The following is a 450056-nucleotide window of genomic DNA, read 5'->3' as shown; positions in this document are numbered from 1 at the left end:
CCGCTCTGGAACTGATCGAAGCCAAGGGCCCGACAGGCTTTACGCTGTCAGAGGCGGCCGCCCGCGCTGGCGTGACCCCCGCCGCCGTCTACCGCCATTTCAGCGGCCGCGAGGATCTGATCGCCGAGGCGGCACTGCAAGGTTACGAGATGTTCGGCGCGCTGATGGAGCATGCCTATAACGGCGGCGCCCCGTCGGCGCTTGCCGCGTTCGAGGCGACGGGCCGCGCCTATCTGGCCTTTGCCCGTAAGCACCCCGGCCATTACATCGCCATGTTCGAAAGCGGCATCTCGGTCAACCGCACGCCCGAACTTGCCGCCGCCGCCCTCGCCGCGCGGCGCGTCCTCGATTCCGCCGCTGCCCAGCTTTGCCAACACATCCCCGAGGGTCAGCGCCCGCCTGCCACGATGTTCTCCGCCCATATCTGGGCCATGAGCCACGGTGTGGTCGAACTCTTTGCGCGCGGCGCGCCCGGCACGGCCAGCCCGTTCGCACCCGAGGATCTGCTGGAATCGGGCATCGGCATCTACCTGCGAGGGCTGGGGCTGATCCCGCAGGACGGCTGACACCCGTCTAAGCGCGGCCTCGTCAGCGCGCGCCGTAGCTTTCCGACAAGAGTGCCGCGAGGCCAAGCGCACCGGCGACAGACAGATGATTCGTATCGTGGTAGAGAGACAGGCCATCGCGCATCCACGCATAATTGCCGCCCTCGGCAAAATGATCGGCCAGCATCAGAACCTCGGCTCCATGCGCTGCCGCCTGCCGCGCCAGAACCTCATCCACGGCGTGGCTGAAAGCCTTGAACGTATCCTGTGCCACGAAGCTGCCTTCGAATTTCTGCGCGGCCTGCTCCCATTCCAAGCCCGACAGGATCGACTGCTCGATCATCGTCTGAGCAATCACGTGCTGCAGTGGCACCTGCCCCACAAGGACGACCCGCACCCTAGCCTTTTGGTAATATTCCAGCGTCCGCGCCAGCGCCGCTTCGAAATTGGCGAGCCGCTGCTCCGAGCGTACCTGCTGCGCACCAAAGCTCTCCGCCAGCGCATAGGTTGGCTTGCTGTCAGCGTATTCACCGGACGCATAAAGGCTCCACCGCGCGACCAGATAGACGGTCCCGATGTCTCGCGCGACGACAGTTTCTGCGGCTTGGCGCATAAACTCATGGCAGTCCCGCGAATAGGTGTCGCCCTTTGCTAGATAGACCCCGAGAAGGGGTGGGCAGGCACCCTGCGCCGCCAACTGCACCTCTACCCCGTGCTCCTCGGCCATCAGCGCAAAGCCGGGCTGCAGCGCCTTGGCATGACTGTCGCCCAGGACGGCTACCCGGGGATAGGCGGCTGTGCCGCCCGCGCCGTGTTCCGGGCGGTACATTGCGCAGAGCTCCTCTTCGATCTGCCCGGTGCCGTCAAGACATTCCGAGCCAACCCGCTCGGTCAGCAGCTGAGTTCTCATGGCAGTGGTGACGCCGGGCGCCATGTGTTCGAGACGACTCGGATAGCCGTCCGTTGCCACCCCCGAAAAACCCAATGCGGCAAAGCCCGCGATCCCTGCTGCACTGACGCTCAGCAAGCCTCGGCGCGTCGCCAGCAGACGGCGTCGGCGAAACGGTGTCTCGACATAGCGCATTGTCAGCCAGGCCAGCAGCAGCGTGACCAGCGACAAAAGCGCCATGACCCACAAAGGCGGCTCGGCGATGCTGCGAATTCGGGTAAAGGCAAAAAGCGGCTGATGCCACAGATAGGCGCTGTAACTGACAAGCCCGACCCAAACCATCGGCCCCACGCTCAGCGCGCGCGCAGCCCATGTGCCCGTGTCTGCGAAGAGTATCACCAGCGCAGACCCGATGATGGGAACCAGCGCATAGACCGACGGAAAAGGTGTCGCCTCCGAATAATTAAACACCGCCCAGAGGATTAGCCCCAGACCCGCCAACGCTGCAATGTCACTTCGCATCCGGGGCCGTGCATAGAGGACTGCGGCACAGATCGACCCTGCCAAAAGCTCCCACAGGCGAGAAAAGGTGAAATAGAAGTTCTCTCCGGGATAGTTGCGCCACCCCCATTCTGCCAGCGCCAGCGACAGAATCGACAGGATCAGAAACACACCAATGAATTTGGCACGCGCGAATGCACCCAGCGGCAGCAAGACCAGCGGAAAGAGCAGATAAAACTGCTCTGCCACCGCCAGGCTCCAGGTGTGCAGTAGCGGACGAAGGGCCGAGCCAATGTCGTAGTAGGATGACTTTTCCAGAAAATGAATGTTCGAGATGAAGAGCGATGCAAAGGCGCCGCTGCGCGCATAGTCATCGAAGGGGCCGGGCGCCAACCAGCGCCATGCGAACGGAATGGTGCAGAGCATCACGAGAAAAAGCGCGGGCAGAATGCGGCGCGCGCGGCGCTCGTAGAAGTCCAGTAGCGAATAGGTGCCAGCCTCACGCTCGGAGATGAGAATGGTAGTGATCAGGTAGCCGCTGATGACGAAAAAGACATCGACGCCGACATAACCGCCGGCAAAGGGCGCGAATCCTGCATGAAAGAGGATGACCGGAATGACCGCGACCGCGCGCAATCCGTCGATTTCAGGCCTGTAACGCATGAGGCAAGAGAATCCAGCAGTTAGGAAGGCGCAGCGCAGGCAGACACCCGATGGCAAAAGAGGCGCGGCGGTTTCCCCGTCGCGCCCCTTTCCATGTTGTGGTGGTCCAAGTGCGTGTTAACGCTTGGAGAACTGGAAGCTACGGCGGGCCTTGCGGCGGCCGTATTTCTTGCGCTCAACGACGCGGCTGTCGCGGGTCAGGAAACCTGCCGCCTTCAGCGCACCGCGCAAGCTGGGATCATAGAGCTGCAGCGCCTTCGAGATGCCGTGCTTGACCGCACCGGCCTGGCCCGAAAGACCGCCACCGACGACCGTGGCCATCACGTCGAACTGATCCTCGGTCCCCGAGATCGTGAAGGGCTGGCGCAGGATCATCTGCAGAACCGGACGCGCGAAATACGTGTTCAGCTCCTTGCCATTGACGGTGACCTTGCCGGAGCCGGGCTTGATCCAGACGCGGGCGACCGCGTCCTTCCGCTTGCCGGTCGCGTAGGAGCGGCCCAGCTCGTCGCGGACGGGCTCGCGCGGGGCAGCCTCCTGAACGGGGGTGCCGGTTGCCACGGCGGAAAGTTCTTCGAGGGAGTTGATTTCGTCAGCCATCAGTAAGCCACCCGCGTGTTCTTGGAGTTCATGTTTTTGACGTCCAGCACCTCGGGGCTTTGCGCCTCGTGGGGGTGATCGCCGCCGGCATAGACGCGCAGATTGGTCATCTGCGTGCGGCTCAGGCGGTTGCCCGGCAGCATGCGCTTGACCGCCTGCATCACGACGCGCTCGGGGAATTTCCCTTCGAGGATCTCGCCCGTGGTGCGCGATTTGATGCCGCCCGGATGGCCGGTGTGCCAGTAGTTCGGCTTGTCACGCTTCTTGCCGGTCAGTTGGACCTTCTCGGCGTTGATGACGATGACGTTGTCGCCCATGTCCATATGGGGGGTGAAACTGGCCTTGTGCTTGCCGCGCAGGCGCATGGCGATAACCGAGGCAAGACGGCCCAGCACGACGCCTTCGGCGTCGATGATGATCCATTTCTTGTCGATATCCGCCGGTGTCGCTGAGAATGTCTTCATGACCGCAGAATCCTTGATTACGTCGAACGAGATGCAAGCTGGGCCTGCCCCTTGGTGATGGGCGGGTTATATAGCAGGCGCATGCCGCGTCAACACGCGCTTACACCGATTTATATAGCAAAAACAATGGCCTGAAAATTAGGTATTTAAATACCCCATACAGAGTTGCTGGAAACGGTCGTTTTCAGCCCCGCCCGGACGCCGCCGGCGGGATCGAGTAGGTGAGGCTGGCGCGCGCTGCGGGCGCGTCGGCCCCGTCCGAGCGGATCAGTGCATCGCCCACCGCCAGAACGCGGCCCAGCTTCAGCAGGCGCACATCGGCGATCATGTCGGCTCCGGCCTGCGGCTTGCGCATGAAATCAATGCTGCAATTGGTCGTCACGGCCAGCGCTTCGGGGCCGATCATGCTGAGAACAGCCAGATACATGCCCACATCGGCCAGTGCAAAGATCGCCGGACCCGATACGGTGCCGCCGGGGCGCAGGTGAAGCTCCTTCACCTTGAGGCGCAGCGACAGATGCATGGGGCGCAGATCGTCGATGGCGAAATCGTGCGCCACCTGCGGAAATTCGCGCGCCATGAAATCCGTCAGTTCTGCCAGGGTCATCTTGGGGTTCATGCTTTCCTCCACGCCATGTCGCCGCTACACATAGGCGACTATCACAAGGAGCGACAAGATGGCGATGATCACGCGAGCCGATAGCGGGGCCGTGGCTAGGCTGACCCTGAACGCGCCCGAGCGCCTCAATGCGTTGAGCGATGCCATGCTGGCCGCCCTCAAGGCCGAATTCGATACACTCGACGGTCAACCGCACATCCGCGCCGTAATCCTTGCGGGTGCAGGCAAGGCGTTCTGCGCGGGCCATGACCTCAAGGAGATGACGGCAGGCCGCGCGGCCGAGGACGGCGGCCAGGCGTATTTCGCCGATCTCTTCGCGCGCTGCTCGGCCGTGATGATGGCCATTCGCGCCCTGCCCCAGCCCGTCATCGCCGAAGTCCACGGCGTCGCCGCCGCTGCCGGATGCCAGCTGGTCGCCTCCTGCGACATGGCCGTGGCGGCGCAAGGCACCCGCTTTGGTGTCAATGGCGTCAATATCGGCCTCTTCTGCTCGACGCCGATGGTCGCGCTCAGCCGCAATGTGCCGCGCAAGCAGGCATTCGAGATGCTGACGACGGGCGCCTTTGTCGACGCGGATCGCGCGGTCGAGATCGGCCTGATCAACCGCGCCGTTGCGCCGGACGCATTGCAGGATGAGACGCTGCACCTGGCGCAAACCGTCGCGGCCAAGCTTGGCGGCGCGGTGCGGATCGGCAAGCGCGCTTTCTACGAACAGCTCGAGATGCCGGTCGAGCAGGCCTATCTCCACACGGGCAGCGTGATGACCACCAACATGATGATGGAGGATACCGCCGAGGGGATCAACGCCTTCCTCGCCAAGCGCAGCCCGGAGTGGTCGCAGTAACCCATCGTCACAATTTCGCCCGAATCGCAGCCCGGCCGGCCAGATGCTTCCAGCTACGTCTACGAAAGCTCTCCAATCCCCGCCTTCGATTGCCACTGTTTCCAGAAGACTGCCCTATTTCCTCCATATTTGCCGTTATTCTGCCCCAATCCCTCAATTTCTTCTTCCTAAACACACTGTTTCAGGGTACGTCTTAGAAAGATCTTGGGTCACCGCCGCCGCAGTCATGTCCCTCCAGGCCAGCCTCTCTCTGGCCGCAGACGTGCCTGGCGCGGTGACCCGAAGAGCACCCCCGATATCCGATGATGCTTCTTTTGACCGGCTCGGCTGTTTGGGATCTGCCCACCTGCCCCCTTTCCATGCGCCTCCGCATGGACTATCTGCCGGCCTATGACACAGGTTCTCAATATCGTCGGCGGCGGCATGGCCGGGTCCGAGGCCGCATGGCAGGCCGCCAATATGGGCGTGCAGGTCATCATCCACGAAATGCGCCCCAAGGTCGCGACCTTTGCCCATCGCAGCGGCGATCTGGCCGAGATGGTCTGCTCCAACTCCTTCCGTTCGGACGATGACGAGCAGAACGCCGTGGGCCTTTTGCATTGGGAAATGCGCGCGGCGAACGGCCTGATCATGCAGACAGCGGACAAGCACCGCCTGCCCGCCGGCGGGGCACTGGCCGTCGACCGCGATCCCTTCGCCGCCTCGGTCACCGAAGCCTTGCGCGCGCATCCCAACATCACCGTTCAGGATGCCGAGATCACACAGATCCCCAAGGACGGCCACTGGATCATCGCCACCGGGCCGTTGACCTCCGCCGGCCTCGGCGCGGCGATCGCCGCCGAGACCGGCGCCGATGCGTTGGCCTTCTTCGACGCCATCGCGCCCATCATCCACCATGACAGCATCGACATGTCCCGCGCGTGGATGCAATCGCGCTACGACAAGGGCGAGACCGAGGAAGAGCGCACCGCCTATCTCAACTGCCCTATGGACCGCGAGACCTATGACGCGTTCATCGACGCGCTACTGGCCGCAGACAAGACCGAGTTTCACGAGGGCGAAACCGCGGGCTATTTCGACGGCTGCCTGCCGATCGAGGTGATGGCCGAGCGCGGACGCGAGACGCTGCGCCACGGCCCGATGAAGCCTGTGGGTCTGACGAACCCCCATCAGCCGGACGTGAAACCCTGGGCCGTGGTCCAGCTGCGCCGGGATAACGCGCTGGGAACGCTATATAATATCGTCGGCTTCCAGACCAAGATGAAATACGGCGCGCAGGCCGAAGTGCTGCGCATGATCCCCGGCCTCGAAAACGCGCGCTTTGCCCGCTTGGGCGGCATTCACCGCAACACGTTCCTCAACTCGCCGACTTTGCTCGACGATCAGATGCGCTGGCGTAGGCATCCGCATATCCGCTTCGCCGGGCAGATCACCGGCGTCGAGGGCTACGTCGAATCCGCTGCGATGGGCCTTCTGGCGGGGCGCCTCGCCGCCTCGGACCTTCTCGGCCAGCCACTGGGCAGCCCGCCCCAGGACAGCGCCATGGGAGCGCTGATACACCACATCACAGGCGGCGCCGAGGCCAAGACCTTTCAACCGATGAACGTCAATTTTGGCCTCTTCCGCCCGGTCGAAGGCCTCAAGGGTGGACGCCGGGGACGCACCGATCGCTACAAGGCCTATACCGACCGAGCCAAGGAAGCGTGGCGGGGCTGGCTCGCTCAAAGCCCGGCCTGAGCCCATGCTGTGCAACATGAGGATCGCCGCCGAACGGTCCGAAACTCCATGACTTTCGTCACACGTTTCGCTCCATCCCCGACTGGCCCGCTGCATCTTGGCCACGCCTATTCCGCGCTCCTTGCGCATGACATGGCACTAGAGAAGAGCGGCACGTTTCTCCTGCGGATCGAGGATATCGACCAATCGCGCAGCCGCCCCGAATGGGAGGCGCAGATCTATGACGACCTCGCCTGGCTTGGCCTCGCATGGCCCACCCCGGTCATGCGCCAGTCAGACCGCCTGCCCGTCTACACGGACGCGCTCCGCTCCCTCATGCAGCGCGGCCTCGCCTATCCCTGCAGCTGCACGCGCCGCGATATCGCCGCCGCAGCCAGCGCGCCGCAGGAAGGCGCGCCGCTTCTGGGTCCGGACGGCATCGTCTATCCCGGAACCTGCCGCCCGCCCAAGGGCGCGGCGCCCTGCACCAATCTGCCGCCCGGCGCGGCCCTGCGTCTCGACATGCGTGCCGCGCGGCAGGTTCTGGACGCGCCGCCAGAATTCAACGAAACCGACGCCGGACCCAAGGGCGAGACGGGGCTCATCCGCGCCGATTGGCCGGATATCCTGAACGGTGTTGGGGATATCGTTCTCGCGCGCCCTGCGATGGGCACCTCCTACCACCTCTCGGTCGTGCTGGATGATGCCGCACAGGGCATCACGTTGGTCACGCGCGGTGCCGACCTCTTCGAGGCAACGGTGATCCATGTGATCCTCCAGCGTCTTATGGGCTTGCCCACGCCAGGCTATCATCACCACCGCCTCATCCGCGACAAGGCGGGCAAGCGGCTGGCCAAGCGCGATGACGCTCGCGCCATCGCGAGGTATCGCACGGACGGCATCAGCCCCGCGCAGATCCGCGATATGCTGAGCCTGCCCTAGCGCTTCATCTTGGCGAAAATACTCAATTCCTCAGCTTGTTTCCGGCGCCATCGACACCCGTTCCGTGCCATCCTCGACCACCGTGTAGAAGCAACTGCGCCGGTTCGTGTGGCAGGCCGGCCCCGTCTGCTCGATCCTCAGCAGCAGGCAGTCTCGGTCGCAATCGACGCGGAACTCCACCAACTTCTGCACATGGCCCGACGTCTCGCCCTTGATCCAGAAGGCCTGCCGCGACCGCGACCAGTAGGTCACGCGCCCCGTTTTCAACGTCTGAGCCACCGCCTCGGCATTCATCCAGGCCATCATCAGCACCTCGCCGGATGCGGCGTCCTGCGCGATGGCGGGAATCAGCCCGCGCGCGTCATAGCTGAGGTTGGCGGGATCGAAAGTCATACGGGTTTTCCTTTTGCATCTGGCCGCGCGCGCCTTATCTAAGGCGCAGTACTTTGAGGGACCAGACATGACCGCCAGGACCGACATGATCAAGCTTTACTCGCAGCGCATTCTGGCGTTGGCCGCGGATATCCCGAACCACCGCCGCCTCGACGCGCCGGGTGCCACGGTCAAGCGGCGCGCTCCGCTCTGCGGATCGACCGTCACGGTGGATGTCTGTTGCGAGGACGGCAAGGTCAGCGCCTTCGGGCAGGACGTGAAGGCCTGCGCGCTGGGTCAGGCGGCGGCCAGCGTCGTAGGCGGCGCCATTGTCGGCTGCGATGCCGATCAGGTGCGCGCGGCGCGCGATGCACTGTCAAGGATGCTGACCGAAGATGGCCCAACCCCGCCTGCGCCCTTTGACGGGCTCGAAGTCCTGCGGCCCGCGCAGGAGTACAAGAACCGCCACGCGTCGATCATGCTGTCGCTTGAGGCCGCCGTCGAGGCGCTCGAGACCGCCTGCGGCTGACCTCACACCCATTGCCAAAAAAAACCGCCGCGCATCCGGTCTGGATGGCGGCGGAAGTATGCGTGTTCCCATGAGGGACCCTGGGCGCGTCTTTCGAACCAGGCAGGGTCCGAACCGATCGGTGACAGGCAGTGTCGGTCGTCGCGGGCGCATCAGGTGTTGGGGACAGGAGATGCAATCGCGCGCAGGCACGGGATTTCGCAGGCAGAAACGGTCGGAATCAGAAGCCCTGGATAAGGCCTGGCAGGTAAAGGCAGCCCATCAGAAGAACGACAAGCGCCGCCATGCCAACGGCATCGCCGAGCAGTGTCTCTTGCGAGCGCGTGGCGGCTGTTTTGATCTGGTCAATCATCATGTCCTCCTCTCAACGGATCGGTTGCCACTTTGTTCTCACTTCCATTAACCAAAGTAAAGAACTTTTTGAGAACATTTGAGAACAAATCGGAATTTTTCGCCTAACCCACTGAAATCAAACGAATCACCTGATCGCGTTCCATCAGCCACAGCAGAACACGCGCCGCCTGCCCGCGCGGTCCGGTCAGATCGGGGTCTTCGGCCAGCAGCTTGCGCGCGTCGCTCTGCGCCACCGCCATCAGCGCCGTCTGCCCTTCCAGATCCGCGATGCGGAAGCGCGGCAGGCCCGATTGCGCGGTGCCGATCATGTCGCCGGCGCCCCGCATTTCCAGATCAACCTCGGCGATACGGAACCCGTCCTCGGTATCGCGCATCGTTGTCAGGCGCCGCTCACCCGCTTCGCTAAGGGGCGCCTGATACATCAGAAGGCAGGTCGAGGCCGCGCTGCCCCGCCCGACCCGGCCCCGCAGTTGGTGGAGCTGCGCAAGGCCGAAACTTTCGGCGCGCTCGATCACCATGATCGAGGCATTAGGCACATCGACGCCCACCTCGATCACCGTGGTTGCGACCAGCACGGATGTCTCGCCCCGCTGAAAGGCCGCCATCGCGGCGTCCTTCTCCTCGGGGGGCATCTGGCCGTGGACCAGCCCGACGCGTCCCTCGCCAAGCGCCGCACGCAAGGCGCGGAACCGCTCTTCGGCGCTGCTGAGATCGCTGACCTCGCTTTCATCGACCAGCGGACAGACCCAATACGCCTGCCGCCCCTCGCCGATGGCATGGCCCAGCTTGGCGACCACCTCGTCCATTCGCGCCATGTTGACCATCGCGGTCGCGATGGGTTTGCGCCCCGGCGGCTTTTCGTCCAGCACGCTAACATCCATGTCGCCATATTGCGCAAGGCTGAGACTGCGGGGGATGGGCGTCGCGGTCATCACCAGCACATCCACCGCAGCGCCCTTGCGCCCCAGCTCCAGTCGCTGGCGCACGCCGAACCGGTGCTGCTCGTCTATGATAGCGAGGCGCAGATCGTGAAATTCGACATCCTTCTGAAAGACGGCATGCGTGCCGACAAGGATCTGGATATCGCCCGCCGCCAGTGCCGCCAGCTTGGCGCGCCGCTCGGCCCCCTTGTCGCGCCCGGTAAGGATCTCCAGCACCACACCGGCGCTTTCCGCCAGTGGGCGCAGCCCCTCCAGATGTTGCCGCGCCAGGATCTCGGTCGGGGCCATCATCACGCCCTGCCCGCTCGCCTCTACCGCGATCAGCAGCGCGTTCAGCGCCACCAGCGTCTTGCCCGCCCCGACATCGCCCTGAAGCAGGCGGTTCATCCGCACCTCGCGGGCCATGTCCTGTGCGATTTCCTGGGTGGCCCGGCTCTGCGCGCCTGTTGGGCTATAGGGCAGCGCCGCCAACACACGCTCGCGCAGCGCGCCCGTCCCTGCTGTGCCGCGCCCCTTGCTGCGCTTTAACTGCGTGCGCGCCAGGGCCAGCGTCAGCTGATGCGCCATCAATTCATCATAGGCGAGTCGCAGCCGCGCCGGGTGGGTTGCGCCCAGCTCGGCCATCGATTGCGGCGAGTGAGCCATGTGCAGCGCCGCCGCCCAATCGGGCCAGCCCTCATGCGCCTTCTGGCCCGGGTCAATCCACTCCGCCAGTTCCGGCGCACGCGACAGGGCCGCCGCAGCCGCCTTGCGCATGACGCCCTGCGTGAGGCCCGCGGTCAGCGGATAGACCGGCTCGAAATCCGGGATATCATCGGCCTCTTCGGGCGGGAGCACATGATCAGGATGCACCATCTGGGGCACGCCATCGAACAGCTCGACCTTGCCGGACAGCACGCGCCGCGCGCCGGTGGGCAGGATCCGGTGCAGATACTCGTCATGGGCATGGAAAAAGACGATCTGGAAGGTCGTCTGCGAATCCTCTGCCGAGATACGGTAGGCGCCGCCGCGCCGCGCGGGCGGATGATGCGGGCCGATCACCGCCTCCACGGTAACATGGCCGGGCAGGTCCGCGCCCAGAACGCTGGACCGTTTGCGCCTGTCGATCCCCGAATGGGGCAGCGTCAGCAAGAGGTCCACGGGCTTTTCGATGCGCAGCGCGGCCAGCAGCTTGGCCGATTTCGGGCCAACGCCCTGCAAGGTTTCGATCCCCGCGAAGAGCGGGAACAGCGCCGGTGGCCGCCCCTTGGGGGAACTTGGCGGCGCGCTGGAGCCAGTCTCGCTCATGCGCCGCCGATCAACGCCAGCCAGGCGTCCTCATCCATCGTCTCGATCCCAAGCTCGGCGGCCTTGTCCGCTTTCGAGCCTGCGCCTGGGCCCGCGATCAGGATATCCGTGCGGGACGACACACTGCCCGAGACCTTGGCGCCAAGCGCCTCGGCGCGCGCCTTGGCCTCTGCGCGAGTCATTTTTTCCAGCGTGCCGGTAAAGACGACGGTCTTGCCCGCGACCGGGCTGTCAGACACGCGCGGCGCGGCGGCATCCTCGATCGTCAGATGCTCCACCAGTCTCTCTATGCTGGCCCGCTCGGCCGTCTGCCCGAACACCGTTACGAGGGAGGCGGCGACCGTGGCGCCGATACCGTCAATACCGATCAGATCGTCCCATGCGGCCCGGGCCGCTGTATCGCAGCCCTTCCATTCGGCGTCCCGCGCTGGCTTGATCCGGGCACGGCGTCCTTCATCGGCAGCACGCGCGCGCTCTCCTGCTTCGGCTGCATCGGCGCGCAGATGACAGACCGCCGCCGGCGCCGCAGCCTCGACCGCGCGGGCCAGAGCCTGCCAGCTACCGAAATGACGCGCCAGATCGGTCGCCGCCACTTCGCCCACATGGCGGATACCCAAACCGAACAGCAGCCGAGCCAGGGGCACCCGCCGCCGCTCGTCAATCGCGGCAAAGAGGTTGCGCGCGCTCGTCTCGCCCCATCCGTCGCGATTTGCCAGCTTGGTCAGGTTGGCCGCATCGCGCGCCTCAAGCGTAAAGATATCCGCCGGGGTGCGAATGGGCAATTGACCATCGGCATAGAACATTTCGATCTGCTTGGCCCCCAGGCCCTCGATATCGAAGGCGCCCCGGCTGACAAAATGCTTCAGCTTTTCCATCGCTTGCGCGGGGCAGACAAGGCCGCCGGTGCAGCGCCGCACCGCATCCCCATCCTCGCGGATCGCATCAGATCCGCATTCGGGGCATATATGAGGGAAAACGAAAGGTTCCGCACCTTCGGGCCGTTTGGACAGATCGACATCCGCGACTTTGGGGATGACGTCGCCCGCGCGATAGACCTGCACCCAATCGCCCACGCGGATATCCTTGCCGCCCCGAATTTCGCTTCCGTCGCTGGCGCGCCCGGCGATGTAGTCCTCATTGTGCAAGGTCGCATTGCTGACGACGACGCCGCCGACTGTTACAGGGGACAGCCGCGCGACCGGGCTGAGCGCCCCGGTGCGTCCCACATTGATCTCGATATCCTCAAGGCGCGTCCAGGCCAGCTCGGCGGGAAATTTATGCGCGATCGCCCAGCGGGGGGTGGTGCTGCGATAGCCCAGCCGGCGCTGTAGATCCAGATCGTCAACCTTGTAGACGACGCCGTCGATATCGTAGCCAAGGCTCGCGCGCTGCTGTTCGATCATGGCGTAATGCGCCAGAAGCCCATCGACATCGTCGCAAAGTTCCGTCAGCGGGTTTACCGAAAATCCCAGCTGCCCCAGCTGCAAGACCGCCTCCATCTGTGTCGCGGCAAGCGGTGCGGTGACCTCGCCCCAGGCATAGGCGAAAAAGGCAAGCGGGCGTGAGCGGGTTATCTCAGCATCAAGCTGGCGCAGCGAACCGGCAGCGGCATTGCGCGGGTTGGCAAATATCTTGGCGCCCGCCTCTTCCTGCCTTTGGTTCAGCGCCTCGAAATCGGCATGGGTCATATAGACCTCGCCGCGCACTTCCAGGATGTCCGGCGCGCCCTCCAGACGCTCGGGGATGCTGTTGATGGTGCGCGCATTGGCGGTCACGTTCTCGCCCACCGTGCCATCCCCGCGCGTGGCCGCCTGTGTCAGTACCCCGCCCTCATAACGCAAAGACAGGCTCAGCCCGTCGATCTTGGGCTCGGCCGTGTAGGTCAGTGGCTCCGACGCGCTCATTCCCAGATACTTGCGAATCCTATCGTCAAACTCGTTGATCTCGGCCGCGTCAAAGGCGTTGCCCAGCGACATCATCCGCTGCGCATGCGTGACCTTTCCAAACCGGCCCAATGGCGCCGCCCCGACCATATCGCTGGGGCTATCCGCGCGTTTCAGGCTGGGAAACCGGGCCTCTATCTCGCTGTTACGCGCCTTGAGGCGGTCGTACTCGGCATCGCTCAGGGTCGGCGCATCCTCGGCATGATACTCGAGATTTGCCTTCAAAAGTTCCTGCGATAGCCGTTCCAGCTCGGCCCGCGCCTCATCCTCGGTCAAACTCTCGACAGCGCGCGCGTCCTGCATCCTTGCCCTCATGCTGTGCGGTCCGGTGCACCGGACCAACCTCGTCGCTCTTGTGATAGGGCGAGCCTGTGGAGAGGTCCAGTCGCGAGAGTCGCCGGAGCGTCCGGGATCTGCATTATGAGGCGATATGAGTAGTTTGGTGGCACCGAGCGGTGAGGACGCCTGCCGTATCCGGCTTGGGCACCCGGTTGCCGGGAAACGCGTCGTTGCCGCTGATAGAGCAGTCACCGAGCGGGCACTCCTGCGCCCGCCTCATCCGTTTCCCGTGGAGACCTCAGGCGCCGATTGCCAGACGCTGATTGTCCACTTCCGACGGCTCGGGATCGCGCAGGACATAGCCGCGGCCCCAGACCGTCTCGATATAGCTGTCGCCGCCTGTCGCCTCGCTCAGCTTCTTGCGCAGCTTGCAGATGAAGACATCGATGATCTTCAACTCGGGCTCGTCCATACCGCCATAAAGGTGGTTCAGGAACATCTCCTTTGTCAGGGTCGTGCCCTTGCGCAGGCTAAGCAGTTCCAGCATCTGGTATTCCTTGCCGGTCAGATGCACCGCCTTACCCGCGACATCCACTGTCTTGGCATCGAGGTTAACGTTGATCAGGCCGGTGCGAATGACTGATTGAGAATGCCCCTTGGAGCGGCGGATGATCGCATGGATGCGCGCCACCAATTCCTCGCGGTGGAACGGTTTGGTCAGATAGTCATCCGCGCCAAAGCCGAAACCCTTGATCTTGCTGTCCGTATCGTCCGCGCCAGAGAGGATCAGGATGGGCGTCTCGATCCGCGCCAGACGCAATTGGCGCAGCACATCATGGCCCGTCATGTCCGGCAGGCCCAGATCCAGCAGGATGAGGTCATAATCATAGAGCTTGGCCAGATCGATCCCCTCCTCGCCCAGCTCCGTTGTGTAGACGTTGAGATTGGCATGAGTCAGCATCAATTCGATGCTTTTCGATGTGGTGGGATCATCTTCGACCAGAAGGATACGCATTCGCTTTTCTCCGCAACAGGATCTCTTTTGTCCAACCTGACCAAAATTGGTTAACTACAAGTTACCGTAGGCGAACATTTAGCGAATACAATTCAGGGTTGTCTATACATTTTCAGAGCAGTGGCTTTCAATGCCCCTTCGCCATGCACGGAAACCGCGCGGACCCATTCGGAAAACTCCTCCTCGCTCAGGTTATAGCGTTTGCACGCATCGCCTTGTGTTATAAGGCCGTAGAGCACGCCGCGCACTACGGCCAGCTTGCGCGAGGCAACCCAGCGCACCGTGTCCCTTGGCGGCAGATCGGCCTGTGTCATGGTGCCGCCGTCGGGCAAGGTGACGGCGCGCGGGCAATCGACTTTTTTCAGGTACATCTCTCATATCCTCACAAAACCGAGGATCAAAATGGGCGCTGCCTCTTAACACCGGCTGAAACGCGGCACGCGAAATACCTTGCATTTACCTAAACCGCGCTTGCGAATTCACGCCAAAGCGTTTTGCGTTCTGCCGCCCGAACCACTATGTGAGCGATCAAAGACGCAAACGGACTCCGCATCATGCCCCTCGATACCGCCCCCCGCATCAATTCGCTCGGCTTTGCCAAGCCCGAGTCCGAAACGCGCGTCGTCGTCGCCATGTCGGGCGGCGTCGACAGTTCGGTCGTGGCGGCGCAGCTGGCCGAAGAAGGCTATGACGTGGTCGGCGTCACGCTTCAGCTTTATGACCACGGCGCGGCGCTGGCCAAGAAGGGCGCCTGCTGCGCGGGCCTCGATATCCACGATGCGCGCCGCGTCGCGGAGGAGATGGGGTTTCCGCATTACGTGCTCGACTATGAGAATGTCTTCAAAGAAGCGGTGATCGACGAGTTTGCCGACAGCTACCTTGCGGGCGCGACCCCGGTGCCCTGCATCCGTTGCAACGAACGGGTCAAGTTCAAGGATCTGCTCGAGACCGCGCGCGATCTTGACGCCGACTGCATGGCCACAGGCCACTACATCCAACGCAAGATGGGTGAGAGCGGACCCGAGCTCCACTCGGCGGCCGATGCGAATCGCGATCAGTCCTATTTCCTGTTCTCCACGACGCCCGAGCAGCTGGACTATCTGCGCTTTCCTCTGGGCCACCTGCCTTCCAAAGACGCGACCCGCGCGCTGGCGGCGAAATATGGGCTGAGCGTGGCCGACAAGCCCGACAGCCAGGACATCTGCTTTGTTCCCAACGGCAACTATGCCTCGGTGATCGAAAAACTGCGCCCCGGCGCGGCCGAGCCGGGCGAGATCGTGGATACCGAAGGAAATGTTCTGGGCCAGCATGATGGCGTGCTGCATTACACGGTCGGCCAGCGCCGCGGCCTTGGCATCGGTGGGCTGGAGACGCCGCTTTACGTGGTCAAGCTGGACGTCGAGGCGCGGCGCGTCATCGTCGGACCCAAGGAAATGCTAAGCACTGCGATCGTGCCGGTCCGCGAGATCAACTGGCTGGGGGATGAGCCGTTCGACTCCGTTCCCGAACGGCAGGTCTCGGTCAAGGTCCGCTCGACCCGCGCGCCGCGCGAGGCCGTGATCCGTCCGCTTTCGGCAACCACCGCCGAGGTCGAGCTTTTGACGCCGGAAGAGGGTGTATCCCCCGGACAGGCCTGCGTATTCTACGAGACGGGCGGCAGCCGCATTCTGGGCGGCGGCTGGATCTGGCGCGGCTATTGATCCCGTAGATTTAGTGCCCAAGGCCCCTCAGAACTGCGCGCGCCGCACGTAGTCCCGGTGCCTCGCCACCTCGCCCCAGCCGCTCCATGGTCAGCGCCATCGCCTCCATCTGCGTGCCCGGCGCGTCCAGCATTTTCAGCAGCGCCGCCGCAATCTCGGGCGGGTTGCAATGCTTGCCGTTGCATTCGGGAATGGCGCGCGTCTCGCTCACGAGGTTGACCAAGGTCAGCGTGTCGATCCGCAGCATCATGGCGATGATCTGGCGGCTGATCCAGCTGACATCATAGGCGATGACCATCGGCGTCGCACTGGCCGCCAGTTCGAGCGAGACTGTGCCGGACGCCGCAAGCGCACCGGAGGCGGCGCCAAAAGCTGCTGCCTTTTCCGACTTATACGCGTCGCTTTTCATGTCAGACGGATCAAGGATCACCGGCCTTGCCGGCCACTCCGCGACAATGCCCCGCAAGAGCGGCGCGACATACGCCGTGGTTGGGACGACCAGTCGCAGATCCGTATGACGCTCGAGAACCGGCGCAAGTGCGCGGCCAAAGATCGGCCCGAGGCGCGCGACCTCGCCCTTGCGCGAGCCCGGCAGCACCAGCATCACGGGCGCATCGCCCAGATCGTGGCGCGCCCGGAAATCGTCGATTTCCGCCTCGGTCGCTTGCGGCTCGCTCACCACCGGATGGCCAACGAAATCGCATTCCATTCCGGCAGCTTCCATATAGGGCGGCTCAAACGGCAGAAGGGCCAGAACGTGGTCGATCACCTTGGCCATCTTTGCCGCCCGGCCCGCGCGCCAGGCCCAGACCGAGGGCGCGACGTAATGCACCGTTCTCAGCTCACTTCGGGCCTTCACCAGCGCGGCGACACGCAGCGAGAAATCCGGGCTGTCGATGGTGATCATCACGTCGGCGTCGCTGGCAAGGGCGGCCTCGGCAGTCTCACGGATCCGGCGTTTGAGATGGCGGTATTTCGGCAGCACCTCGGTGATGCCCATGACGCTCAGCTCGTCCATGGGGAACAGGCTCTGCATCCCCTCGGCCTGCATCAGCGGCCCGCCGACGCCCTCGAACTCGACCTCCCCCAACTGGCGCAGGCCGGCCATCAACGCCGCGCCAAGCCGATCGCCTGACGCCTCACCCGCAAGGATGAAGACCTTCATGCAAGCGCCTGGGATATGACGAAAATTCCGCGCGCCGCTGCGCGATCCAACGCATTCTCACGATCCAGAATTACAACGGCCTCGGCCGCCAAAACCAGCCCAGCGAGCCCGGCATCGGCCACCGCATCCATCGTCGAGGGGCCAACCGTCGGCATGTCGATCCGCAGGTCTTGCCCGCGCTTCGGCGCCTTGACATAGACGCCCCGCTGACCGCGCCGCAGCGCGTCAGGCGTTTGCGCCACATAGGCCAGCAAGGCATCCGTGCCTTGCACCGTCTCGATCCCGAGGCACTGCCCCCCGGCCACCGCGCAGCCCTGCCCGATGTCGAGGGGTGAGATTTCGGCAAGGATATGCGCCGCGCGCGCGGCATCGGCCAGCTCGGCGTCGCTGGGCGCGGGGCCAACGGCGAGCCCCGCCTCGACGGTAAGGCCCGGCAAAAGATCATGCGCGCCGAGCACCTCAAACCCCTGCTCTTCGAACATACCGATCACAAAGCGAAGGAGCGCATCATCACCCTGGGGAATCGCCGCCATCAGGCCAGGGGCAAGCCGCGCCATTTCCGCGTCGAACTCGGCCGGGTTCAGCGACGGGCGCACCAGCGATCCGGCAAAGACCATGCGGGTCACGCCCGCTGACTTCATCGCCGCAAAAAGAGCACCAATTTGCTCAAGGGGAAATTCCTGCGCAGTCGCCGTCAATTCGCTCGGCACGCCGCGCAGCGTGAAATGAAGCGCCTCCGGATGCGCCCGTGCCAGCAGAACCGGAAGCGCGCCGCCGCAGGCGAGGATGGCCAGCTGCCCCGCCATGCGCCTAACCCTGTCCTGGCGTCAGGAACGACCGGTCGCTGACCCCGGTCACAAACTCGACGATCTGCCCGACATATTTGCTGTCGCTCTCACCGCCCATCCGGCGGGCACGCTCCTGAAAGGTGCCCTCGCCCTGCGCCAGCATCTGGAACGCCGCACGCAGCGCCGTGATGTCCGAGCGCCCGACACCGCGCCGCTTGAGCCCCACCAGGTTCAGCCCGTCCAGCACGCCGCGCGGCGCCTGCACCAGACCGTAGGGAATGACGTCATTCGTCACCATCGTGACCGCGCCAATGATCGCCCCGCGCCCGATGCGCACGAACTGGTGTACACCCGAGAGGCCGCCGATGATCACATCATCCTCGACCACGCAATGTCCGGCCAGCGCTGCATTGTTCACTATGATCACGCGGTTGCCGATGCGCACGTCATGGGCCACATGGCAGCCTGCCATCAGCAGGCAATCATCGCCCACCAAGGTCACCCCGCCGCCGCCTGCGGTTCCGGTATTGATCGTCACATGCTCGCGGATGCGCGCGCGCGCGCCAATCTCAAGCCGGGTCTTTTCCCCCTGAAACTTCAGATCCTGCGGCACTTCGCCGATGCAGGCAAAGGAGTAGATGGTCGCCTCGGGTCCGATCACCGTCTGGCCAGTAAGGACCACATGGCTTTTCAGGGTTGCGCCATCGCCCAGCACCACGTCCGGGCCGATATGGCAGAACGGCCCGATACTGCAGCCAGCACCGATTTGCGCGCCCGGCTCGATCACCGCGCTGGAATGGATGGAGCTGTCACTCATGCGGCGCCGAGGTCCATCATGGCGGTGAACTCGGCCTCACAAGCCATCTCGCCATCCACACTCGCCACGCCGGCGAATTTCCAGACCTTGCCGCCCGGCTTGCCGCGCTGCGTGGTCAGGTGCATCTCCAAGACATCACCGGGCACGACCATGCGGCGGAACTTGCATTTGTCGATGGCCATGAAATAGACCAGCATGTTCTTGTCCTGCATCTCAAGCGCAGTGCCCACCATTACCGCCGCCGTCTGGGCCATCGCCTCGACGATGGTGACGCCGGGCATGATCGGCTTGGACGGGAAATGGCCCTGGAAATGCGGCTCGTTCATGGTGACGTTCTTGACGCCGACCGCCGATTGATAACCGTCGATATCGCGCACCTTGTCGATCAACAAAAACGGATAGCGATGCGGGATCAGCCGCTGGATCATGTGGATATCGGCGGTGGCGAGCGGCTGGGTCATCAATGTCCTTTCAGGCGCCATCGGGGCGCGGCATGGCGAGCGGTATCAGGCCTCGCTTTACCAACTCGGCCCGAGCGGAGCAAGGCGCGCCCGCCTATTCGGCGGCCTCGGGCAGCGTAGCAGGGTTCTCTGGTGCAGGCACGTCGGGGCTGGCTTCGCCCCCGTCGCCGCCATCGTCACTGGTCTCCCCGTCCGGCGTCCGGAGCTCCGGATCGGGACTCGTGCTGGACCCGTCGCCAATCGCGGCATCGATGCGCGCAATGGCAATATCCGTAATATCGATCGCATCCGCGCGCAGCAGAACCTGCCGGTTGTCCAGGATGATCTTGCCGCCAGTGTCGCGCATCACCTGAACCAGGATAGGCTCGGCCATGCGCATCAGGCTGAGGGGCGCCAATTCGCGGCCGCGCTCCAGATCGCGGGCTTTGCGGTCATTCTCGGCCCGGATCGAGCGGACCTTGTCGTCGAATGCATCCGCCTCGGCGCGAAACTCGCTGGCGGTCATTGTCTTGCGCGCTTCGGTCAGCGCCTGTTCTTCGGCGCGCAGTTCGGCCTCAAGCTCGCGGTTGTTGGCAATGAGAGCGTCTCGTTCGGCCTGGTATTGGTCGGTCAGGCGCTGCCCCACCTGGGTGCCGGAAAACAGCCGATCCGGGTCCAGCACCAGAATCTCGCTCTGGATGGTGCCCACATCCTGCGCCTGAGCCACGGCGGGCGCGGCACCTGTAAGGACGACCGCCAGCACCACCACCGCGCCCCAGCCCGACTGGCTGCGGCGTCTCATCAGAAGGTCGAGGCGATCGACAGGTCAAACGACTGCGTATTGTCGCCCGGCTCTTTCTTGAGCGCATGCGAGAAGTTGAACCGCAGCGGACCAAAGGGCGACTCCCAGATCACGGACACACCAACCGCGTGCCGCGCGTTGAAGCCGGTCGAAGAGACCACGCCGGTGGCGCCTGTCGTGTCTACATCCCACAGCGCGCCAATGTCGTAGAAGGCACCGCCCGTGATCCCGTATTCATCCGGAAGGCCCAGCGGGAATTCCGCATCGAACTTAAGCGCGGCATAATAGTTACCGCCGAGTTGCTCGTTATTCTCGAGGGGGCCGATGCCGTTCGGCTCGAACCCGCGGATGATCTGGCCCGAGTAGCGGTCAACCGCACGACTATCTTCGCTGCCGGTGAAGTTCAGCGCGCCACCTTCAAGCGTGGCGCGGAGCGTCAGCTCTTCGTTCAGCACCTTGGTTTGAGCGATGGCACGGGCCGAGGTCTTGATATACTCCTGATCGCCGCCGATGCCGTAGAACTCCTGCCCGAAGGACAGCAGGACACCGGCATTGGGGTTCAGGCCTGTGCGGCGCGTGTCATAGGTGTATTCATAACCCACACCGCTGGCCCACTCGTCACCGCGCGCAACCTCGGTTGCCAGAATGCCGCTTGTGCCGGTGTAGTTGCTCATGTCTTTGTAGGCAGCGCTATAGAGCAGCGAGAGACGACCATTCTCGCTGACAGGGAAGGTCAGGCTGGGCCGGAACGTGCCGATGGTCGTGTCATAGAACGCGAAGTCGTCTTCCGTCTCGACCAGCCCGAAATCGAGGCCGAAGGCCACATCGCGGCCCAGGAAAGCAGGCTCGACAAAGCTGAGGCGGTAGTTGGCCTGGTCGGCACTGGCCGCAATCTGCGCCGAGAGGCGCTGACCCCGTCCGAGGAAGTTGCGCTCGGAGAAACCAATCGAGAAGCCGACGCCGCTGCTGGTGGAATAGGAGGCGCCGAAGGACAGCGAGCCGGTGCTTTTTTCTTCGACGTTCACGTCGACTAGCACCTGATCGGGCGTCGATCCTTCGCGGGCATCTACCTCGGCGGTCTCGAAATAGTCCAGCGCGCGGATGCGCTCGGCGGCTTCGCGGATCTCGCGCGGGTTAAACGGATCGCCCTCAACAGTGTCGAATTGGCGGCGGATCACGCGGTCGAGCGTGGTCGTGTTGCCCTCGATATCGATGCGCTCGACAAAGATGCGCGGGCCGCGGACCAGCGCGAATTCGACGTCCAGCGTCAGGTCACGATCATTGCGAGTGATGCGCGGCTCGACCCGCAGGAAATCGACGCCATTGCGCACGCCAAGGCGTTCCATCCGGGCGATCGAGTTTTCCACCTGCGTCGGTGTATAGATCTGGCCCGGCTTGACCTTGAGCGCAGCCTGATACTCGGCAGCATTCGCGTTCGGCAGCTCGCTAATCGTCGTGATATTGCCAAAGCGGAACTGCTGACCTTCCTGGATATTGAAGGTCACGAAATAGGTGTCACGCTCGCGCGCCAACTCGGCATTGGTGCCGGTCACACGGAAATCGACATAGCCCCGGGCGGCGTAGAAATCGGCCAGCAGCTGCTTGTCGAACTCAATCCGGTCCTGAACGAACGTGTCACGGTTGACCAGCGCGCGGAAGAGGCCCGCCTGCTTGCTTTCAACGACGCGGCGCAGGCGGCGATCCGAATAGGCGCGGTTCCCGACAAAACTGAGGCGCTGCACCTCGATCTTCTTGCCCTCGAAAATCTCGAAGACCAGATCGACGCGGTTGTCGCTGCGGCGGATGACCTTGGGGCTGACGCGCGCAGCGCTGCGGCCACTGGCGGCATAGGCGTCGATGATGGTGGCGGCATCGCGCTCGGCCTTGGCCGGGTTGTAGACTTGGCGCGGCGCGCTCTCGATCTGACCGACGAGGTCTTCGTCGTCGATGCGGGTGTTGCCCTCGAAGGCGATCTTGCTGATCGTCGGGTATTCGATCACGCGAATTTCCAGGGTGTTTCCGCGCGGCGTGATCGCCACTTCCTCGAAAAGACCGCTGTTCAGAATGCGCTGGTATGCCTCGTTCAACTCGCCCGCCGAAACGGTCTCGCCCCGCCCGATTCCCGCATAGGTCAGGATCGTGCCGGACTCGATCCGCTGGTTGCCTTCGATCGCCACATTGGTAAAGCGGTAGGACTGCGCCTCGGCCCCGGCGGGCATGAGCGAAAAGGTCAATGCGATCAAGGCGGTGCAGATTGCACTCACGAAGGCCGAACGCCCCTGCCCGGTGTCAGCAACCCTGCCATGCAAGGACAACAGCATGAGGCGCGCCGCGCGCGGGAACTTCGACAATTTCATGATACCACCCGGTCAAATACCCTATTACGAATTTCAGTAACGGGTCAGGGATGGCTTGTCAAAACGCCAATGCCGCCGCGAACCGACATGGTGCGCTGGCGGCATGAACAAGATGGCGGCGCCGAGGGCGCCCCATGGTCAGAATGAGCTGATGAATGCCGCCAGGAAAAGCGCGGCCGCCAATGCGCCCGGCACCAGAAAACGATCAATATTGAGATCGATGAAGAGGCCGAAGCCTTTGAATCCGATTGTATTTTGCACGGGTTTCATCCCTCGGTCCAGTCAGGCGCCCCTTCAGATTCGGGCGCGTCACCGAGGATTATGGCAGCGCATTATGCCAGGAACGGCGCAATATTGTGGCAAAAAGTAGGCATATCACCAGTTGCCGCAAAGTCACGCCATATGATGTGCCGCCCGTAGCCCTTTTGGGCTATGGACACCAGATGTCGTTAAAGAGCGCAAAGAGCATCAGGCTGAGGATCAGCGTCAGACCGATGGTCATCATCACCCGAAGCGCCCCGTCGCTGGGCGGCTTTCCGGCCACCGCCTCATAAGCGTAGAAAACCAGGTGTCCGCCATCCAGAACCGGCACGGGAAAGAGATTCAGCAGGCCTACGGCGGTCGACAGGACGGCGATGAACCAGATGAAATTCTCGGCGCCCTGGCTCGCCATCGCCCCCGAGGCCTGCGCGATCCCGATGGGCCCCGACATGTTACAGCTGCTGATTGCGCCCGTGACCATGTAGTAAAGCCCGCTGAGCGACCCGGCAGCGACGGCATATGTCTGCTGCACACCCGTGCCAAGCGCCGCGAGGGGACCCATCCTCTCGGTTCCCGGATCAAAGGCCCAGCCGCCCGCGATCCCGATCCGCCAGACGGTGGCGTAACCGCCATCCTCCTGGGGCTCGTCCGTGCGGCGGGGCGTCAGCTCCAGATCCACCGTTTCGCCCGCGCGCCAGACCTGCAGGGCGAGCGGCGCGCCGTCAGATGCCTCGACGATATCCTTGAGCTGCGTGAAGGACGAGATGTCATTGCCGTTCACCGCGGTAATCACGTCGCCCAGTTTCATCCCAGCGCGGTAGGATGCCGATTGCGGCGCCAGCTGCGTCACGATCGGGGGCAAGGGATGCGGCCCCGCCACGGTCGTTTCAGACCCGTCCCGCAGGACGCGGTACTCCATAACCTGCCGGTCAGGCAGCGCGTCCGAGAAAGCATCGAACGCATTGCGGTCCTCATAGCCCGGTACGTCCGCACCGGCGACATCCAACACCGTGTCACCGGGGCGCAGTTCGATCCCCTGCGCGGGCAGCGGCTTGAGCGCGCCGATCTGCAGCGGCTCGGCCATCTTGCCCTGCACCATCATGACGCCCGCAAAGATCAGGATCGACAGCACGAAATTGAAAATCGGCCCCGCCGCAACCGTCGCTGTCCGCGCCCAGAGCGGCGCGCCGTGCATGGTCTGGCGCAGCCGTTCGGGCGGAGTGGCGGCCATCGCCTCGGCATCCTTGCCGCTGGCCGCATCCGCATCGCCCAGGAATTTCACGTAACCGCCGAAAGGCAATGCTGCCAGTTGCCAGCGCGTGCCGTGCTTGTCCATGCGTGAGAAGAGGACCGGGCCAAAGCCCAGGGAGAAAACCTCGGCCTTGATGCCCGACCAGCGGCCCACGATGTAATGGCCGTATTCATGGATCGCGACGATCACTGACAGCGCAACGACGAAAGCGGCAATGACCCCGATAAAGCTGCCGAATTGTGGGAGTAGCGCGGAAATATCCAAGGAATGTCCTATTCTGCCTGTGCCACCTGCCTCGCCTGCCCTCAGGCGGCGATCAGCCGGTCTATATGTTGACGTGTAAGGTGGTCCCAGCGCCCCACGCTTTCAAGCGTGATCTCGTCGCAGCCTTTGGCAAAGCCTTGGCTGCCGCCGACCTCATCGAGGGCACGCGCCACCAGATCGCTCATCTGAAGAAAGCCGGTGCGCCCGGCGATGAAGTGATCCAGCGCGCGCTCCTTGGCGGCATTGAACACCGCGCCCGCATGACCGCCTGCTCTCATCACCTGCCGCGCGAGGTCCAGCGCCGGATATCGCGCCGGGTCCGGGTGTGCGAAATCGAGACGGCCCAAAGCCGCCAGATCCAGCCGCTCGATCGGCAGCGCGCGCCGCTCGGGCCAGTGCAGCGCATAGCCGATGGCGTGGCGCATGTCCGGCGGGCCGACATGGGCCATGAGAGCGCCATCGACAAAGCCGACCAGCGCGTGAATGGTGGATTGCGGATGCACCAGCACTTCGATCTGGTTTGGATCCAGATCGAAAAACTCCTTGGCCTCAATGACTTCCAGCGCCTTGTTGAACATCGACGCCGAATCGATCGTGATCCTCTGGCCCATGTCCCAATTGGGATGCTGCGACGCCTCGGCCACCGTGACATGCGCCAGATCGCTCAGCGGGCGGTCGCGGAACGCCCCGCCAGAGGCGGTGATGACGACGCGATTGACCGCGGCCCGATCCTCGCCCACCAGCGCCTGGAAGATGGCCGAATGCTCGCTGTCGACGGGCAGGATGCGCGCGCCATGGGCGGCGGCGGTCGCCATCATCAGCGGACCGGCGGCCACCAGCGATTCCTTGTTGGCCAGCGCGAGGGTCGTGCCCTGCCACAGCGCGGCAAGGCCCGGCGCAAGGCCCGCCGCGCCCACGATGGCCGACATGATCCAGTCAGCGGGCAGTTCCGCCGCCTCGATCAGCGCCGCTTCGCCCGCTGCGGCGCGAACGTCGCTGCCCGCCAGTGCGGCCCGCAGATCGTCCAGCCGCGCGGGATCAGCGGTCACCGCCAGTTTGGCACGAAACTCTCGCGCGTCCTGCGCCAGCTGGGCGATGCTCTGCCCTCCGGTCAGCGCGACGATCTGAAAGTCATCCGGCGCGCGCCGGATCAGGTCGAGCGTGTTCTGCCCGATCGAGCCTGTCGCCCCCAGAATACTGACACGCCTCATGCGATCCCCGGCAGCAGTCCAAAGAGCCACAGCACGCCCGTAACCAAGGTCGCGCCCAGCATCGCGTCAAAGCGGTCCAGGACGCCGCCATGGCCGGGGATGAGGTTCGAGCTGTCCTTGACGCCGACGCGTCGCTTGATCCAACTCTCCCAGATGTCGCCCGCCTGCCCAGCGACCGAAATAACCAGCGAGACCAATATGAGGCCCGATCCGACACCGAAGTAGAGACCGAAGGCCAGCCCCATCAGAGCGGCTGCCAGCCACCCGGCGATGGTGCCGCTCCAGGTTTTCTTAGGGCTGATGGCGGGCCAGAATTTCGGCCCGCCCAGCGAGCGACCAGCCATGTAGCCGGCCACATCCGTGGCCACGACCACGCATACGACCCAGAGCAGCCAGCCCATTCCGGCCTCGATGCGCAACAGCACCGCCGCGTGGCAGGCCAGCAAAGTTGCTGCGGCGAAACTGCCGAAGAGAACCCGCCGGGCGGCCAGTTGCCACGCGCCGAAAACGGCGATAGCGACAAGGCCCGGCAGCGCGACCCACACGGGCACCAGCCAGGCCAGCGCCAGTGAGACGCCCGCGATGATGCCCATGCCCGGCGCCCAGGCATATCCGCCCAGCATCCGCGCCAATTCCCAGACCATGAGTCCGCCCAGTACCCAGATTGCCACCATGAAGGGCGCGCCGCCCAGCCAGACCTCGACCGCACCGATTGCGATCATCACCGCCGCCGAGATCAGGCGCACATTCAAATCCGCCCAGCGTTCCGTGCGGGGGGCCATCAGCGAGTTCCTCCATAGCGCCGGTCACGCACGCCATAGGCGCTAACGATGCCGGCGAAAATGTCCTTGGTGAAGTCGGGCCAGAGCGTATCGACAAATTCATACTCCGCGTAGGCCGATTGCCATAGCAGGAAGTTCGAAATCCGCGCCTCACCCGAGGTGCGAATGACCAGATCGGGATCAGGCAGAACCCGTGTATCCAGGTATCGGGTCAGGGTTTCCTCATCGACCTCGTCAGGGCTCAGCTTGCCCGCGGCGACATCGCCGGCCAGTTCCTTGATCGCGCGGCTCACCTCGTCGCGGCTGCCGTAATTCAGCGCGATGGTCAGATGGATGCGGTCATTGCGCTCGGTCAGCTCTTCCAGCTCGTCCATCAGCGCGATCAACTTGGCATCCAAACGAACCCGGTCACCGATGAACCGCACGCGCACGCCCTCGTCACGCAATGCGCGGGCCTCCTTGGCAATATAGCGGCGAAAGAGGCTCATCAGGCCCGCGACCTCAGTCTGCGTGCGCTTCCAGTTCTCGGTCGAAAAGGCGAAAACCGTCAGATACTTCACGCCCAGATCGGGGCAGGCATTGACGATCTCGCGCACGCGCTTGGCGCCCGCGTGGTGGCCAAAGAGGCGTGGACGACCGCGTGCCTGCGCCCAACGGCCATTCCCATCCATGATGACAGCCACATGACGCGGCCCCCGAAGCCCATCACTGGCCGGAGCTTTCGGCCCGGTTTCGGCTGTATCGCTGCGCCCGAACATCAAACCTGCATGATCTCCGCCTGCTTGGTCTCGAGCGTTTCATCCACGCGGGCAATGAACTTGTTGGTCAGATCCTGCACCTCGGTCTCCCAGAATTTCTGGTCATCCTCGGACATGCCGTCATTCTTGGCCTTCTTGATCTGATCCATACCATCGCGGCGCACGTTGCGCACGGCGACGCGGGCATGCTCGGCGTAGTTCGAGGCCACCTTGGTCAGCTCGCGGCGGCGCTCCTCGTTCAGCTCGGGGATGGGCAGCATGATGATGGTGCCATTCATCTGCGGGTTGATGCCAAGGCCGCTTTCGCGGATGGCCTTCTCGACCTTGTTGACCAGGCCCTTGTCCCAGACGTTGATGGTCACCATGCGCGGCTCGGGCACGTTGACAGTGCCGACCTGGTTGATTGGCGTCTGCGCGCCATAGGCATCGACCATCACCGGCTCCAGCATGGAGGCCGAAGCGCGGCCCGTCCGCAGGGACGCGAATTCGGTCTTGAGCGACACGATCGCGCCCTCCATCCGCCGTTCCAGATCGGCTGTGTCGATTTCGATATCGTCGGCCATGATGATGTATCCTCTTGCACTCAGTCGGACCCGCAGGCGCGGGTGTCAATTTGGGGGCCCGCGAGGATCGCGGGCGGTCTGCCCTCAGGCGTGAACGGTGGTGTAGGTGCCCTCGCCCGCCAGGATGCCCTTGAAGCCTCCCGGCTCGTCCAGCGAGAACACGATGATGGGCAGGTTGTTGTCACGCGCCAGCGCGATGGCGCTGGCATCCATGACCTTCAGATGCTTTGCCAGCACGTCATCATAGGTCACGCGGTCATAGCGAACGGCATCCGGGTTGGTAACCGGATCCTTGTCATAGACACCGTCAACCTTGGTGCCCTTCAGGATCGCCTCGCAAGCCATTTCATTTGCGCGCAGAGTCGCGGCCGTATCGGTCGTAAAATAGGGATTGCCGGTGCCTGCGGCAAAGATGCAAACGCGCTTTTTCTCCAGGTGGCGCACCGCCCGGCGGCGAATATAGGGCTCGGCCACCTCATCCATGCGGATTGCGGAAATCACGCGGCAATACACGCCCAGTTTCTCCAGCGCGGATTGCATCGCCAGCGCGTTCATCACGGTCGCCAGCATACCCATGTAATCGGCGGTCGTCCGCTCCATCCCCTGCGCGGATCCTTGCAGCCCGCGAAAGATATTGCCGCCGCCGATGACCATGCAGATTTCGACGCCCATGTCATGGACCACCTTCACTTCGCGGGCGATGCGCTCGACCGTGGGCGGATGCAGGCCATAGGCCGTATCCCCCATCAACGCCTCCCCCGAGATTTTCAGCAATACGCGCCGAAAGGTCGTCTTGGGGGTGTCGCTCTCGGACATGGGGTGGCTCCGTCTTTGTGGCTGCCTGAATGGCTGGGGCTGTCTGGCGGGCAAAATGTCGCAAAAGGCTGCAATGTTCAATCGCATAAAGCGAAGGCGCAGCGGGTCCGGCACCAAAACGCCGCAGGGGCCTCGCCAGCGGGCCGCGCCCGCGCTAGAAGGCGGCCATGCTGCGCCACCTCGACATATCGCCCGATCGCCCCGTGCTGATCGCCGGGCCGACGGCCTCGGGTAAATCCGCGCTCGCGCTCGACATTGCCGAGCGTCTGGGGGGGCGGATCATCAATGCCGATTCCATGCAGGTCTATGATGGCTGGCGCATCCTGACGGCCCGCCCATCAGCAGAGGACGAGGCGCGCGCGCCCCATGCTCTTTATGGGCATGTCCCGCAGGAGGCCGACTATTCCGTCGGCCACTGGCTGCGCGAGATCGCGCCGCTGCTAAGCGGCGCGCGGCCCATCATCGTGGGCGGCACCGGGCTCTATTTTACCGCGCTGACCGAGGGATTGGCAGATATCCCACCGACCCCGCCCGAGGTCCGTAGCGAGGCGGACGCGTTGCGGCTGGGCGGGCATCTGGCGCAGATGATCGCGGCGCTGGACGCCGCCACGGCCGCCCGCGTCGATCTGCAGAATCCGATGCGCGTGCAGCGCGCATGGCAGGTGCAGCGAGCCACCGGACGCGCTCTGGCCGAGTGGCAGGACGCGACGCCGCCGCCGCTCTTGCCGCTGACCGAGTGCCACGCGCTTTTGCTGGATGCCGATCGCGATTGGCTGAATGCGCGCATCGCCCGCAGGATGGAGGCGATGATCGAGGCAGGCGCATTGGACGAGGTGCGCGCCAACATGCACCGGCCCGCCGCGCGCCAAAGCGCCAAGGCCATCGGCGCGCCCGAGCTGGCCGCCTATCTGCGCGGTGACGTATCCCTGCCCGAAGCTACGACTGCTGCGACAATCGCGACACGCCAGTTTGCCAAGCGGCAGCGCACTTGGTTCCGCGCCCGCATGGGCGCCTGGCAGCGCATCCCCCTGCCCTGAAACGGCCGAATTTACAATTTACGATGATTTGCCATGCCGGCCCTCCCGTGCGAGCATGGAAGTTGCATGATTCCGATCAAAAGGATCAATCCGCGTGACTGACAGTGCCCCCAGACTGTTGACGCTGGCCCAGTGGTCGCGCGGCGCGCCATGGCGGCTGAATCTGCCGCATAGTCAAACCTCTCATGCGCTGATCTGGGTCACGCGGGGCCAGGCCCGCGCCACTGTGGGCGGCGTGCGGCGCGGCGTCGGCGCGCATAACGCGCTGGCGGTGCCGGCGGGCACGCTATTTTCGCTGGATATCGGGCCGGCCTGCTATGGTCAGGTCTGCCTGATCCCGCCGGGCGGCCCTGCCCTCATGCCCGACTTGCCCGAGCATGTGCGCATCCGCGAGGTTCAGCAACAGGCGGAACTCACATCGCTGCTCGACGCGATGACGCGCGAGGCCAGTCAGGATCGCCCCTTTGCGGATGAGGCGGCCGAGGCGCTCGCCATCATGGTGACCGTCTGGCTGCGCCGCGCCCTGATCGGACAGGAGCCCACGCCGCGCCCCACAGCAGCGCAGCGCCTCGTCACAGCATATGCAGCACTGGTCGAGCAGGACTTCGCCACCGGTCAGCCCATGGCCGCCTATGCGCGCGATCTGGGCGTGACGCCCACGCATCTGACCCGCAGTTGCAAGGCTTGCTGCGGACTGACCGCCGCGGATCTGCTGGTGCAGCGCATCCTGCACAGTGCGCGCGAAATGCTGGAGGACGGCGGCGACGCAGTGCGCCATGTCGCGGCGCAGCTCGGCTTCGGGAGCGCCGCCTACTTCTCGCGTTTCATCACGCAGCACACGGGCGTCAGCCCGTCTGAACTGCGCCGCCGCGCGCAAAGGGCCAAGCCCGATCAACTGCCCCAGATGACACGCACGTAATTGGTGGTTTCCTCGTAGGGCGGCACATCGCCATATTTCTTCACCGCCCCAGGGCCCGCGTTATACGCCGCCAGCGCCAGCCGCCACGAGCCGAATTCGCGGTATTGCATCGCCAGGTAGCGCGCACCCCCCTCGAGGTTCTGCCGCGGATCATGCGGATCGACCCGTAGTACGGCTGCCGTACCCGGCATCAACTGCGCCAACCCGATGGCTCCCTTGTGGCTGAGCGCGGTGGGCCGCCAGCCGCTTTCCTGTTGCACGAGGCGTAGAAAAAGATCTTCGGGCACGGAATGCTTGCGCGCGGCCTCTTTGGCCATGCTCAGAAACTCGCCCCGATAGCTGCCGGAATAGGCCTTGGCCGCACCCCATTTTGTGGGCGTGTTTACCTTGGCCGGCTGCAGCCGCACCGACGCCTTGTATTGCGAGGCCGCGCGATTATCCAGAACGCTGGTCTGCGATTTGAAGAGATTTCCACGGCTTTTCGTCGAAATCGTCTCGGCATGGCCGAGCTGCGCAATGACAGAAAACGCCAGTGCCGTTCCAAGAAATGTCTTCATGGTGAAATCTCTTTTCCGTCCCTGATGCACTGGGGTTAACCGATTCCGCCGCAGATTTCCAGTCTCACACGCCCGCCGGAACCGGAACGCCGGGGCATCCTGGAATTTTTAGGCTGGCATTAACCCCCATTGGGTGATGTAACACGGGGTGGAAATTTCAGCCCTAGCAGGAGGACGCGCATGGCCGGGTCGGTTAACAAAGTCATCATCATCGGCAATCTGGGCCGCGATCCCGAAGTGCGCACGTTCCAGAACGGCGGCAAGGTCTGCAACCTGCGCATCGCCACCTCCGAAACTTGGAAGGATAAAAGCACCGGCGAGCGGCGCGAGAAGACCGAGTGGCATTCGGTCGCGATTTTCAACGAAGGCCTCGTGCGTATCGCGGAGCAATACCTCAAAAAAGGCTCGAAAGTTTATATCGAGGGCCAGCTACAGACGCGCAAATGGCAGGACCAATCCGGCCAAGACCGCTATTCCACCGAGATCGTTTTGCAAGGCTTCAATGGCACTCTGACCATGCTCGACGGCCGCGAAGGCGGTGGTGGTGGCGGCGGCGGGGGCTATTCCGGCAGCGGTGGCGACAGCTATGGCGGCAATGATGGCGGTTATGGCGGACCCGATGATCGCGGCGGCTCCTCCGGCGGCGGTGGCGGTGGTGGCAGCGCCCCCTCGCGCGATTTCGACGACGAGATTCCGTTCTGAGCGCCGCGCCTCAAAGGCATTAACCGTATCTTAGGCATGGGTGCCGCTTACTGGCGCCCATGTCATCCAGCCCCCTCCAGATCGATTTCGTCGATCCACTCTGCGGCAGCGATCTGCCCGGTACCCCCCTTCAGCAATCCGGCACCTATGCATCCGTCCTGCGTGAGTTCGGCTGCGCCTCATCGCTTGCCGAGATGCGCGGGGGTGGCGCGCTCTTGGGCCGCGCGCGCGTTTATCTGCGCCGGGTGGGTCCGCTGCGCCTCGCCTGGTTACCACGCGGTCCGGTCTGGAGTCCGGCAGCCTCGCCCAATCAGCGTATTCAACTGACCACCACCCTGCCCCGTGCCGCGCCGTGGCGCGCCCTTTGGGCCAGTAGCGATGATGCCAGCGGACCGCGCCTTGGCGTTCCCATTTCGAAGGGCGTAATGCTGGCTCAGCTAGACCTCCGCATTGACGAGGCATCCCGCCGTGCCGCCTTGGACGGGAAATGGCGCAACCGTTTGAAGCGCGCCGAGGCGGCGGGCCTCCGAATTATGGCACGCCCTCTCGACATGGCCCGCGACACCCCCTTGCTGCAACGCGAAGAGGCACAGCGCCGGACGCGCCGCTATGCCGCCTTGCCCCCCGGCTTCACGTCGCGGTGGGCCAACCTCGCCCCGCGCGATAGCCTGATGCTGATCGCGGAGGAGGGCGGCGCGCCCATCGCCTTCATGCTGATGCTGCTGCATTCGGACATGGCCACCTATCACATCAGCTGGACCGGCACGCGCGGACGCGCCTTGAACGCGCATACACTGCTGCTCTGGCGCGCCTCCTGCCTGCTGGCACAGTCGGGATATCACAGCCTCGACCTTGGCCGCGCGGATACCGCGCAGACGCCCGGCATCGCCCGCTTCAAGCTGGGCACAGGTGCGATTGCCCGTAACTTGGCGCCGACACGGCTTCGCCTTTGACCCAGAGGGCGCAACACAGGCCCGCCGATATCCGCCCCAAACCCTCTTTGCTCTGGTCAAACGGACCCGCAGGCTATAGGGCGCTGAAAAAAAACCCCAAGGATTGACCGAAATGGACCTTCGCAATATCGCGATCATCGCCCACGTTGACCATGGCAAAACCACCCTGGTCGACGAATTGCTCAAGCAATCGGGCGCTTTCCGCGCCAACCAGGCCGTGGACGAGCGCGCGATGGACAGCAACGACCTCGAGCGTGAGCGCGGCATCACCATCTTTGCCAAGCCGACCTCGGTTGAGTGGAAAGGCAAGCGCATCAACATCGTCGACACGCCCGGCCACGCCGATTTCGGCGGCGAGGTGGAGCGTATCCTCAGCATGGTGGACGGCGTCGTCCTTCTGGTCGACGCGGCCGAAGGCCCGATGCCGCAGACAAAGTTCGTCACCTCGAAGGCGCTTGCGCTTGGCCTGCGCCCCATCGTCGTGCTGAACAAGGTCGACAAGCCCGATGCCGAGCCGGACCGGGCGCTGGACGAGTGCTTTGATCTTTTTGCCAACCTTGGCGCGGATGATGACCAGCTGGATTTCCCGCATATGTATGCCTCGGGCCGTTCCGGCTGGGCCGATCACCAGCTCGACGGGCCGCGCAAGGATCTGACCGCGCTGTTCGAGCTGATCGTCAACCACGTGCCCGCCCCCAAGCAGGTCAAGCAGCAGAATGACGATTTCCGCATGCTGGCCACAACGCTGGGCGCCGACCCCTTCGTTGGCCGCCTGCTGACCGGCCGCGTGGAATCCGGCAAGCTGAAGGTGGGCGCGACCGTGCAGGCTCTTTCCCGCATCGGCCAGAAGATCGAGCAATTTCGCGTGACGCGCATCCAGGCCTTCCGCGGCCTGGCCTCCCAGGACATCGAAGAGGCGCAAGCCGGCGATATCGTCAGCCTCGCGGGCATGTCCAAGGCAACCGTGGCCGACACGATCTGCGCGCTGGCCGTGGACGAGCCGCTGGAGGCGCGCCCCATTGACCCGCCCACGATCACCGTCACCTTCGGCATCAACGACAGCCCCCTCGCGGGCCGCGATGGCAAGAAGGTGCAAAGCCGCGTCATCCGCGACCGCCTGATGAAGGAAGCCGAATCCAACGTCGCCATCAAGGTCAAGGACACGCCCGGCGGCGAGGCCTTCGAGGTGGCCGGCCGCGGCGAATTGCAGATGGGCGTCCTGATCGAGAACATGCGCCGCGAGGGCTTCGAGCTGAGCATCTCGCGCCCGCAAGTGGTCATGCGGGACGGCGAGAATGGCGAGCGTCTGGAGCCCATCGAAGAGGTCACGATCGACGTCGATGATGAATACTCCGGCGCCGTGATCGAAAAGCTTACCGGCCCCCGCAAGGGCGATCTGACCGAGATGAAGCCCGCCGGCGCCGGCAAGACACGCATCATCGCGCATGTCCCGTCGCGCGGCCTGATCGGCTATCACGGCGAGTTCCTGACCGATACGCGCGGCACCGGCGTTCTGAACCGCGTCTTTCACAGCTGGGCGCCGCATAAGGGGCCGATTCCGGGCCGCCGCGCGGGCGTGCTCATCTCTATGGAGAACGGCGAATCGGTGGCCTACGCGCTGTGGAACCTCGAGGATCGCGGCAAGATGTTCATCGGTCCGCAAGCCAAGATTTATACCGGCATGATCATCGGCGAGCATAGCCGCGAGAACGATCTGGAAGTGAACCCGCTCAAGGGCAAGAAGCTGACCAACGTGCGTGCCTCCGGCACGGACGAGGCCGTGCGCCTGACGACACCGGTCGAAATGAGCCTCGAGCAGGCCATCGCCTATATCGACGATGACGAACTGGTCGAGGTCACGCCCAACGCGATCCGCCTGCGCAAGCGGCATCTGGACCCGCATGAGCGCAAGCGCGCCTCGAAAAGCGCCTGATCCTCAGGGCTCAATCAGAAAACGGCCAGCCTCGACAAGCTGGCCGTTTTCATCTCGGGTGGTTATCACGATCTCGCCCGAGCGTGCGTAGGTTCCGCTGAGCGCGCTGATATTCACCTGATGGGTGACCAGCAGGGGCCGCGCGCCATTCGGCAGCTCCGCCAAGACCTCCATGACGGCGCGCGCCTGGGCCGCGCGATTACCCCGCCCCGCGAAATGCGAGTTGAGCGCAGGAAGGGGCGTGACCTCGCCCAGTTCCAGAAGCTCGGCCGTTTCGCGCGCGCGGCACCACTCACTTGCGAAAATATGGGGCGGCCTGACATCCGCCTCGCGCAATGCCGCACCGATCCGGCGCGCCTGATCGCGCCCGGCCTCATTCAGATTGCGCTGCGTAGTGCAATCGCCCAGCCTGAACGCCGCCGGATCCCCCGTGCCCGGGGCCAGCGCATGCCGCATCAGCCAAACGGCGCCCGGCCGATCCAGCACGGTCGCATCCTGCGCAGCACCAAGCGCCGGCAGGCAGATCAGAACAAGACGTAAAACCCAAACCTGCATGGCGTCCCCCTTACCCCGTTGTGAGGTAGCAGGAAGCACCGAAGGGTCCAGGTTCGCCGGACAGAACCGGGCGCGGTGTGGGGATAACGTCTACTCGTCGGTTTCGACGATCAGCAATTCCCGTTCGGACGCATTGCGCGCATGGCTGAGCGCTTCTTGATATTCGGGCGAGTGATAGCAGGTTTCGGCCGCCTCGACGCTGTCGAATTTCGCCACAACATTGCGTGGCCGTTCCTTGCCCTCAAGCTGAACGAAGCGCCCGCCCCGCGCGATGAACTTGCCGCCATGCTTGGCCACGGCGGGCCCGGCCAGTGCCGCGTAGCGGCCATAAGCGTCCTCGTCTTTTACCGTGACATGGGCAATCCAGAGTGCAGGCATGATCTATCCTTTCAAAAGGGCGCGTACCGCATCAATCGCGGCGCTGGAATTCGACGCATCGGCACCGCCACCCTGCGCCAGATCGGCCCGGCCGCCGCCACCTTTACCGCCCAATTCGGCCACGGCGGCGCGCACCATGTCAACCGCCGAAAGTGCTCCTGTCTTGTCATCTGTCACACCCGCGGCGACAGCGGCCTTGCCCCCCGTATCCGCAATCAAGAGGACAGCGCCGCTCTCGATCCGGGTTTTCATCTGGTCGATCAGGCTTGGTAATTCCTTGCCCGCAACGCCGCTGAGAACCTGTGCGATCAGACGCGTGCCACCGATTTCTTCGATCTCGGCCTCGCCCCCACTGCCGGCGCCGCCGGACATCGCCAGATCGCGACGTAGCTGAGCAACTTCCTGAACCAACGCACGGCGCTCATCCAGCAGCGCCTGTACGCGCGATTGCGCGGCATCGGGCCGCACCTTTAGCGCGCCAGCGATCTCGGTTAGCGCCTTGGAATGACCGCCGAGATGGCGCAGCGCCGCCTCGCCCGTCAACGCCTCGATCCGGCGGACGCCAGCGCTGGAGGCGGCATCGCCCAGAAGGATAAAAAGCCCGATATCGCCCGTTCCGCTGACATGGGTGCCGCCGCAAAGCTCGATCGAGTAGGTCGTGCCATCTGCGCCACGGCCCGAGCCGCGCTTGCGCCCCATCGAAACCACGCGCACCTCGTCGCCGTATTTTTCGCCAAAAAGCGCCTGCGCCCCCAGCGCACGCGCCTCGTCTGGCGTCATGATCCGCGTCTGGACCGGCGCATTCTGACGGATATAGGCGTTCACATCGGCCTCGACGCGGGCCAGTTCATCCGCTGTTAGCGCCTTGGTGTGGCTGAAATCAAAGCGCAGGCGATCGTCTGCGTTGAGGCTTCCGCGCTGCGCGACGTGATCCCCCAGCGTCTCGCGCAGAGCCTCATGCAGAAGATGCGTCGCCGAGTGGTTCGCCCGGATTGCGCTGCGGCGCCCGTGATCGACCTCAAGCTGCGTTGCCGTGCCCTTGGTCAGCTTGCCCTTGGTCACTTCGGCAAAGTGGATGAACACGCCCGCCACCTTGCGGGTGTCGGTGATGCGCGCCTCGCCGCCCTCGCAGCGCAACATGCCGCTGTCGCCGACCTGGCCTCCGGCCTCGGCATAGAAGGGCGTCTGATTCAGTACGATCTGAACCGCATCCCCCTCGGCCGCGCTGTCCGTTTGCGCGCCATCCTTGACCAGCGCCAGAATCTGCGCCTCGGCAGTTTCGGTGTCATAGCCCAGAAAATCAGTCACGCCCTTCGCTTCGGCGATGTCAAACCACACCGCCTGATCGACCGCCTCGCCGGTGCCCGCCCATGCGGCGCGCGCCTTGGCCTTCTGCTCGGCCATGGCGGCATCGAAGCCCGCCGTATCCACGCTCCGGCCCTTCTCGCGCAGCGCATCCTGCGTCAGATCCAAGGGGAACCCGAACGTGTCGTAGAGCTTGAACGCCGTCTCGCCCGGCAAGTCCGCGCCCTCATCCAGTGTGTTCAGCGCATCGTCCAGCAGGCCAAGCCCCCGCTCCAGCGTCTGCTTGAACCGTGTCTCTTCCAGGCGCAGCATCTCCTCGATCATGCCCTGCGCGCGGCCCAGCTCGGGGAAGGCTTGCCCCATCTGGCCTACCAGCGACGGCACCAGCCGGTACATGACGGGATCCTTGGCGCCCAGCAAATGCGCGTGGCGCATCGCCCGCCGCATGATCCGGCGCAGCACATATCCGCGCCCCTCGTTCGACGGCATCACGCCATCGGCCATCAAAAACGAGGTCGAGCGCAGATGATCCGCGATCACGCGGTGATGTACATTGCCCGGCCCATCCGCATCGGTGCTGGTCGCGTGCGCACTGGCCTCGATCAGCGCGCGCATGAGATCCGTGTCATAATTGTCGTGCTTGCCCTGCAAGAGCGCACCGATCCGCTCCAGCCCCATGCCGGTATCAATCGACTGCATGTCGAGATCCCGCTGGGTTCCATCCTCGAACCGCTCATTCTGCATGAAGACGAGGTTCCAGATCTCGATGAATCGGTCGCCATCCTCCTCGGGGCTGCCCGGAGGGCCACCCCAGATCTCAGGGCCATGGTCGTAGAAGATTTCCGAGCACGGCCCGCAAGGACCGGTCGCCCCCATGGACCAGAAATTGTCATCGGTCGCGATGCGGATGATGCGGTCATCCGAAAGGCCCGCAACCTTTTTCCAGATATTCGCCGCCTCGTCATCGGTATGGTAAACGGTGACCAGCAGTTTGGACTTGTCGATCCCGAAATCGCGCGTCAGCAGCTCCCACGCAAAGTGGATGGCATCCTCCTTGAAATAGTCGCCAAAGCTGAAATTTCCCATCATCTCAAAGAAGGTGTGATGGCGCGCCGTGTAGCCGACATTGTCCAGATCATTGTGCTTGCCGCCCGCGCGCACGCATTTCTGGCTGGTAGTGGCGCGGACATAGTCGCGCTTTTCCACGCCGGTAAAGAGGTTCTTGAACTGAACCATCCCCGAATTGGTAAACATCAGCGTCGGATCGTTGCGCGGCACCAAGGGCGAGCTATCGACGATGCGATGATCATTTCGGTCAAAATAGCTCAGAAAAGTCGAGCGGATGTCGTTCAGCGTCGGCATGCGGGGCCTCGTTTCAAGGATGATTTCAGACGGGTCGGGCGTCGCATTGATTATCCGCCCCTGCCCGCCCTGTCCACCGCAAGAAAAAAGCCCGGCGCGCAGATGCGGCCGGACCCCTTGTCATCCCTCCAGAGGCGCTTACGCCTCCATCAGATCATCATTGTCTCCGCCCTCATTGTCAGAGGCTGTCATATCGAACTCCAGCCCATGCGCTGCGCGGATCTTGTCCTCGATCTCCAGCGCCATCTTGTTGTTCTCCTTAAGGAAAGTCTTGGCGTTCTCACGCCCCTGGCCGATCCGCTCGTCGCCATAGCTGAACCAGCTGCCGGATTTCTCCACAACGCCAGCCTTCACGCCCAGGTCCAGGATCTCGCCCATCTTGCTGATGCCTTCGCCATACATGATATCGAATTCGACCTGCTTGAAGGGAGGGGCCACCTTGTTCTTGACGACCTTGACGCGCGTCGCGTTCCCGACAACCTCGTCACGATCCTTCAGCGCGCCGATGCGGCGAATATCCAGCCGGACCGAGCTGTAGAATTTCAGGGCGTTACCGCCAGTCGTCGTCTCGGGGCTGCCGAACATGACGCCGATCTTCATGCGGATCTGGTTGATGAAGATGACCGTGCATTTCGTGCGGCTGATCGAGCCGGTCAGCTTGCGCATTGCCTGGCTCATCAGACGGGCATGCACGCCGACGCTGCTGTCGCCCATATCGCCCTCAAGCTCGGATTTCGGCGTAAGAGCCGCCACCGAGTCGACCACGACCATGCTGACCGCGCCCGACCGCACAAGCGTATCGACGATTTCCAGAGCCTGCTCACCCGTATCCGGCTGTGAGATCAGCAATTCGTCCAGATCCACACCCAGCTTGCGCGCATATTGCGGATCCAGCGCATGCTCGGCGTCGACAAACGCGCAAACGCCGCCCTTTTTCTGCTCTTCGGCCACGCAATGCAGTGTCAGCGTCGTCTTGCCCGAGCTCTCGGGGCCATAAATCTCGACGATCCGACCTTTGGGAATGCCGCCGATGCCCAAGGCGATGTCGAGCCCCAAAGACCCGGTCGACGTGGATTCCATGTCCGTGATGGGGTTATCCCCCAGCTTCATGATCGAGCCCTTGCCGAACTGGCGCTCGATCTGCGCAAGCGCACTATCGAGGGCCTTTTGCTTGTCTGCGCTCTTCTTGTTGTCCATGCTCAAAAGATCTGCCGTTGCCATTGCGTTCGCATCCTTATTTCACACCATGCCTCTACCGGCAATCGCTGCGTTTGTTCGCGTCTTGTTCTCACCTAAATGAAGACAAAGCGCGAACATTTCAAGTTAAATGTTCATATCTTCACATTTGACCAGAAGTATTGAAGAACGGTTAACGTCGGCCCTAGTGGCCAATATGAGGTGGCGTAAAACGGTATGTTGGTCTTTTCCAAGCAGAAACTGGTGTTTCTATCCGTACCCAAGACGGGCACGACCGCGTGGCAGGCCGCGCTTGGCCCCCATGCGTCGATGATCGTCAGCGACCCGCCCGAGCTGAAACACGCGCCCATTTTCCGATACAATCGGTTTTTCAGACCGGCGCTTGAAAAGTTCATCGGTGAGGATCTGCATGTCATTGCCGTAATGCGCGCACCGATCGACTGGCTAGGCAGTTGGTATCGCTATCGGCAGCGCCCGTTCTTGGCTGGCCAGCCCACCAGCACCGAGGGCCTCAGCTTTGATGCTTTCGTCCGCGCTTATGTTCAGGGGAACCACCCGCAATTTGCCAATGTCGGCTCGCAATCCAAGTTTTTGGAGCCGCAGCGGAACGGCACGTCGGCGACTCACCTCTTTCGATATGAGGAACAAGATGCTTTGCTCGCCTATCTAGAACAGCGGCTTGGCATTCGCGTGCAACCCGATCGCCTCAATACATCCCGCCTAAATCCTCTCCACCTGTCATCGGAAACCAAGGCAATCCTTGAGCGAAAATACGCCCCGGATTTCCGGCTTTATAACAGTATTCAGCAAGATGGCACCTACACGCCCGAGCCAGACGCCTCTCCCGTGGGATGATGTTTGTGACAGATTTCCCCAAGGGGTTAGCCAGTGGTACATTTGATTTTCGTCAGGCTATTTGCCTGCCACCTGAAATTTCCAAGCGCTACTCAAGTTGCCGTTGCACGACATCCGTCAAATCCGTCAACGAAAAAGGCTTGGGAAGGAAAACAGAGTTTGGAATCCGCGCCTGCGTGTCTCCGAAATCCTCTTCCGCATATCCAGAAACAAAGACCACGCGCGCTTCAGGCCGGTCGATTAGCGCCTTTTGAACCCAGCTTGGCCCGTCCATGCCGGGCATGACGACGTCCGTCACGAAAACATCCACGCACACGCTGGCGTCGGCGAGGATTTCCAAAGCTTCCTCGGCGGATTCTGCCTCGAGGACCGTGAAGCCACGCATCTGCAGAGCGCGCGAGGCAAAGGCGCGCACCGGCGCCTCATCCTCGACCAGCAGCACGATACCTTCCGCCGGCGAGGGGTCCATGACCATCCGTTTTTCCGCCTCTACAGGCAGCTCAACACTCTCATGTGCCGGGAACATCAGGAAAAAGGTTGTCCCTACATTGCGCTCGCTATCGACGAAGATGAACCCACCGGTCTGCTTGACGATGCCGTAAGCTGTCGACAGGCCAAGTCCCGTTCCCTCGCCTGTGCGCTTGGTGGTGAAGAAAGGCTCGAAAACCTTTTGCAGACGGTCCGGCGGAATCCCCGTCCCGTCGTCCGAGACGCTGATCCTGACCCATTGCCCGGGCGAGACGACAGCACGGTCCCGGTGCATCGGTTGGTCCAGGGTGACATTCCTCGTCTCGATCCGAATCTCTCCGCCGGATGACATCGCGTCTCGCGCGTTGACGACGAGGTTCATGATGACCTGCTCGAATTGACGCTTGTCCGCACGAATCGACCAGAGCGTCGGGTCGTGATTCAGCGACAGGACTACCTTCTCGCCAACCAATCGATTGAGAAGATGCGTCAGGTCCGATATCGCATCGCGCAGATCCATGACCTCGGGACGCAGCGTCTGCTTGCGCGAATAGGCAAGCAATTGGTTCACCAGCGATGCCGCGCGGTTGGCGTTCTGAGCGATCTGCAATAAATCACCGTAATCGGAATCGCCCTGGTCGTGACGCAGCAGCAAAAGATCGCAATGACCGGAAATCGCGGTCAGAAGGTTGTTGAAATCATGTGCAACGCCGCCCGCAAGCTGGCCGATCGCCTGCATTTTCTGGGATTGCACAAACTGCGCCTCAAGGGATTTCAGCTCTGTCGCGTCGTTCAGAACCGCGATCAGGACCGTCTCGCCCTCTTCTGTGGCGCGATTGAGCGTCACCTGAATGAAGACTTCCTCATCCGCCCGGCGAACGCGCAGGAATTCGGAATGAACACTGCCGCGCGCCAAGGCCGCATCCTCCAGCCAGTCGGGGATCGACCGACCCAACCCTTCCAGTAGATCGGTGATCTGCTTGCCTGACCAGTCGGCACATCCCAGCAATTCGCTTGCCGGTCTGTTGCAGAGCTGGATCGCCCCGCCGCGCGTCAGTTTCAGCAGGGGCACTGGCAACTCGTCGAAGAACGTCCAGCCGTCGGAGGGACGCTCGGTCGCGGCGATTCCGGGCATGACGAACACCTCGCGTCGCCCGGCAATTCCCTCCAGCTCGACCACGAGGCAGGACTGAACGCCGGTTTGCGTGCTGATATCGTTCATCTGGCCGGATCTGAGCGGCAGTTTGGCGCAGATGCGATCCAGGGTGCGCGCACGCTCCCCGATGAGGAGGCGGGCCGCGTCATTCATGAAAAGAACCGCGTTGTTGCGACCAACCGTCAGCATGGGCAATGGTATCGCGCCGCCTCGCCGGGCCGCAGTGTCGGCAGATTTCTCGATCCGCCATAGGAGCATGTCGTGTCCCGCGCGATGCACGCTGATGCGCACATGCCCCGCGCCCGTAACTACATCCTCATGCGCCGATCCGCGCGCGCCGGCGCGCGTTTGCAATCGATAGAGAATGGCGCCGGGATTGGCGATCAACGGCTGCAATGCCCCCACCAGCGTGCGGTGGCGGCGCGCCTCATAGGCGCGTTCGGCGGCATCGTTGCAATAGACCAATGCGCCGTCCGCGCCCGTGACCAGGCAGGCCGTCGCATCGTGGCGAATCAGATCGCGGACCGAGGATGCGGCCCGCTCATCCGTGGCATCGGAGAGGCGCGATATCGCAACGATCCATAGCGACGCGGTGCCCAGGACGGCAGCTATCAGCATGATCACGTATCGCTCGCTGCTGGGCGAAACCATGAACGCAGTCGTTGCGAAAAGAACCGCCGAGCAGAAGACAAGTCCTGCATGGGGGCGCATACGCGACGCCGCGCGCCGGATCGGGCCAATGGCATGGTCGGATAGGGTCACGCGCTGGGTCCTGTATTGCGTTTCGGTCCGTGCGAGACTGGACCAGAAAGTTTAAGTGCACCTTAACGCAATCAAAAACGCAATCAGAATTACCACCCTGAATTGCAATCCACTCACATTGCTCGCGTTAAATGTGTCACAAAAAAACCATCTCCGCCGTCCGAAATTTCGAAACGCTGCTGCTTTTCCAGCCTCCAAACGGTCGCACCAGCAAGGAATTCCTCGATACGCTCTTCATTCTCTACCCGCAGAACCGAGCAGGTCGCGTAGATCAGCTGTCCCCCCGGCGCGACCAGTTGTGACGCCTTCCCAAGGATATCTGTCTGCAAATCGGTCAATTCATCCAGCCAGTCGGGCGTCAGCCGCCATTTCGCCTCCGGCGTGCGGCGCCAGGTCCCGCTCCCTGAGCAGGGCGCATCACATAAAACGATGGCATACGGTGCGTTAGCTGGCAAAGCTGATGTGTCAAGCAGGGTTACATCTGCGCCTGCCCGTTTGGCGCGCTCCGGCAGGTCCTGCATGCGCCGCGCGTCGATGTCATGGGCGTAGACCTGCGCGTCTGTGCGCGCCGCCAGTGCCAGCGCCTTGCCCCCGCCGCCCGCGCAATAGTCCAGAATGCTTTCGGACGCCGTCAGGTCGATGCCCTCCATCGCAGCCTGCCCCGAACCGTCCTGCAACTCGACCAGCCCCTCCAGGTAAGCCCGACTCCGGGCAATCCGGCGCGCACCATCGATCACTTTTATTGCTGTTTTGGCAACAGGATGCACTTCGGAGTGAATGTCCTGTTCGGCGAGGGTACGAACGATATCGTCTCGACCGGCGTGCCGCAAATTGGCACGCAACATGACCGGCGCGCGTTGGCGCAGCACCATTGCCGCTGCCTCGGCATCGGGGCCGAGGGAGGCCTGAAATGTCTCCCAAAGCCATTCGGGCAGATCGACCGCATCGGCGCCGCTTGGTGCCCAGCCTGCCGCCTCTTCAGCCGCCGTCAGGGGCGCGGGCGCATGGCCGATTCCGGTGAAGACCTCTGCCGGATCTGACCCCGCGCTGCGCAAGGCCCCGATCATGCGGGCGCGCCCACTGTCGCCCCCACCGAGGCAGGCATAGGAGCGCCAGCAGCGCAGCGCCTGATACACATGATCCCGCACCGCTGCCCGATCCCCCGACCCGGCGAAGCGCGACCCGCGAGCCCAGGATGTCAGCGCCTTCTCAGCCGGCTCACCCGCGCTGATGCGGTCCAGCAGGTCGATGGCCGCCTGGATGCGCGCGCCGGGCGTCACGAGTCGCGCCCCGTCACTGCGTCAAGATCGCATCGCAAGATCTTGATCCATTTACCCAATTCTGTAATTTGGCGACTCTCGCGTGATCTGAACGTCATGCACATGGCTTTCGCTGAGGCCCGCGCCTGTGATGCGGACGAACTCGCAATCCTTGCGCATTTCTTCGACCGTCGCGCAGCCGGTATATCCCATCGCTGCGCGCAGGCCCCCGACCAGTTGGTGCACCACCGTTCCGGCAGAGCCTTTGTAAGGCACCTGACCCTCGATCCCCTCGGGCACCAGCTTGTCACTGGCGGCGTCCTTCTGGAAATAGCGGTCGGCACTGCCCCGCGCCATCGCACCAAGGCTGCCCATCCCGCGATAGGCCTTGTAGGAGCGGCCCTGGAACAGGATCATCTCGCCGGGCGACTCGTCCGTGCCTGCAATCATGCTGCCCACCATGGCGCAAGATGCGCCCGCGGCAATCGCCTTGGCAAAATCGCCCGAGAACTTGATGCCGCCATCGGCGATGATCGGCACGTCTCCGGCCGCTTCGACACAGTCCATGATCGCCGTCAGCTGGGGCACACCAACCCCCGCAACCATGCGGGTGGTGCAGATGCTGCCGGGGCCGATACCCACCTTGACGGCATCCGCGCCCGCATCGATCAGCGCGCGAACGGCATCGCCTGTGGCCACATTGCCTGCCACGACCTGCACATCACCGGAGATTTCCTTTGCCCGGCGCACAGCCTCGGCGACCCCCGCCGAATGGCCATGAGCGGTATCGATCACGATCATGTCCGCACCCGCATCGATCAGCGCCTGACTGCGCTCGAACCCCGCATCGCCCACTGTTGTCGCCGCAGCCACCCGCAGCCGGCCCAGATGGTCCTTGCAGGCCGACGGATTCAGCACCGCCTGCTCACTGTCCTTGAGCGTCAGAAGGCCGGTCAGCTTGCCCCCGCGATCCGTCACCAGCAGCTTTTCGATCCGGCGCTCCTTCATCAGAAGCTTGGCCTCTTCCAGATCGGCGGGCTCCTGCAGAATGGCCAGATTGTCCGAGGTCATCATCATGCGCACCGGTGTGCGCTCATCCTCGGCAAAGCGCATATCGCGGTTGGTGACGATGCCGAGGACACGGCCCGCATCATCCACCACCGGAAAGCCGCTGACGCGGTACTGATCCTGTAGCGCCTTGGCGTCGGCAAGGGTCTGGTCGGCCTTGAGCGTGATGGGATTATAGACGATGCCACTGACAAAGCGCTTGACCCGGCGCACTTCGTTCGCCTGATCTTCGACGTTGAAATTGCGGTGGATCACGCCCATCCCGCCGTATTGCGCCATGCAGATCGCCATGCGCGACTCGGTCACCGTATCCATGGCCGAGCTGAGCAGCGGAATGTTGAGGGCGATCGAGCGGGTTACCCGCGTGCGCGTATCGGCGGTGCTGGGCAGCACGTTTGACGCAGCCGGAAGCAGCAGGACATCATCGAAGGTCAGAGCCTCACGAATCTTCATCACGTTTCTCCATGAACAGATCGTTTGGCAACTCCCTATTTCACGGATGCCGCCCATGCGAAAGGCAAAAGGCGCCGGCGCGGCAAAACGTGGCTTGCCGGGGCGCGCGCGGCCTGTCTATCTGGCCCGGCCGAGCATCGAGGGAGAGGCAAGATGAGTGGACATGGCTATGAAAGCGGGCGGCTGAACCTGCCCTTCGTCGGAATTTCGACCTTCGGCAAGCGACCCTACGTGGCGGACTGGTCCGCCATCGACGCCGATATTGCCATCCTCGGCGCGCCCTTCGACGGCGGCACGCAGTTTCGCCCCGGCGCGCGCTTTGGCCCGCGCAGCGTGCGCGAGGCCTCGACCCTGTTCAGCTTTGGCCATGGCGGCGCCTACGACCACGAGGATGACGTGACCTATCTGGGCCAGGATGTGCGCATCGTGGATATCGGCGACGCCGACATCGTCCATACCGACACCGTCCAGAGCCATGCGAACATCACCAAGGGCGTGCGCGCCATCCTCGCCGCGGGGGCCCTGCCCGTCACCATTGGCGGCGATCACTCGGTCAATATCCCGTGCATCGACGCCTTTGAGGGTCATGGCGACATCCATATCCTTCAGATCGACGCGCATCTCGATTTCGTGGATGAGCGGCACGGCGTGCGCAATGGCCATGGCAACCCCATGCGCCGCGCCGCCGAGAAGTCCTATGTCACCGGCCTGACCCAACTGGGCATCCGCAATGTCAGCTCGACCGCCAAGGAAGGCTATGACGCCGCCCGCGCCATGGGCTCGGACATCCTGTCGGTCCGCCAGTGCCGCAAGCTTGACCCCGAGGCGCTTGCCGAACGCATCCCAGACGGCGCGCGGGTCTATGTCACACTCGACATTGATGGCTTCTGCCCCTCCATCGCGCCCGGTACCGGCACGCCCAGCCATGGCGGCTTTCTCTATTACGAGGTGCTGGAGCTGCTTCAGCAGGTTGCGCAGCGCCATGAAGTCGTCGGCATCGATCTGGTCGAGGTCGCGCCCGCCTACGACTCAGGCGATGTAACATCCGTCTTGGCTGCGCAGGTGCTGCTGAATTTCCTCGGCTTCATCATGCACGCGCGGCAGAACTGAAGAACACCACTGCGTCATCTTGGCCAAAAATACTCCCGGCGGAGGCGTCCGGCGGGGGTGAACCATCGAAACAGCGGCCATTTGCGCAACAAGTGAAAAGAAAATTGGTCCTCCGCGACATTTTATCCGCTGGATGCGCTTGACGGCCCTCACACCCGGTCATAATGTCCGCCTCGTACCTAAAAGGGAGTGGTCCGTTGGAGCCGCTAGTAGTAGTCACACTGAAATTGCGCATGGGCCGGTAACCGGACACCCAGACAGGTACCCATGCGCCCCCGCCACTTCGGGGGCTTTTTTATGCGCGATCGCGCAATGATGTCATGAACGGAGCAAAGCGATGACACGTCAGATGACCGGAGCGAAAATGGTGGTTCAGGCCCTCAAGGATCAGGGCGTGGACGTCGTCTTCGGCTATCCCGGCGGGGCGGTCCTGCCGATCTATGACGAGGTTTTCCAGCAGAACGATATCCAGCATATCCTGGTGCGCCACGAACAGGGCGCCGTGCATGCGGCCGAGGGCTATGCCCGCTCGACCGGCAAGCCGGGCGTCGTGTTGGTGACCTCGGGCCCCGGCGCGACCAATGCCGTGACCGGCCTCACCGATGCGCTGCTGGACAGCATCCCCATCGTCGTGCTGACCGGCCAGGTGCCGACCTTCATGATCGGCTCGGACGCCTTTCAGGAGGCCGATACTGTCGGCATCACACGCCCCTGCACCAAGCATAACTGGCTGGTCAAGGACACGGCCAACCTCTCGGCCACGATCCACGAGGCGTTTCACGTCGCCACCGCCGGCCGTCCCGGCCCGGTGCTGATCGACATCCCGAAGGACGTGCAATTTGCCAGCGCCGAGTATACCTCGCCGCAAAAGGTGCGCACCGGACACTATCAGCCGCAGGTCAAGGGCGATATGGATGCCATCACCGAACTGGTGGCCGCGATGGAGACCGCCAAGCGTCCCGTCTTCTACACCGGTGGCGGCGTGATCAATTCCGGCCCCGCCGCCAGCCAGCTGCTACGCGAGCTGGTCGAGGCGACCGGCATCCCGATCACCTCTACCCTGATGGGCCTTGGGGCATATCCCGCCTCGGGCAAGGCGTGGCTGGGCATGCTGGGTATGCACGGCCTCTACGAGGCGAACATGGCGATGCATGATTGCGATCTGATGATCAATATCGGCGCGCGCTTCGACGACCGGATCACGGGCCGCCTTGACGCGTTCTCGCCCGGTTCGAAGAAAGCGCATATCGACATCGATCCGTCGTCGATCAACAAGGTGATCAAGACCGACATCCCCATCGTCGGCGACATCGCCCATGTGCTCGAGGATCTGCTCAAGGTCTGGAAATCGCGCGGCCGCAAGGTCAACGCCGAGGCCATCGCAAAGTGGAATGCACGCATTGATGAGTGGCGTAAGGTCGAGTGCCTCAGCTTCAAGCAGTCCGGCAAAACAATCAAGCCGCAGCAGGCGATGGCGCGTCTGGAGGCGCTGACCAAGGGCCATGACCGCTACATCACTACAGAGGTGGGCCAGCATCAGATGTGGGCGGCGCAATATCTGGGGTTCGAGGATCCGAACCGCTGGATGACCTCGGGCGGCCTGGGCACCATGGGCTACGGCTTCCCGGCCTCCATCGGCGTGCAGATGGCGCATCGCGACGCGCTGGTGATCAACGTGGCCGGCGAGGCAAGCTGGCTGATGAACATGCAGGAGATGGGCACCGCAATCCAGTTCCGCCTGCCGGTCAAGCAGTTCATCCTCAACAACGAGCGCCTCGGCATGGTCCGTCAGTGGCAGGAGCTGCTGCATGGTGAACGCTACTCGCATAGCTGGTCCGAGGCCCTGCCCGATTTCGTCAAGCTGGCCGAAGCGTTTGGCGCCAAGGGTATCCGCTGCGAGGATCCCGCCGATCTGGATGACGCGATCAACGAGATGATCAACTATGACGGCCCGGTTATCTTCGATTGCCTCGTGGAAAAGCACGAGAACTGCTTCCCCATGATCCCCTCGGGCGAGCCGCATAACAAGATGCTTTTGGGCGAGGCGTCGACCAAGGACGCCATTGGCTCCAAGGGCGCAGTGATGGTTTAAGAGCGGCGCAGAAGCCACTCGTTCGAATATATTTTGGCAGGCTCCGGCGCATTCGGCACCAACCTGCACAAGGAGACAGACAATGTCCGCACTGAACATCAAGAAAGGCTCGAACAAGCATTCGGCCTACAACCTGCGGCCCAATTTCTCGGACGTGGAAGAGCAGCACACCCTCGCCGTCATCGTCGATAACGAGGCGGGTGTTCTGGCGCGCGTGATCGGCCTCTTTTCCGGGCGCGGCTACAATATCGACAGCCTCACGGTGGCCGAGATCGACCACGAGGGGCACACCTCGCGCATCACCATCGTCACCACCGGCACGCCGCAGGTGATCGAGCAAATCAAGGCGCAACTGGGCCGTATCGTCCCGGTCCACAAGGTGCAGGATCTGACCGTCGAGGGCCGCGCGGTCGAGCGGGAACTGGCGCTGATGAAGGTGGTCTGCACCGGCGACAAACGCGTAGAAGCGCTGCGCCTTGCGGATATTTTCCGCACGAACGTCGTGGACAGCACGCTTGACAGCTTCACCTTCGAGATCACCGGCACGTCCGAAAAGATCGATGCCTTTGCCGACCTGATGCGCCCTCTGGGCCTGTCGGACCTCGCGCGCACCGGCATCGCGGCCCTGCCCCGCGGCGCCTGATTGACAGGCGGCACAGGAGCGTCAGACATGAAAAAAGGCGGGCCCGATGGCCCGCCTTTCTGTTTCCCGGCGCAGCGTCCAGGTGCCCCCACCCAGATAAGCAGCGCCCTCAGGCGTAAGCGGCTTGCCGCGCTTCGCGCAGCGGTATGACATTGGCGGCGTAATCGCTGTTCGCGGCTCGCGGCGCACCGGACTGCAGGATGCCCAGCCGTGCGCCAACCTTCTTCAATTCTGACGTCAACGTCGGATGGCTGCGCTGCGTGATCAGACGGGGCGCATCGGCAAGGCGCATATCGCCGGTATCCTGCACGTCGAATTCCACGAGGTCGCCCGCCGTCATCGCAGAGTCCCCGCCGGCGGCGCCGCGGTAGAATGCCAGATCACCATGATCCTCGCACCAGATGACTGCGCGGTTCTGGCGCTGATCAGTCCAAAGAACGACTCCGTACATGGTAATTCCCCCAATAGCCTTGCACCTGGGCCTCTCTGCGACCCCGGGTCTTGTGTGTCCAGGCAGGCCGCGTTATCGCTCACTCTGCACTGGTAGTCCCATTTACCAAAATGTCGCTTTCCAGCGCTTTGGGCTATGTTTGAATCGCCCTCGGCACTGATCCATTTGTGTCACGATAGGCAAAAAGTGACGCCAATTAGCGTCAGCAGGCGTGACATACTCGGACAGGCGTGCTGAGGTGGCCCCAATGAGGCTAAGTCAGCTTATGAAGGACACAGCGCGATGAGAATTCCACAGCAGCCACCAACCCCACCCGACCCTCGCTGAGGACTCATCCCAGATTATGGCCGCGCCCCGCAAAACACCCCCGACAGGCGACAGCAATCCCGCGCAGCTGCGCGCGATTTTCGGCCAGAACCTGCGCAAACTCAGCGCGGACTACCCATCGATCGCCGGGCTTTGCCGCGATCTCGGGATCAATCGCACGCAGTTCAATCGCTACCTCACTGGCGAAAGCTTTCCCCGCCCGGATGTGCTGCACCGCATTTGCCGGTTCTTCGGCACCGACGCGCGCATCCTGCTTGAGCCCGCGGAGAACCTGAAAACCGCGTCCTTCGATCTGATCGGCCATCCCGCTGTCGCGGGCTTCTTTGGGGCCGAGCCTGTCTCGGTTCCGGAAGAGCTGTTCCCCAGCGGCATCTACCGCTTTGTCCGGCGCAGTTTCGTCGATGAGACGCTGTTCGTGCGGGGGCTGGTCTATATCCACCGCAAGGATGGCTACACCTTCCTGCGCGGCAGCGAGCCTTTGGATGCGCTGCGGCGTCAGGGTCTCTCCACCGCGCGGCGCGACCGCGAGTACCGCGGGATAGTCATGCGGCAGGAGGAAGGCATCATGATCCTTGTCACGCATCGCAACTCGATGGCCTGCTCGTTCAACTTCCTCGCGCCCGAAACCTCATTTCAGTCCAACCTCTGGGAAGGCTACGTCACGCGCACCGTGCGCGAAAAGATCTCGGGCATCCGCGCCGCCCGCATGGTCTATGAACATCTGGGCAGCGATACCGCCGCCGTCATGGCCGCCGCGCGCGGCAAGGCCCTTGTCGGTCTCGAAGACCTGCCCCCCTTCCATGCGCGCCTTCTGCGCCTCGATCAGCCCTTTCGCTAGGGCGGCACGGGGCCGCCCTGCATGTCGCCTTGAGGAAAACCGCGTCGCGGATCGTCGGTTTCGCCCCGCGTTCTGCTGCATACTGGGCATGAGTTTAGTCTTGCCCGGAGGCCCGCCATGACCGTCACCGATCTATCTAGCGTCCGCGCGCCCGTGGATATCGCAAATGGCCTTCCCAATGCCCACTACATCGATCCCGCCATTTTCGAGGAGGAAAAGCATGCGCTGCTCTACTCGCAATGGGCGGGCCTCGCTGTCGGCGCTGACGTCCCCGATCCGGGCGATGCGGTGCCGCTCACCTTCCTCGGCATGCCGCTGTTGCTGCTCCGGGACAAGGAGGGGTCGGTCCGCGTCTTTCAGAACATCTGCCGCCATCGCGGCATGATTCTGGTCGAGGAGCCGCGCAAGATCGAGGGCGCTATTCGCTGCCCCTATCATTCATGGTGCTACTCGACCAAGGGCGCGCTGGTTTCGACGCCCCATGTCGGCGGGCCCGGCCAGAACACCCATGCCGCGATCAAGCGCAGCGAGCTGGGTCTGATCGAGGTGCGCAGCCATATCTGGCGCGATGTGGTCTGGATCAACGTGTCGGGCGATGCGCCCGCTTTTGAGGAAGCGATGTCGCATATCATCGAGCGCTGGCGAGAGTTCGACCTGCCGCTGCATCATGGCGGCCATGAGAGCCGCTTTACGCTGGAGGTCCAGACCAACTGGAAACTCGCGGTCGAGAATTACTGCGAGAGCTATCATCTCCCTTGGGTCCATCCCGGCCTCAACAGCTACTCGCGCCTTGAGGACCATTACCACATCGAAGAACCCGCCGCCTTCTCGGGCCAGGGCACGATGGTCTACCGCCAACTGACCAATGAGAATGGCGACACCTTCCCCGATTTCGCCGAGGTCGGCGCCAAGTGGAACGAGCAGGCCGAGTATGTCGCGGTCTATCCCAACGTCCTGCTGGGCGTGCACCGCGACCATGCCTTCACCATCATTCTCGAGCCGCGCGGCCTCGAGCGGACCGCCGAGCATGTGCATCTCTACTATGCCGAACCCGATCAGGACGAGGGGCTTAAGGCCCGCAATGCCCAGCTTTGGAAATCAGTCTTCGAAGAGGATATCTTTGTCGTCGAAGGCATGCAGAAGGGCCGCCATGTCTGGAGTTTCGATGGCGGGCGCTTCTCGCCGGTGATGGACAGCCCTACCCACTGTTTCCATGCTTGGGTTGCGGGCAAAGTCGAGGCGTATCGCAGCCTCTCCAAGGCGGCGGAATGAGCGGCGATCTGCACACCCGGATGCTGGCTGCGCATGAGGGGCCGGACCACGCAGCCCTCATCGCGCTCTATACCGAGGCGGCGGATTGCGCGAACGATCTCGACGCCTCCTGCTTTTTCCTGACCCATGCCTATGTCTTTGCGCTCGAGGCCGGTGCGCCGCAGGCACGGATGCTACACGGTCGCCTGGCCCGGCACGGGCGGGAGGAATAGGCGTCGCCGCCGATGCAACCCTGCGACACCCTGCGCCGTTGCGTCATCAGGAACGGCAAAGGAGCGCATAGATGTCCTCATCGAAAACCCGCGACCAGATCTGGAGCGAATGGCGCGATCTGGTCAACATGGCCCCGCAAGAGCTGGAGGAATTCCTCGAAACCGAAGAGTCCAAATCCGTTGGTGACAGCGATCGCGGCGAATCCACCGGTCACGCCTCGGGCCGGCGCATCGTCAAGATCAAGCGCACCAACAAGGACGATCTGACTGGTGACCAATGGGATCACATGGCCAAGGTGACTGGCTATATCAAACGCCACACCGCGCAGGGCGGCCCCGATGAAAATGTCGCGCATTCGGACTGGCGCTATTCGCTGATGAACTGGGGCCACGACCCGCTCAAATAGCGCGCCCTACCCGCTTCATCTTGGCATAAATACTCAAATTCCGACGTTCGAGACCCGGTGCAGGCGTTAGTCCCCTTGCGCCTCGGCGCGGCTCTTGCCGCTGACATTCATCGCCAGCGTTGCGGCCATGAACTGATCCAGATCGCCGTCCAGCACACCCTTGGTATCGGATGTCTCGACCTGCGTGCGCAGATCCTTGACCATCTGGTAGGGTTGAAGGACGTAAGAGCGGATCTGGTTGCCCCAGCCCGCATCGCCCTTGGCGTCATGTGCCTCGTTGATGGCGGCGTTCCGGCGATCGAGCTCAAGCTGGTAGAGTCGCGATTTCAGCGCCTTCATGGCGATGTCGCGGTTCTGGTGCTGAGACTTCTCGGAGCTTGTCACGACAATGCCCGTGGGATGGTGCGTGATGCGCACCGCCGAGTCAGTCGTGTTGACGTGCTGGCCACCCGCGCCCGAGCTGCGATAGGTATCTATGCGAATATCGGCGGGGTTCACCTCGATCTCGATGTCGTCGTCGACCACCGGATAGACCCAGACCGAGCTGAAGGAGGTGTGCCGCTTGGCCGCCGAATCGAAGGGGCTGATCCGCACAAGGCGGTGAACACCGCTCTCGGATTTCAGCCAGCCATAGGCGTTGTGCCCACTGATCTTGTAGGCTGCGGATTTGATGCCGGCCTCCTCGCCGGCGCTCTCGGATTGCAATTCCACCGTATAGCCGCGCTTCTCGGCCCAGCGGACATACATGCGCGCCAGCATGTTGGCCCAGTCGCAGCTTTCGGTGCCGCCCGCGCCTGCGTTGATCTCGAGGAAGGTGTCGTTTGCATCCGCCTCGCCGTTCAGCAGCGCTTCCAGCTCCTTGGCGGCGGCGCGCTTTTGCAGCGCCTTCAGGGCAGTCTCGGCCTCGGTCACAACATCTGCGTCGCCCTCGGCCTCGCCCATCTCGATCAGCTCGACATTGTCCGAAAGCTCGCTCTGGATGCAATCATGCGTCTCGAGCGCGTCGACCAGCGCCTGTCGGTCGCGCATCAGCTTCTGCGCCTTGGCGGGATCGTCCCAGAGGTTCGGATCCTCGACGCGCGCGTTGAACTCCTCCAGCCGGTGCTGGGCAGTGTCCCATCCCAGACGCTGACGCAACAGATCAAGCGACGTCTCGATTTCCTGGGTGACATTCTGAATTTCTGCGCGCATCAAAGCCTTCCTGACTGGTCGTCTGCCTGATACCGCAGCGCGCCGGAACGGGCAAGCCATGGCGGCTTGCCCCTGCCTATCGGATGGCTTGCCTAGTAGAGGCCGCCCGAACTCATCGAGCCAAAGGTTGCTTTCTCACCAACTTGGCCGGTCTGGCCGCTGGAGGTGGTCACGTCGCGCACGCTCTCGCTCTCACCCTCCCGGAAGAGGTCCAGATCGGTGCCCATCGCAAAGCCGCCATCGAAGGCCAGGCCGAACATCGGATCCTCGCCCTCGCGGAAATACTCCGCCACCACGTTGGGTCCCGAGGCACTGTCCGGCAGGCGCGCGCCGGTAAACCGGTCGATCTTGATGAAATAGCCGCCCGGCGGCACTTCGAATTCACCACCGCCGTATTTCGCCGTCGCCTTGCGCATGAATTGGGTAAAGACCGGGCCGCACATCCCCGCACCATAGGCACCGCGGCCCAAGCTGCGCGGCTGGTCATAGCCGATATAGCAGCCCGCCACGATATTGCTGGTAAAGCCGATGAACCACACGTCGCGCGCGTCGTTGGTTGTACCGGTCTTGCCCGCCACGGGCACTGACAGATCGACATTGCCCGCCGCCGTGCCACGCTGCACCACGCCCTGCATCATCGAGGTCAGCTGATAGGCCGTGACGGCGTCGATCACCCGCTCGCGGTTCGACACAATGCGCGGGCCGCGCCCCGGCGTAATGGAGGGGTCATCGCAATCGGCGCAGACGCGCGGATCGTGGCGATAGACAGTGCGCCCATAGCGATCCTGCACTCGGTCGACCAGCGTCGGCTCCACCCGCTCGCCGCCATTGGCGAACATCGCATAGGCAGCGACCATCTTGTAGACGGTCGATTCCTCGGACCCGAGCGCATTGGCCAGAAACGGGCCCATGTCGTCATAGACGCCAAACCGCTCGGCATAGCTGGCGACGGTATCCATGCCCACCTCCTGCGCAAGGCGCACCGTCATCAGGTTCCGCGACTGCTCGATGCCTGTGCGCAGCGGGGTTGGCCCGTAATACTTGTTGGACGAGTTGCGCGGCCGCCAAAGGCCCTGCGGAGTGTTCACTTCGATGGGCGCATCGACCACGATGGTCGCGGGAGAATAGCCGCTATCGAGCGCGGCGGCATAAACGAAGGGCTTGAAGCTGGAGCCGGGTTGACGCTTGGCCTGTGTCGCACGGTTGAAGACCGAGTTCTGATAGCTGAACCCGCCCTGCATCGCGATCACCCGGCCCGTGTTGACGTCCATCGCCATGAAACCGCCCTGCACCTGCGGCACTTGCCGCAACGTCCAGCGGACAAATACGCCATCCTCGGTCATGCGGCGCACATGCACCACTTGCCCTACCTTGAACGTCTCCTGAAAATTCTTGGGCAGCCAGCCGATATCGTCACGCGGAATGACCTGCGGCTCGGCCTCGGTTTGCTCGACGCCCTCGATGCCGATGCGCATCTGCTGGTCCTCGATCCCGAGGATCACAGCGGGATACCACTGGCTGTCCAACTGGACATCGCGCGCAACATCGACCTCCGCCAACGCCTCGCGCCATGCCTCCTCGCTCTCTAGCGCCTCATCGGGGATCGATTTGCCGGTGCCGCGCCAGCGGCCTAGATTGCGGTCGTATTCCTCCAACTTGTTCTGCAGCGCCAGCGCAGCCTCGACCTGCATTTCAGGATCGATCGTGGCGCGCACGGTATAGCCGCCAGAGAAGAATTCGCCCTCGCCGAAATCGCGGCTCAGCTGGCGGCGGATCTCGTCGGTGAAGTAGTCGCGCGGCGGCAGGTCGGCCGAGAACGGCTCGAAGTCGCCATTCTGCACGCTGCGCAGCGGTTGCGCGATCTCTTCTTCGTAGACGGCCTTGGAGATATAGCCGTTCTGCTGCATCTCGCGCAGCACGTAGTCGCGGCGCGCCAGCAGCCTGTCCCTGTTGCGCACGGGATGAAAATTGCTGGGCTCGGCGGGCATGGAGGCCAGCACGGCCACCTCATGCGGGGCCAGCTCGCCCAGCGTCTTGTTGAAATAGGTCTGCGCGGCAGCAGCCACGCCATAGCTGTTCTGACCCAGGAAAATCTCGTTGAGGTAAAGCTCGAGGATCTTTTCCTTTGTCAGCGCTTCCTCGATGCGGGTGGCGAGTATGATTTCCTTGATCTTGCGCTCGATCTTGCGGTCGCCCGACAGAAGGAAGTTCTTGACCACCTGCTGTGGAATGGTGGACGCGCCGCGCACCCGTTTGCCGCGCGTCTGGACCGCCTCGATCACGGCGGCGGCGATGCCGCGGGCATCATAGCCGCCATGTGTATAGAAGTTCTTGTCCTCCGCCGAGATGAAGGCCTCCTTGACCAGCGTCGGGATTTCCTCGGCGGGAGTATAGAGGCGCCGCTCGCGGCTGAATTCGTCGATGATGCGCCCCTCGCCCGAGAAGATGCGGCTGATCGTGGGCGGCGTGTAATTCGCAAGGCTCTGATGCGACGGCAGATCCCGGCCATAGATATAGAAGATCGCGCCGATGCTGAGCGCGATCATCATGATGCCCATCGTGATGAGGCTGAAGATCGAGCCGAAGAATGTCAGGATATGTCGAAGCACGCGCGGCCTTTCTCAGACGGAAGTCCCGCCCATATAGGCGCCGCTGCGCCCCACGTCAAAACACAAGCGCGCCATCGCTGCGCCGGTATCCGCGCATGGGGTTCGGGAAGGGCGTTCACTGCCGGACCAGATCGGCATTGGCCGCATCCGCAATCATCCACGCACCGATACCGTCCGCGACGGCCTGCGCCATACGCTGGCGCCATTCGGGATCGATCAGGTTGTTCAGATCCCGCCCGTTCGACAGAAATCCGACCTCCAGCAGGACCGATGGAATGTCGGGCGATTTCAGGACGGAAAAGCTGGCCGTGCGGATCGGCTTGGAATTGACCGACAGCGCGCCTTCCTCCAGCCCGATCAAAAGAGCGCGCGCCAAAAGGTCGACGCGCGGCTGCGTCTCCATCCGGGCAAGGTCCATCAGCACATCGGCTACCACGTCATCCGTCCCGCTCAAGTCCAGCCCGGCCAGCATGTCGGCGCGGTCATGCCGCTCGGCCAACGCGGCGCTGGCAGCATCGCTGGCATCGGCGCCCAGCTTGTAGATGGTCGCGCCGCGCGCGCCGCCCTCGCCCAGCGAATCCGCGTGCAGCGACAGGAAGAGATCCGCATCCGCCGCATGGGCGATTGCCACCCGCCGCTCAAGCGAGACAAAGCTGTCATCCTCCCGCGTCATGACGACGCTGACATCGCCCCGGCGCAGCAAGGCTTCCTTGAGCTCGCGCGCGAAGGCCAGCATGACGTCCTTTTCCATCGTCTCGCCCTCGGCGGCACCCGGATCAATGCCCCCATGGCCCGGATCCAGAACGATGACCAGCGTGCCATCGCCGCGCGGCGCGGGGACGGCGCCCAGATCGGCCGGCTGGGGCAGGTCCCACCCCGGCTGGTTCGGCACGCCCGCCCCTGCGGCAAAAGCGTCAGCGGTCGTCCTCTCTAGCAGAAGATTTAGGATTGCCCCTGCGCCGTTGACATCACCGGTCAGCGACGCCTGCGCCAAGGCGAAGGGGCCAGACAGTTCCAGCACCATGCGCGACCAGCCGGGGCGAAACCCGCCGACACGGGCGGACGTGACCAGATCCGTCTGCACCAGTTCGGGTCCAAGCGTGCCGGCCCAGTCGACCTCGCGGAAATCGACGACGATGCGCGGCGGCGCATCCAGGCTGAAGATGCGGAACGGCACCCCTTGGCTCAGCGCCAGATCGACGCGGATCTCGCCGCGCGCACCCGTGATGGTGCTGGACGCGGGATCGAGCCGCGCCAACGCACCGAAGTCGCTCTGCTGCGCGCTCAGCCCCGCGCCCGTCAGGGCGATGGCCAGCGCAAGGATCCAGGTCTTCATGCTCGCAAGGTCCATGTCATGCGCCTGCCTCAAGGCGCTGTTTCGGTCAGTCTATCACCCATGCCGGGGCCCGCCCAGCCCATCACGATCAGCGGAGCGACCTCTGCAGGGCTTGAAGCGCGGCGGGCTTTGTCCCTAGACTGCCCCCCACATCTTGCGTCCTTTTCACCGATAACACCAAGGTCCGTCAATGCGCCAGCTTCGCACTTTCCCGGCCTGCATCACGCTTGCGCTGGCCCTGATCATCGCCACCGTGACCCAGCCTGCGCACGCCGTCACCCTGCTGCGCGATCCGGATATCGAATATGCGCTGGAGCAATTGGCCGCACCCATCCTGCAGGCCGCTGGCCTCAATCCGGGGCGCACTGATGTCCTGGTGATCGACGATCGCACGCTGAACGCCTTCGTCGTGGACCGCGATACGATCTTTGTCCATTCGGGCCTGATCCTGAAGATGGAGACGCCGCAGATGCTGCAATCGGTGATCGCGCATGAGGCCGCGCATATCGCCAACGGCCATCTCGTGCGTCGCCCGCAGAACATGCGCAACGCGCGCACGGCGGCAGGTCTTGGCATGGCACTGGCCGCAGCGGCCGGGGCGGTTTCAGGCAACGCTGCGGCGGCTGCGGGGATCGCGGCGGGCGCGCAGGGCACCGCCGCGCGCCTCTTCTTTGCCCATACCCGCGCCGAAGAGAGCAGCGCCGACAGCGCCAGCGTGCGCTACATGGTCCGCGCCGGGCGCGACCCGTCGGGCGCGGTCAAGGTCATGGATATCTTTCGCGGGCAAGAGGCGCTCTCTGCCGCGCGTCAGGACCCTTATGCCCGCACGCATCCCATGTCCGCTGACCGGGTGCGCGTGCTGCAGCGTCTGACCGCCGCCTATGAGGGCAAGACGCCGCCGTCCAACGCCGATCTCTATTGGTTCGCGCGGGCCAAGGGCAAACTCTCGGCCTTTCAGCGCAGCCCGAATTGGACGATCAACCGCGCCGAGGAGTCGGGCTTTGCCGATGTCGGGCAGATGCGGACCGCCGTTGCATGGCACCGACAGTCGAACCTGCAAAAATCCATCGCCGCAATGGACCGCGCCATCGCCGCGCGGCCAAATGACCCTTTCTACCACGAATTGCGGGGCCAGATCCTGATGGAAAGCCGCCAGTTCGGCGCCGCCACCAACGCCTATGCCACCGCCGTGAACCTGACGCCTGACCATCCGCTGATCCTTGGCTCCTACGGGCGGGCGCTGGTGGCGCAGGGACAATATGCCAAGGCGCTGCAGGTGCTGGAAAAGGCCCGTTCGCGCGATGGGCGCGATGCGCGCGTGATGCGCGATCTGGCCGTCGCCTATGCCAAGTCCGGGCAGAACGGCATGGCATCGCTGGTCACCGCCGAGCGCTATGCCATGACCGGTCGGCTGGACGACGCCGAAATCCACGCCAAACGCGCCTCGGGCCTCTTGCCCAATGGCTCGGGTGGTTGGCAACGCGCCCAAGATGTGCTTTCTGCCGCCAAGATCGCCCGGCGCTGACCGCGCCGCTGAAACAGTCATCAAACGGAGAACATGCCGATGAACCGCACCGCCATTCTGACCGGGGTCGGCGTGATCGTCGCCGGGGCCGCGCTGACCGCGCTGATCGTGCCGGACGACACCCCCGAGCCTACACCCGCGCCCGAAGAGGTCAGCCAGGCTGCCTCCGCCCCCGCCCCGGCGCCCGCAGATGCCACCGCGCAACTGGATGATGCCGCCTTCGGCGAGCGCGTGCGCGCTTACCTCATGCAGAACCCCGAGGTCATCTTCGAGGCGGCCGCCGTGATGGAGCAGCGCCAGCAGGAGCTGCAAAGCGCCAACGATGCCGACCTGATCGAGGAGTATTCGAGCGCCCTCTTCAACGATCCGCAATCGTTCGTCGGCGGCAATCCCGAGGGCGATGTGACAATTGTCGAATTCACCGATTACCGCTGCGGCTATTGTCGCCGCGCCTTTCCCGAGGTCGAGGAGCTGATCGCCAGCGATGGCAATATCCGCTTCATCGTCAAGGAATTCCCCATTCTGGGCGAGCAATCAACCATCGCCGCCCGCTTTGCCATTGCGGCCAAGCAGCAGCTGGGCGACGAGGCGTACAAGGCGCTTCACGACGCGATGATGACCTACAAGGGCGACATGGTGGTTCCGGCCCTGACCGAGCTGGCCGAGGCGCTGGATCTGGATGCCGAGGCCATCGTCGCGCATATGGATGATGACGCGGTCAGCCAGGTGATCGACGAGAACCGCGCGCTTGGCCAGGCGCTGCAGATCTCGGGCACGCCGTCCTTCATCATGCAGGACCAAATCGTGCGCGGATATGTCCCGCTGCAAGGCATGCAGGAAATCGTCGAAGACATTCGCGGCTAAGATAGCGCTGCCCGCACCTGTGGCGGGCGGCGCAGCCTATTCGGCGGCGGCAACCTCTTTGGCGGCACCCGCCTCGATCTCGGCGGCACGCTTCTCAACCTGCTCGACGATATGGTCGATCATCTGCTCGTTGCTCAGCTTGTGGCTCTGCTTGCCTGCCAGATAGACCATGCCGGATCCGGCCCCGCCGCCGGTAAAGCCGACATCGGTCATCAGTGCCTCGCCCGGCCCGTTCACCACGCAGCCGATGATCGACAGGCTCATGGGCGTCTTGATATGTTCCAGCCGCTGCTCCAGCGCCTCGACCGTCTTAATCACATCAAAGCCCTGGCGCGCACAGCTAGGGCAACTGATGATGTTGACGCCGCGATGCCGCAGGCCCAGTGATTTCAGAATTTCAAAGCCCATCTTGACCTCTTCGACCGGATCGGCCGAGAGGCTCACGCGGATCGTGTCACCGATCCCGGCCCAGAGAAGATTGCCCATGCCGATGGCCGATTTCACCGTGCCGCTGATCAGCCCGCCCGCCTCGGTGATGCCAAGGTGAATGGGCGCGTCCGTCGCCTCGGCCAGTTGATGATAGGCCGCTGCGGCCATGAAAACGTCCGACGCCTTCACGCTGATCTTGAACTCGTGAAAGTCGTTGTCCTGCAAAATGCGGATGTGCTCCAGCCCGCTTTCGACCATCGCATCGGGGCACGGCTCGCCGTATTTCTCCAGCAGGTGCCGCTCAAGACTGCCCGCGTTGACGCCGATACGGATCGAGCAGCCGTGATCCCGCGCGGCCTGGATCACATCGCGCACGCGCTCGGGGCTGCCGATATTGCCGGGATTGATCCGCAGGCAGGCGGCGCCCGCCTCGGCGGCCTCGATGCCGCGCTTGTAGTGAAAATGGATATCCGCGACGATGGGCACCGGGCTTTCGCGGACGATTTCGCGCAGCGCCTTGGACGATGCCTCATCCGGGACCGACACGCGCACGATATCCGCGCCCGCATCCGCCGCGGCCTGAATCTGCGCCACGGTTCCGGCCACATCCGTGGTCGCGGTGTTGGTCATGGTCTGGACCGAAATCGGCGCGCCGCCCCCCACGGGCACGTTGCCCACATGGATCTGGCGGCTCTGGCGGCGTTCGATGTTGCGCCAGGGGCGAATGGGGTTCAGCGACATGGGCGGCAGTCCTTCCTCCGGCGAAGATGATCGCCGGTCTGTATCCATGATGTCAGATAGGACGAACGCGGCTCGGCTTCAATCGCCAAGGTCGCAGGGCGCGCCTACTCGCCCGCTGGCGGTGCGGGCGGCAGGCTCAGCTCTTCGCTCAGCTCGGCCACGTAGCGCTCCAGATCGGAATCCTGCGCCAAGTCAGCGACTTCCAGCGTGTCGGTCAGGTCCGACGGTGCCAGGGCCATGCTGGACGTCACCGCGCCGCGCGGGCCAGCGGGACCGTAATGCTCCCCAGCCACCTTGAAGTAGATCGCACCCGATTCGCCTATCCGAAGGGTTGGGGGCACCTCGGTCAGAGGCACGTCATAGGTATCGCCGCCATTCATGACGCCCTCGAAGATCACCGTGCCATCGGCCGAGCGCACACGCACCCAAGCCGGGCGCACAGCTACCATCTGCACACCGGTGGGCGCATCGGCCACAACCTGCGGGCTGATAATGGACGCGATGGCGGCATCGATGGCGGTCGGCTCAACCTCGGCGGAGGGCTCGACCGAGGCTACCGACACGCCGGGCAGCGTGCCGCCCTGCATCGGGTCGAGCGTCGAAATGGGGCCGTCACGGGCGACCAGCACGGGCACATCCAGCGCCTCGGGCCGATATAGCCGGTCCAGCGTATCGCCCTCGGGCGCGGTCATGCCAGCGCCCGACGCAACGTCCTGAGCATCTGTATCGTCGGCTTGCGGCGCGCGCCGCTTCACACCGGCCAGCGGATCAAGATCGGCAAGTACATCGGGCGTATTCTCGACCGGGGCGACCTGCACGCGCTGAACTTCGTTCAGAACGCTCCACCCGCCATAACCGATGGCGCCGATCAGGGCGACAAGGACCGCGACCGATCCGATGGCGCCCGGCTCGATCCGGGAAAAGATGCTCTCACTGGCGGGGATAAAAGGCGTGCTGGGCGCGGTCAGGCGCGCATCGCCCCGGCCCATCGTCCGCGGCGTGGGCGTATCGCTGCGCCGCACGGACGAGGCCGCGGCGGACATGCCATGTGCTATAGAAAATCCGCTTTCCGCGCAAAAGGTGGCAAAGGCCCGGTCAGGGTCCATGTTCAGGTAGCGCGCATAGGAGCGCACATAGCCGGGGATGAAACCGGGGGTGTCGAAGGCGTCGGGATTGGCGTTTTCGATGGCGGCGACATAGCTGGCCTTGATGCGCAACTCACGCTCGACATCGAGCAGCGACTTGCCCATGGTGGCCCGTTCGCCGCGCATGAGATCGCCCAGTCGCAAATCGAACGAGTCAAAGCCACGCGGCTCAGTCTCTTCAACCGTGGTCTTTCGCGAAAACCGGCGCAAAATCATGCAAACTGCCCCTCAATGCTCGGAAGCCTTGGATCGAATGTCCCGATTCGACCGTGCCCTTTGTTTTCAGGCAAGCTAGCACAGCGCAAGAGCCTTTGCACCTTTTACGCGTTCACGCACTCATCTCGGCGCGATTCAGCGCACATTGGCTCCAGAGCGAATCCATTGCGGAAACAAGGTGATCCATCTCTTTCGGGCCATGCACCGGCGAGGGCGTAAAGCGCAAACGCTCGGTCCCGCGCGGCACGGTGGGGAAGTTGATGGGCTGCACGTAAATTCCGTGCTGATCCAGCAGCATGTCACTAAGTTTCTTGGTATGCTTGGGATCGCCCACGATCACCGGGATGATGTGGCTGCCATGGTCGATCAGCGGCAGACCCAGCCCTTTGAGCCGCAGCTTGAGGATCTTGGCCTGCGTCTGATGCCGTTCGCGCAGCGACTGATCACGTTTGAGAAACGCGACACTCGCCGCCGCCCCGGCCGCGACGGCGGGCGCCAGCGACGTGGTAAATATAAAACCGGGCGCATAGCTGCGCACCGCGTCGCACATCCGCGCAGACGCCGCGATATAGCCGCCCATCACGCCATAGGCCTTGGCCAGTGTGCCATTGATGATGTCGATCCTGTGGGCGAGGCGGTCCCGCTCGGTCACGCCGCCGCCTCGAGGGCCATACATGCCGACCGCGTGAACCTCGTCGATATAGGTCAGCGCGCCAAACTCGTCCGCCGCATCGCAGATGGCCTCGATCGGGCCGAAATCACCGTCCATCGAATAGACGGATTCAAACGCCACCAGCTTGGGCGCGGCAGGATCATCAGCGGCCATCAGCTCGCGCAGATGCGCGACGTCATTATGGCGGAAAACACGCTTGGCCCCGCCATTGCGGCGCACGCCCTCGATCATCGAGGCGTGGTTCAGCGCGTCGGAATAGATGATCAGCCCTGGAAACAGCTTGGGCAGGGTCGAAAGCGTCGCGTCATTGGCGATATAGGCCGAGGTAAAGAGCAGAGCCGCTTCCTTGCCATGCAGATCGGCCAACTCGGCCTCCAGCCGCTTGTGATAGACGGTCGTGCCCGAGATGTTGCGCGTGCCGCCCGATCCCGCGCCGGTCGCATCGATCGCCTCATGCATGGCGGCCAGCACTTCGGAGTTTTGCCCCATGCCCAGATAGTCATTGCCGCACCAGACGGTGATATCCCGCTCGGTTCCGTCTGGGCGCGTCCATGTGGCGTGCGGAAACTGGCCACGCTGACGCTCGATATCGATAAAGGTGCGGTAGCGCCCTTCTTCGTGCAGACGGCCCAAGGCCTCATCCAGCTTGGCGGTATAGTCGATGGGCTGATCCAAGGGGGATCCTTTCCTGGGTCTTGCCGTGCGGCGTATCGGCCGTGGCAGGCTGCACCGAAGCGCAGCGCCTGGGGTATGCCAGTGATATAGCCACCGGTATTTCGTTGCAACAGGGTACAAAACGCCGCGCTGCAGGATGTTGACCCATATCAATAAACGCACCTTTTCCACCCTCTCGCTGGACAGCCGGGCGCGTCCTGATAGGGTCGCGCCAATGCCAGCCAAGCGAGGTCACAGCCCATGTCCCTGAACGATGTTCTTACCCGTATCGATGCCCAGATGCCGGACGCGACGAACCGCCTGCTGGACTTCCTGCGCATCCCGTCGATTTCCACCGACCCGGCCTACGCGGATGCCTGCCAGGATGCGGCCGACTGGCTGGTTGCCGACCTGCAAAGCATTGGTATCAAGGCGGAAAAGCGCACGACGCCCAAGCATCCCATGGTCGTTGGCCATGCGGGCGAGGACGCGCCCGGCGGCGCGCCGCACCTGCTTTTCTACGGCCATTACGACGTGCAGCCGGTCGACCCGCTGCCCCTCTGGACGCGCGATCCATTCGATCCGAAGGTCGAGCAGACGCCCAAGGGCGAGGTCATTCGCGGGCGCGGCACCAGCGATGACAAGGGCCAGCTCATGACATTCGTCGAGGCGTGCCGCGCGTGGCAAGAGGTCAACGGCACCCTGCCCTGCCGCATCACCTTCTTCTTCGAGGGCGAAGAAGAATCAGGCTCGCCCTCGCTGGTTCCCTTCATGCAGGAAAACGCCGATGAGCTGCGCGCCGATATCGCGCTGATCTGCGACACCGGCCTTTTCCAGTCGAAAACGCCCGCCATCGTCACCATGCTGCGCGGGATGGTCAGCGAGGAGGTCACGATCACGGGGCCTGACAAGGACCTGCATTCCGGGTTCTTCGGCGGCATCGCGGCCAATCCGATCCGCGTGCTGGCCTCTACCCTTGCAGGTCTCCATGACGAGACGGGCCGCGTCACCCTGCCCGGCTTTTACGACAACATCCCGGACCTCTCGCCTGAGGTGCGCGCGCAATGGGAGGGGCTCGGCTTCGATCACGCGCGCTTTCTGGGCAATGTCGGCCTCAGTCAGCCCGCAGGCGAAGAAGGGCGCATGCCGCTGGAAATGATCTGGTCGCGCCCCACCGCCGAGGTGAACGGCATCTGGGGCGGCTATACCGGCGACGGGTTCAAGACGGTGCTGCCCAGCCAGGCCAGCGCCAAGATCAGCTTTCGCCTGGTCGAGGGTCAGGACCCGGACCTTATCCGCGGTGCGTTCCGCGCCCATGTGCGCGCCGCCCTGCCCGCCGATTGCAGCGCCGAATTCATCGGACATGGCAACAGCCGCGCAGGGATCATGGACATCTCGGACCCCGCCTTCGAAGCCGCGCGCGCCGCGCTGTCCGACGAGTGGCCCGAGGAAGCTGCCTATGTCGGCTGTGGGGGCTCGATCCCCATCGCGGGGCATTTCGGCGAGATTTTGGGGATGACAGCCATGCTGATCGGCTTTGGCAAGGATGACGACGCGATTCACTCGCCGAACGAGAAATATGACATGGAGAGCTTTCACAAGGGCACGCGCAGCTGGGCACGGATCCTCGATGCGATGACACGAACAGGCCGCTGAGCGCCCTCGCGCCTTTTTGCCGGTTGCACCACCGCGAAGACAGCATCCGAAGCGCCGGGCACGAAGGCGCGCATCCCTGCACGCATTCCCGCGTAATTGCCGAGCAGTCTCGAAATTGTTCCAGTCTGGCCACTAGAATGCCTCACTTGGGCGGCAGGGTTGGACCTCTACGAAGCATGCTAGGTAAAATTGGGGAAAATCACTGATGTTTGCCAAGCTTTTCAAGAAACCAGAGCCTACGGAAAAGGTATTCCGCCGAACCTTTGAGCCACGGCATTTGACGCGCTTCACGAACAATCACACGCGATTTGACTATCCGGACATGACGTCAGAACCGGGTACGCAGTCGCCGGAGGTTGCGCAGTCACGCCCTGTGGAAACAATCGCGCCTGCGGCAGCGGCCGCCATCGTCAGCAACCCGCTGGATCATTTGCATTCTGATGCGCCGATACCCGTCGATCTCTTGCGCCGGACCCTGCCCGAACGATTTCGCGAAATGGATGCGACGACAGCCGATCGAAGCATGGCCGGATCGAGTGCATGCGCCACACCTCCGATCAGCAGTTGGTCGCACGGCATAAACGATGAGACGTCAAGGCCCTGGGCCTGAAATATATATCAGCATTCAGGATGAATATGGTGCACCCAATAGGCGTCCAATTCATATATCTTGATGCACCGCGAAACACCGACCCCTCAATAAAATAGGCTCATTTATAGAATTACCCGTTCCACCACGCTTCACAATGCCCCATACTATACCATATGTTGAGGGGGATTAAGAGGGGGATAGGAAATGGGCCGTGCCTTAAACCGTTTGAGCGCATCTGCCGTCAAAACCGCCAGCGTCGGCAAGCACGCGGATGGCGGCGGGCTATGGCTCGTCAAGCGCGAGGATGGCGGCGCGCAATGGGTGCTGCGCGTCACCACGCATGGCAGGCGGCGCGAAATGGGCCTTGGGGCCTATCCTGACCGCTCACTGAAAGAGGCGCGCGAGGTGGCCGATCAGTGGCGAGCCGTGGCGCGGAAAGGTCTGGACCCGATCAAGGAGCGCGACCGCCAGCGGCGCGAGGCTGCGCGCAACATTCATATGCTGGCCGATATCGCGCTGGACGCCTTCAACAGCCGCAGGGCTGAACTGAAAGGCGATGGCAAGGCGGGCCGCTGGTTTTCACCTCTTGAACTGCATGTCCTGCCAAAACTGGGCAAGGTGCCCGTGGCCGATATCGACCAAAAGGATATCCGCGACACGTTGGCCCCGATCTGGCACAGCAAGGCCGATACTGCGCGCAAGGCGATGAACCGCCTCAGCATCGTCATGCGCCACGCGGCGGCGCTAGGGCTGGATGTGGATCTACAGGCGACGGACAAGGCCAAGGCGCTGCTGGGCAAGCAACGGCACACCGTGCAGAACGTGCCAGCAATGAACTGGCGCGACGTGCCCGCGTTCTATCAATCTCTGGACGGCGGTAGCATCACGGAATTGGCACTGCGACTGCTTATTCTGACGGCGGTGCGGTCCTATCCGTTGCGGTTCATGCACGTTGACCAGATCGACGGCGATGTTTGGACTATCCCCGCCGCCGCAATGAAAGGCCGTCTGGGCGCGACAAGCGATTTTCGTGTGCCGCTATCGGCAGAGGCACAAAGCGTCATCGCAGAAGCCCGCAAATTCGCGCGCGACGGGTTCCTGCTTCCTGGCATGAAGCGCGGCGTGATATCCGACATGACCATGACTGCCCTGATGGACCGCCGCGGGCTGAGAGAGCGCCCGCATGGCTTCCGGTCCTCTTTTCGTGATTGGACGGCAGAGGCGACGAATACGCCTCAGGAAGTGGCCGAAACCTGCCTTGGGCATGTGACGGGTGGGGCCGTTGAGCGGGCCTATCGGCGCACGGATTTCTTAGAGCAACGGCGGGCGCTGATGGAGCGGTGGGGAAGTTTGATTGCAAACAAAGCACAGTGCAATGTCGAGAGTATAGCGAAAATTGGACCTTCAAGCACAACATGTTGATTGCGGTTTAACGAGAAGCCAGATTTAGTGCATGGCCGCGCGCGCCGCTTATCCACAGGGATATACCTTTTGCGCCGCGAGCGAATCTGTGAACTATGGGGGGCACCCTTTAACTATCTAGGTGCACCATTATGAAATATCTGTGTTTTAGCGACCTCCAGTCAAAGATCGGCGGTCGCAGCCGCTCGTCGGTCTATCGCGATATCGAGGCGGGTCGCTTGCCCCAGCCGATCAAATTCGGCGCCCGCCTCTACTGGATTGAGGCCGATATTGACGCTGCCTTGACCGAGGCCCGGAACTGAAAACACCCCCGCACTTGCGGATACCGCAGGCGCTGGGGGTGCCGTCTGGACTTCAACACCTCAGACATACGCCCAGCGCCTTTCTTTTTCAAGGAAAGGCAAGACCCCATGAAACACGACAATTTCTATTCCAGCGACAGCCAAGTTTTCTGGACCTGCAAAGCGCTGCTGGACGGGCGGACGATTAGCCACAAGACCGAAATCCGCGAAGTGCGCGGCTGGCGGCTTGGCGCAATCATTCATCGCCTTCGCCACGACTACGGGTGGCCGATCCAAACAGAGTATCGCGGCCCTCAAAACGTCGCACACTATTCGCTGAAAGCAGCGATAGACCGCGCCGAACTGCGCTTTCCCAGATCCGCCCGCACGCTGGGCGATGGCGAGGCCGCACAATGACCGCCGCCCGTATCCGCCGCTTGCGCCGTCTCTTCGGCCTGACCGAAACCCAAGCCCGCCTTGTCGCGGTTCTTCACTATGGGGCCGCCCATGACTGACTCGCAAACCCGCCTGTCCCACCACAATGGCAAGTGGCACATCATGGCCCGCAAGGGTGCCGAGGGGGCCGCAGAGGCCGTCTGGGTATCCTTGGGCGGCTGCCCTAGCCAAGCAACGGCAATTCGCGTTTGGTTGGCCTGTCTGGCGCAAGGCAGGCGCTGATGACTGGCTCGATATACAAACGGAAAAAAAGGGGGGCTGGGCGGTTCGTCCAGCTTCCCGAATGGCTGCAGGCATCCGAGGCATGGGCAACCCTGCCTCCTGGCCCCCGTGCGCTCTACATCGAACTGAAGCGGCGCTTCAATGGCACGAACAACGGCACAATTTTTCTCAGCCACAGGCACGCGGCTGCGGCGCTGAACGTGCATCGCAACACGGTTGGCCCGTGGTTCAAAGAGCTAGAGGAACGCGGGTTCATTTACATGACCCAAGGCCCGCACCTCGGGCCGTCTGGTATAGGGCGCGCGTCGGTTTGGGGATTGGCAGAGGAAGCCACACCAGACGGTCGGCCCGCCCGAAAGACTTTTATGCGGTTCAAAGTCAACAGAGCAATAGCAGTTCGGAGGCGTCGTAATAAAGAAGCGCCTGTTGAGTAGTGTTGAAGTCTAGAGCACCGACTTTCATTTTCTAAGCCGCGAAACGCAATATCCAATCGGGCGCAGATTCTCTGAGCGATATCCTGCTGGGCTATGGGTGGCGACTGAGGCAGCGAGATGCCGCGCAAAATACATTATCAGAAGGCAAGTTCTCGCTGGCCGTTTTGACGGTTCGGGAGCGGGCGCTTAGCTGAACTTCATCGGAGCGCGATCAACGTGCTTTGAGCTGAAAGGCAATACCGAAAGGATCAATGATGTTTACGCTTCGCAATCTTACTGCCGCTACTCTCGCAGCAACACTTGCAGCAGCACCAGCAACGTTTGTCGTTGCGCAAGATGCACCAACTGCGCCGCAAACTACCCAAGCGCAAGAAGATTCGCAGTCCCGCAGCTTCGCAGACGCGCAGATTGATGCATTTGCCAATACTGCTGTTGAAATACGCAAAATCCAAGAGGATTATTCTCAAAGGATGGAGGGTGTCGAAGATCAGGGCGACCAGCAGGAACTGCTGAAACAAGCCGACGCGGAAATGCGCGCCGCCATCGAGCAGAGCGACGATATCACAGTTGAAGACTACCTCGCGATCAATCGCGCCGCAGCAACGGACGAGGATCTGAATCAGAGGATAGCGCAGCGTATACAGAAAATGCAGATCGAAAATGCGGGATGACTACTATTCAGACATAAATAGGTCGTAAGCATTGCGCGGCAGCCGCAAGAAAGCAGCTGCCGCGCGGGGCCAGTGGCCCGCTCGAAAAACATTCATGCAATTTCACAACCCCCGCACAAATATTGTGCATGGCAGGCACAAAAATGAGGACGCTTGTTGGCAAAAGCCGGGGTTGAGAGCGTGAACCGTCCTGTTTTCTGTGACGCAAAAGCCCGAAATCAGCGGAGGCGCGTCACAAAAACCCGGACATATATACATCTAGCCATAGGCAGGACGTTCAGAGGGCGCGCACAGTCGTGCTTCGAGAGCGGTGGAAGAGATGTTTCGTTCTGTTGCCGCAGAAGCGCATGGCGTAGGCATCTCAAGTTGTATGCTTGAAGTAAAGCGACACAACATCTAGCGTCGAAGGTGGATCAGTTGGATGCGGGAAAACGCCGATGTTTGCCAAGCTGTTTGCAAAACCGGAGCCTGAGGAAAAAGCGTTCCGTCGAGCTCTTGAGCCACGACAGGTGACCCGCTTTCCGCACATTCACAGGCGGATTGAGGATTTAGCAGAGGCGCAAGAGCCAGATACGCTGCTGCTAGAAGCAATTTGGCTTGTCCCTTTAGAAAAGTCTGCTCCCGCCATCAATCCGCAAGAACAGCTGCATTCTGATGCCCCCATTCCTCTTTATCTTTTTCGCCGCACCTTGCCGGAGCGATTTCGCGAAATGGAAGCGGAAATGTGCGTACCGTGACAACTATCTGAAAGAGATCTATTTTTACGGCACCCATTGGATGCAGGTGTTAGAATTCGCCTAATGATTTCGGAAAAATATGAGGAGGAATCTCATGGGCGGCTACGGCTCAGGACGGCCAAGCTACAGGCAAAAGGCGGAGACGTGCCGTTCACTCGATGTTAACCGCTTTCACCGTGAAGGTTGTCTACGTCCCGGCAGGCAGGGTAGCTGGGTTTGGTCCCGCGATGGCGAAGAAGTTGGGCGAATAGGATACAAGTCAGAAGAAGGGCGACTGCTCCTTAACTACCGTGTGCGCCAGTATGGGGGCGACTGGGAGCCTGTAACCGAAGCCATCCGCATCACCCACGTCAATTGCAACTACGGCAATACACGCCCCTATTTCATCTGTCCGGGCGTCATCAACGGGCTGCACTGCGGTCGGCGCGTTGGCAAGCTATTCGCAGGTGGGCGCTATTTCCTCTGCCGTCATTGCTACAACATCAGCTACACGAGCCAGTCAGAGGCCCGCTATGACCGCGCTCTACGGCGGGCGAACAAAACTCGTATGGCGCTGGGCGGCGAACCTGGCACGGCAAGTTGGGTTGCTCCAAAACCAAAGGGGATGTGGCACCGGACCTACGCTCGACACTGTGAGCAGATAGAGCGCGATGAAAGCCAAGCCGACGGTCTCTTCCTTAGCCGATTTGCGGGTCTTCTCAGCGTAGAGGAGCGTGAGCTGTATTTCGAAAATGCCATCGGCATTGAGCAAGTGTAGGAAGCGCGCACTCTGGACTGGGAGCCGGTAGTGCTTCGCTTACTTTATGAGTGTAAGAGCCAAGTGAAAAGACGCAAAAACAAGCCTCAATCACAGTCGCTGTAACCTGAAGACATACAAACTCTTGCCCGCCGTGTCGCTTCAAAGATTTCCTCAGACGTCATTTGACTTTCAGCTATGTCTCGGTTCGTCTGCGCAACCCCGGAGCCATTGGCGCCAGCTATATTCCACCACATATGCGCCGAAGTCATGTCTTTCAGCGCGCCTCTGCCCCCCGCGTACATAATAGCAAGATTGTTCTGGGCGGCAGTATTGCCCTGCTCGGCGGCCATACGATACCACCGCACAGCTTCGGCGTCATCCTTTAGCACACCTTCGCCAGTGCCATACTTTATGCCGAGGTTGTTCTGGGCATGGGCGCTGCCCTGCTCGGCAGCCATGCGATACCACCGCAAAGCTTCAACGGCGTCCTTTGGCACACCTTCGCCTCTGTCATACATGACGCCGAGGCTGCGCTGGGCGTCGGCATCGCCTTGCTCGGCAGCCAAGCGAAACAAACGCGCAGCTTCGGAGTCGTCCTTCAAAACACCTTCGCCATCATAGTACATGACGCCGAGGTTGTTCTGGGCGCTGGCATTGCCTTGCTCAGCAGCCATGCGAAGCCACCGCACAGCCTCGATGGCGTCCTTTGGCACACCTTCGCCACTGTCATACATCATTCCGATATTGTACTGCGCGCTGGCATTGCCTTGCTCGGCCAGAGCCAACCATTCAGTGAAAGCTGTCTTGAAGTTCCCCGCGTCATAGGCATTTAAGCCCACTTGAAAATCTGCGGCGCGTGCAGAAAAGCCTGAAAGCACTATTGCGATAAGCGCGATAGATAAAACCCGGAGCATCAATCAACCTCTGACCAGTAAGGGTAAAATCCAAAATTGCATCATTGGAACCGCTTACACAACCAAGGCAGGCCCAAGCATATGCACCACGCGGCCTATCAACGGCTGGTAATGAGTATGAGGAACGCGGGTTCATCTACATGACCCAAGGCCCGCATCTAGGCAGCTTTGTCTTTCCTGCGACGTCGACCGACGAAGCCAAGACCGGCTAAGCCAGCTCCAAGGAGAGGAAACGTCGCCGGAAGGGGAACTGGCGAAATACCGTCGCATTTTGGCGGACGACCACCGCTGGCTTCACAACCGGGCAGTGACGATTGGGCTACCGTCCAGTTTTGCGAACCGTCGACTGTGTAGGCATAATGAAGAAACCCGTATGGTTCTATAAGCCCACCGTACCCACAGTTATCCGGGTCTGAACTTCCCCCGCATAGCCGAGCCTTCGTTTGGTAATTATCGACCAGCGCTCCAGCGCCCGCGATATATCGTTGAAGGCTCAGGCTAGAAATCTTGGCGCCCGGACCCGTCTCATAATGATAGTTAAATGAAACTTGAAAAACCCAGTATTTTAGGTCGCCAAATTCATCAGTGGAAATTCGAGCAAGGTCGAAAATCGTATTACTTGGCGTGAGTGTGCTCCAGCCGTTCGAAAATCGATAATCAACGACTGAAACTTCTTGATATGGAATATTTGCCTTAAAGCCTTCTTTTCCCAATTTTTCGTCAAGGCTGCTGTCGAACTCCACCCAACCCGTAATTCCAGGACTGTCCAGGAAGACGTTTGGCGTAGTGCTGTCTGAAAGAGGGATTTGAAAGTTTTCAAAGCCTCCACTCTCATAAGTTAGAGTTGTTGCATTCGCCACAAATGGAGCCAAACAAAAAGTTGCCAGCGCCACACTTAAAATTCTTTTATTCATCACAAGATTCCCCCACCCCACATGCCTCAACCGACATTACCCAAGTAGAATGCCGTCCGTTTGCCGTTGACGCCTGATTGCGTAGCAATCACTAGTGTTGCCAAAGTAAAGCGCTCACCGGGAGAGAGTGCCGCCGTTTTGCGCCTCGATCAAGCCATTTGATGGAGCCGTGCGTTGGTTCCGGTGCCAACGGATCTGACCCGAGTGCTATAAGTCGAATTGAAACGCTTGCTCCAATGCACAAGCAACGGCGCCATTTATCTTAACGGTAAACATGACTGTGAATTGGGCTTTCCGGTTCAATGAAGAGATGGCCGCAAACCGCAAACGACCGCCGCTGAATAGGTGGACTACAAGGGGGATTAAATCGAAAGGTTACCCATTAAGTATCTGTTATTTATACTTAATATGACTTTAAGTGGTGCACCCAATAGGATTCGAACCTATGGCCTCTGCCTTCGGAGGGCAGCGCTCTATCCAGCTGAGCTATGGGTGCCTGAGGGGCCGTATAGCGGCGCAGCTCGGCCCTCGCAACGGATAATTCCCGACGCTCACGCGAAGAGATCGTGGCACAGCTCCAGCGCGTCGATCAGCGCGTCGACCTCGGCCTCTGTGTTATAGACGCCAAAGGACGCGCGGCAGGTCGCAGCCACGCCCATGTGATCCATCAGTGGCGCCGCGCAATGCTGACCGGCGCGCACAGCGACGCCCTTCTTGTCGAGAATGGTCGAGATGTCATGTGGATGGCCGGCGCCGTCCATGGTAAAGCTGAAAATCGCCGCTTTGTCAGGGGCATGGCCCTGAACCTGAAGCCAGTTCAGCCCACCCAGACGCTCGGCCGCATAGTCGCGCAACCGGTTCTCATGGGCGGCGATATTCTCCATCCCGAGATCCATCATGTAATTGAGCGCGGCGCCCAGTCCGATGGTTTGCACGATGCCGGGTGTCCCGGCCTCGAATTTCATGGGTGGGTCGTTATAGATGACGTTCTCCTTCGTCACCTCACGGATCATGTCGCCGCCGCCAAGGAAGGGCCGCATCTCGGCCATCCGCTCGCTTCGGACAAAGATGGCGCCCGATCCGGAGGGGCCATAGAGCTTGTGCCCCGTAATTGCGTAAAAATCGCAGCCCAGATCATCGACATCGACAGGCATGTGCACCGCCGCCTGACTGCCATCGACCAGCACGGCCACGCCTTTGGCCCGCGCGGCAGCGCAGATCGTTTTCACATCAACCTTGGTTCCCAACACATTGGAAAGATGTGAAATCGCGACCATTTTTGTACGCGGCCCGATGGCATCGATCACCTTTTGCGCGTCCAGAACGCCATTCACATCTGTATCGACCCATTTCAGCACCGCGCCCTGCCGCTCGCGCAGAAAATGCCACGGTACGATATTCGCATGATGCTCCATCACGCTCAGCACTACCTCGTCGCCCCGCTCGAACCGGGGCATGGCCCAGCCATAAGCGACCATGTTGATCCCCTCCGTCGTGCCGGAATTCAGCACGATCTGCCGTTCATCCGCGACACCCAGAAAACGCGCGATGATGCCCCGCACCCCCTCGTATTTTTCGGTCGCAAGATTGCTGAGGTAATGGAGGCCCCTGTGGACATTCGCATATTCATGGGAATAGGCAGTATTGATCGCGTCGATCACGACCTGCGGCTTCTGCGCCGAAGCCCCGTTGTCGAGATAAACCAATGGCTTGCCATTCACCTCGCGCGACAGGATCGGAAAATCGCCGCGCAGCTTTTCGATATCGAGCATTACGCCCCTCCCATGACCGACGCGCCCAGCACGCCGAGTATGATCGACAGGCCAACGAGCATCCCGACAAACCCAAGGATAATGACACCTGCCGCCTTGAAAACATTTCCAAATTCATGCGCCCGGTCGACAAACGCTACAAGGATGACAAGACCCCAGATCGACGCCACGACCACCAGGATCAACCCCGCTATAGGCAGCGCCAGCATCAGCACCACCAAGGCAATCTGAACCGCAAGGCGCAGCACTTGCATCCAAGCAATCAGCGCCAAAATCTGGCGCATCTGCCCCGTTCCGCCCAACGCCCGCCCGACCCATGTCAGCGTCAGCACCGTCAGGATCAGCGCGCCCAGAAGGAACAGGGTAAACAGCATGGGCGATTGCAGGGCCGCTGGCATCATCGGCGCGGTCGCCGCCTCTTGCGGATCGCCCATCTGCAGGACAAGCGAATAGACGATGCCGTGCAGCACGGCCATCAATCCCAGCGCCATCCACAGCCAGTCGCGCGGCAGATCCAGCGCAAGGATACGGTCCGCCGCTGCGCGCGGCGCGGTCAGGGTCTGGCGGAAAAGATCGATTACAAACGCGCTGGTCATGCCCTGCCCCATTCCGCCTCGCGCAGCCCCGTTAGCCAGAACATCGCGAAGGCGATAAACCATATAAACCCGACCGCCGTCAGCCCCGCCCCGGGTCCAATGAACCCGGCCACGAGCCCGTGCAACAACACCAGCGGGCTGGCCGCCAATAGCGCCCAGAACAGCGCCATACGTGCGCCAAATCCGGTGCCGCGCCCCCCGAACAGCTTGGCGATCCAATGACTGATCAGCGCGATGACGTAAAGGATCAAGGGCGCGATAAAGGCCCAGGCCAACAGCGCGCCCCCCAAAAGCGGGTTCAGCTCCTGTTCGGTCATATAGGCCTCACGCGCAAGGCGCGGCCACTGCGCCACGAACATCACGATGCAGCCCGCCATCAGTATCGCCAGCGCGCGGTCTTCGCGCTGGCCCATCTTCAGAAGGCGCCGCATCACGGCCCGCGGGCCGCGATACGTGGCCGCGATGTCGCGCGTGACCGCCATCAGCCGCGCCGCCGCTCCAACCAGCCTTCCAGCAAGGTCTTGATCTCATCCTGAAGCGCCTCGTCGGCGATCTCGTCCACCGCTTCGGCCAGGAAGGCCAGTGTCAGCAGGTCCGTCGCGATGGCCTTTGGCACGCCGCGCGCGCGCAGGTAGTACATCGCATCCTCGTCGATCGCGCCCGAGGTCGAGCCGTGCGAGCAGATGACGTCATCGGCATAGATCTCAAGCTCGGGCTTGGCGAGGAACTGGCTGTCACCGTCCAGCAAGAGCGACTGGCTGATTTGATAGCCATCGGTCTTTTGCGCGCCCTCCTTGACGAGGATCTTGCCTTGGAACACCCCCGTCGCGCCGTTGCGCAGAACCTTCTTGAAGACCTGCCGGCTTTCGCAGCGCAGCGCGTCATGGGTGACGAACACGGTGTCGTCGTCGTGAAAATCCCCATCGCCCATAGAGGCGCCCGCGACATGCGCGGTGGCATCGTCGCCCAGAAGCTCGATCACGCATTCATTGCGTGTCAGCGCGCCATTCGCCGTCATGGTGAAGGATTTGAACACGCTCTCGGTGCCCAGCTGCGCGAAAAGATGCGTTGCCGCGCGCCGCTCGTGATCACGGCCCTGAGTGCGCACATGGTGAAACGTTGCCCCATCGCCGATCTCGACCTCCAGCACGTCGTTGAAACGCGCAGCGGCAGGCCCGTTCTCGAGCAGCGTCATTTCGGCGCCTGCATCCAGCCTGATAACATGATGAAGCATCGCATCAGATGTATCGGAATTATGGCGATAAATCAGGTTCACGGGCTTCGATGCCTTGCCAGTGACATGGATCAGCACCCCGTCCGGTGCCGCGGCGCTGTTCAGGGTTGCCAGAGGCCGCTCGACCGGGGACTGGCCCCGCGCCTCAAGCACGCCATAGAGATCGCGCGCCCAGTGAATATCGGTCTTGGCCGCATCGGCCAGCCGCTCGATGGAAAGGCCCTCGGCGGTCAGATCATCGCTTGCGCTCGCGTCAAAGACGCCGTCGACAAAGACGATCCTGATCCGGTCCGTATCGCCGAAAATCTCGCGCTCGTCCGGGTGAAACGCCTCGGCCTTGGGCGCTTCGGCCTGCGTCAGAGTGTCGGGGCGCGTGAACTTCCAGTACTCGTCACGCCGCTGCGGCAGGCCCATCGCGCGGACCCGTCCCAGCGCATCCTTGCGCGCGGCCGCGATCCAGCCGCCCCCGTCGGGCAGCGTCAGCGCGGCAAGCCGCGCGTCGGTTGCGGTCTGTTTCGGATTGGAAAGGGCCATTACGCCACCTCCGCCAGGATGTCTGCATAGCCGTTCTTTTCGACTTCCTGCGCCAGTTCGGGACCGCCCGTCTTGATGATGCGGCCATCCGACATGATGTGCACGACGTCCGGTTTGATGTGGTCCAGAAGGCGCTGATAATGTGTGATCACAAGAAAGCCGCGTCCTTCACTGCGCAGCGCGTTGACGCCATCCGCGACCAGCTTCATCGCATCCACGTCAAGGCCTGAATCCGTCTCGTCGAGGATGCACATCTTGGGCTCCAGGAGCGCCATCTGCAGGATCTCATTGCGCTTTTTCTCACCGCCGGAAAAACCGACATTGACCGGGCGCTTGAGCATCTCGGCGTCGATCTTCAGCTCCTTGGCCTTGGCGCGGATCAGCTTGAGGAAATCTGCCGCGCTCATTTCCTCTTCGCCGCGCGCCTTGCGCTGCGCGTTGAGGGCGGTGCGCATGAAGGTCATGTTTCCGACCCCGGGGATCTCGACCGGGTATTGGAATGCCAGGAAAAGACCAGCAGCCGCGCGCTCTTCGGGCTCCATGTCGAGGATGTCCTGACCTTCCAGCGTCGCCGTACCTTCGGTCACCTCATAGCCGTCACGGCCCGACAGAACGTAGCTGAGCGTCGACTTACCCGAGCCGTTGGGCCCCATGATGGCATGCACCTTGCCCGCCTCGACGGTCAGGTCCACTCCCTTGAGGATGGTCTTGTCCTCTTCCTCAAGGTCGACATGCAGGTTCTTGATCTCAAGCATCTTTTTTCCTTTCATCTCTATCTTTTCGCGGTCCCGTCAGGGCCGCATCATCATCTTGATTATCGGCAGCAGGCGATCCGCCGGCACTGCCATCGGGGCCACCTCGAATTCGGCCATGCGGCCAATGAGGCGTGGGGCGCCCAGAAATTCCTCGATCACGTGATAGCCGGTGCGGCGTCTGTAATCGTCGACCAGCATCGTCACGGGCCGCGCGGTGCAGAACGCCGTCGCCATGGCGCAGCCGGCCCGAAACCGGCCGTCGATCAGCACCATATCGGGCTGCTCGAAATCCTTACGCTGCCAGACAGCCAGCGGATACTCCGCGTAATGCCGCCAGCCCTCGTCGTTCACCGGCCGGCCCCAATCGCCTGTCTCGCCCACATTGGACCAGATCACCTCGACCTGTGTGCCGTCTGCGGGCGGATTTTGCAGCAGCCATTCCTGCATCATCTCGGCCCAGCCCTTGTCGCTCTCGACAGAAAACACCCGCTTGCCAAGCAATTCCGAGGCAAGAACGGTCGACCCGCCGCTGCCGTATTCAAGGATGACATCGGCCGTGGCATAGGCGTCGGCCAAACGGGCGGCCTCGGCTTCGGGCAGCGTCAATTCCGGACGTTGGATCAGCGTATCGCTCATGCCCTGCCCCCCGGAGAGACCAGATAATTGCAGTTCTTACGGCTGTGACGGACGGAATGTCGGATTGCATAGGCATTGTGATCACACCAAGCCGAGAAAGCATCCGCATTCTTCTCGTCCACCTCGATCAGAATCGCCGGGCGATGCCTCGAGATCAGTTGTTTCATTCCGGAAAGTACTTTGATTTCCATGCCCTCTACGTCGATCTTTATGAGATCAGGCACCTCATCTCCCAGCAGGACATCGCCCGCATGCACCTCCAGATGGCCCTTGCCCTCGACCATCTTGGTCGCGCCCAGATTTCGATCGTGCCGCTTCATTCCAAAGCCGCCGGCAGAGCCATCCGACAGACCAACGCCCAGCAACCCCATATCAATCACGCCCTCCAGCCGATTGATAAGGACGTTCGCCATCAAGGGCGCCAGCGCCAGTGGATTGGGCTCGACCACGACGACCCGCGCCGCCTGCAGACGAGTGGCGAAATAAAGCGCATGATTTCCAACATTAGCCCCAATATCAATGATATGCGCGCCACTTTTGATGTGAGCCTCAAGCGCTTCCAACTCTTCGACCTCAAAGAACTCGCCGCGCCGCCACGCATTCTGGATCGGATCGCGTGCCATGTTGAGGCAAAGGCTGAGCCCCATACCGGGCGCGTGGATAACTTCGAAGGGCGGAAACGCCACGGGCACGCCGGAAGCCAGCGCATCACGCGCAGCCGAGACGTCGAAATACGTCTCGTCCGTTAGCTCGGGCAGAGGCAGCACGACATCACTCATCATGCCGCTCCGCCGAGGCGCGATATGTCTGCCGACCCGCACAAAGTCTTACCCGACCGAACCTTCGAGCGAGATCGCGACCAGCTGCTGTGCTTCCATGGCAAACTCCATCGGTAGCGCCTGCAGCACATCGCGGCAGAAGCCGTTGACCACGAGAGCCACCGCCTCCTCCTCGTCCATGCCGCGCTGGCGGCAGTAAAACATCTGATCGTCGTCGACCTTGGAGGTGGTCGCCTCATGCTCAACGCGGGACGAGTTGTTCTTGACCTCGATATAAGGCACCGTATGTGCCCCGCATTTGTCGCCGATCAGAAGACTGTCGCATTGCGTATAATTGCGCGATTCCTTGGCCTTGGGGTGCATACTTACCAACCCGCGATAGGTGTTCTGCGCCTTGCCCGCCGAAATCCCCTTGGAGACGATGCGCGACTTGGTGCGCTTGCCCAGGTGGATCATCTTGGTACCGGTATCGGCCTGCTGCATATTGTTGGCGATGGCGATCGAGTAGAACTCGCCCTGGCTGTCGTCACCGCGCAGGATGCAGCTGGGATACTTCCAGGTCACGGCGGACCCGGTTTCGACCTGCGTCCACATCACCTTGGCCCGGTCACCCCGGCAATCGGCGCGCTTGGTAACAAAGTTGTAGATGCCGCCCTTGCCGTTCTCGTCGCCTGGATACCAGTTTTGGACGGTCGAGTATTTCACCTCGGCGTCCTCCTCGACGATGATTTCGACAACCGCCGCGTGCAACTGACTCTCGTCGCGCTGGGGGGCCGTGCAGCCTTCGAGGTAGCTGACATAGCTGCCCTTGTCGGCGATGATGAGCGTGCGCTCGAACTGGCCGGTATTCTCGGCATTGATGCGGAAATACGTGCTCAGCTCCATCGGGCAGCGCACGCCGGGCGGCACATAGACGAAGGAGCCGTCCGAGAAAACCGCCGAGTTCAGCGTCGCATAGAAATTGTCATTCACCGGCACGACGCTGCCGAGGTATTTCTTCACCAGCTCGGGATGCTCGCGGATCGCCTCGGAAATCGAGCAGAAGATGACGCCCGCCTCCCGGAGCTCCTTCTGGAAGGTGGTACCGACCGAAACGGAGTCGAACACCGCGTCCACGGCCACCTTGCGCGCCTCGGCAGGCATCTCGCCCGCGCCCTCGACACCGGCGAGAATCTCCTGCTCTTTCAGCGGGATACCCAGCTTGCTATAGGTCGCCAGCAGCTTCGGGTCGACCTCATCCAGCGACTTGGGTTTGACCATCATCGACTTGGGGCGCGCGTAGTAAAACTGGTCCTGGAAGTCGATCTCGGGATAGTCGACCATCGCCCAGGTCGGCTCTTTCTTGGTCAGCCACGTCTGATACGCCTCAAGACGCCAATCGGTCATCCACTCCGGCTCTTCGTTCTTTTCCGAGATTAGGCGCACGATGTCGGGCGTCAGGCCTTTGGGCGCGTACTCCATCTCGATATCGGTCGACCAGCCATGCTTGTAGGCGCCGCCCACCTCGCGAACGCGGTCGACCGTGTCCTGATCGACGCCTTCCTTGGCCACATCCTTGTGGTCCATCGCTTTGTTCGGTGCATCATCAAGTGCCGTCATGTCTTTATCTCCCCGTCTCAGTCTCAATGCGCGCCAACCCGGGCGCCGTGTCTGTCCAAGTGCTTCAACCATATCTCGGCAAAGCGCAAAACCTCGTCTTCCGTCGTTTGCGGCCCCAGCGAAACCCGGATCGCACAAGCTGCATCCGCCTCGCCATATCCCATGGCCCGCAACACCGCGCTGGCCCGGACCTTCCCGCTTGAGCAAGCCGAGCCCGCCGAAACCGCGAAACCCGCCAAGTCCATCGCCATCACCTGCGTCTCGCCCTTCCAGCCAGGCGTCAAGATGCAGGAGGTGTTCGGCAATCGCGCGACTTCTTTCCCGACAAAAATAGTCTTATTTCCAGAAGCTGCAATGGTCTTTTCTAGAATGTTTCTAAGTTTCTCGACCCGCTCCCATTTGCCATTCGCCAGATCGGCCACGGCCGCCTCGGCTGCGGCCCCGAATCCTGCGATGCCGATGATGTTCTCGGTGCCTGACCGGCGGCCCATCTCCTGCCCGCCGCCCTTGATCTGGGCGGACACATCCGTGCCGCGCCGAACGACCAGCGCACCGATGCCCTTGGGTCCGCCCAATTTATGCGCCGAGATCAGCGCCATCTGCGCGCCGCTCCAGTTGAAGGCCAGCGGGACTTTGCCAAAAGCCTGCGTCATGTCGCTAACCGCCAGCCCTTCTGGCAGGGCCTGCAGCACCCCCGTCTCGGAATTGGCGATCTGCAGGGCGCTCATGGCCGGATCCATCACGTCAACCGCCCCTTCGGGCGATACCCGCAGCGCGCCATCGGTCCAGGCCGCAACCGCCTCATGCTCGACCGGCGCCGCGCTCAGGCCCCGTCCGGCGCAAGCCAGCGCTGCCGCCTCGGTCGCCCCCGAGGTGAAAATCACATCCGCCCCGTCTGCCCCCAGCGCGGCCGCCACCTGGGCGCGCGCACGCTCGACCAGCGCCTTCGCGGCACGCCCCTCGGAATGCACGCTCGACGGGTTGCCGGCCACGTCCATCGCGGCGATCATCGCATCGCGCGCCTCGCTCCGCAGCGGCGCCGTCGCGTTGTAGTCCAGGTAGACCCGCCCCTTCATGGCGCCCACGCTTCATCTTGGTAAAAATACTCGCGCCGCAGGCAACCGCATTCGCCGGAGGCGAATGTGCGGCGCGGCGCCGAAGGCGGCGCTATACCTTTGACACGTGCCTTCATCAGTCCTCATCCACCACATTGAACAGCGACGGCACCGCAGGACAGGGGGCCAGCGAATTGCCGACGACATCGCTCAGCCGGGTCTGGTGCAGATAAACATAGACCTGCGCGCTGAGACCCTCCCACAAACGATTGGTCATGGATTGCGCCCGTGTCCCCGAGGCACCGCCCGACGCGCCCGCGCCCTTGTGCATCGCATCCACCGTCTCATCCACCGCGGCCAATATCTCGGACACACGGATCTCGGAGGTGGGCCGCGCCAGGCGATACCCGCCCCCGGGGCCGCGCACAGAGGTCACCAGATCGGCGCGGCGCAGCTTGACGAAGAGCTGCTCCAGATATGGCAGCGAGATACTCTGGCGGCGCGACACCTCGCCCAACGTCACCAGCGAGCCTTCGGGCTGCAAAGCGATATCCGACAGCGCGACCATGGCATAGCGCCCCTTGGTGCTGAGTTTCACGGCTGCTTCCTCCCCGCTCGGCTTGCGAATAGATTGACCTCGCGCGCATGGGCGCTTATCACGCGCCAAGCCCGTCCGGTCCGGCCACGCGCACCAGCGCGACGGGCCGACATTTTAGAATTGTTCTAAGGCGCAGAGGCACCCCCGTCAACGGGCATCGCCGCGCCCCGGAACAGCGCAGCAAGGAACGCTGAATGCCCGAGGTTATCTTTCCCGGCCCCGAGGGCCGCCTTGAAGGCCGCTATCATCCGCAAAAGGAAAAAGACGCGCCCATCGCCATCGTCCTGCATCCGCATCCGCAATTCGGCGGCACGATGAACAACAAGGTCGTCTACAACCTGCACTACGCGTTCTACCGCATGGGCTTCACCGTGCTACGCTTCAACTTTCGAGGCGTCGGGCGCTCTCAGGGTGAGTATGATCAGGGCGTGGGCGAGTTGTCAGACGCTGCCTCGGCGCTCGATTACCTGCAAAGCATGAATGCCAATTCCAAGCATTGCTGGGTTGCGGGCTTCTCCTTTGGCGCATGGATCGGCATGCAGCTTCTGATGCGCCGGCCCGAGATCACCGGCTTTATCAGCGTGTCGCCCCCGGCCAATATGTATGACTTCTCGTTCCTCGCCCCCTGCCCGTCCTCGGGGTTGATCATCAATGGCGCGGCGGACCGCGTGGCGCCGCCCGCAGACACGACCGCACTGGTGAACAAGCTGCGCGATCAGCAGGGCATCACCGTTCAGCACGAAGAGGTCGAGGGGGCCGGGCATTTCTTCGAGGATCCGCATATGGACCCGATGATCGAGACGGTCACGAGCTATGTGAAACGCCGCCTCACAGAAGGCACGCGCTAAGCCATGGGCGTCACCGAAGATCTGGCCGACCAGCTGGCGCAGGATGCGCTGAAGGCCGAGGAGGTCACTGGCGACGAGCGCATCGTCGACGATCTGGCGACCATGATGGGCGCCACCTCGCAAACCGCCGAGGAGGCATTTTTGACGGCGGTCCGCGTGCGCCGTGCCAATGCCAAGGCGCGCAAGATGCTGGCGGACCGGGTCAAGGCGTTCAAGGCGGCGCAGGGCGGCGCGCCCGAGGCCGACTGACGCGCGGCAACCAACGTACCTTCACGGCACGAAAAAAAACCTGCGCCCCGAAAGGCGCAGGTTTCACTTTTTTCAGCCCTGCTTACTTGGCTGGCACCGCCCCCGCGCTGCTATGCCCCTCCAGCGGATCGTCATAGCCATATTCGCTCAGGTCCGCGATCGAGCGGTCATTATCCACCCAATCCTGCTTTTCGGCGGCGCTGGCATAGGGCGAGAAAAGCCCCGTCCAAGCATAAACGATGCCGATGACCGGCGTCATCCAGCAGGCGAAGGCCAGCGGGATATAGAGCAGGTTCTCGAAATTGCCGTCGATGATCCCGAGACCGAGCGCTGAGATGACAAAGGCGCCGCCCGCGTTCCACGGGATCAGCGGCGACATCAGCGTCCCGCCCTCCTCGATTGCGCGGCTGAGGTTCAGGGTCGAGCGCCCCATGCCGCGATAGACCGGCGAATACATCCGTCCCGGCAGCGCGATCGACAGGTAAGGATCGCCCGCAACAAGGTTGGTCGCGGTCGAGGTGGCGATGGCCGCGGTCTGAACGCCTGCAAAGGAATGCACCTTGGACAAGATCTTGGCGATGATCGCCTGCAGGCAGCCCGTCCGCTCCAGCGCGCCGCCAAAGCCGAGCGCGATCAGGATCAGCGAGATGGTCCACATCATCGACTGGATGCCGCCCCGGTTCAGAAGGCTGTCAATCTCGGCGACACCCGTGTCGATGGAATAACCGCCATTGGCGTAGCCAAAGACGTCATGCAGCGACGACCCTTGCGCGATCATCGCCGTCAGGCCACCTGCCACGACGCCGGCAAAGAGCGACGGGATCGGCGGCTTTTTCGCAATGGCAAGCCCGAGGACCAGCAACGCCGGGATCAAGAGCCAGGGCGAGATGGCGAAATACTCGTTCAGCGCGCTGGTGATGCTATCGATGCGCTCGAACGAGGTGCTGCCTTCGCCCATCAGGCTGTAGCCCGCCCAGACATAGATACCAAGGGCGATAAGCATCGCCGGCACCGTCGTGGGCATCATGTTGCGAATGTGATCGAACACATTCGTCGCGGTCACCGCAGGGGCGAGGTTCGTCGTGTCCGACAGGGGCGAAATCTTGTCCCCGAAGAATGCGCCCGACACCACCGCGCCAGCCGTCCAGTAGACCGGAACGTCAAAGCCCGCGCCGATCCCCATCAGCGCAAGGCCGATCGTGCCGACCGTACCCCAGGACGTGCCAAGAGAGACAGACACGACCGCGCACATGATCATCGACGCGGCCAGGAAAATCTGCGGCGACAGGATGATTAGCCCATAATAGATCAACGTCGGCACGGTGCCGGAGGCGATCCAGACGCCAATGATCATGCCCACCACGATCAGGACGGAAACGGAGGGCAGCGACACGTTGATGACGCGAAAGACCCCGTCTTCCATGTTGCCCCAGTCATGTCCCAGGTAAAGCCCGACCAGCGCCGTAATCGCAAGACCGATGGCCAGCGGGATATGCGGGGTGAAATCGCCGAAGTAAAAGAGCTGTATGCCCAGAACCAGCAGCGTCAGCACCACCGGCACAAGCGCAAGGCCGAAGGACGGCTTGCGCGGGTTGATCTCGTCCGATGACATGGGTCTGTCTCCTCTGTTGGTGATCGTTGTCCTGTCTTTTTGTGGCCCTGTGCGGGCTTGTCCTTGTTGATCTAGCGCGCAGCGCCGGGTTGGCGACTGGACCGATTCAACCTCCAGTCGATCACGCCTGTCGCCGCGGCGACAGGAAAATATTCGCTTGGCGTGAAGTTTTCAGCCGGCACCCGGCACCCCCGTCCGCCCCGCAAGGGGCGAACGGCAAAGACGTCGCCGCATTAGGCCCCCTTCTTGGCCTCGGCAGCCTTGGCCTTCTTGGTCTTGTCGGCAACCTTCTGCGCCAGATCGCGGGCGATCGAGAACGCACCCTTGATCTTGTCGCTGTCCTTGGCCCAATCGCGCCGCACGACGATCTTGTTATCCTTGATCTTGGCGAGGCCGCGCTGATCCTTGATGAACTCGACCAGCCCCTCAGGCGAGGCGAATTTGTCGTTGTGGAACTGGATCGTGGCGCCCTTCGGCCCGCCATCCAGCTTGGCAATGCCGGCCTTCTTGCACATCCCTTTGATGCGCACGACGAGGATGAGGGTATTCACCTCTTTCGGCAGCGGGCCAAAGCGGTCAATCAACTCGGCCGCGAAACCCTCCAGCTCGACCTTGGTGTCGAGGCTGCTAAGGCGGCGATAGAGGCCGAGGCGGACATCAAGGTCAGGGACATACTCCTCGGGGATAAGGACCGGCACGCCCAGATTGATCTGCGGCGCCCATTGGCCATCCGTGTCATAGAGGCCGTCCGTCTCGCCCGCCTTGATCTTGGCCACCGCTTCTTCCAGCATAGACTGGTAGAGTTCGTAGCCGACGTCGCGCATCTGCCCCGATTGCTCCTCGCCCAGAAGGTTGCCGGCGCCGCGAATATCCAGATCCTGCGAGGCCAGCGTAAATCCCGCGCCCAGCGTGTCGAGACTGCCCAGCACGCGCAGCCGCTTTTCGGCGGCGGGGGTTAGTTTGAGGCGCGGCTTGGTCGTCAGATACGCGTAGGCCCGCGTTTTCGAGCGGCCCACGCGGCCCCGGATCTGATAGAGCTGGCTCAGCCCGAACATGTCGGCGCGGTGGATGACCATCGTGTTGGCGGTTGGAATATCGAGGCCGGATTCCACGATGGTCGTGGCCAGCAGCACGTCATATTTGCCGTCGTAGAAGGCGTTCATCCGCGTATCCAGCTCGCCCGCTGCCATCTGGCCATGCGCGATGACGTAGGACACCTCTGGCACCTCGTTGTCCAAAAACGCCTCGATCTCGGACAGGTCCGAAATGCGCGGGACGACGAAAAAGCTCTGCCCGCCGCGGTAATGCTCGCGCAATAGCGCCTCGCGCAGGGTGACCGTGTCGAACTCGCTGACATAGGTGCGGATCGACAGGCGGTCGACGGGCGGCGTGCCGATGATGGAAAGGTCGCGCACCCCCGAGAGCGACAGTTGCAACGTCCGCGGAATCGGCGTCGCCGTCAGGGTCAGCACATGCACATCGCTGCGCAGCGCCTTCAGCCGCTCCTTGTGTGCGACGCCAAAGCGCTGCTCCTCGTCAATGATGAGCAAGCCCAGGTTCTGGAACTTGACCGATTTGGCCAGGAGCGCATGGGTGCCGACGACGATATCCACCTGCCCCTTGGTCAGCCCGTCGCGCGTGGCCGCAGCATCCTTGGCCGACACGAACCGCGAGAGCGGTCGCACGTTAATGGGAAAGCCGCGGAACCGTTCGGCAAAGCTCTGGTGGTGCTGACGCGCGAGCAAGGTCGTCGGCGCGATCACGGCCACCTGCATGCCTGACATGGCAGCGGCGAAGGCGGCCCGCATCGCCACCTCGGTCTTGCCGAAACCGACATCGCCGCAGATCAGGCGGTCCATCGGCGTGCCCGCTTGCAGATCGGCCATCACATCCTCGATGGCGCGCAACTGGTCATCCGTCTCCTCGTAAGGAAAGCGGGCCGAGAATTCCTCCCAGGCGTGATGCTCGGGCTCCAGCACGGGCGCGCGGCGCAGCGCGCGCTCGGCGGCGATGCGGATAAGGCGATCCGCCATCTCGCGGATGCGCTCTTTCAGCCGCGCCTTCTTGGCCTGCCAGGCCCCGCCGCCCAGCTTGTCCAGCAGGCCCTCTTCGTGGCCATAGCGGCTGAGCAATTCGATATTCTCGACCGGCAGATAGAGTTTGGACGCCTCGGCATATTCCAGCACGATGCATTCATGCGCGGCGCCAAGCGCCGTCACCACTTCGAGGCCCAGATACCGCCCAATGCCGAAATCGACATGCACCACCAGATCTCCGGGCGTAAGGCTGTTCGCCTCGCTCAGGAAATTCTCGGCGCGGCGGCGGCGCTTGGGTGCGCGGATCAGGCGATCACCCAGAATGTCCTGCTCGGCGATGACGGTCAGATGCTGTTTGCCCACCGGCCCCTCGAAACCGGCATCCAGGCCCCAGACGGCCAGATGCAGGCCCGATTTTCCAAGCCGCTCGGCCGAAGTGATGGTGACGGGGCCCACCAGCCCCTCATCCTCCAGAAGGCCTTCCATCCGCTCGCGCGCGCCCTCGGAATAGCTGGCCAGCAGGACAGGCCCTTTGGCCATCTTCGCTTCAATATGGTCCTTCAACGCACCGAAAAGGCTGATGTTTTCCTGCTGCCGCTCGGGCGCGAAATTGCGCCCGATGCGCCCACCCGCATCCACGACGCCCGGCCCTGTAGCCTGCGGCAGAGCGCTGAACTGGACCGCGCGGTGCGGCGCCATCGCCGTGTCCCACGCGGCGTCATCCAGATAGAGAAGCTCGGGCTTGACCGGCTTGTAGACGCTGTCGCCGCGCCCCTTGGCGGTCATCGCATGGCGCCGCGCCTCGTATTGATCGACGATGCTGTCCCAGCGCGCGACCCGCACCGGGGTGATCCCGTCATCCATGACAACCGGCGCGTCGGGCAGGTAATCGAACAGCGTCTCAAGCGTGTCGTGGAAGAAGGGCAGCCAATGCTCGGCCCCTTGCGCCTTGCGGCCCGCGCTGATCGCCTCATAGAGCGGATCATCCGTGCCCGCCGAGCCGAATTCGATGCGGTAATTCTGCCGAAAGCGCATCACGGCCGCCTCGTCGAGGATCACCTCCGAGACCGGCGCAAGCTCGATCATGTCCAGCTTTTCGATGGTGCGCTGGCTGACCGGATCAAAACGCCGCGCGCCGTCCAGAACATCGCCGAAGAGATCGAGCCGCACAGGCCCGCCCCCGTCGCTGCCGCCCGGAGGGTAGATATCTATGATACCACCCCTCACCGCGTAATCCCCCGGCTCGGTCACTGTGGGGCTTTGGGTAAAGCCCATCCGCACAAGGAAGGCACGCAGGGCCGCCTCGTCGATACGCTGGCCGACCTGCGCGGTAAAGGCAGCACCTTCCAGCACCTTGCGCGCCGGAATGCGCTGCATCGCCGCGCCGAGCGTGGTGAGCAGCACGAATTGCCCAGGCATGCCATGCACCAGCCCCGCCAGCGTCGCCATCCGCGCCGCCGAGATATCGGCATTGGGCGACACGCGGTCAAAGGGCAGGCAGTCCCATGCGGGGAACTGCACCACCGGCATTCCCGGCTGAAAAAACGCCAGCGCCGAGGCCATGGCCGCCATCCGCTTGTCATCGCGGGCGATGTGGATCACGGGGCCGGACGCGCGCGCGACCTCGTCCAGCGCGAGGCGCGCGTCAAAGCCTTCTGGCGCGCCGGAGACGGTGATAGGGCTGGTCTTCTGGGTCATATGCTCATCGCTGCCTTGGGACGGGATGGGCAGATAGCCCTGCCGCCGCCCATGTCACCCGTCCTGCGCCGATTTGCCGAGGCCTGGGGCGCCGCGTCATCCGCCAAGGGCCGAGGCGGTCATGTTCTGGTACATGCCCCACATCGCGGTGACAAAGATCGATATCATGCCGATCACCTGCACCATGAGGCGGTGGCGGTTGAACTTCGCAATCAGCGGCTTTCCCGCCAGCTCCTGCGCCTCGATCATATGCGCGGTGCGCACCGACAAGAGCCAGACCAGCGACATCGGGAAGAGCAGAAGGAACACCGCCTGCGCAAACTCGCGGTCATAGAGCCAGCCCAACATCGCGGCGCCGGTCAGCATGAAGAAGATCAGGCCGGTCATCAGCAGGCCGGATTCCCGACCGATATTCAGGATCCGGCGACTGTTGATCATCGCAAGGTGATTCATGTCTGCCATCGCCTGCGGATTGCCCTTGCGCGCCCGCGAGATCATGTCCCACGGCACGCCCAGCAGGTAATGGCTGGTCGACGACCAGAGCACGGCAAGCGCGATCCAGAACCATAGGTTGCTGAAGCTGCGCATGTCGATCAATTCAAATACCGAAGAATACCAGTCCACGCCTGCCCCGATCCGCCAAGTTCGCGCCCCTCTTAATGGGTTTCGCCCCAAACCGGAAGCGCCCGATTTCCTCTCCGTTTCGGCCATCCGGCATGCACCTCTTGAGCAGCGGCGGGATCCGTGCGACGTATCACGCACTCCAACGCAGTCAGGTCACACTCATGCCCCCCAGCCTCGCCCCCTACCCCGCAGCCCGTCCACGCCGTATGCGCCGCACACCGGGCCTGCGCGCGATGGCGGCCGAGAACACGCTGTCGGTGGGCGATCTGATCTGGCCAGTCTTCGTGCGCGACGGCGAGAACGTGACCGAGCCTGTCGCCTCGATGCCCGGCGTCAACCGTCTGAGCGTCGACCGCGTGGCCGAGGCCGCGCGTGAGGCGGCGGATCTGGGCATTCCGGCGATTTGCCTCTTTCCCTATACCGGGCCGGAAAAGCGCACCGCCGATTGTGCCGAGGCGTGGAACACCGATAACCTCAGCAACCGCGCGACCCGCGCCATCAAGGCTGCGGTGCCCGAGATTGCCGTGATGACGGATGTCGCGCTCGACCCTTATTCCGATACAGGCCATGACGGCTTTGTCCGCGATGGCATCATCGTCAATGACGAGACGGTCGAGGCGCTGGTCAAACAGGCGTTGGCGCAGGCCGAGGCGGGCGTCGATATCATCGGCCCCTCGGATATGATGGACGGGCGCATCGGCGCGATCCGCAGCGCGCTGGAGGCGGCGGGGCACCAGGACGTCATCCTTCTGAGCTATGCCGCGAAGTATGCCAGCGCCTTCTACGGCCCTTTTCGCGACGCGGTGGGGGCAAGCGGGGCGCTCAAGGACGACAAGCGGACCTACCAGATGGACCCGGCCAATTCGGATGAGGCGATGCGCATGATCGCGCGCGACCTGGCCGAGGGCGCGGATGCGGTGATGGTCAAGCCCGGCATGCCCTATCTCGATATCTGCCGCCGGGCCAAGGATACCTTTGCCGCGCCGACCTATGCCTATCAGGTCAGCGGCGAATACGCGATGATCGCCGCCGCCGCGCAGAACGGCTGGATCGACGGCGAGCGCGCCATGACCGAGAGCCTCATGGCTTTCAAGCGCGCGGGCTGCGACGGAATCTTGACCTATTTTGCCCCTGCGATGGCGCGCCTTCTGCGCTGATCGGGCCGTGCCGCGCAGTAATTCGCCCAAAGTTCACCCCCGCGCGTGACAATGCGCGGCGTGCCGCCTATAGTTTCGCCAGATCGGCCACCAAAAGGCCGGCGGTATTCAGGCAACGAACAGGCATAGATCCATGAGCATTCTCACCAGACGCGGCTTTACCCTGGGCGCGCTCGGCAGCGCCGGGCTTATGACAGCCGCTTGCGGCAACGGCATCGGAAGCCGAGGCCCGCAGGAAATCGACGCGCGTGTCAACACCACCGTGAGCTACCTCTACAACAACTATCCCGGCACGCAGTCTTTGGCCGAAAAGTCCGCGGGCATGCTGGTCATGCCGCTAATCACCGAGGCGGGCCTTGGCTTCGGCGGCGGGTACGGGCGCGGCGCGCTGCAGATCGGCGGCCAGACGGTGGATTACTACTCGGCCACCAAGGGCAGTGTGGGCTTGCAGATCGGCGCACAGCAATTTGCGCATGTGCTGTTCTTCATGACCCCGTCGGCTCTGTCGAGTTTTCGGCGCTCCTCCGGCTGGGCCGCGGGCGCGGATATCGAATACGTCTTCAAGGACACGGCTGAAAACCTGCGCGCTGAGACGACGACGTCGATCTCGCCCGTGATTGCGGTTGTCTTCGGCCAGGCAGGTTTGATGGCAGGCGCCTCGCTGGAAGGCATGAAGTACACCCGCATCATTCCGTGATACGCCAGTTTTGCGATAGGTGCCGGGGGCCTGCCTCCCGGCGCGCCACATCAGTGTAGCGTGAATTCCCCCGTCACATTGCGCCATTCGCCCGGCGCGATCATCTTGCGATGGGTAAAGCGCACTGAATGCAGCGGGCCGTCAATCTCGCGCTGCCAAAACTCCACGAATTTAAACAGCTTGGGATGGTCGGGCGCGATGTCGTAATCCTGCCAGACATAGCTGTTCAGCACATGGACGTAATCGGGCATCCCGTAGAAGAACTCCGCGGTGGTCAGCCCGTAACCCTTAAGCATCATTTCCGTCTCGGTCATCGGCATGTTTCATGCTCCTTTTCCTGCCCCCTCATTTGATGATGCCGGAAAGAAATTACTTTTCAATGAAAACAATTTGTTAGCAGATGCAGCTGATGGCTGCCAAATGCCAGGGCCATGCGCCATTGCACCCCATATCATGGCGGTGATATACCTTTGCGCACTGCATATAGTTTGACGCGACAGAATGGGCACCGACTTGACCGATACGCCGCAACCCCCCGAAGACATGGAAGAAAACCGCCCCGAGCGTCCGGCCTATGACGGCCCGCGCGTCTCGATCGCGGACGAGATGAAGACGTCCTATCTCGATTACGCCATGTCGGTCATCGTCAGCCGGGCCATTCCCGATCTGCGCGACGGCCTCAAGCCGGTGCATCGCCGCATCCTTTATGCGATGTGGGAGGGCGGCAATACGCATGACAAGCCCTACCGCAAATCGGCCCGTGCCGTGGGCGACGTCATGGGTAAATATCACCCGCATGGCGACTCTGCGATCTACGACGCGCTGGTGCGGATGGCGCAGGATTTCTCCATGTCGCTGCCGCTTCTGGACGGCCAGGGCAATTTCGGCTCGATGGACGGCGATAACGCGGCCGCCATGCGCTATACCGAAGTACGCATGGACAAGCCGGCGGCCTATATCCTCGCCGATATCGACAAGGAAACCGTCGATTTCCAGGACAACTACGATGGCAAGGACCGCGAGCCAACCGTCCTGCCCGCCCGCTTTCCCAACATGCTGGTCAATGGCGCAGGCGGCATCGCCGTCGGCATGGCGACCAACATCCCGCCCCACAACCTTGGCGAAGTCGTCGACGCGACGCTGGCGCTGATCGAAAACCCAGATCTCAGCTCCGAGGATCTGATTGAATATGTGCCCGGCCCCGACTTTCCCACGGGCGGCATCATGCTGGGCCGCTCGGGCGCGCGGAAGGCGTATCTCGAGGGGCGCGGCAGCGTCATCGTGCGCGCCAAGACCCGCACCGAAGAAATCCGCAAGGACCGCTGGGCGATCATCATCGACGAGATCCCTTACCAGGTGAACAAGGCCACGATGATCGAGCGCATCGCCGAGGCCGCCCGCGAAAAGCGGATCGAGGGCATAGCCCATGTGCAGGACGAGAGCGACCGCAACGGCGTGCGCGTCGTGGTCGAGCTCAAGCGTGACGCGACCGCCGAGGTGGTGCTGAACCAGCTTTTCCGCTTTACGCCCATGCAGACCTATTTCGGCTGCAACATGCTGGCCCTCAATGGCGGCCGCCCCGAGCAACTGACGCTGCGCCGGTTCCTCACCGCGTTCATCGACTTCCGCGAGGATGTCGTCGCCCGCCGCACCGCTTATGAGCTGCGCAAGGCGCGCGAGCGCAGCCATATCCTGTGCGGTCTGGCCGTCGCAGTCTCGAACGTAGATGAGGTCGTGGCCACGATCCGCGCATCTGCCGATGCCGCCGATGCCCGTGCCCGCCTGATGGAGCGGCGCTGGCCCGCCGGCGATATCCTCGAATATATCGCCCTGATCGACGATCCGACCCATACGGCAAACGATGACGGCACCTATAACCTTTCCGAAACGCAGGCCCGCGCCATCCTCGAGCTGCGCCTGCAGCGCCTGACGCAGCTGGGCGTCAAGGAAGTCACGGACGAGCTGCAGGAACTGGCGGGCAAGATCAAGGAATACCTCGCCATCCTCGCCAGCCGCGAGCGGATCATGGAGATCATCGCGAACGAACTGTCGGAGGTGCGCAATCTCTTCGCCGTGCCGCGCCGCACGCAGATCGTCGACTGGTCCGGCGATATGGATGACGAGGACCTGATCGAGCGTGAGGACATGGTCGTCACCGTTACCTCTGGCGGCTACATCAAGCGCACCGCGCTGGCCGATTTCCGCGCCCAGAAGCGTGGCGGCAAGGGCGTCGGCGGCATGGCGACCAAGGATGAGGACGTGGTCACCACCCTTTTCGTCGCCAACACCCACACTCAGCTTCTGTTCTTCACGACCGATGGCATGGTCTACAAGCTCAAGACATGGCGCCTGCCGCAGGGCGGCCGCACATCCAAGGGCAAGGCCATCGTCAACATCCTGCCGATCCCGACCGGCGTTTCGATCGCCGCCATCATGCCGGTGGACCGCGACGAGGCCGAATGGGACGATCTGCAGGTGGTCTTTGCCACCTCGGCAGGCACGGTGCGCCGCAACAAGCTGTCGGATTTCACCAATGTGCGCTCCAACGGCAAGATCGCCATGCGCTTCGAGGAGGAGAACGCCGGGATCACGCTGATCAACGCGCGCATCGCCTCGAATGATGACGACGTGATGCTGGTCACCTCCTCGGGCCGCGCCATCCGCTTTCCGGCCACCGATGTGCGCGTATTCAACAGCCGTGCGTCGCTGGGTGTGCGGGGCATCCGCCTGACCGGAGATGACAGCGTAGTGTCCATGTCGATCATCCCGCATTTCGACGCCACCTCGGACGAGCGGGCCGCCTATCTCAAGATGCGCCGCGCGCAGGCCGGTCTGACGGATGAGGAACTGGAGGCCGCGGAGGATGAAGGCAACGCGGATGCCGCCATCATGCCCGAGCGCTTTTCCGAAATGTCAGCGGCCGAGACCCTGCTTCTGACCATCACCGAACAAGGCGCGGGCAAGCTCAGCTCCAGCCACGACTACCCGGTACGGGGTCGCGGCGGCATGGGCGTGGCGGCGATGGACAAGGCGATGCGCGGCGGCGCGCTGGTGGCCAGCTTCCCGGTGACGCTGGAGGACCAGATCATGCTGGCCACCTCCAAAGGTCAGTCCATTCGCGTGCCCGTCGATGGCATCTCGTTCCGCTCGCGCAGCGCGGGCGGCGTCAAGGTGTTCAACACCGGCAGGAACGAGGTCGTTGTCAGCGTGGCATGGATCGCCGAGCAGAACGAGGACGAGGACGGCGCGGCGGAAGGGGCCGTGACGGCCGAAGAATGAGCGCGCCGAAACGCGGCACGCTGATCGTCGCGGCGCTGGCCAGCGCCGCGATCCTTGCTGTCTCGGGCATCGCGGTCTGGCGCCATCTGGGCGGCAGCGGCGGTGACACTCCCGCGCAGCGCAGCGCCGTGATCGCCCCTGTCTCCGCCGCCCTCACCGCGTCTGGCGAGCATTCGGAGCAGTGCACTGCAGGGATCCGAGCACTGACCGAGACGAGCGCCACGGGCACGGCCGAAGTGCTCGACAGTCTGGAGCGTTGCGGCGAGACCGCGCGCCTGCTGGCCGATCACGGCTATGGCGCGCTCGACACGGATACCACCACGCCCGGTTCACCCCTGCGCGCAGCGTATCTGGATGCTGCCGGCGCGCTCTTCAGCGTCTACGAGCTTCAGGGCGACGATTTCGACGTGATCTTCGACATGCTGCACCGAGCGCGCAGCACCGGTGCGCCCCTGACGGGCCCTGCCAGTGACGCCGCCCATATCCTTGGCAACGGCGCCCCGGATGTCGACGCCGCGCGCAAAGAGGCCGCCCGCGCCGAGGCGGCCTATCGCAAGCGGGGCTGAGCCGCCGCGTCAATGCGCTGGATAAAGCGCCCCGAATTTTTCCTGAAGATAGCCCATCAACGGCGCCTCGGTCGGCTCGGTCCCGCAGGCGCGCGTGATCAACTCGCGCGGGGGATAAAGCCCGCCATGCTGCTGCACGTTCACGCGTAGCCAGCCCATCGCGGCGCTCATATCGCCCTCCGCCAGCTGATCGTCAAGGTTCGGCACAGCCTGCCGCAACGCCTGCGCAAGGCAGCCTGCATAGACATTGCCAAGGCTGTAGGTCGGGAAATAGCCAAAGAGGCCGCAGGACCAGTGCACATCCTGCAGGCAGCCCCGCGACGCGCGCGGCACCTCATAACCGAAATCGCGCAAGAAGCGCGCGTTCCATGCCTCTTCCAGATCGGCGGGGTCCAGGTCGCCCGATACCAGCGCGCGCTCCAGATCGAAGCGCATCAGGATATGCAGGTTGTACTGCACCTCATCCGCCTCGGTGCGGATATAGCCACGATGCAGGCTGTTGGCGGCAGCATAAAAGGCATCCGGCCCGTCGATGCCAAAATCTCCGAACGTTTCGCGCAGCTGCTTGTAAAGCCAGCCGGTGAAGGCGCGGCTGCGGCCCAGCTGGTTCTCGACAATGCGGCTTTGGCTTTCATGCACGCCCATCGATACGCCCGCGCCAAGGGGGGTCAGCGCATAGGCCGGGTCGATGGACTGCTCGTAGATCGCATGGCCGGCCTCGTGCATCGTCGAATAAACGCAGTTGAACGGCTCGTCATCGCTGGTGCGGGTGGTGATGCGCACATCGTCGCCCGACCCGCTGGAAAAGGGGTGCACCGCCTTGTCGATGCGTCCGCGCGACATGTCATAGCCGCAAACCTTCGCCAGCCGGTGCGTCAGCTCCATCTGTGCAGGCACGTCGAAACGGCCCGAGACCTTGGGCGCCGCCGATCCATTCAACGCCGCCTCGCGCAGCGCGATGAGGCCGGGGCGCAGCGCGCCGAACATCGCGTCGAGATCGGCGGCCTTGGCCCCCGGCTCGTAATCGTCGAGCATCGCATCATAGATATCGCCGCCATCCGCCAGCGCCGCGCCCTCCTCGCGCCGCAGCACCACCACCTCGGCCAGGATCGGCGCAAAAGCGGCAAAATCATCCGCCTCGCGCGCCTCGGCCCAGCGGCCCTGGCTGAGGGCGGTGAACTTGGCAATGGCCATGGCCAGCCGCGCCGGCACGCGCTGCGTGCGCTCATAGCTGCGGCGGATATGGCGCAGCTGCGCGCGGCCCACCTGGCACAGGTCTTCGCCGCTGGCGGCCTCCAGCCAGTCGCCGATACGTGGATCGGTGCGGCGCGCATGCAGAACTTCGCTCAGCGCGCCCGCCTCTTCTGATCGCTGCGCTGCGGCGCCCCGCGGCATCATGGTCTCGCGGTCCCAGCTGAGGCGTCCGGCAATCTGTGCCAGCGCCTCGGTCTGGCGCTGATAGGCCATCAGATCGTGAAAGGCGCCCATTTCATTTTCCTCGTACAGATTGTGCCAGCGGATACCCGGCATGAAACCGGGCCCGAATGATCGTCACCCAGACGATCACCGCCAGGAATTGGTGCAGGATCGCCACCTGCCATGGGGCCCCCAATACAACCGTTACGATCCCGAGTGCAATCTGTGCGAGTACCGTCCAGAAGGCCAGTGCAAATGCGTGCCGGGTTACCACATGCGCGCTACGCCGCCCACGTAGCAGCGCCATTACAGAAAATGCGAGCAAGGCGTAACCGACCATGCGGTGAATGAACTGAACCGTTCCGGGATTTTCAAAGAAATTGCGCCACCACGGCTCGATCACCATCATCTGCGGCGGCCAGAGCGCGCCGGCCATCAGCGGCCATTCGGTATAACTGCGACCGGCATCGATACCGGCGACCAGAGCGCCGATGAGTATTTGGAGAACGGTGAAATGCATCCAGCCTGTGCCAAGCCCGAAAAGCCGCGCCTCGCGCGCCCGCCGCGCCTGCAGGATCTCGCGCTCGGGCCGCGACAGCAGAAGCACGTACCAAGTGATGAAGCCAAGGATGACGAAAGCCAGCCCAAGATGCGTGGCAAGGCGGTAGGAGGCCACATCCGTCCGGTCGCCGCCAAGGCCCGAATGCACCATCCACCATCCCACAGCCCCCTGCGCGCCGCCCAGCAAACCTAACAGCAACAGGCGTCGGGTCCAGCCCGCCGGAATCTGCCGCGCGGCCAGAAAGCCGAAAAAGCCGACGGCCCAGACCAGGCCGATCACGCGGCCCAGCTGCCGGTGGCCCCATTCCCACCAATAAATCACCTTGAAATCCTCAAGGCTCATCCAGCTGTTCTGCACCTGAAATTCCGGGATCGCCTGATAGAGCTGAAATTCGGCCGCCCAATCGGCGGCGCTCAGTGGCGGGATCGCCCCCGTCAGCGGGCGCCACTCGGTGATCGACAGGCCGCTATCCGTCAGCCGGGTCAAACCGCCCACGGCGATCATCACGACCACCAACGCGAAAAGCGCCATCAGCCACACCCGAATCCCGCGGCGCGCCCCGTGCCTGCCCTCGTCGATCATTCCGCCGCGCGGCTGGGTGCGCACCGGGCCGCTCGTCTCGACATCCTGAAAAATGCTGCGCTTTTCAGCCATCTCGGGCGCTCCTCATGAATTCAATGCGGACTGCAGAGTAGTGCGCAGGCCATGCCCCTTCAAGCGCCGCCACCGCCGCGATCCTTCCATCGGACCATCTGACGCATAATTCCGTGCAAAAGCCGCGTATCGGCCTGCGTCAGCGGCATCCGGGACCAGAAATTGCGCAGCGTCTGGCGCATGTTCGCGGCCTTGTGCGCGGGGTAGAAAAAGCCCGCCTCCTCCATGCGCTCATCGTAATGAACGGCCAGCGCCTCGATCTCGGTCTGGCTGGCCCATTGGGTGTTGTGCATGTGCACATGGCCCTCGGGCACGGCGCCTGCTGCCCGGCGCCACTCATAGGCAGTCAGCAGAACGCATTGCGCGAGGTTCAGGCTGGGAAACTCCGGATTGACCGGCACGGTGATGACGGCGCTCGCCCGGACAACATCGTCATTCTCGAGGCCCGCCCGCTCGGGGCCGAACATCACGGCCACCTTCTGTCCGTCGGCGATGCGGCGTGCGGCGTCCTGCATCGCCTCTTCAGGGCTCAGCACCGGCTTGGTCAGTTCGCGCCCCCGCGCGGTGGTGGCATAGACATAGTGGCAATCGCTCAGCGCATCCGGCAGATCGTGGGTCAGTTGCGCCTCATCCAGAAGCCGCCCCGCCCCGCTGGCCATCGCGCGGGCCGCCGGGTTGGGCCAGCCATCGCGCGGCGCGACGATGCGCATCCGGTCCAGCCCGAAATTCCACATCGCCCGCGCCGCCGCGCCGATATTCTCGCCCATCTGCGGGCGGACCAACACGAATGCCGGTTGCGGGGTGTCTGTCGGCATGACGGATCCTTTCATTCGGACGCGTGATACCGCCCCGCCCCCGGCTTGGAAAGGCCCGCGGCTTCATCTTGGTCCAAATACTCCCGCGCGGAGCGCTCCTGCCCCATGCCACCTGTGGCGCCGCCCGAACTCCTGCGCTATACGCAGGGCCACGCAAGACCAAGGAGCGCGCCATGAGCGACCAAGAGCAGCCGCAGATCTACCTGATCACCCCGCCGGAATTCGAGCTGAGCCAGTTCTCGGAGCAGCTTGCCGCGGTGCTCGACGCGCATGAGGTCGCCTGCCTGCGCCTTGCGCTCGCCACCCATGACGAGGACCGCATTTCGCGCGCCGCGGATGCGTGCCGCGAGATTGCCCATGCGCGCGATGTCGCGGTCGTTCTGCAAAGCCATATCGCGGTGGCCGAGCGTCTGGGACTTGACGGCGTGCACCTGACCGACGGCGCGCGCTCGGTCCGCAAGGCGCGCAAGGCGCTGGGGGCGGATGCCATCGTGGGCGCCTTTTGCGCGCAATCGCGGCATGAGGGGATGAGCGCGGGCGAGGCCGGCGCCGATTACGTCTCGTTCGGCCCTGCCGGCTCCAGCGCGCTTGGCGATGGCGCGCAGGCTGAGGATGAGCTCTTTCAGTGGTGGTCCGAAATGATCGAAATCCCTGTCGTTGCCGAGGGCGCGCTTGATGCCGCTCGCGTGGCGGAACTTGCCCGAATGACGGATTTCTTCGGCATCGGGGACGAAATCTGGTCGCAGGACGATCCTGCGGATGCACTCGCGCAGCTTGTCCGCGCGATGGGCTGACGGATCGGCGACTAGCCCCGCTGCCCTTCCGGCATGGCAGACCGCACGGCGCGTTCGGACGCCTCGGCCAGAGCTTTGCGTCCGGCAAAATCTGCCACCCGCAGTGGCTCGTGATAGATCAGACTCGCCGCGCCCCCACGCGCCGCCAGAACGGCGGCGAAATGCGGTGCGAAATCCATGTCACCGAACCAGCCGTAAAAGGCGGGGTTCGCCCCTTTGGGCGCATTGTAGATCACTGTGACCGGCTGGATATACGCGGCCTCGCGCAAGCCGGGCGCAAAGAAGGCCTGAAACAGCGTCGCCTTGAACGGCAGCACACGCAAGCCATCGGTCGAGGTGCCTTCGGGGAAGAAGAGAAGTGGATGCCCGTCGCTCAACCGCGCCTCAAGCGCCACCGTCTGCGCCTGCGCCTCGCGCGCCTCGCGCCGGATGAAGAGCGTGCCCGCCGCCCGCGCCAGATAGCCGATCACGGGCCATCCGGCCACTTCTGCCTTGGAGATGAAATAGACGCGGTGCCGCGCATTCAGAACAAAGATATCCAGCCATGACGCGTGGTTGCCCACCACCGCCCCAGGCAGCGTCATCGGCGTTCCGCGCAGATCGACCCTGATCTGCAAGATGAAGAGGCAAGCGCGGAAAAACCCCTGCACGATGAAGGGCGAGACGGGGCGCCCCTGACCGCATAGCGGTCGCTCGACCAGCCGGACAACCAGAAGGACGGGCAGCAATACCGCAAGAACCAGGACCATCAGCGCCATGCGTCCCGCAGCGCGCAGCCGGGCGCCAAGCCCCTCTGGCGGCTCGGGCGGAATATCCGGGCGCGGCCAGTCCGGCACGCTCATCCGCGCGACCCGGTATAGAGCGCGCGGTGGCTGGCGCTAAGGCCGGCGGTGTCCATCGTCAGGCAGACATCCACCGTGTTGAACGCATGGTCGACGAAGGCGCCGTCACCCACATGCCCACCAAGGCGCAGATAGGCCTTGATAAGGGGCGGCACCTGCAGCATTGCCGCGCGCCGGTCCAGCGCCTCGGGCGCGATCAGGTCCATCGGCTGATGCGCCAGCGACCGGGCCCGCAGCTCGGGCGGCGCGAGATAGCGATGATGCAAAAGCGACAGCGGCGCGGCCAGCGCCTCGGGGTCGGTCCCGTGAAAGCTGGCGACGCCGAACAGCACCTCGATGCCGTGATCGGCCACATAGCCCGCCAGCCCTTGCCACAGATGCAAGAGCGCCTGACCGCCGCGATAGTGCATATCAACGCAGGATCGGCCCAACTCCAGTAGATTTCGGCCTGAATTGCGCAGCGCGGTCAAATCATACTCGGCCTCGGAATAGAACCGACCGGCCCGCGCCGCCTGATCGGCCCGCAAAAGGCGATAGACGCCAACGACTTGCTTGTCTTCGGCGCCGGGCAAGGCGCGATCGATCAGAAGCAGGTGATCGGCCCACTGGTCGAACGCATCCACCTCAAGCGCGGTCTCGTGATCGACCATCGCGCCGCCTCCGCCCAACTCCTCGACGAATACGCGGTAGCGCAGCTGCTGAGCCGCGCGCAGATCGGAGACGCCCCTGGCAAGGCGCAGCTCAAAATCGGGTCTGGGTGTGGAGCGTCGGGTCGCGGCAGATTGCATGGGGCCTCGGCACTGGATGTTGCACGGTTCTATGGGTCCGGGCGGTCAAAAGCAAGAATGGCGCGGCCTTCGCGCGCCTTACACCACCACACGTCTGGGTTGAAAACCATCTGAGGCCGGGTCATCATGGATCGTGGTTAATCATTTGGTAACCATCATAGCGGATCAATGACCGGCAGCAGCATGACACGGCTGCTGTCAATCACCACCTTACCGGCATCGGGAAAATTCACCGTGACCTTGCCCCCCACATTCGACTGCACCTGCCCGATGCCCCACTCGGGCTGGCTGGGCAGCTCGACGCGCATGCCGGGTTCTAGGAATGCTGCAAAATCGCTCATCAAGGCGCCTGTGTTGAAAGGATCCACATGACTCAGCCTAACCGCAATCTCGGCGCGCTGATAGGCTCGCGTATCTGCCACGACCTGATCAGCCCGGTCGGCGCCATTTCGAACGGGCTCGAACTCATGGGGCTGGCCGGGGTGCCGGACGGGCCTGAAATGGCGCTGGTCGCCGATAGCGCGGCCCATGCCAATGCGCGGCTGCGCTTTTTCCGCGTGGCCTTTGGCCTGTCGTCAGACGGGCAAAGCATATCCGAGCGCGAGATGCGCAGCGTGATCGAGGGTGTCTACACCGCCAAAACCGCCTGCGACTGGGAGGTGGCCGGCGCGCTGCCGCGCAAGATGGCGCAGGCCGCGTTCCTTGGGATTCTCTGCGCCGAGCAGGCCGTTCCCTTTGGCGGTACCATCCGGGTCGAGGGGGATGCAGAGGCCCTGCGCGTCATCGCGACCGGCGCCCGCTGCGAGCCGAATGCCGAGCATTGGGCCTGGCTGACCGCGCCTGAGGGGCGCGATCTGGACGACCTGCCCGCCGCCCAGGTGCAATTCGCCTTGCTGCCGGGCCTTCTGGCCGAGATGGGGCGCCGCGCGGATGTCCAGTTGAACGGCGCCGTCTCGCTCGGCTTCTAGGCGCGCACGGCGCCGTCGCCGGTCACCAGATACTTGAAGCTGGTCAACTGCGCCGCGCCCACCGGCCCGCGCGCATGCAGCTTGCCTGTGGCAATGCCGATCTCGGCTCCCATGCCGAACTCGCCGCCATCGGCGAACTGGGTCGAGCTGTTATGCATCAGAATCGCGCTGTCGACCTGCGAGAAGAAGGCCTGCACGGCGGCGGGATCCTCGCTGATGATGCAATCAGTGTGGTGCGAGCCGTATTCTTCGATATGCCCGATGGCGAGGCCCAGATCGCCCACGACACGCGCGGCGATGATGCTGTCCAGATACTCATGCCCCCAGTCACCCTCGCTTGCGCGGACGGTGCCCTCGATCGCGCTCAGCGCTTCGTCGGCGCGCACCTCGACGCCCGCCTCGATCAGCGCACGCACCAGGTCATTGCCCAGCCCCCCCAGCAGATCGCGGTGAATCAGCAGGCATTCCGCCGCACCGCAGATCCCCGTGCGCCGCGTCTTGGAATTGAGCACGACGCGCATCGCCTTTTCCGCATCCGCAGAGGCATCGACATAGATATGTACGATCCCCTCCAGATGCGCGAAGACCGGCACGCGCGCCTCGCGCTGGACGAGGCCGACCAGTTCCTTGCCGCCGCGCGGTACGATCACGTCGATGCTGTCCGTCATGGTCAGCATTTCGCGCACGGCGGCGCGGTCGCGCGTCGGCACCAGCTGAATCGCCTCTTCGGGCAATCCGGCCTCGCGCAGACCCTGCTTGAGGCAGGCATGGATCGCGCGGCTGCTGTGATAGCTCTCGGACCCGCCGCGCAGGATGCAGGCATTTCCGGCCTTGAGGCATAACGCACCGGCATCCGCAGTCACGTTGGGGCGGCTTTCATAGATCACGCCGACGACGCCAAGGGGCGTGCGCACACGGCGAATGTGAATGCCGCTGGGCTGGCTCCATTCGGCCAGAACCTCGCCCACCGGGTCGGTCTGATCGGCAACGGCGCGCAGCCCGTCGGCGATGGCGCGAATGCGGCCCTCATCCAGCATCAGGCGATCCATCATCGCATCGCTTAGCCCCTTGTCGCGGGCGGCGGTCACATCCTTGACGTTCGATTCGATGATCGCCGCGCGGCGCGCCCAGACGGCATCGGCGGCGCTGCGCAGCGCCATGTCCTTGCGGTCCGAGCTGGTCACGGCCAGCTCGGTCGCGGCAGCGCGAGCGCAGGCGCCGATGCGGGCCATGAGGGCGGGAATGTCGTCGGTCTCAGCCATGCATCGGCTCCTTGCCGGTTTCCGTTTGGCGCCGCGTTATCACCAGTATCAGAACGCCATGTCGTCGCGGTGAATCAGCGCGGCCCGCGCAGGATAGCCCAGAACGCCCTCGATGGCATCCGAGCGCAGGCCCATTATCCGGGCCGTGTCCGCCGCGTCGTAGCGCGTGAGGCCGAGGCCCAGAAGCGCGCCATTTTGATCAACGATATCAACGGCATCCCCGCGCCCAAACGTGCCCGAGACATGCGTGACTCCAGCGGGCAGCAGGCTGCTGCCGCGGGTGATCGCGCGGACCGCACCCGCGTCGACGGTCAAGCGGCCCTTGGCCTTCATCGCGCCGATCCACGCCTTGCGCCGCTGCTGCGGGGTGCCCTGCGCGGTGAACCATGTCGCATTCGCCCCCGCCTCGAGTGCAGCAAGCGGGCAGAGCACATCACCCTGGGTGATCGCCATGTCACAGCCCGCGGCCATCGCGGCGCGGGCGGCCATCAGCTTGGTCTTCATCCCGCCCTTGCTGAGCCCCGAGACAGGATCGCCGGCCATCGCCTCGATCTCGGGCGTGAGGGTGTCGATGACGTCGAACCGGCGTGCGGCGCTATCGAGGCCAGGATTGCCGGAATAGAACCCGTCCACATCGCTGAGCAATACCAGTTGATCCGCGCCCGCCGTCACAGCCACCTGCGCCGCCAGCCGGTCGTTGTCGCCGTAACGGATCTCGTCCGTGGCGACGGTGTCATTCTCATTAACGATGGGCACTGCGCCAAGGCGCAAGAGCTGCTCGAGGGTCGCGCGCGTGTTGAGATAGCGCCGCCGATCCGCGCTGTCCTCCAGCGTTACCAGAACCTGCGCAGCCGTCAGTCCGCGCGCGGCCAGGGCCGCCTCATAGGCGCCGGCCAGCCGGATCTGCCCTACGGCAGCGGCAGCCTGGCTTTGCTCCAGCATCAACGCGCCCGAGGGCAGGTTCAGCGTCCGGCGCCCCAGCGCGATGGAGCCGGACGAGACCAGCACCACATCCGTGCCGCGCGCCCGCAGCCGGGCGACATCGTCGCAAAGCCCCTCAAGCCATTCGGCGCGCAGCGCGCCCGTCATCCGGTCGACCAGAAGCGCCGAGCCGATCTTGACGACGAGGCGCCGCGCCTCGCTCAGGGCCGCCACGGCTCGGGCTCGTCTTCGCTGGCCTTACGGTGACGCAGCCGATCATCGTCGATCTCGCTGCGCAGGGCGCGCAAGACATCCGTCACACCGTCACCCGAGACGCCCGACATCGTCATGACGGGACCGCCGCTCGCCTCTTCAAGCTCGGCCTTGGCCTCGGCCAGCGCGTCCTCGTCCAGCGCGTCGATCTTGTTCAGGACCGTCAGCCGCGGCTTGGTGGCCAGCGGCCCGTCATAGGCTTCAATCTCGGTGATGATGGTCTGATAATCCTCCGCCACCGTCTGCGACGTGCCGTCGACCAGATGGAGGAGAACCGCGCAACGCTCGACATGGCCGAGGAAAAGATCGCCCAGGCCCCTGCCCTCGCTCGCGCCATCAATCAAGCCGGGAATATCGGCCACAACGAATTCCACGTTATCGACGCCGACGACGCCCAGATTGGGATGCAGCGTGGTAAAGGGATAATCCGCGATCTTGGGCCGCGCGTTCGACGTGGCGGCCAAGAATGTCGATTTGCCTGCATTGGGCAGCCCCAGCAGGCCGACATCCGCGATCAGCTTCAGCCGCAGCCAGATGGTGCGCTCGACGCCTTCCTGCCCCGGATTGGCACGGCGCGGCGCCTGGTTGGTCGAGGATTTGAAATGCAGGTTGCCAAATCCGCCATTGCCGCCCCGCGCCAGCTCGATCCGCTGGCCCAGCTCGGTCATGTCGGCGATCACGGTCTCCTGGTCCTCATCGAGGATCTCGGTGCCGACGGGCACGCGCAGCACGATATCGTCGCCATCCTTCCCGGTGCGCTGACGCCCCATGCCGGGCTGGCCGGACTTGGCAAAGAAATGCTGCTGATAGCGAAAATCGATCAGCGTGTTCAGACCATCCACTGCCTCGGCATAGACCGAGCCGCCATCGCCGCCGTCACCGCCATCGGGACCGCCGAATTCAATATATTTTTCACGGCGAAAGCTGAGGCAGCCGCCACCACCGCCGCCCGAGCGAATATAGACCTTGGCCAGATCCAGAAATTTCATGGCATAGCTCCTGCATCTTGGGGCGGTCGTCGCCTTGGCCTTCCATACGCAAAGGCTGCGCGCGCCTCAATCGAGTTTTCGGCTGTAGGTCCAGGTGGGAACAGCGCCGCCCCGCGCGACGCAGTAGGACTCGGCATCGCCCAGATAGACAAAGCCGCAATTCGTCAGCACCCGCGCCGAGGCCGGATTGCCCTGCTGCACGGTGGCAAAGATGGTGCGGCATTGCTGTGGATTGGCCGCGACCAAGGCCGCGACGGCAGAGGATGCAACACCCGAATTCCAGAATATCGGCGCAACCCAATAGCCTATCTCGGACTGGCCGATATCGAGGCGAGTCAGGCTGATCACGCCCAGAACCTCGCCCATCCCGGCACGGGTGCCGTCGATGGCCCAGGCATCCTCGATCCGGCCCTCGGCCATGCAGCGCGCGATGAACGCCTCGGTCGTGCCGGGCGGCAGAGGATGCGGGATTGAGGAGGTGGATTGTGCGACACGCAGATCGCCCGTGTAAAGCGCCATCAGTCCTGCATCCGAGGGGCGCACCGGACGCAAGTCATAGGGTCCGGCGGGGATCAAGGGCTGTATGCCGTGGTGCGGAAGATCAGGCTGAGCGAGGGTCATGTAAATGCCCCTTTCCAGAAGCGATGAGAGAAGGAGGCAGATTGCAATCATCAGGGCCGCACGCGAAGGGATGCGACCGATTGCAATGATTTAACCTCTGATAGTTGACAAAGGTTTCCCTTTTGCCCGCTGATATTCAGCATTCCACGGCAGTTTGTCGAAAAAGCGGCGCGAACGCGCCCGAAAACTCAAAAAGGACCGGCGAGAACCGCCGATCCTTCTTGTGACAAACCCGTGAGGGCGCATCAGGTTATTCAGCGGCGTCCTGCAGGGGCGTCACGGAAATGAACTTGCGACCCTTGAGGCCGGTGTGAAACTTCACATGGCCTTCGACCGTCGCGAAGATCGTGTGATCCTTGCCAAGACCGACGCCGGTGCCCGGCCACATCTTGGTGCCGCGCTGACGCATGATGATGTTGCCGGGGATGACGGCTTCGCCACCGTATTTCTTGACGCCGAGGCGACGGCCCGCGCTGTCGCGACCGTTACGGGATGAACCGCCTGCTTTTTTATGTGCCATTTGGTCTCTCCTTAACCTTTGGTCAGTTCTTTGGCCTGCTCAATCCAGCCTTCACGCTCGATCCGGCCCTTGAACGACAGTTTCTCGTCCATCTCAGCGACGTCCGAATCGGTCCATGCCGCGATCTGCGCAAAGCTGGTCACGCCGGCCTCATGCAGTTTCTTCTCCAGCGCGGGGCCAACGCCCGACAGCTGTTTCAGATCATCGCCGCCCTTGGCCTTGGGGGCCGCTTTCTTGGCCGCGGCCTTCTTCTCGGCCGATTTCTCATCCGCCTGGCCTTCGCTCACGCGCTTTTTCATCTCGGCCTGCTGGGTCTTGTTCTTGGCGTACTGACCGTCCGAAACGACAGCCGAGCCAGAGACCGAGCCCGCACCGATGGCGGCCTTGACGCCCGACTTGTCGGCACCCTTGTCCAGGATGTCGGTCACGCGCAGCAGCGTCAGCTGCTGGCGGTGGCCGCGCGTGCGCTGCGAGCCGTGCTTGCGGCGACGCTTGACGAAGTGAATGACCTTGTCGCCCTTGACCTGGTCGATGACCTCGGCCTGAACGCAGGCGCCTTCGATCATGGGCGCGCCGACGACGGGGCTGTCACCGCCCAGCATCAGGATCTCGTTGAATTGTACCTTTTCGCCAGCTTCGGCAGCCAGCTTTTCGACACGCAGCATATCGCCGGACTGAACCCGATACTGCTTGCCCCCGGTTTTGAGAACCGCAAACATCCGTCTTTCCTTCACTTTTCCGCGTCCGCCGGTCCCCGATCGGGTGTTCGCGGCCTTCCGGCCACCTTGGACAGCGCGCCTCAATGGCGTCATAGAATACTCCCCGTGCAGAGCTCGCCCCTGCCGGGATGGGGGCTTATCGGGCCATGCGCGCACCAAGTCAAGCACGTTTTCCAGAGCTTGAGCCTGTACCGCAGCGACGCGCGCACCGGACCTCTCACGGGACCCGCAAGCGCGGAATATCAGGCCCGGCGAGGAATTTGCATCAAAAACTGCCATACCCCCTTGCGAGCCCCATCAATCCATTCTAGGACGCCGCCACCAGACCCCCGCGGAGAGGTGCCGGAGTGGTCGAACGGGGCGGTCTCGAAAACCGTTGAGGGTGCAAGCCTTCCCAGGGTTCGAATCCCTGTCTCTCCGCCACACTTCTGCAAGTCCTATCCACTCACTTGGGAAAAACCAGCCCCCTTACAGAACGCAAGGTCCAGCGCGGTTTACTCAAGCTTCGGGACATCCATTCGCTGACTGATCAATCAGTCGCGATATGGACTGGCACGCCAACGGGCCGCGCCACCATCCCCCAGAGTGTGCACGCGGTCATACATCCTGTCACACTCGCTTTCGCAGCACCCGCCAAACGCTTCAGCGATGCACTTTCTAAGCATTCTTCCTGCATTTCGGCGCGGCTTTCGCACCGTAACGCTCCCGAACCAGCCGGAGCGGCCTTCCATGTGCGTGTACTCACTTCGCCAAACATGACCGAGTCACGAGAATCATTTGACTGGCTTTCGCTCTTTTATGTATAGACATATCAAACATGACCGCGCAGCAAACCACTCAAGCTGCCGCCATTTTGGGGATAGGACATGACAGATAACGGCACCCTCTACGTAGATCTGACCGCCGCGACGATGACAGAGACCGGCGCGCCCTATGGCTTGATCGAGGATGCGGCGATTGTGACGCGCGACGCGCAGATCGTCTGGGCAGGGCCGAGGGCCGATCTGCCGGACGCGCATTCCGGCGCGCGTGAGGTCAGCCTTGACGGGCGTCTCGTTACGCCCGGGCTGATCGACTGCCACACCCATATCGTGCATGGCGGCGACCGCGCCGCGGAGTTCGAGATGCGGCTGAACGGGGCCAGCTATGAGGAGGTCGCACGCGCCGGGGGCGGCATCGTTTCGACGGTCGAGGCGACGCGCGCCGCCGACGAGGACGCACTGCTGGCCAGCGCCCTGCCCCGCGTCGATGCGCTACTGGCCGAGGGGGTGACGGTGCTCGAGGTGAAGTCCGGCTATGGCCTTGATCTGGAGACCGAGCTGCGCATGCTCCGCGCCGCCCGCGCTATCGAACGGGAGCGTCCCGTGCGCGTCGTGACCAGTTTTCTCGGCGCGCATGCCGTGCCTGCCGAGTACAAGGACCGCGCGGATGCCTATATCGACGAAGTCTGCATCCCCGCCCTGCGCGCCGCCCATACTGAAGGGCTGGTCGATGCGGTGGATGGATTTTGCGAGGGGATCGCCTTTTCGCCCGAGCAGATCGCCCGCGTCTTCGACGTGGCGCAAGAGCTGGGCTTGCCGGTCAAGCTTCACGCCGAGCAGTTGTCGAACCTTGGAGGGGCCAAGCTGGCCGCAAGCTATGGCGCGCTTTCGGCGGATCATATCGAGTATCTGGACAAGGATGGCGTGGCCGCCATGGCCGATGCCGGAACCGTCGCCGTCATCCTGCCCGGCGCCTTCTATACCCTGCGCGAGACGCAGGCACCCCCCATCGAAGCGCTGCGCAAGCATGGCGTGCCGATGGCGCTGGCCACCGATTGCAATCCCGGCTCGTCGCCCATGACGTCACTCCTGCTGACGATGAATATGGCCTGCACCCTCTTTCGCATGACGCCCGAAGAGGCGCTGGCCGGTGTCACGCGCCATGCGGCCACGGCCCTTGGACTGACCGATTGCGGCTGGATCGCCGCCGGGCAGCGCGCCGATCTGGCGGTCTGGGATGCGGCGCACCCCGCCGAGCTGGCCTATCGCATCGGCTTCAACCCGCTTCACGCGCGCATCTTTGGAGGGGACTCATGACCACGCTTACCCTGACGTCCGGCGCCGTCACGCTGGATGATCTGGCCCGGATCTATTGGACCGAGGCTGCCGTGCGCCTAGACCCCGCCTGCCGCCCCGATATCGAGCGAGCGCATGCGCGCATTGCCCGCGCCGTCGCCGGAACCGATGCGGTCTACGGCGTCAATACCGGCTTTGGCAAACTGGCCAGCGTCAAGATCGCCGCCGAGGATACCGCTACGCTGCAGCGCAACCTGATCCTGTCGCATTGCTGCGGCGTCGGACCGGCCATTCCGCGCCGCCTCGCGCGTCTTCTGATGGCGCTGAAACTGCTCAGCCTCGGGCGCGGCGCCTCGGGTGTGCGCCCCGAACTGGTCGAACTGATCGAGGCGATGCTGGAGGCGGGCGTGACCCCGGTGATCCCCGCTCAGGGCTCGGTCGGCGCGTCGGGCGATCTGGCGCCGCTGGCGCATATGGCTGCCGTGATGATGGGCCATGGCGAGGCCAAGTACGAAGGCCGCGTCATGCCCGGCGCCGAGGCGCTGGCCGCTGCCGGGCTCAGCCCAGTCGAGCTTGGCCCCAAGGAGGGCCTTGCCCTCATCAACGGCACGCAATTTTCGACCGCCTTCGCCCTCGCCGGCCTTTTCGGTGCATGGCGGGCGGCGCAATCCGCCCTTGTCACCTCGGCGCTGACAACAGACGCGGTGATGGGCTCAACCGCGCCGCTACAGCCTGAAATCCACGCCCTGCGCGGCCATCCGGGCCAGATTGCGGCGGGCGAGACGATGCGTGCCCTGCTGGAGGGCTCGCAGATCCGTGAGAGCCATGTGGAAGGCGACGCGCGCGTGCAGGACCCCTATTGCATCCGCTGCCAGCCGCAGGTGACCGGCGCGGCGATGGATGTGCTGCGCATGGCGGCAAAAACGCTTGAGATCGAGGCGAATGCGGCCACGGACAATCCGCTGGTGCTGACCGGCGCCGATATGATCGTCTCGGGCGGGAATTTCCATGCCGAGCCGGTCGGCTTTGCCGCCGACATGATCGCGCTGGCCGTGGCCGAGATCGGCGCCATCGCGCAGCGCCGCGTCGCGCTGATCGTCGATCCGGTGCTGAGCCACAATCTGCCGCCCTTCCTGACGCCAAAGCCCGGCCTCAACTCCGGCTACATGATTGCCGAGGTGACGACCGCCGCGCTGATGAGCGAGAACAAGCATCTGGCGAACCCTTGCGTGACCGACAGCACGCCCACCTCCGCCAATCAGGAGGACCATGTCAGCATGGCTGCCCACGGAGCGCGCCGCCTGATGCCGATGCTGGACAATCTGGGTCGCATCCTTGGAGTCGAATTGCTCTGCGCCGCACAGGGCATCGATTTCCGCGCGCCCCTGACGACAAGCGCGGCGCTCGCCCGCGTCGTTGCGCGCGTGCGGCAAGAGGTCACCACGCTAAGCGATGACCGCTACATGGCCCCGGATCTTGAGCGCGCGGCGCAGATGATCACCTCGGGCGCCATCATCGACGCCGCAGGCACCAAGATGCCGGAGCTGGGCGCCTGAATGCGCCCACCTAAATTCAAATTCTGACCCCATGTTGAAACAGACCCCCGGAGGCACATCATGAGCGATCCCCGCAAGAACACCCGCGACATCTATCCCGCGACCGGCAGTGACATCACCGCAAAAAGCTGGATGACCGAGGCCCCGATGCGGATGCTGATGAACAACCTGCATCCCGACGTGGCCGAGAACCCGCACGAGCTGGTCGTCTATGGCGGCATCGGTCGCGCCGCGCGCACCTGGGAGGATTTCGACACGATCGTCGCCAGCCTCAAGGACCTGGAAGAGGACCAGACCCTGCTGGTGCAATCGGGCAAGCCCGTCGGCGTGTTCCAGACGCACAAGGACGCGCCGCGCGTCCTGATCGCCAACAGCAATCTTGTGCCGCATTGGGCGACCTGGGACCATTTCAATGAACTGGATAAGAAGGGCCTCGCGATGTACGGCCAGATGACGGCCGGCAGCTGGATCTATATCGGCAGCCAGGGCATCGTGCAGGGCACCTACGAGACGTTTCAGGAGGCGGGCCGCCAGCATTACGACGGCGATCTGACCGGCAAGTGGATCCTGACCGGCGGCCTTGGCGGCATGGGCGGCGCGCAGCCTTTGGCGGCCGTCATGGCTGGTGCTTGCTGCCTTGCGGTGGAGTGCAACCCGGACAGCATCGATTTCCGCCTCCGCACCGGTTATGTCGACGAGCGCGCCGAGACGCTGGACGAGGCGCTGGAGATGATCGAGCGATGGACCAAAGCGGGCGAGGCGAAATCCGTCGGCCTTCTGGGCAATGCCGCCGATGTCTTCCCCGAGCTGGTGCGGCGCGGGATCCATCCCGATATCGTCACCGATCAAACCAGCGCGCATGATCCAGTCAACGGCTACCTGCCGCAAGGCTGGACCATGGCGGAATGGCGTGCCAAGCGCGAGAGCGATCCCAAGGCGGTCGAGAAAGCCGCCCGCGCCAGCATGAAGGTCCATGTCGCTGCGATGGTCGATTTCTGGAACGCGGGCGTGCCGACGCTGGATTACGGCAACAACATCCGGCAGGTCGCGCTGGAGGAAGGGCTTTCGAGCGCCTTTGCCTTCCCCGGCTTCGTCCCCGCCTATATCCGGCCGCTCTTCTGCCGGGGTATCGGTCCATTCCGCTGGGCCGCCCTCTCGGGCGATCCCGAGGATATCTACAAGACCGACGCCAAGGTGAAGGAACTGGTGGATGACGAACATCTGCACAACTGGCTGGACATGGCGCGCGAGCGCATCAGCTTCCAGGGCCTGCCCGCACGCATCTGCTGGGTCGGGCTTGGCGTGCGGCACAAGCTGGGCCTCGCCTTCAACGAGATGGTCCGGACTGGCGAGCTGAGCGCACCCATCGTGATCGGGCGCGACCACCTCGATAGTGGCTCGGTCGCGTCGCCCAACCGCGAGACGGAGGCGATGAAGGATGGCAGCGATGCCGTGTCTGACTGGCCGCTGCTCAATGCGCTGCTCAATACAGCTTCGGGCGCGACCTGGGTGTCGCTGCATCACGGCGGCGGCGTCGGCATGGGCTTCAGCCAGCACTCGGGCATGGTGATCTGCTGTGATGGTAGCGAGGATGCGGACCGCCGCATCGCCCGCGTCCTCTGGAACGATCCCGCGACCGGTGTCATGCGCCACGCCGATGCAGGCTATGGCGAGGCGCTGGATTGCGCGCGAGAGAACGGGTTGAATCTGCCGGGTATCCTGAAGTGATCCCTGCGCTCCGGCCATAACAGCGGCCGGAGCGCGTTCAGTACCGCGTCGTCATGCGGTGGCCGGGCCGATAGGACAGCCTGACATGGGTGATCGCCCGGCCCTCGAACCACGTCGCCCGCTCGACCACGAACAGCGGATCGCCCTCGCGGCTGCCCAGGTATCCTGCCAGCCCTGCGTCGGCCAAGGCGGCGGAAAAACTGATCTCGGCGTTCGAGAACGGTATCGTCGCCACCAGCCATTCGTTCGGGCCAATGTCGCTGAAATCCGCCTCTTCTGCCTCAGGCAGGGCCACCAGGCTGATCCAGCGGTCCTCGTGCTGGTAGGGATCGCCATCCGCGTAATGCATGCAGATGAGGTGCAGCGCCCGCGCGCCCTCCGAAAGCTGGAGCCGGGCGCGGAGCCAATCGGGCGCATCCTCGACACTGCGCGCCGCCAGCGCATAACGGTAGACCGCGCCCTTGTCCTCGATCTCGCGGCGCACGATGGGTATGTCAAAACGTGCCTGCCGGATCGGGCTGGCCCGCACGCGGGTTCCCGCCTTGCGCCGCCGCTCGATCAGGCCGTCATCGGCCAGCTCGCGCATCGCGCGGTTCACCGTGGCGCGGGCACAGCCATAGGTCTCGGCCAGCTCGATCTCGTTCGGGATGAGGCTGCCCGGCCCCCAATGGCCCTTGGTGATCTTGTTGAGGATGTCGGATTTGACATCCTTGTAGGTGGCTTTCATGGGTGGGCCTTCGGATAAGACTGCATCAAACGCTTTGTAGTCTATATCTTATGCCGGACCAATACCGCGCTTGATGCCTGGCTTTGTGCTGTCATGCGGCGCCATGTCCGCTCAAACCTCCCCGCCCGCCTCATACGTCACGCGCCCGCCGCAGAGCGTCAGCGCGATGCTGGCCGCAGCGGCATCCTGCGCCAGTCCTTCCAGATCACCGTCGATCAGGACCAGATCGGCCGCCAGCCCTTCGCGCAGCGCGCCGCGATGGGCTTCGGTGAAATCAGCATAGGCGCCTGCGCTGGTATAGGCCATCAAACACTCGTCCAGGCTGATGCGCTGATCGGGCGCGCCTGCGTCCCAAGGCTGCCGCGTCAGCGCGCAATGGATTGCATAGAGCGGCGATAATGGCGAGACCGGCCAATCCGTGCCAAAGGCCAGCGGCACGCCCCGCGCGCGGATCATGCGCCAGGGAAAGGCCGTGTCCCAGCGCGCGCGGCCCATGATGGTCGTCGTCGGCTCCAGCGGCAGACCAGCTGAGCCGGGCGGATGCACCGGCTGCATCGACGCGACGATACCCAGCGGCTTCAGCCGGTCCAGATCCTCGGCGGTGATCGTGTCGATATGCTCGATGCGGTGGCGGGCATCGCGGGGGCCATTGGCGCGGGCCGCTGCCTCGTAGCCGTCGATGGCCGCGCGCACCGCCCCGTCACCCACCGCATGGGTCGCCACCTGCAGGCCGCGCTTGTCGGCGGCGATGCAGATGGCGTTGAAGATATCAGGCGCGATCAGCGGCGCCGAGCGGAAGCCCGCCCGGTCCGGGTAATCCGTGACCGTCAGCGCCGTCCAGGTGTCATAGACGCCATCGAGGAACAGCTTGATCCGCCCGAACTGCAGCCAGCCGGGCACTTCGTCGCCAAAGAGGTCGATCCGCTCGACGCCCTCCGGCCCGTCGCTTTCAACCAGTTTCAGGGGCAGGCTGACCCGCACGGGCATCTCGCGCGCCATCGCCAGCTCGCGCATGAGGCCTGCCTGATAGGGGTTGCCGTCCATGTTGACGGCGGTGGTGATCCCGTGCTGCGCAAGGTATGCGCCCGCCTGCCGGATCGCGGCGCGGTCATGGGCGCGGCCTGTGTGATTCACCGCGTCCAGACCCTTGTTGTCGAGGCTGTCACGCCCCTGATGCGTGGATAGCTTCTGCACGAGAACCATCGCGCCGAACTCGCGCAGCTCCCCGGTGGCAAGTCCGTCCGCGCCCATAACCACCTCGGCCCCCGGCCCGGGATCGGCGCCATGGAGGATGCCAGCCAACTCCAGCGCGCGGGTATTGGCCCAGGCGCAATGCATGTCGACGGCCAACATGCAGATCGGGCGATCCGCCTCGATCCGGTCCAGCATATGCCGATCGGGGCGAATATCCTCGCCAAAGATCGTGTAATTGGTGGCAAAACCCGAGACCAGATCCTGGCCAGGCCGGGTCCGGATGACCTCGGCAAAGGCCTCGCGCACCGCCTTGAGCCCGAAGGTCTCGCCCAGGTTCAGCATCGACAATGTCGCGCCGCCCGCAAAGAGGTGCAGGTGGCTTTCGATGAAACCCGGCATCAGCGCACGTCCGCCGGCGTCGATGATGCGCGTATCGGCCCCGGCCAGCGCGCGAATGCGCTCGTCGCTGCCGAGCGCGGCGATGCAGCCATCTTTGATCGCGACCGCCGTCACGCCCGCCGGGGCAAAGAGCGGGCGGATCGACGCGTTGACGATGACAAGATCAGCGGGCATTGGCCCCCTCCCCAAGGTGGCGGGGGCCTGTACCGGCCCCCGCATCGGTTTACTGCAAGAGTTGCGTCCAAACACGCGTGACAAGATCCTGCGCCTCGGGCGAGCAGGTGCGCGACATCTCGACCGGGACATCGGGGTAAAGCGCGGGCGCGTTTTCCTTGGTGTATTTCTTGTCCGCCTCGACCACCGTCATCGGCGAGGAATGGGCGTAGAAATTCATCTGCGCCGTCGCGTTCTCGGGCGTGGACATGAATTCGATGAACTTGATGGCATTCTCGCGGTTGGGCGCGCCATTGGGGATGACCAGGCTGTCCATCCAGCCGACCAGACCCTCCTTGGGCATCGCATATTCCACCGGAGCGCCATTGCCGATGGCGCGCACCACCTCGCCGTCCCACCAGAAATGGGCCGCGACCTCGCCCGAGCTGAGGCGGCCCACGATATTGTCCGACGAATAGGCGGCCACATGCTCTTTCTGGGCCATCAGCAGGTCAAGCACCTTCTTCATCTCTGCCGCGTCCTCGGTGCAGAAGGGAATGCCGAGGTAGAGTTGCGCGGCGCCGACCACCTCGTCGGGATAGGACAGCATGGCGATGCTGCCAGCCAGATCGCCCTCGGGCTCGAAGAAATACTTGAGGCTATCGGTCGGGCCATCATATTCCTCGGTGTTCACCGCGAACCCGGCCGAGCCATAGGCCAGCGGGATCGAGTAATTCTGCGTCTCGTCCCACCACTGGTTGCGCCAGCGCTCTTCGATATTGTCATAGGCATCCAGCTCGCTGGCGCCGAAATCCTGGATCAGCCCCTCGTCGATCATGATGCGCAGGAAGTGCTGCGAGGGCGAGGCAATGTCATAGCCCGAGGCGCCCGCCTGCAGCTTGGTCAGCAGATCCTCGTTGGAGGTATAGCCGTCGACGCTGACCTCCACGTCATATTCATCGGCGAATGTCTCGATCAGCTCGGGCGAGAGGGATTCCGACCACACGTAGAGGTTCAGCTTGCCCTCGGCCATGGCCGAGCTGCCCATGCAAAGGGCAATCGCGGTTGCAGTTTGGAATTTGGTCATGTCGTCTCTCCTGTTGGATATGGTTTTTATGGGTCCCGGGTCCGGTCGCCCTGCCCGCGTGCCGCCACCGTCAGCGCGATGGTGGCCAGCACCGCCGAGGCCGCGATCAGCATTGTGGCGATCGCGTTCAGCTCGGGCGAGGTGCCGGCGCGGATCAGGGAAAAGATGTAGACGGGCAGCGTCGTCGTGCCGCCCGAACTGAGCATGTTGGACGTGATGAAATCATCCATCGAGATGAGAAAGGCCAGCATCGCGCCCGAAAACAGCCCCGGAAAGATCAGCGGCAGCGTGATGCGGCGAAACACCGTCCAGCGCGGGGCATAAAGGTCCGTCGCCGCCTCCTCGAGGTCCAGCGACATGCCTTGAAGACGAGCGCGGATCGGCAGGAAGGCGAAGGGCGTGCAAAAGGCGGAGTGGGCGATCACCAGTTTGAGCATGCCGTTCTGAAGCCCGATCAGCGAAAAGAGGATCAGCGTCGCCACCGCCAGCACGATCTCGGGCAGAAGCAGCGGCAGGTTGACCACGGTTTCGGACACTCTGCGAAACCGCACATTCCGGCCCCGGATGATGGCCAGCGCCGCCATCAGCGCGATTGTTGTCGCCACCACCGTCGCGATGCCCGCCACGATCAACGAGGTCTCGACCGAGGCCATCAGCGCCTCGTTGTTCAGCGCCGAGCCATACCATTTCAGGGAAAACCCGCTCCAGACGCTGGTGATGCGGTTGGCGTTGAAGGAATAGAGGATGACCACCAGAAGCGGCGCGTAGAGATAGACGAAGAAGAGGATGCTGAGGATCCCGATACCCGGATAGCGCTTGACGTCATGCTTCTTGCTCATGCTGCCGCCTCCTTGCGGGCGCTGCGCAGGGCGATAAGGATCAGCACCAGCATCACGACCACAAGAAGCGTCACAGCAATGGCCGCCCCGAAGGGCCAGTTGCGCGCCCCGCCGAACTGCATCTGAATGAGCGAACCCATCATCATCTGCTTGCCCCCGCCCATCAGGATCGGCTCGAGCACGGCGCCCAGCGCGGGCACGAAGACAAGGATCGCCCCCGATACGATACCGGGTGCGGTCAGCGGCAGGATCACCCGCCGCAGCGTGACCCAGCGGTTGCCATAAAGGTCATGCGCCGCCTCGATCAGCGTGCCGTCCAGCTTCTCGATCGAGGCAAAGACCGGGAGCACCATCAGAGGGATGTAGGTATAGACCATCGCGGCCAGCGTCGCGCCGTCATTATACATCAGCGTCAGTCCTGAGGGCGCGCCGAACGCCTCCAGAAAGCGCGGCAGCGGGCCGCCCTTGCCGAGGATGATCATCCACGCGTAGATCCGCAGGATCATCGACATCCAGAAGGGCAGCGTGACCAGGAACACCAGCGCCGATTTGCGGCTGGCGGGCTGGCTGGCGATGAAATAGGCGACCGGCACCGCAAGGATGAGGCACAGGATCGTGGTCACCGAGGCCAGCAGGATGGTGCGCAGGATGATGATGACATATTGCGGCGTGAACTCCATCTCGCCGGTCCAACCCTCGTTGAAGAGGATCTGGCGATAGCCTGTCAGATCAAAGCTCCATTCGAAGCCGCCATAAGCACCCCGGCTGGCCACGGAGACCGCCGCGACGATGAAGATCGGCAGGATCAGCGCAAAGCACATCAGCAGCCATGCGGGCGCCAGTCCGACATAGGGCAGATTGATCCGCCGGCGGCGTTTGCGCGCCGCAGGGACGTCAGTGGACGCGGCAGACGTCATGCCGCCAGAACCCGCGCCGAGCCGTCGACGAATCCCACATGCACCTTGCTGCCCACGGCGATCATGTCGCCCTCGCGCGAGGCGTTGCGGCGCGAGGCGCGGATTTGCGTGCCGCCAACCGACAGGAGGTAATGGCTGTAGCCCCCCAGGTAATGCGTTTTCAGAACCTCGGCCTCGAAATCGATGCCCTGCACCTGATCCCCAAGGTTCAGCTTTTCGGGGCGGATCGACAGGGTCGCCTTACCCTTCGGGACATGCGTGGCCGACGGCACTTGGATCACGAGCCCGAAAGGCGTGCGCACCGTGGCGCTCTGCCCGTCCGAGCCAAGCACATCGACATCCAGAAAATTCGTCTCGCCCACGAAATCCGCGACGAAACGGTTGGCAGGCTCTTCGTATATCTGCGCCGGCGTGCCGATCTGCTGCACCTGGCCGCCGCCCAGCACGGCGATACGGTCGGACATGTCCAGCGCCTCTTCCTGGTCATGGGTGACGAAGACAAAAGTGATCCCCGTATCGCGCTGCAGTGTGCGCAATTCGTCCCGCATCGCCTGGCGCAGCTTGAGGTCCAGCGCCGAGAGCGGCTCGTCCAGCAGCAGCACCTCCGGCTCGGGGGCCAGCGCACGGGCCAGCGCGATGCGCTGGCGCTGCCCACCCGAAAGTTGGGCAGGCTTGCGCGCGGCAAACGCGTCCATATGCACACGCTCCAGCATCTCGCCCACGCGGGCGCGGATGCGCGCCCGGTCCCAGCCCATGTTCTCAAGGCCGAAGGCGATGTTCTGCTCCAGCGTCATATGCGGAAACAGCGCGTAGCTCTGAAATACCGTATTCACCCGGCGTTTATGCGGCGGGATGTCCACTATATCGCGGTCATGCAGCAGGATGTTCCCGGTATCGGGCGCCTCGAACCCCGCCATCATGCGCAGCAGCGTCGTCTTGCCACATCCCGAGGGGCCGAGCATTGTGAAAAACTCATTCTCGCGGATCTGGAAATTGACCGAGCGCAGCGCCTGAAACGAGCCAAAGCTCTTGGACACGTCAATCACGTCGACCGCGTTCTGCTGGCTCATCTGGTTATCCTTGTCTGCGCGGATCCGGGTCCCGGCTGAGGGATTGGGTCGGTTTGCTGCGGTTCTTGATTGCCGGACTAGACGTCATGCGGCACAGCCGGGTAAATGAGAACTTACGGAACTCTTGATTAGGGAGTGCCTAAGCACGCCGCAATACGCCGTACCTCCTGCGGGCAATTCCCCCCAGAAACCAACGCGCTGCGGGATGGCCGCAGACCAGCCTCGCCAGTGCACGCTCAGCGCCTCGTCGCACGCTGACGCTGCGCATTGGGCTATGATCCCGCGTACCCGGCCTGCTATGCTGAAAAGGTTGGCACCCAAGGACCGGACTCCGCGCAATGCCCCTTCGCTACACGCTACGGCAGTTGGAATATTTCGTGGCCGTCGGTGAGACCGGCAGCATTGCCGCCGCGTCGCAGCAGGTGAACGTGTCCTCCCCGTCCATTTCGGCGGGCGTCACCCAGCTTGAGCATGAGCTCGGCGTCAAGCTTTTCGTGCGCCATCACGCGCATGGGCTGACGCCGACTGCCGCGGGGCGCAAGCTGCTGGATCGCGCGCGGCTGGTGCTGCGGCAGGCGGGCGAGTTGCGCGACATGGCGGGCGAGCTTTCGGGCAGCATCAGGGGACCGCTGGCCGTTGGCTGCCTCAGCACCTTCGCCCAGATCGTCCTGCCGGGCCTGCGCCAGAGTTTCGTCCAGCAATATAGCGACGTGCGGATCACCCAGATCGAGGCGGATCAGTCCGGCCTTTTCAGCATGCAGCGGCAGGCCAAGATCGACCTTGCGCTGACCTATGATCTGGACCTGCCGCGCGATCTGACGTTCCTTCCGATCCTCGAACTGCCGCCCCTCGTCGCACTGAATGAGGCGCACCCCCTCGCCGACCTGCCCGAGATTTCCGTGGAAGAGCTGGCAAGCCATCCCATGGTCCTTCTGGACCTGCCGCATAGCGCCGATTATTTCCTGTCATTCTTCAACGATATCGGCCTGCGGGCGAATATTGCCGAACGCACGCGCGACATGGCGGTCATGCGCGGTCTGGTGGCCAATGGCTTTGGCTACTCGATCGTCAATGTGCGCCCGCTGAACGATCTGGCGCCGGACGGCAAACCGCTGCGTTTCATCCCCCTCAAGGGCCCGCAGCGCCCGATGAAACTGGGCGTCCTGATCGGCACCGGGCATGACAGCACCGAGCTGCTGAAGGCGTTTCTGGAACATGCGCAAAACTGGATCAGGGGCAATGCAGAGGTTTTGCTCGGCGTGCGCCCACCGGGTGACCGGCCGTCAGGCAAGCTGTCTAAGTAGCCGCTCCATCATCGCGTCGCATTCGGCCAGCTGGCTCGCAAGCAGGAACTCATCGGCCTTGTGCCCCTGCCCCTCCATGCTGCCCGGCCCACAGACGACGGTGGGAATTCCCAGCCCGGCAAAGAATCCCGCCTCAGTGCCGAAGGCCACCTTGGTCACTTCCGGCGTGCCGCACAGATCCCCCACACGGCGCACTGCCGGGTGATGCGCCGGGATCTCGAGGCCGGGATAGGTGTTCGTCACCTCCACCGCGATCCCCGCAGCGCGGCTTTGCGCATGATAAGGCGCCGCGATGCGCGCAACCTCCTGCGCAATGCGGGCCTGAAACGTGGCCAGATCGTCGGCCGGCAGGTGGCGCAGCTCGAACTCGATGCTGGCAGTATCAGGCACGATGTTGAGCGCGGTGCCGCCCTGCATCCGCCCCGCATGAACGGTGGAACAGGGCACATCATAGGCCGCGTCCTGCACGCCCGAGGCGGCGTAATCGTCCTGAATGGTGCGCAGGGCGGTGATGAACTCGGCCGCCAGATGCAGCGCGTTGACATGGCGCGGCGCCAGCGCCGAATGCCCGGCCTCGCCCCGGCATATCGCCCGCAGCGCCGCCTTGCCCTTGTGCCCGGTGGCGGCGCGCATCATCGTCGGCTCGCCAACGATGCACAGCTCCGGCTGCCAGCCCATCTGCTGAAAGCCGGGCATCATCTTGGCAATGCCTTGGCAACCGACCTCCTCATCATAGGAAATCGACAGCATCAGAGGCTGCGTCAGGTTCGCTCTGCCCGCCCTGCAGGCCAACGACAGCATCGACGCCAGAAACCCCTTCATGTCGGTCGTCCCGCGCCCATAGAGGCGATCGCCCTCGGGCGTCAGCGCAAAGGGCGGACGGGTCCACGCCTGCCCCTCGGCCGGGACAACGTCGCTATGTGCGGACAACAGAACACCCCCCGGCCCGTCGGGGCCGATCCGGGCCAGCAACCCGCATTTTCTGCCCGCCGGATCAGGAAGGCGGTGCACCGCGAAGCCCGCGGCCTGCAGCACCTCCTCGGCATAGTCGATCAGCGCTAGGTTGCTATCCGCGCTGACCGTGGGAAAGTCGATCAGCCGCGAAAGGATATCGAGGGTGGCCGCATCGGGCGTCATTCGGCCGCTAGCTCCGTGATCTCGCGACGGAACGGCAGCGCATCGCCCAGCGGCGCGCCGTCCAGCTCACGCGCATAGCGGTGACCGGCATAGGTTGCCCAGGCAATCGGCCCCGCCGCCTCGGCATCGCCGAAAAGCTTGACCGAGGCGATCCCCGCATCCGCCCAGTCCGTCTGCCGCGCGATCAGATCAAGGTAGAGCTGATCGTCGCCAATGCGCGAGGCAACCATCACCACCGCATCAGCCTGATACTGCCGCGTCTTGCCGGTATAGACGCAATTACTGACCACGTGATCCGCCGCGATCTGGGTTACGCCGCGATTCAGCACGATATCGACGCCCATCTCGTCCAGCCTGGCGTGGATCGTCGCCTGCTCAAGCGTGTTGTTCGTCCAGTCCGAGACATAGGCCGAGGGCGTGATCAGCGTCACGCTGGCACCCTTCTGCACCAGAAGCTCGGCCAGAACGCCGCCCATGTAGTAGTGATCATCGTCATAGATCACTACATTGCCACCCGGCACACTGCCATCCATCAGATCGTCAGGCGTATAGACCTTCGCGCCCTCCGCGATGGGCATCGGCACCACATGCTGACGGGCGACGCCGTCGCGACGCCATGTGGCCCCCGTGGCAATCGCGATGTTCTGAAAGCCGAATTCAAGGATGCTGGCCGCGTCCAGCGCGCTTTCGCGGTAGATCTCGACATTGGGGCGCTGGGATAGCTGGTAATCGCGGTAATCCACGACGCGGCCCCAGGCCGAAAGGCCCGGCAAGGCGCGCTCGCGCGTGACGCGCCCGCCAATCGCGCCGCGTGCCTCGGCCACCGCCACATCATAGCCGCGCCGGCAGAGCGCCCATGCCGCCTCCAGCCCCGCCGGCCCGGAGCCGACGATCAGCACATTGTCGCTGCTTCCCTTCGCGTTCATCTTCTCGGGGTGCCAGCCCTTGCGCCATTCCTCCATGAAGGTGGGGTTCTGCGTGCAGCGGCTGATCGACATGGTCATGTCGCCGGTGATGCAGATGTTGCAGCCGATGCATTCGCGGATATCCTCGATCCGGCCCTCCTCGATCTTTTTCGGCAGGAACGGATCGGCAATGGAGGGCCGCGCGCAGCCGATGAAATCAAGGGTGCCCGAGCGCACCATCTTGGCCATCACATCGGGCGAGGTAAAGCGGCCCACTCCGACGATAGGTTTGTCAGTCAGCTCGTGAATGCCGCGCACCAGCCCCTCTTGCGCGCCTTCCTCCTTGAAGCGGGATGGCCCCGAGCAATCCTCCCACGTGCCTTGGGCCAGGTCCCACAGGTCGGGCAGATCGCGGTTCATCTCGATGAAGTCGCGGACTTCGGCGTTGGAAAAGCCCAGCTCGCCGATGCTCTCATCGAGGCTGACGCGCAGGGTCAGCGCCATCGTGTCGCCCACCGCGTCGCGCATATCCGCCACCACCTCGCGCGCGAACCGCGAGCGGTTCTCCAGGCTGCCGCCATATTCATCGCTGCGCTGGTTCGTCGCGCGGCTGAGGAAGTGTTGAAAGATGCCGAAGCCATGCGCGCCGTAGAGGCAGATCAGGTCGAACCCCGCCTCTTTCGAACGCTTGGCGGCGTTGACGAACCAGCGGCGCAGATCCTTGATGTCCGACTTTGACAGGGCGCGCGCCTGCACCGGATCGTTGGTGAATGTGCGGATCGGCAGGGCCGAGGGCGCCAGCGGCACCTCCTTGGTGTAGAGGTTCGGACCGTTGATGCCGGAATAGGCCAGCTGGATACCCGCCAAAGCGCCGTGTTCCTTCATCTTTTCGGACATACGGCGCAGCCCTGCGATGTCTTTGTCCTCCCACAGACGCAGCTCGATGAAGGGGGTGATCTCGGACGTGTGGTGCATCTCGCACTGCTCGGTAAAGATCACGCCCCAGCCGCCCTCGGCCTTGATCCCGCGCATCGCGGCAGCCGCGGACGGATCGCGGTAGCCGCCCCCATTGCAATGGGGCACCTGGTAAAAGCGGTTCTTGGCGGTCAGCGGCCCGATCTTGCCAGGCTCGAAAAGAATGTCGTAGCGGGGGTCGCGCCTGGGTCTGTCGTCAAGCATTGTCATCTCCTTAAGCGCGCGCCAGACGCCGCGTCATTGATCGCCGGGCACGCCATAGGATGGTGCCTCGCGCGGGTCGAGCGCGCGCTGGATGTAGGCGTCCAGCTGCGGTTTATAGACGTCCCAGGCGGCCCTGATGGCCTCGATGGGGCAATCCTCGGTCCAGTCGCAGCGCAGATCGGCGACGGGCCAGCTGACCTTGTCCACGATCTTCATCCCTGCCGAATGAACCGGCCCCGCCTCGCCCCCTGCTGCAAGGCCCGCGCGCATCGCGGCGATCAGCCGGTCGCCGATATGGCCCGTGGCCGACAGGTAGCCATCGACGATGGCCTGCGGCACGCTGTCATTGGCCAGAAGATTGCCGCCCGAGGCGACATTCTCGGCCCGCGCATCCGTCCAGATGCCCAGGGAATTCGGGCCCGAATGGATCGCCGTGCCGCCCGCCGCATCGACGGCCAGAACCTGGCGATACTCGATGAACCGCGCCTCTGCCTGCATCTTGGCAATCGCATCCGCGGCGCTCAGCCCATTCTCCATGAAATCGAGTGTCAGCGGGCCCAGCGCCGGATCCGTCACGTTCTGCGAGGCGACCGCGCCGACGCCCGCGCGAGCAAAGGAACAGCGCGCCGCGACGGCAGGCGAGGAGGATGAGATGGCGACCCCAAACATGCCGGTCTCGGGGCAGCGGGCAACAAGGGAAAAGGTCATCGCATCACTCCGGGATTACGGCGGTGCCGTCGATTTCGACCAGCCATTCGGGCCGCGCCAGCGCCTGCACGACAAGGCCGGTCGAGACGGGATGCACGCCCTTGATATATTCGCCCATGGTGCGATAGACCGCCTCGCGGTGGCGCACATCGGTGATGTAGACGACGACCTTGACCAGATGTTCCATCTGGCCGCCCGCCTCCTCGATCAGTTGCTTGATGTTCTGCATGACCTTGTGCGTCTGCTCGACCGGATCATGGCTGTCGATATTCTTGGCGTCGTTCAGGTTCTGCGGGCATTGGCCGCGCAGCCAGACAATCTTGCCGCCCTGCGTGACGACGGCCTGGCACAGATCGTTGTCCAGCTTTTGCTCGGGATAGGTGTCGGATGTGTTGAATTTGCGGATGCGGGTATGGGCCATGAAAGTCTCCGGTCGGTGTGGATTGGCGAGGGTCCCCTGCTTGGGCCCAAGCGTTCAGGCGTCTTCGGTCTGCGGCTGCGCCTGAACATGGTACTCCATGTATTTACGCTGAATACCAATCTGCTCGGCAATATGTTTCGCATCATGCCAGACCCCCCAGATAAAGCTGGAGCCACGCCGCGATTGCCATGGCAGGCCAAGGAAGTAGAGGCCCCGCTGGGGCGAGACGCCGCGATGGTGGATCGGGCGGCCCGCCGCGTCGAAAGCATCGAGCTTGATCCAGCTGTAATCGACGCCAAAGCCCACGGCCCAGATCACCGTGGTGATGCCGGCCTTGGCCAGTTCCAACTCGCGGATCGGCTGCGCCACGCTCTCAGGGTCGGGCGCGCGATCACGCGCTTCGGGTTCCTCGGGCAGATCGAGACCGTTCTGCGCGATATAGGCATCTGCCTCATCCAGCAGGCCAAGGTAATTCGCATCGCCGTTGTCGAGGTTGCGCCGCAGGTCATCGGCCAGATGGATGACGCCGTTCTCATAGCTCTCGGTTCGACCCAGAAGGGTCATGCCCTGATTGCCCAGCCGCCGGAAATCCACCGTCTTGCCGCCTTCCGCGCCGCTGACGGCGATGGTGACATGCTCGGTCCCCGGAGCGGGCGCGGCCATGTCCCACTTGCCCAGAACGCCCAGCCACCAGCAGAAGTCACGCCCGCGATAGGCGCGCGGCGGGCGATCATGCGGCCCGACCGAAAGGTAGACCTTGCGCCCGGCCTTCATCAGCTCTTCGGCGATCTGCGCCCCGGAGGAGCCTGCGCCCACCACCAGCACGGCCCCCTCGGCCAGCGCGCCGGGATTGCGATAGCTGCAGGAATGTATCTGCGCGATGCCCGTATCCTGCGGGATCATGTCCGGGATGATCGGCCTTTGAAACGGGCCGGTCGCCGCGACCACGTTCTGCGCCTCGATCATCCCTTGCGACGTCGTGACGGTAAATCCGCGGCGGCCCTTGTTCCGGCGCACCTCCCTGACCTCGACGCCGCAGGTGATGGGAGCGCCTATCTTCTCGGCATAAGCCACCATGTAATCGGCAACCTCCTCCTTTGCGGGAAAGGCATCTGGGCCGCTCTGGATGAACTCCATACCCGGAAATCGGTCATGCCAGGCCGGCCCGTTGGCGACGAGGGAATCCCACCGCTCCGAGCGCCAGCGCTCGGCGATGCGGCTTCGCTCGAGGACAATGTGGGGTATCCCTGCCTTGCCCAGATGCTCGCTCATGGCGATCCCCGCCTGCCCGGCCCCGACGACCAGCGTATCGGTTTTCTGCATCGACATTAAAGGCTCCCCCCTTTTTTTCGCGATTCACAACATGCCTCACGCCCTCGGCAACGAGCATCCCGCATGACTATGCGAGCATGGGCCGGGCCGAAATTATGAATTCTTGCATCACTGATTAGCCAAATCCTTTAACTGCGATTGCACCCCTCGCGGTTCGAGCGCGTTGACTGCGCGGCGGTGCAAGGTATCGTCCGTGGGATATGGCAGCGCGCAAGGGCGGGCTTGGGAACAAGGTGGACGTGGAATGACAGTCTCTGCAGAGCGCAGGCTCCTCAAGGCCCCGGCGGCGCTGGCATTCGGCGCGTTCCTCGCCCTGATGGGCGTCGCGGGGCTGGCTCAGACAGCACCCACCGCGCTCGAATCCGCTGCGAGCGATCCTCAAAGGGAAGTCTCCGTCGCGCCCGATGTGCGCGATTCCCAAATCGAAGACCGCCTGACCCGCATCCTCAACGCCAGCCAGTGGTTCGAGGCGCCGGAGGTGTCGGTCAGCGAGGGCATCGTCTTCATCGACGGGACCACCGAAAATGCCGAACGCAAGGAATGGGCCCGCCAGCTGGCGCTGCGCACCGAGGGCGTCGTCGCCGTGGTCGACCGGATTGAGGTGACGCCCAATGTCAGCTGGGATCTGACCCCGACATGGCGCGAAATCGAGCGGTTGGCCGAGCGGGCGCAATGGTTCGCCCCGCTGACCGTCGCGGGCCTCGTGATCCTCGCTCTGGCGTGGATCCTCTCGCGCGGCGTGGCCGCCCTTGCCCGCAGGTCGCTGCGCGGACGCATCGCCTCGCCGCTCTTGCTGAATTTCGTGGCCAAGGTGGTGGCGATTCCGGTCATCCTGATCGCGATCTACCTGATCCTACAGATTGCCGGCCTGACCCGGCTGGCCGTTACGGTCCTGGGCGGCACCGGCCTTGTCGGTATCGTCGTGGGCCTCGCCTTTCGTGAGATCGCCGAGAACTCGCTGGCCAGTATCCTGCTGAGCATCCGCAACCCGTTTCGCGCGGGCGACTGGATCCGCGTGGCCGATTATCAGGGCATCGTGCAGAACCTCAACATGCGCACGACCGTGCTGCTGACGCTGGACGGCAACCATGTGCAGATCCCCAACGCCATCGTCTACAAGAGCATCATCGAGAATTTCTCGACCGCGCCCAACCGGCGCTCGGAATTTTCGGTCGGGATCGGCTATGACGACTCGGTGCTGGAGGCGCAGGAGGTGATCGCCGAGGCGCTGCGCAGCCATCCCGCCGTGCTGGACGATCCCGAGCCCAGCGCACTGGTAGACGAGCTGGGCGCCTCGACCGTCAATATCCGCGTGCAATATTGGTTCGACGGGAAATCCTATTCGATCTTCAAGGTGCGCTCGGCGCTGATGCGGCAGGTCAAGCTGGCGCTGCAGAATGCCGGCATTTCCATGCCCGACCCCTCGCGCGAGATCATCTTTCCCAATGGTATCGTGGTGCGGCAGCAATCCGGCGATGATGGCGAGATGAAGATCCTGCCGCACGCCCCTGCCCCGCCCGAGGAAGACGCAGCCGAAACCGCGCCCGGTGAAGGCGACCTGACCTCCGAGACGGAAGAGTTGCAACGCCAGGCGGATGCCACCCAGAGCCCCGATGCCGCCGAGAACCTGCTGGCGCCCGAGCCGGCCGAGCCGCGCGGAGACAGGTAGATCCCCGGCGCCCGTCGCCGAGAGCGGGAACGATTCCCGGACTGCATGGTTTGATCGGTATTCCGACCATCAAACGAGGATTCTGGGCATGACCGACGACACACTCGACAAGGGCGGCGCACCGCGCCAGCAAACAACCGACCGCGAGCGCACGATGACCACGGCGCAGGGCGGTCCGATTGCGGATGACCAGAATTCGCTGACCGCAGGGCCTCGCGGGCCGGTCCTTCTGGAAGATCACGTGATGCGCGAAAAGATCTTTCATTTCGATCACGAGCGCATCCCCGAGCGGGTCGTCCACGCCCGCGGCTATGGCATACATGGCCATTTCGAGCTGACCGAGGCCATCCCCGAACTGAGCTGCGCCGACATCTTTCAGCGCGTCGGCGAGAAGACACCCACCTTTACCCGGTTCTCCACCGTGGCGGGTAACAAGGGTTCCTTCGATCTGGCCCGCGACGTGCGCGGGTTTGCAACCAAGTTCTACACGCAGGAAGGTAACTGGGACCTCGTCGGCAACAACATTCCCGTCTTCTTCATTCAGGACGCGATGAAGTTCCCCGACCTCGTCCACTCGGTCAAGGAAGCGCCCGATCGCGGCTTTCCGCAGGCGCAATCGGCGCATGACAATTTCTGGGATTTCATTTCGCTCTCGCCCGAGGCGATCCACATGACACTGTGGCAGATGTCCGACCGGACCATCCCCCGCTCCCTCCGCTTCATGGAAGGCTTCGGCGTGCACACCTTTCGGCTGGTCAATGCCGAGGGCAAGTCGCATTACGTGAAATTCCACTGGAAGCCGCGCCAGGGCGTGCAATCGGTCGTCTGGAACGAGGCGGTCAAGATCAATGGCGCCGATCCCGATTTCCACCGCCGCGACATGTGGGCGGCGATCGACGCGGGCGACTATCCGCAATGGGATCTGGGCATTCAGGTGTTTGACGACGACTTCGCCGACAAGTTCGAATTCGACATTCTGGATGCCACCAAGCTGATCCCCGAAGAGCAGGTGCCGGTACGCATCATCGGCACGCTGACGCTCGACGCCAATGTTCAGAATTTCTTTGCCGAGACCGAGCAGGTGGCCTTTTGCACCCAGAACATCGTGCGCGGCATCGATCACACCAACGACCCGCTGCTGCAGGGTCGCAATTTTTCCTATCTCGACACGCAGACCAAGCGTCTGGGGGGGCCGAACTTCACGCATATCCCGATCAACGCGCCCAAATGCCCGATGCACCACTTTCAGCAGGACGGGCATATGGCGATGCGCAACCCCAAGGGCCGCGCCAATTACGAACCCAATAGCTGGGGCGAGGATGGTGGCCCGCGCGAGAACCCGGAGATCGGATTCCAGAGCTATCCCGAGGAGATGCAGGGCCAAAAGCAGCGCACACGCTCGGAGACCTTCGCCGATCACTACAGCCAGGCGCGCCAATTCTGGATCAGCCAGACCGAGACCGAACAGCGCCATATCATCGCCGGCTATACGTTCGAGCTGTCGAAATGCGAGCATGAAAAGATCCGTCTGCGCGTCCTGTCGCATCTGCTAAACGTGCATGACGATCTGGCGCAGGGCGTGGCAGAGGGGCTGGGCGTGACCGATATGCCCACGGCGGCCACACCGGCCCGCGCGCCCATTACGGACCTGCCCGCGTCGGATGCGCTGAGCATTCTCAAGAACGGGCCGAAGAGCTTTGCGGGCCGCAAGCTGGGCCTCTATCTCAGTGACGGCGCTGATGCGGAGTTGGTAGAGGCGCTGGAAAAGGCGTTCAGGGCCGAGGGAGCGATGGTGGCCATTGTCGCTCCGCATATCCAGGGCGTGACACTCTCGGACGGCTCGACGCGCGCCGCGGACGAAAAGATCGATGGTGGCCCGTCGGTCCTGTTCGACGCGGTGGCGCTGGTTTTCTCAGACGAGAAGGGTAAGGATCTGGCGAAGGACAAGCCGTCCAAGGATTTCGTCAGCGACGCCTTCGCGCATGCCAAGTTCATCGGCTGGACCGACGCGGCGCAGCCGCTGGTCAAATCGGCCGGGGTCGAGGATATCGATGAGGGCATGCCAAAACTCACTGCCGAGTCCGCCGCCGATTTCGTGGAAAAATGCGCCAAGCTGCGCTATTGGGCCCGCGAGACAGCGTGAACCTATGACACCTTTGGCAGCGGCCTGGCCTCACGCCGGGCCGTTCGCCCGTCTGCGCATCACCCACGCCCGCGCAGGTGCTGCAGCCAGATGAACATGCCAACCATCTGCGGGCGCAGTTTCAGAAATCCGCGATAGCCCAGTTCCAGCACAGGCAGAACGCCCGGCACCGACGCGATCCGCACGGCCCAGCCCCAGCCGGGCACCTGCCGCCAGACCTGCGCAAAAGCTGCAGCACCCGAGACGAGCCGACCCTCCTGCGTGCGCACATGAAACCGGGCCTTGGCGTCCTCGGGGCTCAGATCATCGGGCAGCCGAACCTCGGGCTTCGAGACATCCACCAGCGCCAGACGGCCCGCCTTGTCGCGCGCCGTGTAGTGCGACAGCTCGGCCCGGCAGAGCGGGCATGCGCCGTCATAGTAGACGGTCAGCCCGCCCTGCTCGTCCGTCCCGACCGCGCTCATTGCAATAGCGCCTCGATACTGCGCGTGATCTGAGGCGACAGCGGATCGACGCGCGAGCCATAGGTTCCCGCAACGCTGCCATCGGGCGCAATCAGCACCTTGTTGAAGTTCCAGCGCGGCTCAAACCCCGTCTCGGCGCGTAGCGAAGCGTAGAAGGGATGCGCGCCGTTGCCGCGCACTGGCGTGATCCGGGTCATCGGCATGTCGATTCCATATTGCAGCTCGCAGAATTCCTTGACCTCCGCATCGCTGGCCAGCTCTTGGTTGAAGTCATCCGATGGCACGGCAAGCACGATCAGCCCCTCTTGGCGATAGCGATCATAGAGATCCTGCAGCCCGCGATACTGGCGCGTGAAGGCGCATTCCGAAGCGGTATTGACCACCAGCACCGGCTGCCCGCGCCATTGTTGAAGCGACACCTCGCCTCCATCGATGGAGGCGAAGGGCGCACGCAGGTCGAGCGCGCTGGCCGGCAGGGCAATCAGAAAGGACAGGCAAAGGATGATGGCGCGGATCATGGTCAGGCTCCTTGGTGATGCATGAGATACGTCGGCGCGGCGCGCATGGATCACACTCCGCTCGCCGCTACTGACGCCGCTCCAGCCTGCGAAAGAGCAGCGAGAGGCCAAAGCAGAGGATGAAGTAGAGCGCCGCCGTGGTGATCCACGCTTCGAAGATCAGCCGGGTTGAGGCGACCCGTTCGACCGTCTTGTAGGTCAGGTCCTGCACCGAGATCAGCGAGATGATCGAGCTGTCCTTGATCAGACTGATAAACTGGTTCGCCATGGGCGGGGTCACCTTGCGCATGGCCTGCGGCAGGATGATATGGCGCATCTCCAGCACTGGTCCCATGCCGATAGCGCGCGCCGCCTCGCGCTGTCCCTGCGCGATGGACTGGATGCCCGCGCGCACAATCTCGCCGACAAAGGCGCTCTCAAACAGGGCCAGTACGATGACGCCCGAGATCAGCGACGGAAACCGGCGCATGTCGCCAAAGAAGAATTCCCAGATCGCGGCATTCTCGCCCCGCGCGATGCCGCGCGCCCAGGCGTTCAGGTTCAGCGCGTCGATCAACTGCTGCGACAGGAAGAAAAAGAAAATGAAGATGATGACGACGGGCGGGATATTGCGCAACAATTCCATATAGGTGCGCGCCAGAAGGCGGATCGTCAGGTTATGCGCAGTGCGCGCGATGCCAAGGATCACGCCCAGTATCAGCGCGAGAGCACTGGCATAAAGGCTGATGCGGATCGTCGTGATCAACCCCTGCAACAGCAGATTGGCAAACCATTCCCCCCGGTCCTCGCGCCAGCGCAGAATGTAGTCGGGGATGAGGTGCCAGCGCCAGTCATAGGTCAGCGTGCCCTCGGCCCGCAGCACGGCATAACCGATCCCCGCCGCAAGGGCGGCGAGGATCAGAAGGTCAGGCCAGCGCAGTTTGCGCAGGATCGCGGGCATGGCGCGGGTCCCTTATTGAGGGATCTGGTCCTGCCAGGCGTCGCCCTTGAACCAGTAATCATTGCGCTCCTTCAGCCAACCCGAGGCGGTGCGCCCGGCAATCCAGTTGTTGAAGAAGTTGAGCGCATCGGGATCGCCCTTGCGCAGGGCAAAGCCCTCGCCCGTGGCCAGAAAGGTCTGATCGAAGGGCACATGCAGCTTCTCGGGATAGCGCCGCGCCTCGATCGAGGGGGCCGGCTCGGCGAACATCGTGGCATGGGCATTGCCGTTCAGCACTTCCTGCACCGCCGCCGCCTCCTCGTCAAAGAGAAGCAGCTGCGCCTCGGGAAAAAGCTGCGCGATAACGGTGGCGGGCGTCGCACCCCGGCGGGCCGAGAAGATGACATCGGCGCTGTTGTAATCCTCCTGCGCAAAGCCTTCGGTCATCTCCTTGTTGGCAAGGATGGTCTGGCCGGAAAAGGCGTAAGGGTCGCTGAAATTGACCGTCAGGTTGCGCTCGGGCGTGATGGACATGCCCGAGATGATCACATCGAAATTGCCCGAGACGAGCTGCGGGATGATGCCGTCCCACGCGGTCGGGATGAACTCGACATCAACGCCCATATCCTCGGCCAGCGCGCGGCCCACATCCAGCTCGAAGCCGATCAGCTCGCCATTCTTGTCGCGCATCGACCAGGGGGTAAAGACCGACAGGCCGATGCGGATCACGCCGTCCTGCTTGATCGTCTCGATCACCGATTCCTGCGCCAAGGCCTGCGTGGCCGACTGGGCGCTGGCGGGTGCGCCAAATCCGGTGGCCGCGGCAAAGGCAAGGCCCAGCATCATCGCCGCTCTGCGTGTTGTCGTCATTGGGAAATCTCCTTGAAAAGGGGGCTTGGTCATGGGGTGAAGCGCCGCTCCAGCGCCGAGACGCCGAAGGACAGAGCGAGAGTGATCGCCAGATATACGGCAGCCACGGTGAACCAGATCTCAAAGCTCATGTAGCTGTCGGATATGATGTTGCGCCCGACAGTCGTCAGCTCGGCCACGGCGATGACGCTGACGATGGCCGAGGACTTGATCAGATGCACCGCCTCCCCGGTCAGCGGCGGCAGCATGAAGCGCACCGATTGCGGCAGGATGATATAGGCGAAGGCCTGCGCGCGCGACATGCCGATGGCACCCGCCGCCTCCCACTGCCCGCGCGCGACCGAGTTGATGCCTGCGCGGAAAATCTCGGAGATCAGGGCGGAATGGAAAACGGCCAGCGTCAGGATCGCCGCGCTCCAACGGCTGAGATCAAGGATCGGGCCAAGCACATAGTAGAAGAGGTAGAGCAGCACCAGAAGCGGGATGTTGCGGATCAACTCCAGATAGACCGTGGCCACGCCCCGGCCCATGATCAGCCCCGAGAGGCGCAGGATCGCCACCCCTGCCCCGATCAGAACCGCCAGCCCAAAGGCCGCCGCCGAGAGCCGCACCGTCGCCCAGAGGCCAATCAGTATCTCGCCCGGCTGAAACCCGTCCTCGGTCAGCGCGCCCAGATATTGCGGCACACGGTACCATTGCCAGTTATAACCCATCCGCTGCGCGCCCACATAGGCCGACCAGATCAGCGCCGCCATGATCGCGGCATAGAGGGCGATCGCCACTGGCGGCCGGTCGAGAATACGGGCGACGCGCATCAATGGCCCAGGATCTGGTTCAGAAAGACGCGGGCGCGCTCGGTCTTCGGCTCGGAAAAGAAGATCTCGGGCGGCGAGATCTCGACGATGCGCCCTGCCTCCATGAAGACCATGCGGTCGGCGACCTTGCGGGCAAAACCCATCTCATGCGTGACGACGACCATGGTCATGCCGCTCTCGGCCAGATCGACCATCACGTCCAGAACCTCGCCGATCATCTCAGGGTCAAGCGCCGACGTCGGCTCGTCGAACAGCATCACGCGCGGCTCCATGCAGAGCGCGCGGGCGATGGCAACGCGCTGCTGCTGCCCGCCGGACAGCTGATCGGGGCGCTTGCCCTCCTGCTCGGGGATGCGGACGCGCTCGAGATACTTGCGCGCCAGCGCCTCGGCCTTGGCGCGGCTTATCCCGCGCACCTTGCGCGGGCCGATAGTGAGGTTTTCCAAGACCGTCAGATGCGGAAAGAGGTTGAACTGCTGAAACACCATGTCGACATCCTGCCGCAGCTGGCGGATATTCGGTGACCCGGCCTTCATCAAGTGCCCATCCACCGTCAGGCTGCCATCCTCATGCGTCTCAAGCCCATTGATGCAGCGGATCAGCGTGGATTTGCCGGACCCGGAGGGACCGCATATGACGACGCGCTCGCCCGCGCTGACGGTCAGGCTGACATCGTCCAGCGCCCGAAAAACGTCGAAACGCTTACCGATATGCTCGGCCACGATAATGGGCTGCTGCGTCATGCGATTGCTGTCCCTGTCCCTTGCGCGGTTAAGATAGCGCATCCGCGTCCATTGCAACCGGGATTGCGCAGTTTTTGGCGCAATCGCGGCTGCCCGCGTCAGTCAGGCAGTGCGCCGCAGAAGCCCCCCGATGAGGCCTGCCCCGAGCCGAAGGCAATCAACGGTGGCGCGGAATAAGGGTTGGGAGGCGATGCGCCAAGGTCCAGCGCGATGACGCCGCCCACCAAGGCAAGCGCGGCAAGGGCGATGATCCGGCGGCTCATGTACGTGCCTCCAGACCAAGGAAAGGACGCAGTTTGACACCGTACCACGAGCCGGCAAAGGCGGCGGCGAACCAGACCCAGCCATGCAGGCTGCCGGTCGAGATCCCAGAGAAGAACGCACCCACGTTGCAGCCGAAAGCCAGCCGCGAGGAATAGCCCAGCAGCAGCCCGGCAATCACCGTCGCGGCCCAGGCCTTTGCGGGCAGCTTGGGCAGCGGGGCCGACAGCCCCCCGGCGCGCCAGCTGGCCACCAGGAACGCGCCCGCGATCAGCCCGAAATCGGTCAGCGAGGTGTAGTCGGTCAAGACACTGGCGCCCACGCGCTCAGCATTGCCGGGGGCCGACCAGAAGGCCGATCCGCTCAGATCCGCGCCCATGCCGACCGCGCCCTTGGCCACCCAGAGGCCGAGACCATAGACCACCCCCCAAGGCTGACCCGCGATCAGCAGGTTGCCGATGGCCAGCGCAGCCAGCAACAGCGCGGCGATGATCAGGCGGCGCGGCAGCTTGCGCGTGCCCGGTGCCGCGCGCCACAGCAGAAACGCGGCCACGGCGGCAAGCCCGGCCAGCGTGACGGCAAGGCCGCTGGTGCCGCGCAGCACCATGATGGGCAGCGCGCCCAGATCGGTCCACCACATGAGGTGATAGGCGCCGAAAAAGCTGCCGATGGCAAAGAACGGCAGCGCGACAAGGCCCACGGGATTGCCGCTACCCGCGTTGACCAGCGTCCCCGAGCCGCAGCCCAGAACCACCTGCATCGCCGCGCCAAAGACGAAGGCCCCGCCGATCATGGCAAAGCCGATGGGCGCCTCGGCCCCCACCAATTCGCCGCCATGGCTGGCCAGCAGCGGCAGCGCGGCCACGGCCACGATCCCGATCGCCAGAAGCTGCGCCAGAATGCCCGCAGGCTCGCGCCGCAGGATCATCGCGCGCCACGGCCCGGCAAAGCCGAAGCGCAGCCCCTCCAGCGTCATGCCAATGCCAAGGCCGATGGCCAGCATCACTCCGAAACGCGCGCCCGCCAGCGCCGCGACGGCCGCGATCAGGATGGCGGCAAGGACGATCAGCCCGGCGCGGGGCAAAACCCGCCCCCGGCCAGCGCGGCGGGCGGTATCATCTATGGTAGCAGTCATCAGTTCCCCATGATCTGGTTCAGCAGGTTGCGCAACAGACCGGGCACATTGGCCATCTCGTTATCTGTCTTGGAATAGCCCACCATCGATTCCGCATAGAGCTTGACATCGGGCATCCCGGCCAGTTCGGACATGGCGAACCAGTCGGTCGCGGCCCAATGGCCCGTGTTGCAGAAGGACACGATGGGCCGGTCTGCATTCAGGCCCATCCGGGTGGCAATATCGCTGGCTGCCTTCGCATCCACGATCTGCGTGCCGTCCTTGAAGAACTCGGAATGGGTGATGTTCTGTGCACCGGGCAGCGTGCCGGGACGCGCAGCTGCATCGTGCCCCTTCTTGCCCTCGTAGAAATTCGCGGGCCGTGCATCGACCAGCGTCGCCTCGCTTGCGCCGTTGACGACTGCGGCGACGTCATCCGTCGTGGCCAGCCAGCGGTCGGAAAAGGTGATGTCGATATCGGAGGGCGTGGGCGCCTTGGCCCCCGTCATCAGCGGCAGCTTGCCCTCCTCCCAAGCCTGCATGCCGCCATTGACGATGGCCAGCTGCGTCAGGCCCGAGGATTTCAGCGTCCAATAGACGCGGGCAGCAGCGCCGAAATCGGTGTCGGTATCGCCCTCATGCACAATGGCGATGGGGCGCTCGAACGTGACGCCCAGGCTTTGCAATGTCGCCTCGATCTGGTCTTCGGAGGGAACCTGGCCGGGGTTATCCTTGGGGCCGCGGAAGCTGGCATAAGGCGCCGAGACGGCGCCCGGAATATGGCCCTCGGCATAGGCATCGCCGCGAATGTCGAGGATCAGCGGCGCCTCCGCCTCAAGCTGCGCGTTCAGCGCTTCGGGCGCGATCAGGGGGCCGAAGGTATTCTGGGCGAAGGCGGGGCTGACGATGCTGGCAAGCGCCAGCGCGGCCGGGGCGAGAAATTTCATGGCGTGTACCTCATTGTTGCGGGTCTGCGCGTGATGTCGGTCCGAACGTGCCGGATGACAAGCTGCTGCCGCCCGCGGCCCCAGACCGCCGGCAGGCCGCTATCACCACAGGCATGATAGACGCGCAACGCTTTTGTCGCAAACGGTGAGACGCGCGGAATATATTCTGCCCCGCGCGCGCCAATGAGAACGATTGCCTTTTTTGCGGCCCGCCGCCCGAAGGGCTCAGCCGCGGTTCAGCGCCTGCGCCATGCAGTGAATACCGCCGCCGGTCTTGGAAATCTCGGCCGTGTCGATGGCCGCGACCTCGAAGCCACGCGCGCGCAGATTGTCGACCAGAACGGTCGAGGCCTTTGGCGCGATCACCTTGCCATTACCGAGGCTCATCACGTTGCAGCCAAGAGCCATCGTGTCACGGAAGGGCACGTCGATGATCTCGTGCCCCTTGCCCTTCAGCCATTCGACGATCCAGGGATCGGTGCAATCGAGGCAGACGGCTGTCAACTTTTCCGCGATGGGCACGACCATGAGGTCGATATGCACGTAATACTCGTCGATGAAGGCCAGCTTCACCTCCCAGCCCTCATCTTCGAACCAGCCTGCGACCTGCTTTGCCCCCGCCTCGTTCGTGCGCGCGCCGCCGCATCCGATAAGGACGACGCCCTCCTCGATCACGTTGAAGTCGCCACCCTCGAAGGTGCCGGCGGTCACCATGTCATAGATGGGGATGCCCAGTTCCTCGTAGGTGCGGATCGCCGCGTAATTCTCGCCCCGGCGCCACCACTGGGACATGGCGGTGATGATCGCGCCATAGGGCGTCATGACCGAGCTGTCGCGCGCATAGACCTGCATGGGCAGTTCCGGCTCGGGCGCGTGCATCTTCACCTTGACGCCGAAGTGCTCGTAGGCGGCGACCATCTCGGCATGCTGGCTTTGTGCCACCTGAATGTTGCAGGGATTCTCGCGTAGATGCTTGGATGACAGGCTCGAGGTCGACAGGTGCTTGAGATGCGCGGGCGAGCCCAAAAGGACATGGCTCAGCGCGTCCGTCTCGTTGGGCAGGTGCCAGTGCTGCATCGGGGCCGTGCCGCCGCCACGCTTGCGGCGTTGAAGGGTGAATTCGGATTGCGTCTTGTCCAGCATGTCAGGTCTCCTGGGTTAGGCGTCGGGCATGGCGGATGGGATCCACCAATCGCGCCCGCGCGGGGTGTCAACGTATTCGGGCCAGCGGAAATGGATGGGCGGGTCGTAATCGCAGAGCGGCGGCATCCATTTGCTACCGCCAACGCCGCCGCCGGTGCGGTCCTTGAATTCGGTCATGGCGGCGTCGCGCGCGGCCTCATCCTCCAGCAGGCGCAGCGCGGAGAGGGCACAGACGCGCGCGGCTGTCCGCACCATCGGGTCGATTGTGGCGGGGATGCCGCCGAGCGCGTTCATCACCCAGTTGGGATAGGGCGCGCCCGAGGGTTTCAGCGCGGGCCGCGCGATGTAGAACCGTGCCAGCGGTGCGTGCCAGCTCATGTCGGTGTAGTCGTCGCTTGTGCTGTTGAGTTGGCTCGGCGGCAGATCTCGTCGCAGGATCGCCTCGGCCTCTTGGGGCGCGATGAGGCGGCTCATTTCGTCGATGAAGGGCGCCTCCATCGGCTCCTGCCCCAGATTGGCCTGGATTTCCTGCGCGACAGATATCGCCGCGTCGTCCCATTCCGGCGCACCAGCCTGTTGCAGAGCGTCCCAGACGATATTCGCCATCGCGTGATTGGCAAGGCCGGGGCGCGATTTGCAGACCCAGTGACGCTCCCACCGGCAGCCGGTCATCTGCGCCACGGCTTCGGCATTGCGGTCCAGCATGGCCGTCACCTGCTCGGCCATGTCCACCGTCGGCGTGCGCATCATGTATTGCAACTCGGCCAGCCCGGCGGGCTGATTGTCGGCGGTGGCTTGCCCGGCGGTCAATATCGCCTCGCTGATCGACCAGCCGCCCTGATGGGGCAGCATCGACTCCCGGAGCGCCTTGGAAAGAGTATACATCTGCACCAGCGCCTCGGACGCGCCGGGCGCGCGGATGGCCGAATGCGATTGCGGGATCGGGGCGCCGTCGCCCGCCCCCCAAGCCTCGGGCGCGTCGCAGATAAAGCGGTAGATCATTGAGTAGGCCGCACCGCAATGCGTGTCCCAGCGCACGGTATTGCACATCGGCAGCATGTAGAACGGGTGAAACGACAGCATTGCCGCGAGGCCGTCATAATAGCCCTTGGCGGCGTGGATGGGCTTCGATCCGCGCACCTTCTCGGCCGGCTCACCGGTAAAGCGGAGCCCGCCCTTGATCCCCTTCGCCTCCATCGCCGCCTTGGTGGCCAAGAGACCGCCAAGCGCACCGATACCCAGCCCCGAATGCGGATCGGTATGCCCGCCCGCCTGATAGCCGAGGCCCTCGCGCGGGGCGCGGTGCGTCGCGGCGGCCTGACAATTGCCGGGGATCGCATCGTATTCGGCATACATGCCGATCACAGGGCCCTCGCCATTGGACCACTCGGCGCAGAAGGCGGTGGGCATGCCGCCGCTGCCTTCCTCGACGGTAAAGCCCTCTTCGCGGAGCCGCTCCACATACCACGCGGCCGAGCGATATTCGCGCCACGCCGTCTCGCCATGATGAAAGATCGTGCTGCACCACTCCGACAGCTCGGGCATCCGGGCATCGACGACATCCAGCGCGTGGGTCTGTGCATCGGTCAGGGTCATGATCCGCCTCCTCGTCCCGGAGTTAGCCAGCACGAAGGCGCGCTTCATAGTGAAACCTTTTCCTTGCATCGGCAAAAATTACTCACCTAACTATCCGCAAGAGTCTCAAGGAGCCGCCCCATGTCCCGCATCCCTTCGACCCAGGCCCTGCGCGCGCTGGAATGTTTTGCGCGCCACGGCACCGTCTGGGCCGCTGCGGACGAGCTGAACCTGACGCGCAGCGCCGTCAGCCACCAATTGCGCCTGCTGGAGCGGGATCTTGGCTTTGACCTCTTCAACCGCGTCGGCACGCGGATCGAACTGACGCCGCGCGGGCGGGCCTATGCGGGCGATGTGCGCGGCGCGCTCAGCGCCATTGCCGGATCGGCGGCGCGCAATGCGGGGCATGGCCTGTCGGGCACCCTGACGGTCAGCTGCACGCCCGGGTTCACGGCCTTCTGGCTGGCCCCCCGGATCAGCGAGTTTCGCAGCATCTGCCCCGAGGTCGACCTGCGGATCATTACCCCCCGTCGCCTCGACGATGTCAGTAGGCCGGAGGCGGATATCTTTATCGCCTTTGGCGACGGCACCATGCAGGGCGTCGAGATCGAGCTTCTGCAAAGAGTCGAATTCGCGCCGCTAATCTCTCCCATGCTGGCCAACCGCCTTGGCGGGATCGAGACGCCGGCGGATGTGCTGCGCGCCGACCTTTTGCATCTGGGCGACGGCACCGATTGGCGGCGCTGGCTGCAGGCCGCGGGGCTGCCTCAGGCGGCGGCGGATCGCGGGCCGGTCATGTCCGACATGAACCTTGTCTATGCGGCGACGATCGCCGGGCAAGGCGTGTCGATGGGCGATGTCATCATCGGCAACGCCGCGATGGAGGCGGGGCAGCTGATCCGCGTGGGCGATGTGCGGATCGCGTCACCAGATGCCTATTACCTTTGCACACCGCCCCAGCAAGCGGCGTTCGAGCCCGCCCTAGCCTTTCGCCGCTGGATCGTGGCTGCACTGCCGCACCGCGCGCGCTAGTCCGGGCGCTTTGGCAAATTCCATTTGCCGTTACCGCGAAAACAATTCGTTTGTGCCGGGCTGCGGCGCACCTCTACGCTTTGGTGTCAAAGGGAGCGTTCAATGACGGAAAAAACCCGCGCAGCAGAGATCGGTGTCGAAGGCATCGGCAAGGATTTCGGCACCTTCACCGCGCTGCAGGATATCTCGCTGACCATCGGGCGGGGCGAGTTCCTGACCCTGCTCGGTCCCTCGGGATCGGGCAAGACGACCTTTCTCATGCTGCTGGCGGGTTTCGAGGATGCCACGCGCGGCCGGATGACGCTGGACGGGCGCGACATGACGCATGTGCCGGCGGAAAAGCGCGGCTTTGGCATGGTGTTTCAAGGCTATGCGCTCTTCCCGCATATGAGCGCCGAGCAGAACATCGCCTTCCCGCTCAAGGTGCAAAAGCGCCCGGCGCAAGAGATCAAGGCACGCGTGGACGAGATCATCGAGATGGTCGGCCTTGGCGGGCATGGCCACAAGCGCCCCGATGCGCTCTCGGGCGGGCAGCAGCAACGCGTGGCATTGGCCCGCGCGCTGGCCTGCGAGCCGCCCGTGATGCTGCTGGACGAGCCGTTCTCGGCGCTCGACAAGAACCTGCGCGGCCAGATGCAGGATGAGGTGCGGCGCCTCCACCGCGAGACCGGCACAACATTCGTCTTTGTCACCCATGACCAGTCCGAGGCGCTGGCCCTCTCCAGCCGCGTCGCCATTTTTGAGAAGGGCCGCCTGCAACAGATCGCGCCGCCGCGCGAGGTCTATGAACGGCCTGAAAACCGGTTCGTCGCCGAGTTTCTGGGCGATATCAACCTGTTGCCGCTCAGCGACACGATGCGCGACGGCGACATGCTGCGCGGCCATTTCGGCGGCCACACCCTGCGGGCGCCGGGGCATGCGGATGGCCAGACGTTGGCCGTGCGGCCCGAATACATGAGCCTTGGACACAGCGCACCCGGCAGCGGCAACGCCATCCCGGCCACGGTGACGGACCTCACATATCTGGGCGCGGGCACGCGCATCGACCTGCGCAGCACCGATGGCACGGCGCTGGTGCTGACCCATCCGACGGACGATCTGCCCCCGGGCCTCGCCCCCGGCAGCGATATCTGGGCCTCATGGCCCGAGGAGAAGGGCTTTCTTCTGTAACGCAACGACCAACTAGGGAGAACAGGAATGAAACACAACACCACATTCACCGACGATCAGCTGGAGCTGCTGGCCGACAAGGCGCGTCAGGGCAAGATCAGCCGCCGCAAGTTCACACAACTGGGCGCCGCCCTTCTGGGCACAGCCGCGCTAGCGACACGCGGGATGCCCGCGCTGGCCGAGGACGGGCAGCTGGTCTTTGTCAGCTGGGGCGGCGATGCCGTCGATGCCTATGACGATGCCTATGGCAAACCCTTCGAGGAAGAGACCGGCATCCGCGTGCGCCAGGACGGCTCGGGCCCGACCGAGGGCGCGATCCAGGCCCAATACGAGAGCGGCAGCCCCAGTTGGGACATCGTCGACGCCGATGCTTTTTCCGCCGAGACCCTGGGCAAAAAGGGCATGATGGAGCCGATCGACTATGATGTGGTCGACCGCTCGAAGATGCGCGAGGGCTTTGGCTGGGAATATTCGGCCTCGAGCTATTTCTTCAGCTATGTCATCGCCTATGACGCCACCAAGTTCGGGGACAATCCGCCCACCTCGATGGCCGATTTCTTTGATGTTGAGACCTATCCCGGCAAGCGCGCCATGTACAAATGGGGCGCCGGCATGTGGGAGGCGCTGCTGATGGGGGACGGCGTCGCGCAGGCCGATCTCTATCCGCTGGACATGGAGCGCGCCCACGAAAAGCTGAAGGGCTTCAAGGAGCATGTGATCAGCTTCTGGGGCAATGGCGCCGAGAGCCAGACGATCATGCTGAACGGCGAGGCATCGATGGCGCTGATCTGGTCGACCCGCGCGCGCCTGCTGGAGCAGGACACCGATGGCGACGTCAAGTTCATCTGGCAGGATGGCGTCATCTCGCCCGGTGCGATGGCGGTGATCAAGGGCAATCCCGGCGGCGCCGAGGCGGCGATGAAGTTCATCGCCTCCGCGCAGGACCCCGAGAAACAGCTGATCATGTTCGACATGCTCAGCCAAGGCCCCGCCAACCCCGCCGCCGACGAGCTGATCCCCGAGGACCAGCGCCGTTTCAATCCCGTGGCCCCTGGCAATTTCGAGCAGCAGGTCGCGCTGGATGTCGCCTGGTACGAGGAGAATTACGGCGCCGCGCTGGACGAATACCTCGCCATCGTCTCGGCCTGATGCCGCGCGCCGCCCCTGCCCGGCAGAGGGCGGCGCTTTCACTGCAAGGATGACCATGCCACACCTGCGCCCCCTGATCCTGCTGGCACCGCTGCTGATGTTCCTCGGCCTCGCCTATGTGCTGCCGTTTCTGGGCGTCATCGGGTGGAGTGTGACCCTGCCCGAGCCGGGACTGCAGAATTACACCGCCGCGCTGAGCGATCCGCTGATCCTGTCGGTCTTCTGGCGCACCTTGCGCATCTGCGCGGTGGTCACGGTGATCTCGGTCATCATGGGCTATATCCTTTCGCTTCTCTGGGTGCGGGGCACGCCTCTGGTGCGGACCCTGACCGAGCTTTGCATCCTTATCCCTTTCTGGATCTCGGTTCTCACCCGCGCTTTCGGCTGGCTGGCCCTTTTATCCAGCCGGGGCATCCTCAACGGTTGGCTCGAAGGAATGGGGGTGATCGACGATCCCTTGCGCCTTGTGCGCAACGAGTTCGGTGTGATCGTCGGCATGGTGCATTTCATGATCCCCTTCGCGGTCTTCCCTCTCGCCTCGGCCATGCGCAGTGTGGATGAGCGCGTACTGATGGCCGCCCGCGGCATGGGCGCCGGGCGCGCGCGCATCTTCTGGCAGGTTTTCGTGCCGATGACGGCCGCGGGCATCATGGGCGCGGCGCTCCTGGTCTTCGTCTTTGCCATCGGGTTCTTCATCACACCTGCCATCCTGGGCGGCGGGCGCAGCGTCATGGTGGCCGAGATGATCTATCTGCGCATCTTCCAGTCACCCGACTGGGGGCTGGCGGCGGCAGTCAGCGTGATTCTGATGGTCGCGATCTCGGCGGCGCTGGCCCTGCTGCTGAAACAGCTCAGCCCCAAAGGTGCCCGATGATCCGCCTGCGCCCCGGTCTGCTTGTCACGCTTCTTGCCGTGCTGGTGGGCATCTTCATGCTGATGCCGCTTCTGTCGGTGATCCCGGTGTCGTTCACGCCCAAGCGGTTTCTGTCGGTGCCCGAGGGCGAGCTGTCACTGCGCCATTATCGCACGCTGATCGAGGACCGCGAATGGATCGAGGGGATCTGGCTGTCGCTACGCGTAGGGCTGCTGTCGGCGGGCATTGCCACGGCGCTGGGAACGGTCTTCAGCCTCGGCATCTGGATGTTCCGGCCGCGCTTTGCGGGGCTTCTGATGGGCATCGCCCTTTTGCCGATGGTCGCGCCGCCGGTCGTCTCGGCGCTGACGCTCTACTTCTTTCTCATCACGCTGACCAAGATGAACGGCGTCATCGCCTATGACACGATGCTGGGCGTCGTACTGGCCCATTCGGTGATGATCGTGCCTTTTGCGGTGGTTTTGGTTAGCGTATCGCTGGCGCAGGTCGACAGGCGGATGGACCTGGCCGCGCGGGCGATGGGCGCATCGCTGGCCACGCGGGTCTTCTCGGTGATCCTGCCGAACATCAAGTTCGGTGTGATCGCGTCCTTCTTCCTGACCTTCGTGCTGTCATGGGAGGAGATCGCGGTGACCATCTTCATCACCTCGGTCGAGGCCGTCACCCTGCCCCGCCTTATGTGGCAAGGGCTGCGCGACAATATCGACCCGGCCATCGCGGCGATTTCCGTGGTGCTGATCGTCATTGTCGCAGCGGTGGTGATCGGGCGCGCCGTGGTCACGGCCATGCGCCGCAAAAGCGCCTAGGCCGCAATCAGCGCCGCCAGCGGCGCGATCTGACGCGCGACCTGCGCCTTCAGATGATCCAGCGTCATCGCGTCATCCTTGACGAATTCCATGAACATCGCGTTCAGATTGTTGAACATCACCTCGCCCAGCGCCTGCGCGTCGAGATGTGCCGCAACCTCGCCCCGCTCCTGCAACCGCCCGATCAGGGCCACCACCTGAGCGGCGAGGGCGCGGTCCAGTTCGGAAAAGCGCACGCCGTTGGGCGTATGCGGCGCTTCGACCGAGAGCGCGAAGGCCGTGCGCCACATCTCCTTGCTGAGATATTCCTGCGAATGGTCGTAATAGCTGCCGATCAGCGCCATCAGCGCGTGATGCACGCCCTCGGGCGGATTGGCAACAATGCACTCGCCGGCCGCCAGCACCTCCTCGACCTCCATCGCAACGGTCGCAAAGAGGATGTCGCCCTTGGAGCCGTAGTAATTATAGACCGTGCCGGGCGACACCTCGGCCATCTCGGCCATGTCCTCGATCCTCGCGGCGCGGTAGCCATCGGCGCGGAAAAGCGTCACCGCCGCGTCGAGTATCCGCTGATTGCGGTCCGCCTTCTGCCGTTCGCGCAGGCCTGACATGGGCATGTCCTTTCCCGGTTCGTGAATTGTTTTAGTGTTGACTTTAAATTTGAGGCAACTCATTTTTTTGTTCAAGCGGCACCAAGGTCCGCAGTCACAAAACCGACCAACATGGAGACACCGATATGACCCATACCCCCCTGCGTCGCGCCCTGATGGGCACCGCCGCGCTGCTGGCCCTGCCCGCCAACGCCATGGCCGCCGAGGATCTGAACGCCCTCGTCTGGTGCGATCATACCGATTCCGCGCTGATCCAGCCCTTTGAGGAAAAGCACGGGATCCGCGTGAACCTGCGCGAATACGAGGGCACCGCGACCGCGCTGGCCCTCTTGGAGCAGTCGCGCCCCGGTGACTGGGACGTTCTGGTGATCGACGGCATTGACGTGCCGCGCGCCGTCGAGGCGGGGCTGATGGCCGAGCTTCCGGCGGACGAGCTGCCCACCGCAGATTTCTGGCCGGGAGTTGCGATGAAGGATCAGGTGACAATGGACGGCAAAACCTACGCCGTGACCGAGAAATTCGGCTACAACACCATCTCGTTCAACTCCGACAAGGTCGACGCTGCCGACATGCAGGATCTGAGCACGGTCTGGAGCGACAAGTACAAGGACCGCATTGCCGTCTATGACTATTACCTGCCCGTCATGGGCCTTGCCGCCATCGCGAATGGCAAGGAGACGGCGAGCCTCACGGCGGATGATCTGCCCGCGCTGAAAGAAACACTCTTCACCATGAAGGAAAACGCCCGCTCGGTCGGCGAAGTCGTTGCCAGCCAGACCGCGCTTGCTACCGGTGAGGTCGATATCGTGGTCGGCGGCGGCGAATGGCTGACGGCGGTTCTGGCCGAAGAGCAGCCCGAGTTGACTTGGACAATTCCCGATCAGGGCGCTGTGCGCTGGTCGCAGGCCATCGGCGTTCTGGAGACGAGCGAAAACAAGGACATGGCCACCGAATTTGTCAAATATATCACCAGCCCCGAGGGCCAGGCGCGCCTCGCCACCTCCTCCTGCTACTGGGGAATGCCGGCGAATGAAAAGGCGGGCGAGCATCTTTCGGACGCGCAAAAGGATGTGCTGCGTTGGGACGAGCAAGGAGACTATCTGGCCCGCGCGCAGCTCTACCCTGCCCCCGATGCCGAGCTTGATGGCGCGATGCAGGACGTCTGGCTGGAAATGCTTCAGCACTGATGGCTGGCAAGGACACCATAGGCGGCTGGGGCTTCGTCGCCCCGGCCCTTTTGTGGACGCTGGCCTTCTTCGTCGTCCCCTTCGGCGTCATGGCGGCGATGAGCCTTGCCACGCTGGAGGGGCGCGAGCTGATCTGGGGCTTCAGCTTCGACAATTACGCGCGGCTCTTCGGGCAGAGCTATCTGCTCCGCGCGATCATGGTGTCGCTGGAAATCACCCTGACGGTCACTGTTGTCTCGATCCTGCTGGCCTATCCGCTGGCCTGGATTATTGCCTACCGCGTGCCCGAACGCTGGCAGCGGCTGGCGCTGCTGCTCGCCATCCTGCCCTTCTGGACATCCTATGTGGTCCGCTCCTACGCATGGCTCCTGGTGCTGTCGCGCGAGGGGGTCATCAACCAGACGCTTCTCGGCCTCGGGATCATCGGCGAGCCGCTCACGCTGGCCTCGACCCGCTTCGCCACGGTCACCGGCTTCGTGCATTTCTTCGTCATGCTGCTGACGCTGACGATCTACGCCAACCTCGTACAGCTGCCGCCCAACTATCGCCGGGCCGCCGTGGATCTGGGCGCGTCGAGCTGGCAGGCCTTCCGCCATGTGATCCTGCCACTGACCCTGCCCGGCATCATGACCGGCGCCTTCCTGACCTTCGTTCTGTGCATCGGCGACTACATCACCCCCCAGATCCTGGGCGGCAATAATGAACTGACAGGCCCGCAGATCATCATGGTGCAGCTGGGGCGTGGGGCGAATTTCCCGCTGGCCGCCGCAATGTCGATCGTGCTGATGGGCCTCGTCACGCTGGCCTATCTGGCCGCCTCCCGCTGGCTAAGGATCGACCGGCTATGACACGCTCGCTCCCTTGGATCTACATGGCGCTGGCCTATGGTTTCATCTTCCTGCCGGTGGTGACGCTCGTCCTCTTCTCGTTCCAAGATGGCCGCCTGCCGGTGCCGCCCTTCAACGGGCCGACGCTGAAATGGTATGCGGATGTGTTGGGCGACGATCGCCTGATGTCCGCCCTGCTCAACTCGCTGCTGGTCGGAGCTGGCTCCGCCGCGATTTCCTGCATCCTCGGCTTTCTCGCGGCCTATGGCCTTGCGCGCCACGTCCTGCCGGGCAGCGCCCTGATGCGCGGGCTGCTCATCGCCCCGATGACGGTCAGCTACCTCATCATCGGCCTCGGCCTTCTGATCGTTTTCAACAATTACGGCCCCGGCCCGTCGCTCTATGCCGCCGCCGTTGGCCATGTCGTTATCAACCTGCCGCTGGCCTTTGCCATCATCTATGCGTCGATGGGCGCACAGCAGGAGAATGCCGAGCGCGCGGCGCGCGATCTGGGCGCGTCCGAATGGCGCGTGCTGGCGCTGGTCACCGTGCCGATGCTGGCGCCCGCAATCCTCGCGTCGTTCTTTTTGTGCCTCACGCTCAGCTGGGACGAATTCATCATCGCGTTCCTCATGACGCGCTTCGACGTGACCCTGCCGGTCGAAATCTGGAGCCTTCTGCGCTCGGGCCTCTCGCCGCGCACGAATGCGATCGGCAGCCTCGTCTTCCTCGTCTCGGTCGCGCTGGTGATCGGCCTCGAACTCTTCATCTTCGGAAGGAAACGCCGTTGACCGCCTCCATCTCGATCCAAGCCGTCAGCCATGATTTCGGCACCTTCCGCGCGCTCGACGACATCACTCTCGAGATCGAGGCGGGCGAATACATCGTCCTGCTCGGCCCCTCGGGTTGCGGCAAGACCACGCTTTTGTCGACGCTGGGCGGCTTCATAGACCCGACGCGCGGCAAGGTTCTAATCGGCGGGCGCGACATGACGCATGTCGCCCCGGCCAAGCGCCCGACGACGACGATGTTTCAGGATTATGCGCTCTTCCCGCATATGACGCTCCGCGACAATGTCGGCTTCGGTCCGCGCATGGCGGGTGTGGCCAAGGCCGCGCGCAATGCCAAGGCCGAGGAACTTCTGGACCTTGTCGGCCTCAAGGATGCCGCGTCAAAGCGCCCCTATGCCCTCTCGGGTGGTCAGCGTCAGCGCGTGGCGCTTGCCCGCAGCCTTGCGGTCGATCCTGACGTGCTGCTGCTGGACGAGCCGCTGGGCGCGCTGGATCTCAAACTGCGCCGCGCGATGCAGGACGAGTTGAAGCAGATCCAGCGCAAGGTCGGCACGACCTTTGTCCATGTCACCCACGATCAGGAAGAGGCGATGGCCATCGCCGACCGCATCGTGGTGATGAATGGCGGCCGGATCGAGGATTGCGGCCCGCCCGACCGGATTTATCGTCGGCCCGGCTCGCTCTTTGCCGCCGGCTTCATGGGCGAGATGAACCGCATTCCCGGAACGCGCAAGGGCGACAGGATCGAGACCGCAGTGGGCGCCCTGCCTGCCCCCGACGAGGCGCCGCAAGGCAAGCTCACGCTTTGCCTGCGCCCCGAGCAACTCGGAACCGACAAGGGCGCGTGGGACATGGGAAAGGCGCGGATCATTGACGCCGCCTTTTTCGGCACGCATTTCCGCTGCCACCTGGCGCCCGAGGCCGCGCCCGCCATGGCGCTGATCGCGCATCTGCCGCCAAACGCCCGCCCCGAGGCGGGCAGCACCGTTACCCTTTCGGCGGACCCTGCCGATCTCAGCATCTTCGAGGCCAAAAAATGAAGCGCGCACGTCCCGAAGACTGGTACCGCGTCGAGAAGCGCAGCCATGACGTCACCTATATCTGCGAGCCGCATATCGAGGAGTTCTATCGCTGCAACATGTGGCACGTCCGGGGCCGCGATCGCGACATGCTGGTCGATAGCGGCATGGGCGTCGTCTCCTTGCGCGAATGGGTGCCTATCGTCACCGAGCGCGACCTGACCGCCGTGGCCAGCCACACGCATTTCGATCACATGGGCTGCCATCACGAATTCGAGGATCGCTGCGTGCATGAGGCCGAGGCGCATATCCTCAGCCATCCCACCAATGCCGCGACGCTGGCCGATCCGTATGTCACCGACGAGATCTTCACCCAGCTTCCGCCCCTGCCCTACAGCTCGGAGAGCTACCGCCTGAAATCCGCGCCCGCGACGCGGCTTCTGGCCGATGGCGACATGATCGATCTGGGCGACCGCGCCTTCGAGGTGATCCACACACCCGGCCATTCGCCCGGCGGCATCGCGCTCTGGGAGGCGAAGACCGGCATCCTTTTCTCAGGTGACATCGTTTATGACGGCCCGCTGATCGAGGACACCTATCACGCCGACGCCGAGGATTATCACCGCTCGATGGTGCGGCTCTACGATCTGCCCGTGCAGATCGTGCATGGGGGGCATTTTCCCAGCTACGACCGCGCGCGCCACCGCCAGATCATCAAGGACTGGCTGGACGCGCACGAGCGCCGCTGATCACATCTCGACACCGTTCTGGGCCTTGACCCCGTCATTGAACGGGTGCTTGACCAGCGTCATCTCGGTCACCAAATCCGCCGCCGCGATCAGCTCGGGCTTGGCGCTGCGGCCCGTGAGGCAGACATGGGTCATCGCGGGCTTCTGCGTCAGCAGGAAGTCGACCACCTCGTCGATATCGAGGTAATCATAGCGCAGCGCGATATTGATCTCGTCGAGCAGGACGAACTGAATCTCCGGGTCGAGGATCTGCTCCTTGGCGATCTTCCAGCCGTTCTGCGCGGCGGCGATATCGGCCTCGCGGTCCTGCGTCTCCCAGGTGAAGCCCTCGCCCGAGACGAAGAAACGGCATTCCTCGCTGAACCGCTCGCGCAGGAGCGTCTTCTCGCCCGTGACCCACGTGCCCTTGATGAACTGGACGACCGCGCAGGGCATGCCGTGCCCGATGCAGCGCATGATCATGCCGAAGCCCGAGGACGACTTGCCCTTGCCATCGCCGGTATGGACCATGATCAGGCCCTTTTCCTCGGTCTTGTGCTTCATCAGCGCGTCACGCTGCGCCTTGATGCGCTTCATCTTCTCATTGTGGCGGGCGTTGATATCGTCGGTCATTGCGGCATTACCTTTGGCAAGAAATCGGCCCGCCAGAGGTGTCACCTCGGGCGGGCCGCGTCAATCTTATCCGGCTATGATCAGGCGAACCACCAGCGGTGATAGCCGCGCGCGCCGTCCAGCTCCCACACGGCGGCGATATCGTCGTCATGCATGACGTTGTCGCGCCGCGCCGAGGTGCGGTTGCGGAAGAAGGGAATGATCGTGCCGCCATCGTCGCGGCAAAGCATCTGCATCTCGGCATACATCTCGGAGCGCAGCGCATCATCGGTCTCGGCTTTCGCTTTCAGCAAAAGCTCGTTGAAACGCTCGTTCTCCCAATGGCTCTCGTTCCAGTCTGCGCCCGCCTTGTAGGCGAGCGAGAACATCACGTCGGGCGTGGGCCGCGCGGCCCAGGACACGACGCAGAACGGCTTTTTCAGCCAGACATTTGACCAGTAGCCATCGACCGGTTCCTGATTGACCTGGATGTCCAGACCGGCGGGCCGGGCCTGCTCGGCAAAGAGCGCGCACATGTTGACCGCGCCCGACAGGATCGCGTCATTGACCGAAATCTCGACCGAGAGCGTGTCATGGCCTGCCTGTTTCAGATGGTAACGCGCCTTGTCGAGGTCTTGCTCGCGCTGGGGCAGATCGGCGTGATAGGGCATGGTGGGTCCGATGGGATGGTCATTGCCCACGATGCCGCGACCGAAAAGGATCTTGTCCACGATCTCCTGCCGACCGATGGCGTGCTTGAGCGCGAGACGCACATTCACGTCGTCGAAGGGCGCCACATCGCAGAACATCGGCATGGTGATATGCGTGCCCGAAGGCACATCGTCGAGGATCACGCCCGGCGCCTGCGCAAGCCGGTCAGCGGTTTTCAGGTCCACATCGGTCACCGCGTCCACATCGCCCGTGACGATGGCGGCCTGACGCGCGTTGGGATCATTGAGGACCGTCATCCGCACCTCATCGAACCACGCGCCCTCATCTGCACGGTGCCAGCCATCATGGCGCACGAAATCGGCTCGAATGCCGGGCGAGAATTCGGTGACCTTGTAGGGGCCGCAGCCGATGCCGTTTTCCCATTCGATCCCGCCATCGGGCTTGGCGGGCTGAATGGTCAGGTGGAAGTCCGAAACCAGATAAGGCAGATCGGCATTGCCGGCGTCCAGCTCGAAGATCACGGCATGATCGCCATCGGCGCGCACATCGGTGATGCCCGCCATCAGCGGCTTGGCCGCCGAGGCCGAATTCTCGGCCAGATGATACATCATCGAGGCCACGACATCGGCCGAAGTCACCTTGCGCCCGTCATGGAAGGTAGCACTCGTCGCCAGCTCGAAACGCCACTCGGTCGCGTCGTCCTTGGTCGCCTCCCACGAGGTGGCCAGGTCGGGGCCAAGATCGTTGGTGTTGGTGATCTCGGTCAGATACGAGCGCACGACATGGTTCGCGTGGATCATCAGAATGCTCTCCGTCGTGGCCGGATCCCATGTGTCGGTCGAGCTGCCATCATGCACGCCCACGCGGAACACACCCCCGCGCTTGGGCGCGGCGCGGGCAGGCCCGGCCCAGCCAAGTGGCAGCGCGGCGCCCAGACCGACGGCAGCGCCCCCCGCCAGCAGGCTGCGGCGGCTGGGACCAGTCTGAGTGTTGTGCGGGGGCAAGGCGGGGCGGCGGTATGAGTGGCTCATATGTCTGTCCTGATGCTCAGTGAGTGATTGACTTTGAGACTAGGTCAGCCCCCGCCCGCGTCCACCTTGGGCGTGCGCTTTGCCGCTCCAGACGCCTGATGCCCATTTTTTAGGCGCCTCCGGACCTACGCCTCATTTTTAGGCAGCCATCACGAAAACCTGCCCGAAATCCCGTCCGGCTTCTTACGCTGCATCGCAGAAATTGCCAGCGTCGGGCGACGTGCAGCCCAATGCACGCCCAACCGGAGAGGAATTTCGTGAAACTGATCATAGCAACGATCAAGCCGTTCAAGCTGGACGAGGTGCGCGAGGCGCTGACCGCCATCGGCGTGCGCGGCATGATGGTGACCGAAACCAAGGGCTTTGGTGCCCAGTCGGGCCACACAGAGATTTACCGCGGCGCCGAATACGCCGTCAATTACGTCCCGAAGATCAAGCTGGAGATCGCCGTCGCCTCGTCCATGGCCGATCAGGTCTGCGACACGATCATCCAGACGGCCCGCACCGGCAAGATCGGTGATGGCAAGATCTTTGTGCTGGACCTGGCCCATGCGGCGCGCGTGCGCACCGGCGAAACGGGTGAGGACGCGCTGTGACGCGCCGCCCTGATGACACTGCAATTCAAACGGACAGGAAAATGAACATATCATTCACGAGTAAACTGGGCCTCGCCGCGGCGCTGATCGCACTGCCCCAAATCGGCCTCGCGCAGGACGCGGACACGACGCCGACCAATGCCGATATCGGCTTTATCTTCAACACGTTCATGTTCCTCGTCGCGGGTTTCCTGGTGTTCTTCATGGCCGCCGGTTTCGCGATGCTCGAGGCGGGCCTCGTGCGCAGCAAGAACGTCACGATGCAGCTTCTCAAGAACGTCTCGCTCTTCTCGCTCGCGTCGATCTTCTACTATGTGCTGGGCTACAACCTGATGTATCCCGGCGATGGATGGTCGATCACGGGTGTGCTGGGCGCGTTTTCCTTCGCGGGGATGGAGCCCGTGGGCCTCGAGGGTGCCGAGCCGGACCTGACCTATGCGTCAGTCGGATCGGACTTCTTCTTTCAGCTGATGTTCTGCGCGGCGACCGCCTCGATCGTGTCGGGCGCGCTGGCCGAGCGGATCAAGCTCTGGCCCTTCCTCGTCTTCGTCATCCTGCTGACCGCCGTGATCTATCCGATCCAGGCCAGCTGGAAATGGGGCGGCGGCTTCCTTGACGGCATGGGCTTCCAGGACTTCGCGGGCTCGACCGTGGTGCATTCGGTGGGCGGCTGGGCCGCGCTCACGGGCGCCATCATCCTCGGGCCGCGTCTGGGCCGCTATGGCAAGGACGGGCGCGTCACGCCCTTCCCCGGCTCGAACCTGGCGATTGCCACGCTTGGTATGTTCATTCTGTGGCTGGGCTGGTTCGGCTTCAACGGCGGTTCACAGCTTTATATGGATACCGCGGGCAACGTGGCCGATATCAGCCGCATCTTCGTCAACACCAACGCGGCTGCTGCGGCCGGGGCTGTCGCCGCGCTGATCCTGACGCAGGTCATGTACAAGAAGCCTGACCTTACCATGGTGCTGAACGGCGCGCTTGCCGGCCTCGTGTCGATCACCGCCGAGCCGCTGACGCCCGGCCTTGGCATGGCGACGCTGATCGGTGCCGTGGGCGGTGTCATCGTGGTCTTCGCGGTCCCCATGCTGGACAAGATGAAGATCGACGACGTCGTCGGCGCTATCCCGGTCCACCTCTTTGCGGGGATCTGGGGCACGATCGCGGTTGTCTTTACCAATGACGCGGCCAATATCGTGACGCAGCTTACCGCCATCGTGGTCGTCGGCGCCTTCGTCGTCGTCGCCTCGGGCATCGTCTGGCTGATCCTCAAGGCCACGATAGGCCTGCGGGTGGACCAGGAGGCCGAGATCAACGGCCTCGACATGGCCGAACTGGGCATGGAAGCCTATCCCGAGTTCCACAAGGGCTGAGTCCTTCACAATCGACACGCCAAGAGCGCCCGGCAGATCCTGCCGGGCGCTTTTTCGTCGGATAAAGGTGAAGAATAGTGGTTGAGCATATCCGATTGGAAACCATCGGCTTGCAACATGGTAGCCTCAAGGACCGCCGCCCACTTTGGCGGACGTCCGCTCGGCGCCCATCGCGACGGTCGATCCCGCCAAAGCTGCTGCAGAGGCCGTCAGTTGGTCATAGCCCGAAGCTGCCACGACGTACCCAGAAGTCACGGCTTGAGGGGGCGAGCCAGCGGGGCTGACCCCATTCAAGCCGACTGACAGGAAAAAGTTGAAGCCTCCCAAGCCGCCAAATCAAAACGCCTCTCTTGGGAAGCATCCAGCTTGCGCTCAACATTTGCCACGCTATCGCGGCAGAGTGCTCGTCAGCCATGCGCCAATCTTGACAGGATCTTCATATGTCAATGCGACTTCGAGTTCTGGAAGAACTCCTCGTTTTGGGCTCGGTGCCGACAATTGAACTGACAATGGGGGGCACTTTCGATAGCGGCCAGGATCACGCCCCAGCGGTCGACGGTGATTGCAAAAAGGCAAACTCGCAGTAAGACTTTCTGGGGTGCCGAAAATCCGGGCCATATGAAGGGCGGTGCAGAATAATGGGAACCGGCGTCAGCTCCACTTTCCCGGCTTTGCGAGACGTCGCGGCGGACCCACCGCTCGCCCTCTCTTACCTCCCAGGTCAAGGCGACACGCTCGTCATCAGCCTCTCAGGTGTCGGAACCAAGCGTTCGGAGCAGCCGCCGCTTGAATTCTTCAAGCTGGCGTCTCAGGCCGGGCAGAACCACGTTCTTTTTGTTTCGGATGCGTCGAGAAGCTGGATGAACGGTCCGGGACTCGCGCGGCAAATAGTTGCTGCGATCGAAGAGACAGCCGATCGATCGAACGCCACTCGAATCGTTGCACTTGGCAATTCGATGGGTGCCACGATGGCTCTGCACTTGGCAGGGCTGACACGGATCGACACCGTGATCGCCTTTGTGCCGCAATTCTCGGTTCATCCAAACCGCATGCCCAAAGAGAAACGCTGGAGTTTCTTCCGAAAGCAGATCAAGGACTGGCCATTCGATGCCATCACCGACCTGCATGCCGACAAGGCTGACATCAGGATTTTCCACGGCGGAAGTCCTGACGAGAGGATACATCTCGACCACTTCCCGAGAGACCCGAGGGCAAAGCACTTTGTTTTTCCGGATATGGATCACAAGCTTGCTTTCCGGCTCCACAAAGAAAGAAAGCTGGAACGTATCGTTGAGCATGCAATTGCGGGAAGGCCCTGGAAACTTCATCGTGCGGTAGAAGACTCTGGTGGTATGCTACGCGAGACCTTCGACCAAACGCTGCCGCAAGGAATATAGTCGGCCGCCTAATCGGGTAGAGGACGCCACACAGTGATCGCGCGAGGGTTCTGGACAAACGACCGGCTGCTATGTCGGCCTGCAGCGCCGACATAGCAGTTCCGCCTCCCAAAAAAATAGGGGGTGTCCGCAAACCGTGTTGGTGAGCTTCGTGATTTCTTGAAAAGGCTTATATCACTTCGCCTTTCCAGCGCAGGATGCCCTTGCTACACCACCACTTTCGCAGTTTTCTCAATGCTCTCGGCAAGCTAAACCCAGCCCAGATCGAGGATGCACAGACGAAGATCTGTGATCTCCGGCGCAAAACGGAGGTTATTTCAGAGATCGAATCACGGACAAACCAGGAACGCAAGTGTCCGTTCTGCGGCGACGACCGGCGCCAGAAATGGGGCCGCACACGGACCAAGGTTCAGCGTTATCGTTGCAACGGCTGCGAGAAGACCTATTCCGGTCGAACTGGGAGCGCCATCGGCCGCATCCATCGCCCTGACCTGTTCATGGAGGCGCTGAGGGATATGTTGGGCAGCTCCGCGCCGCAATCGGTCCGCAAGCTCGCAAAGCAGCTTGACCTCAATAAATACACGGTCTGGCGCTGGCGTATGCTGGTTTTCTCGATCATCGGGAGTAGCATCTCATCGACGAATTTCTCCGGGATCATCGAGGCAGACGAGACCTACCAGCGGGAGTCTCGAAAGGGATCGCGCGAGTGGGTCCGTCATTTCGCTGATCCGCAGAATGTCCTTCAGCCGCCGCGTCCGCGATGGGAGGATTTCACGACGCAAGGATTGAAGATGATGCGCGGTCTTTCGAGGTGGCAGCTCCCCGTTCTCACCGTCGCTGACCGTGGCGGTTCTCTTCTGTTCCAGCGGCTACCGAACCGCAAAAGCGCGACGGTGGAGCGCGCAATGAGACCCTTGGTTCCGGGTGATGCCGTGCTGTGTTCGGACGGTGGCAACGACTACAAAATCCTTGCCGCGGCACGAGGTATCGAACATTTCCTGGTGGGCAGCAGGCCCGGAACACGCGTTGCCGCAGGCTGCTATCACATCCAGAATGTGAACTCTCTTCACGCCCGCTATGGTGCCTTCATCAAGCCGTTCTGCGGTCCGGCCACCAAGAACCTGGCCGGCTATATTCGATGGCTGGAGGTGCGGCTGGCAGGGGTGCGGCCCGCAGATGTCATTCGACTGTCGTAGGAGGCGACCGCCCTTTCAGGCTGTTCGCGATTTCCGCGCTGCCATCTATGGAACTATGTCCAGTGCATCCAATCGTTGGGGATCTCTCTATTGCCGCTTCATCCCGAACCTCAAGCCTCGCGAAGCAAAGCGACCATTGCTGCGGTGCTCGCTCATAGCATCGTCTTCAGTGTGCCAATACTTGGTCTCTTGACATACTTAGCAGGCATCGAGATTCGCCCGCTTGAAATCGCGACGCTGATCTGCCTGGCTCTCACTCCAGGAATGCCTGCCTCGACCGCCGTTCTTGCTATCGGCCTGCGTCGCAAGGGCTTCACACCTGAAAAAATGCTTCCGTCATGCTTGCTTTCCGGGGTAGCTCTCGTGATCTCGAGCGCATTTTTTCATCTTGCATTCTGGCCCCTGCTCGGCGAGCACTACTACGATCTGCCCGAACTTGCGATGATCTTAACTGTGATTTCGGCCGTACTTCTCCCGGTGGTGCTCCTCGCCACCTTCGCCCTTCATCGAACCTGGATATGGTTCGCCAGCCAGGCAAAGATGCCAAACTGAACTCGATCGGTAGGCCGAGGCGATATCGACCAACACGAATTGCGGACACCCCCAAAAAATATCTCTCTCCACCGCATTGCAGAGGTTTGCAAACGCCGCCACCGCGCCTATATTAATCGTGTCCCTTCGGGGACTATGGACATAAACGCGCTCGTAATAAGCGGATCGGACCCGGGGGCGGTACCCGGCGACTCCACCAATCACCCTTCGTTTGGGGGCAGATCGGGGTCGAAACAGGATCGACGAACGTCTAAAGGGGTTATGCTTTGTCTCGGCGGGGTGCCACCGTATCGGCCCGAAAAGTACAATTGCAAACGACAATCGTGCTCCGGTTGCTCTGGCCGCGTAAGCGGTTCGAGGAATCGAAACCTAAGTCCTTGCGCCTAGCAGCGTAAGGCGGGGTTCGCAGGCACCTGGCAACAGAAGCCTGCACTTACATCCCCTCCGTCACCCGCTGTCACATTAGTTTTGCGTCGCCGCGCGTTGACACCGGCGACTGGCGGATCAACCCTGCGACAGTCGTGTCAAAGGCGGGGCTTCACATGCAGATCAGCACTCGCGATTTGACCGCGACCTTCGCGCGCATCGGCCTGCTGTCCTTTGGCGGGCCTGCCGCGCAGATCGCGCTCATGCAATCCGAGCTGGTCGAGCGGCGCGGCTGGCTGGAGCAGCGCCAGTTCCTCGGCGCGCTCAGCTTTTGCATGCTGCTGCCCGGTCCCGAGGCGATGCAACTGGCCACCTATGCCGGCTGGCGCCTGCGCGGCGTGACTGGCGGGCTGATCGCCGGGCTGCTCTTCATCGTGCCGGGGGCCATCGCCATTCTCGCGCTGGCGCTGGCCTATGCGATCTGGGGCGATGTGCCGCTGGTGGCGGCGCTTTTCAGCGGGGTAAAGGCGGCTGTCCTGATCATCGTGGCGCAAGCGCTGTGGCGGCTGGCGGGCCGCGCGCTGGAAGGTCCGGCGCAGCGCGTGCTGGCGGTGCTGGCCTTCGCCGCGATCTACATGGCCGCCCTGCCCTTTCCGGCCGTCATCGCCGCCGCTGCGGCCTGGGGCGCATGGGCCGCGCGCAGCGCGCCGCATGCAGCCGCGCCCCCCATCCAGCCGGGCCAGACCATACGCACGGGGCGCACGATTGCCATCTGGGGCGCGCTCTGGGCCGCGCCCGTCCTTGGCGCCTATGCGGCGGGCGCCAGCTTCCTAGCCGCCATTGCCGCTTTTTTCAGCAAGCTGGCGGTCGTCACCTTCGGCGGAGCCTATGCGGTGCTGGCCTACATGACCCAGACCGTCACGCAGACCCACGGCTGGATCAGCGCCGATCAGATGATCGATGCGCTGGGACTGGCCGAGACCACACCCGGCCCGCTGATCCTTGTCACGCAATTCGTCGCCATGCTGGCAGGCTTTGGCGAGGGAGGCATTCCCATGGCCCTCGCGGCAGGCGCGATGGCACTCTGGGTCACATTCGTGCCCTGCTTTTTATGGATATTCGCCGGCGCGCCCTATCTGGAGCGGGCGCTGGCGCAGCCGCGCCTGCGCGGCGCGCTGGCGGCGATCTCGGCGGCGGTGGTCGGCGTCATTGCCAACCTCTCGCTCTGGTTCGGCCTGCACGTGCTCTTTGGCCGCGTGTTGCAAGGCCCGCTGGGCGCCTATCCCGACCTCGCCACGCTCGATCCGGGCGCGGCCGGGCTGACGGTGCTGGCGGCGCTGCTGCTGGTCGGAATGCGCCTGCCCATGCTACCCGGCCTGGCCCTGATGGCGGCGGCAGGCGGGCTGCTGCACGCGATCATATGAGGGCGCGCCGGGCCTTTTACTTTCGCTCGAATCCCTTATTGTGAATTCAAGGTATAACGGGGGCCGAGGATGTCTCGCACGATCGAATATGGAAATCTGATGCACCGCGCCATGCGCGGCCTCATTCAGGAGGTTCTGGAGGACGTTCAGGAGAACGGACTGCCGGGCGCGCATCATTTCTTTATCACCTTCGACACGAACCACCCGGAGGCCGCCTTGGCCGACTGGCTGAAACAGCGTTATCCCAACGAGATGACCGTTGTCATGCAGCACTGGTATGACAATCTGGAGGTCGGCGACGATGGCTTCGGCATCACGCTGAACTTCGGGGATGCGCCCGAAAACCTCTACGTGCCCTACGATGCGATCCAGACTTTCGTCGATCCCTCTGTCGAATTCGGCCTGCGGTTTGAAACCCAGACTAAGGATGAGGAAGAGGGCGACGACGACGAAGAGGACGTGGCCGAAATGCCCAAGGGCAGCGGCGATATCGTCAGCCTCGACAGCTTTCGCAAGCATTGAGCGCGGGCGGCGCTGCGCCTTCTGGCCGTTGAACTTTCCGCAGCGTTCGCTAAGACAGGGGCAAACCTGACCAAGGAGCGCCCGAATGAGCCGGACCGAGATGACGACCCGCACCGAAACCGACAGCTTTGGCCCCCTGGAGGTCCCGAGCGAGAAATACTGGGGCGCGCAAACGCAGCGCTCGATCATCAATTTTCCCATCGGATGGGAGCGTCAGCCCATCGCAATCGTCCGCGCCCTCGGCGTGATCAAAAAGGCCTGCGCGCAGGCCAACAAGGAAAGCGGCAAGCTGGACGAGGCGCGCGCCGATGCCATCATCGAGGCGGCAAGCGAGGTCATCACCGGCGATCTCGACGACAACTTTCCGTTGGTCGTGTGGCAGACCGGTTCGGGCACGCAGTCCAACATGAACGCCAATGAGGTCATCGCCAACCGCGCGATCGAGATCATGGGCGGCACCATCGGCTCCAAGGATCCGGTGCACCCCAATGACCACGTCAATATGGGCCAGTCCTCCAACGACACTTTCCCCACTGCGATGCATATCGCCGCCGCGATGACCGCCCATGGCGTCACCCTGCCGGGGCTGGAGAAGTTGCAGGACGCGCTGGAGGCGAAGTCCAAGCAGTGGGCGCATATCATCAAGATCGGGCGCACTCACACGCAGGACGCGACGCCCCTGACGCTGGGTCAGGAATTCTCGGGCTACACCCACCAGGTTGCGATGGGGATCGAGCGCATCCATAGCGCACTCGAGCGCATCTACGAGCTGGCGCAGGGCGGCACAGCCGTCGGCACCGGCCTCAACACCTCAAAAGGCTGGGGCGAGACCGTAGCGGCCAACATGGCCGAGATCACCGGCCTGCCCTTCGTCACCGCCCCTAACAAGTTCGAGGCGCTGGCGGCGCATGACGCGATGGTCGAAATCTCGGGCGCGCTGCGCGTCGTTGCCGGCTCGCTCTTCAAGATCGCCAATGACATCCGCTTCCTCGGCTCCGGCCCCCGCTGCGGTCTGGGCGAGCTGATCCTGCCCGAGAACGAGCCGGGCAGTTCGATCATGCCGGGCAAGGTGAACCCCACGCAATGCGAGGCGCTGACGCAGGTCTGCGCGCATGTCATGGGCAATGACGCCGCCGTCGGTTTTGCCGGCAGCCAGGGGCATTTCGAGCTGAACGTCTACAAGCCCATGATGGCCTATAACGTGCTGCAATCCATGCAGCTTCTGGGCGATGCGGCCTCAGCCTTCACTGACAACCTCGTCGACGGCCTTCAGGCCGACGAGACGCGCATCGACAAGCTGATGCGCGAGTCGCTGATGCTGGTCACCGCGCTGGCGCCCGAGATCGGCTATGACAACGCCACCAAGGTCGCCAAGACCGCGCACAAGAACGGCACAACACTGAAGGAAGAGGCCATTGCGCTCGGCTTCGTGGACGCGGAAACCTTCGACCGTGTCGTGCGACCCGAAGACATGGTCGGGCCCAAGTGAGCGAGACGCCCATCAACCTGAACCGCGCGCGCAAGACCCGCGCGCGGGCCAAGGCCAAGGCAGAGGCGGATGAAAACGCCGTCCGCTTTGGCCGCACCAAGGCGCAAAAGGCTGTGGAGCGGGACGACACCGAGCGGGCCAGACGCAACTTCGAGGGGCATGAACGCGCCGATCCCGAAAACGAATGACCGAGCGTCCGGTCAAACACTCGCTCACCCTGCGCGGGCACCGAACCTCCGTCACGCTCGAGCCGGATTTCTGGACCGCCTTCCGCGCAATCGCCGCCAGCACCGGCACGCCGATCAACGCACTCGCCGCCCAGATCGACGCCGAACGCGGCCCCGATCTGGGCCTCGCCTCGGCTATTCGTCTCTACGTGCTGCGCCACTATCGCGCAGCGGCGGAAAAGGGCCACGACTGAGCGCGGCACATGGACAGACCGGCCTTGCGCAGGCATGTTGGCCCGGCGCTTCCAACAAAAGGCCCCAAGCCACCGTGACAGCCCTGACCCTCGCCAAGCCCGACGATATCGACCGCCTCATGCCGCTGGTCACCGCCTTCCACGCCGAAGAGGGTATCACGCTGGGTGAGGACCTGCGCCGCGAGGCTCTACTGCCGCTGCTCGAAGGCTCTCCGCACGGGGCAATCTACATCGTCGGCCCGCCCCGCGCGCCCATCGGCTATGCGGCGGTCAGTTTTGGCTGGTCGATCGCCTTTGGCGGGCTCGACGGCTTTCTTGACGAGATCTACATCCGCCCCGGCGTGCGCGGACGCGGCATCGGCAGCGAAGTGCTGAACGCGCTGCCCAAGGCCCTGGGATCGGCGGGCATGAAGGCTATCCACCTCGAGGTTCACGAAAGCAACGCGAAGGCGCGCGCGCTCTACGCCGCGCTGCGTTTCGAGGCGCGCGATGGCTATGCGCTGATGTCGCGCATGCTGTGAGAGCCGCTTCCGGGGCGCTGTCCCGGACCCCGGAGTGTTTTCGGAACGATGAAAGGCAAAGGGCGCCCTTTGGTTCTTTCTTGGTAAAATCACACATGGCGCACTGCCAGCCCTTTCGTGGGGCATTGGCGCGGGGGCAAAGCGGGCCTATATCGAGGCCATGACGCATACTGATATCCCCTTCGACAACACCTACGCGGCGCTGCCTGCGACATTTTATGCACGGCAGAAACCCTCGCCCGTCGCCACGCCACGGCTGGTGACGGTCAATCGCTCCTTGGCGGGCGAGCTTGGCCTCACCCTGGGCAGTGACGATGAGCTGGCCGAGATTTTCAGTGGCAACCGGGTGCCGCGGGGCGCCGAGCCGATCGCTCAGGCCTATGCGGGCCACCAGTTCGGAGGATTTTCCCCCCAACTGGGCGACGGGCGCGCTGTTCTTTTGGGCGAGGTCGTCGACCGCCGGGGCATACGGCGCGATCTGCAGCTCAAGGGGTCGGGGCGCACACCCTATTCGCGCAGCGGCGACGGCCGCGCCTGGCTGGGTCCGGTCTTGCGCGAATATGTCGTCAGCGAGGCGATGCATGCGCTTGGCATTCCCACCACGCGCGCGCTGGCCGCCGTCCGCACGGGCGAGCGGATCCGCCGCCAAGAGGGCGCGATGCCCGGCGCGGTGTTGACCCGCGTCGCTTCAAGCCATCTTCGGGTGGGCACGTTCGAGTTTTTCGCGGTGCGCGGTGATGTGGGCGCGATCCGGCAACTTTATGACTATGCTCGCGCTCGCCACTATCCGGATGCGGGCGATCCTGCCGAATTCCTGCGGGCGGTGATTGCCCGGCAGGCAGCCCTGGTGGCACAGTGGATGGGGATCGGTTTCATCCACGGCGTGATGAACACTGACAACACCTCGATCTCGGGCGAGACGATCGATTACGGGCCATGCGCCTTCATGGATCGCTTTCACGCCGATCAGGTCTTCAGCTCGATCGACGCGCATGGGCGCTATGCCTATTCCAATCAGGCGCATGTCATCGTGTGGAACATGGCCCAGCTGGCCACCGCCCTCGTGCCGCTGATGCCTGATCAGGACGCGGCGGTGGCCGATTTCACCGCCGCCGTTCATACGATGCCGAAACTGATCGAGGCCGAGTGGCTGCGCGCCTTCGGCACCAAGATCGGCCTCGCCGCGCCCGAGGGCGATGACTACACGCTGATCTACGACCTGCTGTCGCTGATGCAACAGGACGGTGCGGATTTCACCAACACATTCCGGGCGCTTGGCGAGGGGACGGCCGAGGCGGAGTTCACCGATGCAGCCGCGTTTTCCGCCTGGCACGAGCGTTGGATCGCGCGCACGCGGCGCGAGGATGGCTGGCGCGCAAGGATGCAGGCCGCCAATCCGGTCTTCATCCCGCGCAACCACCGGATCGAGCAGATGATCGACGCCGCCGTTGAAGGGGATGACGCGCCCTTTCATCGCCTGCTCCACGTGCTGTCGCGGCCCTTTGAGGCGCAGCCGGATGCAAAAGATCTGACCCGGCCCCCGGCGCCGGACGAGATCGTCGCGCGGACCTTCTGCGGCACCTGAGCGCCGACCTATTGGCCCTTGCAGCGCTGCTATCAGGTTGCCAACTCGTCTTTTTTTGAGCATGGCTTGCATCTTGCGCATCATGTGCGCGGCACACGGAGGCACGCCATGACCATCCTGCAAATCACCTCGGCCCTGATCGTCCTTGCCGGCGCGTTCGGCGCGATCAACTATCTGTTCCTCAGGCTGCCCTCGTCGATCGGCATCATGGTCGTCGCGCTGGCCGCATCCTTCGCGCTTCTGGGCGTCGACGCCCTGGCCCCGGATCTGGGCATTGCAGACGCCTCACGGAGGATCGTGACTGGCATCGATTTCTCGGACGCGCTGCTGGAAGGGATGCTGGGTCTTCTGCTGTTTGCGGGGGCGCTGCATGTCAAGACATCCGACCTGCGGGCGCAATGGCTGCCTGTCGTGCTGATGGCGACGATCGGGGTCGGCCTCAGCACCGTGGTGATCGGCGCCGCTTTTAGCTGGATGACAGGGATGCCCATCATCATCGCGCTGGTCTTTGGTGCGCTGGTCTCGCCCACCGATCCGGTTGCCGTTCTGGGCGTGCTGCGCGAGGCGGAGCTGCCCCGCTCGCTCGAGACGCAGATCGCAGGCGAGTCGCTCTTCAATGATGGGGTGGGCTACGTCGTTTTCCTGGTCCTGGTCGGGATTGCCTTTCCATCGGGCGACCATCATGGCGGCGGGGGCGTCGCCGGGGCGGCCACACTCTTCCTGCGCGAGGCGCTCGGCGGCGCGGTTCTGGGCATCGTTCTGGGCTGGCTTGTCTTTCGCGTGATGCGCCTGATCGACGACTACTCGCTCGAAGTGCTGCTGACACTGGGCCTTGCCTTCGGAGGCTATGAACTGGCCGTTTATCTGGAGGTATCTGCGCCGATCATGGCGGTCTGCGCGGGTCTTCTAATCGGGGATGTTGGCGCAAAACACGGGATGAGCGACGAGACGCGCCGCTATGTCGATGCCTTCTGGAAGCTGATCGACGAGATCCTCAACGCCGTCCTCTTCCTGATGATCGGGTTCGAGGTATTCGCCGTGGCCTTCGGCGCCGATTACCTGCTGGCCGGCGCCGGCGCGATCGGTATCGCACTGCTCGGGCGGCTCATCGCCGTGGCCGTGCCGGTCTACACGCTCAAACCGTTCCGCAGCTTTGATAGCGGGGTGGTCCGCATCATGACATGGGGCGGTCTGAAAGGCGGCATCTCGGTCGCGCTGGCTCTCAGCCTGCCCACCAGCGAATGGAGCCCGCTGATCCTGACCGCGACCTACATGGTCGTCGTCTTTTCGATCATCGTGCAGGGGCTGACGGTGGCCCCGCTGGCGCGCAAGGTGACGCGGCAGCCCGATTTGCTGTAGGCGCAAGCTGACCGCGCGGGTCAGCACACAGCTTCCGAGCCTTGGGCTCCATCAACCATGCAACCGCCGCCGGGGCGGCGATTGCAAGTGTCTTCAACTGAGTGATCAGGCCGCGTTGCTGCGGGCGCCGCCACCACCGCCGCCACGACGACGCCGGGGCTTGGATGCGGCACCGCCGCCTCCGCCGCCCGGCTTGCCGCCGCCGCCACGGCGGCGACCAGCCCCATTGCCACCGCCACGGTTCGGCTTGGCCTTGGGATCGGGCAGCTCTTCCCATGCGCGGCCAGAAGCCACGGGGATCGAAAGGCCCATGACCTTCTGGATATCCTTCAGCTCGCCCATCTCGTCCGGCGCGCAGAAGGCGATGGCCGCGCCATCCTTGCCCGCGCGGGCCGTGCGGCCGATGCGGTGAACGTAATTCTCCGGCACATTGGGCAGATCGAAGTTGTAGACATGCTTGACGTCCGGGATGTCGAGGCCGCGCGCGGCGACATCCGTCGCCACCAGCACTTTGACCTGACCGTCGCGAAATGCCTTCAAAGCACGCTCACGCTGGCCCTGGCTCTTGTTGCCGTGGATCGCGGCAACGGAAAAGCCCGCGCTTTCCAGCTTGCGCGCCAGCTTGTCCGAGCCGTGCTTGGTGCGGCCAAAGACCAGCGCCAATTCGCCCTTGTGCTTGGCCAGAAGCTCGACCAGCAGGTTGGGCTTTTCCGCCTTGGCGATAAAATGCACGGCCTGCGTCACCTTGTCGGCGGCCTTGCCCGGAGGGCTGACCTGCACCTTCTTGGGGTGGGTCAGGTAGCTGCCGGCGATCTCTTCCATCTGCTTGGGCATGGTGGCGGAAAAGAGCATCGTCTGACGCTCTTTCGCCAGTAGAGCCGCAATCTTGCGCAGATCATGGATGAAACCCATGTCCAGCATCTGGTCCGCCTCGTCCAGCACCAGAAAGCGTGTAGCGTCGAGGCGGATGGCACGACGGTCGATGAGGTCCAGCAGACGGCCCGGCGTCGCCACCAGGATATGCGTGCCCTTTTCCAGACGCGCGATCTGCGGGTTGATGGACGAGCCGCCGACGACCACGTTGATCTTCATCGGCGTGTCCTTGACCAGCGGCAGAAGGGTCTCGCGGATCTGGTTCGCCAGCTCGCGCGTCGGCGCAAGGATCAGGCTGGTCGCGGTGCGCGGCTTCGGCCGCTCGTCGTTTTCCATCATCTGCGCGATCAGCGGCAGGCCAAAGGCCGCCGTCTTGCCCGTGCCCGTCTGGGCGAGGCCCATGACGTCATTGCCGTCCAGCGCATAGGGAATCGCGTGGGTCTGAATGGGCGTGGGCTCGGTGATGCCCATATTGCCCAGCTTGCGGACCAATACGGGCGGAAGGCCCATTTCTTCGAATAGGTTCAAAATCTTATCCTTTCGGACATGGGACTGCCCCATGCCGTTTTCCAGGCGCAAAAGGCCCGTGCGTCGGGGCGGCATCATGCCTGCCCCCTGCGGTGGTTCCGCCAAGGCCCTGACGCACAGGCGGAATTGCCCGTTGCGCCGATCCGGCGGCTGGCCCCACGCGTGATATTGGGATCATTCTCGCGGCATTTCTGTAACTGGGGGCGGCCATCTGGGCGGCCCGGCTGCTCACGCGGCAGGAAATGTCGTTAGGGGGTAGATGGACGCGGCGTGCGCGAAAGTCAACCTTTGCCACGCGGGCGAGGCCATGAGCGGTGGAAATCCGAACCGCCGCGCGCTAACAAAGGGGTCACGAGAGCCACGCGGATAGCCCCATGACCGACACCATTACCGATCGCTGCGAGGCGCGCGGCCTGCGCATGACCGGCCAGAGGCGCATCATCGCCGCCGTTCTTGAGGAGGCCGATGACCACCCCGATGTCGACGAGCTTTACGCCCGTGCCTCGGCGCGCGACCCTAAAATCTCCATCGCGACGGTCTACCGCACCGTCAAGCTGTTCGAGGAAAGCGGCATTCTGGACAAGCTGGAATTCGGCGATGGTCGCGCGCGCTATGAAGATGCCGAGCGGGGCCATCACGACCACCTGATCGACCTCGAGACCGGCGATGTCATCGAATTCTTCGACCCTGAGATCGAGCGCCTGCAGGAAAAGATCGCAGCCCGCCTCGGCTACAAGCTGAAGGGCCACAAGATGGAACTCTACGGCCGCCCGCTCAAGAAGCGCTGACCGGCGGCGCGCCGCCGGTCACGTCATGGCCATAGATCCAGTCGAACTGGTCCATCATGCGGCGCGGCGCAAGCGCACCACCAAGTTTAAGTGATAGATGAGCTGTGGCGCGTAGTGGCTTGAAACTCAAATGATACTTCCAGGCATTCCCATTTGCCGCCTCGACCACACGGCGCGCCCTGTCCTGCCGGGCCGCCTGATAGGCGGTAAGCGCGGCGGGCAGGTCCGGCGCGTCATTGAGGGACGCGGCCAGCACCCAAGCATCCTCCAGCGCGAGGGACGCGCCCTGCGCCATGAAGGGGAGGGTCGGATGCGCCGCATCGCCAAGGATGGTGAGCCGCCCCTGCCCCCAGACCGGCGCGACAGGGTGACGAAAGAGGCCCCATTTCCCCACGCTCTGCACCTTGGACAGCATGGCCTGCGCATCGGCGCCGAAATCCGAAAAGCGCGCGCGCAGATCGTCCGGATCACCCGCCGCGCTCCAGCTTTCCTCGGACCAGCCTGCACGCTCCTCGATGGCGACAAGGTTCAGCAGCGTGCTGCCGCGCAGCGGGTAGCTGACCAGATGCCGGTGCGGCGCCATATGCACGCGCGCCTCATGCGCTCGGCTGCCATCATGCGGCACCACCGCGCGCCACGCGACCTGCCGGGTGAAAAACGGCGCGAGCGTGCCGTTCAGCGCGCGGCGCACCACCGAATGCAGCCCATCTGCACCGATCACCAGATCGGCGTCCAGCGCGGCGGGGTCCGTGATACGCGCGCCCAGGGCAATCTGCACGCCTACATCCAATGCGCCCTTGTGCAGAATGTCGATCAGATCCGCGCGGTGCAGGAACCAGTAGTCGCGCGAGGCCAGCTGCGTCAGATCCAGCCGCACCACCTGCCCGCGCCGATAGTCATGCAGCGCGACTGCATTGCCCTGCACCCCGGCGGCGCGCACCGCGTCGCCCAATCCGAGTGCACGCAGAACGGCGAAGCCGTTGGGCGATGTCTGCAGACCCGCACCGACCTCGGCAATCTCGCCCGCCTGCTCATGCACCGTCACGCGCGCGCCGCGCAAAGCGCAGGCCCGGGCGGCGGCCAGCCCGCCGATGCCCGCGCCGATGATTGCGATGGTGAGGCCCTGCATATCCATGCCCTTAGATCATACGAAAAACGCCGGAGCGAAAGCCCCGGCGTCTAAAATTTCTCGCGTCTGCCCAGCGATCAATCGTCGCGGTGCACTTTCTCGCGTCGCTCGTGACGCTCTTGCGCCTCAAGGGTCATGGTGGCGATGGGACGCGCGTCCAGCCGCTTGAGGCTGATCGGATCGCCGGTCATCTGGCAATAGCCGAACTCACCCTCGTCAAGGCGGCGCAGCGCTTGGTCGATCTTGGCGACCAGCTTGCGCTGGCGGTCGCGGGTGCGCAACTCAAGTGCGCGATCCGTCTCTTCACTGGCGCGGTCGGCGACGTCGGGGATGGCACGGGTGCCGTCCTGAAGCGCCTCGATCGTGTCACGACTGCCGGCCAGCAGATCCTCGCGCCAATCCATCAACTTGCGACGGAAATATTCTTGCTGGCGCTCATTCATGAAGGGCTCGTCTTCGACGGGCCGGTAATCGTCGGGCAGGAAAACTTCGGCTTTCAAGCGTTGATCCTCTTTATTTTCAAGGTCCAAGGCGTCAGGATGCTGTGTCATCTGGCTCCCCCTCGGCCTGCGTTTACTGCAAGCGGCGGCTCTTGTCACTACACGAATTCGGACCGCATTGAACGAAAGGGACCCTCAAGCTATGGTCTGCCTCGATCCCAGTGAACTCTGCCGCGAAAAGGTTTGAAAGCATTATGAAATTCGAAGGAACCGACAGTTATGTCGCCACCGATGACCTGACGGTGGCGGTCAATGCCGCTGTCGCGCTAGAGCGGCCCCTGCTGGTCAAGGGCGAGCCCGGCACCGGCAAGACCGAGCTTGCGCGGCAAGTGGCCTCGGCGCTTGGTCTGCCGATGATCGAATGGAACGTCAAATCGACCACCCGCGCGCATCAGGGCCTTTACGAGTATGACGCCGTCTCGCGCCTGCGCGACAGCCAGCTGGGCGATGCGCGCGTCCATGATATCACCAATTACATCCGCCCAGGTAAGCTGTGGCAGGCGTTTGCCGCCGGAGAGCGCGTCGTGCTTTTGATCGACGAAATCGACAAGGCGGATATCGAGTTTCCGAACGATCTGTTGCAGGAACTCGATCAGATGGAATTTCACGTCTACGAGACGGGCGAGACGATCCGGGCCAAGCATCGCCCCATCGTCATCATCACATCGAACAACGAAAAGGAATTGCCCGACGCGTTCCTGCGCCGCTGCTTTTTCCACTACATCCGCTTTCCCGACATGGAGACGATGCGCCGGATTGTCGAGGTGCATCATCCCGGCATCAAGGATGCGCTGCTGACCACCGCCTTGACGCAGTTCTACGAAATCCGCGATCAGCAAGGCCTCAAGAAGAAGCCGTCGACCTCCGAAGTGCTGGACTGGCTCAAGCTGCTTCTGGCCGAGGATCTGACGCCCGAGGATCTCAAGCGCAATGGCGCGGATGCCCTGCCCCGGCTGCATGGCGCGCTGCTGAAGAACGAGCAGGACGTGCATTTGTTCGAGCGTCTCGCCTTCATGGCGCGGCGCGGCGGATGAGGCGCGGCGGATCCCGGTCTGCGATTGCGGGTCCGCGCCGCGTGCCGCAAAATTGTCTCAAATGCACCTTGGCCGGAACATCATGGGGCCCGAGTTTACCCTTGGGCTCGCAGCGGACGGCGGCCCTCGCGCCCCCGTGCCCGATCGGCACCGGGGTGCGTTTTCGTCCAGTCCGGCCAAGGGGACGTTCATGCGCCAGATGATCCTGCCTGTCTGCCTGATGCTGGGGGCCTGCGCGCCCGGAACGTCAGGCGATGTCGCCTCGCGCGCGGCCACGCCCGACCTGGGCGGGATGCCCGAGATCAACATATTCCCCCTGCCGCAGCCCAGTGCGCCGACGCGCTCCAACGCGGATATCGCACGCGACTTCATAGACTTGGCGCTGCGCCTTGAATCTGGCCGGGATCTGGCGGTGCTCAGCCGGTTCGAGGGGCCGATCACCGTCGCGGTCACCGGCGCACCGCCGCCAACGCTACAATCGGACCTGTCGCGCCTGCTGCTCCGACTGCGCAGCGAGGCCGGCATCCCGATCACGCAGGTTTCGGGCCCCGCCAACATTACCATCGAGGCGGTCAGCCAAGAGGATATCCGCCGCGCACTACCGCAGGCGGCCTGCTTCGTTGTCCCCAACATCTCGTCTCTGGCCGAGTATGATACGGCCAAGCGGAGCCGCCAGACCGCCTGGAGCAACCTTCAGACCCGGCGCAAGATTGCCGTGTTCGTGCCGAACGATTCCAGCCCGCAGGAGGTGCGCGATTGCCTCCACGAGGAGCTGTCTCAGGCGCTCGGGCCGCTGAACGATCTCTACCGCCTGCCCGATTCGGTTTTCAACGACGACAACGTGCACACCGTCCTGACCGGTTTCGACATGCTGATCCTGCGCAGCTTCTACGCGCCCGAGCTGCGCTCGGGCATGCCCCGCCGCGAGGTCGCCGCGCGTATCCCCGCCATCCTCGCCCGGCTGAACCCCGGCGGCGAGCGGATTGCCTCGCGCCCCCTCGCCGCCACGCCGCGCGCCTGGATGCGCGCGATGCAGACGGCGCTTGGCCCCGGCGCCACGCATGATCAGCGCCGCGCCGCTGCCGAAAAGGCACTGCGCATTGCCGAGACGGCGGGCCTGACCGACCATCGCCGCGCCTTCAGCCACTATGCCGTCGGCCGCGTCACCCAAAGCACCGATCCTGCCTATGCGCAGACCCAGTTTGCCACCGCCGACGCCTATTACCGCCGCACGCCGGACATGGCGCTTCACCGCGCCCATTCCTCCGCGCAGCTGGCGGCCTATGCCATCACCCAGGGGCGCGGCGACGACGCGCTGGCCATCCTCATGCCGCAGATCGCCATTGCCGAGCGGCACGAGAACGCGGCCCTGCTTGCTCAGCTGATGATGATGCGCGCCGAGGCGCTCGAGCTTTCGGGGCGCGTCTCGGAGGGGCGGCAGGTGCGTATGGACAGCCTTGGCTGGGCGCGTTACGGATACGGCGCGGATTGGGCCGTGCGTGCAAAACTGCGCGAGGTATCGGCGCTCAACCCGCTCAAAGGCTAGGAACGGACAGGTTATGATCGTCATCATCGCGGCCATCGTGGGCGCAATCGCAGGCAGTCTGGTCGCGCGGCGCCGCAAGGGGCGCATGGCCGATATCCTGCAATATGCCTTCGTCTATGCGCTGGTCTTTGCGCTGGTCGCCCTATTCGTGACGATCTTCATTCACCGCGCCGCCCTCTAAGGGGGCTGCGATGTTCCTTCCGTTCTTCGACGCGCTTCGCGAGGCTGGCCTGCCGGTATCGCTGCGCGAATACCTGACCTTTCTCGAAGGGGTTTCGACCGGCCTCGTCACCTATGATGTCGAAGGCTTCTACTACCTCGCCCGCGCGTCGATGGTGAAGGACGAGCGGCATATCGACCGGTTCGACCGCGCCTTTTCCACCGCCTTCGGCGGGCTCAGCCAGATCAGCGCCGAGGACGTTCTGAACGCGGTCGACCTGCCCGAAAACTGGCTGCGCAAGATGGCCGAGAAGCACCTCACCCCCGAGGAGCGCGCCGAGATCGAAGCGCTTGGCGGGTTCGATGCACTGATGGAGACGCTGAAACAGCGCCTCGCCGAGCAGGAGGGCCGCCACCAGGGCGGCAGCAAGTGGATCGGCACGGCCGGCACCTCGCCTTTCGGCGCCTATGGTTACAACCCCGAGGGCATCCGCATCGGCCAGGACAAGTCGCGCCACCAACGCGCGGTCAAGGTCTGGGACCGCCGCGAGTTCGCCAATCTCGACGGCGACGTGCAGCTAGGCACGCGCAACATCAAGATCGCCCTGCGACGCCTGCGCCAATGGGCCCGCGACGGCGCCCATGACGAGCTTGATCTCTCGGGTACGATCCGCTCGACCGCGCAGAAGGGCTATCTGGACGTCCAGACCCGCCCCGAGCGGCGCAATGCCGTGAAGGTGCTACTCTTTCTCGATGTCGGCGGCTCGATGGACCCACATATCAAGCTGGTCGAGGAGCTTTTCTCGGCCGCACGTGCCGAGTTTCGCCAGCTGGAGTATTTCTACTTCCACAATTGCCTTTACGAGGGCGTCTGGCGCGACAACCGCCGCCGTTGGAGCGAGCAGATCCCGACGCAGGAGATCCTCAACACCTACGGCTCCGACTACCGCTGCATTTTTGTCGGCGATGCGGCGATGTCCCCTTACGAGATCGCCTATCCCGGCGGCGCGAACGAGCACTGGAACCCAGAATCAGGCGAGATCTGGCTCACCCGCGCCCGCACGCAATGGCCGTCGAATCTCTGGATCAACCCAGTCCCCGAGGCGCAATGGCGATACACGCAGTCGACGCAGATGATCAGTCAAATCTTCGACGGGCGCATGGTGCCGATGACTCTGGAAGGTCTGGACCACGGCATGCGCACGCTGACCCGCTAGGCCGCGAACGGCCCATTCTTCTTGCTCGAAATATCCCCGCCGGAGGCTCCCACGGCTGCACTCCTGCGCTGCCCGGACCGGGGGCATCACCTCGAAAACTCGATGATCTCGGCCTCGGTCACGATCATGTCCAGCGGCTGATCCGTCGCCTGCAGCGGCAAAGTCTCGGCCTCTTGCGCGGCATAGGCATACCCGATCGCCAACGCCGCGCCGTTCGCGCGTAGCCGCTCCAAGGTGCGGTCGTAGAAACCGCCGCCGTAGCCCAGCCGCCCGCCCGCGCGGTCAAACGCGACCAGCGGCACGATCAGGATCTGGGGCGTGATCAGCGCCTCGACCTCGGGGATGCGCGCGCCGAAGGGCCCGTCTGTCATCGCACAGCCGGGTGTCCAGCGTGAAAAGACCAGCGGCGCGCCCGCGGCGGTGATCACCGGCACGCCGACGGGGCCATGCGCCGCCGCCTCTTCCATCGCCGGCAGCGGATCGATCTCGGTGCGGATGGGCATGTATCCGGCCAGCGGCACGCCGCGATAGCCCGCCAGCACCTCGGACAGATGCCCTGCGGGGGCCGGGCCGCGCGCCGCATGGGCCGCGCGGCGCCGGGCAAAGGCAGCGCGCCGCGCGGCCTCCTTGATCGCGGCCAGATCGCTCACAGAAGGAACAGCGCGGCGAGGCCGAGAAAGGCGAGGAAGCCGACGATATCCGTGACCGTCGTCACGAAGGCGCCCGAGGCCAGCGCCGGATCGACCCCCGCCTTTTCCAGAAGCACCGGGATGCCCGTTCCAGCCAGCCCGGCCACCACAAGGTTGATTACCATCGCCGCGCCGATCACATAACCAAGCGCAGGACTGCCGAACCAGATCACGCCGATCACGCCCATGACCACGGCAAAAATCAGCCCGTTGATCAGGCCCACCGTCACCTCGCGCCGAATGACGCGCCAGACGTTCGAGCCGGTAAGGTCGCGCGTGGCGATGGACCGGACCGAGACGGTCAGGCTCTGCGTGCCCGCATTGCCGCCCATCGAGGCGACGATCGGCATGAGAACCGCAAGCGCCACGAATTGCGAGATCGTAGCCTCGAATTGCGCGATGACCAGCGACGCAAGGATCGCCGTCACGAGGTTGACCGCCAGCCACGGGAAGCGCTGGCGCGTCGTGTCGATGAAGTTGTCATTGAGCCCGCCCTCGCCCACACCGGCGAGGCGCAGGATGTCTTCCTCGTGCTCTTCGTCCAGAACGGCCATGGCGTCGTCGATGGTGATGACACCGACAAGGCGGTCATTCTCGTCCACTACGGGGGCCGAAATCAGGTGATACTGGTTGAACGCATAGGCCACGTCGCCCTCGTCCTGGGTCACCGGAATGATATGAAACGTGTCCTCGACAAGGCTGCTCAGCATAACCTCACGCCGCGATGACATCAGCTTGCCCAGCGTCACGTTGCCCACGGGATGCAGCTTGGGATCGACGAGGATGATGTGATAGAACTGCTCGGGCAGATCCGTCTGGTTTCGCATGAAATCAATGGCTTCGCCCACATTCCAATGCTCGGGGGCCATCACGACCTCGCGCTGCATCAGGCGGCCGGCAGAGTATTCGGGATAGGTCAGCGATTGGCGCACCGCGATGCGGTCGCTATCTTCCAGCACCTCCAGAATGGCGTTCTGCTGGTGATCCTCCAGATCTTCGACCAGATCGACCACGTCGTCGCTGTCCAGTTCGCGCACGGCGTCGGCCAGAACCTCGGGACTGAGATAACCCAGCACTTCCTCGCGGATCGATTCGTCGAGTTCCGACAGGATGTCGCCGTCGAATTCGTCGCCGTAAAGGGCGATGACCCGGCGCCGGTCAAAGGCGCTGATCTGCTCCAGCAGGTCGGCGATGTCCGCCGGGTGCAGCGGCTCCATCTCTTCGATCAGCTGGACGCGGTCGTCATTGTCGACGGCGTGAATGATCCGCGCCACCGCGTTGCGATCCAGCTCGTAGGCGTCATCGCTGCGATCCTCTTCGGCGAGAGGGGCATCGGGTGTGTGATCATTCTCGCTCATGGGGCCCTCTCGCTGCATCGCCGCAATATCCTTGCGCAGGTGTAGACGGGGGCCGCGTGAAAAACAATCCGGTGCTGCGGCTGGCGGCGGCGGAAAAGAAGATTGCGCCCCCCTCGCCGCTCGCGCCCCATGCCCTAGATCACAAGGCCAAATAGGAGAGACACCCCATGCCAGATACCCCAGCCGCCGTGCGCCATCTGGGCGATGCCGTCGCGGCCATCGACGCCCAGTTCGGCAAAGGCTATGCCGCGCGCCACCCCGAGCTTGTCGCCGCGCTGGTCCAGTCCTCGACCATTGAGGCCGCAGTACGCAAGGGGTATGGCGCCCATCAGGAGGCCCTGGGACTGGCGCAAACCCTGACCTCGCAGATCTGCGAGACCCTCCTACGGCTAAAGCCGAAATTCTTTGGTGGTTGAATGCGATGGCAGGCGTTCTTGATGTGCTTTCAGCAGCCGGGACGGCCCAGCACCATCACCCAGACATCGCCCGCGCCGCGCGCCACCGCGAATTCGCGCGCGCCTTCGCTCAGGATATTGCGGCGATGGCCCGATGAGCCCATCCAGCCCTCGATCACTTGCGAAAGGCTGCCTTGGCCCTTGGCGATATTCTCGGCGATGAAGCAATAGCCGTACCCGGCTGAATGGGCGCGGTCGCCGATACCGGAGCCGTCGGAGCCGGTATGGCTGAAAAACCCGTTGGCCGCCATGTCATCCGCATGGGCCGCGGCGGCGCGCCCCAGTGCCGGGCTGATCTCGAGCGCGGATAACCCGTTCCGCGCGCGAATGTCCGCGACAGCGGGTTTGGCCGAGGCGCTTACATTTTCGGCGCTGAGTGCGGGCAGTGGCACAATCACAGTCAGGGCAATACAGGCGGCTAGGATCTGGCGCATCGGGGCAGCTCCGGGTGCAAGGGCAATTCGCGGAGACGTTAACGCCCTCGGCGCATTCCCGCCAGTGATGAGTCGCCGCACACCCACCACTTACGCCAAATGCTGCGATCAGGCCACGCGTCCGAGAATCTCGAGCGCCGCCGCATGCTGCTGCTTGTTGGCGGCGGCGATCACGCGGCCGCCGCCTTGCGCTGGCCCGCCTTGCCAGTCGGTCACCAGCCCGCCCGCCGCCTCGATCACCGCGATGGGCGCGCAAATATCGTAAGGGTTCAACCCCGCCTCAACCACCAGATCCACTTGGCCCATCGCCAGAAGGGCATAAGCATAGCAATCGTAGCCATAGCGCACCATACGCGCCGCCGCCGCCAGATCGGCAAAGGCCGCGCCCTCTTCGGGCGTGCCGACAGCGGGGAATGTGGTCATCACGGTAGATTGCGACAAGGGACGCGCCGGCCGGGTCCGCAGGTCGCGCGGTCCGATCGGGCCGGTCATGGAGGCACGGCCGAGGCCGCCCTCGAACCGCTCACCGATATAGGGTTGATCGATCAGGCCGTAGATAGGACCGCCCGCGTCACAGGCGGCAATCAAGACCCCCCAGGTGGGCGTGCCGGCAAGAAAACCGCGTGTGCCGTCAATCGGGTCCAGCACCCATGTCAACCCGCTGGTCCCGTCGCTTCGCCCGAATTCTTCGCCAAGGATCGCGTCATCCGGTCGAAGTTGCGACAGAACCTGCCGCATCTCGCGCTCGGCGGCGCGATCGGCTGCGGTCACGGGGTCATACACGCCCTCGCTGCGCGCGCCGGGCAGATACTTGTCCTCGGCGCCCAGATCGGGCAGGCGGAAATAGGGCAGGATGGCACGCCTCGCCGCGTCGGCGGCTGCATGGGCCGAGCTGATAATCTGGCTGTTCACCTGCTGGTCTTGCATCGCGCCGCCCCTGTCCCGCCTTACTGCCGCAGCAATAGGCGCAAGGGCCGCGCGTCACAAGCTCTGCCTGCTACAGGTCAGCGCTGTCAGGCGACGTCGCTGAGCACGCGCGCCAGGTCAAAGAGACGGCGGCGCTGATTCTCGGGGATGGCGTAATAGGAGCGCACCAGATCCAGCGCTTCCTTGTCGCCCAGAAGATCCGCCGGACCGGTGCGGCCATTGCGAGGCGTGGCCTGATCGGCATCTGAGGTCTGCGAGGCATCCACGCCCTCAAAGAAGAAGGCGACATTGACGTCCATTGACGCTGCGATATCCCAGAGGCGCGAGGCGCTGACGCGGTTCGCGCCCGTCTCGTATTTCTGGATCTGCTGGAACTTGATCCCAACACTTTCGGCCAGCTGTTGCTGGGTCATTCCGACCAGCCAGCGGCGATGGCGAATCCGTTTTCCCACATGAACATCTACGGGATGAGGCATCTTTTCTATCCTTTAAAAGTGGATGACCAGCGCGTGCCCGGACATCGAATGAGCAGGTTCGCGTGGCTGCATCCCGCTAGAAACACAACGTTTGATACCCGCGAAAGATTAACATCAAGACGCAAAGATACAAGAAATTTTATACGCGTGAAGATGTTTGATCAAAATTTAATCAATTTAAGCGGTAGCATCCTACTGTCTCCAACTCGTGCACAAATTGACAGAACCGCGCGATCTCCGCTACGCCCGTGATGCGCGTGCCCGAGTGTACCGTGATTTCCGCCCTGCCTGATCAAAGGATACTCGCCATGACCATGCGCGCCTTTCGTGTCACCTCGCATGACACGCCGCCGGCGCTCGAGACCTGCGCGCTGCCGCGTCCCGGCCCCGGCCAGATCGGCGTCCGTATCCATGCATGCGGTCTCAACTTCGCCGACCTTCTGATGATGAGCGGACGTTATCAGGACACGCCGGATCTGCCCTTCACCCTAGGCCTTGAGGTTTCGGGCGTGGTGGAGGCGCTTGGGGATGGGGTATCGGGCCCGGCCCCCGGCACGCGCGTGGCGGTCTATGGCGGTCAGGGCGGCCTGGCCGAATATGGCTGCTTTGACGCCGCGCGGGCCGTGGTGCTGCCCGATGCCATGACGCATGAGGCCGCCGCCGCGTTTCAGATCGCTTATGGTACCTCGCATCTGGCGCTGGCGCATCGTGCAAAGCTGACCCGGGGCGAGACGCTGCTGGTGCTGGGTGCGGCAGGTGGTGTGGGCCTGACCGCGGTCGAGATCGGCGCCGCGATGGGCGCGCGCGTCATTGCCTGCGCCCGCGGCGCGGACAAGCTGGACGCCGCCCGCGCCGCTGGGGCGCATCACCTTATCGACAGCGAAACGGATGACATCCGCGCCAAAGCCAAGGATCTGGGCGGTGTCGATGTGGTCTATGACCCTGTCGGCGGCGATCAGTTCACCGCCGCCTTTCGCGCCTGCCGCCCCGAGGCACGCATCCTCACAATCGGATTCGCCAGCGGCAACGTGCCCCAGATCCCGGCCAACCACCTATTGGTCAAGAACCTGACGGTCATGGGGCTCTACTGGGGCGGCTACCTGAAATTCGCGCCAGAAATCCTGACCGCGTCGCTGAACGAGTTGCTGGACTGGACTGCGGAGGGCCGAATTGCCCCGCAGGCGCATCACCTCTACCCGCTGGACCGCGCGGCCGAGGCGCTGGAGCTGCTGCGCGCGCGCAAATCCACGGGCAAGGTGGTGATCCGGATGGCGTGACCGCTCATGAGGCCGCCGCCAGCAGGGTCGCGCCAAAGCCCTGACGCACCACCGCAGCCAGTTGCGTCACCAACTCGGTCCGCGGCGTTGCCCCGCCATATATGTTGATCTTCTGCATCCCCAGATCCGGCAGCCCGGCCGCCTGCGGCACCGCCTCCAGCAGATGGGGCGCGGTGCCTTCCAGCATGGCGGTCACGGCCAGATCGGCGCTGATGGTCGCCTCGATCGCGCCGTCGGAGTCCGAATCGATCGCGCTTTCCCAGTCGATACCGGCCTCTTCCAGCAGGCGGATCGCCTTGGGGCGAAAGAGGCAGTTGCGGCAGGTCGCGATACGCAGTGGGCGCTGCTTCCACGCGGAGCCGCCCTGGGCGCCGTAGAACCGCAACGGCACCTCGCTCAGCGTCTCGCCGCCCGGGCCCAGCACCGTCTCGGTCGTCAGGATCAGGTCGATCTCGCCCTTGCCATGCGATTCCATCAGCAGGCTGGAATAAAGCGAGCTGAGATGGACCCGCACCCGCGGGAAGGCGGCATTGAACTGCTTGAGAACGCGGGGAATCACCGGGTGGATGATATCATGCGGCACGCCGAAGGTGATTTCGCCCTCCCAGACCTGATCGGTGAGGCGCCCCACCACCTCGTCATTCAGCGCGACAAGGCGGCGCGCATAGCCCAGCATCTGCTCGCCCGCGGGGGTCAGCGCGATGCGCCGGCCACTGCGATCCAGCAGGCCGAGGCCCAAGAGATCCTCCAGCCGTTTGAGCTGCATCGAGACGGCGGATTGCGTGAGGTTCAATATCTGCGCCGCCCGCGTCACGCCGCCCTGATCGGCCACCGCCACGAAGGAGCGCAGCGTCGTCATGTCGAGATTTCTCATCCATCACCATCCATGATGCATTTCTCCATAAACATTCATTTTCAATATTGATCACTCTCTACCATACATCAACAGACGAAATGTATTTCCGTCAACATATCACATATTGAAAGGATACACATCATGACCACGCTCGTTCAATCCCGCCGCGCCGCCGCCCTTCGCCCTTTACGCCTTGGCTCGCTGATCGCGCTCTACCGCTCGCGCCGCGCGCTGGCTGCGCTGGATGACGCCGCGCTTTCGGATATCGGCCTCACCCCCGCCGAAGCCCGTCGCGAGGCACGGCGCGCGTTCTGGGACATCCCGCAGGTATGGCGCGCGCGCCGCGGCTGCTGAGGTGCGCCCGGATCGGCATATGTCGCTGCGGCAATCCGCGCGGCGGCATGTGCAAATCCCTGACCGAAAAACCTTGAAAATACGCCCCCGGCCCCCGATATTGTCTGCAAAGCCCCAGACAGGGGTCCAGCTTATGCAACACGGAGGCTTAAATGGCTGAATACAATACGATCCGGACCGCGGGCGGAACCCGCACAGCCGCGATCGACGAGGGTCTTCGCGCCCATATGAACAAGGTCTACGGCACGATGTCCGTGGGCATGCTGCTGACCTTCCTGACGGCTTGGGCCGTGGGCAACAACGCCTACATGATGGAGACGCTGTTCACCGGCATCACCCGCTGGGTCGTCATGTTTGCGCCGCTCATCATGGTTTTCGCCTTCGGCGCGGTGATCAACAAACTGTCGGCAGCCGCCGCTCAGCTGTTCTTTTACGCCTTCGCGGCCGTCATGGGCGTGTCGATCAGCTATATCTTCATCGTCTTCACCGATTTCTCGATCGCTCAGGTCTTCCTGACCACCTCGATCGCCTTCGCCGGTCTGTCCCTCTGGGGTTACACCACCAAGAAGGACATCTCGGGTTGGGGCAGCTTCCTGATCATGGGCGTGATCGGCCTGATCGTGGCGTCGATCATCAACATCTTCCTCGCCTCTCCGGCGATCATGTTCGCGATCTCGATCATCGGTGTTCTGATCTTCGCGGGTCTCACGGCCTATGACACGCAGTCGATCAAGAACGAGTATCTGGCCCACGCGCATCACGGTGATAGCGAATGGCTGGGCAAGTCGGCGATTATGGGTGCCCTGCGCCTCTATCTCGACTTCATCAACATGTTCATGTTCTTGCTGCAGCTGATGGGCAACCGTGAGTAACCCGCGCCGGACATGACAAAAGGAACAAGGCCGACCTTCGGGTCGGCCTTTTGCGTTTCCTTTACCATTTGAAGTCGAGGACAACCGATGTCCGCACGTTTTTTCGTCATTACCGGCGGTCCCGGTTCCGAAAAAACCAGCCTGATCGCGGCACTCGGCGCGCGCGGGCTACGCACCATGCCCGAGGCAGGCCGCGCAATCATCCGGGATCAGAGTGCCATCGGCGGATCCGCCCTGCCCTGAGCAGATCGGACAGCCTTCGCAGACCTCATGCTCAGCTGAGACATGCGTTCCCATCACGAGGCGTCATGCGGCACCGGCCCCGTACTAATGGATCGCGGAGTGCCGGACGTTTTGGGTTATCTCGCCCTCTGCGGCCTGCCTTTACCAGATCATGCCCTGCGCGCGGCTCAGTCATTCCGTTACGAGCCTGCGGTGTTTCTTGCACCCTACTGGGACCAGATATTCACTCAAGATGCGCAAAGAAGGCCGGACGCAGCAGAGGCCAAGGCCACCAGTCGCGAGATGAAGCGCACCTACAAGAGCCTCGGCTATACGCTCATCACGTTGCCCCTCGCGCCCATACAGGACCGTGCGGATTTCGTGATGCGCCACCTGCCAGCATAAGGCTGGCACGCGATATCCTCGCTTCGGAACGAAAAAAACCGCGCTGAACCAGCGCGGCTTCTCAGACCTCAAAAGTCATGACAGATCGTTACTTGATCTTGCCTTCCTTGTACTCGACATGCTTGCGCACGACGGGGTCGTATTTCTTGATCGCCATCTTTTCCGTCATCGTGCGGGCGTTCTTCTTGGTCACATAGAAGTGGCCCGTGCCCGCGGTCGAATTCAGGCGGATCTTGATTGTGGTCGGCTTCGCCATTTGTCATCTCCTGCGCCGGGCAGCGCCGCTGCCGGTAATTCAATTTCCTGCCTTTTACCCACACCGCGCCCCGAGTCAACCGCATAAGGGCAGATAGGCGCCGCACCCCCGGTTTTTTCTTGAGCCAAATACCCATACCCGGCCCGCACCATGCGCCGCCGCATGAAACGAGGGCACGACCGACCTTTTCAAGACAATCCAATCGGGCAAAGCCCGAAACGCGCGGAGGGCCTGTAAGCCGGATTCTGTCCAGAGCGGGCCGTAGCCCGCCCCTGGATGACCATTCATCTAAAGACGGTGTTGCCACCGCCCCTTTGGCTGCCAACCCGGACCGCCGGGCCAAGACGTGCCTGCGGGCGGTATCGAGCGAACCCGACCTGCCCCGCGCGCGGTCCCTATTTGGCATTGCTCCCGGTGGGGCTTGCCGTGCCGGCGCTGTTGCCAGCCCCGCGGTGGGCTCTTACCCCACCGTTTCACCCTTACGCCCGTCAGACGGACGCGGTTTCTTTTCTGTGGCGCTTTCCCTCGGGTTACCCCGGCCGGGTATTACCCGGCACCGTTGCCTTGTGGAGTCCGGACTTTCCTCCCCAACAGGCCAAAACCCGTCAAAGCGGCCATCCAGCCCTCCGCGCACTTGGCACCTAAGCGCCCGTGCCGCCCCGGTCAACGCCAAAGCGCGCGGCGATATCCGCGAGGATCGCCATATCGCCTTCGGACAGCGGCCCCTGCGCCCCGGGACGCCAGCGCAGGCGCAGGGCGGTCAGCAGATCCGCATCGCTATATTCGCCTCCGTACCCCACCTGCCGCGCGAGGCTGCGAAACGCCTCCAATGGCGCGGGGCCGCCTGCCTCGGGCCAAACCGCCAGCCCCTGCAGGGCCAGCCGCTGCCAGTCGAAGTGAGGGCCGGGGTCGTCCTTGCGGTCGGGGGCGATGTCCGAATGGCCGATGACCCGCTCTGGACGGATATGCCAGCGCGCCATGATGCCATGCATCAGGCGCTCCAGCACGCGCATCTGGGGCTCGGGAAAGGGATGGATACCGCGATTGGCCAGCTCGATCCCGATCGAGCGGGAATTGACGTCGCCGCGCCCATCCCAACTGCCCTGCCCTGCGTGCCAGGCGCGCTCGGCCTCGTCGACGAGTTGCCACAGGCGACCATCCTCTGCGATGACGTAATGGGCCGAAACCTCGGCCGCCGGATCGCAGAGCCGCGCCACCGCCGCCTCGGCGCTGGCCATGTTGGTAAAGTGAATCAGCAGAATGTCGGGGGTAAGCCCATCCCTGCGGGCACCGTAATTAGGCGATGGCTGCCATATGGCCTCCGCGCCCTGTGCTTCGGTACCCGTCACGGGGCGGATCAGTTGCCAGCAGCCCTGCGGAACGGCCGCGGATCCCATGAGCAGGCATACCCGTCGCCATCGGGATCAAGGCCAAGGCGGTCCCGCTCGGGCCCGCCGCGCGACAGGAAGTCGATCTGCGCCAGATCGGGGCCGGAATACCCGGCGCAGGCGCGCTCGAACTTGGCCTCTTTGTTCAGCCCGCCCCGGCGATAGAGCTGCGTGCCCGGCGCGTGATCGGTGCTGAGTGCATAAGCCACGATATTGGGCCCCTCGCCGCCCGAGCGGCTGGGCAACGACTCCACAGCCGCCACCTGATATTGCTGGCGCTGCGCGGCGACACGTGCGGCATCATCCTCGATCGAGCGGCGCGCACTGACAGCGTCGAAATTGTTCTCGACGGAGATACCGTTGCTATTGGTGATCGGCGGCGCGGGATTGCCCGGCGCGGCATCGATGGCCGAGCCGGCGGACGCATCCGCCGAGCCGGTGCCTAGGGCCGCGCGCGTCTGGGCCGCGATGTCATCTGCTTCACTTCCCGCCCCGACGTTGCCCGTTGCATCCAACGGCGCCGAGGAGACCGCCGCAGGCGCCGGCAACGCTTCGCCCGCAAGCTGCGCATCCTGCCGCGCCTGATACTCGGCATAGTTTCCGAAACCGACGCCTGCCCCCATGTCCGGCCCGCTATCGGGAATGGACGTGCCGCAAGCGGCTAGCGCCACTAGGGCCGCACTTGTCATTAGAAATCGCATGTCAAACTTTGCCTCGTCCAGCCTGGCCGATCAGTATCCGCCGGGGATTACCACCATTTGCCGGGCTTGGCCACAAATCCGGCGGCCTGCTCGAGCGCATAGGCGCAATTCAGCAGATCACCTTCCTCCCACGGGCGCCCGATCAGCTGGAGCCCCAGCGGCAGCCCTTGGGAGTTCTGCCCGGCTGGGACACAAACGCCCGGCAGGCCGGCAAGGTTCACCGTGACGGTGAAAACATCGTTGAGATACATCTGTACGGGGTCCGCGCTTGCCATTTCGCCAAGGCCGAACGCCGCGCTGGGGGTGGCGGGCGTGAGGATGGCATCGACACCTGCGTCGAACACCTGCTCGAAGTCGCGTTTGATCAGCGTGCGCACCTTGCGGGCGCGGTTGTAATAGGCGTCGTAGAAGCCTGCCGAGAGCACGTAGGTGCCCACCATGACGCGGCGCTGCACCTCGGCGCCGAAACCTTCGGCGCGAGTTTTTTCATACATTTCAGTGATGCCATCACCCGGTGCCAGCTTGGCCCGGTGACCATAGCGCACCCCGTCATAACGCGCGAGGTTCGACGACGCCTCGGCGGGCGCGATCACGTAATAGGTGGGCAGCGCGTATTTGGTATGCGGCAGCGAAATATCGCGCAGTTCGGCGCCTGCATCCTTCAACATGGCGCGCCCGTTTTCCCACAACTTTTCAATCTCGGCGGGCATGCCGTCCATGTGGTATTCGCGGGGGATACCGATCACCTTGCCCTTGATATCGCCGGTCAGCATTGCCTCGAAATCGGGCACGGGCAGGTCGGCGCTGGTGCTGTCCTTCGGGTCATGGCTGCACATCGCCTCCAGCATGATGGCGCTATCCCGCACCGTCTTGGTCATCGGCCCCGCCTGATCGAGGCTGGAGGCGAAGGCGACAACGCCCCAGCGCGAGCAGCGCCCGTAAGTGGGCTTGATCCCCGTGATGCCGGTAAAGGCGGCCGGCTGGCGGATCGAGCCGCCGGTATCGGTGCCCGTCGCGCCAAGGCAGAGATCCGCCGCCACCGCGCTGGCCGAGCCGCCGGAAGAGCCGCCCGGCGTCAGCTGCGCCTCGTCATTGCCGCGCCGCCAAGGGTTCACGGCACCGCCATAAACACTGGTCTCGTTGGACGAGCCCATGGCGAATTCGTCCATGTTGAGCTTGCCCAGCATGACCGCGCCCGCATCCCAGAGGTTCTGCGTGACGGTCGATTCGTATTCGGGGGTAAAGCCGTTGAGAATGCCGCTGCCAGCCTGACTGGCCACGCCCTTGGTGCAGAACAGATCCTTGATCCCCAGCGGGATACCGCAAAGCGCGGGCGCGTCGCCGCCCTTGAGGCGCGCGTCGGCAGCCGTGGCCATCTCGCGCGCGATGTCGGGAGTGTTATGCACAAAGGCATTGAGCGTGCTGGCGCCCTCGATCGCACCGAGGCAGGCCTCGGTCAGCTCGGCGCTGGTCACCTCGCCCTTGCGCAGGGCATCGCGGGCATCGGCAATGGTCAGCGTGTTCAGATCGGTCATCATTCCACCACCTTCGGCACGGCAAAGAAGCCTTCGCGCGCATCGGGCGCATTCGACAGGATCTTTTGCTGCTGGTTGCCATCCGTCACCTCGTCGGCACGGCGCGGCAGGCGCATGGGCGTGACCGACACCATCGGCTCGACGCCTTCCACATCCACTTCGTTCAGCTGCTCGATGAAGCCGAGGATGGTGTTGAACTCATCCGCGAGCGCGGGCAGCGCATCCTCTTCGACGCGGATCCGCGCCAGTTTGGCCACGCGGGCGGCGGTGGTGGTGTCGATGGACATTTGGGCGATCCTTCGGTGTCTGAACTTGGGCTCTGGGCGCTTTGCCTGCGTTTACCGCCGCCCCGGTCCCAGTGCAAGCTCCGCCAAGGGAACCGCTGGCGCACAGCCTGCGCTGTGCTAGCGTGATGGCAGCACATATGAGGAGAACATTATGAAGATCATCTGGCTTGGACACAGCTCGTTTCGCATCGAATGGGGCGGACAGACCCTGCTGATCGACCCGTGGCTGAACGGCAACCCGATGCTGCCCGAAGAGAAACACGGCGAGGCCACCGAGGGCGCGACGCACATCCTGCTGACCCACGCGCATTTCGACCATGCCAGCGATACGCTGGACCTTGCCCGCAAGCTGAAGGTGCCGGTTGTCGGCCAGTTCGATCTGATGAATCACTGGGCCGAGCATGAAGGGATCGAAACCACCGGGTTCAACAAGGGCGGCACGGTCGATCTGGGCGGCGTGCGCGTGACGATGGTGCACGCCACGCATTCCAGCAGCTTTCCCGGCAAAGACGGCCCCAACGTGCCGGGCAGCGAATGTGGCTACATGATCGAGGCCGAGGGGCGCACAATCTATGTCAGCGGCGACACGGACGTGATGGCCGACATGAAGGTGTTTCAGGATCTGCACCAGCCCGAGATCGGCATCCTCTGCGCGGGCGGACATTTCACCATGGACATGCGCCGCGCCGCCTATGCCGCCAAGACGTTCTTTGACTTCAAGACGGTCATCCCCTGCCATTACCGCACCTTCGACGTGCTCGAGCAATCGGCCGAGGCGCTGGTGGAAGCGCTGCCCGGCGTCGACGTGATCGAGCCGGAAGTGATGAAGACGATCGACCTTTAACAGCGGGATTTGAGGATTTTCACCACGATGAAGCGGGGGCCGGATCTCTGCCGGCCCCGGTTTGCCGTGCCGCCCGCCGCTTGCGGGATGAGGAATGTCGCGAAACTCTTCACGGTCCTGAGCTGGGTGCGCTATGACTGTTCCGAAGGGCGCGCGCCGCTGAGCTGCGGCAGAGGGAGAGCGCTTTGGACGAGGAGAAACCCAAGTGAAGACACCCCATACCCTGCCCTGTGATCAGGATGCGTGAGCTGATGACGCCCAATCCATATGACGCGGGGCTGGAGCGAAATCCGGCGAATTATCAGCCGCTGACGCCGCTGACCTTTCTGGACCGGGCGGCGCAGGTCTTTCCCGATCACACGGCCATGGTGCACGGTCCATTGCGACGCAGCTATGCCGAGTTCTACGCGCGCTCAAGGCAGCTGGCCTCGGCGCTGGCGGCCGAGGGCATCGGGCGGGGCCACACCGTTTCTGCCATGCTGGCAAACACGCCCGCGATGCTGGAGTGCCATTATGGCGTGCCGATGTGCGGCGGGGTCCTGCATTCGATCAACACGCGGCTGGATGCTGCGATCATCGCGTTTCAGCTGGATCATGCCATGGCGCGCGTGGTGATCGTCGACCGCGAATTCATGCCCCTCATGGAGGAGGCGCTGAAGCTTTGCGACGTGCGCCCGCTGCTGATCCAGTATGACGATCCCGAATTTGATGGCTTCGCGCACCCGACCGAGGCGGTGGACTATGAAACGTTCGTCGCGCAAGGCGATCCCGAGTTCGCCTGGCTCATGCCCGAGGATGAGTGGGACGCGATTTCGATCAACTACACGTCCGGCACCACGGGCGACGCCAAGGGCGTGGTCTCGCATCATCGCGGCGCCTATCTGCTGGCCCAGGGCAATGCGCTGATCACCTCGATGCCAAAGCACGCGGTCTACCTCTGGACCCTGCCGATGTTTCACTGCAATGGCTGGTGTTTTCCCTGGACCATGTCCGCCATCATCGGCACCCATGTCTGCCTGCGGCAAGTCCGGGCCGAGCCGATCTGGAACGCGCTGGCCTCCGAGGGTGTAACCCATCTGTGCGGCGCGCCCATCGTCATGTCCCTGCTGATCGAGGCGCCTGAGGGCGTGCGGCGCCAGCTGGACCGCACGGTGCAGTTTTTTACCGCCGCCGCGCCGCCGCCCGAGACGGTTCTGGCGCGGATGCAGGAGGCGGGCTTTGACGTCACGCATCTTTACGGGCTGACGGAAACCTACGGGCCCTCGGTCGTCAACGAATGGCACGCGGATTGGTCGCAGCTGGCGCCGGGAGAGCAGGCCAAGCTCAAATCCCGCCAGGGCGTGCGCTATCTGCCGCTTGAGCAGTTGGATGTCATGGATCCCGACACCATGACCCCCGTCCCCCGCGATGGCGCCACGATGGGCGAGGTGATGTTTCGCGGCAATGTCGTGATGAAGGGCTATTTCCGCAATCCGAAATCTACGCAGCGTGCGTTCGAGGGCGGCTGGTTCCACTCGGGCGATCTGGGGGTGGTGCATCCCGATGGCTACATCCAGCTGAAAGACAGGTCCAAGGACATCATCATTTCGGGCGGCGAGAATGTATCCTCGATCGAGGTGGAGGAAGCGCTCTATCGCCACCCGGCGGTCAGCGTGGCCGCCGTTGTGGCCATGCCGCATGAGAAATGGGGCGAGACGCCCTGCGCCTTTATCGAGCTTGCCGCGGGTCAGGAAGTGGAGGCCGAGGCCCTGCGCGCATGGTGCCGCGATCACCTTGCGCACTACAAGGTGCCCGGCCGGTTCGTCTTTACGGACATTCCGCGGACCTCGACCGGCAAGATCCAGAAATTCGTGCTACGCGACCGGGTTCGGGGCGAGATGACCTGACCCTTCGCGGGGTTCAGCCGCGACGCACGGCGAAGAACTCGGTCAGAAGGCGCTGGCATTCGGCCTCGGAGATGCCGTCATAGATCTCGGGCACATGATGCGCCTGTGGATGCGAGAAGACGCGCGCGCCGTGTAGCACACCGCCCGATTTGGGATCGGACGCGCCAAAGCAGACTGCCTTGAGCCGCGCGGCGGCGATGGCGGCGGCGCACATCGCGCACGGCTCGAGCGTGACGTAGAGCGTATGGCCCGCCAACCGCTCGGACCCGGCGGCGGCGCAGGCGGCGCGGATCGCCAGGATCTCGGCATGGGCGGTGGGATCGTTCAGCTCGCGGGTGCGGTTCCCGGCCCGCGCCACGACGGCGCCCGACGCATCCAGCAGGACGGCGCCCACGGGCACCTCGCCGCGCTGCGCGGCGGCGCGGGCCTCGGTCAAGGCCGTCTCCATATGACTGGCAAAGCTCATGCCGCCCTTTTGCCATTCCTTGCCGCCGCGCGATAGGCGCTTTCGCGAAGGCTGCCTTTGCGCTATTCCCGCGCCATGAGCACAGACACCCCCATTCCCGGCGACCGGATCGCCAAGGTCATCGCCCGCGCCGGCGTTGCCAGCCGCCGCGAGGCCGAGCGCTTGATCGAGACCGGCTGCGTCACCGTCAATGGCAAGGTCATCGATAGCCCCGCCCTCAATGTGACCGCCCGCGACCGCATCACCGTCAATGGCAAGCCGCTGGCCGCACCCGAGCCTGCACGCGTCTGGCTCTATCACAAGCCGGTCGGCCTCGTGACCACCAACAGCGACGAGCAGGGCCGCCGGACCATTTTCGATGAGCTGCCCGAGGATCTGCCGCGCGTGATGACCGTGGGACGGCTCGACATCACCTCCGAGGGGCTGCTGCTTTTGACCAATGATGGCGGGATCAAGCGCAAGCTGGAACTGCCGAGCACGGGCTGGCTTCGCAAATATCGTGTGCGCGTCAATGGCCGCCCGACCGATGCCACCTTCGCACCCCTGCGCGAGGGTCTGGTGATCGACGGCGAGCGGTTTCAGCCGATGGCCGTCACGCTGGACCGCCAGCAGGGCGCCAATGCCTGGGCCACCGTCGCCATCCGCGAGGGCCGCAACCGCGAGGTGCGCCGCGCGATGGAGGCCGTGGGCCTGACCGTCAACCGCCTGATCCGGGTAAGCTATGGCCCCTTCCAACTGGGCCAGCTGGCCTCCGGCGCGGTCGAGGAAATCCGCCCCCGCGTTCTGCGCGATCAGTTGGGGATGGACCCGGATGAAGATCTGGAGGCCGCCGAGCCCAAGGCCCGGCCACGCCGCAAGCTGACCTCGCTGGCTGGCAAGCCCGGCCCGGTAAAGCCCGAGGTGACGCGCGGTGGCCGGGCCGCGGGCAAACCGGGCGGCAAGCCGGCGCACAAAACCGGGCCGAAACCCGGCGCGCGCACTGGCGAAGCCCCGAAGGGCAGGCCCGGCGCGAAACCCGGCGGCAAACCCGGCCCCGGCGCCAAGGGCACCCGCAGCAGCGCCCCACGCAAGCCGGCCCCCGGCGGCCCGCGCCGGCGCAATCAGGACTGACACCGGGCTACATCCACTTGCCCAGCGCCGCGCGGCGCCAAGCCAGCCAGAAGAGGGCGATTTCACCTCATCGCCCTCCCCCTGCCCTCACCGTGACAAAATCCGACGGCAAACTCCCTGTGCGCAGCTTGCAGCGGGAACTGGCATGGACGGCATTACACTGGCGATCATCCTGGGGTCTCTGGCCTATATGGTCTGGAGCCTCAGACGTTTTTTCAAGGGCTTCCGGGCCTATCTGGAGGCCGATACGGCGGGCGGCACGCTTACGTCGCGATTGCTGCCCAACCTCTCGTTCGCAGCGCTGTTCTTCTTGCTGTTCAACCATACGGCGCTGGTGGATGGCTTTGACTACGCGGGGTTTGAGAAAGGTAAAAGCCTTTTCGGAAGCATCCCCAGCCTGACCCAGATCGACGATCCGATGTTCGGAATCGCCGATCTGGACACCGCACCGGGTAATCGAGCGGCAGCCAAGCGCGAGGTCATGATCCCCGCATTCGTGACGGGAGGCGACTTTTGATGCCGACGAGCCACCACACACGCTCCGCCCCGGCCAGCGCGCTTTTCAAGGGGCCGCGCAGCCAGATGGCGATATCGGTTCTCTTCCTGGCGGTCGCGCCGCTGGTCGTTACCTTCTTCGGCGACGATACCCGCCAGATCATGACTTATGCCGCAGCGCTTTTTCATTTCGGGATCGCGTTCTGGTGGCTTTCGGTCGGGCTGCGCAATCGCGATGCGTTCAACGCGGCCGAGATCGCCCGGCGGCCGAGATTTCCCTTCCTGATCGCGGGCGCGGTCCTGACGGGCATCGTGCTTGCCGGGCTCGTCTGGTCGAAAACCGGCGCGCTGGATTACGCCGCCATTCAGGGCGTGCTGGCAACGCTGCTGGCGATGATGGCCTTCGGAATAGACCCGCTGCGCGACAAGGATCTGGAGAGCGCTGCCGAAATCCGTCTGCACGCAGCGCAGGCGCTGACCGAGGCGGCCAAGGCACGCCTGCTACGCATGCGCGCGCGGATCGACGAGCTGACGGATGCAGGCCTGGCCGAGCCGATCGAGACCTTTACCCAAACCGTGATCCTGATGCTGAAGGCGCTGGCCGACGATCCCGATCGCCACCGCGAGCTGCGCCGCCATCTGGGCCATTTCCTTGAACAGACGGGCGAAGTGACGGATCGCTTCGTGATGCAATACCGCTCGACCGGGGACGAGGATACGCGCCTCGACTACATCGCCTTCCTCGCCTCCATGGACAAGGAGTTCACCCGCGAGCTGCGCGCCTTCGTGACCGAGGACCGCGACGCAATGGAGGTGCAGCTGAGCGCGCTGCGCAGCCGGATGCGCGGCTAGGCCTGTTTCGGGGCGCCACGCTTGAACTTACCCCTAGCAAGCCACACCTGCTTGCCATAGGCTTGCGCGCAAGGCTTGGAACGGAACGAACGGCGCCCGATGACACGCATATTGCTATTTCTCTGCGCTGCTCTGGTGGTCGTCGCTCTGATCGGACTGGCGGTCACGGCAACCGCGCGCGCGGTGCAGGACAGCCGCGATCTCGCCCGGGACATCGCCGTGGCGCCTCGGAGGACTCTTATGGAAAAGATCAGTTTCGCCGCGCTCATGCTTTTGATGCTGGGCGTGACCAGCGGCCTTCTGGGGGGGCTCTAGGCCCGTGGCGCAGCGGTTCGGCGGCAAGTACAGCCCGGATGGCGACAGCAAGGCCAGTGGCGGCGCCAAGCCCCGTTCTGCGGCCCGCCCGCGCGTGGACCCTGCAGGCGCACGCGCGAACCTGATGTTCGTCCCCGCCGCCGTGGTGCTGTTCGCATCGCTCGCCAGCGGCGCGGCCGGGCTGGCCTTTGGTGCGGCGTCGGCGGCGGTCCTGGCCCTCTCGGCGTGGCTCTTGCGGGGCGGGCTGCGCGCCGAAGCCGCCTATGCCGAGCGCAAAGTCGCCCGCCGTCCCGGCATCCCGCGCAAGCTTTTCTCTTCCGGGCTGGCCGGCATCGGCATCGCGCTTGCCGCCCTCTCGGGCGATGGAAGCGTCATCGCCGCCGCGCTTTACGGGATCGTCACCACCGGCCTGCATATCGCCGCCTTCGGCATCGACCCCTTGCGCGACAAGGGGATGGAGGGCGTCGACACGTTTCAACAGGACCGGGTGGCGCGCACCGTGCGCGAGGCCGAGGCGCTGCTAACCCAGATGTCGGACGCCATCCTGCGCGCCCGCGACCGCCGCCTGGAAGAGCGCGTGGCACAGTTTCAGGAGACCGTGCGCACCATGCTGCGCACGCTCGAGGACGATCCGCGCGATCTGAGCGCCGCGCGCCGCTATACCGGCGTCTACCTCATGGGCGCACGCGATGCGACGATCCGCTTTGCCGATCTTTACTCGCGCAGCCAGGACGCGGCGGCCCGCGCCGACTACCTTGCCCTTCTGGATGACCTGGAACAGAATTTTTCCGCCAAGACGCAGAAGCTGCTAGAGAACGATCAAGGCGCGCTCGAAATCGAGATCAGCGTGCTGCGTGACCGGCTGGAACGCGAAGGCGTGCACCTGCCCCCATCCCCCACCCGAGAGGATTCCTAATGCCCGAGAATGTCCGCCAGCAGGCCGAAGCAAGCCTTGCCGAAGTCGAAGAGGTCAGCCGCCATATCCTGCCAGAGCCCAGCGACGCGAACGCCATCGTCCCCTATAAGGACGCGGACAAACCCGCGAGCGCCGAGATCAAGAAGCGCATGGGTGAGATCGACATGGAGGATACGCAATCCATCGTCTCCTTCGGCTCGGCCGCACAGGCACAGTTGCAGGAAATCTCGCAATCCATGCTGCAGGGCGTGCGCAACAAGGATGTGGGCCCGGCGGGCGATTCCCTGCGCGGGATCGTCACCACGATCCGGGGCTTCTCGGTCAGCGAGCTGGACGTGCGCCGCGAGCGGACATGGTGGGAGAAGCTCCTCGGTCGCGCCGCGCCTTTCGCCAAGTTCACCGCCCGGTTCGAGACGGTGCAGGCGCAGATCGACAAGGTCACCGACGACCTCCTGCGGCACGAGCATGTGCTGCTGAAAGACATCAAGTCGCTCGACATGCTCTATGACCGCACGCTGACCTTCTATGACGAGCTGGCGCTTTATATCGCGGCGGGCGAAGAGAAGATCCGCGTTCTCGACGAGAAGGATATTCCCGCCAAGGAGGCCGCAGTCGAAAAGGCCGCCGAGAACGACAAGGTGATGAAGGCGCAGGAGCTGCGTGATCTGCGCGCCGCCCGCGATGATCTGGAGCGCCGGGTGCATGATCTGAAACTGACGCGCCAGGTGACGATGCAGTCGCTGCCCTCGATCCGCCTCGTGCAGGAAAACGACAAATCGCTGGTGACCAAGATCAACTCGACCCTCGTCAACACCGTTCCCCTGTGGGAGACGCAGCTGGCGCAGGCCGTCACCATCCAGCGCAGCGCCGAGGCCGCCGAGGCGGTGCGCGGCGCCAATGACCTGACCAACGAGCTATTAACCGCCAACGCCGCCAACCTGCGCGAGAGCAACAAGGTGATCCGCGAGGAGATGGAGCGCGGCGTCTTTGACATCGATGCCGTCAAGAAAGCCAACGCCGATCTGATCGGAACCATCGAGGAATCGCTACAGATCGCCGATGAGGGCAAAGCCCGCCGCGCCGCCGCCGAAGAGGATCTGAAAAAGATGGAATCCGAGCTGCGCGATACGCTCGCCTCGGCCAAGGCCAAGAAGACCGGCCTCGGCGATACGGTCGGCACGGCGGCAAAGGGCTGAGCGATGCGGGTGGGCGGCATGTTGAAAACGCTTTGCGGCGCTATGTCTCTGGCGGCGATGGCTGCTTGCACGGACATGTCCACGCCGCCCACAACCACGCCCCAACCCCGCCCCGCGGACCTGAAGCCGCCCGCACCCGCGCCCGACCCCGGCCCCTCCGAGCGAAGCCGCATCTTGGCCGCGCATTACGCGCGGGTCGAAGCGAGCCTTGTCGCGCAGGGACTTCTGCGCACCGATGGCGGCGGGCCGGACACGCCCTACACCGACACGGATCTCATGCGCAATTTCGAGAGGATCGCGTTTCACGACGAGTACGCGCGCAACCGGGGCCTTGCGCCGGGCGACGGCCGCGCGGGCGGCCTGCGCAAATGGTCCGGGCCGGTGCGCATGTCCGTCGAATTCGGCACCTCCGTCCCCGAGGCGCAACGCAGCGCCGACCGCTCCGTCGTGCAGGGCTATGCCGCCCGTCTTGCCCGTATCACCGGCCATCCGATTAGCGCTAGCACAGGTGCCAATGCCAATTTCAACGTCCTGATCATGAGCGAGGATGACCGTGGTGAGGCGGTCGACCGGATTCGCGCACTGGTGCCCAATATCAATCCAGCTTCGCTCGATCTCTTTCGCTCGCTGCCGCGCTCGATCCACTGCCTTGTCATCGCGTTTTCAGGCAATAATAACGATCACACCTACCGCCGCGCCATTGCCTTCATCCGCTCGGAACATCCGGATCTCCTGCGAAAATCCTGCGTGCACGAGGAATTGGCGCAGGGCCTCGGCCTTGCCAATGACAGCCCTTACGCGCGGCCCTCGATCTTCAACGATGACGATGAATTCGCGCTCCTGACCACGCAGGACGAAGAGTTGCTACGCCTGCTTTATTCGCCCCGCCTGAAACCGGGCATGAGCTTTGACGTCGCCCGTCCCATACTGACCCAACTCATAGCCGAGCGGCGCGGCGGGCCCAGCTGATCCTCGGCTGCGGCCGAAGTGCCCACCGCCTCGCCGGTCTAGGCGGCCCCCCGCTCTTCGGCAATGCCGCGCGTGCGGGGCGGTCGCGCGCTCGGCAAGTGCTTGGCACCGCCCCCCAAACATGCTTCACTCGCGCCTATTGAAAAGCGGCTGAGGAACGACGCGTCATGGGCATCTTCGACTTTCTGACCGGTGAATTCATCGACGTCATCCATTGGACGGACGACACCCGCGATACGATGGTCTGGCGGTTCCAGCGCGAGGGGCACGAGATCAAGTACGGCGCCAAGCTGACCGTGCGCGAGGGACAGGCGGCGGTTTTTGTCCACGAGGGGCAGCTGGCCGATGTCTTCACCCCCGGTCTCTACATGCTCGAGACCAACAACATGCCCATCATGACGACGCTGCAGCACTGGGATCACGGCTTCCGCAGCCCCTTCAAATCCGAGATCTACTTCGTCAACACCACGCGTTTCAACGATCTGAAATGGGGCACGAAAAACCCCATTATGCTGCGCGATCCCGAATTCGGCCCCACCCGCATCCGCGCCTTTGGCACCTATACCGTGCGCGTCAGCGATCCGGCCCTCTTCCTGCGCGAGATCGTCGGCACCGATGGCGAATTCACCCGCGACGAGATCACCTTCCAGATCCGCAATATCATCGTGCAGGAATTCAGCCGCGCCATCGCGGCCTCGGGAATTCCCGTGCTCGACATGGCCGCCAACACCGCCGATCTGGGCAAGCTGGTGGCCGAAGCAATCAGCCAGACCGTCGCGGCCTACGGGCTCAGCATCCCCGAGCTTTACATCGAAAACATCTCGCTGCCTCCTGCGGTCGAGAAGGCGCTGGACAAGCGCACGTCTGTCGGCATCGCCGGCGATCTCAGCAAATACACGCAATATTCCACCGCAGAGGCGATGACCGAGGCTGCCGGCAACCCGTCCGGTGGCGGCGGGATGGGCGCCGGCCTTGGCATGGGGATGGGAATGGCCATGGCGGGACAGATGGCGCGCCAACAGGGCCCTTGGGGTGCTCAGCCCGCCGCGGCGCACCAATCCCCCCCGCCGCCGCCCGCGCCCGACCGTGTCTGGCACATCGCCGAGAATGGCGAAACGCGCGGACCCTATTCCCGCGCCGCGATGGGCCGCATGGCCTCGGGCGGAGAGCTTGCGCGCGGCACCATGGTCTGGACCGCCGGACAGGATGGCTGGCTGGCGGCCGAGGACGTGCCGGAACTCGCCCAGCTCTTCACCATCATGCCGCCGCCCCCGCCCCCGGCGTGACACCGTGGGCTTCATCTTGGCAAAAATACTCATACCCGCATCGGCCCCATAATGCCCTCGCCCGATTCTGACGCGCCATCTTTGGCCCAGCACCGTTTTCCCTGTGACGCCTGCGGCGCGGACCTGCGCTTTGCCCCGGGCGGCGGGGCGCTGATCTGCGACCATTGCGGCAACCGGCAAGAGATTGCGGGCCCCGGCCCCTGGAACGATGCCCTTAGCGAGCAGGATCTGGCCGCTGCCCTCGCAGCCCCCCGCGAGGCGGGCGAGACCGAGGAGCAGGCCCTGCTGTCGTGCCCCAATTGCGGGGCAGAAGTGGCGCTGGCGGGCGATGCCCACGCGGGCGAATGCCCTTTCTGCGCCACACCCATGGTCACCTCCACCGGCACGCATAGGCGCTTCAAGCCGCGCGGCGTTCTGCCCTTCGCCCTGGACGAGGGCACGGCACGCGCCGCCATGTCCGACTGGCTGGGGCAGCTTTGGTTTGCCCCGGGCGGGCTCAAGCAATATGCGCGCAAGGGGCGCAGGCTGAACGGCATCTACGTGCCCTACTGGACATTCGACGCCGCCACCCGCTCGTCCTATCGCGGCGAGCGTGGCACGGTCTATTACGAGACGCGCACCGTTATGCGAGACGGCAAGCGTCAGACCGTCCAGGTGCCCAAGGTGCGCTGGCGCGGCGTCTCAGGCCGCGTCGCGCGCGCCTTTGACGATGTACTTGTGCTGGCATCCCACACCCTGCCCAAGCGCTATACAGACGCGCTGCCCCCTTGGGATCTGGCCGCGCTCGAGCCCTACAACCCTGAATACCTGGCTGGCTTCGCCGCCGAGGGCTACACCGTCCCGCTCGAGAACGGGTATACCGAGGCGCGTGCGCAGATGGACGCGGTGATCGCCCGCGATGTCAAGTTCGACATCGGCGGCGACCGCCAGCGCATCCACCAGATCGAAACGCAGGTGGACGATGCGTCCTTCAAGCATATCCTGCTGCCTGTCTGGATGGCCGCCTACAAATATCGCGGTAAGAGCTACCGCTTTGTCGTCAATGGCCGAACGGGCCGCGTTCAGGGCGAGCGGCCCTGGTCCGCGTGGAAGATCGCCTTTGCCGTACTGATCGGCCTGCTGATTGCTGCAGCCATCGGATACGTCGCCGCCACTCAATGAAGCCAAGCCTGCCAATGCGCAGGAAACGGGTCGCGTTGCGGCGCACCGCAATGGCATGGACCGGACATGACATCGCCCTCCATCTCCCCCGCCTCCGCGCTCATGATGCTGGCCCTTTCGGCCATCTGGGGCGGCTCCTTCTTCTTTGCCGAGATCGCTCTGAGGGAGGTCCCGCCCCTGACCATCACGCTGCACCGTGTTATCTGGGCGCTGCCTCTTCTTGCGCTGATCGTGCGCCTGCGCGGCATCGCCATCCCGCGCGCGCCCCGCATCTGGGGCGCCTATCTGGTGATGGGCGGGCTCAACAACGCGCTGCCCTTTTCGCTGATCTTCTGGGGCCAGAGCCGGATCGAAGGCGGCCTCGCCTCCATCCTAAACGGAACGGCGGGGGTCTTTGGCGCGCTCGTCGCGGGGCTTTTGCTGCGGGACGAGCCGTTGACCGCGCGCAAGATCGGCGGCGCGGCGCTGGGGCTGCTGGGCGTCGCGGTAGTGATCGGCCCCGATGCAGCGCGAAATCTCGATCTGCGCAGCCTTGCGCAACTCGCGGTCATCGCTGCCGCGCTCAGCTATGCCTTCGCGGGTGTCTGGGCGCGCAAGCATCTCTCAGACCAGCCGGCGCAGATGAACGCGCTGGGGATGCTGATGGGCAGCGCGGTCCTGATGCTACCGATTGCCCTGATGGTTGACGGCGTGCCGCGTGTCGATCTGGCCTTGGGCACATGGGCCGCGCTGATCGCACTGGCGGTGCTGTCGACCTCCTGCGCCTATCTGCTCTACTTCGCAATCCTCAGGCGCGCAGGCGCGGCCAACCTCTTGCTTGTCACGCTGATGATACCGCCCTTCGCCATCGGCCTCGGCGCCGTCTTCCTGAACGAGGCGCTCAGTCCTTCGGCCTATGTCGGCCTTGCCATCATCGCGGCCGGAATAGCGGTCACCGATGGCCGCCTTGCCGCCGGCCTCCGCCGGGCTTGACCGCAGCCCGCACCCATCGCAGCATCCACGCACAAATCACAGGAGCCTGCTCATGCGCGCCCTCATCCAACGCGTCACCCGCGCCGCCGTCGAAGTCGAAGGCGAGGTCATCGGCCAGACCGGCCCGGGCCTGATGATCCTCGTCTGCGCGATGCAGGGCGATGACGAAGGTAGGGCTGCCACGATGGCCGCCAAGATCGCGAAACTGCGCATTTTTCAGGACGACGCGGGCAAGATGAACCTCTCGCTGCGCGACATTGGCGGCAGTGCGCTGGTGGTCAGCCAGTTCACTCTTGCGGCGGACACACGCAACGGCAATCGCCCCGGCTTCTCCACCGCCGCGCCGCCCGCCGAGGGCGAGCGCCTTTACGAATGCTTTGCCGAGGCGCTGCGCAATGAGGGCATTCCCTGCCAGACGGGAGAGTTCGGCGCGTCAATGCAGGTCAGCCTCGTCAATGACGGTCCGGTCACGATCTGGCTTGACGTCTGAGGCCGCGCTGAACGCTGACCGGTCGGACGTCTCAGAACACGCAATGAGGGCGGCCTGGCTGCGATCTAGGCTTTAGGGAAAACCCAAGGCCTTAACGCAACACTTGGCAGGCCGCGCATTGCGTGCCACAGATCGGGGTTGGCGGCCATGGCCGCGCCCCCTGCCTTTGACCATCTGACCCGTAGGAAATGCCGCCTTGTCCCTGCCCATTGATGACACCCTCTTTCTGCTGCGCTCACTGATCGCTTTCCCGACGGTGTCCCAGGACAGCAATCTCGAGATGATCGACTACCTCGCCAGCCGGCTCGAGGCCTCGGGCGCGCGGGTGGAAATCATGAAGGATGCGGACGGCTCCAAGGCCAATCTCTTTGCCACGATCGGCCCGGAGGGCGATGGCGGCGTTCTGCTCTCGGGCCATAGCGATGTGGTACCCGTGGCCGATCAGGTCTGGGCCACCGATCCCTTTGCCCTGCACGAGGAGGACGGTCGCCTCTATGGGCGCGGCAGCTGCGACATGAAGGGGTTCATCGCCGCCGCAGTCGCGATGGCGCCCACCTTTGCCCAGCGGATCGGGCGCAGGCCACTTCATTTTTCGTTCACATATGACGAGGAAACCGGATGCGTCGGCGCGCGCGCCCTAGCGCGGACGCTGACAGAGCGCGGGATCAAGCCTGCCGTCGCCTTGATCGGCGAGCCGACGATGATGCGCGTGATCGAGGGCCACAAGGGCTGCTGCGAATATACCACGCGGTTCTCGGGGCTTGCCGGGCATGGCTCGGGGCCGGACCGGGGCGTGAATGCCGTGGAGTATGCCGCGCTCTTCGTCGCGCGCCTTCTGGCGCTCAAGGACACGCTGCGCGGGCGCGCGCCCGCCTACAGCCGGTTCGATCCGCCTTGGACGACAATCAATACCGGCGCGCTGGTGGGGGGAGTCGCGCATAACGTCATCCCCTCGACGGCGCAAATCGATTGGGAGATGCGGCCCGTGCAGCAGTCCGATTTTGCCCTCGTCAAGGATGACCTGCACTACTACTGCACCGATATCCTCTTGCCCGCGATGCGCGCCGTCTATCCCGAGGCAGATATCCAGACGGAAACCATCGGCGAGGTCGAGGGGCTGATCCCCGCCGAAGTATCAGAAGCGCGCGATATCATGATGGAGCTGACTGGCGCGAATGGCGCCGATGTCGTGCCCTTCGGCACCGAGGCGGGCATTTTTCAGACCATGGGCATGTCCGCCATCCTCTGCGGCCCCGGCTCGATCGAGCAGGCGCACAAGGCGGATGAATTCGTGAGCATGGACCAGATGACGCAATGCCTGAGCATGCTCGACCGGCTCAGCGTCAAGATGCAGGGCTACTGACCGCGCTTAGACCCGGCGGAAGCGCAGGTAATGCGGCACACGCCCCTCGCGCAGCGCCTTTTGCTCGTAGCGGGTCGAGATCCAGCCCTCCCAAGGCTGGCGCCAGTCCTGCGGCCCCTCGGCCAGCCACTCAAACCCGCAGCGCGGCACCTCTTCCAGTGTCTGGCGCACGTAGTCCTCGATATCGGTCGCCACGCGCAGCTCGGCCCCCGGCCGCATCGCGAGCGCCAGCGGCGCCAGATGCTCTTCGGTGACAAAGCGGCGGCGATGGTGCCGCGCCTTGGGCCAGGGATCGGGATAAAGCAGGTAGGCCCGCCCCACCGATGCCTCGGGCAGCACGTCAAAGAGGTCGCGCGCATCGCCCGGGTGAACCCGCACGTTGGGCCGCGGCGTCTTGCGCAGCTTGGTCAGCAACATGGCAACACCGTTGAGATAGGGCTCGCAGCCAATCAGACCGATATCCGGCTCGCACCCGGAGATATGCACCAGATGCTCGCCCCCGCCAAAGCCGATTTCCAGCCACAGGTCGCGCCCGCCGAAAAGCGCGCCGGTATCCAGCTCCTTGCGCTCGGGGTTGACGTCCCAGCCCACCGGGCCGGGCGACAGCCCGTCCAGATCCGCGTCCAGGACCTCTTCCTGGGTCTGGCGCAGGGCCTTGCCCTTGAACCGGCCATAGAAATTGCGCCAGGGCGCGCCCGAGGGATGCTTGTCCTTGATCATGGGCGCAGGCTCTAGCCCGCCCTGCCGCACAGCGCAAGACAGGGCGCGCAACAAGCTGGCAGAAAGCAAATCAAGCGGGGTCATGGCCCCGGAGGACGTTAGCGCGGGTCCGGGTGAAGAGGTGTCCGATGCCGAAAATTTGTCAGAGGCGTCAACTTCACTTCTGTATTACTGTATATCAATCAAGCGTTTAGTTTGACTTTATTTTGAAATTTCATATTCCCGAACGCCAATTTCACAAACCTCGCCAGAAGATAAATCTCTGCGCTCGGAGGCACTTGCTCCAAAGGAATGCGTGGCAGATTTGCCCCTTGAGAACCGTCTGCTCAAAAACGCATTACAGGGGCTGGGAAGGCCGAGAAATGAGGTATTCCGCATTCGAGAAGCTGAAAATCATCCGCACGGTTGGAGGCTTGCATCCACCGACCAAGCGAACCCTCGATACGCTGGATATCCCGCGCACGACCTTCTACCGTTGGTATGATCGTTATGTCGACGGCGGCCTCGATGCCCTGGCGGACCGCGCACCCCGTCCAGGATCTGTGTGGAACCATACTCCAAAGGATCGGCGCGATGATCTGATTGAGTTGTCGCTGGAATTTGAGGCCCTGACGTTACGGGAACTGGCAGTCAAATACACCGACGAGAAGCGGTATTTTGCAGCGGAATCATCAGCATATCCGCTGCCCCAAAGGGTATTGCTCAGCACTGCACGAGAGCGGCATTCCGAAAGAGGCTGACCTGATCACCGCGCCCGCGCACGCGGTGATCAAGGGCGAGGCCTTGTCCGCCATTGGTCCGAGGACAATTGTCGAGCGACGAGTTCCAAGACAAGACTACCGCCAGCGACGCGCGCAGCGCGCCGGCCGGCCGCTATCCTGCAAAATCCCCTAGGGCAGGCCGATCACCAGCGACAAGAGCATCGCCGCCGCGGCAAGCGCCAGCGTGGCGCCCAACTGATGCCCGATCTCGGCGATCACCGGCTGGCCCGTGACAAGCGATGTTTCGAAATCCAGCCGGAAGAGATCACCCAGCCAGCCCCGGTTCAGACGGTCGAGGATCGCTTCGGGCGGCGCGCCTTCGGCCTGTGCCTTTTGCCAGATGCGGCGGCACGAGGCGGGCGACCATGGGAGGCTGGCCTGCGACAGCCAGGCACGCAACGGACGCGGCAGGGTGTCGTAGGTTTGCATCGGATCCGCCCGGCGGCGGCGGCGCAGGGTCGAGGAAAGGTTGCGGCTCATGCCTCGTTCTCGGGGTCGGTCACGGGATCCAGCACCAGCACCAGTCGCGTCTCGCCGGTGCCCTCGATGGGCGGCGAGCGGTGCAAGAGGCCGGGGTCCGGCTGCGCGGGCCAGAGCGCGCCGCGCATGACGAAGGGCGATCCGGTGCGGGCGGTATGGACCACCTCAGGCTCTGCGCCCGTCGAGATGCCGTATTGCGTGCCCGTGCCGCGATAGGTGCAGATCAGCCGCGCAGTGATGCGGTCGACGTGAAAGCGCCGGCAGGCATCCGTATCGACCACATCCAGACGCAAACGTAGCCACCGCACCTGAAGCGCCTTCGCAAAGACATCTGCCAGCGCCGCGATATCATCCACCAGCCGCGCCCGCTCCGGCGCTTCGGGCGTTCCGGCGCTGGCACAGGCTTCGGCCGCTGCGCGCCCTGCATCCCCGGGCCGCAGGATGACGCGCGCCCGCGGCAACGCGGCGGGGTCCAGCGCGTCGATCCAGTCCTGGAATCCTGCCAGTGGCGCGCGCTGCCAGATAAGACCCGGGATCCCTGCCCCACCGATTTTGCTGATCTCAGACGGGTCCGAAATCACCAGAACACCGGACGCCTGCGCTACTATCGTGCTCTGCAGCGTCATGTGGCCACCCTCCGCCATGCCGGGAAGGGATCAGGCAGATCCGGCAAGGCATCTGGGCCGGGGGCGGCATGTTTCGGCACCAAGGCACCATCCAGCAGCGCCTTGAGCGCCGGCCAGTAGATGCCCGCGCCGATAAAAACGATCTCCTGCCGCCGATCACCCCATGGCTTCTGCCAGTGCTGTCGCAGATAGGCCTGCGCGCTCTCATGCTCGGGATGCCGCTCGCGCGGGACCGAAGCCCACCATTGGCCCAGCGGCGTGATCGATGACAGCGCCCCGGCCAGCGAGAATTCGGCGACCCAATCGGGGCGCGTTGCGATCCAGAAATGCCCCTTGGCGCGGATCACTCCGGGCAGCGCGCCGTTCAGAACCTCCATGATCCGCGACGGATCGAAAGGCTGACGCGCGCGATAGACGAAGGAGGCAACACCGTATTCCTCAGTCTCGGGCACGTGATCGGCAAAGCCGTAGAGCTCCTTGGCCCACATCGGATGCTCATGCGCCTTTTCGAAGTCGAAAAGCCCGGTATCGAGGATCGCTCCCGGCGCCACGTCCGCGCGGCCGGTTTCGATGATGCGCGCATCGGCGTTGAGGCTGCGAATGATCTTGCGCGCGGCATCGGTCCGCTCGGCGCCGGCGTCGGAAACCTTGTTGAGCACGACCACATCCGCAAATTCGATCTGGTCGGTCAGCAGGTGAACCAGGGTGCGCTCATCCTCCCTGCCCATTGTCTCGCCGCGGTCATGCAGGAAATCATGGCTGGCGTAATCGTGCAGCAGATTGACCGCATCGACGACCGTGACCATCGTATCGAGCCGGGCCACATCGGCCAGGCTCTCGCCCCTCCTCATCCCGGAATTCGAACGTGGCGGCCACGGGCAGCGGCTCGGAAATGCCGGTGGATTCGATCAGCAGATAATCGAAGCGTACCTCGCCGGCCAGCTTGCGGACCTCCTAAAGAAGGTCGTCACGCAGGGTGCAGCAAATGCAGCCATTCAACATCTCGACTAGCGTCTCGTCGGTGCGGCTCAGCTCGGTTTCGGCGCGGACAAGATCGGCGTCGATATTCACCTCGGACATATCGTTGACGATCACCGCCACGCGGCGTCCCTCGCGATTGTTAAGCACGCGGTTCAGCAAGGTCGTCTTGCCCGCGCCGAGAAAGCCCGAGAGGACGGTGACGGGAAGGCGCGTGTCGTTCATGCGGTACGTTCCTTTGGGTTTGAGAGCGGTGAGCGGTCGCCGGATTTGATAGCGCGCGCGGAGCATCTGCCGATCCAGTTGTGAGCAGCCGAAGACGTGGCCGCGCGCATCTGAAACCTGTAAAGAGCCGGCGACATGCTCGCGCGGCGAGGGTTGCGATTTAGCCGGCATGTGAAGTTACAGTATAACATCCACATGTAATCTTATAACATAATGATTATGACAAGATGCGGTTTGACGAGTTGAGAGGCTTTCCGCTCAAATTCACGAGGCTCGAACCCGCCGGAACGAGCATCTGCTAAGTTCAGCTCACCGCGTCAGGGCAGAAGTCGCGATGGGCGTTCAGCCTAATTTTGATACCGCGCTTCTGCGTTGTAGTGCGCCCTACCCGGTACAGATTTCATCAGGCAGCATAGCAATTTACGAGGATCGACGTTCGTCTTGTGGAGAAAAACCTTGGTCACAGCAGCCACTACATCTGCTTCTGGCCCATACCGGACACCCTTACCCATCTCCGACGCGGCAATGCGGCCTCTTGAAAGCGGACATTTGCCGTTTCCTCTGCCCTCAATCCAAGGACCTTTAAGAGAAACCGGAGCGGTCAAGCGACAGTCGGCAGAGACTCTGCAACGTCAGGAACCTGCTGTCGGATGGGGCGCCCGGCCGATGAAACATCCGTTGCCCGTCGTATAGCGATGTTCGCCAAGCGCGATGAGTGCGCCGACGGCCGACTCGTTCCGCATATGGGCGCAAATGGCCAAGGCAAGACCTTCTCCCGCGATCGCCCGCCCTATGGATTAGCCGTATGCCAATTCCGCCGCGTTTCATTGAATGTCTGAGGACGCCGCCACCTGGGTCAGATGGCGGCGTCGGTACTGGATCAGGCCAGAGACCAGCGCTCCATCCAGCGCTCACCGTCCTGGTCGAAATTCGATGCAAATTCGCCATGGACAACGCGCTTGGCAGTGGCGAAGGCCCAATTGGCGAACATCGGAAGGACCGTGCCGCCGTCCTGCGAAACGATCTGCTGCATCTCGCCATACATTTCGCGGCGCTTGGCCTCGTCCAGCTCGGCGCGGGCCGCGACCAGCAATTCATCGAACCGGGCGTTCTGCCAGAAACTGTCGTTCCACGCCGCACCACCCCCGAAAGCGGTGGAAAAGATCTGATCCTCGGTCGGGCGGCCGCTCCAGTAGACCGCGCTGAACTCGTGCTTCATCCACACGTCGGACCAGTAGCCGTCGTTCGGAACCCGGTTGACGTCGATGGTTATGTCGGCCTTGGCGGCCGAGTTCTGGTACAGGGTGGCCGCATCGACGGCGCCAGGGAAGGCTGCATCCGCCGCCGACAACCGCACGGTCAGTCGGTCGAGCCCGGCCTCCTTGAGGTGGAACTTTGCCTTGTCGGGGTCATAGGAGGTCTGCGGCACATCAGGATTATGAAAACGATAGCTGGGTCCGATGGGCTGGTCATTGCCTATAGTGCCATGGCCAAACAGGATCTTGTCGACCAGTTCCTGCCGATCGATGGCGTGTTTCAGCGCGAGGCGCACATTGACATCATCGAGCGGTGACGTGTCCGCGCGCGCCGCAAAGCTGTAGTATTGCGGGCCGGGGATGGAATGGATCGCGATTTCGGGATTGCGGCCAAGAAGCGCCACCGTCTTCAAGTCCAGCTTGTCGATGGCATCGACCTCACCGGAGGTGAGTGCGGTGGTCCGGGCGTTCACGTCGACGATCGACAGCATCTCGACCGACTGAATGAAGCCGCGATCCTGGTTCCAATCATTCTCGAAACGCTCGAACCGCGCCGAGATGCCGGGTTTGAACTGCAATAGCCGATAGGGGCCGCAGCCGTCGCCGGAGCGCCAGTCGATGCCGCCGGCGCCGTCCGAGGGACAGATCGCCATGTGGTAGTCGGTGAAGACGAAGGGGAAATCGGCGCTGCCGGATTCCAGTTCGAAAACCACCGTGTCTTTACCCTCCTTGGTGATCTCGACGATGGGCGCAACAAGTGGGCTTGCGGCCGATTTCGAATCCTCGCCGCGGTGGTAGTTGATCGAATCGATCACGTCGTCCAGCGTGACCGGCTTGCCGGAGTGAAAGGTCATGCCTGGGCGGATCTTGAACCGCCACGTCTTGGCGTCCGGGGCGGCCTCCCAGCTTTCAGCCACATCGGGTTCGGCCGAGCCGTCCACGCCCACCTTGGCGAGGTATCCGTTCATCCCGAAGGTCAGTGCAACCTCGAAGCCATTGGTCCAGGTCGCGGGATCCAGCGTGTCACCGGTTTGGCCATGGCCCTTGGCCACCCGGATCGTGCCGCCGCGCTGCTGCTGGGCGCGGGCGGGCTTGAGCCCCAGAAGCGTTCCTGCAGATGCGAGGCCCATGACGGCCGCAGTTGTGCCAAGAAATGCGCGGCGCGTTGGTCGGGCAATTTGGGTCGGTTTCGTGATCTGGGTCATGCTTCTCTCCTACATGGTTTCGGCGCAGAAACCGCACCGGCGTGCAACTCAAGTTCGAGAATTGGTTGGACGCTTCCGAAGCGTAATGAGGTTTGCCCTGAATCGACCGACATTCCCCCAGTAGAACGCCCTGCGTTCCATACTGCGGCCAATCTGCGCACCGATCAAGCCACTGAGACAGGATGTGCCGTGGTTTGGGAATCTGATGCATGATTGGTCTGTGTTTCCTGGTTTCAGCGACGGGTTGACCCAGGTTTTGCTCCGATCAATATCCCTGCATCGTGGTCAGCCATAATGGAACGGAGATGACCTCGAATGCCATCCTGAAATGGCAGGTGGACCGTAAGGTCAAGTGGCCCTATATCGCGCCAAGGAAGCCGATGCAGAACAGCTTCGTTGACTCGTTCAATGGCCGGATGCGCGACGAGCTGCCGATCGAGCACCTGTTCGATACCCTGCGCCGTGCCGGCAATCTGGTGGCGGCATGGCGCGACGACTTCAACCTTCATCGCCCGCATTCAAGCCTCGCTGGCCTGACACCGCAGGAATGTGCTAACCAGTCAACAAACGACCAGAACCTGAACAGAGCTAATCCATAAACGGGAACTCTCAGGCGAGAAGGTCACTTGACGCCTACGTCGCGACCTCATTGCGTCAGCCGGCCAAAAACTGGAACAAGGCTGCGTTGGAAAGCGTCTGCCCGACGCTTTAAGCAGTGTGGGTTGCCCACATGATCCACCCCATCCGGCTGTCAACGAGCTAGAGTGAGTGACTTCGCTCGGTTGCTCAAGGCATGTCGATCAGGAATCCACCAGACCTCTACCCGTCAACTGACCAAGAAGTTTTGCGATATCGTTATTGATAGCTTTCGAAGGGGTCTCGGGAAAGATCTCGTGCAGCGTTGCGGCGATGTCCGTGCCAGATTGCGGCATCTCGAGGAGGCTCCAAATCGCGCCACCAATGACGTTGAGGCTGAAGAAGTTCCGCCCGCCCATCTGCCATAGGAATGTATCCGTGCCGATGCGCCGCGTGATGACATCGCCGGTGCGCGAATATACCGCGCCAAACTCTGCCGGCAAAGCCTCCTCCTCCTCGTCATTGTCCAAGGGCAAGGGTGGTCCGACACGGGCATGCAGATGCGGAGTGCCTTTGGCACCTAAGGTCGATTTGATGAGCGCCACGGCCTCCTCGAGATCGGAATAAACCAGCGTGAGGCAGATCAGCCCCTCGGCGAGGTTCAAGATGCGGTCGTAATGCGCGTCGGGATCGCCGGGATCGGCAATATTCTGGCGGATGAGAAATGCGGCAGCCTGGCTCGTCTCAAGACGGTGAAGGCGTGCGTGTGCGCCCTCCTGCCGGTACAGGACGACCATCGCGGCAAGGGGCGCCTGTGCTCCGAAGGCGGCCTGGTCTGGGCAACTGACATGGCCATAGCGGTGATCGCTGATGGACAGGCGCTGCGCGACGGCGTCGCGGAAGGCGGGCGTCACACCCTCGGGCAAAGGAAGCCGCAGGCGAGGCTGCACACCCAGCGTCGTCGCCGTGCCCTCGGCATCGACGGGCAAAACATCGTCGCAAAATAGCGCGCAGCCCTCCTCCATGCCCAGCCGGGTGACCAGCGTAGACTTGCCAGCTCGGTAAGTGCCGATGAAGGCTACCAGGTTCCCGCCGATCCGCACCGCGCCGCAGTGCAAACCGATAATTCCCGCGGTGGCGTCCACATGGGCCTGCACCAGGTCCGCGACGGCGCCGCAAGTGGCGCCAGCGATTCCGAGGCCGGTCAAAGGACCGTCGCCCCAATACGACTGGCACCGATAATGGCCATCGGCCTCCTTGCAGATCAACGAGGCCGTTTCGCCCCAGGCAGATCGCCCGTACCGGATGCTGTATCAACCCTGGTGTCCCATGCGGGCAGGACCGATGCGAGGCTCTCCGCCACGGCGTCGCTGTCCACGAGTGCAAAGCTGTGCGCCGCCTCGGACGACCGGATACGCGACATGCATTTTGCCGGGGCGCCTTCATGCGGCGCCCCAGCGACTGCTCGGGTATGAAACTCTCCGGCCATTCCGGCTCTAGAAACCCAGATCGTTGAGCGCGCCGCGCACCGCCTGGCCAAAACCGAGACCCGAGCGTGCGCCCCGGCCCGAAGGCCCCGATCCACCACGGCGACCGCCCGATGGGCCCGATCCGCCACGCCGTCCGCCGGAAGGCCCCGATCCGTCACGGCCACATCCGCCGCCCGAGCCGCCAGAGCCACCTGCACCGCCTTCCCCCGAGCTGCCGGAGGCATGCGCCGCGCTGAGATGGAGCATCGCCGGCGCTACATAGGCCACCCCGGACGCAAGCCCGAGCCGCGCCAACATGCGGCGGCGGGAGATATTTGTTGTCTGATCTTCAGCCATGATTTTCTTCTTTGCTGTGCTTGAGGCCGCAAAAGGCAGCCATGTAAGGAAAACGGTGGGCCGGGGGGTTTATTCCCCGGCGGCTGAAAAAGTCTTTTCGTCTTCGGCAAAACACTGTCCGGGCGCAGGGACCAGCCCGTGCCCGAATACGGGATCGTGCCCCGCTTCGCCCAGATCCTTGGCGCAGCGCGTCATCTGGTCGATGGTCTGCTGGAGCGCCACGTCGGGCGCGCGCAGGCGCTGCACCGCAAGCGAGGCAGTGACGAAAGGCGCCGCATGGGAAGTGCCCGATTGCAGACGCCCGCCCGAGATGGAGGCGGCAGCCCAAACCCGAACACCCGGCGCGGCGAAATTGATGTAGGGGCCTTGGTTGGCCTGCCGGTAGGCGCGCTCCCTTCGGTCCACCGCAGTCGCAGCAAGCACCCGCTCGAAGGCCGCGGGATAGGCTGGTTCGGCCCCCGGACCTTCGTTTCCGGCAGCCGCGACCACGGCCACGCCCCGCGCGCCCGGCCTCCGCTAAAAGCGCCTCGAGCACGGCATTGCGCGGACCGGAAAAGCTCATGTTGATGACGCTGACCTCTGTCTCGAGAAGGACATCCATCGCCGAGGTCAGCGAAAAGACATCGGCCTGCTCGCCGAAATAGCCCTGATGGAACGCCTCGACCGCGATCAGCTCGTCATTGGGCAGAAGGCCCGGCGCACGCTGGTCCAGCCTGCCGATCAAAATCGCGGCGATGGCAGTGCCATGCTTGCGGCCCGCCGCCTCACGCGCGCCCAGGTCGGCTTGGTTGACGGTGAGGCGCTGCCCGGCCAGCGCCGCGTGCTCTTGGTTGATGCCGGTGTCGATCATGCCGATGCGCGGCGGAAAGATGCTGGACCAACCGGACCAGCCGATCATCTCATGCGCATCGCGGCCCTCCTTGTTGCAGAGGAATTCGTCAGGGGCATAGAGGTGATTTTCGTCCGTCAGGGCGCCGGGCAGCAGGCTCGCCAGCTCCGCCCGGCTGTCTTCGACGGATTGCCCAGCCGGCATCCCAAGCCTGTAGATCGTACCGCCAAATGCGGCGCTCGGCGCCTCGCTGCGCACGGTAAAACCCGCCTCGATTGCGGGGCCAATGACCCCGCCCGGCCCGAGGACAAGGACGATTTCAGGCAGTGGTGGTGGCGAAACGGTCTGCGCAGCCCGACGGCGCGGCTCGACAGCTGGCTTTTACGGATCATGCGCAACGCTTGGATTGACCAGCACCCGGCGGCGCCGCCCATGGTTGCCATCGGCGAGGCCGAGGCCGCTGGCGGATTGATGGGCGAAGACGGACGCCGGACCACCGAGGCACGGCTCGATCTCGGGCGTGTCAGGATGGCAATGGACCGCCTGCCGCAGGAGCAGCGCGAGGTGCTGATGCTGGTCTGCGGCGAGGGCCTGAAATATCGCGAGACCGCTGCGGCACTGGATATTCCCTTGGGCAAGGTGATGAGCCGCCTGGCGCGCGCGGACAGCCTTGGTCGACGGCCAGAACGAGGTATCCAGCGGCGCGCGCAAAAAAGGGAGACGCGCAATGACAGAGCATGAAGACGGGGGCGTGGAGGATGAGATGCTGATGGCGCTTGCCGATGGCGAATTGGAGGGCACAGAGACTGAGGCCCTGATGCGCAGGATCGACCTGGATCCGCAGCTTGCCGCGCGATATGCCGCCTTTGTGCAAACACCGGAAGCGCTGCGCGCGGCCTTTGTCCAAGGCGATGTGCCCGCGCATCTGATCAACACGGTCTGATCAGCGCCTTCAGAGATGGTGAAACCGCATCGTCCGCCTGAGCAGGTGCCTCTGCGGGATGTCCTGACCTCTGCGCGCGGATTTCTGGTCCGGTTCGCCCAACCGGTCGCCGTGGCCGCAACGCTCGCCGTTGGCGTCGGGCTGGGCTGGGCGATACGCGGTAACGAGGGCCGCGCCTTCGCGGTCGGACCTGCCCGCGCTGGCGCAGGTTGTGTCGGTCCTTCCGACCGGAGAAACGCGGGAAATCGCGGGCGTTGGACAGGCGCGCGTTCTGGGCAGCTTTCAGACGGCGCGTGGACTTTGCCGGTTGATCCTCACCGAACCCACGCTAGTAAGAGGCGTGCGCTTCGTGGTTTGCAGAGAAGACACGGACTGGCAAGTCGTGATCAATGTTGCACAGACAGATCAGACGGTTTCGCCTCCGCTGCGGCGACGGAGGCGATCGATATGTTCCTTGATGCAATTGGCGCCGGGCCTGCACTCAGCGCCGAGGCCGGAGCGGCGCAAGTGGAGTGACCAGGGCGGAAAATTCTGAGGTGCATTCCGACCCAAAGCGAGACTGACTGGATAGTTGACTGCTTGATTGGCACCGACGGTCCATTCGGGTCATTCTTGACACTTGCAGCGGAGGTCCGCTTTCCACCCCTGCGTCGGTGCCCTCCACGCCGGTCTCGGTCCAAACTTGCCGTTAACACTCTGTTACAATGAATGCTGCGACGCGGCTCATCATCGCCGCCATTCGAGCAACGCGCGGCATTTTGGAGATTCAAACGTCGGTCAGCACGGTCAACATTGCAGATTGTAATCCCCCTCAGCCCTAAGACGCGAACCTGACGGATCCGGGCGAGTGTCGCCAAGCCCGCTCAGCCGCGCCCGACATAGGGCATCTTGGTTGCCATCACCGTCACGAACAGCGCGTTCGACGAGGGCGGCAATGCGGCCATATAGGACAGCGTTCTCGCCACGTCCTGCACATCCATGCGCGGCTCGGGTCTGCGCGAGCCATCCGGCTGCAACACCCCGTCGGCCATATGTTCGGTCATCTCGCTTGCGGCGTTGCCGATGTCGATCTGACCGCAAGCGATGTCATACATGCGACCATCCAACGCCAACGATTTCGTCAAACCAGTTATCGCATGTTTTGTCGCCGTATAGGGAGCGGAGAGCGGACGTGGCACATGCGCGGAAATCGAGCCGTTGTTCACGATCCGCCCGCCGCGCGGGTCTTGCCGCTTCATCATCGCGAAACTCGCGCGGGCGCACAGAAACGAGCCGGTCAGATTGGTGGCGATGATTTCATTCCACGTCTCCACCGGCAGCTCGTCAATGTCCACCGCAGGAGTGTTGCGGCCCGCATTGTTGAAGAGCAGATCGAGCCGCCCGAACGCCTCTTCGATGCCGGCGAACAGACTGGTCACATCGTCCTCGCGCCCCACGTCGGCGGCAATCGCCAGATGCTCCTGCCCCTCCATCGTCTCGAGTGCGTCGTCAAGCGCGTCTTGCCGTCGCCCGCTCAGCACCACGGTAAAACCATCCGCTGCAAGAGCCTGCGCGCAGGCAAGTCCGACGCCGCTGCCCCCACCTGTGATCAGTGCAATTCTTGCGTTCATTTCCACCCCTCCTTTGCATTGTCGCCCCATATCGCCACTAATATACCAGTGCAGCGGGGGGCGCATACGCTACGTCCGCACATAGTGCAAAAGGAGTGCTCCAATGATCGACCTTTACACCTGGACCACGCCCAATGGCCGCAAGGTGTCCATTCTGCTGGAAGAGCTGGGCGTGGACTATACCGTTCATGCGATCGACATCGGCAAGGATGAACAGAAAACGCCGGAATTCCTGGCGATCAGCCCCAACAACAAGATCCCCGCCATCGTCGATCAGGAGACCGGGCTGACATTGATGGAATCCGGCGCGATCATGTGGTATCTGGCGGAAAAATACGGCACGTTTCTGCCCCCAGGCGCGCAGGCGCGCGCACAGGTCATGGAGTGGCTGATGTGGCAGATGGGCGGGCTCGGCCCGATGGCGGGACAGGCGCATCATTTCCTGCATTTCAACCCCGGCAAGGCTGTCTATGCCGAGGATCGCTTCCGCACCGAGACCAAGCGCCTCTATGGCGTGCTCGACGCCCGGCTGACGGGCCGCGACTTCGTCTGCGACGACTATACCATCGCCGATATGGCCATCTGGCCATGGGTGTCACGATACGAATGGCAGGAAATCGACCTGAAACAGTTTCCGGCCGTGCGGGAGTGGTATCAACGCCTTCTGGCACGCGAGGCTGTGCAGGATGGCTACCACGTGCCCAAGATCATGAGCGACATCCCGGCCGGCTGACCGGCACGCGAACGACCCGGATTCGTATTGCGTGAAATCTGCCAATCCGGCGCGAGCCGGATTGGCAGTGAATGCGCAGGTTAGTCGCCGATACGCTCGACGACTGACATCGCATAGGCGCCAATAAGCGCATTGTAGAAATCGCCCTGCGACGGAGAGATCACGATCCAGCCCTCCGGCGCTGATTTATCGCCAGTCACTGCCGTCATTTGCAGGGGATAGCTGCCGATCACCGCGTCTGGGGTCTCTGCTGCTTCTGAGGACGTCGACGTGGTTTCGTTGATTCCCGCCCGAGTGGTGACCGTGCCTTCAATTTGATTGAATTCACCAGAGTCAGGCAGCACCGTATCTCCATCAATCGCGACCTTGTTGATCTCGACCGAGATGCGCGGTGCGTCTGCGCCATCATCCAAGTTGACCTGCTCAGCGATTGCCCGCTCAAGGTCGTCCTCAAGGGTGGGCCAGTAATTGAGAGCATTTGAATCGTCAAAAGCACTGAGGTCGACGATTACCTCGACGCCAGACAAGGTTTTCTCCATTGCAGCCAGCGGGCCAGCGCCGAGCGCCAGTCCGGTGCAAATTGCCGTGGTCCAGAGTAGTTTCATTTTGAGTTCCCTCATATAAAGCCATCGCTAGGAAGCGGTGCGATACTTGATGCGCCACAGATTTTTCTAAACGGTGATGCGAAGCGTGAACCCCTCTCGCGATGCCTTGGTTCCCGCCTGGTAGCGTTCTCCAAATAGAATGGATAAGATCGGGCGTAGTTAGCGTTGGTCGGCAGGCCGCGCTCGAAAGCGTTGAAAGAGATCGCAAGCGCTGTGGCAGAGAGGCAATCTTGAGAGCCGGGGCCGCTTCCGGTCTCTGTCTTGCGCGGCGTCGTCGGAAGGGCCAGAGCCACCTGGCCCTCTAGCGGCGCGCTCGCAGACGAACCCAAGCGCATGGTCACGACAGCACCGCTAGATTGCACCGTTGAGCCACCCCACCATACATGCCATGACATTCTCAATCACGTTCGATCCACGGGAGCCAGCTGCGCAATGATCGATCTTGTCGGGCAAAATGCCTCATATCTGGCGCTCGGGATACTGCTGCTTCTCTTTGTTGCGTTCACGCTGGAAAAATTCCCGCCCGAGGTCACTGCCGCTGGCGCGGCGGCGCTTTACATCTTGTTGGGGTTGGTGCCCTACGATCAGGTCATGGGGGTGTTCTCGAACCCGGCACCCATCACGATCGGAGCCATGTTTATCGTCTCCGGCGCATTGGTGCGGACCGGAGTTCTGGATGCGCTGGCGAATATGGTGGTCACCCATGCACATGACCGACCCAAGCTCGCGGTCGCGGTTTTCCTGGTCGCGGCGGTCGCCGCGTCGGCCTTCATGAACAATACGCCGGTCGTGCTGGTGCTGATCCCGGTCGTGATCCGGCTGGCGAGCAGCTTGAAGCTGGCGCCAACGCGCCTGCTCATCCCGCTCTCCTACATGGCGATCCTCGGAGGCACCTGCACGCTGATCGGAACCTCGACGAACCTGATCGTCGACGGCATCGCACAGGAAAACGGGATGCAGCCATTCTCGATCTTCGAGATCGCGCCTGTCGGACTGGCCGCGACGCTGGTAGGCAGCGCGACCCTCCTCGTCCTCGGGCGGTGGCTCCTGCCCCATCGCAAGGCGGATGGCGACACGGGCGATAGCCGAGAAACCCGGTTCCTGTCTGAAGTCACGGTATTGGACACATATCCCCACATAGACTCCCCGCTGGGCGAGGTCGCCGATTTCGGCCGCGATGGCGTGAAGGTTTTGGGCGTGAAGCGCGCTGGCAAGATCAATCGGAACGATCTGGCTGCCTGCGTTCTGCGAAAGGGGGATTCAGTAATCGTCGTGACCACCACATCCGAGTTGCTGACCTTTGTGCAGGATACAGGACTTCGGGTCGGAATGCGGCGCACATCAGAGCCAGATCCCGATGCCGAGCTCCTGACGGCGGAGGCCATCGTAACGCCCAAACGCCACACTGTCGGGCGCAGCATTGCCGACCTGGCGTTGGGGCGCAACGCGGGCGTTCGGGTATTGGGCGCATTCCGGCATGGCCATGTCGCCGGCGCGGATCTGTCGAGCGTTCGCCTGCGTGCTGCCGACAAGCTTTTGCTGGAAGGGCCGGCCGACGGTTTCCGCTCGCTGAGCGAGGCCGGTGACGTTGCATCGGTTACCCAGCCATCCGGGCGCGCCTTTCGGCGCAGGCAGGCCCCCATAGCAATCATCGCTTTGCTGGGGATCGTGATCCTCGCGGCGCTGAATGTCATGCCGATCGGCATCCTGGCATTGATCGCCGTGGCAGCGATCCTGCTGCTCCGCTGCATAGCGAGTGACGAAGCCTGGCAATCCGTCGATGGGTCGATCCTCGTATTGATCTTTGCGATGCTGATCATCGGCGCGGGCTTGGAACATACTGGCGCCGTCGAATTGATCGTTGACATCGTCACGCCGCTTCTCAGCGGCCTGCCCCCGTTTCTAACCTTGATTGCAGTTTACTTCATGGCCTCCGTTCTGACAGAAATCGTCACCAACAATGCCGTTGCGGTCGTTTTCACCCCTATCGTCATAGCGTTGGCGTCAGAACTCGGCGTCGATCCGCGCCCGCTTGCCGTGGCCGTCATGATTGCCGCCAGCGCCAGCTTTGCGACCCCCATCGGCTACCAGACCAACACGCTGGTTTATGGTGCCGGAAACTATCGGTTCACCGATTTCCTGAAAATTGGCGTTCCGATGAACCTCATCGTGGGGCTGACCGCGTGCTGCGCGATCAGCATCTTCTTTCCCCTTTGACTTGCGGATTGAACCTGCGCGTCGGCCGCTTGGCCGGGCCACTCTACACATTGCACCCGGTACCCGCGTCGCCTATGGGCTTGGATCATGTCCGACGCCCTCCACACTGAAAAACGCGCCCTCCCGCACTGGGAATTGATTATCCTGATCGCCAGCCTCATGGCGCTCAATGCTGCGGCGATCGACATCTTCATCCCCGCACTTCAGGATATCGGCGCGGCCTTGGGCGTGGACAGCGAAAATCAGCGCCAGTTTGTCATCTCCAGCTATCTCGCCGGGTTTGGCGCGGCGCAACTGATCTACGGGCCGCTGTCCGACCGCTTCGGACGCCGCCCCATTCTTTTCTTCGGGCTGGGCCTCTATTTCCTTGCAGCCTTTGCCGCAGCCTTTGCGCCGACCTTCGGCATCCTTCTCGCACTCAGGGCCACGCAGGGGATCGGCGCTGCGGCGACGCGGGTCATTGCCATCACGGTCGTGCGTGACAGTTTCGGTGGTCGCCGCATGGCCAGTGTCATGTCACTGGTGATGATGATTTTCATGGCAATCCCGGTGATTGCGCCCAATATTGGGCAGATCATCATGCTGTTCGGATCGTGGCAGGAAATATCCATTGTCGTCGCCGCGTTCAGCTTTGCCGTGCTGGTCTGGTCGGCCTTGCGCCTGCCCGAGACGCTTCATCCGGAAGATCGGCGCGCCCTCACATTGAGGCACACCGCCCAGGCATTCAGGCTGGTCCTTACGAACCGGACTGCCTTCGGCTACACAATGGCTTCCGCAACGATTTTCGGAGTTCTCTTCGGCTTCATCAACCAAGCCGAGCAGATCTACACTGAAATTTACGATATAGGTCCGGTGTTTACCCTTTATTTTTCGGGAGTCGCGATCTTCATGGCTGCTGCGAGTTTTCTCAACTCGCGATTGGTCGAAAGGTTCGGCATGCGGCGGCTTTCGCACGCCGCATTGATAGGCTTCTGCCTTCTAAACGGGTTCCACCTGCTGCTCGGCTCGGCGATGGGCGGCGCGACCCCGTTCTGGCTATTCTATATACTGGTGATCCCGACTTTCGGGCTCTTCGGCTTCATCGGCACTAATTTCAACGCGCTTGCTATGGATCCGCTCGGTCATGTTGCCGGAACGGCCTCTTCCGTCCTTGGTTTCGGTCAGACTCTGGGCGGTGGTCTCCTCGGCGCAATAATCGGTTATGCCTACAATGGTACCATCATTCCGCTGTTCGCAGGGTTTCTCGTATTGTCGCTCTGCTCGTTGGGGATGGTGCTCATCGCAGAGCGCGGCAAGCTGCTTGATCCGCGTTATTCGAATGACTGACAGCGGCAGGCGGTGACGCTCAGCATTTGTTGGCAAGACGCCTCACCAGCATTTCTGAAAATCGAAAACGTCCGCAACAAGGCCGTCGGGTGGAATGGTTCTGCTGAAGTGGTCCGCTTTTTGAGATAGAATCATCCCGTTTTTAGACGGACGGCGAGATGGCTAGCAAACAAGAGAAGCCTGAGGATATCGTGCTGAACACACGAGTGGGTTCTAACACCTGGAAAACAGGCAACCCCAGACCCCAGCCTCATTGATTTTCACAGCCAGAAGATGACGGTCGCGGCGAGAGCTACGGCGGACAGAAATACCTTCGGACATCCGTCGTAGCGAGGTGCCATGCGGCGCCAATCCTTGAGCGTGCCGAACATGATCTCGATGCGGTTGCGTCGTTTGTCGCGACGCTTGCATATTTCACGCCAGTCTTGCGCGCCTTCCTACCTGGGATGCAGGGCTTGATCCCCTTGCTATTCAGGGCCTGGCCAAGCCAGTCTGCATCATATCCGCGATCTCCGAGGAGTCACTAGGCAACTCAGCAGCGCCGGTATAATCGCTGACCTGACTGGCTGACATGAAGAACCGGATGGGCCGCCCATTGGTATCGGCGATGGCGTGCAGTTTGGTGTTCATATCGCCCTTGGTGCGCGCGCCCCTCTCGGGCATTGCTGCGCAATACCCTGCCGGGCAGTGGATCAGGCGTCCACGCCCCCCTTTTTTACCCCGCAGGCTCGATGCCGTGCGGTGTGCCTTGAGGTGGGTCGCGTCACTCATGATAGTCGTCTGCTCCGGGGCCTGCGCCGCCAATCCCTCGAAGATCCTGGGAAACACGCCCATCTCGCTCCAACGTTTCCAACAGTCGCAAAGCGTCTTCGCCGGACCATACGCCTTGGGCGCATCGCACCAGCGTAACCCATTACGGATAATGAAAAACGGTTCCGCTCAGACCCCGGCGATCATCAACCCGCGGCTTCCCGCGGATCTTCGGAACGTAAGGCCACTGCCGCGTCATTTGCTCGTCGGTCAGCCAGAAAAGAGTGCTCATCATGCCCCCATCAGTTCGGGAGCTTGAACCGTGCAGCCATCATGACCTCAAGGCAATTAATGGGTCCTGAGCCTAAAAGACCTAATACCGGAGCAGAGCAGGTTCGCATCTTTAACTCATGACTTGGCTTTTGCTCGGCAACTCCAAGGAAAAAGGAGCCGGGGCATCGCCTACCCCGGCTCCTTTTCTTTTCTATCGTAGCAGTCGCCGGGACAACCTTTGCTCCCGCTCGGGACGATCTTTGCCCGATTTGGGAGCTACTTTGCCCCAACCGACACACGCAGCCGCGCCCTCAGCTACACCCGGAGGTCGCGCCGCAGGTGTTGCACTTCATGCAGGTGCCGTTGCGCACCAGAGTGTAGTTGCCGCAATCGCCGCAGGCTTCGCCCTCGTAGCCTTGCATCTTGGCCTTAACGCGGGCGTCCATCGACACGGAGGTCGCGGTGATCGTTGCCGAGGAAGCCGTCATCGTGGCGCCGGCCGTTTCGGGGACCAGCGTTTGCAGGCTGCTAACCGGGTCACCGCCAGAGGAGAACGCCTGACCGCCGTTCAGGACATAGAGCTCCTGTGGCAGACGCTTGCGCAGGTAGCCGGTCGAGCTGATCTGCTTGAGCACCTCGAGGGATTTGCTGGCCGCGGCCTCGCTCATCTCGCTGATGTTGCGCACGCCTTCCTCTTCGCCGCGGCCCAGATCGTCAAAGCTGTGACCCGAGGGTTTCACATGCGCGAGGTCGGTGCGGTCGAGGTAGCTTACCGCCAGCTCGCGGAAGATGTAGTCGAGGATAGAGGTTGCGTTCTTGATGCTGTCATTGCCCTGCACCATGCCCGAGGGCTCGAATTTGGTGAAGGTGAAGGCATCGACGAACTCTTCCAGCGGCACGCCATATTGCAGGCCAACCGACACGGCGATGGCAAAGTTGTTCATCATCGCGCGGAAACCGGCGCCTTCCTTGTGCATGTCGATGAAGATCTCGCCCAGCTGGCCGTCGGCATATTCGCCGGTGCGCAAGTAAACCTTGTGACCGCCGATCACCGCCTTCTGGGTATAGCCCTTGCGGCGCTCGGGCATCTTCTCGCGGTGCGACTTGTTCACTTCCTTGATGACGATTTTTTCCACGATCTTCTCGGCCAAGGTCGCGGCCTTCTCGTGGTTCGAGCCCGTTTCTAGGATCTCGGCCGCGTCGTCGTCATCCTCGACCAGCGCGGAGGCCAGCGGCTGGCTGAGCTTGGAGCCGTCGCGGTAGAGCGCGTTGGCCTTGACCCCGAGGGACCACGAAAGCTCATAGGCCTTCTGGCAGTCCTCGATCGTGGCATCGTTGGCCATGTTGATCGTCTTGGAGATCGCGCCCGAGATGAAGCTTTGCGCCGCGGCCATCATGGTGATGTGGCTGTTGACGCTGAGATAGCGCTTGCCCTTCTTGCCGCAGGGGTTGGCGCAGTCAAAGACGTGGTAATGCTCTTCCTTGAGATGCGGAGCGCCCTCGAGGGTCATCGTGCCGCAGACATGATCGTTCGCTGCCTCGATGTCCTTTTTGCTATAGCCCAGATGCGCCAGCAGATCGAAGGCGGGATCATTCAGCTTGGCCTCGGGGATGCCCAGGACATTGGTGCAGAACTCGGCGCCCAGCGTCCACTGGTTGAAGACGAAGCGGATGTCGAAGGCCGACCCCAGCGCCGCGTCCACCTTTGCCAGCTCGTTCGGGCCAAAACCGTGGCCTACCAGCGAGGTGTGGTTGATGCCGGGCGCGTTGCCGATAGTGCCGTGACCCACGGCATAGCCGATGATTTCCTCGATCTGGGCCGAGCCATAGCCCAGCATCTCGAGCGCGGCAGGCACCGAGTGGTTGATGATCTTGAAATAGCCGCCACCGGCCAGCTTCTTGAACTTCACCAGCGCGAAGTCAGGCTCGATCCCGGTCGTGTCGCAATCCATGACGAGGCCGATCGTGCCGGTGGGCGCGATGACGGTGGATTGCGCGTTGCGGTAGCCGTGCTTTTCGCCAAGGCTCAGCGCCTCGTCCCAGGTCGACATCGCCAGCTCGACAAGGCGGCTGTCGGGGCAGCCGGTCACGTCCAGTGGGACGGGCTTGACCGCCAACGCCTCATAGCCATCGGCATTGCCATAGGCCGCGTTGCGGTGGTTGCGGATCACGCGCAGCATATGCTCGGCATTGCGCTCGTAGCCGGCAAAGGCGCCCAGCTCGCCCGCCATCTCGGCGGAGGTGGCATAGGCGACGCCCGTCATGATCGCGCTCAGCGCACCGCCAAGCGCGCGCCCCTCGTCCGAATCGTAGCCGAGGCCCATATTCATCAAGAGGCCACCGATATTGGCATAGCCAAGGCCCAGCGTGCGGAAGTCATAGCTGCGCTGCGCGATCTCCTTGGACGGAAACTGCGCCATCATAACGCTGATTTCCAGCGTCACGGTCCAGAGGCGCGAGGCATGCATGTAGGCTTCGGCGTCGAACCGGCCGTCCTCGTAGAATTTCAGCAGGTTCATGGACGCGAGGTTGCAGGCCGTGTCGTCGAGGAACATGTATTCCGAGCAAGGGTTCGATCCGCGGATCTCGCCATCTTCGGGGCATGTGTGCCACGCATTGACCGTGTCGTGATACTGGATGCCCGGATCGGCGCAGGCCCATGCGGCGTGGCCCACGTCTTCCCAGAGGTCGCGTGCCTTGATGGTCTTGGCGACCGAGCCGTCGGTGCGGTTCAGAAGCGCCCAGTCGGCATCGTCCTTGACCGCCTTCAGGAAGGCATCGGTGACGCGGATCGAGTTGTTGGAATTCTGGCCCGAGACTGAAGCATAGGCTTCGCTATCCCAATCGGTGTCGTAGGTCGGGAATTCGATGCTCTCATAGCCCTGCTTGGCATAGTCCAGCACGCGTTTGACGTATGTTTCGGGGATCGAGCATTTCTTGGCGCCGCGGATGGCGTCCTTGAGGCCCGCGTTCTTCTTGGGGTCGACCGAATCCTCCAGGCTGCCATCCCAGGCGCGGATCGCGGCGAAGATGTCGTTCAGCTTGGCCTCGTGCATCTTGGAGCCGGCGACGATGCTGGCGACCTTCTGCTCTTCCTTGACCTTCCAGTTGATGAATTCCTCGATATCGGGGTGGTCGGCATCGCAGATCACCATCTTGGCCGCGCGGCGCGTGGTGCCGCCCGACTTGATCGCGCCTGCCGCGCGGTCACCGATTTTCAGGAAGCCCATCAGGCCCGAGGATTTGCCACCACCCGAAAGCGGCTCGTTTGCGGCGCGCAGGGAAGAGAAGTTGGTGCCTGTGCCCGAGCCATATTTGAAAAGGCGCGCTTCGCGTACCCAGAGGTCCATGATGCCGCCATCGCCGACGAGATCGTCGGCGACCGACTGAATGAAGCAGGCATGCGGCTGCGGATGCTCGTAGGCCGAGGTGGACTTGGTCAGCTTGCCGGTCTTGTAGTCGACATAGTAATGCCCCTGCCCCGGACCGTCGATGCCGTAGGCCCAATGAAGACCAGTGTTGAACCATTGGGGGCTGTTGGGTGCGCCCATCTGGCCCGCCAGCATCACGCGCATCTCGTCGAAATAGGCCTGTGCATCGGCCTCGGTGGTGAAATAGCCACCTTTCCAGCCCCAATAGGTCCAGGCGCCGGCGAGACGGTCAAAGACCTGCTTGGCCGAGGTCTCGCCCGTGGTCTCGACATTGTCCCCATCGGGGACCGAGCGCCACAGGAACTCGGGCACACCCTTTTCCTTGACGCGCTTGAGACGGACGGGAACGCCGGCCTTTCGGAAATACTTCTGCGCGATCACGTCGCTGGCGACCTGGCTCCAGCCCGCGGGAACTTCGACATTGTCCAGCTTGAAGACGGAGGTGCCATTGGGATTGCGGATCTCGGACGAGGTCGTGACGAACTCGAGCTCCGAATATGCATCCTGACCGGCCTTCGTGAACTTTCTGTCGATTTTCATGTCGCTGCCTCTCGCCCCGCTTGGGTACTTCTTCGTGTTGATGGACTGCCGCAGCGCGCCGTTCCGCGCCGGACTCTGATCATCGGGCGCACCCCTCCACACTGCGACCGCACGCCCTTCGGCGCACGCCTGCTAGCCTGAAATCCGGCTGGTATCGAGAATGTCCCTCGCCGCCCTGGATGCACTACATATTGTGTGCGCCTCAGCGACCTGCACAACCTGACGCATTGGCACATACTCCGTCAATCGCAAATTTGCGGAAAAACCACCTCTTTGCCGTTGACCTTTTGCGCGGGTTCCGACCGTGACTCGGGCCAGCCGATTCATGCACAGCATATCCACAGGGTTGCGCGCCGCTGACGCAAGGGAAGCTCGGCTTTCAAAACCGCTGGTTTTCGGATGGTTTAGCGCCCGACGCTCACAATGCGCTTCAACCTTATCCCGCGCTGTTGGCGTAAAGGCGGTGCAGGATTTGGCGCGCGCCGCGGGCGGAAAAAACTTTTCCGCCTTGGGGCAAGCCGGTGCATCCGCGCCACAGGCAAGGGCTCAATCCCGCGCAAAGAAAGCGCCAGGCGGGCACGGATCCGCCGCATTTGCACGGTTTCATATGTTGAGAGAAAGAATGGTCGGGGAGGCAGGATTCGAACCTACGACCCCCTGTACCCAAAACAGGTGCGCTACCAGACTGCGCCACACCCCGAACCATGGGTCATGGCTTACGCAGAATCGGATCGGAAGAAAAGCCCAAATTCAGGCGCTGCACCGCAAGGTTTCAGCATTTCCAGGCGGCGCGCTCGTCTGCGAAGGACGGATGGCGCAGTTGCGTGCCCGGTGCGATTCCCAGACGCTCGGCCAGCCCGCCATTGATCTCGAGCACGGCCTTGATATCGGAGCCGCCCATGATCGGCGTCAGATCACCCGGCACCGCGTTGGAATGCACCCGCGCCACCGTGCCGGTCGCATCGAGAAAGATCATGTCCAGCGGGATCAGGGTATTTTTCATCCAGAAGCCGACGGTGCGGCTTTCAGGATAGACAAAAAGCATGCCCGCCGATTGCGGCAGGCTTTCGCGGTGCATCAGGCCCTGGGCGCGTTCGGCCTCGTCATCGGCCAGCTCGATCGCGAACCGCGCCTGCCCCCAATCGCCGCGAAGCTGAACCACGCCCGGGCTGCACTCTTCGGCCAAGGCCGTGGTGCCGACCAAGGCCAGCACGCAGGCAAACGCGAATTGCTTCATTTGATGGCGCTCTCCCAGCCGCTGACCTCAGCGGCCATGCGGCCCCTCTTGCCGTGGATCACACGGATGGCCAGCGCCTCGCCCGGCTGCAGATCCGCAAGGCCCGAGCGCCGCAGAACTTCCATATGGACGAACACATCGCCGTCCTCGCCAAACGTGTTGGCAAAGCCGAAACCCTTCGCCTTGTCGAACCATTTGACCCGCGCGGGCAAAAGCGGCGCATCGCGCAGCGTCTCGGTATCTATGTCATCGAAATCCGCGAGGCCCGGAAGGTTCCCGGCATCGGGCGGCACGATCTCATGAACGGCGGTCGCCTGGACGCCGCGCTCGGTGCTTTGCACTTCCATCTCGACGATAGCGGCATCTGCAACCGAGCTTTGACCGAAGTTGCGCAGGACATTCGCATGCAGAAGGATGTCGGCGCCGCCTTGTTCATCCAGCACAAAGCCGAAGCCACGCACCGGATCGAACCACTTCACGCGACCACGCACACGCCATACGTCCGCCTCGTCCGAACCGACGATAGTGGCCATTCTGCCTTGCGTTGCGTCAAACATCCCCACGCACATCAACTCCTTGCCGGTGTAAGGAGACGCACCCATCGGTGTCGCCCTGATACGGTCACACATAGAGTTGCAAGCCGTATGCGTCCATGCCTTTGGACCCAAAGAATCACTTTTTAAGGTACTGTGTTACAAACAACTCTCTTTATGCGTGTAAATTCCGGCAAAATCTTGCCACTTTTCTCCTGGGCGTCGGCAAGATGACGTCGCGGAAGGCGTCCCGCTATGGATTGAGACGGGTCACCTCCCATGCCTCGTCGGGGCCGTCACGGCGCCAGACAAAGCGATCATGAAGGCGATAATCGCCATCTGCCCAGAACTCGATTTCGACCGGAGTGATCTTGAAACCGCCCCAGAATGGCGGCCGCGGAGGGTTCAATCCGTGGCGGGCCGAGACCTTGGCGACCTCGGCCATCAGCGCCCCGCGGCTGGAGAGCGGGCGCGACTGCTGCGAAGCCCAGGCCCCCAGCCGGCTCTTCAGCGAGCGGGAGGCATAGTAGGCATCCGCTTCGGGCCCGTCTTGGCGGGTGACGGGGCCGCGCACCCGGATCTGGCGGCGCAGCGTCTTCCAATGCATGACAAAGCCCGCCTTGCCGCTGGCGGCCAGCTCCTGGCCCTTGGCGCTCTCGTAATTGGTGTAGAAGACGAAGCCGTCATCCGCGATCTCCTTGAGCAGGACCATGCGCATGTTGGGCATGCCATCGGGGTCCACCGTGGCCAGCGCGATGGCGTTGGGATCGTTCGGCTCTGTGCTCTGGGCCTCCTCCAGCCAGCGGCGCGAAATCTGAAAGGGATCGTCCCCTGCGAATTTCCCAGTTCTGTCGGTCATCTCATCCGTCCCCTCATTGTCCCGTCACTTCGAGATATGACGCAAGGCGTGCGCCATTTCCAGCGCCGGCGCGATGCCGCCTGCGGAAGGCAGCCCTTGATGCACCCCTGCCAATCGCCTAAAGGTCAGCAAAAGCATCTAATCGGGTCGGGAAGCGGGATATGTCAAACAACCTTATGGCGGGCAAGCGCGGCGTTATCATGGGTCTCGCCAACGACAAATCCATCGCCTGGGGCATCGCCCAAGCCTGCGCCGATGCGGGTGCCGAACTGGCCTTCACCTATATGGGCGACGCGTTCAAGAAGCGGGTCGAGCCGCTGGCGAAATCCCTCGGCTCGGACGTGATGATCGACTGCAACGTTAGCGATCCCGCCTCGATCGACGCGGCCTTTGCCGAGATCGAGCGCGTCTGGGGCAAGATCGACTTCCTGGTCCACGCCATTGGCTTTTCCGACAAGAACGAGCTGCGCGGGCGCTATATCGACACCAGCCGTCAGAACTTTCTCGATACGATGGATGTCAGCTGCTACAGCTTTACCGCCGTCGCCAAGCGCGCCGAGAAACTCATGGGCGAAGGCGGCTCGATGCTGACCCTCACCTATTACGGCGCCGAGCAGGTCATGCCCCATTACAACGTGATGGGCATCGCCAAGGCCGCACTGGAGGCATCGGTCAAATACCTGGCCGAGGATCTGGGCAAGGACGGCATCCGGGTCAACGCGATATCGGCCGGCCCGATCAAGACGCTGGCCGCCTCAGGCATCGGCGATTTCCGCTATATTCTCAAGTGGAACGAGCTGAACTCGCCGCTCCGCCGCAACGTGACCATCGACGATGTGGGCAAGGCCGCGCTTTACCTGCTCAGCGATCTGGGCAGCGGCACGACGGGCGAAAACCTGCATGTCGACGCGGGCTATCACGTGGTCGGCATGAAGGCCGTCGACGCCCCCGATATCGATAATACCTGAGCCCGCGCGCCGATGGATGCAGCTCAGCTTATCGCATTCAACGTCGCGCTGCTGGCGGCCATCGCCAGCCCCGGCCCATCGCTGCTGTTCCTGATCAAGACGACACTGGGCGCGGGCCGCGCGGCGGGTATCGCCGCCGGTGCCGGGCTTGCCGTGATGGCCGCGCTCTGGACGCTGGCCGCACTGCTGGGCCTTGATGGCCTCTTCACGCTTTTCCCGTGGCTTTATGCGCTGCTCAAGGCGGCGGGCGCGGCCTACCTGATCTACATGGCCGTGCAGATGTGGCGCCATGCCCGCGATCCCATCGGCGCCGCCGCCCCCGTGCCACATAAGCGCGCGTTCCTCTCGGGCTTTCTGGTGAATCTGGGCAATCCGAAATCGGTTTTCTTCGCCGCTGCCGTGCTGGTTGTGGTCTTTCCCCCGTCGCTCAGTGGGCCGGACAAGGCGATCATCTTTGCAAATCACCTTGCCGTCGAGATGATCGTTCAGCCCACGCTCGCGATCCTTTTGTCGACTGCCGCCGTACGGAAGCGCTACCTTGCCGCCAAGCCCGTGCTGGACCGCGTGACCTCGGCGATCCTCGGCGCGTTCGGCCTGCGCCTGCTTCTGACGCGATAACTCCAAGGACAACCCATGCAAGAACCCCTGCCCCACGAAAAAGGCTTTCACGTCAGCTGGGACCAGCTGCACCGCGATGCGCGCGCGCTGGCGTGGCGGCTGGATGGCAAAGGGCCGGATGACGGCGCATGGCGCGCGGTCGTGGCCATCACGCGCGGCGGCATGGCCCCCGCGATGATCGTGGCGCGCGAGCTGGACATCCGTACCGTCGATACGATCAGCGTCAAGAGCTACGACCACCAGACCCAAGGCGAGGCGCAGATCCTGAAATCGCCGGATATGGACATCGTCGGCGACGGCACCGGAATCCTCGTGATCGACGATCTGGTCGACACGGGCCGCACGCTCGACGTGGTGCGCGCCCATATGCCCAAGGCGCATATCGCCACCGTCTATGCCAAGCCCATGGCCAAGGAGCGCGTCCAGACCTTCGTGACCGAGGTCAGCCAGGACACGTGGATCTTCTTCCCCTGGGATCTCGCCCTTCAATATGTCCAGCCCTATCGCGGCAAATAACGGAGACCGCCCCACATGAGCCGCACATCCCATAGCTTCGCCCCGCCCGTAATGGAGGCCCGCCGCTGGCTGGACGGCGTCCAGTTCACGCCCGAGCGCCCGCTGATCAACGTCAGCCAAGCCGCCCCGGTCGAGGTTCCGCCCGAAGGACTGCGCCGCGCGATGGCCGAAGCATCGATGACGCAGACCGACGCGCATCTTTATGGCGCGGTGCTGGGCCGCGACGATCTGCGCGCCGAAGTGGCCGCGCAGTGGAGCGCAGCCTATGGCGGCGCCGTCGGGGCGGGCAATGTCGCCATCACCTCGGGTTGCAATCAGGCCTTCTGCGCGGCGCTGGCCACGCTCTGCGATGAGGGAGATGAAGTCATCCTTCCAACCCCCTGGTATTTCAACCATAAAATGTGGTGTGACATGAACGGCGTGCGCAGCTTGCCACTGCCTGCGCGTGAGGGTCTCTTGCCCGATCCCGAGGAGGCGGCGGCGCTGATTACGCCGCGCACCCGCGCGATTGTGCTGGTCACGCCCAACAATCCGGGCGGGGTGGAATACCCGGCGGACTTGGTGCGCGCCTTTTACGAGCTGGCAAAATCGCGCGGCATCGCCTTGATGGTCGATGAGACCTACCGCGATTTCGACGCCCGCACCGGCGCGCCGCACGATCTCTTCAACGATCCCGATTGGGACCGGACGCTGATCCAGCTTTACTCCTTTTCCAAAGCCTATCGCCTGACCGGCCACCGCGTCGGCGCGATGGTCACCTCGCCCGCGCGGCTCGCCGAGGCCGAGAAATTCCTCGATTGCGTTGCCATCTGCCCCAACCAGTTGGGCCAGATCGGCGCGCTCTGGGGGATGCAGAACCTTGCCCAATGGCTGGCGGGTGAGCGGGCCGAGATCCTGGATCGCCGCGCAGCCATCGCCGAGCAGATGCCGAAACTGGCCGCACAAGGCTGGGAACTGAAAGGCGTCGGCGCCTATTTCGCCTATCTCGCGCATCCCTTCGCCGAGGGCTCGGACGCACTGGCTCCGCGCCTTGTGCGCGATGCTGGCGTGCTGACCCTGCCCGGCACAATGTTCACGCCCGGCAATGATCCTTCGGGCGCGCGCCATTTCCGCATCGCCTTTGCCAATGTGGACCGCGCCGGGATCGAGACGCTGTTCAGCCGGCTCGCGGCGCTGGAGGGGCCGGGCTGGCCCCTTGCCCCTCGGACCCCGAGCGCATAGACAATCTCCAACGCGAAACCGCACCCCATTTTCGACGAAGGCGCCCAAAATATGCGATCCAGAAGCATTTCCAAATCCGCGATGTGGGTCCTGATGGGCCTTCTGATCCTTGGCCTCGGCGGCTTTGGTGTGACCAATCTGGGCGGCGGCATCACCCGCGTCGGCACCGTGGGCGACACCGAGATCACGATCGACGAATATGCCCGCGCCCTGCGTGCGGAGGTGAACGCCGCCGTGGCCGAGACGGGCGCGCCCCTGCCCTTCGCCGAGGCCGAAGCGCGCGGCCTGCCTCAGCGCGTTCTTTCGCGCCTTGTCAGTCAGGCCGCGATCGAGGATGAGGCGGCGCGCATGGGCATTTCCGTAGGTGACGCCACGCTGGGCCGCCAGATCATGGATATCCCCGGCTTTCAGGGCGTGGACGGGCAGTTCGACCGCGAAGGCTATCGCTTTGCGCTGGAGCGCGCGGGCCTCAGCGAGGCGCAATTCGAAGAGGATGTGCGCGCCGAGACCGCCAGCACGCTGGTGCAGGGCGCTGTAATCGCGGGTGTCAGCACGCCCGCCGCCTATACGGACAGCCTGCTGGATTATATCGCCGAAGAGCGGGACGTGACCTTCGCCGCCCTTGGGCGCGGCGATCTGAACAGCGGCCTGCCGGTGCCCACGGACGAGGATCTGGAGACCTATTATCAGGCCAATATCCCGCAATTCACCGTGCCGGAAACGCAGCGTATCACCTATGCTTGGCTGACCCCCGAGATGATCATCGACGAGGTCGAGGTTGATGAGGCCGCCCTGCGCGAAGCGTATGACGCCCGCGCTGCCGAGTTCAACCAGCCCGAGCGTCGCCTGGTCGAGCGCTTGGTTTATCCCACGGCCGAGGCCGCCGAGGCCGCCCGCGCAGAGCTGGACGCGGGAGAGGCCACCTTCGACGATCTGGTCGAGGCTCGCGGTTTGACCTTACAGGATGTGGATATGGGCGACGTGGATGAGGCCGAGCTGGGCGCCGCGGGCGAGCCTGTCTTCGGCGCCGCATCGGGCGACGTGGTCGGCCCGGTCGAGACGAGCCTCGGCCCCGCGCTCTTCCGCATGAACGCGGTGCTGCAAGAGCAGATCACTACCTTCGAAGAGGCTGAGAGCGAGCTACGCGACGCGCTGGCCAATGACCGCGCCGCGCGCGTCATCGACGCCTCGATCGAGGGCACGAACGATCTGCTGGCAGGCGGCGCGACCATCGAGAACCTCGGCGACGAGACGCAGATGGAAACCGGCACGATCGACTGGCGGTCCGGCATGAGCGAGGGCATCGCCGGCTACGCCGCCTTTCGCGACGCTGCCGCCAACCTTCAGGTGGGCGATTTCCCCGAAGTCCTGAATCTCGGCGATGGCGGGATCTTTGCCATGCGCCTTGACGAGGTGGTCGAGCCCACAGTTCAGCCGTTGGAGGAGGTCCAGCAGCAGGTCGCCGCGGCCTGGGCGCGCGACGCGCTGATCGAAGCGCTGCGCGCGCAGGCGGGCGAGTTGATTGCCCAGCTGGAGGATGGCGCGTCCTTCGAGGATGTCGGCCTGACGCCCCGGACCGGCAAGGGTATCACGCGCCAGGGCTTTCAGGCAGGCACCCCTCCCGGCACCATCCCCGCGATCTTCGCCATGAACGAGGGCGACGTGACCATGGTCAATGGCGAGGACCGCCTGTTCATCGTGCGCCTCGACAGCGCCGCAGTCCCCGAGAGCGAGGGCGACGAGCTGGACCGTATCCGCAGCAGCCTGCAGGATTCGGCGGCAGGCGACATCGCGCAGGATCTGTACCAGGCGCTGGCCGACGATATCCGCGCCCGCGCGGGCATCACGCTGGACCAGCAGGCCATCGCCGCCGTTCACGCCAACTTTCAGTAAGGACGTGCCGCCGTGGAACTAACCCCATCCTATGACGCCTTCGCCGCAGGCTACGAGGCGGGCAAGAGCCAGCTGGTCTACACGCGGCTGGCCGCCGATCTGGACACACCCGTTTCGCTGATGATGAAGCTGGCAGGCTCAGCAACCGATGCCTTCATGCTGGAATCGGTCACCGGCGGCGAAGTGCGCGGGCGCTATTCGATCATCGGGATGAAGCCCGATCTGGTCTGGCAGTGCCACGGCACGTCCAGCCGGATCAACCGGCAGGCCCGCTTCGATCCCGAGGCGTGGGAAGCGCAGGACGGAGATCCGCTGGCCAATCTGCGCAGCCTCATCGCCGAGAGCCGGATCAACCTGCCAGACGATCTGCCCGCCGCCAGCGCGGGGCTTTTCGGCTATCTTGGCTATGATATGATCCGCCTGGTCGAGCATTTGCCGAATGTAAACCCCGACCCGCTGGGCCTGCCCGACGCGCTGATGCTGCGTCCCTCGGTCATCGCAGTGCTCGACGGCGTCAAGGGCGAGGTCATCGTCGTCGCCCCCGCATGGTTCGAGCCGGGCACCAGCGCCCGCGCCGCCCATGCCCGCGCCGCCGAACGGGTCATGGACGCCGTGCGCGATCTGGACCGCGCCCTGCCGCAGAGCCGGGGCTTGGGCCAGGCCGCCGAGGATGGCGAGGCTGTGTCGAACTTCACCCGAGAGGGCTACAAGGCCGCGGTGGAGCAGGCCAAGGAGTACATCAAGGCGGGCGATATCTTTCAGGTCGTGCCATCCCAGCGCTGGACGCAGCCCTTTTCGCAGCCGCCCTTCGCGCTCTACCGCAGCCTGCGCCGCACGAACCCCTCGCCCTTCATGTTCTATTTCAATTTCGGCGGCTTCCAGGTGATCGGCGCCAGCCCCGAGATTCTGGTCCGCGTTTTTGGCAATGAGGTCACGATCCGCCCCATCGCAGGCACCCGCCCTCGCGGTGCGACGCCCGAAGAGGACCGCGCCAACGAGGCGGACCTGATGGCCGATACCAAGGAGCTGGCCGAGCATCTGATGCTGCTGGATCTGGGGCGCAACGACACGGGCCGCGTCTGCAAGGTGGGCACCGTGCACCCGACCGAGGAATTCATCATCGAGCGCTACAGCCACGTGATGCATATCGTCTCGAACGTGGTGGGCGAGCTGTCGGACGATCAGGACGCCCTCAGCGCCCTTCTGGCCGGCCTGCCCGCCGGCACCGTCTCGGGCGCCCCCAAGGTGCGCGCCATGGAGATCATCGACGAGCTGGAGCCGGAAAAGCGCGGCGTTTATGGCGGCGGCGTGGGCTATTTCAGCGCGGGCGGCGACATGGATATCTGCATCGCCCTGCGCACGGCGGTGGTCAAGGATGCCAAGCTCTATATCCAGGCGGGCGGCGGTGTGGTCTATGACAGCGACCCCGAGGCCGAATATATGGAGACGGTGCACAAATCCAACGCCATCCGCCGCGCCGCGGCCGATGCGGCCCGCTTCGGCGGATCTTCCAACGGGTAAGGCCAGCGGGTGTGCCAAGCCTTGGCACTGGAACCCTATGTGCCTTGGCCTCTCACAGGGCAGGAAGCCGATGCGAATTCAAATGATCGAGCATCTGGCGGCGCATCCGAGGGTCGAGGCGAAGCCCGTCAAACCCGAATGGCTCTACACCACCAAACGCTATCCGCTCTATTGGCATCACATCCCCAAGAACGGCGGGACGTTTCTCAAGAGCCTGCTTTATTATCTGGATAACGAGCGCCTGATGGACCATGCGAGCGGTGTGCATGATTGGGATGACCGGCTCGTGCGCGCATCGCATATCACGCTCGATGACATCGAGAGAAGCGCGCACAATTTGATCATCATGCGAAACCCCATACATCGCTTTCTGTCCGTCTATTTTGACAAGGTCTATGATGGCGGCGCGCCCCGTCGGCCGGGAATGTCCCAAGAGTTTTTCTCCGCGCATGACCTCCGGCAGGAAAAAAACCTGAGTGCGGCCGGTCATACTGAAAACTGCCTGAAGCTGGCGCAGTGGGCTGCGTCCAATATTGCCGGCGAGACCAGGACAAAACCGAATTGGCACCTCGTCCCGCAAACGCATCAGCTGACACAGGTTTACAAATTGAATTTTCACGTCCTGACGCTAGAAGACTTTCATTGGCAATTGACTCGATTTCTCAAGGATCTGATCCCGGATATCGAACAGGCGTTCCAGACTGTTGGCGCGCGCAACACCTCCCCAAAACCCATTCGGAAATGCGAGATCCTGACGCCGGAATTGAAACAGCAGTTAAAGGCCATCTACGCAGACGATTTTCGGTCGTTCCGGCAGGTTCGTCAATTTTGGCGGGACGCGAAAGAGGCTGAAAAGAGCTAGCCAAGTGAAGCTCGGAAAGGCTATTGGCTGCACCGGACGCAGCGCACGGTCCTTGATCGGTATCGTTGCCCCCATGCCTCCACGGCCTGAAAGCATATTTATGAGCCGACTCATCCTTCTCAACAAGCCGCATGGCGTGCTGTCGCAATTCACCGATGAGGGCAGCGGCCATCCGACGCTGGCCGATTATGTGGACGTGCCCGGCGTCTACCCTGCCGGGCGGCTGGACCGCGACAGTGAGGGGCTGCTGATCCTGACCAGCGACGGCAAGCTGCAGGCGCGCATCGCCGATCCGAAGTTCAAACAGCCCAAGACCTATCTTGCGCAGGTTGAAGGCATTCCTGACGAGGCCGCGCTGACCGCTTTGGCCAAGGGTGTCACGCTGAAGGATGGCCTGACGCGGCCCGCCGGGGTCCGCCGGATCGACCCGCCCAATCTCTGGCCGCGCGTGCCGCCGGTGCGCTACCGCAAATCCGTGCCGGACACCTGGATCGAGCTGACCATCACCGAGGGGCGCAATCGGCAGGTACGCCGCATGACGGCGCATGTCGGGCATCCCACGCTGCGTCTCGTGCGCTGGCGCATCGGTGACTGGAGCCTGGACGGCCTTTTGCCCGGTCGCTGGCGCGAGGTTTAATCCTCGGGCAGAAGTACCGCTGAGATCGGGGCGAGCGCCACGCGACTGGCCCGGTCTTGCAGCCCCCAGAGCAGCAGTGCGCTGATCGTATCCGCGCGGAGGCGCCCCAGCATGATCACGCCCTCCTCATCGCGCCCCGCCTTGAACGCCGCCTGATCGAGAAAGCGGCGGATGACGGTCGCGCTCTGATCCTCGCTGTCGAAATCCCTGAAAACCGTCCCCACCGGCACCCCCTCGCGGGCGATCAGCTTGGGCGCCGTCTGAAGACCCTTGGCAAAGACGACAAGGCCATGCCCGGATTCGAGAAGGATCGGCGCCAGCTGCTCGCTGGCGTCGCGGCCGATCTGCAGGCCGGTGCCCAAGCCTTCCAGTACGCCGACGGCCTCGGGCACGGCGGCAAAGACGGTCTGCATGACGGTTTCGGTATCGCGCGCATCGGCGCCTTCGGGCAGGTCGGCCATGGCCAGCACCTCGAACCCCGCATTGCGGTAGCGCGCCATCGCCTCGGCTGCGTCGGGCCGCATCGCATCGACGGCAAAGCTGAGCGGATAGGGAAAGGCGTCCAGCGCTTCAAGGCCAATGGGACTGCTGCCGTCGTCGATCAGCACGATGGCCATCAGCGGCTTGCCCTCGGGATTGTCGAAGGGCGCGGCGTTCCTGGCGATGGCGCGCGGGTCCTCGGGGACCTCCTCGACCTCCAGCTCGGCAGGCGCGGCGCCCACGGATGGCAGGCGATTGGTTTCGATATCCTCCGCGATATCCCCGATCGTGCCCGACGGGCCGGCCTCTTCGTCGGGAGCGTCCGGTGCATCCGATACCGGTTCCGGCGCTTCCTGAAGCGGGTCATTGTCGATCTCTGGCGCATCCTGCGCAGCAGAGCCAGAAGGCGCCAGACCAGCATTCGCCTCGACCTCTGGCATGCTGGGCTGGGCTGGATCGGCGGAGATGGCCGGGTCTTCGGCACCGGGCGCAGGTTCGGTGGCGATATCGCTTGTGACGTCGGGCGCGGTCCCGGCAGTGTTGTCAGCAAGCGGACTTTCGCCCGTGCCCGCATCCGCCGCCTCGTCTGGCAGGCTGGCAATGATACCACTGCCATCGCTGGGCACTTGCGGGGCGCTGAGATCGGCGTCGATCCCGCCGGTTTCCGGACGCTGGGAGGGCTGGGTATTGGCGGCGCCCATCGCGCTCAGATCATCGGGCGCTGCCTTGTCGACCTTGGGCGCGTCAGAGGCGATGGCAGGCGCGCCATCGGCACCCGGGACCTGTGCAGGACCGTCGACAAGTGACTGGTTGAACTCCGATCCGGCAGGCACCTCGATCGTGGCTGCGCCGGGCGCCGCGCCCTGCCCGCCCCCGGCAACAACCGAAAGCGTACCGAGGGCAAGCCCCGATACCGCCGCACCGGCCACCAGCCCCGACAAAAATCCGCTCGCCATGCCTCGGCCCTCCTGCAACTGCCCGTCTGCCGCGGCGTTTCCCGCCTTCGGCCCCTTGACCCTCGGGGCCAAGCCTGAACATGTATACCGCGACCGCCCCCCCGGCCTCCACCCCAAATCCAAGGGATCGCTGGCGATAGGGCAATTCCAACACGGACCCGCCGACATGCTGCTGCTCATCGATAATTACGACAGTTTCACCTACAATCTGGTGCATTACGTCGGAGAGCTGGGCGCCGAGGTGATCGTGCGCCGCAACGACGCGCTGGACGTGGAGGCCGCGCTGGCGATGAAGCCTGCGGGCATCTTGCTGTCGCCCGGCCCCTGCGATCCGGATCAGGCGGGGATCTGCCTCGATCTGACGCTGGCGGCGGCGCAGGCGCGCATTCCCCTCTTGGGCGTCTGCCTTGGCCACCAGACCATCGGGCAGGCCTTTGGTGGGCGCGTCGTGCGCCACAGCGAAATCGTGCATGGCAAGATGGGGCAGATGTATCACGAGGGCAAAGGCGTCTTTGCGGGGCTCCCCTCGCCGTTCGAGGCGACGCGCTATCACAGCCTTGTGGTCGAGCGTGCGAGCCTGCCCGATTGCCTGGAGATCACTGCGCATCTCGAGGATGGCACCATCATGGGGTTGCGCCACCGCGAGCTTCCCATCGAGGGCGTGCAGTTTCACCCTGAATCCATAGCCTCGCAGCACGGGCATGCCCTGCTCAAGAATTTCCTCGACATGATGAAGGTGCCCGCATGAGCGACGCGATCAAACCCCTGATCGACGCCGCAGCGAACGGCCCGCTGACGCGCGCCGAGGCCGAGCAGGCTTTTGGCATCCTTTTTGAGGGCGAGGCCACGCCCAGCCAGATCGGCGGCTTTCTGATGGCGCTGCGCACACGAGGCGAGACGGTGGATGAATACGCCGCCGCCGCCGCCGTGATGCGCGCCAAATGCAACAAGGTGCGCGCGCCGGAGGGCGCGATGGATATCGTCGGCACCGGAGGCGACGGCAAGGGCACGCTCAACATCTCGACCGCAGCGGCCTTTGTCGTGGCGGGCGCGGGCGTTTGCGTGGCCAAGCATGGCAACCGCAATCTCAGCTCGAAATCGGGCGCGGCCGATGCGCTGGGACAAATGGGCGTCAACGTCATGATTGGCCCGGCAGTGGTTGAAAAGGCGCTTAAAGAGGCTGGTATCGCCTTCATGATGGCGCCGATGCACCACCCCGCGATGGCGCATGTGGGCCCCGTGCGGGCTGAGCTTGGCACGCGGACGATCTTCAACATCCTCGGACCCCTGACCAACCCCGCAGGCGTCAAGTTCCAGCTGACCGGCGCCTATCGGCGCGACCTGATCCGCCCCATGGCCGAAACGCTGGGGCAGCTGGGCGCCACCCGCGCATGGCTGGTCCATGGCAGTGACGGCACGGATGAGCTGGCCATTAGCGGGCATAGCTGGGTTGCCGCCCTCAATGAGGATGGCTCCATCACCGAGTTCGAGCTACATCCCGAAGAGGCCGGCCTGCCGCTGCACCGGTTCGAAGATATTCTGGGCGGCACCCCGCAGGAAAACGGCGCTGCCTTCCGTGCGCTTCTGAACGGCGCGCCCGGCGCGTATCGCGATGCGGCGCTGCTGAACTCCGCCGCGGCGCTGGTGGTGGCCGGTCACGCCGCAACCCTTCCCGAGGGCGCCGAGCAGGCCGCGGCCAGCATCGATAGCGGGGCGGCCCTCAAATGCCTCGAAACGCTTGCCAAAATTACATCGGAGACCACATGAGCACGCCCACAATTCTCGAAAAGATCAAAGCCTACAAGCTGGACGAGATCGAGGCGACCAAGGCCGAGGTATCGCCCGACGAAATGGCCGAGCGCGCCCAATCGGCGCCCGAAGTGCGTCCTTTCAAGGAGGCTCTGCTGCAGGCCTCCATCGGCGGCTATGGCCTCATCGCCGAGATCAAGAAGGCCAGCCCCTCCAAGGGTCTTATCCGCGAGGATTTCGACCCCGCCGCGCTGGCCCAGGCCTATGCCGAGGGCGGCGCCACCTGCCTTTCGGTCCTCACCGACACGCCCAGCTTTCAGGGCGCCAAGGAATTCCTCACGGAGGCCCGCGCCGCCTGCGACTTGCCCGTGCTGCGCAAGGATTTCATGTATGATCCCTACCAGGTCGCCGAGGCGCGCAGCCTCGGCGCGGACTGCATCCTGATCATCATGGCGAGCGTCACCGATGCCGAGGCCGCCGCGCTGGAACAGGCCGCCGAAAAATGGGGCATGGACGCGATTATCGAGGTTCACAACGCCGAAGAGCTGACCCGCGCGGAGGCGCTGAAGTCTCAGCTGATCGGCATCAACAACCGCGATCTGAACACGTTCGAGACGTCTCTCGACACCTCGCGCACCCTCGCCCGCTACGTCCCCGAGGACCGTATCATCATCTGCGAAAGCGGTCTCGAGACGCGCGAGGACCTTGCGGATATCGCACGTTACGGCGCGCGCTGCTTCCTCATCGGCGAGACATTGATGCGCGCCGACGATGTGGCCAGCGCAACGCGCCAGTTGCTTGCCAATCCCCTGACCCCCGGAGGCATGTAAATGGCGGGCCTGACACATTTCGACTCGCAGGGCGACGCGCATATGGTCGACGTGTCCGGCAAGCCGGCGACGGCCCGCGTCGCCACCGCCGCTTGCCACATCAGGATGGCGCGCGAAACCTTTGAAATCATTTCTGAAGGCCGCGCCAAGAAAGGCGACGTCATGGCCGTCGCGCGCCTTGCCGGGATCATGGGCGCCAAGCGAACGCCCGACCTGATCCCGCTGTGCCATCCGCTGCCCATCGCGAAGGCTAGCGTGGACCTGACTCTCGACCCGGACCTACCGGGCCTGCGGATCGAGGCCACCGTCAAGACAACCGGACAGACCGGCGTCGAGATGGAGGCACTGACCGCTGCCAGCGTAGCTGCGCTGACCGTCTATGACATGGCAAAAGCAGTAGACCGGGCGATGGAGATCGGTGGATTGCGCGTCACTTTGAAAGATGGCGGAAAATCCGGGCGTTACGAGGCGAAATAAATGCACTTGGATACCCAGCGCTTCGGCTGCTCCGCATGATCAGCGTCGATGAGGCCCTCCGGCACCTCTTTGCCCTGAGCGGTTTCAGTGGCATCGAGACGGTGCCCCTCCACGCCGCCTGCGGCCGTGTGCTGGCGAAGCAGGTCAGCGCCTCGCGTGATCAGCCGCCCTTCGCCGCCTCCGCGATGGACGGCTATGCGGTTCGCGCCGTCGACGCCCGGCCCGGTGCCTCATTGACCGTGGTCGGTGAGGCGGCAGCCGGTCATCGCTGGTCCGGCACCCTGGCCCCCGGTCAAGCCTTGCGCATATTCACCGGTGCGCCCTTGCCAGACGGCTCTGATCGCGTTGTCATTCAAGAGGATGTCGAGCTTTCTTCATCCACCATCACGCTCGGCGATACCCTCGATCCGTCGACGCATGTCCGCCCCGCCGCGGCGGATTTTGCTGCCGGCGAGACGATGGAGGCCCCACGTCGATTGCGTCCGCATGACATCGCGCTTCTGGCCGCGATGAATCACGCTGAAATTCCCGTCGCGCGCAAACCGAGCGTCGCCATCATCGCCACGGGTGACGAGTTGGTCATGCCGGGCGAAGCACCTAATTCCGACCAGATCATCGCCTCCAACACATTCGGACTGGCCGCCCTGATCGAGGAAAACGGCGGTATGGCACGCCTTTTGCCCATCGCGCGTGACAATTCCGCATCGCTAGAAACGGCCTTTACTCTGGCACATGGGGCCGACTTGATCATCACGATCGGCGGGGCTTCCGTGGGCGATCATGACCTTGTCGGCGCGGTTGCCGCCCGGCTTGGACTCGAGCGATCCTTCTACAAGATCGCCATGCGGCCGGGCAAGCCACTGATGGCCGGGCGCATCAATGGCTCCGCGATGGTCGGCCTGCCTGGAAATCCCGTGTCAGCAATGGTTTGTGGGCATGTCTTCATCCTCCCTATGCTGCGCGCGATGTTGGGTCTTGGTGAGGCGATCGCGCCGTGTATCACGGCCGAGCTTGGCGCCGACCTACCGCAAAACGGGCCTCGGGCGCATTACATGCGCGGGCATCTGGACAACGGGGTCGTGATCCCCGCCATATCTCAGGACAGCGCCCTTCTCAGCGTTCTCGCGCGCGCCAACGCCCTTATTGTTAGGCCGGTTCATGCCGCGCCCGCGCCCAAGGGTAGCCTCATTTCCATCATGCCGATCTGAGCAGGTCTCAAAAGGCTTGACACAAAACGGGAACATGCATAGAACAAACGCAGATAAATCGGCGGAGGGACGGACGCTATGCTGACCAAGAAACAGCTGGATTTGCTGGAATACATCAACAAGCGGGTTCAGCGCGATGGTGTGCCACCCAGTTTCGATGAAATGAAGGATGCGTTGGATCTGCGGTCCAAGTCTGGAATTCACCGCCTGATCACAGCCCTTGAAGAACGCGGTTTTATTCGCCGCCTTGCACATCGCGCGCGCGCGCTCGAAATCGTCAAGCTGCCGGAATCGCTGGGCGGCACATCGAGCCATGGCTTTGCCGCACGCGTGATCGATGGTGACATGCCCGATGATCCGCCCCCTGCCAATGCCCGGGCTGTTACGGTCGACGCCTGTGAAGTGCCCGTGATGGGCCGTATCGCTGCCGGTGTCCCGATCGAGGCCATTCAGCACGCGTCACACAATGTTGCCGTGCCGGGCGCGATGATCGCTGGCCCCGGCGAGCACTATGCGCTTGAGGTCAAGGGCGATTCCATGATCGACGCGGGTATCAATGACGGTGATGTCGTCGTGATCCGTGAAACATCGACCGCCGATAATGGCGATATCGTAGTGGCCCTTGTCGAGGATCAGGAGGCAACGCTGAAACGGTTTTTCCGGCGTGGCGGCGCGATTGCGCTCGAGGCGGCAAACCCGGCCTATGAAACCCGTATCCTTCCCGATGACAAGGTCAAGGTGCAGGGCCGTCTCGTCGGCCTCATCCGCACCTACTGAGCCATGCGCGCGGCGCGCCTCTTGTGCCGCGCGTTCCAGAGCCGCTCGCCCGAGACTTGCCGGGCGGTGATGGCAACCAAATCCTCGCCCCGCAATGCCATCGCTCCGGTATCCCGCAGGGCCGCCGCGTCCAGAGTTTTGCAGGTCTCGGCTTTGGTCCAGTCCGGGGGCATAATTGAATTCATGACGATCAGACCGGGCTGGGTGCAGCCGGTCAGCCCTTCCAGCGCCCGCTTGCCGCGCAAAGCGCGAATGGCGGGCCAGCCCGCCGGGGCGGGATCCTGAGGCCATCTTGCCGCCGCCTCTTCCTGCGTCGCTGGATCCCCGTCATTCTCCAGCCAGTTTTGCGCCGCGAATCCGTCCCCCTTTGCCGTGCTGAGCGCACGGCCCGATGGCGTCATGATGCCCACCAGCCCGCCAGTGTCGGAAATCAGGATATGCGGGCGGTCTGCCCCAGCCCATAATACGAAGGCAGCGATCATCGGCAAGGCGCCGACAAAACGCAGCCGCCCCTGCCAGAGGATCAGCGTAAGCGCCCCCAGCGCCAAGAGCGGAAGCACCCATGCGCCCGGGCTGGACACCATGCCGCGGGCGCCCTCCTGCGCCGCGATCCAATGCGCGACGCCGAGGATCCAGTCCAGCCCCAACCCCATCACCCAAAGGCCCACGCCTTCCAGTCCGAATGGCAGAAGGCATACCGACAGAACGGCGGCCGGCATGACAAGCGCGCCCATCAGCGGAACCGAGGCGAGATTGGCGATCAGGCCATAATGCGCGATCTGGTTGAAATGCGCGGCCGAAATCGGGGCAGTTGCCAGTCCGGCCACACCGGACGAGATCACGACCGCCATAACCGGGCGCAGCCATTTGGGCCCGCGCGGAACGCTGTCATGCTGGAGCCAGCCAAAGACGGCGATCAGCGCGGTCGTGGCTGCGAAGCTCATCTGGAAGCCGGGGCCCATCAACGCCTCGGGCCGAAGGACCAGCACGATGAGCGCTGCCAGCGCCACGGCCCGCAGGCTGAGCGCGCGTCGGCTGAGCATCACGGCGACCAGCATGACGGCAACCATGATGAAGGCGCGCTCGGTCGCGATGCTGCCGCCCGAAAGGCCGAGGTAGAATGCCGCGACGACAAGGGCGAGCGCGGCGGCGACCGGCTTGACCGGTGCGCGCAGGGCAATCCATGGCACCAGGGCCAGGCCATAGCGGAGCGCGCCAAAGACGAAGGCGGTAAGCAGGCCCATATGCAACCCCGAAATCGCCAGAAGATGCGCGAGATTCGACACGCGCAGCGCTGTGAGCGTGTCCTGCCCCATGCCCGAACGGTCCCCGGTCATGATCGCAGCGGCGAATGCCCCCGTCTCTCCCGGCAGGGCCGCCTGAACGCGCGCCGATAGGGCCATGCGGATGCGGAACATCCACTGCCCGCCCTTTGGCGGGGCCAAGGCGACAAGAGGCACGCGAGTGTAACCCACTGCGCCCAGCCCCTGGAACCACGCGTGGCGCTGGAAATCGAAGCCGCCCGGCTCGACCGGGCCGGAGGGCGGCGAGAGGTGCCCCGTCGCGCCCATATAGAGGCCGGGCTGCGGCGCCGCGCCTGCGGTCTTGGAATGCAGCGAGAGACGCACACGTGTTGGCGTTCGGTCCGGCGCGACGCCTGCAAGGCGCACCCTATCCAGCGTCACGCGCACCGCGTCCGAAGCCGATCGGTCGATGCCCACGACGCGCCCCTCGATGGGGCCGTAATAGCGCCAGCCAAGGACCGGCCCGGCAACCTGATGCGCGCGTGCGCCCGCGAGCAGCGCTCCGGCAATGATGAGCGCCGCGCCGATGGCCAGCGGCGCGGCCGCCTGCCCCATCTTGCGCGACAGCCAGAGCAAGAGCGCGATCAGCCCGGCAAGCGCCAGATAGGCAGGCCAGACCGGCTCGGCCGGAAGCGTGAAATAGAGGCCGATCCCAATGCCGAGGCAAACAGGCGCCCAGCCGATCAGATGCCCCCGCTGCAAAAGCAGCACGCCCGCGGAATACTGCCAGAGCGCCGCCACTTGTTTCCCTTCCCGCTCATAGGTAGACAGACGCCGAACCTATCCCCGACATCGTTACCGAAAGGTTAATGCGCCCCCATGTCCAATCTGGTGTCCCAAAAGGTCGTGACCCGTTTCGCCCCCTCGCCCACCGGCTATCTGCATATCGGCGGGGCGCGCACGGCCCTGTTCAACTGGTTGTTCGCGCGGGGTCACGGCGGCCAGTTTCTGCTGCGCATCGAGGATACCGACCGCGCCCGCTCGACCCCCGAGGCGACGCAGGCCATTCTGGACGGGATGGCGTGGATGGGCCTCGACCATGACGGCGAAGTGGTCAGCCAGTTCGAGCGCGCCAGCCGCCACGCCGAGGTCGCACATCAGATGCTGGAAGCAGGGCAGGCCTATAAATGCTTTGCGTCCCAAGAGGAAATCCAGGCCTTCCGCGACAAGGCCAAGGAGGAGGGCCGCTCGACCCTCTATCGCAGCCCGTGGCGCGATGCCGCGCCCGAGACGCATCCGGATCTGCCCTACGTCATTCGCATCAAGGCGCCGCTGGAAGGGGCGACCGTGATCGAGGACGCCGTGCAGGGCCGCGTGACCATCCGCAACGACCAACTGGATGACATGGTGCTGCTGCGCTCGGACGGCACGCCCGTCTACATGCTGGCCGTAGCCGTGGACGATCACGACATGGGCGTGACCCATGTCATTCGCGGCGATGACCACCTCAACAATGCGGCCCGCCAGATGATGATCTATACCGCGAAGGGCTGGCCCCTGCCCGTCTATGCGCATATCCCGCTGATCCACGGCCCCGATGGCAAGAAGCTGAGCAAGCGCCACGGCGCGCTGGGAACGCAGGAATACCGCCAGATGGGTTATCCAGCTTCAGGCATGCGCAACTACCTCGCCCGGCTCGGCTGGAGCCATGGGGATGCCGAGTTCTTCACCGATGCCGAGGCGCAGGAATGGTTCGATTTGGGCGGGATCGGCAAATCCGCCGCGCGGTTCGATTTCAAGAAGCTTGAGAATATCTGCGGTCAGCACATGGCCGCGACGGAAAATGCTGCGCTGCTGCATCAACTTGAAGAATTTTTGCAAGTCACCGCCCGCCCGCGCCTTACGCCCGAGCAAGCGGCGATGTTTCTGGACGCAATGCCGCACCTCAAGGAACGTGCACGCACTTACATAGAACTCCTTGAAAAGGGTCAGTTTATCATGGCCTCGCGCCCTCTGGATATTGACGAGAAAGCCGCCGCGCAACTGGATACGGTATCCCGTGGTATGCTGCGAGAATTGACGCCGCATCTGCAAAATGCTAATTGGAACCGGACGAGCCTCGAGGCGTTTATGAACGATTTTGCGGAGGCGCGCGGTATCAAGTTCGGCAAGATGGCAGGCCCGCTCAGGGCCGCGCTGGCCGGGCGCAGCGCAACGCCCAGCGTCTATGACATGATGCTGGTTCTGGGGCAGGCCGAAACGCTCGCCCGCCTCGAGGATGCAGGCACCGGCGCGGATTAATCCCGCCGTAAGGCCAGTAGATTATCCAGCCCGAACCGGGGGTATGGCCCGCGGTTCGCAACAGGGAGAACGCCTTATGGCCGACGACAAGAAAACCGCCACGCTGAGCATCGACGGCAAGGAATACGAGCTTCCCATCCACACGCCCACCGCCGGGCCTGATGTCATCGACATCCGCAAGCTCTATGGGAAGGCGGGCGTGTTCACCTATGACCCCGGCTTCACCTCGACCGCCAGCTGCGACAGCACGATCACCTTTATCGACGGCGAAAAAGGCGAGTTGCTGCACCGCGGCTACCCGATCGACCAGCTGGCCGAGAAATCTCATTATCTCGAGGTCTGCTACCTGCTCCTCTATGGCGAGCTGCCCTCAGCAGCCCAGCTTGAGGATTTCGAGTCGCGCGTAACGAATCACACGATGCTGCACGAGCAGATGCATTTCCTTTTCCGCGGCTTCCGCCGCGACGCGCCGCCCATGGCGATCATGGTGGGCGTTGTCGGCGCGCTGAGCGCGTTCTATCACGACAGCACCGATATCAACGATCCGTGGCAGCGCGAGGTCGCATCGGTCCGCATGATCGCCAAGATGCCGACCATCGCCGCGATGGCCTTCAAATACACGATTGGCCAGCCGTTCGTCTATCCGCGCAACGATATCGACTACGCGTCGAATTTCCTGCGCATGTGCTTTGCCGTTCCGTCCGAGGATTACGAGGTCAACCCGATCCTCAGCCGCGCGATGGACCGCATCTTTACCCTGCACGCGGATCACGAGCAGAACGCCTCCACCTCTACCGTGCGCCTCGCCTCGTCCTCGGGCGCCAACCCCTTTGCCTGCATCGCGGCCGGCATAGCCTGCCTTTGGGGCCCCGCCCATGGCGGCGCAAATCAGGCCTGCCTTGAGATGCTGCGCGAGATCGGGACAGTCGACCGCATCCCCGAATACATCGCCCGCGCCAAGGACAAGAACGATCCCTTCCGCCTCATGGGCTTCGGCCACCGCGTCTACAAGAATTTCGATCCGCGCGCGAAGGTGATGAAGCAGTCGGCGGACGAGGTTCTGGACCTGATGGGGATCGAGGACAATCCGACACTGCAGGTCGCGAAAGAGTTGGAAAAGCAGGCGCTGGCCGATCCTTATTTCGCGGATAAGAAACTGTTCCCGAATGTCGATTTCTACTCGGGTATCATTCTTGAGGCGATGGGCTTCCCCACCTCGATGTTTACGGCAATCTTTGCCGTCTCGCGCACTGTCGGCTGGATTTCCCAGTGGAAAGAGATGATCGCCGATCCGCAGCTGAAGATCGGCCGCCCCCGCCAACTTTATGCCGGGGCCACGCTGCGCGATTACGTCGATATCGAAAACCGCTGAGCGAAGCAGGAAAACGGGCAAAGGCGCAGCATCACCGCTGCGCCTTTTTCTATGCTCATTACAGAGCATGCATCAGGCGAAGACACTGAAACTACAGTATTTATTTCCTAAACGGTTTACCCCACGCAGTATGTGGCCGCTGCAGACGCGTTTCGCGAGGCGCATTTTCCTCGCCCACCCGCCGCAGCCGCGTCGGGCTATGCAGCCTCAAGAGGCAACTAATCCCATGCTTGCGTCCCCTGATCGGCTTGGTCTCGTCAGAGATCCAAGGACAGATCAGGTTTTTTTGGACTACGCTATTGCTACGATTGACGGTGAGACGTTTTGTTTTGACGCATGGGCCATCCTGGTGCGGCCCGGCAAAAGAGAGATTGCTCGGATCACCTGCACAGGGCCGAACCGCTTTGTCTATGAATTCCTGCTCGGTTGCGCGGCTGTCGGGATTGGTTGCGGTGTTGCCCGATGCCTGATCCGGTATCGGCCCAGCCAGCTATCACTCGCCCAAAGGGTACAGCAGCACCGACCTGAACAGGGATCAGACCTCGGTCCTGGCCAGCCACGCCGTGCCCAGTTCGGCAGTGACGCGCGCGAAATCCGGGGCCATCGCCTGCGGTTCGGGCGCCTCGATATGGCTGCCGATCCACGCCAGAAGGGCCATGCGGCGCAGCATGACAAAGGTGTCGATCTCGGCTTTTTCCTCAGCCGTCAGCGGGCGCACCTTTTCATAGCCGCGCACCCAGGCTTCTTTCAGGGCGGGCACGCGCGGGTCATCCTCCATGAAGCTGATGCCGGTTGCGAAATCGTAGAGAAACCAGCCGAACCCGCAATCGTCGAAGTCGATCAGCCGCGTACCCATCGGCCCGGTCAGCAGGTTCGCCAGCCGCATATCGGCATGGATCAGCCCGTATCGATCAGCCCCATCGCCGAACGCCTCCAGCCGGGCGCGCACGCGGGCCTCGACCCGCTCCAGAACCGCCGCGACCTCGGGCGTGACATGCGGCGCATCTCGCCAGTCGCCCCAGTTCGTCTGCTTGCCAAGGATCGTCTCGACATTCCAGGTCAGCCGCTCGAACCGCGCGGGGCGCTCCCAGCCCTTCGAGTGTTCATGCGTGCGAGCGGCGATCTCGCCCAACTCCTTGAAGGGGCCCTCCAGATCGCCGGTCTCGTCCGGCTCGGTGCCTTCGACAAACTCGAACAGCACCATGTAGCGCGGATTTTCCAGCGTCTCGATGCGCCCCTCCTGGATGACCTCTCCATCCTTGCCAGCGTAGCTGTCGGGCGTGACCACCGCGCGCGCTTCTTTCAGCGCGGCGATCCAGGCCAGCTCGCATTCGATCGCGCGGCGGGTGTGATAAGCCTCACGGTGGATGCGCAAAATTGCCTTCCAGCCGCCATCCGCCTCGACGAGATAGGTGGCGTTCTCGGATACATTGATCAGCCGCGCACGCGCGTTGGGCGGCATGTCCCAAAGGCTCAGCGATTGCTGTGCCAGCCGTTCGAGATGGATCAGAAGATCTGCCAGCGGCATGTCGGTCTGTGCCATGGTCGCTCCTTTGTCTTGGCCCGGGCCGGGGCACCGTCTTGCTCAGATCTCGTCCATCGCTTCCAGCGACTCGGGCAGGATCTGACCGCCATCCACGATGACCTGCTGGCCGGTGATGTACCCCGCCTCGTCCGAGGCAAAGAAAAGTGCGGCGTTGCCGATATCCTCGACCGCACCAAGGCGTTTCAGCGGGATCGAGGCGGCCATCGTGTCTAGGTAATCCTGCCCCAGCCCTTGCAGCCCCTCGGTGTAGATATTGCCCGGCAGCACCGCGTTGATCGTGGTGTTGTAGCGCGACAGCTCCATCGCCGCGGTCTTGAGAAATCCCAGCTGACCGGCCTTGGACGCGCCGTAATGCGACCAGCCGGGAAAGCCCGTGACGGCCCCGGTGATCGACGAGGTCAGCACAACCCGGCCCTTGCCGGCCTTCTCGAAATGCGGGATCGCCGCCTTGACCGCCAGAAATGACGAGCGGAGGTTGCAGGCCATCACGCTGTCCCATTCCTCGACATCCATGTCGACGATCTTGGTTTGCGGGAAATACCCGGCATTGGCGCACATGATATCCAGCCCGCCCTGCGCCTTGGCGGTGCTGTCCACGGCCTTCTTCATCTGGTCCCATTCGCCCACATCGGCGATCTCGTACCGGACATGATCGCCCATCTCGCTACAGGCCTTTTGCAGATCCGCCTCATTGCGCGCGATCAGCGTGACATTCGCCCCCTGCGCCGCAAAGACGGTGGCGATGCCCCGCCCGATGCCCTTGGAGCCGCCGGTGACGATGACGCTCTTTCCCTTGATGGATGTCAGCATGATTTTTCCTCCCTATGTCGTTTTCAGTTTTGCGGGCGCAGCGCCCGGTAAAGCGCGACGCCGGTGAGTGCGACCAGCACCAGCAGGAACGAGCCGATCACCGACAGGATGCCAAGCGTCGGCACGAGGGGCGAATAGCCCGAGACCATTTTCGCGTAGAGCCATTCCGGCAGCGTGGAATCCGCCCCCGTGGTGAAGAGCGACAGCGGGAAATTTCCCCAGCTCAGCAGAAATGCGAAGAGGCCCGCGCTGATGACGCCCGGCATCAGCAAGGGCAGCGTGATCTCACGCAGGATAACCCCGGTCGAGGCGCCCATGTCGCGCGCGGCCTCCTCCAGCGCGGGGTCGAAGCTGTAGGCGCGGATGGCGACGATCAGCGTGGCAATGGGCGCAATCCAGACCAGATGCGCGACCACGGCCGTCTTCCATGTCGGGATGATGCCCAGAGAGTTGAACCACATCAGCAGCGCAAGGCCGAGCACCGTCTGCGGAAAGAAGATTGGCAGCAGCACCAGCTTTTGAAACAGCGAGCGGTAGCGCCACTGGTAGCGCGCGAAGGCCAGCGCGCCAAAAAACCCGATGACCATCGACAGGACGGTCACGATCACCGCGATCTTGAGCGATGTCAGCGCCAGTTCATGCACCGCCTGGCTATTCACTGCATCCGTGAACCAGCCGGTCGAGTAGCGGCGGATCGGAAAGCTGAGGTAGCGCGCCTTGGAGACCGACGCGAAGGCGACCGAGACCAATGGCAGGTAGAGAAACGCGATGATCACGAGGCCATAGATCATCAGCGCGATGCGCGTGGCGCGGGATGTCTGCATCTCAGCCCCTCCCCATGATCTTGTCGAGGTCGATCTTGGCCACGCCGTAGATAGCCAGCGTGCCGATCACGAGGATCAGCACCATCGACAGTGCCGCGCCCAGCGACCAGTTCTGCCCATAGGTAAAGGCGGTCTGGATGTCGTCGGCGATGACGATCACGGCGCGCCCGCCCAGGATCTTGGCCTCAGCCATGGCGCCGGCGGCCAGAACAAAAGTCAAAAGGTAGCCCACCATGATCCCCGGAGCCGCCAGCGGCAGGTCGATCTGCGTCAGCACCTGCCAGCGCGTCGCGCCCAGATCGCGCGCCGCCTGCCGCGCGTCCTCGGGCACCATCGAGATGCCTTGCGCGAGCGGAAAGAGCATGAAGGGCAGATAGACGTAAACGATGCCGAAGATGATGATGCCCGCATTATAGAGCGGGCTTTCAAACCCGGTGCCCGTCCAGTTGCGGATGTAGCCCTCGAAAAGGCCGCCCTTCATCAGCGTCAGCACCCAGCCGAAAAGGCGGATGTTCTCGGACACGAACAGGCTCATCACCACGGCGATGGTGATGACCAGCGCAAAGCGTTTGAACACCTTGGCCATACCGTAGGCCAGCGGCCAGCAGATCACGAAGAGGATCGTGGTAGCTGCAAAGGCCATGAGCAGCGTCCAGAGCAGCGAGCGCCAATAGCCTTGGGTCGCGAATGTCTTGTAAGCCGCGAAATTGGGCATGTTGAAGATGCTGAAAACCTTTTCGGGCATGATCGAGAAGATCGCGACCAGCCCCAGCGGCGCGAGGAAGGCCAGCAGCAGCACCGCCAGCATCGGCAGGGAGGCGAGTGCGCCCAGTTTGCGGTCCAGTCGTTTCATGCCGGGTCTGCCCCGATCACATGCGCGCGGCCCGCGTCGAAGCCAAGGCGCACGCGGTCGCCCTCGGCCCCGTCATGGCGATCCTCGCGCAGCTTTTCGACGGTCAGGATCTGGCCGTCTTCTGTCTTGACCTCGTAATGAATACGCGAGCCCAGCGCGTAGATACCGTGCAGGGTGCCCTCAACAATGAAATCGGCGCTGGCGCCGCCCTCCAGGAACTGCACGTATTCGGGCCGGATCATCAGCGTTGCGCCGCGCGCGGCGGCGATCCGCTCGGCCATGGCGCGGGTGGCGTCATTCTGCGCCGCCGTCAGGCCCGCCCCATCGATGCGGCCTTTCGAGGCCGAGACGTCGAAGAGGTTCACCTCGCCCATGAATTCCGCGACAAAGCGCGAAACCGGCTGTGAATAAATCCTGTCAGCGTCGGAAATCTGCTCGAACCGACCTTCCTTCATGATGGCGATCCGATCGGACATGACCATCGCCTCTTCGAGGCTGTGAGTGATGTAGACGAACGTCTTGCCGGTGCGGGCGTGCAGATCCTTCAATTCCTTCTCAAGGCTCTTGCGCAGGCGATAATCCAGCGCCGAGAGCGGCTCGTCGAAGAAGAGGATCTCGGGGTCGAAGGCCAGCGCGCGGGCCAGCGCCACGCGCTGCCGCTCGCCGCCCGAGCATTCGGTGACACGCTTGTCGTAATAGCTGGCCGGCAGGTGCAAGAGCTCCAGCAGCTCTATCGCGCGGGTCTTGCGCGCCGCCGCGTCCACCTTGCGCAGTTTCAGCGGGAATTCGATGTTCTGGCCCACGGACATGTGCGGAAAGAGGGCCAGCGACTGAAAGACCATGCAGGTCGGGCGCAGATTGGCCGGGACCGCATCGATACGGTCATCGCGCAGCCAGATCTCGCCATCGGTGATCTCATCCATTCCAACAAGCAGGCGGATGATGGTCGACTTGCCGCTGCCCGACGGCCCGACGATGGTAAAGAACTCGCCCTCCTCGATTTCGAGGTCGATACCATGCAGGGCCGTGAACCGTCCGAACTCCTTGCGGACGCCTCGAAGGCGCAGAATTGGATTGGGCGACATCTAGGTCTCCGGATCTTTAGGGCATTCTGCGGGACGCCGGACAGACCGGCGCCCCGCCACGCGCACACTCAGCTGCGGCGCGCCTGCGTGTAGATGTCGATCAGCGCGTCGTAGGAGGTGATCACCTGGTAATCGAGCGATCGCGCCATCTCCTCTTCGAGGCTGTCCATCTGGATCGCGTCCAGTTCGTCCTCGCTGAAGAGCGCCATCACATCCTCGCTGCCCATCTGGGCGACGGGGTTGTAGGTGCCTTCGGTAAAGGCGACCGCATGGGCGATCTCGGGCGTCTGCACGAATTCCAGGAAATCCTGCGCAAGGCCCGAGGGATCGGGATTGTTGACGACCGATGTCAACTCGACCCAGACGACACCGCCCTTTCCGTCCACCGGGCCGGAATTGGGTGTGATCGCCCGCACCTGCGTCTGCCCGTCATAGCGCGCGGGCGATGCGGTATAGGTGCCGCCGGTGAAATAGGCGTCGATCTCGCCGTTGATGAGCGCGGTATTCATCGCCACCAGATCGTCCGTCAGAAGGCGCGCATTGCCAAAGATCTGCTGCGCCACGCCCTTGAACTTCTCGGCATCGTCGCCCTCGATCGCCTGGAACGGGTTCAGACCGGCAGTCAGGCACATATGCATGACGTTCCAGTTATCATAGGTCAGAACGCCGTAGCGGCCCTTCATCTTCTCGTCGAGGAAGAGGTTCCAGCCCTGGTCCTCGGCCGTCTCGCGGCTGATCTTGTCGGTGTTGACGACAAAGGAGAACGGGCCGTAGCGCTGCGGCATGCCGATCAGCTCACCGCTCTCGGCGAAGGCAAGCGGATAGGGCTCGGCGAAGGCCGGCAGCATCTTGTCGAAATAGGGCATGAAGCGGTCTTTATCCATCGGCTTGATAAGGCCTTCGGGGAAAAGCTGCTCGCGCGCCCAGGGCTGGTTCACGTTGATCAGATCCCACACGCGCACCTCGCCCGCGCGCAATTTGTTGATCATGTCTGGGTCGGAGGTGCCGCTCTCGGCCCGCACGGTCGCGTCCGGGTGCATGTCGCGGTAGGGGCCCAGCACCTGGTCCGAGTTGTAGCCCTCCCAGCACAGGATGTTCAGCTCGTTATCGCGCGCAGCATGGGCCGCGCTTGCGCCCATCAGGCCACTGGCCCCCAGAAGCGCACCGGCACCACCGGTAAACTGGCGTCGTGATAGTTTCATGATCAATGCTCCCTATTGTTGGATTTGGGTTCTACCGGCCCCGGTGTCGCGCTCTGGCGGCGCTTGAGCCCCGGTCCGGGCCTTGGTCGTTCTAGGATTTGCGCCCCTTTATGCCTTCGAGTTTTGCAGTGATCGTATCGCGGGCGATCTTCATGTCGGCTACACTGCCCGACATGAAGATCCGGCCCGTCGCGCCCATCATCTGCACGTCGTTGATCACCGCATTCGGCGCGGCCTTCTCGGCCTCGTTCGCGGCGACGCAGGCAAATAGCGCCGGCGCCATCTCGTAGATCAGCAGCGCCACGCCCGGCACCAGGATCGACCCGTCGCGCGAGCGGTTGAGGATGATCGCATGCTGGTCCGACAGATCCTCGATGATGTCATGGTATAGGATCGTCGGCGCCAACTGGTCCGTCGGTTTCGCCCCGATCCCCTTCAGGATCGCCCTGCCCGCCACCTCGACATCCTTCATGTCGTCTGCGTGCAGTTCCAGCAGGCCGAACTGGCGCTCGGTAAAGAGGATCCCCGGCTCCATGTCCGGCGCCTCCTTCAGCGCCAGATCGGTGATGCGGTGGATGCTCAGCGCCGGAGCCACTTCGATGATAAGCGAGTTCTGCCCGGTAAAGGGCGGATAGCCCCGCGCCCGCGTCGGCGACGAAAGATAGGCCGCAAACTGCGGTTGCAGATCCTCGATCGGCAGGTAGACGCGTAGTTCGGTCATCAAGATGCTCCGGTGCTGGTCGGGTTACTTGGCAGCGTCGAAATGCTTGCCCAGATCCGCGTGTGGGCGCGGAATGACATGCACGGCGGTCACTTCGCCCACCTGGGAGGCCGCCTCGGCGCCTGCTTCGGTCGCGGCCTTGACCGCGCCCACATCGCCGCGCACGACGACCGAGACAAGGCCGCCGCCCACCTCGTTGCGGGCCACGATTTCCACATTGGCCGCCTTGACCATCGCGTCCGCGGCGGACAGGGCGGGCACATAGCCCTTGGTTTCGATCATTCCGATAGCGAGATTAGCCATGAGTTCTCTCCTTTAGCTTTTCCGGGACTTGCCGGTTTTCTGGGATGTTTCTTCGTCGATGGAGCCGATGATCAGCGCATCGATGGGCGCCGTGTGCCCGGTAAAGTATGCAGCCGCGACCGAACCTTGCGTGATCAGAACCGCCTCGCCGGGCGCGCAGCCCAGCGGGTCGTAGGCGATAAGGCGCGCGCCCGTCTCGGTCTCAACCTCCAGATATGCGCCAATGGGCATCGTCTCTATCCGGCGCGAGGCCCAGATTTTTCCGCTGACGGTTGCGCGTATCATGATGCAAACCTTTCGATCCTGATGCCCCGGCGCCGCGCCTCGTCATTAGCAAGCGGCGTGAGGCGGCATTGTTTGGGAACGCGCAGCACGCGGGCGTCCCGGTCCAGCGCGTCGATGTCGCGCTCGGTCACCAGTTTCTTCGATAACTCGGTCGCCTTGGCGCGGGCCGGACTGGCCGGGCCGGTCACGATACGCGGCGCCGGGGTGTTGGCGGGTGTCGGCATCGCGCCCAGCAGCTCGAACCTTTGCGCGCCGCTGGTCACGGCGGCGGCGAAGGCGGGATCGTGCTGCGCCCGTGTCACCAGATCGCGCGCAAAGCGGTCCAGATCGGCGCTGCCGTGCAGCTGCACGCGCTCAGGCGCCCGCGCCTGGGGCATCTCGGCCCTCAGCGCCGCGATCTCCTCACGCAATATGCTTCTGATCTCGTCGCGCAGGCTAGACATCATTCGGCCCCCGCGGTGCGCAGCGCTGCCTCGGCCGCGCCCCGCGCGTTGCGCACATCCGCCTCGGTTCCGGCAAGGTAGAGCCGCCCGTTCGCGCCGATGGGGCGCATGTCGATCACCTTGATATCGGCTTCTTTTTCCGCCTCGTTGCAGGCTAGTACGGCGTAGGCGGCAGACTGGCATTCCAGGAGGTAGATGCTCTCGCCCCCCAGCACCATCGAGCCCATCTTGTTGCGGTTCATGAGGAACGCGTGCTGGTTCTCGATATTGGTCACGATCTTGGAGGCCAGGATCTTGGGCGGCGCGACATCCGCCGCCGTCTGGCCCAGTTGCTCCATCACCGCCGCCGCCCCCGCCTGAACCTCGGCGGTCGAGCGCGCATGAAACTGCAGCGTGCCAAACTGCCGCTCGACCACCAGAAGTCCGGCGCGCACATCGGCGGATTTGAGAACCGCGTCGGTCAGCGCCTCTACGTCGAGTCCGGGCGCGATCTCGACGATCTGCGCGGCCATGCGCGCGCGCGGCAGCGATCCACGCATCCAGGTGCTGAGATAGGCCAGCGTCTGCGGCTGCAACTGGTCGATGAAGATGGAGGCGCGCAGATCGGTCATTTATCGCCTCCCGTCAGGCCGCGAAGCTCTTCGAGGATGAGCTGGCGCAGCATGTCGCGGTCAGGCTCCGGCAGGGCCGAGGGCGCGCGGGGCGCGGCATGGGCCTTTGCCGACGCGGGCGCCTTATGGTCCAGCACCGACAGATCGAACTGATCGAAGGGCACCGAGGCGTCACTGTTATAGGCGATGCGCGTCCAGTGAACCAAATGCTGCGGCCCCACATTCTCCCCCACCGAGGAGCGCCCCGCGAAACCGGTGCCGACCATGAAGGTCGGCGGCAGATGTGTGGCAAAGCCGGAGGCCCCCTGACTGCAAGGCGCGTTGACGACCACGCGGTAGACCGGCAGATGCTGCGAGAAGTGCAGCAGGCGATCCGGCGCCTCGCCGTGGAAGGCCGCCGAATGCCCGCCGCCGCGCCGCGCGATCTGCGCGGCGATGGTCATGGCCTGCTGAAAATCCACCGCCGAAGCGAGGGTCAGCACTGGACACAGCTTTTCGCGGAAAAGCGCATCGTCCTGCCCTGGCGCGGTGATGATCGGGACCAGAACGCGCACGGAGGGGCTGACGCGAATACCCGCCTGGTCGGCGATCCAAACGGCGGATTTCCCTATGGCGGCCACGTTGAAGCCATTCTCGCCAAACAGGTAGTCGCGCAGCTTGTCGGTGTCGGCTTCGTTGCACAGATGCGCGCCGGCACTGCGCAAGGCGCGCTCCACGTTGCCGCGATTGCTGTCCAGCGTCAGAACGACACTCTCATTCGTGCAAAGTACTGAATTATCAAAGCTCTTGCTGTCGATCAGCCGCCGCGCCGCCGCGTCCACCTTGGCCGAGGGATCCACATAGGCTACCGCATTCCCCGGCCCCACCCCCAAGGCGGGATTGCCCGAGGAATAGGCCGCACGCACCATCGCGCCGCCGCCCGTCGCCATGATGACAGCGACCTTGTCGGACGCCATGACCTCCTGCACCAGCGGCACCGAGGGATGCTCGATGCACTGGATGAGGCCGGAGGGCGCGCCCGCTGTCTCGGCGGCCTCGGCCAGCGTTCTGGCGGCATCGACGCTGCATTCCCGCGCGGCGGGATGCGGGCTGAAGACGATGGCGTTGCGGCTGAGAATGGCCATCAAGGTCTTGTAGTACAGCGTCGCTACCGGGTTGGTCGCGGGCGTCAGGGCAAAGATGACCCCGGCAGGTTTGGGCAACTCGACCATCTTGTCATCCGGCAGCACCCGGGGGCTGACCAGATCCAGATCGCGGTAGTAGTCGAGGAGCGGAAGGCTGCTCAACTCGTTCTTGATCTTCTTGTGCTCGACCACGCCGAAGCCAGTCTCGCGCACGGCCCAGTCTGCGTAGTGCCCGGCCTTTGCATGGGCCGCGCGGGCCACAGCCTCGGCCACTTTCAGCACCGTCTCGCGGCTGGCCCGGCCGAACTGGCGCACGGCCCAATGGCCGCGGCTGACCTTCATATGCGCGGTCGCGATATGCGGGTCCGGAACGTTCAGGCGCGAGGCGTTGGGATCGGCGCTCATGCGGCTGTCCTCATCGTTTTCAGCAGTTGGCGGGCACGCGGCATCGCGGCGTCAAAGCGATCCATGATCTCCTGGCAGACATCCACGCCCAGCATGACGCCCGGTTTGAACTGCAGAACCCGCTTGTCTAGGGACGAGAAGATCGCCCAGACACCATTTTCATAAAGCGCGCGGCTGACGGCGACTGCACCCTCCGGATGATCGAATTCCAGCCCCAGAACGACGCCGCGCTGGCGCACACCCACAAAGATATCGCTGTGCCGCTCCATCATCTCGGCCATGGCGGTGGCAAAGAATTCAGACACGAAATGCACGTTCGAGATTATCTCGGGCCTCTGCAGCATCTCGATCACCTTGTGCCCTACGATACAGCCCAACTCGGCCCCGCCCGAGGTGGAGATATGCGCCGCGCCATCCTCGGTCAGCCAGCCACCGCACTCCTTGGTCACGAGGCAGGCCGAGATGGGGTAGATGCCCCCGCCCAGACCCTTGCCGCAGACCATGATGTCGGGCTGAATGCCGTACCCTTGCCAGCCCCACATGACACCGGTCCGCATGAGGCCCGTCTGCACCTCGTCGGCGATCAGGAGCGTGCCATACTTGCGGCAGATACGGTGGCATTCGCGCAGGTAATCGTCATCCGGCATGGGAAAACCGTAGGTCGCCGGGATCGTCTCGATGATGAACGCGGCAACATCGCCCTTCTTCAGCACCTCCTCCAGCGCGTCCGGGTCGTTGAACGGCACGTTCAGGAACTCGTCGGGCCTGTCGGCAAGGAATATCTTGGAAAACCGCTCGTCGCCGGTGGCGACCGAGAGGCCCGAATGGCCGTGATAGCCCTTGATGATCGACACGATCTTCTTGCGTTTGGTGGTGTAGCGCGCTGTTTTCAGGGCGATTTCCACCGCCTCGGCCCCGCCCGCGCCGAAGATGGCGTACTGCATATGCGGCGCGGTCTTGATCAGCTGCTCGGCAAAGGCGGCGCGCGCGACGGAGGGGAACCAGTGGTTGCCCATGTCGAAATAGTCGAGGCCGGATTTCAGCGTCGCCACCAGCTCGGGGTTGCGGTGGCCGAAATTGTAGGTGCCGCCATTCAGGTGCAGGTCGATCAGGCGTTTGCCCGACATGTCATACAGGAAATATTCCTCGCGCCTGTCGATCACCATCGGCGTTCCGGCATCGCTCCAGAACTGCACCTTGCCCGGATTCCAGTATTCGGCGGCCTTTTTCATAAGGTCGTCTTTGGAGTCGAAGCTGAAAAATCCGTAGTTGAACACGCGCGATTCCCCCTCAGTCACCCATCACTCTAGCGATTAAGTTGGGTCTGGCAATTATTTTTGTGGTAAGTCGGTCATTTTTGAGCGGTGACACGGTCAAATGGTACGCTATAAGAATAAAACATGAGCAAAGAGGCGATGAATGGCAGTTTCCAAGAAGAACAGGCGGCAGGAGCGGATCCTGGAGGCGCTTGATCGAAATCCGGCGATGCGGGTCAGCGAACTGGCGGACGTTCTGGACGTGTCATCCGAGACCATCCGCCGCGATCTGAGCCACCTGGACGAGACCGGCCGCATCAGCCGCACCTATGGCGGCGCCGTGCGCGGTCAGGTCTCCGAGCCGCATCTGGCCGAACGCCTCACCCAGCATATCGAGGCGCGTCAGGCCATAGCGCAGCTTGCCCTCGACCTTGTGGGCGATGCCGAGACGATTTTTATCGGCGGCGGCGCCACGACACTGCATTTCGCCCGCGCCCTGCGCAGCACGGGCCGGCGCCTCACGGTGCTGACGCCCGCGCACCGTATCGCGGCCGAGCTGTCGGAGAATTCGAACATCCAGATCATGTGCCTTCCGGGCGTCTATGATGGCAAGGAAGGTTTGGTCACTGGCCCCGAAACGGTGGCGGCCATCCGCCATTTCTATACTCCGGTCGCCTTCATGGGTGCGTCGGGTGTGGATGTCGGCGGCGTCAGCGAGGCGATGCTGGGCCCGTCCGAGGTCTATCGCGCGATGATCGAATGCTCGCAAACGGCTTATATCCTGGCCGATCAGTCCAAATTCGACCGCCGCTCGCTGCGCTATATCACCGGCTGGACCGAGGGCATTCATCTGGTTGCCGATACCTGCCCACCCGCCGATCTGCTGAAACGGATTGAGGATGGCGGCGCGGCGCTGCACCTCAGCGACCGGGCCTGACGCTCCGCCCTAGCCGGGCGATTGGATGAAGCCTTCGACCTCCGGCAGGCTGGCGACGTGACAGTAGATCATGTTGATGATCCTCAGCTCGGCCTCGTGCAGCTCCATCGTGGCGGCGGCGCAGCAATCATGGGCGACGACCACGGCAAAGCTTTCATCGGCTAGGCTGCGCACGGTCGACGACACGCATTGATCCGTAAATATCCCCGCGACGATGACATCAGTTATGCCCATATTGCGCAGGATCAGCCGCAGATTTGTGCCCGTCAGGGCGCTATCGGTGGTCTTCTCCACCGTGATCTCGTCGTCCTTGGGGGCCAGCGCATCGACGATCTGCGCGTCCCACTCGTTTTTGGGCAGCAGAAGGTAATTGAAGCCTGGCTTTTTCTGGCTGAGCGAGCGGTCGCGCCCATCGTCCTTATGACAGGCAATGCGGGCATGGATCACCTCGACGCCCCTGGCGCGGCATGTCTCGATCAGGCGCGCGCAATTGGGGATGACCGTGCCATTCATCCGCTCGTAAAACGGCTGCCAGCGCGCCGTTTCCTCGGGCGTGTCCTTGTCCTGCAGATAGGTGTTCTGCACGTCGATCATCAACAGCGCCGTGCGCGCGGGATCGAGCGCGATGTCCTCGGGCTCATCCGCATCTGCGTAATAGAATGAACGATACGCGGTCTTCCAAGACATTCCCGTGCTCCCATGGCGGCGTCAGGGGCAAGACTAGCGGCGCCCCTGCCCGTTTATCAAGTCAGCTCATGCATGAGGGTGCGGGCGCAACCGCCGGCCTTTGCCCGGCAGCCTCAAAACGGACACGCGGCGGCCCTTTTATCAAAGGCCGCCGCGCTGTTTCCGCTCACTGGTTCAGCTCTGCGCCGCTCGTCCAAGGCGACGGCATCATGTCGCTATCTCAGCCTTCGCGACCGGGCGGCCAAGCACCACCGCCAGCATCAGGACACCCACCGCGATGGCGACCCAATAGGTCGAGATCAGCAGCAAGCCCGCGATGGTCAGCGCCACTTTCTCCCACAGCGCCAAGGGCCGGCGGAACCATCCGATATAGGCCGCGGACAGCGCCAATATGCCCATCAGGCCCGAGATCAGCGCCGTGATGAATTCGCCCCAAGTGAAGTCCACAAAGAGCAGGCTCGGCGCATAGATGAACATGAACGGCACCAGCGCCTTGCCCATCGACAGTCGGAAGGCGGTCGTGCCCGTCGTCATCGGCTCGGAGCGCGCGAGCCCGGCCGCCGCGTACGCAGCCAAGGCCACCGGCGGCGTCACGTCGGCCAGAACCCCGAAGTAGAAGACGAAGAAATGGGTCGCGATCAGCGGTACGTCGAATTCCATCAATGCCGGCGCCGCGATGGAGGCGAGGATGATGTAGGTCGGCGTGGTCGGGATGCCCGCCCCCATGATGATGCAGGCAATCGCGACAAAGATCAGTCCAAAGAACAGCGCCAGTCCAGGCTCCGACAGCAGGCCGGTGAAATCGAGGCTGATGACGAAGCCCGCGACATCATGCGCCAGCTGCACCACGGCGGCCGAGAACTTGAAGCCGAGGCCGGTCAGCGTCGTCATCCCCAGAAGGAAGCCAACACAGGCACAGGCCGCGCCGATGGCCAGCGCGAATTTCGCGCCATCCTCGAAGCCCCGGACAAGGCGCGGGGGCGTGAGCACCGTCGAGGTGTCCATGCTGGTATTGCCAAGGCCGCGCATCAAGAGCGGGACGTAACTGCATGCAATGGTGAGGATAATCCCCCAGAATGCCGCCAAGAACGGCGTGTATTGCATCAGCAGCATCGCCACCATGACGCCCAGCGGTATGAAGAGGTGCCAGGATTTCCGCAGCACCGCGCCGAACTGGGGGATCTTGTCCTTGGACAGGCCTTCCAAACCCAGCTTCTTGGCCTCCAGATGCACCATCAGCAGGATGGCGATGTAGTGAAAGCAGGCGGGCACGATGGCGATGAGGATCAACTCGTTATAGGGCACGCCCAGCATCTCGGTCATCACGAAGGCAGAGGCCCCCATGATGGGCGGGGTGACCTGCCCCCCGCACGAGGCCGAGGCCTCGACCGCGCCGGCGAACCGTCCCGAGAACCCGGATTTCTTCATCAGCGGAATGGTAAAGGCGCCTGTCGTCACCGTGTTTGCGATGGGCGAGCCCGAGATCATCCCGAAGAAGCCCGAGGAGACCACCGACACCTTCGCCGACCCGCCCGAGGCGCGGCCTGCGATGATCGTCGCAAGGTCGATGAAGAGCTGGCCCAGGCCGCTCATCTGCGCAAGGATACCGAAGAGCACGAAGTGGAAGACATATGTCGCCACCACGCCCACGGCGACGCCGTAGATGCCTTCGGTCCCAACGAAAAGATGGTTGACGATGCGCGTGATCGAATAGCCGCGATGCGCAAGGATGCCCGGCAGATAAGGCCCAAGCAGCGCATAGAGAAGGCAGCCGACACCGATCCATGCCAGCGTCGGACCCATCGTGCGGCGTGTCGCCTCCAGCGTCATGACGATGGCGACGACGCCCATCATGTAGGCCGGGTCCGGCGGGCTGCCGACATTGTCGATGAAGATATACTGGAAAAAGACCGTCAGATAGGCGGAAAACCCTGCGCCAAAGGCCGCAAAGACCCAATCGCGAAGCGCCACCTTGCCGGGCGCCGCGCCCGGCCGGTTGATCGGCAGCGTCAGCCCGATAAGGACCAGCATCACCGCGACAAAGACGACCTTCAGCGTGCTCGCCGGCAGCGAGGCGGCGATGTCGTAGAGAATGTAGAGGTAGAAGGCCGCAAAGAGCAGCGACTCGATCCACAATCTGCGGGTCGGCTCGGCGCGTTTGCGCGGAAAGACCAGAAAGATCAGGCCCATGACAAAGCTGAGGTGGATGGTGCGGTGCATCACCTCGTTCAGCAGGCCGAAGCCCGCCGTGTAGACGTGAAACAGCGACAGGACGACCGATGTGATCGTCACCAGTATCGCGGTGGGGCCAAGCAGATTGCGGAAATTGGATTCCGAATCGTATTCGCGGACCAGCGCCTCGACCTCGTCGGGGGTGAAGTCATGATCGCCATCAGCCGCAGTGTGGCCGTGATTGTCCTTGGACGCGTTTCCGGGGGTCAATGCGGTATCTCCTCGTCGCATGGGGCAAGGGTGAGCGCCGAGTGTCCCAGATCCGCCAGCGGCAGCGCAGTGCCGCCGATGTGAAGGGTATTCTTGAACTCGGCCTGAATGCGGAGTGGTATGGGGCCTGTCTTGCGGCGCATATCCAGGATGAACTGCCCGTCCTCGTGCCGCCATCCGGTGGCGTCCACGTCATTCGCGATCGACGGCAGCCCGGCCCCGTGCGCGACAAAGATTTCAGCTGTCTGCAGGATCTCGCCATTTTCGACGCGGTAGACATCGGTGACAGGCGTGCGCGAGACGGAATGAATGAAGCTCAGCTTGAAGACGCGCTCATCCTCCAGCAGCAGCCGGGCGATGATGCCGCCCGTGCCACGGGTTTCGGACAGGCACAACCAATCCTGCCCCGCCCCGGCGGGTGCCGGATGAGGGGCCCATGATGCAAAAGGGATGGCGGCCAAGGCCGCCATCCCCGCACAGCGCAGAGATCTGCGCCGATGCATTACTGCGAGACGCCCTTCTCGGCGTAGTATTTCTCGGAGCCAGGATGCACCGGGATCGAGATGCTTTCCAGGGCCTTGTCGATGGCGATCTGCTTGCCCATCGGGTGCACCTGGCCCAGCGTCTCGGTATTCTCGTAAAGCGCCTTGGTCACCGCGTAGATCAGATCCTCGGGAACGTCCGCATGGGTGGCCCAGATGGCACGCACGGCCAGCGTTTCGACATCCGCGTCGATGCCCTTGTAGCTGCCCGCCGCGATCACCGAGTTGGCGTAATAGGGCTGGGTTTCCTGCAGTTTGGCAATCGCCGGGCCGGTCAGCGGAACGATGCGGATATCGTGGCCATTGGCCAGATCGGTGACCGAAGATGTCGGTAGGCCCGCGGTGATCAGCGACGCGTCGAGGTTGCCGTCCTTGATCTTGTCGACCGACTGGGCGAAGGACGAATAATCCTCGGACACGTCCTCGCGCGCGATGCCGTGCGCCTCAAGCAGATCACCAAGAAGCTGCCACTGGCCCGATCCCGGCGAGCCGGACGAGATGGACTTGCCCTTGAGATCCTCGAAGGTCTCGATGCCGCTATCTGCGCGCACGACCAGTTGCACGGTTTCGGGATAGAGCGCGCCGATGGCCCGCAGGTTTTCAAGCGCGCCATCCTCGAACTGGCCCACACCGCGATAGGCGGCGTCCAGAATATCGGCGGCGACAAACGCCGACTCGATCTCGCCGCGGCCCAGAAGCTGCGCGTTCGCAACCGAGGCGTTGCCGGTCTCGGCGGTGGCCGAAATCTTGGTGTCGGGCATTTCGGCGGTGTTGGAAATCAGCTGTGCCAGCATGCCGCCCAGCGGGTAATAGGTGCCGCCCGTGCCGCCGGTCGCGATACCAAAGAACGTGCGGCTTGCCGCGAATGAGGGCGCCGCGATCGTGGCCAGCGTGGCCGCTGCGGTGGTGCCAAGGAAATGGCGACGGGAAATGGTCATTGGGAGAATCCTCTATGTGCAGTTGCAAAGCCCCACTCCAAGCGGGCCAGCAGCGGCCGCACGGGAAATGAGGTTGAGTGCCGCAAGTCTTGACGGCTGCATTTTGCATGTCAATATTCATTTTCAAATACGAAAGGAAATTCCATGAACCGCGAGACCGATTCCGCCATCTATGCCCAAATTCGCGGCACCGGGCCGCTATTGCTGAGCGTGCCGCATGCGGGCACGGACCTGCCGGACACGCTCCGCTCCGCGCTGAGGCCCGATGCGCTGGACTTGCGCGATACCGACTGGCACATGGACCGGATAGCGCGCGACGTGATGCCCGAGGGCGCCAGCCTGATCGCAGCGCGCGTTTCGCGCTACGCCGCGGATTTGAACCGCTCGGATGCTGACACGCCGCTTTACTCCGGCGCCACGACGGGGCTGATCTCGACCATCGATTTCGACGGCACGCCGATCTACCGCGAGGGGTGCGAGCCGGACGCCGCCGAGCGCGCCGAACGCATTGCGCGCTACTGGCAGCCCTATCATGACGCCCTCAGCACCGAGATCGCGCGGATCCGCACCCGGCACGGCTATTGCCTGTTGCTGGACATGCATTCAATCCGCAGCCGGGTGCCGCGCCTGTTTGAGGGCAAGCTGCCGGATCTGAACCTTGGCACCGATTCCGGCGCGGCCTGCGCCCCTGCCCTTGCCGATGCCGCCTTCGACGCGCTGCAGCGCAGCGGTTTCAGCGCGGTGCGCGATGCGCGGTTCAAGGGTGGGTTTATCACCCGCCACTACGGCGACCCCGCCAATAATGTGCACGCGCTTCAGATCGAAATCGCGCAGGATTGCTATATGGTCGAGCAAAGCCCCTGGACCTACCTGCCGGACAAGGCAGACCGCCTCAAGGCCGCGCTTGGCCAGCTTATCGACGCCATGACCAAGTTCAGCCCGGAGCCTTCGCAGCCATGACCCAGACAGAGATGACCGGCGCGCATTTCCGCCTTGCGCTGACCGCGGATGGGTGGCGGCGCAACCGGTCGGCGCATTTCGCGCCGGATGGCACGATCGAAAGGCTGGTCGAGGACGACAACCCCGAGGGCCTGCCCGTCTATGACGCGCCCGTGGTGCCGGGCATCACCGATCTTCACAGCCACGCCTTCCAATACGCGATGGCGGGCCTGTCGGAGGTGCGCCGTAACCCGGTGGACAGCTTCTGGTCCTGGCGCGACATCATGTATTTCTTCGCGCTCACCCTCTCGCCCGAAGACACACAGGCGATTGCCGCGCGTCTCTATCTGGATCTGCTGAAGGGCGGCTATACCGGCATCGTGGAATTCCACTATCTGCACAATGATCTGGACGGCACGCCCTATGCCCGGCCCGAGGAGCTGTCGCTGGCGATTTTCGAGGCCGCAAAGACGACCGGCCTCGACTTGACGCATTTGCCGGTGTTTTACGCCCATTCCAATTTCGGCGGCCTGCCCCCCACCGATGGGCAGCGGCGGTTCATCAACGATCTGGATAGCTACGCGGCGATGATTGACGCGTTGAAACGACCGGCAGCCGAGGCGGGTCACACGCTGGGCGTCGCGCCCCACTCCCTGCGCGCCGCCACCCCGGAGGAGATCGAACGCCTTCTCGCGCTGCGGCAGGATCTGCTACCGGGCTCCCCCGTGCATATTCACGTCGCCGAACAGGTCAAGGAGGTGGAGGATGCGCTGGCCCATACAGCCCGCCGCCCGGTCGAGCAGCTGTTCGAGATCGCGCCCGTCGATCAACGCTGGTGCTTGATCCATGCCACCCATCTCAGCGACGAGGAAGTGCGGATGATCGCCCGCTCGGGCGCCACTGTCGGGCTCTGCCCGATGACCGAGGCCAATCTGGGCGATGGCATTTTCCGCGCGACGGACTTCCTGGACCAGGGCGGCGTTTTCGGCATCGGATCGGATTCGAACATCGCCACCTCTGCAGCGAGTGAATTGCAGCAACTGGAATACAGCCAGCGCCTACGCGACAGACAGCGCAACGTGCTGGCAAGCAGCGCCCAGTCGCATGTCGCCGCCAACCTCTGGTCGCGCGCGGCCCAAGGCGGCGCCCGCGCCGCCGGCCGCCCCGAGCAGGGCATCGCCGTGGGCGGCATGGCCAGCTTTGTCGAGCTGACCAGCCCCGAGCCCGCCGCGATGGCCCCGGTGGGCGAGACGTCCGCGCTGGATTTCCACGTCTTTGCCGGGCGGGGGTTTCACGTCGGCGATGTTGTCGTGCGCGGGCGCCGCGTTATCTCGGATGGACACCACCCGCAGGAGGATACCATCCGTGCCGACTATGCGGCGGCCATGCAGCGGGTGTCGCAGCGGCTTGCCGCCCGGCAGGGTACGGACCCGATGAAAGGCTGAAGATAGAGGCGCATGACGAAAGATCCCGACTATCGCTCGAACTCGTTGATGCGCGGCCTCAGCATTCTAGAATGCTTTGACAATCGCCACCCCGAGATGACCCTGACCGAGATCGCCGAGGCGATTTCGGTCACCAGCTCGGCTGCATACCGCTTTGTCATCACGCTAGAACGCGAGGGATACCTGACGCGCAAGGACAACCGCTACCGGCTGGCGCCGCGTGTCATGGATCTGGGCTATCGGTATCTGGCGTCGCTGGATGTCTATGACCTCGCCCGCCTGCCCGCGGACGAGCTGCGCAACGAGACCGGGTTCACCGTGCATGTCTCCGTGCTGGACGGCTGCGATATCGTCTACGTCTACCGCGCCCTGTCGGACCGCGCGATGGTGTCGAACGTGCCGGTTGGCTCCCGGCTGCCCGCCTTCTCGACCACGATGGGGCGTGTTCTGCTCAGCGACCTGCCGGAGGCCGAGCTGGACCGCCGTTTTGAAGGCTATGACTTCGCGCCGATCAGCCCAGATGCGCCGAAATCGCTGACCGCGCTCAAGGGGCTTTTGCCCGAGGACCGCGCACGCGGCTATGTGGCGCAAAGCTCGCATCTGGCCACCGGGACCGTCTCCATAGCAGCGCCGCTGATTTCGCATCACGGCCAGTATCTGGCGGCGCTGAACCTCTCGGGGCATGAATCGCAAATGCAGCCGGACAAGTCACTGATCCAGCGGGTCCTGGCGACGGCGCGGCAAATCTCGGAAATGCTCTGAAGCGTAAGGCGCGCCGCCCGCCAAACGCGCTGCGGCGGCCCCGCCAGGGGCCGCCGCATGGAATAACCGGCATGCGCCTCCGCGCATTCCTTTTGGTTGGCCTCAGACGCAGGCCTTGAGGCGATCCACCAGGTCCGTGCGCTCCCAGCTGAAGCCGCCATCGCTTTCGGGTGCGCGGCCGAAATGGCCGTAGGCGGCGGTGCGCTGGTAGATCGGCTGGTTCAGCGACAGGTGCTGGCGAATGCCCCGCGGCGTCAGGTCCATGCACTCGCGGATCGCCCTTTCGATCGCGGCGGGGTCCACCTCGCCCGTGCCGTGCGTCTCGGCATAGATCGACAGGGGTTGGCTGACGCCGATCGCATAGCTTAGCTGGATCGTACATTTCTCGGCCATGCCGGCGGCAACCACGTTCTTGGCCAGGTAGCGCGCGGCATAGGCGGCCGAGCGGTCGACCTTGGTCGGATCCTTGCCCGAGAACGCGCCGCCGCCATGGGGCGCCGCGCCACCATAGGTGTCGACGATGATCTTGCGGCCCGTCAGGCCCGCATCGCCATCGGGGCCGCCGATAACGAAGACGCCCGTGGGGTTCACATGCCAGACCGTGTCATCGCGCAGCCAGCCATCGGGCAGCACGTCACGGATATAGGGCTCAACGATGTCACGCACGTCGCCGGGGGTCAGTTCCTTGCCGTCCGCGTCAAAACGCTCGTGCTGGGTGCTGAGCACGACCGAACTGATGTGAGAAGGCTTGCCGTTCTCGTAGACGACCGACAGCTGGCTCTTGGCATCGGGCAGCAGAAGCGGCTCGCTGCCATCCTTGCGGACCTCCGCAAGGCGGCGCAGGATTGCGTGGCTGAAATGGATCGGCGCCGGCATCAGCTCTTCGGTCTCGCGCGTGGCATAGCCGAACATGATGCCCTGATCGCCGGCGCCCTCGTCCTTGTTGCCCGAGGCATCGACGCCTTGGGCAATATCCTGCGACTGCGCGTGCAGAAGGTTGGTGACCTCGAGCGTCTTCCAGTGAAACTTGTCCTGCTCGTAGCCGATATCGCGGACGCACTCGCGCACGATGCCCGCCATGCTGTCGCGCAGCTGGATCAGCTTGTCCTCGTCCAGCAGCCGCACCTCGCCGCCGATGACGACACGGTTGGTTGTGGCAAATGTTTCGGCGGCGACGCGCGCCTCCGGCTCTTCTGCCAGGAAGGCGTCAAGGATCGCGTCCGAGATCCGGTCGCACACCTTGTCGGGATGCCCCTCCGAGACGGACTCGGAGGTCAGTGTATAGTTCTGTCGTGCCATGAGATCGCTCCATTATGTAATCCCGCCGCGCCAGGAAGCCGTTGCGACGGGTATTGCCAGTGCGTAGACCGCCGCGTGCGGCAAGGTCAATCGCTATCCGCGTGCGGCGCGCCGGATTTGACGGCGGCGCAGCGCGGCGGGGGCCAGAAGCGCAAGGGTCAGCACGATCAGCGCGGACCAATCTCCGCTGCGGGAATAAAGTGTCGCAGGTGCGGGTGGCGGCAGCGGCACGTCCAGATACCCCGCCTGCCCCAGCGGGATCTGCGCGGTGATCCGCCCGCCCGCATCGATCATCGCCGAAACGCCGGTATTCGCGGCCCGGATCATCGGCAACCCCTGCTCGGCGCTGCGCAGACGCGCCTGCGCCAGATGCTGGTAAGGGCCGGACACCTCGCCGAACCACGCATCATTGGTGATCAGCAGCAGGAAATCCGCCCGGCCCGGCGCGCCGGCCACGTCACGCGGGAACACGCCCTCGTAGCAGATCAGTGGCACGGCGCGGCCCAGCGCGCCCAGATCCAGCGTTTGTGGACCCGGCCCGGCGGAATAGCCATTGCCGCCCTGCTGCGCGAGGCCGCGAATACCGAAGGTCGCCATCAGATCGCCGAAGGGCACGTATTCGCCGAAGGGCACAAGGTGATGTTTGTCATAAAGCGCGGATTGCTGCCCTTCGCCGTCCAGATAGATCAGCGAGTTGAAGTACCGCGCGCCCTCGGCCCGCTGCACGCCCAGCACCATTGGCGCGCCGCGCGCGGCGTCGGCGACATCCCGCAGCACGGCATCGGCGCGGTTCAGCAGCATGGGCAACGCCGTTTCGGGCCAGACGATCAGGTCCGGCACGTCGCCAGCGACAGTAAACCCCATCTGCCGGTCGAAATGGAAATCCATGTAGGCCGGATCCCATTTCTGCTCTTGCGGCACGTTAGGTTGCACCAGGCGGATGATCGGCGCGTCCGGCCCCGGCCTTGGCGCCTCAGCCAGCATCGGGGCAAACGCATAGAGAGCGGCGATTGCGGCCAGCGTGCTCGCGCCCACCCAGCGGCGGTCCTGCGCCAGATGCCATAGCGCCGCCCCCGCGCCGAGCGCGAGGAAGGTCAGCGGCAGGGCGCCCCCGACCGACGCCCATTGCAGCATCGGTGTGGTGATCCAGACATGCCCCGGCTGCGCCCAGGGAAAGCCGGTAAAGAGCCAGCCCCGCAGCGCCTCGGAGAGGGTCATCGCCGCGGCCCAGACCACCGCCGCCCCGCTCACATGTCCGTCATGGCGCGCCGCAGGCAGCAAAGCCCAAGCCGCCGCCTGCGCCCCGGCCCAGAAGAGCGCAAAGCCCACCGCACAAAAGACCAGGGCGAAAGGCGCCATCCAGCCGTGGCGCGCGATATCGATCAGGAAGGGCTCGACAATCCAGCTGAGCGCCAGCGCGAAATACCCCGCGCCCCCGGCCAGACCCTGCCAAGCCGCCGCGCGCCATGTGCCTGCACGCGCATAGAGGCCATAAAGCCCGGCAAACCCGGAAAGCGATAGCGGCCAGAGCGACCAAGGCGCCTGCCCCAGCGCGGCCACCACGCCCAGCAGGAAGGCAAGCGCGCCCCAGAGCAGCCTGCCGCGCCAGACGCGCGACCTGGTGTCAGGCATGGGCGCCCGCATAGGGCACACGCACGCGCAGCCGCTTGATCCGGCGCGGATCGGCGTCGACCACCTCGAACACCGTGCCGCTGGGATGCTCGACCACTTCGCCGCGCACCGGCACCCGGCCCAGCAGCATGAAAACAAGGCCGCCCAGCGTGTCGATCTCTTCCTCGTCGACATCATCGACATCGGTCAGGGATTGGCCGATCTGGGCCTCGAACTCTTCCAGCGGGGTCTTGGCCAAAGCAATGTAGCAGCCGGGTTTTTCCTCGGACCAGTAGTCATCTTCACCGATATCGTGCTCGTCCTCGATCTCGCCCAAGACCTGCTCGATCAGGTCCTCGATGGTGACAAGACCGTCGACACCGCCATATTCGTCAATGACCAGCGCCATGTGGCGCCGGTCCGTCTGCATCTTTTGCAAGAGAACGCCGATCCGCATCGAGGGCGGCACATAGAGCAGCGGGCGCAGCATGTCGGCCAGCACGAAGGCATCCTCGGCATCCCCGTTGAAGCCGTGACGCAATGCGAAATCCTTGAGGTGAACAAAGCCGATGGGCGAATCGAGCGTGCCCTCATAGACCGGCAAGCGCGACATGCCGCTGTCGCGAAAGACATGCACCAGCTCGCCTTGGGTGATGGTGGAGGGGATCGAGACGATATCGGCCTTGGGGATGGCCACGTCCTCAACCACCTTGTCGCGCAGGTTGATCAAACCCTGCGCATTGCGCACATGGCCGGCGGTTGCCTCATCCTCTTCGGGATCGTCATTTTCCGAGGGCGAGAAAGCGCCGAATATGCGGCGGAAAAATCCGCTATTCTCGTCCTCGTCACTTTGCCGGTCCGGCAGCGCGCCTTGCGCTGCGCTAGAAGAATCGTCGGTGCTGTCGCCCATGCGTCTGGTATCCAAAATCATTCCGGGGCCGCTCTGCCGCCCCCCTCACGGTCAATATGGGTCAGGTATGCCCAGTTTGCAAAGGATGGCAACCTCGCAGGCCTCCATCAACGTGGCATCTTCGTCACGTATATGGTCATAGCCCAGCAGATGCAGCACCGCATGCACGATCAGATGCGCGGCATGATCGGCCAGCGGTTTCCCGCCCGCCTCGGCCTCGCGCGCGCAGGTCTCATAGGCGATGGCGATATCGCCCAGTTCGGCATCGGTGGCAGAGTTCGGCAAATCGGGCGCGCCCCCCGCGCGGGACGCGCCGCGCTCGCCGCTGGGCCAGCTCAGCACGTTGGTCGGCTGCGGCTTGCCGCGGAAATCCTCGTTGAGGGCCGCGATGCGCGCGTCATTGCAGGCCAGAACGCTGATCTCAAACGCCGCCGGTTCCAGCCCCAGATGTTTCAGCGCCGCGCGCCCTGCCCGCTCGGCCAGGGCTTCGAGATCCAGCGCGCGCCAGCGGCGGTCCTCGACCATCACGTCCATCAGCATGAGGGGCGCCCGCGCCGGGCGGATATCGCAAGATCAGACATCGGCCTCATAGGCCTCGATGATGGCCGCAACCAGCGGATGACGCACGACGTCCTTTGCAGTGAAATAGTTGAACCCGATCTTGGGGATCGAGGACAGGAGCCGCTCGGCATCGTGCAAGCCAGAGGCGACACCGCGCGGCAGGTCGATCTGGGTGCGGTCGCCGGTGATCACCATGCGCGACCCCTCTCCGAGGCGCGTGAGGAACATCTTCATCTGCATCGACGTGGCGTTCTGCGCCTCGTCCAATACCACGAAGGCCCGGCTGAGCGTGCGGCCCCGCATGAAGGCCAGCGGCGCGATCTCGATCTTCTTGTCCTCGATCAGCTTGGCCAACTGCTTGCCCGGCAGAAAATCGTTCAGCGCGTCATAGAGCGGCTGCATGTAGGGATCGACCTTCTCCTTCATGTCGCCCGGCAGATAGCCCAGCTTTTCGCCCGCCTCGACGGCAGGACGCGCCAGGATGATCTTGTCGACATGGCCTTCGATGAACATCGAGACGCCGACCGCGACGGCCAGATAGGTCTTGCCCGTCCCGGCGGGGCCGATGCCAAAGGCCAGTTCCTTGTCGAAAAGCGAGCGCACATAGGCCTTTTGCGCCTCGGTGCGCGGCTCGACCATTTTCTTGCGCGTCTTGATCTCGACCCGCCCGCCCTTGAACATCTCGAGCTGGTCGCCATCCTCGGGCTGCGCCTCGCTGTCGCCGCTGCCCATCCGCAATTCGCGGTCGACATCGCCCTGCACAACCTCCTTGCCCGTCTCCAGCCGCTGATACAGCGATTGCAGCACCTGAACCGCCTCCGCCACCTGCGCCGCTTCGCCATGCACGGCAAGCTGATTGCCGCGCCGCAGGATCTGAACGTCAAGCTTGCGCTCGATCTCGGCCAAATTGCGGTCATGCTCGCCGCAAAGATCGATCAGCAGGAAGTTATCAGGAAATTCGACGATCTGGTGATGCAGATCGCCCGCTTCGGGGGCGCCGGGCGCGTAGGTGCTGGCCAATCAGGTCTCCGCTCTGGGTGCGTTGCGTGGGGTCCTTGAAACAACCGTGCCAAGTTGGGCGCCGGCGTGCAAGGCGTGATGCGCAGGATGCAGCGCGAATTCGCACATGCGCCCCGAAACCGCCATCAAAAAAAGAACCGCGCGCCCGTGGGCACGCGGTGATGTCGGATCGCGCCGGCGCGAGGACGGCGGCGCGTATGAGGCACGGTCCCGATCAGACCGGGTCCGTCACGGTCGAGCCGGACTTGTAGGCCCCCGTCGCCGTGTTCGGCGGCGCGGTGCCCGAGCAGACGGGCTTGCCATATTTGTCCAGACGCTGCGACAAATAGCCCTCAACGCCATCGTCGATGATCCAGTGATCGCACCCGTTGGGGTCGATCCAGACACCGGCCTTAAGCTGGCTGAGATGCTTGGAGTCGATGCCGCGGTCGACAGTCTTGTCTTTCTTCGGTGCGTCACAGGCCGCGAGGGACACTGCAGCGCACATAAGAAGGGCGAGTTTAACGCTTTTCATGGATCGGTCCCCTTCAGCGGATACAGATGATTTCGACGCGGCGATTTTGCTGCATCCCGGCGGCGGTGCTGTTTGACGCTTTCGGCATCCGCTCGCCATAGCCGCGCACATCGGCGATGCGCACGCCCGATTGCTGGGCAACGCGGGCGACCGCATTGGCGCGGCGCAAGGACAGGGTCATGTTGTACTCATCAGAGGCGCGGCTGTCGGTATGGCCGGTGATGATGTACGACATGGCCCCGGCCTGGCGAAAGAAACTGACCAGGTGCTGGCGACCGGCGCTGCTGATATGTGCGCTGTCGGTGCGGAACAGCTGATCGCTGTTCATCACGCCGCAGACGTTGCCCCTGCGGCAGACCGGAATGCCCTGACGGTTCGTGTGGGGCGACATATAGCCTTCCCATCCATCATCCATGACCCAATGCTCGCACCCGTCCGGGTCGACCCAGATCGTCGGAACATAGCTTTCGCCGACCACCCTGGTCTGCTGCGCCTGAACGGCACTGCCGCTGATCACGCCCGTTACTGCGATGGCCCCGCCAAGGGCGATGGCCGCACATGCGCCCATTGCCTTGCGGACCGTATCTGCAAGTCTTCCCCTCACACCCAAAATCCTTTTTACTGTTCCCCCATTCGGGACATGCCGAAATAATGCATCCCCCGAACACTTTAATACCAAGGAACCTTACCACCATTGCCCGGCGTGTGAAGTATAAATGCACGACAGAGCCACACCATATGGCCAAGTCTCGTGGCCATGCAGGGGCATTCCACCACATGCTGCGGCAATCGGCAGGCGCTGGGGGCGCAGCGCGCGATATGCTCAGATCAGAACACCCGCCAGCGAATTGGGGCCCGAGCTGGCAATGCGCACCTGCGCCATATCGCCCGGCACCGCGCCGGGCGCGGTGACATGGACGGCATGCAGATGCTGGGATTTGCCCACCATCTGGCCCGGCTGACGCCCGACCCGCTCAAAGAGAACCTGCGCCTCACGGCCCACCATCGCCTCCTGAATCTCGCGCTGCTGACGCGTCAGAACAGCCTGCAGACGTTGCAAACGCTCGCCCGCCTCAGCGTCACCCACCTGTGCGCGTTCGGCCGCCGGGGTGCCGGGGCGGGTCGAGTATTTGAACGAATAGGCCTGCCCATAGCGGACCTCCTCGATCAGATCCAGGGTAGCCTGAAAATCGGCTTCCGTCTCTTCGGGGAAGCCGACGATGAAATCACCCGAGAGTAGCAGGTCCGGCCGCGCGGCGCGAATGCGCTCAATCAGGCGGACATAGCTCTCGGCGGTGTGGCTGCGGTTCATCCGCTTGAGGATACGGTCGCTGCCCGACTGCACCGGCAGATGGAGATATGGCATCAGCTTGGCGCAACTGCCATGCGCCTCAATCAGATCGTCGCCCATGTCATTGGGATGCGAGGTGGTAAAGCGGATGCGCTCCAGCCCGTCCACGTCGTTCAGCGCCCAGATCAGCTGCGCCAGCGTCCAATCCTCGCCCTTGGGGCCTGCGCCGTGATAGGCATTGACGTTCTGCCCCAGAAGGGTGATCTCGCGCACGCCCCGCTCGACCAGATCCTTGGCCTCGTCGATGATACGCTGCGCCGGGCGCGAGGCCTCGGCCCCGCGCGTGTAGGGCACAACGCAAAAGGCGCAGAACTTGTCACAGCCTTCCTGCACGGTCAGAAAGGCGGTCGGGCCGCGCTTGGCCTTGGGGCGGGCCTTCAGCTTCTCGAACTTATCCTCTTCGGGAAAATCGGTATCGAGCGCGGTGCCCCCCTGCTGCACCTTAGCCTCCATCTCGGGCAGGCGATGATAGCTCTGCGGGCCGACGACCAGATCGACCAACGGCTGGCGGCGCATGATCTCGGCGCCCTCGGCCTGCGCGACGCAGCCCGCGACGCCGATCTTGAGATCAGGCTTGGCATCCTTGAGATCGCGAAAGCGCCCCAACTCGGAATAGACCTTCTCGGCGGCTTTTTCGCGGATGTGGCAGGTGTTCAGCAGGATCATGTCCGCTTCTTCGGCGCTCGCCACCTCGGTATAGCCCGCGCCGCCCATGGCCTCAGCCATACGCTCGCTGTCATAGACGTTCATCTGACATCCATATGTCTTGATGTATAGCTTCTTGGGCTCGGCCATGACGGGCCTCCGATCTGTGCGTCTTTGCGTCTCGTGCGTGATGGGCGGGCTATATCACAGCCGCGGCGTCTTGCAATGCGCGGCGAATTGACCGAACCTGCGCCAAAAACGAAAAGAGCAGCATGCGATACACCTCAATTCAGGATCTTTGCACGCGCGGCAAGGCGCATCTGGCCAAGGGGCCGATCGCCCTCATCCTGGCCGAGGATGAGGTAGAGCTGGATACGACCCTGCGGCACCACCAGTCTCTGGGTTTCAAACCAATCATCGCGCTGATGCCGGACAGCTTTGCCATCGCGCCCGATGTCGCCGAAAAGGTGGTGCGCGTCGACCATGACAGCAGCCGAGACGGCCATCACGTCGCGGCGGTCAACGCCGTCATCGCGGCGGTGCCTGCAGGCACATGGATCTACTACTGCTTCAATGCCGAATACCTCTTCTACCCGTTCTGCGAGACCCGCAGCGTGGGCGAAATGCTGGCCTTCCACGCCGAAGAGCGGCGCAGTGCCATGCTGACCTACGTCATCGACATCTACGCCGGCGATCTCAATGCGTGCCCCGGCGCGGTGTCGCTGGATGATGCGTGGCTGGACAGATCCGGCTATTACGCCCTCGCCCGCACAGACCCTGCCAATCACGACCACCCGAAAGAGCGGCAACTCGATTTCTTCGGAGGTCTGCGGTGGCGCTACGAAGAACACATCCCCGCTCCGCGCCGCACCATTGACCGCATATCGCTGTTCCGCGCAGCCAAGGGCCTGACCTTGATGGAGGGGCATGTTTTCTCCGACGAGGAATACAACACCTTTGCCGGCCCGTGGCACAACAACCTGACCGCGGCCATCGCATCATTCCGGACAGCCAAGGCGCTCAAGCGCAACCCCGGCTCGACCTTCGATATCGAGACGTTCAAATGGCACAATTCGGCGCGGTTCGAATGGCACTCCCGCCAATTGCTCGATCTTGGGCTGATGGAGCCGGGGCAGTGGTTCTAAGCCCGGCGTTGCGTTAGCTCCAGTCGTCTGCGACCAGATCACCGGGGTCGACTCCCAGCGCATCCAGTTCGGACTGCACGGCATCCATCATGGGCGGGGGGCCGCACAGGTAGCACAGGCTCCCCGGTTCAATGAACTGGCGCAGGTAATCGCGGTTGAGCTCACGGTTCGGTACCGTCTCTCCCTTCTCCTGGGTCACGGTATAGGCCACGGTCAGCCCAGGCATGGCTGACAGCTTTTCCCGCCAGATGATATCCTTCTCGGACTTGTTCGAGAACACCAGCGTCGAGCCTTCCAGATCCCCTTCGTCCCGCAAGCGCTTGCGCAGGAGCGCAATCATCGGCGTGATACCCGCACCGCCCGCGATGAAGACGCCCGGCCCCCTGTCGCGCATATCGCCAAACGGGCCGTCGATTGTCACCTTGTCACCCGGCTCCAGCTTGGCGATCTGCTCGGTCACGCCGTCATGGGACGGATAGCTTTTGATGACGAATTCCAGCGTCTCCTCACCGGGCAGGCTGACTGGTGTGAAAAGGCGGCCTTCATCCTGCCAACCCCCCTTCTGGAGCTTCATCTCGATTGCCTGGCCGGGCTCGAAATCAAACCCCTTCGGGCGCTCGAACACCAGATGATGGGTGTCGTGGGTGACGGGCGCGATACTGCGCAGGATCAGCGTATGGGTCATGGGAAAATCTCCTTTGACTCCCCAACGCCCCGCGCCGCGCCCGCGTTCCCTCGCCGCAGCCCCGCTTCATCTTGGCAAAAATACTCAAATCCGCCCGGCCAGACAGCGCAGCCCGGCCCGGATCAGAGGTTGTCGGCCTGCGGCATGCCCAGCACATGAAAGCCGCCATCGACGCGGATGATCTCGCCCGTAGTGCAGGCGCCCGCATCCGAGGCGAGATAGACCGCGGTACCGCCCACCGCCTCCAGCGTGGCATTGGCGCGCAGGGGCGCGTTCATGTCCGTATGCTTGAAGGTCCGGCGCGCACCGCCAATGGCCGCACCGGCCAGCGTCCGCATGGGGCCAGGGCTGATCGCGTTGACGCGGATGCCGTCCGGCCCCAGATCATTAGCCAGATAGCGCATTGCGCTTTCCAGCGCGGCCTTGGCCACGCCCATCACGTTGTAGCTGGGCACGACGCGGTTGCTGCCTTGGTAGGTCAGAGTCAGCAAGGTGCCACCATTCTCGACCATCATCGGATGCGCCCGGCGCGCAACGTCGATGAAACTGTAGCATGAGATGTCCAGCGAATGCTTGAAATTGGCGCGGCTGGTGTTCAGGATGCGGCCTGTAAGCTCGGATTTATCTGAAAATGCAATGGCATGCACGACGAAGTCAATGGTTGGCCAATGCTTGGCCAGCGCATCGAAGCCCGCGTCCATCGATGCATCGTCGGTGACATCCATATCCACCATCAGCTCGGATCCAACACTCTCGGCCAGCGGCTTCAGCCGCGCGCCGAACGCCTCGCCCTGATAGCTGAAGGCCAGCTCGGCACCGGCAGCGTGCATCGCCTTGGCGATACCCCACGCGATCGAGCGGTCATTGGCCACGCCCATGATCAGGCCGCGCTTGCCCTGCATCGGCAGCGGCGCGGTCGGCAATTCGGGGGGTGTCTGTGTCATGCGCGTCTATCCGTGAAATTTGCTGAGCAGCATCGAGCCGTTGGTACCGCCGAAGCCGAAGGAATTGGTCATCACCGTATCGAGGCCAGCATTGTCGACGCGGGCCGTCGCCACCTCGGCCGGGTCAAGTGCCGGATCAAGATTTTCGACGTTGATGGAGGGGATTATGAAGTCATGCTCAAGTGCCAAAAGGCAATAGATCGCTTCCTGCGCGCCGGTCGCGCCCTGGCTATGGCCCGTCATCGACTTGGTCGAGCTGATCGGCGGCGTCTGGCCTTGACCGAAGACGCGGCGCACCGCCTCGACCTCGCCCACGTCGCCCACGGGGGTCGAAGTGCCATGCGCGTTGATATAGCTGACCTTGCGGTCCTCACCCAGCGTGCGCAGCGCGCCGCGCATCGCCCGCTCGCCGCCCTCGCCCGAGGGTGCGACCATATCGGCGCCATCGGAAGTTGCGGCAAAACCAGTGACTTCCGCATAGATCTTCGCACCGCGCGCCTGCGCGTGCTCCAGGCTTTCCAGCACCAGCATCGCGCCACCGCCCGAGATGACGAACCCGTCACGTCCCGCATCGAAGGCGCGGGACGCTTTCTCGGGCGTGTCGTTATACTTGGACGACATCGCGCCCATCGCGTCGAAGAGGCAACTCAGCGTCCAGTCCAGCTCTTCGCCACCGCCGCCGAACATCACGTCCTGCTGGCCCAATGCGATCTGCTGCGCCGCCATGCCGATGCAGTGCAGCGAGGTCGAGCAGGCCGAGGTGATCGAGAAATTCACGCCCTTGATCTGATGCGCGGTCGCGAGGTTCGCGCTGACGGTCGAGGACATGCACTTCGGCACCGCGAAAGGCCCGATCCGCTTGGTGCCGCCGGTTTTCAGCACGGTCTGATGCGCGCTCAGCATGGCCGAGGTGGACGGCCCGCCCGATCCGGCGATAAGCCCGGTCATCGGGTTGATGACGTCCTTTTCCTCAAGGCCGGCATCCTTGATGGCTTGCTCCATCGCGATATGCGCATAGGCAGCGCCCGGCCCCATGAAACGCAGTGTGCGCTTGTCGACATGGTCGGCGACATTCAGGTCGATCGCCCCGGCGATGCGGCTGCGAAAGCCGTGCTCGGCCATCTCCTCATTCGCGGTGATGCCGGATCGCCCTGCTTTCAGCGATGCCAGCACCTCATCCGCACTGTTGCCAATGGACGAGACGATTCCCAGCCCTGTAACGACGACGCGGCGCATGGCGCACTCCTTTGGGATAGTGACGGTTCTGTTTAGGCCAGCGGGCGCGCCTTGCGCAACCCAAACGCGCGGGGCGTGCGCCCCGGCGCGCTCAGCTCTCGCTTAGCGCGACCTTCATGTCCTTGACCTGGTAGATCACTTCGCCATCGGCCTCGACGATACCGTCCGCGACGCCCATCGTCAGGCGGCGCGTCTGCACGGCCTTGGTGAAGTCGATCCTGTATGTCAGCATCTTGCGATCAGGGCGCACCATGCCGGTCAGCTTGACCTCGCCCACGCCCAGCGCATAGCCGCGCCCCTGCCAGCCGCGCCAGCCGAGGTTGAAGCCGGTCAGCTGCCACAGCCCGTCAAGGCCAAGGCAGCCGGGCATGATCGGGTTGCCCGGGAAATGACATTCGAAGAACCACAGGTCCGGCGTGATGTCGAATTCGGCGGTGATATGCCCCTTGCCATGTGCGCCGCCATCCGCCGAAACATCGGTGATGCGGTCCATCATCAGCATGGGCGGCAGCGGCAACTGGGCGTTGCCGGGGCCGAAGAGCTCGCCGCGGGCGCATTTCAGCAGGTCTTCTTTTGCGAATTGCGTCGGATAGTCGGCCATGCAGGCAGTCCCTTCGTACTGATGATCGCGGCGCGCTCTGGTTTACGCCGCCAATTGCGCCATATCCTCTAGCACCCGTGCCCGCGCAGGTGCAAGCCCGCTGGCCCGCGCAGCCCAGGCGCGCTGCCCAGCCAATGCGCCGGCGCGCAGGGCAGGCCCGGTTTTTGTTTGAATTCGGGGCGTATCCGCGCATATAACACAGGAATGAGAGTAAGTCGCAGGTAGTACATGACACGCCCAGCATCCCTCCAACCCGAAGAGCGTGGCAGCGAGTGGCTGGCCAGCGCAGGTTTGCGCCCGACGCGCCAGCGCGTGGCCCTTGCCAGTCTTCTGATCGGGGACGGCCAGCACCGTCACGTCACCGCCGAGAGCCTTTTTGCCGATGTGCAAAAGCGCGGCGAGCGTGTTTCGCTGGCCACGGTCTACAATACGCTACGCGCCTTTTGCGATGCAGGCCTGATGCAGGAGGTGCTTGTCGACGGCACCAAATCCTACTTCGACACCAACACACATGATCATCCCCATTTCTACTGGGAGGATGAAAGCCGCCTCAGCGACGCCCCCGCCGAAGAGCTGGAGATCACCCGTCTGCCCGGTGCCCCCGAGGGGGCCGAGATTGCGTCGGTCGACGTCGTCATCCGCCTGCGCCGCCGCAGGTGAGCCGCGGCGATCTGCCAAAACTCAACTTTCCAAAGCTATTCCAAGACAAAACCGGAGGATTTTCCATGCGCGCCGCCTGGTACACCCGTTTCGGCCTTGCCGCCGATGTGATTGAGCTAGGTGAGGTGGATCGGCCCGAGCCCGCCGCGGGCGAGGTGCGTGTGCGCATCCAGTATTCCGGTGTGAACCCCTCGGATGCCAAGGCGCGCGGCGGCACCCGCCCCGGCGTGACCAAGCCGGCATACGAGCGCGTGATCCCGCATTCCGACGGCTCCGGTGTGATCGACGCCGTCGGGGATGGCATCAATGAGGCCCGCGTGGGTCAGCCTGTCTGGATCTGGAACGGCGCGTGGCAGCGCCCCTTCGGCACCGCGGCCGAATATATCTGCCTGCCCGAGGCGCAGGCCGTCGCCATGCCCGACGGGCTGGACCCGCAGATCGGGGCGGTGCTGGGCATTCCCGGCCTGACGGCGGCGCAGACCGTTTTTGGCGGCGGTGATGTCAGCGGCCAGACCCTGCTGATCAGCGGCGGGGCCGGCGCTGTCGGCCATAACGCCGTGCAACTGGCCAAATGGGGCGGCGCACGCGTCATTGCCACCTGCAGCAAGGGCGGCATGGACCGGGTGCGCGCGGCGGGCGCGGACGCGGTGTTCGACTACGCGGACCCCGATCTGGCGGCGCAAATCACCGAGGCTTCGGATGGCGGCATCGACCGCGCCGTCGAGGTTGAGTTCGGCGTCAACGCTCCCCTTCTGGGCGAGGTGATGAAGCCGCTCGGCACCATCGCCGCCTATGGCTCGGGCAAGGACATGACGCCGACCCTGCCCTTCGGCGCCTTCCTCTTCAAGGCGCTCAAGGTGGATATCACGTTGATCTACCTGCTGCCCCGGCCCGAGCGCGAGGCCATCATCGCGCGCCTCCACGCCGCGCTGAGTGCAGGCTCCCTCAGCCCCGCCATTGACCAAGTCTATCCGCTGGAGGACTGCGCCAAGGCGCATGACGCGGTGATGACACCGGGCCGCGCGGGGGCGGTGCTGCTGGATTTGACCTGACGCGCGGATGTGGCGATCGCTATCTCCCTGCAAAAACAAGGACATGCGTTATAGCCAAAAGGGCCGCTCCGCTTGCGGCCCACTTGGCAGCGACTACTGTTCGAAAATGAACCGCACCGTCACCGGTATCGCGCGGGTAATGCTGTCGAGGCTTGCAAGTTCCTGAAGTTTGTCGATGCCGGCGTCGATATCAAGCTGATCGGTATTCAAGAACAGCATGTCGTTGGTCGTCACCAGAACGCTACGATCCGAAAGGCGCGCCGCGAAGATTTCCGTGCTTACATCAACGTCATTTCCCAGTAGTGACAGCACTGAAGCCAATTCCATAGTGGTTGTATCACCAGGCTGCATTGTGGACAGCGCGTCCATATCAAGCATGGCAGAGAGGGTTGCGGTTGGCGTGTTGTTGAACAGAAATTCCCTCATGCGCTCGTCGCGGATATCGATGTTCGTTGTAACACCGGCGAGCGGGATTTCGATCGCAACCGCGCCGTCATCGCTTACCGTGCCTGTCAGACCCTCGAATGAATGGACTTCGCCATTGAAGCTGTCCTTTACGGAGCCAAAGGCCAAGCGCGACTGATCTGCATTCAAAGTCCAGCCTTCTGCCAGCGCTGCGGATGCCGTCAAGCACAATGCAAATGCTGTGCCCGCTAAGTATTTCGTCATTTTGACCTCCCGAGGTTTCAGTATACACCAAGGCATTCTGCTGTGGCGCACTCGGTAAACACTCTGGCTTGAGGATTTATTCGGCCCTAATGACAAAAATCTCGGAAAAAGAGCTAAGGGCGGCCCTTGTGGAGTCTTTGCCGAACCTTTGGCGGTTCGCGTTGTCTTTGGCCGGGTCTCGTGATTTGGCCGAGGATTTGTCACAAAGAACCTGCCTGCGCGCGCTGGAACGTCGGGGCCAAGTCTATGATGCCGCCGGCATCAAACCCTGGCTGATCACCATTTGCCGTTCGATTTGGTATAACGACCTCAGGGCGCAGGCTTTGCGGCGGACGCAGTCGTTGGATACGTCCGGCCGATTTGATCCAGCAGCAGATATACTGCGCGCTGAGATGAATATTCTTGCGCGTGAGGTGTTTACCTCAGTGATGACCCTTCCCGAAGCGCAGCGGAGCGTCGTGGTTTTGGTTTTGGTCGAAGGATATGCTTACCGGGAAGCCGCTGAAATTCTGGACATCCCGATTGGAACCATCATGAGCCGTTTGTCGTCTGCACGGGCGAAATTGGGCGCGGCCCTGTCATCACCGAAGATGCCAACGCGGGAAAAGGGAAAGCGATGACGTATAGCGACGCACAGCTTCGCGCGTATCTGAAAGGGATGCTTTCGCAGGACCAAGCGGAAGCCCTCGAGGCGCAGGTCGCGCAGGATGCGGTCCTTGAGGCGCGCCTCTTTGCATTGGATTTCGACCGGGCCGGCGCATTGCGCGCCGCGTTTGATGCCGTGCCCGAAACCGATGTTTTGCAAGATCTTGAGGGGGGACTTCCCAATGCAAAGGCGCAAGCGGCAGGCGTGTTTCCGGCCAGATTCTGGATCGGGGCAGGCATAGTTGCCTCTGTGGCCTTCGCCACGGGTGCTTTCCTGTTTGATGCCGAAACGGCAGCATCAGATCCGCGTTGGCAGGATCTGGTGGCGGCCTACCAGTCCCTTTACGTGACCGAGACTCTGGCTCCGATCGCGGCAGATAATGAACAACTCACCGCACAGCTTAGCCGAGCTGCGCGCAGATTGGGGCGGGCGCTGCCATTGGATGTCGTCAGTGACTTGGGCGGATTGGAGCTGTTGCGGGCGCAGATACTTGGCTTTGATGATACCCCTCTCATTCAATTGGCGTATTTGTCGGAGGACGGTATGCCTGTCGCACTCTGCGCGATTCAACGTGCGGGGCCGACAGTGGGCGAATTCACGTTTGAAGTGCTGGCGGGGCTGCAATCCGTTCACTGGTCCGACGGCACATTCAGCTACATGATCGTGGGCGATATTGAAAACGATCGCCTTTCCGAGATGGCCGAGAGTGTGCGCAATACGTTGTGACTAAAAAAGCCTAGGTGCAGGTAAACCTTTGTGATCCGAAGCAAGGCCCGGATAATCGAATGTCGGGCTTCCATAGGCACCTTGGGCCAACCTGCAGACTTCGCCGTTCGAAATGGCTGTTTCGCCTACAAGCGCATCCTAGTAGGTATCGGCCAGTTACCTTTACCCATGAAAAAAGCCCCGGACGTCCATCCGGGGCTTTCTCTTGTGTCTCTAGACCCTCGCCTTACGCGATGGCGACCAGCTCGATATCGAACTTGAGGTCCTTGCCGGCCAGCGCGTGGTTGGCGTCCAGCGTGACCGACTCTTCGGTGACTTCCAGCACGGTAACTGGGAGGACTTGGCCATTCTCGGTCTGCACCTGCAGCTGCGTGCCGGGGTCCAGCGGGATATCGGCGGGAATGCCTTCGCGCGGCACCTGCTGGCGCGCATTCGGATCGACTTGGCCATAGGCCTGATCGGCGGGCACTTCGACGACCTTCTTCTCGCCGACTTCCATGCCGGGCATTGCGGTGTCGAGGCCGGGGATGATCTGGCCCGAGCCGACTTCAAACTTCAGCGGGTCGCGGCCCTCGCTGCTGTCAAAGACAGTGCCGTCGGTCAGCGTGCCGGTGTAGTGGATGTGAACGGTATCGCCCGATTTTACTTCGGCCATGGATAAACTCCAATTCTGGTCTGGTAAGGTGAATGAATTGCAAGGCCGCGCGGCGCGCGGGTGCTTGTGCGAATTGGCAAAGGATGTAGCGATGCCCGGACCGGATTGCAAACCGGTCACGCAGATTCGTCCCGCAAGCATCTGGAATCCAAAGAAGGTTTTCGTGAGGATACGCCCGTTTGCCCCCATCCCCGCCCGCCAGCGCCCGCAAAGGCGGCCCTGCTGCCAATATCGCCCTTTCCCGCCCCCGCCTCCTGTGCCAGTCTGATCGCGAAACACGACAGCGGAGCGCCAATGCCGATCACCACATGCATCTTCGACGCTTATGGCACCTTGCTGGACGTGGCGGCCGCCGCGCGTACCGCTGCCGCCGAGCCGGGACAGGAGCGGCTGGCCGAATGCTGGCCCAGCATCGCGCAGAACTGGCGGCTGAAGCAGCTCAACTACACGTGGCTGCGCACGATCATGGACGATCACACCGATTTCTGGACCGTGACGGGCGATGCGCTGGACTGGGCATTGGAGGCCGAAGGCATCGACGACGCCGATCTGCGCGAGCGCCTGATGGGCCTTTATCGCGAGTTGGAGGCGTTCCCCGAGGTGGCGGACATGCTGGGCCGCCTCAAGGCGGCAGGTCTCAACACCGCCATCCTGTCCAACGGCACGCCAGACATGCTGGAGGCGGCGACGACCTCCGCCGGGATCCGCGGTGATCTGGACGATATCCTCTCGGTCGAGATGTGCGGCATCTACAAACCCAGCCGCGCGGTCTATGACATGGTCGGGCGCCGCTTTGCCTGCGCGCCGGATGAGGTGCTGTTCGTCTCGTCAAATGGCTGGGACGCGGCGGCGGCGGCGGCCTATGGCTTTGACGTGGCATGGGTCAACCGCGCGAATGAGCCGGTCGAGCGCTTGCCGGGCAAGCCATCCCATGTGCTGCGCGATCTCACCGGCATCCCTGCGCTGGCGGGGGTCTGAGTGGGCCGGTTCACCGCCGCAGACGGGCTGAGCCTGCATTTCATCGACAGCAAGGATGCGCCCGAGGGCCATGACGGCCCCGCCATCCTCTGCCTTGCCGGCCTGACCCGGAATTCGGGAGATTTCCGTTTTGTTGCGCCGTTTCTTAGCGGCTACCGCGTGATCTGCATGGACTATCGCGGGCGCGGCAAATCCGATTTTCCCGAGGATGTCAGCACCTACTCCGTCGCGCAGGAGGCCGCGGATGCCATCGCGCTGATGGATCATCTGGGGCTGGAGCGCGCTACCATTCTTGGCACTTCGCGCGGCGGGCTGATTGCCATGCTGCTGGCGGCGACGCATCCGGGCCGCATGGCGGGCGCAATCCTCAATGATATCGGCCCCGAGATCGCGCCCGGCGGGCTGGACCGCATCCTTGACTATGTGGGCCAGCGCCCCGCCTATGCTGATTACGACGCGGCGGCGGATGGCCTAAAGGCAGCAATGGAGCCGCGCTTTCCGGGTGTCACGCGCGACCGCTGGCGCATCCATGCCGAGCTGATCTGGAAGGAGGCCGCAGACGGGCTCGACCTGCGCTATGACCCGCGCCTGCGCGATGCGCTGATCGGCCAGGCGGGCGCAGGCCCGGCGCCGGATCTCTGGACGCTCTGGGACGCGTTGGCAAAGCTGCCCGTCACTGTTCTGCATGGCGAGAATTCAGACCTGCTGAACACCGACATTCTGGCCCGGATGCAGGCCCGCGCGCCGGACATGCGCGCGGTGACAGTACCCGATCGCGGGCATGTGCCCTTCCTTGACGAGGCCGCGTCGCTGCGCGGTATCCTTGACCATCTGAATGACCATTCATGAGCGATATCGACATGATCCGCGCCGCCGCCGCGCGGCTGCACGGGCACGCGCGGCGCACGCCGCTGCTGTCCTCACCCTTCCTTGACCGGATCGCCGGGCGCCGGGTGCTGGTCAAGCCGGAATGCCTGCAGCATACCGGCAGCTTCAAGTTTCGCGGCGGGTATTCCGCCGTTTCGGCGCTGGACGATGCCACCCGTGCGCGGGGCGTTCTGGCCTTTTCGTCGGGCAATCACGCGCAGGGCGTCGCGCTGGCCGCGGCGCAGCATGGCGTGCCCGCCGTCATCATCATGCCCAGCGACGCGCCCGCGCTCAAGATCGCCAACACCCGCGCGTTGGGGGCCGAGGTGGTCCTTTACGACCGAGCGGGCGGCGAGAGCCGCGAGGCAATCGGCGAGGCGCTGGAATCCGAGCGGGGCCTCACCCTCATCCGCCCCTATGACGAGCCCCTGGTGATCGCGGGTCAAGGCACGACAGGCCTCGAGATTTCCGAGGACGCGAACGCGCTGAACATCCGCAGCGCCGATGTGCTGGTCTGCTGCGGCGGCGGCGGTTTGACCTCGGGCATCGCGCTGGCGCTGGAGGCGGACGCGCCCGGCCTGCGCGCGCGCCCTTGCGAGCCAGAAGAGTTCGACGATACCGCACGGTCGCTGAAATCCGGCACAATCGAGCGCAATCAGCGCAGCTCGGGCGGGCTTTGCGACGCCATCATCACGCCCCAGCCGGGCGAGATCACCTTTCCCATCATGCAGCGCCTCTGCGGCCCCGGCCTTGTGGTCAGCGAGGATGAGGCGCTGCATGCCATGGCCCTCGCCTGGGGCCGGCTCAAGCTGGTGGCGGAGCCGGGCGGCGCCGTGGCGCTGGCCGCCGCGCTCTTTCGCAAAGACCAGATCGATGGGGACGACGTGATCGTCACCATCTCGGGCGGCAATGTGGATGCGGATGTGTTCCAGCGCGCGCTCACCCGCTACGGCACGCTTGAATGACCCCCTGACAGGAGCCTGAAACATGCGCCTCTCAACTCTCGACATCATCGTCACATCGCCTCCCGCCCCCGGCTGGGGCGGGCGCTACTGGATCTTCGTCAAGGTGACGACCGATACCGGCATCACGGGCTGGGGCGAATGCTATGCCGCCTCCGTCGGACCCGAGGCGATGCGCGGCGTGATCGAGGACGTGTTCGAGCGCCATATGGCTGGCGAGAACCCCGAGAATATCGAGCTGATGTTCCGCCGCGTCTATTCCTCGGGCTTTACCCAGCGGCCTGACCTCACGGTCATCGGCGCGTTTTCGGGACTGGAGATCGCCTGCTGGGACATCCTCGGCAAGGCGCGAAACCGGCCCGTCCATGCCCTGCTGGGCGGGCGCGTCAATGACCGCATCCGCGCATACAGCTATCTCTACCCCCTGCCCCATCACGACGAGGATGCCTTCTGGTCCTCGGCCGACATGGCCGCCGAAAGCGCGGCCGAGCTGGTGGATGAGGGCTATACCGCCGTCAAGTTCGACCCCGCCGGGCCCTACACGCTGCGCGGCGGCCATATGCCCAGCCAGATGGATATCGACCAATCGGCCGAGTTCTGCGCCGCCATCCGCGAGGCGGTGGGCAGCCGCGCCGATCTGCTTTTCGGAACGCATGGACAGTTCACCACCGCAGGCGCGATCCGGCTGGGCCGCGCCATCGCGCCCTACGATCCACTTTGGTACGAAGAGCCGTGCCCCCCCGACAATGTCGGCGCCTTGGCCAAGGTAGCGCAGGCCACCGGCCTGCCCATCGCCACGGGCGAGCGGCTGTGCACCAAGGCCGAATTCGCCCCTGTCCTGCGTGAGGGGGCAGCGTCGATCCTGCAGCCGGCCCTGGGGCGTGCGGGCGGCATCTGGGAGTGCAAGAAGATCGCCGCCATGGCCGAGGTCTATAACGCGCAGGTCGCGCCGCATCTTTATGCGGGGCCCGTTGAGTGGGCCGCCAATGTGCAATTGGCTGCCTCCATCCCGAACCTTCTGATGGCCGAGACCATCGACACCGAATTCCACCGCGCCCTGATCCGACACACGATCCGCATCGAGAACGGCTATATCACCGTGCCGGAGACGCCCGGCCTCGGTATCGAGGTGGACGAGGATCTGGCCCGCGCGCATCCATGGCGCGGCGAGGGTCTGCACCTGGAAATGACCGAGGAGCCGGTGAATTACCACGGCCCCAACGCCTTTCGCGGCGGCGCCCCGCGCGATTAGTTGGGGCGCGGCTCGCCCGGCACCGGAAAGACGATGTCGTAGATCCAGTTATAGACGAAGGCATAGACCAGATAGAAAAGCGCGAAGGCGATATCCATCCAGAAGGCCGCGATCAGGCTGATGCCCAGATACCACGCGATGAACGGCATCAGCACGATCAGCAGGCCCATCTCGAACAGCACGGAATGCCAGACCCGAAGCCACAGCCCCTTGCGCGTATGGCCTACGCGCGCCTGCATGATCGTGTCGAAGATCAGGTTGTAGATATAGGTCCAGAGCGTCGCAAGCGTCGCGCTGACCACCGCCACGATGCCGATGTCATGCATGGGCAGGCTGAATATCCAGCCGCCCGCAGGCACCACGATGGCAAGGCCCAACCCCTCGAAGAGAAGCGCGTGGCGGATACGGTCGGCAGTGCTGCGCATGGGTGCGCTCCTCGGTCAGGGGTCGGGTCAGCCCTAGCGTCGCGCGCGACGCGCTGCAACAGCCGCGCTACGGCAAGAGGCCCAGCCAAACCCAGGTCGACAGGATCGACAGCCCCGTGCCGATCAGCACGGCCGAGGCCGCGACACGCCGCGCGACGCCATATCTGTTGGCGAAGATATAGGCGTTGATACCCGGTGCCATCGCACCTGTCACCACCGCGCTGCGGATTGCGTTCTCGGGCAGGCTGAACGCCGTGCCAAGCGCGAAGGTGATCGCCGGATGCACGCAAAGCGCAATAAGACAGACCATGGCGATGGTGCGCAGATCGCCCTCGGGCTTGTATTGCACGAGCACGCCGCCAAGGCCGAATAGCGCCGCCGGCAGAGCCGCCCGCGCGATCAGATCCAGCCCGCTTTGCAGCGGCGCCGGCACCGTGACGCCGCTGAGGTTGACGATCACGCCCAAGCTGATGCCAAGGATCAGCGCGTTCGAAAACATCGCCTTGAGCACCTTGCGCACAACCGCCAGACCGGCATCCCCGCGCGCGCGGGTGATCTCCATCGCCGTGATACCCACGGCGTAGCAGAAGGGTGAATGCAGCGCGATGATGGCGAAATTCGCCTCGAGCGAATTCGCGCCATAGGCCCGCTCGGTGATAGGCAGGCCCAAAAGGACGGAGTTCGAGAAGAGACAGCAAAAGCCGATGGCGATCGCCTCTTCCCAGCTGCGCTTGAAAATCATCAGCGCCCCCGCCGTGCCAAGGGCAAAGCCCGCCAGCGCGCCCGAATAGAAGCTGAACAGAAGCGGGAAGTTGAAATTGTCGCCCAGATCCAGTTGCGAAATGGCCGTGAAAAGCAGGCAGGGAATGGCGAAGGTCTGGGTGAAGTGGATCAGCCCGTCGACGCCCGATTGCGTGAACCATCCCAGCCAGACCACGAGGTATCCGGCCCCAATCACCACGAAGACGGGCAAAACAACATCCAGAAGGGCGCTCAAGGCGTTATCCTTCGCTCTTGATGTCGAAACTGAGCGTCATGCCATCATAGGCCGGGGTGATCCCCTCGGGCAATTCAGTCAGTAGCGTGGGGTAATCCAGATCGTTGTGCATGTTGGTAATGACACCGTGCCGAGGTGCGGCGCGGGCCAGCCACTCCAGCGTGCGCTCCAGATGCAGATGGGTCGGATGCGGCTTGCGGCGCAGCGCGTCGAGGATCCAGGTATCGAGGCCTTGCACCTTGTCCCAGCTCTCGGGGCCCATATCGGCCACGTCGGGCAGGTAGGCCACATCCCCGACGCGAAAGCCCAAGGCGGCCATGGCCCCGTGCTCGACCGCGAAAGGCGCCAGGGTCACATCGCCGCCCGCCCCACTGATGGTCACATCGCCATCGATGGTGTTCATGTCCAGAATTGGGGGGTAGCTGGAGCCGGGCGGCGTCTGGAAGGCATAGCCGAACCGCTCCATCAGCGCGGCCTGCGTCGGCAGATCCGCCCAGACCGGCAGGCGGCCCGGCATGTTGAAGACGACGATGCGCAGATCATCCAGACCGTGGCAGTGATCGGCATGGCTATGGGTAAAGACCACCGCGTCCAGCGTGCCGATCCCGTGGCGCAGCAGCTGCTGACGCAGGTCCGGCGACGCGTCGATAAGAACGCGGGTCAGCCCGCCATCGGCGCTCTCCTGTTCAATCAGGACCGAACAGCGCGTCCGCCGGTTGCGCGGCTCTTCCGGGTCGCACGCGCCCCAATCCCCGCCGGGCCGGTCGGCAAGGCGCGGCACACCTCCGGACGAGCCACAGCCAAGGATGATGAACCGGCGCTTTGCCATCAGGAGCTTGCCTCATAGGCCGCGACCTTGGTAAAAAGGCGGTCGAAATTGGCCTGCGTCTGCGCCGCGAATTCGGGCCAGTCCATGCCAAAGGTCTCGGCCCCCTTGCGGGCGGTATGCGCGGTATAGGCAGGCTCGTTCCGCTTGCCGCGATGGGGCGGCGGGGCGAGGTATGGCGCGTCGGTCTCGACCAGGATGCGCTCGCGCGGGGCGGCGGCAAAGATGTCGCGCAGATCGCCGGACTTGGGAAAGGCGGTGATGCCCGACATGCTGAGATAGAATCCGAGATCCAACGCCTTTTCAGCCAGTTCCGCGCCGGAGCTAAAGCAATGCATGACGCAGCTATAGGCGCCCTTGGCGTTTTCCTCGGACAGAATGCGCGCCATGTCGTCATCAGCGTCGCGCGCATGGATGATCAGGGGCAATCCGGTCTGCCGTGCCGCCGCGATATGAATACGCAAGCTGGCCTGCTGCACCTCGGCGCTCTCGGCGGTGTAGTGATAGTCCAGCCCCGTCTCACCGATCCCGACGAATTTCGGGTGCTGCGCCAGCGCGACCAGTTCGTCGACCGTGGCCAAAGGCTCTTCCGCCGCGCTCATCGGATGGGTGCCCGCCGCGTAGAACACGGGCGCGTGCGCTTCGGCGATGGCGCGTACTTGCGGCTCGTTGCGCAGGCGGGTGCAGATGGTGACCATGCGCGTGACGCCTGCCGCGACGGCGCGGTCGATCACAGCGGGCAATTCATCTGCGAAATCCGGGAAATCGAGGTGGCAATGGCTGTCGGTGATGGTGACGTCCGTGGGGATGGTCTGGGTCATGCGCGCCTCTCAGGCGGGCTGCCCCGCCGCCGTCTTTTGTATTCTGAACACGGTATCTAGGACGAGCGCGGCAGGGTCAAGGTTGACCGCCCGCCCCTGTCGCATCCGCGCGCCGACATCCTGCGCGCAATCGGCCCAGGCCCGCGCGGCCGCCAGATCGGGCGCGGCGCGCATCAGCATCGCGCCCTCTTCCGGTGCGCCCTCGGGCTGGGGGGCGGCGCCGGTCGCGCCGGTCTGGGCCATGCGCCCAAGCATCAGCTCGATCAGCCAGATCAGCAGGATCAGCCGCTCTTCCGCGCCGCGCTGTGCGGCGGCATTGGCCAGTGCCAGCGCGCTGGAGCGGTCGACATTGGGCAGGTCCGAGAACAGCTTCACCAGCTGCGCGTAAAGGCCCAGCCCATCCAGATTTATCAGCCGCACAGCCTCGCCCACCGAGCCGCCGGACAGCGCGGCCAGCGCGCCGGTATCGCTGCCTTGGGCGATGCCGGCCTGCAGCAGGGCTGCCTCCATATCGGGCGCGCTGAGCGGCGGCAGCCGCAACTCGCGGCAGCGCGAGCGGATGGTCGGCAACAGCGCCGAGGGCTGGTGGCTGATCAGGAAGAAGGTGGTTCGCGCCGGCGGCTCCTCAAGCATCTTGAGCAGGGAATTTGCGGCGGTCACGTTCATGTCGTCGGCGGCGTCGATGATGACGGCGCGCCGCCCGCCATCGGCGCTAGAGAGCATCAGGAAGTTGTGCAAGCTGCGCACGTCCTCGGCCCGGATCACGTCGCGCAGGCGCTTGGTATCCTCGTTGATCTGGCGCGTGATGTGGAAAAGCTGCGGCTCGGACCGGGCGAGGATCCGGCGCGCGACCGGGTGCTGCGGGTCGATATCGAGGCTGCCCGGCGCCTCGGGTGCAAACATGCCGCCTCCGTCATCCTGCGCCAGAAGAAACCGCGCCGCGCGCCAGGCGAAGGTCGCCTTGCCGACGCCCTGCGCGCCCGTGATGAGCCACGCGTGATGCAGACGATCATCGTTGTAGGCGGTTAGAAAGGCGGCCTCGGCAGCACCCTGCCCGATCAGCCGCGGCGTCTCGCGCGGGTGCGGCGCGCCCTCAATCCGGTCAGGCTGCGGGCCGTCCTCGCTCATTGCGTGCGCCCCGTCAGCTTTGCCGCAACGGCGGCGCGCACATCCGCGGCTACTGCATCCGCATCCCGCGCGCCGTCTATCACGACAAAGCGTGCGCTGAACTCCTGAGCCAGCGCAAGAAACCCTTTTCGCATCCGCGCCTGCATCTCGCCGCCGAACGCTTCGAAACGGCCCTCGCCGCCGCGCTCGATGGCGCGGGCCAGCCCCGTTTTCGCGTCGATGTCGATCAGGATCGTCATGTCAGGCTCCTGAGCGATCATCAGATCGTGCAGCGCGTCGACCTGCGCGCGCAGGCCGGGGCCGCGCAGCCCCTGATACATGCGCGTCGAGTCGGCAAAGCGGTCACAGATCACGATGCGCTCGGCCTTCAGTGCCGGCCACACCGTACGCTCCATGTGATCGCGCCGCGCGGCGGTAAAGAGAAGCAATTCGGTTTCGGGGGACCACCGGTCCACTGCGCCGTTCAGCACCAGTGCGCGGATCTCCTCGGCGCCGGGGCTGCCGCCCGGCTCGCGCGTGAGCACGCAGTCTCGGCCTTCGGCGCTCAGTGCTTCGTGCAGCATCCGTGCCTGTGTGGATTTGCCCGACCCGTCGATGCCCTCGAAGCTGACGAAGAGGCCATCGCTCACAGCGCGCCCTCGGGCCCCTGCTGCAGCCGCTTGATCAGGATGCCCGACACCGTCTTCATCCGAGTTGCGAACCCGCCTCGCGCCACATCGGTCGCCGCCAGAAGGGGCACGCGCGTCTCGGGCATCCCCTCCGGGGTGACGACCAGTTCGGCCACGCGGGTACCCGCGGTGATGGGAGCCTGCAGAGGCCCGTCATAGATGACCTGAGCCTTGATCTGATCATCGCCCAGCACGGGCAGGAGCATTGTCAGATCGGCGTCGGTCACAAGGCCCACCTGCGGCACCTCACCCATCCACACATCTGCCTTCGCCACATCGGCACCTGCAGTGATCAGCGTGTTCTCGGCAAATTGGCGAAAGGCCCAATTGACAATCGCCTCAGCCTCTTCGGCGCGGCCCTGGGCGGTTTCCAGACCCGAGATCACGAAGATGACGCGCCGGTCGCCCTGCTTGGCCGACCCGACAAGGCCATAGCCCGCCGCCTGCGTATGGCCGGTCTTGAGCCCGTCCGCACCGATCCCGAGATTCAGCAGCGGATTGCGGTTCTGCGTATTCTGCGGCGCGCGTCCGTCAAACGCGAATTCCGTCTCAGCGAACATCGGATAGAATTCCGGGAAATCGGTGATGATATGCCGCGCCAGCAAGGCAAGGTCACGCATGCTCATCTTGTGGTTCGGGGCGGGCCAGCCATTGGAATTGGCGAAGGTCGAATTGGTCATGCCCATCTGCTGCGCGCGCTGCGTCATGAAACGGGCAAAGCCTGCCTCTGTGCCATCGGGGCTGAGCGCCTCGGCGATGACAGCGCAGGCGTCATTGCCCGACAGCACAACGATCCCGCGCAGAAGGTCCTCGACCGAGACCCGGTCGGTCGTGTCGAGGAACATGGTCGAGCCGCCATAGCTCATCGCGTGCTGTGAGACGGGCAGCTTTTCGTCCAGAGACAGGCGGCCATCCCGGATCGCCTCGAACGCAACGTAAAGTGTCATCAACTTGGACATCGATGCCGGCGGCAGCGGCTGATCGGCGTTTTTGTTCAGCAGCACCGTGCCGGTGCCCACATCGACCACATAGGCCGCCTTGGCAGCGGTGTCGAAGGCCGCGGCGGGCAGCGCGAGGCAGGCCATCACCAGGGCGGTGGCGGCAGATTTCAGCGGGGATAGGATCCGGGCGTATTGCATGGTGGGTGCGTCTTGCTCCGTTCTGTCATGTCAACTCGCGGCGGCAGGCATCCCCCGCCGCGATATCCTTGGGTCGCGTCAATTGGCGACGGCATAGGCATCGTCAAATCCGACGCCCTTGATCTTGGTCAGCAGCGCGGCGCGCTCGGCCTCGGTCTGGGCCGGGCCGACGATGACGCGCCAGAAAGTTTTGCCCTGGCTTCCTTCCTTGCGCACGGTCGGCACCATGCCCGCCTGGCGCATCGCCGTGGCGGTGTTCTCGGCGTTCTCCTCAACCGAGAATATCCCGATCTGGATATAGGGCCGGCCAAGCGTGGAGGCGGTCGGCGCAGCCACACGCTCGGGCTGCGGCGCTGGCGTCGCAACAGGGGCGGCAACATCATCGGCAGCCTCGATAGCCGCGGCAGCGCCGGCAACCGGATCCAGAGAGCTGGTCTCGACAGTGCCGGGCGTCAGGCTATCGGGGGCTGCGGCGGGCGCCTCGCCCTCCTCTGCGCCAGGCGCAGCAGGCGCCTCTTCGCGGCGCAGGGCCGTGACGTTCAGCTGCGCAGGCGCACCGGCCAGCATCCCCAGCGCAGCCGCCGCATCCGAGGAGACCTGGAATGCCGGGCCGGGATTGGCCCGCTCGCGCCTGAAAAGCGCACCGATGACGAATTTCGAGTTGGCCGTGTTGCGGATGATGACGCGCTCGGGCTCTTTCACGTCCGGATGCGCGACCCAGACACCGCCCAGCGATGGGCGGCCATCCCAAAGGCCCTTGTCGGTGACCTGAAAGACGCTGGGCGCCTCGACATCCCGCTCGACCATGCGAACCGAGGATGCATCGCCCGAAACCGACGCCGCCTCGTCATCCGATTTCGCCCCGAATATCCCGCCTGTGCCTTCGCAACCTGCCAACGTAATCAACGCAACACCGCTCAGCGCCGCTGCCCGCCATTTTGGCGCATTGCCTGCCAGAAGAAACCCCATGCCTTGCCCCTTGCCTGTCACACCCACCTGCCCCCAGGCGCGATTGCGCACCGCAGAGGCATCGGCGGGCCAAAATACCTGCCACCGCAGTCTTCGCCGCGTGCGCGCACTCTATCCACTCGCACCCGCCAAGAAAAGCAAACTGTGCGCATTCGGCGGATTTCCCCAAGACACCAACCCGAGTCCCCGCACGCGACGCGTCGGCGACAGGATAAAAAGAGACACTTTCAGAATCGCCGCGACCATCCTAAACCGGTCCTCGTCGGAGGAGTGGCAGAGTGGTCGAATGCACCGGTCTTGAAAACCGACGAGGGTGTAAGTCCTCCGTGGGTTCGAATCCCACCTCCTCCGCCATATGATCCATCTACGTTTTTTTGCCTAGGGATTAGTGCGGTCTTCGGGGCAAGCTGCGACTATCTGCCCGACGGGGGAGTAAACAGCGTTCTTCCGAAAGAAATACGTGATTGGTCAAGACACAGGCCAACTCACACCTCTATCGTCACCCGGCAATTTTGGTGATCAATGTGCGGTCCCCCGGGTCAACCGGAGGACCCCCCTTCAAAATTTCAAACCGACTGCATAAGCAGTGCTTTGCCCGTCCACTCGGGATCATCCACGGCGTTGGCTAGCACATGGGCCACGTCGCCCCGCGCCGCTTCGCCCTTTACGTCCACTGCATCACCGAAGGCCATGTCGCGGGTGCCGTCTTCATCGGTCAAGCTGACAGGCCGAACGATTGCATAACTGAGGCCGGAGGCCATCAGGTGCTCGTCTGCCTCGTGTTTGGCCGTCAGGTAATGGCCAAGCTCGCTGTCGGGATCCGGATCGTCGGCACCGACCGAGCTGAGCATCACGAAGCGTGACACGCCGGCCCTGGCAGCCAGGTCGATCAGTTTTTTCGCGCCGTCGCGGTCGACCTTGTTGGTCATCTCGGCGCTGGTATCGCCGCCCGATCCTGCAGCGAATACAACCGCGTCGCAGCCGGAGCAGATGCCGTCCTGCAGTTCTGTCAGATCGCCTTTTCGCAGCTCGATATCGGCTGGCAAGCTTGAGGTATCGGACGACTCTCGTACCAAGGCGATGGGCGAATGGCCCTTGTGTTTCAATTCATCGACCACTCTCAGGCCAGTTTTGCCGGTGGCTCCGGCGACGAGGATTTTCATGGTGAATCTCCTTTCTCAAAAGTGACAGGGTGGCGTAGGGACCGCGTAGCAGCCCCTCCGCCAACCTCTTTTACAGCAGGGTCAGCAGCTTCTTTGCCGCCTCTTCGGACGAGGCCGGGTTCTGACCTGTCACCAGCTTGCCATCGACGACCACGAAGGAGGCCCAATCGTCGCCCTTCTGATAGTTGCCGCCATTGGCCTTAAGCATGTCTTCAACGAGGAACGGGACTACATCCGTCAAGCCAACGCCCTCTTCCTCGGTATTGGTGAAGCCGGTGACGGTCCGGCCCGACACCAGTGGTTTACCCTCCGTGCCCTTGGTATGCTTGAAAACGGCGGGCGCGTGGCAGACGGCGCCGATAGGACGGTCGCTGGCGGCGAAAGCCTCGATCAGCTTGGCGCTGTCCGCGCTTTCTGCCAGGTCCCAGAGGGGCCCGTGTCCGCCGGGATAGAAAATGGCATCGAACCCGTCTGCCGACACATCGGCCAGCACCTCGGTATTGGCCAGATCCTTTTGCGCCGCGTCATCCCCCTTGAACCGTTTGGTTGCCGCGGTCTGGGCGTCTTCGCTGTCGCTTGTCGGGTCCACTGGCGGCTGGCCGCCCTTGGGCGAGGCCAGCGTGACATCGGCGCCTGCATCCTTGAAGACGTAATAGGGCGCTGCGAACTCCTCAAGCCAGAAGCCCGTCTTATTGCCTGTGTCGCCGAGCTTGTCGTGCGACGTGAGAACCATGAGAATTTTCATTGAAACTACCTTTTGATATTGCGTTCAGTCGCTCAGCTTGACGACGCGTTTGCCGAACGCCTCGCCGTTCAGCAGGCCAACAAATGCCTTCGGCGCTTGTTCCAGCCCGTCGATCACCTCTTCGCGATACTGGATCTTGCCCTGGCTGACCCATTCGCCCATCTGGTCGGCGAATTCGGGATAGAGATGGCCGAAATCATTGAAGACGATGAAGCCGCGCAAGGTCATCCGCTTCCGCAGGATGGTCCCCATCAAGAGGCTCAGGCGGTCCGGCCCCTCGGGCAGCGAGGTGGCGTTGTATTGCGAGATGAGGCCGCAAACCGGGATGCGCGCCGAGGTATTCAGCAGCGGCAAGACGGCATCGAAAACCGCGCCGCCCACATTTTCGTAGTAAATGTCGATGCCATCCGGCACCGCGTCCTTCAGAGCGTCCGGAAAGCCATCTGCCTTGTAGTCGATGCAGGCGTCAAAGCCCAGATTATCGACGACATGAGCGCATTTCTCGGGCCCGCCCGCGATGCCGACAACGTGGCAGCCCAGGATCTTGCCAATCTGGCCGACCGTGGCGCCCACCGGGCCGCTGGCACCGGCCACCACGAGGGTCTCGCCCTCCTTCGGCTGGCCGATCTGGGTCAGCCCCGCCCAGGCGGTCAGCCCCGGCATCCCGAGGACGCCCAGCGCCCAGGACGGATTGTCGGGGTTCTTGCCCATGTTGATCACGCCGCTGCCATCCGACAGCGCGTAATCCTGCCAGCCGCCAAAAGCGGACACCCAGTCGCCGGCCTCGAACCCCTCGACATCCGAGCTGATGACCTCCGCGACAGTGCCGCCAACCATGACCTCGCCTATCTCGACCGGGTCAGCATAAGAGGGCGCGTCGCTCATCCGCCCGCGCATATAGGGGTCAAGCGACAGATACACGTTGCGCAGCAGCATCTGGCCCTTGCCCGGCTCGGGGCGCGGCTCGGTTTCAAGGCGCAGGGTGTCGTCGTCCGGCTCGCCCTTGGGGCGCTTGGCCAGGACGAATTTGCGGTTCTCGGTGTCGGATTGGGTCATGACATGTCTCCTTTTGCCGCCATCAGTGGCTTGGCGGGTCTCGGGTCAACGCGGCGGCGGCCATTTGGCTCCATGGCCGCCGCGACGTCAGTCGCGCGCAGGATCAGGCGGAAGTGCCCGCAGAAAAGGTCAGATCCCAACCTTGGGGAGTGACCGTCGCCAATTCGGACAGATTTGCGGGTGCTGCTCTCTGCGCAGCACTTTGGAGTTATGCAAGCCACCGGGGCCGACGCTGGCAAGCGCTCTGGCCATCGTGACGCATCAGCCCGCGCGTTCCTGGTGGAAGGTTCGCTGCCTGTCAGCGCATCCCCGCAGTAGCCTTCTGCATCGCGGTGATCAAAGCATCTCGCCGCGCCGATAGCTCGGCAGGGCTCTGACCGCGCGCCTCCTCCGTCACGCCCTCGATCAGCAGCCGCGTGGTCTCGTCATCCAGGTAGACTTCGCCCATATCACGCCACCAGCCATTGAACGTGTCGCTGAAATGGTCACAAAAGGCCTGCAAGCCGCCCTCGCCCGCCCCGAGGTTGAACAGCATGGTCGGCCCCATCGCCGCCCAGCGCAGACCCGGCCCGGCCCAGACGGCCTTGTCCACATCCTCGACGCTGGCGACGCCCTCCACCACAAGCGAGATCGCCTCGCGCCAGATTGCGGCCTGCAGGCGATTGGCCACATGGCCGTCCTTTTCCTTCTTCACCCGGATCGTGACCTTGCCGATGGATGTATAGAAGCGCTCTGCTGCGTCCACCGCCGCAGGGTCGGTCCGGTCATTGCCCAGGATTTCAACCAACGGGATCAGGTGCGGCGGGTTGAACGGGTGGCCCAGAACAAAGCGCGCCGGATCGCTCCACCCGTCCTGCATCAGCGACAGCGTCAGGCCCGAGGCCGAGCTGGCGACAACCGCGCCCGGCTTCAACGCGGGTTCGATCTCGGCAAAGGTCGCGTGCTTGATCGCCAGCCGTTCAGGCACGTTTTCCTGCACGAAATCCGCGCCGTCGACCGCCTCTGCCGCGCTGGAACAGAACCGGATCGCATCGGGGTCGCCCTGGTTTGTCAGGCCCAACTCCGTCATCGTGGGCCAAGCCCTCTCGATATAGGCGCGGACCTCTTCTTCCACGCCAGGCGCCGGATCGAACATCCTGACCGCGCGGCCCGACGCCAGAAAGAGGGCCGCCCAACTGGCGCCGATCACACCACCGCCAAGGCAGGCTGTTGTCGCAAATTCCATCAGAACAATCCCGGATTGAGAGGCGATGCTGCGGTCATTCCGCCATCGACCGTGAAACAGGCGCCCGTAACATAGGCGGACTGATCAGAGGCAAGCCAGGCCACCATGTTGGCAATATCCGCCGGCTGCCCGAAACGCCCCACCGGATGGCGGGCCAGCGCATCGGCCCTCGCCTTGTCCGGCGCGCGCGCCAGCGCAAAGGCATCCTCGGCCATCTCGGTCATGATCCATCCCGGCCGGATCGCGTTGCAGCGCACCTTGGGGCCGTGATCGACGGCGATCGAGCGGGTCAGCCCATGCACGAAGGCCTTGGACGCGTTGTAAAGCGCCATCGACGGATCGGCGACCTCGCCCGAGATCGAGCCGATATTGATGATGTTGCCGCCATGCCGGTCCATATCCACCAGCGCCGCCCGGCACATGTTGAAGACGCCCTTGCAGTTGACGTTCATCACCAGGTCCCAATCGCCGTCGTCGCTGTCGGCCACGGTCTTTTCCACCTGCACGCCGGCGTTGTTGACCAACAGCGACACGCGCCCGAACCGCTCGTTCGCCGCGCTGATCAGCATGGCCGCATCGCCGGTTCGTGCCACGTCCGCGGGCACCCAGTGCACCGGCTCCGGCAGATCCTCGGGCCGCGCGCCGCGCCCGCAGGTGACGACATTGAAACCCTCGGGCAAAAGCCGCTCGACGATGGCGCGACCTATGCCCCGGCTGCCGCCTGTCACGATGGCGCATTCACCCATGGGGCAACCCTCCCGTTGCGGACGCCGCTGACCGGCGCGGCAGGCCCGTCATCCCCGTCACAGCCTCATCTGCTGGACCTGCGCAGACAGCCCGCCATCCAGCACCCAGAGCTGACCCGAAGCGTAGCGCGCCTCGTCCGAGGCCAGCCAATTCACCAGGTTCGCGATGTCCTCGGGCGTGCCATAGCTGCGCATCGGGTGCACGTCCCTCACCGCCTGTTGCAGCTGGTCGATCCTCTTGCCACCCCCGCCCGAGCCTTCGCCGGCAAAGAAGCTCTGGAGCATCGGCGTGTCGATATAACCCGGGCAGACCGCATTGACGCGGATGCCCTCGGGGCCATGATCGCAGGCCATGGCGCGGGTCAGGGCGTGCACCGCTCCCTTGGTGGCGCAATAGGCGGCAAGGCCCGGATCGGCTATGAAGCCATCATAGCTGCCGAAATTGATCACGCTGGCGGAGGTCCCGCCCCTCGCCGCCGCCCGCATCAGCGGCAAGGCATGTTTCGAGGTCAGGAACGTGCCGGTGACATTGACCGCGAAACTACGGTTCCATTCCTCCAGCGTCGTCTCTTCGATGGTCTTCTCGATCTCGATCCCGGCGGCATTCACGAGGATATCGAGCTTGCCAAAATCGTCCTGCACCCGCACCATCGCCGTCTTGACGGCGTCCTCATCGGCGACGTCCATACCGAGAAATCGGCTGCCACCCTCGTCATGCTCCGCCAGCGATCCCCGCGGGGTCAGATCGGCAGCATAGACCGCCGCGCCCTCGCGCAAGAACCGCGCGACAATGGCCCGGCCAATCCCCCCGCGCCCGCCGGTGACCAGCGCGATCTTGCCTTTGAGCGTCATGTCATCCTAGTCCCGCGGCAGGCCGAATGGAGCTCGGCTGCGCCCCGAGTCCGCCCTCCGGCGGGCCGGCCACCCCGGTATGTACCGCGCAGACTCATCCAGCGGCGCGCCGATAGGCGTCCAGCACGAGGCCGTGGAAATGGTGAACTGCGTGCTCGGACTTGCCCGAGCCATCCGGATCATTGACGATCCGCCCCTGCGAAAAGGCAGGCGTGCTCATCCCGCGCTGCACGCTCTCGACGAGGTTGATATCCTCGACCTGCAGCACCTCGTCCAGATAGCGGATGGTCTCAATCTCGGCCTCGTTCGGGGCCTTGTCCTCGAGATAGAAATCATAGGTTTCCAGTGTCCGGTCCGGCCCCGCGGGAATGATGTTGAGGATGATCATCGAGGACCGGCCGGGATAGCGCATGATGCACGTGCTGGGCCACAGCCACCAGACGGCATGGGTCCGCACCGTCGCGTTGGAGACATCATAGGCGCTGTTCTGGCTGTTGCCCGCATCTGCCATGTGGCTGGAATAGATGCCATGCGTGGTCACCTTGTAGGTGTCCATATCGACCAGCTCGCAGAAATCCTTGTGCGCGGTCGGGCAGTGATAGCATTCCAGAAAATTGTCGACGACGTTCTTCCAGTTGGTCTTGATGTCATAGCTGAGGCGATGGGCAAAGGTCAGATCCTCAATGTCCGGCGCCCAATGCTTGATCTCGGTTTCCAGATCGCCGGTCAGCTGGGACAGCGGCGCCGTCTCCGGGTCAAGATTGACATAGACGAAGCCGCAGAACTCCTCGACCTGCACTTCGTCCAGGCAGATCTGGCCCATATCGAACCCCTCCAGATTATCCGTATGAGGCGCGCGGACAAGCTGACCGTCAAGCTTGTAGACCCATGCATGATAGGGGCACATGATGCGCGAGGTTTCGCCCTCGCCCGACAGCAATTCATGGGCGCGATGCTTGCAGACATTGTAGAAGGCCCGCAGCATGCCATCGAGGCATCGGACCACGGCAATCGGCTGACCCGCGATCTGGACGGTGACATAGCTGCCCGGCTGGCGCAGCTTCTCTACATGGCACACCCATTGCCAGGTCTTGGCGAGGATCTGCTGCACATCCACCGCATGCCAGGCCGGGTCGGTATACGCCTCGGCGCGAAGCGACAGGGAGCGCGAGGGGTTCTCATCATACCCGCGCGAGATTTTGGCGAACTCTTCGGCCGTCGGTTGGTCAGTCATGGCAAGCCCCCTTTCCGATGCGTGGATGGCCTGCGACTCGGCCTGCCGTCGAAAATGCGTGTGGACGTTGCGGATACTATGGCAGATGGCTGCTTTTTTACAATTCCGCCCAGCGCAGCGCTCTTTTTCTCATAACGCGCCGCAGTCCCGGATCAAGGGCACCTGCCCGATCACTCCATTTCGCGCAGCCCCTCGCTGCCATGCTCCGACAGGCATTCGCCGCGATCGCGCAGAACTTCGAGCACGCGGCAATCGGCCACCACCCCGCCCGAGCATTCGGCGATCATGCGTTTCAGCTCGGCGCGCAGGGCATTGAGGCGCAGGATGCGCGCCTCGACCGCCTTCAGTTGTTTCTTTGCGATGGCGTCGACATGGGCGCAGGCATGGTCAGGCGTGTCCGACAGGTCGATCAACTCGCGTATCGCGCCCAGAGAAAATCCCAGGTCGCGCGCATGGCGGATGAAAGACAGCCGGTCCAGCGCGGCGCCGTCATAGCGGCGCTGCCCCCCTGCGGTGCGCCCCGGTTCGGGCATCAGGCCGATCTGCTCGTAATAGCGGATCGTCTGTACCTTGCTCCCGGTCCGCTTTGCCATTGTTCCAATCGTCATCATAACCCCTCCAGACTCTATATTAACTATAGGTTTTCGGCGTGATTTCGGCAATGGCACGCGGCCATCTCTCGCGGGGACAAAGAATTTGCAAACCCCCTTGAACCTAAAGCGGCTGTAGCTCTTACATTACGTGTCATGGCACAGACAAGGCGTGGAATGACGACATGAGCACCCTCTCCCCAGATCCGATCGAATGGCATGTGACGGGCATGGATTGCGGTGCCTGTGCGGCCAAGGTGCGCGGCGCGGTCCAGCGTTTGCCAGGCGTGAGCGAGGTGGACGTCGCCCTCATGGCCGAGCGGCTGCGCCTGCGTCTGGATGCGGATCAGACATCGGCGGCGCAGGTCGAAAAGGCAGTGAGGGGCCTGGGGTTCGGCATCGCGCCCAAGGGCGCCGCGCCGGAAAAGCCAAAGGGTGGGTTCATCCTGCCCGATAGCGCCGAGGCAACGCCGCAGCCCGGCGCGCCCGAGGGGGACGCACCACGTGCGGCGGCATGGTATCACACCGCCAAAGGCCGAATGCTGATCGGCACCGGCGCCTTGCTGATGCTCGCCTGGAGTGTCGAGCTCATCATTGGCGGCCCGGCCGCGCATTGGGCTTTCGTGGTGGCGACGCTTCTGGGCGTTACGCCGATTGCCCGCAAAGCCGCCATGATGGCGCGCTCCGGCATGCCCTTCACCATCGAGATGCTGATGAGCATTGCGGCGCTCGGCGCGCTCTTGATCGGTGCGGCGGGCGAAGCGGCGCTGGTCGTCTTTCTCTTCGCCGTGGGCGAAATGCTGGAAGGGCTGGCCGCAGGCAAGGCCCGCGACGGCATCCGAGCCTTGGCCGATCTGGTGCCCAAGACGGCGCGCGTCGTCGTCGGCCCCCGTATCCGCGAGATCCCGGCCCAGCAGCTGGTCATCGGGCAGATCGTGCAGGTCCGGCCGGGCGACCGCGTGCCTGCGGATGGCACCGTGGCCACGGGCACCTCCGGCGTCGATGAAAGCCCCGTCACGGGCGAAAGCGTGCCGGTCCTGAAGGAACCGGGAGCCGAGGTCTTTGCTGGCTCGATCAACGCCGAGGCCGAGCTGCGCATCCGCGTCAGCCGTGCCGCCAAGGACAACACCATCGCGCGGATCGTCCGCCTCGTCGAAGAGGCCGAAAGCACGCGCGCGCCGACGGAACGCTTTATCGAGCGGTTCAGCCGCTGGTACATGCCCGCCATCGTCGGCGCCGCGGCGGTGGTGGCCGTGCTGCCCCCGCTGATCGCCGGGGGTCTGTGGGAGACGTGGATTTATCGCGGCCTCGCGCTCCTGCTGATCGGTTGCCCCTGCGCGTTGGTGATCTCGGTTCCGGCCTCGATTGCCTCTGCGCTGTCGACAGGTGCGCGGCACGGCTTGCTTTTGAAAGGCGGGGCGGTGATCGAAAGTGCGGCGCGCACCGATCTGGTGGCGTTCGACAAGACCGGCACGCTGACCGAGGGCCGCCCGCAAGTCACCGAGATCGTGGCGCTGTCGGGCAGCGAAAGAGACGTGCTGCGTATCGCCGCCGCCGTCGAGACAGGGGCCAGCCACCCGCTGGGCAAGGCCATCACTGACCGGGCCGAGGAGGACGGCATCGACTGGCCCGAGATCCGCGATGCCGGGGCCATCCCCGGCAAGGGGGCCTTCGCCGTGCTGGACGGCACGCGCTGGACGGTCGGCGCGCCGCGCCTTGCGGCGGAAGCAGGCGTCATGTCCGCGGACGGCAGCGCGCGCGCCGAGGCGCTCGAGGCCGAGGGCAAGACAGTGGTCGCGGTCTTCTCATCGGACCGGCTTCTGGGCCTTTTGGCACTGCGGGACGAGCCGCGCGGCGATGCAGCCGAGGCCGTGTCGGACCTCGCGCAGATGGGCGTGACCAGCGTCATGCTGACCGGCGACAATGCACGGACCGGAGCGGCCCTTGGCCAGCAGATCGGGCTGCAGCATCACGCCGGCCTTCTGCCGCAGGACAAGGTGGCCGCCCTCAAGGATCTGATCGCAGGCCACCATGTCATGATGGTGGGCGACGGGATCAACGACGCGCCCGCGCTGGCCACCGCGCATGTCGGCATCGCCATGGGCTCGGGCACGGATTTCGCGCTGGAGACGGCGGATGGCGCGCTCCTGCGCAACCGGGTGGGTGATGTCGCCGCCATGCTGCGCCTGTCGCGGGCAACGATGGCCAATATCCGCCAGAACGTGCTGATCGCGCTGGGACTGAAGGGGGTCTTTCTGGTCACTACTGTGCTGGGCATCACGGGGCTTTGGATCGCGATCCTCGCGGATACCGGGGCGACGGTGCTGGTGACGCTGAACGCGCTGCGCCTGCTCGGCTTCCATCCGGACCGGCGCAAGTCGCGCGGGGGCTGATCTGAAAGGTCAGTCGCAATATTGCGACTGCACATCATAGCCCTGCATCTCGCTATAGGGCGGCAGGTCTTCGGGGTAGCGCAGCTTCTCAAAGAAACCGAGTGGCCGACCGGTCACCCGTCTGCCATGCGCGCGGACATCCTCGGGCGGGTCCACCTCCCAGGCGCGCCCTAGCTCAAAACCATCGTAAATCGAGGTCGGAAAATCCAGCCGGACGGATTGGCAGATCAACTGATCCTTTACCTTGGCCTCAGCGATCTTGCCCGGCAGCACGCCCACCAGATCCACCAGATGACCGGCCTTGGTGTCATAGCCGCGCGTCTGGAACGTCAGCGGATCGGGCAATTCAAAGCGCCAGGTTTGTGCGCCCGGTCCAAACAGATCCTCCTCGCCCTGCCACTCATCGCCGGCGGCGAATGCCACCCTGAACGTGCCTGGCGGGACGAGAACCTTGAAAAAATCGCCCCCCTCGATAAATGCAGCGAGGGAGGGCGTGTCACCGCCGACATCGGTCAAGGTCAGGAAGTAATCCCGTCCCGGCGGCGTCTTGACCTGCAGGGGAAACACGGCCGGCAGGCCGGTTCTGTTCCACATCAACCCGGCGGGCTGCGCGGGGCCGGATTCCGCAGCAACCGCCGTGCGGGCCAGCGGCACAGCGAGGCACAGCGCGAGCATAAGCAGCGCGCCCGCGATAAGTCTGCTGCGGATCAAGACCACCACATCCCCTCATCAACATTCATCATTATGAATATCTAATCCTGAGAGCCGCGCGTTTAAAGGCGTGGCCGGTTTTCGCCGCATATGGCACAAAAATGGCGGGACCGGGTTAGATGCGCCTTGCCCATTTGCTAGGCTGACCCGAAACGGCCCGGCCCGCATCATGGGCTTGGCCCTGCCCGACTGCCGGAGATGCGCCATGTCCACCAAGACGACACCACGCCTGTATACGCCGTTATGTGACCTTCTGGGATGCGATCTTCCCATCCTTCTGGCAGGGATGGGCGGTGTCGCGCGGTGGGAGCTTGCGGCCTCGGTCGCCAATGCAGGCGGGTTCGCGGCGCTTGGCATGGTGCGCGAAAGCCCCGAGTTGATCGCCGCCGAGGTGACGGCACTTCAGGCCGCGACAGACCGCCGGTTTGCAGTAAACCTGATCCCTGCCGCCACAGACCCCGCGCTGCTGGACGCCCAGATCACTCAGTGCCTCAAGCTGGGGGTGACCGCCTTTTCATTCTTTTGGGACGTGCGCGCCGAGGTGATTGCAAGGGTCAAATCCGAGGGCGCGCTGGTGCTGCATCAGGTGGGCACCCTGCAGCAGGCACGTCTGGCCGAGCAGGCCGGCGCGGATGTCATCATCGCGCAGGGCATTGAGGCGGGCGGGCACGTGCATGGCCGCTGCGGATCTTTCGCACTGGTCGAGGCGATCCTGCAGGAAACGGCCCTGCCTGTGGTGGTGTCGGGCGGCATCTCAACCGGCAAGGGCCTTGCCTCGGCCCTCATGTTGGGGGCGCAGGGGGTACAATGCGGTACCGCCTTTCTGGCGACGGAGGAATCCTTTGCCCACAGCTATCACAAGCAGCGCGTCGTCGAGGCGGATGGCGAGGATACGGTCCTGACCGATGTCTTCGTCCTGAATTGGCCCAAGGGCGCGGCAGTGCGGGTGATCGGGAACACCATCACCGAGGCGCTGGATGGCCAGTTGATGGGCCATGATCCGGACACCCTGCCTCGCGATACCATCGCATGGGAGGATGGCCAGGAACGCTATCGCTACAGCACCGACTCGCCCTTGCGCACGACAACCGGCGATCTTGAGGCGATGCCGAACTACGCAGGCCAAGGCGCGGGTCTGATCCGGTCGATCCTGCCGGCCGGACAGCGGGTGGAGCAGATGGCGCAGGAGGCAGCGACCTGCTTTGAGGGTGCGACGCCCGCGCACCGGCGCCAGCCATGAGTAATGAAACCGGAAAAAAGGGGGGCGCTGGCAGCTATGCCTCCCCGCCATGTCTGGCGCATGAGATCGATCCGGCCTATTTTGATCCCATGGCAGTCGATCCTGAACAGGCACATGACGTGGCACGCTGGCGCAAGGCCAAGCGGCAGGAATTGCTTGCTGCCCGCAAGACGCGCAGCGTCGAGGAGCACGGCGCCGCCTCGCAGCGAATCGCGGATCGGGTGGCCGAGATCCTGCAACAGAGATTCAACGGCGCGAAGGGCCTTACCTTCTCGGCCTATTGGCCCATCAAGGGCGAGCCCAACCTGCGCCCGCTGATGGAGACGCTGCACCATGAGAGCGTCCGGATCGCACTGCCCGTGGTGGTCACCAAGGCCGCACCGCTTGAATTCAGGCTCTGGACGCCGGAGATGAAGATGGTGCGCGGTGATTGGAATATCCCCGTGCCGCCGGATGATGCGCCGGTGCTGCGCCCGCACATAGCTCTCGCGCCGCTCGTGGGCTGGGATCGCGGGCTGTATCGGCTGGGATATGGCGGTGGGTATTTTGACCGGACACTGGCCGCGCTCGATCCACCTCCGTTCAAGATCGGGGTCGGATATGCCTCGGCAGAGCTCGAAACGATCTTCCCGCAGCCGCATGATATCCCGATGGACATGATCGTGACGGAAGACGCAGCTTTCCCGGCGGGGCATTCCACCTAAGAAAGAAAAACTGCGCCGCCACCCAAGAATGGGCGGCGGCGCCATGAGCCTTTGCCAGACTGACTTGCTGCGTTCGGATCGGTCCCTATTCCCCGACATCCGGGCGCGGATCGGACACAAAGCCGTCCGCGTTGGGCATTTCGACCGCAGCCATTGCCTCGGCGTCCATCACGCTGTCCGGCTCGGTGCTTGTGATGCCCGCCTTGCCCAGCACATAGGCGCTGATCGCATAGACCTCATCGGCGCTGAGTGATCCGGGTTCAGTCATGGGCATGGCCCGGTGCGTGTAGTCGAAGAAGGTGCTGGCATAAGGCCAATAGCTCTCGACCGTCTTGACCGGCGCATCGGTGGCCAGCGTATCCCTGCCGCCGATCAGCTGGGGCGCGCCCAGCTCGGCGATGCCCATCATGTCCGAGCCGTGACAAGCGGCGCAGATCGTCTCGTAAAGCTCCTCACCTTCGGCATAGGTGCCGCTGCCTTCGGGCAGGCCGCGCCCGTCCGGCATGATGTCGATATTGATCGCCGCGATCTCCTCCTCGGTGGCGGGCTGGCCGACGCCATAGGCATTCTGGGCGGGCGCGATGTCGCCCACCTTCTCGGCGCTGGATTTCGGCACCTCCATCGGGGCGCGCTCACCGGACTCCAGGGTGTCGGGCGGCGCGGCGGAGGTGCGGGTGCCATCTTGCGCCACGGCAGGCATGGCCAGCGCGCCGAGCGCGCAGATGAGTGTCAGGTTACGCGTGAACATTGTGCACCTCCCCGTCCGGCGCGATATGCCAGCTTTGAATTGCGTTCAGATGATAGACAGATTTCAGACCGCGCACCTCGACCAGTTGTTCGAGGGTCGGCTGGACATATCCCGTCTCGTCCACCGCGCGGCTTTGCAGCACGGCCTCCTCGCCGGTCCAGGTCCATGGCAGTCGGAACCGCGTGTGGCACTTGTCCAGCACGGGGTCGTCCAACGTGGCCTCTTGCCACGTCTCGCCGCCATCCGCCGAGACCTCAACCTTTGCGATCTTGCCGCGGCCGGACCATGCGATGCCGGTCACCTCGTAGAACCCGGGGCGCGGCAGCTTCATCGCGCCCGAGGGGAAGGTGATGACAGATTTCGCCTCCATCTCCAGCGAGAATTGGCGCGCGGTGCCATCCGGCATGAGGTCGGTGTATTTCGACGTCTCCTCGCGGGTCATGAAGGGCTTGTCGCTGACCTCCAGCCGGCGCAGCCACTTGATATGCGTGTTGCCCTCATAGCCGGGCAGCAGCAGGCGCAGCGGGTAGCCTTGCTCGGGGCGCAGCGCCTCGCCGTTCTGCGCATAGGCGAGGATCGCGTCGTCCATCGCCTTGTCCAAGGGCACCGAGCGGGTCATCACCGCCGCATCCGCGCCTTCGGCCAGGATCCATGCGGCGCTGTCCTGCACGCCTGCCATCTCCAGCAGCGTGGACAGGCGCACGCCGGTCCATTCCGAAGTCGATGTCAGGCCATGCGTGCCCTGCACGGTCTTGAGCGTCGGCTTGGCCCATTCGGTCAGGCCGTTGCCGGAGCACTCGATGAAGTGGATCTTGCTGACCGAGGGCAGCCGCTTCAGATCGTCCATCGTAAAACGCAGCGGCTGATCCACCATGCCGTGCAGGATCAGTTCGTGCGTCTGCGGGTCAATCGTGGGGATGCCCGCATGGTGCCGCTCGAAATGCAGGCCCGAGGGGGTGATCATCCCGCGCCCCGAGGCGAGCGGCGTCATCGACCAGCTGGAATCGATGCTGGCGGTCGGATAGCGCCAGCGCACCTCGTTCTCGAATTGCGAGCGCGAGCCGTAGCCGCCATCGTCGAGGATGAGGCGCCCCTGCTCCTTTGTTGGGTCGGGCTGCACATCGTACTCGATCGCGCCAGGAGGGGCCTCGGCCCGCGCGCGGCCACCGGCCAAAGCACTGCCGCCCAGCGCCACGCCGCCCATCAGCAGGCCGCGGCGCGTCAGGCCGTTGAACATGCCCTCCTTGCAATCACAATCTTCGTCATCCGCCAAAGCCTGACGTTCTATCTCGACCAGGCTTTCGGCCATGCGCCTTTCGGCGGGGCCATACAGGGATGCGGGAAATCTTTCGGTCTCGGACATTGCAACCTCCAATGCAATTACGCGGCGCCAATCTGGCACACGCGAAGAAACGGAATCGCTCCCTCTTTAATCGCGCGTCACGGCCCCGACACATTCGGCCGCCCGCCGGAGCGTTCCCGCAGGCTGCGACAGAATAGCACAGGTGAGTTGATCCCAAAGAGGGCTCATCAAATGGCAGCTAGTGGCGAAACCTATGGCCGCTTTGCGGTCAGGCTTCCAGCTCGGCATCCCAGTAGAGGAAATCCAGCCAGCTATCATGCAGATAGCCGGGCGGGAATTTGCGGCCCGTGTTGCGCAGCTCTTCGGCGCCGGGCGGGCGCGGCGGCTTGCGCAGCGACATGCCCGAGCGGGCAAGGCTTTTCGATCCCTTGGCAAGGTTGCAGCGCGCGCAGGCGGCGACGACGTTTTCCCAGCTGGTGCGCCCGCCGCTGGCGCGCGGCACCACATGATCAAAGGTCAGATCGCCCCGTGCGCCGCAATACTGACAGCAGAATTCGTCCCTCAGAAAAAGATTGAAGCGCGTGAATGCCACGCGCTTCTGAGGTTTGACGAAGTCCTTGAGGACGATGACCGAGGGGATCCGTATCCTCGTACTGGGCGAGTGGACGACGTGGTCATATTCGGCCACGATATCGACCCGGTCCAGCCAGACGGCCTTGATCGCATCCTGCCAGGACCAGAGCGAGAGGGGATAGTAACTGAGCGGCCGGTAATCGGCATTGAGAACCAGCGCGGGATGCTGGCGCAGCGCCGATGGCGCGCGTACGAATTCCGTTCTGAAATCGCCTTCCATTGTCCTGACCGTCCCCGCCTGCGCTGATCCGTCTCGATGACTATATCTCGTATGTGCAGAACGGCAAGCCCGCTGTTCATGGCACATCTGGGGATGTCATCGCATGGTTGCGTGACAGGGACATGACAGGGAACAGATTGATCGCGGGCCCGTTTGGTGGCAGGCCGGGAGGCAGGCAGCGCGGGGGCCGCCTGCCCTTCATGCTCAAAGCTGTGACATGACCTCGTCCGAGGCTTCGAAATTGGTGGTGACGCGCTGCACATCGTCGTCATCCTCCAGCGCATCGACCAGCTTCATCAGCTTTTGCATCGCGTCCAGGTCCATCTCGGTCGTCGTCACCGGGCGCCAGGCCAGGCGGGTCGCCTCGCTTTCGCCCAGCTCGGCCTCGAGCGCGCTGGAGACGTCATTGAGATCGGTATCGGCGCACCAGACCGTGTGGCCATCCTCGGAGGATTCGACATCCTCGGCGCCGGCCTCGATCGCGGCCATCATCACGGTGTCGGCATCGCCCGCATCCGCGCCATAGACGATCTCGCCCTTGCGCTCGAACATGAAACCGACGCTGCCCGTCTCGCCCAGATTGCCGCCATTCTTGGTGAAGGTACTGCGCACGGTGCTGGCTGTCCGATTGCGGTTGTCGGTCATCGCCTCGACGATCACGGCGACGCCATTGGGGCCATAGCCCTCATAGCGGATTTCCTCGTAATCCTCGCTGTCGCCGGCCTGGGATTTCTTGATTGCGCGATCAATCACATCCTTGGGCACGGATTGCGTCTTGGCCTCCTTGACGGCCATGCGCAGGCGCGGGTTCTTCTCGGGGTCGGGATCGCCCATCTTGGCGGCGACGGTGATTTCCTTGCTCAGCTTGGAGAACAGCTTGGAGCGTGCGGCATCCTGACGTCCCTTGCGGTGCTGGATGTTTGCCCATTTGGAATGGCCGGCCATGGAATACCTCTAAAAGCGGATGATGTGGATTTTGCGTCTCTATAAGACACGAGGCGCCCTGCGCGCAAGCCGCGCCTAAAGCGGCCAGATGAACGGGATCAGGGCCGAGGCCACGAGGCCGATACTGAGGTTCAGCGGCACGCCGATGCGCAGGAAATCGGTAAAGCGATAGCCGCCGGGGCCGTAGACCAGCGTGTTGGTCTGATAGCCGATGGGCGTTGCGAAACTGGCGGAGGCCGCGACCATGACCGCCACCACCAGCGGGCGCGGATCGATCCCCATCGCCTGCCCCAGCCCGATGGCGATGGGTGTGACGACGACGGCGACGGCGTTGTTGCTGACCATCTCGGTCAGGATGGAGGTCATCAGGTAGACCGAATAGATCAGCAGCACGCCGGGCAGCAGCATCAGCGAGGGCGCCACGCTGCCCACGATCAGAGCAACCGCGCCGCTTTCCTCCAGCGCGGCGCCGATGGCCAGCATGGAAAAGATCAGCGCAAGAAGCCGCCCGTCTATGAAGGAGAACGCCTCGTCCGCATCGATGCAGCGCGCCAGCAGCACGGCCGCCACGGCCACCACCGCCAGCGCAAGAATGGGCGCCACACCAAGGCCCGCCAATCCGACGATGGCAATCAGCGCAGCGATGGCGATGGGCGCATGGCCCCGGCGAAAGGCCCGCGCCGAGGGCTGCGAGACATCGACCATGTCCATCTCGGATGACAGGCGCCGGATATCCTCGGGTGCGCCTTCCAGCAGCAGGGTGTCGCCCACCTTGACGATCAGGGTGTCCAGCTGGCGCCCGATATTCTGGTTCCGGCGGTGCACGGCCAGCGGATAGACGCCATAGCGCCGCCGCAGACGCAGCGAGCCAAGGCTGCGCCCCACCATCTTGCAGCCGGGTGTGATCAGCACCTCGACGGTCGTCGTCTCGACCGCGCTGACCTGATCGACACGCTTGAGGCTCTTGTTGTTCTGCAGGCTCAGAAGCTCGGTCATCTGCGTGCGCAGAACCACGCGGTCGCCCACCTCCAGCGTGACGCCGGTCAGATCGCGGCGCAGCGATATGTCTCCGCGGACGACGTCGACCAGACGCACGCCCTCGCGCTTGAACAGTTGCACGCCAGTGACCTCGCGCCCGATCAGGTTGCTTTCGGGCGGGATCACCGCCTCGGTAAAGAACTTCATGCGGCTGCGATCCGACAACATGTCGGCCATGCTGTCGCGATGCGGCAGCAGCAGCGGCCCGATGAAGCGCAGATAGATCATGCCCCAGGCGACCAGCACGATGGCCAGTGGCGTGATCTCGAAAATACCGAAGGCCTCCATGCCGCGCGCCCGCGCCACACCATCGACCAGAAGGTTCGTCGACGTGCCGATCAGCGTCAGAGTGCCCCCAAGGATCGCCGCATAGCTCAGCGGGATCAAAAGCCGCGAGGCAGGGATCTTCATGGTGCGGGCCAGTTGGACGAAAACCGGGATCATCACGACGACGACGGGGGTATTGTTCATCACCGCCGAGCCGATGATGACCAACCCCAGCATCATCACCACCGCCAGCTTGGGATTGGTGCGCGCCTGCCGGTCCGCCAGCGATGTGAACGCCTCGAGCGCGCCGGTGCGCACCAACGCCCCCATGATGATGAACATGACCGCGATGGTCCAGGGCGCCGGGTTCGACAGCACGTCCAGCGCGGCGTCATAAGGCAGCAGGCCCAGCACCAGCATCGCCGCCGCCCCGGCCATCGCCACCACCTCGGTCGGATAGATTTCGCGGATGAAAAAGACGAACATCACCGCGACGACGCCCAGCGTCATCAGGGCCTGCGTCGTTTGCGACACGTCGAAATATGCAATCACCGGGGGGATCTGCCTTTTACTGGTTCGCGCCAGTTTCGCCGATGGGCCGTACAGGCGCAAGCGGCGACGTGCGGGACCTCGGCTGGACCATCGCGATGCCGATCATCATGATGCCCAGCGCCAGCCAGACCCAGATGGCATAACGCTCGTGCAGCAGCACCATCGACCATATCACGCCAAAACCCGTCACCAGATAACTGGCCTGCGCGGCAAAGACCGACCCGGCGCGGCCCACCAGCCAGACATAGACGGCATAGACCAGCCCGTGCAGCGCCGCCGATGCGGCCAGCGCCAGTTCGGGCGCACCGAAGCTGGCCAGAGGGTTGATCCACTGGCCCGTCAGCAGCGCCAAAGGCGCGGTCACGACCATGCCAAGCAGCGAGGCGCCCAGGATCACCTGCATAGAATCCAGCCCCTGGATACCCCATTTCGCCACCAGGTTCCCCTCGGTCGCATAAAGCAGCGGCGCCATCAGGGCGACGGGGATGAAAACGGCCATCGCCTTTTCCGGCAGGCTGGCCTCGGGCCCGATCAGCAACAGGATGCCGGCGATGCCAAAGCTGAGGCCCATGACCCGCCGCCACGAAAACGCCTCGTTGCCCAGCGCCAGCGCGATCGGCAGCGAGAAAAGCGGCACGCTGGCGATGATGATGGCCATGATGCCCCCCGGCAGCCGCGCCGCCGCGAGGTAGAAAAAGATATCCGGCAGCACCGCCCCGCAGAGCGCCACAACCGCGTAGAGCCGCCAATATTGCCGGCCCATCTCCAGCCGCTTGCGCCGGAAGGCGCAGATCGTGCCCAGAAGCGCGACGATCACCACCTCCTGCCAAAAGATCAGGCCAAGGGGCAGATGTCCGGTGCTGACCGCGATCTTGGACAAGGGCACGCTCAGCCCCCATCCCGCCCCCATCACCATCAGAACGGCATAGGGGCCAAGGTCGCGCCGGCTCACGGCCCAGCCTGGGCAAGACGCCCGCCTTGGCGCACCATCTCGATCCGGGTGGCACGGCCGGTGCGGTCGTCGGTTTCGACATAGACGCCCGAGACGGTGACCTCCTCCATCGCGGGCGCAAAGCGCCCCTTGGGCATGCCGGTGACAAAGCGGCGCAGCGGCTCTTCCTTGTCCATCCCGATGACACTGTTGTAATCCCCGCACATGCCCGCATCGCTCAGAAAGGCGGTGCCGCCCGGCAGGATCTGCGCATCGGCGGTCGGAATATGCGTGTGCGTGCCCACGACCAGCGACGCGCGTCCGTCGCAGAAATGACCCACGCCCATCTTCTCGCTCGTCGCTTCGCAATGGATGTCGATGATCGCCGCCTGCACCGCTCCGCCCAGAACATGCGCGCGCAAGGTGGCATCCAGCGCCGAGAACGGATCATCAAAGGCCCGCTTCATGAAGACCTGGCCCAGCACCTGCGCCACCAGCACCTTGCGCCCGCGCGCGTCCGAGAAAACGCGCGCTCCACGGCCCGGCGCGCTCTTGGCGAAGTTGATCGGCCGAATGACGCGCGGCTCGCCCTCGATGGCGCGCAGCATGTCCTTTTGATCGAAGGCATGATCGCCCAGCGTCACGCAATCCGCGCCCGCGTCCAGAATGCCCTTGGCATGCTCGCCGCTCAGGCCCATGCCGCCGGTCGCATTCTCGCCATTGACCACGACGAAATCGAGGCCCCATTCCGCGCGCAGCCGCGGCAGCATCTCTGCTATCGCCCGGCGGCCGCCGCGCCCCATCACATCGCCAAGAAAGAGTAATTTCATGGGCCAAGTGTTAGGCCGCGCCCGCTGCACACGCAAGAGCACATGATCGCGCGGGCGCCGCGTGGCGCGTCTGGCCGGATCTGAGTATTTTCACCAAGATGAAGTTGCTGGCGCGCCCAATTTTTCTTGGTACCAAGTACCCCCGCCGGAGGCATTCCCCATCGACGTCTGCGGCACAGCAGATATTTCCCATTGGCCGCACCACACCACCGCATTATATCACCTCTCATGATTGCAGATTTCTTCAAGCGCCTCACCGCGGCTCAGGATCAGCCGCTGACCGACACCGATGCCCGCCTTGCGGTGGCGGCCCTTCTTGTGCGCGCCGCGCGCACGGATGGCCATTACGCCCCCAGCGAGATCGAGCACATAGATCGTATCCTGTCGACGCGCTATGCGCTGACGCCCGAGGACGCCCGCGCGCTCCGAAAGGACGCCGAGGAGGCCGAGGCGGAGGCGCCCGATACCGTCCGCTTTACCCGCGAAATCAAGGAGGCCGTGCCCTACGAGGACCGGACCGCCGTGATCGAGGCGCTGTGGCAGGTCGTTCTGGCCGATGGCGACCGCGCCGATCAGGAAAATGCGCTGCTGCGTATGGCGGCCAGCCTGCTTGGCGTCAGTGATGTCGACAGTGCCGCTGCGCGGCAGCGCGTTGCAGCCTCGCTCTGAGAGCTGACTGGCTGCCGCCGCAATGATCGCCGGCCTGCACATTTGTGACCTGCCCGAGACTGCGCCCACAATCGATCTGCTCTGGTCCAATCTGCGCGTGCGGCTGGGCAATGATGCACCGCTCCACCTTACCCGGGGCGGCAGTTTGTGGGATCAATGGGGCGCTTCGGACCTAGTTATCTCCCAGACCTGCGGACTGCCCTATTGTGTCCGCCTGCTGGGCCGCGGGGAATTGGTGGCCATGTCCGACAACCGCCTATCTGGCCGTGCCCGTTCCCCCGCCGCCCACTGACCCGAACAGCATCGAGTGAGATCAGCGCGCCAAACCGTCCCACCGGCACCGCAGAATTGCGCATTGCATCATGGCGGGTTTTCGGCCCTACTGCCCCGCACGCCCGCCGCAACCGCATCAGGACCCCATCTTGCCCCAAGACCCGCCAGTTATCGAGATTTCGAACCTTCACAAGGCCTATGGCACGCTCGAAGTCATCAAGGGCGTCGACCTGACGGCCCGTCGGGGCGATGTCGTCTCACTGATCGGCTCTTCCGGCTCAGGCAAATCCACGATCCTGCGCTGTGCCAACCTGCTGGAGGATAGCCAGCAGGGCGACATCCTTTTCAAGGGCGAGCCGGTCAGGTGGAAGGGCACCGGCGCGCATCGCCACCCTGCCGATCCGGGCCAGGTGCTGCGCATCCGCACGAACCTTGCCATGGTGTTCCAGCAGTTCAACCTCTGGGCGCATATGACGATCCTGCAGAATGTGATGGAGGCGCCCGTCACCGTGCTGCGTCGCCCCCGCGGCGAGGTCGAGAAATCCGCGCGTCAGTACCTCGAAAAGGTGGGAATCGGCGACAAGGCCGATGCCTTCCCAGCGCAGCTTTCGGGCGGCCAGCAGCAGCGCGCCGCCATCGCCCGCGCCTTGGCGATGGAGCCCGAGGCGCTCCTCTTCGACGAGCCGACATCGGCGCTGGACCCCGAGCTGGAACAGGAAGTCATCCGCGTGATCAAGGATCTGGCCGCCGAGGGGCGAACCATGATGATCGTGACCCATGACATGAAGATGGCCCATGACGTGAGCGATCATGTCGTCTTCCTGCACCAGGGCCTTGTCGAAGAGGAAGGCGACCCTGGAACGCTCTTCACCGCGCCGAAATCCGAGCGCCTTCAGCAGTTTCTCAGCTCGACCATGGCCACCTGAGCCTTGTTCGTGCATCACAGTCAACCAACCACCACCAAAGGGAGATACCATATGAAAACCCTCATCACCGCCGCCATTCTGGCCAGCCTTGCCGCCGGCACCGCCGCCGCGCAGGACACCGTCCGCCTCGGCACCGAAGGCGCCTACCCTCCGTTCAACTTCGTCAATGACGCGGGCGAGGTCGACGGGTTCGAGCGCGAGCTGGGCGACGAGCTGTGCAAGCGCGCCGAGCTGACTTGCACCTGGGTCACCAATGACTGGGACAGCATCATTCCGAACCTCGTCTCGGGCAATTACGACGCAATCATCGCCGGCATGTCCATCACGGACGAGCGCAAGAAAGACATCGACTTCACCTCGAACTACACTCAGCCCGACCCCTCCTCTTATGTTGTCATGCAAGAGGGCGTCGACCTGACCGCCGAGGGCACCGTGGTCGCAGCGCAGGCCAGCACCATTCAGGCCAGCCACATCGCGTCCTCCGGCGCAACCTTGTTGGAATTCCCGACCCCCGAGGAAACCATCGCCGCCGTGCGCAACGGCGAGGCGGACGCGGCCTTCTCGGACAAGGCGTATGCCGTGCCGGTCGTCGAAGAGGATGACGGTCTGATGATCGTCGGGGACGACGTGCTTCTGGGAGACGGCATGGCACTTGGCATCCGCAAAAGCGATACCGAGCTGAACAAGAAGTTCTCGGACGCGATCGATTCCATGAAAGAGGACGGCTCGCTGAACGCGCTGATCGAGAAATGGCTCGACGGCGCCGCGACGTTCTAAGAAACCGGATCGAGGGGGGCGCAGGTCCCCCTCTTTTATCGTTCCCCAAATTCTCAAAGTCCACAGCCGCCGCGCGCGCAAGGTTCGGGAGGGAAGGCCATGTTCAGTTTCTGCACCGACCCCGACACGCTCGGCACCGTTAGCTGGTTCGCCTGCTACCTGACCACCGGCAAGCAAATGGGCTTCTATCTCAGCTTCGGCACGGTTCTTCTGCTCTTGGCCATCACCGCGCCCGCAGCGCTTGCCTTCGGCTTTGGTGGCGCAGTCGCGGCGCGCTCGCGCATCCTGCCCCTGCGCTGGCTGGGACAGGGCTATATCGCGCTGGTGCGCGGTGTGCCCGATATCGTCTACTTTCTCTTTTTCGTCATCGCGCTTGATCAAGGGCTTGAGTGGATCCGGCACAAGATCCTTTGCCCCGGCTGGGACCAGCCCATCCGTCAGGGCGCCGATTTCATCGTCTGCGCCGAGGCCAAGCTGCCTCTCGGCAATGCCGCGCAATGGGTGCATGAGGTCTATGGCTTCGGCCTCGCCGTGCTGACCTTTGCCATCGTGTTCGGCGCCTTCGCCGCCAACGTCATCTTCGGCGCTATGCGCGCCGTGCCGCGCGCACAGCTTGAGACGGCGGCGGCCTATGGGCTAAATCGCCGCCAGACATTCCGCCGCATCCTCGTGCCGCAGATGTGGGTCTATGCCCTGCCCGGCCTTGGCAATCTCTGGATGGTGCTGGTCAAGGCGACGCCGCTTTTGTTCCTGCTGGGGGTCGAGGATATCGTCTATTGGGCGCGCGAGCTGGGGGGCACCGCCAATCCGCGCTACACGGCCTATCCGCATGGCGACTGGCGGGTGTGGTATTTCCTCGCGCTCCTCGTCTTCTACCTCATCCTCACGCGTATCTCCGAGATCTGGCTGGAACGTCTGATGACGCGCCTCACGCATGGCCAGGCCACCTCGGGCGGCGAAGCGCAGCGCAGGGCGGCAGCATGAGCGCCTGCCTTCAGACCATCCAGGATTACGGTTTGCGCAGTCTCGGCTACGGCGAGCGGCTTTTGCCGCGCGGCGATTTCACGCTCTGCGAGCAGGTGACCCTGATCGGCTCGGGCATGATCTGGAACATCTATTTCGGCGTCATCGCCGTGCTGATCGGCTTTTGCATCGCCATCGCCGTGGCGCTTGGCAAGGGCGCGCGCTCGGCTTGGCTGCGCAAACCCAGCGAATGGTTCATCTTTGTCTTTCGCGGCTCGCCGCTCTTCATCCAGTTCTTTTTCGCCTATTTCCTCTTTCTCAGCCTCAAGGGGGTCAGCGCCATTTTCGATCCTTTCACCTCCGCCGCGCTCGGCGCGCTGGTGGTGCTGATCCTCAACACCGCCGCCTATTCGGGCGAAATTTTCTACGGTGCCCTGCGCTCCATCCCCAAGGGCGATGTCGAGGCGGCGGATGCCTATGGCTTTTCGGGCTGGTCGCGTTTTCGCAAGATCATCTGGCCGACCATGCTGCGTCTGGCCTGGCCCGCCTACACGAACGAGGCGATCTTTCTGTTTCACGCCACCACACTGGTCTTTCTCAGCGGGTTTCCCGCATGGCAGCAACGGGGCGATGCGCTCTATTACGCCAATTACTTTGCCGACAAGACGTTCAATCCGTTCATCCCCTACCCTATTCTCGCAGGCTTCTTCATCCTTCTGACGCTCAGCGTCATTACCGTGATGGGCGCCATCGGGCGGAGGCTGAACCGGCATCTACCGCAGGAGGCGCGCCATAAATTGAGGTTGCGCCCGAACCTGATCCGGTGAATCAATCCTTCCAAAGGGAAGGAAGACCTCATGAGCATCGACAATTTCGCCACGTTCCGCGTGGCCGCCTGTGATCTGAACGGGCAGATGCGCGGCAAGCGTATGCCGGCCAGCTACTTTGCCAATCTCGATAGCGACGGCGTGCGCATGCCGCTTTCGGTGCTGAATGTCGACATCAAGGGCGCCGATATCGAGGATAGCCCGCTGCTGTTTGAGACCGGCGACGCCGATGGCATCATGCGCCCCACCTCGCGCGGGCCGGTCCCCCTGCCATGGCTGGACAGCGAGCAGCCCCTGGTGCCGATGCAGATGTATTTCGAGGACGGCACGCCCTTTTACGGCGATGCGCGCCATGCCCTTGCCCGCGTGCTGGACCGCTATGCCGAACGCGGCTGGACGGTGATGGCCGCGACCGAGCTGGAATTCACCCTTGTCGATGACAGCGGAAAACGTCTGCGCCATGTGCGCGATCCGCGCAACCGGCGGCGCATCGACGCCTCTGAGATCCTGTCGCTCAGCCAGATGGACGCGTTCGATCCGTTCCTGTCGGCCCTCTATGAGGCCTGCGAGGCGATGGGGATCGAGGCGCAAACCACCACCTCCGAGGCAGGCGTCGGCCAGTTCGAGATCACTCTGAACCACCAGGACGCGATGCGCGCGGCGGATGACACATGGCTTTTCAAATCGCTCATTCGCGGTCTCGCCTACCGCTTTGACAGCGCGGCGACTTTCATGGCCAAGCCTTTTGCGCTGGATTCCGGCAACGGGATGCACATGCATTTCTCGGTGCTGGACACGGACGGCAACAACATCTTTGACGATGGGGGCCCCAAGGGCACCGATACGCTGCGCCATGCCATCGGCGGATGCCTGGCCGCAATGCGCGGCTCGACCCTGATCTTTGCGCCCCATGCCAACAGCTATGCGCGCATGACGCCGGGCGCCCACGCGCCCACCGCCATCTGCTGGGCGTATGAGAATCGCACGGCGGCGATCCGCGTGCCCGGCGGCAGCCCCAAGGCCCGCCGGATCGAGCACCGCGTTGCGGGCGGCGACATCAATCCCTATCTCAGCTTTGCCGCGATCCTCGGCGCGGCGCTCGTCGGGATCGAGGACGAGATGGACCCCGGCGATCCGCTGACCGGCAGCGCCTATGGCCAAGACCTGCCGCAACTCGCGACCGATTGGACGCAGGCGGTGGACCTCTTTGAGGCCGATCCGCTGATGCCGCGCATCTTCGAGCCGCGTCTGATCCGCAACTTCGTGCAGACCAAGCGGCAGGAAATCGCGGTGATGAGCGAGATCGACGAGGCCGACCACTGGAAGACATATCTGGACAAGGTGTGAGCGCCCGCAAAACACCTTGCCCGAAACACCTTGCCCGGCGCGATTTGCTGCGCTACCCTGAATTTGATCAAATTATGAGGCACCCGTGACTGTCCCCCACCCTTCGCTGACCCCCGAGGAAGGCGCGACCACCATCGGCATCCTTCTGTGCGGACATTCGCCGGAAGACATCAAGGTTGATCTGGGCGACTACGACTCGATGTTCGAAGATCTGTTTCAGGGCCACGGCCTGCGATTCCGCACCTATGCCGTGGTCGATGGCGAATTCCCCGCCAGCGTGGACGAATGCGACGGCTGGCTGATCACCGGATCGAAACACGGCGCCTACGAGCCGCATGACTGGATCCCCCCGCTGGAGCAGTTCATCCGCGACGTCTATGCCGATGGGCGGCCCATGGTCGGCATCTGCTTTGGCCACCAGATCATTGCGCAGGCCCTGGGCGGCATGGTCGAGAAATATTCCAAGGGCTGGGCCGTGGGCCGGCATGAATACATCATCGACGGGCAGCCCATGGCGCTGAACGCGTGGCATCAGGACCAGGTCACCCGCCTGCCCGAAGGGGCCACGGTGATCGGTCAGAACGAGTTTTGCGACAATGCCGCGCTGATCTATGACAACCGCATCCTGACGGTGCAGCCCCATCCCGAACATACCGCCGAATTCGTTGGCCGCCTGGCCGAAAGCCGCGGACGCGGTCTGGTCCCGGACGATCTGCTGGACGCCGCCATCGCGCAGCTGGACCAGCCGACCCACCACCAGACCATAGCAGGCCGCCTGGCGGCCTTTCTGAAAAGAGGTGCCTGAATGGCCGACTGGACCGAAAACCTGCCCCAAGCGGCGCGCGAATACCTTGAGGGCAAACGCCTCGACGAGGTGGAGTGCATCATCTCGGACCTGCCGGGCATCGCGCGCGGCAAGGCCCTGCCCGCCTCGAAATTCGCCAAGCAGAGCCATTTTCACCTGCCCGACTCGATCTTCTACCAGACGATCACCGGCGATTGGGGCGAGGCCGCGGGCGAGACCGGATTTATCGAGCAGGATATGATCCTGAAGCCGGACATGAACACCGCCAGCGCCGCGCCCTGGACGGGCGACTGGACGCTGCAGGTGATTCACGACGCCTATGACCGCGAGATGAATCCCATTCCCTTCTCGCCGCGCAACGTGCTGAAGCGCGTCGTCGCGGCGTATGAAGAGCGCGGGCTGACGCCAGTGGTCGCGCCGGAAATGGAATTCTATCTGGTGGCGCGCAACACCGATCCGGGCCAGACGATCCAGCCGATGATGGGCCGCTCGGGCCGCCCCGCCGCCGCGCGGCAGGCCTATTCGATGACCGCCGTGGACGAGTTCGGCCCGGTGATCGACGATATCTACGATTTCGCCGAGGCACAGGGATTCGAGATCGACGGCATCACCCAGGAGGGCGGCGCGGGCCAGCTCGAGATCAACCTGGCGCATGGCGATCCGGTGCAACTGGCCGACGAGGTGTTCTATTTCAAAAGGCTCATCCGCGAGGCGGCGATGCGGCATAACTGCTTTGCCACCTTCATGGCCAAGCCGATCGCCGAAGAGCCCGGATCGGCCATGCATATCCACCACTCGATCCTCGACAAGAAGACGGGCAAGAACGTCTTTACCGACGACGAGGGCAAGGAAACGGACGCCTTCTACCACTTCATCGGCGGCATGCAGCGGCACCTGCCCAGCGCCATCGCGGTGCTGGCGCCTTACGTCAATTCCTACCGCCGTTATGTCAAGGACCACGCGGCGCCCATCAACCTCGACTGGGGCCGCGACAACCGCACCACCGGCATCCGCGTGCCGCTAGCCAGCCCCGAGGCGCGGCGCGTCGAGAACCGCCTCGCCGGGATGGACTGCAACCCCTATCTGGGCATCGCCGCCAGCCTTGCCTGCGGTCTTCTGGGCCTGGAGGAGCAGCAGATGCCCGAACCGGAATGCACGACCGACAGCTATGAAAGCGAAAGCGATGTGCCGCAGGTTCTGGGCGACGCGCTGGACCTTTTCGAGGATGCGCCCAAGCTGCACGAAATGCTGGGGCCGGAATTTGCGCGCGTCTATGCCATCGTCAAGCGCGCCGAATACGAGGAATTCCTGCAGGTGATTTCCCCGTGGGAGCGTGAGCATCTGCTGCTGAACGTGTGACCCCATGGCGCTGAACCTTCTGCACGCGAATGACGCGCCGGGCGCCTACCCGGCCAGCTGGTATGCCGCCACGTCGGACATGCTGCCGGGCTGCCCCCCGCTGCGCGGCGAGGCGCGGGCCGATGTCGTCGTGGTCGGCGCGGGCTACACGGGCCTTTCGGCAGCGCTGCATCTGGCCGAGGCCGGCATGGACGTGGCCCTGATCGAGGCGCAGCGCGTCGGGTTTGGCGCGTCGGGCCGCAATGGCGGCCAGTTGGGCAGCGGGCAGCGCATGGATCAGGAAGGGCTCGAGCGGCTGATGGGCGATGGCGACGCCGCCAAGCTGTGGGCACTGGCCGAGGACGCCAAAACGCTGGTCAAGTCCCTGATCGCCAAGCACGGTATCGGGTGCTACCTCCAGCCGGGCGTGGCCCATGCCACCATGTCCGCCAAGGAAATGGCGCAAGAGCATGCCTATGCCGATCATCTGGCGGCGCGCTATGGCTATGACCAGATCGAGAAGCTGGACCGCGACGCGATGCACGCGCTCTGCCCCTCGCCCGCCTATCATGGCGGCACTCTGGACATGGGCGCCGCGCATCTGCACCCGCTGCGCTATGCGCTGGGTCTGGCCCGCGCGGCCAAGGCGGCAGGCGTGCGGATCTACGAGCAAAGCGAAGTCACGCAGATCGACGAGGGCGCGCGCGCCACGCTTCATACCAAAGACGGCCGCATCAGCGCCGATCACGTCATCCTGGCCTGCAACGGCTATCTGGGCGGGCTGAATGGCAAGGTGGCCAGCCGGGTCATGCCGATCAACAATTTCATCGCCGCGACCAAACCTTTGGGCGACGAGGCCGCGCGCGTGCTGACCCGCGACGTGGCCGTTGCGGACACGAAATTCGTGGTAAACTACTTTCGCCTCAGCCATGACAAGCGTCTGCTGTTCGGCGGCGGCGAGAGTTATGGCTACAAGTTCCCCGCCGATATCGAGGCGCTGGTGCGCAAACCGATGGCCGAGATTTTCCCCTACCTGGGCGATGTTCAGATCGACTATGCTTGGGGCGGCACCCTGGCGATCACGATCAAGCGGATGCCCTACCTCGCGCGCCTTGCGCCCAACATGCTGAGCGCGTCGGGCTATTCCGGCCACGGCGTCGGCAGCGCCACCCATGCGGGCAAGCTGATGGCCGATGCGGTCCGGGGCGAGGCGCAAGGCTTTGACACGATGGCCCGCGTTCCGGCGACGCCCTTTCCGGGCGGGGCCGCGCTCCGCTCGCCCCTTTTGGTGCTGGCGATGACGTGGTATTCGCTGCGCGACCGGCTGGGGGTCTAGCCTTTCGGCTTGGGATCGAACGTTGCGGCCACATCATACATCACCGGTTCGAAACTTTTGCACAAGGCGCTGATTTCCCGGTTGCGGCGGCGCATTTCGGGGCTGCGCAGCATCGCCTGAAAATCCTCGCGCCGGGCCCATTGCGAGTAATTGGCGATCCGGGTCTGGGCATCGTTCACGTGCAGCCCCGCCGCGATGAACCCCGGCTGGTGCGAGATGAACGCATCATAAGCGTCGATCAGCGCGTCCATAAGATCCTGGCAGGTGCCGGGCGTCATCTCGAAGGTGGTGACAACGCTCTGATGCGGGCTGGGATAGGTGATGCTGGGCATGGCGGACTCTCCTTTTGGGGGCAGTCTAGCACCCGGAGTTGGCATGACAAAGCGCGCTGCGCTTAACCATTCCTTTACCAAGTTTAATCAATTTGAGCGGATGCATCGCAGCGCGCTTTTGATCCTTATCCTCCTCCTTGCTCTCGCGCCTGCGCGCGGCGTGGCGGGCGCGTGGTTGCGCGGCGTCGGAGACGGGTTCCTGTCCTGGACGATCAAGATACAGGATGGCGCGGAGACCCTAGGCTACAGCACAATCTACGCCGAATACGGCATCAACCCCGATCTGACCGTCGGCCTCGATCTGGGCAGTGACGAATTTGGCGATCACAAGGCGCTGGGCTTTGTTCTGATGCCACTGGCGCGCGACGGGCTGCATGTAGCGTTCGAACTGGGCGCCGGAACGCTGGAACATGGGCCCGCCCTGCGGCCAGGACTTTCGGTGGGCAAGGGGCTGAGTTGGGGCGAACTGGGCGGTTGGTGGAACGTCGACACACGGATGCGCATCATCCCCGATGACACCGAGATCGCCATCGACGCGACGCTGGGTCTGAACCTCTGGGACGAAACCATGCTGATTACACAGGTGCAGCAGGGCGGGCCGCTGGTCGATCCCGATTTCCTGCGTATCGTCAGTTCGGTCGTCTGGCAGGTGGCGCCGGGGCACCACATGGAGGTCGGGCTGACCACCGCGCTGATAGACGCCGAAGATTTCGGTGTGAAACTGGGGATGTGGCGCAGTTTCTAGACCATTTGACGCGGTGCGGGCGCAGATAAGGCTTTCGATATCGCGGACAAAGATTTATGTTTCCCGAAATTATCTTTCGGAAAAGGTGAAATCATGTCTGACAGTGCCCTGCCACCCAACACCTACGACGCCGAGCCGATCCCCGAGACCGCCCGCGCGGCCATCGACGCCATGTTGGCGTCGGGCGATCTCTTTCGCTACACTGCGCCGCAGGATTCGCCGGTGGCTTTGCTGGAAACAGAATTCGCCGCGCTCATGGGCTCGCGCTACGCGCTGGCGGTCAGCAGTTGCTCGGCCGCGCTCTTTCTGTCCCTGAAAGCCCTGGACCTGCCCAAGGGCGCGCGCGTGCTGATCCCCGCCTTTACCTTCGCCGCTGTGCCGTCCTCGGTCATTCATGCCGATTGCGTGCCGGTCCTCTGTGAGGTGGGCGAGAATTACCGTATCGACATGGCCGATTTCGAGGCGCGTCTGGACGGCGACATCAGCGCGGTCATCATCAGCCATATGCGCGGACACACCTCGGACATGGACGCGATCATGGCGCTTTGCGATGCGCGGGGCATTCCGGTGGTGGAGGATGCGGCGCATTCGCTTGGCACTACCTGGCATGGGCGCAATATCGGCACCATCGGACGCATCGGATGCTTCTCGTTCCAGTCCTACAAACTGCTGAACGCGGGCGAAGGCGGCATCATGATCACCGATGACGCCGATCTGGTGGCGCGCGCGGTCATCATGTCGGGCGCGTACGAGCATAACTGGTCCAAGCATCTGGCCCACGGTGACAACGCGCTGAAGGCCGCCTTCGGGCGCTGGCAGAACAAGCTGCCCCTTTACAATCTGCGCCTGAGCAACCTGAGCGCAGCAATCATCCGGCCCCAGCTGGACGAGATCCCGCGCCGCGTGCGCGATGGCCGGGCGGGGCATGACTATGTCGCCTCCCTCCTGGAGCAGAGCCCTTGGCTGAGCGTTTCCGCCCCGCTGGCGCCCGAAGAGCGTGCGCCGGACTCGATCCAGTTCAACCTGGTCGGCATGGGTGACGATGCCGCCCTCGCCTTTGCCGAGGCGGCGGCGTCGCGGGGCGTCAAGGTGCAGATCTTTGGCCATAGCCAGGACAATGCGCGCGCCTTCTGGAACTGGCAGTTCATCGAGGGGCCCGTGCCCGATCTGCCGCAGACCCGCGCCATGCTGGCCCGCGCCTGCGACACCCGCCTGCCCGCTCGCCTGACGCGTGTGCAGCATGATGCCGTCGCCTCGGCCATTTTGGGCGCGGTGGATGACGTGATGGGCGGCGCGCGCGCCTATGGCACCTGAGCCGCGCGTTGCTCGCCTTCGGATTTGAGTATTTTTTGCCAAGATGAAGGTGGGCCGTGCGCGCTAGAGTAGCGACAGCGCATCCTTCATGAAAGGATACCGCGCGAGCGCGGGTGCAACGATCGCCTCCTGCAGGATCGGCTTGAGTGTGGCCGCGACATCGGCGGGCATCGTGCCCAGCACACCCTGACGCGCGGTCAGGACGATGGTGCGGGTCAGCGGCGCTAAGGGCAGCGGCATGACGTCCAGTTGATCGGCAAAGCGGCGAGCGCGCATCAACGCGAGGGGCGGAAGGATGGTCCAGCCGCTGCCCTGAGCGACGAGGGCGAGGATCGCGTGATAGCTGTCCAGCTCGAACCGATGGGGAATGGGCGCGGCGCTGCGCGCCAGATGCGCGGTGATGAGGCGGCCCATGTAATGCCGCGTGGTGTATTGCACCAGCGGCGTGCGCCTGAGCTGTTCGAGCAGGTCCGCGCGGGGGTCCATGCGGCCCTTGGGCGCGGCCACGACGAAACCCTCGCGCATCAGCGGATGCGTCTCGGCCCAATCGGCGCCCTCGCCCAGCTGCGCCGCGACCACGATATCAAGGCGCTGCGCGTCCAGCTGATCATGGAGCATATGGCTCGCCCCGGTCTCCAGCAGGAACTGGCACTGTGTCAGCTCGCCCGCCATGTGGGATAGCAGGCGGGGCGTCACGTCGGCCTCGAAATCCTCGATCATGCCAAGGCGCACGCGGGCCTGACGCGCCAGATCGGCCATCGCCAGCTCGGCCTTGGCCTGCGCCGCCTCGGACAGAATGGTTTGGGCGCGGCGGTGCATGATCTCGCCCGCGCGGGTCAGACGCAGCGGGCGTGCGCTGCGCTCAAGCAAAGGCGCGCCGACGGCAGCTTCAAGATTGCTGAGCTGCTGGCTGACGGTCGAGGCGCTGGCGCCAAGGCGGCGCGCGGCAGCCGAGATCGACCGCTCGTCCGCCGCCGCCATGAACACCTCGATCCCCCAGAGCGTGATACGGCCGGGGCTGCCTGCCATGACGGGCTACTTGCCCATCCGGGAGAGCTGGCGTTGCAATTCGGCCAGCTGCGCCTTGATATCGTCGAGATCGCTGTCCTTGCGCTCGCTCTCCTCGGGCTCACGCCCGGACATGCCGCCAAGCCCGCCCATGCCGCCGGTCATCGCCTTGACGAAGGCCTCCTGCTGCGCGCGCATGGCCTCCATGCCGGGCATCCGGGCCATGGGGTTGGCCTGCGTCATGTTGGTCAGCATCTTGGACTGACCGTCGCGCAGCATCTCGAAGCTGGCGGCGAGGAATTCGGGAACGACGCTGGTTGCCTGGGTGGTGTAGCTGCGGACCAGATCGTTCAGCACGTTGATCGGCAGGACGTTCTCGCCCCGGCTTTCATGGTCGGCGATGATTTGCAGCAAATATTGCCGGGTCAGGTCATCACCGGACTTGAGATCGATGATCTGCACGTCGCGCCCGTCGCGGATGAACTGGCTGATATCCTCAAGGGTGACGTAGTCGGACGTCTCGGTATTGTAGAGGCGCCGGCTGGCGTAGCGTTTGATCAAAAGGGGTTTGCCGTTCTCAGCCACGTTGCGAGCCTCCCGAGGTTATGCAGCAGTGCAGCACAGCCTAGGCGCTGCGCGCGCAAAAAGAAAGGGCGAGCCGCATGGCGGCTCGCCCTATCGTCACCACATCCCGTAATCGGGAGGAGGAGGGATGCGTTTAGGTGACGTGTTCTTACTGCTTGACGCCTGCTTTTTTGGCAGCAGCGGACATGTCGTCGGTCGCCTTCTTGACGGCCTTGGACGCGTCTTCCTGCATGTCGCGGCCTGCGTTCATCATCAGCTCGACAGTGTCCATCTGGACTTTCTTGGCGACTTCGGCGAAGGCGGCCATGTTCTCGGCTGCGACTTCGGCGTTGGCGGAAGCGAAATCGCTCATCGCCTTGGCGTAGTCAGCGGGCTCTGCCTTGGCTTTGGTCATGTCCTGCATCTTCTCGAGCGTGGACTTGGTCCATGCGCTGGAGATTTCAGCCGACTTTTCAGCCGCGTTGAGGGCAACGCCGGACAGCTTCTCGCTGAGGGCAGCCTGGTTCTTGAACGCGTCTTCCATCGACTTGGTGTCGACGGGGAATGCGCCCATCATGTCTTTCATCATCGAATTCATGTCTTGTGCTTTGGCCATGGTTTAGCTCCTTGAATGAGGGGCGATACCGTTCGCCCTGTTCTGCGTCTGACAGCAATATGTATGCTGCGACGCGGCATTTCAAGGGATTTTTCTGCAATGCAGCATTTTTCTCTCAAGACGTTGACGTAGCGTGATTTTCAACGCGGAGCGCGGCGCCGCACATAGTCGCCGGGGGCGTCTGCAAGGGCCGGATGGCTCGAATCGCCGGGCTCGCGCGCAGGCACCAGCTTGCCTGAGCGGGGCTTCAGCCATTCCTCCCAACGGGGCCACCAGCTGCCTTCGTTGAACTCGGCGGCCTCCATCCAGTCATCCGCATTACCCGTCCAGTCGCCATTCGTGTAATGGCCGTATTTCTTCTTGGAGGGCGGATTGACGATGCCCGCGATATGCCCCGATTGCGAGACGATGAAGGTGCGGTCCTTGGAAGCCGTCTGACCCATCCCGCGAAAGCAGTCCTTCCACGGGGCGATGTGATCCGTCTCGCAGGTGACGGCCATCAGCGGCACGTCGATATCGCTCAGCTTCAGGGTATGACCGAGCAGCTCGAACCCGCCCGAGGCAAACTGGTTTTTCTGGCAGAGGCCACGCAGGTACTGGCGCGTCATGCGGCCCGGCAGGTTGGCGCCGTCACCGTTCCAGTAGAGCAGATCGAAGGCGGGAGGCGCCTCGCCCAGCATGTAACTGCGGATGGCGGGCGTATAGATCAGATCGTTCGAGCGCAGGAAGCTCATCGTGCGACCCAGGATGAACGAGCGTAGAATACCCTGCGCATCGACCTCGGCCTCGATGCCATTGACGAAATCATCCTGCAGGAAAGGGGTGAACTCCCCCTGGTTGCCGAAATCGGTCAGCGTGGTGAAGAACGTGGCGGAGTTGACCGACTTGTCGCCGCGCTGCTTCATCAGGGACAGCGTCAGCGCCAGCGTCGTGCCGGCGATGCAATATCCGATCGTGTTGACCTTCTTGGCCCCGGTGATGCTGCGCGCCTCGCGAAAAGCGGTCAGGTAGCCGTCCTCGATATATTGCTCCAGCCCGACATCGGCGAGGCTGGCATCGGGATTGACCCAGCTGACGACAAAGAGGGTATAGCCCTGCTCGGTGATCCACTTGATCAGGCTGTTCTGCTCTTTGAGATCGAGAATGTAGAACTTGTTGATCCAGGGCGGAAAGATGATCAGCGGAATCTCATGCACCTCATCCGTCGCGGGCGCGTACTGGATCAGCTCCATGAGATCATTGCGAAAGACGACCTTGCCGGGCGTCGTCGCGATGTTCTCGCCAAGGGCGAAGGCGCTTTCATCTGCAAGGCGCACCACCATCTCGCCGCCATTGGCCTCAAGATCGGCCACGAGGTTCTCCAGTCCCTTGACCAGGCTTTCGCCTTCGGTCGCGACGGCGCGTTCCAGCGCATCGGGATTGGTGCCGAGGAAGTTGGTGGGGGCCATCATATCGATGATCTGCTTCGAGAAGTAGTCGAGACGCTTTTTCTCGACCGGGTCCAGATCGCTTGCCTCTGCCACGGCATCGGCGACCGCCTTGGCGTTCAGCTCGTATTGCTCGCGGATGTAGCGGAAATAGGGATGCGTGCTCCAAAGCGGGTTGGCAAAGCGCTTGTCGCGGGGGGCGTCGTCGGCCGGGGCGGTCGCGCCGGTCATCATCAGGCGCTGCGCGTCCATGAAGCTGCGGACAGATTCGCTCCAGTAGGCGACCTGATTCTCGTAGAGCTTGGCCGGATTCTCCATCGCCTCGGTCCAGTATGAGGCAGCGGCCTTGGCAAACATTTCCTGACTGGGTGCGTGCAGCGTTGCATTGGGCGGATTTCGCTGCGCAAGCGCAGCAATCAAACGCTGAGAGAGGTCCTCGACCTTCGCCAGATTGGCTGCCATCCGCTCGCGGGTTTCGCCCTGATCCTTGGCATTTCCGCCATCATTTTGTGTCTCGCTGCGCTGATCCGTTGCCATATCGCTTTTTACACCTTAAGTTTCTGCCTTGCAGCATTGCCGCGTGACGCCCTCTGGACGCGCGCTGCGCCACTTAGATTAAGGGCCCTGCCCTGAAGGAGACCGAATGCGCTACATGGCCACCTATGACATGATGGAATCCTTTCGCAACGCCAATCAGTGGCTCGGGGCGACGGCCCTCTCCCTAGCATCTTATCCCATATACAGCATGACGCCAAACCCTGCCTTCGAGTGGCTGTCGGCTTGGGGGCAAGTGACCGAGCGCACGTTCGAGCGCATGGTGACCAAGCCCGATTGGGGCATTCGCACCTTTACCTGCGAGGATGGCAAGGACCATCTGGTCAGCATCGATACCGTGGTCGAAAAGCCTTTTGGCGACCTCATCCACTTCTCGGTGCCGGGCCGGCGCAAGATGACGCGCAAGATCCTGCTGGTCGCGCCCATGTCGGGCCATTACGCGACGCTGCTGCGCTCGACCGTCAAGAGCCTGCTGGTCGATTGCGAAGTCTATGTCACTGACTGGCACAATGCGCGCGACATTCCGGTCAGCGCCGGCAAGTTCGATGTCGAGGACTACACCCTCTACCTCGCCGACTTCATCCGTGAGATGGGCCCCGAGACACATGTCATCGCCGTCTGCCAGCCCGTGCCTCTGGCGCTGGCCGCTACAGCCCACCTCGCCGAAGAGGACCCCAAGGCGCAGCCCCGTTCGCTGATCCTGATCGGGGGCCCGGTCGATCCGGATGCCTCCCCGACCGAAGTGACTGATTTCGGCCGCCGCGTGACAATGGGCCAGCTGGAGCAGACGATGGTCCAGCGTGTGGGCTTCAAATATTCGGGCGTCGGACGCATGGTCTATCCCGGCCTTTTGCAACTTGCGTCGTTCATCTCGATGAACAGCGAAAAGCACGCGACGGCCTTCCGGGACCAGATCACCGCCGTCGCCCGCGGCGAGGCGGGCGATCACGACCGGCATAATCGGTTCTACGACGAATATCTGGCCGTCATGGATATGCCGGCCGAATTCTACCTCTCGACGGTCGAGCGCATCTTCAAGGCGCGTGAAATCGCGCAGAACGAATTCACGATCGAGGACCGGCACGTCGATATCGGCAAGATCGATAGTGTGGCGGTAATGACGGTCGAAGGCGGCCATGACGACATCTCGGCCCCTGGCCAGTGCATCGCCGCGCTGGATTTGCTGACCGGCCTTCCGGATGCCAAGAAGAACAGCCATGTCGAGCCGGAGGCCGGCCATTACGGCATCTTTGCGGGCAGCAGCTGGCGGAACAACATTCGCCCCCTTGTGCTGAAATTCATCGACGCGAATGATGGCAAGTCAAAGAAGGCGGCGAATAAAAACGAAGCCGCCTGAAGCGCTTGCACTGCACTCTTGATGCAAAACCTTAAGCCGGACTCCGCTAGCGCAACACCAGTGGCTGCTTCATCCAGTGCATCAGCGCGTCGGTCGTGGCGTCGGGCTGCTCGAGCGTAGGCAGGCGGCCCGCCCCTTCGATGACCGCCAGCTCTGCAAACGGGATGAGGTCAGACAGGAACTGGTGCCGTTTGATCGGCGATGTCGCATCCTGCGCACCACACAGCACGAGGGTCGGCATCTTGATCTTGCGCATCACCGCCTGATAGTCGCGGCGGCGCTGGATCGCGCGGGCCTGCCGGATCACCAGGTCCTGCCCCAGATGGTCAGCCATGTCATGCACCAGCGCCATCACCTCGCCGCGCATCGGGCCGGGGGCCAGCGCATTGGCGGGCATCACCCCTTCTGCAAAGCCCTTCAGGTTCCCGGCCCGCGCCTTGGTGATCACAGGCTCGAAATCGCCGGCCGATTGCGGGGTCTCGGCAAAGGCGCTGGCATTCATCAGCGCCAACCGTGTCACGCGGTCGGGGGCGCGGCGCACGATCTCCATTGCCACGCTGGCGCCCAGCGCCAGACCCGCCAGCGCAAAGCGGCGCGGCAGAACGTCCAGCAGGTTCGACGCGATTTCCTCGATCCTGTCGCCGCCTGTGACGGGGGCAACCGTGATCGCATGTGTCTTGCTGAACGCGGCCAGCTGCGGGCCGAAAAGCCGAGCGTCACACATGATATCGGGCAAGAGAACGAGAGCCTCGTTCATGTGGGGGAACTCCTTTCGGCCAGCAGGGATGCAGGCGCTGCGGCGCACATTGGCAGAGCGCGCGCGGGCGTCAACCAGCCCAGTGCCTGTCAGGGGGTACGAATGGCGCGAAAGGCCGGAAAATCTGCATATCTCGCCTGCCGCCGGGCAAGGTCCTCGACCGGCTCCGCCCCAGCCCGCAGCAGCAGGCCCTTGGGCGCGATATAGCTGGAAATGGTCCGCAGCGGGCGCGTGCGCCAGCTTAGGTTCATCGCGCAAAGCTTTGGGAAGAAAAAGATTTCCGAGTAATCCAGATGGTCATGCAGCCACCATGCCAGATCGCGCCAATCGCGCCCCTTCGCATACCGATCCGCAAACCACGGGATCACCAGAGAGGTGCAGGCGCCGCGCTGGTCGCCCTCGCCCGCGTCCCAGATATGCGAGCCGATATTGGCATCATTCCGCGCACAGTTCAGCCCGTTCTCATTGCCAAAGCGGTTGAGCGTGGGGCTGCGATAGCCCGACCGGATCGCGATGCGCCCGAATGTCTCCTGCAGCGGGTCGACCAGCGTCTCGCACAGCGCGCGGCCCATCTCAATGGCGCGGTCGGGGTGCTCGGGAACGTTCGGAATGCCGTAGATATTGCCGATCTCGGAATAAAGGAAATCGCGCATGTAGAAATGCGGGCTCAACCGCACGCGGCCCAGATCCTCCAGCCCGCGCATGGATCGCGGGCGGCGCATCAGGGCGCCGCGCGCACGGTCACATCGGCCACCGATACGTCGATCAGGGCAAGGCAGTCTGCATCGGAAAACCGGTGGTCGGCCCCATCCACCAGCGTCAGGCGCATGTCCGGGCTCTTGGCATGCTTCAAAAGCGCCAGTGCGACGCTCATGTCGACATCCGCATCAGCGGTCCCTTGCAGGAAACGCACGGGAAACGGCAGATCAAGCGTCTCCCGCAGGACAAGGTTCTGCCGCCCATCCTCGATCAGCTTGCGGGTGATCGTATAGGGTGCGTCATACTCGCTGGGGCGAAAGATCTGCCCTTGGCGCAGCAGCTTGGCGCGCTCGATCTCGTTCATGCCCGCCCACATGCTGTCTTCGGTGAAATCCGGCGCGGCAGCGATGGTGACCAGCCCCGCGATACGCTCGGGCATCCTGCGCGCAAGCAAGAGCGCGATCCACCCGCCCATGGATGAGCCGACGAGGATCTGCGGCCCGGTCGTCTGCGCCGCGATCACCGCCGCCGCGTCGGCGGCCCATTCGGAAATGCAGCCATCCGTAAATTCGCCCGAGGAGGCACCATGCCCGGAATAGTCGAACCGAAGGAACGCGCGGCCCTCGGTGCGGGCGACAGATTCAAGATGGACGGCCTTCGTCCCTTCCATGTCCGACATGAAGCCACCGAGAAACACGATTCCCGGCCCCGCCCCGTCCGACTGGCGATAGGCGATGCGCCGCCCCTCTGGCGTCTCAAACTGGCTGGGCTGATCGCTCATGGATCAGCCGCTGACATAGGGCGTCTTGCTGGGGCGGAAGAACACCTTCTGATTGTGCAGGCGGCCCAGCAATTCGTCGATCTCGCGCACGGTGCGGCCCGCGATGGGCGCGTCGGCATCGGCGCCGCCCGGCATCGACAGCCGGCGCTTGGCGTGGCGCAGCGCATCCTCGATCAAATCCATATCCTCGACGCCCAGCTCGATATTGGGATTGTAGTGGGTCATGCCACGCTCCTTGTGAAAACTGCTGAGCGCAGTCTATCCCCGCTCGCCATGGCGCGCCAACCCGATTTCGGGGCGCAGACGTGCTTGACACCCGCAAGGGCCAGCGGCACAAGGGCACCTCACCCGCAACCGGGCGCACATGTAGGCGCCAAACCGACGAGGAGCGCCCCAGATGGCCCAAATCTCCCTGACATTTCCCGATGGCAACGCCCGCCAATACGCCCCCGGCATCACCCCCGGCGAGGTCGCTGCCGATATTTCCAAGTCCCTCGGGAAGAAGGCCATCTCGGCCACGGTGGACGGCCGGCACTGGGACCTGCAATGGCCGATCGACACGGATGCCAGCGTCGCGATCCACACCATGCAGGATGAGGCGCAGGCCAATGAGCTTCTGCGCCACGATCTGGCCCATGTCATGGCGCGTGCCGTGCAGGAAATCTGGCCGGATGTGAAGGTCACCATCGGCCCTGTCATCGAGAATGGCTGGTACTATGATTTCGACCGCGAGGAGCCCTTTACCCCCGAGGATCTGGGCCTGATCGAGAAGAAGATGCGCGACATCATCAATGCGCGCGATCCGGTCCGCACCGAGGTCTGGGATCGTCCCCGCGCGATTCAGCACTACAAGGATGCGGGCGAGCCCTTCAAGGTCGAACTGATCGAGGCGATTCCCGGCGACGAGCCTTTGCGCATGTATTGGCATGGCGACTGGCAGGATCTGTGCCGCGGCCCGCATCTGCAGAACACCGGGCAGCTGCCCGCCGATGCCTTCAAGCTGATGAGCGTCGCAGGTGCCTATTGGCGCGGCGATTCCAAGCGCGAGATGCTGCAGCGCATCTATGGCGTGGCGTTCAGCTCCAAGGAGAAGCTGAGGGCGCATCTCAACATGCTGGAGGAGGCCGCCAAGCGCGACCACCGCAAGCTGGGCCGCGAGATGGACCTTTACCACATGCAGGAAGAGGCGCCGGGTCAGGTCTTCTGGCACCCGAACGGCTGGACGATCTACACGCAGCTGCAGGATTACATGCGCCGCAAGCAACGCGCCGGCGGCTACCAGGAAATCAACACGCCGCAGGTCGTCGACCGCAAGCTATGGGAGGCGTCCGGTCACTGGGACAAATACCAGGACCATATGTTCATCGTCGAGGTCGAGGAAGAGCACGCCAAGGAAAAGGCCGTGAACGCGCTGAAACCGATGAACTGCCCCTGCCATGTGCAGGTGTTCAACCAGGGCCTCAAGTCCTACCGCGATCTGCCGCTGCGCCTCGCTGAATTCGGCTCCTGCTCGCGCTACGAGCCATCTGGCGCGCTGCACGGCATCATGCGCGTGCGCGGATTCACGCAGGATGATGCGCATATCTTCTGCACCGAGGACCAGATCGAAGAAGAATGCGCACGTTTCATCAATTTCCTCGCGGAGATCTACGCCGATCTCGGCTTTGCCGAGTTCGAGATCAAGTTCGCTACCCGCCCCGAAAAGCGTGTCGGCACCGACGAGAGCTGGGACCATGTTGAGGGCGCACTGGAAGGTGCGATCAAGGCGACGGGCCGCGACTTCACACTGGAGCCTGGCGATGGCGCGTTTTATGGGCCGAAACTGGATTTCTACCTGACCGATGCGATTGGCCGGACATGGCAATGCGGGACCTTCCAGGTGGACCCCAACCTGCCGGAGCGGCTTGGCGCCACCTATATCGCCGCCGACGGCTCCAAGCAGCGGCCCTACATGCTGCACCGTGCCACCTTGGGCAGTTTCGAGCGCTTCATCGGCATCCTGATCGAGGAACACGCAGGCAAGCTGCCCTTCTGGCTGGCGCCGCGTCAGGTGGTCGTTGCTTCCATCGTGTCCGAGGCGGATGAGTATGTGAACGAGGTGGTCGCCGCATTGCAGGCGCGCGGCGTGCGCGCCGAGGCGGATGTGCGCAACGAGAAGATCAACTACAAGGTCCGCGAACATTCCGTCGGCAAGGTGCCCGTCATCCTCGCCTGCGGGCACCGCGAGGTCGAGGATCGCACCGTGTCCCTGCGCCGTTTGGGCGAGAAGCAAACGCGCGTCGAAACGCTGGACGATGTGATCGAGAGCCTCGGGCAGGAGGCCAAGGCGCCCGATCTTCTGTAACAATCGCATGAAATTGGCGGCGCGGCGCCGTAACATGACGCCGCGCCGCGCCCTCAGCCCCGAAATTATCGCGTGATAACAACCGCGACCTTCTGACGCATCCGTGACTACCAAGGGCGGTAGAGGCGGCCAGTTATGACGTCAGCCAGCTTGGCCTTTTCCGCACGCTTGTGGCTCTGGCGGGCGCTTGGTCCGATTTCATTCTGCCCTTGCTGATCGCGATCGGTCTTGCCACCCGCCTGGCCGCGCTGCGGATGAGCGGCTTTGTCATCGTACAATCGCTGACCGATCTCCGGCCCCGGCCTCTGGTCCTAGCGGAGGCCGTTGGTGTCTGGTTCCACCGGTTACCCGATTCGGCGATCATGGATCAGCGCGCGCTCTTGGTGTCTGTGCTGCCCGTTATGGTGATCAACGGCGCCGACCAGCTCGACCGGCTGGCCGCGCAGCGCCTTGCATAAAGCGTATCAAAGCAGCGCCGCCTGCACATCTGCTCCCCATCCCAGATAAAGCGTGCCGCCATCGTCGATGAGGGGCCGCTTCATCAGGGCTGGATAGCCGCGCAAGAGGTCCAGCGGCGGCTCGGACCGCGCCTCGTCGGGCAGGCCCCGCCATGTGGTCGAACGCGTGTTCAGCAACGCCGAGCCGAATGTCTCTTGCGCGCGGACCAGAACATCCTCTGGCACTGGGCGCTCGCGAATATCGAACAACTCGGCCTGCGGGAGGGCCTTGGCCGCCTTGCGGCAGGTATCGCAATTCTTCAGCCCGTAGATCTTCATCGCTCGCATCCTTGTCCCTACCTTAAAAACAGCGCGCGTTTTCGCCGCCCTGCCCCCGGTCTATCGCCGATTTGCCAAAGCTTCATTCTCTTTTGCTTGATTTTTGAAATACGCGTGCAAAGATCAATATGCGACCGGGGCCATATGGCTGCACCCACGCGGTCATGTCGCCCCGGCTGAATATCCCGGCACCCGCCCGGGAAGACAGACTGGAAGGAGAAGCGGAATGCCGACAGGCACCGTGAAATGGTTCAATACCACCAAAGGCTATGGCTTCATCGCGCCGGATGGCGGCGGCAAGGACGTATTCGTCCACATATCCGCGGTCGAACGGTCCGGGCTAACCGGCCTGGCCGATGATCAGAAAGTTAGTTTCGAATTGCAGGAAGGCCGGGACGGGCGCCAGATGGCCGCTGATATCTCGCTCTTGTAATCTGCGCCACTCGCGCAGATAAGACGCGCCGAGCAAAGGCGGCCCCAATACACGGGGCCACCTTGAGCCTTATCAATTCAATCGCTTTTCTTCTCGCCATGGTCCATGTCGTGCCCTTCCGAGTGCGACATGCCATGCTCCATGTCCTCGCCGGGCATGCGCTCCAGATCGACGGTGACGTCGACGGTCATGTCACCCGCTTTTTCAAAGGTCAGCGTGATGGGCACGCTCTCACCCTGAACCAGCGGCGCTGTCAGGCCCATCAGCATCACGTGCTTGCCGCCGCGCTGCATCGCGATTGTGCCCTCCGCGGGCAGCTCAAAGCCCTCTTCAACATGGGTCATCTTCATTACGCCATCGCCGCTTTCGATGTGTGTGTGCAACTGGACAAGGTCCGCCGCGGGCGAGGATGCACCCAACAGGCGGTCCTCGGCGCCGTGATTGACGATCTGCATGAAGGCCGCGCCGGTCTTGGCCGTGGGCGATGCGCTGCGCGCATAGGCGTCCTCGACAGTGATGTCGGCGGCAAAGGCGGGCATGGCCGCGAAAAGCGCCGCGCTGGCGACGATGGAGCGAAGGGTGATAGACATGATGTCTCTCCTTGGATTTTGTCTGTGTTAGAGGCTATCGAAAACTGGCGCTGACGCGACGGGCGGCGCCCGCGCTCGGGCCTGCGTCGGATTGACGAGAGCCGTGCCGCTTGGCAAGGGGGCGGCGCGCGCGGCGCGCCTGCTGGTCACTGGGACAGGATGATCGGTCAGGCCAGGCAATATGGCACCCAGCGCGGCCAGCGCGCAGTCCGGGCAGATATGCGGCGCGCCCATGGGCTGTCCCTCGGCATCCACAACGATGCTGAGCGGCCCGGTGCCCGAGCAGATGGTCAGAACGGCACTCGCCCCCGGCGCGTTGCGCGCGAGAGCCAAGGATGGCGCCGTCAGCATCAGCATCGAAGCCACAATGGTGGTCAGAATTTGCCTAGCGCGTTGTCTCACGGTCTGATTTCGGCTCCCTGCCCCTCCAGAGCAAGATACTGTCCGCCCAAGCACATACAAGGGCCTGGCGCGGACTTTCGGACCGCCGGCACGCACCTGCCGATACGTAAAAAGCCCCGCCGTTCCCGGCGGAGCCTTTTCAATGCGGTCAGAGCCTTGGCAGAGATCAGGCCGACGCGGCCAGCGCCTTGGCGATCTCTTTCTTGACCTTCAGAACCGACGGCGACAGCTCGACATCCTTGGCCTTCGTCAGGAACGCATCCAGACCGCCACGGTGATCGACACTGCGCAGGGCATGCGCCGAAATGCGCATCTTGATCCCGCGGTTCAGCGCCTCGGACTGAAGCGTGACATCGTTCAGGTTCGGCAGATACCGGCGCTTGGTCTTATTGTTGGCGTGGCTGGAGTTGTTGCCAACCATCGGGCCTTTTCCGGTCAATTCGCAGCGGCGCGACATGGTGTCATCCTCGTCTTGCTAGGTGAAGGCCAGTCGGCCCTTGTCAATTCGGTATCGATGTGGCCGCAAAGACCACAGGACGCCGCAAAAGCCGCGCCCGAAATTCCGTTGGCGGTGGATAGGCGGAATCTCCCGGCCCGTCAAGGGGCGCTTCGGTCATTAAAGTGCAGGCCAAAAGAGATTTCTGCCTTCGGCGAGGATATTTTTCGCAAGAAGAAAGCCCACCGATTCTTCTTGCCCGAAATATCCCGGGGAGGAGCCGCATCGCGGCGGAGGGGCAGCGCCCCTCAGTCTTGCCCGGCCTGGACGGCGCCGATCCGGTCCAGCAGCGCGCGCGCGGCGATGGCAGGCGTGGTGCGGCCTTCGGCCACATCTGCACCAAGCTCTTTCATCGCGCGGCGCGCCTCCGGGGTGTCCAGCTGCGACAGGAGGCCTTGCCGGACCTCTTCGCCAAACCAGTAACGGGCCTGATCGGCGCGGCGCGTATCCCAGTGGCCGTTCTCGCGCCGCCAATCCGCCAACGTCTGCATTTCGACCCAGGCCGCCTGCATTCCGGTATCCTCAAGCGCCGAGACCATCATCGCCTTGGGAAACCCTTTGGGATCCTGTGGGCGCTTGCGCAAAAGGCGCAACGCGCCCGAGTAATCGGCGCAGGTTCGGCTGGCGGCGGATTTCAGATCGCCATCCGCCTTGTTGATCAGGATGATATCCGCGATCTCCATGATCCCCCGCTTGACGCCCTGCAGCTCATCCCCGCCCGCCGGCGCCAGCAGCAGCACGAAAAGGTCGGACATCTCGGCCACGACGGTTTCGGATTGTCCGACCCCCACCGTCTCGATCAGCACCACGTCGAACCCTGCCGCCTCGCACAGCGCCACCGCCTCGCGCGAGCGGCGCCCGACGCCGCCCAGATGGGTCTGGCTGGGGGACGGACGTATGAAGGCGTTGGGATCGCGGCTCAGCCGGTCCATGCGCGTCTTGTCGCCCAGGATTGAGCCACCCGAGCGGGCCGAACTGGGATCCACTGCAAGGACCGCTACCCGCAGCCCCTGCGCAGTCAGCATCCCGCCGAATCCCTCGATAAAGGTCGACTTGCCCACGCCCGGCGTGCCCGAAAGGCCGATGCGCAGCGCCTGTCGGTCCACCCCGTCCGCGCCTTTCAGCGCTTCGACAAGCTCCGCCGCCAAGGCACGGTGATCGCTCCGGCTGCTTTCGACCAATGTGATCGCGCGCGACAGGGCACGCCGATCTCCTTTGACAATCCCGCGCTCAAGCTGTGCAATGTCGATGGTCATGGCCGCCCTGATCCTTTTGTCCGTCCGCACGCCTTCATGCCGCGACGGGCCGGGACTTGTCCAGTGCGGCCCTGGGATATGCCCGATCGGAGACTTCTCGATGCGCCTTGCCGCCCCTTTCGTCCTGACACTCGCCCTGCTTGCCTGTCTGACCGGCCCGGCGCAGGCTGAGGATATCCGCGCAAGCTATGACGTGCGCCTGCTCGGTCTGCCTGTTGGCAAGATGCGGTTCGCCGCGCGCGAGGAGGCCGGCGCCTACGCGGTCACCGGCGTGTTCGATACCAGCGGCATCGGACGCATTGTCGAGGCCGGGTTCCGCCTGTCCGCCCAGGGTCGCGACAGGCAGGGCCGCCTCACACCGCAGGCCTATGACGAGCGGATCGACACGGGCAGCCGCCAGTCCACGGCCTCGCTGCGCTACAAGGGCGGTGTGCCGCGCATCACCGGGGGCAGCGTCGCCGCCGAGGTCGCTCAGGATCCCGGTGCTCTGGACCCCGCGACCCAGGGCGGCACGGTCGATCCGATGACCGCGCTTTGGGGCGTGCTACGCGACCGGCCCTTGCAGGGGCTTTGCAGCTATGACGTCACCATCTTTGACGGCCAGCGCCGCGCGCGTCTCGCTATGACGGGACGGCGCGATGGTGCCGGGCAGGTCATCTGCACGGGCGCCTATACGCGCCTTGCCGGGTTCTCGGCCTCCGAGATGAAGCGTCAGAGCATTTACCCCTTCGCCGTCACCTACACGCCCACCGGCACGCTGATGCGGGCCCAAGCACTGACGGTGAAGTCCGCCTATGGCACCGCCGAGATGACGCGCGACTAGATGCAAGGTGATCTGCCCATAGACGAGGCGCTGCCGCGCCTTCTGGAGGCCATGCGCGAGGGTGGCCGCGCCGTGCTGCAGGCGGCGCCCGGCGCGGGCAAGACGACGCGTGTGCCGCTGGCGCTGATGGAGGCCGGCCTTACCCCCGGCCGTATCGTCATGCTCGAGCCGCGCCGCCTGGCCGCGCGCGCCGCCGCCGAGCGGATGGCGCAAACGCTGGGCGAGGATGTGGGCAGCACCGTCGGCTACCGCGTTCGCGGCGAGGCGCGCGTGTCGGCTTCTACCCGTATCGAGGTGGTGACCACCGGCATCCTGACCCGGCGAATCCAGTCCGATCCTGAGCTGCAAGGCATCGGCACCGTCATCTTCGACGAATTTCACGAGCGCAGCCTCGATGGAGATCTGGGCCTCGCCCTCTGCCTCGAGATTTCGGGCGCGCTGCGCCCGGATCTGCATTTGCTGGCAATGTCCGCCACTCTGGATGCGGCGCCTGTCGCCGCGCTGATGGGGGATGCGCCCCTCATCACCAGCGAGGGCCGCGCCTACCCGGTTGAGACCCGCTGGCTGGAGCGCCCGCGCCCCAAGGCGCAGCGGCTGGAGGCCGCGTTGGCCGATCTGACCTGCGAGGCGCTGGCCGAGACGGAGGGCGGTGTGCTGATCTTCCTGCCCGGCGAGGGCGAGATCCGCAGGCTGGAGGCGCTGCTGGAGCCGCGCATTGGCGCGGATTGCGTGTTGCGGCCCCTCTTCGGCGCAATGGACTTCAAAGCCCAGCGCGCGGCCATCGCCCCCGCCACGGGCGCGCGCAAGATCGTCCTTGCGACCTCGATTGCAGAGACCTCGCTGACCATCGAAGACGTGCGCGTTGTCATCGATGGCGGCCGCGCCCGGCGGATGCGCTTCGATCCCGGCGCCGGCATGGCCCGCCTCGTGACCGAGCCGGTCAGCCGCGCCGAGGCGACACAGCGGCGGGGCCGCGCGGGCCGCGTGGCGCCGGGCATATGCTACCGCCTCTGGACGCGGGGCGAAGAGGGCGCCCTGCCCGCCTTCCCACCGGCCGAGATCGAGGCGGCGGATCTGGCCCCCCTCGCGCTGGAACTGGCGCTCTGGGGCGCGGCGCCGGAGGCGATGCCCCTGCTGACACAGCCCAACCCGGGCAGCTATGCCGAGGCACAGGCGCTGCTGAGCATGCTGGGCGCACTGGATGAATCTGGGCATATTACCGATCACGGCCGCGCCCTGGCTGCGCTGCCGCTGCACCCGCGCCTTGCGCATATGCTGGCGCTGGCAGGCCCTGAGGCCGCCCCCCTCGCCGCGCTACTGTCCGAGCGTGACCCGCTGCCGCGCAGCGCGCCCGCCGATCTGGCGCTGCGCCTCGCCGCCATCCGCAGGCCCAAGGGGCCGCACCCCCACGCCCCCAGCCGCGCGGTGCTGCAGCGTATCTCGCAAGAGGCACGGCGTCTTGACAGTGCAGCCAAGGCGCCGCAGCATCCCGGCCTCGATGATGCCGAAATGGCCGCCCTCGCCTATCCCGACCGGATCGGCCTGCGCCGGTCAGGCGACGCGCCGCGCTACCTCCTCTCGGGTGGCAAAGGCGCCGTTATGGGCGCCGAGGATCCGCTGGGCAATCAGCGTCTGATCGTCGTCACAGACACTGACGGCAATCCGCGCGAGGCGCGCATACGGCAGGCGATCCCCCTCTCCGAGGCACAGCTACGCAGGCTTTATGCGGATCAGATCGCCTGGCACGACATTTGCGTCTGGTCGCGCCGCGAGGGCCGCGTGACCGCGCGCCAGCAGGAGCGCTATGGCGCGCTCGTCCTCGATGATCGTCAATGGAAGGACGCCCCGCAGGAGCAGATCGCGCGCGCCATGCTGGACGGCGTGCGCGAGATGGGCCTTGTCTGGACGGATGCCGCGCGCCGCTTTGCCGCGCGGGTGGCGCTGGGGCGCGCCAGCGGCATGGACCTGCCGGAGATGAGCGAGGCGGCCCTGATGGACCGGATCGAGGACTGGCTTCTGCCCTTCCTGCAAGGCACGCGGAGCGCGGCGGAGTGGCGCCGATTTGACATCCTGAACGCCCTGCGCGCGCAGTTGGACTATGCGCAGATGCAGGCGCTGGATGCGCTGGCCCCTGCGCATTTCACCACGCCTCTTGGCCGCCAGATCCCCATTGATTACGACACCGACCCGCCCGAAATTCAACTGCGCCTGCAGGAAATGTTCGGCCAGACCACGCATCCGATGGTGGGCAAGACACCGCTGCGCGTCACGCTTCTGTCGCCCGCGCACCGCCCTGTGCAGACGACAATGGATATCCCCGGCTTCTGGGCCAGCTCCTATGCCGATGTGCGGCGCGACATGCGCGGGCGCTATCCGCGCCACCCCTGGCCAGAGGACCCCAGCCAGGCGGACCCCACCTTGCGCGCCAAGCCGCGCAAATAGGGCGCCCCCCTTCATCTTGGCAAAAATACTCAAATCCAGACGGGAAAACTAATCCCACCATGGCCCATGATGCACACCGGGCCGGTCCAGACGCTCAAACCCATGATGACCAAAGAAATCCCGCTGGGCCTGAATGATGTCGGCGGTCCCGCGCCCTTGCCGCATCGTGTCGAACCAGCCGATCGCCGCCCCGAGGGCGGGCGCCGCGTGGCCTGCCGACACCGCGGCCGCCATCACCCGGCGTAGCGCGGGCACAGCGCGCGACAGCCTCGCGGCCATGGCGGGTGCAAGGATCAGCTGACCGCCCGGCATATCGGTGCGGAATGCCTCCGCGATATCGTCCAGCAGGGCCGAGCGGATGATACAGCCCGCCCGCCAGATCTCGGCGATACGAGAGAAATCGAGCGCCCAATCATACTCGCGGCTGGCCGCCTCGAGGATACGGAATCCTTGCGCATAGCAAAGGATTCGCGCGGCCATGAACGCATCGGCCAGAACATCCTCTCCCAGATCGAGCGCGGCGCGCTCCCCGCCAAGGATCGCTTCTGCGGCCACGCGTGTGTCCTTTTCCGACGACCAGCTGCGCGCGGCTACGGCGGCGTCGATCATGCTTGCCGACTGGCCCAGCCGCACAGCTTCGATAACGGTCCAGCGCCCGGTGCCCTTCTGCCCTGCCGCATCCTTGATCACGTCGATCACCGGGTGGCCGGTGACCGGGTCGGCATAGCCCAGCGCCTTGGCAGTGATCTCGGTCAGGTAGGACCTGAGCGGCCCTTCGTTCCAGCGCGCGAATGCGGCGCCGATATCAGCCGGGCTGCGCGCAAGGCCGTAGCGCATGAGGCCGTAGATCTCGGCGATGACCTGCATGTCCGCGTATTCGATGCCATTATGCACCGTCTTGACTAAATGCCCCGCGCCGTCCGGGCCCAGATGCGCGACGCAAGGATCGCCTTCGTAGCGCGCGGCGATGGCGGTCAGGATCGGCTCCAACTGGGTCCAGCTGTGCTCCGTGCCTCCTACCATCATAGAGGGGCCGTGCCGCGCGCCCGCCTCACCGCCAGAGACACCCATGCCTACGAAATGGATGTCCTTCGCGGCGAGATCGGCGCTGCGGCGGCGGGTGGCGTGGAAATCGGCGTTGCCGCCGTCGATGATCGTGTCCCCGGCCATCAGCAGCGGTAGAATCGTCGCGATCATAGCATCCATCGGTGCGCCTGACGGGATCATGAAGAGGATGACGCGTGGCGCGGCGAGGCCAGCCACAAAGCTCTCCAGCGTCTCGTGGGGATGAATGCGGGCCGCCAGTTTGCCCGCCTCGGACATGAAGCCAGGCAGCCAGTCGACCTCGCGATTGGCGACGGCCACGTCAATGCCCTGCTCGGCCATATTAAGCGCCAGCGCGCTGCCCATCGTGCCGAGGCCGTAGATGCCGATGCGTGCTGCTTTGCTCATGCTGCTCCCCTGACGCCCCAGACGCCCCTTGGCGCAGATTAGGCACCCGGCGCTAGGGTTTGCAAGGTGGCGCCCTAAAGGTCGAGGCACCAGCGCATAATGGCCTTTTGCGCGTGCAGGCGGTTTTCGGCCTCGTCGAAGACGACCGAATTGACCCCGTCCATAACGGCGCTCGTCGCCTCCTCCTCGCGGTGGGCGGGCAGGCAATGCATGAAGAGCGCATCGGGCTTGGCCGACGCCATCAGCGCCTCGTTCACCTGGTAGGGGCGCAGCATGTTGTGGCGCCGCTCCTTGGCCGATTGGCTGTCATGCATGCTGACCCAGGTATCGGTGACCACCAGATCGGCGCCCTCGACGGCCTTGTGCGGATCGCGCTCGACCGTGACGCGCGCGCCGGCCTTGCGCGCGAGGCCGATGAATTCCTGCTCCGGCTCCAATTGGACCGGTCCCGTGAAGGTCATATCAAATCCGAACTGCCCCGCCGCATGCAGGAAGGAGGCGCAGACGTTGTTGCCGTCGCCGGACCAGACCACCTTCTTGCCCTTGATCGGGCCGCGATGCTCCTCGTAGGTGAGAATATCGGCCATGATCTGGCAAGGATGGGTGCGGTCGGTGAGGCCGTTGATCACCGGGACATCGGCATAGTCCGCCATCTCGATCAGGACCGACTCGTCGAAGGTGCGGATCATGATGAGATCGACATAGCGGCTGAGTACGCGAGCAGTGTCGGCGATCGTCTCGCCATGGCCCAACTGCATTTCCGAGCCCGAGAGCAGCATGGTCTGCCCGCCCATCTGGCGCACGCCCACATCGAAGCTGACGCGCGTGCGCGTGGAGGGCTTTTCGAAGATCAGCGCGACCATCTGGCCCGCCAGCGGCTGTTCGTCATCGGGTGCGCCGCGCGAGCGCCCGAGCCGGGCCGATTTCATCGCGGCGGCACTGTCGATGATGCTGCGCAGGGCGGCGGGATCAGTTTTATGGATGTCGAGAAAATGGTTCATGGGCTGTCCTGATTGCGGGCGGTGACGGGGGGGGTCCACCCCCCCGGACCCCCGGAGGATATTTTCAGCAAGAAGAAAGGGCTGCCGCGGCCTTGTCGAGGCGGGAGACGGCCTCGGCGATCTCGGCCTCGGTGATGTTGAGCGGGGGCAGCAGGCGCAGGACGTTGTCGGCGGCGGGCACCGTGCAGAGCAGCTGATCGTAGCAGGCGCCGAGTACGTCCGTGTTGGGCGCCTTGCATTTGAGGCCCAGCATGAGACCCGAGCCGCGCACGGCCTCGAAGACATCCGGATGAGCCGCCACCAGCGCCTCGAGCCTTTGGCGCATGAAGCCGGCGCGGGCGCACACGCCTTGCAGGAACTCCTCGGTCGCGATTTCGGCCATCACCGCGTTGCCGACGGCGCAGGCCAGCGGATTGCCCCCGTAGGTGGAGCCATGCGTGCCGGCGACCATGGCGCTGGCCGCATGCTCGGTGGCGAGCACCGCGCCCAGGGGGAAGCCGCCGCCGATGCCCTTGGCGACCATCATGATGTCAGGCTCGACCCCCGCCCATTCATGGGCAAAGAGGCGGCCCGTGCGGCCCATGCCGCATTGCACCTCGTCGAGGATCAGAAGAATGCCATGCTCGTCGCAGAGATCGCGCAGGCCCTTGAGGCATTGATCGGGCAGCGGGCGGATGCCGCCCTCGCCCTGCACGGGCTCGATCAGGATGGCGGCTGTTTTATCGGTGATGGCGGCGTGGAGCGCGTCGTGATCGCCCCAGGCCAGATGGGTGAAACCCGGCAGCAGCGGGCCGAAGCCGTGGGTCATTTTCTCGGATCCGGCGGCCGCGATGCCGGCGGCTGAGCGGCCATGGAACGAGCCCTGGAAGGCAATGATTTCGGTGCGCTCGGGCTGGCCCGCATCGTGGAAATGACGGCGCGCCATCTTGACCGCCAGCTCGCAAGCCTCGGTGCCGGAATTGGTGAAAAAGACGGTATCGGCGAAGGTGGCGGCGACCAGGCGGTCCGCCAGTTCCTCCTGCCCTGGAATGCGGTAGAGGTTGGACGTGTGCCAGAGCGTCTGTGCCTGCTGCGTCAGAGCCTCTACAAGGCGAGGATGCGCATGGCCCAGCGCATTCACCGCGATGCCTGCCCCCAGATCGAGAAAGCGTCGCCCGTCCGCCTCGATCAGCCAGGCGCCCTCGCCCTTCACGAAGCTGAGGGGCGCGCGATTGTAGGTCGGCAGAACGGAGGGGATCATGGCAGTGCTTCCTTTGGGTCAGGCGCCCAGTGGTGCCGCAGCACGCCGCGCCTGTCAACTCGGCCTAGGCCTTGAGCCGGTAGCCGCGCGCGAACATCCAGAGCGCCGCGCCCGCCACTGCGAAGGTTGCGCCCGTCGCCACCACCGCTCCCAGTGCCGGGCTGCTGTCCGAGACGCCCAGCATGGCAAAGCGGACGCCGTCGATAAGGTAGAAGATCGGGTTGAAATGCGTGATCTCGTTCAGCACCGGGGGCAGCGCCTCGACCGAGTAGAACGTGCCAGAAAGGAACGCGAGGGGCGTCACGATGAAATTGGTGATCGCCGCCATCTGGTCGAACTTGTTGGCAAAGATGCCTGCAACGATGCCGACCGCGCCCATGAAGGCCGAGCCGAGGATGACGTAGCCCACAAGCATCAAGGGATGCTGCGGCACGATCCCCTCGAAAAGCATGAGGCCCAGCGCGATGGCGATGGCCACGCAAAGCCCGCGCCCGACGGCGCCGACGAGATAGCCCAGAACCAACTCGGCCGGGCTGAGCGGCGGCATGAGGGTGTCCACGATATTGCCCTGCACCTTGCCGATCACGATGGAGGAGGAGGTGTTGGCGAAGGCGTTCTGGATCACCGTCATCATCAGAATGCCGGGCGCGATGAAATGCGTGAAGGGCACGCCCATGACATCGCCGCGCGTCGGGCCGATGGCGATGGTGAAGATCACCAGGAACAGCGCCGCCGTCGCCAGCGGGGCCAGCAGGGTCTGCGTCCAGACGGCGACGAAGCGCATGATCTCGCGCCAGCACAGCGTGCCAAGGCCCAGCCAGTTCACCGCGCCGAAGCGCCGCGTGCCCATATCGGTGAAATCCTGCATGATCTGCCTCCTCCCATGTCGGCCACAGGCGGCGCCGCATGGCGGCATTCCGGCCCGCGCGGCCTGATTCGACGTCTTGTAACTCACTCGCGAGTGATTAGAATAGGGAACTCGGGAAATTTGCGGGTCTCCGCGCCAGTTGGCGTGCGTCCCAAGGTTAAGGAACGGGCCATCATGTCCTGGAGCGATGAACGCGTCGAGCTGCTGAAGAAAATGTGGGGCGAGGGCCAATCGGCCAGCCAGATCGCCAAGGAATTGGGCGGTGTGACGCGCAATGCCGTGATCGGCAAGGTGCACAGGCTGGGCCTGTCGAACCGCAATGGCGGGGCGGGAAGTACCGCTGCGTCCGGTGTCGGCGCCGCTGAGGCCGGGGCGGCCGAGCCCGCCAAGGCAGCGCCCAAGGCCGCGGCCAAGCCCTCATCGCCCAAGGCAGCCACCAAGCCCGCGGCGGCCAAGCCGGCTGCGAAGGCCGAACCTGCCCCCGCGCCGGAAGAGGAGGAGGCGCCCGCCGCCCCCGTCACCCGGATCAAGCCGATCATCCCGGCGGGCCAGCCCCTGCCGCCGCAGCCTTCGACCAACGAAATCGACCCCAAAGCGCTGGCCAAGGTCAGCGAAGTCGAGAAGAAGGCCAAGAAGCTGTCGCTGATGGAGCTGACATCGCGCACCTGCAAATGGCCCGTCGGCGACCCGGCGACCGATGATTTCTGGTTCTGCGGCCTGCCGGTGCAGGCGGGCAAGCCCTATTGCGAGGCGCATGTGGGCGTCGCGTTCCAGCCGATGAGTTCGCGCCGCGACCGCCGCCGCTGAGGGCCGCGCGCCTCTGATCATAAGAAGCCCCGTCCGATCAGGCGGGGCTTTTTCTTGGGCTGTGGGACGCCTGCGGCGCGCGTATTTCGGCCAAGATGAAACGGACGTCTATTCGAAAAGCTTGAAGAGTTCCTTGACCGCCTGCTCCTTGACGTTGTCTTTCAGTGCATCCTCCACAGACTGGCCCTCCTGCACGGTCACGCCCAGTTCTTTCTCGACGAATTTGTCGATCTCCTTTTCGACCTCCTCGCGGGCCTTTTTCTCAAGCTGTTTGCGCTCTTCCTTGAAATTGAGGTCGATTGCCTTTTCCAGATCGGGCCGGATGCGCGGATTGGACCAGGGGCCGGTTATGCTGACCGGGATGGCAAGGCCGCGGCTGTTTTCGCCCTGAAGGAGCACGGGGGTGAAAAGATAGTCGATGTCACGCGCGCCAAGGCCGATGCGACCCTTGCCCGTTGCGCTTGCCAGCGGCATGGACATTTTCAGATCATCCCCGCGCATGTTGCCGCCCTCGATGGCAAAGCTGGCGCCCATCTCATCAAAGACCGTGGTGCCGCCGCTGCCGTCACCGGTGCGCATCAGCCGGTCAAGATCAAAGCCGGAGATGACCCCGCGCCCGGTCGCAAGGCTGAGATTGCCGCTGAGGCTGTTCATGATCTCGTGGACCGATTGGCCGACGCCGAGAAAATCGAGGCTGGCCGTGCCGGTGGTGGCAAAGCGGGTGATGTCCGCCGCATCTGTCAGCAACCGCTCCATGTCGATGCCGCGCGCGGTCAGATCCCCCCCGACCGACAGGCCCGAGCGGTTGTTGGCCACCACCTGCCCCGTGACGCTACCCCCATACCCCTCGAGCTGATCCAGCCGCGCCACGGCGCGGGCAGCATCGATGGTCAGCTGGATATCCGCGCTTCCGAAGTTGAATTGGCCCAAATCGAGGCTGCTGGCCGTCAAGGCGATATCCGCATCGGCAAGGCCAAGCGCGCTGGCATCTATGGGCGCGCGGGACCAGACCTCATCAACGGCTGGCCCGGGAGCGGGCGTGCCCGTGGCGGTCCCACCGCTGTCGTCGGCGGAGAGCGCACTGAGATCCAGCGCGCCCGCATTCAGCCGCGCCGTGATGCGCGGGCGCGCGCCATTGGTCACAAGGTCAAGCGCGCCGGTCAGGGTGTTGCCGCCAAGGCCCAACGTCATGTCGCGCAGCGAGACGCGCAGGTCTTCGGTCACGTTCAGTTGCGCTTGGGCAGTCACCTCGCGGCCCAGCCCCCGGGGCAGATCGGCGGGAGGCAGGCCCAGCGCGGTCATGAAGCGCGCCGTGCTGCCGATATCCGCGGTAAGCCGCGCATCCAGTTGCGGCGCCGCGCTGGCCCGGCCATCAAGGCTGAGCGTGCCGCCATCGGTCGAAACCGTCATCCTGAGCGGCGAGACCCCGCCTTCGAGCAGCGGACCGAGCTGATCGATTTGGCCCGCGATTTGCACATCCTGCTGCGCCGGGCGCAGCACCAGATCGAATGTCGCCTCGCCGCTGTAACTCGGCCAGCGCAGGTCCAGATCGACGCCGGACATCTCCTGCCGGGTGCCGGAGCGCGCATCGATATAGGTCACGGATGCGTCGGTGATCAGCGCGCGGTCCAAGGTCAGGGCCAAGGCGCGCGATTGCGCTTCGGGGGTGGCGGTCCCGTCGCCCTGCCCGGTCGACGCGACGCCGTCGATGCCAATCTCCCAGTTGCCGCGCCCGTTCTTGTCCCGCTCAATCACGATGCGCGGGCGCGCGACCTCAAGGCCGGTGATGCGCACCTCGCCGCCGATGAGGGCGATGGGATCGACGCCCACCTTGAGGCTGTCCGCCGTCAGCATCGGCCCGCCCGACGCCCAACCCGCGGTGGCGATGGTCGTCTTGCCGGTGCTGATGCCGAGGACGGGATAGAAGCTGACCGAGGTCTCGCCCGTCATCGTGACCTCGCGGCCCGTCATCGTGCTGATCCGCTCGGCGGCAATGCGCGCGATCCGCTCGCCCGGCAGAAAGAAAAGCGCGCCGAGAGCGAGGATCGCCGCGATGAGGACAAAGCCGAGAACCTTTACCAGAAATTTCATATGCCGCCTCATTATCATGGCGTCCAAGCCGCCCTTTTGCCTGCCAGCTTAGGCGCGACGCCGCCCACCGGCAATAGTTTGCCCCTTTTGCCGCGCCGCCGCCTCGTCTATATGCCGCGCATGAGCACCAATCCCCCAGACCTGCGCCCCGACCTTGCCCGCGCCCGCCTCATCCCCGCCCCCCGGCGCGAGGGGCAGCCGCATATCGGCATGGTGTCGCTGGGCTGTCCCAAGGCGCTGGTCGACAGCGAGCGCATCCTCACGCGCCTGCGCGCCGAGGGCTATGGCATCTCGCCCGATTATACCGGGGCGGATGCCGTCATCGTGAACACCTGCGGATTTCTGGACAGCGCCAAGGCCGAAAGCCTTGCCGCCATTGGCGAGGCGCTGGCCGAAAATGGCCGCGTGATCGTCACCGGGTGCCTCGGAGCCGAGCCGGAATACATCACCGGCGCGCATCCCAGCGTCATGGCCGTGACCGGCCCGCACCAGTACGAGCAGGTGCTGGACGCCGTGCATGCCGCCGTGCCCCCCCGGCCCGATCCCTACATAGATCTGCTGCCCGCTTCCGGCGTCAGCCTGACGCCAAGGCACTACTCTTATCTAAAGATTTCAGAGGGCTGCAATCACAAGTGCAAGTTCTGCATCATCCCCGACATGCGCGGCCGCCTCGTCTCGCGCCCGGCCCATGCGGTGTTGCGCGAGGCTGAAAAGCTGGTCGAGAATGGTGTGAAAGAGCTTTTGGTGATCAGCCAGGATACCTCGGCCTACGGCGTCGATATCAAGCATGCCGAAGAGCGGGGTCACCGCGCGCATATCACGGATCTGGCGCGTGATCTGGGCAGTCTGGGCGCGTGGGTGCGGCTGCATTATGTCTATCCCTATCCGCATGTGCGCAACCTCATTCCGCTGATGGCCGAGGGGCTGGTCCTGCCTTACCTCGATATCCCCTTCCAGCACGCGCATCCCGATGTGTTGCGCCGCATGGCGCGGCCCGCCGCTGCCGCCAGGACGCTGGACGAGATCGCGGCATGGCGCGATATCTGCCCCGACATCACCCTGCGCAGCACCTTCATCGTCGGCTATCCCGGCGAGACGGAGGCCGAATTCCAGACGCTGATCGATTGGCTGGACGAGGCGCAGCTGGATCGAGTGGGCTGTTTTCAGTATGAGAACGTGGCCGGCGCGCGCTCGAACGACCTGCCGGATCATGTGCCGGATGAGGTCAAGCAAGAGCGTTGGAATCGCTTTATGGAAAAAGCGCAGGCTATATCGGTTAAAAAACTGGCCACAAAAGTTGGATCTGTGCAAGACGTGATCATCGATGACATCGACGAGGACGGGATTGCCACCTGCCGCACCAAGGCGGACGCGCCCGAAATCGACGGCAATCTTTTCATCGACGAGGGCACCGAGGATCTCAGTGTCGGCGACATCGTGCGCGTCGAAGTGGACGAGGCGGGAGAGTATGACCTCTGGGGCGCGCTGGCCCGCGGGCCAGCTTGAAACCTTTTGGCGTTTGATCACGTTGATGCTGGCGCGCCTCTCAAGCGCCTTCAGGATTTCTTAAGTTCAATCCCCTAGCGTGAAAGGCATGAGTACAATGTCTTATCCTTCCTACACACGTAACGAGCGGCTGGCAGACGGCGCCGTGCACATCATCGGTTTCGCGCTCGCGCTCGGGGCGGTGGTCTGGCTTCTGAGCCGAATGCCGCAAGAGGTGGGTATGGGCCAGTGGACCGCGCTTGCCATCTATTCCGCGGCACTTCTCATCATGCTGGGAGCCTCAGGAGCCTATCACATTCTCGCAGACACGATCGCGCGTCCGGTCTTGCGACGCCTCGATCATGCAGCCATTTACGTCAAGATCGCCGGCACCTTTACGCCGCTTGCGGTGCTTCTTGGTACCGGCTTTGGCTATATCATTCTGGGCATCGTCTGGGCGCTGGCCCTTGTGGGCGCGGCGCTCAAGCTGATGACAGGGCGCGGGCGCATGCACACGGCGTTCTGGCCCTATCTCGCGCTTGGCTGGATGGGATTGATCCTGTTCGTGCCCCTGATCGGGCTTCTGCCGCGGTTCAGCCTCGGCCTGATTTTGGCGGGCGGCCTGCTGTATAGTGCTGGTATCGCCTTTTATGCGTGGGAAAAGCTGCGCTATTCCAACGCGATCTGGCATGGATTCGTGCTGGTCGCGTCGGGCTGCTTCTTTGGCGGCATCGCCTCAGGAATGCAGATGCTGCCGTAAGGGCGCGCGTCCAGCCTAGCGCGCATAGGCTGCCAGCCATTCATCCACGCAGGTTTGCACATGGCGAAACCGATCACCGCCCAGATGCTTCCCGCCATACCAGCGCGTCACGACCAGAATGTACCCGGTCAGTCCTTCCCGCTCGAGCATGCGCACGATCACCATGCCCGCGCCGGCCTCGCCGTCATCGCCTTTGAGTGGCGTGCCATCCGGCAGGATAACAGCCCAGGTGTTATGGGTTGCCTTGGCGAATTTCTTGTCGCGCTTGAGGTCTTTCAGGAAGGCGTCGGCCTCCTCGCGCGAGGCGGCAGGGCCACCGGATACCGCGTATTTCGATCCCCGGTCGCTTACCACGCCCGTCAGTTGCCACATGCGCCGTGAAGACACGCCCCGGCTCACAGCCCGGCGTTGACGCGCCTCACCGTGTCGATCCGCTGCGCATTGGGCGGGTGCGTCCCGAGGAAGCGGTCGCCCGGATCGGCAATCTGCGTAAAGAAAGCGGCGCCGCGCACCGGATCATACCCGGCCCGCTTCGTGATGACGGTGCCCAGCGCATCGGCCTCCAGCTCGTAATCCTTGGAATAGGTGCGCGCGCCCAAGCCTGCCCCCAGATCGGTCGCATTCTGAACCGTGCTCTGCCCCGCGCCGGTGATTGCCGCAAGACCGCCCAGAAGGACCGCACCCGCCATGGCATTGCTGCGCTGTCGGTCGAGATGTCCGGCGATGTGATGCGCGGCTTCATGGCCCATGACGAAGGCCAGTTCGTCGCGGTTGCGCACCTCGGCGATCAGCGCGAGGTTGAAGGCGAGGATCGGCCGCCCCTGCTTGTCCACCGTCTGAAAGGCGTTGGCTGGCTGGCCGGGGCGATCGTCGACAACGATGCGGAAATCGCAGTTGAGGTTGCGGGTGCGCGCATTGCACTCGCGCTCGGCCACAGGCTCGACCGCGGCAACGACCGCCTCGAACTGTGACAGCTTGGCGGATGTCGCCCTAGCCGGCGGCTTTTGTGCCGGCGCGGTGATTTGACCTGAGGGCGCACGGGTCGCGGGTGGCGGCGCGCCGCACGCGGCCAGTGCCAGCACGCAGAGCAAGGTTAACTTTCGCATAGGGGGCCTCCGGGCAGTGTCGTTTTTTTTCCAGCTTATCGGCGCGCAGGGGCAAGGGCCAGTGCCATTGCTCATCGCTTGCAACGCACCGCCGATCCCGCCAGTCTGAGGTCAGAAATCGCTGCAGGAGCCGGGCCAGATGTTTTCCATCGAGCATGAATTTGATGCCACCGTCGTGACCCTCGTGGATGAGGGCATGGCGCCGCTGCAGGAGGACGTGGTGATCGAAGCCTTCGAGGAATGCATCGTGATCCGCCAGTTCGACCCGCGCCTGAACGAGATCCGCGACATCACCCTGTCGATGACGCAGCTGCGCGATCTGGCGGCGGCGCTGAACCTGCCCGAAGGCGTCTATACCCAGCCGCCCTTGACCCCGCCGGGTGGCCGACCGACATAGGGGCATATCCCCAAGAGCCGGAGCCACATCATGCCGACACCCCGCCCCGACGTGCTGGATTTTCTGGCAACCCGCCGCTCGCGCCCGGCCAAGACGCTGGGCCTGCCGGTGCCGGACTGCGCCGCGCTGATGCCGATGCTGGAAATGGCCGCGCGCACGCCCGATCATGGCAAGCTCGAGCCGTGGCGCTTTGTCGTGCTTGAGCGTGCGGCGCTCTTGCGTCTGGCCAAAGCTATTCCAACGCTGCCAGCCGCGCTTGACTCGGAGGCCATAGAGAAGGCGCAAAAGCAGTTCACGGACGCACATCTGGCGGTCGCCGTGATCGAGGTGCAGCGACCCTCGCCCAAGATCCCGGCCATCGAGCAGACCTATTCTGCCGGGGCCGTTTGCCTTGCGCTGCTGAATGCCGCCCTCGCCTCGGGCTGGGGGGCCAACTGGCTCAGCGGCTGGGCCAGCCATGACCGCGCCTTTGCCGAAGGCCAATTGGGACTCGCACCGCATGAGCGGATTGCCGGTCTGATCCATATCGGCACCGAGACGAGCGTCCCGCCCGAGCGGCCAAGGCCCGATATGCGCGCCATCACCACATGGATTTCCGAATGATTCTCACCAGTTTTTCCAAGGCCTTGGCGCAGATGGGCGATCCACGCTTTCGCCGGGTGCTGATCCTGGGCGTGGCGCTGACGGTGGCGCTGCTCTTTGCAGTCTATGCACTTGTCCTCATCCTCATCTCATGGCTCACCGGCGACGCCGTCAGCCTGCCCCTCGTGGGCGAGGTGCGCTGGGTCGACGATCTTCTTGGCTGGAGCAGCCTTCTGGCTATGATGGTGATGTCGATCTTCCTGATGGTTCCCGTCGCCTCGGCCATCACGTCGCTTTTCCTCGATGACGTGGCTGCAGCGGTCGAGGCGCGGCACTATCCCGCCCTGCCCCCGGTGAAGCCGATGGGCTGGATGGACGCGCTGCGCGACACGGCCGGGTTTCTTGGGGTGCTGATCGGCGCCAATATCCTCGCGCTGATCCTTTATATCGCGCTGCCCTTCGGCGCCTTTGCCATCTTCTGGGGCTTGAACGGCTATCTGCTGGGTCGCGAGTATTTTCAGCTGGCCGCAATGCGCCGCCTGGGGCGCGCGGGGGCGCAGGATTTGCGCCGCCGCCACTGGCTGAGGATCTGGGGAGCAGGCGTGCTCATGGCGATTCCGCTATCGGTGCCGCTGGTCAATCTGCTGATCCCGATCCTCGGGGCGGCGACCTTTACCCACCTAGTCCACGCCCTTCGACCGGACCCGGTCCGAACCGATTGAAAAGGTCGATATCGTCCATTGAGATCAAGCCTGACAAGATGACATAGGCAATAGCTGCCCAGATGACGAAGGCAACGCCAGTGGTGATCAACGCCTTTTTCTTCAGGTCATGCCGCTCGGGCGAGCCGTGATGCGTGCCCGGCACCGTCTTGCCGGCCTCGCCTTGGGTTTGCAGGCGGATCGGGATGGCGACGAAGAACGTCATGAACCAGATCACCGCATAGAGAACCAGACCGGAGACGGGGCCCATCAGACTTCCTCCAGCTCGATGAGGCAGCCGTTGAAATCCTTGGGATGCAGGAACAGGACCGGCTTGCCATGCGCGCCAATCTTGGGCGTGCCATCGCCCAGCACCCGCGCGCCCGAGGCGGTCAGTTGCTGCTGCGCGGCGGCGATATCCTCAACCTCGTAGCAGATGTGATGAATGCCGCCCGCTGGGTTCTTGTCCAGAAAGCCGCGAATCGGGCTGGCGTCGCCGAAGGGATAGAGAAGTTCGATCTTGGTATTGGGCAATTCGATGAAAACGACCGTGACGCCGTGATCCGGCTCGTCCTGCGGCGCGCCCACATTCGCGCCCAGCGCATCGCTATATTGCGCAATGGCAGCATCAAGGTCGGGCACGGCGATGGCCACGTGATTGAGACGTCCGATCATGTCTGCTCCTTTAATTCATGGCTCTGGCGCGGTGATTGTCCGCTTTATGAGGCGTGCGCGCACCAAGGGCAAGTGGCGCGGCGTCGCAGGTCTGCGGCCCTCGCGCACAGCCCGGCAGTTTTGCGAGCCGCGTTAACCCCGCGTTAGCCAAGTCTGCTTAACGCTGATGTCATGGATGCTGCCAACAAAGGATGAAACCGATGGACGATCTGCCCGCACTGACCCCGATTCCCTGCCCCACCGCGGCACGCCCCCTGCTGGGCATGACGGTTCTGGTGGTCGAAGACAGCCTTTATGCCTGCGACGCGCTGCGCCTGATGTGCCTCCATTCGGGCGCACGAATCCGGCGGGCCGATTGCCTGCGCTCGGCGCGGCGGCATTTGCAGGTTTATCGCCCCTCGGCGGTCATCATCGACCTGGGACTGCCGGACGGGTCTGGTCTCGACCTCATCACAGAGCTGGCGGCGGCCGCCCCGCGGGTGACCTCGATCATCGCCACCAGCGGCAATGACGGCGGTGAGGATGTCGCGATGGCCGCAGGTGCGGACGGGTTCCTGGCCAAGCCGCTGAGCAATCTGGGCATTTTCCAGCAGACCATCCTCGCCACCCTGCCCGGAGACCGCCAGCCGAGCGGGCCGCGAGTTTTGCGCGACGAGTTGGTGCATCCCGATCCGCTGGCCTACCGAGACGACATGCTGCACGTCTCGAACCTTCTGGACGAGCATTCCGAGGGGCCGGTGCTGGACTATGTCGCGCAGTTTCTGGGCGGCGTTGCGAAGTCGGCCGATGACGGGCAATTGGCTCAGGCCGCGCTTGAACTGGGCACACAGCGGCGCGGCGGCGCGGCGCTTCACGCGCGGGTCGCTCAGGTCGCCGGGCTGGTGCAGGAACGCCTGAGCCAGCGAGTGGCAATGTAGCGCCGAGCCGTTATCCGCCGCGTGCCAGCCGCGCGGCGCCGCGCTATCATTCGGATGATATGGACCGGTCGGCCCGGCCATCCTGCGGAGCGCGATATGCCATTCGATCCCGAAACGGCAGACATCCGGTTCGGATGCGGGCTTGGCCCCGGCCTGGCCCCGCCGTCTTCGGTGAGCGAGATGATGGACCGCCTGCGCGGCCCTGATCGCGCCAAGGCCGACTTTCCCATCCCCGAAACGTCCGCCTATATGGACTGGATGCGCCAGGTGCGGGCGGCCCGAAAGGCGCGCCGCAAAGCCAAAGGCGATGACGCGCATCGGGAGGCGAAACGCGCCTACCGCAAGATGAGGCGCCGCAGCCGGGCTGATGCCGCAGGCTGGACCGGCCAGATGCTGCTGAGGCGCGCCCGCACCGAGGATGGTCTGCGCGAGCGGCTGACCGCCTTCTGGGCCGATCATTTCACGGCCCGCGGCGTCGGATTTGTCTGGCCCCAGGCCCATTTGCCCTATGTCGAAACGGCCATTCGCCCGCATGTTGCGGGCCGATTTGGCGACATGCTGCGCGCCGTCAGCCAAGAGCCGCTGATGCTGACCTATCTCGACCAGGCTGTCTCGGTGGGGCCGAACAGCGCGGTGGCGCCGGAAAAGGGACGCGGAGGTCTGAATGAAAACTTGGCGCGCGAGATGCTGGAGCTGCACACGCTCGGCGGGGGCGGGCCTTATGATCAGGGCGATGTCGCGGCGCTGGCACGTCTACTGACGGGCCTCAGCTTCAAGCTGCGGGACGGCTTTGCCTACCGACCGGATCTGGCCGAGCCGGGGCCACATGTCCTCTTGGGCCAGAGTTTTGGCGGCGGCGCTCCCGAGGCGGTACATCTGCACGCCGCGCTGGACATGCTGGCCACCCATCCCGCCACGGCGCGGCATCTGGCGCGCAAGATGGCGGTGCATTTCGTTGCCGACGCACCGGATGCGGCAATGGTCGATGAAATGGCCACCGCTTTTCTGGAAACCGGCGGAGATCTTGCCGCCATGACCCTAGCCATGCTGGAGCATCCCGCGGCGTGGGCTGCGCCCCGGCAGAACGTCAAGTCGCCGGTCGATTTCATCGGCTCGGCCTTGCGCGCGCTGGATCTGGTGCCCGCACATATTCCCACGGGCGACGCCAAGCTGATGAACCGACTATTCCTCACCCCCCTGCAACTCATGGGGCAGCCGTACGGGGCGCCGCCCGGCCCGGACGGCTGGCCCGAAGCGGATGCCGACTGGATCACGCCGCAGCGCCTTGCCGCGCGGCTGAACTGGGCGATGAGCGTGCCTTTCCGGCTGCGCCGCACCCTGCCGGACCCGCAAGAATTCGCGCGCGCCGCCCTTGGCAGCAAACTGCCCAGCGCCGTAAAGGATGCCGCAGCCCGCGCCGAAACCCGCGCCGAGGGGATCGGCCTTGTCCTAGCCTCCCCTGCCTTTCAGAGGGTCTGATCCAATGTCCAGCCTCACCCGCCGCCAATTCCTCAGCCGCACCGCCGCGATCGGATGCTCGCTCGCCGCCGCGCCGCTTGTCACGCCAGTCACACTGGCCAGCGCGCCGGGCGATGCGCGCCTCGTCGTGATCATCCTGCGCGGCGGGCTGGACGGACTGGACGTACTGCCCCCCTTGGGCGATCCCGATTTCGCGGCGCTGAGGCCCCATCACGCGGCGACGCACCTCGATGGATTCTACGGTCTCCACCCCGCGCTGGATCCGCTGAGGCCCCTTTGGGACAAGGGCGCACTCGCCTTCGCTCATGCGGTGTCCACGCCCTACCGCGACGCGCGCAGCCATTTCGACGGGCAGGATCTGCTGGAAGCGGGCACTGGGATGGACGCGCTGGGGCGGCTGCGCAATGGCTGGCTCAACCGCCTTCTGGCGCAGATGCCGGGCGCATTGGCCCGGACCGCCTATTCCGTCGGGCGCGGTGACATGTTGCTGATGCGCGGCGATGCACCGGTGGCAAACTGGTCGCCCGACGCTGCCCTCATCCTCAGCCCGCAGGCCGAGCGGCTGCTGGAGGAGATCCTGCACGACGACCCGCTCTTTCGCGAAGCGGCCGCCGAGGCGATCGACCTTTCGCGCGGTGGCGACGCGATGGCAGCCACCACCGCCGACATGATGAGCGCTAACACGGCCCCCGCCGCGCGCCCCGACGCCATTGCCGAGTTTGCCGCCGCGCGCCTGCGCGAGGACGCGCGGATCGCAGCCTTCTCGCTCACTGGCTTTGACACCCACGCCAACCAACATCGCACACTGGCCCGCGCACTGACCCGGTTGACCAGCGCCATCACGGCGCTGCAGACCGGCCTCGGCCCCGTGTGGCAGCGCACGGCGGTCGTCGCCATCACCGAATTCGGGCGCACCGCGCGGCTGAACGGATCAGGCGGCACGGATCACGGCACGGCAGGCGCGATGATCATGGCCGGGGGCGCGCTGCAGGGCGGGCGCGTTGTGGCGGACTGGCCCGGCCTGTCGGAGACGGCGCTCTATCAACGGCGGGATCTGCGCCCGACACGCGATCTACGCGCGCATCTGGCCTGGATCATCCGCAGCCTCTACGGTACCGACATCGCAGCGCTCGAACGCGATATCTTTCCGGGGCTCGACATGGGCGCCGATCCACTGCTCATCCTCTAGATTCCGCTTCCTTTGGGCGGCGCCCGCCCTATGATCGCCCCGTCAGAGGAGCATAGCAGAGCATGAGCGACACACGTCCGCGCGGCCGGGAGATCAAAGGATGGACCGCGCCGCCGAGGCCCGGGAACATGACCCTCACCGGCCGTCATGTCCGGCTGGAGCCGCTGGATGCCGAGACGCATGCCGCGCTCCTCTTTGCCGCCTATGACGGCCATGACGAGGTGTGGGATTACATGCCCGTAGGTCCGTTCGCCTCGTCGGCGCAGTTCCACCGCTGGATACGCGATATCACGGCCTCGCCGGATTTCGTGTTCTTTGCCATCTACGACACCGCGCGCGAGGCCTATGGCGGCATCGCGTCTTTCCTGCGGATCAAACCCGAGGCCGGCTCGATCGAGGTGGGCTATATCGCAATGGCCCCGCAATTGCAGCGCACGATCGCCGCGACTGAGGCGATGTATCTGATGATGCAATGGGCGTTTGAGGCCGGATATCGGCGCTATGAATGGAAATGCGACGCGCTGAACACGCCGTCGCGACGCGCAGCGCAGCGGCTGGGCCTCAGCTATGAGGGGATTTTCCGTCAGGCGACCGTGGTCAAGGGCCGCAACCGCGACACCGCCTGGTTCGCCGCTATTGACGCCGAATGGCCAGCGCTGGATGAGGCATTTCGCCTCTGGCTGGATCCGTCGAATTTCGATGACGCAGGCGTGCAGCGCTCGCCCCTGAGCGAGCTCACCCGGCTGGTCCGCGTGACAAGCGATCCCGCGCAAAAGGGCTGAGCGCCGGAACCCGGCCCGGTCTGAGGCGTTTCTGCAAGAAATGCAGAAGGAGTGCAGCCATGACCGATATCTATTCCGCGATCAAAGCCGACCACGATCATCACCGCGAATTACTTGAGAAAATCGCCGACACCTCCGGCGCGTCAGAGGCCCGCAAGGAAGCGTGGGAAGAGTTCTATTCAGATGTCAAAAGCCACGGCGCCGCCGAGGAAGAGACGTTTTATTCCAAGCTGATTTCCAAGACATGGGGCCAGGATTCTGCCCGCCACTCGGTGCATGAGCATCAGCAGATCGACGATCTGCTGGAAGAGCTGCGCGAAATGGACATGTCCGAAGGCGCGTGGATGCAGAAGTTCAAGAAGCTACGCCACGATTACGAGCATCACATCGACGAGGAAGAAGAAGAGGTCTTTGCCCGCGCCCGCGAGGTCATCGCCGAGGACGAGATCAAGGGATATGGCGAGCGCTTCCAGAACCGCAAGGAGGAGGAGCGCAAGCTGATCGCGAAAAAGCGCGAGGACAGTCTGGAGGACTGACCCCGCGCTTCGGCGCTACTTGCCCTGCGGGATCACCCGCAGGCCAAGTTCCATCAGTTGATCGGAGGTGGGCGCGCTGGGGGCGTTCATCATCAGATCCTCGGCACGCTGGTTCATCGGGAACATGATGACCTCGCGAATATTCGCCTCATCCGCAAGCAGCATCACGATCCGGTCGATGCCCGCCGCGCAGCCCCCGTGGGGCGGCGCGCCGTATTGGAACGCCTGCACCAGCCCGCCAAAGCGGCTATGCACCTCGGCCTCGTCATAGCCGGCCTTCTCGAAGGCCGCGATCATAACGTCGAGCCGGTGATTCCGGATCGCGCCCGAGACCAGTTCGTATCCGTTGCACGCCAGATCATACTGATATCCCAGAACTTTCAGAGGATCGCCCTGCAGCGCCTCCAGCCCGCCCTGCGGCATCGAGAACGGATTGTGCGAGAAGTCGATCTTGCCCGTCTCCTCGTCGGCCTCGTACATCGGGAAATCGACAATCCAGGCAAAGGCAAAGCGGTTTTCGTCTGTCAGACCCAGCTCATTGCCGATCTCGACCCGCGCCTTGCCGGCGACACGCTCGAAGCTGGCGGGCTTGCCGCCGAGGAAGAAGGCCGCGTCGCCCTCGCGCAGACCCAGTTGCTGGCGGATCGCCTCGGTGCGCTCGGGGCCGATATTCTTGGCGAGGGGGCCGGCGGCTTCCATGCCGTCATCGCCCTTGCGCCAGAAGATATAACCCATCCCCGGTAGGCCCTCTTTCTGCGCAAACGCATTCATGCGGTCGCAGAACTTGCGGCTGCCGCCACCGGGCGCGGGGATGGCGCGGATCTGCGTGCCTTCCTGCTCCAGCAGCTTGGCAAAGATGGCAAAGCCCGAGCCTTCGAAATGCTGGGAGACGACCTGCATCTTGATCGGGTTGCGCAGGTCGGGCTTGTCGGTGCCATACCAGAGCGCGGCGTCGGCATAGCTGATCTGCGGCCAGACGCTGTCGACGGCGCGGCCACCGCCGAATTCCTCGAAGATGCCCTGGATAACGGGCTGGATCTTGTCGAACACGTCCTGCTGCTCGACAAAGCTCATCTCGAGATCGAGCTGGTAGAAATCCGTGGGCGAGCGATCGGCGCGCGGATCTTCGTCGCGGAAGCAGGGCGCGATCTGGAAATACTTGTCAAAGCCCGAGACCATGATCAGCTGCTTGAAGAGCTGCGGCGCCTGCGGCAGCGCATAAAATTTGCCAGGGTGGAGACGCGACGGCACCAGAAAGTCGCGCGCGCCTTCGGGGCTGGACGCAGTGATGATCGGCGTCTGATACTCGCGAAAGCTCGCGTCCCACATGCGGCGGCGCATGGAGGCGACGACATCGCTGCGCAGCGTCATGTTGCGCTGCATCGCCTCGCGGCGCAGGTCCAGATAGCGGTGCTTCAGCCGCGTCTCCTCGGGGTACTCCTGATCGCCAAAGACCATCAGCGGCAGTTCTTTGGACGCGCCCAGCACCTCGATCTCGCGGATGAAAACCTCGATCTCGCCGGTCGGCAGCTTGGGGTTCACCAGCGCCTCGTCGCGGGCCTTGACCGTGCCGTCGATGCGGATGCACCATTCGCTGCGCACCGCGTCAACGGCGGCGAAGGCAGGGCTGTCAGGATCGCAGATCAGCTGCGTCATGCCGTAATGATCGCGCAGATCGACAAAGAGGACGCCGCCGTGATCGCGGATGCGGTGGACCCAACCCGAAAGGCGCACTGTGTCGCCAACATTGCTTTTCGTCAATTCGGCGCAGGTGTGGCTGCGGTAAGCGTGCATTCGGATCATCCTCTTTGGCGGTTCTGACGCGCGGCGCGGCAGGCTGGTCTGGCGTTGGGCCGATACACATGGCCCGGGCGGCAAAGTCAAGAGGCGCAGCCCCGTGCGCGTTCCTCTGCCACTTTTGAAAGCGCGGTATTTACAAGATGACATGTTCGCGCAAACATGGATGACGCAAGGGAAACCTTTCGGGATGCCAGTGCATTAACCCCATGCCCGCCGCGCGGGTGAACGCAGCGCCCCGGATCGAACCCGAAGTGAGAGGGGAGAGATATGTGGAGCAACGCCCTTCACCGTTTCTTGACACAGCTGGTCCAGCAGGGCCGCCTCAGCGTGACCTACCCGTCCGGCGACGTGCATGTCTATCAAGGCGAGAGGCCCGGCCCCGAGGTGGCCATAACCCTGCATGATCCCACCCTGCCCCGACGCATCCTGCTATCGCCCGAGATGGCCGTGAGCGAGGCCTATGTCGATCAGCGGCTAACCATCGAGGGGGACGATCTGGAGGGGTTCCTGCGTCTTACCATCGGCAACATGGCCGAGCTGGGCGGGACGTGCGCCCAACGGCCCATGCAGGCGCTGCGCTATCTGGGGCGGCGGGTTGCGCAGTTCAATCCCGTGGGACGCGCGAGGGCGAATGTCGCGCATCACTATGACCTGTCGGGCGAGCTCTATGATCTCTTTCTTGACGAGGATCGCCAGTATTCCTGTGCCTATTTCCCGCGCCCGAACATGACGCTGGACGAGGCGCAGGAGGCCAAGAAAGCGCATATCGCCCGCAAGCTGCTGCTGGAGCCGGGGATGCGCGTTCTGGACATCGGCTGTGGCTGGGGCGGCATGGGCCTGACGCTGGCCCGGGATTTCGACGCCGAAGTGGTGGGCGTCACCCTCAGCGAAGAGCAGCACCGTGTCGCCCGGCAGCGTGCTAGCGATGCGGGACTGGAGGGCCAGGTGGATTTCCGGCTGGTGGATTACCGCGACGTTGAAGGCCAGTTCGACCGCATCGTCTCGGTCGGCATGTTCGAGCATGTGGGCGTGCCGCATTACCGCGAGTATTTCAGCAAGATCCGCTCTCTTCTGCCGCAGGATGGTGTGGCGCTGGTCCACACGATCGGCCGGGCCAAACCGCCGGGGACGACCAGCCCGTGGATAGACAAATACATCTTTCCCGGCGGCTATGTTCCGGCCCTGTCCGAGATGTCGCGCGCGGTGGAGATTGCGGGCCTCATCCCCGCCGATGTCGAGGTCTGGCGCCTGCACTACGCCGAAACGCTGCGCCATTGGTATGACCGCTTCATGCGCAATCTCGACAAGGCGCGCGCGCTCTATGACGAGCGGTTCTGCAGGATGTGGCGCTTTTACCTGCTGGCAAGCGAGTTTACCTTTCGGCTGAACCGGCAGGTGGTGTTCCAGATGCAGCTTGCGCGCGCGCAAGAGGCGGTCCCGCTGACCCGCGATTATCTCTACGGGCATAACTGAAGTGCTTTCGGCCCGGTTACCGCGGGCTCTTGCGCACTCTCCAGACACGCAGATCGGCCAAGGTCTTGGCTGTAGCGATGAGGACCAGCGCGCAAAGCGCTGTTTTGCTTACCACTTCCATCGTGCCGTCGATCAACATCGCATGGACCACACTGCCCGAGACGATGACCACGGCCAGCGCGCCATGCGCTCCGAGCCAGAACCGCCAGCGCAGGCGTAACCGCTTGCGCAGGGCGGCCAGAAGAGCCGTCGCAAAGAGCGCCCACATGGCGATCACGCCCCAGTCCGAGAACGGCGTCGGAGAGGTGAAAAGAAGCGCATCAACGACATCCGGCGGGCTGGTAATCCAAAGCCCGATCACGTGGATAATGACCGCTGCCAGCAGCGATACGCCGATCCAGCGGTGGATGCGCCCTTCGCGAAACACGGTCAGTCCGGGCAGATAACCACCCGCCAAAAGCGGCTGGAGCAGCAGCAAGGCAAGCGCAACCACGCCTGCGAAGCCCGCCGCGATATAGATCGGCTGGCGCCATGCCAGTAGCGGGCTGACAGCGGCCAAAGCCAGAGGCGCGGCGATAACGATGACCAGCGTGCCCCATGCCAAGGCCTTTCGCGGCCCGATATCGCGCAAGTGGCGCACCCTGCCCCGCCCGCGATCAGGCCGAGCGGAGAACGAAATGCGCCTCGAGGCTGGTCGCCGAGGGGTCAGGCATCACCGGGCGCAGGAACACGGTCTGGAACGCGTCGTCATCATAGGCAAGATGGCCATGCGCCTGCCCGAAGGCCGGCACGATCTGCGGCATTTCCAGGCGGAACCTCCCGTTCTCATCGGTCAAGGTGGCGCCATGGCTGTGCGGATCGCGCTCATGCCCCTCGGTCGTGTGGGCCCAGATCTGGATGCGTTGCCCGGGCAGCGGGGCGCCATCGCCCGCGCGCCGCACGGTGCCCGTCATCCAAAAGCCGCCGCCGCCAATGCGCTCGACGATCGGGGCGCCGGGGCGGTAATTATTGGCGCCGCCCTGCATCGTGGGCGTGGCCACCACGCCTTCGGCCCGGACGGGCGACGCAAGGCCCGAAAGCCCGGCCACGGCCATCGCGCTGCCGGTGGTGATCAGGGTGCGGCGGGTGAGCGATAGTGTCGTCATGAGAAAGCCTCCTTACCCGAACGCGGCCTGCCTCATCGAAGCCGCGCCACTTTCAACGAAGTATAGGGCATTTCCGGGCGTGTTCTAAGCATATCGGAGGCCGGGCCGATCAAGACTTCCCACTTTTGCGTGAGCACGCCGCCGGACCGCTGCGGCAAGGTTGGGCCAGCACCCTTGGGGAGGAGGTAAGGATGCTGGCACCTGCGCCGACGGCACCTGCTAGGCACCGACGTCGCTCGTGCTGGACTGCTCTGGGAGGAGTTAGAGCCAACACTTTCTCGGAAGGGCCACTCGCAGTTCGCCGCAAGTGGCCAAAATCATCTCAGCCGCCTGTGTGGCGTCCCTTCGCGGCGGGGTCGTCCCCCATCAGGCTTTCCGCATATTTCGGGATGTCGGACCGCGCAATGCCGATTGCGGCCAGTTGTCGGTCGTTCATCTCGGCCAGGACCTTGGTCACGCGGCTGAGTTGCACGGTCCACATGAAGGACATCGTCCAGCGCATCGCGCCCGCGCCGGTGCGGGCCATGACGGCGCCCAAAGCGCAGCTCCATTCAGGTATCCGCAAAGCGGAGGCGGTGGGACGGCGCAGCTCTGCTGCGCCCCGTTTGATGCTAATGGCCATGTGCTGTCTCCCATGTCAGGCGTTTGATGTGATCGCGGGGGATTTCGAGGTCACGAAGCTCGCAGACGCGCAGCAGCGAGAGTTTCCCGGTCCTCCGGCAATACCGCTGCCGATGCGCCACTGCGTTTCGGACTTTGCCCAATTTCTGAGCAAACGGCGCGATTGCACCGCCAAAACCGTCGCCGAGATTTCGATTTGAATATGTGTACATCACGATCACCCCTCGGCGCTTGCTGCAGCGCGGAATTTATGCTGCACTGCAGAAGTACGACACCTTGGTAGCGCTCACAACTCTTCGAATGCGCATAGGGGTTGTGACGGAATGGAACAGCAAACGGAAAACGGATGGACATCTCATCTCAGATGCTGCTCTTCGTGAAGGTCGTCGAGCGCGGCAGCATCTCGGCCGCCTCGCGCAGCATGGGCCAGACACCATCCGCCGTCAGCAAGCAGATCGGGCTGCTGGAGGATCAGGTGCGCTACCGCCTGCTGAACCGGACGCGAAACGGCGTTTCGCCCACCCCCGAGGGGCGCGATTTCTTTGTCAAATGCAAGGCGCTGGCGGAGAAATTCGAGGATGCCGAGGCGCATATCCAGAGCCTTGACGGCTACCCGCGCGGCAGGCTGAAGATCGCGTCCAGCGTGGCCTTTGGCAAATCGCAGCTGATCCCGGTTCTGCCAAGGTTTCTGGAGGCGTACCCCGACATCAGTGTCTCGCTGGATCTGACAGACCGCGACATCGATCTTGAGGCCGAGAGTTTCGACGTCGCCATCTGCTTTGCCGAGCAGCGGAAGATGCCTGATATCGTCCTGCGCAAACTGATGCAGAGCCGCCGGATTCTCTGCGCGGCGCCCAGCTATCTGCGCCGTGCGGGCCATCCTGAATGCTTCGCGGATCTGGCCGGGCATAACTGCTTGCGCATTGCGGGCAGCCATGAGCGGAACGAATGGATCGCCCATGAGGCTGGCAATGGGGCGGGCTTCGAGGCGAAGGGAAATTTCGAGGGCAACAGCACCGATGTCGTCTTTCGCGCCACGCTGGCCGGGCTGGGCATCGCACGGCTGCCGTCCTACCTGGTCGCGAGCAAGCTGCAATCGGGCGAGCTGGTGCGCGTTCTGCCCGACTACTCCCAGCAGAATGCGGAAATCGCCGTGCTTTTTGCCGACAAGCGCAACCTCGCCCCCAGTATCCGCGTCTTCGTCGATTTCCTGGTGGAGGAGTTCCGCAACGGCCCCGGCGACGGCTTGCCCAAGGCGTGAGCCGCCCATCTGTTTCAGTCGGCGCCTGAGCGTCAGCGATCACGTCCCGCCCTGAATGATCCTTCGATGCTTGTCAGCCTCGGCCTGCAAGGCGCCGAAGGACCGGATTCCGCGTCCTTCAAGAATAGGGATCATTGCAACCAGCGCTTTTGCTGTCGCGACCGCGTCGCCCATTGCTGTATGTCGCTGTTCAGGCGGAATGCAGATTTCGAGCCGCTCACAGATAGCGTCGAGTGTATGCGTTGCCGAGCCGCCGAAAATCGCGGCCGACATGAGAACGGTGTCGAGGACGGGCTGGTCAAGTTTTCGGCCGGTTTTAAGCGCCTCCTTGTGGAGGAACGCCATGTCGAACGCGGCGTTATGAGCGACGAAAACTGCCCCTTCCGAGAAGGCATGGAATTTCGTGCAGACATCGGCAAATGCGGGCGCTCCCGCAACCGAAGAGTTGTCTATCCCATGAACGTCGGTCGAGCGTTTCGGAATTGGAATGCCGGGATCGACCAGCGTGTCAAAGACCTCACCCTTCACGATTTTGCCATTCACGACACGCACCGCGCCCAATTGCACAACTTCATCGACGGCAGGATCCAGCCCCGTGGTTTCGCTGTCGAACACCACGTAAACCAGATCCCGCAGGGGAATATCGCGCAAGGCAGCCGCGCGCGCTGGCGTGAGAAGGTCGAAATCATATGTCAGGGGCCGGGCGGCGGATGGCTCCAACGGCTCCAGCATCAAGGTATAACCGGTATCGAAAGTGCGGATATGCCCGGAATACATGTCACCGGAATGTGTCGTCACCGCGATTTCAAGGTAGGAGACCTTGGCGTCATTCATTTGATCCAGCGCGGTGAGGATCGAGGTCTTGTCGAGGTAGTCAAATATCGACGCCTTCAGACGGGCCGCCCCGACACGCTCCATCATCGCGGCGGCCTGCCCGTCATAGAGCACGATCCGGTGATCGGCGGATATCAGTATTGTCGCGATCGGGATGTCTGACAGGATTTCGACCAACTGGTCGCGTTGCGCTGTCAACTCGGCAAGGAGGTGATCGGTCTTTTCCGATCGTGATCTGGTCACATTGGCCAGAACCGCGCCCAGCGCCGAGGCTGCAGGTGCCAGATCGCCGAGGTATCTGGCCGCCGAGACGTCAATGGGCGTGCTGACGTCGACATGGGCACGCACACGCAAACTGGAGGCGATGGTTTCGACGGGCTTGCTGACATTGTCGTCAAAGAGGAGCCAGATGAAGGCGATAAGCCCCGTGATCCCAAGCCCTGCGATGACGCCGGTGCTGATGAATGCAGACAGCGCGTCCGGGTCACCCAGCTGGCGGAACCCCATCCACAAGGCCGCACCCAGGATGACCAGACTGCCCAAAGCGGCCAAACAGAAAAACAGGAATACCCTTATGCGCAAGCTGAGATGTTTCATGTCAGGTCTGCGCACACGCCGCCTGCAGCAGGGGGGCGTGTGCGTCCATAGGCCGCCAATCGGCGTTCAAAACCTCTCCGTCCGCCCCGAAATCGACACCGTCGGCCAGATCGGCTCGGGCGTGTCCGGCGCAGTCGAACAGGGCCGGTATCTTGGCTGTTCTGCTCCAACGGCCATAAAACACCAGATCGACGATGCGCTGCTCGGGGTGGGACGGATGCGTGCGCATCGTCGCCCGGTCAACGGCGACAAAGCGGCTGGTGAAGGGTTTGACGTAGGTCCACGGACGGTAGAAATTTGTCTCTTCCACGGTTTCCGCGACAACAAAGCTTTGGGGCATGTTGGCTTGGGCGCGCGAAAACCAGCTGTATTCGCTCGAAATGGTGGCAATCAGCATCGCGGCGCCGGCAGACGCAGGCACCAGCCAACTCGGCAGCCTGCCTTTGAGGGTCCGGTTGATGGCCCAGACAAAAAGCCCGGTGGCAGCGCCCGCAACGATCGTGCCGATAAGTTCAAAAAACATGGACCGTCTCTTTTCCTGGTTAGCCGAGCACACCGCGCCCCTGCATCAATGCCGATTGCATCGTCTTGATCACGACAAAGGCGTCCCGCAAATGGCTTCTCTCGAATCCCGAAAGCGTTGCGGGAGGAAGGAAGTTATCCGGCGCATTACCCTGTTTTATAAGCTTGGCCTGATGGTCCAGCCGTGTCTGAGCGACCAGATCATAGGCGTCCAGCAGATCCTGCCCGCCGCTTTCGCTGATAATCTTCGCCGCCAGCGCCGCCTCCAGCCGGGCGCGGGTGTTCAGCTCGGGGAGCTGGCCTTGCAGCGCATACATTCGGCCCAGATCGACAACTGGCACGACACCATTCAGCTTCATGTCTATGGTATTGCGATGCTCGCCGGCGCGGATGGTCGACAGGCCGCGCAACAGGCCGAGGGGCGTGGCGTGGGTCAGCGCGTTGGTGGCCATATGGGCCGTGAAGATCGAGTTGGCCGCCGCGGCCTTCAGCGTCTCGGTGTGAAGGTCCTTGAACAGCGTTTCGTCGCCGCCGATGGGGCGCAGGTCGAACATCACCGAGGCGAGCATCTGCGCCTCTTTTCCCGGGCTTGCGATCCAGCCTTTGAAATAGGTTTTCCAAACCGATACCGGCTGGCACCAGCGCGGGTTCGTCGCCATCATGTCGCCCGGGCAATAGACATACCCACAGACATGAAGACCCTCGCTGACGAATTGCGCGAAGGACGCGAAATATGCGGCGTCCTCCACGCTGATGCCGTCCTCCAGGATCAGACAGTTGTCTTGATCGGACACGCCTGTTTGTTCCTGTCGTCCCTGTGATCCGCAGGCGAGCCAGAGATATTTGGCCGGGGGCGGGCCGAATTCATCTTCGGCCATACGCAGCAATCGGCGCGTGACCACATCGGCGATGTCGGTGATCATCCGGGTGACGATGTCGTGCCGGTTTCCGGCGGCAACGAGTTGGACCAACAGGTTCGGGATTCGCGCCGTGATCTGCGCGAGGTCCTGCACGCTTTGCGCATGCGCGGCCTCGGATACGAAACTGGCGGCGTGCGAGGCCTGAAAGCGGGTCAGGTCCGTCTGGGTTACGATGCCGACAAGCCGGCCGGCCGAGACGATGGGCAGATGCCCCAGGCGGTGCTCCATCATCAGATGCAGCACGTCCGAGCCAATCGCCGACGGGGACAGGACGCGTGGATTGACTGTCATGATCGCGCTGACGGGCGAACCCTTGGCCAAATCGTCTGCGATGGCTTTGTTCACCAGATCGCGCAGCGTGAGGATGCCGATCAGCGCATCGTTCTCGACGACGCACAAACAGGAAATGTGCCGATCACGCATGATGCGCGCGGCGTCTTCAATCTGTGTTTCGGGGGTGACGGTAGCAGGGTTGCCGACCATCAGTGCCTCGACCTGAACGCGGGCAAGACTGGTGGCTTTGGCACCACTGTCGGCGGGCTTTCGGCGCGAGCGGTCGAAGAACCGTCGGAACGCGTCATGTTGCGTCAGCAGCGTCCGGAACAGCGCGGAGGGAATGCAGAGTAGGCGGCAATCTTCGGCCGCGGTGGCGGTGGTGGCGGCAAGTCCATCGCGCAGCAGACCACGTTCGCCAAATGAGTTTTCACGGCTGAGCAGAGAGATAGGGGCGCCGGTTTCATCGGTGACGGAAACCTGACCGCTTTCGATGATGTAGAGACCTTTCAGCCGATCCCCGCGGGTATAGATCTTATCGCCCTGGCGAAACTGGACCCAGTCACTTTGCTCGACGATATCCTTGCGCGCATCATCGGACAGCACGTCATAGGGATGCAGGTAGGACAGAAAGGATGCTTGATCGAGTGTCACGGCCGCGCCTCTCAGCTGGATCGGTGCTGGCGCCAAAGCGGCGCCAGCACCATTTGCTTCAGTGATCTACGGCACCGCCGGCACCCGCCGGGACGCGAACGCTTTCAACCAGGTCCTTGATCTCCTGCGGGGTGTCTTTGGTCGACATGGACACCGCATAGGCAACCGCAAAGTTGATCAGCGCGCCAACGGCTCCGATCGCGGTGGACTGGATGCCCAGAAGCGAGCCATCAACCGTATCGGGGAACGAGTTGGTCCCAGGAACGAAGAACCATCCCTTGTGCAGGAAGATGTAGACCAACGTGAACGTCAGGCCCGACAGCATCCCTGCAACCGCGCCGACATTGTTCACCCGCGCCGAGAAGATACCCATCATCAGCGCCGGGAAGATCGTCGCAGCGGCCAGACCGAAGGCCAGAGCCACAGTTTGCGCCGCAAACCCGGGAGGGTTGAGGCCAAGGATCACGGCGACGACAATGGCAACCGCCATCGATATCCGCGCGGCGAAAAGCTCTGATTTCTCGGACATGTTCGGCGTCAACTGACCCTTGAGAAGGTCATGTGACACCGCCGATGAAATCGCGAGCAGCAACCCCGCCGCTGTCGAAAGTGCGGCAGCAAGGCCCCCCGCCGCCACAAGGCCGATGACCCAGCCCGGCAAGTTTGCGATTTCGGGGTTGGCCAGCACGAGGATATCCTGGTTGAAGTTGGTCAACTCGTTGCCTTGCCAACCGTTTGCCGCTGCCTTCTCGGCCATCGCGTCGGATTGATCGTTGTAATACTGGATCATGCCGTCGCCGTTCTTGTCCTCCCAATCGAGAAGACCGGTCACCTGCCATGTCTGCATCCAGTCATAACGCTCGTCGGTGGCGATCATTTCGACCGATACCGCATCACCATCCGTGCCATTGGGCCACATCAGCTCGGTAATGTTCAGACGGGCCATCGCCCCGACAGCCGGAGCCGTGAGGTAGAGCAGCGCAATGAACACCAGCGCCCAACCGGCGGACCATCGGGCGTCGGACACCCTTGGCACGGTGAAGAAGCGCATGATCACATGCGGCAACCCTGCGGTGCCGATCATCAGGGACAAGGTGAACAGGATCATGTTCAGGTTGTCCTTGTGCGCTTCGGTATAGCTGGCAAAGCCAAGATCGATGATGATCTGGTCAAGCTTTTGCAGCAAATAGACGCTGCTTTCGCCGCCTGTCGAAGCCGACACTTCGCTGAAGAGGCCAAGCGCAGGGATGCCCGTGCCAGTGATTTGCAGCGAGATGAAGACGGCCGGAATGGTATAAGCCGAGATCAGCACGACATATTGCGCGACCTGCGTATATGTCACACCCTTCATGCCGCCGAACACCGCGTAGGCAAAAACCACGCAGGACCCAAGCATCAAGCCCCAGAAAGCGTCAATCTCGAGAAAGCGTCCGAACGCGATTCCGACGCCCTGCATCTGACCGATCACGTAGGTAATCGACGCAACCAACAGACACATCACGGCGACGAGGCGCGCCGTCGGAGAATAGAAGCGGTCGCCGACGAATTCAGATACCGTGAATTTGCCGAACTTGCGCAAGTAGGGCGCCAAAAGCAGCGCCAGCAGAACGTAGCCGCCTGTCCAGCCCATCAGGTAGGACGAGTTGTCATACCCGGTAAAGGCGATCAGGCCCGCCATCGAGATGAACGAGGCCGCCGACATCCAGTCCGCCGCCGTCGCCATGCCGTTTGTAACAGGGTGAACGCCGCGCCCGGCCGCATAGAATTCCGACGTGGAGCCGGCACGGGCCCAGATCGCGATGCCGATGTAAATCGCGAAACTCGCGCCCACAAACAGCAGGTTAACTGTAAACTGATCCATCTTGATTATTCTCCCACGCCGTGTTCACGGTCCAGCTTGTTCATCCGCCATGCGTAGAAGAAGATGATCGCAAGAAAGACGAGGATCGAGCCTTGCTGGGCAACCCAGAAGCCGATGTCGGTGCCGCCGATCTGAATACCCGTCAGCAGGGGGCGGAACAGGATACCAAATCCGAAGGGCACGATGGCCCAGATGACAAGGCTGATCTTGATGATGCGCAGATTGGCTTTCCAATATGCGCCTGGGTCCGGTTGTTTACTCATAGCAGTTCCTCCATTTGAGCTGTTTTTGTTAATTTTATCGATCTCGCACAGGCTCCTGAGAACAGAGCGCCTGAACGTTTGGTGACAGCCGTCTTCGTCACGCCGACGCCTATCAGCGGCAAAAGAGTTTCCTTGATTTTCGAAGGTACGCATCCGTTCGAGCCGGTCATGAACGCCCCCGGGCAGCACGCATCGGGTCGGGCCCATGATGGTCCGGGTGGCACGGTTGGTCGATCGGGCAAGCCGCTTGATCTGTCTGGCAATGTCGGCGGTCCGTCCAGATGCCGCGTCGTCTTGCATGGCCATGATCCCGAAATGAGAGGTTTGTCAGGAGCATGCACCTGACAGTTGTTCAACTCAAGCGTTCTACAGCCAAGGCGATACCTTGCCCGCCACCGATACACATGGTGATCAGGCCAAAACGCCCGCCAATACGTTCCAGCTCGTAGAGCGCCTTGATCGTGATGATCGCGCCGGTCGCACCGATGGGATGGCCAAGGGCGATGGCCCCGCCATTCGGATTGACTTTGGCGGGATCGAGGCCAAGGCTTGTGTTCACGGCGCAGGCTTGTGCGGCAAAGGCTTCGTTGCTTTCGATGACATCGAATTGATCGACGGTCATCTCGATCTTTTCGAGCAGGTTTGTCACCGCCGGAACGGGCCCGATGCCCATCACATCGTGGCGCACGCCCGCATGGCCATAGCCAAGGATGCGCGCACGCGGTTTCAGCCCCGCCTTTTCGGCGGCCTCGGCAGAGGCCAGCACCATTGCCGCCGCACCATCGTTCAGACCAGAGGCGTTGCCCGCCGTCACAGAGCCGTCCTTGCGGAATGCCGGACGCAATTTACCAAGAGAGTCCAGCGTGGTGCCCGCCTTCGGGTGCTCGTCCGTGTCGAAGCTGACGATATCGCGACGCTGCTTGACTTCGATCGGCAGGATCTGGCTTGTGAAATGGCCGGCTTCGATCGCGGCCAAGGCGCGCCGCTGACTTTCCACTGCAAAGCCATCCTGGTCCGCGCGGGTGACGCCGTGTTCATCGGCCACGTTCTCCGCCGTGACCCCCATGTGGCCTGCGCCAAAGGGATCGTTCAGCGCACCGATCATCATGTCGGTCATGGCGAAATCGCCCATCTTCTGGCCCCAACGGACAGCTTGCGAGGAATGCGGCGCGCGTGACATGCTTTCCGCGCCACCTGCCAGGGCGTATTCCACATCGCCCAGCATGATATGTTGCGCAGCAGAGACGATCGCCTGTGCGCCCGACCCGCACAGGCGGTTGACGGTAAACCCCGGCGCGTCTTGCGACACACCCGCCTCGACGGCGGCGACGCGGCCCAGATACATGTCCCGCGGCTCGGTATTGATAACGTGGCCAAACACCGAATGCTGGATTTGCGCAGGGTCGATATCGCTTCGTGCCATTGCCTCCTTGGCCACCGCAGCAGCAAGGGCGCATGGCGCGGTTCCCGCAAGGGCCCCGCCGAAGGTGCCTATTGCGGTGCGCACACCATCCAAAATGACAACGTCATGAGCCATCTGTGCGTCCTTTCCAAGTTCACAGCTGTGCAAGTGCAGTTTTGCCCGATGTATCGTATCAGGGATAGCAAGTTCATCGGCAAGAAAAACACATGCCCTCCGCTGAGATCGGATTTTTGCCGAACGCTCTGCGGTCGCGTCCCCGCGATGCTCGCGGGCGGCCGGGATTACGAGGAAGCGATCATAGCGGGGATGAGGCCGCGCAGGGCGTTTCCGACATAGACACCGCGGGCCGTCTCAAGGTCCGTAGGGGTCAACCGGGCGGGGCGCGCGCGGCGTTCAGCGATCAGCACCTCACGGCCTATGCCGGGCAGGCAACCGCAAGCGCGCGGTGGCGTCAGAAGGATGCCATCACCGGGGTCGACATAGACATTCGTGATCGTGCCTTCGGCCAGCGCGCCGCCCTGATTGAGGAAAAGATACTCGTCAATGCCCTCGGGCAGCGCCGCGCGCGCGGTGTCGTAGAGCGCGCGGCGCGTCGTCTTGTGCGCAAGCCACGGGTCGCTGGCCTCAAGACGCTCGGGATGGATGGCGAGGCGCCAGCGCGTGCCCGGCGGCATCGGCGTGAAAGGAGTGGCATCGAGGCTGGCCCGGCCCTCGGCATCCACCGTCAGGCGCAGGCGCAGGCGCGCCGGACCGGATACCGCGTCCAGTGCATCCTCGACGCCGGCCGGCGCGATGCCGAAATGCCGGGCTGACCGCCCCAGCCGCGCCATGTGGCGCGCGCGGTGCCGGACGCCGCCCTCGGGCGTCCAGAGCATCGTTTCGATCAGGGCAAAATCAGGCCCTAGAGGCGGGCGAAGCGGGTTTTCCAAAGCGCCTCCTCGTATTCGGCCTCGGCGGTGCTATCATGGACAATCCCGCCCCCCACATTGAGCGTGGCGCGCCCGTCCTCGACCATGAGGGTGCGGATCGCCACATTGAACTCGGCGCGCCCGTCCGGGGCGACCCATCCGATGGTGCCGCAGTAAATCTCGCGCGGGACCTCTTCCAGCGCAGCCAGCACCTCCATCGCGCGCAGCTTGGGTGCGCCGGTGATAGACCCGCAGGGAAAGAGCGCGCGGAAGATGTCGGCAAGGCTGGTGCCCTTCGCCATCTGACCCTCAATCAGTGAGGTCATCTGGTGAACGGTGTTGTAGCTCTCGACCGTAAAGAGCTCGGGGACGGTGACCGATCCCGGCATGCAGACGCGGCTGAGATCGTTGCGCAAGAGATCAACGATCATCAGGTTCTCGGCGCGGTTCTTCTCGTCCGTGGCCAGAAACAGGCGGTTTCGGGCATCCTCAGCGGCGTCCATGCTACGCGGCTGCGTGCCCTTCATCGGGCGCGTCTTGATCCGGCCCTGCGCATCTGTGCGAAAGAACAGCTCGGGCGAGCGCGAGAGGATCGCGGGGCCATCGTCTTGGCGGATCAGCGCGCCGTAGCGCACCGGCTGCAGCCCAGCCAGCGCGGCATAGAGCGCGTCGGGATCGCCGGTAGCTGTGGCGCTGAGCGGAAAGGTGAGGTTGGCCTGATAGAAATCCCCGGCACCGATATAGTCATGGACGGTGCGAAAGGCCTGCGCATAGCGATCGGCATCCCATGCGGGCGTCAGATCCGTCAGGCTAGCCTCGCCGGTTGCCAGATCGGGCGCAGGCTCGGGCGCGCCGTAGACGCCGAAGGAGATGAGCGGCAGGCGGCGCGCGGCAGGCATCAGGGGCGCAAGGCGCGGCTCGAGCGCGTAGCCCAGCTCGTAACTGGCATATCCGGCCAGCCACGCCCCCTCGGACCGCGCCGTATCCAGCGCGGCCAGCGCACGGGGTACGTCCTCCGGACGGGTCGCCTCGATAATCCGCTCCGGCGCGGCAAAAACGGCGGCGTCCGTTCCGGACGGGCCGTGATCAAAGCGAATCTCCACCGGCACCTCCCCTATTGCGCAGCCTCCCGCGCTACCTAGATCGGCAGGGGCGCGAAAAACAGAGGTAATCGGCCTTTCGCGGCGCGGCTGCGCCCCCTATCCCCTTGCGCCGGGCGGGCGCATGGATATAACCGCCAACAATTTGCGCGCCCGCCGCATGCGCCTCAAGCGGATGCACCCGGCGGGCCTGCGCGATCACAGCTGCCAAACGGGGACCGCCATGCCGAAGCGCGACGATATCAAATCCATCATGATCATCGGGGCCGGCCCCATCATCATCGGGCAGGCCTGCGAGTTCGACTATTCCGGCGCACAGGCCTGCAAGGCGCTGCGCGAGGAAGGCTACCGCGTCATCCTCGTCAACTCAAACCCCGCCACGATCATGACCGATCCTGGCCTGGCCGACGCCACCTATATCGAGCCGATCACCCCCGAGATCGTGGCCAAGATCATCGAGAAGGAGCGTCCCGACGCGCTGCTGCCCACCATGGGCGGGCAGACCGGCCTGAACACCGCGCTGGCGGTGGCCGATATGGGCGTGCTCGAGAAATTCGGCGTCGAGCTGATCGGCGCCAACCGCGCCGCAATCGAGATGGCCGAGGACCGCAAGCTTTTCCGCGAGGCGATGGACCGTCTGGGCATCGAGAACCCCAAGGCGACCATCGCAAACACCATGCAGGAATGCATGGATGCCATTGATTACGTTGGTCTTCCCGCGATCATCCGCCCCGCGTTTACCCTCGGCGGCACCGGCGGCGGCGTCGCCTATAACCGCGACGATTACGAGCATTATTGCAAGACCGGCCTCGATGCCTCGCCCGTGGGCCAGATTCTGATCGACGAGAGCCTCTTGGGCTGGAAGGAATTCGAGATGGAGGTGGTGCGCGACCGCGCCGACAACGCCATCATCGTCTGCGCCATTGAAAACGTCGATCCGATGGGCGTGCATACCGGCGACAGCATCACCGTGGCCCCTGCCCTGACCCTGACCGACAAGGAATATCAGGTGATGCGCAATCACAGCATCGCAGTGCTGCGCGAAATTGGCGTCGAAACGGGCGGATCGAACGTGCAATGGGCAATCAACCCCGTCGACGGCCGCATGGTTGTGATCGAGATGAACCCGCGTGTCTCGCGCTCCTCGGCACTGGCGTCGAAGGCGACGGGTTTCCCAATTGCCAAGATCGCGGCCAAGCTGGCCGTGGGCTATACGCTTGACGAGCTCGACAACGACATCACGCAGGTCACACCGGCCAGCTTCGAGCCGACGATTGACTATGTCGTGACCAAGATCCCGCGCTTTGCGTTCGAGAAATTCGCAGGCAGCGAGCCGCATCTGACCACGGCGATGAAATCCGTGGGCGAGGCGATGGCAATCGGCCGCACGATCCACGAGTCGCTGCAAAAGGCGCTGGCGTCGATGGAGACGGGGCTGACCGGCTTTGACGAAATCGAGATTGAGGGCGCCCCCGAGGTTCCAGCGATCACCCGCGCGCTGGCCAAGCAGACGCCCGACCGCATCCGCGTGATCGCGCAGGCCATGCGCCATGGCCTTTCCGATGACGACATCCACGCCGTCACGATGTATGATCCTTGGTTTCTGGCCCGCATCCGCGAAATTGTCGAGGCCGAGGAAGAGGTCCGCGCCAGCGGCCTGCCCAAGGATGAAGCGGGCCTGCGCCGTCTCAAGATGATGGGTTTCACCGATGCACGTCTTGCCATGCTGACCGGCACGAGCGAAGAGGCCGTGCGCGCCGCCCGGCGCAGCGCCGGCGTCACCGCGGTTTTCAAGCGGATCGACACCTGCGCCGCCGAGTTTGAGGCGCAAACGCCCTACATGTATTCCACCTACGAGGCCCCGATGATGGGCGAGGTCGAATGCGAGGCGCGGCCCACGGATGCCAAGAAGGTCGTCATCCTCGGCGGCGGCCCCAACCGGATCGGCCAAGGCATCGAGTTCGACTACTGCTGCTGCCACGCCTGCTATGCGCTCAGCGATGCGGGCTATGAGACGATCATGATCAACTGCAACCCCGAGACGGTCAGCACCGATTACGACACGTCCGACCGCCTCTATTTCGAGCCTCTGACCTTCGAGCATGTGATGGAGATCCTGCGCGTCGAGCAGCAGAATGGCACGCTGCATGGCGTGATCGTCCAGTTCGGCGGGCAGACCCCGCTGAAGCTGGCCAATGCGCTCGAGGCCGAGGGCATCCCGATCCTCGGCACCTCGCCTGACGCCATCGACCTTGCCGAAGATCGCGAGAGGTTTCAGGACCTCGTGAACCGGCTGGAGCTGAAGCAGCCGCGCAACGGCATCGCCTCGACCGACGCGCAAGCCTTTGAGATCGCCGAGGGTATCGGCTTTCCGCTGGTCATCCGCCCCTCTTACGTTTTGGGTGGGCGCGCGATGGAGATCGTGCGCGACATGCCCCATCTGGAGCGCTACATCGCCGAGGCCGTCGTTGTCTCGGGCAAATCGCCCGTCCTGCTGGACAGCTACCTCTCGGGCGCGATCGAATGCGATGTCGACGCACTATGCGATGGCGAGAATGTGCATGTCGCGGGCATCATGCAGCATATCGAGGAGGCGGGCGTGCATTCCGGGGACTCGGCCTGCTCGATCCCGCCCTATACGCTGAGTGCAGATATCATCGCCGAGATCGAGCGTCAGACCATTGCGCTGGCCCGCGCACTCAAGGTCGTCGGCCTGATGAATGTGCAGTTCGCGGTCAAGGATGGCGAGATCTACTTGATCGAGGTGAACCCCCGCGCCAGCCGCACCGTACCCTTCGTCGCCAAGGCGACCGATAGCGCAATCGCCTCCATTGCCGCGCGTCTCATGGCGGGCGAGCCTTTGTCCAACTTCCCCCATCGCGGCGCCTACCCCGCCGATGCCACCCCCGGCAGCCTGCCCATGGCCGACCAGATGACGCTGGCCGATTACGCGATGCCCTGGTTCTCGGTCAAAGAGGCCGTCATGCCCTTCGCCCGCTTTCCCGGCGTCGACACGATCCTCGGGCCGGAAATGCGCTCGACCGGCGAGGTGATGGGCTGGGATGTCAGCTTTGCGCGTGCCTTCCTCAAGGCGCAGATGGGCGCGGGCGTGATCCTGCCCACCGAAGGTCAGGTGTTCTTCTCGGTCAAGGAGGCCGACAAGATGGCGCAGATCACCGCAGCAGCGGAAATCATGATCGGCATGGGGTTCACCATCGTGGCGACGCGCGGCACGGCGGCTTTCCTCAAGGCGCAGGGGATCGAGTGCACTGTGGTCAACAAGGTCTACGAGGGGCGCCCCAATATCGTCGACATGCTCAAAAACAACGAGATCGCCGTAGTGATGAACACGACCGAAGGCGCGCTCTCAGTCGAGGACAGTCGCGAGATCCGGTCTGTCGCGCTCTATGACAAGATCCCCTACTTCACCACCGCTGCCGCCTCTCTGGCGGCCGCACAGGCGATGCTGGCGCGCGCCGAGGGTGACCTTAAGGTGATGCCGCTGCAAGGCCCGCAAGCGGCCTGATATGGGCCTGATACGAGCCGGAGCGGCGCCTTGGCGGGCGCCGCCGCCGATCACGCCCTGTGACAAAACAGGCACCACGCGTGAGACGAAATTTTATTTCGTCGTCAAGCGCAGTGGCTAAATGCCAAATAACTCATCTTAATCAGTGCCTTGAGATGGCAACCTTTAGTTATGCGCACTCGGCTCAGCAGCCATGCAGGCAATGCATGTAATTTTCAGTTTTTGCCCATTGCAATGACGGAAAAAAGCTGTAGATGCGGATCAGGGCACAGCAAGACGCCCTCGAGACGGAAGCGCAGACTAAAAGGAGGCACCCATGACTCGGGATCAACTGAACCGCGAACTTCGCATGCATAGTGCCACTTGGCCTGCTGTGCTTTTCGTCTATGGCCTGATCGTCGGGACCATGGTCCTGTCCGCAATGTCGATGACCTGACATGCCGGCCTTGGCTGGATCATCTCGGTTCGGCCTCTCGAAAAGTTCAGCAGATGCAGCGGCGGATGGGATACCCCCATGCGCCAATTTCCAATTCTGACCGGGGAACGGAGACCCCCGGTTTGCGATAAAAGCGATCGTACCCATGACCAGAGATCAACTGAACCGCGAACTCCGTGCGCATAGCGCAACATTTCCCGCCGTGCTGATTGTCTATGCCGTGATTGTCGGCACGATGATCCTGACAGGGATGGCCATGGTCTGAGGACCGCAACGCAGAATTAGCAGCACATACCGAGAATAGAAAAAGCGGCGGATGACATATCATCCGCCGCTTTTGCTTGCGCATTGCGGTCAGACCTTAGTTGCCTCGACCTTCTTCGCGTCGGGGTCGATGCTATCCGAGGCCGCCTCGCCGATATTCTCGAGGCCGCGTTCCTCGAGCAGCGTGGTCAGCCACTCGGGGTCCATCTCGGGCACCGAGCTGAGCAGGAGGTCGGTATAGGGGTGGTGCGGCGGCGTGAACATCTTGTCCTTCGGCCCCTGCTCCACCACCTGGCCGTTCTGCATGACGACAACCTCATCCGCGATCGACCGAACGGTCGCGAGGTCATGGGTGATGAACATGTAGGCCAGGTTCAACTCGTCCTGCAGGCGGTCCAGCAGGCGCAGGATGCCCTCCGCCACCAGCTGGTCAAGCGCTGACGTCACCTCGTCGCAGACGATGAAGCTGGGCTCGGCCGCCAGTGCGCGGGCGATGCCGATCCGCTGCTTCTGTCCGCCCGACAGTTCGGGCGGATAGCGGTTGTAGTATTTGGACGGCTCCAGCTCGATCAGGTCCAGAAGCTCGTCCACACGGTTTTTCAGCGCCGCGCCCGAGAGGCCCGAATAGAACTTAGCCGGGCGCCCGATGATCTCGCTGATCTTGACCTTGGGGTTCAGCGCGGTGTCGGCCATCTGATAGATCATCTGGCACTGGCGCAACTGCTCCTTGTTGCGGTTGCGGTAATCGGCCGGGAATGGCTCGCCCTTGAACAGCACCTCGCCCTTTTGCGGCGGCAGAAGGCCGGTGATGACGCGTGCGGTGGTCGATTTTCCGGACCCGGATTCGCCCACCACGGCGACGGTCATGCCCTCGTAGATATCGAAACTCACATCATCGAGGATCTTGGGCCCTGACGCATAGGCCGCATCGACGTTCTTGACCTCGATCAGCGGCTCGCGCCCCTCGCGGCTACGCTGCGGGGACTCGAAGCTGCGAACGGCCCAGAGGGACTTGGTATAATCTTCCTTGGGATGCTCCAGCATCTGCTTGGTCGGCGCCTCCTCGACCTCCTCGCCCTTCAGCAGGACCTTGATTGTGTCAGCCATCTGGGCAACCACGGCCAAGTCATGCGTGATGTAGAGCGCGGCGGTGTTGAACTCGTCCACGATATCGCGGATCGCGGCCAGCACCTCAATCTGGGTGGTCACGTCGAGGGCCGTCGTCGGCTCGTCGAAGATGATGAGGTCCGGACGGCAGGACATGGCCATCGCGGTCATCGCACGCTGCAGCTGACCACCCGACACCTGGTGAGGATAGCGAAAGCCGATCTCGTCAGGGTTGGGCAGGCGCAGCTTGTTATACAGCTCGATCGCGTCCTCCTGCGCCGCCATCCGCTTTTGCAGGCGGTAGTGCAGCGGTGCCTCGGTATGCTGGTCGATGATCTTGTGCGCCGGGTTGAAGGAGGCCGCCGCCGATTGCGCCACATAGGCGATGCGCGCGCCGCGCAGGCCGCGCCGCTCGGCTTCGGTGGCGGTGGTCAGCTCCATCCCGTCGAACTCGATCGAGCTGTCCTCGGTGATCCGCGTGCCGTCACGGGCATAGCCCATGGCGGCCGCGCCGATGGTGGACTTGCCCGCACCGGATTCGCCGATCAGGCCCATCACCTCGCCGCGGTGGAGGGTCAGATCGACCCCCTTGATGATCGGCACCCAGGTCTCGTCCGTGTAACCCTCGATCTTCAGGTTCCGGATCTTGAGCAGGACCTCTTTTTTCTTCGGATTTTCCATTTTCTATTACTCCTTCAGACCGGAGGACCGGTGCAGCATCCAGTCGACCACGAAGTTCACGCCCACAGTCAGAAGCGCGATGGCGGCAGCCGGGATGAGCGGTGTGATTTCACCGAACGAGATCAGTGTCGCGTTCTCGCGCACCATCGAGCCCCAGTCCGCCGTGGGCGGCTGGATGCCGAGGCCGAGGAACGACAGGCCCGCCACCAGCAGGAACACGAAGCAGAATTCGAGCCCGAATTCAGCCACCAGCGGCGCGGTCGAGTTCGGCAGGATTTCGCGGCGGATGAGATACCACATCCCCTCCCCGCGCAGCTTGGCGGCCTCGATATAGTCCATCACCACGACATCGCCCGCGACCGCCCGTGTCAGGCGGAAGACGCGCGGTGCATAAATGATGGCCACCGCGATGATGATGACCGGCATGGAGGGGCCGAAGATCGACAGCATCAGCAGGGCAAAGATCAGCGACGGAATCGACATGATCACGTCGGCGACGCGGCCAAGAAAGTTGTCGAGCCAGCCACCTTTTACCGCCGCCAGAAGCCCCAGGAAGGCCCCCATGAAGAACGCACCCAGCGTCGCCGTCAGGGCCAGCCCGACCGAGTTGCGCGTGCCGTAGATGAGCCGGCTGAACATGTCGCGGCCCAGCTGATCGGCGCCCAGCAGCATGTTTTCATCCGCCGGTGCGAAGGCCGACGCGATGACTTCGGCCTCACCATGCGGCGCGATCCACGGCGCGAAGATGCCGGCGATCACATAGATGAAGATGACGAACATGCCGAACGCCGCCGTCAGGGGCGCGGTGCGCAATTCCTTGGCCATCTCCTTGGAGACGATCATGATCAGGAACTCGCGGAAGCCGTAGGACATCATCGCCGCAAGCGCGATCACGAAGGCCGTGACAGCGATCATCGACAACGCGCTGGCGCCGCCAACAATGGCGACGATGATCGACACCAGCGTCAGCGAAAAGACCAGCAGGAACGGCGAGCGCTGGTTGTAGTAGGCAAAGGCGCAGGACGCGACCAGCAGGACCGTGAAGTACACGATCGCGAACATGCTGGGCGACATGCCAAAGTACAAAAGGGTCGAAATATCTTCCATTGTCTCTCTCCCTTACTTCGGATGCCGCAGGCGCGGGTTGGTCAGAATTGCGCCCACATCTGCCGCAAGGTTCAGCAGGATGAAGGTGGCGGCGAAGATCAGGCAGCAGGCCTGCACCACCGGGAAATCACGCTTGGACACTGCGTCGACCAGCGCCTGCCCGATCCCGGGATAGACGAAAACCACCTCGACAAGGACAACGCCCGTGATGAGATAGGCCAGGTTCAGCGCGACGACGTTGATGATGGGCGCCCAGGCGTTGGGCAGAGCGTGGCGGACGATCACCTTCCAGGGCGGCGTGCCCTTCAATTTGGCCATCTCGATGTAGGGCGAGGCCAGAAGGTTGATGATCGCGGCGCGTGTCATGCGCATCATGTGAGCCGTCACGACCAGGACCAGCGTCAGCGCGGGCAGGAACGTGCGCTGCAAAAGCTCCCAGAAAGACATGCCGTCACTGAGACTGGCGATGGCGGGGAACATGCCCCACTTGACCGAGAAATAGAGGATCAGGATGTAGCCAAGAAAGAATTCCGGGCTCGAGATCGAGGTCAGCGTCAACACGTTGGCCACCCGGTCGAAGATCGAGTTGCGCAGAAGCGCGACGATCACACCGAGGATGATGGCGAAGGGCACCGCGATGACCGCGGCGTAGGTCGCCAGGAACAGCGTGTTGCGGAACCGCTCGCCGATGACGCTCATCACTGGTTCCTGGGTCACGATGGAGCGTCCGAAATCGAAGAAGATCGCCCCCTTGAGCCAGTCGAAATACCGCACCAGCGCAGGATCGTTCAGACCCATCTGCTCGCGCAGGTTTCTCACGTTTTCCTCGGTTGCACCCTGGCCCAAGACCGCCTCGGCAATATCGCCGGGCAGCAGTTCGACCATGAAGAAGATGATGACTGATATCACGAATAGAATAAACAGCCCCAAACCGAGCCGTTTTGCAACGAGCCCAAGAATGTCTCCCATTTGTCCCTCCTGCGTTTTTTTTGTTCTTTAACCGCTTGCGCGGCGCAATATTCTTTAACGGTGGTGGGCGGTGGCGGGTTCCGCCAATTTCACCGGATAAGCCGATGATCCTGCCCGAAAATTCGTCGCGGCCCTCACCGCGAGGAAAAAGCCCGGCAGGTGGCTGCCGGGCCGCATCCTCGGATCAACTGTCGAACCACCAGCGGCTGCAGGCGCGGTAGCCGTCCAGCTGCCAGGCATTGGTATATTCGCCCGTCGTCCCGATACTCTTGCGCTTGCCGTAGACGAAATTCATCCAGTAGGGGATCACCGTGCCGCCGTCGTCCTTGGCGAGGATCGCCATGTCGCGATACATCTCGGCGCGCAGGCTGTCGTCCAGCTCGGACTTGGCCTGGTCCAGAAGCTTGTTGAACTCCTCGTTCTGCCAATGCGATTCGTTCCAGGCGGCGTCGGATTTGTAGGCAAGGCTGTACATCACGTCCGGCGTCGGGCGCGCGCCCCAGGCGACCATGCAGAACGGCTTTTTCAGCCAGACATCGGACCAATAGCCATCATTGGGCTCTCGCGAGACCTTGATGTCGATCCCCGCCGCCTTGGCATGCTCGGCATAGAGGATGGCCACATCAACCGCACCGGTCGCAATGGAATCGGCACTGCTGAGCGTGACCGACAGGTTCTCCTTGCCGGCCTTCTTCAGCAGCGACTTCGCCTGGTCCGGATCGTAGGCGCGCTGTTCGATGTCTTCGGGATAGTAGGGCATCGCCGGCGAGTGGTGGAAGTCGTTGGCGACGCTACCCGCGCCGAACAGGATCGTCTCGACCATTTCCTCGCGCTTGATCGACAGCTTCAGCGCGTTGCGCACGTCCACATCGTCGAACGGCGCGACATCGCAGAACATCGGCATCGTCACAGTCTGCGCCGAGGGCACGTTGATCACGTCGACCTCCGCATGACGCTCCAGAAGCGCCATCGTCTTGTTTTCCAGCCAGCTTGTCGCGTCTGCATCGCCTGTGACCAGGGCAGTCTGGCGCGCGTTGGGATCGTTGATGAATGTCACCTCGACCGCGTCGAAATAGGCCCCCTCGCCGTGCCAGTCCTCGTGGCGGGTCAGCGATGCGCGCAAGCCAGGCTCGAAAACGTCCAGCTTGTAGGGGCCGCAGCCGTCGCCGGATTGCCAATTGGCAGTGCCATCATCATTCGCAGGCAGGATGACCAGGTGATAATCGGTCATCAGCCAGGGCAGATCAGCATTGCCGGCGTCCATCTTGAACGTCACGGTATGCTCGTCATCGGCGACGATTTCGTTGATGCCCGTCATCAGCGCTTTCGCAGTCGAAGTGCTCCCTTCGCCGCGGTGCAGGTTCATCGAGGCGATGACATCCTCGGCCGTGACCTTCTTGCCAGAATGGAACGTCGCATTTGGGTTCAGCTTGAACGTCCATTCGGACGCATCGTCCGATGCCGACCATTCCGTGGCCACGTCACCCGCCAGAGTGCCGTCCGGCATGATCTGCGTCAGGAAGGCGCGGAATGTATGGGCCAGCATGATCTCTGCGTTGGATTCGTAGAGACCGGGATCGTGGCTGTCGCCCGAGTTGCCATCATGTTGGGCAAGGCGGAACGTGCCGCCGCGTTTGGGTTCGGCCCGGGCTGCGGTGCCCCAGAGGCCGGTTGCGGCGCTGGCGGTGACACCTGCGGCCATCGAATAATGCATGAAGGACCGCCTTGAAATACGCCCTTCGCGGGCTGCATGTGCAAGGTGGTCCAACATTTGCTGGTTGATTGGCTTTTTCATATCTTCTCCCTTTGATCCCTGTTTTTTATTGCGCGACCGGCTGAAGACCGTCGGTATCCGAGCAGTGTCGGCGCTATGCCTTGGCATCGTGGGTGTGAAAACGACCCTTGACCAGCAAAACACGAATGAACCGTTCCATCCACAAGTTTATATCAAGGTGATGATTTTCATCAATTTTCTTTTGGTGAAATTTTATTGCCTGCCACGGGTGCTGCAATGCGCTGCCCTGCACGCCGGAGGCCGTGCCGCCAAGCAGGGTCCGGCATCGCTTGATGCCGGACCCGATCTGTCCTTGCGCGATCAGCTTGCGAACCACCAGCGGCTGGGCCCGCGCGCGCCGTCCAACTCCCAGCTGGGCGCCAGATTTTCGCCGGTCTGAACGTTGCCGCGCACCGCGTAGACGAAGTTGTTGAAGAACGGGATGATCGTGCCCCCGTCATCCTTCGCCAGCAGTGCCATTTCGCGATACATCTCGCTGCGGCGCTCATCGTTCAACTCGGCCTTGGCCTTGACCAGAAGCTCGTTGAACTTCTCGTTCTGCCAGTGCGACTCGTTCCAGGCCGCGTCTGATGCATAGGCCAGGCTATACATCACGTCGGGCGTGGGGCGCGCACCCCAGCTGACGGCGGTGAACGGCTTTTTCAGCCAGACATCCGAGTAGTAGCCATCGTTAGGCTCGCGCACGACATTGACCTTGATGCCCGCCTTGCTGGCCTGCTCGGAGTAAAGCACGCACATGTCGACCGCGCCCGAGAACACCGAGTCCGCGGTGCTGAGGCTGACTTCCAGACCTTCCGCCCCGGCCTTCTTCAGCAGCGACTTGGCCTGATCGGGGTCATAGCTGCGTTGCTCGATCCCCTCGGGGAAGTAGGGCATCGCGGGACTGTGATGGAAATCATTGCCCATCGTCGCCTCGCCGAAGGCGATCTTCTGGATGATCTCGTCACGATCCATCGCCAGTTTCAGCGCGTTGCGCACGTTGACATCGTCAAAAGGCGCCGTGTCGCAGAACATTGGCATCGTGATCGCCGCAGCCGAAGGCACTGACAGGATTTCGATGTTCGGGTCACGCTCCAGCAGCGATTTGGTCTTGAGGTCGACCAGCGACACCGCGTCCACGTCACCCGTCACGAGGGCCGTCTGCCGCGCGTTGGGATCGTTCAGTACCAGCATCAAGAGCTCGTCGAAATAGGCGCCCTCCAGGTGCCAGCCCTCGTGGCGCGACAGGCGGAATTGAACACCCCACTCGGCCTCGTCAATCTTGTAGGGGCCCGAGCCGTCGCCGGACTGCCAGTCAATCGTGCCGTCGCCGTTGCTGGGGCAGATGGCAAAGTGATAGTCGGTCATCAGCCACGGAACATCGGCATTGCCGCCATTCAGCTCGACCACGACGGTATGCTCGCCATCCGCACGGATGTCCGAGACTGAGGTCAGCAGGGATTTGGCCGCCGAGGTCGACTTCTCGCCGCGGTGGAAGTTCAGCGAGTCCACGACATCCTCGGCCGTCACGGCCTTGCCCGAGTGGAAGCTGGCATCGGGGTTGATCTCAAACGTCCAGACAGATGCGTCCTCGTTCGGCTCCCACGCGGTGGCCAAGTCGTTGCCAAGGGTGCCGTCGGGATTGATCATCGTCAGATACGAGCGGTACTGGTGCGCCAGATAGATCTGCTGGCGGCTGACATAGGTGCCGGGATCATGCGTATCGGACGAGTTGCCGTCATGGATGCCAAAGCGGAACGTGCCACCCTTCTGCGGGGCCGCGTTTGCCTTGCTGGTCCAAAGGCCGGTCGCGGTCGTCGCACCAACGCCGGCGGCCATCGAATAATTCATGAACGAGCGGCGCGAAATACCGCCGGTTTTCGCGGCATTGCCCAGCCGCGTCATCAATTCGTCATCCTTAACCTTAGTCATAATAGATACCTCCGATTTTGATTGAATTCTGCTTTCCGCAATCAGACCGCGCGGGCAAGGCACACATTATTATGCGCGCCCACTCTTTGCGCCTCCCCCGTCCATACTGGACCGCGCGAAGCGGACCTGTGACAGCGTGAATGTCGGTCTGCAAAATGATAGTCTGATTGCGACATGCGCAGATGAAAACACGTATCTTGCCGCACCGCCAGCAAGAATATGCCAAAAAGCCTTATTTTTATGGCTTGACCTTGCTGTCGCGCACCCTAAAGCCCTTAAAAACAGAGCCGTGACCGCCCTTTCTTACGTTGCGTCACTTGGCTGCGATGCAGCATGAATGTCGCAAACAGACAATTTTGACGGGAAACTGGAGATCAATCTCCTCCGCCGCGCCGCAATCTCAGCTTGGAAAAGTAGTCGAGCCGCTTTTTCAGATCGCGCTCGAATCCACGCTCGACCGGCTGGTAGAGCACGGGGCGCTTCATTGTATCGGGGAAGTAGTTCTGACCTGAAAATGCATCCTCGGCATCGTGGTCATAAGCATAGCCAGCGCCGAAGCCCTGCTCTTTCATCAGCTTGGTGGGCGCGTTGAGGATATGTTTGGGCGGCGGCTCGGAGCCGGTCTTTTTCGCCTCGCGCATCGCCGCCTTGAAGGCCGCGTAGCCCGCATTCGACTTCGGCGCGAGAGCAAGGTAGATCACCGCCTGCCCCAAGGCCAATTCGCCCTCTGGGCTACCTACGCGCTCATACGTCTCCCACGCGTCCAGGCAGACACGGTGCGCGTGGGTGTCAGCGAGGCCGATATCTTCGACCGCCATGCGCGTGATGCGCCGCGCAAGGTATCGCGGATCCTCACCCCCGGTCAGCATCCGCGCCAGCCAGTAAAGCGCCGCGTCGGGGTCAGACCCGCGCACGGATTTGTGCAGCGCCGAGATCAGGTTGTAATGCTCGTCGCCCGATTTGTCATATTTCGCGGCGCGGCGCATGAGGCGGGAGGCCAGCCCCTCTGTGCCCAGCTTGCCCTCGATCTTCCATGCCATGATCTGCTCGATCAGGTTCAGAAGAGCGCGCCCGTCCCCGTCGGCCATCTCCAGCAGCGCCTCGCGCGCGGGGCCGTCGAGCGGCAGGGCGCGGCCGAGTTCTCGCTCGGCCCTCTGGGCAAGGCGTTCAAGATCGGCGAGGTCGAGGCGCGTGAGGATCAACACCTGACTACGGCTGAGAAGGGCGGCGTTCAATTCGAAACTGGGGTTCTCGGTGGTGGCCCCGACCAGAAGGATCGTGCCATCCTCCATGTAGGGCAGGAACCCGTCCTGCTGCGCCTTGTTGAAGCGGTGGATCTCATCCACGAAAAGCAGCGTCCCCTGCCCGTTCGCGGCGCGGTGCTTCGCCTCCTGAAACACCTTCTTCAGCTCGGCCACGCCCGAAAAGATGGCACTGATCTGGATGAAATGCAGGTCCGTCACATCGGCCAGAAGGCGCGCGATGGTCGTCTTGCCCACGCCGGGCGGCCCCCAGAAGATGAGGCTGCCAAGGCTGCCCGCGGCCAGCATGACACCCAGAGGCGCCTCCGGGCCCAGCACCTGTTCCTGCCCGATCACCTCGCCAAGGGCCTTGGGCCGCAGGCGGTCCGCCAGCGGGCGATGGCCTTGGGGCTGGCCCTCGGGTGCCTCGCCAGTATCGAAGAGATCCGCCATGAGCTAGAGCCGGAAGCGCATGGTCAGCCGCCGCTGCCCGCGCTGGACATCTAGGGCAAGGCGCCGCTCGGCCGCCTCCAGCGCCGCCTCAGCGCTGGCGCTGTCGGTAACGGCGGCGCCATTGATGCCAAGAATGACGTCGCCCGCCCGCAGCCCGGCGCGTGCGCCTATGTCGCCCGGATCCTTGACCAGCACACCCATCGCGGTCAGCGGCAGGTCATACTCGGCCATCACGGCGGGATTTACGGTGCTGAGCGTGAGGCCCGGCACGGCGGCGCGCGCCCCTGTCGTCAGCGTGGCGCGGGGCGGCTGATCGGGGGCGCGCAGCATCGGCACACGCACCTCGCGCGCCTCGCCATCTTGGATCGCGCTGATCGCCACGTCCGCGCCAAGGCCCGCAACGCTCATGCGATAGATCATCTCGGCGGGGCCGTTCACCTCCTGCCCGTCCACGGCGAGGATCACATCACCGGGCGCAAGGCCCGCCGCGCCAAAAGGGCTGGCCGGGTGCATGTCTGACAGGATGATACCACCCGCGCGCGACAGGCCCAGCCCCTCGGCCATGTCATACGTGACCGGCTGGCCGGTGACGCCGGCCCATGGGCGCTGAAACCGGGTCTCGCCCGCGCGGGCCTGATCGACGAACTGGCGCACCAGCGTGGCGGGGATGGCAAAGCCGATCCCGTTCGAGCCGCCCGAGCGGCTGAGGATCGAGGTGTTGATCCCGATAAGCGCGCCATTCACATCCACCAGCGCCCCGCCCGAATTGCCCGGATTGATCGGCGCGTCGGTCTGGATAAAATAGCCGCGCGCATTGCCCGTCGCTGTCCCCGAGCGTGCAAGGCCCGAGACGATGCCGCTGCTGACGGTCTGGCCTACGCCGAACGGATTGCCGACGGCCAGCACCAGCTCGCCCACCTCGACGCTGTCGGAGGCTCGCAGCTCCAGCGCGGGCAGGCCCTCGCCCCCCTCAAGCTGGAGGATTGCCAGATCGCTTTCCTCGTCAGCCAAAAGGACCGTCGCATCGAATTCGCGCCGGTCATTCAGCACGACGCGGATGTCGGTCGCCTGCCCGACCACATGATGATTTGACACAACGATGCCATCTCTGCCCAGGATCACACCCGAGCCCAGCGAGTTCTCCACGCGCGGGCGCTGCCCGCCAAAATTCTGGAAAAGCTGACCAAAGAACGGATCGTCGGCAAAGGGGCTGGCGCGGCCCTCGATCACCCGGCGCGCATAGATATTGGTCACGGCAGGTGTGACCGCCTTGACCACCGGCACGAACCCCATCTGGATCTGTGCGCTGTTTTGCGGCACCTCCATCTGGGCAGCGACGGGCGTGGCGAGCGTGATAAGCACGACGGCGAAGGGTTTCAGCATGGGCGCCTCGGAAAAATGCCTGCGAACTGTCTGCCCCGCGATATGCGCCCCGGCGCGCGCGATTGCAAGTTTGCGAGAGCCTGCCCGGAAATGCAAAAACCCCCGCCGGATCCGGCGAGGGCCTTGTGTCACATGCCCTTGCGGGCGATGTTTAGTCTTCGTCCATATCCGCCATTTCGGCAGCGACGCGTTCCTTGTCGGCTTTGCCCTTGGCAGCCGGATCGCGGTCGACGAATTCGATGATCGCCATAGGCGCCATGTCGCCATAGCGGAAGCCCGCCTTGAGGACGCGGACATAACCGCCCTGGCGGTCCTTGTAGCGCGGGCCCAGAACGTCGAACAGCTTCTCGACATACTGATCCTGCTTCAGCTGTGCGGCGGCCTGGCGGCGGGCGTGCAGATCGCCGCGCTTGCCCAGCGTGATCATCTTCTCGATGATGCGGCGCAGTTCCTTGGCTTTCGGCAGTGTTGTCTTGATCTGCTCATGTTCGATGAGCGAGCCGGCCATGTTCGCCCACAGCGCCTTGCGGTGCTCATGAGTACGGTTCAGGCGGCGGTAACCTCTTGCGTGACGCATTTGTAATACTCCTTAACGTGTTTTGCTTTGTCCGGCGGCATGATGCGTGTCAGGCCGCTCTCCTTGGGGCATGTGCCCGGGTATTTGCAGGCCGGGCGACGTGGCCCGACCTGCGAAATCTTAAAAGGCGTCTTCGAACTTCTTCGCCAGATCCTCGATATTGTCGGGCGGCCAATCCTCGACATCCATGCCAAGGTGCAGACCCATGCCCGACAGCACTTCCTTGATCTCGTTCAAGGACTTGCGGCCGAAGTTCGGCGTGCGCAGCATCTCGGCCTCGGTCTTCTGGATCAGATCGCCGATATAGACGATGTTGTCGTTCTTGAGGCAGTTCGCAGACCGCACCGACAGCTCCAGTTCGTCCACTTTCTTGAGCAGAAGCGGGTTGAACTCGAGACCGTCATCGTCGTCCTGGCGGCCCGCACTCTCGGGCTCGTCGAAGTTGACGAAGATGCTCAGCTGGTCCTGCAGGATGCGCGCGGCATAGGCCACGGCGTCATCCGGCGTGATCGAACCATCGGTTTCGACCTTCAGCGTCAGCTTGTCATAGTCCAGCACCTGGCCCTCGCGGGTCGGCTGCACGTCATAGCTGACACGGCGGACGGGGCTGTAGATCGCGTCCACGGGGATCATGCCGATCGGCGCGTCCTCGGGCTTGTTCTTGTCGGCGGCGACATAACCCTTGCCGGTGTTGACCGTCAGCTCCATGAAGAGATCCGCGCCCTCGTCGAGGTGGCAAATCACGTGGTCGCGGTTCAGAACCTCGATGCCCGAGCTGTCCGAGATATCGCCGGCGGTGACAATGCCGGGACCCTTGGCACTGATCGACAGGCGCTTGGGGCCTTCGACTTCCATGCGGAGCGCGACGCCCTTGAGGTTCAGGATGATGTCGGTGACATCCTCGCGGACACCCGCGACGGACGAGAATTCATGCAGCACGTTGTCGATCTGGACAGCGGTGATGGCGGCGCCTTGCAGCGACGACATCAGAACGCGGCGCAGCGCGTTGCCCAGCGTCAGGCCAAAGCCCCGCTCAAGCGGCTCAGCGACGACCGTTGCGTGACGCGCGGGATCATTGCCCGGCTTGACGTCCAGCTGGGTCGGCTTGATCAGTTCAGCCCAATTTTTGTGGATCATGTGTCCCTCCATACCAGTCCCGTCCGCATGTCCGACGGCCGAGACGCCCGAGGTTTCAAAATGACGTAAATGGGGCCGCGCGGACATGCGCAGCCCCACTTGAAATAGTGGCCTCAGACGCGGCGGCGCTTCGGCGGACGGCAGCCGTTATGCGCCATCGGCGTCACGTCGCGGATGGACGTGATGTTGAAGCCGACAGCAGCCAGAGCGCGCAGCGCGCTCTCGCGGCCCGAACCGGGGCCCTGCACTTCGACTTCCAGCGTGCGCATGCCGTGCTCTTGCGCCTTCTTGCCTGCATCCTCTGCAGCCAGCTGGGCGGCGTAGGGCGTCGACTTGCGCGAGCCCTTGAAGCCACAGCTGCCGGCCGAGGACCATGCAATCGCGTTGCCCTGAACGTCGGAGATCAGGATCTTGGTGTTGTTGAACGAAGAGTTCACATGCGCAACGCCGGTGGCGATGTTCTTGGAAACCTTCTTCTTCGTGCGGCGGGTATCGCGTGCCATATCTGCTGCCCTCCCTTATTTCTTCTTGCCGGCAATGGCCTTTGCGGGGCCTTTGCGGGTGCGGGCATTTGTATGGGTGCGCTGGCCGCGAACCGGCAGGTTCCGGCGGTGGCGCAGACCGCGATAGCAACCAAGGTCCATCAGACGCTTGATGTTCATCTGCGTCTCGCGGCGCAGATCGCCTTCGACGGTCAGGTTGGCGTCGATATACTCGCGCAGGGCGACAGCTTCGGTGTCGCTCAACTCGTTGACGCGGCGCGAGGCGTCGATACCGACAGCTTCGCAGATGGTCTTGGCCGTCGAATGGCCGATACCGGTGACATAGGTGAGGGCAATGGGAACCCGTTTGTGCGTCGGGATGTTGACGCCGGCGATACGTGCCACGTGCATATTCCTTTTCGTTGCGAGCCCGTAATTCCGGGCCCTTTTTTCACAACGCAGGCCCGAGGCGACTGCCCTGGGCCGTAGCTGAATTCAGGTGATCGATTCGGCATGGGGCAAGCCCCAAATGAATCAGCTCCCTTGCGGGATGGTGCTGGTTAGGGGGATTTGGGCGGGGCGTCAAGGGCGGCGCGCAAATCTTGTGCGCCGCACCCCTGCCCGGTGTCTTTGGAGGCTGCGATCAGGCGTCCAGAACAGCCGCGATCGAGGCGGTGACGTCTTCCATGCTGCCAAGGCCGTTGACGGAGCTCAGCATGCCCTTGGCATAGTAGTAGCCGATCAGCGGCGACGTCTTCTTGTAGTATTCCATGAGGCGGTTGCGCAGCGCTTCCTCGTTGTCATCGGCGCGGCGCACAAATTCGTGCGTCTCGCCGCAGCTGGTGCAGACGCCGTCCTCGGGAATGGGCTTGGTCTTGTCGTTATAGACCGCGCCGCAGCCCGCGCAGGTGGAGCGCGATGTGATCCGCTCGACCAGTGCCTCGTCATCGACCTGCATCTCGATCACGGCATCCAGACTCTCGCCACAATCGGCCAGAAGCTGGCCAAGCGCGTCGGCCTGCGGCAGCGTACGCGGGAAGCCGTCAAAGATGAATCCGCCGCCCTTCTCGCCTTCGAGCTTTTCCCGGATGAGGCCGATCACGATCTCGTCGGTGACCAGATCGCCGCGTGCCATCACGTCGGCCACTTTCTTACCCATCTCGGTGCCGGAGGCCTTGGCTTCGCGCAGCATGTCGCCCGTGCTGAGCTGGATCATGCCACGTTCGGCAACCAGATGCTGAGCCTGCGTGCCCTTGCCCGCGCCCGGCGGTCCGAGAAGAATAATGTTCATTTACTTACGTCCTGTCCCTTTGCGCCGTGCGCGACGCTTTCCTTTGCCGCCAAGCTGCGATTTTTCAATCAGGCCTTCGTATTGATGCGCCAAAAGGTGGCTTTGCACCTGCTGGATCGTATCCATCGTGACCGACACGACAATAAGAACCGAAGTGCCGCCGAAATAAAAGGGAATGGCGAACTGTGCGCGCAAAATTTCCGGCAGCAGGCAGACCAGCGCCAGGTAGCCCGATCCGAGGACCAGAATACGGCTGACGACATATTCCAGATACTCCGCCGTCCGCTTGCCCGGACGGATGCCGGGGACAAAGCCGTTCTGGTTCTTGAGATTGTCCGCAACCTCGTCAGGCTTGAACGCGACGTTGTAGGTGTAGAAATAGGCAAAGAACACGATCATGCCGGTGAAGAACAGCAGGTAGAGCGGCTGACCCGGCCCGAAATAGGCGAGGATCGTGGACATGACCGGGCTGGTGCCCTGCCCGCCCGAGAACGTGCTGATCGTGGTTGGAAGCAGCAGCAGCGACGACGCGAAGATCGCCGGGATCACGCCCGCTGGGTTCACCTTGATCGGCAGGTGCGACGAACCGCCATCATAGACCTTCATCCCCACCTGGCGGCGCGGATATTGGATATGCACCTTGCGCAGGGACCGCTCCATGAAGACCACGAAGGCGATCACGGCGACCACCATCACGATCACGCCGACGATCACGGCCGGGCTGATCGCGCCCGAACGGCCGCTGGCAAAGAACTGCGCGAGGGCCGCAGGCACCTCGGCGATGATGCCGACGAAAATGATCAGCGAGATGCCGTTGCCGATACCGCGCGCGGTGATCTGCTCGCCCAGCCACATCAGGAACATGGTGCCGCCGACCAGGGTGATCATGCACGAGACGATAAAGAATGTGCCGGGATTGGTGACCAGATCGCCCGATTGCAGACTGACCGCGAGGCCGTAGGACTGCAACGTCGCCAGGAACACGGTGCCGTAGCGCGTGTACTGGTTGATTTTCTTGCGCCCCGCCTCGCCTTCTTTCTTGAGTTGCTCAAGCGCCGGAACCATCGCCGTCATAAGCTGAACGATAATCGAGGCCGAAATATAGGGCATGATGCCAAGGGCAAAAATCCCCATCCGTCCCAGAGCGCCGCCGGTGAACATGCTGAGCATGCCGCCAATGCTGGCCCCCGCGTTCGACATGAATTCCCGCAGCTCGACGCCGTCGATGCCGGGCACCGGGATCCAGGTGCCGAGGCGATAGACGATCAAGAGCATCAGGGTATAGACGATGCGCTTGCGTAGATCGGTGGCCTTGCCGAGCGCCGCCCAGCTGGTGTTGGCCGCCATTTGTTCTGCTGCAGATACCATTCGGGTCTCTTTCGGAATGACAAACGCCGCCGGGTTGCTGTTTTCCAGCGGCCCGGCGGCGTCTTTGAAAACTACGAAGTGTGTAAGCGGCCGGCGTGCCGCTCACAACCTCTTATTCAGCCGCCTGCGCGCTTGTGACTTTCAGTGAGCCACCCGCCTTCTCGACCGCCTCGACCGCCGACTTGGACGCGCCGGAGACTTCCAGATTGATCTTGGAGGTCACGTCGCCCTTGGCCAGTACGCGGATGCCGTCCAGCTTGCGGCGCACGAGGCCCGACGCGATCAGCGCGTCCTCGGTGATGGCGCTGCCTGCGTCCAGCTTCTTGTCGTCGATGAATTTCTGGATCAGGCCCAGGTTGACGACGGCATATGCCTTGCGGTTCGGCTTGGTAAAGCCGCGCTTGGGCAGACGCTGGTAGAGCGGCATCTGGCCGCCCTCGTAGCCATTGATGGCCACACCCGAGCGGGACTTCTGACCCTTGATACCGCGGCCCGCAGTCTTGCCCATGCCGGAGCCGGGGCCACGGCCAACGCGCTTCTTGCGCTTGGTTGCGCCTTCGTTGTCGCGCAGTTCATGCAATTTCATGTCGCTTCTCCTTGTGCCGGATGCGGCCCCCAGCGACGGGAGCGGCCGAACGCGGCTTTGCGTGGGTTGTGAGTCGGCAAAGCGCCGACCTCGGGCGCGTATAGCGGGGGCGGCGGGCGCTTGCAAGGGCGCGGGGTCAGTCTGGCAGATTGTAGCTGCCATCCGCATCATGCGTCTCGGTGCCGGTCAAGGCGGGCGTGAACACGCAAAGAAGGCGCATGTCGCTGCGCGCGCGGATGATATGTGCATCATGCGCGTCCAGCACATACATCGTGCCGGGGGCCAGAGGCCATGTGCGGCCTGTGGCCAGTTCTTCAACCTCGCCCTCCCCTTCGATACAGTAATTCGCCTCGATATGGTTCTTGTACTCGAGGCGCTGCGTGCTGCCCGCTTTGATCAAGGTGTCATGGAAGGAATAGCCGAGGCCGTCCCGCGCCAAGAGGATCCTGCGACTCTCAAAAGCGTCGCCAACAACGTGGTCGTCGCTGCCGAGGGTGTCGGTGAGGGTTTTGACAAACATGAGCGCATTCCTCGCAATTTCGGCTGCCTTGACGGCATTAACCTTGGTTAACATAGTAATGGAACTGCATTTGAGGATTTTCCACCGTGATCAGATCATTTGCCATCGCCTGCACACTTGCAACTGTCTCACTGGTGCCAGTGTCCGCGCAGACCCATAAGGTCGTCGCTGTAACGCCGCCCGATACTGCTCCTATCGCCCATAGCGGCGGCTGTCGCAAAAGTTCGCCTCCGGGGAAATGCTGCCACGCGGGATCGAAGCCGCTTCATTGCCACTAGAAAACGGGACCTCAAAATGAAAAACGCCCCGGCCATTTCGGACCGGGGCGTTTCTATCTCACGAGCGAGGCTGAAACCTCAGCCCTTCTCTTCCAGGATCTCGACCATGTGCGGGATCTTGTTGATCATGCCGCGGACACTGGGCGTGTCCTCCAGCTCGCGCACGCGATGCATCTTGTTGAGGCCGAGGCCGATCAGCGTTGCGCGCTGGTCGCCGGGGCGGCGGATCGGGCTGCCGATCTGCTTGATCACGATAGTCTTGGCCATGTCTTAACCCTCCTGAGCGACGGGCGCTTGCTCGCCCTTGATGGCGGGCGCATCGGACGTCGCCATGATGTCCGCGACCTTCTTGCCACGGCGCTGAGCGACCATGCGGGGGCTCGACTCCTTGGTCAGGCCGTTCATGGTGGCGCGGATCATGTTGTAGGGGTTCTGGCTGCCGTTGGATTTCGCAACGACGTCCTGAACGCCCAGCATCTCGAAAACGGCGCGCATCGGACCACCGGCGATGATGCCGGTACCCTGGGGGGCGGTCCGCATCACGATCTTGCCGGCGCCGTGACGCCCTTCCATATCGTGATGAAGCGTGCGGCCCTCGCGCAGGGGAACGCGGATCATGCCACGCTTGGCAGCCTCGGTGGCCTTGCGGATGGCCTCGGGGACCTCCTTGGCCTTACCCTTGCCAAAGCCGACGCGGCCCTTCTGATCGCCTACGACGACCAACGCCGCAAAGCCAAAGCGCTTGCCGCCCTTGACGGTTTTCGAAACGCGGTTGATCGCGACCAGACGGTCTGCGAATTCCGGGGCCTCTTCGCGCTGGTTGCGGCGGCCACCGCCACGGTTGTCATCTCTTGCCATGTGGCAAATCCTTTCAAAAGCGGCGCCGTGCGCCTGTTCGTTTCAATCCAGGTGGGCCAATGCCCCCGGATCATCGAGGCGGCCCCGATGGGGGCCGCCTGCGCTGAAATCAGATCTTCAGACCACCTTCACGCGCGGCGTCGGCCAGAGCCTTCACCTTGCCGTGGAAGAGGAAGCCGCCACGGTCGAAGTAAGCTTCGCTCACCCCGGCCTTCTTGGCGCGCTCGGCAATCGCCGCGCCGACCTTGGTGGCCGCCTCGACATTGCACTTGTTGACCATGCCCAGATCCTTCTCGAGGGTCGAGGCCGATGCGAGGGTCACCCCGTTCACATCGTCGATCAGCTGAACGCTGATATTCTTGTTGCTGCGGTGAACGCTGAGGCGCATACGCCCTGCATTGACCTGACGAAGTTTGTTCCGAACGCGCAGGCGGCGTTTCAGAAACAGTTTTCTTTTGCTGTTTGCCATCTACCCGTTCCTTACTTCTTCTTGCCTTCTTTCTGGAAGATATACTCGTCTTTGTAGCGAATGCCCTTGCCCTTGTAGGGCTCGGGACGACGCCAATCGCGGATATTGGCCGCGACCTGACCGACGAGCTGCTTGTCCGTACCTTCGACCACCATTTCGGTGGGCTTGGGGACGGTAACAGTCACACCTTCCGGAATTTGGAAATCGACGTCGTGCGACAGGCCGAGGTTCAGTTTCAGGACATTGCCCTGAAGCTGCGCCCGGTAACCCACGCCGCGGATTTCCAGCTCTTTCTTGAACGTCTCTTTTGCGCCGTGGACCATGTTGGCCACCACAGTGCGGGTCATGCCCCACTGCTGGCGCGCACGCTTGGACTTGCCACGCGGGGTGACGGTGATCTTGCCATCTTCGACAGCGATCGTGACGTCATCCGTGAACGTGAAGGTCTTGGCGTCCTTGGGGCCCTTGATCTCGAGCTGCTGGCCGCTGAGCGACGCAGTAACCCCATCAGGGAGCGAGACGGGCAATTTGCCGATACGAGACATATTCAGGCCTCCTTAGAATATCGTGCAGAGCACTTCGCCGCCAACATTCTGGCTGCGCGCGCTTGCATCCGACATCACACCCTTGGGGGTGGAGACAATCGACACGCCCAGGCCCTGACGGACCGACGGGATGTCCTTGACGCCCAGATAGACGCGACGACCGGGCTTGGAGACCCGCTTCATTTCGCGAATGACGGGGGCGCCATCGAAGTATTTCAGGCTGATCTCGATAGCCGGGTGGCCATCCTTGCCCGTGGTCGCTTCAAAACCGCGGATATAGCCTTCGTCCGCCAGAACACCGAGCACACGCTCGCGCATTTTGGAGGCCGGGGTCATCACCGAGGACTTGCCGCGCATCGAGGCGTTGCGGATCCGCGTGAGCATATCGCCGATAGGATCATTCATTTCAAATCTCCCTTACCAGCTGGATTTCACGAGGCCGGGGGCCTGGCCGTTCTGGCCCAGTTCCCGCAGCGCGATACGCGACACTTTGAGCTTGCGGTAATACGCATGCGGACGGCCGGTCAGTTGGCAGCGGTTGTGCAGACGTGTTGCACTGCTGTTGCGGGGCAGATCCGCCAGCTTCAGGGTCGCGCGAAAGCGCTCTTCCATCGGCTTGCTCTCGTCGTTGATGATCTCTTTCAGTGCGGCGCGTTTCGCGGCGTACTTCTCGACCAGCTTCTGGCGCTTCTTCTCGCGCTCGATCATTGCTTTCTTAGCCATAACTCTCTCTCCCGCGCTTCAGCTGTTGAAGGGCATGTTGAAATGCTTCAACAGCGCCTTCGCTTCGGCATCGGTCTTCGCCGTGGTTGCGATGATGACGTCCATGCCCCAGGATTCGTCGATCTTGTCGAAGTTGATCTCGGGGAAGACGATGTGCTCCTTGATGCCGAAGGCATAGTTGCCACGGCCATCGAAGGATTTGCCCGAAACACCGCGGAAGTCGCGGATACGGGGCATCGCGACCGTGATCAGACGGTCGAGGAAGTCGTACATACGGTCGCCGCGCAGGGTAACCTTGGCGCCCAGGGGCATGTCCTCGCGGACGCGGAAACCCGCGATCGAGTTCTTTGCCTTGGTCACGACGGCGCGCTGACCTGCGATCGTGCTCAGGTCATCCTGAGCCGACTTGGCCTTCTTGCTGTCGCGGACGGCCTCGGCACCGCAGCCGATGTTCAGGACGATCTTGTCCAGACGCGGAATCTGCATGTCGTTGGTGTAGCCGAACTCTTCTTTCAGCTTGGCCTTGATCTCGTCGCGGAACTGCGTGCGCAGGCGCGGGGTGTAGTTTGCAGTATCAAGCATCGATCACGTCCCCCGTGGTCTTGGCGACACGCACCTTCGTGCCGTCCTTGACGTCAAAGCCGACGCGGGTCGGTTTGCCCTTGGCATCCAGCAGCGCGATGTTGCTGAGGTCGATGGGCATCGCCTTGGGCAGGCGGCCGCCCTGTGCGGTCTGGCTCTGGCGGGTATGGCGGATGGCCATGTTGACGCCGTCGACAACGGCTTTGCCAGCCTTGGGGTCAACGGAGGCGATGGTGCCTTCCTTGCCCTTGTCCTTGCCAGCGAGGACGACGACCTTGTCGCCTTTCTTCAGTTTGGCAGCCATGTCACAGCACCTCCGGGGCGAGCGAGATGATTTTCATGAATTTCTTGGCGCGCAGTTCGCGAACGACCGGGCCGAAGATACGCGTGCCGACCGGCTCACCTGCGTTGTTCAGGATCACGGCAGCATTGCGGTCAAAACGGATTGCGGTGCCGTCTTCGCGGCGCACTTCCTTGGCGGTGCGAACGACGACGGCCTTGCGCACGTCACCCTTCTTCACACGGCCACGGGGGATGGCTTCCTTGACCGAAACGACGATAATGTCACCGACACTCGCGTAACGACGCTTGGAACCACCCAGGACCTTGATGCACTGAACGCGGCGCGCGCCGCTGTTGTCAGCAACATCCAGGTTTGTCTGCATCTGGATCATTTGGTTTCTCCCGACCTACCGGGGGGCGATGCGGCCCTTGCCCCGGGGTTTCGATTGAGCCGAAGGGCTCTGCAAGCCTAGGCTTGCAGAACCTCCCAACGTTTCGTCTTGGACTTGGGTGCGCATTCGATGATGCGGACCTGATCGCCGACCTTGAAAGTCTCGTTCTCGTCGTGAGCGCGGTACTTCTTGGACTTACGAATGGTTTTCTGCAGAACGGGGTGCTTGAAGCGGCGCTCGACCGAAACGGTCACGGTCTGGGCGTTGGCGTCGCTGGTCACGGTGCCAGAGAGGATACGTTTGGGCATCTATCAGGCTCCCTTTTCGGAGGCCGCAGCGGCGGCCTTTTCGTTCAGAATTGTAAGAACACGTGCCGCGTTGCGGCGAGCGGTGCGCATCTGGGCGGCATTCTCCAGCTGGCCGGTCGCGGCCTGAAAGCGCAGGTTGAACTGTGCTTTTTTCAGGTTCGACAGCTCTTCGCGCAGCTGGTCAGGTGTCTTTTCGCGTAGTTCCTTGGCGTCCATCGCCTTTATCCTTTCAACATCACAGGAGGGCCCTTGCGCATCGATACGCTTGGTCACCCTGATTCCGGTGGAGATCGTTCGTGATTGGGCGCGTATAGAGGCGCCGGGGCATGGGCGCAACCCCTTAGTTCAAATGGGCCTCGCCTTGCCCCCTGCCCTGCGGTATGAGGCAGGCATGGCACATATATCATCCCTATTCGTAACCCGCCTCTACCGCGCAAAGCTGCGCGAGCTGGGCAAGCCCATCGATGCGTCCGAGCTGGAGGCCTCCTGCTGGTCCATCGCCGAAGATGACGAGGCGGGCCAGGAGTGGTGCGAGGAGAACGGCTATCCCGGCTACACCTCCTACGCGTCACTCGACGACCTGCCCTACCGCTTTCCCATCTTTCGCGACCTCGAGAAAGTTCTGGACAAGCATGTCGCGGCCTTTGCCGAGGACCTTGAATTCGATCTGGGCGGCAAAAAGCTGAAGCTCGACAGCCTCTGGATCAACATCCTGCCTGAGGGCGGTACACATTCATCGCATATCCACCCCCATTCGGTGATCTCGGGCACGACCTATGTCACCATGCCCGAAGGCACCAGCGCGCTGAAGTTGGAAGATCCACGCTCCGCCCGCATGATGGCTGCCCCTCCCCGCCGCAAGGACGCGCGCGAGGAATTGCGAGCCTTTCGATACGAGGCACCGGAAGCGGGCGACGTGCTCCTGTGGGAGAGCTGGCTCCGGCATGAGGTGCCGGTGAACATGAGCGAAGACGACCGGATTTCAGTGAGTTTCAACTACGCTTGGGGCTAGTGGCGCTGCCCGAACACCCTTGATTGAACTATCTGGCTGATTCCGCGTTGTTCCGGGGCACAACAAGGAGAGTCCCCCTGGAGCCGGTCAACGTTCTCATCAACCAGCTGCGCGATATCGCGCGCAGCTCCATAGAGGTCTTGCCGAACCTGGCAGTCGCCCTCATTGTGATCCTCCTGACCTGGCTGGTCAGCAAGATCGCGACATCCTCACTCGCTCGGATGCTGAGAGGGACCCGGCTGCGCAAAAGCCTGCAAGAACTCTTCACATTGCTGACCTCGATCGCCATCTGGGTGCTGGGTATCATGACGGCTGCCGTGATCCTCTTTCCCGGCCTCACTCCTGCCAGCATTCTGGCCGGGCTCGGCATCGGGTCGGTCGCCATCGGCTTTGCTTTCAAGGACGTGTTCGAGAATTTCCTCGCCGGGATCATCATCCTTTTCCGGCGTGAAATGCGCATCGGTGACTATGTGGAATGCGAAGACATCGAGGGAGAAGTCTCGCGGATTGCCATCCGCGAAAGCCATATCCGCCAGACGGATGGCCAATTGGTGATCGTGCCCAACTCGATCCTGTTCAAGAATCCGGTGACCGTTCGCACCGACTTGGACCATCGCCGCGTCACGGTGATCTGCGGCGTTGCCTATGATGTCGATGTCGATCAGGCGCGCTCTGTCATCTCGGAAGCGGTGCACGGGTGCGACACCGTCATCAGCGACGGCAAACCGATCCAGATCTTCGCTCAGGAATTTGCATCGTCCTCCATCAATTTCGAGGTGACGTGGTGGACCGGCTCCACGCCTCTTGATGTACGCAAGTCGCGCGATCAAGTGGTGGCCGCCGTCAAACGTGCCTTGGACGACGCGGGAATCGAGATCCCCTTCCCCTATCGCACTCTGACCTTCAAGGAGCCGTTGCCGATGACGCGCGCGACGAGCGACAGCGAAGACTGACACTGTCGTCCGCAGACTCATCCGCCTTGGATTGAGCTCATTGATTGACCGCAGCCTGCGCCGCCTCCGGGACTTAAGCTGCAAAACAAGAAACCCCCGCCGATGTCTCGGCGGGGGTTTCTTTATTCTCGACCGGGCCAGAAAACGCTAGGCGTTTTGACCTTACCAGTCCTCGCGGACCACGACGCGGGTCTTGATCGGCAGCTTCATCGCAGCGAGGCGCAGGGCCTCGAACGCGATTTCTTCGCTGACGCCGTCGATCTCGAACATCACGCGGCCCGGCTTGACGCGGGCAGCCCAGTAATCGACCGAGCCTTTACCCTTACCCATACGGACTTCGGTCGGCTTGGACGTGACCGGGACATCCGGGAAGATCCGGATCCAGACACGGCCCTGACGCTTCATGTGGCGGGTCATCGCGCGGCGAGCCGCTTCGATCTGACGCGCTGTCACACGCTCGGGCTGCGTGGCCTTGAGGCCGAACGAGCCGAAGTTCAGGTCCGAGCCGCCCTTGGCTTCGCCTTTGATGCGGCCCTTGAACTGCTTGCGGAATTTAGTGCGTTTTGGTTGTAGCATCTGTCATTCCCCCTTAGCGACGCCCGCCTGCACCGCGAGGTGCCGGGCCGTCCTGAAGTTCCTGAGCTCTCCGGTCACGCGCGGACGGGTCATGGTCCATGATCTCGCCTTTGAAGATCCAGGTCTTGATCCCGATGATGCCGTAGGCGGTCAGCGCCTCGACATGCGCGTAATCGATATCGGCCCGCAGCGTGTGCAGGGGCACGCGGCCCTCGCGGTACCATTCGGTCCGGGCGATCTCGGCGCCGCCAAGGCGGCCGGCGAGGTTCACACGGATGCCGAGGGCACCCATACGCATGGCGTTCTGCACGGCGCGCTTCATCGCACGGCGGAAGCTGACCCGGCGCTCGAGCTGCTGGGCGATGCTCTCACCCACCAGCGCGGCGTCCAGCTCGGGCTTGCGCACTTCGACGATGTTGAGGTGCAGCTCGCTGTCGGTCATCGCGGCCAGTTTCTTGCGCAGCGTCTCGATGTCTGCGCCTTTCTTGCCGATGATGACGCCGGGGCGGGCGGTGTGTACCGTGACGCGGCACTTCTTGTGCGGACGCTCGATGATCACGCGGCTGACGCCGGCCTGCTTGCACTCTTTCTTGATGAACTCGCGCATGGCGATGTCCTCAAGCAGAAGATTGCCGTAGTCCTTGGTGTCGGCATACCAGCGGCTGTCCCAGGTGCGGTTCACCTGCAGGCGCATGCCGATCGGATTGACTTTGTTACCCATCAGGCTTGCTCCTCGACTTGACGCACAATGATCGTGATTTCCGAGAACGGCTTGCGCAGCGCGCCAAACCGGCCACGGGCACGCGGACGGCCGCGCTTCATCACCAGGTTCTTGCCGACATAGGCCTCGGCCACGACAAGCTCATCCACGTCGAGATTGTGGTTGTTCTCGGCATTGGCAATGGCCGACTGGAGGCACTTGCGCACATCCTCGGCGATCCGCTTCTGGCTGAAGGTGAGGTCCGTGAGGGCCTTGTCCACTTTCTTGCCGCGGATCAGCTGCGCGAGAAGGTTCAGTTTCTGCGGGCTGGTGCGAAGCATGCGGAGCTTGCTCCGGGCTTCGTTATCGGCCACGCGGCGGGGGTTCTTTTCCTTGCCCATGACTTACTTCCGCTTCGCTTTTTTGTCGGCGGCATGACCGTAATAGGTCCGCGTCGGCGAGTATTCACCGAACTTCTGACCGATCATGTCTTCGCTGACGTTGACAGGGATATGCTTCTTGCCGTTGTAGACGCCAAACGTCAGGCCCACGAACTGGGGCAGGATCGTCGAGCGGCGCGACCATATCTTGATGACTTCATTGCGCCCGGATTCGCGCGATGCTTCGGCCTTTTTCAGGACGTAAGCATCCACGAAGGGGCCTTTCCATACAGAACGTGCCATGTCTTAACGGCCCTTCTTCTTGGCGTGACGCGAGCGGATGATCAGCTTCTGCGACGCCTTGTTCTTGTTGCGGGTGCGGGCACCCTTGGTCGGCTTGCCCCACGGGGTGACCGGGTGACGACCACCCGACGTGCGGCCCTCACCACCACCATGCGGGTGATCGATCGGGTTCATGACGACACCACGAACGGACGGGCGCACGCCGTAATGGCGCATCCGGCCGGCCTTGCCGAAGTTCTGGTTCGAGTTGTCGGGGTTCGAGACCGCGCCAACCGTCGCCTTGCACTCCTGACGCACCAGGCGAAGCTCGCCCGAGCTGAGGCGGATCTGCGCGTAGCCACCGTCACGGCCGACGAACTGGGCATAGGTGCCCGCAGCGCGTGCGATCTGGCCGCCCTTGCCGGGCTTCAGCTCGATGTTGTGGACGATGGTACCGATGGGCATGCCCGAGAACGGCATGCAGTTGCCGGGCTTGATGTCGACCTTGGCGCCGGAATAGATCTTGTCGCCGATCGCGAGGCGCTGAGGCGCCAGGATGTAGGTCTGCTCGCCATCGTCATACTTGACGAGAGCGATGAACGCGGTCCGGTTCGGGTCATATTCGATCCGCTCGACGGTGGCCGCCATATCGAATTTGTTACGCTTGAAATCAACGATCCGGTAGAGGCGCTTGGCCCCACCCCCGCGACGACGCGATGTGATACGTCCGGTGTTGTTCCGGCCGCCCGATTTCGTCAAACCCTCGGTGAGGGCCTTGACGGGGCGTCCTTTATACAGCTCCGAACGGTCGATCAGCACCAGCCCGCGCTGGCCCGGCGTCGTTGGCTTATACGACTTGAGTGCCATGCTTTCTGTCTTCCGTTTAGCAAACGGCGAACACGTGTGTCCGCCTATGTGAGGCGGGCCTGGCCCACCATTGGTATAGGCCCCCGTAGGTGCCCGGCTAGATCGTTCAAGTGAACGAAAACGAAGCCCCGGACGAATCCGGGGCTGCCGTGATGGGTCCGTTTAGGAGGGATGGCGCGCAGGGTCAAGCAGATATGGAGGAAAAGGCACTCTTGCTTGCAAGGCGCCCCCTGCCCCACAGGACGCGCCCCCTCTCCAAGCCGGGCGAGCGCCTGACCGGGGGCTGGCGCCCGAAACGGCTGTTCGATGAACTTTATCCCTGCCAAACCCCTCCACCACTCATACGGCAGCGCCCGACCGCCAAAGCGCCAGACCGCGGGCCGGTCAGGCGCTCGCCCGGCGCGCTGCGCGCGCTGTTCGGGCGGGGTACATTGACAGTTGCTACTGAACCGCAGGAATTCTTCCTGAATAGTTGAACGACAATCTTCTCACGGTGTTTTAGGCTCCTGCTCGAAACAGTGTCTCCTAAAAGGCTTACGTGATGATTCAAGACCCAAAATACACTCGAAACGCTGACATAATTCGGGCAATGCGCCCTTTTCAACGAGAAGCGGCCCAACTCATTGTTCATGACGTAGTCAATGGTAGCCCTCCAGCAACTATCAAGGAAGCTCAAGATAGATATCGGGATCGGCTAGGAGAGGGTTTCTCAATCGACAATGGGAAAGGTTGGCGGGACGATATTCGAGACACCTCTGTTCATCTGCTTATCAAAAATGGATTTGCCAAGGCCTGCGTTGTGACCTTGCGCCGCGAGGATGGTCGTTTATCGGACTGGAGTCGGGATCGCGACTTGCTAAATTCTGCCGCAAAGCTTGAATTCGAATCCGGGGGGAATCGAAATGTCGCAGCGTACTTAGCTGGCCTGCGAGAAAATTGCCGTGTTTATGGTAATGGCGGAGAAGCCGTCTATGTCTACACCGATAGCCGTTTGGATGAAACCGGCTCATCATATTGCAAGATCGGTCGGCATCTAACCTGCGAAATCGGCGCCGTAGCGGTTCGTGTGTTGTCACAGTATGGCACCGGAAGTGCTGGCGTGCCCGTTCTACGATATGTTTTCAGGACAGATGATGCGGTGGCGTTGGAAACTCGATTGCATCATTTCTTTTCCTCGGAACATGCAAAGGACGCGTTTGGGGATGAGTGGTTTAAAACGGATCATACGAAGGTTCTGGAGAAGTTTGAATCAATAGTATCTTGAATTGTTCAAACAGTCCGCATGTACAAATCCATTCAACGAAAAACCCCGGCCACTACAGCCGGGGTTTCTCAAATCTTCAAGCCAACTTAATCTCAGAGGCCAGTGGTCACGTCGATCGTGTTGCCTTCTTCCAGCGTGACATACGCCTTCTTGACGTCCGCGCGGCGGCCCATCTGGCCGCGGAAGCGCTTTGCCTTGCCCTTGGTGATGGTCGTGTTCACGGCCTTCACCTTGACACCAAAGAGCGCCTCGACGGCTTCCTTGATCTGCGGCTTGGCCGCACCGATCGCAACTTCGAAGACGACGGCGCCGTTCTCGGACGCCATCGTGGCCTTCTCGGTCACGACGGGCTTGCGGATCACGTCGTAATGTTCGGGTTTCGCGCTCATTTCTGATCCCCCTTCGACAAACGGGCCTCAAGTGCTTCGACACCCGCCTTGGTGATGACCAGGGTATCACGCTTGAGGATGTCATAGACGTTCGCACCGATGGTCGGCAGAACGTCCAGACCCTCGATGTTGCGCGCGGCCTTGGCGAAATCGGCGTTGACCTCGGCGCCGTCGATGACCAGCGCACGCTTCCAGCCCAGATCCTTGATCTGCTTGGCCAGAATGCCGGTCTTTGCGACATTGCTGAAATCCTCGATGATCACCAGCTCGCCTGCGCGCGCCTTGGCGCTCAGGGCATGCTTGAGACCGAGGGCGCGAACCTTCTTGGGCAGATCATGCGCATGGCTGCGCGGCGTCGGGCCCTTGTAGATACCACCCTTGCGGAAGATCGGAGCCGAACGCGCGCCGTGGCGTGCGCCGCCGGTGCCCTTCTGGCGATAGATCTTCTTGGTCGAGTAGCTGACTTCCGAACGCGTCTTGACCTTGTGCGTGCCCTGCTGCGCCTTGTTGCGCTGCCAGCGGACGACACGGTGCAGGATATCCGCGCGGGGATCCAGGTCGAAGATGTCTTCGCCCAGATCGACCGAGCCGGCCTTGCTGCCGTCCAGTTTGATCATGTCGAGTTTCATGCTTCGTCATCCTTCTTGGTCTCGTCCAGAGTCTCGCTCTGGTCGCCAGCCTCGGCGCTATCCGCCTCGATCTGGGCCTCGGCCTCTTTCTCGGCTTCGGCTTCCTGAGCGGCCTGTGCCTCGGCTGCGGCCTTGGCTGCTGCTTCTTCCTCGGCTGCGGCGGCTGCGGCGGCTTCTGCTGCGGCCTTCTCGGCCTCTTCAGCTGCCGATTTCAGCGCGGCGGGCAGGATGGCGCTCTCGGGGAAAGGCTTTTTCACCGCATCCTTGATCGTCACCCAGCCACCTTTGGAGCCGGGAACGGCGCCTTTGACCATGATCAGGCCACGGTCGGCGTCGGTCTTGATCACCTGCAGGTTCTGCGTGGTGATGCGCGCGGCACCCATGTGACCGGCCATCTTCTTGCCTTTGAAGACCTTGCCCGGATCCTGGCACTGGCCCGTCGAGCCGTGCGAGCGGTGGCTGATCGAAACGCCGTGGGTCATTTCCAGACCGCGGAAGTTGTGACGCTTCATGGCACCGGCAAAACCCTTACCGATCGAAGTGCCGCAGACATCCACGAACTGACCTTCGAAGTAATGGTTCGCGGTGATTTCCTCACCCACGGCAATCATGTTCTCGGGCGCAACGCGGAATTCCGCGATCTTGCGCTTGGGCTCCACCTTGGCTGCGGCGAAGTGGCCGCGCATTGCCTTGGAGGTCCGCTTGGCCTTGGCCGAGCCTGCGCCCAGCTGAACGGCCGAGTAGCCGTGGCTGTCGGCCGTGCGCTGTGCAACGACCTGCAGTTTGTCCAGTTGAAGAACGGTGACAGGAACCTGCCGGCCGTCTTCCATGAAAAGACGGGTCATGCCCACCTTCTTTGCGATAACGCCAGAGCGCAACATAGTCAGTGCCCTCCTTAAACCGAAATCTGCACGTCGACACCGGCCGCCAGGTCGAGCTTCATCAGCGCGTCCACGGTCTGGGGTGTCGGATCAACGATGTCCAGCAGGCGCTTGTGCGTGCGGATTTCCCATTGATCGCGGGATTTCTTGTTCACGTGGGGGCCACGCAGAACGGTGAATTTTTCAATCTTGTTCGGCAGCGGAATCGGACCACGGACGTCAGCGCCCGTGCGTTTCGCGGTGTTCACGATTTCCTGCGTGCTGGCATCCAGTACGCGGTAGTCGAACGCCTTCAGCCGAATGCGAATGTTCTGGCTTTGCATTGGTCTAGCCTTTCGCGGCATTGGAGTTGATAGGAGGGAGGCCGGACCACCCGGCCTCCCTCATCGAACCCTTGGGGCGGGCAGCCTGCCCGCCCGGGATAATTATTCGATGATCTTCGAAACGACGCCGGCGCCGACGGTGCGGCCGCCTTCACGGATGGCGAAGCGCAGACCCTCTTCCATGGCGATCGGGGCGATCAGCTCGACGTTGAACTGAAGGTTGTCGCCCGGCATCACCATCTCGGTGCCTTCGGGCAGAACAACGGTGCCGGTCACGTCCGTGGTACGGAAGTAGAACTGCGGGCGGTAGTTGGCGAAGAACGGCGTGTGACGGCCACCCTCTTCCTTGTTCAGGATGTAGGCTTCTGCCTCGAACTTGGTGTGGGGCGTAACCGACTTCGGCTTGCACAGAACCTGACCACGCTCGACACCTTCACGGTCGATGCCGCGCAGCAGTGCGCCGATGTTGTCGCCTGCTTCACCACGATCCAGCAGCTTGCGGAACATTTCCACGCCCGTGCAGGTCGTTTTCTTGGTGTCTTTCAGGCCAACGATCTCGATCTCGTCGCCGACGTTGATGACACCGCGCTCGACGCGGCCGGTCACAACCGTACCACGGCCGGAGATCGAGAAGACGTCCTCGACCGGCATCAGGAAGGGCTGGTCCACAGCGCGTGCCGGAGTCGGGATGTACTCGTCGACAGCGGCCATCAGCTCGCGGATCGAATTCTCTCCGATTTCGGGATCACGGCCTTCCATCGCGGCCAGAGCCGAACCCTTGACGACGGGGATGTCGTCGCCGGGATAGTCGTAGCTCGACAGAAGCTCGCGGATCTCCATTTCCACCAGTTCCAGCAGCTCGTCGTCGTCGACCTGATCGACCTTGTTCATGTAGACGACCATGTAGGGAATACCCACCTGGCGGCCCAGCAGGATGTGCTCGCGGGTCTGGGGCATGGGGCCGTCAGCTGCGTTCACGACCAGGATCGCGCCGTCCATCTGGGCGGCACCGGTGATCATGTTCTTGACGTAGTCGGCGTGGCCGGGGCAGTCGACATGCGCGTAGTGACGCGCTTCGGTCTCATACTCGACATGTGCAGTCGAGATGGTGATGCCGCGGGCTTTCTCTTCGGGCGCGCCGTCGATCTGGTCATACGCGCGGAAGTCGCCGAAATACTTGGTGATCGCAGCCGTCAGCGTGGTCTTGCCGTGGTCGACGTGACCGATCGTGCCGATGTTCACGTGCGGTTTGCTGCGGTCAAACTTTTCCTTTGCCATGGTGTGGCTCCTCTTTTGACAAGTCAGGTGGTGAGCGTCATGCCCACCCTACAGTTTGGGTAGGGCGGGGATTTTCCCCCGCCACCCGGTTTAAGCGTATTTCGCCTGGATCTCTTCCGAGATGTTGCTCGGGACCGGCTCGTAATGCGAGAACTGCATCGTGAACTGGGCCCGGCCCGACGACATGGACCGCAGGGTGTTGATGTAGCCAAACATGTTGGCCAGCGGCACCTTGCAATTCAGAGCGATGGCGTTGCCGCGCGGCTCCTGCCCCGAGATCTGGCCCCGGCGCGAGGTCAGGTCACCGATGATACCGCCCGTATACTCTTCTGGCGTGATCACCTCGACCTTCATGATCGGCTCGAGCAGCTTGGCACCGGCCTTGCGCAGACCTTCGCGCATACCCATCCGTGCCGCGATCTCGAACGCCATGACCGACGAGTCGACGTCGTGGAACTTGCCGTCGATCAGCGCGACCTTGAAGTCGATGACCGGGAAGCCGGCCAGCGGGCCGCTATCCATGACCGAGCGGATGCCCTTCTCGACGCCCGGAATGTATTCCTTGGGCACCGAACCACCGACGATGCGGCTCTCGAACGAGAAGCCTTCTCCCGGCTCTGTCGGCGAGATGACCATCTTGACCTCGGCGAACTGACCCGAACCACCCGACTGCTTCTTGTGGGTGTAGGTATGCTCGACCTCGTGACCGATCGTCTCGCGGTAGGCCACCTGGGGCGCACCGATATTGGCGTCAACCTTGAATTCGCGGCGCAGACGGTCGACCAGGATGTCGAGGTGAAGCTCGCCCATGCCTTTCATGATCGTCTGACCGGATTCGATGTCGGTCTCAACGCGGAACGAGGGATCCTCGGCCGCAAGACGTGCGAGGCCCGCCGACATTTTCTCCTGGTCGCCCTTGGTCTTGGGCTCGACCGCGATCTCGATGACGGGATCGGGGAAGGTCATTGTTTCCAGAACAACCTGCTCCTTGACGTCCGACAGAGTGTCACCGGTTGTCGTATCCTTCAGACCCGCAAGCGCGATGATGTCGCCGGCAAAGGCTTCTTCGATCTCTTCGCGGTTGATCGAGTGCATCATCATCATACGGCCGATGCGCTCTTTCTTGCCCTTGGTCGTGTTCTGGACGGTGTCGCCCTTCTTGACGACGCCAGAATAGATGCGCGTGAAGGTCAGCGAGCCGACGAACGGGTCGTTCATGATTTTGAACGCAAGGCCCGAGAACGCCATGTTGTCATCCGCGCGGCGCGGGATGTTACGCGTTTCGGTCTCGTCATCGGGGCTGAAGCCCATGTAATCGACCACGTCCAGCGGGCTGGGCAGGTAATCGACCACGGCGTTCAGCAGCGGCTGCACACCCTTGTTCTTGAACGCCGAGCCACAGAGCACGGGAACGAAGGTCATCGACAGCGTGCCCTTGCGGATCAGCTTACGCAGGGTCGGAACGTCGGGCTCTTCGCCTTCCAGATACGCTTCCATCGCGGCGTCGTCCATTTCGACGGCGTTTTCGATGAGGTTCGCGCGCCACTCGTCGGCGAGGTCCTTCAGTTCGTCGCGGATCGGCTGACGGGTCCAGGACGCGCCCAGATCCTCACCTTTCCAGGTCCACTCTTCCATGGTGACGAGGTCAACCATGCCTTCCAGCTCGTTCTCTGCGCCGATCGGGATCTGGATCGGTGCGGGCGTGGCGCCCGTGCGGTCCTTGATCATCTTGACGCAGTTGAAGAAGTCAGCGCCGATCTTGTCCATCTTGTTGACGAACACGATCCGCGGCACCTTGTAGCGGTCAGCCTGGCGCCAGACGGTCTCGGTCTGGGGCTCGACACCCGCGTTGGCATCCAGAACGGCGACGGCACCGTCAAGCACGGCCAGCGAACGCTCGACTTCGATGGTGAAGTCGACGTGGCCGGGCGTGTCGATGATGTTCATGCGGAACTTGGTGTCCGATGTGCCATCCTTGGTCGGGTCTTCCTGCCACTGCCAGAAGGTGGTGGTCGCAGCCGAGGTGATCGTGATGCCACGCTCCTGCTCCTGCTCCATCCAGTCCATCGTGGCAGCACCGTCATGCACCTCACCAAGGTTGTGGGATTTGCCGGTGTAGAACAGGATCCGTTCGCTGCAGGTAGTCTTGCCTGCATCGATATGGGCCATGATGCCGAAATTGCGGTAGCGTTCGAGCGGATAGTCGCGTGCCATGGGGCTGCTTCCTCAGAGTATCAGATTACCAACGGTAATGGCTGAAGGCTTTGTTCGCCTCGGCCATCTTGTGTGTGTCTTCGCGCTTCTTGACGGCGCTGCCGCGGCTGTTCACGGCATCCAGAAGCTCGCCTGCAAGGCGCTCTTCCATCGTGTTCTCGTTGCGCGCGCGGCTGGCATTGATCAGCCAGCGGATCGCCAGCGCCTCGCGGCGCTCGGGGCGCACTTCGACGGGGACCTGGTAGGTCGCACCGCCGACGCGGCGCGAGCGGACTTCGACCGACGGCTTGATCAGATCAAGCGCCTCGTGGAAGATCTCGACCGGCGCGCGCTTGGCCTTGTCCTCGACGCGGGTCAGCGCGTTGTAGACGATGCGCTCGGCGGCGGATTTCTTGCCATCGATCATCAGGTTGTTCATGAACTTTGTCAGAACCCGGTCACCATACTTGGCATCGGGCAGGACTTCGCGCTTTTCGGCGGCGTGACGACGGGACATCTGGTAATCCTCTTACTTCGGGCGCTTGGCGCCATATTTCGAACGGCGCTGCTTACGGTCCTTGACGCCTTGCGTGTCGAGCACGCCGCGCAGGATGTGGTAGCGAACGCCGGGAAGGTCCTTGACGCGGCCGCCGCGGATCAGGACCACCGAGTGCTCCTGCAGGTTGTGGCTCTCACCCGGGATGTAGCTGATGACCTCAAAGCCATTCGTCAGGCGCACCTTGGCAACCTTACGCATGGCCGAGTTCGGCTTCTTGGGCGTCGTGGTGTAAACGCGTGTGCAGACGCCGCGCTTTTGCGGGCAACCCTGCAAATGCTGCGATTTCTGCGCTCTTACTTTCGGTTGCCGCGGCTTGCGGATCAACTGTTGGATCGTTGGCATTCCGGTTCTTTCCCCGTCTCTCAACACATGTGTCTGCATGGGCAAACCCATGCGGTTAATCAAATGCATATGGCGCGTCCGCAATACGCAAGAACCGCGATCGCAACCCTTGCTGGTCGGACGCGGTGAGTTTCCAGAGGATCGGGACGGCGGGCGTCCGGATCTTGACCACTTCAGTTCTGATATCGGCAGACGGGGCGACCCCCAAGCCGGATGAGGCGCGTATAGGGGGAGTCGCAGGGGTTGTCAACAGGCCCACCCGGGCTTTGGCGGCGCGGCCCGCGTGCCTTTGCGCCAAGGCCCGCGCATCACTCAATTGCCTCGGCCGTGCCTTGTCTTGGCGCGTATCGCCTGCCATCGTCAAGGGCATCGGCAAGGCGGGCAGGATCGCGCGGAACATGGACACATCTTCGATGCAGGTCATCGGCCTTTGCCGGTTTTCCTACCCCGCCCTCGGCGGCTTCCAGATCGAGCATGCGACGCTGGAGGAGCGCGCCGCCTTTCTCTATGATCCCGTGCGGATGGAGGAGCGTTTTGCCACCTTCCAGACGCTGACCCTGCCAGCCCTGCGCGCGCAGACCGATCCCGACTTCACCCTCGCCATCGTCGTGGGCGACGCGATGCCCGAGCCGCTGCTGGTTCGCCTGCTGGACCTGGTCGAGGATATGCCGCAGGCCGTCATCATCCCGCGCGCGCCCGCACGGCATCGGCAGGTGATGTGCGAGGTGATCAACAGCATCCGCCGCGAGGGCCCCCTGCCCTCGCTGCAGTTCCGGATGGATGATGACGATGCGGTCGCGGTCACCTTCGTTCAGCGTCTGCGCGAGGCTGCGGGTGACATCGCCCCGATGCTGGCGCGGCATCGCTATGTCGGCATCGACTTCAATGAGGGGCATATCGCGCGCATCGGTCCCAGGGGCATCCACGCCAAGGAAACGATCGAAACGCTCTGGACCCCCGCGCTTGGCATGGCCGTCGCGCCCGGCGCATCGCGCGGCATCATGAATTTCAGCCACGCCAAGCTGGGCCGCGTCATGCCAGTCGTCACGCTGCCGGGCGCACCCATGTTTCTGCGCGGCCATAACCAGTTCAACGATTCGCGCCAGAAGGAAGGCGTGCGCCCCGTGCGCCCGCCGCTGCTGGATGCCGCCGGCGAGGAGATGTTTCGCCAGATCTATAACATCGACGCGGATGCCATCCGCGCCTACTTCGCAAAGGCCGCCTGACATGCGCACCATTGGCGTCTGCCGCTTTTCCTACCCGGCCCTCGGCGGCTTCAAGCGGATGCATGACACCGTGGCCGAGCGCGAGGCCTATCTTTATGGGCCCGAGCGCATGGCCCTACGCTTTGCACATTTCGAGACGCTGACCCTGCCCTCCGTCGCGGCGCAGACGGATCCCGATTTCACCTTTCTCATCGTGATTGGCCAGAACATGCCGCAGCCTTGGCTGGGCCGTCTCGAAGCGCTCTGCGCGCCCGTGCCGCAGATCAAGATTGTCCCCTCAGCGCCGCTGAAACACCGCCTTGCCCTGCAACGGGCTATTCAGGCTGAGTTGGGCGAGGGCCGTCCCGAAAGCCTGCAATTCCGTTTGGATGACGATGATGCGATGGGAGTGGATTTCATCGAGCTCGCGCGCTCGGTCGCCCGCCGGTCCGCGCGGCTGCGGCGGCGTCAGCCGCGCACCGCGATCGACTTCAACACCGGGTATTCGGCCACCCTCTCGGCCGAAGGTATCATTGCCGAGGATGTCGTCAGTTCATTCTGGGCCTGCGGCCTCGCGGTGCATTTTGCCGAAGGCGATGACAAGACGATCATGAATTTCGGCCATCACAAGCTGCACCACATCATGCCGTCCATCATCCACCCGCGCCCGCGCATGTATATCCGCGCCAAGCACGTAGATAATGACAGTGAGGCCAAGTTCCGGCCGCGCAGGCTGAGGCCGCTGACGGACGCGCAGCGCCAGATTTTCCGCGACAGGTTCAACGTGGACGAAGAACGTGTGCGCGCCGCCTTCGCCGAGCTTGCCAGCGCGCGATAAGAGGCAGCGTCAGGACGCCTTTTGCGCGATCAGGTCGATCAGCGCGGACATGCCCGCATGCCCGGTCCCTTCGGTGATCTCGCGGTCATACGCCTCAAGGCGCAGGATCTGAAGATCGCCGAATGCCTCCTCCAGAAGCTCAATCGTATACATGTTCTCGGCCTTGGGCGGCCCGCCAGTGCCATAATCCAACTGCTCGGGCCGGTAGCCGTGCAGTAGCAGCTTGCCCCCCGGCTTCAGCGTGCGCTTCATCCCGTCAAAGATCTCGTCGCGCATCTGCGGCCCGGCGAACTGGATGAAGATGGCGACAACGGTGTCGAACGCCTCCGGCTCCCAGTCCCAGCTATCGACATCTGATACGTTGAAGTCTACCTTGACGCCCCGCGCCTCGGCCAGGCGGCGCGCCTTATCGACTGCAACGGGCGAAGCATCAAACCCGGTAACGCTCAGCCCCTGCTGCGCCAGGAAAACTGAATTGCGGCCCTCGCCATCGGCGACGGCCAGCGCGCGGCCAGGCGCAAGGTGATGCGCCTGACCAAGCAGGAACCCCGCAGGATCGGTGCCGAAAAGATAGCCGTCACCGGCATAGCGCTCGTCCCACATGGAGGTGCTCATCGCATTGCCTCAGAACTTGTCGACAGGCATCTTGAGATAGTGGTGCCCGTCATCCTCTGCCTTTGGCAACTGCCCCCCACGCAGGTTGATCTGCAAGGCGGCCAGCATCCGGTCGGGCAGCGCCAGGGTTTCGTCGCGCTCCTCGCGCGTCTTGACATACTCGGCCTTCTTGGTGCCGTCCTTGACATGCTTGTTGCTGGCCTTGTGCTCATCCACGGTCGCCTCCCATGCGGGGGTGTCGCGGCCTTCCGAGCCGTAGTCATGGCCGATATAGAGGCGCGTATCACCCGGCAGGCTGAGAATTTCCTGGATCGACGACCAAAGCACATCGGCGGACCCGCCGGGAAAATCGCAGCGGCTGGTCCCCGCATCGGGCATCATCAGCGTATCATGCACAAAGGCCGCATCGCCGCAGTGATAGGTGATCGAGCCCAGCGTATGACCCGGCGACAGCATCACGGACACGTCCAGATTGCCGATCTTGAACCTATCCCCATCCTCGAACAGGCGGTCGAAATCGGCATCGGGATTGAACGCATCGGGCGTGTTGTAAAGATCGCGCCACAGCTCGGCGATCTCGCGCACCTTGGCGCCGATGGCATTGGGCACCTCCAGCCGCGCCCTGAGATGCGCGGAGGCCATCAGGTGATCCGCATGGGGGTGCGTGTCGAGGATCCACTCGATCTTGAGACCGTGCTCTTCGGCCAGCGAGACGACCTGGTCCATGCTGCGGGTATCGGTGCCGAAGCTTTTCGGGTCGAAATTCCAGACGACATCGATCAGCGCGGCGGATTTCGTCTCGGGACAGGCGCAGATATACTGGATTGAGCCGGTGTCAGGCTCATAAATGCCCCAGACATCGGGGCTGCCGGGGCCGGTCGAGGCGGAATGGCGGACGATGGGTTCGTTGAGATCGCTCATGGGTCACATACTCCTAAGCTGGTAGATTTACTATTTCAGATACCGCCCCACCACGATGCCGATCAACATCAGCGGGACAAATACAAGTGTGCCGGGGGCGGCCATCGGCAGCGCGGTCCAGGCCGGACCGGGGCAAAATCCGCCGATCCCCCAGCCGATACCAAAGACCGCAGCGCCGGTCAGAAGGCGCGTGTCGATCTGGCTGGCCGAGGGGATTTCGAAATTTTCCATCAGGGCTGGCCGCTCCTGCTGCCAGGCCAGCCGATACCCGAGGAAGGCCGTCAGGGACGCGCCGCCCATCACGAAGGCAAGGCTGGGATCCCACGTGCCGAAGATGTCGAGAAAGTTGAGAACCTTGGCCGGGTTGGCCATGCCCGAGAGGATAAGGCCGATGCCAAAGATGAGGCCCGAGAGGAAGCCAAAGAGAGGGCGCATCACACTGTCCCCCCGACCACGTGCCGCAGCGCAAAGACCGTCGCCGCCGCGAAGACCATGAAGGTGATGACCGCCGCAAGCGACCGGCGCGACAGCCGCGCAAGGCCACAAACGCCGTGCCCCGACGTGCAGCCTGAGCCGAGCGACGTGCCGATCCCGACCAGAAGGCCCGCAAGCCCCATCATCGGCAGATTGCTACTGACGGTCTGCTGCGGATAGCCGCCGCTGACCAGCAGCCACGCGATCGGCGCGGCCAGCAGGCCGGCAATGAAAGCAATACGCCACGCCCGGTCGCCTTGGGTGACAGCGCCTGCGGTGATGCCGACGATGCCGGCGATGCGGCCAAAGAGCGCCATCACCATCACGGCCGAAAGGCCAATCAGGATGCCGCCAGCCAGCGAGGCAAGCGGCGTGAAATCAGTGGGTGTTACAGGCAGCATGAGCATGTCTCCTTTCAAGCGTCGCGTGCGGGTATATCGGCACCGTTATCATTGTCCCGCTCAGAGGTCAGCGCCCGGATAGCCTCGTGTTGAGACAGAAAGACGCGGCCCGTCAGCTCATCCAAAAAATGCGAGCGTTTAAGCCGGTCCATGACCGGGCCTTTGACCTCCGAGAGGTGCAGTTTCGTGTCCATCTCGGCCAGCCGAGTGTTGATCGCCTCGAGGGATTCCAACGCGCTCATGTCGATCTCGTTCACGGCCGAGCATTGCAGTACGACATTGCGCACCGCCTTGTCCCGCGCCACGCGGTCAAGGATGTGATCCTCAAGGAATCGGGCATTCGCGAAATAAAGGCTCTCGTCCACGCGCAGGGTGACGATATGGGGATGCGTTTCCACATCATGCCGATGGATGTTGCGGAAATGCTCGGTCCCGTCGATGCGTCCGACCTCGGCGATATGCGGCTTGGACGTCTTGTAGAGATAGAGCAGCACCGAGATGGCCACGCCGCTGGACACACCCAGTTCGACCCCGAGGCCGAGGGTAATCAGGATGGTGGCCGCTACAGCGGTAAAATCTGCCCTGGAATAGGCCCAGGCGCGGGCCAGCACCCCGAAATCGACAAGGCTGAGGACCGCGACAATGATGGTCGCCGCCAGCGTCGCCTTGGGCAGGAAATAGATCAGCGGCGTCAGTGCCAGCGCCGCGATGGCCAGACCGACCGCCGTAAAGGCGCCCGCCGCGGGCGTGCGCGCGCCCGCATCGAAATTCACGACCGAGCGGGAAAAGCCCCCCGTCACCGGAAAGCCGCCAGTGAAGGCCGCGCCAAGGTTGGCGGCGCCAAGGCCGATCAACTCCTGGTCCGGCTTGACCCGCTCACGCTTTTTCGCGGCCAGCGTCTGCGCGACCGAGATCGACTCGACGAACCCGATGATCGAGATCAGCAGCGCCGGCAGGAAAAGCTGGCCCACCAGCCCCGGTGAGATGTCGGGCATGGTCAGAGGCGGCAGGCTTTGCGGGACCTCGCCCACGATGGCAACGCCCTGAGCGCCCAGATCGAAGGCCCAGACGGCGGCGGTCGTGGCGACAACCGCCGCGACGGGGCCCGCCTTTGCCAGCGTATCGGCCATGCGCGGCCCCAGCCCCATCTTGCGCAAGAGCGGCTTGAGCCCGCGGCGCACCCAGAACAGAAACGCCGTGGCCGAAACGCCGATGATCAGCGTTATCATGTTGGTCTGCGGCAGGTTGGTGGCCAGGCTGTGCACAAGCTCGACCAAAGTATGCCCGCCGCCCTCGATACCCAGGATATGGCGCAGCTGGCTGACCGCGATGATGATACCGGAGGCCGTGATGAAGCCGGCAATGACCGGATGCGACAGGAAATTCGCCAGAAAGCCCAGACGGAAAAGCCCCATCGCCAGCAGGATCGCCCCCGAAAGCGCGGCCAGCGTCAGCGCGGCGGCGGCATAACCCATCGTGCCCTGATCGGCGATCTGCCCAAGCGCCGCCGCGGTCATCAGTGACACCACCGCAACCGGCCCGACGGCCAACGCCCTGCTGGTGCCGAAAATCGCATAGAGAAGGATCGGCGCGATCGACGCGTAAAGCCCTGCCTCAGGCGGCATCCCGGCCAAAAGCGCATAGGCCAGGGACTGGGGGATCAGCATGATCGTCACGATCACGGCGGCCACCAGGTCGTCCGACAGCGTGGCGCGGTCATAACGACGCCCCCAGTCTAGGATCGGAAAATAGCTGGAAATCTTGTTCATGTAGTACAATTTCAATTCTGTAGATGACAACGCGCAAGGCAGAGAATGAGGTTCCCTTGCCCCGCGCGTATCCGGTATCAGTGCTGGCCGGGATAATCAGGCGTGGCCATCCATTCGCGGCCGCGCAGCATGCCCTTCCAGTAGATCGGGGGCAGCATCCGCTCTTTCAGGAACCACGCGGCGCGCGATGGCTTGGTGCCGTCGATCAGCGCCTTGGGAAAGCTAGGCAAGAGCTTGCCGCCATAGCCGAACTCGGCCAGCACGATCTTGCCCCGCTCCACCGTCAGCGGGCAGGAGCCATAGCCGTTATACTGCGCGACAGCCGATTTACCGTCGATATCGGCAATGACGTTTTCGGCCACGGTCGGGGCCTGGATGCGCGCGGCGGCAGCCGTCTTGGCGTTGGGGGCGTTCATCACGTCCCCCAAGGACCAGATGTTGTCATAGGTCTTGTGCCGCAGCGTCGCCTGATCGACATCGACCCAGCCCGCCTCGTCCGCAAGGGGCGAGACGCGGATGAAATCGGGCGCGGTCTGAGGCGGGCAGACATGCATCATGTCGAACTCCATCTCGACCTGCCGGACCTCTTTCTCGGGTTCCTTCACCTCGAAAACGGCCTTTTTCGCCGCGCCATCAACGGCGATCAGGTTGTGAAAGAAGTTCAGATGCGCATCGTATTTCTTGACGTATTCCATCAGCGCCGGGACGTATTCCTTGACCCCGAAGAGGACGCCGCCCGCGTTGTTGAAATTGACGTCGATATCCCCCAGCACGCCGCGCCGCGTCCAGGCATCGCAGGACAGATACATCGCCTTTTGCGGCGCGCCCGCGCATTTGATGGGCATCGGCGGCTGGGTAAAGATGGCGCGCCCGCGCTTCATCTCCTGCACCAGCTTCCAGGTATAAGGCGCCAGATCATAACGATAATTCGATGTGACGCCATTCTTGCCCAGCGTCTCGATCAGGCCATCGATGCGGGCCCAGTCCAGCTTGAGGCCGGGACACACGATGAGACGGGTGTATTTGACGACGCGGCAGCCGTCGAGGATGACGGCGTTCTGCCCGGGCTCGAACGCAGCGACCGCCGCCTTGATCCAGCGCACGCCCTTCGGGATCAGGCTGCCCATCGTCTTGGCAGTCTGCTCGGGCTCGAAAATACCGCCGCCGACCATGGTCCAGCCGGGTTGATAATAATGCACCTCGGCAGGCTCGATGATGACGATGTCCAGATCGGCGCGGCGCGATTTCAGGCTGGCCGCAACGGCGATCCCTGCTGCCCCGCCACCGATGATCACCACGTCATGCGCCGCATCTGGCGCGTCGGTGGGTGTCTTGCCGCCATTGGCGATGCGGCGGACGACGCCGCTCATGTCATAGCCGGCCTTTTGCGTCGCGGCGAGGATATCGGCCACCGGATGCCCCTTGGCCTGGCTCAGCGACCAGAGCGTGGCCGAGCGTGTGCCGCTGCGGCAATAGGCCAAGGTCGGCCCGGGCAGCTCATCAAGCGCCGCACCGAAAGTCCGTGCATCCTCGTCTGACACCTTGCCGCCCTCGATCGGGATATAGCGCGCCTCCATCCCCTGTTTTTCCGCAGCCGCCGCAACCTCGGCAAAGCTGGGCTGGTCGGGCCCCTCTCCGTCCGGGCGATTGCAGATGATCGAGCGGTAGCCTTTCTCCTTCAAGGCAGCCACGTCCGCTGGCGCGATCTGCGACGATACCGATAACCGGGCCGAAATTATCTTGGGGTCCATAGCTATTCGTCTTCCTCTTGATCTTTACTACCGAGACATGGCTTGAAACCGGCCTCACGCTGAGCAGGGCGCTCAAGGCTGATTGATCAGGCTTCGCCGTCGCCCTCATCGCGGGCCTTGATGGAGACGTATTTGGCGCTGTACGCTTTCTCACCGAGGCGCTCGATCAGATCGAGTTGCAGTTCCAGCCAAGCCTTATGTCCCTCCTCATCGAGCGCGATTTGCTCAAAGAGCTTTCGGGAGCCCAGATCACCCACTGCATCGGCGTCCTTGGCGGACTGGATATAAAAAGCCAGTGCTTCTTCCTCGTCAGCGAGATCGGCTCGAAACATTTCCACGAGGGATGAAGCGCGCTTAGGTGGTTGAGCAAAAGCGATTTCGGGCTCTCCCTTGAGGAACAGCACCCGCTCGATGAAAAGATCGGAATGGCCGATCTCCTCGGCCTGCTCTTCCCGCATCACGGCGGCCAATCCATTCAACCCCCAATCCTCCAGTACATGCGCATGAAGCTGGTATTGATGCGCCGCACTCATTTCCATTTGCAGGGCCTTGTTCAAGTTGTCGATTGTCGGACTATTGGACATCTCGGATTCCTTTCTTACGGCTAATCTATCAAAGCGCGTTCAGCGGCACCTTGAGCATCGGCTTTCCGTCATGATCGGTTGGCACCTCGCCGGCGCGCATGTTCACCTGCAGCGAAGGAATGATCAGCCTCGGCATGGCAAGCTGCGCGTCACGCTCGCTGCGGAAGCGCACGAAGTCTTCGCGGGTCTTGCCGCCGCCAACATGGATGTTGTGTGCCTTTTCCTCGGCCACGGTCGTCTCCCACGCGATGTCACGGCCGTTCGGGCCATAGTCATGGCACATGAAGAGGCGCATCTGATCCGGCAGCACCAGCACCTTTTGAATGCTGTCGTAGAGCGTACCCGCATCGCCGCCCGGAAAATCCGCCCGCGCCGAGCCGCCATCCGGCATGAAGAGCGTATCGCCCACGAAGGCCGCATCGCCCATCACATGCACCATGCAGGCCGGGGTGTGGCCGGGCGTGTAGATTGCAAAGCAGTCCATTCCGCCGATCTTGTAGGTGTCGCCATCCTTGAACAGCGCATCGAACTGGCTGCCGTCGCGCTGGAACTCGGTGCCCTCGTTGAACACCTTCCCGAAGGTTTCCTGCACGACCATGATCTTGTCACCGACACCGATCTTGCCGCCAAGGCGCTCCTGAATATAGGGGGCGGCGCTGAGGTGATCGGCATGGACATGGGTCTCGATGATCCAGTCCAGCGTCAGGCCGCGTTCCTTGATCTCGGCGATCAGCGCATCGGCGTGATCATAGGTGATCCGTCCGGCGGCGTAGTCGATATCCATGACGCTATCGACGATGGCGCAATGGTCCGATGCCGGATCCTTGACGATGTAGCTGATCGTGTTGGTCGCCTCGTCGAAATGGGGCGAGACGTCGGGTTTGACATCCATGTGAATCGGGTAGCTCATGGGCCGCTCCTTCTCGGTCAGCATTTGGTGCAGGTCTTCACGCCCAGCACGCGGTAGAGCGGGCAGAAGCCGGTCAGCGCCGTGATCAGCAGGACCGCGCCAACGATCAGCGCGCCCCAGTAGATCACCGGGTTGGCGAAAAGCGCCATCGCGGTCGCCAGCGGCAGGATGACCAGGATGAAACCAAGGATGCCGCGCAGCACGCGGTCGAATGTGCCTTCATTGGTGGACATGACAAATCTCCATATGCATCGATCTCGACGTGATCTCGATTACCTATGTTCCAGATATACCTTTAAGCCCGCCAGTTCAGTGACCTTGTTACCGATGGATCAAATCGGGTTCGCACGCGCGAATTCGGTCAGCGCCGCGCGGTCAGTGATGCGCACATTCCCGCGCTTCTGCTCGACCCAACCGCGCCGCGCAAACTCGGCCATCTGGCGCGAGATCACCTCGCGCGCCGTGCCCAACTCGCGCGCCCAATCGCCATGGGTGCCGCTGATCACATCGTTCTTTCCGCTCAGCTCCAGCAGCTTGTGCGCCAGACGCGCATCCATGCGGCCAAAGGCGATTTCCTCGACCGTCAGGAAGAGATCGGTGATGCGGTCCGAGAATGCGGCGAAGACGAATCTGCGAAACTCGGGCGAGGTCGCCATCGCATGGTCGAAGGCCCGCTTGGGGATGGCGACAGCCTCCAGATCCGTTTCGGCCAGACCGTCGGCGGTATAGTCCTCGAAAGCCATCAGGCAGGCCGTGGTCAGAACGCAGCTTTCCCCGGCATGAACCCGGTAGAGCACGATTTCGCGGCCATTCTCGGTCACCTGTTGCACCCGCACCTGCCCGTCAAGCAGCAGCAGCAGGTTCTCCGGCGCCTGACCGGGGCCGAAAATCACCGTGCCCGCGGGCACTCGGATGACGCTGGCCTCGGCCAGCAATTCGTCGCGCACAGGCCCGGACAACGCCGCCAGCCCCTCGAAACGCTGGGTCCAGTCCTTCATGACGGTGCCTCGCTCGCGTTCTGGCTGAGGGCCGGATCAATGCGGCTCATCAGCTCGCCGCGATTGGCGGCGATATCGGCGATGGTCAGATCGTCCAGCACGGCCATGAAGGCAGCCGTTGCCTCCTTGATCTTGCGCGACAGGCGGCACACGTCGATCAGCGGGCAGGTATTCGTGGACGGGTTGAAGCATTCCACGACCTCCAGATCGCCTTCGGTCAGCCTCACGATCCGGCCCACGACGATCTTGTCCGCCGGCATGGCCAGCCGAAATCCGCCCCCGCGCCCGCGCTGCGTCTCAAGGTATCCCTCGCGGCCCAGCTCGTGCACAGCCTTGACGATATTCGGTTTTTTCAGGCCATGGATGGTGGCCACATCCTCGATCCGCACCAGATCCGGCGCACGCAAAGCGGCCAGTTGCAAGGTGCGCAGCGCATAGTTGGTGTAAGCGGTCAGACGCATGACATCGCCATAAGATATATTCCGTATATTGCTTTATTTGAAGTATATGTTAACTACCGACCCATTCATAGATGGAGAGACATATGAGTCTGAAAATAGGTGAACGCGCCCCCGATTTCGAGGCCGATACCACGACCGGCCACATCAAGCTGAGCGATTGGGCAAAGGGCCACTGGGTGTTCTTCTTCAGCCATCCAGCGGATTTCACACCTGTCTGCACCACCGAGATGGGCCGCACGGCGCAACTGGCGCAGGAATTCGCGGATCGGGGCGTGCTGCCTCTGGGCCTCAGCACCGACACGGTCGAAGAGCATAGCAAGTGGATTTCGGACGTGGATGAGACACAGCACACGACGCTGAAATTCCCCATCGTGGCCGACCCTGACCTGAGCATTGCCAAGCTCTACGAGATGATCCACCCCGAAGAGAGCGAGACCGCCGCTGTCCGCTCGGTCTTCATCATCGACCCTGAGATGAAGATCCGCCTGACCATGACCTATCCGATGAGCGTCGGGCGCAATTTTGACGAGATCCTGCGTGTCATCGACGCGCTGCAGACCAGCGACCGTCACGGCGTGGCCCTGCCCGCCGACTGGATGCCCGGCAAGGACGTGATCATCCCGCCGTCGGTCAGTGATGCGGATGCCAAGGGGTTGTTTCCGCAGGGATGGACCACCCACAAACCCTATCTGCGCACGACCCAGCTTAAAAAAGACTAAGCGCCAGCCTTGCTGACGCAGACAGGGCCGCCCTCCCTGGACGAGGGCGGCTTTTTTTCATTGGCGCTCCACTTGCCGTCCAACGCAAAAAGGCCCCGCATTTCTGCGGAGCCTTTTCACTGTCTCACACCCCGAGCTTACTCGGCGCTGGTATCCGACTCCGCAGGCTCGTCCGCCACCGGGGCAGCCAGTGCGGCGGCCGCTTCGGCCTCCTCGCGGCGCGCCTCGATCACCACGTTGTCGCGGCCCGCAGCGATCTTGCGCATCTCCTGCGTCGCGCCGCCGGTGCCCGCCGGGATCAGGCGGCCCACGATGACGTTCTCCTTGAGACCGACCAGCTTGTCCCGCTTGCCCTGAACCGAAGCTTCGGTCAGCACGCGCGTCGTTTCCTGGAAGGACGCCGCCGAGATGAAGCTGCGGGTCTGCAGCGACGCCTTGGTGATGCCCAGAAGGATCGGCTCGCCCTGTGCAGGACGCACGTTCTTGGCCAGTGCCTTCTCGTTGGCGGCGTCGAACTCGGCCTTGTCCACATGCTCGCCCTTCAGCAGGGTCGTCTGACCACTATCCGTGATCTCCCACTTCTGGAGCATCTGGCGCACGATGACTTCGATGTGCTTGTCGTTGATCTTGACGCCCTGGAGGCGATAGACGTCCTGCACCTCGTCGATCATGTAATCGGCCAACGCCTCGACACCCAGAATGCTCAGGATGTCATGCGGCGCAGGGTTGCCGTCCATGATGTAGTCCCCCTTCTGCACGAAGTCGCCTTCCTGCACCGGGATGTGCTTGCCCTTGGGCACCATGTACTCGACGGTTTCCAGCGTCTCGTCCGCAGGCTCGATCGAGATACGGCGCTTGTTCTTGTAGTCCTTGCCGTAGCGCACGTAGCCGTCGATTTCCGCGATGATGGCGTGGTCCTTGGGGCGACGCGCCTCAAAGAGTTCGGCCACACGCGGCAGACCACCGGTGATGTCCTTGGTCTTGGCACCCTCGCGCGGAATACGCGCGACGACATCGCCCATCTTGACCTCATCGCCCTCTTCGACGCTGAGGATCGCATCCACCGACATCGCATAGGTGACGGGGTTGCCCGCCTCGTTGCGCATCGGCTCGCCGTCCTCGCCCACGATGAAGATTTCGGGCTTCAGCTCGTTGCCCTTGGGGGCCGCGCGCCAGTCCATGACGATCTTCTGGGTCATGCCGGTGGCATCGTCCGTCTCGTCGCGCACGGCAACGCCGGTCACGAGGTCGACGAATTTGGCCGTACCCGACTTCTCGGCGATGATCGGAAGGGTGTAGGGATCCCACTCGAACAGCTTGTCGCCGCGCTTGACCGTGCTGCCCGCCTTGACGTGCAGCTTGGTGCCGTAGCCCAGCTTGTGGCTGGCCAGTTCGACATCGCCCTCGCCCATGATGAGCAGCTTCATGTTCCGGCCCATGACCAGCGTCTCGCCCGAGGAATTCTCGAGCGTCTGCTCGCCGTCGAACGCGATCTTGCCCGACTGGCTGGCCTCGAGGAAGGACTGCTGACCACCCTGCGCAACGCCGCCGATGTGGAAGGTCCGCATCGTCAGCTGCGTGCCGGGCTCACCGATGGACTGCGCGGCGATGATGCCGACAGCCTCGCCCTGGTTCACCATGGTGCCGCGGGCAAGGTCGCGCCCGTAGCACATGGCGCAGACGCCATCCTCGGCCTCGCAGGTCAGCGGGCTGCGGATGCGCGCAGTCTGAACCGCCGCCTCCTCGACGGCATCTGCCGTCAGCTCGTCGATCAGCTGGCCTTCCTTGACCAAAACCTCGTCGGTGCCGGGACGCAGGATGTCCTCAGCCGCGACGCGGCCCAGAAGGCGCTCGCCAATGGACGAGACGACCTCGCCATCGTTGACGGCGGCCTCGGTCGTGATGGCGCGGTCGGTGCCGCAATCATGCTCGCGCACGATGCAGTCCTGGGCCACATCCACCAGGCGGCGTGTCAGGTAGCCCGAGTTCGCCGTTTTCAGGGCGGTATCGGACAGACCCTTGCGGGCGCCGTGGGTCGAGTTGAAGTATTCAAGAACGGTCAGGCCTTCCTTGAAGTTCGAGATGATCGGGGTTTCGATGATGTCGCCGTTCGGCTTGGCCATCAGGCCGCGCATGCCGCCCAGCTGCTTCATCTGCGTGACCGAGCCACGGGCACCCGAGTGGGCCATCATGTAGACCGAGTTCGGCTCGGCTTCGGCGCCATTCTCGTCGGTTTTGCCCGACGAGATGTTGTTCATCATCGCCTCGGTGACCTGGTCGTTACACTTCGACCAGGCATCGACCACCTTGTTGTACTTTTCGCCCTGAGTGATCAGGCCGTCCATATACTGCTGCTCGAAGCCTTTGACCTGCTCGCGTGTCTCGCCGACGATGTCCCACTTGTTGTCGGGGATCACCATGTCGTCCTTGCCGAAGGAAATGCCGGCACGGAACGCCTCGCGGAAGCCCATCGTCATGATCTGGTCGCAGAAGATGACCGACTCTTTCTGACCGCAATAGCGGTAGACGGTGTCGATGACCTGCTGCACTTCCTTCTTACGCAGAAGGCGGTTGACCAGGTTGAAGGGCGCCTTGGCGTTCTTGGGCAGAAGCGAGCCGAGGCGCACGCGGCCCGGCGTCGTTTCGACACGCTCGAACACTTCGTTACCTTCGTTGTCGATCTGCGAGATGCGCGCGGTGATGCGGGCGTGCAGGTGCACTTCGCCCGCGTCCAGCGCGTGCTGCACCTCGTCCATCGACGAGAACATCATGCCCTCGCCCTTCATACCCGCACGCTCGAGCGTGGTGTAGTACAGGCCAAGGATCATGTCCTGCGACGGAACGATGATCGGCGCGCCGTTGGCGGGCGACAGAACGTTGTTCGTCGACATCATCAGAACGCGCGCTTCCAGCTGGGCCTCAAGGCTCAGCGGGACGTGCACGGCCATCTGGTCGCCGTCGAAGTCGGCGTTGAAGGCCGAACAAACGAGCGGGTGCAGCTGGATCGCCTTGCCTTCGATCAGGATCGGCTCGAACGCCTGGATGCCCAGACGGTGCAGCGTCGGCGCGCGGTTCAGCATCACGGGATGCTCGCGGATCACCTCGTCGAGGATGTCCCAAACCTCGGGACGCTCTTTTTCGACCAGCTTTTTCGCCTGCTTCACGGTGCTGCTGAGACCCTTGGCCTCAAGGCGCGAGTAGATGAACGGCTTGAAAAGCTCGAGCGCCATCTTTTTGGGCAGACCGCACTGGTGCAGCTTGAGTTCCGGTCCGGTCACGATGACGGACCGGCCCGAGAAGTCGACGCGCTTGCCCAGAAGGTTCTGGCGGAAGCGGCCCTGCTTGCCTTTCAGCATGTCGCTGAGCGATTTCAGCGGACGCTTGTTGGCGCCGGTGATGACCCGGCCGCGGCGACCATTGTCAAAGAGGGCGTCGACCGATTCCTGCAGCATCCGCTTCTCATTCCGCACGATGATGTCGGGCGCGCGCAGCTCGATCAGACGCTTCAGACGGTTGTTGCGGTTGATGACCCGGCGATAAAGATCGTTGAGATCCGACGTCGCAAAACGGCCACCGTCCAGCGGCACCAGCGGGCGCAGCTCGGGCGGGATGACCGGGATGACCGTCATGACCATCCACTCGGGACGGTTGCCGGACTCGAGGAAGGACTCGACGACTTTCAGACGCTTGATGATCTTCTTTGGCTTCAACTCGCCCGTGGCCTCGGCGAGGTCCGCGCGCAGGTTCTCCGCCTCGGATTCGAGGTCGATCTGGGCCAGCATGTCGCGGATCGCTTCTGCGCCGATATTGGCGGTGAAGGCGTCGATGCCATAAGCATCCTGCGCGTCCATGAACTCTTCTTCGGTCAGCATCTGGCCGTAGGTGAGGTCCGTCAGGCCCGGCTCGATCACAACGTAGTTTTCAAAATAGAGAACCCGCTCAAGATCGCGCAGCGTCATGTCCAGCATGAGACCGATGCGGCTGGGCAGCGATTTCAGGAACCAGATATGGGCACAGGGCGCGGCCAGCTCGATATGGCCCATCCGCTCGCGGCGGACCTTTTGCAGGGTGACCTCGACGCCGCATTTCTCGCAGACGACGCCGCGATACTTCATGCGCTTATACTTGCCGCAAAGGCATTCGTAATCCTTGATCGGGCCAAAGATGCGCGCGCAGAACAGGCCGTCCCGCTCGGGCTTGAACGTGCGGTAGTTGATGGTCTCGGGCTTCTTGATCTCGCCGTAGGACCAGCTGAGAATACGCTCGGGCGATGCCAGCGAGACCCTGATCTCGTCAAAGACTGCGGCGGGAGCGACGGGGTTGAACGGATTGTTCGTCAGTTCCTGGTTCATTTACTTACCTCGTAATATTGGGCGCGAAAGGGGGATGGCGGGCAAGCTCCTGCGTGAGGAACTTGCCAAAAATCTTGGAAGATTTTTGCGCTTACTCTTCCCCCTCCGAATCCAGGAGTTCCATGTTGAGGCCCAGACCCCGGACCTCCTTGACCAGAACGTTGAAGCTTTCCGGCACGCCGGCCTCGAAGCTGTCCTCGCCCTTGACGATGCTCTCATAGACCTTGGTGCGGCCCGCGACGTCGTCCGACTTGACCGTCAGCATCTCCTGCAGGGTGTAGGCGGCGCCGTAGGCCTCGAGGGCCCAGACCTCCATCTCACCGAAACGCTGTCCACCGAACTGCGCCTTACCGCCAAGCGGCTGCTGCGTGACAAGGCTGTAGGGCCCGGTCGAGCGTGCGTGGATCTTGTCGTCGACAAGGTGATGCAGCTTCAGCAGGTACTTCATGCCAACCGTGACGGGGCGTGCAAACTGCTCGCCCGTGCGGCCGTCAAAGAGGACCGACTGACCCGACGTGTCAAAGCCTGCACGGCTTAGCGCGTCGTTCACGTCCTGCTCCTTGGCGCCGTCGAAGACGGGCGTGGCGATCGGAACACCGTTCGTCACGTTGCCCGCGGCCTCGACCAACTGCTGCTCATCCATGCCCTCGATTCCTTCGGCAAAGACCTCATCGCCATAGGCCAGGTGCATCGCTTCCTTGACCGGGGTCAGATCGCCATCGCGGCGATAGCTTTGCAGCGCCTCGTCGATCTTGATCCCGAAGCCCCGCGAGGCCCAGCCCATATGCGTCTCGAGGATCTGGCCCACGTTCATCCGGCTTGGAACGCCCAGCGGGTTGAGGCAGAAATCGACCGGCGTGCCATCCGCGAGGAACGGCATGTCCTCCATCGGGACCACCTTGGAAATCACACCCTTGTTGCCGTGACGGCCGGCCATCTTGTCACCCGGCTGCAGCTTGCGCTTCACCGCGATGAACACCTTGACCATCTTCATCACGCCCGGCGGCAGATCATCGCCGCGGCGGACCTTCTCGACCTTGTCCTCGAACCGCGCATCGAGGGCGCGCTTCTGCGCCTCGTATTGCGCGTTGAGCGCCTCCATGATCTGCGCGTCGGCCTCTTCCTTGAGCGCCAGCTGCCACCACTGGCCCTTGGTCAGGGACGACAGCAGCTCCTCGGTGATCTCCGAGTTGGACTTGACGCCCTTGGGGCCTTTGACGGCGGTCTTGCCCAGGATCATGTCGTGCAGACGGGCGTAGATGTTGCGATCCAGGATCGCCAGCTCGTCATCACGGTCACGCGCCAGACGCTCGACCTCTTCGCGCTCGATCTGCAGCGCGCGCTCGTCCTTCTCCACGCCGTGGCGGTTGAAGACGCGCACTTCGACGACCGTTCCGAAATCACCCGGCTTGACGCGCAGGGACGTGTCGCGCACGTCGCTCGCCTTCTCACCAAAGATCGCGCGCAAAAGCTTCTCTTCCGGTGTCATCGGGCTTTCGCCCTTGGGCGTGATCTTGCCCACCAGAATATCGCCCGGCTCAACGTCGGCGCCGATATAGACGATGCCCGCCTCGTCGAGGTTGCGCAGCGCCTCCTCGCCCACGTTGGGGATGTCGCGGGTGATCTCTTCCGGCCCCAGCTTGGTGTCACGCGCGGCGACTTCGAATTCCTCGATATGGATCGAGGTGAAGACGTCATCACGGGAGATGCGCTCGGAGATGAGGATCGAGTCCTCGTAGTTGTAGCCGTTCCAGGGCATGAAGGCGACGATGACGTTCCGGCCAACGGCCAGCTCGCCCATATCGGTGGCGGGGCCGTCCGCGATGACCTCGTCCTTGCCGACAGTGTCGCCGACCTTGACCAACGGACGCTGGTTGATGCAGCTGTTCTGGTTCGAGCGCTGGAATTTGCGCAGGCGGTAGATATCGACGCCGGGATCGCCCGGCTCCATGTCTGCCGTGGCGCGCACAACGATCCGCTGGGCGTCGACTTGGTCGATGATACCCGCACGTTTCGCCATGATGGCAGCGCCGGAGTCGCGGGCGACGACGCCCTCGATGCCGGTGCCAACCAGCGGCGCCTCTGCCTTGATCAGCGGCAGGGCCTGACGCATCATGTTCGAGCCCATCAGCGCGCGGTTGGCGTCGTCATTCTCAAGGAATGGAATGAGCGATGCCGCGACCGAGACCAACTGCTTGGGCGACACGTCGATCAGATCGACATGTTCGTTCGGGGCCAGCATGTAGTCGCCGGACTGGCGGGTGCTGACCAGATCGTTCACAAAACGGCCGTTCTCGTCCAGATTGGCGTTGGCCTGAGCGATGGTATGACGCTGCTCTTCGGTCGCGGACATGTATTGCACATCGTCCGTGACCTGGCCGTCCTTGACCTTGCGGTAGGGCGTTTCGATGAAGCCGTATTTGTTCACCCGCGCGAAGGTGGCGAGCGAGTTGATCAGGCCGATATTCGGGCCTTCCGGGGTCTCGATGGGGCACATGCGGCCGTAATGCGTCGGGTGCACGTCGCGCACCTCGAAGCCCGCGCGCTCGCGCGTCAGGCCGCCCGGTCCAAGTGCCGAGAGGCGGCGCTTGTGCGTCACTTCCGAGAGCGGGTTGGTCTGGTCCATGAACTGCGACAGCTGCGAGGAGCCGAAGAATTCGCGCACGGCAGCGGCGGCGGGCTTGGCGTTGATCAGATCCTGCGGCATGACCGTGTCGATCTCGACCGACGACATGCGCTCCTTGATCGCGCGCTCCATGCGCAGAAGGCCGACGCGGTACTGGTTTTCCATCAGCTCGCCGACCGAGCGCACCCGGCGGTTGCCGAGGTGGTCGATATCGTCGATGTCACCCTTGCCGTCGCGCAGCTCGACCAGTGCCTTGATGCAGGCGACGATGTCTTCACGGCGCAGCGTGCGCTGGGTGTCATCGGCATCGAGGTTGAGGCGCATGTTCATCTTGACCCGGCCCACGGCCGACAGGTCATAGCGCTCGCTGTCGAAGAACAGCGTGTCAAAGAGGGCCGATGCGGCCTCTTCGGTGGGCGGCTCGCCCGGGCGCATGACACGGTAGATGTCCATCAGCGCGGTTTCGCGGCTCATGTTCTTGTCCGCGGCCATCGTGTTGCGGATGTAGGGACCGACATTGATGTTGTCGATATCCAGAACCGGGATGTCCGTGATGCCTGCGTTGATCAGGTCCTGCAGCGTGCCACCTGTGATGTCGCCGTCCTTGTCGTATTCCAGCGTCAACTCATCGCCCGCCTCGACATAGATCGCGCCGGTCTCTTCGTTGATGATGTCTTTGGCTGCGAACTTGCCCACGATATGCTCGAAAGGCACCAGCAGGTCCTTGACGTTGCCCTCGTCAATCAGCTTTTTCACCGCGCGGGGCGTCACTTTCTTGCCGGCCTCGGCGATGACTTCGCCGGTCTTGGCGTCGACCAGATCATAGGTCGGACGGGTGCCGCGCACACGCTCGGGAAAGAACTTGGTGACCCAGCCCTTGTTCTTCTTCAGCTTGAACTGGATGGTGTCGTAATAGGCATCCATGATGCCTTCCTGGTCCAGACCCAGCGCATAAAGCAGGGTGGTCACAGGCAGCTTGCGGCGGCGGTCGATGCGCGCAAAGACGATGTCCTTGGCGTCGAACTCGAAATCCAGCCACGAGCCGCGATAGGGAATGATGCGGCAGGCAAAGAGCAGCTTGCCCGAGCTGTGGGTCTTGCCCTTGTCGTGGTCGAAGAAGACGCCGGGGCTGCGGTGCATCTGGGAGACGATTACACGCTCGGTGCCGTTCACGACGAATGTGCCGTTGGGCGTCATCAGGGGCATGTCGCCCATGAACACGTCCTGCTCCTTGATATCCTTGACCGATTTCGCGCCGGTATCCTCGTCAATATCGAACACGATCAGGCGCAGCGTCACCTTCAGCGGAGCTGAATAAGTCATGTCGCGCTGCATGCACTCTTCGACGTCGTATTTCGGCTTTTCAAGATCGTAGTTGACGAACTCGATCACGCTTGTCTCGTTGAAATCCGAGATCGGGAAGACGGACTGGAAAACGCCCTTGATGCCTTCGCCGTCCATCGGCTGAGGCTGATCGCCCGAGCGCAGGAACAGATCATACGAGGATTTCTGAACCTCGATGAGGTTCGGCATTTCGAGGACTTCGCGGATTTTACCGAAGTATTTACGCAAACGCTTCTGGCCAAGGTAGGATTGAGCCATGTGTCTGGTCACCTTTCATTTCTCAACGATCGCGCGCACTGTCGGGCCCCAGCCGCACGGCCATCAGAGAGAGCGGGGGTGCGATCCATTCATGGCCATCGTCCCAATGACGGCCTCCCGATCGCACGAACCTCGCCTGAGATAGGCCCCCTGCCCTGCGGCGCAACCAAAGGTGCCGGCTTCGTGAACCGCCGCCCTTGGCCATACTGGGGCCTGTCCAAGACAGGTTCGGCTGGACCCGGAAATTCCGGATCCAGCCACATTCAAAGGGGTCAGGCAGGGCGCAACGCCCCGGCCCATGCCCCTTGCGATTACTTCAGTTCGACTTCGGCGCCAGCTGCTTCCAGCTTGCCCTTGATGTCGTCTGCTTCGTCCTTGGAGACCTGCTCCTTGACGGCTTTGCCACCGGCTTCGACCAGTTCCTTGGCTTCTTTCAGGCCAAGACCGGTGATCGCGCGGACTTCCTTGATCACGTTGATCTTGGAGGCGCCTGCCGACTTCAGGATGACGTCGAACTCGGTCTGCTCTTCTGCAGCCGCGCCGGCGTCGCCGCCTGCGGGACCAGCCATCATCACTGCGCCGCCTGCTGCGGGCTCGATGCCATACTCGTCCTTCAGGATGGTTTTCAGTTCTTGTGCTTCGAGCAGCGTCAGACCAACGATCTCTTCTGCCAGTTTCTTCAGATCAGCCATTTTCTCATGCTTTCCGTTTTAGATGTGTTCCAACGACAGGGCGAATGCCCTTGCCGGACAGTCCAATTGCGTTCAGGCCGCTTCGGCCTTCTCTTCGATGGTCGAGAGGATGCTCGCGATGTTCGAAGCGGGCGCGCCAATCGCGCCGGCAATGTTCGATCCGGGTGCGCCGATGCAGCTTGCGATCTGAGCGATAAGCTCGTCGCGCGAGGGCATCTTCGACACGGCTTCGACGCCGGCACGGTCCAGAGCGTTCTCACCCATTGCACCGCCGAGAATCTGATACTTCGGATTCCCTTTGGCGAAATCCTCGGACACCTTGGCCGCGGCCACGGGATCTTCGGAATAGGTCAGAACGGTCATGCCCGTCAGGTAGCCTGCGATTGATGCGCAGGGCTTGCCGTCCAGGGCGATCTTGGCGAGCCTGTTCTTGGCAACGCGGACGGATGCATCGGCCGCACGTGCGCGCGCCCTCAGATCCTGCATTTCCGCAACTGTCAGACCGGTGTAGTGGGCTACCACTACGACGCCAGAGCTTTCGAAGATCTGGCCGAGCTCGTCGACCACTTTCTCTTTCTGGGCTCTATCCACAGTTTTACTCCAAATTTGGGGGGGTGTCCCCCGGCTCAGTTCAGCCAGGCAGAAGCGCCTGGCATTTGGTCCTGTAAACGGGGCATCGATAATGCATCCAAGGCGTGCGCCTGGCTGATAATCTCAATTCCCGCCTCGGGCAGGATATTAAGGGCCTGCGGCCCACCCACCGTCTTGGACGAAATGCACACAGGACATGGAATGCGAATCCCATGCCCTCTGCACAATGCAGCCCATAAGCGTTTGTGGAGGCAATGCCAACCCCCTCGGGGCCACGTGGCGGGTCGGCGCGCATTTTTTTGACGGCCATGCGCAAAGACGCGGCTAGGCGGAAGTGATTCCGGCCCATGATACCCACAACCTTAAAGAAACTTGTTCGCATTCAGGGCAAGTGTTAGGGACGGCAAAAAAAACCGTGCGAGGCCACCATGCTGTCTTTCGTTCAAGACTTCCTTGCCAATGTGGAAACCGACATCAAACCGGCCTCGCGCGATGCGGCATTGGCGGCACTCCGGCCGCTTGGCCTGACCGATTTCGCCGCGACGCTCTGGGCGTCGCCCCTGCCCGACTATCGGCTGCTGGCGCGGCATCTACCGCCCATGTCCCCAACCGAAGTGCAAGCGCGCTGGACCGGCTCGCAAGGAGTGAAATTGCTGAGTCAAAGCCTGAGCTTTGTGCAATCCTGCTCGGAAAATTATACGGCCTTTACCGAAAAAACCCTGCACAATGCCCGCATTCTGGATTTCGGGTGCGGTTATGGGCGCTTCTTGCGACTGTTCTCGTACTACTCAGACAATGTGTTCGGGTGCGACGCATGGGAGGCCTCGCTTGACCAGAGTCGGGAGGCAGGCTTTGGCGACCGGGTGCGCAAATCCGACTCGCTGCCAGAGCGTCTTCCGTTCGACGCTCCATTCGACTTCGCTTTCGCCTTTTCGGTGTTCACTCACCTGAACGAACACGCGACCAGACTGTGCCTGCGCGCACTGCACAATGCCGTGAAGAAGGGCGGGGTGCTGTGCATCACGATCCGCCCGCCGGATTACTGGGAGGACCGGCTTGCCGATCGCAAGATGACGAAAGAGACGTTGCAGCATTTCCTTGCCACCCATCAGCAGAGGGGCTTTGCCTTTTTGCCTCACGGGACCAAGCCTGATGATCCGGGCAATAGCTATGGCGACAGCTCGATGACACTCGACCGATTGGCGGAGCTTGCCGAAGGCTGGAAGATCGTTGCGCTCGATCGTGCGTTGGATGATCCGATGCAGCGCTACGTCTTTCTTCAGGCGATCTGAAACCATCAACAGCACGGCCATCGGCACCGCGTTCGCCTCCAATGAAAAAGAGCGGACCATGCAGCCCGCTCTTTCCCAGAATTCACACTGATCGTACGATCACTCGGTCGCGGCGTCGGCCACGTCGATCGTCACGCCCGGACCCATGGTCGAGGTCAGCGAAATGCGCTTCATGTACGACCCCTTGGCACCGGCCGGCTTGGCCTTGGCCACGGCGTTGATGAAGGCGCGGACATTCTCGACCAGTTTGGCCTGATCGAAGGACGCCTTGCCGACGCCTGCGTGGACCACACCGGCCTTCTCGGCCTTGAACTGCACCTGGCCGCCCTTGGCGTCCTTGACAGCCTGGGCGATATCCATCGTCACCGTCCCGATCTTGGGGTTCGGCATCAGGTTGCGCGGGCCCAGAACCTTGCCCAGACGGCCCACGACGGGCATCATGTCGGGCGTGGCGATGCAGCGATCAAAGTCGATCTTGCCGCTCTGAACGGTTTCCATCAGGTCCTCTGCACCGACGATATCGGCGCCTGCCTTCTCGGCCTCTTCGGCCTTGGGGCCGCGGGCAAAGACAGCGACGCGGACGTCCTTGCCGGTGCCGTTGGGCAGGCCGACGACGCCGCGGACCATCTGGTCGGCGTGGCGCGGGTCGACACCTAGGTTGACGGCGATCTCGATGGTCTCATCGAATTTCGCCTTGGCGTTGCCCTTGACCAGGGCGACGGCATCCTCGACGCTCAGGTCGGATTTGCCGGCAAATGCCTCGCGAGCTGCGCGGGCGCGTTTTCCAAGCTTTGCCATCTTACTTCACCTCGATGCCCATGGAGCGTGCGCTGCCCACGATGATCTTCATCGCGGCTTCGACGTCGTTTGCGTTCAGGTCTTTCCACTTGGACTCCGCGATCTCGCGAACCTGCTTGACCGTGACGGAGCCTGCGGTGTCGCGGCCCGGCGCCTTGGAACCGGAGGACAGCTTGGCCGCCTTCTTGAGATAGTAGGACGCGGGAGGCGTCTTGATATCCATCTCGAAGGACTTGTCCTGGTAGTAGGTGATCACGGTCGGGCACGGGGCGCCCGGCTCCATGTCCTGCGTCTTGGCGTTGAACGCCTTGCAGAATTCCATGATGTTGATGCCGCGCTGACCCAGTGCGGGTCCGACGGGCGGGCTGGGGTTGGCTTGCCCGGCTTTCACCTGCAGCTTCATCTTCCCGGCGAGTTTCTTGGCCATGAGGCCTCTCCTTCCATTTCAACAGGTTCGGGGCGCGCCCGCGAACCGCTCGGGTTGTGTGGTCCGGCTCGGGCACCGCGGCCCCCTTGCCTCCCACATGAGGCCCGGATCGCTCCGGGCGGCAGTGCCCCTATGGGGGGGCACCGCATCGCGCAAATCCCTATTGCTTGGTGACCTGCGTGAATTCCAGCTCGACCGGGGTTTCCCGGCCAAAGATCGAGACTGACACCTTGAGGCGCTGATGCTCTTCGTCGACATTCTCGACCGATCCGTCGAAGCCCTCGAACGGGCCGTCGTTGACCTTGACCTTCTCGCCAATGTCGAAATGGATCAGGGTGCGCGGGCTTTCCTCGCCCTCTTGAACGCGGCCAAGGATGGCCTGCACTTCGGCGTCGCGCATCGGCATCGGGCGCCCTTGCGGGCCCAAAAAGCCGGTGACGCGGTTGATCGAGTTGATCATGTGATAGCCCTTGTCGGACATCTCCATGCGCACCAGCACGTAGCCGGGCATGAAACGGCGCTCCGCGGTCACTTTCTTGCCGCGGCGCACTTCGATGACCTCTTCGGTCGGAACCAGCACTTCGTCGATATCGTCCTCAAGACCGTTCTCGACGATCGACGTCCTGATCTGCTCGGCGATCTTCTTTTCGAAATTCGACAGAACGCTCACCGAATACCACCGCTTTGCCATGCTGAGCCTGTCTCCGTCTCGTCCGGCGCGTGGGCCGGAATTACCTATATGTCCATGATGGCGCAAAGGCGCGTCACCGGACGTTTTCCAAACAAAATCGGCGCGGGGCTCGAATCGCCGCGCGCCACATTGCAGAATTGCCTCGCCGGATACCCTGCCTCGCCCATGGATTCAAGGGGTGGTGGCCAGTTTACCCGTGCAGCGCCCGCCATGGCGGCGCGCCGCTTAGCCGACCAGCGCGAAAATGCCCTGCAAACCGCTGCGAATACCCAGATCGACCAGCGCAAAGAAGACGGCGGTCAGGGCTGCCATGATGAAAACCATGACCGTGGTCAACAGCACCTCGCGGCGCGTCGGCCAGACGACCTTGCTGACTTCCGAGCGGACCTGCTGAACGAATTGAAGCGGATTGGTGCGTGCCATGCGCTGCCTTCTTTTGCTGAATGCGGCCCCTTGCGAATTCGGGACGCTGCGCCGCCACATACGCCGCGGCGCGCATGAATTCAAGTGCGCAAACTCTGGCAGGGCGTAAGTCCGGCAGGCGCGCAGCAACCTCGGCAGATGCCGGGCGGGGCGGCTCAGAGGCTCGCCGCCTCGGCGCGCAGCCTGTCGAAAGGATCCGGCTCGTCGTCGCCCGCCCCTTCCGGCATCAGCGCTTCACGGCTGAAATCCGCCATGTAAAGGCCTGTGGTCCAGCCATCGGGCATGCGATCCAACACCTCGTCCACGCGCATCGCAAGGCGGTCCAACCCGGCGCGCATCCGTTCGGCGCTGGCCGGATTGCGCGCAAGACGCCGATAGTAAAGCCAGATCAGCGCGCCCGATACCGTCTCCGTGCCCAGCGCGAGAATGCCCGCAACGCAGAACATCGCCCAAGCGAGGATCGCAATCACTATGATCCAAGGCCACAGCCAGGTTGCGCCCAGCGCCACCGCCGCCAAGGCCGCGCGGCGCGGCCATTTGCCCGAAAAACGCTCGGACATGGCCCCCAATGGCAACCTCTGGCGGGTCGGCGTCAGGTCTTCGACCAATGCGCTATGCGCCTCTCTCTCATGGTCAGACACAGGCTGCCGAGCCATCTCGTGCTTGGTGCGCGCCGCCTCCAGCCGCGCCTCGGCCTCGCTCCGCTCGCGCGCAGCGCGCCGCGAAGTGCGTCCCGCCGTCCCGGCCAGCTCCTCTTGGCTGGCAATCGCCGGCAAGGCCGCACGCGCCTGAAACTGGCGGTCCACGGCCATTGTGCGTGCGATGATATCGTTGATTTCTTCGTCGGAAGGACTGGCGCCGCACGATTGCAGCGGCTTCAGGCGCAGGCCCGGTCTCAATGCGTCAAGCGGAATGCGTGATCCCGTCAGATCGTCAGAATATGCCATAGCAACATTACCCCACTTCGCGCCCCCACGCGAATTCGGTCGCCCACGAAAAACACCCACGCGGAATCAGCCGAATGAGAGCAGTATAGGGCGTGATTTGGGCAAAATTGTGGCAAGCGTGACGAAATAATGTCAAAGCGCGCCGGATGCTCTCCGCCCAGCCGCACGAGCGCCGATGGTGAACTGGACCTGCCAAAGTCCACGCCGGATGTCTGGATGCCAATGGGGCATAAGCTTGCACAGCCAGAGCAAAGAACAAGTCCGCCAGATCGGCCCATGCCGCAATATCTGGCGCGCCACTTGAACCACAACGCCACTTACTGAGGATTTTATTCAGAAACGACTGAACCAAATGTTGGACAGCACGTTTTTCACTCACAAGCAGAAAGGAGACAAGGATGTTCGACCTCAAGCAACAGGAAAACGTTTTGCTCGTCACGCTGTCAGGAAAGGTCACGGCGGATGAAGTCACGGCTTTCTATGATCGCTTCGAAAAGGTGATCGAGGATATCGACCGGACCGGTATCGTTATTGACGCGACCGGCTTTGACGACATGACCGGCGACGCCATCGCCCGCGACATCCCGCTGGAGCTGGGGCTGCTCGACCAGATGGGCAAAATCCCGAAAGTTGCGGTCGTTTCGGACAAGGAATTCATCGGCGCGCTGGTGCAGGCAGTCAATCCATTGGTCCCGATGATCGACATGCAGTCCTTCGGCCCCGGTGACACGCAGGCGGCGCAGGACTTCGCGTCCGATCTGCCGCCGAAAAAGCCAAAGGGCAAGGGCATTTACCTCATGGAGGAATCCAGCCCCGAAGTCATGGCGATCGAGCTTGACGGGTACATGGACGACGACGAGATGGAAGCGATCTCGAAGGAGGTTCTTGAACGGCTGGAAAGCAGCACGGATTTCCGCGCGCTGATCAAGATCACGTCGTTTCGCGGCTTCGATCCCGGCATCATGACAGACAAGTCGTTCTTCAAGATGAAAATCGGCGCGATCAAGGACATGAAGAAATACGCCATCGTGACAGACGAGGGATGGTTGAAACCTCTCGTCGGCTTTGCCGGGTCGATTTCGGGCATCGACATGAAAGTGTTTCCAATGGCCGAGGAACGCGCCGCCTGGGACTGGGTGAAGGCCTGACACTGGCGTCCGAATGTGCCGACACCGAAAAACGCTCTTTGAATGACCGCGCCGTATTACGGCGTGGTCATCCTACCACCCAACTTGTCGTCCGACACTGGCCCACAAGTTGCAAGGTGCCACCTACCCCCCCGAAACCGAGCGGCGGAAGAGGATCAGGCTGATCCCCAGGAACACCGCGCCTAGAAGGAATGTCCACAGGAAGGACGGCCAGACTATGGCCAGACCGGCCCCCCGATAGGTGATCGCCTGCGCGAATTCCATGTAGTGGCGCGACGGAAGAAGAAACGTGATCGGCTGCAGCCAGATCGGTTGGCTTTCGATGGGCGTCATGCCCCCTGAGAGGATCATGATCGGCATGATCACCAGCATGATCAGCAGCGCGAATTGCGCCATTGTGCGCGCCACGATTCCAAGCAGGATGCCGATGGAGGCCGCGGCAAAGAGATAAATCAGCGTGCCGCCCATCAGCAGGGCCTCGGAGCCCGCGAACGGGATGTCGAGCGCTCCCTGGACGATCACGAACAGCGCAAAGATGAAGGCGATGAAGATCACAAGCGAGTTGGCAAAGATCTTGGCCAGCGCAATCTCGAAGGCCGATAGCGGCATGACCATCAGATGTTCGATCGTGCCGTGTTCCCGCTCGCGGATCAGGGCGGCGCCGGTCAGCACGATGGTCAGCATCGACAGTTGGTTGAGCAGACCGGATATGGCCGAGAGCCAGACATTGTTGCCAGCGGGATTGTAGGCGCGCCGCACCACCAGATCGAGCGGCGGGGTTTCCGCCAGATCGGCGCGCGTGGCAAAGCGCGCGATCTCGTCCGACAGGATCGCGGTCAGATATCCGGTGCCGATACTGGCCTGCATCGTCTTGGTGGCGTCGATATTGACCTGCAAAGTCGGCGACCGCCCTGCCCGCACGTCCGCCTCGAACCCCGCAGGGACGACGACGACAAAGGTTGTCTCGCCCCAGTCCAGCATCCGCTCGACCTCATCGGGGCGCGCTTCGTTGGGGCGCAGGAAATAGGGCGGGTACAGCGCCGTCTGCAAGGCCCGCGAAAGGCTGGAGCGGTCCTCGTCCACGAATGTCACGGCGGTGTTATTGATCGTCTCGCCCGCACCAGAGCTTTCGATATACATGCCGGGTCCGAACGAATAGACGACCAGCAGCAAGAGGACCAGATCGCGCCAGAGCACGCGCAATTCCTTGCCCACCAGCCAGAAGATGTTGAGGATCCGGCGCATCGGCTCAGGCTTCCTGTTTCTTGAGCAACAGCGCCGCGACCCCGACGAACACCGGAGTGAACGCGGCGATAAGCAGGATATTTGGCCAAAGCTCGCCGAAATTCAGCGCCTTGTTGAAGGCGCCCACGCTCATCTGCATGAAGTAGTTGGTGGGCCACAGCGCCGCCATGATGCGCGCAAAGCCTTCCAGCGTATCGACCGGCTGTGTCAGCCCCGAGAACTGGACCGTCGGCATCATGGCGATGATTGTGGTGGCAAAGACGGCGGCCACCTGGCTTTTGGTAAAGACCGCGATGATCAGCCCGAAGCCCGTCGAGGCAAAGACATAGACGAGCGCGCCCAGCGCCAGCGCGGCGCCGCTGCCTTGCAAGGGCACCCCGAAGAGCAAGACCGCCATCGCGGTCAGGATCAGCCAGTTGATCAGCCCGATCCCCACATAGGGCAACTGCTTGCCCAGCAGGAACTCCAGCTTGCCGGTGGGCGTGACGTAGAAATTGGTGATCGTGCCGATCTCGCGTTCGCGGCTGATGCTGACGGCCATCAGGATCGCGGGAAAGAGCATCAGCAGGATCGCCGGAACCGAGGGCGCCATTGACGGCAGCGACTCAAAGCTGGGGTTGTAGCGGTAACGCGGCTCGATATTGACCAGGGGTGCGCTGCCCGTCTGTCCTTCGCGCATCATCCGATCGCCGACAAATGAAGCGTGTGCGCCCTGAACATAGCCTTCGATGGTTGAGGCGCGCGTCGTATTCGCGCCATCGATCCAGGCCGCCACAGAGACAGGCTGGCCGGTGGTTACGGCGCGCCCGAACCCTGCCGGAATCTCGATGGCCAGCGTCACATCGCCCGCGCGCATGCGCTGGCGAAGCTGCTCGGCGCTTTGCACTTCGGGACGTTCGACAAAAATGGTCGAGCCTTCGAAATTGGCCAGATAGGCGCGGCTTTCGGGAGTGCGGTCCTGATCGAAGGCGGCGTAGGACAGATCCTCGACATCGCTGGAAATCCCGTAGGCGAACATCAGCATCAGGATCATCGAGCCGAGAAAGGCGAAGGCCAGCCGGATCGGATCGCGCATCACCTCCAGCATTTCGCGGCGGCTGACCGCCAGAAGCCGGGTGAGGCCGGCGCCCATCCGGCGCCGCGGCCGCTCTCCGTCACTCAGCGCGGTCAGCGCCTCCTTCGGCCCGGTTTCGCCTATCGCGTCCCGAATGTAGCGGATGAACGTTTCGTTCAGCCCGTCCGATCCGCCGCCCTCGGCCAGGTTCTGCGGCGTGTCGTAGACCAGTACCTCGCCGGCATGCATCAGGCTGATGCGATCGCAGCGCAGCGCCTCGTTCATGAAATGGGTCGAGATAAAGATCGTCACTGCATTTTCGCGCGACAGATTTGCCAGCAGATCCCAGAATTCGTCGCGCGCGACGAGGTCCACACCCGATGTCGGCTCGTCCAGGATCAACATGTCGGGCCTGTGGATGACCGCGCAGGCCAGCGACAGGCGCTGCTTCAGGCCCAGCGGCAAATCCTTGGCAAAGGCATCGGCATGCGTGCCGAGGTCGAAATCAGCCAGCAGTTCGGCAATGCGGTCGTTGATGTCCGCGCTTGGCATGTGAAACAGGCGCGCGTGCAGTTTCAGGTTCTGGCGCACCGTCAACTCGCCCCAGAGCGAGAAGTTCTGCGACATGAAGCCGACGCGCTTGCGCGTTTCGATGTTGTTCGCATCCGCCTCTTTGCCAAAGAGCCACGCCTCGCCTTCCGAAGCGGGCAGAAGCCCTGTCAGCATCTTCATCGTCGTGGTTTTGCCGCAGCCGTTCGAGCCCAGAAACCCAAAGATCTCTCCCCGCTCGATCTCGAAGCTGACGTTGTTGACGGCGGTGAAATCGCCAAATCGGCGGGTGAGGTTCTTGGCCACGATGGCAGGGCCGCCGGGCCGGGTCTCGCGGGGGGGGATCACCAGCGGCCCGCCCTCGCGCTGCTTGTCCTGCGGCAAAAGTGAAACAAAGGCCGCTTCCAGATCGTCTTTGCCGGTTTGCGCGCGCAGATCCTCGGGCGTCCCGGTGGCTAGGACACGGCCCGCATCCATCGCCGCCAGCCAGTCGAACCTTTCCGCCTCTTCCATATAGGCGGTGGACACCAGCACGCTCATGCCCGGGCGTTCAGCGCGGATCTCGTCGATCAGATCCCAGAATTGCCCACGCGAGAGCGGATCGACCCCTGTGGTCGGTTCGTCGAGGATCAGGAAATCGGGATCGTGGATCAACGAACAGCAAAGCCCCAGCTTCTGCTTCATGCCGCCCGACAGCTTGGCCGCCGGACGGCTGAGGAACGGGTCAAGCCCGGTCGCCCGCGTCAGCCGATCGATGCGGCGGTGGCGCTCGGCGCTGTCATGGCCGAACAGCCGTCCGAAGAAATCGAGATTCTCCTGAACGCTAAGCTCCTGATAAAGGTTCTTGCCCAACCCCTGCGGCATGTAGGCGACGCGGTGCAACACCGCCTCACGGTGCGCCTTGTTCGCCATCGACCCGCCCAGAACGGTGACCGTGCCTTCCTGCATCTTGCGCGAGCCCGCCAGCAAACCCAGCAGCGTGGACTTTCCCACGCCGTCGGGGCCGATGAGGCCCAGCATCAGACCGGGCTGCAAATCAAGCGTGACGCCGTCCAGAGCAACGGTGTCGCCATATCGATGGCGCACGTCCACCACGCTGGCCACGTCGTTGGCGGCAGCGTCCATCAATCGGCTCCACCGGTGGCCGCAGCCTCGGCGGGGATGGGCTGGCCCACGAAGTCAACGGGCCAAGGCTGATCCTCGGCGCCTGCAAGACGCACATAGGCCATGCCGCGCAGGCCGGTGCGGACCATGTCGATGTTCTGCATGACCAGTTCCTGGGGCAGCCGCACCTTCACGCGGAACATCAGATCGGCGCGTTCCTCGGCGGTCTCGACGGTGCGCGGGGTGAACTGCGCCTCGGGCGAGACAAAGCTGACGAAGGCCGGGATCGCATACGGGATGCTGTCCAGCCGCACGCGCGCTTCAGCGCCGATGCCGGTCCGCATGGCCTCGTCGGCGGGCAGGAACACCTCCATGTAGACATTGCTGAGATCGAGCATCGTGATCACGCGCCCGCCACCGCCCAGGACTTCGCCCGGCTGTGCCAGCCGATAAAGGACACGTCCCATGACCGGAGCCACCAGCGTGGCATCCGCGATCTGCGCCTCGTAGAGCTGAACCAGCGCCTTCGACGAGTCTACGCTACGGTCCGCCGTGCGAAGCTGCGCCTTGGCTGCGTTCAAGGCGGCCCGCGCCGAGACTTCGGCGGTTTTCTCCTGATCGGCGACCGCCTGCGAGGTGACGCCGCGCTGCGCCAGTTCCTGCGCGCGGCCAGACTCCTCTTCGGCGAGGGCCAGTTCAGCCTCGCGCTGCGCGATCAGCGCCTCCACCTCCTCGATCTGGCTTTGTGCGCGCGCCACATCGGCCTCGGCCCGCGACAGCTGCGCCTCCAGTTCGCGGGTGTCCATCACGGCCAGAACCTGGTCGGCCTCGATCAGGTCCCCCTCACCCACGAGGATACGATCGATGCGCCCCGCAATGCGCGTGGCGATATCGATCTGCTCAGCCTCGATCCGGCCATTGCCGCTGGCAAAGCCTTCGGGCAGATCGCCTGTGTTCTGATCCCAGATATACCAGCCCATCGCGGCTAGGGCAGCCAGAACGCCGGTCACGGCAATCAGGGGGCGTAGATAACTCATTTGGCAAGCTCCGATTGTGCTGCGGCAAGCGATTTGGGGGCGTGAAAGATAGCGGTCTCTTCATCGGTCTGCAGGACAAGAATCCCTACCGGCGCACTACCCTTCTGCGGGTTTGCCGCATTGGCGGCGTTTGCGTCCTGATCCAGATCAACTACCATCCAGGCGATCAATGGGAAATGCCGGGTCATACGGGCGTGTTGCTGCGCAGTTCGACTCTGGCATGGAAGATGCTCCCGCAATTTACGACTCAATCGCGGGACACTCATATCTTTTGTTTAGTAAAAACTGAACATACAACTTGAGATATCTACCACCGCGCTCCGTCATGGCGCAATATCCTGCGCATCACCGGATCTTTCGCAGCGCCGTGGCCGTCGTGTCCAGTCCTTCGCTCATGGCACGGTAATAGGCGGCATACTCGGCCACACGCTTGCGAGCGCCGGTTTCAGATGACGGGATTTGTTTCAGCGAGTCCTCGATTTCGACTGCCGCGCGACGGGCGCGCATCGCGGCGCCCTCGACCATGTTCGCAAACGCAGTGTCGACCACTTGGAAGTAAACCTGGCGATCGCCCGGCTTGGCCACGCGTTTGATCAGTTGCTGACTTTCCAGCATGCGCACGCTGGAACTGACGCTGCCCCGGCTGACCTGCAGCGCGTCGGCAAGCTGCCCGAAGGACACCCGCTCTCCGTCGTAGAGCAACATGGCGAGAACACGGCCGGCGATCCGGGGCAGACCTTCGGACTGTGCGATCACGCCGATCTTCTCGATGAAATCCGCCCGTGCGGCCTCTGCCGCGCCTGGTTTCCCGGCCTTGTTCACGCTGCGTCTCCGTTGTTGCCGCGACATCGGAAAACTAGCCCGCATCAGCGTAGCGGTCCATTGCGTTCAGTAAAAAATGAGCATCCTTGCAGCGAGTGTCGCATGAAAAAGAATACCTTTTAAACCAAGGGTGTCATCAAAGCCTATGCTGAAGGACAGCTGGCCGTAATGGCAAGATCGTAGTATTGCGCGGGCCGTCGAGGAGCGTCTGTCTGCCGTGCGCGCGCAAGCTGGTCCGTCTTGGGATCGCCGTAGTCCATGCCGCGTTGCGCAGGTCTGACGGCGCGGCCACGCCAGAAATGTAGATCGAGTATCACGGCTAGGCACACCCACCGCGCGCGCATCTGCACGACGGATACCCTGTTTTGGCGCATCGATAACTGGATCGTGAGGAAATTGGCAGGGGCAGCAGGGTTCGAACCCGCGACCTACGGTTTTGGAGACCGTCGCTCTACCAGCTGAGCTATACCCCTAAGGCCGATCGACCGATTACGCGAGGCGGGCGCGGGAATCAAGACATCAATCGCCGATATCTTGCCGAAATCCTCCTGCGGTCAGCTATCGGTTTGCGCCGTCGCTGCGGCAGGCGCCTTGGTCGCGGCCGCAGCGGCCTTGGCCCGCGCGGCTGTCTTGCGGTCCGCAGCCGTACCGCCGAACCAATCTTCCTGGTACTTCTGGCGAACCAGCCAGTTCTGGATCAGCTTGGCCGCGTTGCGGCTGAGATTGGTCATTTGAACCTCTTTCGACTGCGTCAGCCCCGAGCCCAGCACCGTCTCGCCCGAGATTGATTCGATCACCGTGATCTGCTCGGGCTTTTCGTTCAGCTTCTGGCCCGCCGCATCGTCCCATGCGGTCACGTTGAGGATCAGCGCGGATTTGGGCGAGGCGACCACCGGCACGCCCGGCATGGCCAGAACATATCCCTCGATCGAAACGCCGATATGATAGAGCTTGTCACCATCATAGCGGCTAAACCGTTCGTCCACGGCCTGTTTCATCGACGCGATCCACTCCTCCTTTGAGGCGTCTCGCGACAGCGGCCCTTTCGTGATGTTCGGTGCGACGACGACATTATGGCCCAGCGCGAAATCGCCCAGCGGCACGGGCGCCTTGTCCAGATCGTTGGGATTGGTGCAGGCGGCGACCGAAATCGTAAGGCAAAGCAGGGCGAAAAAGCGAAGCATGGACGGCAATCCTCGGATCGTGGAACACAAAGCGGCCCATTCGCGATAGCGCAGACCGCCGCTATCCGCAACGAATTGCGCCTTTGCACGATTGTCCGGCGCGCCGGGACCGCTACATTATACCCATGAGCGATCAAGCCCCCCCTGTCCCCGCCCTGCCCGTGCGCGTCCCGCTGGTGACCGAGCCCATGGGGATTCTGGGCAGCCTTGGCGCCGCGCGCCGCAACGTGCTTAGCATCATTCCCGACCTCGCGACGCGCCAGCCCATGGTCTCGGGCCGGACGGGCAAGCGCTGGCACATGGTGATGGATCCCGGTGCCCTGCGCCGCGTGCTGCTGGAGAAGGTCGAGAATTATCCTAAGTCACTGGTCACCAAGAACCTGCTGCGCCCTGCCATCGGCCAAAGCATGTTCATCGCCGAAAGCGCGGAATGGCGCTGGCAGCGGCGCGCCGCCGCGCCGGTCTTTTCGCATCGCAACGTGATGAACCTGGCCCCGATCATGACGGCCGCCGCCCAGCGCAGCGCCGAGCGTATCGCCAGCGCCGGGCCGCGTGCAGTCGACGTGGCCGAGGACATGGTGCGCACGACCTTCGACGTCATTGCCGATGTCACCTTCTCGGGCGATGGCAGTTTCGACGCCAATGGCGTGCATAAGGCCATCGACGCCTATATCGCAGAAGCGGGCAAGATCTCGCTTTTCGATATCCTCGGCCTGCCCGATTGGGTGCCGCGTCCGGGGCGCGTCATGTCAGGCTCGGCCCTGCGCGACATGAAGCGCGTGGCGGACGATGCTGTCGAGGCGCGGCGCAAGCGCGGACCGCAAGGCGTGCCGGACCTTCTGGACCTGCTGCTGGAGGGCGAGGACCCCGAGACCAAGCGCAGCATGAATACTGCCGAGCTGCGCGACAACCTGCTGACCTTCATCGTCGCCGGTCACGAAACGACGGCGCTGACGCTGGCCTGGTCGCTTTATCTTTGCGCTTTTGATCAGCGCGTGCAGGACAAGGCGCGCGAGGAGGTGCGGCGCGTCTGCGGCGATGGCCCGGTGACCGGCGCGCATGTAGCGGATCTGCCCTATATCCGCATGATCGCGGACGAGGCGCTGCGGCTTTATCCGCCAGCCGCGATGATCTCGCGCAGCGCGCTCGCCGATGACACGCTCTGCGGGCGGCAGGTCCGGCGGGGCGATACTGTTATCATCCCGATCTATGCACTGCACCGTCATCATCAGTTGTGGGACGCGCCCGACACCTTCCGCCCCGAGCGGTTCGAGGCCCGCAAGGAGATGGAGCGCTACGCCTACCTGCCTTTTGGCGACGGCCCTCGCATCTGTATCGGGGCCAGCTTTGCCCTGCAGGAGGCGGTGATCATCCTTGCTACGCTGCTGGGGCGGTTCCGCTTCTCCCCGGTCAAAGGGCGTGATCCCGCGCCGGTGATGATCCTGACCCTGCGACCCGAGGGGGGCGTCTGGCTGACCGCCGAGCCAGTCTAGCGGGCGGCGGTTTTACGCCTGCGGGGAAGGCAGGCCGGGCGCTGCGCCATTGATATAGCCACCGTTCCGCTATCTGATCCGGAACGTCCACCACAAAAGGAGACTGCCATGACCCTTTCCATGATGACACGCACCACCCTTGCCGCGGCCATCGCGCTTGGCGCCGCCAGCACCGGCGCGCTGGCCCAATCCAGCCCCGATGAGCTGCGCGAAGCGCTGGTTGGCAACACGTTCCAGGGCGATATGGGCGGCGGCGGCTACGCCAGCTACTTCGGCGAGGATGGCCGCTACGAGGACGCATCGGGCGGCGGCACCTATGAAATCACCGACGAGGGCGTCTGCTATCCGGGCACGGATTTCGGCTGCTACATGGCCGAGGTGGATGGCAACCAGCTGGAGTGGTTCCAGAACGGCGAAAGCGCCGGGAGCGGCATGATCAAAGAGGGCAATACGCTGGAATGACGCGCAGACTGCTCTGATTTAAAAAGGCCCGTGGGACAGATCCGGCGGGCCTTTTCGCGGGCGCCTGCTCACTCGCAGATGGCCTGCAGATCCTGCCACTCTGCGGCGCCGAGAATGGGCGCGGTCTTGCCCTGCGCCTCGGCATGGGTGTGCGCGCGGGTGGCACGCTCGGCGCTGACGGGATGGGTCGCCAGATATCCCGGAAGCCCATCCATGCCCTCGCCCTCCGCCTCGGCCAGTTTCTCAAAGAAACCGGCCATCCCGGCGCTACTGATGTCTGCGCCGCTCAACATGCGCAAGGCAAACGCATCCGCCTGCGTTTCGGCCTCGCGCGTATAGCTGGCCTGCAGCACTCGCTCGCCCAAGAATACCGCAGCCGCGCCCCCGGTCACATCGCCCATCACCATCGACAGGAGGCCCGCCGACCCGGCGGCGCGCAGGGCATGGCGCGTCGCGTCGCGCGCCTCGACATGCCCGATCTCATGGGCCAGCACGGCGGCCACGGCGTCAGGGCCTTCTGCGTCGTCCAGAAGGCCGCGCATGATGACGACATGTCCGCCGGGTGCGGCAAAGGCATTGATCATGTCGTGGTCCAGAACCGCCACGTCCAGCTCGTAGGACAGCGCTGCCCCGGTGCCCAGCCGGGCAATCATGCTCTCCAATGCCGCGCGCCCTGCAGGCGCATCGCAGGTCAGCGCGCCCAGCCGCGAGGCGCCCAGCGCCGTCTCGATCTGGCCGACCACGGCGCGGCCAAAGGCGATTTCCCGGTCGATCGGCAGAAGGGCCGCCAGCGTGTCCGCCATGCGCGGCAGGATCACGAACAGCATCATCGCCACCGCCGCCACTGCCAGCGCGCCGCGCCGCAACAGGCGGCCCGTCGCACGGGGCCTGCGCTCGGCGCGCATCAGGCGGGGGCAGCGGGCGCGGAGCGCGGCGATCAGATCGCCATCGCGCAGCACCAGCCGCGCAGTCGACAGGGGGGCCGCATCGGACATGTTCTCGGGCTGGTAGAGCGTAAGGACCAACTGCCCCCGGGTTGCCTGCCCCGGTGCACGGCGCAGCAGGTTGAGGGGCCATTCCTCGCGCGTGCCGCCTGTCCCGCCAAGGATGATCAGCGTCCCGCCATCCTCTGCCAGCAGAACGCGCACATCGCGGCGGGCCGCGCTGAGGCCGTCATAATAGCGTGCAGGCACCGGCAGCATCAGAACGCCCCCCCGATATCCAGCGCATCGGCAAAGCCCTCGGCATCCGTGCCCGTATCGGCACCGCGCTGGCGTATATCATCCAGCGCGCCGGGTCCCTCCAGCCGGCAGCGCGTCACCAGATGGCGCAAAACCGGCTGCGCCACGCAGGTCATCCAGAGCGCGGATGAGATGGCCATGGCAAGCAGGTAGGCCAGCACGAGCGGCACCACCATCACCGCG

The 450056-nt window shown here is 63.5% G+C and carries 448 protein-coding genes, 5 tRNA genes, 2 other RNA genes, 5 pseudogenes and 1 riboswitch (2 of these 461 cut by a window edge); of the genes and pseudogenes, 173 read left to right on the top strand and 287 right to left on the bottom strand.

Features of this window, described 5'->3' with window-relative positions; translation table 11 throughout:
• Positions 1–566, top strand: the 3' portion of a protein-coding gene (locus ACEWPL_RS02605; protein WP_393934735.1) for a TetR/AcrR family transcriptional regulator. It extends 52 nt beyond the left edge of the window; 566 of the gene's 618 nt are visible here — the last part of the coding sequence; the start codon falls outside the window, past its left edge; the stop codon is at positions 564–566.
• 22 nt (positions 567–588) lie between these two features.
• Here ACEWPL_RS02605 and ACEWPL_RS02600 read toward each other — a convergent pair whose 3' ends face one another.
• From ACEWPL_RS02600 to ACEWPL_RS02585, 4 genes are all read right to left on the bottom strand, one after another.
• Entirely contained in the window at positions 589–2598 is a 2010-nt protein-coding gene (locus tag ACEWPL_RS02600) for an acyltransferase family protein (protein ID WP_393934736.1), read from the bottom strand.
• A 117-nt stretch (positions 2599–2715) separates the two neighbouring features.
• Positions 2716–3198, bottom strand: coding sequence for a 30S ribosomal protein S9 (gene rpsI / locus ACEWPL_RS02595; protein WP_393934737.1), 483 nt, complete (start codon positions 3196–3198; stop codon positions 2716–2718).
• On the bottom strand, positions 3198–3662 hold the full coding sequence (rplM, locus tag ACEWPL_RS02590; protein WP_393934738.1) for a 50S ribosomal protein L13: 465 nt from the start codon (positions 3660–3662) through the stop codon (positions 3198–3200). The genes rpsI and rplM overlap by 1 nt, the downstream gene beginning before the upstream one ends.
• Positions 3663–3846: 184 nt before the next feature.
• Positions 3847–4281, bottom strand: a complete 435-nt coding sequence (locus ACEWPL_RS02585) for a PaaI family thioesterase (RefSeq protein ID WP_393934739.1) — start codon at positions 4279–4281, stop codon at positions 3847–3849.
• A gap of 58 nt (positions 4282–4339) precedes the next feature.
• On the opposite strand from ACEWPL_RS02585, the gene ACEWPL_RS02580 reads away from it, so the two are divergent.
• The 3 genes from ACEWPL_RS02580 (at position 4340) to gluQRS (ending at position 7783) form a co-directional block, all read left to right on the top strand.
• Complete coding sequence (locus ACEWPL_RS02580) at positions 4340–5125, top strand: enoyl-CoA hydratase (protein WP_393934740.1); 786 nt, start codon at positions 4340–4342, stop codon at positions 5123–5125.
• A gap of 390 nt (positions 5126–5515) precedes the next feature.
• On the top strand, positions 5516–6862 hold the full coding sequence (trmFO, locus tag ACEWPL_RS02575) for a methylenetetrahydrofolate--tRNA-(uracil(54)-C(5))-methyltransferase (FADH(2)-oxidizing) TrmFO (protein WP_393934741.1): 1347 nt from the start codon (positions 5516–5518) through the stop codon (positions 6860–6862).
• Positions 6863–6910: 48 nt separating this feature from the next.
• On the top strand, positions 6911–7783 hold the full coding sequence (gluQRS, locus tag ACEWPL_RS02570; RefSeq protein WP_393934742.1) for a tRNA glutamyl-Q(34) synthetase GluQRS: 873 nt from the start codon (positions 6911–6913) through the stop codon (positions 7781–7783).
• A 30-nt stretch (positions 7784–7813) separates the two neighbouring features.
• Here the strand turns inward: gluQRS and hisI are convergent, their stop codons facing one another.
• Positions 7814–8176 carry a phosphoribosyl-AMP cyclohydrolase gene (gene hisI / locus ACEWPL_RS02565; RefSeq protein WP_393934743.1) on the bottom strand — a complete coding sequence of 121 codons (363 nt, stop codon included), beginning with the start codon at positions 8174–8176 and terminating at the stop codon, positions 7814–7816.
• Between the two features lie 67 nt (positions 8177–8243).
• Between hisI and ACEWPL_RS02560 the strand changes: the two genes are divergently transcribed.
• On the top strand, positions 8244–8684 hold the full coding sequence (locus tag ACEWPL_RS02560) for an iron-sulfur cluster assembly scaffold protein (RefSeq protein WP_393934744.1): 441 nt from the start codon (positions 8244–8246) through the stop codon (positions 8682–8684).
• 220 nt (positions 8685–8904) lie between these two features.
• Here ACEWPL_RS02560 and ACEWPL_RS02555 read toward each other — a convergent pair whose 3' ends face one another.
• From ACEWPL_RS02555 to sciP, 5 genes are all read right to left on the bottom strand, one after another.
• Positions 8905–9036: a hypothetical protein gene (locus ACEWPL_RS02555; protein WP_393934745.1), complete on the bottom strand. Its 132-nt coding sequence runs from the start codon at positions 9034–9036 to the stop codon at positions 8905–8907.
• Positions 9037–9139: 103 nt separating this feature from the next.
• Positions 9140–11266, bottom strand: coding sequence for an ATP-dependent DNA helicase RecG (gene recG, locus ACEWPL_RS02550; protein WP_393934746.1), 2127 nt, complete (start codon positions 11264–11266; stop codon positions 9140–9142).
• A complete protein-coding gene (gene ligA, locus ACEWPL_RS02545) occupies positions 11263–13512 on the bottom strand; it encodes an NAD-dependent DNA ligase LigA (protein ID WP_393934747.1) in 2250 nt (749 codons plus the stop codon). The genes recG and ligA overlap by 4 nt, the downstream gene beginning before the upstream one ends.
• 274 nt (positions 13513–13786) lie before the next feature.
• Positions 13787–14503, bottom strand: coding sequence for a response regulator transcription factor CtrA (gene ctrA, locus ACEWPL_RS02540; protein ID WP_393934748.1), 717 nt, complete (start codon positions 14501–14503; stop codon positions 13787–13789).
• Positions 14504–14595: 92 nt separating this feature from the next.
• Entirely contained in the window at positions 14596–14874 is a 279-nt protein-coding gene (gene sciP, locus ACEWPL_RS02535; protein ID WP_393934749.1) for a CtrA inhibitor SciP, read from the bottom strand.
• A gap of 183 nt (positions 14875–15057) precedes the next feature.
• On the opposite strand from sciP, the gene mnmA reads away from it, so the two are divergent.
• Complete coding sequence (gene mnmA, locus ACEWPL_RS02530; protein ID WP_393934750.1) at positions 15058–16203, top strand: tRNA 2-thiouridine(34) synthase MnmA; 1146 nt, start codon at positions 15058–15060, stop codon at positions 16201–16203.
• A gap of 10 nt (positions 16204–16213) precedes the next feature.
• Here the strand turns inward: mnmA and lpxB are convergent, their stop codons facing one another.
• The 13 genes from lpxB to pyrH all read right to left on the bottom strand — a co-directional run bounded on the left by lpxB (position 16214) and on the right by pyrH (position 28479).
• On the bottom strand, positions 16214–17368 hold the full coding sequence (gene lpxB / locus ACEWPL_RS02525) for a lipid-A-disaccharide synthase (RefSeq protein WP_393934751.1): 1155 nt from the start codon (positions 17366–17368) through the stop codon (positions 16214–16216).
• Positions 17365–18174 (bottom strand): LpxI family protein, encoded by an 810-nt coding sequence (locus ACEWPL_RS02520; RefSeq protein WP_393934752.1) that lies wholly within the window; start codon positions 18172–18174, stop codon positions 17365–17367. The genes lpxB and ACEWPL_RS02520 overlap by 4 nt, the downstream gene beginning before the upstream one ends.
• A gap of 4 nt (positions 18175–18178) precedes the next feature.
• Positions 18179–18973: an acyl-ACP--UDP-N-acetylglucosamine O-acyltransferase gene (gene lpxA / locus ACEWPL_RS02515; RefSeq protein ID WP_393934753.1), complete on the bottom strand. Its 795-nt coding sequence runs from the start codon at positions 18971–18973 to the stop codon at positions 18179–18181.
• The gene (fabZ, locus tag ACEWPL_RS02510; protein ID WP_393934754.1) at positions 18970–19434 is read right to left on the bottom strand and encodes a 3-hydroxyacyl-ACP dehydratase FabZ; all 465 of its coding nucleotides are present in this window, start codon (positions 19432–19434) and stop codon (positions 18970–18972) included. The genes lpxA and fabZ overlap by 4 nt, the downstream gene beginning before the upstream one ends.
• Before the next feature lie 94 nt (positions 19435–19528).
• Positions 19529–20215 (bottom strand): OmpH/Skp family outer membrane protein, encoded by a 687-nt coding sequence (locus tag ACEWPL_RS02505; RefSeq protein WP_393934755.1) that lies wholly within the window; start codon positions 20213–20215, stop codon positions 19529–19531.
• On the bottom strand, positions 20215–22572 hold the full coding sequence (gene bamA, locus ACEWPL_RS02500; protein ID WP_393934756.1) for an outer membrane protein assembly factor BamA: 2358 nt from the start codon (positions 22570–22572) through the stop codon (positions 20215–20217). Before bamA ends, ACEWPL_RS02505 begins: the two co-directional genes overlap by 1 nt.
• Positions 22573–22710: 138 nt before the next feature.
• Entirely contained in the window at positions 22711–22842 is a 132-nt protein-coding gene (locus ACEWPL_RS02495; protein ID WP_393934757.1) for a hypothetical protein, read from the bottom strand.
• Positions 22843–23002: 160 nt separating this feature from the next.
• Positions 23003–24349: an RIP metalloprotease RseP gene (rseP, locus tag ACEWPL_RS02490; protein ID WP_393934758.1), complete on the bottom strand. Its 1347-nt coding sequence runs from the start codon at positions 24347–24349 to the stop codon at positions 23003–23005.
• 41 nt (positions 24350–24390) lie between these two features.
• Positions 24391–25560 (bottom strand): 1-deoxy-D-xylulose-5-phosphate reductoisomerase, encoded by a 1170-nt coding sequence (gene dxr, locus ACEWPL_RS02485; RefSeq protein WP_393934759.1) that lies wholly within the window; start codon positions 25558–25560, stop codon positions 24391–24393.
• Positions 25557–26342, bottom strand: coding sequence for a phosphatidate cytidylyltransferase (locus tag ACEWPL_RS02480; protein ID WP_393934760.1), 786 nt, complete (start codon positions 26340–26342; stop codon positions 25557–25559). The genes dxr and ACEWPL_RS02480 overlap by 4 nt, the downstream gene beginning before the upstream one ends.
• Positions 26342–27100, bottom strand: coding sequence for a polyprenyl diphosphate synthase (gene uppS, locus ACEWPL_RS02475; protein WP_393934761.1), 759 nt, complete (start codon positions 27098–27100; stop codon positions 26342–26344). The genes ACEWPL_RS02480 and uppS overlap by 1 nt, the downstream gene beginning before the upstream one ends.
• Positions 27100–27663 carry a ribosome recycling factor gene (gene frr, locus ACEWPL_RS02470; protein WP_393934762.1) on the bottom strand — a complete coding sequence of 188 codons (564 nt, stop codon included), beginning with the start codon at positions 27661–27663 and terminating at the stop codon, positions 27100–27102. The genes uppS and frr overlap by 1 nt, the downstream gene beginning before the upstream one ends.
• 84 nt (positions 27664–27747) lie before the next feature.
• Complete coding sequence (pyrH, locus tag ACEWPL_RS02465; RefSeq protein ID WP_393934763.1) at positions 27748–28479, bottom strand: UMP kinase; 732 nt, start codon at positions 28477–28479, stop codon at positions 27748–27750.
• A gap of 167 nt (positions 28480–28646) precedes the next feature.
• Between pyrH and miaA the strand changes: the two genes are divergently transcribed.
• Both miaA and ACEWPL_RS02455 read left to right on the top strand, forming a co-directional pair.
• Positions 28647–29516, top strand: coding sequence for a tRNA (adenosine(37)-N6)-dimethylallyltransferase MiaA (gene miaA, locus ACEWPL_RS02460; RefSeq protein WP_393934764.1), 870 nt, complete (start codon positions 28647–28649; stop codon positions 29514–29516).
• Between the two features lie 94 nt (positions 29517–29610).
• Complete coding sequence (locus ACEWPL_RS02455; RefSeq protein WP_393934765.1) at positions 29611–30435, top strand: AraC family transcriptional regulator; 825 nt, start codon at positions 29611–29613, stop codon at positions 30433–30435.
• Here the strand turns inward: ACEWPL_RS02455 and ACEWPL_RS02450 are convergent.
• Positions 30408–30992, bottom strand: a complete 585-nt coding sequence (locus ACEWPL_RS02450) for a lytic transglycosylase domain-containing protein (protein ID WP_393934766.1) — start codon at positions 30990–30992, stop codon at positions 30408–30410. The genes ACEWPL_RS02455 and ACEWPL_RS02450 overlap by 28 nt on opposite strands.
• Before the next feature lie 180 nt (positions 30993–31172).
• Here ACEWPL_RS02450 and ACEWPL_RS02445 point away from each other — a divergent pair, with 180 nt between their 5' ends.
• The 3 genes from ACEWPL_RS02445 (at position 31173) to typA (ending at position 34580) form a co-directional block, all read left to right on the top strand.
• Entirely contained in the window at positions 31173–31694 is a 522-nt protein-coding gene (locus tag ACEWPL_RS02445; protein WP_393934767.1) for a single-stranded DNA-binding protein, read from the top strand.
• A gap of 59 nt (positions 31695–31753) precedes the next feature.
• Positions 31754–32647, top strand: coding sequence for a GNAT family N-acetyltransferase (locus tag ACEWPL_RS02440; RefSeq protein WP_393934768.1), 894 nt, complete (start codon positions 31754–31756; stop codon positions 32645–32647).
• A 112-nt stretch (positions 32648–32759) separates the two neighbouring features.
• On the top strand, positions 32760–34580 hold the full coding sequence (gene typA, locus ACEWPL_RS02435; RefSeq protein WP_393934769.1) for a translational GTPase TypA: 1821 nt from the start codon (positions 32760–32762) through the stop codon (positions 34578–34580).
• Positions 34581–34583: 3 nt separating this feature from the next.
• On the opposite strand, the gene ACEWPL_RS02430 is transcribed toward typA, so the two are convergent.
• The 4 genes from ACEWPL_RS02430 to recA form a co-directional block, all read right to left on the bottom strand.
• The gene (locus tag ACEWPL_RS02430; protein WP_393934770.1) at positions 34584–35135 is read right to left on the bottom strand and encodes a histidine phosphatase family protein; all 552 of its coding nucleotides are present in this window, start codon (positions 35133–35135) and stop codon (positions 34584–34586) included.
• Between the two features lie 90 nt (positions 35136–35225).
• Positions 35226–35513: a DUF1330 domain-containing protein gene (locus ACEWPL_RS02425; protein WP_393934771.1), complete on the bottom strand. Its 288-nt coding sequence runs from the start codon at positions 35511–35513 to the stop codon at positions 35226–35228.
• Between the two features lie 3 nt (positions 35514–35516).
• Positions 35517–38180, bottom strand: coding sequence for an alanine--tRNA ligase (gene alaS / locus ACEWPL_RS02420; protein WP_393934772.1), 2664 nt, complete (start codon positions 38178–38180; stop codon positions 35517–35519).
• A 138-nt stretch (positions 38181–38318) separates the two neighbouring features.
• Positions 38319–39401 carry a recombinase RecA gene (gene recA / locus ACEWPL_RS02415; protein ID WP_393934773.1) on the bottom strand — a complete coding sequence of 361 codons (1083 nt, stop codon included), beginning with the start codon at positions 39399–39401 and terminating at the stop codon, positions 38319–38321.
• Positions 39402–39593: 192 nt separating this feature from the next.
• Between recA and ACEWPL_RS02410 the strand changes: the two genes are divergently transcribed.
• Positions 39594–40232 (top strand): sulfotransferase family protein, encoded by a 639-nt coding sequence (locus ACEWPL_RS02410; RefSeq protein WP_393934774.1) that lies wholly within the window; start codon positions 39594–39596, stop codon positions 40230–40232.
• An 88-nt stretch (positions 40233–40320) separates the two neighbouring features.
• Here the strand turns inward: ACEWPL_RS02410 and ACEWPL_RS02405 are convergent, their stop codons facing one another.
• The 3 genes from ACEWPL_RS02405 to guaB form a co-directional block, all read right to left on the bottom strand.
• Entirely contained in the window at positions 40321–42567 is a 2247-nt protein-coding gene (locus ACEWPL_RS02405) for a hybrid sensor histidine kinase/response regulator (RefSeq protein WP_393935372.1), read from the bottom strand.
• 164 nt (positions 42568–42731) lie between these two features.
• Positions 42732–43898, bottom strand: a complete 1167-nt coding sequence (locus ACEWPL_RS02400) for an RsmB/NOP family class I SAM-dependent RNA methyltransferase (RefSeq protein WP_393934775.1) — start codon at positions 43896–43898, stop codon at positions 42732–42734.
• A 51-nt stretch (positions 43899–43949) separates the two neighbouring features.
• On the bottom strand, positions 43950–45398 hold the full coding sequence (guaB, locus tag ACEWPL_RS02395; RefSeq protein ID WP_393934776.1) for an IMP dehydrogenase: 1449 nt from the start codon (positions 45396–45398) through the stop codon (positions 43950–43952).
• Between the two features lie 153 nt (positions 45399–45551).
• On the opposite strand from guaB, the gene speB reads away from it, so the two are divergent.
• The 3 genes from speB (at position 45552) to ilvN (ending at position 49243) form a co-directional block, all read left to right on the top strand.
• A complete protein-coding gene (speB, locus tag ACEWPL_RS02390; RefSeq protein WP_393934777.1) occupies positions 45552–46508 on the top strand; it encodes an agmatinase in 957 nt (318 codons plus the stop codon).
• Between the two features lie 337 nt (positions 46509–46845).
• The gene (locus ACEWPL_RS02385; RefSeq protein WP_393934778.1) at positions 46846–48600 is read left to right on the top strand and encodes an acetolactate synthase 3 large subunit; all 1755 of its coding nucleotides are present in this window, start codon (positions 46846–46848) and stop codon (positions 48598–48600) included.
• An 82-nt stretch (positions 48601–48682) separates the two neighbouring features.
• Positions 48683–49243 (top strand): acetolactate synthase small subunit, encoded by a 561-nt coding sequence (gene ilvN, locus ACEWPL_RS02380; protein WP_393934779.1) that lies wholly within the window; start codon positions 48683–48685, stop codon positions 49241–49243.
• Positions 49244–49352: 109 nt separating this feature from the next.
• On the opposite strand, the gene ACEWPL_RS02375 is transcribed toward ilvN, so the two are convergent.
• Positions 49353–49694 (bottom strand): hypothetical protein, encoded by a 342-nt coding sequence (locus ACEWPL_RS02375; RefSeq protein WP_393934780.1) that lies wholly within the window; start codon positions 49692–49694, stop codon positions 49353–49355.
• A 343-nt stretch (positions 49695–50037) separates the two neighbouring features.
• Between ACEWPL_RS02375 and ACEWPL_RS02370 the strand changes: the two genes are divergently transcribed.
• The 4 genes from ACEWPL_RS02370 (at position 50038) to ACEWPL_RS02355 (ending at position 52750) form a co-directional block, all read left to right on the top strand.
• A complete protein-coding gene (locus ACEWPL_RS02370) occupies positions 50038–50859 on the top strand; it encodes a helix-turn-helix domain-containing protein (protein WP_393934781.1) in 822 nt (273 codons plus the stop codon).
• A gap of 117 nt (positions 50860–50976) precedes the next feature.
• Positions 50977–52131 (top strand): aromatic ring-hydroxylating oxygenase subunit alpha, encoded by a 1155-nt coding sequence (locus ACEWPL_RS02365; protein ID WP_393934782.1) that lies wholly within the window; start codon positions 50977–50979, stop codon positions 52129–52131.
• Complete coding sequence (locus ACEWPL_RS02360) at positions 52128–52343, top strand: hypothetical protein (RefSeq protein WP_393934783.1); 216 nt, start codon at positions 52128–52130, stop codon at positions 52341–52343. Before ACEWPL_RS02365 ends, ACEWPL_RS02360 begins: the two co-directional genes overlap by 4 nt.
• 71 nt (positions 52344–52414) lie before the next feature.
• A complete protein-coding gene (locus ACEWPL_RS02355; RefSeq protein ID WP_393934784.1) occupies positions 52415–52750 on the top strand; it encodes a DUF3140 domain-containing protein in 336 nt (111 codons plus the stop codon).
• A gap of 66 nt (positions 52751–52816) precedes the next feature.
• Here ACEWPL_RS02355 and prfB read toward each other — a convergent pair whose 3' ends face one another.
• The 3 genes from prfB to ACEWPL_RS02340 all read right to left on the bottom strand — a co-directional run bounded on the left by prfB (position 52817) and on the right by ACEWPL_RS02340 (position 57886).
• Positions 52817–53941: a peptide chain release factor 2 gene (gene prfB, locus ACEWPL_RS02350; protein ID WP_393934785.1), complete on the bottom strand. Its 1125-nt coding sequence runs from the start codon at positions 53939–53941 to the stop codon at positions 52817–52819.
• Positions 53942–54033: 92 nt separating this feature from the next.
• Positions 54034–56550 carry a penicillin-binding protein 1A gene (locus tag ACEWPL_RS02345; protein WP_393934786.1) on the bottom strand — a complete coding sequence of 839 codons (2517 nt, stop codon included), beginning with the start codon at positions 56548–56550 and terminating at the stop codon, positions 54034–54036.
• Between the two features lie 115 nt (positions 56551–56665).
• A complete protein-coding gene (locus tag ACEWPL_RS02340; protein WP_393934787.1) occupies positions 56666–57886 on the bottom strand; it encodes an N-acetylmuramoyl-L-alanine amidase in 1221 nt (406 codons plus the stop codon).
• A 190-nt stretch (positions 57887–58076) separates the two neighbouring features.
• Between ACEWPL_RS02340 and ACEWPL_RS02335 the strand changes: the two genes are divergently transcribed.
• Positions 58077–59411, top strand: coding sequence for a M48 family metalloprotease (locus ACEWPL_RS02335; RefSeq protein ID WP_393934788.1), 1335 nt, complete (start codon positions 58077–58079; stop codon positions 59409–59411).
• 39 nt (positions 59412–59450) lie between these two features.
• Positions 59451–60275, top strand: a complete 825-nt coding sequence (locus ACEWPL_RS02330; protein ID WP_393934789.1) for a DsbA family protein — start codon at positions 59451–59453, stop codon at positions 60273–60275.
• A gap of 36 nt (positions 60276–60311) precedes the next feature.
• On the opposite strand, the gene ispG is transcribed toward ACEWPL_RS02330, so the two are convergent.
• From ispG to hemA, 3 genes are all read right to left on the bottom strand, one after another.
• Complete coding sequence (gene ispG, locus ACEWPL_RS02325) at positions 60312–61445, bottom strand: flavodoxin-dependent (E)-4-hydroxy-3-methylbut-2-enyl-diphosphate synthase (protein WP_393934790.1); 1134 nt, start codon at positions 61443–61445, stop codon at positions 60312–60314.
• 104 nt (positions 61446–61549) lie between these two features.
• Positions 61550–62806 carry a helix-turn-helix domain-containing protein gene (locus ACEWPL_RS02320; protein ID WP_393934791.1) on the bottom strand — a complete coding sequence of 419 codons (1257 nt, stop codon included), beginning with the start codon at positions 62804–62806 and terminating at the stop codon, positions 61550–61552.
• 112 nt (positions 62807–62918) lie between these two features.
• Positions 62919–64142 (bottom strand): 5-aminolevulinate synthase, encoded by a 1224-nt coding sequence (gene hemA, locus ACEWPL_RS02315; RefSeq protein ID WP_393935374.1) that lies wholly within the window; start codon positions 64140–64142, stop codon positions 62919–62921.
• A gap of 252 nt (positions 64143–64394) precedes the next feature.
• On the opposite strand from hemA, the gene ACEWPL_RS02310 reads away from it, so the two are divergent.
• The 8 genes from ACEWPL_RS02310 to ACEWPL_RS02275 all read left to right on the top strand — a co-directional run bounded on the left by ACEWPL_RS02310 (position 64395) and on the right by ACEWPL_RS02275 (position 71361).
• On the top strand, positions 64395–65789 hold the full coding sequence (locus ACEWPL_RS02310; protein WP_393934792.1) for a M20/M25/M40 family metallo-hydrolase: 1395 nt from the start codon (positions 64395–64397) through the stop codon (positions 65787–65789).
• Between the two features lie 205 nt (positions 65790–65994).
• The gene (locus ACEWPL_RS02305; RefSeq protein WP_393934793.1) at positions 65995–66399 is read left to right on the top strand and encodes a hypothetical protein; all 405 of its coding nucleotides are present in this window, start codon (positions 65995–65997) and stop codon (positions 66397–66399) included.
• Positions 66400–66585: 186 nt separating this feature from the next.
• Positions 66586–67803, top strand: a complete 1218-nt coding sequence (locus ACEWPL_RS02300; protein WP_393934794.1) for a tyrosine-type recombinase/integrase — start codon at positions 66586–66588, stop codon at positions 67801–67803.
• A gap of 131 nt (positions 67804–67934) precedes the next feature.
• Positions 67935–68105 carry a helix-turn-helix transcriptional regulator gene (locus tag ACEWPL_RS02295; RefSeq protein WP_393934795.1) on the top strand — a complete coding sequence of 57 codons (171 nt, stop codon included), beginning with the start codon at positions 67935–67937 and terminating at the stop codon, positions 68103–68105.
• Positions 68106–68213: 108 nt separating this feature from the next.
• Positions 68214–68501 carry a hypothetical protein gene (locus tag ACEWPL_RS02290; protein ID WP_393934796.1) on the top strand — a complete coding sequence of 96 codons (288 nt, stop codon included), beginning with the start codon at positions 68214–68216 and terminating at the stop codon, positions 68499–68501.
• Positions 68502–69447: 946 nt separating this feature from the next.
• Positions 69448–69867 carry a DUF4168 domain-containing protein gene (locus ACEWPL_RS02285; RefSeq protein ID WP_420744322.1) on the top strand — a complete coding sequence of 140 codons (420 nt, stop codon included), beginning with the start codon at positions 69448–69450 and terminating at the stop codon, positions 69865–69867.
• Positions 69868–70304: 437 nt separating this feature from the next.
• The gene (locus ACEWPL_RS02280) at positions 70305–70604 is read left to right on the top strand and encodes a hypothetical protein (protein ID WP_393934798.1); all 300 of its coding nucleotides are present in this window, start codon (positions 70305–70307) and stop codon (positions 70602–70604) included.
• Positions 70605–70698: 94 nt separating this feature from the next.
• On the top strand, positions 70699–71361 hold the full coding sequence (locus ACEWPL_RS02275) for a hypothetical protein (protein ID WP_393934799.1): 663 nt from the start codon (positions 70699–70701) through the stop codon (positions 71359–71361).
• An 86-nt stretch (positions 71362–71447) separates the two neighbouring features.
• Here ACEWPL_RS02275 and ACEWPL_RS02270 read toward each other — a convergent pair whose 3' ends face one another.
• The 13 genes from ACEWPL_RS02270 to iscR all read right to left on the bottom strand — a co-directional run bounded on the left by ACEWPL_RS02270 (position 71448) and on the right by iscR (position 82729).
• A complete protein-coding gene (locus ACEWPL_RS02270) occupies positions 71448–72257 on the bottom strand; it encodes a tetratricopeptide repeat protein (RefSeq protein ID WP_393934800.1) in 810 nt (269 codons plus the stop codon).
• A gap of 158 nt (positions 72258–72415) precedes the next feature.
• Positions 72416–73171: a VPLPA-CTERM sorting domain-containing protein gene (locus tag ACEWPL_RS02265; RefSeq protein ID WP_393934801.1), complete on the bottom strand. Its 756-nt coding sequence runs from the start codon at positions 73169–73171 to the stop codon at positions 72416–72418.
• 419 nt (positions 73172–73590) lie between these two features.
• Positions 73591–73667, bottom strand: a tRNA-Arg gene (locus tag ACEWPL_RS02260).
• A gap of 55 nt (positions 73668–73722) precedes the next feature.
• Complete coding sequence (locus ACEWPL_RS02255) at positions 73723–74943, bottom strand: cysteine desulfurase (RefSeq protein WP_393934802.1); 1221 nt, start codon at positions 74941–74943, stop codon at positions 73723–73725.
• On the bottom strand, positions 74943–75539 hold the full coding sequence (locus ACEWPL_RS02250; protein ID WP_393934803.1) for a Yip1 family protein: 597 nt from the start codon (positions 75537–75539) through the stop codon (positions 74943–74945). Before ACEWPL_RS02250 ends, ACEWPL_RS02255 begins: the two co-directional genes overlap by 1 nt.
• A complete protein-coding gene (locus tag ACEWPL_RS02245; protein WP_393934804.1) occupies positions 75536–76021 on the bottom strand; it encodes a YIP1 family protein in 486 nt (161 codons plus the stop codon). Before ACEWPL_RS02245 ends, ACEWPL_RS02250 begins: the two co-directional genes overlap by 4 nt.
• Positions 76021–77307, bottom strand: a complete 1287-nt coding sequence (locus ACEWPL_RS02240) for a SufB/SufD family protein (protein WP_393934805.1) — start codon at positions 77305–77307, stop codon at positions 76021–76023. Before ACEWPL_RS02240 ends, ACEWPL_RS02245 begins: the two co-directional genes overlap by 1 nt.
• A complete protein-coding gene (gene sufC / locus ACEWPL_RS02235; protein WP_393934806.1) occupies positions 77307–78062 on the bottom strand; it encodes a Fe-S cluster assembly ATPase SufC in 756 nt (251 codons plus the stop codon). Before sufC ends, ACEWPL_RS02240 begins: the two co-directional genes overlap by 1 nt.
• 36 nt (positions 78063–78098) lie before the next feature.
• The gene (locus ACEWPL_RS02230; RefSeq protein WP_393934807.1) at positions 78099–78698 is read right to left on the bottom strand and encodes a hypothetical protein; all 600 of its coding nucleotides are present in this window, start codon (positions 78696–78698) and stop codon (positions 78099–78101) included.
• Entirely contained in the window at positions 78695–79477 is a 783-nt protein-coding gene (locus ACEWPL_RS02225) for an FkbM family methyltransferase (RefSeq protein ID WP_393934808.1), read from the bottom strand. Before ACEWPL_RS02225 ends, ACEWPL_RS02230 begins: the two co-directional genes overlap by 4 nt.
• Before the next feature lie 48 nt (positions 79478–79525).
• Positions 79526–81076 carry a Fe-S cluster assembly protein SufB gene (sufB, locus tag ACEWPL_RS02220; protein WP_393934809.1) on the bottom strand — a complete coding sequence of 517 codons (1551 nt, stop codon included), beginning with the start codon at positions 81074–81076 and terminating at the stop codon, positions 79526–79528.
• 23 nt (positions 81077–81099) lie between these two features.
• Positions 81100–82152, bottom strand: coding sequence for a cysteine desulfurase family protein (locus tag ACEWPL_RS02215; RefSeq protein WP_393935375.1), 1053 nt, complete (start codon positions 82150–82152; stop codon positions 81100–81102).
• 115 nt (positions 82153–82267) lie between these two features.
• The gene (gene iscR, locus ACEWPL_RS02210) at positions 82268–82729 is read right to left on the bottom strand and encodes a Fe-S cluster assembly transcriptional regulator IscR (protein ID WP_393934810.1); all 462 of its coding nucleotides are present in this window, start codon (positions 82727–82729) and stop codon (positions 82268–82270) included.
• Positions 82730–82923: 194 nt separating this feature from the next.
• Here iscR and ACEWPL_RS02205 point away from each other — a divergent pair, with 194 nt between their 5' ends.
• A complete protein-coding gene (locus ACEWPL_RS02205; RefSeq protein WP_393934811.1) occupies positions 82924–83577 on the top strand; it encodes an alpha/beta hydrolase in 654 nt (217 codons plus the stop codon).
• Positions 83578–83580: 3 nt separating this feature from the next.
• Positions 83581–83826 (top strand): hypothetical protein, encoded by a 246-nt coding sequence (locus tag ACEWPL_RS02200; RefSeq protein ID WP_393934812.1) that lies wholly within the window; start codon positions 83581–83583, stop codon positions 83824–83826.
• Positions 83827–83908: 82 nt separating this feature from the next.
• On the opposite strand, the gene nhaC is transcribed toward ACEWPL_RS02200, so the two are convergent.
• The 3 genes from nhaC to ACEWPL_RS02185 form a co-directional block, all read right to left on the bottom strand.
• On the bottom strand, positions 83909–85438 hold the full coding sequence (gene nhaC, locus ACEWPL_RS02195; RefSeq protein ID WP_393934813.1) for a Na+/H+ antiporter NhaC: 1530 nt from the start codon (positions 85436–85438) through the stop codon (positions 83909–83911).
• A gap of 233 nt (positions 85439–85671) precedes the next feature.
• The gene (mfd, locus tag ACEWPL_RS02190; protein ID WP_393934814.1) at positions 85672–89172 is read right to left on the bottom strand and encodes a transcription-repair coupling factor; all 3501 of its coding nucleotides are present in this window, start codon (positions 89170–89172) and stop codon (positions 85672–85674) included.
• Positions 89173–89268: 96 nt separating this feature from the next.
• Positions 89269–89796 (bottom strand): component of SufBCD complex, encoded by a 528-nt coding sequence (locus ACEWPL_RS02185; protein WP_393934815.1) that lies wholly within the window; start codon positions 89794–89796, stop codon positions 89269–89271.
• Positions 89797–89957: 161 nt separating this feature from the next.
• Here ACEWPL_RS02185 and hemB point away from each other — a divergent pair, with 161 nt between their 5' ends.
• On the top strand, positions 89958–90953 hold the full coding sequence (gene hemB / locus ACEWPL_RS02180; protein ID WP_393934816.1) for a porphobilinogen synthase: 996 nt from the start codon (positions 89958–89960) through the stop codon (positions 90951–90953).
• 133 nt (positions 90954–91086) lie between these two features.
• Positions 91087–91650 (top strand): lipid-binding SYLF domain-containing protein, encoded by a 564-nt coding sequence (locus ACEWPL_RS02175; protein ID WP_393934817.1) that lies wholly within the window; start codon positions 91087–91089, stop codon positions 91648–91650.
• 50 nt (positions 91651–91700) lie between these two features.
• Here ACEWPL_RS02175 and ACEWPL_RS02170 read toward each other — a convergent pair whose 3' ends face one another.
• Positions 91701–91970: an usg protein gene (locus ACEWPL_RS02170; protein ID WP_393934818.1), complete on the bottom strand. Its 270-nt coding sequence runs from the start codon at positions 91968–91970 to the stop codon at positions 91701–91703.
• Between the two features lie 223 nt (positions 91971–92193).
• Here ACEWPL_RS02170 and gyrA point away from each other — a divergent pair, with 223 nt between their 5' ends.
• Both gyrA and ACEWPL_RS02160 read left to right on the top strand, forming a co-directional pair.
• The gene (gyrA, locus tag ACEWPL_RS02165; protein WP_393935377.1) at positions 92194–94929 is read left to right on the top strand and encodes a DNA gyrase subunit A; all 2736 of its coding nucleotides are present in this window, start codon (positions 92194–92196) and stop codon (positions 94927–94929) included.
• Positions 94926–95495, top strand: coding sequence for a hypothetical protein (locus ACEWPL_RS02160; RefSeq protein WP_393934819.1), 570 nt, complete (start codon positions 94926–94928; stop codon positions 95493–95495). The genes gyrA and ACEWPL_RS02160 overlap by 4 nt, the downstream gene beginning before the upstream one ends.
• A 9-nt stretch (positions 95496–95504) precedes the next feature.
• Here ACEWPL_RS02160 and ACEWPL_RS02155 read toward each other — a convergent pair whose 3' ends face one another.
• Genes ACEWPL_RS02155 through ACEWPL_RS02145 form a run of 3 tightly spaced genes read right to left on the bottom strand, consistent with a single transcriptional unit; the run spans position 95505 to position 98942 of the window.
• Positions 95505–96983, bottom strand: coding sequence for a carboxypeptidase M32 (locus ACEWPL_RS02155; RefSeq protein ID WP_393934820.1), 1479 nt, complete (start codon positions 96981–96983; stop codon positions 95505–95507).
• Between the two features lies 1 nt (position 96984).
• Entirely contained in the window at positions 96985–98127 is a 1143-nt protein-coding gene (gene ctaA / locus ACEWPL_RS02150; protein ID WP_393934821.1) for a heme A synthase, read from the bottom strand.
• A gap of 59 nt (positions 98128–98186) precedes the next feature.
• Positions 98187–98942 (bottom strand): RNA methyltransferase, encoded by a 756-nt coding sequence (locus ACEWPL_RS02145; protein ID WP_393934822.1) that lies wholly within the window; start codon positions 98940–98942, stop codon positions 98187–98189.
• A 173-nt stretch (positions 98943–99115) separates the two neighbouring features.
• Here ACEWPL_RS02145 and ACEWPL_RS02140 point away from each other — a divergent pair, with 173 nt between their 5' ends.
• A complete protein-coding gene (locus ACEWPL_RS02140; RefSeq protein ID WP_393934823.1) occupies positions 99116–99736 on the top strand; it encodes a thiamine phosphate synthase in 621 nt (206 codons plus the stop codon).
• 11 nt (positions 99737–99747) lie between these two features.
• Here ACEWPL_RS02140 and olsA read toward each other — a convergent pair whose 3' ends face one another.
• The 3 genes from olsA to ACEWPL_RS02125 form a co-directional block, all read right to left on the bottom strand.
• A complete protein-coding gene (gene olsA, locus ACEWPL_RS02135; protein WP_393935379.1) occupies positions 99748–100572 on the bottom strand; it encodes a lyso-ornithine lipid O-acyltransferase in 825 nt (274 codons plus the stop codon).
• A gap of 2 nt (positions 100573–100574) precedes the next feature.
• The gene (olsB, locus tag ACEWPL_RS02130) at positions 100575–101366 is read right to left on the bottom strand and encodes an L-ornithine N(alpha)-acyltransferase (protein ID WP_393934824.1); all 792 of its coding nucleotides are present in this window, start codon (positions 101364–101366) and stop codon (positions 100575–100577) included.
• Between the two features lie 155 nt (positions 101367–101521).
• Positions 101522–101707 (bottom strand): DUF3553 domain-containing protein, encoded by a 186-nt coding sequence (locus ACEWPL_RS02125; protein WP_393934825.1) that lies wholly within the window; start codon positions 101705–101707, stop codon positions 101522–101524.
• A 27-nt stretch (positions 101708–101734) separates the two neighbouring features.
• Here ACEWPL_RS02125 and ACEWPL_RS02120 point away from each other — a divergent pair, with 27 nt between their 5' ends.
• A complete protein-coding gene (locus tag ACEWPL_RS02120; RefSeq protein ID WP_393934826.1) occupies positions 101735–102334 on the top strand; it encodes a histidine phosphotransferase family protein in 600 nt (199 codons plus the stop codon).
• Here ACEWPL_RS02120 and ACEWPL_RS02115 read toward each other — a convergent pair.
• The 6 genes from ACEWPL_RS02115 to ACEWPL_RS02090 form a co-directional block, all read right to left on the bottom strand.
• Positions 102331–103596, bottom strand: coding sequence for a glutamate-5-semialdehyde dehydrogenase (locus ACEWPL_RS02115; RefSeq protein ID WP_393934827.1), 1266 nt, complete (start codon positions 103594–103596; stop codon positions 102331–102333). The genes ACEWPL_RS02120 and ACEWPL_RS02115 overlap by 4 nt on opposite strands.
• A gap of 48 nt (positions 103597–103644) precedes the next feature.
• The gene (gene proB / locus ACEWPL_RS02110) at positions 103645–104751 is read right to left on the bottom strand and encodes a glutamate 5-kinase (protein WP_393934828.1); all 1107 of its coding nucleotides are present in this window, start codon (positions 104749–104751) and stop codon (positions 103645–103647) included.
• On the bottom strand, positions 104739–105779 hold the full coding sequence (gene obgE / locus ACEWPL_RS02105; protein WP_393934829.1) for a GTPase ObgE: 1041 nt from the start codon (positions 105777–105779) through the stop codon (positions 104739–104741). The genes proB and obgE overlap by 13 nt, the downstream gene beginning before the upstream one ends.
• Positions 105780–105845: 66 nt before the next feature.
• Entirely contained in the window at positions 105846–106400 is a 555-nt protein-coding gene (locus tag ACEWPL_RS02100; RefSeq protein ID WP_393934830.1) for a GNAT family N-acetyltransferase, read from the bottom strand.
• A gap of 250 nt (positions 106401–106650) precedes the next feature.
• A complete protein-coding gene (gene rpmA, locus ACEWPL_RS02095; protein WP_076535103.1) occupies positions 106651–106920 on the bottom strand; it encodes a 50S ribosomal protein L27 in 270 nt (89 codons plus the stop codon).
• An 11-nt stretch (positions 106921–106931) separates the two neighbouring features.
• Complete coding sequence (locus tag ACEWPL_RS02090) at positions 106932–107639, bottom strand: 50S ribosomal protein L21 (protein ID WP_393934831.1); 708 nt, start codon at positions 107637–107639, stop codon at positions 106932–106934.
• A 333-nt stretch (positions 107640–107972) separates the two neighbouring features.
• On the opposite strand from ACEWPL_RS02090, the gene ACEWPL_RS02085 reads away from it, so the two are divergent.
• From ACEWPL_RS02085 to hutU, 4 genes are all read left to right on the top strand, one after another.
• Positions 107973–108062: transfer RNA gene (locus tag ACEWPL_RS02085), tRNA-Ser, on the top strand.
• Positions 108063–108505: 443 nt separating this feature from the next.
• Positions 108506–109717, top strand: coding sequence for an imidazolonepropionase (gene hutI, locus ACEWPL_RS02080; protein ID WP_393934832.1), 1212 nt, complete (start codon positions 108506–108508; stop codon positions 109715–109717).
• Positions 109714–111252: a histidine ammonia-lyase gene (gene hutH, locus ACEWPL_RS02075; protein ID WP_393934833.1), complete on the top strand. Its 1539-nt coding sequence runs from the start codon at positions 109714–109716 to the stop codon at positions 111250–111252. The genes hutI and hutH overlap by 4 nt, the downstream gene beginning before the upstream one ends.
• A 60-nt stretch (positions 111253–111312) precedes the next feature.
• A complete protein-coding gene (hutU, locus tag ACEWPL_RS02070; RefSeq protein ID WP_393934834.1) occupies positions 111313–112980 on the top strand; it encodes a urocanate hydratase in 1668 nt (555 codons plus the stop codon).
• 37 nt (positions 112981–113017) lie between these two features.
• On the opposite strand, the gene ACEWPL_RS02065 is transcribed toward hutU, so the two are convergent.
• From ACEWPL_RS02065 to ACEWPL_RS02040, 6 genes are all read right to left on the bottom strand, one after another.
• Complete coding sequence (locus ACEWPL_RS02065) at positions 113018–113707, bottom strand: GntR family transcriptional regulator (protein ID WP_393934835.1); 690 nt, start codon at positions 113705–113707, stop codon at positions 113018–113020.
• A 111-nt stretch (positions 113708–113818) separates the two neighbouring features.
• Positions 113819–115474: an amidohydrolase gene (locus ACEWPL_RS02060; protein ID WP_393934836.1), complete on the bottom strand. Its 1656-nt coding sequence runs from the start codon at positions 115472–115474 to the stop codon at positions 113819–113821.
• A 49-nt stretch (positions 115475–115523) separates the two neighbouring features.
• A complete protein-coding gene (locus ACEWPL_RS02055; RefSeq protein ID WP_393934837.1) occupies positions 115524–116540 on the bottom strand; it encodes an extracellular solute-binding protein in 1017 nt (338 codons plus the stop codon).
• A 26-nt stretch (positions 116541–116566) separates the two neighbouring features.
• Positions 116567–117379 (bottom strand): ABC transporter permease, encoded by an 813-nt coding sequence (locus tag ACEWPL_RS02050; protein ID WP_393934838.1) that lies wholly within the window; start codon positions 117377–117379, stop codon positions 116567–116569.
• Positions 117376–118296 carry an ABC transporter permease gene (locus ACEWPL_RS02045; protein WP_393934839.1) on the bottom strand — a complete coding sequence of 307 codons (921 nt, stop codon included), beginning with the start codon at positions 118294–118296 and terminating at the stop codon, positions 117376–117378. Before ACEWPL_RS02045 ends, ACEWPL_RS02050 begins: the two co-directional genes overlap by 4 nt.
• Positions 118293–119366 carry an ABC transporter ATP-binding protein gene (locus ACEWPL_RS02040; protein ID WP_393934840.1) on the bottom strand — a complete coding sequence of 358 codons (1074 nt, stop codon included), beginning with the start codon at positions 119364–119366 and terminating at the stop codon, positions 118293–118295. The genes ACEWPL_RS02045 and ACEWPL_RS02040 overlap by 4 nt, the downstream gene beginning before the upstream one ends.
• Positions 119367–119704: 338 nt before the next feature.
• Here ACEWPL_RS02040 and ACEWPL_RS02035 point away from each other — a divergent pair, with 338 nt between their 5' ends.
• Complete coding sequence (locus ACEWPL_RS02035; protein ID WP_393934841.1) at positions 119705–120670, top strand: LysR family transcriptional regulator; 966 nt, start codon at positions 119705–119707, stop codon at positions 120668–120670.
• Here ACEWPL_RS02035 and argE (ACEWPL_RS02030) read toward each other — a convergent pair.
• From argE (ACEWPL_RS02030) to ACEWPL_RS02010, 5 genes are read right to left on the bottom strand one after another with little or no spacing between them, the layout of a single operon-like run.
• Complete coding sequence (argE, locus tag ACEWPL_RS02030) at positions 120650–121807, bottom strand: acetylornithine deacetylase (protein WP_393934842.1); 1158 nt, start codon at positions 121805–121807, stop codon at positions 120650–120652. The two genes, ACEWPL_RS02035 and argE (ACEWPL_RS02030), sit on opposite strands and share 21 nt — an antisense overlap.
• The gene (locus ACEWPL_RS02025; RefSeq protein WP_393934843.1) at positions 121804–123891 is read right to left on the bottom strand and encodes an oxidoreductase; all 2088 of its coding nucleotides are present in this window, start codon (positions 123889–123891) and stop codon (positions 121804–121806) included. The genes argE (ACEWPL_RS02030) and ACEWPL_RS02025 overlap by 4 nt, the downstream gene beginning before the upstream one ends.
• A gap of 33 nt (positions 123892–123924) precedes the next feature.
• A complete protein-coding gene (locus ACEWPL_RS02020) occupies positions 123925–124599 on the bottom strand; it encodes a DUF1028 domain-containing protein (protein WP_393934844.1) in 675 nt (224 codons plus the stop codon).
• 4 nt (positions 124600–124603) lie between these two features.
• Positions 124604–125020 (bottom strand): RidA family protein, encoded by a 417-nt coding sequence (locus ACEWPL_RS02015; protein ID WP_393934845.1) that lies wholly within the window; start codon positions 125018–125020, stop codon positions 124604–124606.
• A 54-nt stretch (positions 125021–125074) separates the two neighbouring features.
• Positions 125075–126349 carry a flavin-containing monooxygenase gene (locus ACEWPL_RS02010; RefSeq protein ID WP_393934846.1) on the bottom strand — a complete coding sequence of 425 codons (1275 nt, stop codon included), beginning with the start codon at positions 126347–126349 and terminating at the stop codon, positions 125075–125077.
• Between the two features lie 247 nt (positions 126350–126596).
• Between ACEWPL_RS02010 and ACEWPL_RS02005 the strand changes: the two genes are divergently transcribed.
• Both ACEWPL_RS02005 and ACEWPL_RS02000 read left to right on the top strand, forming a co-directional pair.
• Positions 126597–128021, top strand: coding sequence for a mechanosensitive ion channel domain-containing protein (locus ACEWPL_RS02005; RefSeq protein WP_393934847.1), 1425 nt, complete (start codon positions 126597–126599; stop codon positions 128019–128021).
• An 88-nt stretch (positions 128022–128109) separates the two neighbouring features.
• Positions 128110–130164 carry a catalase gene (locus tag ACEWPL_RS02000; RefSeq protein WP_393934848.1) on the top strand — a complete coding sequence of 685 codons (2055 nt, stop codon included), beginning with the start codon at positions 128110–128112 and terminating at the stop codon, positions 130162–130164.
• Positions 130165–130223: 59 nt separating this feature from the next.
• On the opposite strand, the gene ACEWPL_RS01995 is transcribed toward ACEWPL_RS02000, so the two are convergent.
• The 11 genes from ACEWPL_RS01995 to ACEWPL_RS01945 form a co-directional block, all read right to left on the bottom strand.
• Positions 130224–130628 carry a thiol-disulfide oxidoreductase DCC family protein gene (locus ACEWPL_RS01995; RefSeq protein WP_393934849.1) on the bottom strand — a complete coding sequence of 135 codons (405 nt, stop codon included), beginning with the start codon at positions 130626–130628 and terminating at the stop codon, positions 130224–130226.
• Positions 130625–131146 (bottom strand): glutathione peroxidase, encoded by a 522-nt coding sequence (locus ACEWPL_RS01990; RefSeq protein ID WP_393934850.1) that lies wholly within the window; start codon positions 131144–131146, stop codon positions 130625–130627. Before ACEWPL_RS01990 ends, ACEWPL_RS01995 begins: the two co-directional genes overlap by 4 nt.
• Positions 131147–131213: 67 nt before the next feature.
• Complete coding sequence (locus ACEWPL_RS01985; RefSeq protein WP_393934851.1) at positions 131214–132086, bottom strand: amino acid ABC transporter permease; 873 nt, start codon at positions 132084–132086, stop codon at positions 131214–131216.
• A 12-nt stretch (positions 132087–132098) separates the two neighbouring features.
• Positions 132099–132935 carry a transporter substrate-binding domain-containing protein gene (locus tag ACEWPL_RS01980; RefSeq protein ID WP_393934852.1) on the bottom strand — a complete coding sequence of 279 codons (837 nt, stop codon included), beginning with the start codon at positions 132933–132935 and terminating at the stop codon, positions 132099–132101.
• Positions 132936–132964: 29 nt separating this feature from the next.
• Positions 132965–133750 carry an amino acid ABC transporter permease gene (locus ACEWPL_RS01975; protein ID WP_393934853.1) on the bottom strand — a complete coding sequence of 262 codons (786 nt, stop codon included), beginning with the start codon at positions 133748–133750 and terminating at the stop codon, positions 132965–132967.
• Entirely contained in the window at positions 133750–134493 is a 744-nt protein-coding gene (locus ACEWPL_RS01970; RefSeq protein WP_393934854.1) for an amino acid ABC transporter ATP-binding protein, read from the bottom strand. Before ACEWPL_RS01970 ends, ACEWPL_RS01975 begins: the two co-directional genes overlap by 1 nt.
• A 98-nt stretch (positions 134494–134591) precedes the next feature.
• Positions 134592–134756 carry a hypothetical protein gene (locus ACEWPL_RS01965; protein ID WP_393934855.1) on the bottom strand — a complete coding sequence of 55 codons (165 nt, stop codon included), beginning with the start codon at positions 134754–134756 and terminating at the stop codon, positions 134592–134594.
• Positions 134753–135877, bottom strand: a complete 1125-nt coding sequence (locus ACEWPL_RS01960) for a YeeE/YedE family protein (protein WP_393935380.1) — start codon at positions 135875–135877, stop codon at positions 134753–134755. The genes ACEWPL_RS01965 and ACEWPL_RS01960 overlap by 4 nt, the downstream gene beginning before the upstream one ends.
• A gap of 11 nt (positions 135878–135888) precedes the next feature.
• Entirely contained in the window at positions 135889–136815 is a 927-nt protein-coding gene (locus ACEWPL_RS01955; RefSeq protein ID WP_393934856.1) for a sulfurtransferase, read from the bottom strand.
• Between the two features lie 225 nt (positions 136816–137040).
• A complete protein-coding gene (locus ACEWPL_RS01950; RefSeq protein WP_393934857.1) occupies positions 137041–137958 on the bottom strand; it encodes a dimethylarginine dimethylaminohydrolase family protein in 918 nt (305 codons plus the stop codon).
• A 15-nt stretch (positions 137959–137973) separates the two neighbouring features.
• Positions 137974–139554: a zinc-binding metallopeptidase family protein gene (locus ACEWPL_RS01945; protein ID WP_393934858.1), complete on the bottom strand. Its 1581-nt coding sequence runs from the start codon at positions 139552–139554 to the stop codon at positions 137974–137976.
• Positions 139555–139674: 120 nt separating this feature from the next.
• Here ACEWPL_RS01945 and ACEWPL_RS01940 point away from each other — a divergent pair, with 120 nt between their 5' ends.
• The 5 genes from ACEWPL_RS01940 to ACEWPL_RS01920 all read left to right on the top strand — a co-directional run bounded on the left by ACEWPL_RS01940 (position 139675) and on the right by ACEWPL_RS01920 (position 144564).
• The gene (locus ACEWPL_RS01940; protein ID WP_393934859.1) at positions 139675–140565 is read left to right on the top strand and encodes a LysR substrate-binding domain-containing protein; all 891 of its coding nucleotides are present in this window, start codon (positions 139675–139677) and stop codon (positions 140563–140565) included.
• Positions 140566–140667: 102 nt separating this feature from the next.
• Positions 140668–141735: an ABC transporter ATP-binding protein gene (locus ACEWPL_RS01935; protein ID WP_393934860.1), complete on the top strand. Its 1068-nt coding sequence runs from the start codon at positions 140668–140670 to the stop codon at positions 141733–141735.
• A gap of 27 nt (positions 141736–141762) precedes the next feature.
• Positions 141763–142884: an ABC transporter substrate-binding protein gene (locus ACEWPL_RS01930; RefSeq protein ID WP_393934861.1), complete on the top strand. Its 1122-nt coding sequence runs from the start codon at positions 141763–141765 to the stop codon at positions 142882–142884.
• A gap of 55 nt (positions 142885–142939) precedes the next feature.
• Positions 142940–143758 (top strand): ABC transporter permease, encoded by an 819-nt coding sequence (locus ACEWPL_RS01925; RefSeq protein WP_393934862.1) that lies wholly within the window; start codon positions 142940–142942, stop codon positions 143756–143758.
• Positions 143755–144564 (top strand): ABC transporter permease, encoded by an 810-nt coding sequence (locus ACEWPL_RS01920; RefSeq protein WP_393934863.1) that lies wholly within the window; start codon positions 143755–143757, stop codon positions 144562–144564. Before ACEWPL_RS01925 ends, ACEWPL_RS01920 begins: the two co-directional genes overlap by 4 nt.
• Here ACEWPL_RS01920 and ACEWPL_RS01915 read toward each other — a convergent pair.
• The gene (locus ACEWPL_RS01915; RefSeq protein WP_393934864.1) at positions 144561–145175 is read right to left on the bottom strand and encodes a TetR/AcrR family transcriptional regulator; all 615 of its coding nucleotides are present in this window, start codon (positions 145173–145175) and stop codon (positions 144561–144563) included. The two genes, ACEWPL_RS01920 and ACEWPL_RS01915, sit on opposite strands and share 4 nt — an antisense overlap.
• Before the next feature lie 125 nt (positions 145176–145300).
• On the opposite strand from ACEWPL_RS01915, the gene ACEWPL_RS01910 reads away from it, so the two are divergent.
• From ACEWPL_RS01910 to ACEWPL_RS01890, 5 genes are read left to right on the top strand one after another with little or no spacing between them, the layout of a single operon-like run.
• Positions 145301–146362 (top strand): extracellular solute-binding protein, encoded by a 1062-nt coding sequence (locus tag ACEWPL_RS01910; RefSeq protein ID WP_393934865.1) that lies wholly within the window; start codon positions 145301–145303, stop codon positions 146360–146362.
• Complete coding sequence (locus ACEWPL_RS01905; protein ID WP_393934866.1) at positions 146362–147210, top strand: ABC transporter permease; 849 nt, start codon at positions 146362–146364, stop codon at positions 147208–147210. Before ACEWPL_RS01910 ends, ACEWPL_RS01905 begins: the two co-directional genes overlap by 1 nt.
• Positions 147207–147980 carry an ABC transporter permease gene (locus ACEWPL_RS01900; RefSeq protein ID WP_393934867.1) on the top strand — a complete coding sequence of 258 codons (774 nt, stop codon included), beginning with the start codon at positions 147207–147209 and terminating at the stop codon, positions 147978–147980. The genes ACEWPL_RS01905 and ACEWPL_RS01900 overlap by 4 nt, the downstream gene beginning before the upstream one ends.
• Entirely contained in the window at positions 147977–149020 is a 1044-nt protein-coding gene (locus ACEWPL_RS01895) for an ABC transporter ATP-binding protein (protein ID WP_393934868.1), read from the top strand. Before ACEWPL_RS01900 ends, ACEWPL_RS01895 begins: the two co-directional genes overlap by 4 nt.
• Positions 149017–149748 (top strand): MBL fold metallo-hydrolase, encoded by a 732-nt coding sequence (locus ACEWPL_RS01890; protein ID WP_393934869.1) that lies wholly within the window; start codon positions 149017–149019, stop codon positions 149746–149748. The genes ACEWPL_RS01895 and ACEWPL_RS01890 overlap by 4 nt, the downstream gene beginning before the upstream one ends.
• Here ACEWPL_RS01890 and cobO read toward each other — a convergent pair whose 3' ends face one another.
• Positions 149749–150360, bottom strand: a complete 612-nt coding sequence (gene cobO / locus ACEWPL_RS01885) for a cob(I)yrinic acid a,c-diamide adenosyltransferase (protein ID WP_393934870.1) — start codon at positions 150358–150360, stop codon at positions 149749–149751.
• Between the two features lie 80 nt (positions 150361–150440).
• A complete protein-coding gene (locus ACEWPL_RS01880) occupies positions 150441–152042 on the bottom strand; it encodes an ABC transporter substrate-binding protein (protein WP_393934871.1) in 1602 nt (533 codons plus the stop codon).
• A gap of 257 nt (positions 152043–152299) precedes the next feature.
• Here ACEWPL_RS01880 and ACEWPL_RS01875 point away from each other — a divergent pair, with 257 nt between their 5' ends.
• The 14 genes from ACEWPL_RS01875 (at position 152300) to ACEWPL_RS01810 (ending at position 164843) form a co-directional block, all read left to right on the top strand.
• Positions 152300–152638 carry a P-II family nitrogen regulator gene (locus ACEWPL_RS01875; protein WP_393934872.1) on the top strand — a complete coding sequence of 113 codons (339 nt, stop codon included), beginning with the start codon at positions 152300–152302 and terminating at the stop codon, positions 152636–152638.
• 41 nt (positions 152639–152679) lie between these two features.
• The gene (locus ACEWPL_RS01870; protein ID WP_393934873.1) at positions 152680–154011 is read left to right on the top strand and encodes an ammonium transporter; all 1332 of its coding nucleotides are present in this window, start codon (positions 152680–152682) and stop codon (positions 154009–154011) included.
• A 638-nt stretch (positions 154012–154649) separates the two neighbouring features.
• Positions 154650–155408, top strand: a complete 759-nt coding sequence (locus ACEWPL_RS01865; protein WP_393934874.1) for an alpha/beta hydrolase family protein — start codon at positions 154650–154652, stop codon at positions 155406–155408.
• A 203-nt stretch (positions 155409–155611) separates the two neighbouring features.
• Complete coding sequence (locus ACEWPL_RS01860; protein WP_393934875.1) at positions 155612–156604, top strand: IS1595 family transposase; 993 nt, start codon at positions 155612–155614, stop codon at positions 156602–156604.
• A gap of 90 nt (positions 156605–156694) precedes the next feature.
• Positions 156695–157156 carry a hypothetical protein gene (locus tag ACEWPL_RS01855; protein WP_393934876.1) on the top strand — a complete coding sequence of 154 codons (462 nt, stop codon included), beginning with the start codon at positions 156695–156697 and terminating at the stop codon, positions 157154–157156.
• Between the two features lie 81 nt (positions 157157–157237).
• Positions 157238–157590, top strand: a transfer-messenger RNA (tmRNA) gene (ssrA, locus tag ACEWPL_RS01850).
• Positions 157591–157698: 108 nt separating this feature from the next.
• Positions 157699–158946, top strand: a complete 1248-nt coding sequence (gene chrA / locus ACEWPL_RS01845) for a chromate efflux transporter (RefSeq protein ID WP_393934877.1) — start codon at positions 157699–157701, stop codon at positions 158944–158946.
• Between the two features lie 69 nt (positions 158947–159015).
• Positions 159016–159468 (top strand): SspB family protein, encoded by a 453-nt coding sequence (locus tag ACEWPL_RS01840; RefSeq protein ID WP_393934878.1) that lies wholly within the window; start codon positions 159016–159018, stop codon positions 159466–159468.
• A gap of 85 nt (positions 159469–159553) precedes the next feature.
• The gene (gene fumC / locus ACEWPL_RS01835; protein WP_393934879.1) at positions 159554–160957 is read left to right on the top strand and encodes a class II fumarate hydratase; all 1404 of its coding nucleotides are present in this window, start codon (positions 159554–159556) and stop codon (positions 160955–160957) included.
• A complete protein-coding gene (locus ACEWPL_RS01830; RefSeq protein WP_393934880.1) occupies positions 160954–161145 on the top strand; it encodes a DUF4169 family protein in 192 nt (63 codons plus the stop codon). The genes fumC and ACEWPL_RS01830 overlap by 4 nt, the downstream gene beginning before the upstream one ends.
• Positions 161142–161378 carry a ribbon-helix-helix domain-containing protein gene (locus ACEWPL_RS01825; protein ID WP_393934881.1) on the top strand — a complete coding sequence of 79 codons (237 nt, stop codon included), beginning with the start codon at positions 161142–161144 and terminating at the stop codon, positions 161376–161378. Before ACEWPL_RS01830 ends, ACEWPL_RS01825 begins: the two co-directional genes overlap by 4 nt.
• Positions 161379–161452: 74 nt before the next feature.
• The gene (locus ACEWPL_RS01820) at positions 161453–161899 is read left to right on the top strand and encodes a GNAT family N-acetyltransferase (protein ID WP_393934882.1); all 447 of its coding nucleotides are present in this window, start codon (positions 161453–161455) and stop codon (positions 161897–161899) included.
• 160 nt (positions 161900–162059) lie between these two features.
• Positions 162060–163484, top strand: coding sequence for a protein adenylyltransferase SelO (locus ACEWPL_RS01815; protein ID WP_393934883.1), 1425 nt, complete (start codon positions 162060–162062; stop codon positions 163482–163484).
• 108 nt (positions 163485–163592) lie between these two features.
• Entirely contained in the window at positions 163593–164843 is a 1251-nt protein-coding gene (locus tag ACEWPL_RS01810; RefSeq protein ID WP_393934884.1) for a cation:proton antiporter, read from the top strand.
• Between the two features lie 105 nt (positions 164844–164948).
• Here the strand turns inward: ACEWPL_RS01810 and ACEWPL_RS01805 are convergent, their stop codons facing one another.
• Entirely contained in the window at positions 164949–166244 is a 1296-nt protein-coding gene (locus ACEWPL_RS01805; RefSeq protein ID WP_393934885.1) for a DEAD/DEAH box helicase, read from the bottom strand.
• A gap of 374 nt (positions 166245–166618) precedes the next feature.
• Between ACEWPL_RS01805 and ACEWPL_RS01800 the strand changes: the two genes are divergently transcribed.
• Positions 166619–167032, top strand: a complete 414-nt coding sequence (locus ACEWPL_RS01800) for a Fur family transcriptional regulator (RefSeq protein WP_393934886.1) — start codon at positions 166619–166621, stop codon at positions 167030–167032.
• Here ACEWPL_RS01800 and ACEWPL_RS01795 read toward each other — a convergent pair.
• Together ACEWPL_RS01795 and dksA are read right to left on the bottom strand one after the other, a co-directional pair.
• Positions 167019–168167, bottom strand: coding sequence for an FAD-dependent monooxygenase (locus ACEWPL_RS01795; RefSeq protein ID WP_393934887.1), 1149 nt, complete (start codon positions 168165–168167; stop codon positions 167019–167021). The two genes, ACEWPL_RS01800 and ACEWPL_RS01795, sit on opposite strands and share 14 nt — an antisense overlap.
• 71 nt (positions 168168–168238) lie before the next feature.
• Entirely contained in the window at positions 168239–168712 is a 474-nt protein-coding gene (dksA, locus tag ACEWPL_RS01790) for an RNA polymerase-binding protein DksA (protein ID WP_393934888.1), read from the bottom strand.
• Between the two features lie 143 nt (positions 168713–168855).
• Here dksA and ACEWPL_RS01785 point away from each other — a divergent pair, with 143 nt between their 5' ends.
• From ACEWPL_RS01785 to ACEWPL_RS01770, 4 genes are all read left to right on the top strand, one after another.
• The gene (locus tag ACEWPL_RS01785) at positions 168856–169695 is read left to right on the top strand and encodes an AAA family ATPase (RefSeq protein ID WP_393934889.1); all 840 of its coding nucleotides are present in this window, start codon (positions 168856–168858) and stop codon (positions 169693–169695) included.
• A gap of 190 nt (positions 169696–169885) precedes the next feature.
• Positions 169886–171241 carry a DUF2927 domain-containing protein gene (locus ACEWPL_RS01780; RefSeq protein ID WP_393934890.1) on the top strand — a complete coding sequence of 452 codons (1356 nt, stop codon included), beginning with the start codon at positions 169886–169888 and terminating at the stop codon, positions 171239–171241.
• Between the two features lie 13 nt (positions 171242–171254).
• Entirely contained in the window at positions 171255–171422 is a 168-nt protein-coding gene (locus ACEWPL_RS01775) for a hypothetical protein (protein WP_393934891.1), read from the top strand.
• 10 nt (positions 171423–171432) lie between these two features.
• Positions 171433–172617 carry a vWA domain-containing protein gene (locus ACEWPL_RS01770; protein ID WP_393934892.1) on the top strand — a complete coding sequence of 395 codons (1185 nt, stop codon included), beginning with the start codon at positions 171433–171435 and terminating at the stop codon, positions 172615–172617.
• An 86-nt stretch (positions 172618–172703) separates the two neighbouring features.
• Here ACEWPL_RS01770 and ACEWPL_RS01765 read toward each other — a convergent pair whose 3' ends face one another.
• Together ACEWPL_RS01765 and mgtE are read right to left on the bottom strand one after the other, a co-directional pair.
• Positions 172704–173267, bottom strand: coding sequence for a 5-formyltetrahydrofolate cyclo-ligase (locus ACEWPL_RS01765; protein WP_393934893.1), 564 nt, complete (start codon positions 173265–173267; stop codon positions 172704–172706).
• Positions 173264–174664 carry a magnesium transporter gene (gene mgtE, locus ACEWPL_RS01760; RefSeq protein ID WP_393934894.1) on the bottom strand — a complete coding sequence of 467 codons (1401 nt, stop codon included), beginning with the start codon at positions 174662–174664 and terminating at the stop codon, positions 173264–173266. Before mgtE ends, ACEWPL_RS01765 begins: the two co-directional genes overlap by 4 nt.
• 167 nt (positions 174665–174831) lie before the next feature.
• Here mgtE and ACEWPL_RS01755 point away from each other — a divergent pair, with 167 nt between their 5' ends.
• Positions 174832–175080: a hypothetical protein gene (locus ACEWPL_RS01755; RefSeq protein WP_393934895.1), complete on the top strand. Its 249-nt coding sequence runs from the start codon at positions 174832–174834 to the stop codon at positions 175078–175080.
• A 29-nt stretch (positions 175081–175109) separates the two neighbouring features.
• On the opposite strand, the gene ACEWPL_RS01750 is transcribed toward ACEWPL_RS01755, so the two are convergent.
• The 3 genes from ACEWPL_RS01750 to ACEWPL_RS01740 form a co-directional block, all read right to left on the bottom strand.
• Complete coding sequence (locus ACEWPL_RS01750) at positions 175110–175553, bottom strand: CAP domain-containing protein (protein ID WP_393934896.1); 444 nt, start codon at positions 175551–175553, stop codon at positions 175110–175112.
• A 108-nt stretch (positions 175554–175661) separates the two neighbouring features.
• Positions 175662–176480 (bottom strand): inositol monophosphatase family protein, encoded by an 819-nt coding sequence (locus ACEWPL_RS01745; protein WP_393934897.1) that lies wholly within the window; start codon positions 176478–176480, stop codon positions 175662–175664.
• An 86-nt stretch (positions 176481–176566) separates the two neighbouring features.
• Entirely contained in the window at positions 176567–176956 is a 390-nt protein-coding gene (locus ACEWPL_RS01740; protein ID WP_393934898.1) for a helix-turn-helix domain-containing protein, read from the bottom strand.
• Between the two features lie 314 nt (positions 176957–177270).
• Between ACEWPL_RS01740 and ACEWPL_RS01735 the strand changes: the two genes are divergently transcribed.
• A complete protein-coding gene (locus ACEWPL_RS01735; protein ID WP_393935382.1) occupies positions 177271–178233 on the top strand; it encodes an NADPH:quinone oxidoreductase family protein in 963 nt (320 codons plus the stop codon).
• A 4-nt stretch (positions 178234–178237) separates the two neighbouring features.
• Here ACEWPL_RS01735 and ACEWPL_RS01730 read toward each other — a convergent pair whose 3' ends face one another.
• A complete protein-coding gene (locus ACEWPL_RS01730; protein WP_393934899.1) occupies positions 178238–179107 on the bottom strand; it encodes a LysR family transcriptional regulator in 870 nt (289 codons plus the stop codon).
• Between the two features lie 123 nt (positions 179108–179230).
• On the opposite strand from ACEWPL_RS01730, the gene ACEWPL_RS01725 reads away from it, so the two are divergent.
• From ACEWPL_RS01725 to ACEWPL_RS01715, 3 genes and pseudogenes are all read left to right on the top strand, one after another.
• Positions 179231–179443 (top strand): YjiS-like domain-containing protein, encoded by a 213-nt coding sequence (locus ACEWPL_RS01725; protein ID WP_393934900.1) that lies wholly within the window; start codon positions 179231–179233, stop codon positions 179441–179443.
• 152 nt (positions 179444–179595) lie between these two features.
• Entirely contained in the window at positions 179596–180315 is a 720-nt protein-coding gene (locus ACEWPL_RS01720) for a Bax inhibitor-1/YccA family protein (RefSeq protein ID WP_393934901.1), read from the top strand.
• A gap of 87 nt (positions 180316–180402) precedes the next feature.
• Positions 180403–180942, top strand: a pseudogene (locus ACEWPL_RS01715) (AAA family ATPase).
• A gap of 88 nt (positions 180943–181030) precedes the next feature.
• Here ACEWPL_RS01715 and rpmG read toward each other — a convergent pair.
• The 6 genes from rpmG to gatC form a co-directional block, all read right to left on the bottom strand.
• Positions 181031–181198, bottom strand: coding sequence for a 50S ribosomal protein L33 (gene rpmG, locus ACEWPL_RS01710; RefSeq protein WP_007204264.1), 168 nt, complete (start codon positions 181196–181198; stop codon positions 181031–181033).
• A gap of 218 nt (positions 181199–181416) precedes the next feature.
• An RNA gene (gene rnpB, locus ACEWPL_RS01705) (RNase P RNA component class A) lies at positions 181417–181828 on the bottom strand.
• A gap of 11 nt (positions 181829–181839) precedes the next feature.
• Positions 181840–182595 carry an N-acetylmuramoyl-L-alanine amidase gene (locus tag ACEWPL_RS01700; protein WP_393934902.1) on the bottom strand — a complete coding sequence of 252 codons (756 nt, stop codon included), beginning with the start codon at positions 182593–182595 and terminating at the stop codon, positions 181840–181842.
• Positions 182556–183275 carry a hypothetical protein gene (locus ACEWPL_RS01695; protein WP_393934903.1) on the bottom strand — a complete coding sequence of 240 codons (720 nt, stop codon included), beginning with the start codon at positions 183273–183275 and terminating at the stop codon, positions 182556–182558. Before ACEWPL_RS01695 ends, ACEWPL_RS01700 begins: the two co-directional genes overlap by 40 nt.
• A gap of 59 nt (positions 183276–183334) precedes the next feature.
• The gene (gene gatA, locus ACEWPL_RS01690) at positions 183335–184822 is read right to left on the bottom strand and encodes an Asp-tRNA(Asn)/Glu-tRNA(Gln) amidotransferase subunit GatA (RefSeq protein ID WP_393935384.1); all 1488 of its coding nucleotides are present in this window, start codon (positions 184820–184822) and stop codon (positions 183335–183337) included.
• Positions 184822–185109 carry an Asp-tRNA(Asn)/Glu-tRNA(Gln) amidotransferase subunit GatC gene (gene gatC / locus ACEWPL_RS01685; protein WP_393934904.1) on the bottom strand — a complete coding sequence of 96 codons (288 nt, stop codon included), beginning with the start codon at positions 185107–185109 and terminating at the stop codon, positions 184822–184824. The genes gatA and gatC overlap by 1 nt, the downstream gene beginning before the upstream one ends.
• A 151-nt stretch (positions 185110–185260) precedes the next feature.
• Here gatC and ACEWPL_RS01680 point away from each other — a divergent pair, with 151 nt between their 5' ends.
• The gene (locus ACEWPL_RS01680; RefSeq protein WP_393934905.1) at positions 185261–185953 is read left to right on the top strand and encodes a metal-dependent hydrolase; all 693 of its coding nucleotides are present in this window, start codon (positions 185261–185263) and stop codon (positions 185951–185953) included.
• A gap of 251 nt (positions 185954–186204) precedes the next feature.
• On the top strand, positions 186205–187839 hold the full coding sequence (locus ACEWPL_RS01675; protein WP_393934906.1) for an acyl-CoA synthetase: 1635 nt from the start codon (positions 186205–186207) through the stop codon (positions 187837–187839).
• A 13-nt stretch (positions 187840–187852) separates the two neighbouring features.
• On the opposite strand, the gene ACEWPL_RS01670 is transcribed toward ACEWPL_RS01675, so the two are convergent.
• A complete protein-coding gene (locus tag ACEWPL_RS01670; protein ID WP_393934907.1) occupies positions 187853–188305 on the bottom strand; it encodes a nucleoside deaminase in 453 nt (150 codons plus the stop codon).
• Positions 188306–188380: 75 nt separating this feature from the next.
• Here ACEWPL_RS01670 and ACEWPL_RS01665 point away from each other — a divergent pair, with 75 nt between their 5' ends.
• The 12 genes from ACEWPL_RS01665 to argE (ACEWPL_RS01610) all read left to right on the top strand — a co-directional run bounded on the left by ACEWPL_RS01665 (position 188381) and on the right by argE (ACEWPL_RS01610) (position 199430).
• The gene (locus ACEWPL_RS01665) at positions 188381–189415 is read left to right on the top strand and encodes a pseudouridine synthase (protein ID WP_393934908.1); all 1035 of its coding nucleotides are present in this window, start codon (positions 188381–188383) and stop codon (positions 189413–189415) included.
• Between the two features lie 145 nt (positions 189416–189560).
• Entirely contained in the window at positions 189561–189932 is a 372-nt protein-coding gene (locus ACEWPL_RS01660; RefSeq protein ID WP_393934909.1) for a hypothetical protein, read from the top strand.
• Positions 189932–190762, top strand: a complete 831-nt coding sequence (locus ACEWPL_RS01655) for a hypothetical protein (protein ID WP_393934910.1) — start codon at positions 189932–189934, stop codon at positions 190760–190762. The genes ACEWPL_RS01660 and ACEWPL_RS01655 overlap by 1 nt, the downstream gene beginning before the upstream one ends.
• 99 nt (positions 190763–190861) lie before the next feature.
• Positions 190862–191077 carry a hypothetical protein gene (locus ACEWPL_RS01650; RefSeq protein ID WP_393934911.1) on the top strand — a complete coding sequence of 72 codons (216 nt, stop codon included), beginning with the start codon at positions 190862–190864 and terminating at the stop codon, positions 191075–191077.
• Positions 191078–191081: 4 nt separating this feature from the next.
• Positions 191082–191993, top strand: a complete 912-nt coding sequence (locus tag ACEWPL_RS01645; RefSeq protein ID WP_393934912.1) for a 5-bromo-4-chloroindolyl phosphate hydrolysis family protein — start codon at positions 191082–191084, stop codon at positions 191991–191993.
• Positions 191993–193189 (top strand): toxic anion resistance protein, encoded by a 1197-nt coding sequence (locus ACEWPL_RS01640; RefSeq protein WP_393934913.1) that lies wholly within the window; start codon positions 191993–191995, stop codon positions 193187–193189. The genes ACEWPL_RS01645 and ACEWPL_RS01640 overlap by 1 nt, the downstream gene beginning before the upstream one ends.
• A gap of 75 nt (positions 193190–193264) precedes the next feature.
• Positions 193265–194158 (top strand): DUF2927 domain-containing protein, encoded by an 894-nt coding sequence (locus tag ACEWPL_RS01635; RefSeq protein ID WP_393934914.1) that lies wholly within the window; start codon positions 193265–193267, stop codon positions 194156–194158.
• Between the two features lie 167 nt (positions 194159–194325).
• Positions 194326–195444, top strand: coding sequence for an SPFH domain-containing protein (locus ACEWPL_RS01630; RefSeq protein WP_393934915.1), 1119 nt, complete (start codon positions 194326–194328; stop codon positions 195442–195444).
• Positions 195445–195495: 51 nt separating this feature from the next.
• The gene (locus ACEWPL_RS01625) at positions 195496–196605 is read left to right on the top strand and encodes a TFIIB-type zinc ribbon-containing protein (RefSeq protein ID WP_393934916.1); all 1110 of its coding nucleotides are present in this window, start codon (positions 195496–195498) and stop codon (positions 196603–196605) included.
• 66 nt (positions 196606–196671) lie between these two features.
• On the top strand, positions 196672–197577 hold the full coding sequence (locus ACEWPL_RS01620) for a DMT family transporter (RefSeq protein WP_393934917.1): 906 nt from the start codon (positions 196672–196674) through the stop codon (positions 197575–197577).
• 52 nt (positions 197578–197629) lie between these two features.
• Positions 197630–198067, top strand: a complete 438-nt coding sequence (gene dtd / locus ACEWPL_RS01615; RefSeq protein WP_393934918.1) for a D-aminoacyl-tRNA deacylase — start codon at positions 197630–197632, stop codon at positions 198065–198067.
• Between the two features lie 196 nt (positions 198068–198263).
• Positions 198264–199430, top strand: coding sequence for an acetylornithine deacetylase (gene argE / locus ACEWPL_RS01610; protein WP_393934919.1), 1167 nt, complete (start codon positions 198264–198266; stop codon positions 199428–199430).
• A gap of 6 nt (positions 199431–199436) precedes the next feature.
• Here the strand turns inward: argE (ACEWPL_RS01610) and trmB are convergent, their stop codons facing one another.
• Complete coding sequence (gene trmB / locus ACEWPL_RS01605) at positions 199437–200150, bottom strand: tRNA (guanine(46)-N(7))-methyltransferase TrmB (RefSeq protein WP_393934920.1); 714 nt, start codon at positions 200148–200150, stop codon at positions 199437–199439.
• A 362-nt stretch (positions 200151–200512) separates the two neighbouring features.
• Here trmB and ACEWPL_RS01600 point away from each other — a divergent pair, with 362 nt between their 5' ends.
• Positions 200513–200890, top strand: a complete 378-nt coding sequence (locus ACEWPL_RS01600) for a helix-turn-helix domain-containing protein (RefSeq protein ID WP_393934921.1) — start codon at positions 200513–200515, stop codon at positions 200888–200890.
• A 150-nt stretch (positions 200891–201040) separates the two neighbouring features.
• Here the strand turns inward: ACEWPL_RS01600 and ACEWPL_RS01595 are convergent, their stop codons facing one another.
• The 4 genes and pseudogenes from ACEWPL_RS01595 to ACEWPL_RS01580 form a co-directional block, all read right to left on the bottom strand.
• Positions 201041–201391: a DUF6525 family protein gene (locus ACEWPL_RS01595; RefSeq protein ID WP_393934922.1), complete on the bottom strand. Its 351-nt coding sequence runs from the start codon at positions 201389–201391 to the stop codon at positions 201041–201043.
• Positions 201388–202017, bottom strand: a complete 630-nt coding sequence (locus tag ACEWPL_RS01590; RefSeq protein WP_393934923.1) for a DUF1826 domain-containing protein — start codon at positions 202015–202017, stop codon at positions 201388–201390. The genes ACEWPL_RS01595 and ACEWPL_RS01590 overlap by 4 nt, the downstream gene beginning before the upstream one ends.
• Positions 202014–203220, bottom strand: a pseudogene (locus ACEWPL_RS01585) (GTP-binding protein). Before ACEWPL_RS01585 ends, ACEWPL_RS01590 begins: the two are co-directional and overlap by 4 nt.
• 880 nt (positions 203221–204100) lie before the next feature.
• A complete protein-coding gene (locus tag ACEWPL_RS01580) occupies positions 204101–205681 on the bottom strand; it encodes an ABC transporter substrate-binding protein (RefSeq protein ID WP_393934924.1) in 1581 nt (526 codons plus the stop codon).
• Positions 205682–205950: 269 nt separating this feature from the next.
• Here ACEWPL_RS01580 and ACEWPL_RS01575 point away from each other — a divergent pair.
• A pseudogene (locus ACEWPL_RS01575) lies at positions 205951–206280 on the top strand (integrase core domain-containing protein); the annotation flags it as partial.
• Between the two features lie 201 nt (positions 206281–206481).
• On the opposite strand, the gene ACEWPL_RS01570 reads toward ACEWPL_RS01575, so the two are convergent.
• From ACEWPL_RS01570 to ACEWPL_RS01555, 4 genes and pseudogenes are all read right to left on the bottom strand, one after another.
• On the bottom strand, positions 206482–207465 hold the full coding sequence (locus tag ACEWPL_RS01570; protein WP_393934925.1) for a PqqD family protein: 984 nt from the start codon (positions 207463–207465) through the stop codon (positions 206482–206484).
• Positions 207466–207753: 288 nt separating this feature from the next.
• Positions 207754–208083, bottom strand: a complete 330-nt coding sequence (locus tag ACEWPL_RS01565; RefSeq protein ID WP_393934926.1) for a hypothetical protein — start codon at positions 208081–208083, stop codon at positions 207754–207756.
• Between the two features lie 69 nt (positions 208084–208152).
• Entirely contained in the window at positions 208153–208578 is a 426-nt protein-coding gene (locus ACEWPL_RS01560; RefSeq protein ID WP_393934927.1) for a S8 family serine peptidase, read from the bottom strand.
• Positions 208579–208693: 115 nt separating this feature from the next.
• Positions 208694–208933 (bottom strand): annotated as a pseudogene (locus tag ACEWPL_RS01555) (S8 family serine peptidase); the annotation flags it as partial.
• Between ACEWPL_RS01555 and ACEWPL_RS01550 the strand changes: the two are divergent.
• On the top strand, positions 208829–209653 hold the full coding sequence (locus ACEWPL_RS01550; RefSeq protein WP_420744326.1) for a sigma factor-like helix-turn-helix DNA-binding protein: 825 nt from the start codon (positions 208829–208831) through the stop codon (positions 209651–209653). The pseudogene ACEWPL_RS01555 and the gene ACEWPL_RS01550 sit on opposite strands and share 105 nt — an antisense overlap.
• Positions 209640–209855, top strand: coding sequence for an anti-sigma factor (locus ACEWPL_RS01545; protein WP_393934928.1), 216 nt, complete (start codon positions 209640–209642; stop codon positions 209853–209855). Before ACEWPL_RS01550 ends, ACEWPL_RS01545 begins: the two co-directional genes overlap by 14 nt.
• A gap of 863 nt (positions 209856–210718) precedes the next feature.
• On the opposite strand, the gene ACEWPL_RS01540 is transcribed toward ACEWPL_RS01545, so the two are convergent.
• Entirely contained in the window at positions 210719–211465 is a 747-nt protein-coding gene (locus tag ACEWPL_RS01540; protein ID WP_393934929.1) for an SDR family oxidoreductase, read from the bottom strand.
• Between the two features lie 103 nt (positions 211466–211568).
• On the opposite strand from ACEWPL_RS01540, the gene ACEWPL_RS01535 reads away from it, so the two are divergent.
• Positions 211569–212198 (top strand): glutathione S-transferase family protein, encoded by a 630-nt coding sequence (locus tag ACEWPL_RS01535; RefSeq protein ID WP_393934930.1) that lies wholly within the window; start codon positions 211569–211571, stop codon positions 212196–212198.
• An 80-nt stretch (positions 212199–212278) separates the two neighbouring features.
• On the opposite strand, the gene ACEWPL_RS01530 is transcribed toward ACEWPL_RS01535, so the two are convergent.
• On the bottom strand, positions 212279–212803 hold the full coding sequence (locus tag ACEWPL_RS01530; protein ID WP_393934931.1) for a hypothetical protein: 525 nt from the start codon (positions 212801–212803) through the stop codon (positions 212279–212281).
• Between the two features lie 432 nt (positions 212804–213235).
• On the opposite strand from ACEWPL_RS01530, the gene ACEWPL_RS01525 reads away from it, so the two are divergent.
• Both ACEWPL_RS01525 and ACEWPL_RS01520 read left to right on the top strand, forming a co-directional pair.
• On the top strand, positions 213236–215020 hold the full coding sequence (locus ACEWPL_RS01525; protein WP_393934932.1) for a sodium:proton antiporter: 1785 nt from the start codon (positions 213236–213238) through the stop codon (positions 215018–215020).
• Between the two features lie 87 nt (positions 215021–215107).
• Complete coding sequence (locus ACEWPL_RS01520; protein WP_393934933.1) at positions 215108–216346, top strand: multidrug effflux MFS transporter; 1239 nt, start codon at positions 215108–215110, stop codon at positions 216344–216346.
• Positions 216347–216606: 260 nt separating this feature from the next.
• On the opposite strand, the pseudogene ACEWPL_RS01515 reads toward ACEWPL_RS01520, so the two are convergent.
• The 6 genes and pseudogenes from ACEWPL_RS01515 to pdxH form a co-directional block, all read right to left on the bottom strand.
• A pseudogene (locus ACEWPL_RS01515) lies at positions 216607–217388 on the bottom strand (IS5 family transposase).
• A gap of 292 nt (positions 217389–217680) precedes the next feature.
• Positions 217681–221340, bottom strand: coding sequence for a vitamin B12-dependent ribonucleotide reductase (locus ACEWPL_RS01510; protein ID WP_393934934.1), 3660 nt, complete (start codon positions 221338–221340; stop codon positions 217681–217683).
• 623 nt (positions 221341–221963) lie between these two features.
• Positions 221964–222040 (bottom strand) — tRNA-Pro (locus ACEWPL_RS01505).
• Positions 222041–222112: 72 nt separating this feature from the next.
• Complete coding sequence (locus ACEWPL_RS01500; protein ID WP_393934935.1) at positions 222113–222577, bottom strand: DUF192 domain-containing protein; 465 nt, start codon at positions 222575–222577, stop codon at positions 222113–222115.
• Entirely contained in the window at positions 222574–223110 is a 537-nt protein-coding gene (locus ACEWPL_RS01495) for a cold-shock protein (protein ID WP_393934936.1), read from the bottom strand. Before ACEWPL_RS01495 ends, ACEWPL_RS01500 begins: the two co-directional genes overlap by 4 nt.
• Before the next feature lie 253 nt (positions 223111–223363).
• Complete coding sequence (pdxH, locus tag ACEWPL_RS01490; RefSeq protein ID WP_393934937.1) at positions 223364–223969, bottom strand: pyridoxamine 5'-phosphate oxidase; 606 nt, start codon at positions 223967–223969, stop codon at positions 223364–223366.
• A 161-nt stretch (positions 223970–224130) separates the two neighbouring features.
• Here pdxH and fabI point away from each other — a divergent pair, with 161 nt between their 5' ends.
• The 8 genes from fabI to ACEWPL_RS01450 all read left to right on the top strand — a co-directional run bounded on the left by fabI (position 224131) and on the right by ACEWPL_RS01450 (position 232205).
• Positions 224131–224937, top strand: coding sequence for an enoyl-ACP reductase FabI (gene fabI / locus ACEWPL_RS01485; protein WP_393934938.1), 807 nt, complete (start codon positions 224131–224133; stop codon positions 224935–224937).
• A 12-nt stretch (positions 224938–224949) separates the two neighbouring features.
• Complete coding sequence (locus ACEWPL_RS01480; RefSeq protein ID WP_393934939.1) at positions 224950–225555, top strand: LysE family translocator; 606 nt, start codon at positions 224950–224952, stop codon at positions 225553–225555.
• A gap of 15 nt (positions 225556–225570) precedes the next feature.
• On the top strand, positions 225571–226071 hold the full coding sequence (gpt, locus tag ACEWPL_RS01475) for a xanthine phosphoribosyltransferase (RefSeq protein WP_393934940.1): 501 nt from the start codon (positions 225571–225573) through the stop codon (positions 226069–226071).
• 15 nt (positions 226072–226086) lie between these two features.
• Positions 226087–227292: an aminotransferase gene (locus tag ACEWPL_RS01470; protein WP_393934941.1), complete on the top strand. Its 1206-nt coding sequence runs from the start codon at positions 226087–226089 to the stop codon at positions 227290–227292.
• A 51-nt stretch (positions 227293–227343) separates the two neighbouring features.
• Entirely contained in the window at positions 227344–229185 is a 1842-nt protein-coding gene (locus ACEWPL_RS01465) for a peptidyl-prolyl cis-trans isomerase (protein ID WP_393934942.1), read from the top strand.
• A gap of 12 nt (positions 229186–229197) precedes the next feature.
• Positions 229198–230706: an anthranilate synthase component I gene (gene trpE / locus ACEWPL_RS01460; protein ID WP_393934943.1), complete on the top strand. Its 1509-nt coding sequence runs from the start codon at positions 229198–229200 to the stop codon at positions 230704–230706.
• A gap of 82 nt (positions 230707–230788) precedes the next feature.
• Positions 230789–231568 carry a sulfotransferase family 2 domain-containing protein gene (locus tag ACEWPL_RS01455; protein ID WP_393934944.1) on the top strand — a complete coding sequence of 260 codons (780 nt, stop codon included), beginning with the start codon at positions 230789–230791 and terminating at the stop codon, positions 231566–231568.
• Between the two features lie 100 nt (positions 231569–231668).
• Complete coding sequence (locus tag ACEWPL_RS01450; RefSeq protein ID WP_393934945.1) at positions 231669–232205, top strand: rRNA large subunit pseudouridine synthase E; 537 nt, start codon at positions 231669–231671, stop codon at positions 232203–232205.
• Here ACEWPL_RS01450 and ACEWPL_RS01445 read toward each other — a convergent pair.
• Positions 232202–233641, bottom strand: a complete 1440-nt coding sequence (locus ACEWPL_RS01445) for a divergent polysaccharide deacteylase family protein (protein ID WP_393934946.1) — start codon at positions 233639–233641, stop codon at positions 232202–232204. The genes ACEWPL_RS01450 and ACEWPL_RS01445 overlap by 4 nt on opposite strands.
• A 166-nt stretch (positions 233642–233807) precedes the next feature.
• On the opposite strand from ACEWPL_RS01445, the gene ACEWPL_RS01440 reads away from it, so the two are divergent.
• The 6 genes from ACEWPL_RS01440 to lexA all read left to right on the top strand — a co-directional run bounded on the left by ACEWPL_RS01440 (position 233808) and on the right by lexA (position 238682).
• Positions 233808–234389 (top strand): anthranilate synthase component II, encoded by a 582-nt coding sequence (locus tag ACEWPL_RS01440; protein WP_393934947.1) that lies wholly within the window; start codon positions 233808–233810, stop codon positions 234387–234389.
• Positions 234386–235408, top strand: coding sequence for an anthranilate phosphoribosyltransferase (trpD, locus tag ACEWPL_RS01435; RefSeq protein ID WP_393934948.1), 1023 nt, complete (start codon positions 234386–234388; stop codon positions 235406–235408). Before ACEWPL_RS01440 ends, trpD begins: the two co-directional genes overlap by 4 nt.
• Positions 235405–236220, top strand: a complete 816-nt coding sequence (gene trpC, locus ACEWPL_RS01430; RefSeq protein WP_393934949.1) for an indole-3-glycerol phosphate synthase TrpC — start codon at positions 235405–235407, stop codon at positions 236218–236220. The genes trpD and trpC overlap by 4 nt, the downstream gene beginning before the upstream one ends.
• Complete coding sequence (moaC, locus tag ACEWPL_RS01425) at positions 236221–236697, top strand: cyclic pyranopterin monophosphate synthase MoaC (RefSeq protein WP_393934950.1); 477 nt, start codon at positions 236221–236223, stop codon at positions 236695–236697.
• 35 nt (positions 236698–236732) lie between these two features.
• Complete coding sequence (locus ACEWPL_RS01420) at positions 236733–237905, top strand: molybdopterin molybdotransferase MoeA (protein ID WP_393934951.1); 1173 nt, start codon at positions 236733–236735, stop codon at positions 237903–237905.
• A 78-nt stretch (positions 237906–237983) separates the two neighbouring features.
• Positions 237984–238682 carry a transcriptional repressor LexA gene (gene lexA / locus ACEWPL_RS01415; RefSeq protein ID WP_393934952.1) on the top strand — a complete coding sequence of 233 codons (699 nt, stop codon included), beginning with the start codon at positions 237984–237986 and terminating at the stop codon, positions 238680–238682.
• On the opposite strand, the gene ACEWPL_RS01410 is transcribed toward lexA, so the two are convergent.
• Complete coding sequence (locus ACEWPL_RS01410) at positions 238676–240727, bottom strand: ComEC/Rec2 family competence protein (RefSeq protein WP_393934953.1); 2052 nt, start codon at positions 240725–240727, stop codon at positions 238676–238678. The genes lexA and ACEWPL_RS01410 overlap by 7 nt on opposite strands.
• A 90-nt stretch (positions 240728–240817) precedes the next feature.
• Here ACEWPL_RS01410 and gltX point away from each other — a divergent pair, with 90 nt between their 5' ends.
• Together gltX and gltA are read left to right on the top strand one after the other, a co-directional pair.
• On the top strand, positions 240818–242227 hold the full coding sequence (gene gltX / locus ACEWPL_RS01405) for a glutamate--tRNA ligase (protein ID WP_393935388.1): 1410 nt from the start codon (positions 240818–240820) through the stop codon (positions 242225–242227).
• Positions 242228–242303: 76 nt separating this feature from the next.
• Positions 242304–243599 (top strand): citrate synthase, encoded by a 1296-nt coding sequence (gene gltA / locus ACEWPL_RS01400; protein WP_393934954.1) that lies wholly within the window; start codon positions 242304–242306, stop codon positions 243597–243599.
• 535 nt (positions 243600–244134) lie between these two features.
• Here gltA and ACEWPL_RS01395 read toward each other — a convergent pair.
• The 13 genes from ACEWPL_RS01395 to ACEWPL_RS01335 form a co-directional block, all read right to left on the bottom strand.
• The gene (locus tag ACEWPL_RS01395) at positions 244135–245142 is read right to left on the bottom strand and encodes a phosphotransferase enzyme family protein (RefSeq protein ID WP_393934955.1); all 1008 of its coding nucleotides are present in this window, start codon (positions 245140–245142) and stop codon (positions 244135–244137) included.
• Between the two features lie 42 nt (positions 245143–245184).
• The gene (gene fabG, locus ACEWPL_RS01390) at positions 245185–245955 is read right to left on the bottom strand and encodes a 3-oxoacyl-ACP reductase FabG (protein ID WP_393934956.1); all 771 of its coding nucleotides are present in this window, start codon (positions 245953–245955) and stop codon (positions 245185–245187) included.
• Between the two features lie 23 nt (positions 245956–245978).
• Complete coding sequence (locus ACEWPL_RS01385) at positions 245979–246779, bottom strand: ABC transporter permease (protein WP_393934957.1); 801 nt, start codon at positions 246777–246779, stop codon at positions 245979–245981.
• A gap of 1 nt (position 246780) precedes the next feature.
• Positions 246781–247632: an ABC transporter permease gene (locus ACEWPL_RS01380; protein ID WP_393934958.1), complete on the bottom strand. Its 852-nt coding sequence runs from the start codon at positions 247630–247632 to the stop codon at positions 246781–246783.
• On the bottom strand, positions 247629–248717 hold the full coding sequence (locus ACEWPL_RS01375; protein ID WP_393934959.1) for an ABC transporter ATP-binding protein: 1089 nt from the start codon (positions 248715–248717) through the stop codon (positions 247629–247631). Before ACEWPL_RS01375 ends, ACEWPL_RS01380 begins: the two co-directional genes overlap by 4 nt.
• 68 nt (positions 248718–248785) lie before the next feature.
• Positions 248786–249919, bottom strand: coding sequence for an ABC transporter substrate-binding protein (locus ACEWPL_RS01370; protein ID WP_393934960.1), 1134 nt, complete (start codon positions 249917–249919; stop codon positions 248786–248788).
• Positions 249920–250010: 91 nt separating this feature from the next.
• Positions 250011–250640: a microcompartment protein gene (locus tag ACEWPL_RS01365; RefSeq protein ID WP_393934961.1), complete on the bottom strand. Its 630-nt coding sequence runs from the start codon at positions 250638–250640 to the stop codon at positions 250011–250013.
• Between the two features lie 24 nt (positions 250641–250664).
• A complete protein-coding gene (locus ACEWPL_RS01360; RefSeq protein ID WP_336425359.1) occupies positions 250665–250943 on the bottom strand; it encodes a BMC domain-containing protein in 279 nt (92 codons plus the stop codon).
• 12 nt (positions 250944–250955) lie between these two features.
• Positions 250956–251228 (bottom strand): EutN/CcmL family microcompartment protein, encoded by a 273-nt coding sequence (locus ACEWPL_RS01355; protein WP_393934962.1) that lies wholly within the window; start codon positions 251226–251228, stop codon positions 250956–250958.
• Positions 251225–251674, bottom strand: a complete 450-nt coding sequence (locus ACEWPL_RS01350; RefSeq protein ID WP_393934963.1) for a hypothetical protein — start codon at positions 251672–251674, stop codon at positions 251225–251227. The genes ACEWPL_RS01355 and ACEWPL_RS01350 overlap by 4 nt, the downstream gene beginning before the upstream one ends.
• Positions 251671–252282, bottom strand: a complete 612-nt coding sequence (locus tag ACEWPL_RS01345; protein ID WP_393934964.1) for a hypothetical protein — start codon at positions 252280–252282, stop codon at positions 251671–251673. Before ACEWPL_RS01345 ends, ACEWPL_RS01350 begins: the two co-directional genes overlap by 4 nt.
• Complete coding sequence (locus tag ACEWPL_RS01340) at positions 252279–253811, bottom strand: aldehyde dehydrogenase family protein (protein WP_393934965.1); 1533 nt, start codon at positions 253809–253811, stop codon at positions 252279–252281. The genes ACEWPL_RS01345 and ACEWPL_RS01340 overlap by 4 nt, the downstream gene beginning before the upstream one ends.
• Positions 253808–255043 carry a class-III pyridoxal-phosphate-dependent aminotransferase gene (locus ACEWPL_RS01335; RefSeq protein ID WP_393934966.1) on the bottom strand — a complete coding sequence of 412 codons (1236 nt, stop codon included), beginning with the start codon at positions 255041–255043 and terminating at the stop codon, positions 253808–253810. Before ACEWPL_RS01335 ends, ACEWPL_RS01340 begins: the two co-directional genes overlap by 4 nt.
• Before the next feature lie 187 nt (positions 255044–255230).
• On the opposite strand from ACEWPL_RS01335, the gene ACEWPL_RS01330 reads away from it, so the two are divergent.
• On the top strand, positions 255231–256004 hold the full coding sequence (locus tag ACEWPL_RS01330) for a DeoR/GlpR family DNA-binding transcription regulator (protein WP_393934967.1): 774 nt from the start codon (positions 255231–255233) through the stop codon (positions 256002–256004).
• 9 nt (positions 256005–256013) lie between these two features.
• On the opposite strand, the gene ACEWPL_RS01325 is transcribed toward ACEWPL_RS01330, so the two are convergent.
• The 4 genes from ACEWPL_RS01325 to ACEWPL_RS01310 form a co-directional block, all read right to left on the bottom strand.
• The gene (locus ACEWPL_RS01325) at positions 256014–256691 is read right to left on the bottom strand and encodes a cysteine hydrolase family protein (protein WP_393934968.1); all 678 of its coding nucleotides are present in this window, start codon (positions 256689–256691) and stop codon (positions 256014–256016) included.
• 207 nt (positions 256692–256898) lie between these two features.
• The gene (locus tag ACEWPL_RS01320) at positions 256899–259133 is read right to left on the bottom strand and encodes a TRAP transporter permease (protein WP_393934969.1); all 2235 of its coding nucleotides are present in this window, start codon (positions 259131–259133) and stop codon (positions 256899–256901) included.
• The gene (locus tag ACEWPL_RS01315; RefSeq protein WP_393934970.1) at positions 259130–259528 is read right to left on the bottom strand and encodes a DUF1850 domain-containing protein; all 399 of its coding nucleotides are present in this window, start codon (positions 259526–259528) and stop codon (positions 259130–259132) included. The genes ACEWPL_RS01320 and ACEWPL_RS01315 overlap by 4 nt, the downstream gene beginning before the upstream one ends.
• A gap of 107 nt (positions 259529–259635) precedes the next feature.
• Positions 259636–260613, bottom strand: a complete 978-nt coding sequence (locus ACEWPL_RS01310) for a TAXI family TRAP transporter solute-binding subunit (RefSeq protein ID WP_393934971.1) — start codon at positions 260611–260613, stop codon at positions 259636–259638.
• Between the two features lie 144 nt (positions 260614–260757).
• Here ACEWPL_RS01310 and hutG point away from each other — a divergent pair, with 144 nt between their 5' ends.
• The 3 genes from hutG to ACEWPL_RS01295 are packed head-to-tail and all read left to right on the top strand — an operon-like array spanning position 260758 to position 263759.
• Entirely contained in the window at positions 260758–261573 is an 816-nt protein-coding gene (gene hutG, locus ACEWPL_RS01305) for an N-formylglutamate deformylase (protein ID WP_393934972.1), read from the top strand.
• Positions 261570–262997: a formimidoylglutamate deiminase gene (locus tag ACEWPL_RS01300; RefSeq protein WP_393934973.1), complete on the top strand. Its 1428-nt coding sequence runs from the start codon at positions 261570–261572 to the stop codon at positions 262995–262997. Before hutG ends, ACEWPL_RS01300 begins: the two co-directional genes overlap by 4 nt.
• A gap of 12 nt (positions 262998–263009) precedes the next feature.
• Positions 263010–263759 carry an IclR family transcriptional regulator gene (locus tag ACEWPL_RS01295; protein WP_393934974.1) on the top strand — a complete coding sequence of 250 codons (750 nt, stop codon included), beginning with the start codon at positions 263010–263012 and terminating at the stop codon, positions 263757–263759.
• A gap of 102 nt (positions 263760–263861) precedes the next feature.
• Here ACEWPL_RS01295 and metK read toward each other — a convergent pair whose 3' ends face one another.
• From metK to miaB, 8 genes are all read right to left on the bottom strand, one after another.
• Complete coding sequence (gene metK, locus ACEWPL_RS01290) at positions 263862–265058, bottom strand: methionine adenosyltransferase (protein ID WP_393934975.1); 1197 nt, start codon at positions 265056–265058, stop codon at positions 263862–263864.
• A 5-nt stretch (positions 265059–265063) separates the two neighbouring features.
• A riboswitch (SAM-SAH riboswitch) is annotated at positions 265064–265111 on the bottom strand.
• A 40-nt stretch (positions 265112–265151) separates the two neighbouring features.
• Positions 265152–266690, bottom strand: coding sequence for an apolipoprotein N-acyltransferase (gene lnt / locus ACEWPL_RS01285; RefSeq protein WP_393934976.1), 1539 nt, complete (start codon positions 266688–266690; stop codon positions 265152–265154).
• Entirely contained in the window at positions 266683–267579 is an 897-nt protein-coding gene (locus tag ACEWPL_RS01280; RefSeq protein ID WP_393934977.1) for a hemolysin family protein, read from the bottom strand. The genes lnt and ACEWPL_RS01280 overlap by 8 nt, the downstream gene beginning before the upstream one ends.
• Before the next feature lie 51 nt (positions 267580–267630).
• Positions 267631–268119: an rRNA maturation RNase YbeY gene (ybeY, locus tag ACEWPL_RS01275; protein WP_393934978.1), complete on the bottom strand. Its 489-nt coding sequence runs from the start codon at positions 268117–268119 to the stop codon at positions 267631–267633.
• Positions 268120–268152: 33 nt separating this feature from the next.
• Positions 268153–269160, bottom strand: coding sequence for a PhoH family protein (locus ACEWPL_RS01270; RefSeq protein ID WP_393934980.1), 1008 nt, complete (start codon positions 269158–269160; stop codon positions 268153–268155).
• Positions 269161–269374: 214 nt separating this feature from the next.
• Complete coding sequence (locus ACEWPL_RS01265; RefSeq protein ID WP_393934981.1) at positions 269375–269674, bottom strand: hypothetical protein; 300 nt, start codon at positions 269672–269674, stop codon at positions 269375–269377.
• A gap of 13 nt (positions 269675–269687) precedes the next feature.
• The gene (locus ACEWPL_RS01260) at positions 269688–270242 is read right to left on the bottom strand and encodes an OmpA family protein (protein WP_393935390.1); all 555 of its coding nucleotides are present in this window, start codon (positions 270240–270242) and stop codon (positions 269688–269690) included.
• Positions 270243–270497: 255 nt separating this feature from the next.
• Positions 270498–271820 (bottom strand): tRNA (N6-isopentenyl adenosine(37)-C2)-methylthiotransferase MiaB, encoded by a 1323-nt coding sequence (gene miaB / locus ACEWPL_RS01255; protein ID WP_393934983.1) that lies wholly within the window; start codon positions 271818–271820, stop codon positions 270498–270500.
• Between the two features lie 122 nt (positions 271821–271942).
• Here miaB and ACEWPL_RS01250 point away from each other — a divergent pair, with 122 nt between their 5' ends.
• Complete coding sequence (locus ACEWPL_RS01250; protein ID WP_393934985.1) at positions 271943–272815, top strand: glycosyltransferase family 2 protein; 873 nt, start codon at positions 271943–271945, stop codon at positions 272813–272815.
• A gap of 13 nt (positions 272816–272828) precedes the next feature.
• On the opposite strand, the gene ACEWPL_RS01245 is transcribed toward ACEWPL_RS01250, so the two are convergent.
• From ACEWPL_RS01245 to fabA, 4 genes are all read right to left on the bottom strand, one after another.
• Complete coding sequence (locus ACEWPL_RS01245) at positions 272829–273500, bottom strand: FAD-binding oxidoreductase (RefSeq protein WP_393934986.1); 672 nt, start codon at positions 273498–273500, stop codon at positions 272829–272831.
• A gap of 122 nt (positions 273501–273622) precedes the next feature.
• Positions 273623–274444 carry an enoyl-ACP reductase FabI gene (locus tag ACEWPL_RS01240; RefSeq protein ID WP_393934987.1) on the bottom strand — a complete coding sequence of 274 codons (822 nt, stop codon included), beginning with the start codon at positions 274442–274444 and terminating at the stop codon, positions 273623–273625.
• Between the two features lie 6 nt (positions 274445–274450).
• Positions 274451–275680: a beta-ketoacyl-ACP synthase I gene (gene fabB / locus ACEWPL_RS01235; protein ID WP_393934989.1), complete on the bottom strand. Its 1230-nt coding sequence runs from the start codon at positions 275678–275680 to the stop codon at positions 274451–274453.
• Positions 275681–275771: 91 nt separating this feature from the next.
• On the bottom strand, positions 275772–276281 hold the full coding sequence (fabA, locus tag ACEWPL_RS01230; RefSeq protein WP_393934991.1) for a bifunctional 3-hydroxydecanoyl-ACP dehydratase/trans-2-decenoyl-ACP isomerase: 510 nt from the start codon (positions 276279–276281) through the stop codon (positions 275772–275774).
• 228 nt (positions 276282–276509) lie between these two features.
• Between fabA and irrA the strand changes: the two genes are divergently transcribed.
• Both irrA and ACEWPL_RS01220 read left to right on the top strand, forming a co-directional pair.
• Positions 276510–276941 carry an iron response transcriptional regulator IrrA gene (irrA, locus tag ACEWPL_RS01225; RefSeq protein WP_393934993.1) on the top strand — a complete coding sequence of 144 codons (432 nt, stop codon included), beginning with the start codon at positions 276510–276512 and terminating at the stop codon, positions 276939–276941.
• A gap of 65 nt (positions 276942–277006) precedes the next feature.
• Entirely contained in the window at positions 277007–277993 is a 987-nt protein-coding gene (locus ACEWPL_RS01220; protein WP_393934994.1) for an NADPH:quinone reductase, read from the top strand.
• Between the two features lie 93 nt (positions 277994–278086).
• Here ACEWPL_RS01220 and ACEWPL_RS01215 read toward each other — a convergent pair whose 3' ends face one another.
• Positions 278087–278662 (bottom strand): YceI family protein, encoded by a 576-nt coding sequence (locus ACEWPL_RS01215; RefSeq protein ID WP_393934996.1) that lies wholly within the window; start codon positions 278660–278662, stop codon positions 278087–278089.
• A gap of 89 nt (positions 278663–278751) precedes the next feature.
• On the opposite strand from ACEWPL_RS01215, the gene ACEWPL_RS01210 reads away from it, so the two are divergent.
• Both ACEWPL_RS01210 and ACEWPL_RS01205 read left to right on the top strand, forming a co-directional pair.
• A complete protein-coding gene (locus ACEWPL_RS01210) occupies positions 278752–279282 on the top strand; it encodes an RNA polymerase sigma factor (RefSeq protein ID WP_393934998.1) in 531 nt (176 codons plus the stop codon).
• Entirely contained in the window at positions 279279–280034 is a 756-nt protein-coding gene (locus ACEWPL_RS01205; protein WP_393935000.1) for an anti-sigma factor family protein, read from the top strand. The genes ACEWPL_RS01210 and ACEWPL_RS01205 overlap by 4 nt, the downstream gene beginning before the upstream one ends.
• 226 nt (positions 280035–280260) lie before the next feature.
• Here ACEWPL_RS01205 and ACEWPL_RS01200 read toward each other — a convergent pair whose 3' ends face one another.
• Complete coding sequence (locus tag ACEWPL_RS01200) at positions 280261–280689, bottom strand: FKBP-type peptidyl-prolyl cis-trans isomerase (RefSeq protein ID WP_393935002.1); 429 nt, start codon at positions 280687–280689, stop codon at positions 280261–280263.
• A 294-nt stretch (positions 280690–280983) separates the two neighbouring features.
• On the opposite strand from ACEWPL_RS01200, the gene ACEWPL_RS01195 reads away from it, so the two are divergent.
• From ACEWPL_RS01195 to ACEWPL_RS01180, 4 genes are read left to right on the top strand one after another with little or no spacing between them, the layout of a single operon-like run.
• Positions 280984–281667, top strand: a complete 684-nt coding sequence (locus ACEWPL_RS01195) for a haloacid dehalogenase type II (RefSeq protein WP_393935003.1) — start codon at positions 280984–280986, stop codon at positions 281665–281667.
• A complete protein-coding gene (locus ACEWPL_RS01190) occupies positions 281668–282516 on the top strand; it encodes an alpha/beta fold hydrolase (protein ID WP_393935005.1) in 849 nt (282 codons plus the stop codon).
• Positions 282513–283499, top strand: a complete 987-nt coding sequence (locus ACEWPL_RS01185; protein WP_393935007.1) for a threonine ammonia-lyase — start codon at positions 282513–282515, stop codon at positions 283497–283499. The genes ACEWPL_RS01190 and ACEWPL_RS01185 overlap by 4 nt, the downstream gene beginning before the upstream one ends.
• Positions 283500–283521: 22 nt before the next feature.
• A complete protein-coding gene (locus ACEWPL_RS01180; protein ID WP_393935008.1) occupies positions 283522–284748 on the top strand; it encodes a mandelate racemase/muconate lactonizing enzyme family protein in 1227 nt (408 codons plus the stop codon).
• Here the strand turns inward: ACEWPL_RS01180 and ACEWPL_RS01175 are convergent.
• The 8 genes from ACEWPL_RS01175 to ACEWPL_RS01140 all read right to left on the bottom strand — a co-directional run bounded on the left by ACEWPL_RS01175 (position 284745) and on the right by ACEWPL_RS01140 (position 291721).
• Positions 284745–285173 (bottom strand): PACE efflux transporter, encoded by a 429-nt coding sequence (locus ACEWPL_RS01175; RefSeq protein ID WP_393935009.1) that lies wholly within the window; start codon positions 285171–285173, stop codon positions 284745–284747. The two genes, ACEWPL_RS01180 and ACEWPL_RS01175, sit on opposite strands and share 4 nt — an antisense overlap.
• A gap of 67 nt (positions 285174–285240) precedes the next feature.
• On the bottom strand, positions 285241–286170 hold the full coding sequence (locus ACEWPL_RS01170; protein WP_393935011.1) for an AEC family transporter: 930 nt from the start codon (positions 286168–286170) through the stop codon (positions 285241–285243).
• A 4-nt stretch (positions 286171–286174) separates the two neighbouring features.
• The gene (locus ACEWPL_RS01165; protein ID WP_393935012.1) at positions 286175–286999 is read right to left on the bottom strand and encodes an MBL fold metallo-hydrolase; all 825 of its coding nucleotides are present in this window, start codon (positions 286997–286999) and stop codon (positions 286175–286177) included.
• A complete protein-coding gene (locus ACEWPL_RS01160) occupies positions 286999–287817 on the bottom strand; it encodes a TatD family hydrolase (protein ID WP_393935013.1) in 819 nt (272 codons plus the stop codon). Before ACEWPL_RS01160 ends, ACEWPL_RS01165 begins: the two co-directional genes overlap by 1 nt.
• 9 nt (positions 287818–287826) lie before the next feature.
• Positions 287827–288945 carry a DNA polymerase III subunit delta' gene (locus tag ACEWPL_RS01155; protein ID WP_393935014.1) on the bottom strand — a complete coding sequence of 373 codons (1119 nt, stop codon included), beginning with the start codon at positions 288943–288945 and terminating at the stop codon, positions 287827–287829.
• Positions 288942–289574, bottom strand: coding sequence for a dTMP kinase (gene tmk, locus ACEWPL_RS01150; protein WP_393935015.1), 633 nt, complete (start codon positions 289572–289574; stop codon positions 288942–288944). The genes ACEWPL_RS01155 and tmk overlap by 4 nt, the downstream gene beginning before the upstream one ends.
• Positions 289571–290752: a D-alanyl-D-alanine carboxypeptidase family protein gene (locus tag ACEWPL_RS01145; RefSeq protein ID WP_393935016.1), complete on the bottom strand. Its 1182-nt coding sequence runs from the start codon at positions 290750–290752 to the stop codon at positions 289571–289573. Before ACEWPL_RS01145 ends, tmk begins: the two co-directional genes overlap by 4 nt.
• A gap of 78 nt (positions 290753–290830) precedes the next feature.
• A complete protein-coding gene (locus ACEWPL_RS01140; protein ID WP_393935018.1) occupies positions 290831–291721 on the bottom strand; it encodes an SPOR domain-containing protein in 891 nt (296 codons plus the stop codon).
• A gap of 264 nt (positions 291722–291985) precedes the next feature.
• Between ACEWPL_RS01140 and ACEWPL_RS01135 the strand changes: the two genes are divergently transcribed.
• A tRNA-Ser gene (locus tag ACEWPL_RS01135) sits at positions 291986–292075 on the top strand.
• Between the two features lie 212 nt (positions 292076–292287).
• On the opposite strand, the gene ACEWPL_RS01130 is transcribed toward ACEWPL_RS01135, so the two are convergent.
• The 8 genes from ACEWPL_RS01130 to ACEWPL_RS01095 all read right to left on the bottom strand — a co-directional run bounded on the left by ACEWPL_RS01130 (position 292288) and on the right by ACEWPL_RS01095 (position 299353).
• A complete protein-coding gene (locus tag ACEWPL_RS01130; RefSeq protein ID WP_393935020.1) occupies positions 292288–292884 on the bottom strand; it encodes an SDR family oxidoreductase in 597 nt (198 codons plus the stop codon).
• A gap of 70 nt (positions 292885–292954) precedes the next feature.
• Complete coding sequence (locus ACEWPL_RS01125) at positions 292955–293629, bottom strand: type 1 glutamine amidotransferase domain-containing protein (protein WP_393935021.1); 675 nt, start codon at positions 293627–293629, stop codon at positions 292955–292957.
• 24 nt (positions 293630–293653) lie between these two features.
• A complete protein-coding gene (locus tag ACEWPL_RS01120) occupies positions 293654–294685 on the bottom strand; it encodes an NADP-dependent oxidoreductase (RefSeq protein WP_393935022.1) in 1032 nt (343 codons plus the stop codon).
• A gap of 298 nt (positions 294686–294983) precedes the next feature.
• On the bottom strand, positions 294984–295910 hold the full coding sequence (locus ACEWPL_RS01115; protein WP_393935024.1) for a 3-hydroxyacyl-CoA dehydrogenase NAD-binding domain-containing protein: 927 nt from the start codon (positions 295908–295910) through the stop codon (positions 294984–294986).
• Entirely contained in the window at positions 295910–296656 is a 747-nt protein-coding gene (locus ACEWPL_RS01110; RefSeq protein WP_393935025.1) for an SDR family NAD(P)-dependent oxidoreductase, read from the bottom strand. Before ACEWPL_RS01110 ends, ACEWPL_RS01115 begins: the two co-directional genes overlap by 1 nt.
• Before the next feature lie 57 nt (positions 296657–296713).
• Positions 296714–297508: an SDR family NAD(P)-dependent oxidoreductase gene (locus ACEWPL_RS01105; protein ID WP_393935027.1), complete on the bottom strand. Its 795-nt coding sequence runs from the start codon at positions 297506–297508 to the stop codon at positions 296714–296716.
• A 94-nt stretch (positions 297509–297602) separates the two neighbouring features.
• On the bottom strand, positions 297603–298742 hold the full coding sequence (locus ACEWPL_RS01100) for an aromatic ring-hydroxylating oxygenase subunit alpha (protein ID WP_393935029.1): 1140 nt from the start codon (positions 298740–298742) through the stop codon (positions 297603–297605).
• A gap of 170 nt (positions 298743–298912) precedes the next feature.
• A complete protein-coding gene (locus ACEWPL_RS01095; RefSeq protein ID WP_393935030.1) occupies positions 298913–299353 on the bottom strand; it encodes a MerR family transcriptional regulator in 441 nt (146 codons plus the stop codon).
• A 164-nt stretch (positions 299354–299517) separates the two neighbouring features.
• On the opposite strand from ACEWPL_RS01095, the gene ACEWPL_RS01090 reads away from it, so the two are divergent.
• Positions 299518–301725 carry a heavy metal translocating P-type ATPase gene (locus tag ACEWPL_RS01090; protein WP_393935031.1) on the top strand — a complete coding sequence of 736 codons (2208 nt, stop codon included), beginning with the start codon at positions 299518–299520 and terminating at the stop codon, positions 301723–301725.
• Positions 301726–301734: 9 nt separating this feature from the next.
• On the opposite strand, the gene ACEWPL_RS01085 is transcribed toward ACEWPL_RS01090, so the two are convergent.
• Positions 301735–302442 (bottom strand): hypothetical protein, encoded by a 708-nt coding sequence (locus ACEWPL_RS01085; RefSeq protein ID WP_393935392.1) that lies wholly within the window; start codon positions 302440–302442, stop codon positions 301735–301737.
• Positions 302443–302641: 199 nt separating this feature from the next.
• On the opposite strand from ACEWPL_RS01085, the gene ACEWPL_RS01080 reads away from it, so the two are divergent.
• Together ACEWPL_RS01080 and ACEWPL_RS01075 are read left to right on the top strand one after the other, a co-directional pair.
• Positions 302642–303676, top strand: a complete 1035-nt coding sequence (locus tag ACEWPL_RS01080; RefSeq protein ID WP_393935032.1) for an NAD(P)H-dependent flavin oxidoreductase — start codon at positions 302642–302644, stop codon at positions 303674–303676.
• Positions 303673–304380, top strand: coding sequence for a 5-formyltetrahydrofolate cyclo-ligase (locus tag ACEWPL_RS01075; protein WP_393935033.1), 708 nt, complete (start codon positions 303673–303675; stop codon positions 304378–304380). Before ACEWPL_RS01080 ends, ACEWPL_RS01075 begins: the two co-directional genes overlap by 4 nt.
• 85 nt (positions 304381–304465) lie before the next feature.
• Here the strand turns inward: ACEWPL_RS01075 and ACEWPL_RS01070 are convergent, their stop codons facing one another.
• From ACEWPL_RS01070 to ACEWPL_RS01040, 7 genes are all read right to left on the bottom strand, one after another.
• On the bottom strand, positions 304466–305128 hold the full coding sequence (locus ACEWPL_RS01070) for a c-type cytochrome (RefSeq protein WP_393935034.1): 663 nt from the start codon (positions 305126–305128) through the stop codon (positions 304466–304468).
• A complete protein-coding gene (gene soxC / locus ACEWPL_RS01065; protein WP_393935035.1) occupies positions 305115–306491 on the bottom strand; it encodes a sulfite dehydrogenase in 1377 nt (458 codons plus the stop codon). The genes ACEWPL_RS01070 and soxC overlap by 14 nt, the downstream gene beginning before the upstream one ends.
• A gap of 208 nt (positions 306492–306699) precedes the next feature.
• Positions 306700–307284 (bottom strand): HNH endonuclease, encoded by a 585-nt coding sequence (locus tag ACEWPL_RS01060; RefSeq protein ID WP_393935036.1) that lies wholly within the window; start codon positions 307282–307284, stop codon positions 306700–306702.
• Between the two features lie 204 nt (positions 307285–307488).
• Positions 307489–308229, bottom strand: coding sequence for a YebC/PmpR family DNA-binding transcriptional regulator (locus ACEWPL_RS01055; protein ID WP_393935037.1), 741 nt, complete (start codon positions 308227–308229; stop codon positions 307489–307491).
• 75 nt (positions 308230–308304) lie between these two features.
• A complete protein-coding gene (locus tag ACEWPL_RS01050) occupies positions 308305–310044 on the bottom strand; it encodes an SLC13 family permease (protein ID WP_393935393.1) in 1740 nt (579 codons plus the stop codon).
• Positions 310045–310102: 58 nt separating this feature from the next.
• The gene (locus tag ACEWPL_RS01045) at positions 310103–311038 is read right to left on the bottom strand and encodes a DMT family transporter (protein WP_393935038.1); all 936 of its coding nucleotides are present in this window, start codon (positions 311036–311038) and stop codon (positions 310103–310105) included.
• Entirely contained in the window at positions 311035–311847 is an 813-nt protein-coding gene (locus tag ACEWPL_RS01040; RefSeq protein WP_393935039.1) for a TIGR00282 family metallophosphoesterase, read from the bottom strand. Before ACEWPL_RS01040 ends, ACEWPL_RS01045 begins: the two co-directional genes overlap by 4 nt.
• A 228-nt stretch (positions 311848–312075) precedes the next feature.
• Here ACEWPL_RS01040 and ACEWPL_RS01035 point away from each other — a divergent pair, with 228 nt between their 5' ends.
• The 9 genes from ACEWPL_RS01035 to ACEWPL_RS00995 all read left to right on the top strand — a co-directional run bounded on the left by ACEWPL_RS01035 (position 312076) and on the right by ACEWPL_RS00995 (position 321108).
• Positions 312076–312516 (top strand): tellurite resistance TerB family protein, encoded by a 441-nt coding sequence (locus ACEWPL_RS01035; protein WP_393935041.1) that lies wholly within the window; start codon positions 312076–312078, stop codon positions 312514–312516.
• A 422-nt stretch (positions 312517–312938) separates the two neighbouring features.
• Entirely contained in the window at positions 312939–313715 is a 777-nt protein-coding gene (locus ACEWPL_RS01030; protein WP_393935042.1) for an ABC transporter ATP-binding protein, read from the top strand.
• Between the two features lie 51 nt (positions 313716–313766).
• The gene (locus ACEWPL_RS01025; RefSeq protein ID WP_393935044.1) at positions 313767–314492 is read left to right on the top strand and encodes a transporter substrate-binding domain-containing protein; all 726 of its coding nucleotides are present in this window, start codon (positions 313767–313769) and stop codon (positions 314490–314492) included.
• A 99-nt stretch (positions 314493–314591) separates the two neighbouring features.
• Positions 314592–315476 carry an ABC transporter permease gene (locus ACEWPL_RS01020; protein WP_393935045.1) on the top strand — a complete coding sequence of 295 codons (885 nt, stop codon included), beginning with the start codon at positions 314592–314594 and terminating at the stop codon, positions 315474–315476.
• The gene (locus tag ACEWPL_RS01015; RefSeq protein WP_393935047.1) at positions 315473–316282 is read left to right on the top strand and encodes an ABC transporter permease; all 810 of its coding nucleotides are present in this window, start codon (positions 315473–315475) and stop codon (positions 316280–316282) included. Before ACEWPL_RS01020 ends, ACEWPL_RS01015 begins: the two co-directional genes overlap by 4 nt.
• A gap of 30 nt (positions 316283–316312) precedes the next feature.
• Positions 316313–317629, top strand: coding sequence for a glutamine synthetase family protein (locus ACEWPL_RS01010; RefSeq protein ID WP_393935049.1), 1317 nt, complete (start codon positions 316313–316315; stop codon positions 317627–317629).
• An 85-nt stretch (positions 317630–317714) separates the two neighbouring features.
• The gene (locus ACEWPL_RS01005) at positions 317715–318434 is read left to right on the top strand and encodes a type 1 glutamine amidotransferase (protein WP_393935051.1); all 720 of its coding nucleotides are present in this window, start codon (positions 317715–317717) and stop codon (positions 318432–318434) included.
• Positions 318435–319793 (top strand): glutamine synthetase family protein, encoded by a 1359-nt coding sequence (locus tag ACEWPL_RS01000; protein WP_393935052.1) that lies wholly within the window; start codon positions 318435–318437, stop codon positions 319791–319793.
• A 4-nt stretch (positions 319794–319797) separates the two neighbouring features.
• Entirely contained in the window at positions 319798–321108 is a 1311-nt protein-coding gene (locus ACEWPL_RS00995) for an NAD(P)/FAD-dependent oxidoreductase (protein ID WP_393935053.1), read from the top strand.
• Here ACEWPL_RS00995 and ACEWPL_RS00990 read toward each other — a convergent pair.
• Entirely contained in the window at positions 321105–321440 is a 336-nt protein-coding gene (locus ACEWPL_RS00990) for an antibiotic biosynthesis monooxygenase family protein (RefSeq protein WP_393935054.1), read from the bottom strand. The two genes, ACEWPL_RS00995 and ACEWPL_RS00990, sit on opposite strands and share 4 nt — an antisense overlap.
• Positions 321441–321483: 43 nt before the next feature.
• Here ACEWPL_RS00990 and ACEWPL_RS00985 point away from each other — a divergent pair, with 43 nt between their 5' ends.
• On the top strand, positions 321484–322185 hold the full coding sequence (locus ACEWPL_RS00985; RefSeq protein WP_393935055.1) for a hypothetical protein: 702 nt from the start codon (positions 321484–321486) through the stop codon (positions 322183–322185).
• Positions 322186–322278: 93 nt separating this feature from the next.
• Complete coding sequence (locus tag ACEWPL_RS00980; protein WP_393935057.1) at positions 322279–323499, top strand: DegT/DnrJ/EryC1/StrS family aminotransferase; 1221 nt, start codon at positions 322279–322281, stop codon at positions 323497–323499.
• Positions 323500–323562: 63 nt separating this feature from the next.
• Here the strand turns inward: ACEWPL_RS00980 and ACEWPL_RS00975 are convergent, their stop codons facing one another.
• From ACEWPL_RS00975 to ACEWPL_RS00960, 4 genes are all read right to left on the bottom strand, one after another.
• Positions 323563–324528, bottom strand: a complete 966-nt coding sequence (locus tag ACEWPL_RS00975; protein WP_393935058.1) for a LysR family transcriptional regulator — start codon at positions 324526–324528, stop codon at positions 323563–323565.
• A gap of 6 nt (positions 324529–324534) precedes the next feature.
• The gene (gene phaR / locus ACEWPL_RS00970; protein ID WP_393935060.1) at positions 324535–325092 is read right to left on the bottom strand and encodes a polyhydroxyalkanoate synthesis repressor PhaR; all 558 of its coding nucleotides are present in this window, start codon (positions 325090–325092) and stop codon (positions 324535–324537) included.
• 148 nt (positions 325093–325240) lie between these two features.
• Complete coding sequence (locus tag ACEWPL_RS00965) at positions 325241–325687, bottom strand: phasin, PhaP (protein ID WP_393935061.1); 447 nt, start codon at positions 325685–325687, stop codon at positions 325241–325243.
• Positions 325688–325827: 140 nt separating this feature from the next.
• Positions 325828–327651, bottom strand: a complete 1824-nt coding sequence (locus ACEWPL_RS00960; protein WP_393935062.1) for a PHA/PHB synthase family protein — start codon at positions 327649–327651, stop codon at positions 325828–325830.
• Positions 327652–327757: 106 nt separating this feature from the next.
• On the opposite strand from ACEWPL_RS00960, the gene phaZ reads away from it, so the two are divergent.
• The gene (gene phaZ, locus ACEWPL_RS00955) at positions 327758–329026 is read left to right on the top strand and encodes a polyhydroxyalkanoate depolymerase (protein ID WP_393935064.1); all 1269 of its coding nucleotides are present in this window, start codon (positions 327758–327760) and stop codon (positions 329024–329026) included.
• A 46-nt stretch (positions 329027–329072) separates the two neighbouring features.
• Here the strand turns inward: phaZ and ACEWPL_RS00950 are convergent, their stop codons facing one another.
• The 4 genes from ACEWPL_RS00950 to ACEWPL_RS00935 form a co-directional block, all read right to left on the bottom strand.
• Positions 329073–329783 carry an alpha/beta fold hydrolase gene (locus ACEWPL_RS00950; protein WP_393935066.1) on the bottom strand — a complete coding sequence of 237 codons (711 nt, stop codon included), beginning with the start codon at positions 329781–329783 and terminating at the stop codon, positions 329073–329075.
• A gap of 89 nt (positions 329784–329872) precedes the next feature.
• Positions 329873–330487 (bottom strand): hypothetical protein, encoded by a 615-nt coding sequence (locus ACEWPL_RS00945; RefSeq protein WP_393935394.1) that lies wholly within the window; start codon positions 330485–330487, stop codon positions 329873–329875.
• 17 nt (positions 330488–330504) lie between these two features.
• Positions 330505–331263 carry an alpha/beta hydrolase gene (locus ACEWPL_RS00940; RefSeq protein ID WP_393935067.1) on the bottom strand — a complete coding sequence of 253 codons (759 nt, stop codon included), beginning with the start codon at positions 331261–331263 and terminating at the stop codon, positions 330505–330507.
• Between the two features lie 3 nt (positions 331264–331266).
• Positions 331267–331488: a hypothetical protein gene (locus tag ACEWPL_RS00935; protein ID WP_393935068.1), complete on the bottom strand. Its 222-nt coding sequence runs from the start codon at positions 331486–331488 to the stop codon at positions 331267–331269.
• 172 nt (positions 331489–331660) lie between these two features.
• Here ACEWPL_RS00935 and thrS point away from each other — a divergent pair, with 172 nt between their 5' ends.
• A complete protein-coding gene (gene thrS / locus ACEWPL_RS00930; RefSeq protein ID WP_393935069.1) occupies positions 331661–333607 on the top strand; it encodes a threonine--tRNA ligase in 1947 nt (648 codons plus the stop codon).
• A 209-nt stretch (positions 333608–333816) separates the two neighbouring features.
• On the top strand, positions 333817–334065 hold the full coding sequence (locus ACEWPL_RS00925) for a hypothetical protein (RefSeq protein WP_393935071.1): 249 nt from the start codon (positions 333817–333819) through the stop codon (positions 334063–334065).
• Between the two features lie 6 nt (positions 334066–334071).
• Here ACEWPL_RS00925 and ACEWPL_RS00920 read toward each other — a convergent pair whose 3' ends face one another.
• On the bottom strand, positions 334072–334383 hold the full coding sequence (locus ACEWPL_RS00920; RefSeq protein ID WP_393935073.1) for an arsenate reductase family protein: 312 nt from the start codon (positions 334381–334383) through the stop codon (positions 334072–334074).
• Positions 334384–334609: 226 nt separating this feature from the next.
• On the opposite strand from ACEWPL_RS00920, the gene ACEWPL_RS00915 reads away from it, so the two are divergent.
• The gene (locus tag ACEWPL_RS00915) at positions 334610–334816 is read left to right on the top strand and encodes a cold-shock protein (RefSeq protein WP_393935074.1); all 207 of its coding nucleotides are present in this window, start codon (positions 334610–334612) and stop codon (positions 334814–334816) included.
• A 77-nt stretch (positions 334817–334893) separates the two neighbouring features.
• Here the strand turns inward: ACEWPL_RS00915 and ACEWPL_RS00910 are convergent, their stop codons facing one another.
• The 4 genes from ACEWPL_RS00910 to meaB form a co-directional block, all read right to left on the bottom strand.
• Positions 334894–335406, bottom strand: coding sequence for a copper chaperone PCu(A)C (locus tag ACEWPL_RS00910; protein ID WP_393935076.1), 513 nt, complete (start codon positions 335404–335406; stop codon positions 334894–334896).
• Between the two features lie 27 nt (positions 335407–335433).
• On the bottom strand, positions 335434–335739 hold the full coding sequence (locus tag ACEWPL_RS00905) for a hypothetical protein (protein WP_393935077.1): 306 nt from the start codon (positions 335737–335739) through the stop codon (positions 335434–335436).
• A gap of 235 nt (positions 335740–335974) precedes the next feature.
• Positions 335975–336265: a 50S ribosomal protein L28 gene (rpmB, locus tag ACEWPL_RS00900; protein WP_393935079.1), complete on the bottom strand. Its 291-nt coding sequence runs from the start codon at positions 336263–336265 to the stop codon at positions 335975–335977.
• Positions 336266–336552: 287 nt separating this feature from the next.
• The gene (meaB, locus tag ACEWPL_RS00895) at positions 336553–337560 is read right to left on the bottom strand and encodes a methylmalonyl Co-A mutase-associated GTPase MeaB (protein WP_393935080.1); all 1008 of its coding nucleotides are present in this window, start codon (positions 337558–337560) and stop codon (positions 336553–336555) included.
• A 100-nt stretch (positions 337561–337660) separates the two neighbouring features.
• On the opposite strand from meaB, the gene ACEWPL_RS00890 reads away from it, so the two are divergent.
• Complete coding sequence (locus ACEWPL_RS00890; RefSeq protein WP_393935082.1) at positions 337661–338383, top strand: DUF3108 domain-containing protein; 723 nt, start codon at positions 337661–337663, stop codon at positions 338381–338383.
• Positions 338384–340825 carry an ATP-dependent helicase HrpB gene (gene hrpB / locus ACEWPL_RS00885; protein WP_393935083.1) on the top strand — a complete coding sequence of 814 codons (2442 nt, stop codon included), beginning with the start codon at positions 338384–338386 and terminating at the stop codon, positions 340823–340825.
• 48 nt (positions 340826–340873) lie between these two features.
• Here hrpB and gndA read toward each other — a convergent pair whose 3' ends face one another.
• The 4 genes from gndA to ACEWPL_RS00865 all read right to left on the bottom strand — a co-directional run bounded on the left by gndA (position 340874) and on the right by ACEWPL_RS00865 (position 345386).
• A complete protein-coding gene (gene gndA / locus ACEWPL_RS00880) occupies positions 340874–342277 on the bottom strand; it encodes an NADP-dependent phosphogluconate dehydrogenase (RefSeq protein ID WP_393935084.1) in 1404 nt (467 codons plus the stop codon).
• A 74-nt stretch (positions 342278–342351) separates the two neighbouring features.
• The gene (argF, locus tag ACEWPL_RS00875; protein WP_393935086.1) at positions 342352–343278 is read right to left on the bottom strand and encodes an ornithine carbamoyltransferase; all 927 of its coding nucleotides are present in this window, start codon (positions 343276–343278) and stop codon (positions 342352–342354) included.
• A 64-nt stretch (positions 343279–343342) separates the two neighbouring features.
• Positions 343343–344518: an aspartate aminotransferase family protein gene (locus ACEWPL_RS00870; RefSeq protein WP_393935088.1), complete on the bottom strand. Its 1176-nt coding sequence runs from the start codon at positions 344516–344518 to the stop codon at positions 343343–343345.
• Positions 344519–344582: 64 nt separating this feature from the next.
• Positions 344583–345386 (bottom strand): ABC transporter permease, encoded by an 804-nt coding sequence (locus ACEWPL_RS00865; protein WP_393935090.1) that lies wholly within the window; start codon positions 345384–345386, stop codon positions 344583–344585.
• Between the two features lie 174 nt (positions 345387–345560).
• Here ACEWPL_RS00865 and ACEWPL_RS00860 point away from each other — a divergent pair, with 174 nt between their 5' ends.
• Positions 345561–346193 (top strand): GcrA family cell cycle regulator, encoded by a 633-nt coding sequence (locus tag ACEWPL_RS00860; protein WP_393935091.1) that lies wholly within the window; start codon positions 345561–345563, stop codon positions 346191–346193.
• A gap of 108 nt (positions 346194–346301) precedes the next feature.
• Here the strand turns inward: ACEWPL_RS00860 and ACEWPL_RS00855 are convergent, their stop codons facing one another.
• A complete protein-coding gene (locus ACEWPL_RS00855; RefSeq protein WP_393935092.1) occupies positions 346302–348284 on the bottom strand; it encodes an AsmA family protein in 1983 nt (660 codons plus the stop codon).
• 120 nt (positions 348285–348404) lie between these two features.
• Between ACEWPL_RS00855 and rimO the strand changes: the two genes are divergently transcribed.
• On the top strand, positions 348405–349790 hold the full coding sequence (rimO, locus tag ACEWPL_RS00850; RefSeq protein WP_393935094.1) for a 30S ribosomal protein S12 methylthiotransferase RimO: 1386 nt from the start codon (positions 348405–348407) through the stop codon (positions 349788–349790).
• 97 nt (positions 349791–349887) lie between these two features.
• Positions 349888–350529, top strand: a complete 642-nt coding sequence (trhA, locus tag ACEWPL_RS00845) for a PAQR family membrane homeostasis protein TrhA (protein WP_393935096.1) — start codon at positions 349888–349890, stop codon at positions 350527–350529.
• Positions 350530–350544: 15 nt separating this feature from the next.
• Here trhA and ACEWPL_RS00840 read toward each other — a convergent pair whose 3' ends face one another.
• On the bottom strand, positions 350545–350901 hold the full coding sequence (locus tag ACEWPL_RS00840) for a YigZ family protein (protein WP_393935396.1): 357 nt from the start codon (positions 350899–350901) through the stop codon (positions 350545–350547).
• A gap of 23 nt (positions 350902–350924) precedes the next feature.
• Positions 350925–351635, bottom strand: a complete 711-nt coding sequence (locus tag ACEWPL_RS00835) for a M48 family metallopeptidase (protein WP_393935098.1) — start codon at positions 351633–351635, stop codon at positions 350925–350927.
• A 139-nt stretch (positions 351636–351774) separates the two neighbouring features.
• Between ACEWPL_RS00835 and ACEWPL_RS00830 the strand changes: the two genes are divergently transcribed.
• From ACEWPL_RS00830 to ACEWPL_RS00820, 3 genes are read left to right on the top strand one after another with little or no spacing between them, the layout of a single operon-like run.
• Positions 351775–352032 carry a hypothetical protein gene (locus tag ACEWPL_RS00830; protein WP_393935100.1) on the top strand — a complete coding sequence of 86 codons (258 nt, stop codon included), beginning with the start codon at positions 351775–351777 and terminating at the stop codon, positions 352030–352032.
• 30 nt (positions 352033–352062) lie between these two features.
• Positions 352063–352635: a nitroreductase family protein gene (locus tag ACEWPL_RS00825; RefSeq protein ID WP_393935102.1), complete on the top strand. Its 573-nt coding sequence runs from the start codon at positions 352063–352065 to the stop codon at positions 352633–352635.
• Positions 352632–353336, top strand: a complete 705-nt coding sequence (locus tag ACEWPL_RS00820; RefSeq protein WP_393935103.1) for an EI24 domain-containing protein — start codon at positions 352632–352634, stop codon at positions 353334–353336. Before ACEWPL_RS00825 ends, ACEWPL_RS00820 begins: the two co-directional genes overlap by 4 nt.
• Here the strand turns inward: ACEWPL_RS00820 and ACEWPL_RS00815 are convergent.
• Both ACEWPL_RS00815 and mce read right to left on the bottom strand, forming a co-directional pair.
• Complete coding sequence (locus ACEWPL_RS00815) at positions 353287–353586, bottom strand: DUF1467 family protein (RefSeq protein ID WP_393935104.1); 300 nt, start codon at positions 353584–353586, stop codon at positions 353287–353289. The genes ACEWPL_RS00820 and ACEWPL_RS00815 overlap by 50 nt on opposite strands.
• Positions 353586–353990, bottom strand: coding sequence for a methylmalonyl-CoA epimerase (gene mce / locus ACEWPL_RS00810; protein WP_393935105.1), 405 nt, complete (start codon positions 353988–353990; stop codon positions 353586–353588). Before mce ends, ACEWPL_RS00815 begins: the two co-directional genes overlap by 1 nt.
• A gap of 200 nt (positions 353991–354190) precedes the next feature.
• On the opposite strand from mce, the gene ACEWPL_RS00805 reads away from it, so the two are divergent.
• From ACEWPL_RS00805 to ACEWPL_RS00785, 5 genes are all read left to right on the top strand, one after another.
• Positions 354191–354907 carry a response regulator gene (locus tag ACEWPL_RS00805; protein WP_393935106.1) on the top strand — a complete coding sequence of 239 codons (717 nt, stop codon included), beginning with the start codon at positions 354191–354193 and terminating at the stop codon, positions 354905–354907.
• A 96-nt stretch (positions 354908–355003) separates the two neighbouring features.
• Complete coding sequence (locus ACEWPL_RS00800; RefSeq protein ID WP_393935108.1) at positions 355004–356386, top strand: DUF1800 domain-containing protein; 1383 nt, start codon at positions 355004–355006, stop codon at positions 356384–356386.
• Positions 356387–356390: 4 nt separating this feature from the next.
• Positions 356391–357575 (top strand): DUF1501 domain-containing protein, encoded by a 1185-nt coding sequence (locus ACEWPL_RS00795; protein ID WP_393935109.1) that lies wholly within the window; start codon positions 356391–356393, stop codon positions 357573–357575.
• A gap of 62 nt (positions 357576–357637) precedes the next feature.
• The gene (locus ACEWPL_RS00790) at positions 357638–358357 is read left to right on the top strand and encodes a GNAT family N-acetyltransferase (protein WP_393935111.1); all 720 of its coding nucleotides are present in this window, start codon (positions 357638–357640) and stop codon (positions 358355–358357) included.
• Between the two features lie 59 nt (positions 358358–358416).
• A complete protein-coding gene (locus ACEWPL_RS00785) occupies positions 358417–358893 on the top strand; it encodes a hemerythrin domain-containing protein (protein WP_393935113.1) in 477 nt (158 codons plus the stop codon).
• Positions 358894–358908: 15 nt separating this feature from the next.
• Here the strand turns inward: ACEWPL_RS00785 and aspS are convergent, their stop codons facing one another.
• Complete coding sequence (aspS, locus tag ACEWPL_RS00780; RefSeq protein ID WP_393935114.1) at positions 358909–360687, bottom strand: aspartate--tRNA ligase; 1779 nt, start codon at positions 360685–360687, stop codon at positions 358909–358911.
• 273 nt (positions 360688–360960) lie between these two features.
• On the opposite strand from aspS, the gene ACEWPL_RS00775 reads away from it, so the two are divergent.
• Positions 360961–362166 (top strand): class I SAM-dependent methyltransferase, encoded by a 1206-nt coding sequence (locus ACEWPL_RS00775; protein WP_393935115.1) that lies wholly within the window; start codon positions 360961–360963, stop codon positions 362164–362166.
• Positions 362167–362182: 16 nt separating this feature from the next.
• Here ACEWPL_RS00775 and ACEWPL_RS00770 read toward each other — a convergent pair whose 3' ends face one another.
• The 3 genes from ACEWPL_RS00770 to ACEWPL_RS00760 form a co-directional block, all read right to left on the bottom strand.
• Positions 362183–362797 carry a ferric reductase-like transmembrane domain-containing protein gene (locus ACEWPL_RS00770; protein ID WP_393935116.1) on the bottom strand — a complete coding sequence of 205 codons (615 nt, stop codon included), beginning with the start codon at positions 362795–362797 and terminating at the stop codon, positions 362183–362185.
• A gap of 25 nt (positions 362798–362822) precedes the next feature.
• Positions 362823–363311, bottom strand: coding sequence for a peptidase associated/transthyretin-like domain-containing protein (locus tag ACEWPL_RS00765; protein WP_393935118.1), 489 nt, complete (start codon positions 363309–363311; stop codon positions 362823–362825).
• 322 nt (positions 363312–363633) lie between these two features.
• A complete protein-coding gene (locus tag ACEWPL_RS00760; RefSeq protein ID WP_393935119.1) occupies positions 363634–363933 on the bottom strand; it encodes a DUF1127 domain-containing protein in 300 nt (99 codons plus the stop codon).
• A gap of 345 nt (positions 363934–364278) precedes the next feature.
• On the opposite strand from ACEWPL_RS00760, the gene ACEWPL_RS00755 reads away from it, so the two are divergent.
• A complete protein-coding gene (locus ACEWPL_RS00755; RefSeq protein ID WP_393935120.1) occupies positions 364279–365193 on the top strand; it encodes a LysR family transcriptional regulator in 915 nt (304 codons plus the stop codon).
• 39 nt (positions 365194–365232) lie between these two features.
• On the opposite strand, the gene ACEWPL_RS00750 is transcribed toward ACEWPL_RS00755, so the two are convergent.
• The 8 genes from ACEWPL_RS00750 to ACEWPL_RS00715 all read right to left on the bottom strand — a co-directional run bounded on the left by ACEWPL_RS00750 (position 365233) and on the right by ACEWPL_RS00715 (position 374551).
• Positions 365233–366624 carry a 3'-5' exonuclease gene (locus ACEWPL_RS00750; protein WP_393935122.1) on the bottom strand — a complete coding sequence of 464 codons (1392 nt, stop codon included), beginning with the start codon at positions 366622–366624 and terminating at the stop codon, positions 365233–365235.
• 1 nt (position 366625) lies between these two features.
• The gene (locus ACEWPL_RS00745; RefSeq protein WP_393935123.1) at positions 366626–367147 is read right to left on the bottom strand and encodes a hypothetical protein; all 522 of its coding nucleotides are present in this window, start codon (positions 367145–367147) and stop codon (positions 366626–366628) included.
• A 19-nt stretch (positions 367148–367166) separates the two neighbouring features.
• On the bottom strand, positions 367167–368993 hold the full coding sequence (locus ACEWPL_RS00740; RefSeq protein WP_393935125.1) for a DUF294 nucleotidyltransferase-like domain-containing protein: 1827 nt from the start codon (positions 368991–368993) through the stop codon (positions 367167–367169).
• A gap of 58 nt (positions 368994–369051) precedes the next feature.
• Positions 369052–370854, bottom strand: a complete 1803-nt coding sequence (locus tag ACEWPL_RS00735; RefSeq protein WP_393935126.1) for a sodium:solute symporter family protein — start codon at positions 370852–370854, stop codon at positions 369052–369054.
• 5 nt (positions 370855–370859) lie between these two features.
• Positions 370860–371117, bottom strand: coding sequence for a DUF4212 domain-containing protein (locus ACEWPL_RS00730; RefSeq protein WP_393935398.1), 258 nt, complete (start codon positions 371115–371117; stop codon positions 370860–370862).
• Between the two features lie 352 nt (positions 371118–371469).
• Positions 371470–372654 carry an acetyl-CoA C-acyltransferase family protein gene (locus tag ACEWPL_RS00725; protein WP_393935127.1) on the bottom strand — a complete coding sequence of 395 codons (1185 nt, stop codon included), beginning with the start codon at positions 372652–372654 and terminating at the stop codon, positions 371470–371472.
• A 167-nt stretch (positions 372655–372821) separates the two neighbouring features.
• A complete protein-coding gene (locus ACEWPL_RS00720; protein ID WP_393935129.1) occupies positions 372822–373469 on the bottom strand; it encodes an aminotransferase class IV family protein in 648 nt (215 codons plus the stop codon).
• Entirely contained in the window at positions 373442–374551 is a 1110-nt protein-coding gene (locus tag ACEWPL_RS00715; protein WP_393935131.1) for an aminodeoxychorismate synthase component I, read from the bottom strand. The genes ACEWPL_RS00720 and ACEWPL_RS00715 overlap by 28 nt, the downstream gene beginning before the upstream one ends.
• Before the next feature lie 220 nt (positions 374552–374771).
• Here ACEWPL_RS00715 and carB point away from each other — a divergent pair, with 220 nt between their 5' ends.
• On the top strand, positions 374772–378074 hold the full coding sequence (carB, locus tag ACEWPL_RS00710; protein WP_393935400.1) for a carbamoyl-phosphate synthase large subunit: 3303 nt from the start codon (positions 374772–374774) through the stop codon (positions 378072–378074).
• A 790-nt stretch (positions 378075–378864) separates the two neighbouring features.
• Here carB and ACEWPL_RS00705 read toward each other — a convergent pair.
• The 27 genes from ACEWPL_RS00705 to rpmC form a co-directional block, all read right to left on the bottom strand.
• Positions 378865–380562: an ABC transporter ATP-binding protein gene (locus tag ACEWPL_RS00705; RefSeq protein ID WP_393935133.1), complete on the bottom strand. Its 1698-nt coding sequence runs from the start codon at positions 380560–380562 to the stop codon at positions 378865–378867.
• A gap of 6 nt (positions 380563–380568) precedes the next feature.
• On the bottom strand, positions 380569–381669 hold the full coding sequence (locus ACEWPL_RS00700; RefSeq protein ID WP_393935135.1) for an ABC transporter permease: 1101 nt from the start codon (positions 381667–381669) through the stop codon (positions 380569–380571).
• Positions 381670–381681: 12 nt separating this feature from the next.
• The gene (locus tag ACEWPL_RS00695; protein ID WP_393935136.1) at positions 381682–382638 is read right to left on the bottom strand and encodes an ABC transporter permease; all 957 of its coding nucleotides are present in this window, start codon (positions 382636–382638) and stop codon (positions 381682–381684) included.
• Between the two features lie 184 nt (positions 382639–382822).
• Positions 382823–384352 carry an ABC transporter substrate-binding protein gene (locus tag ACEWPL_RS00690; protein ID WP_393935138.1) on the bottom strand — a complete coding sequence of 510 codons (1530 nt, stop codon included), beginning with the start codon at positions 384350–384352 and terminating at the stop codon, positions 382823–382825.
• Positions 384353–384506: 154 nt separating this feature from the next.
• Positions 384507–384749: a hypothetical protein gene (locus ACEWPL_RS00685; RefSeq protein WP_393935140.1), complete on the bottom strand. Its 243-nt coding sequence runs from the start codon at positions 384747–384749 to the stop codon at positions 384507–384509.
• Positions 384734–386344, bottom strand: a complete 1611-nt coding sequence (locus tag ACEWPL_RS00680; protein ID WP_393935142.1) for an ABC transporter substrate-binding protein — start codon at positions 386342–386344, stop codon at positions 384734–384736. Before ACEWPL_RS00680 ends, ACEWPL_RS00685 begins: the two co-directional genes overlap by 16 nt.
• A gap of 374 nt (positions 386345–386718) precedes the next feature.
• Positions 386719–388038 carry a replication-associated recombination protein A gene (locus ACEWPL_RS00675; RefSeq protein WP_393935144.1) on the bottom strand — a complete coding sequence of 440 codons (1320 nt, stop codon included), beginning with the start codon at positions 388036–388038 and terminating at the stop codon, positions 386719–386721.
• A 3-nt stretch (positions 388039–388041) separates the two neighbouring features.
• A complete protein-coding gene (locus tag ACEWPL_RS00670) occupies positions 388042–389421 on the bottom strand; it encodes a trypsin-like peptidase domain-containing protein (protein ID WP_393935146.1) in 1380 nt (459 codons plus the stop codon).
• 151 nt (positions 389422–389572) lie between these two features.
• Entirely contained in the window at positions 389573–389998 is a 426-nt protein-coding gene (gene rplQ, locus ACEWPL_RS00665) for a 50S ribosomal protein L17 (RefSeq protein WP_393935148.1), read from the bottom strand.
• Between the two features lie 120 nt (positions 389999–390118).
• A complete protein-coding gene (locus ACEWPL_RS00660) occupies positions 390119–391135 on the bottom strand; it encodes a DNA-directed RNA polymerase subunit alpha (RefSeq protein WP_393935149.1) in 1017 nt (338 codons plus the stop codon).
• A 113-nt stretch (positions 391136–391248) separates the two neighbouring features.
• Positions 391249–391638: a 30S ribosomal protein S11 gene (gene rpsK, locus ACEWPL_RS00655; protein WP_076532328.1), complete on the bottom strand. Its 390-nt coding sequence runs from the start codon at positions 391636–391638 to the stop codon at positions 391249–391251.
• Positions 391639–391653: 15 nt separating this feature from the next.
• Entirely contained in the window at positions 391654–392022 is a 369-nt protein-coding gene (rpsM, locus tag ACEWPL_RS00650) for a 30S ribosomal protein S13 (RefSeq protein ID WP_393935151.1), read from the bottom strand.
• A 238-nt stretch (positions 392023–392260) separates the two neighbouring features.
• On the bottom strand, positions 392261–392908 hold the full coding sequence (locus ACEWPL_RS00645; RefSeq protein WP_393935153.1) for an adenylate kinase: 648 nt from the start codon (positions 392906–392908) through the stop codon (positions 392261–392263).
• Positions 392909–394276 (bottom strand): preprotein translocase subunit SecY, encoded by a 1368-nt coding sequence (secY, locus tag ACEWPL_RS00640; RefSeq protein ID WP_393935155.1) that lies wholly within the window; start codon positions 394274–394276, stop codon positions 392909–392911. It lies immediately after the preceding gene.
• Between the two features lie 112 nt (positions 394277–394388).
• Positions 394389–394862, bottom strand: a complete 474-nt coding sequence (gene rplO / locus ACEWPL_RS00635; protein WP_393935157.1) for a 50S ribosomal protein L15 — start codon at positions 394860–394862, stop codon at positions 394389–394391.
• A gap of 136 nt (positions 394863–394998) precedes the next feature.
• Complete coding sequence (locus tag ACEWPL_RS00630) at positions 394999–395382, bottom strand: ectoine synthase (protein ID WP_393935158.1); 384 nt, start codon at positions 395380–395382, stop codon at positions 394999–395001.
• Positions 395383–395738: 356 nt separating this feature from the next.
• Positions 395739–395927, bottom strand: a complete 189-nt coding sequence (rpmD, locus tag ACEWPL_RS00625) for a 50S ribosomal protein L30 (protein WP_336422241.1) — start codon at positions 395925–395927, stop codon at positions 395739–395741.
• 3 nt (positions 395928–395930) lie between these two features.
• The gene (gene rpsE / locus ACEWPL_RS00620) at positions 395931–396518 is read right to left on the bottom strand and encodes a 30S ribosomal protein S5 (RefSeq protein ID WP_393935161.1); all 588 of its coding nucleotides are present in this window, start codon (positions 396516–396518) and stop codon (positions 395931–395933) included.
• A gap of 109 nt (positions 396519–396627) precedes the next feature.
• Entirely contained in the window at positions 396628–396987 is a 360-nt protein-coding gene (gene rplR, locus ACEWPL_RS00615) for a 50S ribosomal protein L18 (RefSeq protein ID WP_393935162.1), read from the bottom strand.
• Positions 396988–396998: 11 nt separating this feature from the next.
• Positions 396999–397532, bottom strand: coding sequence for a 50S ribosomal protein L6 (rplF, locus tag ACEWPL_RS00610; protein ID WP_393935164.1), 534 nt, complete (start codon positions 397530–397532; stop codon positions 396999–397001).
• A gap of 12 nt (positions 397533–397544) precedes the next feature.
• Positions 397545–397937, bottom strand: a complete 393-nt coding sequence (gene rpsH / locus ACEWPL_RS00605; protein WP_393935166.1) for a 30S ribosomal protein S8 — start codon at positions 397935–397937, stop codon at positions 397545–397547.
• 12 nt (positions 397938–397949) lie between these two features.
• Entirely contained in the window at positions 397950–398255 is a 306-nt protein-coding gene (gene rpsN / locus ACEWPL_RS00600) for a 30S ribosomal protein S14 (protein ID WP_393935168.1), read from the bottom strand.
• An 18-nt stretch (positions 398256–398273) separates the two neighbouring features.
• Positions 398274–398837, bottom strand: a complete 564-nt coding sequence (gene rplE / locus ACEWPL_RS00595) for a 50S ribosomal protein L5 (RefSeq protein WP_393935170.1) — start codon at positions 398835–398837, stop codon at positions 398274–398276.
• Positions 398830–399141, bottom strand: a complete 312-nt coding sequence (rplX, locus tag ACEWPL_RS00590; RefSeq protein WP_393935172.1) for a 50S ribosomal protein L24 — start codon at positions 399139–399141, stop codon at positions 398830–398832. Before rplX ends, rplE begins: the two co-directional genes overlap by 8 nt.
• Position 399142: 1 nt before the next feature.
• Entirely contained in the window at positions 399143–399511 is a 369-nt protein-coding gene (rplN, locus tag ACEWPL_RS00585) for a 50S ribosomal protein L14 (RefSeq protein WP_076532302.1), read from the bottom strand.
• Positions 399512–399588: 77 nt separating this feature from the next.
• On the bottom strand, positions 399589–399819 hold the full coding sequence (gene rpsQ / locus ACEWPL_RS00580) for a 30S ribosomal protein S17 (RefSeq protein WP_377171254.1): 231 nt from the start codon (positions 399817–399819) through the stop codon (positions 399589–399591).
• 3 nt (positions 399820–399822) lie between these two features.
• The gene (rpmC, locus tag ACEWPL_RS00575) at positions 399823–400035 is read right to left on the bottom strand and encodes a 50S ribosomal protein L29 (protein WP_393935175.1); all 213 of its coding nucleotides are present in this window, start codon (positions 400033–400035) and stop codon (positions 399823–399825) included.
• Positions 400036–400210: 175 nt separating this feature from the next.
• On the opposite strand from rpmC, the gene ACEWPL_RS00570 reads away from it, so the two are divergent.
• Positions 400211–400831, top strand: a complete 621-nt coding sequence (locus ACEWPL_RS00570) for a TIGR02466 family protein (protein ID WP_393935177.1) — start codon at positions 400211–400213, stop codon at positions 400829–400831.
• 131 nt (positions 400832–400962) lie between these two features.
• Positions 400963–401784 (top strand): mechanosensitive ion channel family protein, encoded by an 822-nt coding sequence (locus ACEWPL_RS00565; protein WP_393935402.1) that lies wholly within the window; start codon positions 400963–400965, stop codon positions 401782–401784.
• 162 nt (positions 401785–401946) lie between these two features.
• Here ACEWPL_RS00565 and rplP read toward each other — a convergent pair whose 3' ends face one another.
• The 5 genes from rplP to rplB are packed head-to-tail and all read right to left on the bottom strand — an operon-like array spanning position 401947 to position 404589.
• A complete protein-coding gene (gene rplP, locus ACEWPL_RS00560) occupies positions 401947–402360 on the bottom strand; it encodes a 50S ribosomal protein L16 (protein WP_076532294.1) in 414 nt (137 codons plus the stop codon).
• Positions 402361–402373: 13 nt separating this feature from the next.
• The gene (rpsC, locus tag ACEWPL_RS00555) at positions 402374–403081 is read right to left on the bottom strand and encodes a 30S ribosomal protein S3 (RefSeq protein WP_393935179.1); all 708 of its coding nucleotides are present in this window, start codon (positions 403079–403081) and stop codon (positions 402374–402376) included.
• Positions 403081–403461 carry a 50S ribosomal protein L22 gene (gene rplV, locus ACEWPL_RS00550; protein WP_076532290.1) on the bottom strand — a complete coding sequence of 127 codons (381 nt, stop codon included), beginning with the start codon at positions 403459–403461 and terminating at the stop codon, positions 403081–403083. The genes rpsC and rplV overlap by 1 nt, the downstream gene beginning before the upstream one ends.
• Positions 403462–403464: 3 nt before the next feature.
• Positions 403465–403743, bottom strand: coding sequence for a 30S ribosomal protein S19 (gene rpsS / locus ACEWPL_RS00545; RefSeq protein ID WP_008236480.1), 279 nt, complete (start codon positions 403741–403743; stop codon positions 403465–403467).
• A 3-nt stretch (positions 403744–403746) separates the two neighbouring features.
• Positions 403747–404589, bottom strand: a complete 843-nt coding sequence (rplB, locus tag ACEWPL_RS00540; RefSeq protein WP_393935182.1) for a 50S ribosomal protein L2 — start codon at positions 404587–404589, stop codon at positions 403747–403749.
• Positions 404590–405130: 541 nt separating this feature from the next.
• Here rplB and ACEWPL_RS00535 point away from each other — a divergent pair.
• Complete coding sequence (locus ACEWPL_RS00535) at positions 405131–405853, top strand: GIY-YIG nuclease family protein (RefSeq protein WP_393935184.1); 723 nt, start codon at positions 405131–405133, stop codon at positions 405851–405853.
• Between the two features lie 92 nt (positions 405854–405945).
• Here ACEWPL_RS00535 and ACEWPL_RS00530 read toward each other — a convergent pair whose 3' ends face one another.
• The 9 genes from ACEWPL_RS00530 to ACEWPL_RS00490 all read right to left on the bottom strand — a co-directional run bounded on the left by ACEWPL_RS00530 (position 405946) and on the right by ACEWPL_RS00490 (position 412847).
• Positions 405946–406242, bottom strand: a complete 297-nt coding sequence (locus tag ACEWPL_RS00530; RefSeq protein WP_108691203.1) for a 50S ribosomal protein L23 — start codon at positions 406240–406242, stop codon at positions 405946–405948.
• The gene (gene rplD, locus ACEWPL_RS00525) at positions 406239–406871 is read right to left on the bottom strand and encodes a 50S ribosomal protein L4 (protein WP_393935186.1); all 633 of its coding nucleotides are present in this window, start codon (positions 406869–406871) and stop codon (positions 406239–406241) included. The genes ACEWPL_RS00530 and rplD overlap by 4 nt, the downstream gene beginning before the upstream one ends.
• On the bottom strand, positions 406868–407752 hold the full coding sequence (gene rplC / locus ACEWPL_RS00520) for a 50S ribosomal protein L3 (RefSeq protein WP_393935188.1): 885 nt from the start codon (positions 407750–407752) through the stop codon (positions 406868–406870). Before rplC ends, rplD begins: the two co-directional genes overlap by 4 nt.
• A gap of 14 nt (positions 407753–407766) precedes the next feature.
• A complete protein-coding gene (gene rpsJ, locus ACEWPL_RS00515; protein ID WP_076532278.1) occupies positions 407767–408075 on the bottom strand; it encodes a 30S ribosomal protein S10 in 309 nt (102 codons plus the stop codon).
• A gap of 102 nt (positions 408076–408177) precedes the next feature.
• Complete coding sequence (gene tuf, locus ACEWPL_RS00510) at positions 408178–409353, bottom strand: elongation factor Tu (RefSeq protein WP_393935190.1); 1176 nt, start codon at positions 409351–409353, stop codon at positions 408178–408180.
• A gap of 90 nt (positions 409354–409443) precedes the next feature.
• Positions 409444–411567 (bottom strand): elongation factor G, encoded by a 2124-nt coding sequence (fusA, locus tag ACEWPL_RS00505; protein ID WP_393935192.1) that lies wholly within the window; start codon positions 411565–411567, stop codon positions 409444–409446.
• 25 nt (positions 411568–411592) lie between these two features.
• The gene (gene rpsG, locus ACEWPL_RS00500; protein WP_393935194.1) at positions 411593–412063 is read right to left on the bottom strand and encodes a 30S ribosomal protein S7; all 471 of its coding nucleotides are present in this window, start codon (positions 412061–412063) and stop codon (positions 411593–411595) included.
• Between the two features lie 12 nt (positions 412064–412075).
• Complete coding sequence (gene rpsL / locus ACEWPL_RS00495) at positions 412076–412447, bottom strand: 30S ribosomal protein S12 (RefSeq protein ID WP_076532270.1); 372 nt, start codon at positions 412445–412447, stop codon at positions 412076–412078.
• Positions 412448–412502: 55 nt separating this feature from the next.
• A complete protein-coding gene (locus ACEWPL_RS00490) occupies positions 412503–412847 on the bottom strand; it encodes a hypothetical protein (RefSeq protein ID WP_393935196.1) in 345 nt (114 codons plus the stop codon).
• On the opposite strand from ACEWPL_RS00490, the gene ACEWPL_RS00485 reads away from it, so the two are divergent.
• Positions 412846–413673 carry a putative rhamnosyl transferase gene (locus ACEWPL_RS00485; RefSeq protein WP_393935198.1) on the top strand — a complete coding sequence of 276 codons (828 nt, stop codon included), beginning with the start codon at positions 412846–412848 and terminating at the stop codon, positions 413671–413673. The two genes, ACEWPL_RS00490 and ACEWPL_RS00485, sit on opposite strands and share 2 nt — an antisense overlap.
• A 1-nt stretch (position 413674) precedes the next feature.
• The gene (locus ACEWPL_RS00480) at positions 413675–414490 is read left to right on the top strand and encodes a glycosyltransferase (protein WP_393935200.1); all 816 of its coding nucleotides are present in this window, start codon (positions 413675–413677) and stop codon (positions 414488–414490) included.
• A gap of 9 nt (positions 414491–414499) precedes the next feature.
• On the opposite strand, the gene ACEWPL_RS00475 is transcribed toward ACEWPL_RS00480, so the two are convergent.
• From ACEWPL_RS00475 to ACEWPL_RS00425, 11 genes are all read right to left on the bottom strand, one after another.
• Entirely contained in the window at positions 414500–415105 is a 606-nt protein-coding gene (locus tag ACEWPL_RS00475) for an SAM-dependent methyltransferase (protein WP_393935201.1), read from the bottom strand.
• 9 nt (positions 415106–415114) lie between these two features.
• Positions 415115–416026, bottom strand: a complete 912-nt coding sequence (locus ACEWPL_RS00470) for an MBL fold metallo-hydrolase (RefSeq protein WP_393935203.1) — start codon at positions 416024–416026, stop codon at positions 415115–415117.
• A gap of 30 nt (positions 416027–416056) precedes the next feature.
• On the bottom strand, positions 416057–416461 hold the full coding sequence (locus ACEWPL_RS00465) for a DUF6691 family protein (RefSeq protein WP_393935205.1): 405 nt from the start codon (positions 416459–416461) through the stop codon (positions 416057–416059).
• Positions 416461–416901 (bottom strand): YeeE/YedE family protein, encoded by a 441-nt coding sequence (locus tag ACEWPL_RS00460; RefSeq protein ID WP_393935206.1) that lies wholly within the window; start codon positions 416899–416901, stop codon positions 416461–416463. The genes ACEWPL_RS00465 and ACEWPL_RS00460 overlap by 1 nt, the downstream gene beginning before the upstream one ends.
• A 14-nt stretch (positions 416902–416915) precedes the next feature.
• A complete protein-coding gene (locus tag ACEWPL_RS00455; RefSeq protein ID WP_393935208.1) occupies positions 416916–418670 on the bottom strand; it encodes a SulP family inorganic anion transporter in 1755 nt (584 codons plus the stop codon).
• Between the two features lie 77 nt (positions 418671–418747).
• On the bottom strand, positions 418748–420421 hold the full coding sequence (locus ACEWPL_RS00450; protein WP_393935210.1) for a bifunctional protein tyrosine phosphatase family protein/NAD(P)/FAD-dependent oxidoreductase: 1674 nt from the start codon (positions 420419–420421) through the stop codon (positions 418748–418750).
• A gap of 86 nt (positions 420422–420507) precedes the next feature.
• Entirely contained in the window at positions 420508–421005 is a 498-nt protein-coding gene (locus ACEWPL_RS00445) for a bacterioferritin (RefSeq protein WP_393935212.1), read from the bottom strand.
• A gap of 28 nt (positions 421006–421033) precedes the next feature.
• Positions 421034–421915 carry an MBL fold metallo-hydrolase gene (locus tag ACEWPL_RS00440; protein ID WP_393935214.1) on the bottom strand — a complete coding sequence of 294 codons (882 nt, stop codon included), beginning with the start codon at positions 421913–421915 and terminating at the stop codon, positions 421034–421036.
• Between the two features lie 17 nt (positions 421916–421932).
• Complete coding sequence (locus ACEWPL_RS00435) at positions 421933–422148, bottom strand: YgaP family membrane protein (RefSeq protein WP_393935216.1); 216 nt, start codon at positions 422146–422148, stop codon at positions 421933–421935.
• A 99-nt stretch (positions 422149–422247) separates the two neighbouring features.
• Entirely contained in the window at positions 422248–422913 is a 666-nt protein-coding gene (locus ACEWPL_RS00430) for a Crp/Fnr family transcriptional regulator (RefSeq protein ID WP_393935218.1), read from the bottom strand.
• Positions 422910–423374: an RrF2 family transcriptional regulator gene (locus tag ACEWPL_RS00425; protein WP_393935219.1), complete on the bottom strand. Its 465-nt coding sequence runs from the start codon at positions 423372–423374 to the stop codon at positions 422910–422912. The genes ACEWPL_RS00430 and ACEWPL_RS00425 overlap by 4 nt, the downstream gene beginning before the upstream one ends.
• A gap of 83 nt (positions 423375–423457) precedes the next feature.
• Between ACEWPL_RS00425 and ACEWPL_RS00420 the strand changes: the two genes are divergently transcribed.
• On the top strand, positions 423458–424093 hold the full coding sequence (locus ACEWPL_RS00420) for a peroxiredoxin (protein ID WP_393935221.1): 636 nt from the start codon (positions 423458–423460) through the stop codon (positions 424091–424093).
• Positions 424094–424230: 137 nt separating this feature from the next.
• Here the strand turns inward: ACEWPL_RS00420 and rpoC are convergent, their stop codons facing one another.
• The 4 genes from rpoC to rplJ form a co-directional block, all read right to left on the bottom strand.
• Positions 424231–428445 (bottom strand): DNA-directed RNA polymerase subunit beta', encoded by a 4215-nt coding sequence (gene rpoC / locus ACEWPL_RS00415; RefSeq protein ID WP_393935222.1) that lies wholly within the window; start codon positions 428443–428445, stop codon positions 424231–424233.
• Between the two features lie 91 nt (positions 428446–428536).
• On the bottom strand, positions 428537–432673 hold the full coding sequence (rpoB, locus tag ACEWPL_RS00410) for a DNA-directed RNA polymerase subunit beta (protein WP_393935224.1): 4137 nt from the start codon (positions 432671–432673) through the stop codon (positions 428537–428539).
• A gap of 311 nt (positions 432674–432984) precedes the next feature.
• Positions 432985–433365 carry a 50S ribosomal protein L7/L12 gene (rplL, locus tag ACEWPL_RS00405; RefSeq protein WP_393935226.1) on the bottom strand — a complete coding sequence of 127 codons (381 nt, stop codon included), beginning with the start codon at positions 433363–433365 and terminating at the stop codon, positions 432985–432987.
• A gap of 72 nt (positions 433366–433437) precedes the next feature.
• Complete coding sequence (rplJ, locus tag ACEWPL_RS00400) at positions 433438–433956, bottom strand: 50S ribosomal protein L10 (protein ID WP_393935227.1); 519 nt, start codon at positions 433954–433956, stop codon at positions 433438–433440.
• Positions 433957–434384: 428 nt separating this feature from the next.
• Here rplJ and ACEWPL_RS00395 point away from each other — a divergent pair, with 428 nt between their 5' ends.
• Positions 434385–435248, top strand: coding sequence for a class I SAM-dependent methyltransferase (locus ACEWPL_RS00395; protein ID WP_393935229.1), 864 nt, complete (start codon positions 434385–434387; stop codon positions 435246–435248).
• A gap of 99 nt (positions 435249–435347) precedes the next feature.
• Here ACEWPL_RS00395 and rplA read toward each other — a convergent pair whose 3' ends face one another.
• From rplA to ACEWPL_RS00370, 5 genes are all read right to left on the bottom strand, one after another.
• Entirely contained in the window at positions 435348–436046 is a 699-nt protein-coding gene (gene rplA, locus ACEWPL_RS00390; RefSeq protein WP_393935231.1) for a 50S ribosomal protein L1, read from the bottom strand.
• Between the two features lies 1 nt (position 436047).
• Entirely contained in the window at positions 436048–436473 is a 426-nt protein-coding gene (gene rplK, locus ACEWPL_RS00385) for a 50S ribosomal protein L11 (protein ID WP_393935232.1), read from the bottom strand.
• A 160-nt stretch (positions 436474–436633) separates the two neighbouring features.
• On the bottom strand, positions 436634–437164 hold the full coding sequence (gene nusG, locus ACEWPL_RS00380; protein WP_393935233.1) for a transcription termination/antitermination protein NusG: 531 nt from the start codon (positions 437162–437164) through the stop codon (positions 436634–436636).
• A gap of 225 nt (positions 437165–437389) precedes the next feature.
• On the bottom strand, positions 437390–437587 hold the full coding sequence (gene secE, locus ACEWPL_RS00375) for a preprotein translocase subunit SecE (protein WP_393935235.1): 198 nt from the start codon (positions 437585–437587) through the stop codon (positions 437390–437392).
• 155 nt (positions 437588–437742) lie between these two features.
• A complete protein-coding gene (locus ACEWPL_RS00370) occupies positions 437743–438534 on the bottom strand; it encodes a hypothetical protein (protein WP_393935236.1) in 792 nt (263 codons plus the stop codon).
• A 398-nt stretch (positions 438535–438932) separates the two neighbouring features.
• Here ACEWPL_RS00370 and ACEWPL_RS00365 point away from each other — a divergent pair, with 398 nt between their 5' ends.
• The gene (locus ACEWPL_RS00365) at positions 438933–439682 is read left to right on the top strand and encodes a SpoIIAA family protein (protein ID WP_393935238.1); all 750 of its coding nucleotides are present in this window, start codon (positions 438933–438935) and stop codon (positions 439680–439682) included.
• 123 nt (positions 439683–439805) lie between these two features.
• Here ACEWPL_RS00365 and ACEWPL_RS00360 read toward each other — a convergent pair whose 3' ends face one another.
• From ACEWPL_RS00360 to ACEWPL_RS00330, 7 genes are all read right to left on the bottom strand, one after another.
• Complete coding sequence (locus ACEWPL_RS00360) at positions 439806–440927, bottom strand: ABC transporter permease (RefSeq protein WP_393935240.1); 1122 nt, start codon at positions 440925–440927, stop codon at positions 439806–439808.
• A gap of 4 nt (positions 440928–440931) precedes the next feature.
• Positions 440932–443655 carry a ribosome-associated ATPase/putative transporter RbbA gene (gene rbbA / locus ACEWPL_RS00355; protein WP_393935241.1) on the bottom strand — a complete coding sequence of 908 codons (2724 nt, stop codon included), beginning with the start codon at positions 443653–443655 and terminating at the stop codon, positions 440932–440934.
• Positions 443655–444671, bottom strand: coding sequence for an HlyD family secretion protein (locus ACEWPL_RS00350; RefSeq protein WP_393935242.1), 1017 nt, complete (start codon positions 444669–444671; stop codon positions 443655–443657). Before ACEWPL_RS00350 ends, rbbA begins: the two co-directional genes overlap by 1 nt.
• On the bottom strand, positions 444668–444859 hold the full coding sequence (locus tag ACEWPL_RS00345; RefSeq protein WP_393935243.1) for a hypothetical protein: 192 nt from the start codon (positions 444857–444859) through the stop codon (positions 444668–444670). Before ACEWPL_RS00345 ends, ACEWPL_RS00350 begins: the two co-directional genes overlap by 4 nt.
• A gap of 157 nt (positions 444860–445016) precedes the next feature.
• A complete protein-coding gene (locus tag ACEWPL_RS00340) occupies positions 445017–445493 on the bottom strand; it encodes a GbsR/MarR family transcriptional regulator (protein ID WP_393935245.1) in 477 nt (158 codons plus the stop codon).
• Positions 445494–445890: 397 nt separating this feature from the next.
• Positions 445891–445966 (bottom strand) — tRNA-Trp (locus ACEWPL_RS00335).
• 81 nt (positions 445967–446047) lie between these two features.
• Entirely contained in the window at positions 446048–446677 is a 630-nt protein-coding gene (locus ACEWPL_RS00330) for a hypothetical protein (protein ID WP_393935247.1), read from the bottom strand.
• 125 nt (positions 446678–446802) lie between these two features.
• Here ACEWPL_RS00330 and ACEWPL_RS00325 point away from each other — a divergent pair, with 125 nt between their 5' ends.
• A complete protein-coding gene (locus ACEWPL_RS00325; RefSeq protein WP_393935249.1) occupies positions 446803–448170 on the top strand; it encodes a cytochrome P450 in 1368 nt (455 codons plus the stop codon).
• 108 nt (positions 448171–448278) lie between these two features.
• Positions 448279–448632 (top strand): hypothetical protein, encoded by a 354-nt coding sequence (locus tag ACEWPL_RS00320; protein WP_393935250.1) that lies wholly within the window; start codon positions 448279–448281, stop codon positions 448630–448632.
• 68 nt (positions 448633–448700) lie between these two features.
• Here the strand turns inward: ACEWPL_RS00320 and ACEWPL_RS00315 are convergent, their stop codons facing one another.
• Positions 448701–449834, bottom strand: coding sequence for a M48 family metallopeptidase (locus ACEWPL_RS00315; protein WP_393935252.1), 1134 nt, complete (start codon positions 449832–449834; stop codon positions 448701–448703).
• Positions 449834–450056, bottom strand: partial view of a DUF898 family protein gene (locus ACEWPL_RS00310; RefSeq protein WP_393935253.1) — the end only. The gene runs 953 nt beyond the window's last position; only the last 223 of its 1176 coding nucleotides appear in the window; its start codon lies beyond the right edge, outside the window; its stop codon occupies positions 449834–449836. Before ACEWPL_RS00310 ends, ACEWPL_RS00315 begins: the two co-directional genes overlap by 1 nt.

It is taken from the genome of Roseovarius roseus (assembly GCF_043355935.2).
Taxonomy (GTDB): Bacteria; Pseudomonadota; Alphaproteobacteria; order Rhodobacterales; family Rhodobacteraceae; genus Roseovarius; species Roseovarius roseus.
This window is presented reverse-complemented; position numbering and strand designations above follow the sequence as displayed.

Bases quoted from the DNA above. Each gene is read 5' to 3' on its own strand.
- ACEWPL_RS02270 (WP_393934800.1), bottom strand. From the start codon at position 72,257: ATGCTCCGGGTTTTATCTATCGCGCTTATCGCAATAGTGCTTTCAGGC.
- ACEWPL_RS00315 (WP_393935252.1), bottom strand. From the start codon at position 449,834: ATGCTGCCGGTGCCTGCACGCTATTATGACGGCCTCAGCGCGGCCCGC.
- ACEWPL_RS01550 (WP_420744326.1), top strand. From the start codon at position 208,829: ATGCTTGCGGCCCGCCGCCTCACGCGCGCCCAGGTCGGCTTGGTTGAC.
- rpsS (WP_008236480.1), bottom strand. From the start codon at position 403,743: ATGGCACGTTCTGTATGGAAAGGCCCCTTCGTGGATGCTTACGTCCTG.
- alaS (WP_393934772.1), bottom strand. From the start codon at position 38,180: ATGCCGACGCTGAACGACATCCGCTCGACTTTTCTGAGCTATTTTGAC.
- ACEWPL_RS00430 (WP_393935218.1), bottom strand. From the start codon at position 422,913: ATGAAGGACTGGACCCAGCGTTTCGAGGGGCTGGCGGCGTTGTCCGGG.
- ACEWPL_RS00985 (WP_393935055.1), top strand. From the start codon at position 321,484: ATGACAAAGCGCGCTGCGCTTAACCATTCCTTTACCAAGTTTAATCAA.
- ACEWPL_RS00820 (WP_393935103.1), top strand. From the start codon at position 352,632: ATGATTCTCACCAGTTTTTCCAAGGCCTTGGCGCAGATGGGCGATCCA.
- ACEWPL_RS00475 (WP_393935201.1), bottom strand. From the start codon at position 415,105: ATGAGCACCTCCATGTGGGACGAGCGCTATGCCGGTGACGGCTATCTT.
- ACEWPL_RS00645 (WP_393935153.1), bottom strand. From the start codon at position 392,908: ATGAACATTATTCTTCTCGGACCGCCGGGCGCGGGCAAGGGCACGCAG.
- rpmA (WP_076535103.1), bottom strand. From the start codon at position 106,920: ATGGCACATAAAAAAGCAGGCGGTTCATCCCGTAACGGTCGCGACAGC.
- ACEWPL_RS00460 (WP_393935206.1), bottom strand. From the start codon at position 416,901: ATGCTGCCTGTAACACCCACTGATTTCACGCCGCTTGCCTCGCTGGCT.
- ACEWPL_RS01925 (WP_393934862.1), top strand. From the start codon at position 142,940: ATGCCACACCTGCGCCCCCTGATCCTGCTGGCACCGCTGCTGATGTTC.
- rpsL (WP_076532270.1), bottom strand. From the start codon at position 412,447: ATGCCAACGATCCAACAGTTGATCCGCAAGCCGCGGCAACCGAAAGTA.
- ACEWPL_RS00725 (WP_393935127.1), bottom strand. From the start codon at position 372,654: ATGGCTCATGACGTTGTCATTTTGGATGGTGTGCGCACCGCAATAGGC.
- ACEWPL_RS01060 (WP_393935036.1), bottom strand. From the start codon at position 307,284: ATGGAAGGCGATTTCAGAACGGAATTCGTACGCGCGCCATCGGCGCTG.
- ACEWPL_RS01245 (WP_393934986.1), bottom strand. From the start codon at position 273,500: ATGACCCATACGCTGATCCTGCGCAGTATCGCGCCCGTCACCCACGAC.
- cobO (WP_393934870.1), bottom strand. From the start codon at position 150,360: ATGACCGACGATATCAACGCCCGCCACAATGAGAAGATGAAGCGCATC.
- ACEWPL_RS01130 (WP_393935020.1), bottom strand. From the start codon at position 292,884: ATGAAAATCCTCGTCGCCGGAGCCACCGGCAAAACTGGCCTGAGAGTG.
- ACEWPL_RS00425 (WP_393935219.1), bottom strand. From the start codon at position 423,374: ATGCGTCTGACCGCTTACACCAACTATGCGCTGCGCACCTTGCAACTG.
- meaB (WP_393935080.1), bottom strand. From the start codon at position 337,560: ATGACCATCGACATTGCACAGCTTGAGCGCGGGATTGTCAAAGGAGAT.
- ACEWPL_RS02330 (WP_393934789.1), top strand. From the start codon at position 59,451: ATGAACCGCACCGCCATTCTGACCGGGGTCGGCGTGATCGTCGCCGGG.
- ACEWPL_RS01540 (WP_393934929.1), bottom strand. From the start codon at position 211,465: ATGAACGCAAGAATTGCACTGATCACAGGTGGGGGCAGCGGCGTCGGA.
- ACEWPL_RS01465 (WP_393934942.1), top strand. From the start codon at position 227,344: ATGCGATCCAGAAGCATTTCCAAATCCGCGATGTGGGTCCTGATGGGC.
- ACEWPL_RS01335 (WP_393934966.1), bottom strand. From the start codon at position 255,043: ATGAAAAAGGCCGCCGAATACTGGAATCCGGGCAAGGTGCAGTTCTGG.
- ybeY (WP_393934978.1), bottom strand. From the start codon at position 268,119: ATGCTGATGGACGTGATGGTCGAGGACCGCCGCTGGCGCGCGCTGGAT.
- hemB (WP_393934816.1), top strand. From the start codon at position 89,958: ATGCCCCCCAGCCTCGCCCCCTACCCCGCAGCCCGTCCACGCCGTATG.
- nhaC (WP_393934813.1), bottom strand. From the start codon at position 85,438: ATGTCATCGGACGAGATCAACCCGCGCAAGCCGTCCTTCGGCCTTGCG.
- miaB (WP_393934983.1), bottom strand. From the start codon at position 271,820: ATGGCCGAGCCCAAGAAGCTATACATCAAGACATATGGATGTCAGATG.
- ACEWPL_RS01220 (WP_393934994.1), top strand. From the start codon at position 277,007: ATGCGCGCCGCCTGGTACACCCGTTTCGGCCTTGCCGCCGATGTGATT.
- ACEWPL_RS02295 (WP_393934795.1), top strand. From the start codon at position 67,935: ATGAAATATCTGTGTTTTAGCGACCTCCAGTCAAAGATCGGCGGTCGC.
- ACEWPL_RS01180 (WP_393935008.1), top strand. From the start codon at position 283,522: ATGCGCCTCTCAACTCTCGACATCATCGTCACATCGCCTCCCGCCCCC.
- ACEWPL_RS02060 (WP_393934836.1), bottom strand. From the start codon at position 115,474: ATGCCCGCTGATCTTGTCATCGTCAACGCGTCGATCCGCCCGCTCTTT.
- hutI (WP_393934832.1), top strand. From the start codon at position 108,506: ATGACAGATAACGGCACCCTCTACGTAGATCTGACCGCCGCGACGATG.
- rplR (WP_393935162.1), bottom strand. From the start codon at position 396,987: ATGGCAAACAGCAAAAGAAAACTGTTTCTGAAACGCCGCCTGCGCGTT.
- ACEWPL_RS00345 (WP_393935243.1), bottom strand. From the start codon at position 444,859: ATGACCCGGCATTTCCCATTGATCGCCTGGATGGTAGTTGATCTGGAT.
- ACEWPL_RS02335 (WP_393934788.1), top strand. From the start codon at position 58,077: ATGCGCCAGCTTCGCACTTTCCCGGCCTGCATCACGCTTGCGCTGGCC.
- ACEWPL_RS01600 (WP_393934921.1), top strand. From the start codon at position 200,513: ATGAGGTATTCCGCATTCGAGAAGCTGAAAATCATCCGCACGGTTGGA.
- ACEWPL_RS02440 (WP_393934768.1), top strand. From the start codon at position 31,754: ATGTCATCCAGCCCCCTCCAGATCGATTTCGTCGATCCACTCTGCGGC.
- ACEWPL_RS01700 (WP_393934902.1), bottom strand. From the start codon at position 182,595: ATGGGATCCGCGGCCGTTCCGCAGGGCTGCTGGCAACTGATCCGCCCC.
- ACEWPL_RS01115 (WP_393935024.1), bottom strand. From the start codon at position 295,910: ATGGAATTTGCGACAACAGCCTGCCTTGGCGGTGGTGTGATCGGCGCC.
- rplL (WP_393935226.1), bottom strand. From the start codon at position 433,365: ATGGCTGATCTGAAGAAACTGGCAGAAGAGATCGTTGGTCTGACGCTG.
- ACEWPL_RS01205 (WP_393935000.1), top strand. From the start codon at position 279,279: ATGACGTATAGCGACGCACAGCTTCGCGCGTATCTGAAAGGGATGCTT.
- ACEWPL_RS02020 (WP_393934844.1), bottom strand. From the start codon at position 124,599: ATGACCTTTTCCCTTGTTGCCCGCTGCCCCGAGACCGGCATGTTTGGG.
- ACEWPL_RS02450 (WP_393934766.1), bottom strand. From the start codon at position 30,992: ATGAAGACATTTCTTGGAACGGCACTGGCGTTTTCTGTCATTGCGCAG.
- ACEWPL_RS01325 (WP_393934968.1), bottom strand. From the start codon at position 256,691: ATGTCTTGGAAGACCGCGTATCGTTCATTCTATTACGCAGATGCGGAT.
- ACEWPL_RS01125 (WP_393935021.1), bottom strand. From the start codon at position 293,629: ATGAAAATTCTCATGGTTCTCACGTCGCACGACAAGCTCGGCGACACA.
- gyrA (WP_393935377.1), top strand. From the start codon at position 92,194: ATGGAAGAAAACCGCCCCGAGCGTCCGGCCTATGACGGCCCGCGCGTC.
- rpsH (WP_393935166.1), bottom strand. From the start codon at position 397,937: ATGAATGATCCTATCGGCGATATGCTCACGCGGATCCGCAACGCCTCG.
- rpoB (WP_393935224.1), bottom strand. From the start codon at position 432,673: ATGGCTCAATCCTACCTTGGCCAGAAGCGTTTGCGTAAATACTTCGGT.
- ACEWPL_RS00765 (WP_393935118.1), bottom strand. From the start codon at position 363,311: ATGACGACACTATCGCTCACCCGCCGCACCCTGATCACCACCGGCAGC.
- rpsE (WP_393935161.1), bottom strand. From the start codon at position 396,518: ATGGCAAGAGATGACAACCGTGGCGGTGGCCGCCGCAACCAGCGCGAA.
- ACEWPL_RS02140 (WP_393934823.1), top strand. From the start codon at position 99,116: ATGAGCGACCAAGAGCAGCCGCAGATCTACCTGATCACCCCGCCGGAA.
- ACEWPL_RS00700 (WP_393935135.1), bottom strand. From the start codon at position 381,669: ATGGAAGATATTTCGACCCTTTTGTACTTTGGCATGTCGCCCAGCATG.
- lnt (WP_393934976.1), bottom strand. From the start codon at position 266,690: ATGCCTGACACCAGGTCGCGCGTCTGGCGCGGCAGGCTGCTCTGGGGC.
- ACEWPL_RS01310 (WP_393934971.1), bottom strand. From the start codon at position 260,613: ATGACCATTTCCCGTCGCCATTTCCTTGGCACCACCGCAGCGGCCACG.
- ACEWPL_RS02145 (WP_393934822.1), bottom strand. From the start codon at position 98,942: ATGCCGACAGACACCCCGCAACCGGCATTCGTGTTGGTCCGCCCGCAG.
- lpxB (WP_393934751.1), bottom strand. From the start codon at position 17,368: ATGAAGGTCTTCATCCTTGCGGGTGAGGCGTCAGGCGATCGGCTTGGC.
- ACEWPL_RS01985 (WP_393934851.1), bottom strand. From the start codon at position 132,086: ATGCCCGCGATCCTGCGCAAACTGCGCTGGCCTGACCTTCTGATCCTC.
- ACEWPL_RS00350 (WP_393935242.1), bottom strand. From the start codon at position 444,671: ATGAGTTATCTACGCCCCCTGATTGCCGTGACCGGCGTTCTGGCTGCC.
- ACEWPL_RS00980 (WP_393935057.1), top strand. From the start codon at position 322,279: ATGTCTGACAGTGCCCTGCCACCCAACACCTACGACGCCGAGCCGATC.
- ACEWPL_RS02250 (WP_393934803.1), bottom strand. From the start codon at position 75,539: ATGACCAGCGCGTTTGTAATCGATCTTTTCCGCCAGACCCTGACCGCG.
- fabZ (WP_393934754.1), bottom strand. From the start codon at position 19,434: ATGACCCAGCCGCTCGCCACCGCCGATATCCACATGATCCAGCGGCTG.
- ACEWPL_RS01105 (WP_393935027.1), bottom strand. From the start codon at position 297,508: ATGACGCTCAAAGGCAAGATCGCGCTGGTCACCGGCGGGCGCGGGGGG.
- ACEWPL_RS01660 (WP_393934909.1), top strand. From the start codon at position 189,561: ATGGACGGCATTACACTGGCGATCATCCTGGGGTCTCTGGCCTATATG.
- ACEWPL_RS01750 (WP_393934896.1), bottom strand. From the start codon at position 175,553: ATGCGCCAGATCCTAGCCGCCTGTATTGCCCTGACTGTGATTGTGCCA.
- ACEWPL_RS00760 (WP_393935119.1), bottom strand. From the start codon at position 363,933: ATGGCCATTAGCATCAAACGGGGCGCAGCAGAGCTGCGCCGTCCCACC.
- ACEWPL_RS01385 (WP_393934957.1), bottom strand. From the start codon at position 246,779: ATGCAGACATCCCGCGCCACGCGCATCGCGCTGATGATCTATGGCCTC.
- ACEWPL_RS00750 (WP_393935122.1), bottom strand. From the start codon at position 366,624: ATGAAACATCTCAGCTTGCGCATAAGGGTATTCCTGTTTTTCTGTTTG.
- mnmA (WP_393934750.1), top strand. From the start codon at position 15,058: ATGCCCCTCGATACCGCCCCCCGCATCAATTCGCTCGGCTTTGCCAAG.
- ACEWPL_RS00735 (WP_393935126.1), bottom strand. From the start codon at position 370,854: ATGGATCAGTTTACAGTTAACCTGCTGTTTGTGGGCGCGAGTTTCGCG.
- ACEWPL_RS00570 (WP_393935177.1), top strand. From the start codon at position 400,211: ATGGCACATATATCATCCCTATTCGTAACCCGCCTCTACCGCGCAAAG.
- ACEWPL_RS00830 (WP_393935100.1), top strand. From the start codon at position 351,775: ATGTTTTCCATCGAGCATGAATTTGATGCCACCGTCGTGACCCTCGTG.
- ACEWPL_RS02055 (WP_393934837.1), bottom strand. From the start codon at position 116,540: ATGACCAAATTCCAAACTGCAACCGCGATTGCCCTTTGCATGGGCAGC.
- ACEWPL_RS02000 (WP_393934848.1), top strand. From the start codon at position 128,110: ATGACCGACGACACACTCGACAAGGGCGGCGCACCGCGCCAGCAAACA.
- sufB (WP_393934809.1), bottom strand. From the start codon at position 81,076: ATGACGGCACTTGATGATGCACCGAACAAAGCGATGGACCACAAGGAT.
- ACEWPL_RS01840 (WP_393934878.1), top strand. From the start codon at position 159,016: ATGTCTCGCACGATCGAATATGGAAATCTGATGCACCGCGCCATGCGC.
- ACEWPL_RS01880 (WP_393934871.1), bottom strand. From the start codon at position 152,042: ATGAGCCACTCATACCGCCGCCCCGCCTTGCCCCCGCACAACACTCAG.
- ACEWPL_RS00320 (WP_393935250.1), top strand. From the start codon at position 448,279: ATGACCCTTTCCATGATGACACGCACCACCCTTGCCGCGGCCATCGCG.
- ACEWPL_RS00420 (WP_393935221.1), top strand. From the start codon at position 423,458: ATGAGTCTGAAAATAGGTGAACGCGCCCCCGATTTCGAGGCCGATACC.
- bamA (WP_393934756.1), bottom strand. From the start codon at position 22,572: ATGAAATTGTCGAAGTTCCCGCGCGCGGCGCGCCTCATGCTGTTGTCC.
- nusG (WP_393935233.1), bottom strand. From the start codon at position 437,164: ATGGCAAAGCGGTGGTATTCGGTGAGCGTTCTGTCGAATTTCGAAAAG.
- ACEWPL_RS02045 (WP_393934839.1), bottom strand. From the start codon at position 118,296: ATGACGTCTGCCGCGTCCACTGACGTCCCTGCGGCGCGCAAACGCCGC.
- ACEWPL_RS00755 (WP_393935120.1), top strand. From the start codon at position 364,279: ATGGACATCTCATCTCAGATGCTGCTCTTCGTGAAGGTCGTCGAGCGC.
- ACEWPL_RS01650 (WP_393934911.1), top strand. From the start codon at position 190,862: ATGACACGCATATTGCTATTTCTCTGCGCTGCTCTGGTGGTCGTCGCT.
- ACEWPL_RS00395 (WP_393935229.1), top strand. From the start codon at position 434,385: ATGCTGTCTTTCGTTCAAGACTTCCTTGCCAATGTGGAAACCGACATC.
- lpxA (WP_393934753.1), bottom strand. From the start codon at position 18,973: ATGAGTGACAGCTCCATCCATTCCAGCGCGGTGATCGAGCCGGGCGCG.
- ctrA (WP_393934748.1), bottom strand. From the start codon at position 14,503: ATGCGTATCCTTCTGGTCGAAGATGATCCCACCACATCGAAAAGCATC.
- rplN (WP_076532302.1), bottom strand. From the start codon at position 399,511: ATGATCCAGATGCAGACAAACCTGGATGTTGCTGACAACAGCGGCGCG.
- ACEWPL_RS00670 (WP_393935146.1), bottom strand. From the start codon at position 389,421: ATGCTGAAACCCTTCGCCGTCGTGCTTATCACGCTCGCCACGCCCGTC.
- ACEWPL_RS01175 (WP_393935009.1), bottom strand. From the start codon at position 285,173: ATGCGCAGCACTGCCGACCGTATCCGCCACGCGCTTCTCTTCGAGGGG.
- recG (WP_393934746.1), bottom strand. From the start codon at position 11,266: ATGAGCGAGACTGGCTCCAGCGCGCCGCCAAGTTCCCCCAAGGGGCGG.
- ACEWPL_RS01380 (WP_393934958.1), bottom strand. From the start codon at position 247,632: ATGAAACGACTGGACCGCAAACTGGGCGCACTCGCCTCCCTGCCGATG.
- ACEWPL_RS01200 (WP_393935002.1), bottom strand. From the start codon at position 280,689: ATGGCCGAAGTAAAATCGGGCGATACCGTTCACATCCACTACACCGGC.
- ACEWPL_RS02280 (WP_393934798.1), top strand. From the start codon at position 70,305: ATGTTTGCCAAGCTGTTTGCAAAACCGGAGCCTGAGGAAAAAGCGTTC.
- ACEWPL_RS01250 (WP_393934985.1), top strand. From the start codon at position 271,943: ATGCGATACACCTCAATTCAGGATCTTTGCACGCGCGGCAAGGCGCAT.
- rplV (WP_076532290.1), bottom strand. From the start codon at position 403,461: ATGGGCAAGGAAAAGAACCCCCGCCGCGTGGCCGATAACGAAGCCCGG.
- ACEWPL_RS01280 (WP_393934977.1), bottom strand. From the start codon at position 267,579: ATGGGCGACAGCACCGACGATTCTTCTAGCGCAGCGCAAGGCGCGCTG.
- ACEWPL_RS02275 (WP_393934799.1), top strand. From the start codon at position 70,699: ATGGGCGGCTACGGCTCAGGACGGCCAAGCTACAGGCAAAAGGCGGAG.
- ACEWPL_RS01920 (WP_393934863.1), top strand. From the start codon at position 143,755: ATGATCCGCCTGCGCCCCGGTCTGCTTGTCACGCTTCTTGCCGTGCTG.
- ACEWPL_RS00785 (WP_393935113.1), top strand. From the start codon at position 358,417: ATGACCGATATCTATTCCGCGATCAAAGCCGACCACGATCATCACCGC.
- ACEWPL_RS02015 (WP_393934845.1), bottom strand. From the start codon at position 125,020: ATGGCCCATACCCGCATCCGCAAATTCAACACATCCGACACCTATCCC.
- ACEWPL_RS01215 (WP_393934996.1), bottom strand. From the start codon at position 278,662: ATGACGAAATACTTAGCGGGCACAGCATTTGCATTGTGCTTGACGGCA.
- olsB (WP_393934824.1), bottom strand. From the start codon at position 101,366: ATGCAATCTGCCGCGACCCGACGCTCCACACCCAGACCCGATTTTGAG.
- ACEWPL_RS00940 (WP_393935067.1), bottom strand. From the start codon at position 331,263: ATGAGCGATCAGCCCAGCCAGTTTGAGACGCCAGAGGGGCGGCGCATC.
- ACEWPL_RS00835 (WP_393935098.1), bottom strand. From the start codon at position 351,635: ATGCGAAAGTTAACCTTGCTCTGCGTGCTGGCACTGGCCGCGTGCGGC.
- rplQ (WP_393935148.1), bottom strand. From the start codon at position 389,998: ATGCGTCACGCAAGAGGTTACCGCCGCCTGAACCGTACTCATGAGCAC.
- ACEWPL_RS02555 (WP_393934745.1), bottom strand. From the start codon at position 9,036: ATGATTGACCAGATCAAAACAGCCGCCACGCGCTCGCAAGAGACACTG.
- mce (WP_393935105.1), bottom strand. From the start codon at position 353,990: ATGATCGGACGTCTCAATCACGTGGCCATCGCCGTGCCCGACCTTGAT.
- ACEWPL_RS01565 (WP_393934926.1), bottom strand. From the start codon at position 208,083: ATGGCTGAAGATCAGACAACAAATATCTCCCGCCGCCGCATGTTGGCG.
- ligA (WP_393934747.1), bottom strand. From the start codon at position 13,512: ATGCAGGACGCGCGCGCTGTCGAGAGTTTGACCGAGGATGAGGCGCGG.
- ACEWPL_RS00965 (WP_393935061.1), bottom strand. From the start codon at position 325,687: ATGGCCAAAGCACAAGACATGAATTCGATGATGAAAGACATGATGGGC.
- rplD (WP_393935186.1), bottom strand. From the start codon at position 406,871: ATGAAACTCGACATGATCAAACTGGACGGCAGCAAGGCCGGCTCGGTC.
- ACEWPL_RS01695 (WP_393934903.1), bottom strand. From the start codon at position 183,275: ATGACAAGTGCGGCCCTAGTGGCGCTAGCCGCTTGCGGCACGTCCATT.
- ACEWPL_RS00995 (WP_393935053.1), top strand. From the start codon at position 319,798: ATGGCGCTGAACCTTCTGCACGCGAATGACGCGCCGGGCGCCTACCCG.
- ACEWPL_RS01815 (WP_393934883.1), top strand. From the start codon at position 162,060: ATGACGCATACTGATATCCCCTTCGACAACACCTACGCGGCGCTGCCT.
- gltA (WP_393934954.1), top strand. From the start codon at position 242,304: ATGGCCGACGACAAGAAAACCGCCACGCTGAGCATCGACGGCAAGGAA.
- ACEWPL_RS00800 (WP_393935108.1), top strand. From the start codon at position 355,004: ATGCCATTCGATCCCGAAACGGCAGACATCCGGTTCGGATGCGGGCTT.
- ACEWPL_RS01990 (WP_393934850.1), bottom strand. From the start codon at position 131,146: ATGATCCGCGCCATCATCCTTTGCCTGTCCTTTCTGATTGCCCTGCCG.
- ACEWPL_RS00795 (WP_393935109.1), top strand. From the start codon at position 356,391: ATGTCCAGCCTCACCCGCCGCCAATTCCTCAGCCGCACCGCCGCGATC.
- argE (WP_393934842.1), bottom strand. From the start codon at position 121,807: ATGACGCCCGATGCGGCCACCCTCGATATCCTTTCGCGGCTGATCGAC.
- ACEWPL_RS01810 (WP_393934884.1), top strand. From the start codon at position 163,593: ATGACCATCCTGCAAATCACCTCGGCCCTGATCGTCCTTGCCGGCGCG.
- ACEWPL_RS02560 (WP_393934744.1), top strand. From the start codon at position 8,244: ATGACCGCCAGGACCGACATGATCAAGCTTTACTCGCAGCGCATTCTG.
- rpsJ (WP_076532278.1), bottom strand. From the start codon at position 408,075: ATGCAAAGCCAGAACATTCGCATTCGGCTGAAGGCGTTCGACTACCGC.
- rplC (WP_393935188.1), bottom strand. From the start codon at position 407,752: ATGTTGCGCTCTGGCGTTATCGCAAAGAAGGTGGGCATGACCCGTCTT.
- ACEWPL_RS00360 (WP_393935240.1), bottom strand. From the start codon at position 440,927: ATGCGCCGGATCCTCAACATCTTCTGGCTGGTGGGCAAGGAATTGCGC.
- ACEWPL_RS00945 (WP_393935394.1), bottom strand. From the start codon at position 330,487: ATGCGCGGGCTGGAGGATCTGGGCCGCGTGCGGTTGAGCCCGCATTTC.
- ACEWPL_RS02035 (WP_393934841.1), top strand. From the start codon at position 119,705: ATGCCCCTTCGCTACACGCTACGGCAGTTGGAATATTTCGTGGCCGTC.
- dxr (WP_393934759.1), bottom strand. From the start codon at position 25,560: ATGAGGCGTGTCAGTATTCTGGGGGCGACAGGCTCGATCGGGCAGAAC.
- ACEWPL_RS01330 (WP_393934967.1), top strand. From the start codon at position 255,231: ATGGCAGTTTCCAAGAAGAACAGGCGGCAGGAGCGGATCCTGGAGGCG.
- ACEWPL_RS02160 (WP_393934819.1), top strand. From the start codon at position 94,926: ATGAGCGCGCCGAAACGCGGCACGCTGATCGTCGCGGCGCTGGCCAGC.
- ACEWPL_RS00325 (WP_393935249.1), top strand. From the start codon at position 446,803: ATGAGCGATCAAGCCCCCCCTGTCCCCGCCCTGCCCGTGCGCGTCCCG.
- ACEWPL_RS00935 (WP_393935068.1), bottom strand. From the start codon at position 331,488: ATGACCCACTACAATCCCAATATCGAGCTGGGCGTCGAGGATATGGAT.
- ACEWPL_RS02430 (WP_393934770.1), bottom strand. From the start codon at position 35,135: ATGCAGGTTTGGGTTTTACGTCTTGTTCTGATCTGCCTGCCGGCGCTT.
- ACEWPL_RS01210 (WP_393934998.1), top strand. From the start codon at position 278,752: ATGACAAAAATCTCGGAAAAAGAGCTAAGGGCGGCCCTTGTGGAGTCT.
- ACEWPL_RS00825 (WP_393935102.1), top strand. From the start codon at position 352,063: ATGCCGACACCCCGCCCCGACGTGCTGGATTTTCTGGCAACCCGCCGC.
- ACEWPL_RS02170 (WP_393934818.1), bottom strand. From the start codon at position 91,970: ATGCCGATGACCGAGACGGAAATGATGCTTAAGGGTTACGGGCTGACC.
- sciP (WP_393934749.1), bottom strand. From the start codon at position 14,874: ATGTACCTGAAAAAAGTCGATTGCCCGCGCGCCGTCACCTTGCCCGAC.
- ACEWPL_RS01825 (WP_393934881.1), top strand. From the start codon at position 161,142: ATGACCGAGCGTCCGGTCAAACACTCGCTCACCCTGCGCGGGCACCGA.
- ACEWPL_RS00455 (WP_393935208.1), bottom strand. From the start codon at position 418,670: ATGAACAAGATTTCCAGCTATTTTCCGATCCTAGACTGGGGGCGTCGT.
- ctaA (WP_393934821.1), bottom strand. From the start codon at position 98,127: ATGGCTGAAAAGCGCAGCATTTTTCAGGATGTCGAGACGAGCGGCCCG.
- ACEWPL_RS02365 (WP_393934782.1), top strand. From the start codon at position 50,977: ATGACCGTCACCGATCTATCTAGCGTCCGCGCGCCCGTGGATATCGCA.
- ACEWPL_RS00365 (WP_393935238.1), top strand. From the start codon at position 438,933: ATGTTCGACCTCAAGCAACAGGAAAACGTTTTGCTCGTCACGCTGTCA.
- ACEWPL_RS01975 (WP_393934853.1), bottom strand. From the start codon at position 133,750: ATGCGCGTCGCCCGTATTCTCGACCGGCCGCCAGTGGCGATCGCCCTC.
- ACEWPL_RS01110 (WP_393935025.1), bottom strand. From the start codon at position 296,656: ATGGGTGAATGCGCCATCGTGACAGGCGGCAGCCGGGGCATAGGTCGC.
- ACEWPL_RS02175 (WP_393934817.1), top strand. From the start codon at position 91,087: ATGAGCATTCTCACCAGACGCGGCTTTACCCTGGGCGCGCTCGGCAGC.
- ACEWPL_RS01945 (WP_393934858.1), bottom strand. From the start codon at position 139,554: ATGACCCTGACCGATGCACAGACCCACGCGCTGGATGTCGTCGATGCC.
- hutG (WP_393934972.1), top strand. From the start codon at position 260,758: ATGAACCGCGAGACCGATTCCGCCATCTATGCCCAAATTCGCGGCACC.
- trpC (WP_393934949.1), top strand. From the start codon at position 235,405: ATGAGCACGCCCACAATTCTCGAAAAGATCAAAGCCTACAAGCTGGAC.
- rpmB (WP_393935079.1), bottom strand. From the start codon at position 336,265: ATGTCGCGCCGCTGCGAATTGACCGGAAAAGGCCCGATGGTTGGCAAC.
- speB (WP_393934777.1), top strand. From the start codon at position 45,552: ATGAGTGGACATGGCTATGAAAGCGGGCGGCTGAACCTGCCCTTCGTC.
- ACEWPL_RS02090 (WP_393934831.1), bottom strand. From the start codon at position 107,639: ATGTTTGCGGTTCTCAAAACCGGGGGCAAGCAGTATCGGGTTCAGTCC.
- gndA (WP_393935084.1), bottom strand. From the start codon at position 342,277: ATGAGCAAAGCAGCACGCATCGGCATCTACGGCCTCGGCACGATGGGC.
- ACEWPL_RS02285 (WP_420744322.1), top strand. From the start codon at position 69,448: ATGATGTTTACGCTTCGCAATCTTACTGCCGCTACTCTCGCAGCAACA.
- gatC (WP_393934904.1), bottom strand. From the start codon at position 185,109: ATGTCCATCGACACCACCACCGCCGCCCGCGTGGCCAAACTGGCGCGG.
- ACEWPL_RS02410 (WP_393934774.1), top strand. From the start codon at position 39,594: ATGTTGGTCTTTTCCAAGCAGAAACTGGTGTTTCTATCCGTACCCAAG.
- secE (WP_393935235.1), bottom strand. From the start codon at position 437,587: ATGGCACGCACCAATCCGCTTCAATTCGTTCAGCAGGTCCGCTCGGAA.
- gatA (WP_393935384.1), bottom strand. From the start codon at position 184,822: ATGACCGATCTGAACACGCTGACCATTGCCGATGCCCGCGATGCCCTG.
- ACEWPL_RS02385 (WP_393934778.1), top strand. From the start codon at position 46,846: ATGACACGTCAGATGACCGGAGCGAAAATGGTGGTTCAGGCCCTCAAG.
- ACEWPL_RS02065 (WP_393934835.1), bottom strand. From the start codon at position 113,707: ATGAAAGCCACCTACAAGGATGTCAAATCCGACATCCTCAACAAGATC.
- ACEWPL_RS01520 (WP_393934933.1), top strand. From the start codon at position 215,108: ATGTCCGACGCCCTCCACACTGAAAAACGCGCCCTCCCGCACTGGGAA.
- ACEWPL_RS01145 (WP_393935016.1), bottom strand. From the start codon at position 290,752: ATGCAATACGCCCGGATCCTATCCCCGCTGAAATCTGCCGCCACCGCC.
- obgE (WP_393934829.1), bottom strand. From the start codon at position 105,779: ATGAAATTTCTGGATCTGGCCAAGGTCTATATTCGCTCGGGCGGCGGT.
- phaZ (WP_393935064.1), top strand. From the start codon at position 327,758: ATGCGCTACATGGCCACCTATGACATGATGGAATCCTTTCGCAACGCC.
- ACEWPL_RS01445 (WP_393934946.1), bottom strand. From the start codon at position 233,641: ATGGCGAGCGGATTTTTGTCGGGGCTGGTGGCCGGTGCGGCGGTATCG.
- typA (WP_393934769.1), top strand. From the start codon at position 32,760: ATGGACCTTCGCAATATCGCGATCATCGCCCACGTTGACCATGGCAAA.
- tuf (WP_393935190.1), bottom strand. From the start codon at position 409,353: ATGGCAAAGGAAAAGTTTGACCGCAGCAAACCGCACGTGAACATCGGC.
- rimO (WP_393935094.1), top strand. From the start codon at position 348,405: ATGAGCACCAATCCCCCAGACCTGCGCCCCGACCTTGCCCGCGCCCGC.
- rplM (WP_393934738.1), bottom strand. From the start codon at position 3,662: ATGAAGACATTCTCAGCGACACCGGCGGATATCGACAAGAAATGGATC.
- ACEWPL_RS01000 (WP_393935052.1), top strand. From the start codon at position 318,435: ATGGCCGACTGGACCGAAAACCTGCCCCAAGCGGCGCGCGAATACCTT.
- hrpB (WP_393935083.1), top strand. From the start codon at position 338,384: ATGCAAGGTGATCTGCCCATAGACGAGGCGCTGCCGCGCCTTCTGGAG.
- ACEWPL_RS00790 (WP_393935111.1), top strand. From the start codon at position 357,638: ATGAGCGACACACGTCCGCGCGGCCGGGAGATCAAAGGATGGACCGCG.
- ACEWPL_RS01185 (WP_393935007.1), top strand. From the start codon at position 282,513: ATGAGCGATATCGACATGATCCGCGCCGCCGCCGCGCGGCTGCACGGG.
- rpsI (WP_393934737.1), bottom strand. From the start codon at position 3,198: ATGGCTGACGAAATCAACTCCCTCGAAGAACTTTCCGCCGTGGCAACC.
- ACEWPL_RS01625 (WP_393934916.1), top strand. From the start codon at position 195,496: ATGCCCTCGCCCGATTCTGACGCGCCATCTTTGGCCCAGCACCGTTTT.
- ACEWPL_RS00675 (WP_393935144.1), bottom strand. From the start codon at position 388,038: ATGGCGGATCTCTTCGATACTGGCGAGGCACCCGAGGGCCAGCCCCAA.
- ACEWPL_RS00840 (WP_393935396.1), bottom strand. From the start codon at position 350,901: ATGTGGCAACTGACGGGCGTGGTAAGCGACCGGGGATCGAAATACGCG.
- ACEWPL_RS00950 (WP_393935066.1), bottom strand. From the start codon at position 329,783: ATGAACGAGGCTCTCGTTCTCTTGCCCGATATCATGTGTGACGCTCGG.
- ACEWPL_RS01720 (WP_393934901.1), top strand. From the start codon at position 179,596: ATGGCTGAATACAATACGATCCGGACCGCGGGCGGAACCCGCACAGCC.
- hisI (WP_393934743.1), bottom strand. From the start codon at position 8,176: ATGACTTTCGATCCCGCCAACCTCAGCTATGACGCGCGCGGGCTGATT.
- fusA (WP_393935192.1), bottom strand. From the start codon at position 411,567: ATGGCACGCGACTATCCGCTCGAACGCTACCGCAATTTCGGCATCATG.
- ACEWPL_RS01865 (WP_393934874.1), top strand. From the start codon at position 154,650: ATGGGAACCGGCGTCAGCTCCACTTTCCCGGCTTTGCGAGACGTCGCG.
- ACEWPL_RS01075 (WP_393935033.1), top strand. From the start codon at position 303,673: ATGAGTAATGAAACCGGAAAAAAGGGGGGCGCTGGCAGCTATGCCTCC.
- ACEWPL_RS01080 (WP_393935032.1), top strand. From the start codon at position 302,642: ATGTCCACCAAGACGACACCACGCCTGTATACGCCGTTATGTGACCTT.
- ACEWPL_RS00695 (WP_393935136.1), bottom strand. From the start codon at position 382,638: ATGGGAGACATTCTTGGGCTCGTTGCAAAACGGCTCGGTTTGGGGCTG.
- ilvN (WP_393934779.1), top strand. From the start codon at position 48,683: ATGTCCGCACTGAACATCAAGAAAGGCTCGAACAAGCATTCGGCCTAC.
- dtd (WP_393934918.1), top strand. From the start codon at position 197,630: ATGCGCGCCCTCATCCAACGCGTCACCCGCGCCGCCGTCGAAGTCGAA.
- ACEWPL_RS02265 (WP_393934801.1), bottom strand. From the start codon at position 73,171: ATGAATAAAAGAATTTTAAGTGTGGCGCTGGCAACTTTTTGTTTGGCT.
- rpmC (WP_393935175.1), bottom strand. From the start codon at position 400,035: ATGGACGCCAAGGAACTACGCGAAAAGACACCTGACCAGCTGCGCGAA.
- ACEWPL_RS01510 (WP_393934934.1), bottom strand. From the start codon at position 221,340: ATGAAAATCGACAGAAAGTTCACGAAGGCCGGTCAGGATGCATATTCG.
- ACEWPL_RS00535 (WP_393935184.1), top strand. From the start codon at position 405,131: ATGATTCAAGACCCAAAATACACTCGAAACGCTGACATAATTCGGGCA.
- ACEWPL_RS01775 (WP_393934891.1), top strand. From the start codon at position 171,255: ATGATCGTCATCATCGCGGCCATCGTGGGCGCAATCGCAGGCAGTCTG.
- ACEWPL_RS01735 (WP_393935382.1), top strand. From the start codon at position 177,271: ATGCGCGCCTTTCGTGTCACCTCGCATGACACGCCGCCGGCGCTCGAG.
- prfB (WP_393934785.1), bottom strand. From the start codon at position 53,941: ATGCGCGCAGAAATTCAGAATGTCACCCAGGAAATCGAGACGTCGCTT.
- moaC (WP_393934950.1), top strand. From the start codon at position 236,221: ATGGCGGGCCTGACACATTTCGACTCGCAGGGCGACGCGCATATGGTC.
- ACEWPL_RS00805 (WP_393935106.1), top strand. From the start codon at position 354,191: ATGGACGATCTGCCCGCACTGACCCCGATTCCCTGCCCCACCGCGGCA.
- rpmG (WP_007204264.1), bottom strand. From the start codon at position 181,198: ATGGCGAAGCCGACCACAATCAAGATCCGCCTGAATTCGACCGCGGGC.
- ACEWPL_RS01010 (WP_393935049.1), top strand. From the start codon at position 316,313: ATGAGCATCGACAATTTCGCCACGTTCCGCGTGGCCGCCTGTGATCTG.
- ACEWPL_RS02125 (WP_393934825.1), bottom strand. From the start codon at position 101,707: ATGAGCGATTTTGCAGCATTCCTAGAACCCGGCATGCGCGTCGAGCTG.
- ACEWPL_RS00815 (WP_393935104.1), bottom strand. From the start codon at position 353,586: ATGGGCCCCGTCTCCGGTCTGGTTCTCTATGCGGTGATCTGGTTCATG.
- ACEWPL_RS01120 (WP_393935022.1), bottom strand. From the start codon at position 294,685: ATGACCCAATCCGACACCGAGAACCGCAAATTCGTCCTGGCCAAGCGC.
- fabA (WP_393934991.1), bottom strand. From the start codon at position 276,281: ATGGCCGACTATCCGACGCAATTCGCAAAAGAAGACCTGCTGAAATGC.
- ACEWPL_RS00680 (WP_393935142.1), bottom strand. From the start codon at position 386,344: ATGACTAAGGTTAAGGATGACGAATTGATGACGCGGCTGGGCAATGCC.
- ACEWPL_RS02320 (WP_393934791.1), bottom strand. From the start codon at position 62,806: ATGATTTTGCGCCGGTTTTCGCGAAAGACCACGGTTGAAGAGACTGAG.
- ACEWPL_RS02405 (WP_393935372.1), bottom strand. From the start codon at position 42,567: ATGCGCCCCCATGCAGGACTTGTCTTCTGCTCGGCGGTTCTTTTCGCA.
- ACEWPL_RS02600 (WP_393934736.1), bottom strand. From the start codon at position 2,598: ATGCGTTACAGGCCTGAAATCGACGGATTGCGCGCGGTCGCGGTCATT.
- fabI (WP_393934938.1), top strand. From the start codon at position 224,131: ATGTCAAACAACCTTATGGCGGGCAAGCGCGGCGTTATCATGGGTCTC.
- fumC (WP_393934879.1), top strand. From the start codon at position 159,554: ATGAGCCGGACCGAGATGACGACCCGCACCGAAACCGACAGCTTTGGC.
- ACEWPL_RS00865 (WP_393935090.1), bottom strand. From the start codon at position 345,386: ATGCAGGATTTCACCGATATGGGCACGCGGCGCTTCGGCGCGGTGAAC.
- ACEWPL_RS00485 (WP_393935198.1), top strand. From the start codon at position 412,846: ATGGACACATCTTCGATGCAGGTCATCGGCCTTTGCCGGTTTTCCTAC.
- ACEWPL_RS02010 (WP_393934846.1), bottom strand. From the start codon at position 126,349: ATGTCGATGCAGAAAACCGATACGCTGGTCGTCGGGGCCGGGCAGGCG.
- ACEWPL_RS01580 (WP_393934924.1), bottom strand. From the start codon at position 205,681: ATGACCCAGATCACGAAACCGACCCAAATTGCCCGACCAACGCGCCGC.
- ACEWPL_RS01740 (WP_393934898.1), bottom strand. From the start codon at position 176,956: ATGCCTCATCCCGTAGATGTTCATGTGGGAAAACGGATTCGCCATCGC.
- ACEWPL_RS01140 (WP_393935018.1), bottom strand. From the start codon at position 291,721: ATGGGGTTTCTTCTGGCAGGCAATGCGCCAAAATGGCGGGCAGCGGCG.
- ACEWPL_RS01680 (WP_393934905.1), top strand. From the start codon at position 185,261: ATGAAGATCATCTGGCTTGGACACAGCTCGTTTCGCATCGAATGGGGC.
- ACEWPL_RS01785 (WP_393934889.1), top strand. From the start codon at position 168,856: ATGAAATTCGAAGGAACCGACAGTTATGTCGCCACCGATGACCTGACG.
- ACEWPL_RS00470 (WP_393935203.1), bottom strand. From the start codon at position 416,026: ATGAGCGATCTCAACGAACCCATCGTCCGCCATTCCGCCTCGACCGGC.
- ACEWPL_RS01500 (WP_393934935.1), bottom strand. From the start codon at position 222,577: ATGAAGCAATTCGCGTTTGCCTGCGTGCTGGCCTTGGTCGGCACCACG.
- ACEWPL_RS01455 (WP_393934944.1), top strand. From the start codon at position 230,789: ATGATCGAGCATCTGGCGGCGCATCCGAGGGTCGAGGCGAAGCCCGTC.
- ACEWPL_RS01100 (WP_393935029.1), bottom strand. From the start codon at position 298,742: ATGACTGACCAACCGACGGCCGAAGAGTTCGCCAAAATCTCGCGCGGG.
- ACEWPL_RS01050 (WP_393935393.1), bottom strand. From the start codon at position 310,044: ATGACGCTGGGCGTCGTCGCGGTGATGTTCGTCTTTTTCATCCGCGAA.
- ACEWPL_RS01070 (WP_393935034.1), bottom strand. From the start codon at position 305,128: ATGTTCACGCGTAACCTGACACTCATCTGCGCGCTCGGCGCGCTGGCC.
- argF (WP_393935086.1), bottom strand. From the start codon at position 343,278: ATGAACCATTTTCTCGACATCCATAAAACTGATCCCGCCGCCCTGCGC.
- rpoC (WP_393935222.1), bottom strand. From the start codon at position 428,445: ATGAACCAGGAACTGACGAACAATCCGTTCAACCCCGTCGCTCCCGCC.
- ACEWPL_RS02580 (WP_393934740.1), top strand. From the start codon at position 4,340: ATGGCGATGATCACGCGAGCCGATAGCGGGGCCGTGGCTAGGCTGACC.
- ACEWPL_RS01345 (WP_393934964.1), bottom strand. From the start codon at position 252,282: ATGACCGATCTGCGCGCCTCCATCTTCATCGACCAGTTGCAGCCGCAG.
- trhA (WP_393935096.1), top strand. From the start codon at position 349,888: ATGTCTTATCCTTCCTACACACGTAACGAGCGGCTGGCAGACGGCGCC.
- ACEWPL_RS02445 (WP_393934767.1), top strand. From the start codon at position 31,173: ATGGCCGGGTCGGTTAACAAAGTCATCATCATCGGCAATCTGGGCCGC.
- ACEWPL_RS01395 (WP_393934955.1), bottom strand. From the start codon at position 245,142: ATGGCACAGACCGACATGCCGCTGGCAGATCTTCTGATCCATCTCGAA.
- ACEWPL_RS01040 (WP_393935039.1), bottom strand. From the start codon at position 311,847: ATGAAATTACTCTTTCTTGGCGATGTGATGGGGCGCGGCGGCCGCCGG.
- frr (WP_393934762.1), bottom strand. From the start codon at position 27,663: ATGGCCGACGATATCGAAATCGACACAGCCGATCTGGAACGGCGGATG.
- ACEWPL_RS00445 (WP_393935212.1), bottom strand. From the start codon at position 421,005: ATGTCCAATAGTCCGACAATCGACAACTTGAACAAGGCCCTGCAAATG.
- ACEWPL_RS01365 (WP_393934961.1), bottom strand. From the start codon at position 250,640: ATGACCGAACTACGCGTCTACCTGCCGATCGAGGATCTGCAACCGCAG.
- ACEWPL_RS01755 (WP_393934895.1), top strand. From the start codon at position 174,832: ATGCCAGATACCCCAGCCGCCGTGCGCCATCTGGGCGATGCCGTCGCG.
- uppS (WP_393934761.1), bottom strand. From the start codon at position 27,100: ATGTTCGGGCGCAGCGATACAGCCGAAACCGGGCCGAAAGCTCCGGCC.
- ACEWPL_RS01995 (WP_393934849.1), bottom strand. From the start codon at position 130,628: ATGAGCGCGGTCGGGACGGACGAGCAGGGCGGGCTGACCGTCTACTAT.
- ACEWPL_RS00855 (WP_393935092.1), bottom strand. From the start codon at position 348,284: ATGAAATTTCTGGTAAAGGTTCTCGGCTTTGTCCTCATCGCGGCGATC.
- ACEWPL_RS02245 (WP_393934804.1), bottom strand. From the start codon at position 76,021: ATGGCGGTCACGCGCGACATCGCGGCCACGTATCGCGGCCCGCGGGCC.
- gluQRS (WP_393934742.1), top strand. From the start codon at position 6,911: ATGACTTTCGTCACACGTTTCGCTCCATCCCCGACTGGCCCGCTGCAT.
- ACEWPL_RS00730 (WP_393935398.1), bottom strand. From the start codon at position 371,117: ATGAGTAAACAACCGGACCCAGGCGCATATTGGAAAGCCAATCTGCGC.
- ACEWPL_RS01355 (WP_393934962.1), bottom strand. From the start codon at position 251,228: ATGATACGCGCAACCGTCAGCGGAAAAATCTGGGCCTCGCGCCGGATA.
- ACEWPL_RS01620 (WP_393934917.1), top strand. From the start codon at position 196,672: ATGACATCGCCCTCCATCTCCCCCGCCTCCGCGCTCATGATGCTGGCC.
- ACEWPL_RS02505 (WP_393934755.1), bottom strand. From the start codon at position 20,215: ATGAGACGCCGCAGCCAGTCGGGCTGGGGCGCGGTGGTGGTGCTGGCG.
- ACEWPL_RS01590 (WP_393934923.1), bottom strand. From the start codon at position 202,017: ATGACGCTGCAGAGCACGATAGTAGCGCAGGCGTCCGGTGTTCTGGTG.
- ACEWPL_RS00890 (WP_393935082.1), top strand. From the start codon at position 337,661: ATGCGCCTTGCCGCCCCTTTCGTCCTGACACTCGCCCTGCTTGCCTGT.
- ACEWPL_RS01915 (WP_393934864.1), bottom strand. From the start codon at position 145,175: ATGTCAGGCCTGCGCGAACGGCAGAAGGCGGACCGCAATCAGCGGATA.
- ACEWPL_RS01300 (WP_393934973.1), top strand. From the start codon at position 261,570: ATGACCCAGACAGAGATGACCGGCGCGCATTTCCGCCTTGCGCTGACC.
- ACEWPL_RS02205 (WP_393934811.1), top strand. From the start codon at position 82,924: ATGCCCGAGGTTATCTTTCCCGGCCCCGAGGGCCGCCTTGAAGGCCGC.
- ACEWPL_RS02310 (WP_393934792.1), top strand. From the start codon at position 64,395: ATGTCCCTGAACGATGTTCTTACCCGTATCGATGCCCAGATGCCGGAC.
- rplX (WP_393935172.1), bottom strand. From the start codon at position 399,141: ATGGCTGCCAAACTGAAGAAAGGCGACAAGGTCGTCGTCCTCGCTGGC.
- rplK (WP_393935232.1), bottom strand. From the start codon at position 436,473: ATGGCCAAGAAACTCGCCGGGAAGATGAAGCTGCAGGTGAAAGCCGGG.
- ACEWPL_RS01020 (WP_393935045.1), top strand. From the start codon at position 314,592: ATGTTCAGTTTCTGCACCGACCCCGACACGCTCGGCACCGTTAGCTGG.
- ACEWPL_RS01630 (WP_393934915.1), top strand. From the start codon at position 194,326: ATGGGCATCTTCGACTTTCTGACCGGTGAATTCATCGACGTCATCCAT.
- ACEWPL_RS02290 (WP_393934796.1), top strand. From the start codon at position 68,214: ATGAAACACGACAATTTCTATTCCAGCGACAGCCAAGTTTTCTGGACC.
- trmB (WP_393934920.1), bottom strand. From the start codon at position 200,150: ATGATCAAGGACAAGCATCCCTCGGGCGCGCCCTGGCGCAATTTCTAT.
- ACEWPL_RS01155 (WP_393935014.1), bottom strand. From the start codon at position 288,945: ATGAGCGAGGACGGCCCGCAGCCTGACCGGATTGAGGGCGCGCCGCAC.
- ACEWPL_RS01930 (WP_393934861.1), top strand. From the start codon at position 141,763: ATGAAACACAACACCACATTCACCGACGATCAGCTGGAGCTGCTGGCC.
- ACEWPL_RS01940 (WP_393934859.1), top strand. From the start codon at position 139,675: ATGTCCCGCATCCCTTCGACCCAGGCCCTGCGCGCGCTGGAATGTTTT.
- ACEWPL_RS02240 (WP_393934805.1), bottom strand. From the start codon at position 77,307: ATGGCCCTTTCCAATCCGAAACAGACCGCAACCGACGCGCGGCTTGCC.
- ACEWPL_RS02425 (WP_393934771.1), bottom strand. From the start codon at position 35,513: ATGCCTGCACTCTGGATTGCCCATGTCACGGTAAAAGACGAGGACGCT.
- rpsN (WP_393935168.1), bottom strand. From the start codon at position 398,255: ATGGCTAAGAAAGCAATGATCGAGCGCGAGAAGAAGCGCCAGAAGCTG.
- ACEWPL_RS01350 (WP_393934963.1), bottom strand. From the start codon at position 251,674: ATGATGTCTAGCCTGCGCGACGAGATCAGAAGCATATTGCGTGAGGAG.
- aspS (WP_393935114.1), bottom strand. From the start codon at position 360,687: ATGCACGCTTACCGCAGCCACACCTGCGCCGAATTGACGAAAAGCAAT.
- ACEWPL_RS01910 (WP_393934865.1), top strand. From the start codon at position 145,301: ATGACCCATACCCCCCTGCGTCGCGCCCTGATGGGCACCGCCGCGCTG.
- ACEWPL_RS01055 (WP_393935037.1), bottom strand. From the start codon at position 308,229: ATGGCCGGCCATTCCAAATGGGCAAACATCCAGCACCGCAAGGGACGT.
- ACEWPL_RS02495 (WP_393934757.1), bottom strand. From the start codon at position 22,842: ATGAAACCCGTGCAAAATACAATCGGATTCAAAGGCTTCGGCCTCTTC.
- ACEWPL_RS02050 (WP_393934838.1), bottom strand. From the start codon at position 117,379: ATGAGCAAGAAGCATGACGTCAAGCGCTATCCGGGTATCGGGATCCTC.
- rbbA (WP_393935241.1), bottom strand. From the start codon at position 443,655: ATGGACGCTGCCGCCAACGACGTGGCCAGCGTGGTGGACGTGCGCCAT.
- ACEWPL_RS02230 (WP_393934807.1), bottom strand. From the start codon at position 78,698: ATGAGCGATACGCTGATCCAACGTCCGGAATTGACGCTGCCCGAAGCC.
- ACEWPL_RS02585 (WP_393934739.1), bottom strand. From the start codon at position 4,281: ATGAACCCCAAGATGACCCTGGCAGAACTGACGGATTTCATGGCGCGC.
- ACEWPL_RS01525 (WP_393934932.1), top strand. From the start codon at position 213,236: ATGATCGATCTTGTCGGGCAAAATGCCTCATATCTGGCGCTCGGGATA.
- ACEWPL_RS01375 (WP_393934959.1), bottom strand. From the start codon at position 248,717: ATGTCGCCCAATCCAATTCTGCGCCTTCGAGGCGTCCGCAAGGAGTTC.
- rplE (WP_393935170.1), bottom strand. From the start codon at position 398,837: ATGCTTGATACTGCAAACTACACCCCGCGCCTGCGCACGCAGTTCCGC.
- miaA (WP_393934764.1), top strand. From the start codon at position 28,647: ATGCTGCGCCACCTCGACATATCGCCCGATCGCCCCGTGCTGATCGCC.
- ACEWPL_RS02255 (WP_393934802.1), bottom strand. From the start codon at position 74,943: ATGCTCGATATCGAAAAGCTGCGCGGCGATTTTCCGATCCTGTCGCGC.
- ispG (WP_393934790.1), bottom strand. From the start codon at position 61,445: ATGTCGCTGAACCCCATTCGCCCCTGGCGCAACATCGAACGCCGCCAG.
- ACEWPL_RS01340 (WP_393934965.1), bottom strand. From the start codon at position 253,811: ATGAGCGCCGATCCCAACGCCTCGCGCCTGAACGTTCCGGACCCGCAT.
- ACEWPL_RS01890 (WP_393934869.1), top strand. From the start codon at position 149,017: ATGAAGCGCGCACGTCCCGAAGACTGGTACCGCGTCGAGAAGCGCAGC.
- ACEWPL_RS02480 (WP_393934760.1), bottom strand. From the start codon at position 26,342: ATGGCCCCCCGCACGGAACGCTGGGCGGATTTGAATGTGCGCCTGATC.
- ACEWPL_RS01675 (WP_393934906.1), top strand. From the start codon at position 186,205: ATGACGCCCAATCCATATGACGCGGGGCTGGAGCGAAATCCGGCGAAT.
- ACEWPL_RS00465 (WP_393935205.1), bottom strand. From the start codon at position 416,461: ATGCGCCCTCTCTTTGGCTTCCTCTCGGGCCTCATCTTTGGCATCGGC.
- ACEWPL_RS01950 (WP_393934857.1), bottom strand. From the start codon at position 137,958: ATGCTGGACAAGACGCAATCCGAATTCACCCTTCAACGCCGCAAGCGT.
- ACEWPL_RS00450 (WP_393935210.1), bottom strand. From the start codon at position 420,421: ATGGACCCCAAGATAATTTCGGCCCGGTTATCGGTATCGTCGCAGATC.
- ACEWPL_RS00630 (WP_393935158.1), bottom strand. From the start codon at position 395,382: ATGTTTGTCAAAACCCTCACCGACACCCTCGGCAGCGACGACCACGTT.
- rplA (WP_393935231.1), bottom strand. From the start codon at position 436,046: ATGGCAAAGCTTGGAAAACGCGCCCGCGCAGCTCGCGAGGCATTTGCC.
- sufC (WP_393934806.1), bottom strand. From the start codon at position 78,062: ATGCTTGAGATCAAGAACCTGCATGTCGACCTTGAGGAAGAGGACAAG.
- ACEWPL_RS02375 (WP_393934780.1), bottom strand. From the start codon at position 49,694: ATGTACGGAGTCGTTCTTTGGACTGATCAGCGCCAGAACCGCGCAGTC.
- fabB (WP_393934989.1), bottom strand. From the start codon at position 275,680: ATGCGCCGCGTCGTCGTTACAGGGCTGGGAATCGTCTCGTCCATTGGC.
- ACEWPL_RS00490 (WP_393935196.1), bottom strand. From the start codon at position 412,847: ATGTTCCGCGCGATCCTGCCCGCCTTGCCGATGCCCTTGACGATGGCA.
- ACEWPL_RS02340 (WP_393934787.1), bottom strand. From the start codon at position 57,886: ATGAAGACCTGGATCCTTGCGCTGGCCATCGCCCTGACGGGCGCGGGG.
- ACEWPL_RS01780 (WP_393934890.1), top strand. From the start codon at position 169,886: ATGCGCCAGATGATCCTGCCTGTCTGCCTGATGCTGGGGGCCTGCGCG.
- metK (WP_393934975.1), bottom strand. From the start codon at position 265,058: ATGGCACGACAGAACTATACACTGACCTCCGAGTCCGTCTCGGAGGGG.
- ACEWPL_RS00910 (WP_393935076.1), bottom strand. From the start codon at position 335,406: ATGTCTATCACCCTTCGCTCCATCGTCGCCAGCGCGGCGCTTTTCGCG.
- ACEWPL_RS02005 (WP_393934847.1), top strand. From the start codon at position 126,597: ATGACAGTCTCTGCAGAGCGCAGGCTCCTCAAGGCCCCGGCGGCGCTG.
- ACEWPL_RS02200 (WP_393934812.1), top strand. From the start codon at position 83,581: ATGGGCGTCACCGAAGATCTGGCCGACCAGCTGGCGCAGGATGCGCTG.
- ACEWPL_RS02115 (WP_393934827.1), bottom strand. From the start codon at position 103,596: ATGGCTGAGACCGACGACATTCCCGCCCTCATGGCCCGCATCGGCGCC.
- ACEWPL_RS00705 (WP_393935133.1), bottom strand. From the start codon at position 380,562: ATGGAAAATCCGAAGAAAAAAGAGGTCCTGCTCAAGATCCGGAACCTG.
- ACEWPL_RS00480 (WP_393935200.1), top strand. From the start codon at position 413,675: ATGCGCACCATTGGCGTCTGCCGCTTTTCCTACCCGGCCCTCGGCGGC.
- ACEWPL_RS01970 (WP_393934854.1), bottom strand. From the start codon at position 134,493: ATGACGCAGCAGCCCATTATCGTGGCCGAGCATATCGGTAAGCGTTTC.
- irrA (WP_393934993.1), top strand. From the start codon at position 276,510: ATGACACGCCCAGCATCCCTCCAACCCGAAGAGCGTGGCAGCGAGTGG.
- ACEWPL_RS01535 (WP_393934930.1), top strand. From the start codon at position 211,569: ATGATCGACCTTTACACCTGGACCACGCCCAATGGCCGCAAGGTGTCC.
- ACEWPL_RS01440 (WP_393934947.1), top strand. From the start codon at position 233,808: ATGCTGCTGCTCATCGATAATTACGACAGTTTCACCTACAATCTGGTG.
- rpsC (WP_393935179.1), bottom strand. From the start codon at position 403,081: ATGGGTAACAAAGTCAATCCGATCGGCATGCGCCTGCAGGTGAACCGC.
- ACEWPL_RS01965 (WP_393934855.1), bottom strand. From the start codon at position 134,756: ATGAGCCGCCGGATCATCGCCCTTGCCGCGCTTGCCTTGGTGGGCGGC.
- ACEWPL_RS00990 (WP_393935054.1), bottom strand. From the start codon at position 321,440: ATGCCCAGCATCACCTATCCCAGCCCGCATCAGAGCGTTGTCACCACC.
- dksA (WP_393934888.1), bottom strand. From the start codon at position 168,712: ATGACACAGCATCCTGACGCCTTGGACCTTGAAAATAAAGAGGATCAA.
- ACEWPL_RS01725 (WP_393934900.1), top strand. From the start codon at position 179,231: ATGACCACGCTCGTTCAATCCCGCCGCGCCGCCGCCCTTCGCCCTTTA.
- hutU (WP_393934834.1), top strand. From the start codon at position 111,313: ATGAGCGATCCCCGCAAGAACACCCGCGACATCTATCCCGCGACCGGC.
- ACEWPL_RS01165 (WP_393935012.1), bottom strand. From the start codon at position 286,999: ATGGCAAAGCGCCGGTTCATCATCCTTGGCTGTGGCTCGTCCGGAGGT.
- ACEWPL_RS01955 (WP_393934856.1), bottom strand. From the start codon at position 136,815: ATGAAATTTCTCGCCCCGGCCGCGCTGGCGCTTGCCAGCATCGTCAGC.
- ACEWPL_RS02360 (WP_393934783.1), top strand. From the start codon at position 52,128: ATGAGCGGCGATCTGCACACCCGGATGCTGGCTGCGCATGAGGGGCCG.
- ACEWPL_RS00435 (WP_393935216.1), bottom strand. From the start codon at position 422,148: ATGTCCACCAATGAAGGCACATTCGACCGCGTGCTGCGCGGCATCCTT.
- ACEWPL_RS01450 (WP_393934945.1), top strand. From the start codon at position 231,669: ATGAGCCGACTCATCCTTCTCAACAAGCCGCATGGCGTGCTGTCGCAA.
- lexA (WP_393934952.1), top strand. From the start codon at position 237,984: ATGCTGACCAAGAAACAGCTGGATTTGCTGGAATACATCAACAAGCGG.
- ACEWPL_RS01360 (WP_336425359.1), bottom strand. From the start codon at position 250,943: ATGGCTAATCTCGCTATCGGAATGATCGAAACCAAGGGCTATGTGCCC.
- ACEWPL_RS01240 (WP_393934987.1), bottom strand. From the start codon at position 274,444: ATGACACAGACACCCCCCGAATTGCCGACCGCGCCGCTGCCGATGCAG.
- rpsQ (WP_377171254.1), bottom strand. From the start codon at position 399,819: ATGCCCAAACGTATCCTCTCTGGCACCGTGACCAGCGACGCCAACGCC.
- ACEWPL_RS01090 (WP_393935031.1), top strand. From the start codon at position 299,518: ATGAGCACCCTCTCCCCAGATCCGATCGAATGGCATGTGACGGGCATG.
- rplB (WP_393935182.1), bottom strand. From the start codon at position 404,589: ATGGCACTCAAGTCGTATAAGCCAACGACGCCGGGCCAGCGCGGGCTG.
- ACEWPL_RS01635 (WP_393934914.1), top strand. From the start codon at position 193,265: ATGTCCACGCCGCCCACAACCACGCCCCAACCCCGCCCCGCGGACCTG.
- rplF (WP_393935164.1), bottom strand. From the start codon at position 397,532: ATGTCTCGTATCGGCAAATTGCCCGTCTCGCTCCCTGATGGGGTTACT.
- ACEWPL_RS01770 (WP_393934892.1), top strand. From the start codon at position 171,433: ATGTTCCTTCCGTTCTTCGACGCGCTTCGCGAGGCTGGCCTGCCGGTA.
- ACEWPL_RS01905 (WP_393934866.1), top strand. From the start codon at position 146,362: ATGGCTGGCAAGGACACCATAGGCGGCTGGGGCTTCGTCGCCCCGGCC.
- ACEWPL_RS00960 (WP_393935062.1), bottom strand. From the start codon at position 327,651: ATGGCAACGGATCAGCGCAGCGAGACACAAAATGATGGCGGAAATGCC.
- ACEWPL_RS00660 (WP_393935149.1), bottom strand. From the start codon at position 391,135: ATGATCCACAAAAATTGGGCTGAACTGATCAAGCCGACCCAGCTGGAC.
- trmFO (WP_393934741.1), top strand. From the start codon at position 5,516: ATGACACAGGTTCTCAATATCGTCGGCGGCGGCATGGCCGGGTCCGAG.
- ACEWPL_RS00915 (WP_393935074.1), top strand. From the start codon at position 334,610: ATGCCGACAGGCACCGTGAAATGGTTCAATACCACCAAAGGCTATGGC.
- ACEWPL_RS01980 (WP_393934852.1), bottom strand. From the start codon at position 132,935: ATGACGACAACACGCAGAGCGGCGATGATGCTGGGCCTTGCCTTTGCC.
- ACEWPL_RS02355 (WP_393934784.1), top strand. From the start codon at position 52,415: ATGTCCTCATCGAAAACCCGCGACCAGATCTGGAGCGAATGGCGCGAT.
- ACEWPL_RS01800 (WP_393934886.1), top strand. From the start codon at position 166,619: ATGACCGACACCATTACCGATCGCTGCGAGGCGCGCGGCCTGCGCATG.
- mfd (WP_393934814.1), bottom strand. From the start codon at position 89,172: ATGACCCAGAAGACCAGCCCTATCACCGTCTCCGGCGCGCCAGAAGGC.
- ACEWPL_RS00775 (WP_393935115.1), top strand. From the start codon at position 360,961: ATGTGGAGCAACGCCCTTCACCGTTTCTTGACACAGCTGGTCCAGCAG.
- thrS (WP_393935069.1), top strand. From the start codon at position 331,661: ATGGCCCAAATCTCCCTGACATTTCCCGATGGCAACGCCCGCCAATAC.
- ACEWPL_RS01900 (WP_393934867.1), top strand. From the start codon at position 147,207: ATGACACGCTCGCTCCCTTGGATCTACATGGCGCTGGCCTATGGTTTC.
- ACEWPL_RS00860 (WP_393935091.1), top strand. From the start codon at position 345,561: ATGTCCTGGAGCGATGAACGCGTCGAGCTGCTGAAGAAAATGTGGGGC.
- ACEWPL_RS01470 (WP_393934941.1), top strand. From the start codon at position 226,087: ATGAGCCGCACATCCCATAGCTTCGCCCCGCCCGTAATGGAGGCCCGC.
- recA (WP_393934773.1), bottom strand. From the start codon at position 39,401: ATGGCAACGGCAGATCTTTTGAGCATGGACAACAAGAAGAGCGCAGAC.
- fabG (WP_393934956.1), bottom strand. From the start codon at position 245,955: ATGCTGACATCCATCAAGGGAAAGAGCGTCATCGTCACCGGCGGCTCC.
- gpt (WP_393934940.1), top strand. From the start codon at position 225,571: ATGCAAGAACCCCTGCCCCACGAAAAAGGCTTTCACGTCAGCTGGGAC.
- ACEWPL_RS01035 (WP_393935041.1), top strand. From the start codon at position 312,076: ATGATTGCAGATTTCTTCAAGCGCCTCACCGCGGCTCAGGATCAGCCG.
- ACEWPL_RS01370 (WP_393934960.1), bottom strand. From the start codon at position 249,919: ATGAAACTATCACGACGCCAGTTTACCGGTGGTGCCGGTGCGCTTCTG.
- ACEWPL_RS02300 (WP_393934794.1), top strand. From the start codon at position 66,586: ATGGGCCGTGCCTTAAACCGTTTGAGCGCATCTGCCGTCAAAACCGCC.
- ACEWPL_RS01655 (WP_393934910.1), top strand. From the start codon at position 189,932: ATGCCGACGAGCCACCACACACGCTCCGCCCCGGCCAGCGCGCTTTTC.
- ACEWPL_RS01595 (WP_393934922.1), bottom strand. From the start codon at position 201,391: ATGAGCCGCAACCTTTCCTCGACCCTGCGCCGCCGCCGCCGGGCGGAT.
- ACEWPL_RS02120 (WP_393934826.1), top strand. From the start codon at position 101,735: ATGACTCAGCCTAACCGCAATCTCGGCGCGCTGATAGGCTCGCGTATC.
- ACEWPL_RS01795 (WP_393934887.1), bottom strand. From the start codon at position 168,167: ATGGATATGCAGGGCCTCACCATCGCAATCATCGGCGCGGGCATCGGC.
- ACEWPL_RS01670 (WP_393934907.1), bottom strand. From the start codon at position 188,305: ATGAGCTTTGCCAGTCATATGGAGACGGCCTTGACCGAGGCCCGCGCC.
- ACEWPL_RS01545 (WP_393934928.1), top strand. From the start codon at position 209,640: ATGACAGAGCATGAAGACGGGGGCGTGGAGGATGAGATGCTGATGGCG.
- rpsG (WP_393935194.1), bottom strand. From the start codon at position 412,063: ATGTCCCGTCGTCACGCCGCCGAAAAGCGCGAAGTCCTGCCCGATGCC.
- ACEWPL_RS01665 (WP_393934908.1), top strand. From the start codon at position 188,381: ATGAGCACAGACACCCCCATTCCCGGCGACCGGATCGCCAAGGTCATC.
- ACEWPL_RS01160 (WP_393935013.1), bottom strand. From the start codon at position 287,817: ATGACCCAGACCATCCCCACGGACGTCACCATCACCGACAGCCATTGC.
- ACEWPL_RS00920 (WP_393935073.1), bottom strand. From the start codon at position 334,383: ATGAAGATCTACGGGCTGAAGAATTGCGATACCTGCCGCAAGGCGGCC.
- rpsK (WP_076532328.1), bottom strand. From the start codon at position 391,638: ATGGCACGCGATACCCGCCGCACGAAGAAGAAGGTTTCCAAGAACATC.
- rplO (WP_393935157.1), bottom strand. From the start codon at position 394,862: ATGAAATTGCATGAACTGCGCGACAACGAAGGCGCAACCAAGCGCAAG.
- ACEWPL_RS01640 (WP_393934913.1), top strand. From the start codon at position 191,993: ATGCCCGAGAATGTCCGCCAGCAGGCCGAAGCAAGCCTTGCCGAAGTC.
- ACEWPL_RS01530 (WP_393934931.1), bottom strand. From the start codon at position 212,803: ATGAAACTACTCTGGACCACGGCAATTTGCACCGGACTGGCGCTCGGC.
- rplP (WP_076532294.1), bottom strand. From the start codon at position 402,360: ATGCTACAACCAAAACGCACTAAATTCCGCAAGCAGTTCAAGGGCCGC.
- ACEWPL_RS02370 (WP_393934781.1), top strand. From the start codon at position 50,038: ATGGCCGCGCCCCGCAAAACACCCCCGACAGGCGACAGCAATCCCGCG.
- ACEWPL_RS00330 (WP_393935247.1), bottom strand. From the start codon at position 446,677: ATGCTTCGCTTTTTCGCCCTGCTTTGCCTTACGATTTCGGTCGCCGCC.
- ACEWPL_RS01095 (WP_393935030.1), bottom strand. From the start codon at position 299,353: ATGATGACGATTGGAACAATGGCAAAGCGGACCGGGAGCAAGGTACAG.
- ACEWPL_RS02215 (WP_393935375.1), bottom strand. From the start codon at position 82,152: ATGAAGGGGCGGGTCTACCTGGACTACAACGCGACGGCGCCGCTGCGG.
- ACEWPL_RS01295 (WP_393934974.1), top strand. From the start codon at position 263,010: ATGACGAAAGATCCCGACTATCGCTCGAACTCGTTGATGCGCGGCCTC.
- ACEWPL_RS00690 (WP_393935138.1), bottom strand. From the start codon at position 384,352: ATGCATTATTCGATGGCCGCAGGTGTCACCGCCAGCGCCGCAACCGGC.
- pdxH (WP_393934937.1), bottom strand. From the start codon at position 223,969: ATGACCGACAGAACTGGGAAATTCGCAGGGGACGATCCCTTTCAGATT.
- ACEWPL_RS01025 (WP_393935044.1), top strand. From the start codon at position 313,767: ATGAAAACCCTCATCACCGCCGCCATTCTGGCCAGCCTTGCCGCCGGC.
- ACEWPL_RS01195 (WP_393935003.1), top strand. From the start codon at position 280,984: ATGCCGATCACCACATGCATCTTCGACGCTTATGGCACCTTGCTGGAC.
- ACEWPL_RS02520 (WP_393934752.1), bottom strand. From the start codon at position 18,174: ATGGCGGGGCAGCTGGCCATCCTCGCCTGCGGCGGCGCGCTTCCGGTT.
- carB (WP_393935400.1), top strand. From the start codon at position 374,772: ATGCCGAAGCGCGACGATATCAAATCCATCATGATCATCGGGGCCGGC.
- ACEWPL_RS02305 (WP_393934793.1), top strand. From the start codon at position 65,995: ATGTTTGCCAAGCTTTTCAAGAAACCAGAGCCTACGGAAAAGGTATTC.
- ACEWPL_RS01260 (WP_393935390.1), bottom strand. From the start codon at position 270,242: ATGGGCGCATGTGCGGCCATCGCCCTTGGCGGGGCCATCGCAGTAACG.
- ACEWPL_RS01935 (WP_393934860.1), top strand. From the start codon at position 140,668: ATGACGGAAAAAACCCGCGCAGCAGAGATCGGTGTCGAAGGCATCGGC.
- ACEWPL_RS02025 (WP_393934843.1), bottom strand. From the start codon at position 123,891: ATGCTTGACGACAGACCCAGGCGCGACCCCCGCTACGACATTCTTTTC.
- ACEWPL_RS01745 (WP_393934897.1), bottom strand. From the start codon at position 176,480: ATGCAAGACCAGCAGGTGAACAGCCAGATTATCAGCTCGGCCCATGCA.
- ACEWPL_RS00530 (WP_108691203.1), bottom strand. From the start codon at position 406,242: ATGAGCGCGAAACCCGAACATTACGACGTGATCCGCAAGCCCGTCGTG.
- ACEWPL_RS02155 (WP_393934820.1), bottom strand. From the start codon at position 96,983: ATGGGCGCCTTTCACGATCTGATGGCCTATCAGCGCCAGACCGAGGCG.
- secY (WP_393935155.1), bottom strand. From the start codon at position 394,276: ATGGTATCTGCAGCAGAACAAATGGCGGCCAACACCAGCTGGGCGGCG.
- rpmD (WP_336422241.1), bottom strand. From the start codon at position 395,927: ATGGCCAAGACTATCGTGATCAAGCAGATCGGCAGCCCGATCCGCCGC.
- ACEWPL_RS01265 (WP_393934981.1), bottom strand. From the start codon at position 269,674: ATGAAAAGCGTTAAACTCGCCCTTCTTATGTGCGCTGCAGTGTCCCTC.
- soxC (WP_393935035.1), bottom strand. From the start codon at position 306,491: ATGTCCGAGACCGAAAGATTTCCCGCATCCCTGTATGGCCCCGCCGAA.
- ACEWPL_RS02225 (WP_393934808.1), bottom strand. From the start codon at position 79,477: ATGAGTGATGTCGTGCTGCCTCTGCCCGAGCTAACGGACGAGACGTAT.
- ACEWPL_RS01870 (WP_393934873.1), top strand. From the start codon at position 152,680: ATGAACATATCATTCACGAGTAAACTGGGCCTCGCCGCGGCGCTGATC.
- ACEWPL_RS00975 (WP_393935058.1), bottom strand. From the start codon at position 324,528: ATGGCAGGCAGCCCCGGCCGTATCACGCTCTGGGGGATCGAGGTGTTC.
- pyrH (WP_393934763.1), bottom strand. From the start codon at position 28,479: ATGTCCGAGAGCGACACCCCCAAGACGACCTTTCGGCGCGTATTGCTG.
- ACEWPL_RS00440 (WP_393935214.1), bottom strand. From the start codon at position 421,915: ATGAGCTACCCGATTCACATGGATGTCAAACCCGACGTCTCGCCCCAT.
- ACEWPL_RS02040 (WP_393934840.1), bottom strand. From the start codon at position 119,366: ATGAGCCAGCAGAACGCGGTCGACGTGATTGACGTGTCCAAGAGCTTT.
- guaB (WP_393934776.1), bottom strand. From the start codon at position 45,398: ATGAAGATTCGTGAGGCTCTGACCTTCGATGATGTCCTGCTGCTTCCG.
- hutH (WP_393934833.1), top strand. From the start codon at position 109,714: ATGACCACGCTTACCCTGACGTCCGGCGCCGTCACGCTGGATGATCTG.
- ACEWPL_RS01420 (WP_393934951.1), top strand. From the start codon at position 236,733: ATGATCAGCGTCGATGAGGCCCTCCGGCACCTCTTTGCCCTGAGCGGT.
- ACEWPL_RS00870 (WP_393935088.1), bottom strand. From the start codon at position 344,518: ATGATCCCCTCCGTTCTGCCGACCTACAATCGCGCGCCCCTCAGCTTC.
- ACEWPL_RS02100 (WP_393934830.1), bottom strand. From the start codon at position 106,400: ATGACCCTCGCTCAGCCTGATCTTCCGCACCACGGCATACAGCCCTTG.
- ACEWPL_RS01480 (WP_393934939.1), top strand. From the start codon at position 224,950: ATGGATGCAGCTCAGCTTATCGCATTCAACGTCGCGCTGCTGGCGGCC.
- chrA (WP_393934877.1), top strand. From the start codon at position 157,699: ATGCAGATCAGCACTCGCGATTTGACCGCGACCTTCGCGCGCATCGGC.
- ACEWPL_RS01015 (WP_393935047.1), top strand. From the start codon at position 315,473: ATGAGCGCCTGCCTTCAGACCATCCAGGATTACGGTTTGCGCAGTCTC.
- ACEWPL_RS01495 (WP_393934936.1), bottom strand. From the start codon at position 223,110: ATGGCCACTATCGTCGGTTCGGACGAGGCGGACGTATGGCGTGTGCGT.
- ACEWPL_RS00370 (WP_393935236.1), bottom strand. From the start codon at position 438,534: ATGGCATATTCTGACGATCTGACGGGATCACGCATTCCGCTTGACGCA.
- mgtE (WP_393934894.1), bottom strand. From the start codon at position 174,664: ATGAGCGAGAATGATCACACACCCGATGCCCCTCTCGCCGAAGAGGAT.
- ACEWPL_RS00745 (WP_393935123.1), bottom strand. From the start codon at position 367,147: ATGTTTTTTGAACTTATCGGCACGATCGTTGCGGGCGCTGCCACCGGG.
- ACEWPL_RS01730 (WP_393934899.1), bottom strand. From the start codon at position 179,107: ATGAGAAATCTCGACATGACGACGCTGCGCTCCTTCGTGGCGGTGGCC.
- trpD (WP_393934948.1), top strand. From the start codon at position 234,386: ATGAGCGACGCGATCAAACCCCTGATCGACGCCGCAGCGAACGGCCCG.